The 457,624-nt window shown below is 68.2% G+C and carries 405 protein-coding genes, 9 tRNA genes and 1 other RNA gene (1 of these 415 running past the window's edge); 213 read left to right on the top strand and 202 right to left on the bottom strand.

Annotated elements, in window-relative coordinates; genetic code table 11:
• Positions 1-130: 130 nt before the first annotated feature.
• Genes AB0H76_RS23585 through AB0H76_RS23595 form a run of 3 tightly spaced genes read left to right on the top strand, consistent with a single transcriptional unit; the run spans position 131 to position 3,071 of the window.
• Positions 131-1,468 (top strand): glycogen debranching protein, encoded by a 1,338-nt coding sequence (locus AB0H76_RS23585; RefSeq protein ID WP_357327752.1) that lies wholly within the window; start codon positions 131-133, stop codon positions 1,466-1,468.
• 46 nt (positions 1,469-1,514) lie between these two features.
• A complete protein-coding gene (locus tag AB0H76_RS23590) occupies positions 1,515-2,342 on the top strand; it encodes a G1 family glutamic endopeptidase (protein ID WP_357327755.1) in 828 nt (275 codons plus the stop codon).
• A 24-nt stretch (positions 2,343-2,366) separates the two neighbouring features.
• Complete coding sequence (locus AB0H76_RS23595; protein WP_357327758.1) at positions 2,367-3,071, top strand: glycoside hydrolase family 25 protein; 705 nt, start codon at positions 2,367-2,369, stop codon at positions 3,069-3,071.
• Positions 3,072-3,074: 3 nt separating this feature from the next.
• Here AB0H76_RS23595 and AB0H76_RS23600 read toward each other — a convergent pair whose 3' ends face one another.
• From AB0H76_RS23600 to AB0H76_RS23610, 3 genes are all read right to left on the bottom strand, one after another.
• Positions 3,075-5,126, bottom strand: a complete 2,052-nt coding sequence (locus tag AB0H76_RS23600; RefSeq protein ID WP_357327761.1) for a PhoX family phosphatase — start codon at positions 5,124-5,126, stop codon at positions 3,075-3,077.
• 191 nt (positions 5,127-5,317) lie between these two features.
• Positions 5,318-6,112: a hypothetical protein gene (locus tag AB0H76_RS23605; protein ID WP_357327764.1), complete on the bottom strand. Its 795-nt coding sequence runs from the start codon at positions 6,110-6,112 to the stop codon at positions 5,318-5,320.
• Positions 6,113-6,190: 78 nt separating this feature from the next.
• Positions 6,191-6,718, bottom strand: a complete 528-nt coding sequence (locus AB0H76_RS23610) for a lipoprotein LpqH (RefSeq protein ID WP_357327767.1) — start codon at positions 6,716-6,718, stop codon at positions 6,191-6,193.
• A gap of 150 nt (positions 6,719-6,868) precedes the next feature.
• On the opposite strand from AB0H76_RS23610, the gene AB0H76_RS23615 reads away from it, so the two are divergent.
• From AB0H76_RS23615 to AB0H76_RS23630, 4 genes are read left to right on the top strand one after another with little or no spacing between them, the layout of a single operon-like run.
• Complete coding sequence (locus tag AB0H76_RS23615; RefSeq protein WP_357329842.1) at positions 6,869-8,218, top strand: hypothetical protein; 1,350 nt, start codon at positions 6,869-6,871, stop codon at positions 8,216-8,218.
• Positions 8,218-9,219 (top strand): hypothetical protein, encoded by a 1,002-nt coding sequence (locus tag AB0H76_RS23620; protein WP_357327770.1) that lies wholly within the window; start codon positions 8,218-8,220, stop codon positions 9,217-9,219. The genes AB0H76_RS23615 and AB0H76_RS23620 overlap by 1 nt, the downstream gene beginning before the upstream one ends.
• Positions 9,220-9,262: 43 nt before the next feature.
• Complete coding sequence (locus AB0H76_RS23625; protein ID WP_357327773.1) at positions 9,263-10,966, top strand: tetratricopeptide repeat protein; 1,704 nt, start codon at positions 9,263-9,265, stop codon at positions 10,964-10,966.
• Positions 10,963-12,219, top strand: coding sequence for a CHAT domain-containing protein (locus AB0H76_RS23630; protein WP_357327776.1), 1,257 nt, complete (start codon positions 10,963-10,965; stop codon positions 12,217-12,219). The genes AB0H76_RS23625 and AB0H76_RS23630 overlap by 4 nt, the downstream gene beginning before the upstream one ends.
• Before the next feature lie 11 nt (positions 12,220-12,230).
• On the opposite strand, the gene AB0H76_RS23635 is transcribed toward AB0H76_RS23630, so the two are convergent.
• On the bottom strand, positions 12,231-12,656 hold the full coding sequence (locus AB0H76_RS23635; RefSeq protein ID WP_357327779.1) for a Rid family hydrolase: 426 nt from the start codon (positions 12,654-12,656) through the stop codon (positions 12,231-12,233).
• Between the two features lie 113 nt (positions 12,657-12,769).
• Here AB0H76_RS23635 and AB0H76_RS23640 point away from each other — a divergent pair, with 113 nt between their 5' ends.
• The 3 genes from AB0H76_RS23640 (at position 12,770) to AB0H76_RS23650 (ending at position 14,212) form a co-directional block, all read left to right on the top strand.
• Positions 12,770-13,252, top strand: a complete 483-nt coding sequence (locus tag AB0H76_RS23640; RefSeq protein ID WP_357327782.1) for a MarR family winged helix-turn-helix transcriptional regulator — start codon at positions 12,770-12,772, stop codon at positions 13,250-13,252.
• 133 nt (positions 13,253-13,385) lie between these two features.
• Entirely contained in the window at positions 13,386-13,742 is a 357-nt protein-coding gene (locus tag AB0H76_RS23645) for a nuclear transport factor 2 family protein (protein ID WP_357327785.1), read from the top strand.
• Positions 13,743-13,792: 50 nt separating this feature from the next.
• The gene (locus AB0H76_RS23650) at positions 13,793-14,212 is read left to right on the top strand and encodes a hypothetical protein (RefSeq protein ID WP_357327788.1); all 420 of its coding nucleotides are present in this window, start codon (positions 13,793-13,795) and stop codon (positions 14,210-14,212) included.
• Between the two features lie 68 nt (positions 14,213-14,280).
• Here the strand turns inward: AB0H76_RS23650 and AB0H76_RS23655 are convergent, their stop codons facing one another.
• On the bottom strand, positions 14,281-14,478 hold the full coding sequence (locus AB0H76_RS23655) for a hypothetical protein (protein WP_357327791.1): 198 nt from the start codon (positions 14,476-14,478) through the stop codon (positions 14,281-14,283).
• On the opposite strand from AB0H76_RS23655, the gene AB0H76_RS23660 reads away from it, so the two are divergent.
• Both AB0H76_RS23660 and AB0H76_RS23665 read left to right on the top strand, forming a co-directional pair.
• On the top strand, positions 14,477-15,466 hold the full coding sequence (locus AB0H76_RS23660) for a DUF5919 domain-containing protein (protein WP_357327794.1): 990 nt from the start codon (positions 14,477-14,479) through the stop codon (positions 15,464-15,466). The two genes, AB0H76_RS23655 and AB0H76_RS23660, sit on opposite strands and share 2 nt — an antisense overlap.
• On the top strand, positions 15,463-16,290 hold the full coding sequence (locus tag AB0H76_RS23665) for an inositol monophosphatase family protein (RefSeq protein WP_357327797.1): 828 nt from the start codon (positions 15,463-15,465) through the stop codon (positions 16,288-16,290). Before AB0H76_RS23660 ends, AB0H76_RS23665 begins: the two co-directional genes overlap by 4 nt.
• Positions 16,291-16,294: 4 nt before the next feature.
• Here the strand turns inward: AB0H76_RS23665 and AB0H76_RS23670 are convergent, their stop codons facing one another.
• The 3 genes from AB0H76_RS23670 to AB0H76_RS23680 form a co-directional block, all read right to left on the bottom strand.
• The gene (locus tag AB0H76_RS23670) at positions 16,295-16,594 is read right to left on the bottom strand and encodes a hypothetical protein (protein WP_357329844.1); all 300 of its coding nucleotides are present in this window, start codon (positions 16,592-16,594) and stop codon (positions 16,295-16,297) included.
• A gap of 149 nt (positions 16,595-16,743) precedes the next feature.
• Complete coding sequence (locus AB0H76_RS23675) at positions 16,744-18,537, bottom strand: ABC transporter substrate-binding protein/permease (protein ID WP_357327799.1); 1,794 nt, start codon at positions 18,535-18,537, stop codon at positions 16,744-16,746.
• A 72-nt stretch (positions 18,538-18,609) separates the two neighbouring features.
• A complete protein-coding gene (locus tag AB0H76_RS23680; RefSeq protein ID WP_357327802.1) occupies positions 18,610-19,404 on the bottom strand; it encodes an LLM class F420-dependent oxidoreductase in 795 nt (264 codons plus the stop codon).
• Between the two features lie 101 nt (positions 19,405-19,505).
• On the opposite strand from AB0H76_RS23680, the gene ugpC (AB0H76_RS23685) reads away from it, so the two are divergent.
• On the top strand, positions 19,506-20,582 hold the full coding sequence (ugpC, locus tag AB0H76_RS23685) for a sn-glycerol-3-phosphate ABC transporter ATP-binding protein UgpC (protein ID WP_357327805.1): 1,077 nt from the start codon (positions 19,506-19,508) through the stop codon (positions 20,580-20,582).
• Positions 20,583-20,634: 52 nt separating this feature from the next.
• On the opposite strand, the gene AB0H76_RS23690 is transcribed toward ugpC (AB0H76_RS23685), so the two are convergent.
• The gene (locus AB0H76_RS23690) at positions 20,635-20,910 is read right to left on the bottom strand and encodes a hypothetical protein (RefSeq protein ID WP_357327808.1); all 276 of its coding nucleotides are present in this window, start codon (positions 20,908-20,910) and stop codon (positions 20,635-20,637) included.
• Positions 20,911-21,023: 113 nt separating this feature from the next.
• Positions 21,024-21,527: a helix-turn-helix domain-containing protein gene (locus tag AB0H76_RS23695; protein WP_357329846.1), complete on the bottom strand. Its 504-nt coding sequence runs from the start codon at positions 21,525-21,527 to the stop codon at positions 21,024-21,026.
• Between the two features lie 80 nt (positions 21,528-21,607).
• Here AB0H76_RS23695 and AB0H76_RS23700 point away from each other — a divergent pair, with 80 nt between their 5' ends.
• Together AB0H76_RS23700 and AB0H76_RS23705 are read left to right on the top strand one after the other, a co-directional pair.
• The gene (locus tag AB0H76_RS23700; protein WP_357327811.1) at positions 21,608-22,777 is read left to right on the top strand and encodes an acetyl-CoA C-acyltransferase; all 1,170 of its coding nucleotides are present in this window, start codon (positions 21,608-21,610) and stop codon (positions 22,775-22,777) included.
• 56 nt (positions 22,778-22,833) lie between these two features.
• Positions 22,834-23,802 (top strand): o-succinylbenzoate synthase, encoded by a 969-nt coding sequence (locus tag AB0H76_RS23705; protein WP_357329848.1) that lies wholly within the window; start codon positions 22,834-22,836, stop codon positions 23,800-23,802.
• On the opposite strand, the gene AB0H76_RS23710 is transcribed toward AB0H76_RS23705, so the two are convergent.
• Positions 23,799-24,308 (bottom strand): TIGR04338 family metallohydrolase, encoded by a 510-nt coding sequence (locus tag AB0H76_RS23710; RefSeq protein WP_357327814.1) that lies wholly within the window; start codon positions 24,306-24,308, stop codon positions 23,799-23,801. The genes AB0H76_RS23705 and AB0H76_RS23710 overlap by 4 nt on opposite strands.
• Before the next feature lie 125 nt (positions 24,309-24,433).
• Positions 24,434-25,279 carry a DUF2786 domain-containing protein gene (locus tag AB0H76_RS23715; RefSeq protein ID WP_357327817.1) on the bottom strand — a complete coding sequence of 282 codons (846 nt, stop codon included), beginning with the start codon at positions 25,277-25,279 and terminating at the stop codon, positions 24,434-24,436.
• A gap of 150 nt (positions 25,280-25,429) precedes the next feature.
• On the opposite strand from AB0H76_RS23715, the gene AB0H76_RS23720 reads away from it, so the two are divergent.
• The 6 genes from AB0H76_RS23720 (at position 25,430) to AB0H76_RS23745 (ending at position 32,182) form a co-directional block, all read left to right on the top strand.
• The gene (locus AB0H76_RS23720; RefSeq protein WP_357327820.1) at positions 25,430-26,731 is read left to right on the top strand and encodes an ABC transporter substrate-binding protein; all 1,302 of its coding nucleotides are present in this window, start codon (positions 25,430-25,432) and stop codon (positions 26,729-26,731) included.
• A gap of 99 nt (positions 26,732-26,830) precedes the next feature.
• Entirely contained in the window at positions 26,831-27,748 is a 918-nt protein-coding gene (locus AB0H76_RS23725; RefSeq protein ID WP_357329850.1) for a sugar ABC transporter permease, read from the top strand.
• Positions 27,748-28,623 (top strand): carbohydrate ABC transporter permease, encoded by an 876-nt coding sequence (locus tag AB0H76_RS23730; RefSeq protein ID WP_357327823.1) that lies wholly within the window; start codon positions 27,748-27,750, stop codon positions 28,621-28,623. The genes AB0H76_RS23725 and AB0H76_RS23730 overlap by 1 nt, the downstream gene beginning before the upstream one ends.
• A 124-nt stretch (positions 28,624-28,747) precedes the next feature.
• Positions 28,748-31,021: a transglycosylase domain-containing protein gene (locus tag AB0H76_RS23735; RefSeq protein ID WP_357327826.1), complete on the top strand. Its 2,274-nt coding sequence runs from the start codon at positions 28,748-28,750 to the stop codon at positions 31,019-31,021.
• Between the two features lie 271 nt (positions 31,022-31,292).
• The gene (locus AB0H76_RS23740; protein ID WP_357327829.1) at positions 31,293-31,751 is read left to right on the top strand and encodes an effector binding domain-containing protein; all 459 of its coding nucleotides are present in this window, start codon (positions 31,293-31,295) and stop codon (positions 31,749-31,751) included.
• A 5-nt stretch (positions 31,752-31,756) separates the two neighbouring features.
• Entirely contained in the window at positions 31,757-32,182 is a 426-nt protein-coding gene (locus tag AB0H76_RS23745) for a GyrI-like domain-containing protein (RefSeq protein ID WP_357327832.1), read from the top strand.
• A gap of 64 nt (positions 32,183-32,246) precedes the next feature.
• On the opposite strand, the gene AB0H76_RS23750 is transcribed toward AB0H76_RS23745, so the two are convergent.
• Positions 32,247-33,359, bottom strand: a complete 1,113-nt coding sequence (locus AB0H76_RS23750) for an inositol-3-phosphate synthase (protein ID WP_357327835.1) — start codon at positions 33,357-33,359, stop codon at positions 32,247-32,249.
• Positions 33,352-33,909 (bottom strand): PadR family transcriptional regulator, encoded by a 558-nt coding sequence (locus AB0H76_RS23755; protein ID WP_357327838.1) that lies wholly within the window; start codon positions 33,907-33,909, stop codon positions 33,352-33,354. The genes AB0H76_RS23750 and AB0H76_RS23755 overlap by 8 nt, the downstream gene beginning before the upstream one ends.
• Positions 33,910-34,072: 163 nt before the next feature.
• Between AB0H76_RS23755 and AB0H76_RS23760 the strand changes: the two genes are divergently transcribed.
• The 3 genes from AB0H76_RS23760 to AB0H76_RS23770 all read left to right on the top strand — a co-directional run bounded on the left by AB0H76_RS23760 (position 34,073) and on the right by AB0H76_RS23770 (position 39,255).
• The gene (locus AB0H76_RS23760; RefSeq protein ID WP_357329852.1) at positions 34,073-34,462 is read left to right on the top strand and encodes a DUF5318 family protein; all 390 of its coding nucleotides are present in this window, start codon (positions 34,073-34,075) and stop codon (positions 34,460-34,462) included.
• 770 nt (positions 34,463-35,232) lie between these two features.
• Complete coding sequence (locus AB0H76_RS23765) at positions 35,233-37,419, top strand: transglycosylase domain-containing protein (protein ID WP_357329854.1); 2,187 nt, start codon at positions 35,233-35,235, stop codon at positions 37,417-37,419.
• Positions 37,420-37,548: 129 nt separating this feature from the next.
• On the top strand, positions 37,549-39,255 hold the full coding sequence (locus AB0H76_RS23770) for a glycosyltransferase 87 family protein (RefSeq protein ID WP_357329856.1): 1,707 nt from the start codon (positions 37,549-37,551) through the stop codon (positions 39,253-39,255).
• On the opposite strand, the gene AB0H76_RS23775 is transcribed toward AB0H76_RS23770, so the two are convergent.
• Both AB0H76_RS23775 and AB0H76_RS23780 read right to left on the bottom strand, forming a co-directional pair.
• The gene (locus AB0H76_RS23775) at positions 39,252-40,823 is read right to left on the bottom strand and encodes a TerD family protein (protein WP_357327844.1); all 1,572 of its coding nucleotides are present in this window, start codon (positions 40,821-40,823) and stop codon (positions 39,252-39,254) included. The genes AB0H76_RS23770 and AB0H76_RS23775 overlap by 4 nt on opposite strands.
• A 28-nt stretch (positions 40,824-40,851) precedes the next feature.
• The gene (locus tag AB0H76_RS23780) at positions 40,852-42,117 is read right to left on the bottom strand and encodes a TerD family protein (protein ID WP_357327846.1); all 1,266 of its coding nucleotides are present in this window, start codon (positions 42,115-42,117) and stop codon (positions 40,852-40,854) included.
• 195 nt (positions 42,118-42,312) lie between these two features.
• Here AB0H76_RS23780 and AB0H76_RS23785 point away from each other — a divergent pair, with 195 nt between their 5' ends.
• The 6 genes from AB0H76_RS23785 to AB0H76_RS23810 all read left to right on the top strand — a co-directional run bounded on the left by AB0H76_RS23785 (position 42,313) and on the right by AB0H76_RS23810 (position 47,730).
• Positions 42,313-42,936 carry an AIM24 family protein gene (locus AB0H76_RS23785; RefSeq protein ID WP_357327849.1) on the top strand — a complete coding sequence of 208 codons (624 nt, stop codon included), beginning with the start codon at positions 42,313-42,315 and terminating at the stop codon, positions 42,934-42,936.
• Positions 42,937-42,948: 12 nt separating this feature from the next.
• Entirely contained in the window at positions 42,949-43,650 is a 702-nt protein-coding gene (locus tag AB0H76_RS23790) for an AIM24 family protein (protein ID WP_357327852.1), read from the top strand.
• Positions 43,651-43,653: 3 nt separating this feature from the next.
• On the top strand, positions 43,654-44,415 hold the full coding sequence (locus AB0H76_RS23795) for an AIM24 family protein (RefSeq protein ID WP_357327855.1): 762 nt from the start codon (positions 43,654-43,656) through the stop codon (positions 44,413-44,415).
• Positions 44,416-44,479: 64 nt separating this feature from the next.
• A complete protein-coding gene (locus AB0H76_RS23800) occupies positions 44,480-45,979 on the top strand; it encodes a hypothetical protein (protein ID WP_357327858.1) in 1,500 nt (499 codons plus the stop codon).
• 116 nt (positions 45,980-46,095) lie between these two features.
• Positions 46,096-47,148, top strand: a complete 1,053-nt coding sequence (locus AB0H76_RS23805; protein ID WP_357327861.1) for an alpha/beta hydrolase family protein — start codon at positions 46,096-46,098, stop codon at positions 47,146-47,148.
• Between the two features lie 174 nt (positions 47,149-47,322).
• Positions 47,323-47,730: a hypothetical protein gene (locus tag AB0H76_RS23810; RefSeq protein ID WP_357327863.1), complete on the top strand. Its 408-nt coding sequence runs from the start codon at positions 47,323-47,325 to the stop codon at positions 47,728-47,730.
• A gap of 57 nt (positions 47,731-47,787) precedes the next feature.
• On the opposite strand, the gene AB0H76_RS23815 is transcribed toward AB0H76_RS23810, so the two are convergent.
• The 4 genes from AB0H76_RS23815 to AB0H76_RS23830 form a co-directional block, all read right to left on the bottom strand.
• A complete protein-coding gene (locus tag AB0H76_RS23815; protein ID WP_357327866.1) occupies positions 47,788-48,576 on the bottom strand; it encodes an HAD family hydrolase in 789 nt (262 codons plus the stop codon).
• A gap of 56 nt (positions 48,577-48,632) precedes the next feature.
• Positions 48,633-51,164, bottom strand: coding sequence for a phosphoribosyltransferase (locus AB0H76_RS23820; RefSeq protein WP_357327869.1), 2,532 nt, complete (start codon positions 51,162-51,164; stop codon positions 48,633-48,635).
• Positions 51,161-52,372, bottom strand: a complete 1,212-nt coding sequence (locus AB0H76_RS23825) for an HpcH/HpaI aldolase/citrate lyase family protein (RefSeq protein WP_357327871.1) — start codon at positions 52,370-52,372, stop codon at positions 51,161-51,163. The genes AB0H76_RS23820 and AB0H76_RS23825 overlap by 4 nt, the downstream gene beginning before the upstream one ends.
• Before the next feature lie 61 nt (positions 52,373-52,433).
• Complete coding sequence (locus tag AB0H76_RS23830) at positions 52,434-53,573, bottom strand: hypothetical protein (protein ID WP_357329858.1); 1,140 nt, start codon at positions 53,571-53,573, stop codon at positions 52,434-52,436.
• A 270-nt stretch (positions 53,574-53,843) separates the two neighbouring features.
• Here AB0H76_RS23830 and AB0H76_RS23835 point away from each other — a divergent pair, with 270 nt between their 5' ends.
• Both AB0H76_RS23835 and AB0H76_RS23840 read left to right on the top strand, forming a co-directional pair.
• Entirely contained in the window at positions 53,844-54,419 is a 576-nt protein-coding gene (locus AB0H76_RS23835) for a TerD family protein (protein ID WP_357327874.1), read from the top strand.
• Between the two features lie 107 nt (positions 54,420-54,526).
• On the top strand, positions 54,527-55,648 hold the full coding sequence (locus AB0H76_RS23840) for a DUF475 domain-containing protein (protein WP_357327877.1): 1,122 nt from the start codon (positions 54,527-54,529) through the stop codon (positions 55,646-55,648).
• Between the two features lie 61 nt (positions 55,649-55,709).
• Here AB0H76_RS23840 and AB0H76_RS23845 read toward each other — a convergent pair whose 3' ends face one another.
• A complete protein-coding gene (locus tag AB0H76_RS23845) occupies positions 55,710-56,600 on the bottom strand; it encodes an EamA family transporter (protein ID WP_357327880.1) in 891 nt (296 codons plus the stop codon).
• 84 nt (positions 56,601-56,684) lie between these two features.
• On the opposite strand from AB0H76_RS23845, the gene AB0H76_RS23850 reads away from it, so the two are divergent.
• Positions 56,685-57,221, top strand: coding sequence for an ABATE domain-containing protein (locus AB0H76_RS23850; RefSeq protein WP_357327883.1), 537 nt, complete (start codon positions 56,685-56,687; stop codon positions 57,219-57,221).
• Positions 57,222-57,225: 4 nt separating this feature from the next.
• Here AB0H76_RS23850 and AB0H76_RS23855 read toward each other — a convergent pair whose 3' ends face one another.
• Both AB0H76_RS23855 and AB0H76_RS23860 read right to left on the bottom strand, forming a co-directional pair.
• Positions 57,226-58,188, bottom strand: a complete 963-nt coding sequence (locus AB0H76_RS23855; protein WP_357327886.1) for a DUF389 domain-containing protein — start codon at positions 58,186-58,188, stop codon at positions 57,226-57,228.
• On the bottom strand, positions 58,189-59,463 hold the full coding sequence (locus tag AB0H76_RS23860; protein ID WP_357329860.1) for a hypothetical protein: 1,275 nt from the start codon (positions 59,461-59,463) through the stop codon (positions 58,189-58,191). It abuts the gene before it with no gap.
• Between the two features lie 356 nt (positions 59,464-59,819).
• Between AB0H76_RS23860 and rpsF the strand changes: the two genes are divergently transcribed.
• From rpsF to dnaB, 5 genes are all read left to right on the top strand, one after another.
• Positions 59,820-60,107 carry a 30S ribosomal protein S6 gene (gene rpsF / locus AB0H76_RS23865; RefSeq protein WP_209885541.1) on the top strand — a complete coding sequence of 96 codons (288 nt, stop codon included), beginning with the start codon at positions 59,820-59,822 and terminating at the stop codon, positions 60,105-60,107.
• Between the two features lie 85 nt (positions 60,108-60,192).
• Entirely contained in the window at positions 60,193-60,756 is a 564-nt protein-coding gene (locus tag AB0H76_RS23870; protein WP_357327889.1) for a single-stranded DNA-binding protein, read from the top strand.
• A gap of 48 nt (positions 60,757-60,804) precedes the next feature.
• A complete protein-coding gene (gene rpsR, locus AB0H76_RS23875; protein ID WP_209885537.1) occupies positions 60,805-61,056 on the top strand; it encodes a 30S ribosomal protein S18 in 252 nt (83 codons plus the stop codon).
• A 16-nt stretch (positions 61,057-61,072) separates the two neighbouring features.
• Positions 61,073-61,525, top strand: a complete 453-nt coding sequence (gene rplI / locus AB0H76_RS23880; protein WP_357327892.1) for a 50S ribosomal protein L9 — start codon at positions 61,073-61,075, stop codon at positions 61,523-61,525.
• 621 nt (positions 61,526-62,146) lie between these two features.
• Positions 62,147-64,783, top strand: coding sequence for a replicative DNA helicase (dnaB, locus tag AB0H76_RS23885; RefSeq protein WP_357327895.1), 2,637 nt, complete (start codon positions 62,147-62,149; stop codon positions 64,781-64,783).
• On the opposite strand, the gene AB0H76_RS23890 is transcribed toward dnaB, so the two are convergent.
• On the bottom strand, positions 64,752-65,342 hold the full coding sequence (locus AB0H76_RS23890; protein ID WP_357327898.1) for a dihydrofolate reductase family protein: 591 nt from the start codon (positions 65,340-65,342) through the stop codon (positions 64,752-64,754). The genes dnaB and AB0H76_RS23890 overlap by 32 nt on opposite strands.
• 49 nt (positions 65,343-65,391) lie before the next feature.
• Positions 65,392-66,285 carry an NADP-dependent oxidoreductase gene (locus AB0H76_RS23895; protein ID WP_357327901.1) on the bottom strand — a complete coding sequence of 298 codons (894 nt, stop codon included), beginning with the start codon at positions 66,283-66,285 and terminating at the stop codon, positions 65,392-65,394.
• 70 nt (positions 66,286-66,355) lie between these two features.
• On the opposite strand from AB0H76_RS23895, the gene AB0H76_RS23900 reads away from it, so the two are divergent.
• Complete coding sequence (locus tag AB0H76_RS23900) at positions 66,356-67,066, top strand: TetR family transcriptional regulator (protein ID WP_357327904.1); 711 nt, start codon at positions 66,356-66,358, stop codon at positions 67,064-67,066.
• On the opposite strand, the gene AB0H76_RS23905 is transcribed toward AB0H76_RS23900, so the two are convergent.
• Together AB0H76_RS23905 and AB0H76_RS23910 are read right to left on the bottom strand one after the other, a co-directional pair.
• Positions 66,950-67,312: a darcynin family protein gene (locus AB0H76_RS23905; protein ID WP_357327907.1), complete on the bottom strand. Its 363-nt coding sequence runs from the start codon at positions 67,310-67,312 to the stop codon at positions 66,950-66,952. The two genes, AB0H76_RS23900 and AB0H76_RS23905, sit on opposite strands and share 117 nt — an antisense overlap.
• On the bottom strand, positions 67,312-68,196 hold the full coding sequence (locus AB0H76_RS23910) for an NAD(P)H-binding protein (protein WP_357327910.1): 885 nt from the start codon (positions 68,194-68,196) through the stop codon (positions 67,312-67,314). The genes AB0H76_RS23905 and AB0H76_RS23910 overlap by 1 nt, the downstream gene beginning before the upstream one ends.
• A 105-nt stretch (positions 68,197-68,301) precedes the next feature.
• On the opposite strand from AB0H76_RS23910, the gene AB0H76_RS23915 reads away from it, so the two are divergent.
• The gene (locus AB0H76_RS23915; protein WP_357327913.1) at positions 68,302-69,240 is read left to right on the top strand and encodes a LysR family transcriptional regulator; all 939 of its coding nucleotides are present in this window, start codon (positions 68,302-68,304) and stop codon (positions 69,238-69,240) included.
• A gap of 27 nt (positions 69,241-69,267) precedes the next feature.
• Here the strand turns inward: AB0H76_RS23915 and AB0H76_RS23920 are convergent, their stop codons facing one another.
• Together AB0H76_RS23920 and AB0H76_RS23925 are read right to left on the bottom strand one after the other, a co-directional pair.
• Entirely contained in the window at positions 69,268-70,353 is a 1,086-nt protein-coding gene (locus AB0H76_RS23920) for an alkene reductase (RefSeq protein WP_357327915.1), read from the bottom strand.
• A 31-nt stretch (positions 70,354-70,384) separates the two neighbouring features.
• Entirely contained in the window at positions 70,385-70,780 is a 396-nt protein-coding gene (locus AB0H76_RS23925) for a RidA family protein (RefSeq protein WP_357327918.1), read from the bottom strand.
• A gap of 100 nt (positions 70,781-70,880) precedes the next feature.
• On the opposite strand from AB0H76_RS23925, the gene AB0H76_RS23930 reads away from it, so the two are divergent.
• Complete coding sequence (locus tag AB0H76_RS23930) at positions 70,881-71,288, top strand: MarR family transcriptional regulator (RefSeq protein ID WP_357327920.1); 408 nt, start codon at positions 70,881-70,883, stop codon at positions 71,286-71,288.
• Between the two features lie 116 nt (positions 71,289-71,404).
• Here the strand turns inward: AB0H76_RS23930 and AB0H76_RS23935 are convergent, their stop codons facing one another.
• Positions 71,405-72,472: a serine hydrolase domain-containing protein gene (locus tag AB0H76_RS23935; protein WP_357327922.1), complete on the bottom strand. Its 1,068-nt coding sequence runs from the start codon at positions 72,470-72,472 to the stop codon at positions 71,405-71,407.
• 161 nt (positions 72,473-72,633) lie between these two features.
• Between AB0H76_RS23935 and AB0H76_RS23940 the strand changes: the two genes are divergently transcribed.
• The 5 genes from AB0H76_RS23940 to AB0H76_RS23960 all read left to right on the top strand — a co-directional run bounded on the left by AB0H76_RS23940 (position 72,634) and on the right by AB0H76_RS23960 (position 79,131).
• Entirely contained in the window at positions 72,634-73,824 is a 1,191-nt protein-coding gene (locus AB0H76_RS23940; RefSeq protein ID WP_357327925.1) for an FAD-dependent oxidoreductase, read from the top strand.
• Positions 73,825-73,934: 110 nt separating this feature from the next.
• Positions 73,935-75,650: a cutinase family protein gene (locus AB0H76_RS23945; protein WP_357327927.1), complete on the top strand. Its 1,716-nt coding sequence runs from the start codon at positions 73,935-73,937 to the stop codon at positions 75,648-75,650.
• 136 nt (positions 75,651-75,786) lie between these two features.
• Positions 75,787-76,719, top strand: a complete 933-nt coding sequence (locus tag AB0H76_RS23950) for a DMT family transporter (protein WP_357327930.1) — start codon at positions 75,787-75,789, stop codon at positions 76,717-76,719.
• A gap of 415 nt (positions 76,720-77,134) precedes the next feature.
• Complete coding sequence (locus tag AB0H76_RS23955; protein ID WP_357327933.1) at positions 77,135-78,484, top strand: wax ester/triacylglycerol synthase family O-acyltransferase; 1,350 nt, start codon at positions 77,135-77,137, stop codon at positions 78,482-78,484.
• Between the two features lie 47 nt (positions 78,485-78,531).
• Positions 78,532-79,131, top strand: a complete 600-nt coding sequence (locus tag AB0H76_RS23960) for a GDSL-type esterase/lipase family protein (RefSeq protein ID WP_357327936.1) — start codon at positions 78,532-78,534, stop codon at positions 79,129-79,131.
• A 5-nt stretch (positions 79,132-79,136) separates the two neighbouring features.
• Here AB0H76_RS23960 and AB0H76_RS23965 read toward each other — a convergent pair whose 3' ends face one another.
• Both AB0H76_RS23965 and AB0H76_RS23970 read right to left on the bottom strand, forming a co-directional pair.
• Positions 79,137-80,693, bottom strand: coding sequence for an NAD(P)/FAD-dependent oxidoreductase (locus AB0H76_RS23965; RefSeq protein WP_357327939.1), 1,557 nt, complete (start codon positions 80,691-80,693; stop codon positions 79,137-79,139).
• Positions 80,694-80,749: 56 nt separating this feature from the next.
• Positions 80,750-82,090: an AarF/ABC1/UbiB kinase family protein gene (locus tag AB0H76_RS23970; RefSeq protein ID WP_357327941.1), complete on the bottom strand. Its 1,341-nt coding sequence runs from the start codon at positions 82,088-82,090 to the stop codon at positions 80,750-80,752.
• A gap of 145 nt (positions 82,091-82,235) precedes the next feature.
• Here AB0H76_RS23970 and AB0H76_RS23975 point away from each other — a divergent pair, with 145 nt between their 5' ends.
• Complete coding sequence (locus AB0H76_RS23975; protein WP_357327944.1) at positions 82,236-83,003, top strand: GntR family transcriptional regulator; 768 nt, start codon at positions 82,236-82,238, stop codon at positions 83,001-83,003.
• A gap of 35 nt (positions 83,004-83,038) precedes the next feature.
• On the opposite strand, the gene AB0H76_RS23980 is transcribed toward AB0H76_RS23975, so the two are convergent.
• The gene (locus AB0H76_RS23980) at positions 83,039-84,442 is read right to left on the bottom strand and encodes a threonine/serine exporter family protein (RefSeq protein WP_357327947.1); all 1,404 of its coding nucleotides are present in this window, start codon (positions 84,440-84,442) and stop codon (positions 83,039-83,041) included.
• A gap of 83 nt (positions 84,443-84,525) precedes the next feature.
• Positions 84,526-85,650, bottom strand: coding sequence for a nitronate monooxygenase family protein (locus AB0H76_RS23985; RefSeq protein ID WP_357327950.1), 1,125 nt, complete (start codon positions 85,648-85,650; stop codon positions 84,526-84,528).
• 245 nt (positions 85,651-85,895) lie between these two features.
• On the opposite strand from AB0H76_RS23985, the gene AB0H76_RS23990 reads away from it, so the two are divergent.
• Both AB0H76_RS23990 and AB0H76_RS23995 read left to right on the top strand, forming a co-directional pair.
• Complete coding sequence (locus AB0H76_RS23990; RefSeq protein ID WP_357327953.1) at positions 85,896-86,687, top strand: 2OG-Fe(II) oxygenase; 792 nt, start codon at positions 85,896-85,898, stop codon at positions 86,685-86,687.
• Positions 86,674-87,438 (top strand): SDR family oxidoreductase, encoded by a 765-nt coding sequence (locus AB0H76_RS23995; protein ID WP_357327956.1) that lies wholly within the window; start codon positions 86,674-86,676, stop codon positions 87,436-87,438. The genes AB0H76_RS23990 and AB0H76_RS23995 overlap by 14 nt, the downstream gene beginning before the upstream one ends.
• Positions 87,439-87,445: 7 nt before the next feature.
• On the opposite strand, the gene AB0H76_RS24000 is transcribed toward AB0H76_RS23995, so the two are convergent.
• Complete coding sequence (locus AB0H76_RS24000) at positions 87,446-88,306, bottom strand: SDR family NAD(P)-dependent oxidoreductase (protein WP_357327959.1); 861 nt, start codon at positions 88,304-88,306, stop codon at positions 87,446-87,448.
• 256 nt (positions 88,307-88,562) lie between these two features.
• Here AB0H76_RS24000 and AB0H76_RS24005 point away from each other — a divergent pair, with 256 nt between their 5' ends.
• Positions 88,563-90,938 carry a lysylphosphatidylglycerol synthase transmembrane domain-containing protein gene (locus tag AB0H76_RS24005; RefSeq protein ID WP_357327962.1) on the top strand — a complete coding sequence of 792 codons (2,376 nt, stop codon included), beginning with the start codon at positions 88,563-88,565 and terminating at the stop codon, positions 90,936-90,938.
• A gap of 43 nt (positions 90,939-90,981) precedes the next feature.
• On the top strand, positions 90,982-93,546 hold the full coding sequence (locus tag AB0H76_RS24010; protein WP_357327965.1) for an excinuclease ABC subunit UvrA: 2,565 nt from the start codon (positions 90,982-90,984) through the stop codon (positions 93,544-93,546).
• 27 nt (positions 93,547-93,573) lie between these two features.
• Here the strand turns inward: AB0H76_RS24010 and AB0H76_RS24015 are convergent, their stop codons facing one another.
• Positions 93,574-93,942: a helix-turn-helix domain-containing protein gene (locus AB0H76_RS24015; protein ID WP_357327968.1), complete on the bottom strand. Its 369-nt coding sequence runs from the start codon at positions 93,940-93,942 to the stop codon at positions 93,574-93,576.
• Between the two features lie 412 nt (positions 93,943-94,354).
• On the bottom strand, positions 94,355-95,026 hold the full coding sequence (locus AB0H76_RS24020; protein ID WP_357327971.1) for a methyltransferase domain-containing protein: 672 nt from the start codon (positions 95,024-95,026) through the stop codon (positions 94,355-94,357).
• A gap of 104 nt (positions 95,027-95,130) precedes the next feature.
• Between AB0H76_RS24020 and AB0H76_RS24025 the strand changes: the two genes are divergently transcribed.
• Complete coding sequence (locus tag AB0H76_RS24025) at positions 95,131-95,754, top strand: TetR/AcrR family transcriptional regulator (protein ID WP_357327974.1); 624 nt, start codon at positions 95,131-95,133, stop codon at positions 95,752-95,754.
• On the opposite strand, the gene AB0H76_RS24030 is transcribed toward AB0H76_RS24025, so the two are convergent.
• Positions 95,714-96,319, bottom strand: coding sequence for a cysteine hydrolase (locus AB0H76_RS24030; RefSeq protein WP_357327977.1), 606 nt, complete (start codon positions 96,317-96,319; stop codon positions 95,714-95,716). The genes AB0H76_RS24025 and AB0H76_RS24030 overlap by 41 nt on opposite strands.
• Positions 96,320-96,357: 38 nt before the next feature.
• Positions 96,358-97,929: a fatty-acid--CoA ligase FadD5 gene (gene fadD5 / locus AB0H76_RS24035; protein ID WP_357327979.1), complete on the bottom strand. Its 1,572-nt coding sequence runs from the start codon at positions 97,927-97,929 to the stop codon at positions 96,358-96,360.
• Positions 97,930-98,146: 217 nt separating this feature from the next.
• Between fadD5 and AB0H76_RS24040 the strand changes: the two genes are divergently transcribed.
• The 3 genes from AB0H76_RS24040 (at position 98,147) to AB0H76_RS24050 (ending at position 100,862) form a co-directional block, all read left to right on the top strand.
• On the top strand, positions 98,147-99,118 hold the full coding sequence (locus tag AB0H76_RS24040; protein WP_357327982.1) for a nitronate monooxygenase family protein: 972 nt from the start codon (positions 98,147-98,149) through the stop codon (positions 99,116-99,118).
• 150 nt (positions 99,119-99,268) lie between these two features.
• A complete protein-coding gene (locus tag AB0H76_RS24045; protein WP_357327985.1) occupies positions 99,269-99,703 on the top strand; it encodes a DUF4189 domain-containing protein in 435 nt (144 codons plus the stop codon).
• A 67-nt stretch (positions 99,704-99,770) separates the two neighbouring features.
• Complete coding sequence (locus AB0H76_RS24050) at positions 99,771-100,862, top strand: RNA ligase (ATP) (RefSeq protein WP_357327988.1); 1,092 nt, start codon at positions 99,771-99,773, stop codon at positions 100,860-100,862.
• A gap of 6 nt (positions 100,863-100,868) precedes the next feature.
• Here the strand turns inward: AB0H76_RS24050 and AB0H76_RS24055 are convergent, their stop codons facing one another.
• From AB0H76_RS24055 to AB0H76_RS24075, 5 genes are all read right to left on the bottom strand, one after another.
• Positions 100,869-101,387, bottom strand: a complete 519-nt coding sequence (locus tag AB0H76_RS24055) for a hypothetical protein (RefSeq protein WP_357327991.1) — start codon at positions 101,385-101,387, stop codon at positions 100,869-100,871.
• Positions 101,388-101,485: 98 nt separating this feature from the next.
• Positions 101,486-102,457: an MBL fold metallo-hydrolase gene (locus tag AB0H76_RS24060; RefSeq protein WP_357327994.1), complete on the bottom strand. Its 972-nt coding sequence runs from the start codon at positions 102,455-102,457 to the stop codon at positions 101,486-101,488.
• A 17-nt stretch (positions 102,458-102,474) separates the two neighbouring features.
• Positions 102,475-102,873 carry an RNA-binding S4 domain-containing protein gene (locus AB0H76_RS24065; protein WP_357327997.1) on the bottom strand — a complete coding sequence of 133 codons (399 nt, stop codon included), beginning with the start codon at positions 102,871-102,873 and terminating at the stop codon, positions 102,475-102,477.
• Positions 102,874-102,882: 9 nt separating this feature from the next.
• A complete protein-coding gene (locus AB0H76_RS24070; RefSeq protein ID WP_357327999.1) occupies positions 102,883-103,455 on the bottom strand; it encodes an NlpC/P60 family protein in 573 nt (190 codons plus the stop codon).
• A 354-nt stretch (positions 103,456-103,809) separates the two neighbouring features.
• A complete protein-coding gene (locus tag AB0H76_RS24075) occupies positions 103,810-104,073 on the bottom strand; it encodes a hypothetical protein (RefSeq protein WP_357328002.1) in 264 nt (87 codons plus the stop codon).
• A 112-nt stretch (positions 104,074-104,185) separates the two neighbouring features.
• On the opposite strand from AB0H76_RS24075, the gene AB0H76_RS24080 reads away from it, so the two are divergent.
• The 4 genes from AB0H76_RS24080 (at position 104,186) to AB0H76_RS24095 (ending at position 109,190) form a co-directional block, all read left to right on the top strand.
• Entirely contained in the window at positions 104,186-105,367 is a 1,182-nt protein-coding gene (locus AB0H76_RS24080; RefSeq protein ID WP_357328005.1) for an AAA family ATPase, read from the top strand.
• A gap of 131 nt (positions 105,368-105,498) precedes the next feature.
• Entirely contained in the window at positions 105,499-107,442 is a 1,944-nt protein-coding gene (locus tag AB0H76_RS24085) for an acyl-CoA dehydrogenase family protein (RefSeq protein WP_357328008.1), read from the top strand.
• A 283-nt stretch (positions 107,443-107,725) separates the two neighbouring features.
• On the top strand, positions 107,726-108,712 hold the full coding sequence (locus AB0H76_RS24090; RefSeq protein WP_357328011.1) for an alpha/beta hydrolase: 987 nt from the start codon (positions 107,726-107,728) through the stop codon (positions 108,710-108,712).
• A 190-nt stretch (positions 108,713-108,902) separates the two neighbouring features.
• Positions 108,903-109,190 (top strand): hypothetical protein, encoded by a 288-nt coding sequence (locus AB0H76_RS24095; protein ID WP_357328014.1) that lies wholly within the window; start codon positions 108,903-108,905, stop codon positions 109,188-109,190.
• Positions 109,191-109,238: 48 nt separating this feature from the next.
• On the opposite strand, the gene AB0H76_RS24100 is transcribed toward AB0H76_RS24095, so the two are convergent.
• Entirely contained in the window at positions 109,239-110,405 is a 1,167-nt protein-coding gene (locus AB0H76_RS24100; RefSeq protein WP_357328016.1) for an acetyl-CoA acetyltransferase, read from the bottom strand.
• A 369-nt stretch (positions 110,406-110,774) separates the two neighbouring features.
• On the opposite strand from AB0H76_RS24100, the gene AB0H76_RS24105 reads away from it, so the two are divergent.
• From AB0H76_RS24105 to AB0H76_RS24115, 3 genes are read left to right on the top strand one after another with little or no spacing between them, the layout of a single operon-like run.
• Entirely contained in the window at positions 110,775-111,605 is an 831-nt protein-coding gene (locus AB0H76_RS24105; RefSeq protein ID WP_357328019.1) for a hypothetical protein, read from the top strand.
• A gap of 32 nt (positions 111,606-111,637) precedes the next feature.
• Positions 111,638-113,569 carry a fumarate reductase/succinate dehydrogenase flavoprotein subunit gene (locus AB0H76_RS24110; protein WP_357328022.1) on the top strand — a complete coding sequence of 644 codons (1,932 nt, stop codon included), beginning with the start codon at positions 111,638-111,640 and terminating at the stop codon, positions 113,567-113,569.
• Positions 113,570-113,571: 2 nt separating this feature from the next.
• Positions 113,572-114,318, top strand: coding sequence for a succinate dehydrogenase/fumarate reductase iron-sulfur subunit (locus AB0H76_RS24115; RefSeq protein ID WP_357328025.1), 747 nt, complete (start codon positions 113,572-113,574; stop codon positions 114,316-114,318).
• 49 nt (positions 114,319-114,367) lie between these two features.
• On the opposite strand, the gene AB0H76_RS24120 is transcribed toward AB0H76_RS24115, so the two are convergent.
• The 3 genes from AB0H76_RS24120 to AB0H76_RS24130 all read right to left on the bottom strand — a co-directional run bounded on the left by AB0H76_RS24120 (position 114,368) and on the right by AB0H76_RS24130 (position 115,788).
• Positions 114,368-114,505, bottom strand: a complete 138-nt coding sequence (locus tag AB0H76_RS24120) for a hypothetical protein (RefSeq protein ID WP_357328028.1) — start codon at positions 114,503-114,505, stop codon at positions 114,368-114,370.
• A gap of 132 nt (positions 114,506-114,637) precedes the next feature.
• On the bottom strand, positions 114,638-114,847 hold the full coding sequence (locus AB0H76_RS24125; RefSeq protein WP_357328031.1) for a DUF397 domain-containing protein: 210 nt from the start codon (positions 114,845-114,847) through the stop codon (positions 114,638-114,640).
• Positions 114,844-115,788, bottom strand: a complete 945-nt coding sequence (locus AB0H76_RS24130) for a helix-turn-helix transcriptional regulator (protein ID WP_357328033.1) — start codon at positions 115,786-115,788, stop codon at positions 114,844-114,846. The genes AB0H76_RS24125 and AB0H76_RS24130 overlap by 4 nt, the downstream gene beginning before the upstream one ends.
• A gap of 477 nt (positions 115,789-116,265) precedes the next feature.
• Between AB0H76_RS24130 and AB0H76_RS24135 the strand changes: the two genes are divergently transcribed.
• Positions 116,266-116,472, top strand: a complete 207-nt coding sequence (locus AB0H76_RS24135; protein ID WP_194816555.1) for a hypothetical protein — start codon at positions 116,266-116,268, stop codon at positions 116,470-116,472.
• Positions 116,473-116,628: 156 nt separating this feature from the next.
• On the opposite strand, the gene AB0H76_RS24140 is transcribed toward AB0H76_RS24135, so the two are convergent.
• Together AB0H76_RS24140 and AB0H76_RS24145 are read right to left on the bottom strand one after the other, a co-directional pair.
• Complete coding sequence (locus tag AB0H76_RS24140; protein ID WP_357328036.1) at positions 116,629-117,567, bottom strand: DNA-3-methyladenine glycosylase 2 family protein; 939 nt, start codon at positions 117,565-117,567, stop codon at positions 116,629-116,631.
• 257 nt (positions 117,568-117,824) lie between these two features.
• Positions 117,825-120,605, bottom strand: coding sequence for an FAD-binding and (Fe-S)-binding domain-containing protein (locus AB0H76_RS24145; RefSeq protein WP_357328039.1), 2,781 nt, complete (start codon positions 120,603-120,605; stop codon positions 117,825-117,827).
• Positions 120,606-120,747: 142 nt separating this feature from the next.
• Here AB0H76_RS24145 and AB0H76_RS24150 point away from each other — a divergent pair, with 142 nt between their 5' ends.
• Complete coding sequence (locus AB0H76_RS24150) at positions 120,748-122,628, top strand: ABC transporter ATP-binding protein (protein WP_357328042.1); 1,881 nt, start codon at positions 120,748-120,750, stop codon at positions 122,626-122,628.
• Positions 122,629-122,703: 75 nt separating this feature from the next.
• Here the strand turns inward: AB0H76_RS24150 and AB0H76_RS24155 are convergent, their stop codons facing one another.
• Entirely contained in the window at positions 122,704-123,435 is a 732-nt protein-coding gene (locus AB0H76_RS24155) for a TetR/AcrR family transcriptional regulator (protein ID WP_357328045.1), read from the bottom strand.
• A 126-nt stretch (positions 123,436-123,561) separates the two neighbouring features.
• Between AB0H76_RS24155 and AB0H76_RS24160 the strand changes: the two genes are divergently transcribed.
• On the top strand, positions 123,562-125,079 hold the full coding sequence (locus AB0H76_RS24160) for an MFS transporter (protein WP_357328048.1): 1,518 nt from the start codon (positions 123,562-123,564) through the stop codon (positions 125,077-125,079).
• A gap of 71 nt (positions 125,080-125,150) precedes the next feature.
• Here the strand turns inward: AB0H76_RS24160 and AB0H76_RS24165 are convergent, their stop codons facing one another.
• Entirely contained in the window at positions 125,151-126,146 is a 996-nt protein-coding gene (locus AB0H76_RS24165) for an oxidoreductase (protein ID WP_357328050.1), read from the bottom strand.
• 81 nt (positions 126,147-126,227) lie between these two features.
• On the opposite strand from AB0H76_RS24165, the gene AB0H76_RS24170 reads away from it, so the two are divergent.
• Positions 126,228-126,470, top strand: a complete 243-nt coding sequence (locus AB0H76_RS24170) for a hypothetical protein (RefSeq protein ID WP_357328053.1) — start codon at positions 126,228-126,230, stop codon at positions 126,468-126,470.
• A gap of 3 nt (positions 126,471-126,473) precedes the next feature.
• On the opposite strand, the gene AB0H76_RS24175 is transcribed toward AB0H76_RS24170, so the two are convergent.
• Positions 126,474-127,529: a DNA polymerase IV gene (locus AB0H76_RS24175; RefSeq protein ID WP_357328056.1), complete on the bottom strand. Its 1,056-nt coding sequence runs from the start codon at positions 127,527-127,529 to the stop codon at positions 126,474-126,476.
• Positions 127,530-127,617: 88 nt separating this feature from the next.
• Between AB0H76_RS24175 and AB0H76_RS24180 the strand changes: the two genes are divergently transcribed.
• Entirely contained in the window at positions 127,618-128,178 is a 561-nt protein-coding gene (locus AB0H76_RS24180) for a TetR family transcriptional regulator (RefSeq protein ID WP_357328059.1), read from the top strand.
• A 23-nt stretch (positions 128,179-128,201) separates the two neighbouring features.
• Positions 128,202-128,648, top strand: coding sequence for a PaaI family thioesterase (locus AB0H76_RS24185; RefSeq protein WP_357328062.1), 447 nt, complete (start codon positions 128,202-128,204; stop codon positions 128,646-128,648).
• A 48-nt stretch (positions 128,649-128,696) separates the two neighbouring features.
• On the opposite strand, the gene lon is transcribed toward AB0H76_RS24185, so the two are convergent.
• Complete coding sequence (gene lon / locus AB0H76_RS24190; protein WP_357328065.1) at positions 128,697-131,099, bottom strand: endopeptidase La; 2,403 nt, start codon at positions 131,097-131,099, stop codon at positions 128,697-128,699.
• Between the two features lie 203 nt (positions 131,100-131,302).
• Between lon and AB0H76_RS24195 the strand changes: the two genes are divergently transcribed.
• The 11 genes from AB0H76_RS24195 (at position 131,303) to AB0H76_RS24245 (ending at position 140,914) form a co-directional block, all read left to right on the top strand.
• Complete coding sequence (locus AB0H76_RS24195) at positions 131,303-131,800, top strand: pyridoxamine 5'-phosphate oxidase family protein (protein ID WP_357328067.1); 498 nt, start codon at positions 131,303-131,305, stop codon at positions 131,798-131,800.
• Positions 131,801-131,824: 24 nt separating this feature from the next.
• Positions 131,825-132,232, top strand: coding sequence for a YciI family protein (locus AB0H76_RS24200; RefSeq protein WP_357328070.1), 408 nt, complete (start codon positions 131,825-131,827; stop codon positions 132,230-132,232).
• Positions 132,229-133,374: a DUF6596 domain-containing protein gene (locus AB0H76_RS24205; protein WP_357328073.1), complete on the top strand. Its 1,146-nt coding sequence runs from the start codon at positions 132,229-132,231 to the stop codon at positions 133,372-133,374. The genes AB0H76_RS24200 and AB0H76_RS24205 overlap by 4 nt, the downstream gene beginning before the upstream one ends.
• A 141-nt stretch (positions 133,375-133,515) precedes the next feature.
• Positions 133,516-134,139, top strand: a complete 624-nt coding sequence (locus AB0H76_RS24210) for a hypothetical protein (RefSeq protein WP_357328076.1) — start codon at positions 133,516-133,518, stop codon at positions 134,137-134,139.
• Positions 134,136-135,218, top strand: a complete 1,083-nt coding sequence (locus AB0H76_RS24215; RefSeq protein WP_357328079.1) for a PrsW family intramembrane metalloprotease — start codon at positions 134,136-134,138, stop codon at positions 135,216-135,218. The genes AB0H76_RS24210 and AB0H76_RS24215 overlap by 4 nt, the downstream gene beginning before the upstream one ends.
• Before the next feature lie 33 nt (positions 135,219-135,251).
• A complete protein-coding gene (locus AB0H76_RS24220; protein WP_357328082.1) occupies positions 135,252-136,607 on the top strand; it encodes a hypothetical protein in 1,356 nt (451 codons plus the stop codon).
• A 121-nt stretch (positions 136,608-136,728) separates the two neighbouring features.
• Positions 136,729-137,520, top strand: coding sequence for a TIGR03084 family metal-binding protein (locus tag AB0H76_RS24225; protein ID WP_357328085.1), 792 nt, complete (start codon positions 136,729-136,731; stop codon positions 137,518-137,520).
• Between the two features lie 362 nt (positions 137,521-137,882).
• Positions 137,883-138,554 carry a hypothetical protein gene (locus AB0H76_RS24230; protein ID WP_357328087.1) on the top strand — a complete coding sequence of 224 codons (672 nt, stop codon included), beginning with the start codon at positions 137,883-137,885 and terminating at the stop codon, positions 138,552-138,554.
• On the top strand, positions 138,551-139,759 hold the full coding sequence (gene lhgO, locus AB0H76_RS24235) for an L-2-hydroxyglutarate oxidase (RefSeq protein ID WP_357328090.1): 1,209 nt from the start codon (positions 138,551-138,553) through the stop codon (positions 139,757-139,759). Before AB0H76_RS24230 ends, lhgO begins: the two co-directional genes overlap by 4 nt.
• Before the next feature lie 101 nt (positions 139,760-139,860).
• Positions 139,861-140,331: an SRPBCC family protein gene (locus AB0H76_RS24240; protein ID WP_357328091.1), complete on the top strand. Its 471-nt coding sequence runs from the start codon at positions 139,861-139,863 to the stop codon at positions 140,329-140,331.
• Between the two features lie 10 nt (positions 140,332-140,341).
• On the top strand, positions 140,342-140,914 hold the full coding sequence (locus tag AB0H76_RS24245) for a ribonuclease H (protein ID WP_357328094.1): 573 nt from the start codon (positions 140,342-140,344) through the stop codon (positions 140,912-140,914).
• A gap of 73 nt (positions 140,915-140,987) precedes the next feature.
• Here the strand turns inward: AB0H76_RS24245 and AB0H76_RS24250 are convergent, their stop codons facing one another.
• From AB0H76_RS24250 to AB0H76_RS24290, 9 genes are all read right to left on the bottom strand, one after another.
• Positions 140,988-141,809 carry a hypothetical protein gene (locus AB0H76_RS24250; protein ID WP_357328097.1) on the bottom strand — a complete coding sequence of 274 codons (822 nt, stop codon included), beginning with the start codon at positions 141,807-141,809 and terminating at the stop codon, positions 140,988-140,990.
• 124 nt (positions 141,810-141,933) lie between these two features.
• On the bottom strand, positions 141,934-143,112 hold the full coding sequence (locus tag AB0H76_RS24255) for an MlaD family protein (RefSeq protein ID WP_357328100.1): 1,179 nt from the start codon (positions 143,110-143,112) through the stop codon (positions 141,934-141,936).
• A complete protein-coding gene (locus AB0H76_RS24260) occupies positions 143,109-144,209 on the bottom strand; it encodes an MCE family protein (protein WP_357328102.1) in 1,101 nt (366 codons plus the stop codon). Before AB0H76_RS24260 ends, AB0H76_RS24255 begins: the two co-directional genes overlap by 4 nt.
• Entirely contained in the window at positions 144,206-145,315 is a 1,110-nt protein-coding gene (locus tag AB0H76_RS24265) for an MlaD family protein (protein ID WP_357328104.1), read from the bottom strand. The genes AB0H76_RS24260 and AB0H76_RS24265 overlap by 4 nt, the downstream gene beginning before the upstream one ends.
• Complete coding sequence (locus AB0H76_RS24270; protein ID WP_357328107.1) at positions 145,312-146,307, bottom strand: MCE family protein; 996 nt, start codon at positions 146,305-146,307, stop codon at positions 145,312-145,314. The genes AB0H76_RS24265 and AB0H76_RS24270 overlap by 4 nt, the downstream gene beginning before the upstream one ends.
• Positions 146,307-147,341: an MCE family protein gene (locus tag AB0H76_RS24275; protein ID WP_357328110.1), complete on the bottom strand. Its 1,035-nt coding sequence runs from the start codon at positions 147,339-147,341 to the stop codon at positions 146,307-146,309. Before AB0H76_RS24275 ends, AB0H76_RS24270 begins: the two co-directional genes overlap by 1 nt.
• A 73-nt stretch (positions 147,342-147,414) precedes the next feature.
• Positions 147,415-148,896: an MCE family protein gene (locus AB0H76_RS24280; RefSeq protein ID WP_357328113.1), complete on the bottom strand. Its 1,482-nt coding sequence runs from the start codon at positions 148,894-148,896 to the stop codon at positions 147,415-147,417.
• Between the two features lie 6 nt (positions 148,897-148,902).
• Entirely contained in the window at positions 148,903-149,766 is an 864-nt protein-coding gene (locus AB0H76_RS24285; protein WP_357328116.1) for an ABC transporter permease, read from the bottom strand.
• A 4-nt stretch (positions 149,767-149,770) separates the two neighbouring features.
• On the bottom strand, positions 149,771-150,622 hold the full coding sequence (locus AB0H76_RS24290; RefSeq protein WP_357328119.1) for an ABC transporter permease: 852 nt from the start codon (positions 150,620-150,622) through the stop codon (positions 149,771-149,773).
• 466 nt (positions 150,623-151,088) lie between these two features.
• Between AB0H76_RS24290 and AB0H76_RS24295 the strand changes: the two genes are divergently transcribed.
• Positions 151,089-151,763 carry a S1 family peptidase gene (locus tag AB0H76_RS24295; protein WP_357328122.1) on the top strand — a complete coding sequence of 225 codons (675 nt, stop codon included), beginning with the start codon at positions 151,089-151,091 and terminating at the stop codon, positions 151,761-151,763.
• Between the two features lie 58 nt (positions 151,764-151,821).
• Here AB0H76_RS24295 and AB0H76_RS24300 read toward each other — a convergent pair whose 3' ends face one another.
• Positions 151,822-153,312: an MFS transporter gene (locus AB0H76_RS24300; protein WP_357328125.1), complete on the bottom strand. Its 1,491-nt coding sequence runs from the start codon at positions 153,310-153,312 to the stop codon at positions 151,822-151,824.
• Positions 153,313-153,348: 36 nt separating this feature from the next.
• The gene (locus AB0H76_RS24305) at positions 153,349-153,981 is read right to left on the bottom strand and encodes a hypothetical protein (RefSeq protein WP_357328128.1); all 633 of its coding nucleotides are present in this window, start codon (positions 153,979-153,981) and stop codon (positions 153,349-153,351) included.
• Positions 153,982-154,160: 179 nt separating this feature from the next.
• On the opposite strand from AB0H76_RS24305, the gene AB0H76_RS24310 reads away from it, so the two are divergent.
• The 6 genes from AB0H76_RS24310 (at position 154,161) to ugpC (AB0H76_RS24335) (ending at position 160,317) form a co-directional block, all read left to right on the top strand.
• Positions 154,161-154,667, top strand: a complete 507-nt coding sequence (locus AB0H76_RS24310) for a DUF6764 family protein (RefSeq protein WP_357328130.1) — start codon at positions 154,161-154,163, stop codon at positions 154,665-154,667.
• Between the two features lie 290 nt (positions 154,668-154,957).
• Positions 154,958-155,881 (top strand): L,D-transpeptidase, encoded by a 924-nt coding sequence (locus AB0H76_RS24315; RefSeq protein WP_357328133.1) that lies wholly within the window; start codon positions 154,958-154,960, stop codon positions 155,879-155,881.
• Positions 155,882-156,076: 195 nt separating this feature from the next.
• Positions 156,077-157,006 carry a sugar ABC transporter permease gene (locus tag AB0H76_RS24320; RefSeq protein WP_357328136.1) on the top strand — a complete coding sequence of 310 codons (930 nt, stop codon included), beginning with the start codon at positions 156,077-156,079 and terminating at the stop codon, positions 157,004-157,006.
• A 71-nt stretch (positions 157,007-157,077) separates the two neighbouring features.
• A complete protein-coding gene (locus AB0H76_RS24325) occupies positions 157,078-157,869 on the top strand; it encodes a carbohydrate ABC transporter permease (RefSeq protein ID WP_357329862.1) in 792 nt (263 codons plus the stop codon).
• Between the two features lie 16 nt (positions 157,870-157,885).
• Positions 157,886-159,214: an ABC transporter substrate-binding protein gene (locus tag AB0H76_RS24330; RefSeq protein ID WP_357328139.1), complete on the top strand. Its 1,329-nt coding sequence runs from the start codon at positions 157,886-157,888 to the stop codon at positions 159,212-159,214.
• Positions 159,215-159,237: 23 nt separating this feature from the next.
• Entirely contained in the window at positions 159,238-160,317 is a 1,080-nt protein-coding gene (gene ugpC, locus AB0H76_RS24335) for a sn-glycerol-3-phosphate ABC transporter ATP-binding protein UgpC (RefSeq protein ID WP_357328142.1), read from the top strand.
• Position 160,318: 1 nt separating this feature from the next.
• Here ugpC (AB0H76_RS24335) and AB0H76_RS24340 read toward each other — a convergent pair whose 3' ends face one another.
• The gene (locus AB0H76_RS24340; RefSeq protein WP_357328145.1) at positions 160,319-161,878 is read right to left on the bottom strand and encodes a DUF4185 domain-containing protein; all 1,560 of its coding nucleotides are present in this window, start codon (positions 161,876-161,878) and stop codon (positions 160,319-160,321) included.
• Positions 161,879-162,017: 139 nt separating this feature from the next.
• Between AB0H76_RS24340 and AB0H76_RS24345 the strand changes: the two genes are divergently transcribed.
• Entirely contained in the window at positions 162,018-162,491 is a 474-nt protein-coding gene (locus AB0H76_RS24345) for a hypothetical protein (RefSeq protein ID WP_357328148.1), read from the top strand.
• Here AB0H76_RS24345 and AB0H76_RS24350 read toward each other — a convergent pair.
• Positions 162,461-163,813, bottom strand: a complete 1,353-nt coding sequence (locus AB0H76_RS24350; protein WP_357328150.1) for an MFS transporter — start codon at positions 163,811-163,813, stop codon at positions 162,461-162,463. The genes AB0H76_RS24345 and AB0H76_RS24350 overlap by 31 nt on opposite strands.
• A gap of 38 nt (positions 163,814-163,851) precedes the next feature.
• On the bottom strand, positions 163,852-164,331 hold the full coding sequence (locus AB0H76_RS24355) for an NUDIX domain-containing protein (RefSeq protein ID WP_357328153.1): 480 nt from the start codon (positions 164,329-164,331) through the stop codon (positions 163,852-163,854).
• Positions 164,332-164,544: 213 nt separating this feature from the next.
• Between AB0H76_RS24355 and AB0H76_RS24360 the strand changes: the two genes are divergently transcribed.
• Complete coding sequence (locus AB0H76_RS24360; protein ID WP_357328156.1) at positions 164,545-165,330, top strand: pirin family protein; 786 nt, start codon at positions 164,545-164,547, stop codon at positions 165,328-165,330.
• A gap of 22 nt (positions 165,331-165,352) precedes the next feature.
• Here AB0H76_RS24360 and AB0H76_RS24365 read toward each other — a convergent pair whose 3' ends face one another.
• A complete protein-coding gene (locus AB0H76_RS24365) occupies positions 165,353-165,859 on the bottom strand; it encodes a hypothetical protein (RefSeq protein WP_357328159.1) in 507 nt (168 codons plus the stop codon).
• Between the two features lie 135 nt (positions 165,860-165,994).
• Here AB0H76_RS24365 and AB0H76_RS24370 point away from each other — a divergent pair, with 135 nt between their 5' ends.
• From AB0H76_RS24370 to AB0H76_RS24390, 5 genes are all read left to right on the top strand, one after another.
• A complete protein-coding gene (locus tag AB0H76_RS24370; protein ID WP_357328162.1) occupies positions 165,995-166,846 on the top strand; it encodes a Scr1 family TA system antitoxin-like transcriptional regulator in 852 nt (283 codons plus the stop codon).
• A 9-nt stretch (positions 166,847-166,855) separates the two neighbouring features.
• Positions 166,856-167,233, top strand: coding sequence for a DUF397 domain-containing protein (locus tag AB0H76_RS24375; protein ID WP_357328165.1), 378 nt, complete (start codon positions 166,856-166,858; stop codon positions 167,231-167,233).
• 138 nt (positions 167,234-167,371) lie between these two features.
• Positions 167,372-169,390 carry a M13 family metallopeptidase gene (locus AB0H76_RS24380; protein WP_357328168.1) on the top strand — a complete coding sequence of 673 codons (2,019 nt, stop codon included), beginning with the start codon at positions 167,372-167,374 and terminating at the stop codon, positions 169,388-169,390.
• Between the two features lie 135 nt (positions 169,391-169,525).
• Positions 169,526-173,161, top strand: a complete 3,636-nt coding sequence (locus AB0H76_RS24385) for a hydantoinase B/oxoprolinase family protein (protein WP_357328171.1) — start codon at positions 169,526-169,528, stop codon at positions 173,159-173,161.
• A 153-nt stretch (positions 173,162-173,314) separates the two neighbouring features.
• Positions 173,315-174,130 (top strand): hypothetical protein, encoded by an 816-nt coding sequence (locus AB0H76_RS24390; RefSeq protein ID WP_357328174.1) that lies wholly within the window; start codon positions 173,315-173,317, stop codon positions 174,128-174,130.
• Here AB0H76_RS24390 and AB0H76_RS24395 read toward each other — a convergent pair whose 3' ends face one another.
• Positions 174,131-175,591, bottom strand: coding sequence for a CCA tRNA nucleotidyltransferase (locus tag AB0H76_RS24395; protein ID WP_357328176.1), 1,461 nt, complete (start codon positions 175,589-175,591; stop codon positions 174,131-174,133). It abuts the gene before it with no gap.
• 97 nt (positions 175,592-175,688) lie between these two features.
• On the opposite strand from AB0H76_RS24395, the gene AB0H76_RS24400 reads away from it, so the two are divergent.
• The 8 genes from AB0H76_RS24400 to AB0H76_RS24435 all read left to right on the top strand — a co-directional run bounded on the left by AB0H76_RS24400 (position 175,689) and on the right by AB0H76_RS24435 (position 187,842).
• Positions 175,689-176,228 (top strand): NUDIX hydrolase, encoded by a 540-nt coding sequence (locus AB0H76_RS24400; protein ID WP_357328179.1) that lies wholly within the window; start codon positions 175,689-175,691, stop codon positions 176,226-176,228.
• Positions 176,225-178,765: a DUF6049 family protein gene (locus tag AB0H76_RS24405; RefSeq protein ID WP_357328182.1), complete on the top strand. Its 2,541-nt coding sequence runs from the start codon at positions 176,225-176,227 to the stop codon at positions 178,763-178,765. Before AB0H76_RS24400 ends, AB0H76_RS24405 begins: the two co-directional genes overlap by 4 nt.
• Positions 178,766-179,025: 260 nt before the next feature.
• Positions 179,026-183,111, top strand: coding sequence for a murein biosynthesis integral membrane protein MurJ (locus tag AB0H76_RS24410; RefSeq protein WP_357328185.1), 4,086 nt, complete (start codon positions 179,026-179,028; stop codon positions 183,109-183,111).
• 275 nt (positions 183,112-183,386) lie between these two features.
• Positions 183,387-184,007, top strand: a complete 621-nt coding sequence (gene sigM, locus AB0H76_RS24415) for an RNA polymerase sigma factor SigM (RefSeq protein ID WP_357329864.1) — start codon at positions 183,387-183,389, stop codon at positions 184,005-184,007.
• Between the two features lie 74 nt (positions 184,008-184,081).
• Complete coding sequence (locus AB0H76_RS24420; RefSeq protein ID WP_357328188.1) at positions 184,082-184,888, top strand: hypothetical protein; 807 nt, start codon at positions 184,082-184,084, stop codon at positions 184,886-184,888.
• Between the two features lie 89 nt (positions 184,889-184,977).
• Positions 184,978-185,958 carry a thioredoxin-disulfide reductase gene (gene trxB / locus AB0H76_RS24425; RefSeq protein WP_357328191.1) on the top strand — a complete coding sequence of 327 codons (981 nt, stop codon included), beginning with the start codon at positions 184,978-184,980 and terminating at the stop codon, positions 185,956-185,958.
• Between the two features lie 32 nt (positions 185,959-185,990).
• Complete coding sequence (gene trxA / locus AB0H76_RS24430) at positions 185,991-186,317, top strand: thioredoxin (RefSeq protein WP_357328194.1); 327 nt, start codon at positions 185,991-185,993, stop codon at positions 186,315-186,317.
• A gap of 328 nt (positions 186,318-186,645) precedes the next feature.
• Positions 186,646-187,842 carry an N-acetylmuramoyl-L-alanine amidase gene (locus AB0H76_RS24435; RefSeq protein ID WP_357328197.1) on the top strand — a complete coding sequence of 399 codons (1,197 nt, stop codon included), beginning with the start codon at positions 186,646-186,648 and terminating at the stop codon, positions 187,840-187,842.
• Positions 187,843-187,898: 56 nt separating this feature from the next.
• On the opposite strand, the gene AB0H76_RS24440 is transcribed toward AB0H76_RS24435, so the two are convergent.
• The 9 genes from AB0H76_RS24440 to rpmH all read right to left on the bottom strand — a co-directional run bounded on the left by AB0H76_RS24440 (position 187,899) and on the right by rpmH (position 199,933).
• A complete protein-coding gene (locus AB0H76_RS24440) occupies positions 187,899-188,618 on the bottom strand; it encodes a GNAT family N-acetyltransferase (protein ID WP_357328200.1) in 720 nt (239 codons plus the stop codon).
• A gap of 229 nt (positions 188,619-188,847) precedes the next feature.
• Positions 188,848-189,897 (bottom strand): ParB/RepB/Spo0J family partition protein, encoded by a 1,050-nt coding sequence (locus AB0H76_RS24445; RefSeq protein ID WP_357328203.1) that lies wholly within the window; start codon positions 189,895-189,897, stop codon positions 188,848-188,850.
• 87 nt (positions 189,898-189,984) lie between these two features.
• The gene (locus tag AB0H76_RS24450; RefSeq protein ID WP_357328205.1) at positions 189,985-190,989 is read right to left on the bottom strand and encodes a ParA family protein; all 1,005 of its coding nucleotides are present in this window, start codon (positions 190,987-190,989) and stop codon (positions 189,985-189,987) included.
• Between the two features lie 5,393 nt (positions 190,990-196,382).
• Positions 196,383-197,114 (bottom strand): 16S rRNA (guanine(527)-N(7))-methyltransferase RsmG, encoded by a 732-nt coding sequence (gene rsmG / locus AB0H76_RS24455; protein ID WP_357328208.1) that lies wholly within the window; start codon positions 197,112-197,114, stop codon positions 196,383-196,385.
• 145 nt (positions 197,115-197,259) lie between these two features.
• Positions 197,260-197,766 carry a protein jag gene (locus AB0H76_RS24460; RefSeq protein WP_357329866.1) on the bottom strand — a complete coding sequence of 169 codons (507 nt, stop codon included), beginning with the start codon at positions 197,764-197,766 and terminating at the stop codon, positions 197,260-197,262.
• Positions 197,767-197,905: 139 nt separating this feature from the next.
• Positions 197,906-198,997 carry a membrane protein insertase YidC gene (gene yidC / locus AB0H76_RS24465; protein WP_357328211.1) on the bottom strand — a complete coding sequence of 364 codons (1,092 nt, stop codon included), beginning with the start codon at positions 198,995-198,997 and terminating at the stop codon, positions 197,906-197,908.
• Positions 198,998-199,001: 4 nt separating this feature from the next.
• On the bottom strand, positions 199,002-199,349 hold the full coding sequence (gene yidD / locus AB0H76_RS24470; RefSeq protein WP_357328214.1) for a membrane protein insertion efficiency factor YidD: 348 nt from the start codon (positions 199,347-199,349) through the stop codon (positions 199,002-199,004).
• The gene (gene rnpA, locus AB0H76_RS24475) at positions 199,346-199,768 is read right to left on the bottom strand and encodes a ribonuclease P protein component (protein WP_357328217.1); all 423 of its coding nucleotides are present in this window, start codon (positions 199,766-199,768) and stop codon (positions 199,346-199,348) included. Before rnpA ends, yidD begins: the two co-directional genes overlap by 4 nt.
• Positions 199,769-199,789: 21 nt before the next feature.
• A complete protein-coding gene (gene rpmH, locus AB0H76_RS24480) occupies positions 199,790-199,933 on the bottom strand; it encodes a 50S ribosomal protein L34 (protein ID WP_209885332.1) in 144 nt (47 codons plus the stop codon).
• 651 nt (positions 199,934-200,584) lie between these two features.
• Between rpmH and dnaA the strand changes: the two genes are divergently transcribed.
• The 10 genes from dnaA to AB0H76_RS24530 all read left to right on the top strand — a co-directional run bounded on the left by dnaA (position 200,585) and on the right by AB0H76_RS24530 (position 213,353).
• Positions 200,585-202,573 carry a chromosomal replication initiator protein DnaA gene (gene dnaA, locus AB0H76_RS24485; protein WP_357328219.1) on the top strand — a complete coding sequence of 663 codons (1,989 nt, stop codon included), beginning with the start codon at positions 200,585-200,587 and terminating at the stop codon, positions 202,571-202,573.
• Between the two features lie 893 nt (positions 202,574-203,466).
• Positions 203,467-204,627 carry a DNA polymerase III subunit beta gene (dnaN, locus tag AB0H76_RS24490; protein WP_357328221.1) on the top strand — a complete coding sequence of 387 codons (1,161 nt, stop codon included), beginning with the start codon at positions 203,467-203,469 and terminating at the stop codon, positions 204,625-204,627.
• A gap of 93 nt (positions 204,628-204,720) precedes the next feature.
• Positions 204,721-205,941 (top strand): DNA replication/repair protein RecF, encoded by a 1,221-nt coding sequence (gene recF, locus AB0H76_RS24495; RefSeq protein WP_357328224.1) that lies wholly within the window; start codon positions 204,721-204,723, stop codon positions 205,939-205,941.
• A 341-nt stretch (positions 205,942-206,282) separates the two neighbouring features.
• Positions 206,283-206,855, top strand: coding sequence for a DUF721 family protein (locus tag AB0H76_RS24500; protein WP_357328227.1), 573 nt, complete (start codon positions 206,283-206,285; stop codon positions 206,853-206,855).
• 307 nt (positions 206,856-207,162) lie between these two features.
• Entirely contained in the window at positions 207,163-209,199 is a 2,037-nt protein-coding gene (gene gyrB, locus AB0H76_RS24505; RefSeq protein ID WP_357328230.1) for a DNA topoisomerase (ATP-hydrolyzing) subunit B, read from the top strand.
• Positions 209,200-209,261: 62 nt separating this feature from the next.
• Positions 209,262-211,769: a DNA gyrase subunit A gene (gene gyrA, locus AB0H76_RS24510; RefSeq protein ID WP_357328233.1), complete on the top strand. Its 2,508-nt coding sequence runs from the start codon at positions 209,262-209,264 to the stop codon at positions 211,767-211,769.
• Positions 211,770-211,808: 39 nt separating this feature from the next.
• Positions 211,809-212,768 carry a DUF3566 domain-containing protein gene (locus tag AB0H76_RS24515; RefSeq protein WP_357328236.1) on the top strand — a complete coding sequence of 320 codons (960 nt, stop codon included), beginning with the start codon at positions 211,809-211,811 and terminating at the stop codon, positions 212,766-212,768.
• A 157-nt stretch (positions 212,769-212,925) separates the two neighbouring features.
• Positions 212,926-212,999, top strand: a tRNA-Ile gene (locus AB0H76_RS24520).
• A 90-nt stretch (positions 213,000-213,089) separates the two neighbouring features.
• The gene (locus AB0H76_RS24525) at positions 213,090-213,197 is read left to right on the top strand and encodes a DLW-39 family protein (RefSeq protein ID WP_357328238.1); all 108 of its coding nucleotides are present in this window, start codon (positions 213,090-213,092) and stop codon (positions 213,195-213,197) included.
• 83 nt (positions 213,198-213,280) lie between these two features.
• A tRNA-Ala gene (locus AB0H76_RS24530) sits at positions 213,281-213,353 on the top strand.
• Positions 213,354-213,419: 66 nt separating this feature from the next.
• Here the strand turns inward: AB0H76_RS24530 and AB0H76_RS24535 are convergent.
• From AB0H76_RS24535 to AB0H76_RS24550, 4 genes are all read right to left on the bottom strand, one after another.
• Positions 213,420-213,998: an MmpS family transport accessory protein gene (locus tag AB0H76_RS24535; RefSeq protein ID WP_357328241.1), complete on the bottom strand. Its 579-nt coding sequence runs from the start codon at positions 213,996-213,998 to the stop codon at positions 213,420-213,422.
• 324 nt (positions 213,999-214,322) lie between these two features.
• Positions 214,323-214,784 carry a hemerythrin domain-containing protein gene (locus tag AB0H76_RS24540; RefSeq protein WP_357328244.1) on the bottom strand — a complete coding sequence of 154 codons (462 nt, stop codon included), beginning with the start codon at positions 214,782-214,784 and terminating at the stop codon, positions 214,323-214,325.
• Positions 214,784-215,497, bottom strand: coding sequence for a YoaK family protein (locus AB0H76_RS24545; RefSeq protein WP_357328247.1), 714 nt, complete (start codon positions 215,495-215,497; stop codon positions 214,784-214,786). The genes AB0H76_RS24540 and AB0H76_RS24545 overlap by 1 nt, the downstream gene beginning before the upstream one ends.
• 91 nt (positions 215,498-215,588) lie before the next feature.
• Positions 215,589-216,017: a helix-turn-helix domain-containing protein gene (locus tag AB0H76_RS24550; protein WP_357328249.1), complete on the bottom strand. Its 429-nt coding sequence runs from the start codon at positions 216,015-216,017 to the stop codon at positions 215,589-215,591.
• An 84-nt stretch (positions 216,018-216,101) separates the two neighbouring features.
• On the opposite strand from AB0H76_RS24550, the gene AB0H76_RS24555 reads away from it, so the two are divergent.
• The 4 genes from AB0H76_RS24555 (at position 216,102) to AB0H76_RS24570 (ending at position 220,109) form a co-directional block, all read left to right on the top strand.
• Positions 216,102-216,620, top strand: coding sequence for a pyridoxamine 5'-phosphate oxidase family protein (locus AB0H76_RS24555; protein ID WP_357328252.1), 519 nt, complete (start codon positions 216,102-216,104; stop codon positions 216,618-216,620).
• A complete protein-coding gene (locus AB0H76_RS24560; protein ID WP_357328255.1) occupies positions 216,617-217,537 on the top strand; it encodes an acyl-CoA dehydrogenase family protein in 921 nt (306 codons plus the stop codon). Before AB0H76_RS24555 ends, AB0H76_RS24560 begins: the two co-directional genes overlap by 4 nt.
• A gap of 704 nt (positions 217,538-218,241) precedes the next feature.
• Entirely contained in the window at positions 218,242-219,240 is a 999-nt protein-coding gene (locus AB0H76_RS24565; protein WP_357328258.1) for an ATP-binding cassette domain-containing protein, read from the top strand.
• Positions 219,237-220,109 (top strand): ABC transporter permease, encoded by an 873-nt coding sequence (locus AB0H76_RS24570; RefSeq protein ID WP_357328261.1) that lies wholly within the window; start codon positions 219,237-219,239, stop codon positions 220,107-220,109. Before AB0H76_RS24565 ends, AB0H76_RS24570 begins: the two co-directional genes overlap by 4 nt.
• Positions 220,110-220,172: 63 nt before the next feature.
• On the opposite strand, the gene AB0H76_RS24575 is transcribed toward AB0H76_RS24570, so the two are convergent.
• On the bottom strand, positions 220,173-220,379 hold the full coding sequence (locus tag AB0H76_RS24575) for a hypothetical protein (protein ID WP_357328264.1): 207 nt from the start codon (positions 220,377-220,379) through the stop codon (positions 220,173-220,175).
• 121 nt (positions 220,380-220,500) lie between these two features.
• Between AB0H76_RS24575 and AB0H76_RS24580 the strand changes: the two genes are divergently transcribed.
• Together AB0H76_RS24580 and AB0H76_RS24585 are read left to right on the top strand one after the other, a co-directional pair.
• Entirely contained in the window at positions 220,501-221,034 is a 534-nt protein-coding gene (locus AB0H76_RS24580; RefSeq protein ID WP_357328267.1) for a peptidylprolyl isomerase, read from the top strand.
• A gap of 4 nt (positions 221,035-221,038) precedes the next feature.
• Entirely contained in the window at positions 221,039-221,929 is an 891-nt protein-coding gene (locus AB0H76_RS24585) for a rhomboid family intramembrane serine protease (RefSeq protein WP_357328270.1), read from the top strand.
• A gap of 35 nt (positions 221,930-221,964) precedes the next feature.
• Here the strand turns inward: AB0H76_RS24585 and AB0H76_RS24590 are convergent, their stop codons facing one another.
• Together AB0H76_RS24590 and crgA are read right to left on the bottom strand one after the other, a co-directional pair.
• A complete protein-coding gene (locus tag AB0H76_RS24590) occupies positions 221,965-222,432 on the bottom strand; it encodes a PH domain-containing protein (RefSeq protein WP_357328273.1) in 468 nt (155 codons plus the stop codon).
• Between the two features lie 95 nt (positions 222,433-222,527).
• Positions 222,528-222,791 (bottom strand): cell division protein CrgA, encoded by a 264-nt coding sequence (gene crgA, locus AB0H76_RS24595; RefSeq protein WP_357328276.1) that lies wholly within the window; start codon positions 222,789-222,791, stop codon positions 222,528-222,530.
• 154 nt (positions 222,792-222,945) lie between these two features.
• Between crgA and AB0H76_RS24600 the strand changes: the two genes are divergently transcribed.
• Positions 222,946-223,590, top strand: coding sequence for an aminodeoxychorismate/anthranilate synthase component II (locus AB0H76_RS24600; protein WP_357328279.1), 645 nt, complete (start codon positions 222,946-222,948; stop codon positions 223,588-223,590).
• Positions 223,587-224,702 carry a dihydrofolate reductase family protein gene (locus AB0H76_RS24605; protein WP_357328282.1) on the top strand — a complete coding sequence of 372 codons (1,116 nt, stop codon included), beginning with the start codon at positions 223,587-223,589 and terminating at the stop codon, positions 224,700-224,702. Before AB0H76_RS24600 ends, AB0H76_RS24605 begins: the two co-directional genes overlap by 4 nt.
• A 2-nt stretch (positions 224,703-224,704) precedes the next feature.
• Here AB0H76_RS24605 and AB0H76_RS24610 read toward each other — a convergent pair whose 3' ends face one another.
• The 8 genes from AB0H76_RS24610 to AB0H76_RS24645 form a co-directional block, all read right to left on the bottom strand.
• Positions 224,705-225,127 carry a CBS domain-containing protein gene (locus tag AB0H76_RS24610; protein WP_357328285.1) on the bottom strand — a complete coding sequence of 141 codons (423 nt, stop codon included), beginning with the start codon at positions 225,125-225,127 and terminating at the stop codon, positions 224,705-224,707.
• A gap of 101 nt (positions 225,128-225,228) precedes the next feature.
• On the bottom strand, positions 225,229-227,130 hold the full coding sequence (gene pknB / locus AB0H76_RS24615) for a Stk1 family PASTA domain-containing Ser/Thr kinase (RefSeq protein WP_357328288.1): 1,902 nt from the start codon (positions 227,128-227,130) through the stop codon (positions 225,229-225,231).
• Positions 227,127-228,650 carry a protein kinase gene (locus tag AB0H76_RS24620; RefSeq protein WP_357328290.1) on the bottom strand — a complete coding sequence of 508 codons (1,524 nt, stop codon included), beginning with the start codon at positions 228,648-228,650 and terminating at the stop codon, positions 227,127-227,129. Before AB0H76_RS24620 ends, pknB begins: the two co-directional genes overlap by 4 nt.
• 37 nt (positions 228,651-228,687) lie before the next feature.
• On the bottom strand, positions 228,688-230,172 hold the full coding sequence (locus tag AB0H76_RS24625) for a penicillin-binding protein 2 (RefSeq protein WP_357328293.1): 1,485 nt from the start codon (positions 230,170-230,172) through the stop codon (positions 228,688-228,690).
• On the bottom strand, positions 230,169-231,641 hold the full coding sequence (locus AB0H76_RS24630; RefSeq protein ID WP_357328296.1) for an FtsW/RodA/SpoVE family cell cycle protein: 1,473 nt from the start codon (positions 231,639-231,641) through the stop codon (positions 230,169-230,171). The genes AB0H76_RS24625 and AB0H76_RS24630 overlap by 4 nt, the downstream gene beginning before the upstream one ends.
• Positions 231,641-233,143: a PP2C family serine/threonine-protein phosphatase gene (locus tag AB0H76_RS24635; protein ID WP_357328299.1), complete on the bottom strand. Its 1,503-nt coding sequence runs from the start codon at positions 233,141-233,143 to the stop codon at positions 231,641-231,643. Before AB0H76_RS24635 ends, AB0H76_RS24630 begins: the two co-directional genes overlap by 1 nt.
• Positions 233,140-233,607, bottom strand: a complete 468-nt coding sequence (locus AB0H76_RS24640) for an FHA domain-containing protein (RefSeq protein ID WP_357328302.1) — start codon at positions 233,605-233,607, stop codon at positions 233,140-233,142. Before AB0H76_RS24640 ends, AB0H76_RS24635 begins: the two co-directional genes overlap by 4 nt.
• Before the next feature lie 217 nt (positions 233,608-233,824).
• Positions 233,825-235,237, bottom strand: coding sequence for an FhaA domain-containing protein (locus AB0H76_RS24645; protein WP_357328305.1), 1,413 nt, complete (start codon positions 235,235-235,237; stop codon positions 233,825-233,827).
• Between the two features lie 238 nt (positions 235,238-235,475).
• Between AB0H76_RS24645 and AB0H76_RS24650 the strand changes: the two genes are divergently transcribed.
• Positions 235,476-235,561 (top strand) — tRNA-Leu (locus AB0H76_RS24650).
• Positions 235,562-235,775: 214 nt separating this feature from the next.
• Complete coding sequence (locus tag AB0H76_RS24655) at positions 235,776-236,543, top strand: SDR family NAD(P)-dependent oxidoreductase (RefSeq protein WP_357328307.1); 768 nt, start codon at positions 235,776-235,778, stop codon at positions 236,541-236,543.
• A 1-nt stretch (position 236,544) separates the two neighbouring features.
• On the opposite strand, the gene AB0H76_RS24660 is transcribed toward AB0H76_RS24655, so the two are convergent.
• Complete coding sequence (locus tag AB0H76_RS24660; protein WP_357328310.1) at positions 236,545-237,174, bottom strand: methyltransferase domain-containing protein; 630 nt, start codon at positions 237,172-237,174, stop codon at positions 236,545-236,547.
• A 135-nt stretch (positions 237,175-237,309) separates the two neighbouring features.
• On the opposite strand from AB0H76_RS24660, the gene AB0H76_RS24665 reads away from it, so the two are divergent.
• Positions 237,310-238,719: a hypothetical protein gene (locus AB0H76_RS24665; RefSeq protein ID WP_357328313.1), complete on the top strand. Its 1,410-nt coding sequence runs from the start codon at positions 237,310-237,312 to the stop codon at positions 238,717-238,719.
• Between the two features lie 1,201 nt (positions 238,720-239,920).
• Here AB0H76_RS24665 and AB0H76_RS24670 read toward each other — a convergent pair.
• Positions 239,921-240,928, bottom strand: coding sequence for a stage II sporulation protein M (locus AB0H76_RS24670; RefSeq protein ID WP_357328316.1), 1,008 nt, complete (start codon positions 240,926-240,928; stop codon positions 239,921-239,923).
• Positions 240,929-240,971: 43 nt separating this feature from the next.
• Between AB0H76_RS24670 and AB0H76_RS24675 the strand changes: the two genes are divergently transcribed.
• Complete coding sequence (locus AB0H76_RS24675; RefSeq protein WP_357328319.1) at positions 240,972-241,748, top strand: RDD family protein; 777 nt, start codon at positions 240,972-240,974, stop codon at positions 241,746-241,748.
• Positions 241,749-241,763: 15 nt separating this feature from the next.
• Here the strand turns inward: AB0H76_RS24675 and AB0H76_RS24680 are convergent, their stop codons facing one another.
• The 6 genes from AB0H76_RS24680 to AB0H76_RS24705 form a co-directional block, all read right to left on the bottom strand.
• Positions 241,764-242,594, bottom strand: a complete 831-nt coding sequence (locus tag AB0H76_RS24680; protein ID WP_357328322.1) for a lipase — start codon at positions 242,592-242,594, stop codon at positions 241,764-241,766.
• A 120-nt stretch (positions 242,595-242,714) separates the two neighbouring features.
• On the bottom strand, positions 242,715-244,010 hold the full coding sequence (locus tag AB0H76_RS24685; protein WP_357328325.1) for a DUF58 domain-containing protein: 1,296 nt from the start codon (positions 244,008-244,010) through the stop codon (positions 242,715-242,717).
• A 2-nt stretch (positions 244,011-244,012) separates the two neighbouring features.
• Positions 244,013-244,996 carry a MoxR family ATPase gene (locus tag AB0H76_RS24690; RefSeq protein ID WP_357328328.1) on the bottom strand — a complete coding sequence of 328 codons (984 nt, stop codon included), beginning with the start codon at positions 244,994-244,996 and terminating at the stop codon, positions 244,013-244,015.
• Entirely contained in the window at positions 244,993-246,102 is a 1,110-nt protein-coding gene (locus tag AB0H76_RS24695; RefSeq protein WP_357328331.1) for a DUF4129 domain-containing protein, read from the bottom strand. The genes AB0H76_RS24690 and AB0H76_RS24695 overlap by 4 nt, the downstream gene beginning before the upstream one ends.
• Positions 246,099-246,926 (bottom strand): hypothetical protein, encoded by an 828-nt coding sequence (locus tag AB0H76_RS24700; protein ID WP_357328334.1) that lies wholly within the window; start codon positions 246,924-246,926, stop codon positions 246,099-246,101. The genes AB0H76_RS24695 and AB0H76_RS24700 overlap by 4 nt, the downstream gene beginning before the upstream one ends.
• A gap of 135 nt (positions 246,927-247,061) precedes the next feature.
• Positions 247,062-247,625: a TetR/AcrR family transcriptional regulator gene (locus tag AB0H76_RS24705; protein WP_357328337.1), complete on the bottom strand. Its 564-nt coding sequence runs from the start codon at positions 247,623-247,625 to the stop codon at positions 247,062-247,064.
• A 79-nt stretch (positions 247,626-247,704) separates the two neighbouring features.
• On the opposite strand from AB0H76_RS24705, the gene AB0H76_RS24710 reads away from it, so the two are divergent.
• On the top strand, positions 247,705-249,252 hold the full coding sequence (locus tag AB0H76_RS24710) for an MFS transporter (protein WP_357328340.1): 1,548 nt from the start codon (positions 247,705-247,707) through the stop codon (positions 249,250-249,252).
• Between the two features lie 16 nt (positions 249,253-249,268).
• Here AB0H76_RS24710 and AB0H76_RS24715 read toward each other — a convergent pair whose 3' ends face one another.
• Positions 249,269-250,993: a DUF4407 domain-containing protein gene (locus AB0H76_RS24715; protein WP_357328343.1), complete on the bottom strand. Its 1,725-nt coding sequence runs from the start codon at positions 250,991-250,993 to the stop codon at positions 249,269-249,271.
• An 894-nt stretch (positions 250,994-251,887) separates the two neighbouring features.
• Between AB0H76_RS24715 and gltB the strand changes: the two genes are divergently transcribed.
• The 3 genes from gltB to AB0H76_RS24730 all read left to right on the top strand — a co-directional run bounded on the left by gltB (position 251,888) and on the right by AB0H76_RS24730 (position 259,232).
• Positions 251,888-256,543 carry a glutamate synthase large subunit gene (gene gltB / locus AB0H76_RS24720; RefSeq protein ID WP_357328346.1) on the top strand — a complete coding sequence of 1,552 codons (4,656 nt, stop codon included), beginning with the start codon at positions 251,888-251,890 and terminating at the stop codon, positions 256,541-256,543.
• Complete coding sequence (locus AB0H76_RS24725; protein ID WP_357328349.1) at positions 256,536-258,008, top strand: glutamate synthase subunit beta; 1,473 nt, start codon at positions 256,536-256,538, stop codon at positions 258,006-258,008. The genes gltB and AB0H76_RS24725 overlap by 8 nt, the downstream gene beginning before the upstream one ends.
• Before the next feature lie 324 nt (positions 258,009-258,332).
• Positions 258,333-259,232 (top strand): cutinase family protein, encoded by a 900-nt coding sequence (locus AB0H76_RS24730; protein WP_357328352.1) that lies wholly within the window; start codon positions 258,333-258,335, stop codon positions 259,230-259,232.
• Between the two features lie 61 nt (positions 259,233-259,293).
• Here AB0H76_RS24730 and AB0H76_RS24735 read toward each other — a convergent pair whose 3' ends face one another.
• The 4 genes from AB0H76_RS24735 to lysX all read right to left on the bottom strand — a co-directional run bounded on the left by AB0H76_RS24735 (position 259,294) and on the right by lysX (position 264,172).
• Positions 259,294-259,677, bottom strand: a complete 384-nt coding sequence (locus AB0H76_RS24735) for a hypothetical protein (RefSeq protein WP_357328355.1) — start codon at positions 259,675-259,677, stop codon at positions 259,294-259,296.
• Between the two features lie 118 nt (positions 259,678-259,795).
• Positions 259,796-260,404: a histidine phosphatase family protein gene (locus tag AB0H76_RS24740; RefSeq protein WP_357328358.1), complete on the bottom strand. Its 609-nt coding sequence runs from the start codon at positions 260,402-260,404 to the stop codon at positions 259,796-259,798.
• Positions 260,405-260,488: 84 nt separating this feature from the next.
• Positions 260,489-260,716: a hypothetical protein gene (locus AB0H76_RS24745; RefSeq protein ID WP_357328360.1), complete on the bottom strand. Its 228-nt coding sequence runs from the start codon at positions 260,714-260,716 to the stop codon at positions 260,489-260,491.
• A 135-nt stretch (positions 260,717-260,851) separates the two neighbouring features.
• Positions 260,852-264,172 (bottom strand): bifunctional lysylphosphatidylglycerol synthetase/lysine--tRNA ligase LysX, encoded by a 3,321-nt coding sequence (lysX, locus tag AB0H76_RS24750; RefSeq protein ID WP_357328363.1) that lies wholly within the window; start codon positions 264,170-264,172, stop codon positions 260,852-260,854.
• Between the two features lie 130 nt (positions 264,173-264,302).
• Here lysX and AB0H76_RS24755 point away from each other — a divergent pair, with 130 nt between their 5' ends.
• Positions 264,303-264,521: an RNA-binding S4 domain-containing protein gene (locus AB0H76_RS24755; protein WP_357328365.1), complete on the top strand. Its 219-nt coding sequence runs from the start codon at positions 264,303-264,305 to the stop codon at positions 264,519-264,521.
• Between the two features lies 1 nt (position 264,522).
• Here the strand turns inward: AB0H76_RS24755 and rraA are convergent, their stop codons facing one another.
• The 7 genes from rraA to AB0H76_RS24790 all read right to left on the bottom strand — a co-directional run bounded on the left by rraA (position 264,523) and on the right by AB0H76_RS24790 (position 268,992).
• Positions 264,523-265,008 (bottom strand): ribonuclease E activity regulator RraA, encoded by a 486-nt coding sequence (gene rraA, locus AB0H76_RS24760; protein WP_357328368.1) that lies wholly within the window; start codon positions 265,006-265,008, stop codon positions 264,523-264,525.
• Between the two features lie 118 nt (positions 265,009-265,126).
• Positions 265,127-265,600, bottom strand: coding sequence for an SRPBCC family protein (locus AB0H76_RS24765; protein ID WP_357328371.1), 474 nt, complete (start codon positions 265,598-265,600; stop codon positions 265,127-265,129).
• A gap of 37 nt (positions 265,601-265,637) precedes the next feature.
• Positions 265,638-266,567, bottom strand: coding sequence for a CopD family protein (locus tag AB0H76_RS24770; protein ID WP_357328374.1), 930 nt, complete (start codon positions 266,565-266,567; stop codon positions 265,638-265,640).
• Positions 266,564-267,091, bottom strand: a complete 528-nt coding sequence (locus AB0H76_RS24775; RefSeq protein ID WP_357329868.1) for a copper resistance CopC family protein — start codon at positions 267,089-267,091, stop codon at positions 266,564-266,566. Before AB0H76_RS24775 ends, AB0H76_RS24770 begins: the two co-directional genes overlap by 4 nt.
• Positions 267,092-267,114: 23 nt before the next feature.
• Positions 267,115-267,771 (bottom strand): YcnI family protein, encoded by a 657-nt coding sequence (locus AB0H76_RS24780; protein WP_357328376.1) that lies wholly within the window; start codon positions 267,769-267,771, stop codon positions 267,115-267,117.
• Positions 267,772-267,824: 53 nt separating this feature from the next.
• Positions 267,825-268,340 carry a hypothetical protein gene (locus AB0H76_RS24785; RefSeq protein WP_357328379.1) on the bottom strand — a complete coding sequence of 172 codons (516 nt, stop codon included), beginning with the start codon at positions 268,338-268,340 and terminating at the stop codon, positions 267,825-267,827.
• 31 nt (positions 268,341-268,371) lie between these two features.
• The gene (locus AB0H76_RS24790; protein WP_357328382.1) at positions 268,372-268,992 is read right to left on the bottom strand and encodes a DUF6474 family protein; all 621 of its coding nucleotides are present in this window, start codon (positions 268,990-268,992) and stop codon (positions 268,372-268,374) included.
• A gap of 198 nt (positions 268,993-269,190) precedes the next feature.
• Between AB0H76_RS24790 and AB0H76_RS24795 the strand changes: the two genes are divergently transcribed.
• The 4 genes from AB0H76_RS24795 (at position 269,191) to AB0H76_RS24810 (ending at position 274,691) form a co-directional block, all read left to right on the top strand.
• The gene (locus AB0H76_RS24795; protein WP_357328385.1) at positions 269,191-270,924 is read left to right on the top strand and encodes a TM0106 family RecB-like putative nuclease; all 1,734 of its coding nucleotides are present in this window, start codon (positions 269,191-269,193) and stop codon (positions 270,922-270,924) included.
• A gap of 24 nt (positions 270,925-270,948) precedes the next feature.
• Positions 270,949-272,907: a molecular chaperone HtpG gene (gene htpG, locus AB0H76_RS24800; RefSeq protein WP_357328388.1), complete on the top strand. Its 1,959-nt coding sequence runs from the start codon at positions 270,949-270,951 to the stop codon at positions 272,905-272,907.
• Between the two features lie 224 nt (positions 272,908-273,131).
• The gene (locus tag AB0H76_RS24805) at positions 273,132-273,659 is read left to right on the top strand and encodes a peptidase (RefSeq protein WP_357328391.1); all 528 of its coding nucleotides are present in this window, start codon (positions 273,132-273,134) and stop codon (positions 273,657-273,659) included.
• A gap of 318 nt (positions 273,660-273,977) precedes the next feature.
• Positions 273,978-274,691, top strand: a complete 714-nt coding sequence (locus AB0H76_RS24810; RefSeq protein WP_357328393.1) for a TMEM165/GDT1 family protein — start codon at positions 273,978-273,980, stop codon at positions 274,689-274,691.
• On the opposite strand, the gene AB0H76_RS24815 is transcribed toward AB0H76_RS24810, so the two are convergent.
• Both AB0H76_RS24815 and AB0H76_RS24820 read right to left on the bottom strand, forming a co-directional pair.
• Positions 274,674-275,336: a TetR/AcrR family transcriptional regulator gene (locus AB0H76_RS24815; RefSeq protein WP_357328395.1), complete on the bottom strand. Its 663-nt coding sequence runs from the start codon at positions 275,334-275,336 to the stop codon at positions 274,674-274,676. The two genes, AB0H76_RS24810 and AB0H76_RS24815, sit on opposite strands and share 18 nt — an antisense overlap.
• Before the next feature lie 97 nt (positions 275,337-275,433).
• Positions 275,434-276,324 carry an SDR family NAD(P)-dependent oxidoreductase gene (locus tag AB0H76_RS24820; protein ID WP_357328398.1) on the bottom strand — a complete coding sequence of 297 codons (891 nt, stop codon included), beginning with the start codon at positions 276,322-276,324 and terminating at the stop codon, positions 275,434-275,436.
• 174 nt (positions 276,325-276,498) lie between these two features.
• Between AB0H76_RS24820 and AB0H76_RS24825 the strand changes: the two genes are divergently transcribed.
• Positions 276,499-277,266 (top strand): SDR family NAD(P)-dependent oxidoreductase, encoded by a 768-nt coding sequence (locus tag AB0H76_RS24825; protein WP_357328401.1) that lies wholly within the window; start codon positions 276,499-276,501, stop codon positions 277,264-277,266.
• A 216-nt stretch (positions 277,267-277,482) separates the two neighbouring features.
• Here AB0H76_RS24825 and AB0H76_RS24830 read toward each other — a convergent pair whose 3' ends face one another.
• The 4 genes from AB0H76_RS24830 to AB0H76_RS24845 form a co-directional block, all read right to left on the bottom strand.
• Positions 277,483-278,301: a methyltransferase domain-containing protein gene (locus AB0H76_RS24830; RefSeq protein ID WP_357328404.1), complete on the bottom strand. Its 819-nt coding sequence runs from the start codon at positions 278,299-278,301 to the stop codon at positions 277,483-277,485.
• A gap of 114 nt (positions 278,302-278,415) precedes the next feature.
• Complete coding sequence (locus AB0H76_RS24835) at positions 278,416-279,087, bottom strand: DUF1361 domain-containing protein (protein ID WP_357328407.1); 672 nt, start codon at positions 279,085-279,087, stop codon at positions 278,416-278,418.
• Positions 279,088-279,225: 138 nt separating this feature from the next.
• The gene (locus tag AB0H76_RS24840; protein WP_357328410.1) at positions 279,226-279,849 is read right to left on the bottom strand and encodes a superoxide dismutase; all 624 of its coding nucleotides are present in this window, start codon (positions 279,847-279,849) and stop codon (positions 279,226-279,228) included.
• Positions 279,850-280,087: 238 nt separating this feature from the next.
• A complete protein-coding gene (locus AB0H76_RS24845) occupies positions 280,088-280,699 on the bottom strand; it encodes a hypothetical protein (RefSeq protein ID WP_357328413.1) in 612 nt (203 codons plus the stop codon).
• Between the two features lie 308 nt (positions 280,700-281,007).
• Here AB0H76_RS24845 and AB0H76_RS24850 point away from each other — a divergent pair, with 308 nt between their 5' ends.
• From AB0H76_RS24850 to AB0H76_RS24865, 4 genes are read left to right on the top strand one after another with little or no spacing between them, the layout of a single operon-like run.
• On the top strand, positions 281,008-281,370 hold the full coding sequence (locus tag AB0H76_RS24850; RefSeq protein ID WP_357328415.1) for a rhodanese-like domain-containing protein: 363 nt from the start codon (positions 281,008-281,010) through the stop codon (positions 281,368-281,370).
• Positions 281,371-281,395: 25 nt separating this feature from the next.
• A complete protein-coding gene (locus AB0H76_RS24855; protein WP_357328417.1) occupies positions 281,396-282,385 on the top strand; it encodes a DUF4328 domain-containing protein in 990 nt (329 codons plus the stop codon).
• Positions 282,382-283,158, top strand: a complete 777-nt coding sequence (locus tag AB0H76_RS24860; protein WP_357328420.1) for a glycerophosphodiester phosphodiesterase — start codon at positions 282,382-282,384, stop codon at positions 283,156-283,158. Before AB0H76_RS24855 ends, AB0H76_RS24860 begins: the two co-directional genes overlap by 4 nt.
• A 6-nt stretch (positions 283,159-283,164) precedes the next feature.
• Positions 283,165-284,085, top strand: coding sequence for a DUF5926 family protein (locus tag AB0H76_RS24865; RefSeq protein WP_357328423.1), 921 nt, complete (start codon positions 283,165-283,167; stop codon positions 284,083-284,085).
• A gap of 78 nt (positions 284,086-284,163) precedes the next feature.
• Here the strand turns inward: AB0H76_RS24865 and AB0H76_RS24870 are convergent, their stop codons facing one another.
• The 5 genes from AB0H76_RS24870 to AB0H76_RS24890 all read right to left on the bottom strand — a co-directional run bounded on the left by AB0H76_RS24870 (position 284,164) and on the right by AB0H76_RS24890 (position 288,295).
• Positions 284,164-284,712 carry a ferritin gene (locus AB0H76_RS24870; RefSeq protein WP_357329870.1) on the bottom strand — a complete coding sequence of 183 codons (549 nt, stop codon included), beginning with the start codon at positions 284,710-284,712 and terminating at the stop codon, positions 284,164-284,166.
• An 86-nt stretch (positions 284,713-284,798) separates the two neighbouring features.
• Positions 284,799-285,338 carry a ferritin-like domain-containing protein gene (locus tag AB0H76_RS24875; RefSeq protein ID WP_357328426.1) on the bottom strand — a complete coding sequence of 180 codons (540 nt, stop codon included), beginning with the start codon at positions 285,336-285,338 and terminating at the stop codon, positions 284,799-284,801.
• A 10-nt stretch (positions 285,339-285,348) separates the two neighbouring features.
• Positions 285,349-286,617: an LCP family protein gene (locus AB0H76_RS24880; protein WP_357328429.1), complete on the bottom strand. Its 1,269-nt coding sequence runs from the start codon at positions 286,615-286,617 to the stop codon at positions 285,349-285,351.
• Positions 286,618-286,683: 66 nt separating this feature from the next.
• A complete protein-coding gene (locus AB0H76_RS24885) occupies positions 286,684-287,472 on the bottom strand; it encodes a CPBP family intramembrane glutamic endopeptidase (RefSeq protein ID WP_357328432.1) in 789 nt (262 codons plus the stop codon).
• Between the two features lie 61 nt (positions 287,473-287,533).
• The gene (locus AB0H76_RS24890; protein ID WP_357328435.1) at positions 287,534-288,295 is read right to left on the bottom strand and encodes a DUF2470 domain-containing protein; all 762 of its coding nucleotides are present in this window, start codon (positions 288,293-288,295) and stop codon (positions 287,534-287,536) included.
• A gap of 124 nt (positions 288,296-288,419) precedes the next feature.
• Here AB0H76_RS24890 and AB0H76_RS24895 point away from each other — a divergent pair, with 124 nt between their 5' ends.
• From AB0H76_RS24895 to AB0H76_RS24905, 3 genes are read left to right on the top strand one after another with little or no spacing between them, the layout of a single operon-like run.
• Positions 288,420-288,818: a hypothetical protein gene (locus AB0H76_RS24895; protein WP_357328438.1), complete on the top strand. Its 399-nt coding sequence runs from the start codon at positions 288,420-288,422 to the stop codon at positions 288,816-288,818.
• 47 nt (positions 288,819-288,865) lie between these two features.
• Entirely contained in the window at positions 288,866-289,780 is a 915-nt protein-coding gene (gene pheA / locus AB0H76_RS24900; protein ID WP_357328441.1) for a prephenate dehydratase, read from the top strand.
• Complete coding sequence (locus AB0H76_RS24905; RefSeq protein ID WP_357328444.1) at positions 289,777-290,436, top strand: histidine phosphatase family protein; 660 nt, start codon at positions 289,777-289,779, stop codon at positions 290,434-290,436. The genes pheA and AB0H76_RS24905 overlap by 4 nt, the downstream gene beginning before the upstream one ends.
• 54 nt (positions 290,437-290,490) lie before the next feature.
• Here AB0H76_RS24905 and AB0H76_RS24910 read toward each other — a convergent pair whose 3' ends face one another.
• The 6 genes from AB0H76_RS24910 to AB0H76_RS24935 all read right to left on the bottom strand — a co-directional run bounded on the left by AB0H76_RS24910 (position 290,491) and on the right by AB0H76_RS24935 (position 296,219).
• Positions 290,491-291,318, bottom strand: a complete 828-nt coding sequence (locus AB0H76_RS24910) for an ESX secretion-associated protein EspG (RefSeq protein WP_357328447.1) — start codon at positions 291,316-291,318, stop codon at positions 290,491-290,493.
• Complete coding sequence (locus tag AB0H76_RS24915) at positions 291,315-292,400, bottom strand: PPE domain-containing protein (protein WP_357328450.1); 1,086 nt, start codon at positions 292,398-292,400, stop codon at positions 291,315-291,317. The genes AB0H76_RS24910 and AB0H76_RS24915 overlap by 4 nt, the downstream gene beginning before the upstream one ends.
• Positions 292,401-292,442: 42 nt before the next feature.
• Positions 292,443-292,763 carry a PE family protein gene (locus AB0H76_RS24920; RefSeq protein ID WP_357328452.1) on the bottom strand — a complete coding sequence of 107 codons (321 nt, stop codon included), beginning with the start codon at positions 292,761-292,763 and terminating at the stop codon, positions 292,443-292,445.
• Positions 292,764-292,919: 156 nt separating this feature from the next.
• The gene (locus tag AB0H76_RS24925; protein ID WP_357328455.1) at positions 292,920-293,273 is read right to left on the bottom strand and encodes a metallopeptidase family protein; all 354 of its coding nucleotides are present in this window, start codon (positions 293,271-293,273) and stop codon (positions 292,920-292,922) included.
• An 11-nt stretch (positions 293,274-293,284) separates the two neighbouring features.
• Positions 293,285-294,457 (bottom strand): septum formation family protein, encoded by a 1,173-nt coding sequence (locus AB0H76_RS24930; RefSeq protein ID WP_357328457.1) that lies wholly within the window; start codon positions 294,455-294,457, stop codon positions 293,285-293,287.
• A gap of 58 nt (positions 294,458-294,515) precedes the next feature.
• On the bottom strand, positions 294,516-296,219 hold the full coding sequence (locus AB0H76_RS24935) for an aldehyde dehydrogenase family protein (RefSeq protein ID WP_357329872.1): 1,704 nt from the start codon (positions 296,217-296,219) through the stop codon (positions 294,516-294,518).
• Between the two features lie 92 nt (positions 296,220-296,311).
• Between AB0H76_RS24935 and serS the strand changes: the two genes are divergently transcribed.
• Entirely contained in the window at positions 296,312-297,586 is a 1,275-nt protein-coding gene (gene serS / locus AB0H76_RS24940) for a serine--tRNA ligase (RefSeq protein ID WP_357328460.1), read from the top strand.
• Between the two features lie 75 nt (positions 297,587-297,661).
• Positions 297,662-299,497 carry a bifunctional diguanylate cyclase/phosphodiesterase gene (locus AB0H76_RS24945; protein WP_357328463.1) on the top strand — a complete coding sequence of 612 codons (1,836 nt, stop codon included), beginning with the start codon at positions 297,662-297,664 and terminating at the stop codon, positions 299,495-299,497.
• Between the two features lie 35 nt (positions 299,498-299,532).
• Here AB0H76_RS24945 and AB0H76_RS24950 read toward each other — a convergent pair whose 3' ends face one another.
• Positions 299,533-299,952 (bottom strand): hypothetical protein, encoded by a 420-nt coding sequence (locus AB0H76_RS24950; protein ID WP_357328466.1) that lies wholly within the window; start codon positions 299,950-299,952, stop codon positions 299,533-299,535.
• A gap of 146 nt (positions 299,953-300,098) precedes the next feature.
• Here AB0H76_RS24950 and AB0H76_RS24955 point away from each other — a divergent pair, with 146 nt between their 5' ends.
• The 5 genes from AB0H76_RS24955 to AB0H76_RS24975 all read left to right on the top strand — a co-directional run bounded on the left by AB0H76_RS24955 (position 300,099) and on the right by AB0H76_RS24975 (position 305,345).
• Complete coding sequence (locus AB0H76_RS24955) at positions 300,099-301,418, top strand: MFS transporter (protein WP_357328469.1); 1,320 nt, start codon at positions 300,099-300,101, stop codon at positions 301,416-301,418.
• A gap of 57 nt (positions 301,419-301,475) precedes the next feature.
• Positions 301,476-302,729, top strand: a complete 1,254-nt coding sequence (locus AB0H76_RS24960; protein WP_357328472.1) for an oxygenase MpaB family protein — start codon at positions 301,476-301,478, stop codon at positions 302,727-302,729.
• A gap of 31 nt (positions 302,730-302,760) precedes the next feature.
• Positions 302,761-303,723, top strand: a complete 963-nt coding sequence (locus AB0H76_RS24965; RefSeq protein WP_357328475.1) for a DMT family transporter — start codon at positions 302,761-302,763, stop codon at positions 303,721-303,723.
• A gap of 89 nt (positions 303,724-303,812) precedes the next feature.
• Complete coding sequence (locus tag AB0H76_RS24970) at positions 303,813-304,841, top strand: MauE/DoxX family redox-associated membrane protein (protein ID WP_357328477.1); 1,029 nt, start codon at positions 303,813-303,815, stop codon at positions 304,839-304,841.
• A 150-nt stretch (positions 304,842-304,991) separates the two neighbouring features.
• Positions 304,992-305,345, top strand: a complete 354-nt coding sequence (locus tag AB0H76_RS24975) for a calmodulin (RefSeq protein WP_357328480.1) — start codon at positions 304,992-304,994, stop codon at positions 305,343-305,345.
• Between the two features lie 29 nt (positions 305,346-305,374).
• Here the strand turns inward: AB0H76_RS24975 and AB0H76_RS24980 are convergent, their stop codons facing one another.
• Together AB0H76_RS24980 and AB0H76_RS24985 are read right to left on the bottom strand one after the other, a co-directional pair.
• Complete coding sequence (locus AB0H76_RS24980; RefSeq protein WP_357328483.1) at positions 305,375-306,958, bottom strand: Rieske 2Fe-2S domain-containing protein; 1,584 nt, start codon at positions 306,956-306,958, stop codon at positions 305,375-305,377.
• A gap of 118 nt (positions 306,959-307,076) precedes the next feature.
• Positions 307,077-307,967 (bottom strand): hypothetical protein, encoded by an 891-nt coding sequence (locus AB0H76_RS24985; RefSeq protein WP_357328486.1) that lies wholly within the window; start codon positions 307,965-307,967, stop codon positions 307,077-307,079.
• A gap of 95 nt (positions 307,968-308,062) precedes the next feature.
• Here AB0H76_RS24985 and AB0H76_RS24990 point away from each other — a divergent pair, with 95 nt between their 5' ends.
• Positions 308,063-308,815 (top strand): lysophospholipid acyltransferase family protein, encoded by a 753-nt coding sequence (locus AB0H76_RS24990; protein WP_357328489.1) that lies wholly within the window; start codon positions 308,063-308,065, stop codon positions 308,813-308,815.
• A 10-nt stretch (positions 308,816-308,825) separates the two neighbouring features.
• Here AB0H76_RS24990 and AB0H76_RS24995 read toward each other — a convergent pair whose 3' ends face one another.
• Both AB0H76_RS24995 and AB0H76_RS25000 read right to left on the bottom strand, forming a co-directional pair.
• Positions 308,826-309,248, bottom strand: coding sequence for a PPOX class F420-dependent oxidoreductase (locus AB0H76_RS24995; RefSeq protein ID WP_357328491.1), 423 nt, complete (start codon positions 309,246-309,248; stop codon positions 308,826-308,828).
• A gap of 48 nt (positions 309,249-309,296) precedes the next feature.
• On the bottom strand, positions 309,297-310,139 hold the full coding sequence (locus AB0H76_RS25000) for a helix-turn-helix domain-containing protein (RefSeq protein WP_357328494.1): 843 nt from the start codon (positions 310,137-310,139) through the stop codon (positions 309,297-309,299).
• A gap of 240 nt (positions 310,140-310,379) precedes the next feature.
• Here AB0H76_RS25000 and AB0H76_RS25005 point away from each other — a divergent pair, with 240 nt between their 5' ends.
• The 3 genes from AB0H76_RS25005 (at position 310,380) to AB0H76_RS25015 (ending at position 312,094) form a co-directional block, all read left to right on the top strand.
• Positions 310,380-311,231: an NAD(P)H-binding protein gene (locus tag AB0H76_RS25005; protein ID WP_357328497.1), complete on the top strand. Its 852-nt coding sequence runs from the start codon at positions 310,380-310,382 to the stop codon at positions 311,229-311,231.
• Between the two features lie 54 nt (positions 311,232-311,285).
• Positions 311,286-311,942, top strand: a complete 657-nt coding sequence (locus tag AB0H76_RS25010; protein WP_357328500.1) for an HAD family hydrolase — start codon at positions 311,286-311,288, stop codon at positions 311,940-311,942.
• Positions 311,943-312,022: 80 nt separating this feature from the next.
• Positions 312,023-312,094, top strand: a tRNA-Gly gene (locus tag AB0H76_RS25015).
• A 52-nt stretch (positions 312,095-312,146) separates the two neighbouring features.
• On the opposite strand, the gene AB0H76_RS25020 is transcribed toward AB0H76_RS25015, so the two are convergent.
• The 5 genes from AB0H76_RS25020 to AB0H76_RS25040 all read right to left on the bottom strand — a co-directional run bounded on the left by AB0H76_RS25020 (position 312,147) and on the right by AB0H76_RS25040 (position 317,129).
• The gene (locus AB0H76_RS25020; RefSeq protein ID WP_357328502.1) at positions 312,147-314,384 is read right to left on the bottom strand and encodes a heavy metal translocating P-type ATPase; all 2,238 of its coding nucleotides are present in this window, start codon (positions 314,382-314,384) and stop codon (positions 312,147-312,149) included.
• Between the two features lie 30 nt (positions 314,385-314,414).
• Positions 314,415-315,332, bottom strand: coding sequence for a hypothetical protein (locus AB0H76_RS25025; protein WP_357328505.1), 918 nt, complete (start codon positions 315,330-315,332; stop codon positions 314,415-314,417).
• A 28-nt stretch (positions 315,333-315,360) separates the two neighbouring features.
• Positions 315,361-315,579 carry a heavy metal-associated domain-containing protein gene (locus AB0H76_RS25030; RefSeq protein ID WP_357328507.1) on the bottom strand — a complete coding sequence of 73 codons (219 nt, stop codon included), beginning with the start codon at positions 315,577-315,579 and terminating at the stop codon, positions 315,361-315,363.
• A gap of 144 nt (positions 315,580-315,723) precedes the next feature.
• Entirely contained in the window at positions 315,724-316,389 is a 666-nt protein-coding gene (locus tag AB0H76_RS25035; RefSeq protein WP_357328510.1) for a sterol desaturase family protein, read from the bottom strand.
• A 23-nt stretch (positions 316,390-316,412) separates the two neighbouring features.
• Positions 316,413-317,129: a GntR family transcriptional regulator gene (locus tag AB0H76_RS25040; protein ID WP_357328513.1), complete on the bottom strand. Its 717-nt coding sequence runs from the start codon at positions 317,127-317,129 to the stop codon at positions 316,413-316,415.
• Between the two features lie 114 nt (positions 317,130-317,243).
• Between AB0H76_RS25040 and AB0H76_RS25045 the strand changes: the two genes are divergently transcribed.
• Complete coding sequence (locus AB0H76_RS25045) at positions 317,244-317,678, top strand: NUDIX hydrolase (protein ID WP_357328516.1); 435 nt, start codon at positions 317,244-317,246, stop codon at positions 317,676-317,678.
• Positions 317,679-317,680: 2 nt separating this feature from the next.
• On the opposite strand, the gene AB0H76_RS25050 is transcribed toward AB0H76_RS25045, so the two are convergent.
• The 6 genes from AB0H76_RS25050 to AB0H76_RS25075 form a co-directional block, all read right to left on the bottom strand.
• Positions 317,681-318,346, bottom strand: coding sequence for a hypothetical protein (locus tag AB0H76_RS25050; RefSeq protein ID WP_357329874.1), 666 nt, complete (start codon positions 318,344-318,346; stop codon positions 317,681-317,683).
• Positions 318,347-318,387: 41 nt separating this feature from the next.
• On the bottom strand, positions 318,388-320,064 hold the full coding sequence (locus tag AB0H76_RS25055) for an ABC transporter family substrate-binding protein (protein ID WP_357328518.1): 1,677 nt from the start codon (positions 320,062-320,064) through the stop codon (positions 318,388-318,390).
• Positions 320,061-321,740 (bottom strand): ABC transporter family substrate-binding protein, encoded by a 1,680-nt coding sequence (locus AB0H76_RS25060; RefSeq protein ID WP_357328521.1) that lies wholly within the window; start codon positions 321,738-321,740, stop codon positions 320,061-320,063. The genes AB0H76_RS25055 and AB0H76_RS25060 overlap by 4 nt, the downstream gene beginning before the upstream one ends.
• A gap of 24 nt (positions 321,741-321,764) precedes the next feature.
• Positions 321,765-323,606, bottom strand: coding sequence for an ABC transporter ATP-binding protein (locus AB0H76_RS25065; protein ID WP_357328524.1), 1,842 nt, complete (start codon positions 323,604-323,606; stop codon positions 321,765-321,767).
• Positions 323,603-324,520, bottom strand: a complete 918-nt coding sequence (locus AB0H76_RS25070; protein ID WP_357328527.1) for an ABC transporter permease — start codon at positions 324,518-324,520, stop codon at positions 323,603-323,605. The genes AB0H76_RS25065 and AB0H76_RS25070 overlap by 4 nt, the downstream gene beginning before the upstream one ends.
• A gap of 73 nt (positions 324,521-324,593) precedes the next feature.
• The gene (locus tag AB0H76_RS25075) at positions 324,594-325,571 is read right to left on the bottom strand and encodes an ABC transporter permease (protein WP_357328530.1); all 978 of its coding nucleotides are present in this window, start codon (positions 325,569-325,571) and stop codon (positions 324,594-324,596) included.
• A 153-nt stretch (positions 325,572-325,724) separates the two neighbouring features.
• Between AB0H76_RS25075 and AB0H76_RS25080 the strand changes: the two genes are divergently transcribed.
• Entirely contained in the window at positions 325,725-326,525 is an 801-nt protein-coding gene (locus AB0H76_RS25080) for a hypothetical protein (RefSeq protein WP_357328533.1), read from the top strand.
• A gap of 50 nt (positions 326,526-326,575) precedes the next feature.
• Entirely contained in the window at positions 326,576-327,397 is an 822-nt protein-coding gene (locus tag AB0H76_RS25085) for an HAD family hydrolase (RefSeq protein WP_357329876.1), read from the top strand.
• A gap of 7 nt (positions 327,398-327,404) precedes the next feature.
• Here AB0H76_RS25085 and AB0H76_RS25090 read toward each other — a convergent pair whose 3' ends face one another.
• Entirely contained in the window at positions 327,405-330,059 is a 2,655-nt protein-coding gene (locus tag AB0H76_RS25090) for an N-acetylmuramoyl-L-alanine amidase (RefSeq protein ID WP_357328536.1), read from the bottom strand.
• 198 nt (positions 330,060-330,257) lie between these two features.
• Here AB0H76_RS25090 and AB0H76_RS25095 point away from each other — a divergent pair, with 198 nt between their 5' ends.
• The gene (locus AB0H76_RS25095) at positions 330,258-331,706 is read left to right on the top strand and encodes a SpoIID/LytB domain-containing protein (RefSeq protein ID WP_357328539.1); all 1,449 of its coding nucleotides are present in this window, start codon (positions 330,258-330,260) and stop codon (positions 331,704-331,706) included.
• Positions 331,707-331,718: 12 nt separating this feature from the next.
• Here AB0H76_RS25095 and AB0H76_RS25100 read toward each other — a convergent pair whose 3' ends face one another.
• On the bottom strand, positions 331,719-332,219 hold the full coding sequence (locus AB0H76_RS25100) for a MarR family transcriptional regulator (RefSeq protein WP_357328541.1): 501 nt from the start codon (positions 332,217-332,219) through the stop codon (positions 331,719-331,721).
• A gap of 103 nt (positions 332,220-332,322) precedes the next feature.
• Between AB0H76_RS25100 and AB0H76_RS25105 the strand changes: the two genes are divergently transcribed.
• The 4 genes from AB0H76_RS25105 to AB0H76_RS25120 all read left to right on the top strand — a co-directional run bounded on the left by AB0H76_RS25105 (position 332,323) and on the right by AB0H76_RS25120 (position 335,545).
• A complete protein-coding gene (locus AB0H76_RS25105) occupies positions 332,323-333,249 on the top strand; it encodes an EamA family transporter (RefSeq protein WP_357328544.1) in 927 nt (308 codons plus the stop codon).
• Positions 333,250-333,312: 63 nt separating this feature from the next.
• Positions 333,313-334,086 (top strand): MerR family transcriptional regulator, encoded by a 774-nt coding sequence (locus AB0H76_RS25110; RefSeq protein ID WP_357328547.1) that lies wholly within the window; start codon positions 333,313-333,315, stop codon positions 334,084-334,086.
• 90 nt (positions 334,087-334,176) lie between these two features.
• Positions 334,177-334,716: a hypothetical protein gene (locus AB0H76_RS25115; protein ID WP_357328550.1), complete on the top strand. Its 540-nt coding sequence runs from the start codon at positions 334,177-334,179 to the stop codon at positions 334,714-334,716.
• A gap of 121 nt (positions 334,717-334,837) precedes the next feature.
• Complete coding sequence (locus tag AB0H76_RS25120; protein ID WP_357328553.1) at positions 334,838-335,545, top strand: hypothetical protein; 708 nt, start codon at positions 334,838-334,840, stop codon at positions 335,543-335,545.
• Positions 335,546-335,565: 20 nt separating this feature from the next.
• Here AB0H76_RS25120 and AB0H76_RS25125 read toward each other — a convergent pair whose 3' ends face one another.
• Positions 335,566-336,198, bottom strand: coding sequence for a helix-turn-helix domain-containing protein (locus AB0H76_RS25125; protein ID WP_357328556.1), 633 nt, complete (start codon positions 336,196-336,198; stop codon positions 335,566-335,568).
• Positions 336,199-336,305: 107 nt separating this feature from the next.
• Between AB0H76_RS25125 and AB0H76_RS25130 the strand changes: the two genes are divergently transcribed.
• Positions 336,306-337,028, top strand: a complete 723-nt coding sequence (locus AB0H76_RS25130; protein WP_357328559.1) for an SDR family oxidoreductase — start codon at positions 336,306-336,308, stop codon at positions 337,026-337,028.
• Between the two features lies 1 nt (position 337,029).
• On the opposite strand, the gene AB0H76_RS25135 is transcribed toward AB0H76_RS25130, so the two are convergent.
• Complete coding sequence (locus tag AB0H76_RS25135; protein WP_357328561.1) at positions 337,030-338,244, bottom strand: hypothetical protein; 1,215 nt, start codon at positions 338,242-338,244, stop codon at positions 337,030-337,032.
• Between the two features lie 206 nt (positions 338,245-338,450).
• Between AB0H76_RS25135 and glf the strand changes: the two genes are divergently transcribed.
• From glf to AB0H76_RS25210, 15 genes are all read left to right on the top strand, one after another.
• Positions 338,451-339,665, top strand: a complete 1,215-nt coding sequence (gene glf / locus AB0H76_RS25140) for a UDP-galactopyranose mutase (protein WP_357328564.1) — start codon at positions 338,451-338,453, stop codon at positions 339,663-339,665.
• A complete protein-coding gene (locus tag AB0H76_RS25145; RefSeq protein WP_357328567.1) occupies positions 339,662-341,593 on the top strand; it encodes a glycosyltransferase in 1,932 nt (643 codons plus the stop codon). Before glf ends, AB0H76_RS25145 begins: the two co-directional genes overlap by 4 nt.
• 32 nt (positions 341,594-341,625) lie before the next feature.
• A complete protein-coding gene (locus tag AB0H76_RS25150; RefSeq protein ID WP_357329878.1) occupies positions 341,626-342,201 on the top strand; it encodes a phosphatase PAP2 family protein in 576 nt (191 codons plus the stop codon).
• Between the two features lies 1 nt (position 342,202).
• Positions 342,203-343,135, top strand: a complete 933-nt coding sequence (locus AB0H76_RS25155) for a decaprenyl-phosphate phosphoribosyltransferase (RefSeq protein WP_357328570.1) — start codon at positions 342,203-342,205, stop codon at positions 343,133-343,135.
• Between the two features lie 4 nt (positions 343,136-343,139).
• The gene (gene zomB / locus AB0H76_RS25160) at positions 343,140-345,038 is read left to right on the top strand and encodes a flagellar motor control protein ZomB (protein WP_357329880.1); all 1,899 of its coding nucleotides are present in this window, start codon (positions 343,140-343,142) and stop codon (positions 345,036-345,038) included.
• A 255-nt stretch (positions 345,039-345,293) separates the two neighbouring features.
• Positions 345,294-346,301, top strand: coding sequence for an alpha/beta hydrolase family protein (locus AB0H76_RS25165; RefSeq protein WP_357328574.1), 1,008 nt, complete (start codon positions 345,294-345,296; stop codon positions 346,299-346,301).
• A gap of 229 nt (positions 346,302-346,530) precedes the next feature.
• Complete coding sequence (locus tag AB0H76_RS25170; protein ID WP_357328577.1) at positions 346,531-347,553, top strand: alpha/beta hydrolase family protein; 1,023 nt, start codon at positions 346,531-346,533, stop codon at positions 347,551-347,553.
• Between the two features lie 357 nt (positions 347,554-347,910).
• Positions 347,911-348,945 carry an alpha/beta hydrolase family protein gene (locus AB0H76_RS25175; RefSeq protein WP_357328580.1) on the top strand — a complete coding sequence of 345 codons (1,035 nt, stop codon included), beginning with the start codon at positions 347,911-347,913 and terminating at the stop codon, positions 348,943-348,945.
• Between the two features lie 123 nt (positions 348,946-349,068).
• A complete protein-coding gene (locus tag AB0H76_RS25180; RefSeq protein WP_357328582.1) occupies positions 349,069-351,303 on the top strand; it encodes an alpha/beta hydrolase-fold protein in 2,235 nt (744 codons plus the stop codon).
• A gap of 110 nt (positions 351,304-351,413) precedes the next feature.
• Positions 351,414-351,941 carry a DUF732 domain-containing protein gene (locus AB0H76_RS25185; protein WP_357328585.1) on the top strand — a complete coding sequence of 176 codons (528 nt, stop codon included), beginning with the start codon at positions 351,414-351,416 and terminating at the stop codon, positions 351,939-351,941.
• The gene (locus tag AB0H76_RS25190; RefSeq protein ID WP_357328588.1) at positions 351,938-352,921 is read left to right on the top strand and encodes a cutinase family protein; all 984 of its coding nucleotides are present in this window, start codon (positions 351,938-351,940) and stop codon (positions 352,919-352,921) included. Before AB0H76_RS25185 ends, AB0H76_RS25190 begins: the two co-directional genes overlap by 4 nt.
• Positions 352,922-353,067: 146 nt before the next feature.
• Positions 353,068-354,087 (top strand): LLM class F420-dependent oxidoreductase, encoded by a 1,020-nt coding sequence (locus AB0H76_RS25195; RefSeq protein WP_357328590.1) that lies wholly within the window; start codon positions 353,068-353,070, stop codon positions 354,085-354,087.
• Between the two features lie 194 nt (positions 354,088-354,281).
• Positions 354,282-356,198, top strand: a complete 1,917-nt coding sequence (fadD32, locus tag AB0H76_RS25200) for a long-chain-fatty-acid--AMP ligase FadD32 (RefSeq protein ID WP_357328593.1) — start codon at positions 354,282-354,284, stop codon at positions 356,196-356,198.
• Between the two features lie 228 nt (positions 356,199-356,426).
• Positions 356,427-361,628, top strand: coding sequence for a polyketide synthase Pks13 (gene pks13 / locus AB0H76_RS25205; protein ID WP_357328596.1), 5,202 nt, complete (start codon positions 356,427-356,429; stop codon positions 361,626-361,628).
• Entirely contained in the window at positions 361,625-363,169 is a 1,545-nt protein-coding gene (locus AB0H76_RS25210) for an acyl-CoA carboxylase subunit beta (protein WP_357328599.1), read from the top strand. The genes pks13 and AB0H76_RS25210 overlap by 4 nt, the downstream gene beginning before the upstream one ends.
• Before the next feature lie 67 nt (positions 363,170-363,236).
• On the opposite strand, the gene AB0H76_RS25215 is transcribed toward AB0H76_RS25210, so the two are convergent.
• Positions 363,237-363,734, bottom strand: coding sequence for a peptidylprolyl isomerase (locus tag AB0H76_RS25215; protein ID WP_357328602.1), 498 nt, complete (start codon positions 363,732-363,734; stop codon positions 363,237-363,239).
• A gap of 197 nt (positions 363,735-363,931) precedes the next feature.
• Here AB0H76_RS25215 and AB0H76_RS25220 point away from each other — a divergent pair, with 197 nt between their 5' ends.
• A complete protein-coding gene (locus tag AB0H76_RS25220; RefSeq protein ID WP_357329882.1) occupies positions 363,932-367,201 on the top strand; it encodes an arabinosyltransferase domain-containing protein in 3,270 nt (1,089 codons plus the stop codon).
• A 62-nt stretch (positions 367,202-367,263) separates the two neighbouring features.
• Here AB0H76_RS25220 and AB0H76_RS25225 read toward each other — a convergent pair whose 3' ends face one another.
• The 3 genes from AB0H76_RS25225 to AB0H76_RS25235 all read right to left on the bottom strand — a co-directional run bounded on the left by AB0H76_RS25225 (position 367,264) and on the right by AB0H76_RS25235 (position 373,056).
• The gene (locus AB0H76_RS25225) at positions 367,264-367,425 is read right to left on the bottom strand and encodes a hypothetical protein (RefSeq protein WP_194816755.1); all 162 of its coding nucleotides are present in this window, start codon (positions 367,423-367,425) and stop codon (positions 367,264-367,266) included.
• A gap of 252 nt (positions 367,426-367,677) precedes the next feature.
• On the bottom strand, positions 367,678-371,055 hold the full coding sequence (locus AB0H76_RS25230; protein ID WP_357328605.1) for an arabinosyltransferase domain-containing protein: 3,378 nt from the start codon (positions 371,053-371,055) through the stop codon (positions 367,678-367,680).
• A 51-nt stretch (positions 371,056-371,106) separates the two neighbouring features.
• On the bottom strand, positions 371,107-373,056 hold the full coding sequence (locus AB0H76_RS25235) for a galactan 5-O-arabinofuranosyltransferase (protein ID WP_357329884.1): 1,950 nt from the start codon (positions 373,054-373,056) through the stop codon (positions 371,107-371,109).
• A gap of 236 nt (positions 373,057-373,292) precedes the next feature.
• Here AB0H76_RS25235 and AB0H76_RS25240 point away from each other — a divergent pair, with 236 nt between their 5' ends.
• Both AB0H76_RS25240 and AB0H76_RS25245 read left to right on the top strand, forming a co-directional pair.
• Complete coding sequence (locus tag AB0H76_RS25240) at positions 373,293-373,562, top strand: helix-turn-helix transcriptional regulator (protein WP_357328608.1); 270 nt, start codon at positions 373,293-373,295, stop codon at positions 373,560-373,562.
• Positions 373,559-374,101 carry a hypothetical protein gene (locus AB0H76_RS25245; protein ID WP_357328611.1) on the top strand — a complete coding sequence of 181 codons (543 nt, stop codon included), beginning with the start codon at positions 373,559-373,561 and terminating at the stop codon, positions 374,099-374,101. The genes AB0H76_RS25240 and AB0H76_RS25245 overlap by 4 nt, the downstream gene beginning before the upstream one ends.
• A 61-nt stretch (positions 374,102-374,162) precedes the next feature.
• Here the strand turns inward: AB0H76_RS25245 and AB0H76_RS25250 are convergent, their stop codons facing one another.
• Together AB0H76_RS25250 and AB0H76_RS25255 are read right to left on the bottom strand one after the other, a co-directional pair.
• Positions 374,163-374,942 (bottom strand): decaprenylphospho-beta-D-erythro-pentofuranosid-2-ulose 2-reductase, encoded by a 780-nt coding sequence (locus AB0H76_RS25250; protein WP_357328614.1) that lies wholly within the window; start codon positions 374,940-374,942, stop codon positions 374,163-374,165.
• Positions 374,939-376,417, bottom strand: a complete 1,479-nt coding sequence (locus tag AB0H76_RS25255) for an FAD-binding oxidoreductase (RefSeq protein ID WP_357328617.1) — start codon at positions 376,415-376,417, stop codon at positions 374,939-374,941. Before AB0H76_RS25255 ends, AB0H76_RS25250 begins: the two co-directional genes overlap by 4 nt.
• Positions 376,418-376,619: 202 nt before the next feature.
• Here AB0H76_RS25255 and AB0H76_RS25260 point away from each other — a divergent pair, with 202 nt between their 5' ends.
• A complete protein-coding gene (locus AB0H76_RS25260) occupies positions 376,620-377,075 on the top strand; it encodes a GtrA family protein (RefSeq protein ID WP_357328620.1) in 456 nt (151 codons plus the stop codon).
• On the opposite strand, the gene AB0H76_RS25265 is transcribed toward AB0H76_RS25260, so the two are convergent.
• Positions 377,072-377,704, bottom strand: a complete 633-nt coding sequence (locus tag AB0H76_RS25265; RefSeq protein ID WP_357328623.1) for a pyridoxamine 5'-phosphate oxidase family protein — start codon at positions 377,702-377,704, stop codon at positions 377,072-377,074. The genes AB0H76_RS25260 and AB0H76_RS25265 overlap by 4 nt on opposite strands.
• Positions 377,705-377,910: 206 nt before the next feature.
• Positions 377,911-378,273, bottom strand: a complete 363-nt coding sequence (locus AB0H76_RS25270) for a MerR family transcriptional regulator (protein WP_357328626.1) — start codon at positions 378,271-378,273, stop codon at positions 377,911-377,913.
• A 50-nt stretch (positions 378,274-378,323) separates the two neighbouring features.
• On the opposite strand from AB0H76_RS25270, the gene AB0H76_RS25275 reads away from it, so the two are divergent.
• On the top strand, positions 378,324-378,962 hold the full coding sequence (locus AB0H76_RS25275; protein ID WP_357328629.1) for an NAD(P)H-dependent oxidoreductase: 639 nt from the start codon (positions 378,324-378,326) through the stop codon (positions 378,960-378,962).
• A gap of 3 nt (positions 378,963-378,965) precedes the next feature.
• Here AB0H76_RS25275 and AB0H76_RS25280 read toward each other — a convergent pair whose 3' ends face one another.
• Together AB0H76_RS25280 and AB0H76_RS25285 are read right to left on the bottom strand one after the other, a co-directional pair.
• Complete coding sequence (locus tag AB0H76_RS25280; RefSeq protein WP_357328632.1) at positions 378,966-381,137, bottom strand: molybdopterin oxidoreductase family protein; 2,172 nt, start codon at positions 381,135-381,137, stop codon at positions 378,966-378,968.
• A gap of 153 nt (positions 381,138-381,290) precedes the next feature.
• Positions 381,291-381,794 carry a hypothetical protein gene (locus AB0H76_RS25285; RefSeq protein ID WP_357328635.1) on the bottom strand — a complete coding sequence of 168 codons (504 nt, stop codon included), beginning with the start codon at positions 381,792-381,794 and terminating at the stop codon, positions 381,291-381,293.
• Between the two features lie 185 nt (positions 381,795-381,979).
• On the opposite strand from AB0H76_RS25285, the gene AB0H76_RS25290 reads away from it, so the two are divergent.
• Positions 381,980-382,531, top strand: coding sequence for a DUF4282 domain-containing protein (locus AB0H76_RS25290; protein WP_357328638.1), 552 nt, complete (start codon positions 381,980-381,982; stop codon positions 382,529-382,531).
• Between the two features lie 266 nt (positions 382,532-382,797).
• Positions 382,798-383,643, top strand: a complete 846-nt coding sequence (locus AB0H76_RS25295) for a helix-turn-helix transcriptional regulator (protein ID WP_357328641.1) — start codon at positions 382,798-382,800, stop codon at positions 383,641-383,643.
• Positions 383,644-383,649: 6 nt separating this feature from the next.
• Here the strand turns inward: AB0H76_RS25295 and AB0H76_RS25300 are convergent, their stop codons facing one another.
• Complete coding sequence (locus AB0H76_RS25300) at positions 383,650-384,075, bottom strand: MarR family transcriptional regulator (RefSeq protein WP_357328644.1); 426 nt, start codon at positions 384,073-384,075, stop codon at positions 383,650-383,652.
• Positions 384,076-384,161: 86 nt separating this feature from the next.
• Between AB0H76_RS25300 and AB0H76_RS25305 the strand changes: the two genes are divergently transcribed.
• Entirely contained in the window at positions 384,162-385,640 is a 1,479-nt protein-coding gene (locus tag AB0H76_RS25305) for an MFS transporter (protein ID WP_357328647.1), read from the top strand.
• A 62-nt stretch (positions 385,641-385,702) separates the two neighbouring features.
• On the opposite strand, the gene rfbC is transcribed toward AB0H76_RS25305, so the two are convergent.
• Together rfbC and rfbA are read right to left on the bottom strand one after the other, a co-directional pair.
• Positions 385,703-386,251 (bottom strand): dTDP-4-dehydrorhamnose 3,5-epimerase, encoded by a 549-nt coding sequence (gene rfbC, locus AB0H76_RS25310; protein WP_357329886.1) that lies wholly within the window; start codon positions 386,249-386,251, stop codon positions 385,703-385,705.
• A 2-nt stretch (positions 386,252-386,253) separates the two neighbouring features.
• Entirely contained in the window at positions 386,254-387,183 is a 930-nt protein-coding gene (gene rfbA, locus AB0H76_RS25315) for a glucose-1-phosphate thymidylyltransferase RfbA (RefSeq protein ID WP_357328650.1), read from the bottom strand.
• Positions 387,184-387,447: 264 nt separating this feature from the next.
• On the opposite strand from rfbA, the gene AB0H76_RS25320 reads away from it, so the two are divergent.
• The gene (locus AB0H76_RS25320; protein ID WP_357328653.1) at positions 387,448-388,431 is read left to right on the top strand and encodes an alpha/beta hydrolase; all 984 of its coding nucleotides are present in this window, start codon (positions 387,448-387,450) and stop codon (positions 388,429-388,431) included.
• Between the two features lie 276 nt (positions 388,432-388,707).
• On the opposite strand, the gene AB0H76_RS25325 is transcribed toward AB0H76_RS25320, so the two are convergent.
• Both AB0H76_RS25325 and AB0H76_RS25330 read right to left on the bottom strand, forming a co-directional pair.
• Positions 388,708-389,424, bottom strand: coding sequence for a hypothetical protein (locus AB0H76_RS25325; RefSeq protein ID WP_357328656.1), 717 nt, complete (start codon positions 389,422-389,424; stop codon positions 388,708-388,710).
• 187 nt (positions 389,425-389,611) lie between these two features.
• Complete coding sequence (locus AB0H76_RS25330) at positions 389,612-390,325, bottom strand: hypothetical protein (RefSeq protein ID WP_357328659.1); 714 nt, start codon at positions 390,323-390,325, stop codon at positions 389,612-389,614.
• A 292-nt stretch (positions 390,326-390,617) separates the two neighbouring features.
• Between AB0H76_RS25330 and rfbB the strand changes: the two genes are divergently transcribed.
• Positions 390,618-391,634 carry a dTDP-glucose 4,6-dehydratase gene (gene rfbB / locus AB0H76_RS25335; protein WP_357328662.1) on the top strand — a complete coding sequence of 339 codons (1,017 nt, stop codon included), beginning with the start codon at positions 390,618-390,620 and terminating at the stop codon, positions 391,632-391,634.
• Between the two features lie 6 nt (positions 391,635-391,640).
• Here the strand turns inward: rfbB and AB0H76_RS25340 are convergent, their stop codons facing one another.
• Both AB0H76_RS25340 and AB0H76_RS25345 read right to left on the bottom strand, forming a co-directional pair.
• On the bottom strand, positions 391,641-393,542 hold the full coding sequence (locus tag AB0H76_RS25340; protein ID WP_357328665.1) for a glycosyltransferase: 1,902 nt from the start codon (positions 393,540-393,542) through the stop codon (positions 391,641-391,643).
• Positions 393,543-393,739: 197 nt separating this feature from the next.
• A complete protein-coding gene (locus tag AB0H76_RS25345; protein WP_357328668.1) occupies positions 393,740-394,273 on the bottom strand; it encodes a GtrA family protein in 534 nt (177 codons plus the stop codon).
• A gap of 96 nt (positions 394,274-394,369) precedes the next feature.
• On the opposite strand from AB0H76_RS25345, the gene AB0H76_RS25350 reads away from it, so the two are divergent.
• Positions 394,370-395,338, top strand: a complete 969-nt coding sequence (locus AB0H76_RS25350) for a glycosyltransferase (RefSeq protein WP_357328671.1) — start codon at positions 394,370-394,372, stop codon at positions 395,336-395,338.
• Positions 395,335-396,927: a DUF2142 domain-containing protein gene (locus AB0H76_RS25355; protein ID WP_357328674.1), complete on the top strand. Its 1,593-nt coding sequence runs from the start codon at positions 395,335-395,337 to the stop codon at positions 396,925-396,927. Before AB0H76_RS25350 ends, AB0H76_RS25355 begins: the two co-directional genes overlap by 4 nt.
• Positions 396,928-396,966: 39 nt before the next feature.
• Here AB0H76_RS25355 and AB0H76_RS25360 read toward each other — a convergent pair whose 3' ends face one another.
• The 7 genes from AB0H76_RS25360 to AB0H76_RS25390 form a co-directional block, all read right to left on the bottom strand.
• Positions 396,967-397,815 carry an NAD(P)-dependent oxidoreductase gene (locus tag AB0H76_RS25360; protein WP_357328677.1) on the bottom strand — a complete coding sequence of 283 codons (849 nt, stop codon included), beginning with the start codon at positions 397,813-397,815 and terminating at the stop codon, positions 396,967-396,969.
• 171 nt (positions 397,816-397,986) lie between these two features.
• A complete protein-coding gene (locus AB0H76_RS25365; RefSeq protein WP_357328680.1) occupies positions 397,987-398,574 on the bottom strand; it encodes a hypothetical protein in 588 nt (195 codons plus the stop codon).
• Between the two features lie 211 nt (positions 398,575-398,785).
• Positions 398,786-399,838 carry a ribosome small subunit-dependent GTPase A gene (rsgA, locus tag AB0H76_RS25370; RefSeq protein WP_357328683.1) on the bottom strand — a complete coding sequence of 351 codons (1,053 nt, stop codon included), beginning with the start codon at positions 399,836-399,838 and terminating at the stop codon, positions 398,786-398,788.
• Between the two features lie 190 nt (positions 399,839-400,028).
• Positions 400,029-400,991 (bottom strand): glycosyltransferase family 2 protein, encoded by a 963-nt coding sequence (locus AB0H76_RS25375; protein ID WP_357328686.1) that lies wholly within the window; start codon positions 400,989-400,991, stop codon positions 400,029-400,031.
• Positions 400,988-401,830 (bottom strand): ABC transporter ATP-binding protein, encoded by an 843-nt coding sequence (locus AB0H76_RS25380; protein WP_357328689.1) that lies wholly within the window; start codon positions 401,828-401,830, stop codon positions 400,988-400,990. Before AB0H76_RS25380 ends, AB0H76_RS25375 begins: the two co-directional genes overlap by 4 nt.
• Before the next feature lie 7 nt (positions 401,831-401,837).
• Positions 401,838-402,713, bottom strand: a complete 876-nt coding sequence (locus tag AB0H76_RS25385; protein WP_357329888.1) for an ABC transporter permease — start codon at positions 402,711-402,713, stop codon at positions 401,838-401,840.
• A gap of 136 nt (positions 402,714-402,849) precedes the next feature.
• Positions 402,850-403,443 (bottom strand): bacterial proteasome activator family protein, encoded by a 594-nt coding sequence (locus AB0H76_RS25390; protein ID WP_357328692.1) that lies wholly within the window; start codon positions 403,441-403,443, stop codon positions 402,850-402,852.
• 272 nt (positions 403,444-403,715) lie between these two features.
• Here AB0H76_RS25390 and AB0H76_RS25395 point away from each other — a divergent pair, with 272 nt between their 5' ends.
• Positions 403,716-404,918: a cysteine desulfurase-like protein gene (locus AB0H76_RS25395; protein ID WP_357328695.1), complete on the top strand. Its 1,203-nt coding sequence runs from the start codon at positions 403,716-403,718 to the stop codon at positions 404,916-404,918.
• A gap of 6 nt (positions 404,919-404,924) precedes the next feature.
• Here AB0H76_RS25395 and AB0H76_RS25400 read toward each other — a convergent pair whose 3' ends face one another.
• Positions 404,925-405,926, bottom strand: coding sequence for an NAD(P)H-quinone oxidoreductase (locus AB0H76_RS25400; protein ID WP_357328699.1), 1,002 nt, complete (start codon positions 405,924-405,926; stop codon positions 404,925-404,927).
• A 127-nt stretch (positions 405,927-406,053) separates the two neighbouring features.
• On the opposite strand from AB0H76_RS25400, the gene AB0H76_RS25405 reads away from it, so the two are divergent.
• Both AB0H76_RS25405 and AB0H76_RS25410 read left to right on the top strand, forming a co-directional pair.
• Positions 406,054-407,229 (top strand): lactate 2-monooxygenase, encoded by a 1,176-nt coding sequence (locus AB0H76_RS25405; RefSeq protein ID WP_357328702.1) that lies wholly within the window; start codon positions 406,054-406,056, stop codon positions 407,227-407,229.
• Positions 407,230-407,306: 77 nt separating this feature from the next.
• Positions 407,307-407,391: transfer RNA gene (locus AB0H76_RS25410), tRNA-Ser, on the top strand.
• Between the two features lie 43 nt (positions 407,392-407,434).
• Here AB0H76_RS25410 and AB0H76_RS25415 read toward each other — a convergent pair.
• Positions 407,435-408,556 carry a nitric oxide synthase oxygenase gene (locus tag AB0H76_RS25415; RefSeq protein ID WP_357328704.1) on the bottom strand — a complete coding sequence of 374 codons (1,122 nt, stop codon included), beginning with the start codon at positions 408,554-408,556 and terminating at the stop codon, positions 407,435-407,437.
• 705 nt (positions 408,557-409,261) lie between these two features.
• Here AB0H76_RS25415 and AB0H76_RS25420 point away from each other — a divergent pair.
• A complete protein-coding gene (locus tag AB0H76_RS25420) occupies positions 409,262-410,224 on the top strand; it encodes an alpha/beta hydrolase family protein (RefSeq protein ID WP_357328707.1) in 963 nt (320 codons plus the stop codon).
• Here the strand turns inward: AB0H76_RS25420 and hisC are convergent.
• Positions 410,217-411,296, bottom strand: coding sequence for a histidinol-phosphate transaminase (hisC, locus tag AB0H76_RS25425; RefSeq protein WP_357328710.1), 1,080 nt, complete (start codon positions 411,294-411,296; stop codon positions 410,217-410,219). The two genes, AB0H76_RS25420 and hisC, sit on opposite strands and share 8 nt — an antisense overlap.
• A 155-nt stretch (positions 411,297-411,451) precedes the next feature.
• Here hisC and AB0H76_RS25430 point away from each other — a divergent pair, with 155 nt between their 5' ends.
• The 6 genes from AB0H76_RS25430 to AB0H76_RS25455 all read left to right on the top strand — a co-directional run bounded on the left by AB0H76_RS25430 (position 411,452) and on the right by AB0H76_RS25455 (position 416,441).
• A complete protein-coding gene (locus AB0H76_RS25430; RefSeq protein WP_357328713.1) occupies positions 411,452-412,165 on the top strand; it encodes a dienelactone hydrolase family protein in 714 nt (237 codons plus the stop codon).
• 92 nt (positions 412,166-412,257) lie between these two features.
• Positions 412,258-412,347, top strand: a tRNA-Ser gene (locus tag AB0H76_RS25435).
• A 17-nt stretch (positions 412,348-412,364) separates the two neighbouring features.
• Positions 412,365-412,437, top strand: a tRNA-Arg gene (locus AB0H76_RS25440).
• A gap of 504 nt (positions 412,438-412,941) precedes the next feature.
• Positions 412,942-415,152, top strand: coding sequence for a caspase family protein (locus tag AB0H76_RS25445; RefSeq protein WP_357328716.1), 2,211 nt, complete (start codon positions 412,942-412,944; stop codon positions 415,150-415,152).
• 48 nt (positions 415,153-415,200) lie between these two features.
• The gene (locus AB0H76_RS25450) at positions 415,201-415,680 is read left to right on the top strand and encodes an HIT family protein (protein WP_357328719.1); all 480 of its coding nucleotides are present in this window, start codon (positions 415,201-415,203) and stop codon (positions 415,678-415,680) included.
• Between the two features lie 26 nt (positions 415,681-415,706).
• On the top strand, positions 415,707-416,441 hold the full coding sequence (locus AB0H76_RS25455; RefSeq protein ID WP_357328722.1) for a maleylpyruvate isomerase family mycothiol-dependent enzyme: 735 nt from the start codon (positions 415,707-415,709) through the stop codon (positions 416,439-416,441).
• Positions 416,442-416,444: 3 nt separating this feature from the next.
• On the opposite strand, the gene AB0H76_RS25460 is transcribed toward AB0H76_RS25455, so the two are convergent.
• The 4 genes from AB0H76_RS25460 to dcm all read right to left on the bottom strand — a co-directional run bounded on the left by AB0H76_RS25460 (position 416,445) and on the right by dcm (position 419,380).
• Positions 416,445-416,837, bottom strand: coding sequence for a RidA family protein (locus AB0H76_RS25460; RefSeq protein WP_357328724.1), 393 nt, complete (start codon positions 416,835-416,837; stop codon positions 416,445-416,447).
• Positions 416,834-417,481: a DUF998 domain-containing protein gene (locus AB0H76_RS25465; RefSeq protein WP_357329890.1), complete on the bottom strand. Its 648-nt coding sequence runs from the start codon at positions 417,479-417,481 to the stop codon at positions 416,834-416,836. The genes AB0H76_RS25460 and AB0H76_RS25465 overlap by 4 nt, the downstream gene beginning before the upstream one ends.
• Before the next feature lie 341 nt (positions 417,482-417,822).
• Positions 417,823-418,230, bottom strand: a complete 408-nt coding sequence (locus tag AB0H76_RS25470) for a very short patch repair endonuclease (RefSeq protein WP_357328727.1) — start codon at positions 418,228-418,230, stop codon at positions 417,823-417,825.
• A gap of 25 nt (positions 418,231-418,255) precedes the next feature.
• Positions 418,256-419,380 carry a DNA (cytosine-5-)-methyltransferase gene (gene dcm, locus AB0H76_RS25475; protein WP_357329892.1) on the bottom strand — a complete coding sequence of 375 codons (1,125 nt, stop codon included), beginning with the start codon at positions 419,378-419,380 and terminating at the stop codon, positions 418,256-418,258.
• 274 nt (positions 419,381-419,654) lie between these two features.
• Between dcm and AB0H76_RS25480 the strand changes: the two genes are divergently transcribed.
• Complete coding sequence (locus AB0H76_RS25480) at positions 419,655-420,905, top strand: KasA/KasB family beta-ketoacyl-ACP synthase (protein ID WP_357328730.1); 1,251 nt, start codon at positions 419,655-419,657, stop codon at positions 420,903-420,905.
• 138 nt (positions 420,906-421,043) lie between these two features.
• Positions 421,044-422,963 (top strand): long-chain-fatty-acid--AMP ligase FadD32, encoded by a 1,920-nt coding sequence (gene fadD32 / locus AB0H76_RS25485; protein WP_357329894.1) that lies wholly within the window; start codon positions 421,044-421,046, stop codon positions 422,961-422,963.
• Positions 422,964-423,062: 99 nt separating this feature from the next.
• Here fadD32 (AB0H76_RS25485) and AB0H76_RS25490 read toward each other — a convergent pair.
• The 3 genes from AB0H76_RS25490 to AB0H76_RS25500 form a co-directional block, all read right to left on the bottom strand.
• Positions 423,063-423,153, bottom strand: a tRNA-Ser gene (locus AB0H76_RS25490).
• An 82-nt stretch (positions 423,154-423,235) separates the two neighbouring features.
• A complete protein-coding gene (locus tag AB0H76_RS25495; RefSeq protein ID WP_357329896.1) occupies positions 423,236-423,670 on the bottom strand; it encodes a nucleoside deaminase in 435 nt (144 codons plus the stop codon).
• A 38-nt stretch (positions 423,671-423,708) separates the two neighbouring features.
• Complete coding sequence (locus tag AB0H76_RS25500) at positions 423,709-424,248, bottom strand: tRNA adenosine deaminase-associated protein (RefSeq protein ID WP_357328733.1); 540 nt, start codon at positions 424,246-424,248, stop codon at positions 423,709-423,711.
• A gap of 58 nt (positions 424,249-424,306) precedes the next feature.
• On the opposite strand from AB0H76_RS25500, the gene AB0H76_RS25505 reads away from it, so the two are divergent.
• The gene (locus AB0H76_RS25505) at positions 424,307-425,257 is read left to right on the top strand and encodes a prephenate dehydrogenase (protein ID WP_357328736.1); all 951 of its coding nucleotides are present in this window, start codon (positions 424,307-424,309) and stop codon (positions 425,255-425,257) included.
• Between the two features lie 11 nt (positions 425,258-425,268).
• Here AB0H76_RS25505 and AB0H76_RS25510 read toward each other — a convergent pair whose 3' ends face one another.
• The 3 genes from AB0H76_RS25510 to AB0H76_RS25520 form a co-directional block, all read right to left on the bottom strand.
• A complete protein-coding gene (locus AB0H76_RS25510; RefSeq protein ID WP_357329898.1) occupies positions 425,269-425,817 on the bottom strand; it encodes a putative glycolipid-binding domain-containing protein in 549 nt (182 codons plus the stop codon).
• Positions 425,818-425,999: 182 nt separating this feature from the next.
• Positions 426,000-427,946: an ABC transporter ATP-binding protein gene (locus AB0H76_RS25515; protein WP_357328739.1), complete on the bottom strand. Its 1,947-nt coding sequence runs from the start codon at positions 427,944-427,946 to the stop codon at positions 426,000-426,002.
• A gap of 3 nt (positions 427,947-427,949) precedes the next feature.
• On the bottom strand, positions 427,950-429,758 hold the full coding sequence (locus AB0H76_RS25520; RefSeq protein WP_357328742.1) for an ABC transporter ATP-binding protein: 1,809 nt from the start codon (positions 429,756-429,758) through the stop codon (positions 427,950-427,952).
• Positions 429,759-430,075: 317 nt separating this feature from the next.
• On the opposite strand from AB0H76_RS25520, the gene AB0H76_RS25525 reads away from it, so the two are divergent.
• On the top strand, positions 430,076-430,276 hold the full coding sequence (locus tag AB0H76_RS25525; RefSeq protein ID WP_357328745.1) for a hypothetical protein: 201 nt from the start codon (positions 430,076-430,078) through the stop codon (positions 430,274-430,276).
• Between the two features lie 199 nt (positions 430,277-430,475).
• Positions 430,476-430,652 (top strand): hypothetical protein, encoded by a 177-nt coding sequence (locus tag AB0H76_RS25530; protein ID WP_357328748.1) that lies wholly within the window; start codon positions 430,476-430,478, stop codon positions 430,650-430,652.
• A gap of 60 nt (positions 430,653-430,712) precedes the next feature.
• Here the strand turns inward: AB0H76_RS25530 and AB0H76_RS25535 are convergent, their stop codons facing one another.
• Together AB0H76_RS25535 and AB0H76_RS25540 are read right to left on the bottom strand one after the other, a co-directional pair.
• The gene (locus tag AB0H76_RS25535; RefSeq protein ID WP_357328751.1) at positions 430,713-433,010 is read right to left on the bottom strand and encodes an MMPL family transporter; all 2,298 of its coding nucleotides are present in this window, start codon (positions 433,008-433,010) and stop codon (positions 430,713-430,715) included.
• A 222-nt stretch (positions 433,011-433,232) separates the two neighbouring features.
• Positions 433,233-435,572 carry an MMPL family transporter gene (locus AB0H76_RS25540; protein WP_357328754.1) on the bottom strand — a complete coding sequence of 780 codons (2,340 nt, stop codon included), beginning with the start codon at positions 435,570-435,572 and terminating at the stop codon, positions 433,233-433,235.
• Positions 435,573-435,809: 237 nt separating this feature from the next.
• Here AB0H76_RS25540 and AB0H76_RS25545 point away from each other — a divergent pair, with 237 nt between their 5' ends.
• From AB0H76_RS25545 to tgt, 5 genes are all read left to right on the top strand, one after another.
• The gene (locus tag AB0H76_RS25545; protein WP_357328756.1) at positions 435,810-436,403 is read left to right on the top strand and encodes a TetR/AcrR family transcriptional regulator; all 594 of its coding nucleotides are present in this window, start codon (positions 435,810-435,812) and stop codon (positions 436,401-436,403) included.
• A 51-nt stretch (positions 436,404-436,454) separates the two neighbouring features.
• Positions 436,455-436,976: an Rrf2 family transcriptional regulator gene (locus tag AB0H76_RS25550; protein WP_357328759.1), complete on the top strand. Its 522-nt coding sequence runs from the start codon at positions 436,455-436,457 to the stop codon at positions 436,974-436,976.
• Positions 436,977-437,048: 72 nt separating this feature from the next.
• Positions 437,049-438,782 (top strand): ABC transporter ATP-binding protein, encoded by a 1,734-nt coding sequence (locus tag AB0H76_RS25555; RefSeq protein ID WP_357328762.1) that lies wholly within the window; start codon positions 437,049-437,051, stop codon positions 438,780-438,782.
• Positions 438,779-440,692 (top strand): ABC transporter ATP-binding protein, encoded by a 1,914-nt coding sequence (locus tag AB0H76_RS25560; protein WP_357328765.1) that lies wholly within the window; start codon positions 438,779-438,781, stop codon positions 440,690-440,692. The genes AB0H76_RS25555 and AB0H76_RS25560 overlap by 4 nt, the downstream gene beginning before the upstream one ends.
• Positions 440,693-440,714: 22 nt before the next feature.
• Positions 440,715-441,974 carry a tRNA guanosine(34) transglycosylase Tgt gene (gene tgt / locus AB0H76_RS25565; protein ID WP_357328767.1) on the top strand — a complete coding sequence of 420 codons (1,260 nt, stop codon included), beginning with the start codon at positions 440,715-440,717 and terminating at the stop codon, positions 441,972-441,974.
• Here the strand turns inward: tgt and AB0H76_RS25570 are convergent.
• Entirely contained in the window at positions 441,958-442,257 is a 300-nt protein-coding gene (locus tag AB0H76_RS25570) for a chorismate mutase (protein ID WP_357328770.1), read from the bottom strand. The two genes, tgt and AB0H76_RS25570, sit on opposite strands and share 17 nt — an antisense overlap.
• Positions 442,258-442,317: 60 nt before the next feature.
• Positions 442,318-443,091, bottom strand: a complete 774-nt coding sequence (locus tag AB0H76_RS25575; protein ID WP_357328773.1) for a queuosine precursor transporter — start codon at positions 443,089-443,091, stop codon at positions 442,318-442,320.
• A gap of 37 nt (positions 443,092-443,128) precedes the next feature.
• On the opposite strand from AB0H76_RS25575, the gene AB0H76_RS25580 reads away from it, so the two are divergent.
• A complete protein-coding gene (locus AB0H76_RS25580; RefSeq protein ID WP_357328776.1) occupies positions 443,129-443,650 on the top strand; it encodes a DUF4190 domain-containing protein in 522 nt (173 codons plus the stop codon).
• A 3-nt stretch (positions 443,651-443,653) separates the two neighbouring features.
• On the opposite strand, the gene AB0H76_RS25585 is transcribed toward AB0H76_RS25580, so the two are convergent.
• From AB0H76_RS25585 to AB0H76_RS25595, 3 genes are read right to left on the bottom strand one after another with little or no spacing between them, the layout of a single operon-like run.
• Positions 443,654-444,415, bottom strand: coding sequence for an RDD family protein (locus AB0H76_RS25585; RefSeq protein ID WP_357328778.1), 762 nt, complete (start codon positions 444,413-444,415; stop codon positions 443,654-443,656).
• 53 nt (positions 444,416-444,468) lie between these two features.
• On the bottom strand, positions 444,469-445,416 hold the full coding sequence (gluQRS, locus tag AB0H76_RS25590) for a tRNA glutamyl-Q(34) synthetase GluQRS (protein ID WP_357328781.1): 948 nt from the start codon (positions 445,414-445,416) through the stop codon (positions 444,469-444,471).
• Positions 445,413-445,961, bottom strand: coding sequence for a DUF309 domain-containing protein (locus AB0H76_RS25595; RefSeq protein ID WP_357328784.1), 549 nt, complete (start codon positions 445,959-445,961; stop codon positions 445,413-445,415). The genes gluQRS and AB0H76_RS25595 overlap by 4 nt, the downstream gene beginning before the upstream one ends.
• Positions 445,962-446,382: 421 nt before the next feature.
• Here AB0H76_RS25595 and AB0H76_RS25600 point away from each other — a divergent pair, with 421 nt between their 5' ends.
• Positions 446,383-446,592: a DUF397 domain-containing protein gene (locus AB0H76_RS25600; RefSeq protein ID WP_357328787.1), complete on the top strand. Its 210-nt coding sequence runs from the start codon at positions 446,383-446,385 to the stop codon at positions 446,590-446,592.
• A gap of 88 nt (positions 446,593-446,680) precedes the next feature.
• Here AB0H76_RS25600 and AB0H76_RS25605 read toward each other — a convergent pair whose 3' ends face one another.
• Positions 446,681-448,330: a cytochrome bc complex cytochrome b subunit gene (locus tag AB0H76_RS25605; protein WP_357328790.1), complete on the bottom strand. Its 1,650-nt coding sequence runs from the start codon at positions 448,328-448,330 to the stop codon at positions 446,681-446,683.
• 153 nt (positions 448,331-448,483) lie between these two features.
• Between AB0H76_RS25605 and AB0H76_RS25610 the strand changes: the two genes are divergently transcribed.
• On the top strand, positions 448,484-449,851 hold the full coding sequence (locus AB0H76_RS25610; RefSeq protein ID WP_357328793.1) for a wax ester/triacylglycerol synthase domain-containing protein: 1,368 nt from the start codon (positions 448,484-448,486) through the stop codon (positions 449,849-449,851).
• 70 nt (positions 449,852-449,921) lie between these two features.
• Here AB0H76_RS25610 and AB0H76_RS25615 read toward each other — a convergent pair whose 3' ends face one another.
• The 3 genes from AB0H76_RS25615 to AB0H76_RS25625 all read right to left on the bottom strand — a co-directional run bounded on the left by AB0H76_RS25615 (position 449,922) and on the right by AB0H76_RS25625 (position 452,971).
• A complete protein-coding gene (locus AB0H76_RS25615; RefSeq protein WP_357328796.1) occupies positions 449,922-451,196 on the bottom strand; it encodes an ROK family protein in 1,275 nt (424 codons plus the stop codon).
• Positions 451,197-451,582: 386 nt separating this feature from the next.
• A complete protein-coding gene (locus AB0H76_RS25620) occupies positions 451,583-452,299 on the bottom strand; it encodes a hypothetical protein (protein WP_357328799.1) in 717 nt (238 codons plus the stop codon).
• A gap of 90 nt (positions 452,300-452,389) precedes the next feature.
• Entirely contained in the window at positions 452,390-452,971 is a 582-nt protein-coding gene (locus tag AB0H76_RS25625) for an HhH-GPD-type base excision DNA repair protein (RefSeq protein WP_357328802.1), read from the bottom strand.
• Positions 452,972-453,083: 112 nt separating this feature from the next.
• Between AB0H76_RS25625 and AB0H76_RS25630 the strand changes: the two genes are divergently transcribed.
• Positions 453,084-453,926 carry a methyltransferase domain-containing protein gene (locus AB0H76_RS25630; RefSeq protein WP_357328805.1) on the top strand — a complete coding sequence of 281 codons (843 nt, stop codon included), beginning with the start codon at positions 453,084-453,086 and terminating at the stop codon, positions 453,924-453,926.
• Between the two features lie 43 nt (positions 453,927-453,969).
• Here the strand turns inward: AB0H76_RS25630 and AB0H76_RS25635 are convergent, their stop codons facing one another.
• Positions 453,970-455,259: an aminotransferase class I/II-fold pyridoxal phosphate-dependent enzyme gene (locus tag AB0H76_RS25635; protein ID WP_357328808.1), complete on the bottom strand. Its 1,290-nt coding sequence runs from the start codon at positions 455,257-455,259 to the stop codon at positions 453,970-453,972.
• A gap of 172 nt (positions 455,260-455,431) precedes the next feature.
• Positions 455,432-455,526, bottom strand: an RNA gene (gene ffs / locus AB0H76_RS25640) — signal recognition particle sRNA small type.
• A gap of 119 nt (positions 455,527-455,645) precedes the next feature.
• On the opposite strand from ffs, the gene AB0H76_RS25645 reads away from it, so the two are divergent.
• Positions 455,646-456,605: a hypothetical protein gene (locus AB0H76_RS25645; protein ID WP_357328811.1), complete on the top strand. Its 960-nt coding sequence runs from the start codon at positions 455,646-455,648 to the stop codon at positions 456,603-456,605.
• A gap of 55 nt (positions 456,606-456,660) precedes the next feature.
• Positions 456,661-456,749, top strand: a tRNA-Ser gene (locus AB0H76_RS25650).
• Positions 456,750-456,795: 46 nt separating this feature from the next.
• Here AB0H76_RS25650 and AB0H76_RS25655 read toward each other — a convergent pair.
• A protein-coding gene (locus tag AB0H76_RS25655; protein WP_357328814.1) for a DUF2207 domain-containing protein crosses the window boundary here: on the bottom strand, positions 456,796-457,624 show its 3' portion. The gene runs 782 nt beyond the window's last position; only the last 829 of its 1,611 coding nucleotides appear in the window; its start codon lies beyond the right edge, outside the window; the stop codon is at positions 456,796-456,798.

Here is a 457,624-nt window from a genome sequence, read left to right on the forward strand (position 1 = left end):
TAACCCGTAGCGCCGGGGGCCGGGCCGCCGATGCACGCATGTGAGATCTGCCGCACACTTGCCGACCGGCCGGGGGTCCCAGTTCGCCTCCGGCCGGGCATACCTGCGCGTCGCACCGCAGAATAGGGGGATGGCGCACCCGGGATTCACCCCCACTCAGCTCGCGGCTCGCGCCGCCTATCTGCTGCGGGGCAACGATCTGGGCACCATGACCAGTGCCGCGCCCCGCCTGTACCCGCACATGTGGAGTTGGGACGCCGCGTTCGTCGCGGTCGGTCTCGCACCGCTGAGCGTGGAACGCGCGGTTGTCGAGCTGGACACCCTGCTCTCGGCGCAGTGGAAGAACGGGATGATCCCGCACATCGTCTTCGCCAACGGCGTCGACGGCTACTTCCCCGGCCCGGCCCGCTGGGAATGCCGCAAGCTGGCCGCGAACGCGCCCGACGGCCCCGACACCTCGGGCATCACCCAGCCGCCGGTGCACGCCATCGCGGTGCAGCGCATCCTGGATCATTCGCGGCGGCACGGCCGCAGCACCCGCGCGGTGGCCGAGGAGTTCTTGAACCGGCGCTGGCCGGATCTGGTGCGCTGGCACCGCTGGCTGGCGCACGCCCGGGATCCGAAGGAGAGCGGCCGGATCACCCTGTACCACGGCTGGGAATCGGGCATGGACAACTCGCCGCGCTGGGACCGCGCCTACGAGAACGTGATTCCCGGCGTGCTGCCGCCCTATCAGCGCGCCGACACCGCGATCGTCTCCGACCCCACCCAGCGCCCGAGCGATCGCGAATACGACCGCTACCTGTGGCTGGTCGAGCAGATGCGGCGGTCGGGCTACGACGATTACCAGCTCGCCTCGACCATGAGTTTCGCTGTGGAGGACGTGTTCGTCACCGCGATCTTCGCGCTGGCGTGTGAGGTGCTGGCCAATATCGGCGAGGAGTACAAGCAGCCCAACGCCGACGTGCGCGAGCTGCACACCTGGGCCGCGCGGTTCCGCAAGGGCGTCGTCGAGACCGCCGACGCCCGGTCCGGCGCCGCCCACGATTACGATCTGCGCCTGCGCCGCCCGATCACCACCGAGACGCTCGCGGTGTTCGCGCCGCTGATCTCCGGTGGCCTGCCGCGCGATACCGAACGCGCCCTGCTGCGCCTGTTCGAGGGGCCGAGCTACTGCGGCCACCCGGATCTGCGCTACGCGCTGCCGCCCTCGACCTCGCCGGTGTCGAAGGACTTCCGCTCGCGCGAATACTGGCGCGGCCCGGTCTGGCCGGTGATGAGCTGGCTGTTCTCCTGGGTGTTCGCCCGCCGCGGCTGGGCCGAGCGCTCGTTCATGCTGCGCGCCGAAGGCCTGCGCCAGGCCAGCGACGGCACCTTCGCCGAGTACTACGAGCCGTTCACCGGGGAGCCGCTGGGCAGCATGCAGCAGTCCTGGACCGCGGCCTCGGTGCTGGACTGGCTGGGGTAACGCGCGCGTCCCCGGCGACCGGACATTTCGGTCATACACTGCCGCTATGGACAAGCGGCCGAGACGTCTCATCCTGACCGTGCCCCTGGCGGCGGTCCTCGGTGCCGGGCTGCTGCAGATCCCGTCCGCGACGGCGAAACCCCAGGCCGCCGAGGTCTACAGCGGCTACTCGGTCACCGCGCCGGTGCAGTCCGTCTCGGCCCGCTGGACCCAGCCGACCATCTCCTGCAACGCTTTCGCCGGCCTCACCGGCGGCCTGGAGAACATCATCGGCACCGGCTCCTCGTTGATCAAGACGCCCGGCATGCTGGCCAATCCGCTGGGCCTGGTGGTCACCCAGTTCGTGCCGCACATGAGCTACTGGGTCGGGCTGGTCGGCGGCGACGGCCACGACATGACGCTGATCCAGACCGGCACCTCCACCGTGTGCGCGCTGGGCGCGGTCGAGTACGGCGCCTTCTTCGAGGCGCCCTCGCTGCGTGATCAGAAAGCGCCGGAGGCCTGGACCGAGCCGGCGGTGGCGCCGGGCGATGTCATGCGGGCCACGGTGACCTGGGACGGCGCCGACACCTATCGCCTGGTCCTGGCGAACACCACCGCCGACTGGACCAAGGAGCAGAGCCTGCGGCTGCCCGGCATCGCCCCGAAACTCGCGCTCGCCGTCGGCGAGACCATCCCCTGCAACGCACCGGATTTCACCCCGGTCGAATTCACCGAGGTCACCGCCGACGGAAAACCGTTCGGCGACTACGAGGTGCGCACCTGGAGCGTGCATCCCTGCGGCGCGATCGCTCCCGGCCCGTTGCGGGGCGATTCCTTCACGATCACCCAGCCCGCGGGTGTGGTGAGCGACACCCGGACGCGGGACAATTAGAGCATTTCGCTATCGTCGGCTGTCATGGATACCAGGCGCTCCAGCTGGATGGCAGTCTCGATCGTGACCGCGGGCATCCTCACCGCACCGCAGGCGGCGGCCGCACCCGAGGGCCCCGACGTTTCGTCCTGGCAGCATCCGGACAAGATGCTGATCGACTGGTTCGCCGTACGCCACGCGGGCTACGAATTCGCGATGGTCAAGGCGACCGAGGGCCTGAACTACGTGAATCCGCACTTCGTCAGCGACAGCCTGATCATGCGGGCGGCCGGCGTCGCCCGCGGCACCTACCACTACGCGCACCCCGAGTTGCCGCCGGAAGCGCAGGCCGCGCTGTACGCGACCGCGGTCCTCGGCCAGAACGGCGCACTGGACCTGCCGCCGGTGCTCGACCTCGAGACCACCGGCGGCCTGCCCCCCGCCGCGCTGATCGACTGGACCCAGCGCTACTTGACCACGGTGCAGTCGCTGACCGGGCGGATGCCGATCGTCTACACCTATCCGAACTTCTGGAAGACGGCCATGGCGAACACCGATCAGTTCACCCGGTATCCGCTGTGGATCGCCGACTACCGCGGCAACCCCGAACCCGAGGTGCCCGGCGGGTGGCCTACCTGGACCTTCTGGCAGACCACCGACAGCGGCACCATCCCGGGCATCCCGGCCCGGGTCGACCTCAACGTCTACAGCGGCGCCCAGGGCGATTTCGCCCGCTTCGCCAATATGTAGCCGCTAGACGCCGATGCGGGCGCCGCCCTTCTTCCACACCGCGACCACCGACGGCCGCGGCTGGGCGGTGCCGCCGTCGGGCCAGTGCGACAGCGGGTTGTCCGGGGTGGCGTCGTCGGCCTCGCCCGGATGCTGCACGCACACCATGACGCGCTGCTCGGTGACGATCGGGCCGCAGGTCTCGCCGCCGCGCGGCACCGTCAGGAACTGTTTGGTCTCACCGCGATTCGGGCCGTCGAGGATCACCGAGAACAGGCCGTCGTTGGACTTGAGGGCGTTGCCGTCGGTGGAGATCCACAGGTTGCCGTACGGGTCGAAGGCCAGGTTGTCCGGGCAGGAGATCGGGCTGACCTTGGTCTTGTCGAAACCGGCGTAGTAGGTGTCGGCGGCGGCCGGGTCACCGCAGACCAGCAGCAGCGACCAGGTGAACTCGGTCCCGGTGTGCTTGTCGTCGATCTCGAGGATCTGGCCGTTCTTGTTCAGCTTGCGCGGATTCGCCTCGTCCACACCGGCTTTGCCCTCGGCGCCGCGGTTGTCGTTGTTGGTCAGCGCGACGTAGACCTTGCCGGTGTAGGGGTTGGCCTCGAAGTCCTCGGGGCGGTCCATCTTGGTGGCGCCGACCTTGTCCGCGGCCAGCCGGGTGAACACCGCGACCTCGGCCGCCGACATGCCCTCGACCAGCGACTTGCCCTTGCCGTCCGCGGTGGACTCCAGCAGCGGAATCCAGGTGCCCTTGCCGGTGAAGCCCTGCGCCGAGGGGACCGCCCCGGTGCCGTCGACCTTGTCGGCGTGATCGCCGCTCAGCTTCGCGACGTAGAGCGTGCCCTCGGTCAGGATCTTCATGTTCTCGCGGCGGGCCGACGCGCTGGTGCCGGACTGGATCTTGCGCTTGGAGATGAACTTGTACATGTAGTCGAACTTCTCGTCGTCGCCGGTGTAGGAGACGACGTCACCGCCGGGGGTGACGTAGATGGTCGCGCCCTCGTGCTTGAGGCGGCCCAGCGCGGAGTGCTTGACCGGCACCGAGTTCGGGTCCCACGGGTCCACCTCGATCACGTATCCGAAGCGGTTCGCCTCGAACGGCTCCTTCTCCAGGTCGAAGCGCTTGTCGGCGGTCTCCCAGCCGTTGGCGGTCTTGCCCGCGGCGAAGCCGTAGCGCTTGGTCCGGGTGTTGCCGATCTTGTCGCCGTTGGCGAAGTAGCCGTTGAAGTTCTCTTCGCCGGAAAGAATGGTGCCCCAAGGTGTTACGCCGCCCGCGCAGTTGGCGAAGGTGCCCAGGATCTTGGTGCCGGTGGGATCGGCGGAGGTGGTGACGAAGGCGCTGCCCGCGGCCGGGCCGGTCAGCGTGAACTCGGTGGTCGCGGTGATGCGGCGGTTGTACTTGCCGAACACCGGGGTCAGCTTGCCGGAGCCGGAATCGCCCTTGACCTCGACGACCGACAGGCCGTGCGCCGCCAGCGTGATGGCGATCTGCTCGGGGGTCGGGGCGTCCTTGTTGTAGCCGCGGAACATGTGCGGCCCGGTGGTGTACTCGTGGTTGACCACCAGCAGATAGGAATTGGCCTGGCCCTCGATCGGCAGCAGGGCGGCGAAGTCGTTGTTGTAGCCGAACTGCTTGGCCTGCGCCGCGGCGGTCTGCTTGTCGAAGTCGAACGCGGGCGCGTCGGCGAAGATCGGGTCGCCCCAGCGGATTACGACGCCCTGCTCGTAGCCCTCGGGGATGACGACCGCGTCTTCCTTGTTCGGGGCGACGGCGGTGTAGGCGGTGCCGGTGCCGGGTGTGCCCGCGGCCTTGGCCACCGGGGTGGGCGCGTCGGTCGGCGCGTCGTCGCTACAGGCCACCAGGGCGCTGCCCGCGCCGACCGCGAGGACGGCGGCCGCGCCGCCCTTGATCAGGCCACGCCGGTTCAGGCCGGCGACGATGTCGCCGAAGTACGCGCCGCCGGAGGTATTGGGCGGCTCGTGGAAGCAGGCATTGCCGCACTTGTATTCACAGGTCACGGCGGCGCGCGCGGACTGGCCGTCGTGCTTGACGAAAAGGGCGAGCGGTTTCACGGGTTACTCCTGAACTCGGGCTGTCGGGCGGACGGTAAACCGCGGAAACCAGCCCCGGGAAACGAGAAGGTGAACGCGCGACCAATTAGGTAACCCTCAGTTTGCTGTCAGCAAACGACGAATCCCGGCGCACACCAGTCGCACTGGCGAACACCGGGATTATGGGACTTCGGAGCGGTTTTCGTGGCGGTTCACGCGTTGACCGGCAGTGACAGCACCACCTCCCGCTCGTCGCCGGGCAGGTAGTGCACCTGCACGATCCGGCCGACCTGCACATTGCCGACCATGGCGGGCGGCAGGAACTTCTCCGTGTGGGTAGCGAAGGCGCTGCCGTCGGGGCGGGTGACGACCAGTCCGAGGTCGATGCGGGAGTGCCCGTCGCGGATCTCGCCCGGTACCGACAGCGACTGCACCACCGCCTGGGCCCGCACGCCGCGCGCCGCGATGTCCAGCTTCGCCGGCGTGGTGAAGCCCTTGCGGATCATCGACTGGTTCATGGCGCGCTGCGCCTCGGCGGCGTTGCCGGACATGTCGACCTCGACCTTGTCGGTGCGCTCGGGCAGGTACCGCACCGGCAGCACCACACCCGGGCGCAGCAGGGCGAGTTCGGTCAGCGGCACCACCATGCGGGCGGTCGAGTGGAACACCTTGCCGTCCGCGCCCTCCACGCTGAAGTCGATCCGGACCTGCGGCTGGTCGTTGAGGGTGACACCGGTGTGGTGGAACGACTTGACGGTGCCGATGCCCATCAGGCCGCCCCGGAACTCGGAGCTGTTGTTGCCGGTCAGGGCCTGCAGGATGCCTTCGCCGGTGAAGGCGAACACGATCGGGACGATGGTCAGGGCGATGATCGGCAAGGCCATCTGCGGGCCGATCCAGGGCATGGCGAACGGGTCGGAGGTATCGGCGGTCAGGCCGTGGAAGAGATAGAAGCCGATGGCGAAGAGGCCGAAGACGAGGGCCGCGGTGCGGGCGGTAGTACGCATGGTGTGCTCCTGGCGGGCAGTGCCCCGCGCTCCCACAGGCGGTGCGGGAGCGCGGGATTCGGTGGGTGGTGGGGTGGTTCAGGCGCCGACGATGGTCGTGCAGGCGAAGGTGATGTCGAACTTCGCGGCCGGCGCTCCGGCCATCGGGTTGGTCATGTCCGGGGTGCCGACGCCCTCGCCGGTGACCTTGTAGGTGTTGCCGTCCTTGACGAGCTTGGCCGAGCCGCCGACCTGGCCGTTGCCGTAGCCGACCGCGTAGGGCAGGCCGTTGGCGCCGCCCTTGCTGCCCGCGATGCCGACCGCCTGCACGGTGTCGCCGCTGATGGTGGCGCTGACGGTGAGCTGGCCGTGCGCGGCGTTGTTGTTGTCGGTCAGCGCGAGGGCCAGGATGCCGCCCTGCTTGGCGCAGGTGGTGTCGAAGGCGGCGGTCAGCGCCTTGCCGTCGACGGTGGCGGCGGACTTGCCGGCCGGGGCCTGGGCCGCGGAGGTGGCGGGCTTGTCGGCCGGGGTGGGGTTGCTGCTCTTGGCGTCGTCGCCACAGGCGGTCAGGCCGAGGGCGAGGGCGGAGGTGGCGGCGAGGACGGCGGCGGTGGTCTTGATGTTCATGATGTCTTCCTTTGTCTTTCGTGTGGTCCGGCCCTTGTCGGTGCCGTTGAGAAAAATGTAGAAACGATCCGCGGCCTACCGATCCCAGGTTTGCCCAGACCGAATTCCCGAAAAGTCCGTTAACCTGGTCGAATGCGACGACCGCGCGCCATGGTGCTGGACGAGGTGTGGCGTGAGCTCGACGAGGTCGAAGCGCTCAGCGGGCCACAGGGTGGCCCTTTGCGGCGCACCGTGAAGCTGCTGCTGGACCCGCTGGTGATCCGCCCGGTGCAGTACCCGAGCTGCGCGGGCCCGCTGGTAACCGCCGACGGCGCAACGCTGCTCGCGGCCCGGGTGCACGCCAGCGCGGATGTGCTGCGGGCGACGGCGGCCTGGTTCACGGTGCTCAAGCAGGTGCGCCGGACGCTGCGGATCACCGAGGGGCATCCCCAAGATCTGTATTTCCAGCGGTGTTTCGAGCTCGCGACCACCTCGGGGCTGCCGAATCCGCTGCGGGACCGCGCCATCGCCGAGGCCGCCCTGCGCGAGATCCACGAATTCACGGCCGGGCGGACGACCCAGGCCTTGAAAGCGCACCTGGGTGATGCCGGGCGGGCGGCCGATCTCGCTCAGCTCGTCGAGGTCGCGTGGCGGCGCCGGCCCTCCAGTGCCGCGCCCGCCGTGGACCATTCGCGCTCCCTCGACGCGCTGCTCGAGGAAGCCGCCGGCGCCCGGGTCGGCTCGGGTCAGGGCAAGGGGCAGTACCTGTTCGACAGCTTGATCGCCGCGCACGCGGGCGCGCACTCGGGAATCACCCTGTGGCACCGGGAGACTCGCGCGCAGCGCTTCGGTCTCACCACGCACGCGCTGCCGCAGGCACCCGGCATCGGTTCCTCGGCGTCGACCTCCGGGCTCGGCCTGCCGTTGGACCGCACCCTCTACGAGCGGGTCTTCACCGTGTTGCAGGCCTCCACCGAGCGCGCCGAACTTCCCGAGATCCCCGAACTGGTGACCTCCGAGGTCGCGCGCAGCTGCGCGCCGTGGGCGCTGCTCGACGAATCGCTGCGGGTCACGGCCGCGGCCGGCGCCACGCTCGCCCAGGGTTTCGCGCCGATCAACACCCCGGCCGGGTCCCGGCTGCGCCGGCTTGGCACCGATCCCGAGACGGCGGAATCGACGCCGCTGCGGTTGATCAACGGGCGCTGGCGGCGCGAAGCCTATGTGCTGCAAGCCCGTCGGCTCGCCGTCGATCCCGCCGCCGAGGTGCCCTCGGCGAATCCGCTGGCCGCGATAGCCGCCGAATTGCGCACGCCCTGGCAGCCGTATCTGCGCCGGCTCTGGGTGCGGTTGCACGGGCGCGACGTGCGCGAGTTCCCGGTGTTCGATCCGGATGAGCTGTGGGATCTGCTCGACGGGGTGGCGCGCTCGGTGATGCTGGACCATCGGGCCCGGGTGAAGAAGGTGCTGAGCGCCGGTTCCTTTGCCGCCGAGCTCGATTCGCTGGAATCGAGGGTGAGCTGATGACCGAGGTCACGCTGTTCCGGAGCGAGGATGTGCTGAGTATCGCGCCGCCGGGAGCGCCCACCGTGCTCGACGACGCGCCGGACAACGACGTGATGGTGCTCGAGGTGTCCGGCGGATACCTGAGCTGGAGTGTGCTGTCCGGGCAGGCCATTCCGGCCGCGGTCATCGACGATCCGGACGCCGCCCAGGAGTGGCTCTGGGCGATCTACGGCGAGCCCGTCGCCTTGGCGGCGGCCGAGTACACCGGCGGCCGGCCCACCCTGCCCGCGCGCCCCGAGCTGCCGCGGCTGATCGCGCACGCCTGGCGGCTCGGTTACGCGCACTGGGCGGCGCGCTGGTGGCCCGCGTCGACACTCGACGGGATCGCGGCGCTGGATGCCGCGGGGCTGGCCGCGGAGATCGCCGAGTACACCGAGCAGTGCGAGATGCTCGTCGACGGCGCCGACTCGGACACGCCCTTCGAAGCGCCGGTGAAAGCCGCTGTCCGCCAATCCGATTACGCACTCGCCGCGGGCGGCGGCAACCGCGGCAACGTCCTGACCCTGGACCGGGGCGTCGGCGGCTGGGACTGGCGCGGGTGCCCGCCCGGCTTGCTCGACGCCTCCGAGCAGGCGGTGACCTGGGAGCTCGCCCGCGACTCCGGGCTCACCATCGCCCGGGTCAGCGTGCTCGCCGCGCCGGGTCTCACCGGCCCGATCCCGCCGCACCTGCGGCCGCGGGCGCGGATCGCCGAAGCGGCGGAGATCGAACTCGAGCTCGCCGGGGACACCTGGGTCGGGCAGACCCCCGTCGCCGGGGAGGATGCCGTGACGGTGGAGGTCTACGTTCCGGCCATCGGCCTGCCCGACTTCGAAGGCCGGGGCGGGACCGAAACCCGCAGGCGGATACGCGAATTCGCGACGGCTCGGTTGCGGCGGGCGGCGGGGCCGGTCACCGACGCCTTCGACGCACCCTTGCGGGCCGAAATCGACGCGGCGGCCGGGGATTCGGACTTCTGATGCGCGGCGCCACCGACCCGACCGACGAGTTACCGGAGTTGTGATGGATCAGGAAACCCCGCCGGACGACGGGCGGGCAGTGCTGCTCGCCGGCGCCGAGGCCTATCAGCGCGGCGACGTCGCCGGCGCCCTGCGCATCTTCTCCGAGGCGGCGGCGAGCAGCACCGGGGGACTGCGGGTCAGCGCGCTGATCAATGCCGCGAGCATGGCCGACGAACTCGGCGACCACGCCACCGCGCTCACCTGGTACCGCGAGGCGCTGACCGAGATCCCGGCCGACGCCGTCGAAAAGCGTTGCAGCGCACTGGTGAACTACTCACAGGCCTTGCAGCACCTCGGCGAGCTGGATGCGGCGCAGGCCGCCCTGGAGGAAGCCCGCGCCTTGCTCGCCGACAGCGGCGAGGAACTCGGCATGCTGCGCGTCGCCTGCCTGCTGTCACTGGGCGCGGTCGCCTTCCACCGCGGCCAATGGACCCGCACCATCGAGATCGCCACCGAATCCCTGGACACCGCCGTACGTTTCGCGCCACAGCTGGCGGGTCACCCGCTGATGAACCTGGCGGGCGCCTACTTCGAGAGCGGCCGGCACGACCTGGCGCTCGACTTCGCGCAGCAGGCACTGGCGGCCTTCGAGGCGGCGGGCGATGTCAACGCCGTCGCCGAAACCCGGCAGAACCTCGCCACCATGCACATCCGCCGGAACCGGCACGACGAGGCCGAACCGCTGCTGCGCGCCAGCCAGGACTACTTCGAGCAGGCGGGGCTGGGACATCGCGCCGGGATCGGCCTGAAAACCCTCGGCTTCCTCGCCGAAGGACGCGACGACCTGACCCAGGCGGCCGAGCTCTACACCCGGGCCTACACCTACTTCCGCGATTCCGGCGCGGTGCTGGACGCCGCCGACGTCCAGGTTCGCTTGGCCACCGTCGCCTACGCGGGCGGCCAGGTCGACGAAGGCGAAACTCTGCTCGCCGCGGCCTACACCGCCTACGCCGATCGCGGCCTCGGATTGCACTGCGCCCAAATCGATTTCTGGCATGCCCTGCTGCTGGAATCGGTCCTCGATCACGTCACCGACCCCAGCCCCGTCGTCGCGGCCGCCACCGACCTCGCCCTCACCTCCGCCCTCGCCATCGACGCCGTCCGCCACACCTTCCCCAACGGCAGCCAGCGCCACCAATGGACCACCCAAATCGCCGACCCCGCCATGCGCCTCGCCTTCCGCTTCGCCTACCTCAGCGCCGACGCCCAACTTCTGTTCGACCTCATCGAAACCCAATGCGCAGGCGCCACTCTCCAACCCGCCGCTACCGAACCTCCTGGCACCAAACAGTTCCCGATCGAAATGCTCGACCCGCCACAAGCCCCGCCCGCTACCGATCCGGACTCCCCCGGCACGCTGCTGGCCGGCACGCAGGCGGCGACCGCCACGGTGGAATCCGTCCACACCCGCGAGCGGGAACTACAGCCTCGAGACGCGCAGCCGCACCTCCGGGACACGCAGGTCGCCACGAGCCCCACGGTCCAGGCAGGCCCCCTGCCATCGGATGCGCCGAGCCCCCCGCCGGCCACGCTGCGCTTGGCAGCCGCCCTGGCCGATGTCGCTGCTGGTGCGGGCCTCCCGGTCGCGCTTCCGCCCCGCCTGATCGTGGAGCCCGATGGGCACATCGCGCTCGCGACCTACATCGCGGCGGCGGAGCAACGCTACGGACGACCGGTCCGCGACCAGCGGGAGGTGACCGCATGACGCGCACGACGGAGCAGCCGATCGTGCTGGTGCGGATGGCCGACGCGGGTGATCTGTACATGTCGTGGCGCTGGGTCGGAGAGGTCGCGCCGGGTGGGGTGAGCATGCTGCCCGGGGACGCGATCGATGCGGCGGTGGCGCAGCTGGCGGCGGCGTTGCCGGTGCCGGGTGCCTCCGATGGCCTCGAACAGGCGCTGACCAGTGCTGCGTTCGCGAAACCGGATTCGGAATACCTGCTGGCGCGGGACCTTTCGCGAGCGCTACTGCCCTCCGGCTTGGCCGAGCAACTGGCGCACCTGCATGCACAGGGGATCCGTCCCCTGATCCGATTGCAACCGTCGCCACGAGTCGCTCAGGTTCCGTGGGAGATTCTTGCCCCAGCCCCCGAACTGCGGCTACTCGACCTCGCGGATATCGCACTGCTGGCACCCGCCGGCATCCTGGCGGGACGGGTCGCGCGCAACTGGGCCGACCAGCGGCACCTCCCGGTGATCGGGATCCTCGATCCACGGATTCCGGGCTTCCGGGCCGACTCCGCGCTCGGGTCGGTCCTCGGCCGCATGGACGCGCCGTCGACACTGACCGAGCGAATCACCGAGTACCTCGCACAGCAGCGGTTTGCGCCCGAGATCGACAACGCCTTCGACGCGTTCCGCCGCACCGACCTGGATCGCGACTGGCTCAGCACCGCACTGCGCAAGGGCGCGAGCCGACTGCTCTACGTCGGCCACGTGACCGCGGCGGTCCCGGAATCCGGCCAGAGCGAGAACGCCGAACTCCACCTCACCTGCGGCGCCGAGACCACCGGTTTCGCACCCGCCACCCGCACCCATCGCCCGCTGTCCGCCAAGGACTTCCTGCTGGGCACCCACACTCTCGAATCCGAACCCGTTGCGGGAAACGAACTCTGGCCGATCCCGAGCCGGGTCGCCCTGATCGCCTGCGAAAGCGGCGGCGACCTGCGCTTCACCGAAGCGCTCGGCCTGACCGCCGCCATGCTCGCCGGCGGCGCGGAACTCGTCACCGCCACCCGCTGGCCTCTACCGACCGATCTCGCCTTCCAGCGTTTCGCGGGCACCAGCGCGCGCCCACTACTGGACACCATCTGCGCCGTGGACGAGGCACACGATTCCGCGGAACCCGTTGCCACTCTCGTCGATTGGCAACGCGATCGCCTGCATTCCTGGCGCACCGACGGTGGCATCGAACACTCCCCGATCCTCTGGAGCGCTCTCGCCACCATCAGCACCTAATACCCGCCGGCTCAGCTCCCGGAGCCGACGATGGCGGTAACCCGGATCTCCACGCGCATGGCGGCGAGCCCGAGCACCGTGACGCCGGTCTCGGTCCAGATCGGCGCCCGGCCGCCCAGTCGACGGCGGAACTGCTCGGCCATGACCGAGTTGTGGTCGTCGCCGATGGCGTCGTCCCCCGGTGCGACCTTGTGATACGAGTTGACGTGGATGACGTCCTTCCAGGTCGCTCCCACCGTGGCGAGCGTGCGCTCCACATTGTCGAAGGCCCGAATGATCTCCTCCTCCAACGAGTCCGGGATGACCAGATCGTCATCGACCCCGCCCTGGCCGGAGGTCTCGACCCGGTCCCCGACACGAACGGCCCCGCTGTAGCCGTAGGCCTCGTGCAGCTTCTCCCCGAAGCCCGGAGTGACGCCGAAGCTGATGGTGCTCATGATGTTCCCTCTTCCTGTCTTCGACTGCATGACTTCATACGTGAACTCATGGCGTCCAGCATTTATTTCAAGCGTAAAGTGATCGCAGACTTCACAGGAGGGTGGAAAGGTCCATGAGCAGCGCGGATGAGCACAACGATGAACTGCGATGGCTCAATGAGCAGGAGAAGGCGGCTTGGACCGGCCTGATCTCCCTCGTTCTGCTGCTACCCGCCAAGCTGGAATCACCACTGCGGCAGGAACACGGTCTCACCCTGTTCGAGTACCTCGTGCTCAGCCATCTCTCCGAGGCCCCCGAGCGCACCTTGCGCATGGGCGAGCTCGCCTTCCTCGCGAGCGGATCGCAGTCCCGGCTGTCCAACGTTGTCAAACGCTGTGAACAGCGCGGCTGGGTCGTGCGGGCGCCCGACCCGGCCGACGGCCGCTACACCCTCGCCGAACTCACCGATACCGGCTTCGACCTCGTGCACGCGGCCGCGCCCACCCACCTGCGCGCTGTGCGCGGCCTCGTCCTCGATTCCCTCGACACGACCGATCAGAAGGCCCTCGCCCGCATCGCGCACAAGCTCCGCATCGTCCCGGACGACCTCGGCTGACAGCCCTACCTAAGTACCTACGTCGAAAAGTACTTATAGGCGACTGATTCGGCGACCCCTCCCTGCGCCATAACGTAGTTCTCGTCAGCAAGACAGACCGAGAAATACCAGCTCAAAGCCTTGGAGGAAGATCATGAACGAGCTCGTCGCGCAGTACCTGGAAGCCTGGAACACCACCGACGCCGAGGCCCGCAAGGCCGCTGTCGCCCGGGTCTTCACCACGGACGCGACCTACGTCGATCCGATGGTCGACGTCGCCGGCCACGCCGGCCTGGAGGCGGTCATCGCCGGGGTGCAGGCGCAGTTCCCCGGCTGGACCTTCCGCCTCGGCGGCCCGGTCGACGCCCACCACGATCAGGTCCGCTTCACCTGGGATCTGGGCCCGGCCGACGGCCCGGCCGTGGTGATCGGCTTCGACGTCGCCGTCGTCACCGACGGCAAGATCGCCCAGGTCTTCGGCTTCCTGGACAAGGTCCCCGCCGCCGCCTGACCCAGGCGAATCACCTTCCCCCCATTGATTTTACGAGAAAGAGCCCCGCCATGAGCACCACCGCCCCCACCATGATGTCCGACCTGATGGCCCCCGGCCCGAAACTGCTGCGCCTGTCCCTGCGCGCCGACGCCCTGATCACCGGCGTGAACGGCCTTGCCTACCTGGCCCTTTCGGGCCCGCTGGAATCCCTGCTCGGCCTGGACCGCGAGCTCGGCATCCCGATCGGCATCTTCCTCACCCTCTACGGCATCGCCGTCGCCGTCATCGGCGCCCCCGCCGACCCCAGCACCGCCGCCGCCCGGGCCGCGGTCCTCGTCAACGCCGCCTGGGTCGTGCTGAGCCTCGCCGCCCTGGTCACCGGCACCCTGGACCTGAACCTCGCCGGTTCCATCTGGGCGGTAATGCAAGCGGGCACGGTCGGCGCCTTCGCCGCCCTCCAGTACCTGGGAATCCGCAAAGCCTCCTGACCCCAACGATTCTCGCGCCCGACGCGGCACCGCCCAGGTGCCGCGTCAAGCGCGTTTCCGCGCCCTCGTCAGAACCCGAACTTCGGCCGCTCGGCCGGGCGCAGGCGGCCCTCCCGCACGAGCACCGTCTTGGCGTACAGCTTGACCGGGCAGGCGGTGATCGGGCAGTCGATATGGGTTCGCATGATCGCGCCCGCGGCTTCGGCGTCGAGACCTTCCGGCGGAACGCTGTGGTCCGACAGCGGGAGACCGTGTTCGGGAAACATGTGCGGAACCTCCGATACGCGGATAGTCCTCGGATTCTGCGCCGGGCACCGGTCCGATCGCGTCGCCGCTGATGGCTCATATCGCGCAATTCGTATCTTCCGTGTCTATTCCTCGAGCTACTCTCGCGACACCAGTCGATGGGAGCCGGCGATGGGGACTGTTCTCAAAGCGCTACTGCAGCAACGACATCTGCAGACCGTTTCGTCGTTCAATCGGCACTACGATCAGCTGGCCCGAAAGATCGAACCGGAGCTGGTGGGCGCCGGTCCGAAAAAGGCGCAGTTCTATCGATGGTTGTCCGGTGACATGACCGGGCTGCCCTATCCCCATCACTGCCGGATTCTGCGGGCCATGTTTCCGGACTGGTCGGTCAGTGATCTTTTTCGCGAATACGTGGAAACGGAATTCGCCGCGACTTCCGCCGGTACCGACCGGCAGTCCAGAACGGCCGACGTCGAGGCGATCTTTCCCACCCGCACGGATTTCGTGCAGTCGATGCCGCCGAATCAGTTCCTCCGGGCCACCCGGCACATCGACGCGATGGGGTTGTCGCTGAACCTGCTGTGCCAGCAGGTACACGACTCGACCATCCTCGGGCTGGTCGAATCCGGAACCGCCATCCGCTGCCTCTTCCTCAATCCACACGGCGTCCATGTGCGCAGTCGCGAGGTGGAGGAAGGACACGAGACGGGAATCCTGTCCAGCCTGACCGAGCTGAATATTCGTTCGCTGCAACGCATTCGCCGCCGAGCGACGCCGGACGCGGCCGGCCGCATCGAGCTGCGAACCTACGATCAACCGGTGCGCTTCAATATCACCATCGTCGATGCGGAGATGTGCATCGTGCAGCCCTATCTGCCGAACTGCCGGGGCGTGGAATCTCCGACCTTCGTTTGCCGGAAATCATTGGGGCCCGGCTTGTTCGACAGCTTCGCCGGGGTATTCGCCGCCATGTGGGGCCAGGCCGATCCGGTGGACGCGCAGTGACCGACGAACTACTAGCCATCGCGCGCGCGGCGGTCGCGGAGGGCGCGAAGATGCTCGGCACCGCCGAGCGCGGAACGGTACGCGCCAAAGGAGATCGGGATTTCGTCACCGACCTGGATCATCGGATTCAGGACGCGTTACGGGAGCGACTCGCGATCTGCACCCCCGGTTTCGGCTTCATCGGTGAGGAATCGGCCCCGGCGGACGCCGATCTCGACGCGGAGTACGCGTGGGCACTGGACCCGATCGACGGCACCTCCAACTTCATCCACGGCCTGCCACTATGCGCGGTATCGCTGGCCCTGGTGCACCGCGGGCAGCCGCTGATCGGCGTGATCGAAGCGCCCTTTCTGAACCTGGCGTACTACGGAGCCGCCGACCGCGGCGCCTACGTCAACGATCGTCCGATCGGGGTGAGCGCTACTCGCACACTCGACAGCGCCATCGTCTCCCTCGGCGACTACGCGGTCGGGCCCGACGCGCGAACGAAGAACGAACGCCGCCTGGCGGTCACCGCCGCACTCGCGGACACCGTCGAACGGGTCCGGATGTTCGGCTCCGCGGCCCTGGATCTGGTCTGGGTGGCCGAAGGGCGCACCGACGCCTGCGTGATCCTGTCCAATCAGCCCTGGGATACCGCGGCCGGAGTCCTCATCGCTCGCGAAAGCGGCGCGCTGATCAGTGATTCCACCGGCGCACCGCACAGTTTCGACTCGGCGGACACGATCGCCGCTACCCCCGCGATCGCCGCGCGGTTACAAGCCCTGCTGTTACCCGGCGCCCGCGGTTCTGGTCGTGACCCACGACCAGAACCGACCGGGTGAGGACTCAGTGGTCGTCGTAGTGATCCCCGTGGACGGCGTGGCGGTGGCCGTCGTGCAGGTAGTCGACGTGATCGCCGTGCTGGACCGAGTCGTGGCCGCAGTCGGGGCCGTGGATGTGGTCGTGGTTGTCGCAGGGCTGGTGGCCGCCGGGCTCGCACTCGTCATAGTGGCCGTCGTGGGCGCGGTGCAGGTGGCCGTCGTGGGCGTAGTCGGTGTGGTCGCCGTGCGGGACGGCGGTGTGGCCGCAGTCGGGGCCGTGGGCATGGTCGTGCGCGGTGTGCTCGAGGTGTGCGGTGGTCATCAGAATCTCCCTCTTCTCGCTGAGTGAATCGGTGTGTTCTGCTACCGCCGACACATTAGTGAGTGCGCATCAATGCACGTTGCTCAGGATGTGCTAACCAATCGCGATCAGGACCGCCGATAGGCGTTGCCTTTTCGGGTGTTTCGCCCGTTTCAGCGCCCCTCGGTGACGGTGGCGGTCTCCAGGGAATCGAGGGGGCGACCGACCTTGGGGCGCGCCTGGCGCATCCGGCGGTCGAAGTAGTTGACCAGGTGGGTCAGCGGGATCGTCAACAGCAGATAGACCAGGCCGGCGGCCACCAGCGGGGAGAGATTTCCGGTCTGCGCGTTGAGATCCCGGCCCACGGCGAACAGTTCGCGCTGGGTGGCGAGCAGGCCGAGGAAGTAGATCAGCGAGGAGTCCTTGATCAGCGCGATGAATTGGTTCATCAACGCGGGCAGCACCTTGCGCACACCCTGCGGAATGACGATCAGCCGCATTGCCTGCCGGTAGCTGAGCCCTACCGCCGCGGCGGCTTCCCGCTGTCCGACATCCACCGATTGGATACCCGAGCGGAAGATCTCGCCGATGTAGGCCGAGGCGAGCAGGGCCAGCGCGAGCGCACCGAGCCAGTACGGGTTGTTGCCGGTGAGATTGCGGGAGACCGGCCCCAGGCCGAGCCCGATCAGCAGGATGATGACCACGGCGGGCAACCCGCGGAACACGTCGGTATAGATCCGGGCGGGCCAGCGCAGCCAGCGGGTGCGGGAGATGCCCGCCACCGCGAGCAGCATGCCGAGGATGGTGCCCAGCACTCCCGAAACCACGGCCAGGATAATGGTATTCGGCAGACCGGTCTTGATCAGATCGGGAAAAGCCTTGCGGTACAACGACCAGTCGAAGAAGGTCTCGCGCAGCTGCTGCAGCGTCGACTTCGGCGCGACCTGCTCGGCCGGCTTGTCCCCGGCGTGCTCGGCGGCGACGGCCGCGAAGTCCGGCACCTGCGGCGCGGGCGCCGCCTTGGAGCCCGGCTTCCAGCCGGGCGGGAACTGGCGCGGCACCCAATCGGTGTACAGCTTGGCGTAGGTGCCGTCCGCGATCACCGCGTCCAGCCCGCTGTTGAGCGCGTCGATCAACGGCTGATTGCTCTTACCGACCGCCCACGCGGCGAAATTGTCCAGGCTGTAGGCGTTTTGGACGACCGAGGTGCCGTCACCCGGCTTGATCGCGCCATCGGCCTGCGCGGACGGCGCCACCCAGGCGTCCACCTGGCCGGACTTCAGATTCGCGTAGGCGGTGTTGTAGTCGGGGAACTTCACCGGGTCCAGACGCAGCGTGTTGACCACGTAGTCGTCCTGCACGGTGCCCTGCACGACGGCGATCCGCTTGCCCGCGTTCAGGTCCGCGAACGTGTCGATACCGCTGCCGTCGCGGACGACCAGCGCGAAGTAGCCGAAGTCGTAGCCGTTGGTGAACCCGACCAGCTCGCGCCGCGCCGCGGTGGTGGTGATGTTCGAGGAGCCGACGTCGAAGCGCTTACCCGCCACCTGCGCCAGCAGCCCGGCGAACTCGGTGCCCGAGAACTCCACGCGCAGGCCAATTTTCGCCGCGACGGCTTCCAGCAGCAGGTTATCGAACCCGGTGAACTGCCCCTCGGAGTTGACGCAGATGCTGGGCGGCGCGTCCGAGAGGGTGCCGACGCTCAGCACGCCGGGGGTGATCAGCCCCAGCTTGCCGGCATCGATCGAGTCCACCGGCCGGGTCGATTCGGTCGTGTACCGGTCCGGTCCGGCGGCCTCGGAGGAGGCCAGGTTCTGTGGCGCCGCCGAGGCGGCGTCCAGCCCCGGCGGGGCACACAGGTCCCGGGTGGAGTCGCTGCCGGACGCACACCCCGTCGCCACGACACCGACAGCGAGCAACATCACGGCGATCAACGCACGGAACCGCACGACACGCAGGCTGGCCATGACCGACAACCTTATCGGTGCGATCCGCGAATACCCGGTTATCCGAGTGAGGGTTGCGCCACCCGGCTCGGGTCAGGCCAGGCCGCCGACCGATTCCGGATTGACCTCGTCGCGCCAGCGCACGGCCTGCTCGACGTCGGACAGGTCGTAATCGGGCCCGTTCACCGCCACGGTGAACAGCGAGACCCCGGCGGCGCGCAAACCGGGCGCGTCGGCCACGCCCTGCCACTGCACGGAGCGTTCGATCTCGGCCTGCTCCCGCCCGACGACACCGCAGTGCTCGGCCAGGATGGTGTTCTTGCGGGCCAGCACCTCCACGTCGGCGAAGCTGTGCCAGATATCGGCGTACTCGGCGACCAGGCGCAGCGTCTTCTTCTCGCCGCCGCCACCGATGAGGATCGGGATGTCCCGGACCGGGGCCGGATTCAGCTGCTTCAGCCGGGCATCGATCCGCGCCATCGATTCCTTCAGCAGCGCCAAACGACTTCCGGCGGTGCCGAACTCGTAGCCGTACTGCTGATAGTCCTTCTCGAACCAGCCCGCGCCGATGCCGAGGATCAACCGGCCGTCACTGAGGTGATCGACCGTGCGCGCCATATCGGCCAGCAGATCCGGATTGCGGTAGCCGCCGCCGGAGACCAGCGCGCCGATCTCCACCCGCTCGGTCTGCTCGGCCCAGGCGCCCAGCATCGTCCAGCACTCGAAGTGCGCGCCGTCCGGATCACCGGACAGCGGATAGAAGTGGTCCCAGTTGAAGACGATGTCGACGCCCAGATCCTCCGCGCGCAGCACCGCGTCGCGGATCAGGCCGTACTTGGGGGAATGCTGCGGTTGCAGCTGGACTCCGATACGCACCGGCTTGCTCATGCTGAAGAGGCTACCGATCTCGCGGACACCTTGTAGAGTCCAGCCAACCCTGTACTCGGATCGTCCGGCACGTTCCTGCCGGTGAATGGGATGGATTTGGCATGGCTACAGTGACCTTCGACAGTGCGACCCGGCTCTACCCGGGCTCGACCAAACCGGCCGTCGACCAGTTGAACCTGGAGATCGCCGACGGCGAATTCCTGGTCCTGGTCGGACCCTCCGGTTGCGGCAAATCCACCTCGCTGCGCATGCTGGCCGGCCTGGAGGAAGTCAACGGCGGGCGCATCCTGATCGGCGACAACGACGTCACGCACGCCGAGCCCAAGGAACGCGATATCGCGATGGTGTTCCAGAACTACGCGCTCTACCCGCACATGTCGGTGGCGGAGAACATGGGCTTCGCGCTCAAGCTCGCCAAGGTCGCCAAGGCGGAGAAGGATCGCCGGGTGCTCGAGGCCGCGAAGCTGCTGGACCTGGAGCCCTACCTGGATCGCAAGCCCAAGGCCCTCTCCGGCGGCCAGCGCCAGCGCGTGGCGATGGGCCGGGCGATCGTGCGCTCCCCGCAGGTCTTCCTGATGGACGAGCCGCTGTCCAACCTGGACGCGAAGCTGCGCGTGCAGACCCGCACCCAGATCGCGCAGTTGCAGCGCCGCCTCGGCACCACCACCGTCTACGTCACCCACGACCAGGTCGAGGCCATGACCATGGGCGACCGCGTCGCCGTGCTCAAGGACGGCCTGCTGCAGCAGTGCGCGACCCCGCGCGACCTGTACCGCGACCCGGCCAACGCCTTCGTCGCCGGCTTCATGGGCTCGCCGGCCATGAACATGTTCACGCTGCCGGTGCAGAACGGCACGATCGCGCTGGGCGGGCACGCGCTCCCGGTGCCGCGCTCGGTGGTCGACGCGGCCGAGGGTTCGGTGATCGTCGGCATCCGCCCCGAGCACCTGGAGATCGGCGGCGGCCTGGACAAGGGCATCGAGATGGAGGTGGACGTGGTCGAGGAGCTCGGCTCCGACGCCTACATCTACGGCCGCACGCTCGACGACAGCGCGGGCGAAACGATTGTGGCGCGGGCGGATTGGCGTAACCCGCCGGCCAAGGGCACCCGCCTGAAGCTGGCCACCACGGCCGATCACACCTACTTCTTCGCCAACGACGGCCGCCGCCTGAACTGAGCAGTCCCCGAACTCGAGCCGTTCCGCCTGGCGCGGAACGGCTTGTTCGCGTTCACACCGCGATGAACATCGAGATCGAGGCCAGCACCAGCAGAACCGAGGCGCCCGCCCAGACCAGGCTGGAGCCGCCGCGCTCGCGAGCGCGCCGGCCCACGAACCGGGGCACGCCCAGGATCAATCCCATGACGACCCAGCAGACCGCCAGCGCGGCAAGCACTTCGGTGACCGCGACGCCACCCTGGAAAAAGGTGACGACCAGCGCGAAGGTGGCGTAGAGCACGGCGGCGCCGCCGAGGATCGCCGCGACCGTGAAGAGCAGTTTGCTCACGCTCGCGTCCCATGTTTTCGGCTGTCGCACTTCCTGATACCGGTAGGGCATGCCCCCCATCATGGCAATGCGCTACCGATCCCGGCACGGGGAAATTACTCAGGTGCGCAAGCTCACGTGCGCGTGGCCACCCAGTCCCGGTTGACGCGCACGCCCAATTCCTCCAGCGCGATCTCCTTGCCTGCGGCGCTGCGGATCTCGACGCGCACCGGAGTGCCGGTGCCGGCCTCGACCAATTGCAGGGGCGCCGGGCCCGGTTGCAGATAGTCATCGCCCCACTGCATCAGTGCCAGCACGGCGGGCAGCAGGCCGCGGCCCATCTCGGTGAGCACGTACTCGTGCCGGGTGCGCTTGCCTTCCTCCTGGTAGGGGCGCTTCTCCAGGAGGCCCGCGGCGGTGAGTTTGCGCAGTTGCGCGGCGGCCGCCGCGTCGGTGACGCCGATGCGGGCGGCGAAGCCGTCGAAGCGGCGGGTGCCGTAGTAGGCCTCGCGCAGGATCAGGACCGCCGAGCGGGTGCCGACGATGTCGAGCGCTTTGGCGATCGAGCATTCGCTGGGCTGCCACGAGCTCAGATCTGCCAAGGGTCCTTCCATTACCGCTGCCATGACGTACATCATAGCCACGCTGACTTGTGCCGACTATTGCCAGGGGTAATCTGGCTATTGGAAGATAGAGTCAGCTTCGGAAGGACAGGGCCATGAGAGACGCGGTGATCGTCGAGGCGGTACGCACTCCGATCGGCAAGGGCAAGCCGAACGGCGCGCTGCACGACGTGCACGCGGTCGACCTGCTCGCGCACAGCCTGCGCGCGGTGGTGGACCGCAGCGGTATCGATCCCGCGCTGATCGACGACGTGATCGGCGGCATCGTCACCCAGGTCGGGGAGCAGGGCTCGAACATGGCCCGGCGCGCGGCGCTGGCGGCGGGCTACCCCGAATCCGTGCCCGCCACCACGGTGGACCGGCAGTGCGGCAGCAGCCAGCAGGCCATCCACTTCGCCGCCCAGGGCGTCATCTCCGGAGCCTACGACATCGCGGTCGCCGCGGGCGTGGAGTCGATGGGCCGAATCCCGATGGGCGCCAACATGGTCGGCTTCGGCGACCCGTCCGGCGTCGGCTTCACCGAGCGCTATCCGGAAGGCCTGGTGTCCCAGGGCATCAGCGCCGAACTGATCGCCGCGCGCTGGGGCCTGACCCGGTCCCAGCTGGACGAATTCGCCCTCGGCAGCCACGAAAAGGCCGCGCTGGCAACGAAGAACGGTTCATTCACGGCCCAGCTGGCGCCGTTGAACGGCCTGGAGACCGACGAGGGCATCCGCGTCGGCAGCACCCTGGAAACCCTGGGCAAGCTGCGCCCCGCCTACTACGACGAGGCCATGGCCGCCCGCTTCCCGGAGATCGGCTGGCAGATCACCGCCGCGTCGGCCAGCCAGGTCAGCGACGGCAGCGCCGCGGTCCTGATCATGACCAGCGAACGCGCCCGCGAACTGGGCCTGACGCCGCTGGCCCGGGTGCACAGCTTCGCCGTCGCCGGCGACGACCCGCTGCTCATGCTCACCGCCGTCATCCCGGCCACCCAGAAGGTGCTGCACCGTGCGGGCCTGCGACTCTCCGATATCGACCTGGTCGAGATCAACGAGGCCTTCTCCCCTGTCGTTCTGTCCTGGGCGAAGGACACCGGAGCCGACCTGTCCCGGGTGAACGTCAACGGCGGCGCCATCGCCCTGGGCCACCCGCTCGGCGCCTCCGGCGCCCGCCTGGCCACCACCCTGGTGCACGCCATGCGGGAACGCGGCGCCCGCTACGGCCTGCAAACCATGTGTGAGGCCGGCGGCCTGGCCAACGCCACCATCTACGAACGGCTCTGAGCGCCGCGCCGGTACCCGACCCGTCGGGTACCGGCGACAGTCGTAGGGTGGCGAACGTGACTGCCGAGGCCGAACCCGTGGTGTACGCGATTCCGATGCGGACCCGCTTCCGCGGGATCACCGTGCGGGAAGGGATGTTGATTCCCGGGCCGCTCGGCTGGGGCGAGTTCTGCCCGTTTCCCGAGTACGACGATCGAGAGGCGGCCGGGTGGCTGGCGACGGCGGTCGAGCAGAGCACGGTGGGGTGGCCGGAGCCGGTGCGGGATCGGATACCGATCAATTGCACTGTGCCCGCGGTGGATCCGGAGCGAGCGCATCGGATCGTCGCGGAGTCCGGGTGCCGCACCGCGAAGGTGAAAGTCGCCGATCATCCGGATTCGCTGGGCGAGGATCTCGCTCGGGTCGAGGCGGTGCGGGACGCGCTCGGGAGCGCGGGCGCGATCCGGGTGGACGCCAACGCGGTCTGGGATGTCGATACCGCGATCGCGAACATCGTCGAGATCGATCGGGCCGCAGGCGGTTTGGAGTACGTCGAACAGCCCTGCCGCACCATCGAGGAACTGGCGGCGGTGCGCCGCAAGGTGAACGTGCGGATCGCCGCGGACGAATCCATTCGCCGCGCCGAAGATCCGCTGCGGGTCGCGGTGGCGGGCGCCGCCGACATCGCGGTCCTCAAATGCACGCCGCTGGGCGGTGTGCGCCGCGCGCTGCGAGTGGCCGAGGCGGCGGGGCTGCCCTGCGTGGTGTCCTCCGCGCTGGAAACCAGCGTGGGTCTCGCGGCCCAGCTGGCCCTGGCCGGCGCGCTCCCCGAACTCGATTTCGCCTGCGGCCTGGGCACGACCGCCCTCTTCGAAGGCGACGTCGTCACCGATTCACTGCGTCCGGTCGACGGCTACCTCACCGTCCCCCGCACGCCACCGGTCCCCGACCCGGATCTGCTGCTGCGCTACCGGCACCCCGATCCGGAACGAACCACCTGGTGGCACCACCGTTTCCAGCGGGTCCAGCAGCTACTGAACGCCTAGTTGAAGCGGACGCCACAGTTCAGCAGGGTGGCACGCAGCAGCAGCGCCGCCTCCGGCCCGATGATCCCGTCGACCAATTCCAGGTAGCAGGAACAGAATTCGGGCCCGTGCGGGGCGATGTCGCGACTCGGCCCGAGGTGGTGGGCGATTTCGTGCAGCACCACCAGTTCCCGGAGAGCCCACGCGGTCCCGCCGGTGTGCAGAGGCACCGCCAGGACCGCGTCGGCCGCCTCGTAGTGGGCAGCGGTCGCTCCGGCACGCGACCGGACCCGCACCGGGATCGAGGCCCTATCCCATTGCGCCCGAACCCAATTGAGCGCGAGCACCTTGTCAGCATAGGCCTGTACCGAGGTCACCGAAGCGAAACGGCGCTCGATCGGCAGGGTGATCTGTGACCCGTACAAATCGACGGTGCGGCTGCCGAACCGATCGGCCCGATCGAAGACTCCGCGCACCAGCTGTTCGGCGTCGTAGACCTTGGCCCGCTGGCTGTCACGCACGCTCATCGCACCGAATCCCGCCCTCCACCCGGCCGCGGCAGCACTGCCCGGACACCGACCGGTCCGTCAATTGTCCACAACCCGGCCCGTTTTCGCGCGGTGGGAAATCCATACACAATCATCCACAGGACTCATCCCGGATCGCGCCGCGTCAACTGCCCACGGGCCGCGCCCAACTCGGGCGAGGTACCCAGCCGGGCCGCCTTGCCCGCACGGTCGCCGGCACGCCGGGCCGCGGCGGAATGCCCGGCCGAGGCCTGCGGGCCGCGCCAGGTGCCGCGCGCCTCGGACGTCTGCCGATAGAAGTCGACGAGCTCGATTTCCTTGTCGCGCAGGGCCAGCGCGGTACCGGAGGCCGATTCCGACGGCGCCACCGCCTCGGTCTCGACCTCCTGCTTCACCGCCGCCAGCCGCTTGCCGACCCGGGCCGCGAACGCCATCTGAAAGTTCAGCCGCGCCGTCACCGGCGCGACCGGCGCTTGCACGCGCCGCTGCACCGTTCGCCCCCAACGTTTTTCGGCCACCACCTTCTCTACGGTCGCGGTTTTGTACGCGCCCGACTTGATGTAGTGATCCGAAGCCCGCACCATCTGGATCAGCAGACTTGTATAGAGCGCTTCACAGGTATCGATATCGGAGTCGAAGCCGTAGGCGTAGACCTGTGTCGACGTACGGGCAACATCGCAGCGCACGTCATTGGCGTGCGCGATCGCGACGAACAGCTGCACATAGGTGCGCAGCCCCTTCTTCCCCGCCTCGCCGATCGGAATCGCGCGCTGCACCGGGGTCGGCCTGCGCTCGCGCCCGTGCACATGAGCCCGGGCCACCGCCAGGTCGATGGCGGAGCGGGTCGCCAGCCGCTGGGCCGCGGCCAGGAAGGCCTCGGCCTCGTGCTCGTTGTCGGTGGACTCGGCCTGCCGCAGCAATCCCCCGATGCGGGTCAGCATCCGGTCGGGAACTCCATTCGGCACAGTCATCGCCCGCCATCGTAAAAGAGGCCCGCGCCACGCGATCCGGTGCGTACGAAAGCGGCACAATCGGGACGGCCTCCGCGCACACCATGTATCTTGCCTTGTGCAAGCGGCAGTCTGTGCCGCCGCTCACGATCTGAACCTGGAGTGAACGCGATGGCTATAAAGAAGGTGTCGGCCCTACGTTCGTCGCTCGTGCCGCGGGCCGCCCTGGCGGCCACCGCGTGTGCGCTGCTGGCCGCGACGTTCACCAGCGGCTGTTCCAGTGACAGCGGCACCAACCCGACCGGGCAGAACCTGACCGGCCGCGGCCCCATCACCTACGTCGAGGGCAAGGACACCACCGACACCGGTGTGGTCAAGCAGCTCATCGAGCGCTGGAACGCCGCGCACCCCGCCGAGCAGGTGACGTTCAAGGAGCAGTCCAACGACGCCTCGCAGCAGTACGACGACCTGGTCGAGCACATGCGCTCCAAGTCGGCCGACTACGACGTGGTCGCCCTGGACGTGCCGTGGACCGCGGAGTTCGCCGCGAAGGGCTACCTGCAGCCGCTGAAGGACACCTTCACCATCGACACCTCGACGCTGCTGTCGCCGCCGGTGGCCAGCGCGACCTACAACAACACGCTCTACGCGGCGCCGCGAAACACCAACGGCGGCCTGCTGTTCTACCGCACCGACCTGGTCCCGACCCCGCCGAAGACCTGGACCGAGCTGCTCAGCCAGTGCCCGGTCGCCAAGGCGCAGAACATCGGCTGCTACGCCGGTCAGTTCGCGACCTACGAGGGCCTGACCGTGAACACCTCCGAGGTGATCAACGGCTTCGGCGGCACCTTCGTCGGCCCCGACGGCAAGACCCCCACGGTGAACAGCCCGCAGGCCCGCAAGGGTCTGACCACGCTGGTGGACGCCTACAAGAACGGTGACATCCCCAAGGAAGCCATCACCTTCAAGGAGCCCGAGTCGGCCAACGCCTTCCAGTCCGGCAAGCTGATGTTCCTGCGCGGCTGGCCGTCCACCTTCGGCGATCTGGGCTCGGAGGGCTCCGCGGTGAAGGACAAGTTCGCCGTCGCGCCGCTGCCCGGTGAGAACGGCGTCGGCGCCTCCACCCTCGGCGGCTACAACGCCGCGATCAGCGCGTTCTCCAAGAACAAGGCCACCTCGGTGGACTTCCTGCGCTACCTGATCAGCGAAGAGGCCCAGCAGTTGGTGGCGGCGAGCTCGCTGCCCTCGGTGCGCGCCTCGATGTACGACGACCCGGCCCTGATCGCGAAGATGCCGTACCTGCCCGCCCTCAAGGACTCGATCGCCAGCGCGGTGCCGCGCCCGGTCACCCCGTTCTACCCGGCGGTCTCCAAGGCCATCCAGGACAACGCCGCCGCCGCGCTGCGCGGCGAGAAGTCCGTGGACGACGCGATTGTCGGAATGCAGAAGGGCATCGAGTCGGCAGGCTCGTAGTAGACCCGACCCAACCGTAGGAGAGAGATAACGGTGTCGGATCCTTCTGGAACGGCTACATCCAAACGCTTCAACTTCCGCGACAGCGGTAAGCCGTGGCTGTTCGTCGCGCCGGTGCTCCTCGCACTGGCGGTGGTCATCGGATATCCGGTGTTCCGCGCGATCTACATGTCGTTCCAGAAGGACGCGGGTCTGGACCCGGCGACCGGCATGTTCGTCGAGGGCGGCAATGCCGGGTTCGCCAACTACACGCACTGGCTGCTGCAGCAGTGCACGCTGCCCACCGGGGACACGGTGGCCTGCCCGACGGGCAACCTCGGGTCGCAGTTCTGGCTGGCCATCGGCGTCACCCTGTTCTTCACCGTCGTCACCGTCGCGCTGGAGGCCACCATCGGCCTCGGCATGGCGATGATCATGGGCAAGAGCTTCGCCGGCCGGGCGCTGCTGCGCGCGGCGGTGCTGATCCCCTGGGCCATCCCGACCGCGGTCACCGCGCGGCTGTGGGAGTACATGTTCCAGTACGACGGCGTGGTGAACCGGGTGTTCGGCACGAACATCCTGTGGACCACCGATCCGTGGTTCTCGCGGTTCGCGGTGATCGCGGCCGACGTGTGGAAGACGACGCCGTTCATGGCGTTGCTGCTGCTGGCCGGTCTGCAGGTGATCCCCGGTGATGTGTACGAGGCCGCGAAGGTCGACGGCGCGGCGGCCTGGCAGCGGTTCACCCAGATCACGCTGCCGCTGCTCAAGCCCGCGCTGCTGGTGGCGGTGCTGTTCCGCACCATGGACGCGCTGCGCATGTTCGACCTGCCCGCGATCATGACCCAGGGCAACCCGAGCACCCGGACCGCCTCGATCCTGGTGGTCGACCAGTTCCGGCAGGGTCCCAACAGCGCCGCGGCGCTGTCCACCCTCACCTTCCTGCTCATCTTCGCGATCGCGTTCCTGCTCGTGAAGGTGCTGGGCGCCAATGCCGTTCGCACTCAGGAAGCCCAGCGAGAAGGGGCGGTGCGCTGATGGCGGTCGCGACGAAAACCCCGGCCGTGCAATCGGTGCCGTGGACCAAGCGGCTCACCTCGGTGCGGCTGTACCTGGGCGTGCTGATCATTCTGGTGTGGGGCCTCGGCCCGTTCTACTGGATGGCGGTCACCGCGTTCCGCGATCCGGACTACACCTTCGAGAACACGCCGTGGCCGACCCATCTGACGATGGAGAACTTCCGCAACGCCTTCGACACCAGCCGCGGCAACGACTTCGGCAAGGCGCTGATCAACAGCCTGATCATCGGCACGGTCACCACCGTGCTCGCGCTGGTCATCGGCATCTTCGCCGCCTACGCGCTGGCCCGGCTGACCTTCCGCGGCAAGTACCTGGTGTCCGGGCTGATCCTGTCGGCCTCGATGTTCCCGGTGGTCGTGCTGGTGACCCCGCTGTTCCAGCTGTTCACCAATATCGGCTGGATCGGCGAATACCAGGCGATGATCATCCCGAACATCTCCTTCGTGCTGCCGATGACGGTGTACATCCTGGCCTCGTTCTTCACCGAACTGCCCTGGGAGCTCGAGGAGGCCGCGCGCATCGACGGCGCCAGCAAGATGCAGGCCTTCCGCCTCGTCATGCTGCCGCTGGCGGCGCCCGCGGTGTTCACCACCGCGATCCTGGCGTTCATCGCCGCGGTCAACGAGTATCTGCTGGCGCGCCTGCTCTCCAGCGGCACCACCGAGCCGGTCACGGTCGCGATCGCGCGGTTCTCCGGCAACAACCCGCTGGTTCCGCCGTACGCGGCGATCATGGCCGCGGGCACCATCGTCACCATTCCGCTGGTGATCATGGTGCTGATCTTCCAGCGTCGCATCATCTCCGGCCTGACCGCGGGCGGCGTGAAGAGTTAGGGCCCTCGTGTCGGGGTGCGATAGCATCCCGGCACATCCCGGGCGCGATAGTCTCGAAGCGTCAGGTGTGCTTTACCGATGGCTGTTTCGGCACAGGTGAGTTCGACCGACGCTCCGGGAGGAGATGATCGTGCGTTCGGTTTTCGGCAAGCGAAGAGGGCAGAAGAAAGCGCCGCCGTCGTCCTATGCCTCACTCGCCGGCTGGGATGAGCCGACGCTGCCGGCCACGCCGGCGGTGCAGCCCACGCGCCCGCCCCGGCCCAGGCCCCGCCCGGCCGCTCGCGAACGCCCCGCCCCGAATCCCGATCGGCCCCGGCGCAGTCGCGCCGAACGTGCCCGCAGACTCGTGCTCGCGCTGTTCATCCTCTTCGTCGGCGTGCCCGCCCTGCTCTCGGGTCTGGCCTACTGGGGCGCCGAGATCCCCGATCCGGCCGCCGTGCAGACCAATCAGATCGCCACCATCCTGGCCGCCGACAGCACCACCGTCATCTCCAAAGTGGTTCCGCCGGACGGCAACCGGACCCCGGTCCCGCTCTCCGAGGTACCCCAGCACGTGCGCGACGCCGTGCTCGCGGCCGAGGACCGCACCTTCTACACCAACGCCGGCTACTCCACCTCCGGCTTCCTGCGCGCCAGCCGCGACAACCTGCTCGGCCGGGAGAACGCCGGCGGCGGTTCCACCATCACCCAGCAGTACGTGAAGAACGCCTTCCTCGGTTCCGAACGCACCGTGAGCCGCAAGATGCGCGAGCTGATCATCGCCGCGAAGATGTCGCGGCAGTGGAGCAAGGACGACATCCTCTCCGCCTACCTCAACACCGTCTACTACGGCCGTGGCGCCTACGGCATCGCCGCCGCGTCCCGCGCCTACTTCGGCAAGGATCCGATACACCTCTCGCGCGCCGAGGGCGCGGTGCTGGCCGCGGTGCTGCGCACCCCCTCGCTGCTGGATCCGGAAACCCATCTGCCGGACCTGAAAGCGCGCTGGCAGTACGTGCTCGACGGCATGGTCGAGATGGGCGTGCTGGCGCCCGGCGATCACGGCGTCACCCGCTTCCCCGACATCCTCCCGATCACCGAGATGCCGCTGGCGAACGAGGCCCGCGGCCCGGAGGGCCTGATCCGCACCCAGGTGCTGCGCGAGCTGCGCGCCTCGGGCATCAGCGAAAGCGATCTGAACACCGGCGCCCTGCAGATCACCACCACCATCGACGCGCGGGCACAGCAGGCCGCGCTGGGCGCGATCACCGATCGGCTCGGCCCGCAGCCGCCCGAGCTGCGCGGCGCGGTGGTGTCGATCGATCCGCGCTCGGGCGCGGTGCGCGCCTACTACGGCGGCACCGACGGCATCGGCTACGACTTCGCCCAGGCGCCGCTGCAAACCGGTTCGGCGTTCAAGGTTTTCGCGGCGATCGCCGCCCAGCAGCAGAGCATTCCGCTGCACCGGGTGATGGACAGCTCCCCGGTGACCGACCGCGGCACCAAGATCAGCAATGTGGACGGCGAGAGCTGCGGCAAGTGCAGCATCGCCGAGGCGCTCAAGCGCTCGCTGAACACCACCTTCTACCGGCTGACCATGACCATGTTCAACGGCCCCGGCGCGATCGCCGACGCCGCGCATCAGGCCGGCATTCCGGAAGAGATCCCCGGCGTCGCGGGCAAGACGCTCACCGAGGACGGCGGCCGCCCGCTCAACGGCATCGTGCTGGGCCAGTACCTGGTCCGGCCGATCGACATGGCCTCGGCCTACGCCACCATCGCCAATTCCGGTGTCTACCACCAGCCGTACTTCGTGCAGCGCGTGGTGACCGGCGACGGCCGCGTGCTGCTCGACCGCGGCGCGCCCGAAACCCGGGTCGGACAGCAACTCCCGGACGGCGAGCAGCGCATCCCGCGCCACATCGCCGAGAACACCGTCGCGGCCATGGCGCCCATCGCGGCCTACTCCAACGGCCACGCCCTGGCCGAGGGCCGCCCGACCGGCGCCAAGACCGGCACCACCCAGCTCGGCGAGAGCGATTGGAACAAGGACGCGTGGATGATCGGCTTCACGCCCTCGCTGTCCACCGCGGTCTGGGTCGGCAGCGAGCAGTCCCAGCCGATCCGCACCGCGCGCGGCGCCGACATCTACGGCTCGGGCCTGCCGGCCGATATCTGGAAGCAGGTGATGGACGGCACACTGTCGGGCACACCGGTGGAACCGCTGCCGGAACCGGCCGCTCCGGCCGCCAGTCAGGGCCTGATTCCGGGTACTCCGTCCGGGGGTCCTTACGACATTCTCAACCCGCAGAACCAGGCCCCGCAGCCGGAGCGGGAGCCGGCGATCGTCTTCCCGCCCGGCCCCGGCCCGGGCGAGGTGGAGATTTTCCCCGGTTTCAGCTTCCCGGTGCCCAGGTGACAGCCGTTTCACAGCCAGTCTTGTCGATCTTGTGACCTACCACGCCCCACAGGAACACATGACGTGGCAGCATCGTTTGCCAGAGTGAGAGCGAAGCCTGGGTGAAAACTGCGAATCCGGATCCGGGTCGGCACTGACGCCGAGGCGAGGATGCGGAAGGATAGCGCTCGAGCGACGAACAGCGGCGCGAACGACGAGCCAGGAAGGCCCGGGAGCACGAGGCTCCCGGAGCGCCGCCAAGCGAAACAGACTAGACATAGGGGCAACGCCGGTGGATTTCAATGTCGTTGACCGTCCCGAGACGCTGGTGGCGGGCACTGTACTGCGCAGCCCGGCGCTCGCGGTCGAAGGGCCGCGCCGCGTCAAGGTGGAAGAAGCGTGGAAACGCACCATGACGCGCGAACTGCCCGGCCCACCGACGACCGCGTACGTCGACCACGCGCCGGAGATCAACTCGTATCTGACCCATATCGTCGGCTACCGCTGCAAGAGTCTGGACGATCTGCAGGCCGGCGACGTGCTCGCCCGGGTGCCGGCGGGCCGGTTCGCCCGGTTCACCGCCAGCGGCGACAACCTCGGCGACACCATAGTCAGCATCTGGCGGGCGGTGTGGGACGCCGAGGCGGCAGGCAAGTTCGTGCGCTCCTACACCGGAGACTTGGAGCACTATCCGGATTCGCGCACGGCCGAGGTGTTCGTGGCGCTGGCGGACGACCAGGGCGAGGGGTAAGAACTGTGGACTTCGAGATTGTCACCTTGGGCGAGAGCATGGTCGCGGGCCTGACCATCCCGTTGACCGGCCGCGAGGTGACCGCACGCGATCTGGACCTGGTGAACTTCACCTGGGACCGCTACCTGGCCCGGGAGAAGACGGTGCCGCGCGTGGCGGCCTACATCGGCCAGAACGATCACGCCGTCGCCGTGCTCGGCTACGAGGTCGGCGGCCTGGGCGACGTGGACGAGGGCGACGTGCTGACCCGCATCCCCACCGGCCGCTACGCGAAATTCGTTGTCTCCGACAAGCCTTACGACCTGCTGCGCACCGCGTGGGCGCAGGTCGCCAAAGCCGAAGCGGCAGGCAAGATCACGCGCTCGCACCGGGCCGAGGTGGAGCGCTACACCGGCCCGACCTCGGTCGAGGTCTACGTCTCCCTGGACTGAACCCGACCAGAACGAAACCGGCCGAAGGCATTTCGCCTCCGGCCGGTTCTGCTTGTGCGAGGTATTACTCGGCGTCGATGATGAACGCCTCGAGCTGTGCGCGCGCGACATCGTCGGCGAGCTGCTTGGGCGGGGACTTCATCAGGTAGGCCGAGGCCGGGATGACCGGTCCGCCGATGCCGCGGTCCTTGGCGATCTTCGCGGCGCGCACGGCGTCGATGATGATGCCGGCCGAGTTCGGCGAATCCCACACCTCGAGCTTGTACTCCAGGTTCAGCGGCACGTCACCGAAGGCACGGCCCTCGAGGCGCACGTAGGCCCACTTGCGGTCGTCGAGCCACTCGACGTAGTCCGACGGGCCGATGTGCACGTTGCGGTCGTGCACCTTGCCGGCCAGCGGGCCTTCCAGGTTGGAGGTGACGGCCTGGGTCTTGGAGACCTTCTTGGACTCCAGGCGCTCGCGCTCGAGCATGTTCTTGAAGTCCATGTTGCCGCCGACATTGAGCTGGTAGGTGCGGTCCAGCACGACGCCGCGATCCTCGAACAGCTTGGCCATCACGCGGTGCGTGATGGTGGCGCCGACCTGCGACTTGATGTCGTCACCGACGATCGGCACGCCGGCGTCGACGAACTTCTGCGCCCAGACCGGATCCGAGGCGATGAAGACCGGCAGCGCGTTGACGAAGGCGACGCCCGCGTCCAGGGCGCACTGCGCGTAGAACTTGTCGGCCTGCTCCGAGCCCACCGGCAGGTAGGAGACGAGCACGTCGACCTGGGCGTCCTTGAGCACCTGGACGACGTCGACCGGCTCGGCCTCGGACAGCTCGATGGTCTCGGCGTAGTACTTGCCGATGCCGTCCAGCGTCGGACCACGCTGCACGGTCAGGCCCGACGGCGGCACGTCGGCGATCTTGATGGTGTTGTTCTCGCTGGCGAAGATCGCGTCGGCCAGGTCGAAGCCGACCTTCTTGGCGTCCACGTCGAACGCGGCGACGAACTTCACGTCGCGCACGTGGTACTTGCCGAACTTGACGTGCATCAGACCCGGAACGGTCGTGTTCTCGTCCGCGTCCTTGTAGTGCTGCACGCCCTGGACCAGGGAGGAGGCGCAGTTGCCGACGCCAACGATGGCCACGCGTACTTCCGTGGCGCTACCAGCCTTTGTGGTTTCAGTCATGGCCGATGTTTCCCTCTTTCTTTGGTGCCGCGTTCGTCGATTGCTCCGCCGCAATCAACTCGTTGAGCCAGCGCACTTCACGCTCGCTTGATTCCAGACCGAGCTGGTGGAGCTGGCGGGTGTAGCGATCCAGCGACCCACTGGCCTTCTTGATCGCCTCCCGCAAACTCTCCCGGCGTTCCTCGACCTGCCTGCGCCTGCCCTCGAGGATGCGCATCCGCGCCTCGGCGGGCGTGCGGTTGAAGAAGGCGAGGTGCACGCCGAAACCGTCATCGGTGTAGTTCTGCGGGCCGGTGTCGGCGAGCAGTTCGGTGAACCGTTCCCGCCCGTGCGGTGTCAGTTGATAGACCCGTCGCGCCCGGCGCATGGTGACGCCCGCGACGTTCTCCTCGTCGATCAATCCGTCGGCCTGCATGCGCCGCAGCGTCGGATAGAGCGACCCATAGGAGAAGGCCCGAAACGGCCCGAGCAGACCCGTGAGCCGCTTGCGCAACTCGTAGCCGTGCATGGGCGCTTCGAGGAGCAGCCCGAGAATTGCCAGCTCGAGCATCGGGCTTCACCCCCTGACGTGTGTACAGACCTAACCGGCAGATGCGATTGCCAACTATATCGCGCCGATATAGTTGAGCGCACGTCGAGGGTACGTCCCACTCTGGCCAGGGCAGCACTCGGTCATCACCAGTACTCTGGGGTCCGTGCTTATTCAGCGGCAGGTGGTCGACTACGCGCTCCGGCGCCGGTCACTGCTGGCCGACGTGTACGCGGGGCGGGTCGGTGTCGCCGAGGTATGTGATGCAAATCCCTACCTCCTGCGTGCGGCCAAATTCCACGGCCGGGGGAGCGAGGTTACGTGTCCCATCTGCCGGAAAGAGCAGCTGACACTCGTATCCTGGGTCTACGGCGACGAGCTCGGGCCGGCAGCCGGGTCCGCTCGTACCCCCGAGGAGCTGGCGCGTCTCGCCGAGACGCGTGCGGAATTCTCGGTTCATGTCGTCGAGGTATGCCGGACCTGCAGCTGGAATCATCTGGTGCAGTCCTATGTGCTCGGCACGGCGCCCGCTCCGACCAGGCGCCGCGCGAACCGGCGTACTGCCGCCGAATGAACTAACCGAAAGCGGGCGTCGGCAACGCCGACTGCCACACCTACAGGCCCCGCATATGCCCGATACGAGTTATGGAGATCTTGTCAGTGAATTCGCCTTACGAGACTTCCCCCTACGGCGATGATCCGCACGGCGGGCGTCCACCGCGCGGTTCGCACCCGGGTCCGAACTCGCCGGAGCGTCGCCAGCCGCCGCCCCCGCCCGGTTTCCGTCCGCTGCCCCCGCCGGGCGCACGGCAGCCGCAGGGTCCCCAGGGTGGTGGCCCCCGCGGGCCACAGCCGCCGCGGCAGGGTCCGCCGCCGCAGGGTCGTCCGCCGCAAGGCCGGCCGCCCCAGGGCCGTCCGCCGCAGGGCGCGCCCAATCCGCAGGCCACGCAGAAGATTCAGCAGCCGGGTCGTCCCGGCTCGCTCAGTGAGGCTGTGGCCGAGCGCAATCGGCGTCCCGAGGCCGGTGGCCGCGCGGCCGCCGGTTCCCGTCCGGTGACCGCCCCGCGTCCCGCCACCGAGCGTCCGGGCGCGGATCGTCCCGGCGCCGACCGCCCGGGCGCCGAACGTCCCGGCCGCGGTGACCGTCCCGGCGCCGAGCGCACCGGCCGCAATGCCCGCCCGAACGGCCCGACCTCCGGCGAACGCCGGGTGACCGCGGGCGGTCCGCCGGGCGGTCCCCCGCCGCGCCGTGGTGGCCGCGGCGGTGACGGCGGCGGTGAGGGCCCCGGCAAGCGTCGTCCCGCGCAGGGCAAGCGGTTCCCCTGGAAGATCGTGCGCCGCAGCATGTATGTGCTGCTGGCGCTGGCCATCGTGGTGCCGAGCACCGCGTTCCTGATCGCCTACTCCGCGGTGTCGGTGCCCAAGCCCGGCGACCTGAAGAACAACCAGGTCGCCTACATCTACGGCAACGACGGCGAGACCGTGCTCAGCAAGGTGGTGCCGCCGGAGGGCAACCGCACCGACGTCACCATCGACCAGATCCCGCCGCACGTGCGCAACGCGGTGATCGCGGCCGAGGACCGGGATTTCTACACCAACCCCGGCTTCTCCATCTCCGGCTTCGCGCGCGCCGCCCGTGACAACCTCATGGGCAAGGAAAGCGCGGGCGGCGGCTCGACCATCACCCAGCAGTACGTGAAGAACGCCATGGTCGGCGACGAACGCTCCTACACCCGTAAGCTGCGCGAACTCGTCATCTCGGCGAAGATGGCGCGGCAGTGGAGCAAGGACGAGATCCTCACCGCCTACCTGAACACCATCTACTTCGGTCGCGGCGCCTATGGCATCGACGCGGCGGCCAAGGCCTACTTCGGCAAGCCGGTGCAGGAACTCAGCGTCGCCGAGGGCGCGGTGCTGGCCGCCACCATTCAGCTGCCGTCCGCGCTGGATCCGGAGAAGAACCCGGAGGGCGCCAAGACGCGCTGGGGCTACGTGCTCAACGGCATGGTCGACTCGGGCAATCTGAAGAGCACCGACCGCCAGGGCCTGGAGTACCCGGCCGTGGTGCCGCTGGCCACCGTCCGGGACAAGTCCCAGGATTCCGGCCCCGAGGGCCTGGTGAAGACCCAGGTGCTCAAGGAGCTCGGCGCCGCGGGCATCAGCGAGCAGCAGCTCAACACCATGGGCCTGAAGGTCACCACCACGATCGACCCGAAGATGCAGCAGGCCGCCGTGGACGCCGCCATCAAGAAGATGGAGGGCGAGCCGGAACAGCTTCGGACCGCCGTGGTTTCGATCGATCCGCGCACCGGTGCGGTGAAGGCCTATTACGGCGGTAACGACGGCCAGGGCTACGACTACGCCAACGCCCCGCTGCAGACCGGCTCCTCGTTCAAGTCGGTCGGCCTGGCCGCGAATCTGGAGCAGGGCATCCCGCTGTCGCAGCTGTACGACAGCGCACCGCTGACCGTGAACGGCATCAAGATCACGAACGTGGAAGGCGAGGGGTGCGGCAACTGCACCATCGCCGAGGCGCTCAAGCGCTCGCTGAACACCAGCTTCTACCGGATGCAGCTGGACATGGGCAACGGTCCGCAGAAGATCGCGGACATGGGCCACAAGCTCGGCATCCCGGAAACCCTGCCCGGCGTGGGCGAGACGCTGTCCGAGCCCAACGGCGCCGGCCCCAACAACGGCATCGTGCTCGGCCAGTACCAGGCGCGTCCGCTGGACATGGCCTCGGTGTACGCGACCTTGGCGGCCTCGGGCATGTACCACGCACCGCACTTCGTCACCAAGGTCGTCACGGCCGACGGTGAGGTCCTGCTCGACCGCGGTGAGGTTCCCGGCGAGCAGCGCGTGTCGGCGGCGGTGGCGGACAACGTCACCGCGGCGATGAAGCCGATCGCCGCCTGGTCGCGCAACCACAACCTGGCCAACGGCCGGGAGTCCGCGTCCAAGACCGGTACCGCCCAGCTCGGCGACACCGGCGAGAACAAGGACACCTGGATGGTGGGCTACACCCCGTCGCTGTCCACCGCGGTGTGGGTCGGTTCCGTGGACAACAGCAAACTGCGTAACTACCAGGGCGGCATGATCTACGGCTCCGGTCTCCCGTCCGATATCTGGAAAGCCACGATGGACGGTTCGCTCTCGGGCACCACCAACGAGAGCTTCCCGAAGCCGGCCGCGATCAAGGGCCAGGCCGGTGTCCCGGAGTGGTCGGCGGCCTACACCGCGCCGTCCACCACCCAGCAGCAGTTCGTGCCGCCGGTGGTGGTGCCGACCCAGATCCAGATCCCGGGTCTGCCCTTCACCATCCCGGGTCTTGGCGTGCAGGAGCAGCCGCAACAGCAGCAGCAACAGCAGCAGCCGGAAACGCAGACGCCGCAGACCTCGGAGGCGGGCCCGCTGCCCGGGCAGCCGATCGCACCGAGCGACGGCGCTCAGCCGAGCACGACGAACTCCAACCGCCCCAACAACAGTGGGAACGGTAACGGCAATACCCAGCCGACCACGCGAAACAGGTAGGCGGGCCGAGGTCTTCGGCGGGTGTCCGCTGATACGCCTGTAACCTCGGGTGCCGTGGATCAGCAACTGGCGGATGGGCGGACGAACGGGAGTGTGCCGCCCTCCAGTGGGGGGCAGGAGCTCGGCCCGGTGGGCGGCAACGGCACGGGGTACGTCTGGGCGGGCCCGCCCGCGCCGGATCCCCGCTCGGCCGACGAACGAGATCGTCCCAGCCGCAACGATTCGCTGGCCGCGCAGCTGTCCACCGTGGTGGGCGGCCCGGTCGGCGATCACGCCCTGATCGGACGCTCCCGGTTCTGGACGCCGCTGCGCGTGCTGTTCCTGTTGACCGTGCTCTTCCTGGCACTCGGCTGGGGTACCAAGGCGGCCTGCATCCAGCAGGTCGACTCGCCCGACGGGCGTCCGATGCTGGACTGGAACAACGGCCGGCAGTACACCGCGATGTGCTACTCCGACACCGTGCCGCTCTACGGCGCCGAACGGCTGGACGAGGGCGCGTTCCCCTACAAGAAGTGGTGGACCGAGGAGACGCCCGACGGCGGCGTCGAGACCCGGTACATGGAGTACCCGGTGCTGTCGGGGCTGTACCAGTACCTGGGGATGCAGCTCGCCAAGTCCTGGGACGCCTCGCCGCTGCCCGGCGCGCTGCAGGTGGTCATCTACTTCAACGTGATCGCGCTCGGGCTGGCGCTGGCCTGGCTGGTGACGGTGTGGGCCTCGGCGTCACTGGCGGGCCGGCGGGTCTGGGATGTCGCGCTGATCGCCTGCTCCCCCTTGGTGATCGTGCACGCGTTCACCAATTTCGACGCGCTCGCCACGGCTTTCGCGGCGACCGGCCTGCTGGCCTGGGCCCGGCGCCGTCCGCTGCTCGCGGGGGTGCTGCTCGGATTGGGCGGTGCGGCCAAGCTGTATCCGCTATTGCTGCTCGGCCCGATCGTGGTGCTGTGCCTGCGCGTGGATCCGCTGCGCCGGGTGCCCAGCGCGCGGCTCGGCCTGCGCCTGCGCGATATCGACAGCGGCGCGGCGGCCCTGACCTGGATCCGGGAAACGCCCGCGCGCATCCAGCTGCTGAGCCAGCGCCCGCTCGGCGCGGCCGGTGTGGCGGTGGGCGCGGCCATGGGCACCTGGGTGCTGGTCAATCTGCCGATCGCTCTGCTGTTCCGGGACGGCTGGCGAGAGTTCTTCCGCCTCAACACCACCCGGCACGCCGACCCGGACTCGATCTACAACGTGATCACCTCGTTCACCGGCTGGAGCGGATTCGACGGGCAACTGGCCCACGGCCAGGCGCCGACCGTGCTGAACACGGTATCGCTGCTGCTGTTCCTGGTGGCCTGCCTGCTCATCGCCTACCTCGCGCTGACCGCGCCCAAGCGGCCCCGGCTGGCCCAGCTGTGCTTCCTGGTGGTCGCGGCGTTCCTGCTGACCAACAAGGTGTGGAGCCCGCAGTACTCGCTGTGGCTGGTGCCGCTGGCGGTGCTGGCGCTGCCGCATCGGCGCATCCTGCTGGCGTGGATGACGATCGACGCCCTGGTCTGGGTGCCGCGCATGTTCTACTACCTCGGCCTGGACCGTAAGGGCCTGCCGGAGGAGTGGTTCACCGGCACCGTGCTGCTGCGCGATCTGGCCGTGGTCGGGTTGTGCGCGCTGATCGTCTGGCAGATCTACCGGCCCGAGGCCGATCTGGTGCGCCGCGATTTCGTGGACGACCCGGTGGGCGGCGTCGTCGACCGGGCGCCGGACCCGCTGCTGCCGTGGCTGCCGGAGTGGTTGCGCCCCTGGGATTCCGTGCGCGTGCACCATCCGGCGCGGCCGAAGGAGCCGGCCGGCCGCTAGTCGACGCGCAGCAGCCGGGCCTGCCGGTGCGGGTCGGGTGGGAGCAGATCCAGTTCCAGGTGCCAGGCGCTGCCGGTCCACGGATCGAACATCGGGGTGTCGGTGATGGTCGGCAGGTGCCGGCTGGCCTGGGACAGGACGGCGATCGTCTCGTCCTCGGAGTCGGACTCGTCGGTGCCGACGATCATGATGGACAACCCGATCAGATCCCCGCGCAGCATCAGGGCGCCGATGCGCTGGGCGTCCACCGGCTGGTAACCGTGCGGGAAGTCCGCGGCCAGCAGCACCCGGTGTTCGGTCGGGGGCGTGAAATTGTCGCTGCCGTACGCCATTTCGGCGAGTTCGGCCTGATCGGCGAGTGCCTTGATGCGGGCCGAGATCTCGCTGTGGTCGGTGACCACGGGGCCGTTCAGCAGCGGGAGCAGCGGGGCGACCAGGCCGGTGAACGCGCCGGACAGGTCGATCACGTCCAACCGGGTGCGCCGGGTGGGGTCGGCGGCGCGTAAGCGCGCCAGCAGCGCGCCGACCACGGGGACGACGGCCGCGGAGTACTCGGTGTCGATCCACAGCGGGCGGGTCAGCGGCACCGGCACGCAGTACGGAATACGCAGTGGCCCACGCTCGTCCGCGTACAGCTCGCCGAGGCGGATGCCGTCGGCCTTGGCGGCCGGGCGATCCCAGGCGGCCGACTCCCAAGAGGCCAGCGCGGGCGGCAGCTGGTCGTCGGCGGCGGCGAGTTCCCCGATCAGGTGTTCGCTGTCGCGGCGGTGGTTCGCCTCCGCGACGACGATCAGGTCGTCGTGGCGCTGCTGGGCCGCCTCCCGGGCGGCCGCGCCGGCGGGGCTGTTGCGGGCGGCCGGATCGGAGACGGCCGCGGACAGCTCCTCGTCCAGGCGATTGTCGGCGTAGTCGCGCGCGGCGATCAGCGCGGCGGCCGAGCGCGCGGCATCCTCGAAGATCATCCACAGGCGTTCCACCCCGTGCGACATCTCCAGCGGCGCCCCCGCGGCCGGGCGCGGGCCGGTGATCGCGCCCTCGTCGTCATGGTGCGGGGTGGCGGCCTGCGCGGACTGCACGTGCGCGTCGGGGCCGGGGTGATCCACCTCGACGCCGTGCGCGGTGAGCAGCACCGCCAGCCCGCCCGCGTACCCCTGGCCGACCGCGCGCACCTTCCACGCCTCGCCGCGGCGATACACCTCCAGGCAGATCAGCGCGGTCTCCCCCGCCAGCGGGGTGATCGCGAACTCCGCGGCCGCCGTGCCGGACTCCGACAGCGTCACCGTCACCGGGCCCAGGCCGCCGAGCGGCGCCGGATCGGCGCTGACCACCAGCAGCACCGCCTTGGCCTCGGCCCGCACCTGTGCCAGCGTGACCGTCACCTCGTCGCCCGCCAGCGCGACCCCGGGGGCTTCGGTCTGGTTGTAGAAGACGAAGTCGCCGGTGTCGAACACCCGCAGGTTGTCCGCCACCACGAGCGCGGAAACATCCAGTGCCGCCGAGGCTTTGGCACTGAACCTGATGACATCCGCGGTCAGCGGGATGTTCTGACCGGCCTTGAGCTGAATCACGTGGTCTGCCCTGCTGTGTCGTGCCGCGCTAGTTCGCCGACAGGAACCGGCCGAGCTGCGGAATCGCCTCGCCCGGATGCTTGGCCTGGAAGCCCTCGCCGAGCGCCTGCAACTTCCAATCGCCGCCGACCCGGTACACCTTGGCCATCGCCATGCCGGTGAACGCCATGCCGCCCGCCAGGGTGTAGCGCGCCAGTTCGGCGTTGTTGGTGCCGTCGATGAGGCGGCAGAACGCGTTCTGCACCTGCTCGAAGGTGTGACCCTTGTAGGAGGTCACGACGAACACCAGGGTGGTGACGTGCGCGGGAATGCGGGTGAGGTCGACCAGGATGACCTCGTCGTCGCCCTCGCCCTGACCGGTGAGGTTGTCGCCCTGGTGGCGGACCGAGCCGTCCTTGGACGAAAGCTGGCCGTAGTAGGCGTAATCGGCGGGGTTGGCGTCGGCGAACATGATCACCGAGGCGTCCAGGTCGATGTCGACGGTGCGGTTGCCGAACATGCCGCGGGTCTGCACCGGATCCCAACCCAGGCCCATCTTCACGAAGGTCAGCGCCGCGCCGCCCTCCTTGCGCAGCGTGACCCGCTGGCCCTTGACCAGGCTGACCGAGCGATCCTTGCTCAGGCTGACCTCGCCGGTGGGCTGCGGCGGCGCGGCCTGCTGCTGCGGCGGCGGGTACCCCGACCCGGGCGGCGGCGCGCTCTGCCCCTGCTGCGGCGGGTACGTCGGCTGCTGCGGCGGGCTGACCGGCGGCGGAGGCGGCGGCGGGCTGGCCTGTGCGGCGGCCGGGGCGTCCTCGACGGTCACGCCGTGATCGGTGACCAGCGCCGCGAAACCCCCCGCGTAGCCCTGACCGACCGCGCGCACCTTCCAGGAACCCTGGCGGCGGTACAGCTCCAGCGCGATCACGATCGACTCGCTCTGCAACCCGGTGATCTCGTACTCGAACAACCGATTGCCCGCGGAATCCGACACGATCGCCGTCGGCGGCGCGAACCGGCCGAAATTGCTGGACGTGTCGTCCAGGGTGATCACCGCGCGGATCTGATCGATCTCCGGCGGCACCGAATTCAGCGACACCGCAAGCGAAGCGGGCTGACCGCCGGGCGCGGGCTGCAGGTTCACCCCGGGCCCGCTGGGCTGATTGAAGAATACGAAGTCCGCGTCCGTACGGACCTTGCCGCGCTCGGTGACCAGCAGCGCGGACAGGTCCGCGGGCGCCGGGAGCTGGACGGAAATCACCACGTCGTTGGTGGCCAGGGGACCGTTCTGGCCCTTGGCGAGTGTTGCGGACAAGGTAGACCCTTCGCTTGTCGGTGCATTCGATAGTCACTCTACGAGAAACGTGGTGGTCCTCGCCGGAGCTAGCGCGTTAACAGCGCGGGAGTAGATAGACGATCTTCGTCCGTGGCCGTTAGGGTGACGGCCGAAGCAGTTGGAATGTGGCGATCGGCTCATGTTCCCGGACCGAGACAGCAGGCAACTCCCCCCATGGCGCAACTGTTAGAACAATCGAAAAAGGTTATCGAGGCCCAACTCAACGGCACCAGTCTTCGCGCGATCTCCGGCTCGATGATCGCCTATGAGGGCAACGTGCAGTTCAAATCCGCCGGGTTCGGCGGCGGCGACGGCGTGCTCGCCGGCATGAAGCGCCGCGCCACCGGCGAGAAGCTGTCGCTGATGGAATGCCAGGGGCACGGGCGCGTCTTCTTCGCGGTCAACGGCCAGGACGTCACCGTGGTCGATCTCAACAACGAGACATTGCAGGTGGAGTCGCAGCAGCTGCTGGCCTTCGCCGGGAATCTGCGCACCGATGTGCGGTTCGCCGGGGTGAGCGGTGCGTCGAGCGGGCAGGGCCTGTTCACCACCACCGTCTCCGGGCAGGGCCAGGTCGCGCTGCTGTCGGCGGGTGGTCCGCTGATCCATCTCGAGGTGTCCCCGCAGTATCCGCTGATCGTGGACCCGGACGCGTTCGTCGCGGCGCGGGGCAACGTGCAGTCCTCGTTCATCACCGATATGTCGTGGCGCACCGTCGTCGGTCAGGACGCTGGCGAGGCGTTCCAGATCCGCTGGGACGGCCAGGGCGTGGTTTTGATCCAGCCGGCGGAACGGTAAAGGGACGCAACGATGTTCGAGAAAGTCAACGGCAAGGTCGTCAAGGTCAACGTCGGCATGGCGGGCGGCGTGGTCGCCCGCAACGGCGCGATGCTGTTCTACACCGGCGATGTCTCCTTCGCGCCGCACCAGATTCCGGGCGCCGGGCCGGGCGGCGGCGGTGGCGGCATGATGCGCATGGCCGGGCGGATGATGGCCGGTGAGCACGAGCGCACCATGCTCGCGCAGGGCAACGGCGAGGTGCACTACGGGTTCGCCGGGCTGGAGGTGCACGTGGTGCAGCTGCAGCAGGGCGCGATGCTGCGGGTCGAGGCCTCGCGCCTGCTGGCCAATACCGCGGCGCTGCAGAGTTCGGTTGTCTCGGTGATGAGTTCGGGTGGCGGGGGCGGTGGTGGCGGCGGCCTGATGGGCGCGCTGCGCGGCGCCGCGACCGGCGCGCTGACCGGGCAGGGCATGTTCACCACCCAGCTGGCCGGCCAGGGCGCGGCGGTCCTGCTCGCGCACGGCGGTTTCCTGGAACTGCAAGTGGGCGGGCCGAATCCGGTCGTGGTCGACCCGCAGGCGTTCATCGCCGCCTACGGCAATGTGCAGACCGAGTTGAAGTCGGCGGCGAGCTGGCGCGACGCGGTCGGCCGCGGCGCCGGTGAAGCGATGCAATTGCATTGTGTCGGACAAGGTGTCGTGTACGTGCAGGCCTCCGAAGAGAAGTTGTAGACCATGGCGCAAATCTTCAATCCCATGAATCTCGGTGAGAGCGACAACATCCCGGGAAACGACTACGCCTACTGCATCGACCTGAACAAGCCGTGGTTCACGCGCAAGGGCGCGATGATCGCCTACTACGGGCAGATCCAGTTCCAGATGCTCACCCACGGCCTGCAGGGCGGGCTGATGCACATGGTGTCGCAGCAGTTCTCGGCGCCGCTGTTCACCGGCGACTACGTGGTCGCCGAGGGGCACGGGAAGCTGATCATCGGTGACCGCGGCTACAACATCAATTCCTATGACCTCGAGGACGGCAACCTCACCGTCCGGGCCGCCAATCTGCTGGCCTTCGAGCCGGGGCTGTCGCTGAACCAGTCCATCGTGCCGGGCTTTCTGACCCTGATCGGCACCGGGAAGTTCCTCGCCTCCTCCAACGGTCCGGTGATGTTCGCCGAACCGCCGCTGCGGGTCGACCCGGAATCGCTGGTGGGCTGGGCGGATTGCCCGTCCCCGAGTCACCATTACGACCAGCGCTGGATCACCAGCTTCCTGGCGGCGGGTGCGGCCCGGATGGGCGCGACCTCCGGCGAGGAGCGCCAGTTCGATTTCACCGGCGCCGGCACCGTGCTGATCCAATCCAGCGAGAAGGTGCTGAACGACGCGATGCTCGTGCGCACCATCGAGGGCCAGTTGCAGAGCGGCATCGGCCCCAGCGGGTTGCAGCGCTTGCAGGCGACGATCATGCAGCAGCTGCAGGGGCAGCAGCAGTACTAACCAGCGGGTCTCAGTTTCCGAGACTTTTGGTCAACTGCCCATGTCGGCTGTTAGCGTGTGGCCTGTGTCACGCAAGATCATTCTGCGCCGGGCGGCGGCCGTCGCCGCCGCCCTCGCCGCCTGCGCCCTTGTTCCGGCGAGCGCGGGCGCGGGACCGATCCCCTCGGCGCCGCCGCTGGACACCCCGGAGTTCGTCGGGTCCGCTGCCCAGGCCGCTCCGGTCACCGGCATTCCGGCGCTCCCGCAGCACCCGTTCCTGGCCCTGAACGGCAACTCCGGGCTGCACAACGACGGCTGGATGAGCGACACCTACACCCGCTCCGGGCCACTCGGCGTCGGGACCCGGGTGAACTCGCTGTTCCTGGCCGGCGAATGCGGATCGGTCGCCTTCGACCGCGCCGGGCGCATCATCGCCACCTGCATCGGCGCCCAGCCCGGGCTCTATCTGATCGACCCGCAGTCCTTGCACGTGCTGGGCAAGTACCCGCTGCCCGGCCGCAATCCCGCCGACGCGCTGAAGCCGGGCTTCTTCACCAACTTCGGCGGCGGCGCCTACTTCTACGTCGACAACCAGGACCGCGCCGTGGTCGGCACGGCGAACGGCCACGTGCTCGTCCTCGCCGAGAACCCCGCCGCCAACGGTTTCACCCTGGTGCGCGACTACGACCTGTCCACCGTGCTGCGTCCCGGCGAGACCCTGAACTCCGCGCTGCCCGATGCCAACGGCCTGCTCTGGTTCGTCGCCAAGGCCAACGGCGTCGTCGGCACGCTGGATCTGGAAAGCGGTGCGACGCAGGTGATCCGGCTCGGCAACGGCGCCGTGGGCCAGATCCAGAACTCGTTCGCGGTCGGCGCCGCCGGTGAGGTCTACATCGCCACCAACCGGGAGCTGCTGCGTTTCGACGCGGGCCCCGGCAAGACCCCGGCGATCACCTGGCGGGTCACCTACGCCAACAGCGGCCAGCACAAATCCGGCCAGGTCGACGACGGCACCGGCACCACCCCCACCGTGCTGCCCGGCGGCTACGTCGCCATCACCGACAACTCCGATCCGATGCACGTCGTCGTCTACCGCACCGCGGCCACGACGGCCGAGCGCGAGGTCTGCCGGGTGCCGGTCTTCACCGAAGGCGCGAGCAGCACCGAGAATTCGCTGATCGGCGCGGGCCGCTCGCTGATCGTGGAGAACAACTACGGCTACACCGGCCCCGATGCCACCATGCTCGGGCAGACCACCACGCCCGGTTTCGCCCGCGTCGATCTCGACGACGACGGCAACGGCTGTCATCTGGTGTGGACCAACAGCACCGAGGCCGCACCGAGCGTGGTCCCGAAGCTGTCGCTGGCCAACGGGCTGATCTACACCTACACCAAGGGCACCGACGCCACCGATCCCTGGTACTGGACCACCCTGGACTTCGAGACCGGCGAACTGGTCTGGAAGCGCCTGTCCGGCAGCGGCGTCGGCTTCAACAACAATTACGCGGGCATCGCGCTCGGCCCCGACGGCACGGCCTACCTGGGCACGCTCGGCGGTCTGGTGTCGCTGCGCGACGGTCGCTGAGCCGCCGCTGCCCCGAATTCCGGTGGGTGGGATCCATGGGTTACGGGGCTAAGGTGAGAGCGATCTGATCATCGGACCAGAGTTCTATCGGCAGTACAGAGAATTGAGGGGCGTGGATGTCGCACCACCGGGGTAAGCGAATTGCGCTGGCGGCGCTACTGGGCGCGGTCGCGCTCGGGGTAGGCGTGGCGCCGGCGACGGCGGAACCCGTGCTCACCAATCCCGGCGTGATCAAGCCGGCGATCAAGTCGGCCAACGGCTCCTATGTCGACAAGATCGCCACCAAGGACGAGCGCAATGTGCGCATGCAGATCTGGTCGTCGGCGATGAACAAGAACATCTCGGTGGACGTGCTGCGCCCCGCCGACACCTCGGTGCCGCGCCCGACGCTGTACCTGTTCAACGGCGCCGGCGGCGGCATGGACGACGCCTCCTGGAAGCGCAACACCGACGCGCTGGAGTTCCTGGGCACCAAGAACATCAACGTGGTGCAGGTCGTCGGCGGCGCGTGGAGTTTCTACACCGACTGGATCGCGGCCGACCCGGTGCTCGGGGTGAACAAGTGGCAGACCTTCGTCACCGAGGAGATGCCCGCGCTGGTCGACGCCGCGCTCGGCGCCAACGGCGTGAACGCCGTCGCCGCGCTGTCGATGACCGGCACCTCGGTGCTGAACTTCGCGATCCAGAAGCCGGGCCTGTTCCGCAGCGTCGCCACCTACAGCGGTATCGCGCAGGTCAGCGATCCGATCGGCCAGCAGATGGTGAAGCTGACCGTGGAGACCTGGGGCGGCGGCGACACCAAGAACATGTGGGGCGAGTCGAACAACCCGCTGTGGGCCGCGAACGATCCGATGGTGAACGCCGAAAAGCTGCGCGGCACACACCTTTTCTTCTCCACCGGCAACGGCATTCCGGGTGAGTACGACCAGCCCGGCGGCAAGTTCCGGATGGAGCCCGCCGAGGAGACCCCGAAAACCGTCGCACTGGGCGGGATCATCGAGGCCGGCGTGAACTGGTCCAACCAGAACATGAACAATCGGCTGAACCAGCTCGGTATCCCCGCGACGTTCGTCTACCGCGACAGCGGCACGCACTCCTGGGGCTACTGGCAGGACGATCTGAAGTCGTCCTGGCCCACCCTGGAAAAGGGCCTGTTCAGCACCCCGTAGTCCGTTCCCCGAGTCGAGCCCCTGGCCGGCAGCCGCGCGCTGCCGACCAGGGGCTCGATCTTTTTACCCAGCTGTCGGCAGACGAAACATGGCTATTACCAACACTTTTCAGTGCAGACAAGCTCGTCGGATCGTCCTATGATCGCAAACGAAGGGGGACCTCGGAAAGGAACTATGCGTACCTTCAAAATAGTCACCGGAACCACTGTTCTCGCCGCCGCGATGGTCACCATGCTGGCCGGCACCGCCTCGGCCGCGAAGACCGCCGACGCGGTCGGCGGTAAGGACGACATCACCGTCTCGATCAACAACACCGACGACAAGTGCTGGTCGGGAACCGTGCTGCTGGACGAGGGGCTGCAGCAGGTCATCCTGACGCCGGACAAGCCCTCGGCCGTGCTGGCGGACATCAAGGCCGGCGCCCACCAGGTGCGGATTCACCTCTACGTCGGCGAAGGCGAGAGCTGCACCGTCAACAACCCGCCCGTCGAACTGCTGAACAAGCAGGTTCAGGTCGGCGCCGCCGGCAACCCGCTGCAGGACCTGATCGAGTCCGGCAGTGCGGCCCTCGGCCAGAAGTAGTAGTCGCGGCTTCCGTCGTCCCGGTGAATCTGTCGGGCCCGGGACGGCGGGCCGGGCTCAGTCCTCGTGTGCCGGGGACGCCCGGAGCAGCCAGTCGATGATCTCCTCGCCCGCCATGATCCCGGAGGCCTGGGTGATGGTGAGGTTGGGACTGGTCCAGTTCAGCTGCTCCAGTTCGCCGTGCCGCGGCCGGATGGCCGAGTCGGCGGCGCGCAGCATCTCGGCATCCAGCGCCCCGTCGCCGGCGGCCAAAGTCCTGGCGCCCGTGACGAGTTCGCCCGATTCGGTGAGCCGGCGGCGCACCTCGGCCACCGCGATGCTCTTACACACCGCCAGCGGCATGGTGTAGATCTTGCGTCCCTGCTGCGAGGCCGACCAGCCGCGAGTCCGGCACCAGGCATCCCACTCGGCGAGGAAACCGTCGGGCACCGCCTTGGGTTTGACCACCAGATAGGCGAACAGGTGATCCGCGATCCGGAACTTGGTGACCCAGGAATCGTCGATGCGGGAACGCAATTCGGCGCTCACCTCCGACAGCGTCGCACCGCCCGCGCGCACCTTGGCGTCGAGGTCGATACGCCAGCTCATATCCGGCACGCCGTCGACGAGGATATTGCCGCCGTTGCTGGTGATGGCGTACCGCCAAGGCGCGCCCGGCAATTGGATGCGATTGAACTGCTTGATGGTCCGCGTGGTGGTCGGCACCACCGCCGCGGGTTCGGTGAGCGTCTGCATCCGCAGCGCGGCGGCCGTGGTCATGAACGACAGCGGCGCGCCCTCGAGGTGTTCCACGCACACGGTCGGCACCTCGTCGCCACCGCTCATGGCATTGCGAGAGTAGATCATCGTGCGGTCCAGGTCGGTAGCGACCAGGGTCTGTCTTCGGGGTCTGCCGAATAGCATTACTTGCGCACTTCCTTGATCAATCCCATGCACGAATAGGCCAGGTCGGGAACGACTTCCACCGGTACGCCGCGAGCCGCGGCCAGCAGGCGCAGATGCGCGTGCTCGGGTGCGTCGGCCGCGCGCACCAGCACCCGCCAGGGCACCCGCCGCAACAGCACCCGGGTCGTCTCGCCGACGCCGGGCTTCACGAAATTCACACTGGCGATGCCGTATTCGGCCCGCACCTTCTCCACCGAGGCCCAGCCCGACCAGGTCGGTGTGCGATCACCGGCCCGGACCGCGGCCAGCGACTCCGCCACCCGGGCACCGACGGCGGCGAAGGCCGCGCCGACGGTGTCGAGCAACCGGCCGGACACGTCCTCGCCCGCCAGTTCGCGGTAGAACTTGGCGCCGTGGAAATCACCGGGCCCGATCAGGGTGTCGTTCAGCACGGTGCGCGAAATCAGTCCGGACACCGTCGAATTCAGGCAGGCCGAGGCGATCAGGAAGTCGTCGCGGGTGCCGTAGGTGCGCACGCAGTGGCCCGGATCGGCGAGCACGGCCAGTTCGCCGTTGAAGCGCGCGCCGCCGGCGGCGTGATAGGCCGCCAGCGCGTCGTTCAGCTCGTGGGTGATCGCGCCCTTGCCGGTCCAGCCGTCGACGAACACGATCGAGGCCGGATCGTGGTGCCGGGCCAGATAGTCCAGCGCCACCGCGTCGATGCCGCGATCCCGCACGATCGACACCGCGTAGTGCGGCACATCCAGGCTCGGCAGGCCCGGGCCGCGCCCGGACTTCAGCCAGCGCTTCATCAGGATGCCGATCGGCGTGCCCGCCCGTGCCAGCGAGACCAGCACGATGTCCTCGCCGCGCTCGGCGACGACGAGTTCGGTGACCGTGGCGACGGCGAGCGCGAGCCGTTCGGCGCTCTCCGCGAGCACCGTGTCGAACAGTTCGCGATAGGCGGCGTCAGGCTGGAATTCGATCGGCAGCGACTCCGCGTAATGCGCGTCACCGGCCTGGATGCGCTGCTCGCGGTCCGCGACGTCGGCTTCCAGGTCGACCTCGGACAGGTCTTTGAGCAGCCACGACACGTCGTCGGCCGAGTAGGACCCGAACTCCGGACCGTGCAGCGGCGGCGGCAGCGTTCCGGCGGCCGTGACCGCGCCTTCCGGCGACCCGGACCGGGGCGTCCGTGTTCGCTCGGCACGCAACTCGCGAGGGTCTGCGGCGGGCAGGACAGCAACGACAACGTCGGCCCCGGACGCGGTGAGAACGTCGATCACTCCCCCGTCCGCCCCGAGTTCGGCCGTGTCGGCGGGCTGGTCGACCACCAGGACCAGCACCGCGTCGGCGCTCACCGATTCCGCGCCCGACCATCCGGTCAGCGCCTGGAGTTCGGTGTCGAATTCCTCGCTCCACCGCGCGTTGTACAGGTAGCGCGCTGCTTCGGCATCGGGTTCCGGTGCGGTGAAACGGAATCCGCAGCGCAGTGGGTAACCGGGCTCGTCGAGCACGTAGGCGGGCGAGCGAGTGGTGGTCTGGAAGCGGGTCGGCACACCGGATTCGGCCAGCGCCGAGGCCAGTCGCAACGGCAGATACATCAGTTCTTCGTGCCCGAGCACGATCGCGGGACGGCCGGGCGCCACCGCGTCCAACTGCGCACGTAGCGCCGCGGTGGCCGCATCGATCGCCGCATCGAACGCGGCGGCGTCGGAATGCAGAATGCCGTGTCGCCCGCCTTCGGGAACCGCTCTCGGCCAGGGCAATTCGAGTCTGGTCGCGGTCCCCCGCTGCGCGGCAACGGGATTCAGCTCAGGTTCGGGCAGTGCGGTCACGGCGGCGATCAGGCCCTCGGGCAGCATGGTCCGGCCCGCGGCCAGGCAGACGGTGTCGATCCGGGCGCCGAGCTCGGCCGCGGCCTTCTCGAATGCCGTGCAGTCGGCCTCGGTACGCATGTCCACCAGCGAGGCCAGCACATAGTGCGCCCGCGGCGCGAACGCGTGCAGCGCTCGCAGCGCATCGATAGCCGTTGCGCCGGTGGAGATCTCATCGTCCACCAGCACCAGCGGCAGGTCGTTGAGGAAAACCTCGGCGGGCATCGGTTGCAGCAGGTGCGAGGTGGCGTGTGAGTGGCCCTCCTCGAAACCGGTCAGCGTCTCGGCCTCGGCTACCTCGCGCCGGGTCGAGTGCAGGTAGCAGCCGGCGCCCAGGCGCGCGGCCACGATATGCCCGAGCCCGGTCGCGGTCTCGGCGAAACCGAGCACCACCACGTCCTGCTCCCCCACCGCGGCCCGGACCAGGTCACCCAGGCGGTCACCGGCATCGAGCACGACGCGCGGATCGGTCGGCAGATGCTTACCGAGCACGGTCGACACCAGCAGGTGCGCCCGCTTCGGGTTGCGCCGCAAGCCGGGCTTGATCAGCTCCGCGATCGACAACTCGGCGGTGTGGGCCCGCACATGGTGCAGTTCGATCCCGAGTTCCCTTGTCGCCCAAGGAATGTCTGTGCGAGTCGGCAGCACATCTCCGGCGAAGTCGCTGGTCATACCTTCACCAACGCCGTGAGCAGATCCACGAACGACACTCCCTTGTTGGCCACTCCGAACACCCGGGCGCGCAGCAGCGTCTGCCGGGCCCAACTGCGATGCGGGCGCATCTCGTTCATCTTGTTGCGGTACTCCGAGGCCGCGACCCCGCCGACCTCGACCTGCAGGATGTCGAGTGCGTCGGAGTACTCCTCGTGCGTCACCACCGACAGCGCGTGCACCGCCGCGACGTGCGAGGGATGGATGACGGTCTTGCCCTGGATCCCATTGGCCCGATCCAGCGTGATCTCGCGCAGCAGGCCGTCGAGATCCCGGCTGACCAGGTACTGCCGGAACGGCACCGCGTCGGACTCCTCGAACGGCGCGGTGCGCAGCAGCGGCCGGAACATGCGCTCGTGGTCGGCGAAGTACTCCCACACCGGACCGGTGATGACGAAGCCGGTGCCGTCGGCGCGGCCCAGGTAGTTCACGATGTCGGCGATCACGTCGGCGACCACGCGCACGTCGTAGATGGTGAGGTCACGGTCGCGGCGGATGCCGAAGGTCGAGCACATGTCGGTGGCCCCGACCCGCACCGCCAGCACCCGCTCCCGGTGCTCGGCCAGCAGCGCCGCGATCTCGGTCAGCTCCTGATCCCGAGTCTGCCTGTGCACCAAGGCTTTCGACTCCAGCACCGGCATCCCGTAGACCGGGCGGTGCAACCGCTCGGCGGCCTCCTCCAGCGCGTCGAGATATTTCGCGCCGGTCGAACTGTCGAACTTGGGGAAGACGAACCCGGTCAGTACCGCGGCGCCCGCTCCCAGCTGATCGACGAGCTCGTTGACGGTGTCGGGGTCGCGCACCCGCACGAACACCAGCGGATTCGGCTCCAGGCTCTCGGCCAGCAGGTCCAAGGCCGCGACGGCCTGGCGCTTGGCCAGTTCCACCTCGTGGTCGGCGACCGCGTCCTCCAGATCGATCACCATCGAGCAGACGCCGCGCGCGGCCCGCTTCCGAATGGTCTCGGCCAGATCCGCGCGGGTCGCGGGCGCGTAAAGTGTTGCCCCCAAAGCGATTGCGAGTAATTCACGTTCTGTACTGCCCCCGAACGGTTCCGGCGGCCGATGGAAAAGATGTCGGACATCCGGTCCGTGCAACTGCCGAAAGTGGCGCAGCGGCAAACGCTTCCGCAGGGATACTTCCTGCTGGACGGCGATGCCCGACGTCATCGGTGGCCCATCCCCAACTTCAATTCTCTGACCCTTTCGAGCGCCCCCGCCAGCGTTCTCGCTAGCGGCGTGGTCCTGCTTGTTTTCTCATTCGATCCACTACCCCGGCTATGAATTCCGAAACGGCATCGAGTTCCGTCACGTAGGCCCAGTAGTCGGGGTGCCGTCCCGACAGTGTTTCGGTTATTCGGTCGATCCGATCCACCTGTGCGTCGAGCACAGATCCCCATTCGACGACGAGCTCGCGATCGACCGCGAGCATTTGCGCGTCCCGCAGCCGGAAGCGTACGGCCTTGGCCTTGTCTTGCGGATCCGCGCGAACCTCGCGCAGCAGGGCGAGGCGTTTCGTGACCGCGTCGACTCGGCGTTCGGCTTCGGCGAGATTCCCCCGCGCGGTAGAGGTCAGTTCAAGGGCTAACTCCGGGTTGTTCTCGGTCATTGCCGCCCGGGCCCGTTCCAGGGCGACGGCGGCAGCGTCCGTATCTCGCTGGCTCTCGCGCCCATTGTTCGCTAGATCCGCCGAACTTGCAGCATTGAACTCACGCAGCAGGGCCGAGTAGGCCGGCGCCAGCCGCTCGGCGCGGTTGCGGACCGCCGACAACCTGGTATTCACCGAGGTGACAGCGGTGCGCGCGGCACCGGACCGAGATGGGGCCTGCGCCAAGGCATCTGCCAATTCGGCGGTAACTGCCTCCAGCCGGTTGGCGGCATCGCGCACTTTCGAGGCCGCGCCGCGCCCGGCGCCGCCGCTGCCCAGCTCCGCCGCCTCCAATGTGATGAGAGCCTCATCGACGGCGGCCGCGCGGGCCCGCACCGAGGGATAGCCGGCGAACTCGCTGTCCGCCGCCGCGCCGCGCACCTGGGCGGCGGTCTGCTTGACCTGCTGGGCCAGCTGCGGCACCGCCCCCAGCACGGTGCGGGCACGCTCGAGTTGCTCCTGCTGCCCGCGATAGAACTCGTCCACGCCGCGGGCGGCGTCGATCAACTGCCTGGTCACCGTGTCGGCCCGGGCCTGGCCCTGCGGGAAGGGCGTCTTGTCCCGCTCGGCGGTGTCGAGTTCCTCGGTCAGGCTCAGATAGGCGCCGGCGGCCTCGTAGCACCGCGCGCGCACCGGCTCCCACAGCGCGCCCTGCCCGCGCTCCGGGAACACTTGCTCGGCGGCGTGCACCGCCGCCTCGGCCGCGCTCTGACGCCGGTCCATATCGAGGAACGCCTCCGTCAGACGCGCCCGGGCGGTTTCTATCCATTCGTTGGGATCCGATGACTGGAACCAACCACGCCTACGGCCTGCCACGCCCCGATCGTATGCGGTGTACAGCAACACCCGCCCGAAGCCGGACGGAGATCGCCTAGTGGGCGACCGTTACCCCAGTTCCTACGCAAGTTCCAGGAAACCTACTACTGTCGTTGGCGTACCCGGCTATTCGGACATGCTGGGACCACTAGACGGACTATTGAAAGGGATTCCCGCATGGGTGTCAGTTTGTCCAAGGGCGGAAATGTCTCGCTGAGCAAGGCTGCGCCTGGCCTCACCAAGGTGGCCGTCGGCCTCGGATGGGATGTTCGGTCCACCACGGGCACCGACTTCGACCTGGATGCCAGCGCCATCGCGACCGGCGCGGACAAGAAGGTCCTCTCGGATCAGCACTTCGTGTTCTTCAACAATCTGAAGTCGCCGGAAGGCGCCATCGAGCACGCGGGTGACAACAAGACCGGCGAAGGTGAGGGCGACGACGAGGTCATCAACGTCGACCTGGGCGGTACCCCGCCGACCATCGAGTCGATCTTCTTCCCCGTCTCGATCTACGACGCCGAGACCCGCCAGCAGTCCTTCGGCCAGGTCCGCAATGCCTACATCCGCGTCGTGAACCGCGACAACGGTGAAGAGCTCGCGCGCTACGACCTCTCCGAGGACGCCTCCACCGAGACCGCCATGGTCTTCGGCGAGCTGTACCGTAACGGCGCCGAGTGGAAGTTCCGTGCGATCGGTCAGGGCTACGCCGCCGGCCTGGCCGGTATCGCCCGCGACTACGGCGTCAACGTCTAAAGACGCCGCGAACGAAGAGGGGGCTCGCCGCCGAGCCCCCTTCTCGTGTGCCCGCTCACGGTCAGTGGACGGCTATTCTCATCAGACATAACACGAAAGGTCCCCCAGTGGTCCTGCGCATATACGGACTCTCCATCGCCGTCACGGTGGTATCGCTGATCGTGGCCTTCCTCTACGGCGGCCCCGAGGCGCTCATTCTCTGCGCCATTCTCGGCGTCCTCGAAGTGTCGTTGTCCTTCGACAACGCGGTCATCAACGCCACCATCCTCGAGCGGATGAGCGAGTTCTGGCAGAAGATCTTCCTCACCATCGGCGTGATCATCGCCGTGTTCGGTATGCGGCTGGTCTTCCCGCTGGCGATCGTCTGGGTCACCGCTGGGCTCGATCCCAAGCGCGCCCTCGACCTCGCGCTGAATCCGCCCGCGGACGACGCACTCACCTTCCCCGACGGCAGCCCCAGCTACGAAAAGCTGCTCACCGACGCGCATCCGACGATTGCCGCGTTCGGCGGCATGTTCCTGTTCATGCTGTTCCTGAACTTCATCTTCTCCGAGCGGGAGATCACCTGGCTGACCTGGCTGGAGAAGCCGCTGGCCAAGGTCGGCAAGCTGGACATGCTCTCGGTCGTCGTGGCCGGCATCACGCTGATCCTGACCGCCGAGTTCCTCACCTCCGACGCGGATCGCTCCACCGTCCTGCTGGCGGGCCTGCTCGGCATGGTCATCTACATCGCGGTCGACGGCCTCGGTTCGTTGTTCCACACCGACGCTCTCGTCGAGGAGCACGAGCACGGTGGGCCCTCCACCCTGGTCAAGGCCACCGGTAAGGCCGCGTTCTTCCTGTTCCTCTACCTGGAAGTGCTCGACGCCTCGTTCTCCTTCGACGGTGTCATCGGCGCCTTCGCCATCACCTCGGACCCGATCATCATCGCGCTGGGCCTGGGCCTGATCGGCGCCATGTTCGTGCGTTCCATCACGGTCTACCTGGTGCGCAAGGGCACGCTGGGCGAGTACGTCTTCCTGGAGCACGGCGCGCACTGGGCCATCGGCGCCCTCGCGATCATCCTGTTCATCTCGATCAAGGTGCACGTGCCCGAGCTCGTCACCGGCTTCGTCGGTATCGCGCTGATCGGCGCGGCGTTCATCTCCAGCATCATTCGCAACAAGCGCAATGGCGGGGACGACACTCCCGAGGTCGAGTTGGAGAAGTCGGCCACCCCGGTCTCCTGATCCCCGGCTCGTCCGGACCACTGCGAGAGCGGCCCCTCCCTCCGGAGGGGCCGCTTTTCGTTCAGCGGGCCGGCACCGGCCGCGGTCGCGCCGTCCGCGCTGCCGACCGCCCGGAGGCCAGCACCAGTCCGAGCAGGCCCACCCCGAGACCCGCGATCGTCAAGGGCCGTAGCGGCTGATCGATCAGCAGCCAGGCCAGCAGCGCGGTGACCGCGGGCGTCGCGAAGAACAGGCGGCCGACCCGGGTCGCGTCCCAGCGCCGCAGCATCGCGTTCAGCAGCAGGAACGCACCCATCGAGTTCACCAGCACGATCCAGGTCAGCGCGGCGGCGAAGTGCGGCACATCCCAGATCTGCCACTGCCCGGTCGTGACGGCCAGCACAACCGCGATCGGTGCGCTGGCCGCGGCGTGCACGGCCGTGGACGCCCGCGAATCGACCTGCGGTGCATATCGTTTCTGATAGACCGTGCCGATGCTGAGGCCCAGCAGGCCGATCAGGCACAGCACCAGCCCGGTCGCCGAGAAGGCCGATTGATCGGCCACGGCCAGGGCGACACCCACGCCGCCGATGCCGAATCCGGCCCACTGGCGCGCGGTCACCGTCTCACCGAGGAATCCCGCGAACAGCGCGATCACCACCGGATTCAGGCCCTGGATCAGGGCGATGATCGCGCCCGAGACATGGTGGCTCATCGCCGTGTAGAACGCGCCGAACTGGACGATCTGCATGAGCAGGCCCGCGATCACCACGTGCCGCAGCGTGTTTCCGCGCGGCCACCGTGCACCCACCGCGTAGGCGTACAGCAGCAACAGCGTGCCGCCGATCACATAGCGGCCGACCAGCACCATCATCGGCGGCGCGGCGCCGACCCCGATGATGCCCGCGATGAAGGCACTACTCCACATCAGCACGAACAGCGGCTGCATGGCAGTGGTGAAGTGCGCCTTCATGTTTGCCTCCTAAATAACCGCCTCAGGTGGTTATTACGCTGCCAGCCGAATAACTAACCTGTCAAGCTGGTTACTATGGGCGGCATGTTCACCTTCGTGAGCGGGAATCTCGCGCTGGACTTCGCGGGCACGGTCAAGCACCGATCCACGGCGTTCCTCGATGCCCTCGCCACCCCCGCCGATCTCGCCGAATGGCTGGTCGTCGCCGGCGTCCTCGACGCGGCCACCTGTGCGTCGACCGACCTGGAACGGGCGCTGCTGCTACGCGAAGCGATCTACCGCTCGGGCGCGGCCGCCGCACACGACACGCTGCCCGCGGCCGCTGATCGGCGGCTCCTCAACGACTGCGCGCGCGGTGAATTGCCCAGCGTGGCACTGCGCTCCGACGACACCGTGGCCCGCACCGGCACACCCGCCGCCGGGCTGGCCGCGATCGCGCGCGCCGCCGTCGAACTGTTCGGCGGCCCCGAGCGGCCGCGCGTCCGGCAGTGCGAACGGCCGCCGTGCACCCGGCTCTACGTCGACCTCTCGCGCGGCGGCACCCGGCGCTGGTGCGATATGACCCAGTGCGGCAATCGCGCCAAGAGCGCGGCCTTCCGCGCCAAGCACGGCGCGAATTAGCGCCTCAGAGCATGCGATACGGGCGATGCAGCGCCTTGGCCCGGCGAATCGACATCCGGCTCCAGACCGCCTGCTGAAAGGCCAGGGTCGCCCAGCCCGCCACCGCCATGCCGACGAGATTCACCACCAGCTGCAACATCGAGCCCCAGATCGCCTCGCCCACACCGAAAACCGCGCCCAGCGCGATATTTCCGGCGGCGGGCAAAGTGGTCACCGAGATGAAGACACCGGTCAGGCCACCCGCTTTCGACGAGGTCAGCGCCAGCACACCGGCCATGGCCGCGACCACCGCGACGATGAACGACCATTTGTCCGGGGTGTAGATGAAACCCGTGCCCGGCCGGGGCCCGATCACGTCCTCGATGGTGATCCAGCCCAGCCCGCGCCCCAGTAGCGCGAGCACGAAGGTGACGACGATCGCGACCCCGAAGCCGATCAGCAAGGTCCGTACCGCCAGCCCGAGCAGCACGAAACGCCTGCGCACCAGCGCGACTCCGAGCGCGGCGATGGCGCCGAACTCCGGACCGAGCACCATCGCGCCGATCATCAGGATCTGCGAATCCTGAATGATGGCGATCGAGGCGATCACCGTCGCCAGCGTCATGAAACTCAGATAGGTCCAGTTCAGCTCGGTTTCCTCATACGAGCGCTGGGTGACATCCGCCCACACGACCGCGTCGGCGCTGCTGCCCGGCGTGCGCACCTCGGCGTCGAAACCACTGCGAGACAACCAGGTCCGCACGTCGTCGACCTCGATCGTGCCGTCCCGGTGCACGCCCAGATCGCGCAGCCGGCTGATCACATCGTTGGCGGCCTCGCGCGCGACATCGGCCAGAATCAGATCACCGGGCGGCTTTATCGAGGCGCCCCGCAGCACCGACAAGCCGGTCACAGCGTCGTCGGCTTCGAAAACCTCGATCACGGCGTCGGTCATCGCGGCAGGCGCGTTGACCCGGATGTGCAGCATTCACACAGTGTGCCGTGCGCGCACCCCCGGCATCGGCTGGACGGCGGGGACCAGCGCGCCGCGCATTCCGGATCGCAGGAACAGGAAGAACAAGATGCACAGCAGAATCGCGCGCCCCCACACCCCGAACTGCACCACGCTCTCCGACAACTCCACCCAGCGGTTCGTCACGATCGCATGGAAGTAGCGGAACACCCCGATGCCGATGGCGGCGTCGGCCAGCAGGTAGGCGCCGACCACCGGCCAGGGCACCTCGAGCAGCACCAGGAACGGGATCAGCCACAGCGTGTACTGCGGCGAATGGACCTTGTGCAGCACCATGAATCCGCACAGCATCGCGCCGCTGACCCCGATCCACGGGTAGACACCGGTCTCGGCGTAGCGCTTCCAGCCCAGCCACAGCGCCAGCGCGAACGCCGCGAGCATCAGCACCGGCGAAGCGAAGGTCACCAGCTGCTGGAACGAGTGCTCGCCGCCGGAGTTCCAGCCGAACAATGGCCGCAGACCCCAGTACCACACGGAATTGGTGGTGATGTCCGCCGTGCGCATCTGCTGGAAGGTGATCGACGCGCGCCAGCCCTCGTAGCCGAGTATCGCGAACGGAGCATTCACCGCCAGCACCGTGGCGAGCGCCGCGCCGCCGGTGAGCAACGCGCCCCGCACGTCCAGGCCCTTGCCTTTGCGCTCGCTGGTCAGCACGAAAGCCAGTAGGGGCAGCACGAAAAGGCCCGGATACAACTTCAGGCAGAAGCCCAGGCCGAGCAGAATCGCGGCCAGCACACCCCGGGTGCGCACCGAATACCTGGTCAGGCTCATCACATACGCCGCGGCGACCGCCGTGCACACCACCGGAAGTTCCCAGTTGTGAAAGGCGTAGAGCACCAGCGGCGGCCCCGCGGCCCAGAGCAGGGCGGCACGACCGGCGAGCAGGGCGAGCAGCACCGCCGTCAGCAAGGCGAAAGGGGCGAGCAGCCAGGCCGAATGCCGGAGGAAATCGGCGTCGTTGTGCGCACCGGCCCCGCCCAGCCAGATCAGCACCCCGCTCAGTACCGGATATTCGACCGCGCCACCGGTCAGCTCACCGGCGCTGGTGATGCCGCCGTGGATATAGGGGAAAACGTGCTGATCGATTTCGCGGCCGAGCCAGAGGAATTGGATGTCGGAATAGCAGACGTCGGAATCCTTGCGGACGTCGAAGGCCACGCTGCGACCGTCGCTGTCGAACTCCCCGCCGGCGCAGCGGGCCTTGTTCGCGTAGGCCAGCGCCAGGGTCATCGCACAGAGCAGGAATACCACGGTGACCAGGGCAAATCGGCGCGATGGGCGGTGGAACCGGCGGGCCGTCGCGGCCCGCAGCCTGTTGTCCGTATCACTCGCCGGGGCCGGGTCGGAACCGTGCGCCGGGGCGGACCACGAGGGCTCGCGGTCCGAAACCAGGTCGCTCACAGCCGGTCCGGTCGACATGCGCACCACCCTAGGTGGACCAGGGCGCGCGCGCTGCTCCCAGCGGCCCACTAGATCGATTTCAGTGTTGACCTGGGCCTCATGTAGCCTTGTCGGGTTGCTGACGCAACGACCCTCCTGCCACGGAACGTCCGTGGCCGAACTAGTCCACAGGAGGTGATTGGTCCGTGCGTCATTACGAAGTGATGGTTATCCTCGACCCGAGCCTGGACGAGCGCACTGTTAGTCCGACACTGGACAACATGCTCAACGTCGTCAAGACCGAAGGCGGCAAGGTCGACAAGGTCGACATCTGGGGCCGTCGCCGGCTCGCCTACGAGATCTCGAAGCAGGCCGAGGGCATCTACGCGGTTGTCGATCTGACCGCTACCCCCGCCACGGTGAGCGAGCTCGACCGCCAGCTGGGTCTGAACGAGTCGGTGCTGCGCACCAAGGTTCTGCGCCACGGCAAGTGACCCCCTCGATTGCGTCGGTGCCTATGCCTAGGCTCTAGCGCAAAGCGAGTGCAAGGCGGACTGCACACCGAGCAGGAGGAACCACATGGCAGGCGACACGGTCATCACCGTCATCGGAAACTTGACGGCCGACCCCGAGCTTCGATTCACGCCCGCGGGGGCGGCGGTGGCCAATTTCACCGTCGCGTCGACACCCCGTGTGTTCGACCGTAATTCGAATGAGTGGAAAGACGGCGAAGCCCTTTTCCTGCGCTGCAACATCTGGCGCGAAGCTGCGGAAAATGTCGCCGAATCGCTGACCCGAGGCGCTCGCGTAATCGTGAGCGGACGACTGAAGCAGCGCTCCTACGAAACCCGCGAGGGTGAGAAGCGCACGGTCGTCGAACTCGAGGTCGACGAGGTCGGTCCCTCGCTGCGTTACGCCACCGCGAAGGTCAACAAGGCCAATCGCGGCGGTGGCGGCGGCGGTGGATTCGGCGGCGGCGGTGGCGGCGGGAACAACAACTTCGCCGCATCCTCTTCCTCCGGTTCCGGTTCCGGTGGTGGTGGCGGTCGTTCCGGCGGCGCCGAGGACGACCCCTGGGGCAGTGCGCCCGCGGCCGGCTCCTTCGGGGGCGGCGGTCGCGTAGATGACGAACCGCCGTTCTAAGAACGGCAAGCGAGGGCTTCAGAGCCCGATAACCAACGGAGTAAAACCATGCCTAAAGCGCCCGCGCGCGAAAAGGTGCTGAAGAAGAAGGCTTGCACTTTCTGCAAGGAAGCCAAGTCCGGCACCGTCAAGATCGACTACAAGGACACCACGCTGCTGCGTAAGTACGTCAGTGATCGCGGCAAGATCCGCGCTCGCCGGGTCACCGGCAACTGCGTGCAGCACCAGCGCGATGTCGCCGTTGCCGTCAAGAACAGCCGTGAGGTGGCCCTGCTGCCTTACGTCTCCACGGCTCGCTGAGAAAGGAAGCATCGCAATGAAGCTCATTCTTACTGCCGATGTGGACAACCTCGGTGCGCCCGGTGACACGGTCGAGGTCAAGGACGGCTACGGCCGTAACTTCCTGCTGCCCCGCGGCCTGGCCATCGTGGCCAGCCGTGGCGCCGAGAAGCAGGTTGCCGGCATTCGCCGGGCCCAGGACGCCCGCAAGGTGCGCGACCTGGATCACGCCAACGAGCTGAAGCAGGCCATCGAGGGCCTGGATTCGGTCTCGCTGGGTGTGAAGACCGCCGGCACCGGCAAGCTCTTCGGTTCGGTGACCCAGGCGGATGTCGCCGCGGCCATCAAGACCGCGGGCGGCCCCGTTGTCGACAAGCGCAGCATCGAGCTGCCGAAGTCGCACATCAAGTCCGTTGGCAAGCACGGCGTCGTGGTGCACCTGCACCCCGATGTGGTTGCCAAGTTCGACCTGCAGGTCGCGGCCAACTGAGTTCACTCGAAGACACCCTCGCGTCCGCGCGAGGGTGTCTTCGGCTGCGCGGCCGAACGCATCGATTGCCATGCGTTTGCCATTCTTTCAGCGCCGGGCGCGGGTACACCCCTGGCGAATTTCGGCACCGGCACCGACCTCCGGTTATTCGGCCTGTGGATTACTAGAAAACCGACCGATCGCAATGTGAGGCCGGGCTGCCCGCTCCACATCCGCCGTTAACCCAACACGCCCGGTTGTTCATCTGGAACGACACGCCGTTGCTGTGTTAATCCACATGCCGATAGGTCGGGAAAACGATTGCTATCTGCGCATACTTCCGGCGTGACCTGGGTTTTCCCCAAGTAGTCCACAGCGGCTGCACACCGCTGGGTGAACACTCCCCAAGTTATCCACAGTTGTGTACACAGGACGGTTTGGCGACCCGCCGTGCGGTCGCCTAGGTTCATCGCAGCAGCCGGTACGAAGATCGGGTTCGGCAGCGTCGCAACGGTTTGCTGGCGCCCTGCCCGAAAGCCCCTGGTGGCGTGGGTCGCTCGGCGAACGTGTCGGTACCCGGGAGTAGAACAACTAGTCGATAGTGTGATCCCGGTCGAGGGGACGAGAGGACGGTCGAGTCTGGTGGCAGTCGTCGATGACCGCGGGCACACCTCGGAATTCCCGCCCGAACCCCCCGGCGAGGATTTCGGTCGCCAGCCCCCGCACGACATGGCGGCCGAGCAGTCGGTGCTCGGCGGCATGCTGCTGTCCAAGGACGCCATCGCCGATGTCATCGAGGTGCTGCGCCCCGGAGATTTCTACCGCCCCGCCCACCAGGCCGTCTACGACACCATCCTGGATCTCTACGGCCGTGGCGAACCCGCCGACCCGGTCACCGTCGCCGCCGGCCTCGATCGCCGCGGCGAGCTCAAGCGCATCGGCGGCCCCCCGTACCTGGTCACCCTGACCCAGACCGTCCCCACCGCCGCCAACGCCGGCTTCTACGCCGAAATCGTTTCCGAGAAGGCGATTCTGCGCCGCCTGGTCGAGGCCGGCACCCGCATCGTGCAATTCGGTTACGCCGGCGCCGACGGTCAAGATGTCGCCGAGGTCGTCGACCGCGCCCAGGCCGAAATCTACGAGGTCACCGAGCGCCGCACCACCGAAGACTTCATGCCCCTGGAAGAACTCCTCCAGCCCACCATGGACGAGATCGACTCCATCGCCTCCCGCGGCGGCATCTCCCTCGGCGTCCCCACCGGCTTCTCCGAACTCGACGAACTCACCAACGGCCTGCACCCCGGCCAGATGATCATCGTCGCGGCCCGTCCCGGTGTCGGTAAGGCGCTGGCCCTCGATACCCCGTTGCCGACGCCCACCGGCTGGACCACCATGGGCCAGGTCCGGGTCGGCGACGAACTCCTCGACGCCGACGGCCGCCCCACTCGCGTCGTCGCCGCCACCGAGGTCATGACCGACCGTCCTTGCTACGAGGTCGAATTCTCCGACGGCACAGTGCTCGTCGCCGATGAGCAGCACCAGTGGCTGACCGAGACCCGGAGTTCGCGCCGCTCGGCCCAGCAGGCCGCGAGCGGATACAACCGCTACCGCAACCAGCGCGCGTTCGCGGAGGTTCGTACCACCGGGGAAATCGCGCGGACGGTCCGGTGCGATACCGCTGATCGCAGGTTGAACCACTCGGTCACCAATACCAAGCCGCTGCAGTTGCCTGCCCGTACGTTCCTGGTTCCCCCGTACACCCTGGGCGCCTGGCTCGGCGACGGCACCTCGGCCGCCGCGCAGATCACCTCTGCCGATCCAGAGATCATCGCTTGCATCGAAGCGGAGGGAATCGTCGCGGTTCCCTCGCAATCCGCGGCGCTGCGCTACCACTTGCGATTGCCCGCCGACGAGCCCGTCGAAGCGCGTGCCTGCGTCGTGTGCGGCACGGAATTCGTCCCGTTCACCAGCGAGGTTCGTACCTGCGGCCGATCGTGCGGCGGAAAGGTGCGCTTTCTTTCAGCGCCGGTCCCCGCCCCGACTTGCCCGGCCTGTGGTCAACCATCCATCGGGCTGCGGCTGTGCCAGTCATGCCGCAGCAGCGTCGGAAGCGTGCAAGCCCGGCTCCGGACTATCGGAGTCTTGGGCAACAAGCACATTCCCACCGAGTATTTGCGTTCGTCGGAACCGCAACGCCGTGCGCTACTCGCAGGTCTGCTCGACACCGACGGCACAGTGACACACGGCGGGTCGGTTCAGTTCGCGGTGACCGACAAGCGTCTCTTCGATGACGTCTGCGAATTGATCGTCGGTCTCGGCTACCGCTGTGGCGTTTCGACCAAACGCGTTCGTGGTCGCACCGAGAACTCCTCGACCGCCTTCACCGTCACCTTCGCGACGGACGATGAAGTGTTCGGCCTGTACCGAAAGGCCCTGCTGCACAAAGAACGCCGGGCCAGCAAGAACACGGCCCGCTCCGGCTCCCGCTACATCGTCGATGTTCGCAAGATCGACAGCGTGCCTGTTCGATGCGTCGAGGTCGACAACGACGCACACCTCTACCTGGCCGGCCGCTCGATGGTGCCCACCCACAACTCGACCCTGGGAATGGATTTCATGCGCAGTTGCTCCATCAAGCATGGCCTGGCCAGCGTTATTTTCTCGTTGGAGATGAGCCGTACGGAAATCGTCATGCGTCTGCTGTCCGCCGAGGCGAAGATCAAGCTCGGGGATATGCGGTCGGGTCGGATGAGTGATGACGACTGGACGAAATTGGCGCGGCGGATGAGTGAGATCAGTGAGGCGCCGCTGTTCGTGGACGATTCACCGAACCTCACGATGATGGAGATCCGGGCGAAGGCGCGGCGGTTGAAGCAGCGCCATGATCTGAAACTCGTTGTGGTCGACTACCTCCAGCTGATGTCCTCCGGCAAGAAGGTCGAATCGCGGCAGCAGGAAGTCTCGGAATTCTCGCGGCACCTGAAACTGCTGGCCAAGGAGCTCGAAGTTCCGGTGATCGCGATCTCGCAGCTGAACCGTGGTCCGGAACAGCGAACCGACAAGCGGCCCATGGTCTCCGACCTTCGTGAGTCCGGCTCGCTCGAGCAGGACGCCGACATGGTCATCCTGCTGCACCGCCCCGACGCCATCGAACGCGACGACCCCCGCGGCGGCGAGGCCGACCTGATCGTCGGCAAGCACCGTAACGGCCCCACCGCCACCATCACCGTCGCCCACCAGCTGCACCTCAGCCGCTTCGTGGATATGGCTCGCGGCTGATCGTCTCGTACCTGGTCAGGATCACGCCGGTGGCGAACGTCCGCGTCTCCACCAGGTTCAGGTGCACCCAGCTGTCCAGCGTGGTGAAGAACGGCGTGCCGCCGCCCACGAGGACCGGATAGGTGACGATCACGTACTCGTCGATCAGCCCGGCCCGCATCGCCGCCGCGGCGAGCGTCGCGCCGCCGATGCTCATCGGGCCGCCGTCCTCGGCCTTGAGCCGGGTGATCTCGGCGACCGCGTCGCCGGTGCACAGGCGGGTGTTCCAGTCGACCTTGTCGATCGTCGAGGAGAACACCACTTTCGGTGTGTCCCGCCAGTTCTGGGCGAACGCGATCTCCGCCGGGGTGGCGGTGGGCAACTGGTCGCCGGTCGGCCAGTGCGAGCTCATCGCCTCCCAGAGCTTGCGGCCGTACAGCGACAGGCTGATCGCCCGCTCCCGATCCAGCCACCACTGGAACAGCTCGTCGCCCGCCGACCCGCCCCAGCCGATGTCGTCGCCGGCGGCGGCGATGTAGCCGTCCAGGCTCAGGTTCATGCCGTAGCTCAGTTTCCGCATGGTGCCAGCCTTCCGTGACTCGGCTGCCGGTGTACAGACCCTTCACTCCTCAGATGAGGATGACCCGTCGTCCTCGCGTGTGACCAGCTCGGCTGTCGATGTGCGCCGCGGCGGCTTCGGCGAGCGAGTACGTCTTCTCGACCGGGATGTGCAGCTTCCCGCGCGAGATCAGATCGGCCGCCGTGGCGAGGGCTTCGGGCACGCTTCCGGCCACGCCGGAGAATCGGACGCCGAACTCCGGCGCACCGAGATCGGCGATGGAGACCACCTGCCGCGGATCGCCGGTCAGCTCGACCAACTCGCGGATCACACCCGAGCCGGCCAGATCGAGGGCCGCGTCGACCCGGCCGAGCTGCCGGACGCGCTCGACCCAGCCGTCGCCGTACGTCGTGGCGGTGGCCCCCAGGCTGCGCAGATACTCCTGGTTCGCGGCCCCACCCGTGCCGATCACCGCGATGCCCCGGTCGCGAGCGATCTGCAGCACCGCTGAGCCGACGCCCCCGGACGCACCGCTGACCAGCAGCGTCTGCCCGGGCTGTACCCCGACCTCGCCGATGACGCGCAGCGCGGTCTCCACCACCGAGGGGTAACCCGCCGCTTCTTCGAAGGTCAGCCCCTCGGGCATCCGGGCCCAGGCCGACAGGACGGCGAACTCGGCGTACGTGCTCGAGCCCTCGCCGAACACCCGGTCGCCGACCTCGATCCCGGCCACGTTCGCACCGACCTCGTCGACCACCCCGGCGGCGTCCAGCCCGACGCCGGAGGGCAACTCGATCGGATGCGCCCCCAAAATCTGGCCCTCCCGAACCCGCCAGTCGACGGGGTTGACGCCCGCCGCGCGCACAGCGATGCGCACCTGGCCGGGGCCTGCGTGCGGTTCCGCGGCGTCTACGAGTTCCAGTACCTCCGGGCCGCCGAACTCGGCGAAGCTCACTCTCTTCATGCCGACGACCGTAGCACTAACAGTTAGTGTTTTAGAATAGACCTATATTTGCACCTGTTAGCATCAAGGAATGACCGTGCCGCTCGGGCGTCGGGAGCGCAAGAAAGCCGCGACCCGCCAGAAGATCGCCGACACCGCCCTGCGGCTTTTTCTGGAACGCGGGTACGACGCGGTGGGCATTCGCGACGTGGCCGCCGCGGCCGACGTGGCCGTCACGACGCTCTTCTCCCACTTCGCCGCCAAAGAGGCCCTGGTATTCGAGCGGGACGCGGAGTTCGAGCACCGCCTCGCCCACGCGGTCAGCGGCCGGGCGCCGCACGAGCCACTCATTTCCGCACTGCGCCGCGAAATCCACGCCATGGTGCGGCATTGCGCGTCGGCGGACGCCGCCCCGCTCTGGCGCATGATCGACGAATCACCTGCCCTGCGGCAGTACGAGGAGTCGATGCGGCTGCGTCACGCACAGTCGCTGGCCACGGCCATCGCCGCCGATCTCGGTCGCGCACAGCCCACAACGGCGTGCCGGACGATCGCGAGATTCGTGGTGGACGCCCATTCGCTGGCCCGCACGGCCGCCCATCCGGAAACCGCGGTGGACGAGATCTTCCGGATGATCGAGGCGGCCTGGGCGGTCGCGCATGCGGAACTGATCGCGGCGGCCGGTTCAGGTGGCGATGGTGGCCAAGGGTTCGAGGCCGTAGGTGCGGGCGTAGCCGTTCTCGGTGCCGACGAGCAGGTCGATGATCTCGAAGTAGCGGTCCCAGAACGGGGTTTCGCGTAAGGCGTCGATGAGGAGCTGGTAGGCGCGGTGGTTGTCGGCTTCCCAGACCCAGACGTCGGTGACGCGGGCGGAGTAGAACTCGGTGTCGTAGAAGCGGGATCGGACGCCGGTGGTTTTGGCTTCGATGGCGGGCAGCACCTGGGTGGTGAAGGCGTCCACGCGTTCCTGGACCGTCAGTGCGAGCCATTCGGGCGTGGTCTTGACGAGGATGAACGCGGTGACCGGCGGTTCGGCCGGGGTAGCCATCAGGGTGTCCCCGAGACGGCGGGGGCGAGGGTCTGGGCACACCACTGCTCGAAGCTGGTGGGGGACGCGGTGTCCGGGGTACGGGTGACACCGGCGTCGAGGCCGTGGTCCTTGGCCCGCTTCATATCGACGACACCCTGGGCGAACTCCTTGTCGAGGCCGTAACCGAGGAGGGCGGTGTGCAATTCGTCGAAGGACTGGTGTGCGTAGCGGACGGGGCGGCCGAGTTGCTCGGTCATGATGCGCGCCAGGTCGTTCGGCGACAGATCTCGCGGGCCGAGGACGGGAACCTCGCCGACGCCGGTCCACGAGCGGTCCAGCAGCAGGCCGGCGGCGACGGCCGCGATGTCGGCGACCGCGACGAGGGGAGCTTTGCGATCGGCGGCAACGACATCGGTGAAGACGCCCCTGTCGCGGATCGAGTCGGCTTCCTCCAGCAGGTTCTCGAAGAACGACGGGTTGGCCAGGGCCCGGTAGGCGACGCCGGAGCCGGCGAGCAGGTCGTCCATCGCGAGGGACGCGGTGACCAGGCCGGCCTCGCCGGCGACCGGGGTGCCGCGGCCGAGCGCGGAGACGCCGACGACATGGCCGACACCGTGGGTGGCGAGCGCCCGAACGGCGGGGCGGGTGAAGCCGCTCCAGCCGTCGTGCGGAGAGCGGGCAGAGTTCGGGGGGACGAGCCAGAAGACGGCGTCCGCGCCGTCGAAGGCGCGGTCGAGGACCGCGGCGTCACCGTGCGAACCGGTGATCACCTCGACCTGCCCGCGCACCGTCTCGGGGAGTCGCGCGGGATCGCGCACGATCACCCGCAATTCTTCGGACCCCAGCAGCCGGGCGAGCAGCGGACGGCCGATGTTCCCGGTCGGAGCGGTAATGACGATCATGGAAACCTCGCAGTTCGTGGTGGATCGGACACCACTCATCCTGCGGAGCGCCCAGTATTGCCACAATGGGAACTTCGGCACGGAATTATTGACTGAAATGGAATGATGCTGGTGAACAGCCCGGATCCGGTTATCGACGCTAATCTGGCGCTCGCGTTGCATGCCTTGCTGGCCGAGCACAGCGTGACGCGCGCCGCCGCGCGCCTGCACACCTCACCTGCGGCGATGAGCCGCACCCTGGCCCGCCTGCGCCGCATCCTGCAAGATCCGCTGCTGGTCCGGGCCGGTCAGGCTATGGTTCCCACCCCGCGCGCCGAGGCCCTGCGCGAGGAGGCCGCCGCGGTGGTGCGCAGTCTCGGCGCGCTGCTCAGTCCGGGTGCGGGCGTCGACCCTGCCGACCTGACCAGCACGTTCACCCTGCAGGCCGCCGACCTGGTCGGCGCGGCACTGGCGCCTCGGCTGCTGGACCTGGCCCGGCGGGAGGCGCCCGGTGTCTCGTTCCGGGTGCTGGCCGAAGAGCTGGAGGCCGGATCCGCGCTCCGCGACGGCCGGATCGATCTGGAGATCGGAGCCATCGACCACGTCGATCCCGAGACCCAGGTCGAAGAACTGGTGACCCTGCGCTTGGTGGCGGCCGTCCGGCCCGGCCACCACCTCACCGAGGCACCCTTGACCCCAGCGCTTTTGGCTGCCGCCCAGCATGTCGCGGTCAGCCGCCGGGGCCGGTTCACCGGTCCGCTCGATACGGCGTTGGCGGAGCAGAACTTACGACGGCGGGTCAGCGTCGTGCTGCCCAGCCACCTGGCCGCGATGACCCTGGCCGCCCGCAGCGACATCGTCTGCCTGGTCCCGGCCGCGCTGCCGGGGACCGGCCCGTCCCCGCTCACCGACGACGCGAGCGCCCTCGGGCTGCACCTCCTCGACATGCCCCTGGCCCTGCCGCCGCTGACCATCGGCATGGCCTGGCACCCCAGGCACACCGCCGACGGGGCCCACCATTGGCTCCGCGGCGCGGTCCGCCGGGCGCTGCGCACGTCGTCCTGACGCCCTGTCCGCCAACCTCTTCCGGCGCTACGACGCGCCCTGGAGCGCGGGATAGTCGCTGTAGCCTTCGGCGCCGCCGCCGTAGACCAGTTCGCGGGCGTACTCGCTGATCGGAGCGCCGGTGGCGAACCGGGCGGGCAGGTCGGGGTTGGCGATGAAGTGCCGTCCGAAGGAGAAGACGTCGGCGAGTCCGCTGTCGAGCGCTCTTTCGCCCGCGGCCTGCGAGTTGGGTACCGCGCCGTTGTAGTTCGCGATGAGGGTGCTCGACCAGCGCGGGCGCAGGTCGGCCAGGGCGGGGTAGGTACCGCGCTCGATCACGTGGAGGTAGGCGAGGCCGAGCGGGTCGACGGCGTCCAGCAGCGCCCGGTAGGTGCCTTGCGGATCCTGTTCGGCGATCTCGTTTTCCGGGTTCCCCGGTGAGACGCGCAGCCCGACCCGTTCGGCGCCCACCGCGGCCGCGACGGCGGTCGCGATGTCGACGGCCAGGCGCAGCCGGTTGCCGCGCGAGCCACCGTAGCGATCGGTGCGCAGGTTGGTGTTCTCCGCCAGGAACTGCTGGATCAGATAGCCGTTCGCGCCGTGGATCTCGACGCCGTCGAACCCGGCCGCGATGGCGTTGCGGGCCTCGGTGGCGAAATCCTCGACCGTGGCGTCGGTTTCGGCGGTGGTCATCGCACGGGGCGTGACGTGGTCGACCATCCCCTGGTCGGTGAAGATCCGCGAGCCGGCGATCCGGACCGCCGAGGGCGCCAGCGGGGTCGCGCCGCCCGGCAGGATCAGCGGGTGGGTCATCCGGCCGACGTGCCACAGCTGGGCGAAGATGCGCCCGCCCGCCGCGTGTACCGCGTCGGTCACCGTGCGCCAGCCCGCGATCTGCGCGGCGTCGACGAGGCCGGGAATGCCGGGGCCGCCCTTGCCGAGGATGTTCGTGTAGATGCCCTCGGTGACGATCAGGCCCGCGCCGGCGCGCTGGGCGTAGTAGTCCGCGGTGCGGGGATTCGGGACGCCGGTGGCGTCGTCCGCGCGACCCCGGGTCATCGGCGCCATCGCGATGCGGTTGGGCAGGTCGAGGGCACCGTGCCGGTAGGGACGCAGTAACGAGCTGTCGGACAAGGGATTTCCTTTCAACGGCGGAACGCGGGACTCAGCGGGCTAGGGCGGTGACTTCGACTTCGATCTGCCAGTCGGACTGGGCGAGCCCGGCCACCTGGAGCAGGGTGTCGGCCGGGTAGGGCCGGCTGAGGAATTCCGCGCGCAACTGCTTGATCTTGTCCAGGTTGGCGGCCATGTCGGTGACGAAGATGCCGACCTTGACGACATCGCTCAGGTCGGCGCCGGCCTCGGCCAGCACCCGCTGCAGGTTGGCGAAGGCCTGGCGCCCCTGCGTGAGGAAGTCGTCGGAGACGGTGCGCCCCCGCTCGTCGATGCCGGCCTGCCCGGAGACGAACAGCAGGCCGTTGGCCTTGATCGCCTGGGAGATGTTGTACGGCTCATACCAATCGGGCGTGGTCGCGATCTGCTCGATGCGCTGCGTGGTCATGACCGATCCTTCCGTAATGCATGTACATGCATTTAATGTATGTGCATGCATATGTTGGCACTGCATATACTCTGATGTCAATACCCGAGAGGCGATGAGCATGGACGCGACGACGTGGGACCAGATGGTGACCCTGCACGGCATGGTGACCCACCGGCTGGCCAAGGAGATGCAGCGGCGCCACCACATCGGCCTCTCGGAATTCCAGGCACTGTGCCGCCTCGCCCGCGCCGACGACGGCGAACTGCGCATGCAGGAGCTCGCCGAGCTCATCGGCCTGAACCAGAGCTCGGTCAGCCGCCTGGTCGCCCGCCTGGAATCCGCCGGCCTCACCCGCCGCGACCTGTGCCCCAAAGACCGCCGCGGCGTCTACACCGTGATCACCGACGAGGGCCGGGCCCTGCACCGCAAGGCCGAACCGACCTACCAGGAAGCCCTCACCCAGGCCATGGACGAGGCGTCCGTCGACACCAGGGTGAGCGAACTGGCCGCCAAACTCCGCGCCTGACCGGAACTCCGGCTCGGGCAGAGGCTGGGGCGGTGCGGGATCGGCGCAGGTGTCGAGGACCCACGTGCGGGGGACCGCACGTGAAAAGGGCCGCGCTCAGCGCGGCCCCTTTTCTCTTACTTTCCGAACACCTCGTTCACCAGCCGCTGCGTCGCCGCCTGAAACACCGCTGAGAGCGACAGGTCGGCATCGTCGATGTAGTTCAGCGCCGCGGTCATGGTCTTGGCGCCGTCGACGGTGCTGTACATCAGTGCGCCGTGGCCGCCGTGGCCCCCGTTGTGCGTGATGACGGTGGTGCCGTCGACATCTTGGACGAAGACGCCGAGTCCGTAACCGACCTTGGTTTCCGGGGTGAGCATCTCGGTCAGCTGCGCGGGCGGCAGCAGCTTGCCGGTCAGCAGACCGGAGATGAAGGTCTGCAGGTCGCGGGTGGTCGAGATCATGTCGCCGCCGCCGGAGATCCAGGACGGATTCTGCACGGTGACATCGACGATCCGCTCCGCACCCGCCTCCTCGTAGCGGTAGTAGGCGTGGGCGTGCGGGGCTGGGATGTCGGTCGAGGTGTCCGGCACCACGGTGCCCGACAGTCCGAGCGGGCCCAGAATCAGGCGCTGCATCTCCGTGGCCAGCGAAGCGCTGCTGACTTTTTCGACCACCAGCCGCGCCAGCACGTAGTTGGTGTTGGCGTAGCTCCAGTCGGTGCCCGGCTCGAAACGGGCGGGCTTGGCCAGCGCGAATCGCACCAGTTCCTCGGGCCGGTAGGTCTTGAACCGGCCCTCCACCCACTCCTGGCCCTGCCACGGGATGCCGGGCGCGGTCGTCCCGTCCTCGTAGTACTCGCCGGTGAAATTGAAGACCCCGCTGGTGTGCTGCAGCAGCATGCGCACCGTGATCCGCTCGTCCAGCTCGAATTCCGGCAGATATTCCAGGACCGGAGTGTCGAGCCCGATCTTGCCCTCGCCGACCAGTGCCAGCACCACCGTCGCGATGAAGGTCTTGGTGTTGCTGCCGATGCGGACGTGGCCGTCGACCGGCGGCGCGGCGCTCGCGCCCAGCTCGGCGACACCGGCGCTGCCGGTCCATTCGCCGTGCTCGTCGCGCACCCGCAGCGCCAGTCCGGTGAATCCGGTGTCGACAATCTCGTCGATGGTCTGCTGCAGCTGGTTGGTATCGGTGCTGGTCATGATGGTCGCTCCTTCGAATCCGTTCGGCTCTTCCGGGCCGCTGGAAACGACTGTTCACCCTGACCCCGGGTCAACCTCAACAGTGAACTGGGTCACACATAGTCACAACTTCCGGGCACCTGGTGTCTTCACGGTCGAACGCCCCGAGCAGAGGAGACATCATGAGCAACAACACCGAGGTGATCGTGATCGGCGGCGGGTACGCCGGGGTCATGGCGGCCAACCGGCTGACCCAGCGCGCGGACGTATCGGTGACGCTGATCAATCCGCGGGCGAGCTTCGTCGAGCGAATCCGGTTGCACCAGTTGGCCGTTGGATCAGACGACGCGGTCGTCGCCTTCGCCGACGTGCTGGCCGAACGGGTCCGGCTGGTGGTCGACACCGTCACCGGCATCGATGCGGCGGCCCGCAACCTCACCCTGGCCACCGGCGCCACCCTGGGCTACGACTACCTCATCTACGCGGTGGGCAGCGGCAGCGCCGACCCGCAGGTGCCCGGCGCGGCCGAATTCGCCTACCCACTGGCCGATTTCGAGGAGGCGCGGCGGCTGCGGCCGGCCCTCGACGCCGTGCCCGCCACCGGCGTGGTGACGGTGGTCGGATCCGGCGCGACCGGCCTCGAGACCGCCACCGAGCTGGCCGAGCAGGGCCGCAGCGTGACTCTGGTGTGCGGCGCGATCCTGGCGCCGTCGCTGCACCCGCGCGGCCGGCGCTCGGTCGCTAAGCGCCTCGCCGCGCTCGGCGTGACGGTCCTCGCGGGCGGCGGCGCGAAAGTGACCACGGTGACCCGCGATTCCGTGCACCTGGCCGACGGCCGGATTTTGCCGAGCGCGCTGACCATCTGGACCGTCGGCTTCGGCGTGCCGGATCTGGCGCTGCGCAGCGGCCTGCGCACCGACGCGCTGGGCCGGCTGCGCACCGACGAGACGCTGACCAGCGTGGACGATCCGCGCATTCTCGCGGCCGGCGATTCGGCCGCGCCCTCGGAGCTGCCGTTCCGGATGAGCTGCCAGTCCGCCACCCGGATCGGCGCGCACGCCGCCGATACCGTGCTGCACCGGATCGCCGGCGAACCCGCCGTCGATATCAACCTGGGGTTCTTCGGCCAGTGCATCAGCCTGGGGCGCGAGCGCGGCATCTTCCAGTTCGCCGCCCGCGACGACACCCCGGTGCGCTGGTACCTCGGCGGCGGCCTGGGCGCGAAGGTGAAGGAATTGGTCTGCCGGGCCACGATCAAGCACCTGGCGGCGGAGGCGGCCACGCCCGGCGCGCTGACCTGGGTCAAGGACGACAAGCGCGCGGCGCTGCTGCGCCCGAACGAGACCGCCGAAGCGCGACTGAGCAGGGCGTAGCACACAACCCGTAACACTCGCGAGTCCTGGGACGACAGGTTCGGTGACAAGGGCCCGTCGGGGGGCCTGTCCATTTCCGCTTGTCGGTACTTGAAATTGGGGATCAGGACATGGCTTTTCGCGAGTTCTTAGCACGCCACCGGATCGGTGTCGGCGTCGCCGCACCGGCGGTGCTGGGTCTGTCGGCGGTCGTCGCCGCGTCCTTCGCACTGACATCGCAGCCGGAAACCCGGGATACCCGGCTGACCAGCTCGGTTACCGAGTGCCACGACATGGTGACCATCTCGGTCGCCGGTCGTAACGACACTCCGAATCCGGAGACCACCGCGATGCTGCTGGACGCCAACGGAAATCCGTTGCCCGCCGCGCTGTCGGGGGACCATCGCAGCGAGTGGGTGGACCCGGTGGTCAACGCGCCCGCCGACGACGTGGATCCCGGCTCCTACCGCGCGGTGTATGTCGCCTACCCGGCGAACATGTCCAGCTACGAGGACTCGGTGAATGCCGGCGTAGCAAACACCAAGCAAGTCATGCGGGAGATCGCACAGGCGTGCCCGGACACCCGGTTCTCGATCGTCGGCTACTCCGAGGGCGCCGATGTGGTGCGCCGGGTCGCGATGGAGGTCGGTAACCAGGAGGCCGACAAGGAGGGCAAGTACGGGATCGTGAACCCGGACGACGTCGTCGGCGTGGTCATCCTGGCCGACCCGGGCCGCTCGGCCGGCGACGGCACCTTCATCGGCGCCAAGGATCCGAACAACCCCGACAACTTCGATCAGCAGTACGGCGGCAAGCCGATCTCGGGTCAGGGCGCGATGGCCGGCACCGGCGGCGGATTCGGCAAATTGAACGGCAAGGTCGCTTCGTTCTGCGCCGAGGGCGATCTGACTTGCGCGGCGCCGCAGAATATTTCGCTGCTGCAACTGGCGGTGAACGTGGGTCGCCAGATCAATGTCGACAACCTGGAGCGCGAGGGTCTCACCCCCGCGACCGGCCAGAATGTCGCCGAGGTGCTCGGCCGGATCGCCATGACGGCCTTCGCGGATATCGCGGCGCAGCCGAACTGGATGGCCAGTGACGAAACGTTCCTGACGGTGCTGCTGCGGGTTTCGGATCCGGCGTACAAGCCGGGGCAGAACACCCCCAAAACGCCGGTGAAGCAGGACATCTCGACCGATGAGATCTCCCCGCTGGCCTACCTGCCGCAGAAGGTGCTCAACGAGATCATCGGGCTGATCGTGACCAACCAGAACACCATCCCCGTCGTCATGAGCGACCCGTACCAGCTCACGCTGGGCCCGAACCACACCGGTCACCACTTCGACTACTGGAAGAACGCCGACGCGGAGAACGGCAAGCCGCTGACCTCCGCCGAATACGCGGCCGCGTGGCTGACGCACCTGGCCAAGCAGGCGCAGGCCGGTACCCCGGTGGACAAGACGGCCACACCGAAGTCCGAGGACGTCCAGGCCATGTACAAGGTGGTGGACGAGTCGAAGGCGCCGAAGACCAGCACGGCGACGGCGACCTCGACCAGCAAGCCGACGACCACGACGTCGACGACGACGAGCACCACGACCACCAAGTCCGGTGCGGCCGTAGCGTCCACGAGCCCCGCGCCGACCACCACGTCGTCCGGGTCCTCGACCACCGCGCCGAGCACGACCACGTCGGCGCCGGCCCCGACGACCACCGCCGAGTCCAAGCCGACGACGACCGTCGCGCCCACCACGGTGGCGCCGACCACCACGGTCGCCCCCACCACGGTCGCACCCACTACGACGACCACGGAGACGGCGGCGCCGACCACCACCGAGTCCAAGTAGCACCCGCACCAACGAAGGACCGGCCGGATACCCTTCCGGCCGGTCCTTTTTCGGGCCGATGACCGTGGAATTCATGGGTGTCGGATGATCGGATCATTGGTTACGCTCCGTGGACATCACAGAGCGGAGAAAGCCGATGACCAGGCGTGGCTGGGTGTTGTTTCTCGCGATGGGCGTCATCTGGGGCGTGCCGTACGCGATGATCCGGATCGCGGTCGAGGATTTCGATCCGTTCGTGGTGGCGTTCGGTCGCACGGTGCTCGGCGGGTTGATCCTGCTGCCGATCGCGCTCTACATGAAGGTGCTCACGCCGGTGCTGCGGCGCTGGAAACCGTTGCTGGCCTACACCCTGGTGGAGATCACCGGGCCGTGGTTCCTGATCGGGTACGCGGAAACCACCCTGAACAGCTCCACGGTCGGGCTGCTGATCGCGGCGACGCCGTTGATCGCCGTGGTGATGGTGCTCGTGATGGGCAACGAAAGCTTCGACGGGCGACGGATGCTCGGCCTGATCGTCGGATTCGGCGGCGTGGCCGCGCTGGTCGGCCTGGATGTCGATCTGTCGAATCCGGCGGCCATCGGCGCGATCGCGCTGACCACCATCGGTTACGCGCTCGGGCCGATCATCATCGCCCGCTCCCTGACCGACCTGCCGCCGATGGGCGTGGTCACCGCGTCGCTGCTGCTGGCCGCGATCATCTACGCGCCGATCGCGGTGCTGCGCCGGCCCGAGCACTACCCCGCCGACGCCACCTGGTCGGTGGCCGGTCTCGCGGTGCTCTGCACGGCGCTGGCATTCCTGGTGTTCTTCGCGCTGATCAGCGAGGTCGGCCCGGCGCGCGCCACGGTCATCACCTACATCAATCCGGCCGTCGCCATCCTGCTCGGCGTGACCGCCCTGAACGAACCGCTGACCGCGGGCATGGCGATCGGCTTCCCGCTGGTCATCCTCGGGTCGATCCTCGGTACCGCGCGCGCCCGCGGCGCCGCGCCGAAGGACGCGCCTCCGGTGCTCCCGGCCGCCGATGTACCGGTCACCCCCGCCGCCTTCGACGGCGAGTGCCGGTGAGCCACGTCACTCGGGTTTCCGGGGTGTTGTCCGAGTCTCATCGGGTACTCCCTATCGAAGGGCGCACCTTGTAAGCCGTCCCGGCGGCGAACGGTTCTGATGTGGTGGAACCGTTCGGCCACAAGGTGTTTCGCGCGTATCGCCGGTCTCCGCGGCGGCTTTGCCGAGCTGTTGCGAGCGGCCGGTTTCGAGGTGATCGCGCGGCTGGTCCGGGTACCCCGCAGCGGCGAACGGTTCGAGCACAAGATCGTGTTGTGCTGGAAGCCACCGTAATTCGTCGTACAGGAGGCCTACCGGCCGGGTAACTTTGGACTATCGCGCGACGCCGTGCACCATCCGGGCCGCGCGGGCCCGTCCGACAACGTGGTCGATCCCATTACGAGACTTCACCACTGTCGTCAGGGGGCGACCCGCCATGGAGTTACTTTCACCGATCGATGCCATCTTCCTGCTCGCTGAATCGCGGGAACATCCGATGCACGTAGGCGGACTACAGCTGTTCGAGGCGCCCGAGGACGCCGGACCCGACTTCGCCCGCGCCACCTACGAAAAGGTGATGGCGGACAAAACGATCAGCGACACGTTCCGGAAACGCCCGGCCACCTGGCTGGGCGCACCGCAACTCGGCTGGTCCGAGGACCCCGACGTCGAACTCGACTATCACGTGCGCCGTTCGGCGCTGCCCAGCCCCGGCGGCTTCGAGCAACTGCTCGATCTGGCCTCCCGGCTGCACGGCCAGTTGCTCGACCGGCATCGCCCGCTCTGGGAGGTGCGCATGGTGGAAGGACTCGCCGACGGCCGCTTCGCGCTCTACACGAAGATGCATCACGCCCTGATCGACGGCGTGGCCGCGCAGCGGTTGATGCAGCGCACGCTCACCAGCGATCCGGCCGACCGCGAGGTCCGGGTGCCGTGGAACCTGCCGCGCCGGCACCGCGAGCCGCAGCCCGAGAGTTCGATGCTCGGCGGCGCGGCCCGAAATCTGTTGTCGGCCGGTGCTTTCGGGCCCAAGCTGGCACGCGCCGCGCGCTCGGCGCTGCTGGAGCAGCAGCTGACCCTGCCGTTCGAGGCGCCGCGCACCATGCTCAACGTGCCGATCGGCGGCGCCCGCACCGTCGCGGTGCGGTCCTGGCCGCTGGAGCGGATCAAGCAGGTCAAGAAGGCCACCGGCAAGACCATCAACGATGTCGTGCTGGCCATGTCCGCCGGTGCGCTGCGCGGCTACCTGGCCGAACGCGACGCGCTACCGGACAAGTCCCTGATCGCGATGGTGCCGATGAACCTGCGCGGCGAGGACGACACCGAAACCAGCGGCAACAAGGTCTGCGCGGCGCTGTGCAATCTCGGCACCGATGTCATCGATCCGCTGGCCCGACTAGCGGTGATCAGCGAATCGATGCACGACGCCAAGAAGGTGTACAAGGAGCTCTCCAGCACCCAGGCGATGGCGCTGTCCGCGCTGACGCTCAGCCCGATCGCGATGACGTTGCTGCCGGCCCTGGTGCAGCGGGCCGCGCCGCCGTTCAACATCGTCATCTCCAACGTGCCCGGCGCCCGGGAACCGATGTACTTCAACGGCGCCCGGCTCGACGCCAGCTACCCGATGTCGATTCCGCTGGACGGCCAGGCCATGAACATCACCCTGACCACCACCGCGGAGAACCTGGACTTCGGGCTGGTCGGCTGCCGGCGCAGCGTGCCGGACATGCACCGGATCCTGGATCACCTGGAGAACTCGCTGGCCGAGCTGGAGGACGCGATCTAACCCGAAATCGGCTGGCCGTCCGGCCCGTCGGCTGCGACGATAGCCCGGTGAATGCTGATGTCCGAGTGTGCTTTGTCGGGGATTCGTTCGTGGCGGGCGTCGGCGATCCGCTGCTGCTGGGCTGGGCCGGCCGGCTCGGGCAGCGCGCGATCGCCGACGGCGTCGGGCTCACCGCCTACAACCTCGGTGTGCGCCGGCAGACCTCGGCGGATGTGCTGAACCGCTTCGTGTCCGAGTGCGAGCAGCGACTGCTCGCCGGGACCGACGCCCGGGTGGTGCTGTCGTTCGGAGTGAACGACGCCACGCACGAGAACGGGCAGCCGCGGGTGGACCCGGAGGGGTCGGCCACCAACCTGACGAAGCTGCTCGGCGCGGCCGCCGAACGCGGGTGGCCGGTGTTGCTGGTCGGGCCGTGCCCGGTCGACGACCCGGAGCACAATGCGCGAACCGCCGAGCTCGACGAGCGTTTCGCGGCGATCGGCGCGGCGGCGGACGTGCCCTATGTCCGAGTGCACGAGGCGCTGCTGGCCAGCGCGCTGTGGATGCGCGAGGTGCGCGCCGGTGACGGCGCGCACCCGGGCGCCGCGGGCTACGACGTGCTGGCCGAGCTCGTCCTGCCGCACTGGCGGGAGTGGTTGTCGCGCTGAGCCGTTCAGGCGCGCTGGGGCGCGGCGACGGTGGCCGGGCGCTCGGTGAAGGAGTAGTGGCTGAACGGGAAGTGCTTGTTGCCCCACCACATCTCGAGGTGCGTGCTCGGCCGGATCGGAGCCGGATCGCCCTGGTAGTTCACGTAATAGGTGTTGGAATCCGCGCACGCCTCCGACAGCCACATCGTCTGCGCGCCACGCTCGCGGCACTTGCGGAAGTAGGCGTCGTGCGGTTCCTGTTTGATCTCCACCGCGGTGGCCCCGCGCCGGAACGCCTCCTTGATCGCCCGCGCCGCGTGCCGGCTGGTGCATTCGATCATCGCCAGATAGGAGCCGGCCGCGAACCCGTACGGGCCGGTGATCAGGAACATGTTCGGGAACTTCGGCACGCTCACGCCCTGATAGGCCTGGTAGCGGTTGCGGTCCCAGAATTCGCCCAGTTCCAGGCCGTCCCGCCCGACCAGCGGATAGGGCGGGGTGTAGCCCTTCTCCATGACCCGGAAGCCGGTGGCGCAGATCAGCACGTCGACCGGGTGCACGGCGCCGCCGGCGGTCACCACGCCGGACGCGGTGATCTGCTCGATCGGTTCGGTCACCAGCTCGACATGGTCCTCGGTGAACGTGCGCAGGTAGCGGTTGGACACCGAGGGCCGCTTGCATCCGGGCGCGTACTCCGGCGTCAATCGTGCTGCGAGGTCGGCGTCTCCAGCCAGCTGTGCCTTGTACATCAGGCCGCCACCGCGCTGTGCCAGTTGCACCACACCGGGGATGTAGCTGTGGAACACACCGACCCCGGAGATCCCGAAGTCGATGCCGAGGGTCACCGCGGCCCGGATCGCCCGGCGCAGCGGACCCACGTTCACCAGGATGTCCTTGGCCAGCGACGGAATCGGGAAGTCCGGTTTCGGCGCCACCCAGATCGGGCGGCGCTGGAACACCGTCAACCGGGACGCGATATCGGCCATTTCCGGAATCAGTTGCAGCGCGGTGGCTCCGGTACCGATCACCGCGATCCGCTTACCGGTGTAGTCGTAGTCGTGGTCCCACTTCGCGGTGTGCACCACCTTGCCCGCGAACTGGTCGATGCCCTCGATCTCGGGGAGCCTGGGCACCTCGAGGCCGCCGACCGCGCCGACCACGAACCGCGCGGTGACCTCCTCCCCCGTGGCGGTGCGCCCGCGCCACAGGTGCTGCCATTCGTCCCAGACTCCGCTGACGACCTGGGTATTCAACCGGATGCGGGAGCGCAGACCGTAGGCGTCGACCACCTGATCGGCATAGGCCTTGACCTCCGCGCCGGGCGCGAACATCCGCGACCACCGCTTCGGCGGCTCGTAGGAGAAGCTGTAGTAGACCGACGGAATGTCCACGGCCACACCGGGATAGGTGTTGGCGTGCCAGGTGCCGCCGATATCGCTGTTCTTGTCGACGATCAGGAAGTTGTGGATGCCGGCCCGGCGCAGCTCCACCCCCATGCCGATGCCCCCGAAACCGGCCCCGATCACCACCACGTCGTACTCGGGCCGTTCGGCCGATGCCGGGCGCCGCGGTGCTGTCGACATGGTTACCTCCGCTGGTAGTCCCCCTCGACGGTAACACTGTCTGGGACAGAAGGGAACTAGCCGATCCGCCGTATCGACGGCTCGATCGCCTCCTCCAGCATCGGCAGCCAGCGCACGATCTCGTCCCGATAGGGGCCCTCGGTCTCCAATTGCGACAGCGTCCCGATCAGGGTCAGCGCCGAGCGGGCGAACGGCGTGAAATAGGCGGGCATCGTCAATTGCCGGGTGACGTTGGACAATTCGAGTTTCGTGGTCCGCAGCACCTGGCGGCGCAGCCACGGCGTGGTCAGTCGATAGCGCGATCGGCGAAATGGTTCGCTGGCCGCCGAGACGGTTTTGAACAATGCGTCGATATCGAAAACCCGGCTCGATTCCACGAATCCGTGCCGGCGCGCGGCCACCTCCAGATCGCGCGGGCCGCCCTGGAAAACAGCGGTGCAGTAATCCAGCGCGAGTTCGTCGAATCCCGCGGGCGGCCACGGGCAGCAGGCCCCGAAATCGACGATGCCGAGGCGGCCGTCCGGCAGCACCCGGAAATTACCCGGATGCGGGTCGGCGTAGAGCAACCCGTTCCGGGTCCATCCCGACAGCACGAAACGCAGCATCAGCATGCCCAGCCGATCGCGTTCGTCCTGACTGCCGGTCGCCAGGATCCGGGTCAGCGGGGTGCCCTCCAGCCATTCGGTGATCAACACGTCGTCGTGCTGCGCCACCACATTCGGTACGTGAAAGTCCGGGTCGCCGGCGTAGGCGCGGGCGAACGCGCGCTGGTGCGCGGCCTCGGCGGCGTAGTCGAGCTCGGCTCGCACGCCGTCGCAGATCGCCTCGGTGACACCCTTCACGTCGGCGCCGGGCAGAAACACCGTGGCCAGCACGGAAATACGGCGCAACTGCACCAGATCGCCCTCGATCGCGGCCCGCGCGCCCGGGTACATGATCTTCACCGCGACCCGGCGGCCGTCGTGCCAGACCGCCCGGTGCACCTGCCCGATGGACGCGGCGGCGGCCCGGCGATCGTCGAATTCCCGAAAATGCCTGCGCCAGTCGGCGCCCAGGCTCTCGGCCATCGCCGCGTGCACCGTCGCCGGCAACATGGCCGGTGCCGAATCCTGCAGCTGACTCAGCGCGGCGGTATAGGGCTCGGCCACCTCGCGCGGCAGGGCCAGACCATAGATGGCCAGCAGCTGCCCCAGCTTGGCCGCGCACCCGCGCAGTTCGCCCAATACCTCGAAGATGTGCTGGGCCGTGCGCAATTGGATATCGCGGTTGATCTCCTCCGACGAGCGGCCGAGTACGCGCTTACCGACACCGGCGGCCTGCCGCCCCGCGTACGCCACCGGCAGCGCCGCGAGTTTGGCATTACGCACCGAACTGCGCACCGGCGGTTTCCCAGTCATGAATCACCTCACACTCTGCGCTGACCAGTGTTACCGCAGGTGCGGTGGGACACAAGAGGGCCTAGACTGTCTGGGACGTAATCGACACGGTATGTCGCCCCGGCGTGCACTCGGCCGGGAACCAGGAATTTGAGAGGTGGCATCGATGGGATCCCAAACGGTAGTCGCCGACGTTGCCGACGAATTGGCGCGCCGGGTTGCCGCAGGGGAATATCAGCCAGGGGATTTGATGCCCTCGGTGCGCCAGGTCGCCGAGGAATTCCAAATGAACCGTGCGACCGCGCAGCTGACCCTCGGGCGGCTGGAGTCCTACGGTTTCGTCGAAGCGCGCCGGGGCAAGGGGTTCACCATTCGAGACGTCCGGGAGGCGGGCGGCATCGATGTGTACCGGCATCTGTTTCGTTTTTCCAGTCCCGAGGTCGCGATCGAGATGTTCCGCGACATCGTGGAGGTCGAACGCGGCATTGTGATGGAGGCGCTGCTCGCCTACACCGGAAGCGCGCAGGAAATCGACCCGGTGGAATTGAAATCCGCCGTCGACGAGATGGAAGCGCTGGCGCGCCAGGAGGTTCCGGATTTCCACCGGATCCTCGATATCGAACTCACCCTGGTGCGCGGTCTACTCACCAGCATCGGGTCGAGCATGCAGCGCGCGATCCTGAATTCCATCGGCACCATGGTGCTCGAGGTGCCCGAGGCGATCGACGCCTACTTCGCCGGCGCCGCCGACCTGCACGTCCTGGTCTGGCGCGCGCTGATCGCGGTGTGGGAGTCCGGTTCCGGCCCCTCGACAGCACAACTCGCGCTGTTCGAGGACCTGTTCGGGATGTACCACGAAAAGGTGACCGCGCGCTTCGTCGAGCTCGTCGGCGTGGTCGAGGAAGCAGCGGAGGCACACGCGGCCACCGCGTGAGTCGCCGCGAAACACGCTGAGCGTCTCAGACGTTCCTAGGGCAGGTCGGCCTCGAGGCGGTCTTCCGGCTTGCGGCGGTCGGCGGGCAGGATCGTTTCGAGGATCGTGCTGATGCGCGGGCGCTGGTCGCCGACCAGGCCGGAGCCGACCATCACGCCGAGGGCGATGGACAGGACGGTCAGCAGGGCCGAGGCGATGACGCGCAGGCCGCCGGGGTCGGCGTGGCCGATCAGGTCCGAGACGCCGGTGAGGCCGATGCCGCCGGGGACCAGCATCCAGAAGGCGGGCAGGAACGCGACCTGGGACGGCGGGGCGTGTTTGCGGTGCTGGATGAAGTAGGCGGCGGGGACCGCCATCAGGCCGCCGAGGAACGCGCCGAACAGCTGGCCCGAGAAGTGCAGGCCCACAAGCTGGGCCGCATAGGTCAGATAGAGGACGACCAGCAGCCAGCCCAGTGAGTTCGGTGGCGCGCTGGCTCGCCAGGAGTGCCCGATGCCGATCAGCAGAACACCCACAAACGGTGCCCACCAGCCGAGTTGGTCGAGCCCGCTGGCCTCGGGAACCGGGCGCGGGCCGAGCACCTCCAGGCCGATGAGCAGGCCGAACGCCAACAGGAACAGCACATTCACGCCGTAGATCAGCCGGCTGGCCCCGGCCACCATGGACCCGGTGGCCAATTCGATGGTGCCGTTGGTGAGCATCGCGCCGGGCAGCAGGGTCGCGATCGCCGGGATCAGCAGCTGACTGGGATGCCCACCGGAGAGCTGGGCGGGAAACTTGAAGGCCACGAACGAAACCAGCGCCGCCGCGGCCACCGGCAAGGCCAGCGAGAGCAGCGGAATCCGGTTCGCGAGCCAGGTCAGCAGGCCGACCAGCGCCCCGAGGACGCAGCAGCCGATCAGCGCGCGCCCGGACGGATTGAGCATCAGCCCCAGCCCGACCGTGAGCACGACCTGCCCGAGCAGCGTCACCAGCACCGGGTTGCGCGGCTCGGAAGCCATGATCCGCCGCAACAATTCGGTTACCTCGGTGGGCGGCGGCAGTTCCTGCTTCAGCCGGTCCAGCAGCCGGTACAGCCGGGCGATCTGATCCAGGCGCAGGGTGCCGACCGAGGCGCTCATGATGTCGACGGCGGAGCCGTGCGCATCTTGGATCCGCACGAAAACACCGGTGGGCAGGACGAAGAAGTGCACGCCTTCGGCACCGTATCGATGCGCGAGCTGATCCAGGATGTCCTGGACTCGATTGGTGGTCTCACCAGCACCGATCAGCGCGACACCCAGCCGGCGCAGCAGATCGAGCAGGTCCGCGGGCACCGGCGGTTCCTCGAGCGCCGGCCGCAGCGGCGCCCGCTGCGGCTCGGGCCAGCGCCGCAGCATGTAGCCGGCGAACTGACGGAAACGCGCGTCGGCCCAGGAGCCCACCCGTCGGGAGTCCACGCTGTCCGTTCACCTCCGCCGCTGCCGAATCCAGCTAGCTTATGGCAACCTCGGGCGTCGGACTCCCAACCGGGACCGTGCGCTTACAGCGCGTCGTTGAGCTTGTTCAGACGCTCGCAGGCGTCGACGTACTCCTGGATCAGGCGCGCGACCACATCGGCGGACCGCTCGACCTTGTTCATCATGCCCACGATCTGGCCGACCGGATTGAAGTTCACGTCCTTGGCCTGCTCGGGGTAGCGGTGACCGCGCTTGACGCCGTCGATGGCGACCATCATCTGCAGCGGCATCGGCAGCGGCTTCGGGTTCTCCGGCTGCTCCCAGGCTTCGGTCCAGTCGTTCTTGAGCATGCGGGCCGGCTTGCCGGTCCAGGCGCGGGAACGGACGGTGTCGCTGCTGGAGGCGTCCAGGTAGCTCTGCATCTGAGCGGGCGGGATATTGGCCTCTTCGACGGTGAGCCAGATCGAGCCGGTCCACGCGCCGGCCGCGCCCATCGCCATCGCGGCCGCGACCTGGCGGCCGTTGCCGATACCGCCCGCGGCCAGCAGCGGGAGATCACCGATCGCGTCGATCACCTGCGGCCACAGCACCATCGAGGAGACCTCGCCGCAGTGCCCGCCACCCTCGGTGCCCTGGCAGACCACGAAGTCCAGCCCGGCCGCCTTGTGCGCGAGCGCGTGCTTGACCGAACCGCACAGCGCGCCGATCAGGCGGCCGGAGTCCTGGATCTGCTTGATCACGTCGTCGGGCGGGGTGCCGAGCGCGTTGGCGACCAGCTTGGCCTTGGGATGGTTGAGGATGACCTCGATCTGCGGCGCCACGGTGGTCGCGGTCCAGCCGAGCAGCTGGTTGACCTGCTCCTCGGCCGGCAGGTGCGGCACGCCGTGCTCGTTGAGCAGCTGCTCGGCGAAATCCCGGTGGCCCTGCGGAACCATCTCGGCCAGCTTGGCTTCCAGCTCGTCGGGGCTCAGGCCCTCGACGCCCTTGCCCTCGTATTTGGACGGGATGACCAGGTCGACGCCGTAGACTCCGGTGACGTGCTCGTCCAGCCAGGCCAGCTCCACCTCGAGCTGTTCGGCGGTGAAACCGACCGCGCCGAGGACGCCGATGCCACCGGCGTTGCTGACCGCGGCGGCTACGTCGCGGCAGTGGGTGAAGGCGAAGATGGGGAACTCGATCCCCAGCCGGTCGCAGATTTCGGTACGCATGGCGTGCTGGTCTCCCTAAGCCTGGAACAGGTTGCAGTTTTGCTGGCGCCAAGCCGGTTCGAAACTGCCGCGTACCGCGAGTATCGCCATGGCGCGGCAGCGACAGCCTCGACTGGCGGTTGCACCATAATTTGACAGTAACACGTTCTAGTTTTGTCGGTACAGCCTCAATTTCTCCTTAACCGGGCCGCCGAATCCGGCACGGACCCAATAGGATCGCGGTGTTCGTTCGCGAGGGAGTGGTCTTGACAGGGGTATTGGAAAGTCCGGCGCCCGCACTACCCGGGTGGTTCGCAGAGCTGTTCGCCCATCGCCGCTGGGTGCGCCGGGCACTGCCGTTTCCGCACGTGTATGTCCGGGACGTGTTCGCCGAGGGGTTCTACCGGCGGCTGGCCGAGGAGTACGAACGCATTCGCCGCGACCGGGTCGACGAGTTCTTCGCGGTGAGCGAGCGCTACAGCGCCGATCAGATCTCGCTGCCGGACCTGCAGGACGGCCCGCTCGCCCTGTTCAGCAGCCGGGAATGGCACGACCTGATCACCGGGGTGATGGGCGTGCAGACCACCGGCGATGTCGAAGGCGCGGTGCACCACCATCCGCCGGGCAGCCCGACGGGTTGGGCGCACTGCGACCTCGCCCCGGCCTGGTTCCCCGGAGACCCGCCCGGTCCGGACGAGATCCGACTACCGAGCCCGACGGTGAATATTCACAACGGGACCCGCGAGCCCGATGTCACGGCCCGCGAGACGGTCCGCGCGATCGCGATCATGTACTACCTCGGCAACGCGGAGTGGAGCCCCGGCGACGGTGGCGAGACCGCGCTGTTCGCGCACCTGAACGGCCAGGACGCCCCGCCACCCGATCTGCTGGTCCCGCCGCTGAACAACTCGATGGTCATGTTCGAGTGCACGCCGCGGACCTGGCACACCTTCGCGGGCAACAACGTCGCCGACCGCAACTGCGTGGTGATGTGGCTGCATCGTCCGAAATCCGATGTGGTCCAGCGATGGGGAGAGCACAACATTGTCCAGTGGTGAACGCCGGGTCTGCCTGCTCACCGGCGCGGGCGGTCTGCTCGGTGACGCGTTCTGCCGCCGGCTCTACGGCGCCTACGACATCGTCGCCGTGCACCGCGATCGCGTGCCGTCGGTGCCGTCGCAGCACGAATGGTTCGTCGACCCGTTCGCGCCGGAAGCCGCCGTGCCGGAGAACGATTCGCGGGTCTACCTGATCAAGGCCGACCTGGACCAGCCGGGCGAGCCGGAGCGGGTCGTCGACCTGGCACTGGCCAAGTTCGGCCGGGTCGACCTGCTGGTCAACAACGCGGTGTACGTCAGGCACCACCACAACGGCCTGTTCGACGGCGACGCCGCCCTGGACGACTTCGCGCCCACGTTCCTGATGAACGTGTCGGTGCCCCTGCGCCTGTCGGTGCGGTTGGCGCAGCGCAGCTGGCTGCACACCGGTTCCGAGAACCGGGCCCGCAACCGCAACATCGTCAATGTCTCCAGCATCGCCGGGACCAACGTGTACCCCGGCGGGCAGGCGCTCTACGGCGCGTCCAAGGCGGCGCTGGACCACCTGACCCGGCACATCGCCGCCGAGTTCGCCGAATTCGGGGTGCGCGCCAATTCCATTGCGCCCAATGCCTTTCCGGGCATCGTGCCGACCGATCGGGTGTTGCGGACGATCGTCGAGCTGGATCGCGGCGACGCGAACGGCGAGGTCGTCCTGCTGGACTACGAGACCGAGGACGAGCCGGCGGACAGGGATCCCCTGCCCGCCTGACCGGGCGTCAGCTCTTGTAGGCCACGCCGGTCACCCGCTCGGACAGCTCCCAGAGCTGCGCGGCGAACACCGGATCGACCGCCTGCTTGACGCTCGGCGGTTCCTCCTCGAAGCGGTGGAAGTACTTGCCGTTGATCGCCGCGGCGTCCGGCGTGCCCGCCAGGTGCACCAGCGGCTCGGCGCCCTTCTCGGGCCGGATGAAGAACGGGCGCGACAGCGGGGACCGGATGAGGGCCCCGACGCCGAACGGGATGTTGTCGTACACGTTGGTGGCGACGGCGCCCGGATGGAACGCGGCGGCGACCAGGCCGGTGCTCGCGGTGCGCCGAGCCAGCTCCCGGGTGAACACGATATTGGCCAGCTTGGAGCCGGCGTAGGAACCGAGCATGGAGAACGACCCGGTCGGGGCGTTCACGGTGTCCAGGTCCAGCTTCGCGGTCCGGTAGGTCACGCTCGAGGTGTTGATCACCCGCGGCCGCGGCGCCTGCTGCAGGCGTTCCAGCAGCAGCGCGGTCAGCAGGAAGCCGCCGAGGTGGTTGACCTGGAAGGTGCGTTCGTTGCCGTCCTCGGTGACGGCGCGTTCGGCCCAGGACCCGCCCGCGTTGTTGACAAGCACATCGATCTGGGGAAAACGGCCCAGCAGCTGATCGGCCAGCTTGCGCACGTCGTCGAGGCGGGCGAAGTCCGCGAGGAAGTGCGCGGCGCCGATCTGCTCGGCGACCCGCGCGGTCCGCTCCGGATTGCGCCCGACGACCGCGACCGTCGCGCCGCGCTCGGCCAGCCGGGCCGCGCCGACCGCGCCGATACCGCTGCTGGCGCCGGTGACGACCACGGTCCGGCCTTGTAAGTCCTTGTCCTGCACTGTCATAACTTCCTCCCTGAATTGCCCACCCTCCCTGATCGTCGGTGTATCGGAAGAGTTCTTCAAGGGCGCATACCCGCGGTAACGTCGATGATGTCTCCCGGGCGCGGACCGGCAGTGGCGGTTCTGGCAGGCTGATCACGCGCGGATAGTCGGCGTGTTGCCGCCGAACGTCCCGGCGGGCTGCTGCATACTCCACACGGGGTGGCCCGCCACTCAGCGCAGGATGCAGCTCCCACCGAGCCGAAAGTGCCGATACGACATGCGAGTCGACGGGCGGGACATCCCGGTCACGGGCAGCCTGCTGCAGCCGCTGATCCGCCGCACCACCGACATTGTTCGCGTCGTGCTGGCCGCGTCCTGGCTGGCCATCATCATCGCCGCCTCGGTCATCACCCGCCCGGAATGGCTGGCGCTGGAGAGTTCGGTCTCCGATATCGTCGGCTTCCTGACTCCGGATCAGTCCAACCTGGTCTATCTCGTCTACGGCGTGCTCATCCTGATCCTGCCGTTCGCGATCCTGGTGGAGCTGATCATCGACAGACAGTGGAAGCTGCTGGCCGGCTACGCGGCCGCGGCGCTCCTGGCGGGACTGCTGCTCTCGATCACCGGCACCGGGCTGTCCGCGCCGCAGTGGCATCTGCAGGTCCCCGATCGGCTGGACACCTTCCTGTCCCAATTCCTCGACGACCCGCGCTGGATCGCCATGCTCGCCGCGGTCCTCACGGTCTCCAGCCCCTGGCTGCCGCGCAAGCCGCGGCGCTGGTGGTGGTTCCTGCTGCTGCTGTTCGCACCGATCCACCTGGTGGTCTCGACCGTCGTGCCGGCCCGGGCCATGCTCGGCCTGTCGGTCGGCTGGCTGGTCGGCGCGGTCATCGTGTGGCTGGTCGGCACGCCGGCGCTGGAGGTGCCGCTCGACACCACTGTCCGGCTGCTGGCCAAGCGCGGGTACACCGTCACCGGTTTCCGGGTGGTGCGCCCGGCCGGCCCCGGCCCGCTGGTGCTGGCCGCCTCGACCGATGACGACATCGGCGATCTGAACGTCGAGCTCTACGGCAAGGATCAGCGCAGCCACGGCGCGCTGCGCATGCTGTTCCGCTGGCTGACCTTCCGCCGCGGCGAGACCGCCGCCCTGCACGGATCGCTGCATCGCGCGGTCGAGCATCGCGCGCTGATGACAATCGCCGTCGGCGAGGTCGGCCTGGCCGCGCAGGAGGCGGTCGCGGTCGCGGCCCTCGATCGCGGCTGGATGCTCTACACCCACACCATCCCGCGCGGTAGACCGGTGAGCGAGGTGTCGGCCGAGGACCTGCCGAGTGTGTGGAGATCGCTGTCCGATCTACACAGCGGCCAGGTCGCACACGGCGACCTACGGCCCGAGCAGGTTCGGCTCGGCGACGACGGCGTCACCCGCTTCACCGGGTTCGGCAATGCCGAGTTCGGGGCGTCCGAGGTACAGCAGAAGGCCGATATCGCCCAGCTGCTGGTGCTCACCTCCGCCATCTTCGGCAAGGAAACCGCTGTCCGCGCGGCCATCGACGCGCTCGGCGAGGAGCCGGTCCTGACCGCCTCGCCGCGACTCACCAAGTCCGCCATGCCCTCCGGAGTGCGTAAATCCGTGCCGGAGTGGAAATCGGTGCTCGCCGGGACCCGGGACGAGGTCCGCAAGCAGACCGGCAAGGACAAGATCGAATCCGATCAGATCACCCGGTTCTCCCGCAAACAGATCATTCAGCTGGCGCTGCTGATCGGCCTGGTCTACGTCGCGTATCCATTCATCAGCCAGGTGCCCACCTTCTTCACCCAGCTCAAGACGGCGAACTGGTGGTGGGCACTGGCCGGCCTCGGCGTCTCGCTGCTGACCTACGTCGGTGCGGCGGCCGCGCTCTGGGCCTGCGCCTCGGGGCTGGCCTCGTTCCCGAATCTGCTGATCATGCAGATCGCCAACACCTTCGCCGCCACCACCACGCCCGCCCGCGTCGGCGGTCTCGCGCTGAGCGTGCGGTTCCTGCAGAAGAGCGGCCTGGGCGCGGTGCGGGCCACCGCGGCGGTCGCCTTGCAACAGGCGGTGCAGATCATCACCCACCTGTCGCTGCTGCTGTTGTTCAGCGTGGTGGCGGGCACCTCGGCGAACCTCTCGCACTTCGTACCCGACGCCACCGTGCTGTATCTGGCCGCCGGTGTCGGCGTCGGCGTCATCGGCACCTTCATGTTCGTGCCGAAACTGCGGCACTGGCTGAACAATTCGGTGCGCCCGCAGCTGCAGGAGGTGCTCGGCGAACTGGGTGACCTGGCCCGGGATCCGAAGCGCTTCGCCATCATCGTGCTCGGCTCGGCCGCCATCACCCTGGGCATGGCCGGCGCCCTGTGGGCCAGCGTCCAGGCCTTCGGCGGCGGCGCCAACTTCGTCACCGTCACCATCGTCACCATGATCGGCGGCACCCTGGCCTCCGCCGCGCCCACCCCCGGCGGCGTCGGCGCCGTCGAAGCCGCCCTCATCGGCGGCCTCGCCGCCTTCGGTCTCCCCCCGACCATCGCCGTCCCCGGCGTGCTGCTCTACCGCGTGCTCACCTGCTGGCTGCCGGTGTTCTGCGGATGGCCCACCCTGCGCTGGATGACCGCGCGCAACCTGATCTAGCCGGGTTCGACTCTCGTCCGACAACTCCCCCGAAGGAGCGCAGATGAGCAACGCACCGGAACCGCCGCTCTCGATCGAGGTGCACGGGGCGAAGGTGCACAACCTCGCGGACATCGACGTGAGCGTCCCGCTGCGCACCCTGGTCGCGGTGGCCGGTGTGTCGGGCTCGGGGAAGTCCTCGCTGGCGATGGGTGTGCTGTACGCGGAGGGTTCGCGCCGCTATATCGAGGCCCTGTCGACCTACACCCGGCGGCGGATGTCGCAGGCGCCGCGCGCGGCGGTCGACAGCGTCGAGCATGTGCCGGCGGCGCTGGCGCTGCGGCAGCGGCCCGGAGTGCCCGGGGTGCGCAGCACCTTCGGCACCGCCACCGAGTTGCTCAACTATCTGCGACTGCTGTTCTCCCGACTGGGCGCGCACCGCTGCCCCAACGGGCACTATCACGAGCCCACCATCGAAGTGGCCCAGGGCCTTTCGCTGACCTGCCCGGTCTGCGGCGTCGTTTTCGATCCGCCGGGCGCGGAATCGCTGGCGTTCAACTCCGACGGCGCCTGCCCGCGCTGCACCGGCACCGGGGTGGTCAACGAGATCGACGAGGCGGCGCTGATTCCGGATCCCACGCGCACGATCGCCGACGGCGCGGTCGCGCCCTGGTCGATGTTCGGGTTGACGCTGATGCCCCAGATCGTGGCCGAGTTCGGGGTGCGCACCGACGTTCCCTACAAGAAGCTGACCGCCAAGGAACGCCGCACGGTGCTGCACGGCCCGGCCGAAAAACGGCACATCGCCGTCGCTTCCAAGAACGGCAAAGTGTTCGAGATGAACTTCACCTACCGCAACGCGCGCAGCGCGGTGGAGGAAGCCGTGCGCAAGGCCACCGACGAGCGCGGGCTGAGCCGGGTGAACAAGTTCATCAGCCGCCAGGTGTGCCCGGACTGCCACGGCACGCGCCTGAGCGAAGCGGCCCGCGCGCCGCTGGTGGACGGGATCGACCTGGCCCAGGCCACCGCGAAGACCCTGGACGACCTGGTCGCCTGGGTACCGACCCTGGAGCCGCAACTGCCGCCCGAGATGGCGCAGCTGGCACGCAACATCGTCGACAAGCTGCTCGAAACCGCCCGCCGGCTACTGGAACTGGGCCTGGGCTACCTCGGCCTGGATCGGGCCGGCGCGACGCTGTCGACCGGTGAACGCCAGCGCGTCCAGCTCGCCCGCGCGGTACGCAACCAGACCACCGGCGTGCTCTACGTTCTCGACGAACCCTCGATCGGCCTGCATCCCGCCAATGTCGACGGCCTGCTCGGCGTCATGCGAGACCTGCTGCGGGACGGCAACTCCGTCGTGTTCGTCGACCACGACGTCCAGTTGCTGCGCGAGGCGGATTGGCTGATCGAGATGGGGCCGGGCTCCGGGACCGAAGGCGGACGCGTGCTCGCCGTGGGCGATCCGGCCGCGCTCGGGGCGAATCCGGAATCCCTGCTGGGCGGGTTCCTCACCGGGCGCGAATCCGTCGTCGTGCGCACCCGTGCCACCGCGGGGCAGATGTTCGACCACGGCCGAATCCACCTGTCCACCAAGCCTGTCCACACCGTGCACGCGCTGGAACTCGATATCCCGCAGGGTCGGGTGACCGCTGTCACCGGCGTCTCCGGGTCGGGCAAGACCACCGCGATCCTGGAGAGCCTCGTGCCCGCCCTCGTCGCGAATGCCGCCGGAACGGCGCTACCCGGTCACGTCGTGCGGGTCGAAGCACCGGCCATCACCCGGGTCGAAATGGTCGACGCCACCCCCATCGGGATCAACGTCCGCTCCACCGTCGCGACCTACAGCGGTGTCCTCGACGACCTCCGCCGCGCCTATGCCGCCACACCCGCCGCCGAGCAGCGCGGGCTCACCGCCGCCGACTTCTCCTACAACACCGGCTCGCTGCGCTGCCCCCGCTGCGAAGGCACCGGCCAGATCTCCCTCGACGTCCAATTCCTGCCCGACATCGACATCGACTGCCCGGAATGCGACGGCACCCGCTACTCCCCCGCGGCCGGCGAAATCCGCCGCCCCACCGCCGAAGACGCGGGCATCTCGCTGCCCGACCTGCTGGCCTGCACCGTCGCCCAGGCCATCGACCACACCACCGACATCCGCCGCGTGCAGACCCGGCTGCACGCCCTCCGCGATCTCGGCCTGGGCTACCTCACCCTGCGCGAGTCCACCCCCGCCCTGTCCGGCGGCGAGGCCCAGCGCCTCAAACTCGCCACCGAACTCGGCCGCAACCAGACCGACACCCTGTTCGTCCTGGACGAACCCAGCGTCGGCCTGCACCCCCTCGACATTCGCACGCTGCTCACCGTCATCGAACGCCTGAAAGAACACGGCGCCACCGTGATCGTCATCGAGCACGACCTCGACATGATCGCCAACGCCGACTACCTCATCGATATGGGCCCGGGCGGCGGCACCGCGGGTGGACGCGTCGTCGCCACCGGCACCCCCGACCAGGTCGCCCACGATCCGAACAGCAGCACCGGGCGCTATCTCACCGCGCACCTGAATTCGAACGCGCGAACCGCCGCGACCACCCGATCGATCTCGGCTTCGGACAGTTCGGGGTAGATCGGCAGGCAGACATGCGCGCGAGCGTCAGCTCCCCGGTGGGCTTCCGGCCTGATGCCGGTCGAGGGCGTGCTGGAGGTTGGCGTTGATGCGCTGGGCTTCGGTGAGCTGGTCTTCCAGGATCACGATGCGGCAGGCCGATTCGAGGGAGCTACCGGCGTCTACGAGCTCGCGTACGCGGCCGGCGATACGCAGCTGGTAGCGGGAGTAGCGGCGGTGCCCGCCGGCGGATCGTTGCGGAATCAACAGTTCGGCGGCGTCCAGGCCGCGCAGGAACGCCTGGGTGACGCCGAGGATTTCCGCGGCTCGGCCCATGCTGTAGGCGGGATAGGTGTCGTCGTCGAGTTTGTCCTCGGCGCTGGCGGCGCCGGTTGGATCGGTATTCGGTTGCTGCACAGCGCCTCTCGGATTCAACGCCAGCAGGCCCCGGCGCGAGTGCGCCGGGGCCTGGGTTCTAGGAAGGGGACATTGCTCTCAATGTTTCTTACCGGCCACATGGGCCGGGGTACTACACCGCACCCGACTCTTCCCGGGACGGGGAACTGATAGACCACTCAGTGAGCACCACCTCCTGGATCGACCGGCCATATCACGTACTTCTCTTCTTGCTTCTTCGCTCGCTGCGACGGGCCGGCCGACTGCACCGGATTCTCTTCTCCGCCGGAGGAACGGTGGAACGGTGGAACCTCTTGTTCCAGGCAGTTCACCTGCCCAGCCTCTGGATCTTCGCTTCGAACGAAATCGACTGTATACCGACCTCCGGAGAATGTCTACACCCGACACTGGAGATTTCTTCTACTCACGACGCCTAAGGCTTGACCGCGAGCAAGGCGCCGGTGATCGGCCGGACCGCGGTGAACTGGATGTCGCGGAAACCGATTCGGTGCAGCAGGTCTTCGTAGCGGCGGATATCGATCGCGGCGAGGGGGTCGCCGGTCGCGGCATGGTCGTGGGTTCTGCGGCCGGCCGAACGGCTCATCGCGCGGATCAGGGTGGGCAGGACGCGGCCGTGGGGGTGGGTGTCGGCAAGCAGGAGGCGACCACCGGGGCGCAGGACCCGGAACATGTGGGCGAGTGCGGCGGGCCGCTGGGACTCGGGGATGTGGTGCATGACGAAGGTGCAGGTGAGCAGGTCGGCGCTGGCGTCGGGCAGCGGAAGGGCCTGTGCCGGAGCGTGTTCGAAGGCGCAGTTGGCGTGCCGCGAGTGTGCACTCGCGTAGCGGAGCATCTCCGGCGACGGATCCACACCGATCACCGATCCGCCGGGACCGGTGCGCTCGGCCAGGTGGCGCACCAGATCACCCGGCCCGCAGCCGATGTCGACCGCGCGGTCGCCGGGCTGAATACCGCTCAGGGCCACGAGTTTCCGGTTCAGGGCGGTGCCGCGGCCGAGCATGAAGGCCGAGCGGAAGATCAGATAGCGTCGGGGGTTGGTGAGGAGGATGCCGATCTCGTCGGTGTGCCTGGCGGTTTCGCTCATGCATCGATCTTCGGCGGCGCCGACGGCGGCTACCAGGAACAATGCGGTGCGAACCGTCCGTTTCCGGACACCTTGCCGGGTATTGTCCGGAAACGGGAGACCAGATGAACGAGAGCGCGGATCGGCGCGTCCGCCGGACCAGGCAGCTGCTGCACCGGGCGCTGATCGAGCTGATGCTCGAACGCGGTTATGACCGGATCACGGTGCGCGACATCCTCGAACGCGCCGATGTCGGGCGGTCGACGTTCTACGCGCACTTCCGCGACAAGGACGATCTGCTCGTGGTGAGCAGTACCGAATTCCTGCGCTCGGCGCTGCGGGCCGCGGAACGCAGTGCACCGCATGCCGATTGGGCGCCGCCGGATTCCGATCCGCTCGCTCCGATGTACACGATCTTCTGGCTGACCGCCGAATACTCCGACGTGTACCGGGCCTGGCTGGGCCGCAAGAGCAGCGGTGAACTGTTGCGGGCCTATCAGGCCGTGCTGGCCGAGATCCTGACCGAGCGATTGTCCGATCGGCTGGACCTGGACCCGGCCGAGCTGAGCGCCACGGTGACGTTCCTGTCCTGGGGCGCGGTCGGCCTGCTCGGCGCGATCGCACAGGACGATCCACCGACACCGCCCCGCGAGGCCTACCGGCGCCTGGACCGGCTGGCCGGCCCGGGCCTGCGCGCGCGGACCGAATTCACCGGCGGCGCAACAGCTCCAGCGCCACCGTCGAGGTGATGCCGCCCGCCGTGACCAGCTCCAGGTTCGCCAGCGACGCGGCGTGCGCCTCGGAGTTGGCGGCGGTGACGCAGTCGGTCACGACGTGCACGGTGAAACCTAGATCGGTTCCGTGCCGGGCCGTCTGCTCAACGGTGAGATTGGTGGCGACCCCGGTCAGGAACAGGGTGTCGACCTCGTGGTCGTGCAGCCACTCGACGACCTTGCTGCCGGCCAGACCGGACAACTTCTGATTGTCGAAGGCCACGGTGTAGCGGCCCGCCATCTCCGGAATGGTCTGCGCCCCGGCTGATCCCGGCCGGAAGTCGGTCTGCCCGGCCGCGACCGAGCGCATGAATCCGGTGTTGCGGACCAGGTCACCCTCGCCGATCGGCACAGTGAATCGGGTGAACACCACCGGTACCCCGGCATCGAGTGCACCGTGATGGAAGCCGACGGCCCGCCGCACCACGCCGCTGCGCGCGACGGGAGCCGCCAGCATCGGCCCGAAGAACCCTTCGGGCCGAATCACATTCACCTGCCAGTGCAACCCGAGCACGGCGGCCCGGATGCGGGGAGTAGCCATGGGCCGATCATGCGGCATCGGCACCGCCCGCGCACGATTCAGGACGAATAATCCTTGCGCAGCTGTACTTTGACCACTTTTCCGCTGGCGTTGCGGGGCAGCTCGGCCAGCACGACCAGATCTTTCGGGTGCTTGTAGCGGGCCAGGTTCTCGTTGAGGAACGGCTCCAGTTCCGCGATTGTCAGCTCCGCGTCCGGGTCGGCGAGCGCGACCACCGCGACCGGCACCTCGCCCCACTTCTCGTGCGCCCGCCCGATGACCGCGGCCTCGCGGATCTTCGGGTGCGCGAACAGCACGTTCTCCACCTCGGCGCAGTAGATGTTCTCGCCGCCGGAGATGATCATGTCCTTCTTGCGGTCCACGACGTAGACGAAACCGTCGGCGTCCTGGCGCACCAGGTCACCGGAGTGGAACCAGCCGCCGGCGAAGGCCTCCGCGGTGGCCTCCGGCTTGTTCCAGTAGCCCTGCATGAGAGTCGGCCCGCGGTAGACGATTTCGCCGATCTCGCCGGGGGCGACATCGTTCATCTCGTCGTCGACGACGCGGGTCTGGATGGTCGGGATGGGCTTGCCGACCGAGCCGAGCTTGGTGATCGCGTCCGCGCCCGCCAGCACGCAGGTGATGGGCGACATCTCGGTCTGCCCGAACACCGCGACGTTCTGCGCGTCCGGGAAGCAGTCGGCCATGGCCCGCAGCACGGTGTCCGAGGCGGGGGCCGCGCCCCAGCTCAGCATTTTCAGCGCCAGCTTGCGCTGCTTGACGGTCGGTTCGTCGCAGATCAGCTGCCACTGCGCGGGCACGCAGAACGCGGTGGTGGCGCCCTCGCGTTCGACCGCGTCCAGGTACTCGGTCGCGTCGAAGGCGCCGAGCGGATGCAGCACGGTCTTGCCGCCGAGCAGGAAATACGGTGCGAGACTGCCCAATCCGGCGATGTGGAACAGCGGCGAGGTGCAGAAGCCGACCGAATCGGGGGTGATGTCCATGGCCCGGATACAGGTCAGCGCCTGCGCGTTCATGTTCGCGTGCGAGAGCACCGCGCCCTTCGGACTGCCGGTGGTGCCCGAGGTGTACATGATCAGGCTGGGGGTGTCCTCCGGGATGTCGAGCGGCGTGTGCGGCTCGCCGTCCTCGGCCAGCAGCGCGTCGAAACCCAGGACGCCGTCACCGGATTCGCCGTTGATGACGACACAGGTCGCCAGCGCGGGCGCCTGTGCGCGGACCGCGACGGCCAGCGGTTGCAGCACCGAGTCGGTGACGATGGCCTTCGCGCCGCTGTCGCCGACGATGTAGGCGACCTCGGGCGGGGTGAGCCGGAAGTTCACCGGCACCGCGATCGCGCCGAGCGCGTTGATGCCGAACACGGCCTCCAGATACTCGGGGTAGTTCAGCGCGAGCAACAGCACCCGGTCGCCGAAGCCGACGCCGCGGCGGGCCAGCGCGTCGGCGAACTTCTCGGACCGCGTGTGCAGCTGGGCCCAGGTGGTGTCCTGGCCACGGAACCGCAGCGCGACCGCGTCGGGGCGCATCAGCGCGTGGGTCGCGAGCTGGTTGTTCCAGTGGCTGCGCCGCGAACGAATCGGCTCGTCGAGCGCTTGGGCACCGTTGGTCATGAGTTGAGCTCCTCGCCGGCGGCCCACACCGTCGGGGCCGACTGAGACGAGAATAACAACTAACTTAATCGAGCGGCAAGAGCGAATTGATGTGCCGTAATCCGACGTAATTGCCAGTTTTGTTGCGAACGGCCGCTCACTTACTTCTTGTCTATGGGTCGACTACCGTGTCACCATCTAGGCGAACGGCGATCAGCGACATATAGGAGAGAGCGCGATGCTGCGTACCAGGTTCACCGAGACCTTCGGGGTGGAACACCCGATCGTGCAGGGCGGCATGATGTGGGTCGGCCGCGCCGAACTCGTCGCCGCCGTCGCCAACGCGGGCGGCCTCGGCTTCATCACCGCCCTCACCCAGCCCACCCCCGAGGACCTGCGCAACGAGATCGCGCGCACCCGGGAACTCACCGACAAGCCGTTCGGCGTGAACGTCACCATCCTGCCGTCGATCAACCCGCCGCCGTACGCCGAATACGTGCAGGCCATCATCGACAGCGGCATCAAGATCGTGGAGACCGCGGGCAGCAACCCCGAGCCGTTCCTGCCCTATTACCGCGAGGCCGGCATCAAGGTGCTGCACAAGTGCACCAGCGTCCGGCATGCGCTCAAGGCGCAGAAGATCGGCGTCGACGGTGTCAGCATCGACGGCTTCGAATGCGCCGGCCACCCCGGCGAGGACGACATCCCCGGCCTCATCCTGATCCCGGCCGCGGCCCGCGCCCTGGACATCCCGATGGTCGCCTCCGGCGGCATCGCCGACGCCCGCGGCCTGGTCGCCGCGCTCGCCCTCGGCGCCGACGGCGTCAACATGGGCACCCGCTTCCTGTGCACCCAGGAGTCCTCGATCGACCAGAAGGTCAAGGAACAGATCGTCGCCAACAGCGAGCTCGACACCCAGCTCATCTTCCGCACGCTGCGCAATACCGCCCGCGTCGCGGACAACGAGATCAGCCGCAAGGTCGTCGAAATCGAGAAGGCCGGCGGCACGTTCGACGATGTCCGCGAGCTCGTCTCCGGCGCGCGCGGTCGCCGGGTCTTCGAGGACGGCGACCTGAACGCGGGCATCTGGTCGGCGGGCCTGGCGCAGGGCTTGATCCACGACATTCCGACCTGCGCGGAGCTGATCGAGCGCATGGTCACCGAGGCCGAGGAGCTGATCAAGGCGCGCCTGGCCGACCTCGTCACCTAGCCGACTGCGAACCGGGTCTTTCAGAGCGAAGCTGCCAGAGCGACCCGACCAGGTATTACATACCGAATAGTATGTCCGATTTTGGACATTTCTGAGAATTCGGTAAGGATCGTGCCGGGTCGGGTTTTCTTCAGCACTGGGAGTAATCGAATGTCACTGTCGCGCAGGGCCGTTCTCGGCATGGTCATGGCGGCCACCGCCGCGTTCGTCACGGCCGGGGCGGGTGCGGCGCAGGCCGAACCCGGGCCGGATGGTAGCTACTACGGCTCGGTCGCGGTCAATTACGACACGGGCGAGGTCCAGCTTTCCGTGAACTACCCGGACTGGGCGGCCTCCGACGCCGCCGCGAGCGAAATCTGCGGCCAGTCCGACTGTGAGGTCGTCGCGCGTTTCCGCGATGGATGTGCCGCGCTCGCGCAAACCGATGACAACTGGGAAATCGGCTACGGCCCGCGCAAGCTCATCGCGGAGCAGGATGCGATTCGCAAGCTCGGACCGCTCTCGCCGCCGTTCCCGAATCTCGGTAGCGCGGCGCCCAAGCGGACCGGCATCGTCGTCTCGGGCTGCGCCGGCGTCCCCGACTGATCGAAAACGCTTGGACCGAGGCGGTGACGGACTCGTAGGCTGGCGCAATCTGCTGGAGGGGATGCCCATGTCTACGTTGTCCGTCACCGTCGAAAAGCTCGTCGTACACCCACATCCCAACGCGGACCGGCTGGAGCTGGCCCAGGTCGGGCTGTTCCGCGCCGTGGTTGCGAAGGGGCAGTTCGCGACCGGTGATTACGCGCTCTACATCCCGGAGCAGGCCGTGCTGCCGGAGGCGCTGATCGCCGAGATCGGCCTGACCGGGAAACTGGCCGGGTCGCAACGCAATCGAGTGAAGACCGTGCGGCTGCGCGGTGAGGTGTCGCAGGGCATCGTCTGCCGCCCAGCGGCTTTGGCCGAGACCGACCTGGTGCGAGCCGAGGCCGAGCGCACGGATTTCGGCGAACAGCTCGGGATCGTCAAGTGGGCGCCGCCGATTCCGGTGGCCATGTCCGGGCAGGTCGAGCCGGCGCCGGATCTGATCCGGTGGATCGATGTGGAGAACATCAAGCGCTATCCGGAGATCTTCGAAGCCGGGGAGCCGGTGGTCGCCACCGAGAAGATCCACGGCACCGCCTGCCTGCTGACCTACCTCCGCGAGGGCGACCGAGTCCTGGTGTCCTCCAAAGGTGTCGGCGGGCAGTCGCTCGCGCTGACCGCCGACGAGGGCAACCTGTACTGGCGCGCCGTGCACCGGCACGGCCTGGCCGAGGCGGCGCGCAAGCTCAGTGCCGCACTGGATCTCGCACGGGTGGCTTTCTTCGGCGAGGTGTACGGCCGCGGCGTGCAGGACCTGCACTACGGCGCCGCGGCCGCCCAGGACGAGACCCTGGGCTATGCCCTGTTCGACGTCGTGATCGATCCGGCCCCGGATCCGGTGCGCTGGCTCAGCACGGCCGAAATCGATTCCATCCTGGGCGATCTCGGCATCGAGGTGCCGCGCGTCCCGGTGCTGTACGCGGGCCCCTACGATGCCGGGCTGCTGCTCGATCTCGCCGAGGGCCGCGAGACCGTCACCGGCACCGCGGCCAACATCCGCGAGGGCCTGGTGGTGCGGCCCGCCGTGGAGCGCTACGCACCGGTGCTGGCCGGGCGGGCCATCGGCAAGATCGTGTCCAACGCCTACCTGCTCCGCGACGGCGGCACCGAATACGAGTGAGCCGGGTCAGTGGGCGCGCGCCCACTGCTCCGGGTCGGGGCTGCCGGCTTCGGTCCAGCGCCGATGCTCGGTGGCCGCGACCTCGTAGGCGGCCTCGAAAATGGCGCCGGTGCGCCGGGTCAGCGCTTCGCCGAGGAAGGCGCCCGGATCGATCCAGACCGGCAGCGGCGGCACCTCCACCACGGGGTGGGCCATCGCGCCGGGCGCCGCGATCGGCGTCGCGTACACCCAGGTGCCGTCCAGGCTGGTCGCGAAGATGTGGCCGATGGCGCGGGCGAACCGCTCGAACAGCGCGTACTGCGCCGCGGTCGGCGCCAGGCCGCCGGTCGGAAAGTGGCGCAGCAGCGCCTGTTCCAGCAGCGGCAGCCGGTCCGCGCCCCAGGGTCGCGGGCCGAGTTCCGCCTCGTCGCGCAACCGGTCCAGGTCCTCGTCCATCGCGGCGAGCCAGGCGGTGAACTCCGGATCACGCTGCCGCAGCGCATGCTGACGCAGCTCTTGCGGGCTGTACGCGACGAACTCTCCCAAGACCGGCTCCTTCGGCGAGTGGCTGTCGGCACCGATTCTTCCCCCGGCCCCGGCCGGAACCCGGCAAGCACGGTCAGCGGCTGTGTCGCGCCCCGCCGCTAGTTCCGGGCCGCGCGGGCGGTGACCGCGTCCAGGTCGTGGCCGGCGATGACCTCGATGCCCGCTGGGAGGGCGTGCAGCCGGTGGATGGTGGCGAACGCGGCGTCCCGGTCGTTGTCGAAGAGCAGGCCCGGCATCGGGGCCTTCTCCCGGATCAGATCGATCTGCAATCTGCTCCAGACCGAGTCGCCGGCCAGCAGCACGCGGGTGCCGTCGTCGACGGCGAGCAGCACGCCGATGCTGCCCGGCGTGTGGCCGGCCAGGTCGACCAGCAGCACCGATCCGTCGCCGAACAGGTCCTTGCTGCGCGGGAAGGTGAGCACCGGCGGGCCGTCCAGATCGAACAGCTCGAAGGTGCGCTCACGCAGCGGACCGCGGGCCACCCCGATCGGCGCGTGCGGCCCCGACAGCGCCCAATCATGTTCGGCCGCAGGCAGTCTGATCGGGACGGTAACCGGCAGTTCGAGCAAGCCGGAGATGTGATCCCAGTGCAGATGCGTCGGAATCACGAAATCGATGTCGGCGCCGTCGACATCGCGGGCGGCGAGCGCGTCGGCCAGGCCGAGCACCGGCTTGTCCGGGGACACCAGGAACGGAATCGGGAACGGCAGCTCCGGAATCACCCGGTCGTGCACGCCCGAGCACAGCGCCGGGTCGACCAGGAACCGCGCCTTCGGATGTTCGATCAGGAACGCGGCCATCGTCAGGGGCAGTTCGCGCAGGCTCCGAACGCCCTCGGCGACAATCGTTTTCGGCACCTTCATGGATGCCTGCGCGAGCACGGTCAGCTTGACGGCGTTGCTCGCGGGCGGCGGATCGGCCGACGTCAGGCCCGCCAGCAGCGCCTGGTCGGCGCGCCGCGGTCTCAGCAGCCGGGCGGGGGTCGCCGCGACCGCGCTACAGCAGCGGAGCACGGTGGACAGCGTCGGCGTCCGCTCGTCGTGCGAAGTGGAACCGTTGGTATCGGACACCCTGCAACGGTAGGTGATCAGAGTTGTTCGGCGCGACCGAGGAGACGATCGGTTTCGCGCCGCTCCCGTTTGGTCGGGCGGCCCGAGCCGCGGTCGCGCACCGGCAGGGTGGCGAGCAGTTCCTTGGGCGGCGGTGGCGGGCTGCGGTCGATCAGGCACTGCGCGGCGATCGGGGCGCCGACGCGCTTGGTGACGATCCGCTCCACGACCACGATGCGCTCGAGACCGGCGCCCCGGATGCGAATCTCATCGCCGGGCTTGATGGCCTGTGCGGGCTTCGCGGTGGCTCCGTTGACGCGAACATGCCCGCCGCGGCACGCCTCCGCGGCGGCCGAGCGGGTCTTGAAAAGACGCACCGCCCAGGTCCACGCGTCGACGCGGGCCTGGGCGGGAGCAATCCGTTCGGTGGGGGGCACCCCTACAAATTAAACGACGCGGCGCGCCGTGACGACCTGGTCGGGCTTCAGCTGGGTGTAGGAGACCGGCGTGCCGGACTGGACGGCGTTGAGCAGCTTGCCGTCGCCGGCGTAGATGCCGACGTGGCCGCCGCCGTTGGTGATGACGATGTCACCGGGCTCGAGGTTCTGGAAGGCCACCGGAGCGCCGACATGGGACTGCTCGAAGCTGGTGCGGGGCAGTTCGATTCCGGCCTGCTTGTAGGCCCACTGGACCAGACCCGAGCAGTCGAAGTTGTAGGGGCCCGAGGCACCCCAGGAGTAGGCGGCGCCGACCTTGGTGCGAGCGGCGTCGAGCGCCTTCTCAGCGGGGGTCGGAGCGGCTTCGAAGAAGCCGAGGCCTGTGTTCGGCGCGGGCAGCGTGCCGATGGAGGCCTGCGGAACCGAGGAGAGCGCCTGACCCAGCTGCTTGCCGAGATCCTGGGCCTGCCCCTCGAACTCTTGCGGCACGGGGACATCGAAGTCGCCGATACCTGGGACGTTGATCGTCGCGGCCTGTGCCTGAATGGCAGGCATCGCGCCGGTCGTTGCGATTGCGCCCATGACGATGGCGCCCTTTACGGAATTCGGAACCCGAGATTCCCGCTGCAAGCTGTGTCTACCCACCGAGCTGAGTCTCCGTTTCATACTCCACCATCAACCGGGGGCTGCCAGGCCCCGACGACCGATCGATGGTGACTTCGTGGCGCCGCTTCTCTTACGAAACGACAGACTCCACTAAGTCACGAGAAGATTACGGTGCGGACGAGATGTTGTCCAGCGCACAGCGCCGCATGTTCTTGTGCGGCAGCAAAACCCCAGGATGGGACGCCTGCGCGCTAAACATCAGGGGGATTACAACTCGATATCGCGGCCCGCGCGCCGGCGTTACCGGACGGGCGCGCAACAGGTTCGAAATCAGTACCGGGAATCGCGCTCGGCGAGCGCCCGTTCGAGCTCGGCGATCCGCCGGCGCGCGTCGGCCAGACCGACCTCGAGCTTGCCCAGCGCCATCACCAGCGGCCCGACCGCTAGATCCGCGACGAGCTGCGGATCGTCGTAGCCCTGCTCGATCGCGACCAGGATGTTCGATCGGATCAGCTCCGCCTGCGTCGCCTCGGCGGGCACCTGCCAGGACTCGACGACCTCGGCGGTGGAATGGGCAGCGGTTTCCTCGGACACCGCCCTCAGCGTAAAGAGTTCTGGGCTGATGGCAAGGACAAAATTGTCGCGTCTAGGAGTGTTCCTAGATTGCCCCAGAAATAACGGACCACAGGCGCTACGGTGTCAGGGTATGGACCCCGTGCGGAATCCGTATGCCCCCGGCGCCGGCCAGCGCCCGCCCGAACTAGCCGGGCGCGACAAGCAACTCACCGCCTTCGACATCGTGCTGGAGCGCATCGCGCGCGGCCGCCCGGAACGCAGCGTCATGCTCACCGGCTTGCGGGGCGTCGGAAAAACGGTGCTGCTCAACCAACTTCGCTCGGCGGCAGTCAGCCGGAACTGGGGTACCGGCAAGATCGAGGCGCGCCCGGATCAGGAACTGCGCCGCCCGCTGTCCTCCGCGCTGCACATGGCCACCCGCGCGGTCGCGATGGCGCACCGCAATCCCGAGCGCGTGGACGACTTCCTCGGCATCCTCAAGGCTTTCGCGCTGCGCTCCACCGCCGACAAGGGCATGCGCGAGCGCTGGCAGCCCGGCATCGACGTGCCCGCGATCTCCGGCCGCGCCGACTCCGGCGATATCGAGATCGATCTGGTGGAGCTGCTCAAGGAGGCGGCCGCGCTGGCCGGCGATATCGGCGTCGGCATCGCGATCTTCATCGACGAGATGCAGGATCTGAATCCCGCCGACGTCTCCGCGATCTGCGGCGCCTGCCACGAATTGAGCCAGGACGCCGCGCCGTTGATCGTGGTCGGCGCGGGGCTGCCGCATCTGCCCGCGGTGCTCTCGGCCTCCAAGAGCTACTCCGAGCGCCTGTTCAGTTATCACCGGATCGACCGGCTGGACCGGGAATCCGCGGATCAGGCGTTGATCGCGCCCGCGGGCCGCGAGGACGTGAAGTTCACCGACGAGGCCCTGGACGCGCTGTACCAGCGGGCCGACGGCTATCCGTACTTCGTGCAGGCCTACGGCAAGGCGGCCTGGGACCAGGCTCCCGAGAGCCCGATCACCGCCGAGGACGTGGCGGTGGCCGCGCCGACCGCGGAAGAGGAACTGGCCGTTGGTTTCTTCGGCTCGCGCTACGAGCGCGCGACGCCGGCCGAGCGCGAGTACATGCGCGCGATGGCCGATCTGTCCGGCGACGACGGCCCGGTGGCGACCGCGGCGGTGGCCCAGGAGCTGGGCCGGCGACCCGCCTCGCTGTCCCCCGCCCGGGACGGCCTGATCAAGAAGGGCCTGATCTATTCGGCCGAGCGCGGCACCATCGGATTCACCGTGCCGCACTTCGGGCGCTATCTGCGGAGCGTGTGATAACCACGTATTCGCCTGTCTAACAAGATCATTAGAGATCGTTAGAAATCTCGGGCAAACGCCTACCGGCGGGTAACCATTGTTCCTACACTCGGATGTGACGCTGATCACCTCCGAAGGAGGACATCATCATGGCGACCACCGCCAAAGTCGATGCCACCGAAGAACAGGCTCGCGCGCTCGTCGAGGAATCCCGTGAAACCGACTGGGCCAAACCATCGTTCGCGAAGGAGATGTTCCTCGGGCGCTTCCGGCTCGATCTCATCCATCCCTACCCCCGGCCCGACGCCGAGGACACCGCTCGCACCGAGGCCTACCTGGCCCGGCTGCGCCCGTTCTGCGAAAGCATCGACGGCGCCGCGATCGAGGCCTCGGCGCGGATCCCCGACGAGGTGGTCAAAGGCCTGGCCGAACTCGGCTGCTTCGGCCTGAAGATCCCGGAATCCTATGGCGGGCAAGGGCTTTCCCAGTACGGCTACAACCGGGCGCTGATGCTGGTCGGGTCCGCGCACGCCAGCCTGGGCGTGCTGCTCTCGGCGCACCAGTCGATCGGCGTGCCCGAACCGCTCAAGCTGGCCGGCACCCCGGAGCAGAAGGCCGAGTTCCTGCCGCGCTGCGCCGCCGGCGCGATCAGCGCCTTCCTGCTCACCGAACCCGATGTCGGCTCCGACCCGGCCCGCATGGCCAGCACCGCCACGCCGACCGAGGACGGCGAGGCCTATGAGCTCAACGGCGTGAAGCTGTGGACCACCAACGGCGTCGTCGCGGAACTGCTCGTGGTGATGGCGCGCATACCCAAGCGCGAGGGCAGCCGCGGCGGCATCTCCGCGTTCGTGGTGGAGGCCGACTCCCCCGGCATCACCGTGGAGCGCCGCAACGCGTTCATGGGGCTGCGCGGCATCGAGAACGGCGTCACCCGGATGCACAACGTCCGGGTGCCCAAGGCCAATCTGATCGGCCGCGAGGGTGACGGCCTGAAGATCGCGCTCACCACCCTCAACGCCGGCCGCCTGGCGATCCCCGCGCTGTGCACGGCCTCGGCGAAGTGGTCGCTGAAGATCGCGCGCGAATGGAGCGGCACCCGCGTGCAGTGGGGCCGTCCGGTCGGCGAGCACGCCGCGGTGAGCGAGAAGATCTCCTTCATCGCCGCCACGACCTACGCACTCGAAGCGGCACTGGATCTTTCGGCCACCATGTGCGACGAGGCCCGCAACGACATCCGCATCGAGGCGGCGCTGGCCAAACTCTGGGCCAGCGAAATGAGCTGTGCCATCGCCGATGAGCTGGTCCAGATCCGCGGCGGCCGCGGCTACGAGACGGCCGCCTCGCTGGCCGCGCGCGGCGAACGTGCCGTCGCCGCCGAGCAATTGGTGCGCGACCTGCGGATCAATCGCATCTTCGAGGGCTCCAGCGAGATCATGCGGCTGCTCATCGCCCGGGAGATGGCCGACGCGCACATGTCCGCCGCGGGCGCGCTGGTGGACCGCAATGCCGAGTTCAAGGACAAGGCGAAAGCCGCGGTGGGCGCCACCGGTTTCTATGCCAAGTGGTTCCCGCAGCTCGCCGTCGGCACCGGAACGGTACCGGCCACCTACAACGAATTCGGCGCGCTGGCAAAGCATCTGCGCTTCATCGAACGCAACTCGCGCAAGCAGGCGCGTTCGCTGATGTACGCCATGGGCCGCTGGCAGGCGGGCCTGGAGTACCGGCAGAACTTCCTGGGCCGGATCGTCGACATCGGTGCCGAACTGTTCGCCATGTCGGCCGCGGTGGTGCGGGCGCACGCGCTACGCGACGCGCCCGAGGGTGCGGCCGCCGCCGAACTCGCCGAGGCCTTCTGCCAGCAGTCCCGGGTACGGGTCCGCAAGCTGTTCGGCGCGCTCTGGGACAACACCGACGACGAGGACCGGGCCGTCACCCGGGGCGTGCTCGACGGCCGCTACACCTGGCTGGAGGGCGGGGTCTTCGATCCGAGCGAGGGCACGGGGCCGTGGATCGCGGAGTGGCAGGTCGGGGCCTCGACCGAGCCCAATCTGCTCAATCCGTTCCTGCCCTCGACGCGGACGACGACTTGAACAGGTGAATATTTGGCAGTATTCGATATTCACTAGATAACAGAAGATTCTCGATACAAGGCCCCGCGCCACCCGGCCGGGGCCTTTGTCGTGTCGATAGCAGAATCTAAATCTCTCTAGGGAATCTGCGAGATCACCTGATAGGCGCATGTTTCCGATGTCGATCTACCGCGTCAGTTGCACAACGCGTACATAACGGCAGGTATGGATGGCTAACGACCTGGCTATGTATATCGACAACCGGGCAAAAGCTCCACTGGGTCGACGCGCCACAGGAGACATCATGTCCACCCCCATCGCCCGGGTGGCCGCCGATTACGTCGGCCCCCAACTCTCCGAGAAATACTGCACGGTCGCGGCCGACGACGGCGTGCCGATCGCGGTCCGCACCTTCGGCGGCGAATCCGCGCCGCTGACCGTGGTTTTCGTGCACGGGCACTGCCTGCGCACCGACTCCTGGTCCTTCCTGCGCGATCAACTGCTGAGCCGGTGGAACGCCGATACCCGGATGGTCTTCTACGACCACCGCGGCCACGGCGAATCCGGGGTGGCCCATCCCTCGACCTACACCATCGATCAGCTCGGCCGGGACCTCGACGCCGTGCTGCGTGCGGTCGCACCGACCGGCCCGGTCGTCCTGGTGGGGCACTCGATGGGCGCGATGGTGTGCCTCGCCTATGCCCGCCTGTTTCCCGAGGCGATCGGCACCCGCGTGGTCGGCGTCGGCTTGATCGCCGGCGCCGCCAACGGCATCACCGAGGTGGGCCTTGGCCGCTTCCTGCACCGCTACGCGGTCAACTCGCTGCAGACCGCCGTGGTCCGCGCGCCCCGGGTGATGCAGGCCTCCAAGCGGTTCTCCCGGCGAATCTTCGAGCCGATCGTCCGGGAGGCGCAGTTCGGCACGAAGAAGGTGAATCCGCGGATGATCGCGGTCGCCACCGCGATGCTCAACGACACGCCGCTGCTGACCATGTCCAGCTTCCTGGGTTCGCTGATCGCCTTCGACGAGACCGCCTCGCTGCACCACCTCGGGTCCATCCCGGCGCTGGTGCTGGCCGGTTCGGCCGACATCGTGGTCCCGTTCGTGCACTCGGTGGTGCTGGCCTCCCAGCTCAGCGGCTCGGAGCTGGTGCGGGTCGAGGGCGCCGGGCACAGCGTCATCCTGGAGCGCGCCGAAGAGGTGGCGTTGCAGATCGTCGCGCTGGTCAACCGGGTCTGCGCCACGCTCACCGAGCACGGGCCGGATCCGGAGTTCGCGGCCGCCAGCTGAGCCTTGGCAGAAGCTACGGCTATCTCACAACGAACGCGGGCAACACTCGGGCAATCCACCAGACTTCGCGATCCGACGAGCCAGATCGGGAAACGTCACGTACTGTGTTGTAGATCACGATGTGTGGTGGGTCACAGGGCTGATCAGCCCATCGCGATCAACGACCTGCCAGCGAACACAGGAGGAAACGATGACACGCAGCGAAATCGCGGATCTCCGCTATGCGGTAGTCCAGCTCCGGCAATCGATCAGCGCACTGCGCTCGCACTACGGCGATGCCAATACCGTGCGGCGGCTGGAGAACGATCTCGAACGCCTCGTCATCGACGCCGAGGACTTCGAGCAGGCCCCGCCGCCGGAGGTCAGCCGCCGCCCGCAGCAAACCATCTACGTCCCGGACAGCAAGTCCGACGAGGCGGCGTGGATGGGGGCACAGGACGAAGGGCTGGGTTTCCACTCGCGTCCGCGCACCAAGTAAGCGCTTCGCCACCGTCCCGGCCGTACGCACGGCCGGGACGTTCGCGTGTCAGGCCCGATGCCGCCCGAAGCGCGTGGGCCGGGCCCCGTGGAACCGCGCACCCCGCGGTGTCTCGACCACCGGGGGCGTGCGGGCGGATTCGAAGAGCGCGGCGATCCCGTGGTCCGGCCCGAGGCCGATGACCTCGAGCGCGTAGCGCCCGTCGCCGCGGGCCAATTCGTGCAGCATCGTCGTCATGATGCGCAGCCCGGTCGCACCGACCGGGTGACCGAGCGCGAGCGCGGAACCGTTGACGTTGAGCCGGGTTCGCGGATCGAGCTCCCATTCCCGGGCCAGCGCGAGCACTTCCACCGCGAAACCCTCGTTGATCTCGACCAGGTCCATGTCGTCGAGCGTCAGCCCGGTGCGGCCCAGCAGCTTGGCGACCGCGGGCGCCGCGCCGAGAGTCGCGGTCCTGGTATCGGTTCCGGCCGCGGCCCAGCCCGTCAGGAAGGCGATCGGGCGCAGCCCCAGGTCCTCGAGCCGGTCCTCGGCCACCACCAGGCAACCGGCGGCGCCGTGCCGGTGTGAACTCATATTGGCCACGGTCACGACGCCGTCGGGCAGCATCGGTTCGAGCATGCCGAGGGTCTGCGCCGAGATCTCCTCGATCACCCCCTCGTCGCGCAGGATCCGGTGCGCGGCGGAGTCGGTGAGCATGTGATCGAGGCGCCCGCCGGGACCGGCCGCGCGCCCCGCCGAAACCATCTCGTTCGCGAAGATGCCCTGCCGCCAGGCTCGGGCCGCCTTGCGGTGGCTGGCCACCGTGAACTCATCCGCTTCGAATCGGCCGATGCCGTAGTAGTGGGCCAGGGCCTCGGCGTTGGCCAGCGCCTTGCGGTCCGGGCCGACCGGGCGGGACGCGGATTCCACGCCACCGGCCACCACCACGTCCGCGGCGCCGGTCTGCACCATCATCGCCGCGGTGATCAGCGCCTGCAGCCCGCTCCCGCAGCGGCGGTCGGTGACGAAGCCCGGCAGGGCGAGCCCGGCCAGCGCGGTCCCGTCGACCCCGGCCAGCGCGACGTCCTCGATACACCCGCGGTCGATACCGGACCGTTCGACGACGTGATCCAGGACCGCCGTGGCCAGACCGGCCGGCGACAACCCGAACAGTGCGCCCCGGTCGACCCCGCTCGGGGTGCGAACCGGCGACACAATCGCGGCTCTTCTCATCGTGGTTACCTCCCGGACCGCCACTCGCCCGTCGTGCGTGACCTATCGACGCACGTCAAGGTTCGATCCTGCGGTCAGCAGAACACGACTGTGTTGCCACCGTGTGAAATTAAAATCCGTACGGTTTCATTTCCGTACCACTTGGACACCCTATCGGTCGAATCCCATTGCGTTCGAACAGAGTTCGAAAACCGCCCGATTGCCGGGTTTGTCATACCTTCCCAAGATCAGTTGTGGCACAGATCATATGGGTCGGCTTTACCGGGACCGGGCTCGAGCGATAGCTGACGTGTCGTATGGTGCTCACCATCACATTCGATCGCGGAGGTATCGAATGACCCGCAGAGCAGATCAGCGAGGCATCAAGCTGTGAGTGCCGCACCGACATCCACTCCCGACACGGGCACCGGCGTCTTCAGCAGGACCCGGGCCCGGATCACCGAGCGCACGCTGCGCACCGACAGGTGGTGGGTCCCACCACTGCTCACGGTGCTGGGGTTGAGCGCGTTCATCATCTACGCGACGGTGCGCGCCTATGCGCGCACGGCCTACTGGGTGGCGGACTATCACTATCTGACGCCGTTCTACTCACCGTGCGTGAGCACCGACTGCGTCGAGGGCGCGCGGCACTTCGGCGCCTGGTTCGGGCACATCCCCGCGATCCTGCCGCTGGGCTTCCTGGTGCTGCCGTTCCTGCTCGGCTTCCGGCTGACCTGCTACTACTACCGCAAGGCCTACTACCGCGCGGTGTGGTTCTCCCCGCCGGCCTGCGCGGTGGCCGAGCCGCACGCCAAGTACACCGGCGAGACCCGGCTGCCCCTGATCATCCAGAACGTGCACCGCTACTTCTTCTATGTGGCGCTGCTGGTTTCGCTGATCAACACCTACGACGCGATCACCGCGTTCCACGGCAAGGGCGGCGGCTTCGGCTTCGGCCTCGGCAATATCGTGCTGCTGGGCAACGTGATCCTGCTGTGGGCCTACACCTTGTCCTGCCACTCCTGCCGGCACATCGCGGGCGGACGGCTCAAGCACTTCTCCGCCCACCCGGTGCGCTACTGGCTCTGGACCCAGATATCCAAGCTGAACACCCGGCACATGCAGCTGGCCTGGGTCACCCTGTTCACCCTGGTGCTCACCGATTTCTACGTCATGTTGGTGGCCAGCGGCACCATCTCCGACCTGCGGTTCATCAACTGAATCTCGCCTAGACCCCAGGAGTATTCGCACCCATGCCAGAACTCGAGCGGCACAAGTACGACGTCGTCGTGATCGGTGCCGGCGGCGCCGGACTGCGCGCGGTGATCGAAGCCAGGGAACACGGCCACTCCGTCGCGGTGGTGTGCAAGTCGTTGTTCGGCAAGGCGCACACCGTGATGGCCGAGGGCGGCTGCGCGGCCTCGATGGGCAATGCCAACGAGAAGGACAACTGGCAGACCCATTTCAAAGACACCATGCGCGGTGGCAAGTTCCTCAACAACTGGCGCATGGCCGAACTGCACGCGCAGGAGGCGCCGGACCGGGTCTGGGAGCTGGAAACCTATGGCGCGCTGTTCGATCGGACCAAGGACGGCCGGATCAGCCAGCGCAACTTCGGCGGCCACACCTACCCGCGGCTGGCACACGTCGGCGACCGCACCGGCCTCGAGATCATCCGCACCATGCAGCAGAAGATCGTCGCGCTGCAGCAGGAGGACTTCGCCGCGACCGGCGACTACGAGGCGCGGATCAAGGTCTTCTCCGAGCTCACCATCACCGAGCTGCTCAAGGACGGCGACAAGATCGCCGGCGCGTTCGGCTACTGGCGCGAATCCGGTCGCTTCGTCCTCTTCGAAACGCCCGCGGTGGTTTTGGCCACCGGCGGCATCGGCAAGTCCTACAAGACCACCTCGAACTCCTGGGAGTACACCGGCGACGGGCACGCGCTCGCGCTGCGCGCCGGGGCGACGCTGATCAACATGGAGTTCCTGCAGTTCCACCCGACCGGCATGGTCTGGCCGCCCAGTGTGAAGGGCATCCTGGTCACCGAGGGCGTGCGCGGCGACGGCGGGGTACTGAAGAACTCCGAGGGCAAGCGGTTCATGTTCGACTACATTCCGCCGGTCTTCAAGGGGCAGTACGCCGAGACCGAGGAAGAAGCCGATCAGTGGCTCAAGGACAACGATTCCGCGCGCCGCACCCCGGATCTGCTCCCCCGCGACGAAGTGGCGCGAGCCATCAACTCCGAGGTGAAGGCGGGTCGCGGCACCAAGAACGGGGGCGTCTTCCTCGATATCGCCTCGCGCCTGCCCGCCGAGGAGATCCGCCGGCGCCTGCCGTCCATGCACCACCAGTTCAAAGAGCTTGCGGACGTGGATATTACGAAGGAGCCGATGGAGGTCGGGCCGACCTGTCACTACGTGATGGGCGGCATCGAGGTGGATCCGGATACCGGAGCCGCCACGGTCCCCGGGCTTTTCGCGGCCGGTGAGTGCTCCGGCGGCATGCACGGCTCGAACCGGCTCGGCGGCAACTCGCTGTCGGATCTGCTCGTCTTCGGCAGACGCGCCGGGCTCGGCGCCGCGAACTATGTCGAACAGCTGGCCGCGCGCCCCACGGTGACCGACGCGGATCTCGCGGCGGCGGCCGAAGGCGCTGTGGCGCCGTTCAATCCGCCGGAGGAAGGCACCGGCGAGAACCCCTACACCCTGCACACCGACCTGCAGCAGGCGATGAACGACCTGGTCGGCATCATCCGCAAGGAACACGAACTGCAGCAGGCCATCGATCGGCTCGCCGCCCTGCGGGAGCGGTTCGACAACATGACCGTCGAGGGCCATCGGCAGTTCAACCCCGGCTGGCACCTCGCCCTCGATCTGCGCAACATGCTGCTGGTCAGCGAATGTGTCGCGCAGGCCGCGCTGTTGCGCACCGAGAGCCGCGGCGGGCACACCCGCGACGACTTCCCCTCGATGGATCCGGCGTGGCGCAACAAGCTGCTGATCTGCTCGATCAACCCGGACGACGCCGACGCCCCGGTACCCGAGGTCCGGGTCACCCCGGCCGACCAGGTGCCGATGCGCACCGACCTGCTCGAGCTGTTCGAAGTGAACGAGCTCGAGAAGTATTACCGCCCGGACGAACTCCCGGGCCAGCCGGCTACTGCCACGGAAGGTGAGGCCTAGCCATGGGATACGACGCCAAGTTCCGCGTCTGGCGCGGCGACGATACCGGCGGCGCGCTGGAGGACTTCACGGTCGAGGTGAACGAGGGCGAGGTGGTGCTCGACATCATCCACCGCCTGCAGGCCACCCAGGCGCCGGATCTCGCGGTCCGCTGGAATTGCAAAGCGGGCAAGTGCGGTTCGTGCTCGGCGGAGGTGAACGGCAAGCCGCGACTGCTGTGCATGACGCGCATGTCCACCTTCGGCGCGGACGAATTGATCACCGTGACGCCGATGCGCTCCTTCCCCGTGATCCGCGATCTGGTCACCGATGTGTCGTTCAACTACACGAAGGCAAGGGAGATACCGTCTTTCACGCCGCCCGCCGATCTGAAGCCCGGTGACTACCGGATGCAGCAGGTGGATGTGGAGCGCTCGCAGGAGTTCCGCAAGTGCATCGAATGCTTCCTGTGCCAGAACACCTGTCACGTGGTGCGTGATCACGAGGAGAACAAGGAATCTTTCTCCGGTCCCCGATTCCTCATGCGGATCGCGGAACTGGAAATGCATCCGCTGGATGTGGCCGACCGCCGGGACATGGCGCAGGAGGAGCACGGGCTCGGCCTGTGCAATATCACCAAGTGCTGCACCGAGGTCTGCCCGGAACATATCAAGATCACCGACAACGCGTTGATCCCGATGAAGGAGCGCGTAGCGGATCAGAAATACGATCCGCTGGTCTGGCTGGGCAACAAGCTTTTCCGGCGCTGACGCCGCGAACCGGCCGGGTGCCGCACCCGGCCGGTTCAGCGCACCCTATTTACAAAGTCGCGATGACACCGAGGGCGACGACCCACACCAGCACGCCGACGAACAATGCCGACAGCAGTGAGCCCGACAGGATGTACACGCCGATCGCGGAGACGCCGAATAGCAGCGCTACGATCAGCCATTCCACCCAATCGCCCGGTCGCAATTTCCGATACCGAGGATGGGTATTCTTCAACCCACGGTCCACAATATTTGGCTACCCCGCTGTTAGACGAGGTAAACAATCCGGTGATAGAGCCCGGCGCGTTCCGTGATCAGATCACTGCGGGCGATCGAACTCGCCGTCCTGCACGCCCGCGGTGAATGCCGTCCATTCCGACGGCGTGAATACCAGAACCCCGCCGGCGGGGTCATTTCCGTTGCGCAGCGCCACGTATCCCTCGGCCAGCAGCGCGACCTCCACGCCGGTGCCCCCCGGCCCGCTGGTCGCACGCCAGGTGGCCGCCGACAGATCCACGTTCCCCTTCATGCCACGAACTCCTTCGCTACCTGCCGCAGCAGGTTTCGGCTCGGTTGCACGTCCAGCGACGCGCGCTGCAGCCCCTCGTGGGCCCGCAGGTACCGCTCGACATCGCCCGGGCGTTCCAGATACAGATCGCCGGTGAAACCCTCGACGTAGACCACCGGCGGTTCCACCGGGTGGCCCTTGCTGTCGGTTCCGAACTGCAGCACGGTGAACGGCCCGGTCGCGTCACCGAGCGGTATTCCCGCCGCGAAGGGCAGAATACGCAGCACCACATTCGGTTTGGTACTCATATCGGCCAGGTGCCGCAACTGCGCCGCCATCACTTTCACGTCACCGACCACCCGGTGCAGCACCGATTCGTGCAGCACCACGTCGACCCCGGCGGGCGCGGTCTTGCGGGAGGTCAACGCCTGGCGCTGCTGGCGCAGCTGGACCCGGCGCTCGAGTTCCTCCTCGGAGGCCTCCGGATAGCCGAGCCGGTTCAGCGCCCGCGCGTAGTCGGCCGTCTGCAATTGCCCGAGCACCAGTTCGGAGCGGTAGGAGGTGAGCCGGTGCGCCGAGGCCTCCAAACCCACGTAGACATCGAAGTTCTCGGGGATCAGATCACCGTAGGCATGCCACCAGCTCTTCACCGCCGCCTGCTGGGCCAGGCCCTTGAGCGCCTCGGCCAGGTCGTCGGGGATGCCGTAGATGCGGCACAGCTCCTGGATGTCGATCGTCCGGATCCGGTCGGCCTGCCCCTTCTCCATGCGCTGCAATGTGCTTGCGCCCCACTCCATCAGCCGCGAGGCCTCCGCGATCGTCAAGCCCGCTTGCGTACGCCAGTCCCGCAGGTATCTACCGAGCTGGCGGCGCGGAAGCGTCGAGGACCCGCCCTCACCGGCCGCGCCGGAACGCTCGGGTTCACTCTCGGTCGCCGAAACTCTTGCCATACTCGCAGACACGGCACGCTCCGTTCAGTGCTCAGGCTCGCCGCCGCGTCTTACCAGGTCCGGCGCTCGGCGCGGACCCGGTACTTCGCCTGGGCAATAGGCTCTTTGGGGGCAACAGCACTTCCATCCAATATGGAGAATCTTCCTCCCCTCGGTGGACTTCGTGCTGGGAATTCGCGCGAAATCTTCCGGCATCCGGCAAGTCCGTTGCTCGGCAGCGCATCCGATGGTGTGCTGAGAGTGTGCCCGGAGCCTTCCAGGCCCGGCCCCCTCCCCGCTGTGAAAGCTCCGGGCACATCACAGGAATCGCACGCAGGAACGAGGAGTCATGGCCGAAGATGAGCGACGCACGGACCGGTCCCGCACCGAGCGCTGGATGGTTCCCCCGCACCGTGTGCGTCGGCCGATCGGACCGGTTGCGGAGGCGGCAGTACCGGTAACTGGCGGAGTGCCAGGCCTTGACTCCCGGGAAAGGATGGAGGTCGCGCCATGCAATTGACCAACCTGAACATGCACGTCGCCGCGCTGCTCGCCTGCGGGACCGATCCGGGCCCGATGACCACCGAACAGGCGCACGCGGCAATGCAATTGCACCTCGATTGCACCGTGGACCGCTGCCGGGTGCGCCGCCGGGCGCGCGCGACACTGGTCGAGGCGGGCAAGTGCGTATTGGACGAGCGGGCGCTGCGTACCTGAGCAGTCCCGCCGAGGAGGCGCGCGGCCGCGACTGCAGGGAAGGCCGCGGCAGCGCGTCTCGTCACCCCGGCGTGCTTCGGGCCGGGACCCGGTGCATCGAATGAGAGGCCCGCTCGCGGGTTCGGTGCCCGGTTCCCGCCCCGAGGTCCGCGGGGCTCAGTGCCAGGTGTGATCGGTGAGCGGGGTGCGCGGCCCGAACTTGGGTTTGTGCGCGAAACCGCCGATCTCCAGTAGGCGTACCGCCCGATACCGATGCGGCCGAAGGGGATCCAGATACTCGACCATCTCGTCGTCGTCGATCGGGCGGCCCAGCAACGTCCAGCCCACGATGGCGGCCAGATGGAAGTCGCCGACCGAGAGGGCATCCGCGTCGCCGAACGCGCGCTGGCCGATCTCCGCGGCGGTCCAGACGCCGATGCCCGGAATCGTGCACAGCAACCGGGCGGCCTCGGCGGGATCCTGCGCGGCCGTGCGCTCCAGCGCCTCGGCCACGCGGGCGGCCCGGACGATGGTCTGCGCGCGCTGCGGGCCGACGTTGGCGCGGTGGTAGGTCCAGGAGGGGATGCGACGCCAGGTGTCGGCGTCCGGCGGTACCAGCAGACCGGCGGGGGCCGGGCCCGGCGCCGGCGTACCGAAGGCACGGACCAGGCTGCGCCAGGACGCTCGCGCCGATTTGGTGTGCACCTTCTGCTCGAGCACGGCGGGGACCAGCGCCTCGAAGACCAGGCCCGTGCGCAGCATGCGCAGGCCGGGACAGCGGCGGTGCGCTTCGGCGAGCTTGGGATGGTCGGGCGTGAAGCCGGAGACGTCCTCGTCCAGGCACAGCAGGTGCTCGAGGCGCTCCAGGAACTCGGCCGCGCCGGGGCCCCAGGCCTGGGCCCGCACCGCGCACGGCCCGGATTGGGCGAGACGGTAGGTCACCGGGCCGGACGGCAGGCGCGAGGCATGCCAGTGCGTGCCGTCGGCCGCGGTCGTGTGGCAAGGATCACCGAGGCCGCGGCCCAGCGGGGCAATGGTGTGGGCGAGATCGACCGGGCGGTCCGAGGTCACCGTCCGGACCAGGCCGGATTCGGCAACCGCCGCCTGCGCACGCACCGCCCCATTCTGCCCGGCGCGGCCCGCGGCCGGCGCGCCGGGTTAACGAGTGAATTCCCGGCGGCGATAACGATCTTGATTCGCGCAGCAGTTACTCGTCGCCCTCGGAGGAATTCGGATGATCACCACTCTGCTCAATGCCCTGCTCGATTTCTGGGGCGCCATCTCGCCCGGCAGTTCCGGATATTCGATTCCGCCGGGCAGCCTGCCGTTCGGCAGCTGACGGATCGCTGAGCTCGCCGCGCGGGGTGGCGAGCTCAGCTTTCCGAGAGGAATCGGGCCAGATGTACGCCGCGGCGCCCCGCCAGCTGTTCGGCTTGCGTACGGCAGGAGAAACCGTCCGCCAGAAATGTGGCGTCCGCGTTGTCCCGGAGCCCCGGTAGCAATGCGTTCGCGGCGACCTGCGCCGACACTTCGTAATGGCCCTGCTGCATTCCGAAATTCCCCGCCAGACCGCAGCATCCGGCGAGTTCGCGCACCCGCACGCCGGTATCGGTCAGAATCTGCCGGTCCGCGGCGAAACCCAGCACGGCATGCTGATGGCAGTGCGGCTGCACCACCACCTCGCCCGTGCGCCGCGGCGGCTGCCAGTCCGGGTGCGCCGTAAGGAATTCCGCCAGCGTGCGTACCGCGCTCGCGGTGCGCGCCGCCCGTGGATCGTCGGCCAGCAACTCCGGCAGGTCGGCGCGCAAGACGGCGGTGCACGAGGGCTCCAGGCCCACCACCACGCCTCCGCCGCGCACGTGCTCATCGAGTTCGTCCAGCGTTGCCCGCAGGCGTTTGCGAGCGCCATCCAGCTGTCCGGTAGTTATCCACGTCAGTCCACAGCACAACCGGCGGTGCGGGATTCGGACGCGATAGCCGAGCGCATCGATCAACTCGATTGCCGCGAGCGCGGTTTCGGGGTCGAAGGCGTCGGTGAAGGTATCGATCCACAGCAGGACCTCGGGTCGCTCCGGCGAGGTCGAGTTCGGTACCGGGCGGTCGCGGAGTCGACGATGGACGCTGCGGTCGGCGAGGCGGGGGATCTCGCGGCGGGGATCGATTCCGGCGGCGCGCAAGCCGAGTCGCCGCAGCCATGCGACCTCGGAGAGCGCGTTGACCATGCGGGGCACGCGGGTCGCGACGGTGAGCCAGCGCGGGAGCCAGCCCAGCGTGTAGTGGTCGATCGGGCGCGGGCGGCGGCGGTAGCGGCGGTGCAGGGCCTCGGATTTGTAGGTGGCCAGGTCGACCCCCGCCGGGCAATCGGAGCGACAGGCCTTACAGGACAGGCAGAGGTCGAGGGATTCCGCGACGGCCGGGGAGTTCCAGGGCAGGGTGCCCCGGACGACCTCCTGGAGCACGCGGGCCCGGCCACGGGTGCTGTCCTTCTCATCGGCGGTCGCCAGGTAGGACGGGCACATGAAACCGCCGGAAGCGGAATTGTCGGCGCGGCATTTTCCGACGCCGACACACCGGTGCACGGCGGTGGCCAGGTCGCCGTCGTCGTGCGGGAAGGCGAAACCGTTGGCACTGAGCACTATTGGTAGATCCGCCACCCGCAGATCGGTGTCGATCGGGTGGGGATCGACCAGCACGCCCGGGTTCAGGACGTGCTGCGGATCGAATAGGGCTTTGTAACCGGCGAATACCTCGAGTACCTCGCGGGAGTACATGAGCCGCAACAGCTCCGAGCGGGCGCGGCCGTCGCCGTGTTCGCCGGACAGGGAGCCGCCGTAGCGGACCACCAGCTCCGCGGCGTCGAACAGGAAGGCGCGGAAGCGTTGCGGCGCATCGGCGATGGGGAGATCCAGGCGGACGTGGATGCAGCCGTCACCGATGTGGCCGTAGAGCAGACCGTCGACGCCGTGAGCCGCGGTCAGATCGGCGAAGTCGCGCAGATAGGCGCCGAGATGTTCGGGCGGGACGGCGGCGTCCTCCCAGCCGGGCCAGGCCGGTCGGCCGTCGGGCGTGCGGCCGGCCAGACCCGCGCCGTCCGCGCGGATGCGCCACAGTGCCGCCGCCTCAGCGGGTTCGGCGACGATGCGGGAGTCGAGAGCGCCGGCGGATTTACACAGCCGGGCGGCGACCGCGTAGGCCTCCTGCGCGGTGCCGCCCGCGGTCTCCACGAACAGCCAGCCGCCGCCGCGCGGGAGTTCCGGCACGGTGCCGCGGTGCGCGCGCACGATGTCGACCAGGCGGGCATCGATGCCCTCGACTGCAATCGGATGGCAGGCCATGACGGCGGCGACATCGTCCGCGGCGGCGGCCATGTCGGCGTAGCCGAGCACCGTCAAGAGGGTGGCACCGGGTAGCGGCACCAGGTCGACGGTGGCGTCGAGGAGTAGTCCGCAGGTGCCCTCGGTGCCGACGAAAGCCTTGGCGATCGACGAACCGCGTTCCGGCAGTAGATGTTCCAGGCCGTAGCCGGAAGCCTGACGGTCGAAGCGGCCGAGGTCGGTGCGCAGCACGGCGAGATTCGCCCGCGTGAACTCCGGCAGGCCCGGTAGCACCGACAGCTCGCTGCCCAGGGTCCGTTCGGCCCCGGTGCCGTCGAGTATGCGCAGCCGCCGGGTGTTGTCCGAGGTGCGGCCCCAGGCCACCGCGTGCGGTCCGCAGGCGTTGTTGCCGATCATTCCGCCGAGCGTGCACCGGTTCTGGGTCGACGGGTCCGGGCCGAACCGCAGACCGTGCTCGCCGGCCGCGCGCTGCAATCGCGAGAGCACCACACCGGGCTGCACCCGTGCCGATCGGCGTTCCGGATCCAGTTCCAGTACCTGGTTCATATGGCGGCTGAAGTCGAGCACGATCCCGTCCCCGATCGCGTTGCCCGCCACCGAGGTCCCGGCGCCGCGCGCCGTCACCGCGAGCCCGTTCGTCCGGGCGAATTCCAGGATGCCCGCGACATCGTCGTCGACCCGCGGGAATGCCACCGCCGCGGGCAGCACCCGATAGTTGGAAGCATCGGAGGAGTACTCCGCGCGCCGCCGCGCCGACACGTCGACCGCGCAGCCGACCCGCCCCCGCAACGCCTCGACGACCCGCTCCAGCTCGCTCACTCCGTCAGCCTATGCCCGTCCCCGCACCCCGAACCTGGGCAACACCGGCCGCCCCGGGAATGGGTTTGCTCTGAACCTTTGTTGAGGTTCTAGTGTCAGAGGCACCGGCTTGAATGGGCGGGGAGCGAGAGGGAGTACGAGCGTGAGTATCGAATCCGTGGCTTACAGCCAGATGTATCGGCGGATGAACGCGCCGGATGAGCAGCGGCCGTTCAGTCTCGCCACGGCGAAGCGGATCGTGCGGTTCGCCGAGCCGCATCGGCGGCGGATCGCGGTGTTCCTCGTGTTCAGCGTGGTGTCGGCGCTGCTGGCGGTGGCTACCCCGGTGCTGGCCGGGCGGGTCGTGAACAACATCGTCAGCGGGTCGGCGCCACGGGTGGTGGTCGTGCTCGCGCTGGTGATCGCCGGGCTCGCCGTGCTCGACGCCGCCCTCGGGGTGGTCATCCGGTGGCTGTCCTCGCGGATCGGCGAGGGGCTGATCCTGGATCTGCGCCGGTCCGTCTTCGACCACGTGCAGAAGATGCCGATCGCGTTCTTCACCCGCACCCGCACCGGCGCCCTGGTCAGCCGCCTGAACAACGATGTGATCGGCGCCCAGCGGGCCTTCAGCGACACGCTGTCCGGCGTGGTCGCCAACTTGGTGACGCTCGCCCTGACCCTCGGCGTGATGGTCACCATCTCCTGGCAGATCACCCTGCTCGCCCTGGTGCTGCTCCCGGTCTTCGTCATCCCGGCCCGGCGCATGGGCAACCGGCTGGCCGATCTGCAGCGCGAGGCCGCCAAGCTCAACGCCGCGATGAGCACCCAGATGACCGAGCGGTTCTCCGCGCCCGGCGCCACCCTGGTGAAACTGTTCGGCCGCCCGGAGCAGGAGTCCGGCGAGTTCGCGCTGCGCGCCCGCCGGGTCCGCGATATCGGGGTGCGCACCGCGATGTTGCAGACGGTCTTCGTCACCTCGCTCACCCTGGTGTCGGCGCTCGCGCTGGCCCTGGTCTACGGGCTCGGCGGCTGGTATGCGCTGCGCGGACAGCTCGATGCCGGTGCGGTCGTGGCTCTTTCGCTGCTGCTGACCAGGCTCTACACCCCGCTGACCGCGCTGGCCAGCGCCCGCATGGAGATCATGTCCGCGCTGGTGAGCTTCGAGCGCGTCTTCGAAGTGCTCGACCTGAAGCCGCTGATCGAGGACAAGCCGACCGCCGTCGCCGTGCCCGACGGCCCCGTCACGGTGGAGCTGGACAACGTCACCTTCGGCTACCCGTCCGCCGACAAGGTCTCGCTGGCCTCCCTGGAGGAGGTGGCGACACTGGACACCCGCGGCGGCATGGACGTGCTGCACGAGGTGTCGCTGCGCGCCGAACCGGGTCAGCTGGTCGCCCTGGTCGGTTCCTCGGGTGCGGGTAAATCCACCATCGCCCAGCTGGTTTCGCGGCTGTACGACGTCGACAGCGGCGCGGTGCGCTTGAACGGCGCCGATGTCCGCGATCTCAGCGCCACGTCGTTGCGCGACACCGTCGGCCTGGTCACCCAGGACGGTCACCTCTTCCACGATTCGATTCGCTCGAATCTCCTGCTGGCCCGCCCGGAAGCCACCGAGGCGGAGCTGTGGGACGCCCTGGAGCGGGCCCGCCTGCGCGATCTGATCGCCTCGCTCCCCGACGGCCTGGAAACCGTGGTCGGCGAACGCGGCTACCGGCTCTCCGGCGGCGAACGCCAGCGCCTGACCATCGCCCGCCTGCTGCTCAAGCAGCCGCGCCTGGTCATCCTGGACGAGGCCACCGCCTCGCTGGACTCCACCTCCGAAGCCGCTGTCCAGGAAGCGCTTACCGAAGCGCTGCACGGCCGCACCGCCCTGGTGATCGCGCACCGCCTGTCCACCATCCGCGCCGCCGACCTCATCGTGGTGCTGGAGGACGGCCGCATCGTCGAACGCGGCACGCACACCCAGTTGCTCGCCGCCGAGGGCCGCTACGCCGAGCTGTACCGCACCCAATTCGCCGACGACCCGGTCGAAGTCGCGGCCTGACAACACGAAGCGGCCCCACATCTGCTCTCGCAGGTGTGGGGCCGCTTCGTCGAAGGCGTTGCGGGCGTGCGGGGGTCAGGCTCGGCGGCGAGGGTCCAAGCCGTCGAGGATGCGGTCCAGCCCGTAGGCGAACTTGCGGGCGCGGGTTTCGGCGGGGTCGCCGGTCCAGTCCTCGGCGGCGAAGTCGGCGGTGAGGCGGGGGAAGTCGGCCGCGGCCTGCTCGACGGCGGGGCGCAGGGCGGCGATCATCTCGGCTTCGGTTTGCCCGGCGCGGGCCAGGGTGGTGAGCCAGGCCGCCTCGCTCGCGCTGCCGCCGGCGACGTAGGCGCTCAGGGCGCTGAGGGCGTCGCCGACCTCGTCGGGCGCGAAGCCGCCGGCCTGGAACAGGGCGATCATCCGGTCGGTCATGCGGGAGACGTTGGGGCCGAGGTGTGAGAGGCCGACCTGACTCAGGGTGACCGCCATCCAGGGGTGGCGCAGGATCATGGCGCGCATGTTGCCCGCGAATTGCGCTGTGGCGGTCCGCCATTCGGCGGGCTCGGTGATGGCGGGGACGGCGATCTCGCCGTAGACCTCGTCCACCACCAGCTCGATGAGTTCGTCGCGATTGGCGACGTGGCGGTAGAGCGAGGTGGCGCCGGCGTTGAGCCGGGCGCCGAGCTGGCGCATGGTCAGGGCCTCCATGCCCTCCGCGTCCAAGAGCGCGACGGCCTCGGCGACGATGTGCTCGCGGGTGAGGGCAGGTTGATCCCGGCCCTTGCGCGGGCGCGTCCATACCGATCCGACCTGCGATTTCTCGCTTGGCATGCGGATCTCCTTTCGTTGCCGCCAGCCTAGCGCACAATGTTCGCACTTGCGAACGCGTTGAAATCGTGCGTACAGTGTTCGCATTACGCAAACGGCGTACGCAGCACAGCGAGAGAAGAGTTCCCGATGGACGCGATCGACACCCGCAACCCGAAGCGCTGGTGGATCCTGGTGGTGCTGTGCCTGAGCACCCTGGTCCTGGTCATCGACAATTTCGTGCTGGCGGTGGCGGTGCCCGCGCTGGCCGCCGACCTGGGCGCCGGCGCACAGGACATCCAGTGGATCCTGGATTCCTACATCCTGGTGTTCGCGGGCCTGCTGCTCACCGCGGGCGGCCTGGCCGACCGGTTCGGCCGGCGGCGGGTGATGATCATCGGCCTGGCCCTGTTCGGGCTGGCCTCGCTCGGCGCGACGCTGGCAAGCAGCCCACTCGAGATGATCGTGGCCCGCTCGGTGATGGGTATCGGCGGCGCGCTGGTGCTGCCGAGCACGCTGTCCATCCTGATCACCGTGTTCGACGACGCGGAGCGGCGCAAGGCGATGAGCGCGTGGAGCGCGGCGTCGGTGCTCGGCCTGGTCGGCGGGCCGGTGCTGGGCGGCGTGCTGATCGCGCACTTCTGGTGGGGCGCGGCGTTTCTGATCAATATCCCGGTGGCGATCGTGGCCATCATCGCGGCGCTGGTGCTGATGCCGGAGTCCAAAGGCCCGCAGGCCAAGCCCGATATCCCCGGCGCCCTGCTGTCCATGGTCGGCATGACCGCGCTGGTCTGGACCATCATCGAATTCCCCAAGGGCGGCTTCGATCACGCCGGCACCGTGCTCACCCTCGCCATCGCCGTGGTCGGCCTGGTCTCGTTCGTGGCCTGGGAGCGGCGCGTCGCCGAGCCGATGGTGCCGCTGAACCTGTTCCGGGACCGCGACTTCGCCGGCGGCAGCCTCTCGCTCACCCTGGTGCAGGTCGCCAACGGCGGCATCCTGCTGGTGCTCACCCAGTACCTGCAGTTCGTGCTCGGCTACTCGCCCACCGCGGCCGGCCTGGCCCTGATCCCGATGCTGCTCGCCTCCATCGTGTGCAACGGCCTGGGCGCCGCGCTGAGTGCCAAAACCGGTAACCGCGCCCTCGCCGTCACCGGCATGCTGATCACCACGGCCGGTCTGGGCCTGCTGTCCACCTTGCAGGCCGACAGCGGCTTCGGCCCGGTCGCCATCGCCCTGATCGTGCTCGGCGCCGGTGCGGGCCTGGCCCAGCCCGCCGCCATCGCCGCCCTGATGGGCGCGGTTCCGGCGGAGCAGGCCGGTGCGGGTTCCGCGCTGAACGACACCATCCAGCAGGCGGGCGCCGCCCTGGGCATCGCGATCCTCGGCTCGGTGCTGTCCAGCGGCTTCACCGCCGCCATGCCGGACGACGCACCCGCGGCCGCGCGGTATTCCATCGGCGACGCGCTCACGGTGGCCGCCGCCACCGGCGACTCGGCGCTGATCGACACCGCCAGAGCGGCTTTCGCGAGCGCGATGTCGGGCAGCTTCCTCGCGGGCGGGGCCGGCGTCCTGGCCGCCGCGGTCCTGGCATTCTTCGTGATGCGCGAACACCGGCCCGCGCCTGCCGCGGTCGAGCGGGCCGACGACCTGGCACTGGCCAGGTAAGGCGGCCTGACAGCACGAGCCCGGCCGATCGGAATTCGATCGGCCGGGCTCGAAAGACGTGCGGGGACGGCTCAGAAAGCGCCCGCGACCTCCAGAACCGTACGGCCGGAATGAGATCCGGACTGAATGCCGCGCAGCACCTCGGCCACCTCGGTGACCGGGGCGACATGTTCGATTGCCGACAGGTGGCGGGGCTTGAACTCCTTGCCGAGCCGGGCCCACAGATCGCGGCGCTGGTCGATCGGGAAGTTCACCGAGTCGATGCCGAAGAGCGCCACCCCGCGCAGGATGAACGGCAGGACCGTCGTGGGCAGTTCGGCGCCGCCGGTAAGACCGCTGACCGCCACGGTGCCGCCGTAGGAGATCGAACTCAGCACGTAGGCCAGCGATTTGCCGCCGACGCTGTCGACCGCGGCCGACCAGCGGGACTTGCCCAGCGGGCGCGGTTTCGCGTCCGGATCCTCGGGCAGCCGGCCGATCACCTCGGCGGCGCCGAGTTCGGACAGCAGCTCGCCCGCGCCGGTCTTGCCGGTGGAGGCGACCACCTCGAAGCCGAGGCCCGCCAGAATATCGACGGCGACACTGCCGACGCCGCCCGTCGCGCCGGTGACCAGCACCGCGCCGTCGGAGGGGGTGAGCCCGCGGTTCAGCAGCTCCTGCACGCTCATGGCGGCGGTGAATCCGGCGGTGCCGAGCGCCGCGGCCTCGCGCGGGGTCAGCCCGTCCAGCTTCACCACCCACTCGGCCGGAACGCGGGCGTACTCCGCGAAACCGCCGTTGCGCGCGACGCCGATCTCGTACCCGTGTGCCACCACCAGATCGCCCGGGGCGAAATGGTCGTCCTCGGAGCTCACCACCTCGCCGGCCAGGTCGATGCCCGGCACGATCGGGTAGTCGCGGACGACGCCGCCGCCCTCGGTGATCGCCAGCCCGTCCTTGAAGTTGGCACTCGAGTAGTGCACCTTGATCGTCACGGTGCCCGGCCCGAGGAACTCCTCGCCGACCTTCTCGCGCCGTACCTCGATGCCGTCGTCCGATCGGTGTGCCACCATCGCCCAGAACTCCATGGCCCCGAGCATACGAGGGCCACCGGTGCCGTGGTGGTTGCACCGGTGGAGAAGACGCCGCGGGAAACCTAGTGTGGTCCCATGACGCACCAAGATCCCGCGGACCCCGTTTCCGCCGCGGAAATCGAAATGCGTTGGGTGGACGCGTGGAATCAGCTTTCCGACATCGGTGCGGGCACCTGCCTACTACCCGACGGTTCCTGGGTCGATGTCGAGCTCGCCGAGGGCTTCCTGCAGGACAGCGCGTATGCCGGGTGGCGGCTGGCCGTCACCGAGGCGGATTTCGCCGGCCGGCCGGTCGCGGTCGTACACCGCTGGCGATGACCACTATTCGGGGAGCAGTTCGAGCCGGACGCCGAGCAGGCGAACCGGACGCGTGAGCTCGAAACGGTCCAGGATCCGGACGGCCGTGTCCACGATGACGGCGACGTCGCCGGTCGGCTCGGGCAGCTTCGTCTGCTTGCTGCGCGTGTAGAAAGTGTTGCTGCGCACCGTGACCGCGACCCGGAACGGCACCCGGCCCGCGGCGGCCATCTCCTCGGCGACCTCGGTGGCCAGCCGCGCCACCTGGGCTTCGATCTCGGCGCGCTCGGTCAGGTCGTGCGGGAAGGTCTCGGATTTGCTGCGGCCCACGGGAACTCGCGGCTCGGTGGCGACATCGGTGTCACCCTTGCCCTTGCCGAGCACCCAGAGGTAAGGCCCGGTGTTCGGGCCGAACTCGGCGGCCAGGCGGTGCCGGTCGGCGGCCATCAGATCGCCGACCGTCTCGATACCCAGCTCGGACATGCGGGCCGCGATCCGCTTTCCGACACCCCACAGCGCCGAGGTGGGCCGATGCGCCATCACCTCGGACCAGTTCGCGGCGGTGAGCCGGAACATGCCGGTGCCGTCCGCCGGGGCGTCGGATTTGCTCACCGCCTTGGCGAATCCGGTCGCCAGTTTGGCGGTGAGTTTGTTGTCGCCGATACCGATGGCACAGGTGAGCTCCAATTCGGCGATGGCGGCACGGATCTCGGCGGCCAGCGCCTCGGGATCGTCGGTGTCGGTGGCGAGGAACGCCTCGTCCCAGCCCCACACCTCGACCCGGCCGGGGAAACCGCGCAGCACCGACATGACCTCTTCGGAGGCTTCCTCGTAGGTGGCCATATCGAGCGGCAGGAAGACGCCCTCGGGGCATTTGCGCTGGGCCGAGCGCAGGGCCATGCCCGCGTGCACCCCGAATGCCCGGGCCGGATAGGAAGCGCAGGTCACCACCTTGCGGGGCTCGCTCGGATCGCCGTTTCCGCCCACGATGACCGGCTGACCGCGCAGCTCCGGGTGGCGGCGGAACTCCACCGCCGCCTGGAACTGGTCGAGATCGACATGGAGCAGCCACCGGGCCATAGGTCCTTCCTACTCCATGACACCGACAGCCGGGAGCGACCGCCCGTGGGGGTTGCGCCCGACCGCAAAACAGAACTAAATTCTGTATATGAAGATTCGAGATCGGTTGCTGCTGGCGGCCGAGCGGCAGTTCGCCGAGCGCGGAGCGCTGGAGGCGACGCTGACGCAGATCCGCGATGCCGCGGGGGCCAGCGTGGGGGCGCTCTATCACCACTTCCCCGACAAGGCCGAGCTGTACCGCCAGGTGTGGGTACACGCGCTGACCGACTATCAGGAGCACTTCTGGGTGGCGGTCGGGCAGAGCACCGACGCGCAGGAGGGCGTCACCGCGGGCGTGCGTGAGCATCTGCGGTGGGTCACCGAAAACCAATACCGGGCAAAGGTTCTCACCTCCGCCCGGCCCCCGGGTGTGCGCGACAGCGACAGCAACCGGGAATTCTTCACCAACGTGTACCGCTGGTGGCGGACCCATGCCCGCTACGGCGCGGTGCGCGACCTGGACTTCGATCTCGTCTACGCGCTGTGGCTCGGCCCGGCGCAGGAGTACGCCCGGCAGTGGCTCGGCGGCGATATGCGCACCGCGCCCAAGGATGTCGGCAAGGAACTGGCCGACGCCGCCTGGATCGCGCTGCGCGCCGACGACCGCTGACCTCGACGCACAAGGAAGCCTTGATGACTCACTCGATCGCCTTGAATCACGAACTCGCCGAACAGGTCTTGGCGGCGCAGCCCTTCGCCCAGCTGGTCGGCGGCGAACTCACCGCCTTCGGCGACGGCGCGGCCACGCTGACCATCCCCATCCGTCCCCAGCTCGGCCAGCAGTTCGGTTTCGTGCACGGTGGCGTGCTGGCCTACGCCGCCGACAACGCGCTGACCTTCGCCGCGGGCACCGTGCTCGGCGCGAACGTGCTCACCGGCGGCTTCAGCATCACCTATCTGCGGCCGGCCGCCGGTATCCGCTTGCGCGCCGAGGCGAAGGTCACCGGCGCTACCCGGCGGCAGGCCGTGGTCAGCTGCGAGATCTACGCCGAGACAGCCGATTCCGAGCCGGTGCTGTGCGCGGTCGCACAGGGCACCACGCGCGCGGTGGAGCGCAAGCTCGACACGAACGGGACATAGCGAACGGGCCGGGCACGGTGGATTCCGTGCCCGGCCCGTTACACCGGCTCAGGCGGTCGCCGCGAACTTCGGGGCGGTCAGCGACGCTTCCCGCACCGGCTCGATGGCGTAGTTCAGGATCTCGGCCACGTCGGCGACGGGGCGGACATCCAGGGCGGCAAGGACTTCGGCGGGCACGTCATCCAGGTCCGGCTCGTTGCGGGCCGGGATGAAGACCGTCTTCAATCCGTTGCGCTGCGCGGCCATCAACTTCTGCTTGACGCCGCCGATCGGCAGCACCCGGCCGTTGAGGGTGACCTCGCCCGTCATACCGACATCCGCGCGGACCTGACGATCCAGCGCCAGCGACACCAGGGCGGTGACCATGGTGACACCCGCCGACGGACCGTCCTTCGGAACCGCGCCCGCCGGGAAGTGGATGTGGATGTTGCGGTCCAGGACCTTGGGCTCGATGCCGATCTCCTCCAGGTGCGAGCGCACGTAGGTGAGGGCGATCTGCGCCGACTCCTTCATGACGTCGCCGAGCTGACCGGTGAGGGTGAGGGCGCGCTCGCCCTCGGCGGCGTTGGCCTCGATGTAGAGGACATCACCACCCATGCCGGTGACCGCCAGACCGGTCGCGACACCGGGAACCGCGGTGCGCTCCACCCCGTCGGGGGTGAACCGCGGGCGGCCCAGGTAATCCTTCAGGTCGTCCAGGCCGATGGTCAGAGCCGTACTGTCCGAGCCGGTTTCGATGAGGTCGTAACCCAGCTCGGTGTCGTAACCCAGCCGGTCCGGCTGCGCCTGCGCCAGGCGGGTCGCCGCCTTGCGCAATGCCTTGGCGACCAGCCGCTCCATCTGCCGCACACCGGCTTCCCGGGTGTAGTTGGCCGCGATCTCGCGCAGCGCCGCCTCGGTGATCGAGACCTCCTCGGCGGTGAGCGCGTTACGCTCCAGCTGACGCGGCACCAGGAAGTCCCGCGCGATGGCGACCTTGTCCTCCTCGGTGTACCCGTCGACGGTGATCAGCTCCATCCGGTCCAGCAGCGGGCCGGGGATGGACTCCACCACGTTCGCGGTGGCGATGAACAGCACGTCGGACAGGTCCAGATCGAGATCCAGGTAGTGATCGCGGAAGGTGTGGTTCTGCGCGGGGTCCAGGACCTCGAGCAGCGCCGCCGCCGGATCACCGCGGTAGTCGGCGCCGACCTTGTCGATCTCGTCCAGCAGGACAACGGGATTCATCGAGCCCGCCTCCTTGATCGCGCGCACGACCCGGCCGGGCAGCGCGCCGACGTAGGTGCGCCGGTGGCCGCGGATCTCGGCCTCGTCCCGCACGCCGCCCAGGGCGACGCGCACGAACTTGCGGCCCAGCGCCCGCGCGACGGACTCACCGAGCGAGGTCTTGCCGACACCGGGCGGACCGGCGAGGACCAGCACCGCGCCGGAGCCACGCCCGCCGACCACGTCGAGTCCGCGCTGCGCGCGCCGGGCACGCACGGCCAGGTACTCGACCATGCGGTCCTTGACCTCGTCCAGCCCGTGGTGATCGGCGTCGAGCACCGCGCGGGCCGCCGAGATATCGGTGCTGTCTTCGGTTTTCACGGTCCAGGGCAGTTCCAGGACGGTATCCAGCCAGGTCCGGATCCAGCCGGATTCCGGGCTCTGATCGCTGGCCCGCTCCAAGCGGCCCACCTCGCGCAGCGCTTCCTCCCGCACGTTCGCGGGCAGGTCGGCCTGCTCGATCCGGGTCCGGTAGTCGTCGGCGCCGTCGGGCTCGTCCTCGCCGAGTTCCTTGCGAATCGCGTTGAGCTGCTGGCGCAGCAGGAATTCGCGCTGGGTCTTCTCGACGTTCTCGCGGACCTCGTCGCTGATCTTCTCGGTCACCTCGGCCTCGGCGATATGCGCCTTGGTCCAGTCGATCAGCGTGGTCAGACGCGCTGCGACATCGGGGGTTTCGAGCAGTTCGCGCTTCTGCTCGGCGGTCAGGTAGGAGGCGTAGCCGGCGGTGTCGGCGATGGCGGAGGGATCGTCGAGCTGGTTGACGGCGTCGATGATCTGCCAGGCCTCGCGGCGCTGCAGCACCGAGACGACCAGCTTCTTGTACTCGGCCGCGAGCTCGCGGGTGCGGCCGTCGGCGGCGCCGGGTTCGACCGGTTCGGCCTCGACCCACAGCGCGGCGCCCGGCCCGGTGACCCCGTGCCCGATCTTCGCGCGCCGTTCGGCCTTCAGGACCGCGGCGGGCGCGCCGCCGCGCATCCGGCCGACCTGTTCGATGGTGGCGACCACGCCGTAGGAGGCGTAGCCGTTGTCCAGCCGCGGTGCGACGAGGACCTGATCGGTCTTCGCGGCCCGGGCGGCGTCGATGGCGGCCTGCGCCGATTCGTCGAGTTCGATGGGCACGACCATGCCCGGCAGCACGACCGGATCGGTGAGGAACAGCACCGGCAGGTTCTGAGGTGTAGTCACGTCTTCGACCCTTCTGAAAGTTGAGCGATGCCCAGTCAACCTCCCTCGGTTCCGGTTTGTTCCTATCCTGGTCACGCGTTCGCTGACAGCGAATTCGCGACCTGATCAAAAATTATCGAAATTTGTGGTCGTGGGATGTCGAGAACAGGTCAGCGGCTCCGTCCCAGGGTTGAGAGCAACCGGAACCGACCGAGGAGTGACCCATGCATGAGACCGAGATCACCGAAATCCTGAACCGCCCGCTCAGCCAGGAGCTGCTGCACCGGGACCTGCTGCGGATGGCCTACGTCGCCAAGGACGGAACGCCGCGCAACATCCCGGTCGGCTTCGCCTGGAACGGCTCGGCGATCGTGGTCTGCACCGCCAAGAACGCCCCGAAGCTGCCCGGCCTGCGGCACAATCCCCAGGTGGCGCTCACCATCGACACCGAGGTGCATCCCCCGAAGATCCTGCTCATCCGCGGCCGCGCGGAGCTGGACGTGGTGGACGGCATCCCGGAGGAGTACCTGCAGATGAACGGCAGCTACCAGATGACCGCCGAGCAGCGCGTCGAATGGGAGGCCGAGGTGCACGCGCTCTACGACGGCATGGTCCGGATCGTGATCACCCCTACCTGGGTCAAGCTGATCGACTTCGACACCACCCTGCCCAGCGCGGTCGAAGAGCTGATCCAGCAGCGCGCCGCACGCCAGAGCGCCTGACCCGACCACACCGAGGAGACCATCATGACCAAATACCTGCTGCTCAAGCACTACCGCGGCGCGCCCGCCTCGGTCAACGACGTGCCGATGGACCAGTGGACGCAGGAAGAGGTGCTGGCGCACGTGCAGTACATGGCGGATTTCGGCGCACGCCTCGAGGCGTCCGGTGAGTTCGTCGAGCATCGAGCGCTGGCCCAGCAGGGCACCTTCGTCCGCTCCGACGGCGAGGGCCGCCCGCCGGTCACCGACGGCCCGTTCGCCGAGACCAAGGACCTGATCGCCGGGTGGACGATCATCGACGTCGAGAGCTACGAGCGGGCGCTCGAGCTGGCCGCCGAACTGTCCGCGGCGCCCGGCGCGGGCGGGCGGCCGGTCCAGGAGTGGCTCGAGATCCGGCCGTTCTTCGAGGCGCTGCCCACGGTGACCGAATGAACGAAGCGCTGCTGCGCGAACTCGTCCCGGCCGTGCTCGGCATCCTCGTCCGGCGTGGCGCGGACTTCGCCGCGGCCGAGGACGCGGTGCAGGAGGCGCTGATCCGGGCCCTGGAAACCTGGCCGGACGATCCGCCCCGCGATGCCAAGGGCTGGCTCGTCGCGGTGGCGTGGCGCAAGTTCCTCGACGCCACCCGTGCCGAAACCTCCAGGCGGGGACGAGAACTCGTGGTGGAGGTGGAACCGGCGGCGGGCCCGGTGCCCGGCACCGACGATTCACTGTGGCTGTATTTCCTGTGCGCGCACCCCAGCCTGTCCCCCGGGTCGGCCGTCGCGTTGACGCTGCGCGCCGCCGGCGGCCTGACGACCCGGCAGATCGCCGCGGCCTATCTCGTCCCCGAAGCGACTATGGCGCAACGGATCAGCCGCGCCAAACGGCGCATCGCCGGACTGCCGCTCGATCAGCCCGGCGATGTCACGACGGTGCTGCGCGTGCTCTACCTCGTCTTCAACGAGGGGTACAGCGGGGAGATCGATCTCGCGGCCGAGGCGATCCGGCTCACCCGCCAGCTCGCCGCCGCTACCGACGAGCCCGAGGTGGCGGGACTGCTCGCGCTGATGCTGTTGCACCACGCGCGCCGAGCGTCCCGCCGTGGCCCGGGCGGACGCCTGGTACCGCTGGCGGAGCAGGATCGAACCCGCTGGGACACAGCACTTATCGCCGAGGGCGTAGTGATCCTGCAAGCGGCGCTGGCCCGCGATCGGCTGGGCGAATACCAGGCCCAGGCCGCGATCGCCGCCCTGCACGCCGATGCCCCGAGCACCGGCGAGACGGACTGGGTGCAGATCGTGGAGTGGTACGACGAACTGCTGGCCTGCACCGACAGCCCGGTGGTGCGCCTGAACCGCGCGGTGGCGGTCGGCGAGGCCGACGGGCCGCAGGCCGGACTGGCCGCGCTGGCCGGACTGGACCCAGAGTTGCCGCGCCACACCGCTGTTCGCGCCTACCTGCTCGAACGCGCCGGCCGGCCCGAACAGGCCGCCGACCTGTACGCCGCGGCCGCCCGCGTGGCCACCACCGAGCCCGAACGCGACCACCTCACCCGGGAAGCGGCCCGGGTACGGGAGTCGCTGCGGTCCTGAGCCGAACGAATACGCCCGGGGCCTGCCGCGTCGCTCACCGGAACCGGGGACCGGCTGCCTTAGGGTTGTGCGACTGCGCCGCAGGTTATGGCCAGTTTCTCGGGTTACCCCCACGCGATCGAAGCCGAGCGGAGCGTCAACATGAACAGTGGCGTGCCACACGAGGATTGGGACCCGGAGCCCGCCTGGCGGGATCCCGCATTGCGGATGACGGATGTCTTACAGAGCCCGCCGCCGCAGCGCCGGGACTGGAGAGTGGCCGGCGTCGTGCTCGTGGTGCTGGCCGCGTTGATCAGTGTTCCCGCGGTCCTGGCCTGGGTCACCCCGGAACGGGAGACCCCGATGACGGCCGACTCGGTCGTCGAACTGACCGGGGCGGGCAGCACACCCGACACCATCACCTTCACCGGCGTCGACGGCTGGAACCGGCGCCCCACCGGCGACGCCTCCTCGGCGCTGCTGACCAAGGACGGCGCGGTGCTGGCCGTGAACGTGGTCAACGGCGTGACCGACTTCCAGGCCGCGGCGGCCTGGCGACTGAAGGTGCTCGGCGCCGAGGGCTTTCCGGCCGAATGGGATCGTGGCTGGGAGATCTGGAACGACCACGGCTTCGCCGGACCGGTCTGCCGCGGCACCGAGGCCGCGGGCCACTGCGTCGTCCTCGGTAACAAGAACCTGGCGGTGACGGTCATCCTGCGCGGCGACGACGTGACGCTGGCGCAGCTGGACCAGATCGCCGAAACATTGCGGGTCGAGCTGCCGTGAGCAGATCCCCGGTGTTCTGGGTGTACTGCCTGGCACTACTAGCCGGCGGGCTCGGACTGCTCTTCCAGCTGTACCCGGTGCTGCTGCTGACCTGGCGCGACAGCCTGGTCGGGGCGCCGTTCGTGCTGGCGACCGGCTTGGTGTTCGGCGCCCTGATCCTGTACCTGGATCGCCTGCGCGCCCACCGCTGGATAGTCCGAGCCCTGGTCATGGGCTTTCTCTGGGGTGCGCTGGCCGGGCCGGGCATCGCCATGTGGGCCAACGACCACAACCTCGCGGTCATCCGGAACCTGGGCGGTGACGCCTTCGCCATCAACTGGCAGGCCGCGATCTCCGCCCCGATCGTCGAAGAGTCGATCAAGGGCCTCGGCGTCTTCACCGTCGCCTGGCTGTGGCGGTCACTGCTGTGGCGGCCGATCCACGGGCTGTTGCTCGGCGGTTGCACCGGATTGGGTTTCCAAGTCGTGGAGAACGCCACCTACGAGGCCAACGCCGGGCTGTCCGCGGCGCAGCCCGAGGCGGCCGACGCGATCCTGGTGGGCCTGCTGCGATTGTTCACCGGGCTCACCTCGCACTGGATGCTCACCGCGTTGGCCGGTATCGGCATCGTGCAGGCCGTGGCGCGCGCCGACTGGCCGATGGCCCGGCGGGTCCGGGTCTTCGTGACGTTCTATCTGCTCGGCGTCGGCTTCCACTTCCTCTGGGACTCCCCGCAACCCCAGGACGATTTCCCGCTCGGCATCACGCTGCTGCGGATGGTCGCGGCGCTGCTGATCTTCGGGGTGATCTACACCGGGATCGTGCGCGGCGAGCGGCGCTGGTTCCGCTCCACCATTTCCACCGCCGTGCGCAAGGGCATCGCACCGGCCGAGGAGCCGGCCATGTTGATCACCCGGCACACCCGCCGGATCGCGCGCAAGGCGACTCGCGAGCGCTTCGGCCCGGCCGGTCCTACCCGACTCGACCTGCGGCGGCGGCAGCGCCGGCTGATCGACTGGGTCCAGGGTTACGGGACCTATCTGCACGTGAGCGCTCGCGTTGACACCCCTGCGAAGGCAATGAGACTGTTGGGAACTTAATTGCTCGAGGTCAGGTTCTAGGGGGATCCCACGATGGCAACACTCGCCTCGGGCGTGTTCATCGACTGGGAGCAGCTGACCGGGCAGTCCAAGTTCGTCGTCGAGTTGATCACCTTCCCGATCTTCAGCGCGCTGGCCGGCTGGCTCACCAACTGGACCGGCGTGCTGATGCTGTTCTGGCCGCTGCAGTTCCGCGGTTTCCGGATTCCGGGCCTGCACCTGCTCTACCCGTATTTCCCGCGCCGGGTACAGGTGCTGCCCACCTTCTCGGGGGACGGGCGGCGGCTCGGGTTCCAGGGCTTCATTCCGGCGCGCGCGGAGAAGATGGCCAGCATCTGCGTCGACAAGGCGCTGATGCGGATCGGCAGCCCCCGCGATTTCGTCCACGAACTCGACCTCGACGGCATCGCCGACTACATCGCCGAACTCGCGCGCGGCCAGGTGAAGCCGATCGTCGACGAGATCATGTACCGGGAGAACCCGGACCTGTGGCGCACCGTGCCGCGCCAGGTCAAGCAGGTGGTCTACCAGCGAGTCGACAAGGAGCTGCCGCGGCTGTGCGCGCGCGCCTTCGAGACGCTCGGCGACAACATCGACCAGCTCATCGACATCAAGAGCTTCGTCATCCGGTACCTGCAGGACAACCCGTACATCCTCAAGGATCTCACCACCACGATCGCCGCCCCGGAGCTGAAGTTCATGGTTCGGATCGGCCTGCTCGGCGCGCCGTTCGGCTTGCTGCTGGCGCTGTATCTGCATGTGCACGCCACGATCCCGGTGCTCGGCTGGCTGCCCGCGTGGGCGATCGTGCTGGCCAGCTCCGCCGCGATCGGCGTGACCGTCAACGTCATCGCGGTCAAGATGGTGTTCGAGCCGGGCGACCCGCAGCCACGCTACAAATACCTGTGGCGGCAGGCGCTGCTGGCCAAGCGGCAGCCCCAGGCCGCGACGGATCTGGCGCACATCCTGGCCTATCAGGTGCTGACGCTGCCGAACCTGGCCGGCGAACTGCTGGACGGGCCGAACGGCGACAAGACCCGGCAGCTGATCGAGCGCCTGGTCTCCGACGAGATCTACCGGCAGCTGGGCCCGACCACCTCGATGGTGCGGGCCGCGTTCGGCAAGCGGCAGTTCGACAACTTGAAGGTCGGTGCGGCCGGCGCCGCGGTCGGCCTGGCGCCGAGCATGATCGCCGACGAGGAGTTCGCGCGCGAACAGGCGCACAAGATCGACGAGTTCGCCGCGCGGAAGCTGCAGGAGTTGAGCCCGGGCGAGTTCATGGAGATGTTCTACGCCTCGGTCGAGCAGGACGCGTGGCTGCTGTACCTGCACGGCGCGCTGCTCGGGCTGGTCGTGGGTGCGACCCACCTGGTCCTTTTCGGCTGGTGAGCGGGCGATCGCCGTAAATCCGCAATAACAAGCACGCGTGCTTGCATTTTTTCTGGCGCGCTGCGATGCTGAGCGGCATCGGTGCACGCCGCGGTGCGCCCCGCACACCCGCGAGGAAAAGATGGCTGACCTAGAGGCGCTGCTCGCCGATTTCACCGGCGAATGCGCGGACCTGGAGACCCTGGTCGCCCCGCTGTCCCCGGCCGACTGGGCGCTGCCGACCCCGGCCGCGGGCTGGACCATCGCCCACCAGATCGGCCATCTGGCCTGGACCGACGAGGTGGCCACGCTCGCCGCCACCGACGCCGAGCGGTTCACCATCCTGGTCACCGAGGCCGCGCCGAAGGTGCTCACCTTCGTCGACGAGGCCGCGGCGGAAGCGGCCACCGCGGCGCCCGCAGATCTGCTGAACCGGTGGCAACGTGGTCGTTCCACGCTGGTCGACGCGTTGCGCGCGGTCCCCGTCGGCACCAAACTGCCCTGGTTCGGTCCGCCGATGAGCGCGGCCTCGATGATCTCGGCACGCATCATGGAGACCTGGGCACACGGTCAGGACGTCGCCGACGCGCTCGGCGCCACCCGCGTGCCCACCGCACGACTGCGCAATATCGCCCACATCGGCGTCCGGACCCGGAACTTCGCCTACCAGGTGCGCGGCGAGACCCCGCCCGCCACGGAATTCCGGGTGGAACTGGACGCGCCCGACGGCACGGTGTGGACCTGGGGGCCGGAAACGGCCGAGCAGCGGATCACCGGGGCGGCCGCGGACTTCTGCCTGCTCGTGACCCAGCGCCGGCACCGCGACGATCTGGCCTTGACCACCGAGGGCGCGGATGCCGCACATTGGCTGACCATCGCGCAGGCGTTCGCGGGACCCACGGGGGAAGGACGCAAAGCGGGGCAATTCGGCTGAACCGGCTGGACCTGAGCCCAGCCGGACCATCCGGCCCCGATCCGAATGTTTCGGAGCCGGCGAGCATCACACTTGGGTGCGCCGTTCGTGTCGGCCGGACGCCGTTGGCCGGGTGTCTCGATGTGGCAGTCGAGGATGACGCTCGCCGACTACCCCTCTATTTACCCGCTGGATGCCCGCAGGAAACATGACACCTTCACTTACCCGGTTTGCTGGGGTTCACACCCGGGCCGATCGGGTTGTGATCCTGCTCGCACGGGCGGGCAGGCCGCGCGCCCCGAGACGTAACCTGGACGGACGTACGGCTTTCAACGATGCGGGCCGTCGTCAGGGGAGATAGCGCCCAGGGAAGGGGAAGCATCGTGCACGCACACAATCCTGCCCAGGTCATCCGGCATACCGCCATCGTGCTCGCCGGTGTTGCGAGTATCGGGCTCACCGGCGCGGCCGGCGCCTACATCATGGGTCAGATGAGCGACCTCCAGCGCGCCGAGTCGGCGGCGCCGCCCGCGCTCATCGACCGGCACGACTCCGGCACGGACGAACCCGGCCTCGCTCCGCACCCCACGACGACCGCCGCCGTGCTACTCACCAGCGAACACCACCGCCTGCCCGGCGCCGACATCGCGCCGCCGCAGCCGGTGCTGGAACCGGCTGTCCCACAGGTTTTCTCGACGACACCGCCGCCCAGCACCGGCCTCACCGGCACGCTGCGCCTCGGCGAAACCACCTACGTCGGCGCACAGGTCGCGCCGGTACGCAGCAACACCTTCGCGATCACCTTGGACACCAACGTGTTCTCGACGTTGTCGAATTTTCTACTGTCCGAGCCGATTCGCGAAGGGCTGGGCACCCAGCCGGAGCAGGCCGGTGTCACCAGCCTGCGCACCGAATTCGACAGCAGCGCGGGTGTGACCCTCGTGTTCTCCGACCCGGCGCTGGGCGAGCACGCGATCCAGTTGAACCGGAATCCGGCGGACGAAGCGCCATCGCAGCCCACATCGCCGTCTGCGCCTGGCACCATTACGGTGTGACGGCGGCCGGTACCTCCCCCACCTACGACTACTGCGTCCTCGGCGGCGGCATCGTCGGTGTCGCCACCGCGTACGAGATCCTGCGCCGCGAGCCCGGCTCGACGCTGGTCCTGCTGGAGAAATCCGGCGCCCTGGCCACCCATCAGACCGGCCACAACAGCGGTGTCATCCACTCCGGCATCTACTACGAGCCGGGCAGCCTGAAGGCCGAGCTGTGCCGTCGCGGCGCGCAGTGGACCAAGGATTTCGCCGCCGCCCAGGGCATTCCGTACGAGGTCTGCGGAAAGCTGCTGGTAGCCACCGATTCCGCGGAGTATCGGCGACTGCTCGCACTGCATGAACGCTCGGTCAGCAACGCCGTGGAGGTGGAACTGCTCGATGCCGCCGAACTGCGCCGCCGTGAGCCCCGGGTAACCGGTGTCGGCGCCCTGTTCGTCCCCGGCACCGGCATCATCGACTTCACGAAAGTCGTCGTGGCGCTGGCGGATTCGGCCCGGCAGGCGGGCGCGGAGGTCGTGCTCGACGCGGAGATCACCGCACTCACCGAAACCACCGGCACGGTTACGGCGGCCGGGCCGGCCGGTTCCTGGACCGCCCGCAAGCTGGTCGTGTGCGCGGGCCTGCAGGCCGATCGCATGGCGCGACTCGCGGGCCTGCCCACCGATTTCCGCATCGTGCCCTTCCGCGGTGAGTACTACCAGCTGCCGCCGGAGCGAAAAGACCTGGTGCGCACCCTGATCTACCCGGTGCCCGATCCGAGCCTGCCGTTCCTCGGCGTGCACCTGAGCCCGACCATCGACGGCACCCTCACCGTCGGCCCGAACGCCGTCCTCGGGCTGGCGCGCGAGGGGTACCGCAAAGGCAGCGTGAATCTGCGTGACGCCCGCGAGGTCCTCGGATACCGCGGCCTGCACCGGGTGGCGCGCAACCACGTCCGGACCGGCGCGCGCGAGCTGCGCAACTCGCTGTTCAAACGCGGCTACCTCGCCGAATGCCGCCGCTACTGCCCGGAATTGACCCTCGCGGACCTGCGGCCCCGGGAGGCGGGCATTCGCGCGCAGGCGGTGCTGCGCGACGGCACCCTGGTGCACGACTTCATGATCGAACGCACGGCCCGCATGGTGCACGTCCTCAACGCGCCCTCCCCCGCCGCGACCTCGGCGATGCCGATCGCCGCCCACATCGTCGATCTCCTGCACACCTGAGCCCGGGGGCGGGATTCGCGATATCTCCTAATAAAGAGGAGAGCTGTAGTACTTTTATCGCAGCCGTGGATCGCCGCCGAAAATCGGGCAGGGAGGGCCTCATGGGCCACATCAAGTACGCGAGTGACGTCGGCGCACCGGTCGAGGCGGCGTTCAGCTACACCGACAACCACGTCTTCGTCCCCGACTGGATGTTCGCCGTCAGCGCGTTCGAACCGGTCGGCGAGCTCGATCAAGGCCTCGGCGCCCACTACGCCGCGACCGCCCGGATGGCGATCTGGCGGCCCGTCCTGGACTGCGAGATCACCGAGTACCGCCGCAATGTGGTGATCGGCTACACCCTGCGCGGCGCTCTTCCCGGCACGCTCACCCTGCGCTTCGATCCGCTCGGCTACGGGCGTTCGGTGCTGACCTCGGAGGCGGAGTACGCTGCTCCGCGAGGATTCCCCGGCCGCATCTGCGCTCGCCTGGTGGATTCCGCGGTGCGCTCGGCGCTTCGCCGCACCGAGTCGCAATTGCGAAGGGAGATAGAGGAATTCCACGGTACCGATCTTGTCGGCCGGATTGCGTAGGGTGCCAGCCATGATCATCGTGAGCACCGACGGATCCTGCCTCCGCAACCCCGGCGGCGCCATCGGCTGGGCCTGGGTCAATCACGAGGGCGGCGCCGACAGCGGCGGCGGCGCGTCCGGCACCAACCAGATCGCCGAGCTGCTCGCGGTATCCGAGGCGATCACCGCCCACCCCGGCGCCGAACCGCTGCTGATCGAGAGCGATTCGCTCTACGCCATCAAGTGCTCCTCGGAGTGGATCAACGGCTGGCGGCTCAACGGCTGGCGCACCGCCAGCGGTGGCGCGGTGAAGAACGTCGAGATCATCAAGCAGATCGATCGGGCCATCGCCACCCGCCCGGGGCCGGTGCGGTTCCGCTGGGTGCGCGGGCACGTGGGGAACTACTTCAATGAAAAGGCCGACGTGCTGGCTGGGGAAGCGGCACGGAAGGCGGCAGCGGCAGGGCCAGGCACCGAGACGGCGCTGCCGATAGAGAAGCCGGTCGCCGAACAGGCACCGGCGGCGCCCGTGCGGCCGGCTCCGGCACCGACCCCGGAACCGGCCCCCGCGCCACCGGCTGCTCAGACCTTGACCCTGTTCTGAGCGGCGAAAAGAGCCCCGGCTCGGTGGTACTGGGACCCACCGAGCCGGGGCTCTTCGCTTTGCCTGATGTTCGCTAGTTGCCCGGGGCCGGCGCCGGAGCCGGCGTGTTCGCCTGCGGCGCCGGGTTGGTCGTGCCCGGCAGGCCGGAGCCCGCGCCCTTGAGCATCGGCGAATCCAGCTTGCTCACCTTCCACTTGCCGTCGGTGTGCTGCAGATCCGCGACGATCGCGACGTACTGGCGATCGGGGTTCGGCTGGGTGAAGTTGGTCCGGTAGTTGACCATCGTCACCAGGACCTTGGCCTGCTCGGTGTCACCGGACTGGAAGCCGCACTCGACATTGTCGGTCCAGGACTTGACCTGCGCCTGCACCATGGCGTCGCTGAGCGCCTTGGAGGCGTCGTCGAATTCCTTGAGGAAATCGCCGGTGGCGCCGTCCTTGACCTTGCTGAAGTAGGCCGGCAGGTCCTTGGAGAAGTCGTAGGTGGAGACATCGCTGCCGAAGGTGCAGGCCGCCTTGGTGGCGGCGTCTACGGCGGCTAGTTCGTCGCTCTTCTTGTTCGCCTGCAGGTAGAACACGACCACCGCGGTGACCGCGGCGACGAGCAGGATGCCCGCGGCGAAGGCGGCGATGATCGGCAGGCTGCTCGACGAGCGCCCCCCGCCGGCGGGCGTGCTGGTGAAGTCCGAGGCATTCGGAACCGCGGCCGCGCTCGCCTTGGCGGGCTTCTTGGCCAGATCCGGCTGCGCCGTCACCGCGGCGGTCTCGGCCTTGACCGTCTGCTCGGCCGCTGCCTTGTCCGTGACCTCGGTCTTCTCGGTAGCCGCCGCGTCGGTAGCAGCGACCTCCTCGGTGACCTCGGCGTCTTTATTGGTGTCGGCGTCGTCCTTGGACATCGATACAACCTGCACTTTCCCGGCGCCCGGGGGCGCCGATCGGCTAGCGGCTCACCTGGGCGAACCGTACGCGTTGCTGCGAGTATGCCCGGTCCGGTGGTAGCACCCTCGGACGGGGTGTGACTCACCGCACCGGCGGAAGGGTCCGTTCGTTCGGATCCGCGTTCGGCGGCATCTGTGCGCCGTTGTTCGGCACGTCCGGACGCGGTGCGTTGGCCGCGCCTCGGATCTGCTGACCCGGGGGCGGGTTCGCGCAGTAGTTCCACTTGGGCATGGTGTTGTCGGAGACGACCTCATTGCGGACCGGCGGTGTGTCGTAGTAGCAGGTCGGACGGGGCCAGACATCCAGGATGGTGTGGAATTCACCGTCGTGGGCGGGCACACCGAGTGCGTCCAAACCCAGTGCCAGCGACGGGAACAGCGCCCGCAGCGCCGGCGTGCGCAACTGCGCGGCCTTGGTGATGGCGACGAAGTTGGCGGCCAGGCTGGTGATCGGATCGGCGGTGCGATCCAGTACCGCGCCCAGGCTGGTGAACTGACCCGGCGCCTGATCGAGGATCGCCTGCAGTTCCGCGTTCGCGTTGTTGAACTGGTCGAACAGCACCCCCGAATTCGAGGTGAGGGTCGCCAGATCGGGCTGCGCGTGCGAGGTGGTCTCGGTGATGACGCGCAGGTTCGAGATCAGGTTGGTGGTCTGCGGCAGCAGGTTGTCCAGGCCGTAGGAGGCCAGGCTGACGCCGTTGATCAGGCCGCGCAACTGATCCGGTCCGCCGCTGAGCGCGATGTCGAGCTGGGACAGGATGACCGCGAACTTGTCGGGATCGACCTGCGAGATCAGGGCGGTGGTGTTGTCGAGCACCGACCAGATCGGCGTCGGGGTCTTGATCTTCTCGGGATCGAAGCCGATCACCTGGCCGTCGCGCAGGTACGGGCCCTGCTCGCCGGCCGGCCGGAAGTCGATGTACTGCTCGCCGACACCCGAGAGCGCCTGCACCGAGATCAGCGTGTCCTGCGGGATCCGGTAGTCGGCGTCGATCTCGGCGGTCGCGGCGATGGCCTGCCCGCGGTCGGTCAGCTCGATGGAATCGACCTTGCCGATGCGGTAACCGCGCAGCGTGACATCGTTGCCGGGCTGCAGACCGCCGGAGCGGTCCAGCTGAACGGTCACCGTGTAGGTGTCCTGCAGCGGATTGATCCGCATGATGCTGATCATCAGGTAGGTGGCGCCGATGACCAGCACCAGGATCAAGCCCGCGTTCGAGAGGAACAGCTTGCTCCGCAAGAAACTTCCGACGCGGCTCATCGTTGACCCCCCTGCACCCGACTCTGAATCACCTGCAGGACTTGCAGGAAGCTGCCGGTGAAGTCCGACAGATCGTTCAGGTCGAACAGCTTGCTGTTCGGCGGGTCGGTCAGCAGGCCGACGTCGAGCTGGGTCAGCGTGACGTAGGTGGCCAGCGACTTGCCCTTGAAGCTGGCGTCGGCCTTGGGCCGGATCTCGTGCAGCTGGTCGAGCGCGTAACCGAACTTGTCGCCGGTGGCGCCCAGCGCGTCCATCAGGCTGCGCAGGTTGACGAGCAGATCGCCCAGCTGGTCACCGGTGGTGTTGGAGAAATCGCCGAGCGCGGCGCTGGTGGTCGCCACCTTGGTGAGCAGATCACCGAGCGCCCGGTTGTTCTCCGCGACCGCGCCGATCATCTGCGGCAGGGTGTCGGCGACCTGACCGAGTTCGTTGTGCCGGGACTCGATGGTGGTGGCCAGCGTGCCGAAATTGGCCAGCACATTGTCGATGTGCTGGGTGTTGGCGTTGAGACTGCCGACCACGCCGGTCATTTCCTTGATCAGGTGCCCGACCTGGTCGCCGCGGCCACCGACGATGGAGTCCAGCTCCGAGGTCAACCGGCTCAGGCTGGCGATGCCGCCGCCGTTGAACAGCATGGAGACCGAGATCAGCAGCTCTTCGACGGTGGCGCCGGCCGAGGTGACGTCCAGCGGCAGCGTGTCGCCGTCGCGCAGCGTCTGCGCGCCGGGTTCGGTCTTCGGCTTGGAGACCGCGACGAACACGTCGCCGAGCGGTGTCGCCTGCCGCAGTTCGGCCGTGGTGCCCTTGGGCAGTTCGATATCGCTGCGGATGGTCAGGTCGACGACGGCCTGGAAATTCTTGGTCTTGATATTGGTGACCACGCCGACGTCGGAGCCGCCGATCTTCACCTTCGCCTGGTCGGGCAGATTCAGCGCGTTCTCGAACACCGCGTGCACGGTGTAGGTGTCGTCGCCGGGGCCCGGTTTCGGCAGCGGCAACTTCTCCACCGTGAACCCGCAACCGGAGCTCACCCCGACCGCGGCCACACCCGCGAGCGCGACAATGGCTTTACGAGCCTTGATCATTCGGTTCGTCATTTCGTCAGTCCGAGCAGCGCCGCGGTCAGACCGTAGTCCGGCCCGAAGTCCTGCATATTGCCGGTGCGGCAGCCGTCGGCCCGCATCTGGATCCGCTCACAGAACAGGCTGACGATCTCGCCGCTGAGCGCGGTGCCGATGACGCCGTGCAGCCGGATGAACCCCTTCTCGCGGTTCACCACGCGGTCCATGTTCTGCAGCAGCAGCGGCGCGGTGTCGACGATCTCGGTGAGTCCGTAGGCGTTGGCGCGCAGCTGGTTGGTCACCGTGGTCAAACCGGTGAGCGTGCCCGACAGCTTGTCCTCGTACTGCACGAAGACCGAGCTGGTGTTGGCCAGGAAGTCGTTGATCTGGCGCAGGGTCGCTTCCAGGCCGGGTGCCTGCTCGGCGAGCAGGCCGGTCATCTGGGTCATCCGGTTGCTGAAATCGCGCACCGACTGGTCGTTCTCGGCGAGCATCGTGGTCAGCTCGTTGAGCTTGATGATGATGTTGGAGACGGCGTCCTTGTTGTCGACGCCGACCTTCAAGGCGCCGGACAGCGCGTTGAGGGTGTCGCGCATCTTCTCGCCGTTGCCGTTGGCCAGCGGGTACAGCACCCGGCCGGAGAGCGCGCCGACGCCCTCCTGGCCTTCCTGCGGCTTGAGCGCCGCCGCGAACTGATCGATGGTCTTGATCATCGTGTCCAGCTCGACCGGTGTCCGGGTGCGCTGCAGCGGCAGGTGCTCGCCGTCGCGCAGCGCGTCGCCGCCGGTGTAGACCGGGGTCAGCTCGATGTGCCGGTCGGTGACGATGGACGGCGAGATGATCGCGGCGATCGCCTCTTTGGGGATCTTGGTGTCGTTGTCGATGGACATGTGCACCTCGACGAAGGTGCCCTTGGGCACGATCTTGTCGACCTTGCCCACCTGCAGTCCGAGCACCGTGATCGGGTTGCCCTCGTACATGCCGGCGATGTTCTCGAAATCGGCGGTGATGCGCGTGGTGGTGCCGAGCGCGTCGTTCACCGAACTCGGTATCACCGAGCAGCTGCCGATCGCGAGCGCGGTCGCGCCCAGCATGACAGCGCGCCGGAGCTTCTGATTCCTCAACCGGGTCCTCACGTTCATCCCTGGCACCCCTCGATGACTTGAGCACGGCACAACCAGTTGTCGGGGAACAGCCACGGCAGGCCGACCTCGGCGTAGTTGCCGTTGCTGCCCCAGGCGTTGCCCAGGTACCGCACCGAGGTGGGCGCGATGGACAGCAGGCGATCCAGGTTGTCCTTGTTCTTCTGCAGGCCCTCGGCCACGGTGTTGAGCTGGTCCAGCGTCGGGCCGAGCTGGCCGTCGTTCTCGGCGCCGAGCTCCTGCAGCTGACGGGTCAGCGTCGCGACGTTGTCGAGCAGCTGGCGCAGCAGGCCCTGGCGTTCCATCACCCGATTGGCGATCGCCTCGCCCTGGGTGATGATCAGCAGCACGCTGTTGCGGTTGTCGGCCAGCAACTGGGTGACCTTGTTCAGATCCTTGAGCAGGCTGTCCACCTCGTTGCGGCGGGCATCCATCACCTTGGCGACCGCGCCGACCGAGTCGAGCGCCTGCGCCATCAGTTCCGGATTGCTCAGTTCCTGGTTGATCACGTTCAGCGACTCGTTGAGCTTCTTGGTGTCGAGCTGCTCGAACTTCGGCGTGCCGATCTGCACGACGTCGGCCAGGTTATAAGGAACGTCGGTGTTGGACTTCGGGATCCGCTTGCCGGGCAGCCCGGAGCCGTCGCCCGGTTCCAGGTCGACATAGCGGGCGCCGAGCAGCGTGGCCATCTTGATCGACGCGCGTGCGTCCGGGCCCAGCTTCAGGTCGTTGTTGACGTTGAGCTCCAGCAGGACGTGATCGCCCTCGATCTTGGCCCCGGCCACCGTGCCGACCGGCACGCCGGCCACGTCGACCTTGTCGCCGACCCGGATCCCGGCGGCCTGGGCGAATTCGGCCTTGACCGTTTGATCGCCGACCCCGAGCAACCGGAACGCGCTGGAAACCACCAGCAGCACCACGATCACCAGGGCCCCGAGAATGCCGAGCCAGAAGTAGCGGTTGTTGTCGAACCTACGCTTGAGAGAAGTCATCATGGCCTGCACACCGCCGATTGAGATTTGCCAGCCAGCCCGGTCGAATCCAGGAACCCGCGGGGGAAGAGCACCCCGTACAGCGAGATATCCAGGTGGCAGATATAGGCATTGGCGAAGGTGCCTTCGGAGGTGAAGACACCCGCGTTCGCGAGAATGGCGGGCAGATCGATCGCCGCCTGATCCAGCTGCGCACCCGTGTTGATCAACAGGGCCAGGGTCGCGTGCGTGGAGTTCTGCGCCGCTTGGATCTTCGGTTGGACCTTGCCGATCATGTCGACCAGCGAGCCGGTCGCGTCCGCGATCGCCACGGTCGAGGTCTGCAGCGACTGGCCCTGTTCGTACAACCCGCCGATCAGCGATCGGGTCTGGGTCACCAGGGTCTCCAATTCATCACCTCGCTTGGCCAGTCCCTGCATCACGCCGGACAGGTTCACGATCACGTCGGTCAGGATGACGTCGCGCCGCTGGAAATCCGTGGCCAGGGCCGCGGCCTGGGTGACGAACGCGCTCAGCGAGACGCCGTCGCCCTGCAGGGCCTGGATGAAGGTTTCCGACAGGCGGTTCACCTGGTCGGGCTGCAGCACCTGGAACAGCGGCTGGAAACCGTTGAGCAGCGCCGAGACGTCGAAGGACGGCTCGGTGCGCTCCAGCGGAATGGTCGACTTGTTCTTCAGCGGCTGCGGCGAGGAGGCCTTGCCCGGAGCTAGCGCGACATAGCGCTGGCCGATCAGGTTCTGGTACCGGACCAGCGCTTTGGTGTCGTCGTAGAGCGTCTGATCGGACTGGACGATGAAGGTCACCTTGGCGTTGTTCTTGGCGTCCAGCTCGATCGTCTCGATCTTGCCGACGCGCACGCCCGCCATCCGGACGTCGTCGCCCTCGCGCAGACCCAGCACGTCGGTGAAGACCGCCGAGTAGGTCCGGGTGTCGCCGGGCACGATGCGCGCCAGGGTATTCCAGACGACCACGGTCACCAGGACCGAGACGATCGCGAACAGCGAAAAGCCGATAAGGGGTTTCTTGATACTCATGCCTCCGCCTCGCTGACGCTCGGCTGCGGCATGCGCATCGCACGCTGGCACATTGTTCGCTCGCTTCGCTCGTTCACCGGCTACCACCAGCAGGAGTCACTTGCAGCGTCCCGTTCTTCATGATCGTGCTGAGCAACAGCAGTTCCGAGGCCGTCGGCTTGCGGCCGAGCAGCTGCTGGATCGCGTCCTCACCCTGGTAGGAGATCGGGGCTGCGGCCGGCTTGACCTCCGGCTGGGCCGGAGCGGCCGGGGCCGCGGGCGCCTGCTGCCCGCCGCCGAGCAGACCCGGCAGCCACGGGAACAGTCCCTCGAGCGGGGTGCCCGAGAACGGCTTGGTCGGATCCGGCACCGCGACCGGCGCCGGCATGCCCTCGGTGGTCAGGCCGGGGATCATCGGCAGGCCGGGCACCGGGAGCAGGGCCGGCAGGCCGATGGAGGAATCCAGCCGGCGCGGCTTCAGGCTCTCCGGCAGCGGCGGCAGTTCGTTCACCGCGGGCGCGGTGGCACAGCTCGGTCCGGCCAGCTCGTCGTAGCGCGGGCAGTCGGCGACGGTCCACGGCTTGTACGGGGTGAGCGTGAGTCCGAGGTTCCACACCATCTGCTGCTGCGGGCCCCAGGTGAAGACCGACTGCAGCTTGTTCGTCGAGGTGCCCAGGTTCAGGATCGCCTGGGTGACCGCCTGCGGATCCGCGGCCAGGGCGCCGAACATGTCGCTGGTGCCGACCGTGAGTTCCTTGCCGACATCGGGATTGCGGGCGAACAGGTCGTTCACCTTGTCCACGGTGGAGCTGGTGCCGGTGAGCAGCGCGACCAGCTGGGCGCGGCGATCGGCGATGGTGCGCGCGGTCTGCACCGAGCTGTTCACCACGTCGAGCAACTCCGGCGCGGACTGGTTCAGCGCGCGGAACGACTCGGAGAAGTCGCCCAGCATCACACCGAGATCCGGGATGGACTCGTCTACCGACAGCAGCCAGCGATCCAGCCGCTCCACGGTCGAGCCGGGCATCCGGCCGCTGCCGTCCAAGGCTTGGGACAGCGTGCCGAGCACACGGCCGAACTGCACCGGGTCGATCTTGTCCAGCACGCGCTGCACCGAGGTCAGGGTGTCCTGCAGCGCGATGGTGCCCTCGCTGCGGTCCTCCTCGATCACGGCGCCCTCGGCCAGGAACTGATCGGCCGGGCCGTTGAAGACCAGTTCGACCGAGGTGACGGCGAACAGGTTGGAGGGCACGACACGCGCGGTGACGTTGGCCGGAACGCCCTTGGCCAGATCGGGCTTCAGCTCGATCCGCACCTCCTGCAGTTCGCCCTTGGCCGCGACGTCGACGCCCTTGACCGCACCGACCAGCACGCCGCGGAACTTCACGTCGGCTTTCTCGGGCAGGCCGTCACCGGTGGTGGTCAGCTGTGCGACCACGTTCACCTTCGGCACGAAATAGCCGCGGTACCTTGCCATCAGGAAGCCCATGATCAGCGCGAAGACGATGAGTCCCGCCACGCCGGCCAGCAGCAACTGCCGCATCGTGGGCCCACGCCCACTCGGATCAATGATCATCTCGCCCTACCCCGATATCCGGATTCCGGCGTCGACGCCCCAGATCGCCAACGTCATGAACAGGTCCGCGAAGACGACCAGGATGATGCACATCTTGATCGCCCGACCGGCCGCGACACCCACACCCTCCGGGCCACCCGAGGCGAAGAAGCCGTAGTAGCACTGGATGAACGTGGTGATCGCGACGAACAGAATCGCTTTCAGCAGCGAGTAGATCACGTCGGTGGGTATCAGGAACTGATAGAAGTAGTGCGCGTATGTCCCGGCCGCGGTGCCGCCGATCAGCTGCACGGTCACCGAGCAGGAGATGTAGGCGACGGCCAGGCCCAGGCAGTACAGCGGGACGATGGCCACGATCGCGGCGAAGATCCGGGTGCTGACCAGGTACGGGAGCGGCCGGATCGCAATGGATTCCAGCGCGTCGATCTCCTCGGAGATGCGCATCGCGCCCAGCTGCGCGGTGAAGCGGCAGCCGGCCTGTGCGGCGAAGGCCAGCGAGGCGAGCAGCGGCCCGAGTTCGCGCGTGGTGGCGAAGGCGGAGATGGCGCCGGTGATCGGGCTCAGCCCGAGCAGGTTCAGCGAGGTGTGGCCCTGGATGGCCACGGTCATACCGCCGAACGCGCTCAGGATGACGACGACGCCGATGGTGCCACCGCCGACCACCAGGTTGCCGTTGCCCCAGGTGACGTCGGAGAGCAGACGCCAGACTTCCTTGGGGTAGTGCTTGAGCGCCAGCGGGATCGAGCCCAGCGACCGCAGGAAGAAGAAAACCTGGTGGCCGAGGCGGGCGAGCAGATCGACCGGGGCGCGCCCGGCACGCTTGAATTGCTGAAGAGGCCGCAGCAGCGGCGGCACATAAGTTGAGGACACCGGCTCAGACCACCTGTGGGGGGAAGAGAACGCTGTAGATCTGGGTAATGATGAGGTTCACCCCGAACAACATGATGGCGGACGAAACCACCGCCGAGTTCACCGAATTGGCGACACCACCGGGGCCGCCACGCGTATTGAGCCCGGTATCGCAGGCGATGATCGCTGCGAGCAGGCCGAAGATCAAGGACTTCAGCAGTGCGACGAACAGGTCGAAGGTCACCGCGAACGACGAGAAGGTGCCGATGTAGGAACCGGGGGTTCCGGCCTGGGCGAAGATATTGAAGATGTAGCCGGTGAGGAAGCCGACGAAAACCACGAAGCCGCAGAGCAGGACGCTGACCAGCATGGCGGCGCCGAGCCGGGGGGCGACCAGGCGGCGCATCGGGTCCACGCCCATGACCTTCATGGCGTCGATCTCCTCGCGGATGGTGCGCGAGCCGAGGTCGGCGCAGATGGCCGAGCCGACCGCGCCGGAGATCATGATCGAGGTGACCAGTGGGGCACCCTGCTGAATGATGCCCAGGCCGTTGGCCGCGCCGATGAACGAGGTGGCGCCGACCTGGCCGGCGACCGCGCCGACCTGGATCGAGACGATGACGCCGATCGGGATGGCCACCAACAGGGTTGGCGCCGCGGCCACGTTCGCCATGAAGGCGCACTGCCGGACGAATTCGTTGAAGGGGAAACGACCGCGGAAGATCGCGACGAAAAGCTCTGCGACTGCGGAGATTCCCATGGTGATCTGGCGGCCGAAGGTCTCCAGCGACTTCTTCGGGTGGTCTTCCCAGTAACCCCTCGTCCAATCGACCGCATCACTGATCCGTGACCTCGGTGGGCTCTTGGTCGACTGCACTCGCTATCCCCTCTCGACGCCAGGTTGGACAACCCCGACGACAGTTTGCTTGACGCACCTTACTACGGAGTAGTGCAGAACACACCATGGTCATGTGATTGCAGTCATAGATTGATGTCACTTCATGGGAAAAGGCCTGGAGTACCGGTCCATCATTTGGGACACGCCCCAAAAAGCCCGCTCAAGTTCTGGAACGCGTTACAGTTCACCTGCGACGTTACCGGCTGGTGAGGGGTATCTACGCCTTATTGCAAGGAAAACTTTCATCTAAAAAACCCTTGTTTTCGAATGACAATTGGACATTCGGATGTCGTCCTCGAAATACAAAACTCGGCGTCACCGGAACGGATTCAATAGGGATTCGCTATGAGCGACACCCACCCCTACCTGACGCGCCCGAGACCGATTACTGACACGATGGGTGCGACAGATTGATATCGTGCGGGCTTCCGACGTCTGGAGGGACATGTTCAGCAAACTCGCCAAGGTGGCACACGCCGCCTTCGCCGTAGCCCTGGGTGCGGCGCTGCTCGGGACGGGCGCTGGAGTCGCGCAAGCCGCGCCCGCCCCACCGGTTCTGGGTGGTGGCTCCGGGATCATCATCGACAACCAATTCGAATGCACGGTCACCACAGTGGGTTACGACGGCGCGGGCCGGCTCGTCGGACTGACGGCCGGGCACTGCGGCGACGCGGGTGCGCAGGTGTACGCCGAGTCCGATCGGGACGCCGGCGTCATCGGCAGATTCGTCTACTCCAACCACGACCTCGACTACGCGGTCATCCAGTTCGAGCCGGGCCGCATCGTGCCGGTGAACCGGGTCGGCGGCGTCACCATCACCAACATCGGTGCGCCGGCGCAGTTCCCGCAGATCGTCTGCAAGGAGGGCCGGACCACCGGCAACACCTGCGGCCTGGTCTGGGGCGACGTGTTCGACAGCAAGATCGAGACCTGGACCCAGATGTGCGTCGTGGAAGGCGATTCCGGCGCGCCGGTGGTCGTCGGCTCGACCCTCGTCGGCATGGTGAACGCCTACCTGGCGCTGGCCTGCTTCGGTCCCGAGGTCGGCACCAACATGACCACGATCATGGACGACATCAACGCCCGCGGCGGCGTCGGAGCCGGCTTCCGCCCGGTCTAGCGGTAACGGCAACAGCGAGGGCGGGCGCGCGAGCGCCCGCCCTTCGCCGTTTCCGGGGTCACTGCTCCCGGGTGCCGGACAGCGAGGGCCGCGGCGCGACCGCCGGGCCGGAGATCGCGCACTGCGGAACGCAATCGATGCGGGTCGGCTCGGGGCCCTTGCGCAGCGGGTCGGGCTGTTCGGGCTCCGGGCGGACCAGCACCGCGGCCAGCAGCGCCCCGGCCACCAGCAGCCCCACACAGATCCACATCGCGGTGCCGAAGCCGCTGTCGAAGGCGGCCGCGTCGGTGAGCGAACCGGAGATGCCCGCCAGGCCGGGCAGCGCCGCCACCGCCAGCAGCTGCGCCGTGCGGGCCACCGCGTTGTTGACGCCGGAGGCGACACCGGCCTCGCTCGCCGGAACCGCGCCGAGCACGGCGCCGGTCAGCGGGGCGACCAGCACCGCGAGACCGAGCCCGAAGACCAGTACGCCGGGCAGCACGTCGAGCAGGTAGCCGGCGTCGGGGCCGATGCGCAGCAACAGGATCAGGCCCGCGGCGGCCAGCAGCGGGCCGAGCGTCATCGGGATGCGGGCGCCGTGCGTCTGCGCCCACCGGCCGGCCGGCGCGGACAGCACCAGCATGAGCACCGTGATCGGGACCGTCGCGACACCCGACATCAGCGGTGAATAGCCCGCCACCAGCTGCAATTCCAGGACCAGCAGGAAGAACACGCCGCCGAGCGCGGCGTAGACCGCCAGCGTCACCAGGTTGGCGGCGGTGAACACCCGGGAGCGGAACAGCACCGGCGGCACCAGCGGATGATCGCTGCGCCGCTCGATCACCACGAACGCGGCGAGCAGCAGCAGACCGCCGGCGATGAGCAGCGCGTCGACCTCGATCAGCCCGAAGGTCAGCGCGCCGAGCCCGAGCGCGACCACCACCGCCCCGGGAACGTCCAAGCGGGCGATGGCATTCGGATCCCGGCTCTCGGGCACGTGGCGCAGCGTCACCAGCACGACCACCAGCACCAGCGGCACGTTGAGATAGAAGATGGAGCGCCAGCCCACCGAGTCGATCAGCCAGCCGCCCAGGAACGGGCCGAGCGCGCCCGCGACGCCGCCGAACCCGGACCACAGGCCGATCGCGGCGCCCTGGTCCTGCCGATGGATCGAGGAGGAGATCAGCGCCAGGCTGCCCGGGGTGAGCAGGGCGCCGGCGATGCCCTGCAGCACCCGGGCCCCGACCAGCATCTCGATGTTCACCGCGGCGCCGCAGAGCACCGAGGCGACGGCGAAACCGGCCGCGCCCCAGAGGAAGACCTTGCGCCGCCCCAGCCGGTCCCCCAGCGAGCCGCCGAGCAGGATGAACGCCGCCAGCGTCAGGGTGTATCCGTTCAGGGTCCACTGCAGGCCGGCGACGTCGGTGTCGAGGTCCTCGCCGATGCGCGGCAGGGCGATGTTCACCACGGTGGCGTCGAGCGAGGCCACCGAGGAACCGAGGATGGTGGCCAGCAGGATCCAGCGACCGGTCGCCGACTGCAACCGAGGTAGCTCCGAGGGGGTAGGCACCGCTACAACGTAGCCACCCGAACGGGCTGTACGCGGCTACAAGTCCGATACGCAGACCACGAATTTACGTTCCTTGTAGGTGAAGCCGGAACCGGTGCCGCAGGCCGACACCTCGGTGGTGTTCTGCTTGATACTGACCACCTTCACGCCCTCGACCGCGGACTCGGTGCACGCGATCCGCTTGGGGTCGTCGCCGCCGACATCCATGCAGTCCCCGACCACCCAGTCGATGTCCAGGCACAGCGCACCGGTCTGCACGCCGTTGCGTTTCTCCGCGTAGTAACTGTCGCGGTCGCTGACGCACTGTGCCGTGTTGGGCACCTTGCCGATGATCTTGTAGTTCGAGGTCTTGCTGCCGCAGGCGACCTTCTCGATCTTCGGGTCGTTGCTGGCGCCGCCCAGGCTCACACAGTCGCCGACGGCCGCGTCGAAATCGATGTCGCCGCCCTGGTCCGCGGAGGTGGGCGCGGCGGAACGACTGGTGCTCGACCGGGAACTCGAACTCGGTTTGGCGGTGGTCGTTCTGGTGGTGCTGGTCTCCACCGCGTCGACCGTGCCGTCCCCGATCGGACGGGCCTGACCCGATATCGTTTCACCACACGCGACGAGCGCCAGGACGGCGACCGACGCGCCGATACCCAGCACGACACGCTCAAGTAGACGAGACACGTACAGTCCTCCCGAGCTGCCCGCAGAAATAACACGCCATGCTTACATAATCGCGGCCTGGGCGTCGACTCGTTTCAGACCGATGGCCGCCGTTCCCGCCGTGCCGGGGGAACAGCAGAAACACGATTCTTTCACCTTTGCCCGTTAGGGTTGAGGCCACCGGTGGAAAGGGGTTGTCCGTGAAGCTGTTCAGCGCGCTCGGAGTGGCGTCGGCCGCGGCCGGAGCCTCGTTCCTGCTGCCCGGACCGGCCGCGGCCAGCGGCGTGCAGTGCACCTCCGACAGCGGCGTGGACGTCACCCTGGTCGAAGGCCGCACCGGCTGCCGGGCCGTCACCGACACGCTCGGGCAGGCCCGGGCCGCCGGCATCGACGGCGTCGGCTACGCCAACGCCACCCTCGGCGGCGTCGCCCTCGGCATCGGCGCGGCCGGTGGCGTCGGCGCGAGCGAGGGCGCGGGCGGCATGCCGATCGCCATCGGGCTCGGCCCGGACGCGGTCGCGCTCACTTCCCTGTCCGGCAGCGGCCGGCCCGGCGAGACGCTCGGCGTCAGCATCGCTATGAACGGATCCCGCGCTCAGGTCAGCACCGCCGAGGACACCGTGGTGTGCCTCGGGGCGGGCGCGTTCGCCTGGAACTCGGCCACCGGCAAGAGCTGCTGGGCGACGCCGTTCGGGATGCGCGTGTAGCTCGGCGCGCCCGGCCCGGGGATATCGGGCCGCCCTGGGACGTGATCTTCGTCACGAACTTGTTTGTCCACCGGCAAAACCGTACGGACGGACGCGATTCGTTCTGCCCGGTGACTCGCCGGGGTGACCGGCCGCTTTCCTGAATGTCGGTGCATCCCAACAACTTCTGTGTCGTAGGACACACCGGCCGGTCGGACCGTATCAATCCTGAATGATGCTGGATTCCAGTCGCTTCCGGACGGTAGGAAGGACAGACGGGGTCGGGTCAGTTATGCCTAATTTTTCTTGGAATGGATGAGGTACCTATGCATGCCGCTTCGCACAACAGGTCGTCGCCGAGATCGCAGTCCCGGCTCTCCCGTCGGCTCCGGCAGGGCGTCCTATTGTCAGCGGCCATCGCGGCGGCCGGTGCCCTGATCGTCGCGCCCGCCCAGGCCGATCCGCTGCTCCCCGGCCTCCCCGACTTCCCCGGGCTGGGTTCCTCGGCCACCGATCCGGCGCCCAAGGTCACCTTCGCGCCGCCGCGCATCAACATCGCCGACGGCGAGACGGTGGGCGTCGCGCAGCCGATCATCATCACCTTCAAGGACCCGATCGCCGACGGCGACCGCGCGGCCGTGGAGAAGGCCATCAAGGTGACCTCGGCCAAGCCCGCGCCCGGCCACTTCACCTGGTGGAGCGACAAGCAGGTCCGTTTCCGCCCGAACGATTTCTGGCCGGACAACACCGACGTGACGGTCGAGGCCGGCGAGACCCGCAGCTCGTTCCGGATCGGTGACGCGCTCGTCGCCACCGCGGACGACAGCACCCACACCATGACCATCACCCGCAACGGCGAGGTCGTGCAGACCATGCCGATCTCGATGGGCAAGACCAAGCACGAAACCCCCAACGGCATCTACATCGTCGGCGAGCAGCTGCGCAAGATGACGATGGATTCCTCCACCTACGGCGTGCCGGTCACCGACCCGGAGGGCTACAAGGTCGAGGTCGAGTACGCCACCCGCATCTCCAACAGCGGCATCTTCGTGCACGCCGCCCCGTGGTCGGTTGCGCAGCAGGGTGTTTCGAACGCCAGCCACGGCTGCCTGAACGTCAGCACCGCCAACGGGCGCTGGTTCTTCGAGAACGCGAAGAAGGGCGACCCGGTGATCGTGCAGAACACCAGCGGCGGAACCCTGAACGCGCGGGACGGTCTGGGCGACTGGAACTGATGTTCCCCTGACTCACGAAGGGCCACCGGAGTTCCGGTGGCCCTTCGTTGTTCTGGCGAACTAAACGATCAAAATATGCGAATCCGCTGACCGGTTTGTCTGGTACTTGGTTCACTTGCGGCCATGCGCGGAGTGTTCAGCTCGACGCCCAGCGGCGTTAACTCTTTATTTGCTGTGCGCCGCAAAGCTTCCGCGGTGCGATCCAGACCCGAGCGAGTACTCCCCCAACCCCGAGGTAAGGGGTTGCGCGGGCGGCCGTGGCAGGACTACGCCCTGTTCCTGGTCCTGGTAGCCCCCAATCTGGCGCTGCTCACGCTGTTCGTCTATCGCCCACTGGCCGACAACATCCGGCTCTCGTTCACCGATTTCAATATTTCCGACCAGTTCGTCAACTACATCGGCTTCGAGAACTACGTCGAGTGGTTCGGCCGCGACGACTCCTGGCAGATCGTCTCGAACACGGTCATCTTCACCGTCGCCGCCGTGGCCGGTTCCATGGTGCTGGGCCTGGCGCTGGCCCTGCTGCTGGATCGGAAGCTGTTCGGCCGCAATATGGTCCGCTCGGCCATCTTCGCGCCGTTCGTGATCTCCGGCGCCGCCATCGGCGTGGCCTTCCAGTTCATCTTCGATCCCAGCTTCGGCCTCGTCCAGGACGTGCTGCACCGGGTCGGCGTGGAAAAGGTGCCCGACTTCTATCAGGATCCGGACTGGGCGCTGTTCATGGTGACGGTCACCTACATCTGGAAGAACCTGGGCTACAGCTTCGTCATCTATCTGGCCGCGCTGCAAGGGGTCCGGGCCGAGCTGATGGAGGCCGCCGAGATCGACGGCGCCGGCCGGTGGACCACCTTCACCAAGGTGCTGCTGCCACAACTGCGCCCGACCACGTTCTTCCTGTCCATCACCGTGCTGCTGAACTCGCTGCAGGTCTTCGACATCATCAACGTGATGACGCGCGGCGGGCCGCTCGGCACCGGCACCTCCACCATGGTCTACCAGGTGTATCAGGAGTCGTTCGTGAATTTCCGGGCCGGGTACGGCGCCACCGTCGCCACCATCATGTTCCTGGTGCTGCTGGTGATCACCCTGCTCCAGGTGCGCGTCATGGATCGGAGCGAGCGGTGAAAACCACTGCCGTCGAGACGGTTTCCTACCGGCGCCGCCAGCGTGCGGTAACCCTGCTCGGCTACGCCGCCATGGTGTGCGTGCTGATCATCGTCGGGGTGCCGCTGTTCTGGATCTTCATCACCTCGTTCAAGGGGCGACCGGACATCTACACCCAGCCGGCCGTGTACTGGCCCGGCAGCTGGCATCCGGAGAACTACAGCGAGGCCACCACCACGCTTCCCTACTGGACGTTCCTGAAGAATTCGATGCTCATCACCGGCATCATCGCGGCGGTGAAGTTCGTGCTCGGCGTCTTCAGCGCCTACGGGCTGGTGTTCCTGCGCTTTCCGGGCAAGACCGTCGTCTTCCTGGTGATCATCGCCGCGCTCATGGTGCCCAACCAGATCACGGTGATCTCCAACTACGCGCTGATCGCACAGCTGGGCTGGCGCAACACCTTCCAGGGCATCATCGTGCCGCTGTGCGGCGTCGCCTTCGGCACCTTCCTCATGCGCAACCACTTCCTGTCGCTGCCCACCGAGGTGATCGAGGCGGCGCGCATGGACGGCGCGGGCTGGTGGCGGCTGCTGACCCGGGTGGTGCTGCCCATGTCCGGGCCGACCATGGTGGCGTTCGCGGTGGTCACGCTGGTCAACGAGTGGAACGAATACCTCTGGCCGTTCTTGATGACCGACAACACCGACGTCGCCACCCTGCCGGTCGGCCTCACGCTGCTTCAGAACACCGAGAATCCCAGCGTCACCAATTGGGGCCCGGTGATGTCCGGGACGCTGCTCACCATGCTGCCGATTCTCATCGTGTTCCTGCTGCTGCAACGCCACATGATCAAGGGCCTCACCTCCGGTGCGGTCAAGGGCTGAGAATCAGGAGAAAGCTGTGTCCCAATCCCCATTTCCGAATCTGTCCAGACGCGGATTCATCGGCTTGGCCGGCGCGGTCGCCGCGGGCGCGGCGCTGACCGCGTGCGCGGGCGGTGGTGGCGGCAGCAAGCAGGACGGCGACGGCAAGACCATCACCTGGTGGTCGAATCACCCCGGCACCTCCAAGGATTACGAGCTGGAGCTGATCAACCGGTTCCAGGCCAAGTTCCCCGATCTGAAGGTGAACCTGGTCGACGCGGGCAAGAACTACGAGGAGGTGTCGCAGAAGTTCAACGCGGCGCTCTCCGGCGGTGATCTGCCCGATGTCGTTGTGCTCTCCGATGTCTGGTGGTTCAACTACGCGCTCAACGGCACCATCGAGCCGCTGGACGGGCACTTCGGCGACGCCGGCGTGCGGCTGGACGACTACGTCGACGCCCTCGCCTCGGACTACCTGTTCAACGGCAAGCACTTCGCGCTCCCCTACGCCCGCTCGACTCCCCTGTTCTATTACAACAAGGACGTGTGGGCGAAAGCCGGGCTGCCGGACCGCGGCCCGGAGAGCTGGCCGGAATTCGACGACTGGGGCCCCAAGATCCAGTCCGTGGTCGGCGACGGCAAGCTGGCGCACGGCTGGGGCGATGCGAAGAACTACCTCGCCTGGACCTTCCAGGGCCCGAATTGGACCTTCGGCGGCGCCTACTCCGACAAGTGGACGCTGAAGTTCAACGACGCCAACACGATCAAGGCCGGGCAGTTCCTGCGCGACATGATCCACACCAAGAAGTACGCGGGCGTGAAGCCGCAGATCGCGGTGGACTTCGGCACCGGCGTCATCGCCTCGACCATCGCCTCCACCGGCGACCTGCGCGGCATCCAGAAGAACTCCGAGGGCAAGCTGGAGTTCGGTACCGCCGTGCTGCCGCACCCCAGCGGCCCCGGCGTCACCACCGGCGGTGCGGGCCTGGCGATTCCGTCGCGGATCTCCGATGAGCGCAAGGTGAACGCGCTCAAGTTCATCGAGTTCATCACCAATGCCGCGAACACCGCGTACTTCTCGCAGAACACCGGGTACATGCCGGTGCGCAAGTCGGCGGTCAACGATCCCAGCGAGCAGGAATTCCTGGCGAAGAACCCGAAGTCCAAGGTCGCCATCGATCAGCTGGCCCTGACCAAATCCCAGGACTACGCACGGGTGTTCGTCCCCGGCGGCGACCAGATCATCGGCACCGGCCTGGAGCAGATCGGCCTGCAGAACGCCGACCCGGCCGCCGCGTTCGCCGCGGTCAGCAGCCAGCTGCAGGCCATCATCGACCGGCAGATCACCCCGAAACTGCCCAAGTAACACACGGTTAGGAGAACGACAGCATGGCGACAGTGCACTTCGACGGGGTGACGCACCAGTATCCCGGTGCGCCGAGCCCTGCTGTCGACAACCTCGAACTCGACATCGCCGACGGGGAATTCATCGTCCTCGTCGGCCCGTCGGGCTGCGGCAAGTCCACCAGCCTGCGGATGCTCGCGGGGCTGGAATCGGTGGAGCAGGGCCGCATCCTGATCGACGGCAAGGACGTCACCGGACTGCCGCCGCGGGCCCGCGACGTCGCCATGGTGTTCCAGTCCTACGCGCTCTACCCGAACATGACGGTCGCGGAGAACATGGGCTTCGCGCTGCGCAACATGGGAATGAACAAGGCCGACACCGGGGTTCGGGTCCTGGAGGCCGCGAAGATGCTGGAGCTCGAGCCCCTGCTGGACCGCAAGCCCGCGAAACTCTCCGGCGGCCAGCGCCAGCGCGTGGCGATGGGCCGCGCCATCGTGCGCCGGCCCCGGGTCTTCTGCATGGACGAGCCGCTGTCCAACCTGGACGCCAAACTCCGGGTCAGCACCCGTTCGCAGATCGCGGCCCTGCAGAAGCGCCTGGGCACCACCACCGTCTACGTCACCCACGATCAGGTCGAGGCGATGACGATGGGTCATCGCGTCGCGGTGATGCTCGACGGCAAACTCCAGCAGATCGCCGCGCCGCGCGAGCTCTACGACAACCCGGTGAACACCTTCGTCGCCGGATTCATCGGGTCGCCGGGCATGAACCTGCTCGAGGCACCCGTCGAGGACGGCCACGCCGTCCTGGCGGACCTGCGTGTCCCGGTGCCCAACAACAGCTCCCGGGCGCGCGTGGTGATCGGCATCCGGCCCGAGTCCTGGGAGGTCACCACCGACCCCGACAACAGTCTGGCGGTCGACGCCGAGCTGCTCGAGGAGCTCGGCGCCGAATCCTTCGTCTACAGCCATCCGATCACCGCGGCCTGGTCCAGCCGCTCCGGCAAGGTGGTGGCCCGCGTCGACCGGCACTTCCAGATCGCCCTCGGCGACCGGCTGCGCCTGCGCCCGAAGCAGGAGGAGATCTTCTTCTTCGACGCCGAGACCGAGCAGCGGCTGCGCTGACCTACTCGGGCGCGGTCAGGTCCGCGCGCATCAGATAGACGTTGTAGCTGTCCCAGGCCGAGATGGTGAAGTAGAGCTCCTTGCTGGTCGACCAGGGGTGGATGAAGCCGCCGTAGGACTTCGGATAGTCGGTGGTGGAGACCAGCGGCACCGCCTCGGTCCAAATGCCCTGCGGCGTAGCCGAATGCCGGACCACGACGGTGCCCGCGCCCGGATCCAGGTAGACCATCTGCCACTGCTTCGCCGCCGCGTCGTAGCGCACCGAGATCTCGCTGGCCAGGCCGAGCACCAGTGGGGTGGCGTCGTTTTCGGCCGCCGGGGCCCAGTCACCCTCGACCCAGTACTGGTAGGCCGACTTGTTGAGCACCTCGGCCTTGGGCACGCGGGCCAGGGCGATCATCCCGACCCGGCCGTTGGGCGTGCCGAACATGTAGACGTAGTCGCCCTGCGGCACCATCGCCGCGACCTGGAAGCGGCCGCGACCGAAGACGTTGTCCCACTTCGCGTGCTGGTCCTTGACCCAGGTGTGGCCGCCGTCGTCGGAGTAGGCGATGCCGCCGTAGTTGGTGGTCCACAGGCCGGGGACGCGGCTCCAGCGGTTCACCGACATGTAGCTCAGGTACTGGCGCTTGCCGAGGGCGAAGCCGGAGGTCGGAATGACCGTGGTCTCCCAGTTCTTGACCTTGCGGCTGGCCAGGAACTCCGCGGCGTGGCAGCGGCTGTCCTGCACGAAGGTGTCGATGGTCAGGCCGTCGGCGAGATTCCGGTCGGTGCTGAAGCCCAGCACGTTGCTGCGCCAGTCCGGGCCGCCCGCGCCGCCGGTGACCCAGCCCTCGCCGAAGGTGTCGCCGAAGACCACCGCGACCTCGCCGGGCTTGGTCTCCCACATCAGGCCCAGGTCGGTGCCATCGACCTGCCAGCGCATGTCGGTGCGGTTGTTCGAGCCGCGACCGGTGACCTGGCCGACCAGCTCCACCCGCTCGACCTTCGGCGTGGCGACGGGCTCGGTGACCGGCCCGGGCTCGACCGGGTGTACGACATGCGGCGGCGCCGGCTGCGGTGCTTCGCTCGCGCCGCCGGGAATCGGGATCGGGATCGGCTCGATCTCCGGTTTGATCTCGAGGCGCGGCAGTTCGAACTTGCCCGATCCGGAGCTCGATCCCGATCCCGACCCGGTGTCCGGGCTCTCGGGCTCGGTCGATTCCACCGGTTCGGGGGTATCCCGGACGTCCGGGCACGGGTTGTGGCACGGATCGGCGGGCAGCGCGGCCGGCTTGATCCGGGTGTTGTCCTGCGGCGGGTCGGGCACCGGCACCGGGGTGAGCTCGGGCCACGGCACCGGGATCTCGATCCGCGGCGGAATCTGCACCGGGGGCGGTGGCGGCAGGTTCGGATCCGGCTGACGCAGCAGCGGATCGAAGCCGGCCTCACCGCACACGTTCACCGGCGGGGGCGCCCACGGCGGCGGCGCGGCCTGGGCGGGCGCGGGCACGCAGAGTAGTCCGGTGAGTACCGCTCCGAAGACGACTGGAGCATCCAGTTTCTCCGGCAGCAAACCCATATCTGTTGACTCCCTGTCGATTCGGACGTTACCGCGGGAAGATCAACTTACCGGAGCTCGGGCGCGGACCCGGGGACGCCGGGCGGTCGCGACGCATTCGATATGGAACCGAATTCCGCGGTGCCGCGTCCAAGTGAATATGAGCGATATCGAATACGCCTTCGGGGCGGGCGACGGCGAGGTCCATGTCTGGTCCTCACCGGCCGATCTGGATTTGGCGCGCACCGGCACGGTCGATGCGGTGCAGTTGGATTTCGACGGCGACGGGCTCTACGACGACGCGCTCTGGGACACCCACGGCACCGGCGTCGCCGACGTGGCCGCCCTCGACCTGAACGACGACGGCGTGCTCGATCACTTCTACACCGATCCCACCGACCAGGGCACCTGGAATCACCTGGTCACCGGCTTCGACTCGGAGAACGAGCCGCTGGAGTGGACCATCCGGGCCGAGCCGGAAGCCGAGCCCGGGCCCGCGGCGGAGAACATCGTCACCGCCGATCTCGGCGCGGTGCTCGCCGAATACCCACCGCTACCGCATGATTCACCGCGCCCACCGATGCGCGGTTTCGACGTTCCGGATCAGCCCGAAAGTGACTGGCGCGTCGAATAACGCGCGCGCCGCGCATTCCAGAGGATCGCCACGATTCCCGCGCAATACACCGCCGCACCCGCGAGGACCACCGGCAGCGAACGGCCGTCGGCCGGAATCATCAGTGCCGCAACGGCGATCGCCAGCACGAATGCGATATTGAAAACGGTGTCCTGGAGCGCGAAAACCTGGCCGCGCCGGGCGTCGTCGATATCGATCTGCATGGTCGCGTCACCGGTCAGCTTGATCGTCTGCCCCGCCAATCCGAACAGGAACGCGCCGACCAGCAGCAGATGATGCGCGTACTGGTACGCGGGCCCGTCCTGCGCCACCGCGATCGGGGTCACCAGGGTCAACTGCACCAGCGTCGCGACCAGCAATCCGGCCACCACCGTGCGCGGCCGGCCGAGCCGCGGAATCACCAGCGGCGCGACCACCGCCGCCAGCAGCATGCCGCCCGCGGCCGCCGCGATCGCGACACCGAATCCGAGCAGCCCGCTGTCCAATCCGGAATCGCCGTCCGGCACCACCCGCAGCACCAGCACCATGATCAAGGTGTTGGTGCCGAACACGATTCGATGCACGCCGATGCCGATCATCGCGGTCGTCACCTGCGCCGACTGCCAGACCGCCGCGGCGCCGGTGCGCAAGCCGGTCGCGATCGCGTGCACGGTGCTCTCCTGCCCGGCGGTGCCGTCCTCGGGGCCCAGCACCCGGGCCCGGAAGCCGATCGCCAGCAGCGCGCTGAGCACCGAACCGACCGCGCTCACCCCGACCGCGATCGCCGAGGCGAAATCACCCGCGCCGAAGCCGCCGATGATCGCGACCGAGATGGCCGCGCCGAGCCCGGCACAGCCCGAGGCCACCGTGGCCAGCACCGAGTTCATCGGCACCAGCCACTGCTGGGCCAGCACCCGCGGCAGCGCCGCCGACACCCCGGCCAACACGAAACGGCTGATGCCCACCACCGCCAGCGCGCCGAGCAGCAGCGGGGTCTCCCCCAGGCCCGCGAGCAGGCCGAGCGCGACCGCGCCGATCAGCACCGCCCGGAAGATATTGGCCACCAGCAGCACCGCGCGCCGGTCCCAGCGGTCCAGCAGCGCGCCCGCGTACGGTCCGATCAGCGAATACGGCAGCAACAGCACCGCGAAACCGGCGGCGATGGCGAGCGGATCGGTCTGGCGCTCCGGGTTGAACAGGATCGCGCCCGACAGCGCCGCCTGGAACATTCCGTCGCCGAACTGTCCGGCGAAACGCACGACCGCCAGGCGCAGCACGCCCGGGCTGTCCCGCAGGGCGGTACGCAACGGCACCGACTCGGGTGGAGCGGAGGCTGTCGACATCATGCCGATTGTGCCGTGCGGCCTTCTGGCCCAGCCGTTCAGGCCGGATGCGGCTGATCCAGGGAGTTCACCAGGGCGTGCACCGTCGAGCGGGTATCGGGTGCGAAATCCAGCACCGCCAGGGCATCCGCGTCGATCCAGGCGTAGGCGTCGTGCTCGCCGGGGGCCAGCGCTACCGCGCCCGGCTCGGCTTCGACGATGAAGGAGAATTTGCGCACCTTGGCCTTGGTGCGAGTGGCGTAATCGACGCCGCCGAGGAACTCCACGATGCCGCGCACCCGCAGCTCGGTCTCCTCCAGCAATTCCCGTGCCACACATTCGGCGAACGTCTCTCCGGGCTCGACGCCGCCGCCGGGTAGCTCCCACAGCCCGCCGAACTGCGCGTGCGGCACCCGGCGCACCACCAGCAGCTTGCGGTCCCGGAAGACCGCCACCCCGACCACGAAATCGGTGATGCCCGCGGACCGCGCGAGCGCGCGCAGTTCCCGCTCGATGCGCTCGAGCGCCTCTGGACGCATCCTGGATCACCTCCGGTTCCGGTGTCGCGCAGATATTTTGCGTACCCTACTGGCCTGACGGCCCCGTTCCCCAGCACGGTTGGTACTCCTCACCTGGCGTTCACCCGAAAGTCGCTGGGTAAAATGCCGAGTGCAGGACAATTTACTCGGAATCCGGGGTACCCCGTCGGAGGTGCTCCCACCCTGAAACCCAGGTCGGAGAAGGAGGGACCGATGTCCACGCTTACGACTCCCCATATCGACGTGCACCGCGGCGGCGACCGCATGAAGACCCGCATCTCGTGGCTGGACTCGAAGCACTCCTTCTCCTTCGGCGAGCACTACGACCCCGAGAACACCCACCACGGTCTGCTGCTGGTCAACAACGACGACATCGTGCTGCCCGGTCAGGGCTTCGACACCCATCCGCACCGCGACATGGAGATAGTCACCTGGGTGCTCGGCGGCAGCCTGGTGCACCAGGATTCCCTCGGCCACAACGGCGTCATCTATCCCGGGCTGGCCCAGCGGATGAGCGCCGGCGCGGGCATCCTGCACTCGGAGAAGAACGACTCCTGGCGGCTGTCGGACGCCGCGGGCGAGCACACCGAGCCGGTGCGTTTCGTGCAGATGTGGGTGGTGCCCGACGAGCCCGGCCTGACCCCGGGCTACCAGCAGCTCGAGATCGACGACGAACTAGCCGGCGGCGGACTGGTGACGGTGGCCTCGGGCCTGCCGCGCTACCGCGAACGCACCGCCATCGCCATCAACAGCAGTCACTCGGCCTTCCATGTCGCCCGGATGCCGGGCGCCGAAGGCACCCCCGCCGTCATCGATCTGCCCGACGCGCCGTACCTGCACGTGTTCGTGGCGCAGGGCGAGGTGGAGATGGAAGGCGTCGGCCCGCTCTACGAGGGCGATGCCGTGCGGCTGGCCAGATCCGGCGGTCAGCGCATCACCGCGCACGGGCCCGCCGAGGTGCTCATCTGGGAGATGCACGCGCGGCTCGGCGGTCAGTAGTCAGCGGCTCGGCGGGCAGTAGTCATTCGACCGCGGGGGCTTTGATCCGGGCCGAACAGGCCTGGGTCGCGGCGACCACGTCGCCGAACAGGGGGCGGAAGTCACGGTGCGGCGGGTGGATCCAGCGCCGGTAGCCGCCCAGCTCGTCCGAGGGCGAGGGCAGCACCAGCGTGCTGCCGGGCAACGCGACCGAGGCGCAGACCCGGAACAGATCCGAGAACAGCGTGGTGTCGGTGTACGAGTTGTCGGTGGGACCGGTCAGGAATGTCCAGCGCCCTGAACGCGGATGTTCGATCACCGGCCCGCTGTGCTCCTGCGCCCGCGCCAGCAGGTCGCGCACCCGCGCGCCCAGGGCGGCCGGCATCACGACCGCGCCGACCGACCCCACTTCCAGCATGATTCGGCCCAGCGCGGCATCGACCACCCCGTATAGGCCGTGGTCTTTGCGGTAACTGCGGCACCGTGCGATGGCGTCCTGTTTCACCGTGAACATTTCAGGACTGCCGGAATCTCTGCGGGACGTACTCATGACGAACCTCGCCTCGACGCATCGGATGGATCGATCGACGGGTGAACGGCAAACTGTGATGCGACAGTAGCTCTGCCTAACGAGGATGACAATAGTCACACGCAGGCGAATACGACGGGCGTAGCATCGCAAGTCATGGCACCCGTCTCGCCGACCGTCGCGCGTTGGGAATTGGTCCTGCGCCTGCGGGAACTGCGCGAACTACGTGGCTTCGACTCCTCGACCTTCGCCAAGCGGGTCGGCTTCACCGCCGCCAACTGGAGTCACGTCGAGAAGGGCCGCCGCGTCCTCACCGCCAACACCATCGGCCCGGTCCTCGAACTGCTCGAGGTCGACGCCGAGGAACGCGCGGAATTACTGGCCCTGCTCGAGGCCAGCAAGCAGCGCGGCTGGTGGACCAAATCCTCGGCGCTGCTCGGCCCGGAACTACAGCGCCTCTACGGCATGGAATTCGGCGCGCACAGCATCCGCAGCTACGACAGCCTGATCGTGCCCGGTCTGCTGCAGACCGAGGACTACGCCCGCGCGCTCATCAGCGCCGACGTGATGATCCGGCCGGTGCAGGTCGAGCAGCTGGTCGGGATCCGGATGCATCGCCAGGAGCGACTACTCGGGCCGGAGCCGGTGGAGCTGACGGCGGTGATCGGGGAAGCGGCGCTGCGGCAGCAGACCGGCGGGCCGCAGGTGCTGCGCGGCCAGCTGAGCCACCTGTCCGATCTGCTGGAGAAGTACGACAACGTCGATATCCGGGTCATCCCGTTCACCGCCACCGCCGGCGCGATCCTCGGCGGCGCGAGTTTCCATCTGATCGACTTCAGCGGCGAGCAGCTGCCGACCTTCGGCTGGGCCGAGAGCGCGGTCTACGGCGGCGCGGTCGAAGACGCGGAGCAAGTTCGCGATCTCGGGTTCGCCTATGTCCGCGCGCTGGACCAATCGCTTTCCCGTGCCGAATCATTGGCCCTGATCAGGACGTATGCCCGCGTGTAAAATCCTGCCATGGCAACCACCGCTAGCCAGAGGCCGGCTCACACCGGCTGGTTCACATCGTCTCGATCCAACAATGGCAACCAATGCGTCGAGGTCCGATTCGATGGTGACGCGGTGCTCATCCGGGACAGCAAATACCGCCGCAACCCGGCCGACCGTCGTGTCGAAGAGCCCATCATCACCGTCACCGCCAGCGTCTGGAACTCCTTCCTGACGCTGCTCAACAGTGGGCGAGCACACCCTCAGCTGCTCGTGCACAACTCCGAAGACGGCGGCGCGACGCTGCGTCACCGTGACATCGCCCTCACCTACACCCCGCCCGAATGGGCCGCCTTCCTCGCGGGCGCCCGCGACGGCGAATTCGATCGCGTGCTCCTGTCCCGCTGACCTCCGTGCCCCGGCCGCGCCAGCGGCCGGGCCGACCTCGCCCGCAGCACTGGTCGCGGGCAGTTGTTGTCTGGTCGCTTGCTGCCCGGACACTTCCAGCCCCACCGAGCACTCCGGCGCGACGGCATACTGGAGACCGTGACTTCCGAACTGACGAGCCCTTCCGGTATCGATCTGTCCCACCTGAATGACGCCGTGCGGGTGCAGGACGACCTGTTCGCGCATGTCAACGGCAAATGGCTGGACACCTACGAGATTCCCGCGGATCGCTCGGTCGACGGTGCCTTCCGCGCGCTCTACGACCAGGCCGAGCTGGACGTGCAGGCAATCATTCAGAACGCCGCCGCCGAACAGGCCGCGCCGGGTACCGACGCCCGCAAGATCGGCGATCTGTTCTCCAGCTTCATGGACACCGACGCGGTGGCCGCGGCCGGGCTCGCCCCGATCGCCGACGAGCTCGCCGCCGTGCGGGAGGTGAGCGACCGCACCGGTTTCGCGGCCCTGCTCGGCCGCCTGCAGCGCACCGGTGTCGGCGGCGCGGTGGCGTTCTACGTCAACACCGACGACAAGAACTCCTCCCGCTACGTGACCTACACCAGTCAGTCCGGCCTCGGCCTGCCCGACGAGTCCTATTACCGCCAGGACGAATTCGCCGAGATCCGCGCCAAGTACATCGCGCACGTCGGGCGGATGTTCGCGCTCGCGGCCGCCGATTCCCGGGTCGCCGCGCTGTTGCCGGACGCGCTGGACACGGTGGGGGAGCGGGTCTTCGAGCTGGAGAAGAAGCTGGCCGCCGGGCACTGGGACGTGGTGCGCCGGCGCGATGCCGAGCTGAGCTACAACCTGACCACCTTCGCCGAGCTCACCGCGACCAACCCGGAGTTCGACTGGGCCGCGTGGACTTCCGCGCTGCGCGAAGGCGTCGACAAGTCCGGGCCGGAGATGTTCGCCGAGGTCGTGGTGAGCCAGCCGGAGTACCTGCGCACCTTCTCCGAGACCTGGGCCGCGGAATCGCTGGACGACTGGAAGGCCTGGGCCGCTTGGCGGATCATCCGCTCGCGCGCCGCCTACCTCACCGACGAACTGGTCGAGGAGAGCTTCGACTTCAACGGGCGCACCCTGAGCGGCCAGCCGGAGAACCGGGAGCGCTGGAAGCGCGGCGTGTCCCTGGTGGAGGCGCTGCTCGGCGAGGCCGTCGGCAAACTGTATGTGGCCCAGCATTTCCCGCCCGAGGCCAAGGCCCGGATGGTGGACCTGGTGGCCAACCTCCAGGCGGCCTACCGCCGCAACATCTCCCAGCTGGAGTGGATGAGCCCGGAAACCCGCACGGCCGCGCTGACCAAGCTGGAGAAGTTCACCCCCAAGATCGGCTACCCGGACCAGTGGCGGGATTACGCCGCGGTCGAGATCGATCCGGCCGACCTGGTCGGCAACTACCGCCGCGGCTACGCCGCCGACCACGACCGCGACCTGAACAAGCTCGGCGGTCCGGTGGACCGCGGCGAATGGTTCATGACCCCGCAGACGGTGAACGCCTACTACAACCCGGGCATGAACGAGATCGTCTTCCCCGCCGCCATTCTCCAGCCGCCGTTCTTCGACATGAACGCCGACGACGCCGCGAACTACGGCGGCATCGGCGCGGTCATCGGCCACGAGATCGGCCACGGCTTCGACGATCAGGGCGCCAAGTACGACGGTGACGGCAACATGGTCGACTGGTGGACCGACGCGGACCGGGCCGAGTTCGGCAAGCGCACCAAGGCGCTGATCGACCAGTACGACGCCCTGTCCCCGCAGGAACTCTCCGACGACCACACGGTCAACGGCGCGTTCACCGTCGGTGAGAACATCGGCGACCTCGGTGGCCTGTCCATCGCCCTGGAGGCCTACCGGATCTCCCTCGACGGCGCCGAGCCCCCCGTCCTCGACGGCCTCACCGGCCTGCAGCGCGTCTTCTACGGCTGGGCCCAGGTCTGGCGCACCAAGGCCCGCGGCGAGGAAGCCATCCGCCGCCTGTCCATCGACCCGCACTCCCCGCCCGAATTCCGCTGCAACGCCGTCGTTCGCAACGTCGACAGCTTCTACGAGGCCTTCGACGTCAAGGCGGGCGACGCCCTCTACATGGAACCGGCCGAGCGCGTGAAGATCTGGTAGCCGGCCCACCCGGCCGGGGCCTTCGCGCCCGAACGCTGTCGCAGATCCGATCCGGATGTGCGGCAGCGTTCTGCGTCTCCGGGTTTCGGTATCGTGCGCTGGTAGCGGTAAATGGGCGAGGAGCAGGAGTTTTCGGTGACCGAGGCGGGTACGGCGGCATCCCATCCGGCACGGGAACGGGGGTGGCAGTTCTGGATCGATCGGGGTGGCACGTTCACCGATGTGGTGGCCCGGCGGCCCGACGGCGGGCTGGTAACGCATAAATTGCTGTCCGAGAATCCGGGGCGGTACGCGGATTCGGCGGTGGCGGGGATTCGGGCGATTCTGGCGGCCGAGACGGGGAGTCCGGAGCCGGCCGACGGGGTGGTCGACGCGGTGCGAATGGGGACCACCGTGGCGACGAACGCGCTGCTCGAACGGAAGGGGGAGCGGACGGTTCTGGTGATCACGCGGGGGTTCCGGGACGCGCTGCGGATCGCCTATCAGAATCGGCCCGAGATCTTCGCGCGGGAGATCGTGCTGCCGGAGTTGTTGCACGAGCGGGTGATCGAGGTGGACGAGCGGGTGGCCGCGGACGGGACCGTGCTGCGGGAACCGAACCTCGACGCGCTCGCGTCCGCGCTGGGCCAGGCGTATGCCGCCGGGATTCGCGCGGTCGCCGTGGTGTGCATGCACAGCCACCTCTATCCCGAGCACGAACAGCGGATCGGTCGCGTCGCCGAAGCCGCCGGGTTCCCGCAGATTTCGCTGTCCAGTGAGGTCAGCCCGCTGATGAAGCTGGTGCCGCGCGGCGACACCACGGTGGTCGACGCCTACCTGTCGCCGGTGCTGCGCCGGTATGTGGAGCAGGTGGCGGGGCAGCTGGCCGGGGTGCGGTTGATGTTCATGCAGTCCAACGGCGGGCTCACCGAGGCGGGGCAGTTCCGGGGGAAGGACGCGATCCTGTCCGGCCCGGCCGGCGGCATCGTCGGCATGGTGCGGATGTCGGAGCTGGCCGGATTCGATCGGGTGATCGGCTTCGACATGGGCGGAACCTCCACCGACGTCTCGCATTACGCGGGGGAGTACGAGCGGGTGTTCACCACCCAGATCGCGGGCGTGCGGCTGCGGGCGCCGATGCTCGACATCCACACGGTCGCGGCGGGCGGCGGATCGATCCTGCATTTCGACGGCAGCCGGTATCGGGTCGGCCCGGATTCGGCGGGCGCCCTGCCCGGGCCCGCGTGCTACCGCGGCGGCGGTCCGCTGACCGTCACCGACGCCAATGTCATGCTCGGCCGGATCCAGTCCGCCTATTTCCCCAGCGTTTTCGGGCCGGCGGGGGACCAGCCCCTGGATACCGAGCTGGTCCGCACCCGTTTCGCCGAGCTGGCCGCGGCGATCGGCGAGCGCACCGGCGACGACCGCAGCCCGGAGCAGGTCGCCGAGGGCTACCTGCGGATCGCGGTCGCCAACATCGCGGCGGCGGTCAAACGGATCTCGGTGCAGAAGGGCCACGACGTCACCCGGTACGCCCTGACCACCTTCGGCGGCGCGGGCGGCCAACTCGCCTGTGCCGTAGCCGATTCCCTCGGTATCCGGACGGTGCTGATACCGCCGCTGGCCGGCGTGTTGTCCGCGCTCGGAATCGGCTTGGCCGACACCACCGCGATGCGCGAGCAGTCCGTGGAACTGCCCCTGGACCCGGCGTCGATGCCGCGCGTCACCGAGATCGCCGACGCGCTGGCCGAAGCCGCGCGCACCGAACTGCTGGACGAAGGTGTGCCCGCGCAACGGATTCGGGTGACCCGGCGGGCGCAGCTGCGCTACGACGGCACCGACACCGCCATTTCGGTGCCGTTCAGCGAACCCGCCACCATGACCGGCGACTTCGAGACCCGCCATCGCGGCACCTATTCGTTCACGCTGGATCGCCCGATCGTCGTCGAGGCGCTGTCCATCGAGGCGACCGGGCTGACCGAGCCGCCCGAACTGTCCGGCCTGGTGCCGCGGGCGGCCACGGCGAGCGCGCCGCGGACCGTTCGATTGCACACCGGCGGCGCCTGGCAGGACGTATCCCGGTATCGCCGTGCGGATCTGACGCCCGGCACGGCGGTCGCGGGACCCGCCGTCATCACCGAGGCCAATTCCACCACCGTGATCGACGAGGGCTGGCAGGCCGCGGTGAACGACATCGGGCACCTGGTGCTGGAACGGGTCACCGCGAGCACGGACCCGGACGCGGGCACGGCGGCCGACCCGGTGCTGCTGGAAGTCTTCAACAACCTGTTCATGTCGATCGCCGAGCAGATGGGCGCCCGGCTGGAGTCCACCTCGCAGTCGGTCAACATCAAAGAGCGCCTCGACTTCTCCTGCGCCCTGTTCGATCCCGACGGCAACCTGGTCGCCAACGCACCGCACATCCCGGTGCATCTGGGGTCGATGGGCACCAGCGTCAAAGAGGTGATCGAGCGGCGCACCGGCGCGCACGCCATGCGCCCGGGGGACACCTACGCCGTCAACGATCCGTATCACGGCGGCACGCACCTGCCCGATGTCACGGTGATCACGCCGGTCTTCGACGACGGCGGCGAGCAGATCCTGTTCTACGTCGCCTCGCGTGGTCATCACGCCGAAATCGGCGGCATCGCACCGGGTTCCATGCCGGCCGGCAGCCGCCGGATCGAGGAGGAGGGCGTCGTCTTCGACAACTGGCTGCTCGTCGAGAACGGCCGGTTCCGGGAAGCCGAGACGCATCGGCTGCTGACCGAGGCGCGGTACCCGTCCCGCAATCCGGCCACCAACCTCGCCGATCTGCGCGCGCAGATCGCCGCCAACGCCAAGGGCGTGGCGGAGGTCGGCACGATGATCGAGCACTTCGGGCTCGACGTGGTGCAGGCCTACATGCGGCACGTGCAGGACAACGCCGAGGAGGCGGTGCGCCGGGTCATCGACACGCTCGACGACGGCGCGTACAGCTACCGGACCGATCTCGGCGCCACGATCCGCGTGCGGGTCACCGTGGATCGCGAGAACCGGTCGGCCACCATCGATTTCACCGGCACCTCACCCCAGCTGGAGCGGAACTTCAACGCACCGTACGCGGTGGTGAACGCGGCGGTGCTCTACGTCTTCCGCACGCTGGTCGCCGACGACATCCCGCTCAACGACGGCTGCCTGCGGCCGCTGCGCATCGTCGTGCCGTCCGGTTCCATGCTCGCCCCCGAGCCGCCGGCGGCGGTGGTCGCGGGCAATGTCGAGACCTCCCAGGCGATTACGGGCGCGCTGTACGCGGCGCTCGGCGTGCAGGCCGAGGGCGCGGGCACGATGAACAACGTCACCTTCGGCAACGACCGGCACCAGTACTACGAGACCATCGGGTCCGGGTCGGGCGCGGGCGACGGGTTCGACGGCGCGTCGGTCGTGCAGACCCACATGACCAATTCGCGGCTGACCGACCCCGAGGTGTTCGAGTGGCGGCTGCCGGTCCTGCTCGAGGAGTTCGCGGTGCGACCGGACAGCGGGGGCACGGGACGCTGGCGCGGGGGTGACGGCGGGATCCGCCGGATCCGGTTCACCGAGGCGGTCACGGTCTCGACCCTGTCCAGTCATCGGCGGGTGCCGCCATACGGGATGGCGGGCGGCGAGCCCGGCGCGCTGGGCGTGAACCGGGTGGAGCGGGCGGACGGCTCCGTCCTACATCTCGACGGTGCGGACTCGGCGGAGCTGGAGCCCGGCGATGTTCTGGTGATCGAGACCCCCGGCGGCGGCGGATACGGCGTCCGGCCCTGAAAGAATCAGCGCGCCAATCGGTTTCACGTGGAACGTGACGGCGTACCGCTACCCATCCGCTATTCGGGAAAAGGCACTTCACCTGCGGAAACGCGACTGATGTCCGATGGGTATGGGCGGTCCGCGAGCCCCGCCGGTACCCTCGGAGCAATCATGGCCACGTATTTCGATCCGAAGTCATGGTCACCGCTACGGGCCGTCGAAGCCGGAAAACGCCTGTTCGACCAGTCGTGGATAGACCAGTGGGTATCGGTGACCACCTCCTGGGTCGACCCCGTAGCCGACCTGGGCGCGGGCACCGTCACCGCGCTGCTCCCGGACGTGCTGATGACCATGCTCAGCGAGGGCATCCTGAGCCGTTTCGGCGGCCAGGAGATCAGCGCCACCGTGCTCGGCCACGAACTGGACGCCACCCTGCAGGTGCTCAAGGTCCGCCGCCGCGGGGCGAATTTCCAGACCAAGACCGTGCTGTCCAGGGTGCTCTGGGACAAGCATCCGGTCGAATCGGTCACCCTGATCGCGCACGGCGTGCGGCTGATCCCCGGCGTGCCGACCCGGGTCCGGGCCCAGCACTTCGACCTGGACGGCACCGTCACCACCGCCGCGCTGATCGGCTGGCTCAACGAACGCGAATTCGACTGGGCCCTGAGCCTGCACGAGAGCGGCCTGATCCAAGCCACCCATCGCCACCGCAAACTGACCGCGCTGGTCGACGCCACCATCGAGAACAACCTGCTCACCGTGCGGATCGAGAAGGCCGCCTGGTGGGGGCTGCGACTACCGCGCAACCTGATCACCGCGCCCGCGGTGCTGATGGACGGCCTGCCGAATCACGCCCGCATCGTCGAGGCCACCCGCGAGGGCGACCTGGTCCGGTTCCGCGTCGAGCTGCCCGAGATCACCGGCTCCTTCGACCTCGCGCAGATCCGCTCCGCCATCGTCACCGGCACCACCCTGATCGTCTTCTGATCAGTTCTGCGTCTTCCACCACTCCAGCAGTGCCGACTCGGCCTCGTCCCGGGTCATCGGCCCACGATCCAGGCGCAGCTCCTTCAGAAAGGACCACGCCTTGCCGACCTGCGGACCCGGCCGCAAGCCGAGCAGTTCCATGATCGCGTTGCCGTCCAGATCCGGCCGGACCCGGGCCAGATCCTCCTCCTGCTGGATCCGCTCGATCCGCGTCTCCAGATCGTCGTAGGTGGCGCGCAGGGCGGCCGCACGGCGCTTGTTCCGCGTGGTGCAGTCCGCCCGGACCAGTTTGTGCAGCCGGGGGAGCAGGTCGTCGGCATCGGTGACGTAGCGGCGCACCGCCGAATCCGTCCACTGGCCCTTGCCGTACCCGTGGAAGCGCAGGTGCAGGAACACCAGCCGCGCGACCTCCTCGGTGAACTGCTTCGGATACTTCAGCGCCCGCATGCGCTTGCGCACCATCTTCGCGCCGACCACCTCGTGGTGGTGGAAGCTGACGCCGCCGCCGGGCTCGTTGCGCTTGGTGTCGGGCTTGCCGATGTCGTGCAGCAGCGCCGCCCAGCGCAGCACCAGGTCCGGATCGCCGTCCTCCAGGTCGATCGCCTGCTGAAGCACCGTCAGCGAGTGCTGGTAGACGTCCTTGTGCTGGTGGTGCTCGTCGATCTCCAGCTTCATCGCCGGCACCTCGGGCAGCACGCGCTGCGCCAGGCCGGTCTCGCACATGATGTCGATGCCGTCGAGCGGATGGGCGCTGCCGATCAGCTTGTCCAGCTCCGCGCGCACCCGTTCCGCGGTGATCCGGTCGATCTGCTCGGCCATCTCGGTGATCGCCGCGCGCACGCGCGGATGCAGCTCGAAACCGAGCTGGGCCACGAAACGCGCCGCGCGCAGCATCCGCAGCGGATCGTCGTTGAACGAATCCTGCGGTGCGGCCGGGGTATCCAGCAGGCCCTCGAGCAGCGCGGACATGCCGTCGAGCGGATCGACGAACTCCAGCGTGCCGTCCGCCAGGATCTTGACCGCCATGGCGTTCACGGTGAAATCACGTCGCACCAGGTCGGCCTCGAGCGTGTCGCCGTAGGTCACCTCGGGATTGCGCGAGACCCGGTCGTAGTTGTCGCTGCGGAAGGTGGTGATCTCCAACTGCTGCCCGTCCTTGGCCGCGCTGACCGTGCCGAACGCCAGACCGCCGGTATCCCACAGGTGATCGGCCCACCCGCGCATCAGCTCCTGGACCACCTCGGGCCGGGCGTCGGTGGTGAAATCCAGATCGGTGCCCAGGCGGCCGAGCACCGCGTCGCGCACACTCCCGCCGACCAGGTAGAGGTCGTGACCGCGGGCCGCGAAGAGCGCGCCGAGCGGCGTCAGCACCTCCGACAATCCCCCGAGCGTGACCGCGGCCGCGGCCAGCAATCGGGTACGTCGATCCAGCGCTGCATCCTCGGACTTGGGCGAAACCACGAAACGGCAGCTTACCGACCCGCCCCACCAGGACCTAAGCGCGCGGACTGTCGCCGCCGACTCAGGCACCCCCGGCCCTACCGTCTAAGCTTGCTTGGTGTCTTCGGCCGATCGTGCGAACAGTCGACGCCGCCAGCCTCGGCGCCGCGGTTCGGCCCCCAATGCCACCCCGAAACCGCGCATGCGCACGGTGCGGGAAACCTCGGCCGGCGGCCTGGTCGTCGACGGCCTGGACGGACCCGGCGAAAAGCGCTGTGCCGCACTGATCGGCCGCACCGATCGCCGCGGCCGCCTGCTCTGGTCGCTACCCAAAGGCCATATCGAAGAGGGCGAAACGCCCGAGCAGACCGCGATCCGCGAGGTAGCCGAGGAGACCGGAATCAATGGCATCGTCGTTGCCGAACTCGGCAGTATTGATTACTGGTTCGTGACCGAGGGCCGCCGGGTACACAAGACCGTGCATCATTATCTCCTGCGCTCGGTCGGCGGTGAGCTGTCCGACGCCGATGTGGAAGTCACCCAGGTCGACTGGGTTCCGTTGAGCGAACTGGGTTCCCGGCTCGCCTACGCGGACGAACGGCGCCTGGCCGAAGTGGCGAACAAGCTGATCGACCGGATGGAGACCGGCAAGCGATGACTCGAGGACTGGTACGGATCTTCGTGGCGGTCCTGACCCTGATCGGTTCGGTGCTCGCGATTCCGGTGCTCGCCGGTGCGCAGCCCACGGGGTCGAACAACGCCTCTGCCCCCAAATTCCTGAAGCTGTCGCTGGATTCGGTGTCGCCGACGACGGTGACCACCTCCAGCGACGGCCGGCTGACCGTGTCGGGCACCGTCACCAACATCGGTGACCGGGTGGTCGAGGACATCAGCGTCCGGATCCAGCGGGCCGCCGCGGTGACCACCCCGAGTGATCTGCGCTACGCGTTGCGCCTGGACCAGATCAACTACGAGGTGACCGGCCCGTTCGAGGATGTGGCCGAGCGGCTCAGCCCGGGCCAGCGCAAGCAGTTCACGTTGAGCATCGCGCTGCGCGGCAACGACCCGGCCTCGCTCGGCTTGACGCAGGCCGGCGTCTATCCGCTGCTGATGAACGTCAACGGGGAACCGGCCTACGGCAGCCAGGCGCGCCTGGACGACGCCCGCTTCCTGCTGCCGGTGCTCGGCCTGCCCGCCGCCGCCGGTGAACCCGCCACCCCGGCGCCGGCCGACGTACCGGTGGCCACGACCCTGATCTGGCCGCTGGCCGACCGCCCGCGCCTGGTCGCGGGCATTCCCGGCACCGTCAACCGCAAGGCCGAACTGACCGACGACGACCTGGCCGCCTCGCTCGGCCGGGGCGGGCGGCTGGAACAGCTGCTGGCCGCGCTGGAGACCGCGATCGGCAACAGCGGCCGCAACAATCCGGCCGCCGCGATCTGCGTCGCGATCGACCCCGACCTGCTGCTCACCGCGCAGGCCATGACCAAGGGCTACCGGGTGCTGGCCAGCCCGTCGGATCCGGACGGCCCGACCCGCGCGGGTTCCGGTGCCGAGGCGGCCCAGGCCTGGCTGGACCGCCTGCGCACGGTCGCGGCCTCGGTGTGCACGGTGGCACTGCCGTTCGGGCAGGTCGACGTGTCCGCGCTGGCCGCGGTCAACGACCCCGAGCTGTCCACCCGCGCCCTGCACGCGCCCGCCGAGATCGTCGACTCGCTGCTGACCACCCGGTCGGTGCGCGGGGTGAGCCTGCCCGATTCCGGCAGCATCGACACCGGCGCCGGAATGCTGTTGCGCAGCCACGGTTTCGAGACCGCGGTGCTCGCCGATACCGCCGCGGTGCCGGTCGGCACCGCCGGTGGCGGCGAGGAACCGGCCACCGCGCGCAGCGCGCAGGCCCTGCCGGAGCCCGCCGCGCCGGACATCGTCCGGGTGCCCGGGATCAGCCCCGAGCCGACGGCGACCGAATCCACTACGCCGGCAACGCCCGCCGGCACCCCGACCGCCACCACCTCCGCCGCACCCAGCGGCACCTCCGCCGCACCCACCCCGTCCACACCGGCGGCGCCCGCCGACCCCGCGCTGCACGTCGCGACCTTCGACATCTGGTCGGCGACGGCCCTGGCCGCCGTCGGCTCCAACCCGCCGACCCCGTCCTACACCCCGAGCCGGGTCCGCTACGACGTCACCAACGACTCCCGCGTCGCCCGGTTACAGGACGCGATCGGCGCCATCTCCTGGACCGCGCTGAATCCGCTGGCCGGGCGCCCGCGTTCGCAGCTGCTCATGCCTCCACAGCAGTGGGGCGCCAACAAGGACGAGGCCTCGGCCCTGCTGCGGCAGCTCGACCTGCTGATGCGCAGCAACCTCGCGGCGCCGCGCCCGTTCACCGAACTGCTTGCCGATCAGCCCGATCCGCAGCCCTACGAGCTGGACTATCTCGGCCAGGCCGCCCGCGACGCGGTGCCGAGCCGCTTCGTGCTCCCGGCCCGCGAGCAGTCCGCCCGGATCACCGACCTGCAGGCCGCACTGGTCGAGGTGCCCGAAATCGAGCCCACGCCACTCGGATTCGTCACCCCGCTGCGCGACGACCTGATCCGGATGCTCAGCCTCTCGGATCGGCGCACCGGAAACGCCGCGCAGCCCGACACTTTCGCGCAGCGCCGGCTCGACCAGACCACCCGGGAACTGGACCGGCTCTACAACTCGGTGACGGTGCTGCCGCCCGGCGGCGTCTACACCCTTGCCTCCGAACAGAGTCCGCTGCTGCTGGTGGCCCGCAACGATCTGCCCGTCTCGATCCGCATCCGGTTCCGGATCGAGGCGCCCGCCGAGACGAAGATCACCGACATCGGCGAACAGCAGTTACCGCCCAACGGAACCCGCTCGTTCCAGATCCCGACCGAGATCGACGACAGCCGTAACCTGGTCATTCCCATCTCCATTACCACAGCCGACGGCATGCCCCTGGGTCATCCGACCTCGGTCTCGGTGCGCTCGAACGCCTACGGTCAAACGTTGGCGATAATTACCGGATGCGCTGGATTGCTGTTGTTCCTGTTGGCCGGGCGCCGGTTGTGGCACCGGTTCCGGGGCCAGCCCGATCCGGCCGACGAAGGATTCGATCCGGGGACCCGGCGCCGGGTCAACCGTTACCTGCGGGCACGGAAACGAGTACTGCGTGAAGAGAGTTGAGCGATCCCTGCTGAGCGGTGTGCACAATAGGGGAGAGCTCGACGGTGCCGGTGTTTCGGTGAGCAGTGGCGAAACGCCGGAGTTGGAGCAAGCCGGGTGCAGAGGTCCGGCGCGGTACAGGAGGCATGATGAGCGACGATGATTTGTTCGCTCATCCCCCTCGATCCGAGGAAAGACCTGACGGGACACCCGCCCGCCGGGCTCCTGCCGCACCCTGGGAGCGGCGACTACAGCCACCCGAGCCGCGAGAAGAGCCGGGCATGACTCCTCGCGATCCGTACGGCGCGCGTCCGCCGCAGGTCAACCGGCCCGGCGGTCCGCCGCCGCAGCAGCCGGGCAGACCGGTGCCGCCACCACCCCATCGGCCCGGACCGGATCCGCGTCAGCAGGCGCCCCGGCCGCATCCCGGTCAGCAGTCCTACCCGCCACCGCCGCCACGTGATCGGCAGCAGCCGCCACCCGGGCGACCCCGGCCTCCGATGCCCCCGGGTCAGCCGGTGCGCCCGCAGCCCGGTCAGCCACACCCTGAGCGCGGGCCGGCCAAACGGGTCGCCGCACCGCCCAATTACCCGCCACCCCAGCCGAACCCGGTGCCCGCGCATCCGGCCCCGCAGCAGCAGCGCCGACCCGCGCGCCCCGGGCCGGAGCGGCGTCCCCGGACGCAGGAGTGGCCGGTCGCCACCAAGGAACCGGAAAAGCCGGAGTCGAAAGAGAGCGCCGGCAGCCGACTGCTGCGCAGCTCCGGCTCGATGGCGATCGCGACACTGGTCAGCCGCATCACCGGCTTCGGCAAGGTGCTCATGCTGGCGGCCGTGCTCGGCCCGGAGATCGCCTCCGCATTCACCTCGGCGAGCCTGATCCCGAACATGATCGCCGAGCTGGTGCTGGGCGCCGTGCTCGGCGCGATCGTGGTGCCGACGCTGGTGCGCGCCGAACAGGAGGACCCGGACCGGGGCGCCGCCTTCACCCGGCGACTGCTCACGGCGGCGTTCGCGGTCCTGCTGACCGCCACGGTGCTGACCACCGCGCTGGCCCCGATCCTGGCCACCCACGTCTTCGTCGCCTCCGACGGCAAGGTCAACACCGCGCTCACCACGGCACTGACCTTCCTGCTGCTGCCCGCGATCCTGTTCTACGGCATGTCCGCGCTGCTCACCGCGATCCTCAACACCCGGGAAAACTTCAAACCCGGTGCCTGGGCACCGGTGCTGAACAACGTGGTCGTGCTCGTGGTGCTCGGGATCTACGCGCTGACCCCCGGCGAGATCACCCTTAACCCGGTGCACATGAGCGACCCGAAGCTGCTGGTCCTGGGCATCGGCGTCACGCTCGGCGTGATCGTGCAGGCGATGAGCCTGCTGCCCGCGATCCGGCGCGAGGGCATCGACCTGCGCCCGCTGTGGGGCCTGGACGACCGGCTGCGGCAGTTCGGCACCATGGGCGCGGCGATCATCCTGTACGTGGCGATCAGCCAGGTCGGCATGATCTTCGCCAACCACGTCTCCTCGGGCGCGGACGCGGCCGGTCCGGCGATCTACTCCTACACCTGGCTGCTGTTGCAGCTGCCGTACGGCGTCCTGGTCGTCACGCTGCTGACCGCGATCATGCCGCGGCTGAGCCGCAACGCCGCCGCCGACGACACTCCCGCGGTGGTCGACGACCTGTCGGTCGCCACTCGCCTGAGCATGATCGCGCTGCTCCCGGTGGTCACTTTCTTCACCCTGGCGGGCCCGCAGATCGGCGAGGCGCTGTTCGGGTACGCGCGCTTCTCCGGCGACGCCCATCGGCTCGGTATGGCCCTGGCCTGGTCCGCGTTCACGCTGATCCCGTACTCGCTGGTGCTGATCCACCTGCGCGTGTTCTACGCCCGGCAGCAGGCCTGGACCCCGACCTGGATCATCCTCGGCATCACCGGCGTGAAGATCGTGCTCTCGCTGCTGGCCCCGGTGATCGCGCAGTCCCCGGATCAGGTCGTGATCGTGCTCGGCGCGGTCAACGGCGTCAGCTTCGCCGTGGGCGCGGGCATCGGCGGTTACCTGCTGCACCGCAGTCTCGGCGACCTGCGCATGGCCAATGTCGGCCGCACCATCACCCGCGTGGCGCTGGCCTCGATCGCGGGCGGCGCGGTGATGCTCATCGTCGATACCGTGCTCGGGCTGGACCGGCTCTCGAACTCGCTCGGCGGACCCGGCTCGATGATCCGGGTGGCGCTGGACGCGGTCGTCCTGTTCGCCGTGGCGTTCGGCCTGATGCGACTCGCCGGTGTTCCTGAAATTGTTGCAATTACCGTCGCGGTGTCCCGACGGCTCGGAATCACGCCGCCCGCGCCGGATCTGGATCTCGAGGCGCCGGTCGAGGACGAATACGCCACGCAGGTGTTCCGCAGGCCGGATCCGTACGGTTACTCCGGGTTCGACCCGTACATGGACGCGCAAACCATGGTGCTGCCCGTCATTCGCGACGCGGCCGTTGACCGCACCAGTAAGGGTGAGTTCCCGTACCCTGTTCGGCAGAGAAGCACAAGTGGCGAATTCGCCGGCACCTCGATAAATCAGGGCGAAGGAGGACCGAGGGTGAGCGACGACGCGGCGGTGGGCGGCGTCCCGTCCGCCGATCCATCTGCGACCACAGCCGGCGGTTTGGAGACCGACATCGAACACCCCACTCCGGATCCCGCGCCCGGGCGGCGCGACAACGACGGCCCAGCGCCTCGTGATCCGATGTATGACACCGGGATGATCCCGATCCCGCCGTTGCAGGCGCCGCCTCCGGGCGTCGACCCGGGCGCGCGCCGGGGCCAGCGCGGCCCCAAGCTGCTGGCGGGCGCCTCCGTGGCCGGCGGCCGCTACCGGCTGCTGGCACCGCACGGCGGTGCCCGCGGCCTGCGGTTCTGGCAGGCCCTGGACATCAAGCTCGACCGCGAGGTCGCGCTGACCTTCGTCGACGCCGATCAGAAGTCCGGCGAGAACTCCGGTCACGACGGGCCGCAGGCGATTCTGTCGCGCACGCTGCGCCTGGGCCGGATCAACTCGCCCGGCCTGGCCCGCGTGCTCGACGTGGTGCGCGGCAGCTCCGGCGGCATCGTCGTCGCCGAGTGGACGCCGGGTCGTTCGCTGCGGGAGATGGCCGAAACCGTGCCGTCGCCGATCGGCGCGGCCCGGGCCATCCGCGCGCTGGCCTCGGCCGCCGAGCTGGCACACCGCGGCGGCGGTTCGCTGTCCATCGACCATCCGGATCGGGTGCGCATCAGCGCCTCCGGTGACGCCGTCCTGGCGTTCCCGGGCACGCTGTCCGATTCCGACGCCCAGTCCGACGTCCGTGGTCTCGGCGCCATGCTCTATGCCCTGATCACCGCGCGCTGGCCGATCCGTACCGGCGGCATGAGCGGTGCCGCCGCCACGGTCGGCGGGCTGCGCCTGGCCGATTCCGGCCCGGACGGCACCCCGATCGAACCGCGCCAGATCCGGCCCGAGGTGCCCTTCGAGATCTCCGCGGTCGCCGTGCGCTCGCTGGAATCGAACAAGGGCGTGCGTACCGCCGCGACCGTCCAGCATGTGCTGGAGCAGGCGTCGGTCGTGGACCAGAAGACCGATTTCATCCCGGTCCTGAGATTGGGCCAGCGCCAGAACGCCGCGGCCGCGGCCGTCGTCGACGAATCCCTGGCCGACCCGGAACTGCTCGCGCAGGAACGGGAACGCTCGCAGCGGATGATGTGGATCATGGTCGGCCTGGGCATCCTGGCCGCGCTGGTGGTCGGCATCGTCATCTGGTGGATGGTCAGCCTGTTCGCCCCGACGGCGTCCGAACAGCCGCTCAACGAGCAGCGCAATATCGGCCTGACCACCGAGGCGACGGCGTCGCCCACCGCCACCGATCCGGCCGCCCCGAGCGCGGCCGCGCCGGCCGGTGTGCCGGTCCCGGTGGCCAAGGTGGAGGTGTTCTCCCCGGAGGGCACCCCCGACAACGCGGGCACGGTGAACGCGGTGCTGGACCACAATCCCGGCACCGTCTGGAAGACGGATCAGTACTTCCAGCAGTTCCCCGCGCTGAAGAAGGGCATCGGGCTGCTAGCCACGCTCCCGAGCCCGGCGAAATTGACCAATGTGTCGATCAATTCGCCGAGCCCGGGCACGTCGGTGGAGATCAGAACCTCGCCCACCGACGCACCGACGCTGGATCAGACCCAACTGATCGGCTCGGCGCGACTAGGGGAGGGCGTCACCGAGATCCCGGTGCGCGCCGATCAGCCCGCCCGCTATGTGCTCGTCTGGATCACCGGACTCGGCAACTCCGGTGGTCAGTTCCAAACCGCCATCGCCGACCTGCGCTTCGACGCCGCTCGGTAAATCTCCCAGCCCCCGCACGTGCCCGATCCGTGCCATCGCGCGCGCGTGTCCATCCCGCGCCGCCGCTAAGGGTATGCCAATCCTGTAGTGCACCAACCCCTCCCGGCTACTCCCGGCGGCTGTTCCGCCGGTTATGATCTCTACGCGCTCTCTGGTGGGAGCTTTTCCCGGGATCCGGCGTCTCGATCCTGGATGCCGCGGGAAATAGATGGCGATAGCCGGCCCGGTTGTCGCTCTGTGAGCGCGACGTCGGAGGGGTTTGGCTGTTGTCCGAAATGAGCGGGGGCTCCCATGCGGGTCCTTCCGGTCCGGTCGCGTTCCGCGCCCGGACATTCGCACCGGACGAACACTCCGACATCGAACTGCTGCGAGCCCATGCGGGCGGCCAGCGCCACGCCTTCAACGAGCTGGTGCGCCGCCACCACGACCATCTCTGGCAGACCGCCGTGCGCACCTCCTACACCCGCGAGGACGCCGCCGATTCCCTGCAGGACGCCTTGCTGGCCGCGCATCGCACCGCCGCCTCGTTCCGCGGCGAGTCCGAGGTCCGCAGCTGGCTGCATCGCATCGTGGTGAACGCCTGCCTGGACCGGATCCGGCGCAACAAGGCCCGCCGGGCGCTCTCGCTCAGCCCGGAGAACGTGCCCGAGCCCCTCGACGACCGCGACGCCTACGCCGAGATGGAGATCTCGATGGTGGTCGAGCGCGCGCTGTTCGCACTGTCGCCCGACCAGCGCACCGCACTGGTCGCGGTGGAGATGGAGGGGTATAGCGTGTCCGACGCGGCGGCCCTGCTCGGCGTGCCGGAAGGCACCATCAAGAGCCGCTGCGCCCGTGGTCGGCAACGTTTGCAAGAACGCCTGGAATTTCTGCGAGATCCACGGAACCGGAAGTAGCCGAGATGCGTCATTAATAGTGACGAGCAACCAGACGATGTAACTCACGGCAGCACGAGACCACTGGAGGTGCGATGGCGACACGGTCCGATCCGCAGCCTCCGTTCTCGCCGGAGCTGCTCGCCGACCTGCACGCGGATAATCTCGCGCCCGAGGTCAGCGCGGAACTGTGGCCGGTCGTCCGCAAGGATCCGGAAGCACGCAGCTATCTGAACTCCCTGGACGAGGTGAATGCCGCACTGCAGGCGCTCGCCTCCGCCGATCGCGCGCCCGAGCCCATGCCCGCCGAGGTGGCCGCCCGTTTGGAGTCCTTCCTCGACGGCCTCGAGATCGCCGAATCGCCCGAGGCCACCGTGCACCGCCCGGCGTTCGGCGCCACCCGCCCCGAATCCGGCTCCGCCGCTGCCCATTCCGCCACCGAGCGCCCCGATGCGCCGATCTCGCTGGCCGAGCGCCGCGGCAAACGGTTGCGCTGGCTCGCCGCCGCGGCTGCCGCCGTCGTGCTGCTCACCGGCGCCGGGGTCGTCGTCCAGCTCGTCCGCACCGCCGATACCCCGGGCATTCCGACCGCCCTGCCGCCCACTCCGAGCCCGAACGCCACCGGTGACGGGACCTTCCCCGCCGGCGTCGCCTTGGCCGCGCTGGGCCGCTTCGACGTGACGGGGGCACTGGCCGGCCGGGACACCCTCACCGCCTGCGTCGGCGCCGCGGGCCTGGGGGAGCGCAAGATCCTCGGCTCCACCGACATGAGGTACCGCGACGCCGACGCCGTGCTGATCCTGCTGAGCGGCCCGGACGGCGTGAAGATCACCGCGCTGGTGGTCGGGCCCGGCTGCACGCCGGACGATCCGCAGGTGAAGAACATCACCGACATCGGCTGAGCCGCGCGAACAGGTAGATTCCCCGGGGAACAACGGACATTAGGCTGTTGTTGACTGAACAGTCCCACGTTTTCTCTCGGAAGGGTCCCATGACTACGCCAGTTCGCGACCTGATCATCGTCGGCTCCGGACCGGCCGGTTACACGGCCGCCGTGTACGCGGCCCGGGCCGAACTGCAGCCGCTGTTGTTCGAAGGCACCCAATTCGGTGGCGCGTTGATGACCACCACCGAGGTGGAGAACTTCCCGGGGTTCCGCGAGGGCATCATGGGCCCGGACCTGATGGACGAAATGCGGGAGCAGGCAAAGCGTTTCGGCGCCGATGTGCGCACCGAGGATGTCGACGCGATCGACCTGTCCGGCCCGATCAAGACGGTCACCGTGGGCAACGAGACCTACTCCGCCTACGCGATCATCCTGGCCATGGGTTCGGCCGCGCGCTACCTCGGCATCCCCGGCGAGCAGGCGCTGCTCGGCAAGGGCGTCAGCGCCTGTGCCACCTGCGACGGCTTCTTCTTCCGCGGTCAGGAGATCGTGGTGGTCGGCGGCGGCGACTCGGCGATGGAGGAAGCGACCTTCCTCACCAAGTTCGCCAGCAAGGTCACCATCGTGCACCGCCGCGAGGAGTTCCGCGCCTCGCGCATCATGCTGGAGCGGGCCAAGGCCAACGAGAAGATCGAGTTCCGGCTCAACGCCGAGGTGCTCGAGGTGCACGGCACCGACAAGGTGGCCGCCCTCACCCTGCGCGACACCAAGACCGGCGAGACCTCCGAACTGCCGGCCACCGGCCTGTTCGTGGCGATCGGCCACGATCCGCGCAGCGAGCTGGTCAAGGGCCAGGTCGAGCTGGACGGCGAGGGCTACGTCCAGGTGCTGCATCCCAGCACCGCGACCGCCGTGTCCGGCGTCTTCGCCGCAGGCGATCTCGTCGATCACACCTACCGGCAGGCGATCACCGCCGCGGGCACCGGCTGCCGCGCCGCGATCGACGCCGAGCGCTGGCTGGCCGAGCAGGGCGACATCACCTCCAACACGCTGGACCACGCGGGCACCCCCGTCGCGGCGAACTGACACCCTCATTCCCCATCACAGAGGAGATATCCATGTCCGCAAATACGGTGACTGTCACCGACAAGGACTTCGCCGACGCCGTGCTGCTCAGTGAGAAGCCCGTCCTGGTCGACTTCTGGGCCACCTGGTGCGGCCCCTGCAAGATGGTCGCCCCCGTCCTGGAGGAGATCGCGGGCGCGCACGGCGACAAGCTGACCATCGCCAAGCTGGACGTGGACGCGAACCCGGAAACCGCCAAGGAGTACAAGATCCTGTCGATTCCGACCATGGTGCTGTTCGAGAAGGGCAAGCCGGTCAAGCAGATCGTCGGCGCCAAGGGCAAGGCCGCGCTGCTGCGCGAACTCGACGGCATCATCTGACGCCGCTCACCCCCTAACGAACCCCGCAGTGAGACTGCGGGGTTCGATCGGGTAATCTCCCCGTTTAATCCCCCAGGGCCCGGTGCGGTAATTAGCGGTGTCATTAGGACATCGCGGCCCCACGACGCGCCGTAGGATGCCCTGGACCCCGCGAATTGCCGAATTCCGGGTCAGGTCTGAGACAATCGACCACGCGCTTCAAAGCGACGGGCTTGCCCAGCCGGTAGCCTGCGTGGCGGTGCGAACGAGCACAGCTCCGGTCGTGCGAAGGTGATTAACCCTCGCATGAGTGGGTACCCGGGTTGACGGAAGGAAAGGGCTCTCACGCATGCACCGACTTCGTCACGGCGATACCGGTCCAGCCGTCGCAGAGATTCGGAGCACCCTGGCAAGTCTCGGATTCCTACACGCGCATACCGCAGGCACCGATCCCGCTGACGCGCGCGAGTACTGGAAAGACACCGAGGCCTCCTTCGATCATCAGCTCGACTCCGCGACCCGCGCGTTCCAGCAGCATCGCGGCTTGCTCGTCGACGGCGTAGTGGGTCCCGCGACCTACCGCGCGCTCAAGGAAGCCTCGTACCGCCTGGGTGCCCGCACTCTGATCTATCAGCTGTCCGCACCGCTGTACGGCGACGATGTCGCCACCCTGCAGCGTCGCCTGCAGGACCTCGGCTTCTACGTGCACCGGGTCGACGGCTACTTCGGCAAGGAGACGCACGAGGGCCTCACCGCCTTCCAGCGCGAGATCGGGCTGTCCGCCGACGGCATCTGCGGCCCGGAGACCTTGCGTTCGCTGGAACTGCTGGGTGCCCGTGTCACCGGCGGCAATCCGCACCGGATCGCCGAGGAAGAGGTCGTGCACCGGGCCGGCCCGCAGCTCACCGGTAAGCGGATCGTCATCGATCCCGGCCTGGGCGGCCCCGACAAGGGCCACCCCGTGCCCACCGAATACGGCGACGTCTACGAGTCGGAGATTCTCTGGGATCTGGCCAGCCGCCTGGAGGGCCGGATGGCCGCCACCGGCATGGAGACCTTCCTGTCCCGGCCGTGGGGCGCCAACCCCTCCGACTCCGAACGCGCGGATACCTCCAACGCCTTCGACGCCGATCTGATGATCTCGCTGCGCTGCGCGACCAATCCGAGCGAATCCGCCAACGGTGTGGCCGGCTTCCACTTCGGCAACTCGCACGGCTCGGTCTCGATGATCGGCCAGGTGCTCGCCGGCTTCATCCAGCGTGAGGTGGTGGCCCGAACCTCGTTGCAGGACTGCCGGACCCACGCCCGCACCTGGGATCTGCTGCGGCTCACCAAGATGCCGACGGTGCAGATCGATATCGGTTACCTCACCAACGGTTACGACGCGTCGGTGCTCACCAACCCGCGGATGCGCGACGTCATCGCCGAGGCCATCCTGATCTCGGTGAAGCGGCTGTATCTGCTCGGCCAGGACGATCAGCCCACCGGCACATACACCTTCGCCGAGCTGCTCGCCGAGGAACTGGCGGCGGCCGACCGGGCCTGAACCTACGAAGAGAGCCCCTGCCGATCGATATCGGCAGGGGCTCTTCGCTGTGCGGACTAGGCGACGCCGATCCGGAACGGCACGGTCAACTCGGCGGCGGCCAGCAACTGATCCAGCGCGCGCTCCACGTCTTCCTTCCAGCCGTGGTCGGAATTCAACTCCAGGCGCAGCCGCGGGAACTTGTGATGCGCCGCGACCACCTCGAAGCCGGCGTCCTCCAGGAAATCGGCGTCGATCATGCAGGTCTCCGGCGAGCAGTCACTGGACGGGTTCTCCCGCACCGGCGCGCCGATCCGTTCCATCAGCATCATCGAGCCGACCGAACGATCGGACATCGCCTGGGCCGGGGGACCGTTGCGGATACCGAATACCTCCAGCGCACGCACGCCACGGCGCACCAGATCGGCCACCACCGCTTGGAGCAGCCGGTGGGGTACATCGGTGTCGGAATAGCGGAATTCGGTGCGCAGCGTGGTCAACAGGACCGCGTCCGGGCTCACGGGGGAGGTGGGGAACAGCGCGGCGCGCGGCACATCGCTCGGCGGCGAGTACAGCGCGCACCCCGCGACCTTGCCGTCCACCGCGGCGACCTGCCCGCACGAACCCCACTCCAGCAGGACCGTGGACAGCCAAGCTTCCTTTTCGAAGACCGGGTCGCTGAAGGCCCGGGAGTCCGCGGCGACCGCGGGATCGATCTCCCAGAAAACACAGCGCCGGGCATGCGCCGGGAGCTTGTCGAGTTCTCCGAGGGAAAGTGCTGTGACGCTGGTCGACACTGCTCTGCTCAGCCTCCAGCTGTCCGATTCATCCATGCGTTCGCGCACGCCACTTGGTTCCTGTTGCTCGCCAGCAAGAATAAGCGATCAAAGGGATCACGCCTCACTCCACTCACTGTGCTGTTGTCAGAGGGCCCGTTCGACCGGTAGCGGGGTGCGCTGAAACACGCCGTCACAGTGACGTTTCGGCGCCAGACACGGGTCTACCGGAATTTCGGGGCGATATTCGTCACTGATCGAGCTGTTGCTGCTGCATCATCCCGACGATCCGCTCCAGGTCCTCCACGGACCCGAACTCGACGACGATCTTGCCCTTGCGCTTACCTAGGCTCACCGTGACCCGGGTGTCGAACGACTCCGACAACCGCTCGGCCACGTCCTGTAATCCGGGCATGTGGATCGGCTTGCGCCGCGGCGCCACCGGGGGAGCGGCATTGTCCGGATCGCGATTGGCCAAAGTCACGGCTTCTTCGGTGGCGCGCACCGATAGGCCCTCGGCGACGATGCGCGCCGCCAGCACTTCCTGCGCGTCCGCGCCGGCCTCGAGGCCGAGCAGCGCACGCGCGTGCCCGGCCGACAGCACGCCGGCCGCGACCCGGCGCTGCACCGGGATCGGCAGCTTCAGCAACCGGATCATGTTCGTGACGACCGGGCGGGACCGGCCGATGCGCGACGCCAACTCCTCATGGGTGACGTCGAATTCCTCCAGCAGCTGCTGGTAAGCCGCCGCCTCTTCCAACGGATTCAGCTGCACCCGGTGGATGTTCTCCAGCAGGGCGTCGCGCAGCATCGCGTCGTCGGCGGTCTCCCGGACGATCGCCGGAATGGTCTCCAGCCCGGCCTCCTGGCAGGCCCGCCAGCGCCGCTCGCCCATGACCAGCTGATAGCGATCCGCGCCCGCTTCGACGCGGCGCACCACGATCGGCTGCATGAGGCCGAACTCACGGATGGAGTGCACCAGCTCCGCGAGCGCTTCGTCCTCGAAGACGAGGCGTGGCTGCTTCGGGTTCGGCTCGATCTGTGATGGCGGGATCTCGCGGTAGCTCGCGCCCGACAGGTTCACCCCGAGGTCGTCCTCGGACGGATCAGGAACCCGGTGCAGGTAGGCCGAGGCCGGCTGCGGACCGATGGGATCGACACCGATTACCACGTTGGCCGCGGCGCTGCCCATGCCCGGCGCGAGGCCGTGCGTGGCTCCCATACCCGGAGTCGCCACCGGGCCCGTCGGGATCAATGCGGCCAGACCACGTCCCAGTCCGCCTTTTTTCGCCTGAGTCATCGGCTTACCGATCCCTTTCTTGTCCGCCACCACAGTGCACACCCACTCCGCCGGCTCCGCCGACTGCCGTCCCTCAGTGGGGGACTACTACGCCGCGCCGCCGGTGGCGGCCTTCGTCATCGCCCGCTGCGCCATCTCCCGGCCCGCATCGAGGTAGCTCATCGCACCCCGGGAGCCTGGATCATAATCGAGCACTGTCATGCCGTATCCCGGTGCCTCCGACACCTTTACGCTGCGGGGGATGACCGAGCGCAGGACCGCGTCACCGAAGTGACCGCGCACCTCGTCGGCGACCTGGTCCGCGAGCTTGGTACGGCCGTCGTACATCGTGAGGATCACGGTCGACACATGGAGATCGGGATTCAGGTGCGCCTGCACCAGGCCGATATTGCGGAGCAACTGACCGACGCCCTCCAGCGCGTAGTACTCGCACTGGATCGGAATCAGCACCTCTTTCGCCGCGACCATCGCGTTGACGGTGAGCAGGCCGAGCGAGGGCGGGCAGTCGATCATCACGTAATCGATGTCGTAACCGGCGAGGTTCGCCTGATCGATCGCCGACTTGAGGCGACCCTCGCGGGCGACCATGGAGACCAATTCGATCTCGGCGCCGGCCAGGTCGATGGTGGCGGGGATGCAGAACAGGCGCTCGTTGTGCGGGCTCTGTTTGATCGCCTCCTGCGCGGTGACCTCACCGATGAGCAGTTCGTAACTGGAGGGCACGCCCGAGTGATGCTCGATGCCGAGCGCGGTACTGGCGTTGCCCTGGGGGTCGAGGTCGATCACCAGAACTGTCATCCCCTGATGCGCCAGGGCCGCCGCAAGATTCACCGTGGTGGTCGTCTTGCCCACGCCGCCCTTTTGATTGGCGATGGTGATGATCCGTTGCTCGTGCGGTTTCTGCACAGTCACCTTTCCTGGATGCAGTATCTGGCTGGCGCGCTGCGCTTCGGCCGCAATCGGAGTCTCGCTCGCGGAGATGTGCCCGAACGGCGTGCTTCCGAAGGCTTCCTGGTCGAGGTTGCTGGAGTCCAGCATCCCCGGCACGCGTGACGTCGTTTCCCGTGAAACATTCGCCGGACCGCTCGACATAACAGCTCCTAACCGAGAACTTCAGATCACGCACCATCGGCCAACGCCGACGCCTGTGACTTCAAAAACAGTTGAGTCGGATCGAACATCTCGAGCGGAGTCATCCCGCATACCAACATTCCTCCGTGGCAACAACGCTCACGCCCAACGCCACATAGCTTGCCAGCACCGAGCAGGATTAGAAAGCTGAATCGCGGTGCGGCGCACAGGACAAGCCAATTGCCCGCCACCGCCGGTGGGCGCAGTGAGGGGAATCGCAGTGGGCGGGGGAGTGGGGCGGGTCAGAACGGCGCCGAGATGCGGGTTTTCACCCGAAATGGACTCCATCACCGCGGGCTTGGACTCGATGTTTCACATGAAACCGTTCAGCCGGCTCCGGCGTCCGTGAGTCTGTCCCTCGCGCCGGGTAGTGCCTCCAGTCCGATGTTTCACATGAAACAACGCTCGAAGGTACGGAGCCCTGAGGCTTTCGGATCTTCCTTCGACGAACGTCGCCGCGCCTCCCGGCTTTCGCGCGAAGAGGGCCCTAAGGTCCGACGCCCCGTAAACCGCCCTCCGGCCCACTCGAAGCCGGGGTTCCTCGATGTTTCACATGAAACGACGATTGCAGCGACCTCATGCCACCCTTCGGAGCGCAACGACATCGCTCCCCGGCAAGCAAGGTCCACCGGCAGTCGGATCATCTGCCATCGCTCCGAATGGGCCGTCGAACGATTCCTCGTCCCAGCGAACTTCGGAGATTCTGTTCACGCCGATGCATTGAACCGCCCGGGGGGAGGAGAGAAGCGGCAGGCGTGACGCGAAGCCACCGCGAGGACATCCGCGAGGACATCGATGTCACAGTGACGCAAGCCGGACTGACCTGGGATACCCGCGTCAGGGAGAACCAAGCGCGGGGAACCAGACATCCCGACGCTGGAGACAACCAAGCGTCCAGGCGTACGGCGACCAGACAAGCAGGCGCCCAGGCATTGAGCGCCGGAACGAACGAGCGTCCAATCATCCGGTGTCAAAGCGAAAGCGAGTGCCCAGACGTTTTGTACGAGGGGGATGAGCTGCCCCACCGTGAATTGCCGACGGCCGACTGCCGGACACCGCAAGCCCTGATCGTCGCCAACCAACTCTCAGCCGCCATGACCCGCCAATGTTGCGCGACTAGGCCGCCCGTCGACCAACCTGCCATCAAGTCGGGGCGTCCGAGCTGAACCCTTAACGCGTCGCGTAGTCGAGCAGCTGCATCAGCCGCACGACGGCTCAGAGCGACGGCACCACCCGATGCAATCAGATGATGGGTCGATCAACGCGGCCCAGCACGATCCATCGGAACGGTGGCCCCGAGGCCTCCCGCCATTAGCCACAGCGCTCGCAGCTCGGACGCTCGGACGCTCGGACGCACGGACGCACGGACGCACGGACGCACGGACGCACGGACAGCCTCCCCTGGCAATACCTGCTGCGATGTGGCATCACCATGCAATCCGGTCATTTGCCTACTGCCACCGACGTGACCGGGCACCGGAACGCGCACGGCAGGTGTTCACCAATAGTCATGCGGACGCTCCGCTCCCGGGCAAGTAGCGACACCGCGAGGCAGCACTCGCCACCCGATCCAGTACTGGTCCATCGCCCAACCACGTGATCGGATAACGGCATCCGCAGGACCCGATCCTGATGATCGAGCCGGTGCAGCGCAGCCTGGCGAAGCGATCTATCAACGGAGTTCGATAGCCCCATCCTCAGTGGCGTGACTAGTCCATTCGCGCGACCGCGAAGGCACGGCGTTCATTAACCGATATCAACCAACGTCGCACCACATCGACATGCCCAACGCCGAACCACACCAGTTGAAACGACGAAGCCTCAGGCTCGAGCGCAGCCACTGTGAACGCGAGGCGGCGCAACGGATATCGAAATGAGCCGTGAGACATCCGCCGCAGGGCGGTGCTGCCGCCCCATCAAGCCCGGATCCTGCGCACCAGTCCGGCCGACGGAGCGCAGTAGGCGGAATGCGCTGCATGATGCAGACACTGATCCATCCCAGCGATGCGCCCCCGGAACCTGGCGGGGAGCGGTCGGACCGTCACGTTCCAGGGCGCCTCGGAGCCGCCATCTAATGCGTCGTTTCATGTGAAACATCGGAGGAGCTACTGAGGCTGTTGATCCGGACGGCTGAATCGGATAGTCGGATCGGTGCAACTCGACCTGGCGATGGGATCAAACTGCGCGAGTCCGTGGACAACTCTCAACCGTGTGCCTGCCCTGCCCATACGTAGACCGTCCGCTTTCGCGGCGACGCGGAAGCCCAGCGTTCTGAGCCCCGGGCGCAATTCGAAAGATCCAGCCGGGGAGCTCAATGGGCACCGGCGGTTCCTTCAAGCCGACCATCGCCCGGTCCGACGTTCTCAGCAGGGGCGGCCGTGCCGTCGCCGCGTCGTGCCAGTTCGAGCCCACCCAGGACTGAGGTCAGGTGGCAGACCGCCCGGATGAGCGTGGGACGCGATCCGCAGACATCATCAATCGACTCGAGTCATGGAAACCGTCAATCCGTCCGGACTCCGCCGCCGGGTGAAGAACAAGTCGCACCGCGCTCGCACCGCGCCCGCAATGGGCGGAAGGGGAGCACCACGCGATCAGTCGGGTGGCAGCAGCGACATTTCAAACATGCTGCTGCTACTCGCCCCACCGACCATCGACACGGTCCGATGCCGGAACCCTCACCGCGCGACGGCCACCGACCCGGTGACCGGCTCGGGGGATCGGGTCGGGACACAGATCCCGACGTCATGACCCTCCGCTCCGAACGCTGAGTACGCATCATTCCGGATCCGCAGGTTCTGCCGCCGTATCCGGTGACCAGACAACACCTCCGAATCCGCCGAAGCCGCGCGTCTGGCATCGGCGACGCGCAATCCGGCATCGCGATCTCCCACCAAGAACCGCAGACCTACGTCAGCCCCAGTCCTGCCATGAGTCACCGCCGCCTAGGCGAAGTCCGGCGACCGACTAGGGGAGCGGGCTGCGGCTGAATGCTGGTGTTGGTTCACGTGAAACATTGAGTCGGCCGACAGAACCATCGGACGCAACACGAAACCCGACCGATCAGTCTGCAGCGCAACCGGTAACCGCGGATCATCAGTACGGAATCGCAGCGGGACGAGCGTTCCAATGTCGAACGGTCCCCGGGCCGCAGTGGAATTCAAGCCCACCTCGACCAGGCGGACGGGCCCGCGCCATGGATCCGAAAACCAATCACGGCCGGGCAGACACGCACACGGTGGAATCCACGCCCACCCTGACCGGAGGCACTCGCCGCCGATTGCTCCGTGTATCGACGGAATCGTGCGACTGGGTCGTTGGGCAGCGAGGGAACGGGCGGCAGCCTGAACGATCAAATCAGCCGCAGGCTTACGACCGTGCGACTCGTCCGCCCACCAGCCGATCACGTGCGGATCGCCACGTCCACGGCGACGGGCTGGGGACCGGAGTGACGTCATTGCGTGGGGCGAAACGCTGTCGGCATCACGCGACTCAGCCTCACTGCCCCACCCGGGCCACCTGGCCGCCGGCCTGTAGCTTGTTTCCGGTCTCCGGTCTCCGGTCTCCGGTCTCCGGTCTCCGGTCTCCGGTCGCCGATCGCCGGGTCTGTCGCCAGTCTCCAAGTCTCCGGCCTGTCGCCAGTCGCCAGTCGCCAGTCGCCGGTCGCCAGTCGCCGATCGCCCAGTCGCCGATCGCCCAGTCGCCGATCGCCCTGTCGCCCTGTCGCCCTGTCGCCCTGTCGCCAGTCTCCGGTCTCCGGTCGTCAGGTGCCGATCGCCCCGTCGCCGATCGCCGCATCGCCCTGTCGCCGGTTGCCGGGTCGCCAGTCGACCTTGCCGGGTCGCCGATCGCCGATCGCCGGACGCCGCCAGCGCCTGTCGCCTGTCGCCCGCCAGCCTGTCGCCCGCCAGCCCGCCAGCCCGCCAGCCCGCCAGCCCGTCGCCCGCCAGCCCGTCGCCCGCCAGCCCGTCGCCCGCCAGCCCGTCGCCCGCCAGCCCGTCGCCTGCGGGCCTGTCGCCGATCGCCCTGTCGCCGGACGCCAGTCACCCTGTCGCCGGACGCCAGTCACCCTGTCGCCGGACGCCGATCGCCCCGTCGCCGGACGCCGATCGCCCCGTCGCCGGTTGCCTGTCGCCTGTCAGCGTGTCGACTGTGGGCCTGTCACCTGTCGCGACGCTACCGATCTGACGGCCGATGTCGAGGACTGGTTCGCCTATCACTTGGGGTGAAGCGTGGCGGGACCTCAAAGGGGTACCTGGTTTCCACTGACGGATCCGGCGGTCGCAATGGCGGAACGCGGGCTGCGCTATGTGCCAGCCGACGCGACCTACCGCATGAGGCAGTCGGAATTACACCTTCGGCGCAATCTGCAGCGGGCGAGCGGCAGGCGCCCCAGGGGGTAGGAGCGCGCAGCCGAACGCACCTCACCCAGTGCGAGCGACGTTTGGAACCGATCGCGGAAACATGCGGCATGACCGAAGGACGCGACGGAGGAAGCTACTACGTCGGCGGGACCGCGCACGCGGCCAATCAGGTCCGGCCATTCAGACAGGAATGCCATATCCCGCACCAACCAATCGATCGGCACGGCCGAACGGGCGATCGGATCGGAGAACGGGACTGTCGAGGCGATCGATCGGCAGGCGGGAGGGGCCGGACTGACGAATCGGCAACGAAGTCCACGCCCACGACCGGGTCGACGGACCTGGGACGGAATCCGGGGGGCGCCCCCAACGGACCAACAGACACGAAGCGGATTAGGAGGGGGGCTCCCAAGTAGACCAACAGACACGTAGCGGGTTACGACGGACGCCCCTAACAAGACCAACAGACACGAAGCGGGTTACGACGGACGCCCCTAACTAGACCAACGGACTCGCGGCGGATACGACGGTCGCCCCAACTAGGCCAACGGACTCGCGGCGGATACGACGGTTGCCCCCAACTAGAACAACCGACTCGCGGCGGATACGTCGGTCGACCCGCACCGGACCGTCGACATGAAATGGAGTCCGACAGTCCACTCTCAACCAGAGCAACGGACATGAAGTGGAATGCGACGACCCACTCTCACCAAACCAACGGACTCGGGGCGATGCGGCAACCGATCTAGTGGATCGACGGGTCGCAGTGGAATTCGAGCCGACCTCGACCAGGCGGACAGGCCCGCCCCGTGGACCAATCACGGCCGGGGAGACGCGCACGGTGGAATCCACGCCCACCCTGACCGGAGGCACTGTCCATGGAATCCGGAAATCCTGGCCGGGCAGCAGCGTGGTTTGTGCTCATCCTTGCGAGGCGGACGAGCACGCATCGCGGATCCAAAGACCCACCCAGATCAACGAAAGAAGGGGTCTTCAGTGGCGGGACTTGTTGGCGCGAACCGCCCGCCGCCGCGGCGCCCGTTCACTGCGGGGGAGGAGCTCGGCGCTGATCACGACGGTCGGCGTGGAGACGAGACCGACTCCGCATTCGAGGACCTGGAAATTGCTGGCGCCCGCGCGGGTCAGCGCCTCGGTGTCACGCTGCAGTTCTTCGACTGCGCTGACGCCTTTGAGGGCGAGCATGCGGCCGTGGTCGCGGAGGAGGGGGAGGGACCACTGGGCGAGCTTCGCGAGGGGGGCGACGGCGCGGGAGGTGACGACGTCGGCGCCGCCCGCTTCCTTCATCACGCCGGACTGCTCGGCCCGCCCGCGGACGACGGTGATCTCGAGTCCGGCGTCCTCGATGAATTCGCTCAGGAAGATGGTGCGGCGCAGGAGCGGTTCGACGAGGGTGATGCGGAGGTCGGGGCGGGCGATGCCGAGGGGGATGCCGGGCAGGCCGGCGCCGCTGCCGATGTCGACCACGGTGGCGCCTTCGGGGATCAGCTCACCGAGGACGGCGCAGTTGAGGATGTGCCGATCCCAGAGGCGCGGCACCTCACGCGGTCCGATCAGCCCGCGCTCGACGCCGGCGCTGGCGAGCGCCGTGTAGTACTTCCGCGCGATATCCAACCGGTCGCCGAAAACCGTGGCGGCTTCGGCGGGCGGTTCCGACTCGGTTGGCAGGGGAGTGCTTTCACCGAGATCCCGTTCCACGTGAAACATCCTTCCGCTTCGATAGGTCAACAGTATTGAACCGGCTATCGGCTACTGCACCCGGGACATGGAGAAGGCCCCCGGTCCGAAAACCAGAGGCCCTGTCCAAAACGTCAGGGTGACGAAACAAGCCGTCCCCCAGCCCCGCCGGAAATCAGGTGGGCACGACCACCACGTGGCGGTTCGGCTCGACGCCTTCGCTCTCGCTCTCGACGCCTTCGACGGCGGCAACCGCATCGTGCACGATCTTCCGCTCGAACGGGGTCATCGCCGACAGTGCCTCGGGGGCACCGGACTCCAGTACCCGCTGCGCCGCGGCGGCGCCGAGCGCGCTCAGCTCCTCCCGGCGCCCAGCCCGCCAGCCCGCCACGTCCAGCATCAGCCGGCTGCGCACACCGGTGGCCTGCTGCACCGCGAGGCGGGTCAGCTCCTGCAGCGCGTCGAGCACCTCACCGTTGCGGCCGACCAGCTTCGACAGATCCCGGCCACCGTCGATGCTCACGACCGCGCGATCACCCTCGACGTCCAGATCGATATCGCCGTCGAAATCCAGCACATCGAGCAACTGCTCGAGGTAATCGCCGGCGATCTCGCCCTCTTCGATCAGGGCTTCCTCGGAGTCGGTAGCGACATCGGCTGGTTCCGTTTCTGCGCTCACCATCGTCGTCGCCACTGTGGCGTCCCCTCCGTCGGTCTCAACAGTCATTTGGTTTTCCTTCATCTGCTCGCCGCGACCGCCTGGCCATCGCCGCCGGGTGGTACGCGATCAAGGGGTTGCTGCTGCGTGCCAGAGGGCGCGATCAACGCCGCCGCTTCTGGTTGGCTCGGCCGCGGTTCGGGCGCTTCTGGCCACCACCCGAGCGACGCTGGGCCGCGCTCTTGGGCTTGGCGGTGCCGTTGGTCGCCACCCGGTCGACGGTGTCCACCGCGTCCTCGACCGCGTCCACCGGCTCCGCATCGACCACCGGCTTCTTCTTGGTGTTCACCGGCTTCGCGCCCGGCTTCGGCGCGTTCTGCGCGCGCAACTCGAGCTTCTGCTGCTTCTTCTCTTCTTCTTCCTTGGCCATCCGGCCGAAGACGAGGTGCTGCTGCCCGTAGGTCCAGATGTTGTTGGCGACCCAGTAGAGCAGGATGGCAATCGGCAGGAACGGGCCACCGACGAGCACGCCGAGCGGGAAGACCCACAGCGCGAGCTTGTTCATCAGTGCGGCCTGCGGGTTGGCCGCGGCCTCCGCGCTCTGGCGGGCGACCGAGGCGCGCGCGTTGAAGTGGGTGGCGAGGCCGGCGATGACCATGAGGGGGATCGCGACGGCGGCGATGGCGACCCGCGAGGGCAGCACGCCGTCGAGGGCGAACGCCTGCAGCTCACTGACGGGAGTGGTGATGAACGCCGAGATGGGCGCACCGAAGAGGCGGGCGCTCAGGAAGGACTGCACATCGGCGGCGTTGAAGACGTAGTTCGGGGTGTTCGCGTTGTCCTGGATGCTCATGCCGAGCTGGCCGAAGCCGTGGCCGGTCCGGTTGAACGACCGCAGCACATGGAACAGACCGAGGAAGACCGGCACCTGCGCGAGGATGGGCAGGCAGCCCATCAGCGGGTTGAAGCCGTGGTCCTTCTGGAGCTTCTGCATCTCGACCGCCATCTTCTGACGGTCGTTCTTGTACTTCTTCTGCAGCTCCTTGATCTGGGGCTGCAATTCCTGCATCTGCTTGGTGGTGCGGACCTGCTTCACGAACGGCTTGTAGAGCACGACGCGAAGCGTGAAGACCAGGAACACCACGGCAAGGGCCCAGGCGATACCGCTGTCCTTGCCCAGGCCGGGGATGGCCGCGAAGACTCGATGCCAGAACCAGAGGATCCAGGACACCGGGTAATAAATGAAGTCGAGCACGGCTCTATGCACTCCCGTCGTTCGGTTCGCCGATCACCGCGGACGGTGATCCTTTACAAGCGTGTGGCGCCGCCGCATCGAGGCAGTCGCTAGCGGTCGCGTCCCGCGCGCGCGTGCGGCGCTCCGGAACGGGGTCCCACCCACCAGGGTGCCAGGGCGCGCACTTGAGCAAGCGCACGACCGCCAGTCCGAGTCCGACGAACAGACCTCGGGTGCGCAACGCGGTGACGGCGTACTCGCTACAGGTCGGTGTGAAGCGGCACACCGGCATGCGGGTGGGGGAGACGTAGGTCCGGTACAGCTCGATCAAGAAGATCAGCAGGCGAGCCGGCAGCCGCACGAGGCTTCTCACGACGACCGGGCCCCATCGAGTTTGCGCAGCGCGCCCCGGAGCTGGCGGAGGAGCTCCTCCGAGCTGGCATCGGCCGCTCCGGGCAGTGCACGAATCACGATATCGGCCTCGGCGGGTAGATCGTGGATCACCTTGCCGCACATATGACGCAGGCGGCGGGCTACCCGGTGTCGAATCACCGCGGAGCCCACCGCCTTGCTGACAATCAATCCGAATCGCGGACCGCCCACGCGGACCAGCGCATCCGCCGGAGCCTTCAGCTCTGGGGATGCGCCGTCAGGTGCAGTCGTGCCCACGACTCCGTCATACCCGCGCGCGAGCACGTGTACGACCAGATCTCGCCTCCCGATTCGCTGGCCGCGGCGCACCGTCCGGGAGAAGTCGGCACGATGATGCAACCGATACGGCTCAGGCAACACCCGAGCGTCCGAATGCGAGGATCAGGCAGTCAGGGTCTTGCGGCCCTTGCCGCGACGCGCGGAAACGATGGCGCGGCCCGCACGGGTCCGCATCCGGAGACGGAAGCCGTGGACGCGAGCCCGACGACGGTTGTTCGGCTGGAACGTCCGCTTGCCCTTGGCCACGGTCAACACTCCTCGAGTTGGGGGCGCTTTCGGCGCCCGATAGCTGGTCGGTAAAACGTTGTTGCGCGATGCTGAGTCACGCAAAAGCTTGCGGTCGTCAATCGATGCGCGTCGGTCCTGGCGCACAGGGTCGGTAACGACCTCAACGCGGTCAGCACAGGACCGCCACCGCACCAAGGGGTGACTGTACGAGGGTACTGATCTGCCAGATGCGGGTCAAACTCGGCCCCCAGCAAGCCGGTCATCGGACCAGCTCGAGCCATGAACAGGGGCTGTGGACTTCGCGGGCGTTTATCAACACCCCTGATCACCGGCGTGTGCACAGCGACCGCAGATAGCTGATCGATAGCTGAAGATCCGCAGGTGAGAGCGACACACCGGCGGAGCTGAAGCGAATTTCACATGTCCCCAGGGTTTTCCACATCTGTGGATAATTGTGTGGAAACACCCCTCCGGTGGCATATTCGTAGGCCGACGGCTGCCGCACGTAGCGACTGCACGCAGGTCGCTCGAAGGATCAGCCGCTACCTGGAACCGGAGGATCCTAACAGCGCTCAGGCTCGCGGGAACACCGTTACGACATCCACGGTAGATGCCCGCTTGCCCCGGTCGTCTGCGCTCCAATCGACAAACTGCTGGGGAGGACACTGCATGGACGACGAGCAGAACGTGTTGGCCACTGTGTGGCCCGAGGTGATCGCCGAGCTCACCACCGGTTCGCCCGACGGCGCCATTCCCCCGGTCACCAGAGCACAGCAGGCCTGGTTGAAGCTGGTCAAGCCGATCACCGTGGCGCAGGGTTTCGCCTTGCTCTCGGTGCCGTCGTCGCTGGCGCAGGAGGCGATCGAACGCGATCTGCGCGAACCGATCCTGCGTTCCCTCGGCCGCCGCCTCGGCCCCCAGGTCGAGGGGCTCGGCGTGCGTATCGCCGCGCCGCCGCAGTCGATCAGCGATCGGTCCGCGGCGAACCCGCGGCATGCGCGCATGACCAGCCGTCCGGAACGCCGCGACCCGCGCCGCCCCCCGGCGCCGGACTACTCGGCGCGCGGGGACTACGGCCAGCCGCAGCGCTACGGCGCGCCCACCGACTACGAACCGGCGCCCGATTACCAACAGGGCGGCGGCGAATACGCGCCGGCCGTCGAGTATCAGCCGCCGCCGGGTTATGAGCCCGATTACCAGACGCCGCCGGAGTACGAGCCCGTGCCGGAATACCCGGCCGACGACTACTACGCGGGTCAGGACTATCAGAGCCCGGTCGCCCCGCCCACCCCGCCGGCGCCCGAACCGCCGTCCCGGCCGAACGGGCAGTCCACCCGCCGGGAATCCCGTCCGCCGGGGCAGGAGTCGCTGTTCACGCCCGAGCCCGTGCCGATGCGCGGTCCCGGCCGGGATCAGGGCGGGCGGCCGCCGCTGCACGAGGAACCCGAGCCCGCGATCGCGGCCGCGCATCAGCCGGTCCGCGAGCAGCAGGCCCGGGAACAACAACCGGTCCGCGACAGCAGGCCGGCGCACGCCGACCACGAGGACGACGACGAGCCCGTCGTCAGCGCCCGCAACTCCTGGCCGACCTACTTCACCAAGACCCAGGAGACGCCGGCGCCGAGTTCTTCGGCGAGCTTGAACGCGAAGTACACCTTCGAGACGTTCGTCATCGGCGCGTCGAACCGGTTCGCCCATGCCGCCGCGGTCGCCATCGCGGAGGCGCCCGCACGGGCCTACAATCCGCTGTTCGTCTGGGGCGCCTCGGGTTTGGGCAAGACGCACCTGCTGCACGCGGCCGGCCACTACGCCCAGCGGCTGTTCCCCGGTATGCGGGTGAAGTACGTCTCGACCGAGGAATTCACCAACGACTTCATCAACTCGCTGCGCGACGACCGCAAGGTGGCGTTCAAGCGCCGCTACCGCGAGACCGACATCCTGCTGGTCGACGACATCCAGTTCATCGAGGGCAAGGAAGGTATCCAGGAGGAGTTCTTCCACACCTTCAACACCCTGCACAACGCGAACAAGCAGATCGTGGTGTCCTCGGATCGTCCGCCCAAACAGCTTGCGACGCTGGAGGAGCGGCTGCGGACCCGGTTCGAGTGGGGCCTGATCACCGATGTGCAGCCGCCGGAGCTGGAGACCCGGATCGCGATCCTGCGCAAGAAGGCGCGCATGGATCGGCTCGACGTGCCGCACGACGTGATGGAACTGATCGCCAGCCGGGTGGAGCGCAATATCCGGGAGCTGGAGGGCGCGCTGATCCGCGTCACCGCGTTCGCCTCGCTGAACGGCCAGCCGCTGGATCTGCCGCTGGCCGAGGTGGTGCTGCGCGATCTGATGCCGGAGACGGCGGCCCTGGAGATCAACGCGGCCACGATCATGGCGGTGACCGCGGAGTACTTCAACACCACGCTGGAGGAGCTGACCGGTCCCGGTAAGGCCCGGCCGCTGGCGCAGGCCCGGCAGATCGCGATGTACCTATGCCGCGAGCTCACCGACCTGTCGCTGCCGAAGATCGGCCAGGCTTTCGGCCGGGACCACACCACGGTCATGTACGCGGAGAAGAAGGTGCGCAAGGAGATGACCGAGCGCCGCCGGGTCTATGACCAGGTACAAGAACTCACAGCCCGCATCAAACAACGCAGCCGTTAGCGTTATCCACACCTGTGCACCGCCCCTGACCAGGGGCGGTGCTTTTTTTGGGTTGGGGATTCCTCGAGGAATTCCTGTGGACTCCTCGAGGAATCCACTGGTTTGTCCACCGGTTCGCACACACCCTGTGGAGGCGGCCTGGGAGCCGCCACTCACAGGCAGTTGTCCCCATCGCTAACAGCCGCAGCTACCCACAGGCACTGACCAGGCAGACTGCCGGTTAACGCTTGTGGATTCCTCGAGGAGTCCCTGTGGAGTCCTCGAGGAATCCTCGAGTTGTGCACCTGTTCCTGCACACGTGTGCACAACCGGGTGAATACGGTGGAACAACTCGAGGAGCACTCGAGGATGAATCGGGGACAACTTTGCGGCGTCCACAGACACCCTCGGTTCATCCTCGAGTCATCCGCTGGTCATCCCCACGGCATCAGGTACCGCCACCTGCGAAAACGGCCGCAGTCCACAGATTCCACAGTGCCTACTACTACTTCAGTTCTCCTTCTAGAAGAACTCTCTTGAAAATAGGCTGTGTGGAAAGTCGATCGAGGAGGGTCACGCGCCGAGCCACTCGCCGAAAGACGCATCGAGGGCAGGAGCCGGGACCGATCGAGATCCGGCGGAACCGCTGCCCGTCTCCGAAGATCGCTCGGGCGCACTGTGGAGTTACCTCGACGCGATACCCCCACTCCCTGGACTCACACACCGGCGTTTGTCACCAGTCGGTGTAAACACCGGAGGGTCGGGCTAGGTCTGCGCGCCCGAGCCGAGTACGGTTTGTTGTCGGCCGCCTATGCCAGAATTTCGAGGGGTGGTCGATCCAGTACCCTCTTACGACGTTCGGCCCCGCACTCGGATCACGGAATTGGGAGAGGACAGATCGGGCGATGGAAAGCATGAAGTTTCGGGTCGCCCGTGAGGATTTCGCGGAATCCGTTGCCTGGGTCGCACGCAGCCTCCCCTCCCGGCCTCCGGTGCCCGTTCTCGGCGGTGTGCTGCTGGTAGCCAACGAGGACGGCCTCACGGTCTCCGGTTTCGACTACGAGGTGTCCGCGCAGATGCGCGTCGCCGCCGAGGTCGCCGGTCCCGGTGAGGTTCTCGTCTCCGGCCGCCTGCTGGCCGACATCACCAAGGCGCTGCCCAACAAGCCGGTCGACGTCTCCGTCGACGGCACCCGCGTTCTGATCAGCTGCGGCAGCGCGAAGTTCTCCCTGCCCACCATGCCGGTCGAGGATTATCCCCAGCTTCCCGAAGTTCCCCAGCAGACCGGCGAACTCGGTGTGGATGTCTTCGCCGAGGCCGTCAGCCAGGTCGCCGTCGCCGCCGGCCGCGACGACACGCTGCCCATGCTCACCGGCATCCGCGTCGAGATCGACGGCGCCAACGTGGTGCTCGCCGCGACCGACCGGTTCCGCCTGGCGGTGCGCCACATCGAGTGGAAGCCCGAGCAGTCCGATATCGAGACGGCGGTGCTGATTCCGGCCAAGACGCTGTCCGAGGCCGCCAAGACCCTCGGCGCCTCCGATGCGCCCGTGCAGCTGTCCCTGGGCACCGGAGCGGGCTCGGATGGCCTGCTGGGCATCGTGAACGCGGGCCGCCGCACCACCACGCGCCTGCTCGACGCCGAATTCCCCAAGTTCCGCCAGTTGCTCCCCAAGGAGCACACCTCCATTGCCACACTGTCGGTTTCGGCGCTGGCCGAAGCCATCAAGCGCGTCGCCCTGGTGGCCGAGCGCGGCGCGCAGGTGCGCCTGGAGTTCTCCACAGAGGGCCTGCTGCTGTCCGCGGGCGGTGACGACGCCGGTCGCGCCGAGGAATGGCTGGAAGCCGATTTTCGTGGCGAACCGCTGACCATCGCGTTCAATCCCGGCTATCTCATCGACGGCTTGGCGGCGCTGCACTCGGATCGGGTCACCTTCGGGTTCACCACGCCGAGCCGCCCCGCGGTGCTGCTGCCGGTCAGCCCGGAGGATCCCGAGGTGCTCGAATCGGGTTCGTTCGCCGCGCTCGACAGCCCCTACACCTACCTGTTGATGCCGGTCCGGCTGCCGGGCTGATCCCCAGGGGTGCAAACGTCTGTGCATAACCGGGCCGAGCCCGGTCCATTCGAGGTGGGTCGAGCACTTCCGCAGGTCAGGGTGGGGTAGCAGATGTTTATCCGGGCACTGTCACTGCGTGATTTCCGGTCCTGGGAGCATGCGGAGCTGGAATTATCCCCAGGCCGCACGGTCTTCTTGGGATCGAATGGCAACGGCAAGACCAACCTGATCGAGGCGGCCGGCTACCTGGCCACGCTCGCCTCGCACCGGGTCGCGGCCGACGCTCCGATGATCCGGATGGGCGCTACCAAGGCGCGCGTCGGCGCGACGGTGGTCAACACCGGTCGGGAACTGCGCATCGATATCGAGCTGAACGCCGGCGCCGCCAATCGCGCGCAGATCAACCGCTCGCCGGTGCGCCGGCCGCGTGAGATCCTCGGCATTCTGCAGACGGTCCTGTTCGCACCGGAGGACTTGTCGCTGGTCCGCGGCGACCCGGGGGAGCGGCGGCGCTTCCTCGACGAGTTGTGCACAGCCCGGCTCCCCCGGCTCGCGGCCGTGCGCGCCGACTACGACCGGGTGCTGCGGCAGCGCTCGGCGCTGTTGAAAACCGCTGGCAGACAGGTGCGTTCGAAGTCCGATCTGAGCACCCTCGACGTGTGGGACGGCCATCTGGCGACGCATGCCGCGGTGCTGCTCGCGCAGCGGCTGCGGCTGGTACACGATCTTTATCCCCATCTTGCACAGGCCTATTCGTCGATCGCTCCCGAATCCCGGCCCGCCACAATCGGTTACCGCAGCGGCTATCTGCCGCCGGAACTGCTCGATCCGGCTCGCGAACCGCAGCCCGGCGACGAGGCGGAGCTGGAAGCGATCGTGTTGCGCGAGTTGGGGATCGCCCGGACCAAGGAGCTGGAGCGCGGGGTCTGCCTGGTCGGTCCGCACCGGGACGACCTGGATCTGCTGCTCGGTAGCGCACCGGCGAAAGGCTTTGCCAGTCACGGGGAATCGTGGTCGTTCGCACTGGCGTTGCGGCTCGGCGCGTTCGAGCTGCTGCGTGCCGGGGGCACCGAACCGGTCCTGCTCCTCGACGATGTCTTCGCCGAACTGGACCGTCGCCGGCGCACCGCGCTGGCGGCCGTCGCCGCGGGCGCCGAACAGGTCCTCATCACCGCGGCGGTCGCCGAGGATGTCCCGGCCGAACTCGAGGCGACGCCGCTGCGGGTGGAGACCACCGGCGAGGCCGACCGCCGGGCATCCCGGATCGCCCTCGAGCAGGCGCCACCCGAACTCGATCCGGTCCTGGAGGCATCGCCGTCCGTGGAGTTGTGAGCCGCGGCGCCGGGTCGAATTCGAGGCAGCGCGGAGTCGGTGATCTCCCGTAGAGTTCCCAGCGCCGAGTCACCGGATCGGCGGCGTTACCAGCGCGAAGGAGTTATCCACAGCTTCTGTGGACAACTTGGCCCGACTCGCCGCCGCCCCGGTCCGCCGACTTGGTGGCTCGAACCACGCGGGTTGTGCAGAACACCCACCTGACCGGGGCGAACAGACGTTCGATCTTGGGTGCTCGAGCCGCTGACCATGGGATTTCCGTCCCCCGGAGGCCGGCCCGGCGCCTGGGGACAACTCGACAAAACTGGGGACAAACCCGGACTGGGCGAACGGAGCAGGTGATGACCGAGCAGTCGGAACAGCACGGCGCCGAGGCACAACCACCCGGCGATGCACCGGAGTTGCGCGGCGTAGATCTGGCCCGCCGGGCCTTGGAAGAGGCCAGGGCGGCGGCGCGGGCCAGTGGTAAATCGGTCGGTCAGGGCCGGGCCTCGCCGAAGCGCAGTCTGCGTACGGGCGCGCGCCGGCGTTCGGGGTGGTCCGGTCCCGGCCCGGACGCGCGTGATCCACAGCCCCTGTTCAAACTCGCGGGCGCGCTGGCGAAGAACCGCGGCTGGTCGACGAAGGTGGCCGAGGGCATGGTCTTCGGTCAGTGGCCGATGGTCGTGGGGGAGGACATCGCCGCGCACGCGAACCCGGTCTCGCTCACCGACGGCGTGCTCTCCATCGCGGCCGAGTCCACCGCCTGGGCCACCCAGTTGCGCATGCTGCAGAGCCAGATTCTGGCGAAAATCGCGACGGCGGTCGGAAATGGCGTGGTCACGAAGCTGAAGATCACCGGTCCGGCCGCGCCGAGCTGGCGCAAGGGCGAGCGGCACGTCCGCGGTCGCGGCCCGCGCGACACCTATGGATAGACGGCGCTACTTCTGGGCAAGTAACTAGTGCGCCCTAGGTGCTCGGAGAGACGGGTCAAACCGCCGGATGGCCGACGGGACGCGTGTGGAGTCGATTTCTTTGAGCCACGGAGCCGTGAGGGGTGTGTTAGGTGCACTGTGGCTTGGGTCTACCAGTAGGATGGTGACGTAACTAGCGGCGAACCTTCGGCGCGTACGGATCGGCACGCTCGCGGACCCTGATTTCGACCAGTCCAGACTACGGGGTTTCACGGGTACGCACCGGCCGCTGTCCAGAGGATCAGCAAGTAAGGAGAGCTACCGACCAGTGGCTGCCAACGAATCGGGCTCGACCAAAGCAACATCCGGTGATTACGACGCTTCCTCCATTACGGTCCTCGAAGGACTCGAGGCGGTTCGCAAGCGGCCGGGCATGTACATCGGCTCCACGGGTGAGCGCGGTCTGCACCATCTGATCTGGGAAGTCGTCGACAACTCCGTGGACGAGGCGATGGCTGGGCACGCCTCGCGCGTCGATGTGAAGATCCTCGCCGACGGCGGCGTCGAAGTGATCGACGACGGCCGCGGTATCCCCACCGGCATGCACGCGCAGGGCATCCCCACCATCGAGGTGGTCATGACCCAGCTGCACGCCGGCGGCAAGTTCGACTCCGACTCCTACGCCGTCTCCGGCGGTCTGCACGGCGTCGGTATCTCCGTGGTCAACGCCCTGTCGAGCCGCCTCGAGGCCGAGATCGACAATGCCGGCTACCACTGGAGCCAGACCTACAAGGACGCCAAGCCGGGCCAGCTGATCAAGGGCGAGCCGACCAAGCGCACCGGTACCACCATCCGCTTCTGGGCGGACTCGGAGATCTTCGAGACCACCACCTACAACTTCGAGACGGTCGCACGCCGGCTGCAGGAGATGGCGTTCCTGAACAAGGGACTCACCATCACCCTGACCGACGAGCGGGTCTCCGACAGCGATGTCACCGACGAGGTGGTCAGCGAGACCGCCGAGGCGCCCAAGCACGCCGATGAGGTGGCCGAGGCTGCCGCCGCGCCGAAGGTGAAGACTCGCACCTATCACTACCCGGGCGGGCTCGAGGATTACGTCAAGCACATCAACCGGACCAAGCAGCCGATCCACAACTCGATCGTGTCGTTCACCGGCAAGGGCACCGGCCACGAGCTCGAGGTCGCGATGCAGTGGAACTCCGGTTATTCGGAATCTGTGCACACCTTCGCCAACACCATCAATACCCATGAGGGCGGCACGCACGAGGAGGGCTTCCGTGCGGCGCTGACCACGGTGGTCAACAAGTACGCCAAGGACAAGAAGCTCATCAAGGAAAAGGACGGCAACCTCACCGGTGACGACATCCGTGAGGGCCTGGCCGCCATCCTGAGCGTCAAGGTCGGTGAGCCGCAGTTCGAGGGCCAGACCAAGACCAAACTCGGCAATACCGAGGTCAAGTCGTTTGTGCAGAAGGCGTGCAACGAGCATATCCAGCACTGGTTCGAGGCCAACCCAGCCGACGCGAAGACCATTGTGAACAAGGCGGTTTCGTCCGCTCAGGCCCGGGTTGCCGCACGTAAGGCGCGGGAGTTGGTGCGCCGCAAGTCCGCCACCGATCTGGGTGGCCTGCCGGGCAAGCTGGCAGACTGCCGCTCCAAGGATCCGGTCAAATCCGAGATCTACATCGTGGAGGGCGACTCCGCCGGCGGCTCGGCCAAGTCCGGCCGAGACTCGATGTACCAGGCCATCCTCCCGCTGCGCGGCAAGATCATCAATGTCGAGAAGGCGCGCATCGACCGGGTCCTCAAGAACAACGAGGTCCAGTCGATCATCACCGCGTTCGGCACCGGTATCCACGACGAGTTCGATATCGCCAAGCTGCGGTACCACAAGATCGTGCTGATGGCCGACGCCGACATCGACGGCCAGCACATCTCGACGCTGCTGCTCACGCTGCTGTTCCGTTTCATGCGCCCGCTGGTCGAGCAGGGTCACGTCTACCTCGCGCAGCCGCCGCTGTACAAGCTCAAGTGGCAGCGCAGCGAGCCCGAGTTCGCCTACACCGACCGGGAGCGCGACGGGCTGATGGAGGCCGGCCTCTCGTCCGGCAAGAAGATCAACAAGGACGACGGTGTGCAGCGCTACAAGGGTCTGGGCGAGATGAACGCCAAGGAACTGTGGGAGACCACGATGGACCCGTCGGTGCGAGTGCTGCGCCAGATCACGCTCGACGACGCCGCGGCGGCCGATGAACTGTTCTCCATTCTGATGGGTGAGGACGTCGAGGCGCGCCGCAGCTTCATCACCCGCAATGCCAAGGATGTTCGCTTCCTCGACGTCTAGCCCGACCTGAAACCAGCAGCTTCCCAGCGCTTTCAGGCCTGGCCATCTAAGGAGACCACCGCATGACTGAGACCACTCTGCCGCCCAACGGCGGGGCCGGTGACCGGATCGAACCGGTCGACATCCAGAACGAAATGCAGAACAGCTACATCGACTACGCGATGAGCGTGATCGTCGGCCGCGCGCTGCCCGACGTGCGCGACGGCCTCAAGCCGGTGCACCGGCGCGTGCTCTACGCGATGTACGACACCGGCAACCGCCCGGACCGCGGCTATATGAAGTCCGCTCGTCCGGTCGCCGAGACCATGGGTAACTATCACCCACACGGCGACACGTCGATTTACGACACCCTGGTCCGCATGGCCCAGCCGTGGTCGCTGCGTTACCCGCTGGTCGACGGCCAGGGCAACTTCGGTTCCCGCGGCAACGACGGTGCGGCGGCCATGCGTTACACCGAGTGCCGCCTGACGCCGCTCGCCATGGAGATGTTGCGCGAAATCGACCACGAGACGGTCGATTTCACACCGAACTACGACGGTCGCTCGCAGGAACCGACGGTGCTGCCCGCCCGGGTGCCGGCCCTGCTGATGAACGGCTCCAACGGCATCGCGGTCGGCATGGCGACCAATATCCCGCCGCACAACCTCAACGAGCTCGCCGAGGCCGTCTACTGGGCGCTGGAGAACTACGAGGCCGACGAGGAAACCACCCTCGACGCGTGCATCGAGCGGGTCAAGGGCCCGGACTTCCCGACCTACGGCCTGATCGTCGGCGGCCAGGGCATCAACGACGCCTACCGCACCGGTCGCGGTTCCATCCGCATGCGCGGTGTGGTCGAGATCGAAGAGGACAGCCGCGGCCGCACCACCATCGTCATCACCGAGCTGCCGTTCCAGGTCAACACCGACAACTTCATCAACTCGATCGCCGAGCAGGTGAAAGACGGCAAGATCGCGGGCATTTCGGATATCCACGACGAGTCCTCCGACCGCGTCGGCATGCGCATCGTGGTGACGGTCAAGCGTGACGCCGTCGCCAAGGTGGTGCTGAACAACCTCTACAAGCACACCCAGCTGCAGACCAGCTTCGGCGCCAACATGCTGTCCATCGTCGATGGTGTGCCGCGCACGCTGCGCCTGGATCAGATGATTCGGCTCTACGTCAATCATCAGTTGGAAGTCATCGTCCGACGCACCCGGTACCTGCTGCGCAAGGCCGAGGAGCGGGCCCACATCCTGCGCGGCCTGGTCAGGGCGCTGGACGCGCTCGACGATGTGATCGCGCTGATCCGGCGCTCGGCCAACACCGACACCGCGCGCACCGGCCTGATGCAGCTGCTCGAGATCGACGAGATCCAGGCCACGGCCATCCTCGACATGCAGCTGCGGCGTCTGTCCGCCCTGGAGCGGCAGAAGATCGTCGACGAGTTGGACAAGATCGAAGCCGAGATCGCGGACCTGAAGGACATTCTCGCCAAGCCGGAACGCCAGCGCACAATCGTGCGGGACGAACTGCGCGAGATCGTCGAGAAGTTCGGCGACGAGCGCCGCACCCGGATCGTCGCCGCCGACGGCGACGTCGCCGACGAGGATCTGATCGCCCGCGAGGACGTGGTCGTCACCGTCACCGAGACCGGTTACGCCAAGCGCACCAAGACCGACCTCTACCGTTCGCAGAAGCGCGGCGGCAAGGGCGTGCAGGGCGCGGGTCTCAAGCAGGACGACATCGTCAAGCACTTCTTCATCACGAGCACGCACGACTGGCTGCTGTTCTTCACCAACAAGGGCCGGGTGTACCGGGCCAAGGCCTACGAGCTGCCCGAGGCCAGCCGGACCGCGCGCGGCCAGCACGTGGCGAATCTGCTTGCCTTCCAGCCGGATGAGAAGATCGCCCAGATCATTCGCATCCAGTCCTACGAGGATTCCCCTTACCTGGTGCTGGCCACCCGGAACGGCCTGGTGAAGAAGTCCAAGCTGACCGACTTCGACTCCAACCGCACCGGCGGCATCGTCGCGGTGAACCTGCGTGACGATGACGAGCTGGTCGGCGCCGCGCTGTGCTCCAACGAGGACGACCTGCTGCTGGTCTCGGCGCACGGTCAGTCGATCCGCTTCTCCGCCACCGACGAGGCGCTGCGGCCGATGGGCCGCGCCACCTCCGGCGTGCAGGGCATGCGGTTCAATACCTCCGACGAATTGTTGTCGCTCAACGTGGTTCGCCCCGACACCTATCTGCTGGTGGCGACCTCCGGGGGCTACTCCAAGCGCACCGCGATCGAGGAGTACACCGCACAGGGTCGCGGCGGTAAAGGCGTATTGACTATCCAGTTCGACGCCAAGCGTGGCACTCTGGTCGGTGCGCTCATCGTCGACGACGAGGATGAGTTGTACGCGATCACGTCCGGCGGCGGCGTAATCCGGACGGCGGCCAAGCAGGTTCGTAAGGCTGGACGACAGACCAAGGGCGTGCGATTGATGAACCTCGCGGATGGGGATACGTTGCTTGCTATCGCGCGCAACGCCGACGAGCCCGATCAGATCGCCGGCGATGACAGCACCGGTTCCGAGTAATCCACCAGCGGCGGCAACGAACGGATCTAAGGATTCCCATTGACCACTCCGAATCAGCCGAATGACGAGCGGCAGCACACGAACGGTGTGACCGAACGGATCTCACCGTCCCCGATTCCGCCGCGGCCGATTTCCCGGCCGGTCACCTCGGGCGAAGGTGGGCAGTCGAACGAAAATCCGGATCAGCACAGCGAATTCGCGTCCAAGGCGCCGGAGCAGAACTCCGGCGCCGAGGGGAAGGGTGAGCCGGCCGAGCAGTCCGGCGGCGGGCAATCGCCGTATCAGGACGGCTGGTCCCAACTGCCGCAGCGCGAACCGCAGTCCAATCTGTATCGGCCGGGCCAGGCGCCCGTCACCGGGCGGCCCGCGGGCGGCCTGAACGGCGGCGTCACCAACGCTCGCACCACCGCCGACCTCGCCGCCAAAGCCGCGCGCAAGGAAGCGGCGATGGTGAAATCCGTTGGTATCGACGGGCCTACCCGCAGCATCGCGCGGCCGGAACTGATCAAGGACATGCCCGACCTGTCCGACATCCGGCATCCGCTGCCGCCGCAGGAATCCGCTGCGGCCTCCTCGCTGCCGCAGTATCACCCGGTCTCGCCCGCGGCGCCGGTCGCGGTCGCGGCGGCCGCCGCCGGTGAGCCGCTGCGCGCCACCGTGCAGATCCGCCGCATCGACCCGTGGTCGACGCTGAAGATCTCGCTGGTGATCAGCGTGGCGCTGTTCTTCGTGTGGATGCTGGCCGTCGGCCTGCTCTACATCGTGCTCGAGGGCATGGGCGTCTGGGAGCGGTTGAACAACACCTTCACCGACATGGTGTCCCAGGACAGCGGGTCGGCGGGTCTGATCGACGCGGGCACGGTCTTCGGCTACGCCGGCGTCGTCGGGCTGATCAACGTGGTGCTGTTCACCGCGCTGGGCACGGTGGGCACGTTCATCTACAACCAGTGCTGCGACCTCGTCGGCGGTATCCAGGTCACCCTGGCCGACCCCGACTAGAAAACCCGGTTCCAGGACGGCCGGTGCGGATTCGCACCGGCCGTTCGCCGTTTCCGAAACGCCGAAGAATATGCTTCTGACCAGCCGTTTTGGTTGTACCCGGTGGTGTCGGGTAATCTTTGTCCTCGGCTCGGGTACTACACCACAGGGTCGATACGGGCCTATAGCTCAGGCGGTTAGAGCGCTTCGCTGATAACGAAGAGGTCGGAGGTTCAAGTCCTCCTAGGCCCACCCTCATCTCCAAGATTTACGGCTCATGCGCAACGCATGGGCCGTTTCTCGTTACCGGGGCCCGCGCGCGGTGTGAAGTACGCTGGGGTCATGAAACTTCTTCTCACAGTTGGAATTGCGGTCGCCGTTCTCATCGGAATCAGCAAGCTGCGCAAGCGCGACGACGCCGATCTGTGGCACGAGGTCACCAACCGCTGACTTCCGCCACCCACCTGGCAGTTCGCCCGGCACGGGCTTGTTTGACGCGGCAAACGCTCGGCAGGTACCGTTTCGGGCGTCGAGGGGCCTTAGCTCAATTGGCAGAGCACTGCCTTTGCAAGGCAGGGGTTAGGGGTTCGATTCCCCTAGGCTCCACAGCGATCGGGGCGGGTCAGAGAGTGTTATCACTTTCTGACCCGCCCCTTTGCATGAACAGGGCCGTCAGAACGCGGGGGCGGTGCAGTTCACCACGGCGTACTTGCCGGTTGCGGTCTGCTCGTCAGCGACCTTGCCGTCGACGGTGATCCGGCACGTCACCGATGACCCGTTCGTCTGCGCGCCCAGACTGATGAGCGCGACGGTCGAGGAGTTTGTGAATGACTTCGACCACGGCGCGGTCGCGCTGGTTTCCTGTTTCAGTTCAGAATTGCCGTCGAAGTAGGTCACTGAGTTGAGTTCGCCGGCATCCGACACGATCTCGTAAGTGATGCTCTTGCCCTTGGCGCTCGAGGTACCCGGCGTCAGTGGCGGGATCGATGCGCCGGGCGAGGCCGGCACATCGGGTGCGGTCGGCGCAGCCGAGATCGAGCTGACCGCGGCGTCGATGGATTTGCTTACTTCTTCACCCGCCTTGCCGAGGATGGCAACGCATCCGCCGAATCCGCAGAGCAGGACGACGGCGACGACGCCGAGCACGATCCATTTCGTGTTCGACTTTTTCGGCGGCTGCGGCGGGTATCCCGGCTGTTGACCGTAGGGCTGTTGACCGTAGGGCTGCTGCGGGTACTGCGGACCGGTCAAAGTGTTCCCCCATGCTCTCGAGGTTGGATGTCGCGATGTGATCGCGGTCTCGGTTTCGAGTGTTACGAGGCATCGCGCCTGATCCCGAGCGCGGGACACGCCGGGTGGATAGGGCGGCTGGCGTCCGCGCTCGGATTGACTTCGGTGATGGAGAGTCGGAAGCGGACGGTGCTCTACGGTGCTTTGCTCATGCTGGGGGCGCTGGTGGGCGGGCTTTGGGTTCACGATTTGCCGACGCAGCCGTTGCGGGTGATCGGGTACGTCGTGGTTATTGGGGTTGCCGGGGTGGGGTTTGTGATGACCCTGCGGGACGACTCGTAGGGGTCAGCGGGGGACGCGGCGGTGGTGGACGCGTTCCCAGGCGTCGATGGCGGCGTCCCATTGGTCGCCGGACAGGGTGGTCAGGGACATCGGGAAGAGGCCGTCTTCTTCCTTTTCGATGTGCGGCCAGAGGGTGGCGAGTGAGGCGAGGATCTGGTCGCGGCCCGCGGGGGTGGTGATGTCGGCGGTGAGGGCGACGGTCATTTCGCGGTGCTCGGATTCCAGCGCTTCGATGTAGTCGGCGCAGTCGGGGTCGTCGCGCATCACCGCGAACAGGCCTTGTTCCTCGCCGGCCCAGTGTTCGCGCAGCTTTCGTTCGATCTCGGCCAGCTGCTGTCGCGCGGCGGCGATATCGCCGCGTTCCAGGGCGCGCTCGATCTCGCCCGAAAGGTTGTACACCGCCTCGTGTTCGGCGATGAACTCCTTGATCAGCGGGATGTCGCGGCAACCGCAGTACTGGCACATCAGGCGTCCTCGAGCGGGCCGTGCCGGTCCAGGTGCAGGTAGGTGTAGCCGGTGGTGAGCAGGCAGACCAGGAACGCGGCGATGAGCATGGCCCAGCCGGGGACGGCCAGGCTGAGCAGCCCGCCGATGAGGGCGCCGAGGGCGAAGGCGGTGTAGAGCAGGAAGTAGTTGAGCCAGTCGGCGTAGTCGCCGCCGCTGAGGTGGCGTTCGATGCCCTGGCCCATTTTCACGACCGTGCCGGTGACGTAGCTGAGTGGGATCGACACCTCACCGTCCTTGACGAAGGAGGTGTTCAGCGCGCCGACGCCGAAGGCCACGAACAGGATGGGGACGAAGGCGATCGTGGTTCCGTCGTCGTCGTGGCTGACCAGGTACAGGTCGGTGAGCGCGGCCACGGCGAGGCTGACGGTGGTGAGCAGGGTGGGGCCGTGCGGGTGCCCCTCCCAGAAGTGCCGCCGGCACCAGGACGCGACGACGACACCGGAGAGGAAGGCGGCCAGCAGCGCGGCCGCGGCGGCGGCCATATCGCTCTCCTCATGGAAATAGCCGAGGACGGCACGTTCGGTATTGCCGGTCATGAACGTGACGAAGTAGCCGGCGGTGTGCATGAACGCGGCGGCGCCGATCAGCCCGGCCAGTCCGGCCAGCACCCAGGAGATGCGGGCTTCGGCGTCGAACAGGGCCTGTTTGCGCGCCGGATCCGGCTGCTTCACAGGTCAGGCTCCTCCCGGGGCGGTGGACAATGCCCCAGTTTCACCCATGGGAGGCGCGGATTCCCGGAGGTCTCCGGCGATTTGCGGTGGCTTACACCAGAGCCGCCGCCTCGGCGCGGTCGTAGGCGTCGCGGGCGGAGGCGATCTCGCGCTGATGCGATTCGGTCCAGCTCACCAGGGCTTGAATGGTGTGGTGCAGGCCGGCACCGAGCGGGGTGAGTTCGTAGTCGACCCGCGGCGGCACCACCGGATACACCGTGCGCCGGACCAGGCCGTCGCGTTCGAGGTGCCGCAGGGTGCGGGTGAGCATGCGCTGGCTGATGCCGTCGATCTCGCGGCGCAGTTCGGTGAAGCGCATGGTGCGGCCGGCGAGCAGCGCGATGGCGAGCAGGGACCACTTGTCGGCGATACGGTCCAGGATCTGGCGGACCTCGCAGTCTTCGCGGGTGTCCCACTGCCGGGCGGTGTAATCGCCGGTATCCCCGCAGTAACCGAGGGACTCGTAAGTGCCTTCTTCCATGGTTACTAATAGTGACGCATGATGGGCTCAGTTACAAGAAGTAACCGACACGCTAGAGAAGAACCTTCATGGAAGGGCACGGCCATGAGCAGGAAAGTGACGGAGTTCGCGGAGCTGGAGTCGGAGTTCGACGCCTACGTCGGCCGGATCGTCTACGCCACGATGGTGACGGTGGACAGCAAGGACCGGCCGCGGACCCGGGTGCTGATCCCGATCTGGGAGAACGTCGACGGGCGTCCGGTCGGCTGGCTGGCCACCTACAAGACACCGGTGAAGGCGGCGCATATCGCGCGCAACCCGCATGTGAGCTTCTCCTACTGGGATCGGCGCAACGACTCGGTGGCGATCGACGCGACCGCCGCCTGGGACGACGAGATGACTGTCCGGCAACGGGTCTGGGACCTGTACTCCCGGACCAGCCCGCCGGGCGCGGGCTACCCGCTCGGTCAGTTCTGGAGTTCACCCGCCGATCCGAAGCTGCACATCATGCGCCTGGAGCCGTTCCGGATCCAGGTGATTCGCGGCCGGGATCTGCGCAGCCGCATCTGGACACCGGCGCAGCGGCCGGTCCCGGCCGGAACGCGGGTTACCGTGCAGGAGTGAACGATGTGCTCGAGTACCTGCTGACCGCACCGATCGCCGAGGCCGCGCCGGCCGATCTGGACCAGGCGTGGGCTCGGCACGCGGCGCTCACCGAGCCGTTCCGGTCGCCGGTGGACCGCGCGATCGCGGGCGGATTCGCGGCCGATCGGCTGGGTTTCGCGTTCCTGTCCGGGTATCAGGAGGCGCTGCGGCAGCTGTTGCCCGAGGTGGCCGGCGCGGAGTTGATCGCGGTGTCGGCGACCGAGGAGGGCGGGGCGCATCCCGCGGCGATCCGGACCGTGCTGGAGCCGGCCGGCGACGGCTGGATCGTGCGCGGTACCAAGACCTTCACGACGATCGGGGAGTACGCGCGCTGGTTGGTGGTGGTGGCCGCGACGGGTGCGGTCGTCGACGGCCGGCATCAGCTGCGCGCGGTCCTGGTCGAGGCCGGGCAACCGGGGGTGACGGTGACGAACCGGCCGCCGCTGCCGATGGCGCCGGAGATCCCGCACGCCACAGTGCTTTTCGAGGACGCGGTGGCGCGGCCGCTGCCGGGGGACGGCTACGCGGACTTCCTGAAACCGTTCCGGACCGTCGAGGACGTGCACGTGCTCGCCGCGACGCTGGGGTGGCTGGTGCGGGTGGGACGGACGGCCGGTTGGCCGCAGCCGGAATTACAGCGCTTGCTGGCGGCGGTGGCGATGGTGCGGGGCCTGGATCTGGACCGGCCCGATTCGCCCGGCGTGCACATCGCGCTGGGCGGGATCTTCGCGGAATTCGCGCGGCTGCTGGAGCAGTCGGAACCGCTGTGGCAGCAGACCGACGCGGTGACCCGGGACCGGTGGGAGCGGGATCGCGCGCTGCTGGCGACCGCGGGGCGGGTGCGGGCGAAACGGCTGGAAACGGCTTGGCGCCGGGTCGCCGCAGCGGCGGAATGAGGCGGGAAAACCTGCCCTGAAAATGGGGAGCGGGCCTCGGCGAAGGGGGGGAGTTAGCCGAGGCCCGCGTAGGGTCGGCCCGGGGGGGAGGGGCCGACGAGAATGATCCTACGCGATGATTTCGGTTTGTGTGTGCGTGGGGATCGCCACTTTCGTAGTTTTTCAGGGGTCGACATACCTAGGTCGGCGCGGCCGGGTTTCCCCCACCGTGGCCGGGTTCTCCGGCGCCGGTAGAGCATCGGCTGATTGTTAGCCAAAACCGTTGTCTCCCAGGAAATTTCCGCGCCATAATCCCCGTTCAGCTGGAACTCTGCCGGTTCTCGGCAAACATGCAGACCGGTCGCTGCCTGTCCCGCAGCGGGATTGGGTGTGGCGCGTTGGTCCGGATTCTGTCGTATTTGTCGCGTGTCATCCGGGGCTCGGGCATGTCGGGGGAGCGAACCTGTCGGACCCTGATGCGAGCATGACCACATGATTCGGGTAGCCGGCTACGCACGACCCGCGGGGGTGGTGTGCGCGAGGATCGGATCGGTCGCATCCCGTTCCGGTACCCCCGAGCACCGCCTGGACCGGGATGCGGCCTTCGACGTCTCCGACGCGACCGGCGCACCCGATTCAAGGGGTGAAATTGTCGGTACCCAGGGCAATACTTGCACGGGTATTGATCAGCCCATTTCGCGAGTTTCACGAACCTCAGGAGAGTCATGCCCGACGCAATAGTCGCCGAGGGTCTGGTCAAGCGTTACGGCCAGTTGATCGCCCTCGACGGACTCGATCTCTCGGTGCCCGAGGGCACCGTCACCGCCCTGCTCGGCCCGAACGGCGCCGGCAAGACGACCACCGTCCGCGTGTTCACCACCTTGCTCATTCCGGACGAGGGCCGCGCCACGGTCGCCGGCATCGACGTGCTGCGCAATCCCCAGGCGCTGCGCTCGCGGATCGGGGCGTCGGGTCAGTACGCCGCGGTCGACGAGTACCTCACCGGTTTCGAGAACCTCGAAATGGTGGGCCGGCTGTATCACATGGGCGTGCAGCGCAGTAAGGAGCGCGCCCGTGAGCTGCTGGAACGTTTCCGGCTCAGCGATGCGGCCGACCGCCCGGTCAAGGGTTACTCCGGCGGTATGCGCCGCCGGCTCGACCTGGCGGGCGCGCTCGTCGCCAATCCGCCGGTGCTGTTTCTGGACGAGCCGACCACCGGCCTGGATCCGCGGGCCCGGCTCGACCTCTGGGATGTCATCGAGGAGCTGGTCGCCGGTGGCACCACGCTGCTGCTCACCACCCAGTACATGGAGGAGGCCGATCGCCTGGCCGATTCCATCGCGGTGATCGACCACGGCAAGGTGATCGCGCGCGGCACCGCCGACGAGCTCAAGACACTGGTCGGTGGCGACCGCATCGAACTCACCGTCGGTGATCCCGCGAAGCTGGGCATCGCCGAGCAGGTGCTGAAAGGCCTGGCGGACGGCGAGATCCACATCGAACCGGGCTTGCGCCGGATCATCGTCCCGGTCAGCAACGGGTCGCAGGCGCTGGTCGACGCGATCGGGCTGCTCGGGTCCAACGATGTCCACATCAACGATGTCGGCTTGCGCCGGCCCTCGCTCGACGATGTCTTCCTGACCCTCACCGGGCACGAGGCCGAGGATTACGTCAACGGCAACGGTGCGGCCGCCCAGCTCGAGCCGGAAGGAACGGTCCGATGACCGATTTGCAGAAGGATGCCGCTCCCGCGTTCGCCGTACCGGAGCAGCCCGGCCTGGGCCAGCGCCTGTCCTATCTGGTCAACGACAGCCTGACCATCGCGAAGCGCAATGTCATCAAGATCAAGCGCGTGCCCGACGTGCTGATCTTCTCGACCATGTCGCCGATCATGTTCGTGCTGCTGTTCGCCTATGTCTTCGGCAACGCGATCGCGGTGCCGGGGATGGAGGGCGGCTACCGGGAATTCCTGATCGCGGGCATCTTCGCCCAGACCGTGGTCTTCGGCGCCTCCTTCACCGGCGCGGGCCTGGCCGAGGATATGCAGAAGGGCATCATCGACCGCTTCCGGTCCCTGCCGATGGCGCCGTCCGCGGTGCTGTTCGGGCGCACGATCAGCGACGTCGTCATCAACGTGGTGAGCCTGACGGTGATGTCGCTGACGGGCTACCTGGTCGGCTGGCGGATCCGCGGTTCCATCCTGGACGCGGTCCTGGCCTACGTGCTGTTGCTGCTGTTCGCCTACGCGATCTCCTGGATCATGGCCGTGGTCGGCCTGCTGGTCCGCGCGCCGGAGGTGTTCAACAACGCCAGCTTCATGGTGATGTTCCCGCTCACCTTCCTGGCCAACACCTTTGTGCCGCTGGAGAACCTGCCGCAGGTGCTGCGGGTCTTCGCCGAGTGGAACCCGGTGTCGGCGCTGACCCAGGCCACTCGCAACCTGTTCGGCAACACCGATCCGATGATGCCGCCGGAGTCGCAGGCCTGGTCCATCCAGCACCCGGTGGCTACCTCGCTGATCTGGGTGGTGGTCATCTTGGTGATCTTCGTGCCGCTGGCGATGCGGCAGTACAAGAGCGCCGTAAGCCGCTGAGCTCGAACGTTTCCGCCGCGCCGGCTCCCAGGGGCCGGCGCGGTGTCGTTTCCGGGGTCGGGGCTACGCCCCGCCGCTGCCGTCGACGCTGACCGGCTGCGGCGAGCCGTTGCGCGAATAACCGATCCGCGGCGGCTCCGGGGCCACCGCGGGCGGCTGCGGCCGCCGGCTGCGCAGCAACCAGGCAACGGCTCCGGCCAGCGCGACGACGACCGCGGCAACGAGCCGGTTACGAGAACGTGCGGATACAAGCTGGCGCCCCAAGGTCATTCGACCACTCTGGCACAACCAGCGAAATACCGCAGTAACGGCAGGTGACCGGGGCGGATCGGGCGACGCGTCGAGAACCCGGTTCGGCGGCGCATGCTCCGCCCGCGACTAACATGGCGGCGTGACCTCACCGATTCAGACTGCGAGCGCGACGCTGCATACCAACCACGGCGATATCAAGATCGCGCTATTCGGCAACCACGCGCCGAAGACAGTGCGGAACTTCCTCGGCCTCGCGGATGGTTCGGCGCAGTACACCACGCAGAACGCGAGCGGCGGCAGCACCGGCCCGTTCTACGACGGCGCGGTCTTCCACCGGGTGATGGACGGATTCATGATCCAGGGCGGCGACCCGACCGGTACCGGTCGCGGCGGCCCCGGCTTCGAGTTCGGCGACGAATTCCACCCGGAACTGCGCTTCGACCGCGGCTACCTGCTGGCGATGGCGAACGCGGGGCCGGGCACCAACGGGTCGCAGTTCTTCATCACGCTCACCCCGCAGCCGCATCTGAATCGCAAGCACACCATCTACGGTGAGGTCATCGATCCGGATTCGCGCAAGGTGGTCGACGCCATCGCGACCACACCCACGGATCGCAACGACCGCCCCAAGGAGCCGGTCGTCATCTCCAAGATCACCCTCGATACCGAGTGAAGCTATGAACCCGCAGCCGCCCGCACCGATGTGCGTCCGCCATCCCGATCGCCCCACCGGACTGGCGTGTACGCGCTGCGGGCAGCCCGCCTGCCCCGAGTGTCTGCAGCCCGCCGCGGTCGGGCAGCACTGCGTCGACTGTGTGCGCGAGGGGCAGAGTCAGACCCGGCAGGTCCGCACCGTCGCGGGCGCCGTGGCCGGCAAGGCCGCGGTCCCGTACGTCACCTATGCGCTGATCGCGGTGAACGTGGCCGTGTACGCGATCACCGCGTGGCAGTCCAAGAATCTGGTGGACAACGCCCAGGGCGGCACGAACTTCTTCACCTCGCGCCTGTTCTACGACTGGGTGCTGGTGCCGGCAATGGTGTCGCACGGCGAGTGGATCCGGGTGCTCGGCTCGGGGTTCCTGCACTACGGCCCGATCCATCTGGCGCTGAACATGTTCGCGCTCTGGATCATCGGCCGCAGTCTGGAGCCGCCGCTGGGCCGGCTGCGTTTCTTCGCGATCTACCTGGTCTCGCTGCTCGCGGGGTCCGCCGCGTGCATGGTTTTCCAGGGGTCGCTGGAGGCGACCGCCGGTGCCTCCGGCGCGGTGTACGGGCTGTTCGGCGCGATCACGGTGCTGCTGCTGCGCCTGCGGCAGAACGCCAATCAGATGTTCATCCTGATCGGCATCAACCTGTTCATCAGCTTCTCCATCCCGCACCTGTCGATCGCCGGTCACCTCGGCGGGCTGGTCGCGGGCACGCTGGCGGCGCTCGGTGTGCTGTTCCTGCCGGAACGGCTGGGCGCCAAGACACAGGAGGCGGCACGCAGTATCGGCTGGGCGAGCATCGCCGCGATCGGGCTGATCGCGCTGGCGATCATCGCGGCGCGGGCGATCGCGCTCGGCTGACTCAGCGGTTTTGCTTCACGTGAAACGTTGGTAATTCAGGCCAGGCTGGCGAGGCCGTGTTCGACCAGGGCGTCGAACACGTCTTCCGGGCCGGCGCCGAGATCCCAGCGTCCGAAGATGAGCAGGCGCTCGGTGCCCGCGTCGTCGACATCGATCTCCAGCATCGGCATCTTGCGGCCGAGCCGGCGATAGCTCACGATGCGGGCGCGCTGGATCTGGTCGCGGCCGTACTCCGCGGCGCCGAACATCGACCGCACCAGCAGGCGCGGTTCCGGGCCGGGCCGGATGGCCAGGCGCGGTCGTTGCCGGAAACCGAGCAGGGCCAGGCCCAGCAGCCCGGTGGCGGCGAGGCCGATCAGCAGGCGGCTGGCGCCGTCGCGGCTCAGTACGGCGGCACCCGCGAGCAGCACGCCGCCCACGGTGACCGCGATCAGCATCGGCTTAGGAGTAGCCCAGGTCAGAGTGGATTCCGTCGGCTGCGGAATCGAAGATTCCGGTTCCATGCGGCCGGTTCCCTCTCGAGTTGTCCCCACCTTTATCCACAGGTGGGGATGAATGACATGTCTGTTATCCGGTTAAATCCGGCAGCTCGAGGGGCTCAGCGCCAGCGCATGGTCATGATCAGGCCGACCACCATGAGGCCGAAACCGATCAGGAAGTTCCAGGCGTTGAGATCGTTCATCCAGGTGATCTTCTCGGCCGCCAGGTAGTAGACCAGCAACCAGACCAGCCCGGCCACCATGAAGCCCAGCATGATCGCCACGTACCAGACCGGCGATGGACCACCCTTGATCTTGACCGGGGTCCGGCTGGCGGGGTTGATCGTGTAGTCGGTCTTCTTACGGACCTTCGACTTCGGCATGACGTCCTCGTGTTCGGCGTGCAGGTCGGTACCGGTACCGGGCCCAGCCAGGACCGATCCGGGCGCGGCTCGGACGCCCTCCGGTGTGTGTCCAGGCTATCTCACCTGGTAATAGAAATAGGCACCGTGCCACGTAACCAGTAACCTCGACCTCATGCGCGTTCTCGTCGTCGACAACTACGACAGCTTCGTCTTCAACCTGGTGCAGTACCTCGGCCAGCTCGGAGCCGAGGCCGTGGTCTGGCGCAACGACGATCCGCAGCTCGCCGATGTCGACGCCGTAGCCGCCGCGTACGACGGCATTCTGATCAGCCCCGGCCCCGGCTCGCCGGACCGCGCGGGCGCCAGCATCCCGCTCGTACACGCCTGCGCCCGGTCCGCGACCCCGCTGCTCGGCGTGTGCCTGGGCCACCAGGCGATCGGCGAGGCGTTCGGCGCCACCGTCACCCGGGCGCCGGAGCTGCTGCACGGCAAGACCTCGCTGGTGTTCCACAGCGGCAAGGGCGTGCTGGGCGGGCTGCCCGACCCCTTCACCGCCACCCGCTACCACTCGCTCACGGTGCCCGAGGAGACGCTGCCCGCCGAGCTCGAGGTCACCGGCCGCACCGAATCCGGCATCGTGATGGCCGTGCGCCACCGCGACCTGCCCATCCACGGCGTGCAGTTCCACCCGGAATCGGTGCTCACCCAGGGCGGGCACCGCATGCTCGCGAACTGGCTCGAGGTGTGCGGCGAGCGCCCCGCCGAGGGCCTGGTCGAGATGCTCGAATCGGAGGTCGCCGCGTTGGTGACGCAGTGAGCCTGCGCCCCCATGTGGTGCTCTCGGTCGCGGTCAGCATCGACGGCTACATCGACGACGCGAGTCCCGATCGCCTGACGCTTTCCGATGCCGCGGACTTCGATCGCGTCGACGCGGTCCGCGCCGAATCCGACGCCATCCTGGTCGGCGCGGAAACCCTGCGCCGCGACAATCCGCGCCTGCTGGTGAACAGTCCGGAACGCCGCGCCGCCCGGGTCGCCGCCGGCCGGCCGGAGTATCCGCTGAAGGTGACCGTCACGGCCGGTGGCGAATTGGACCCGGCCTGGCGATTCTGGCACCACGGCGGCGCCAAGCTCGTCTACACCACCGATGCCGGTGCGGCCCGGCTCGGCGACCGGCTGTCCGGGCTGGCGGAGGTCGTGAGTCTCGGCGGCACGGTCGATTTCGCGGCTCTGCTCGATGATCTCGGCCGGCGCGGAACAACCCGGCTGATGGTCGAGGGCGGCACCGGCATGCACACCGAGTTCCTCGCCGCCGACTTGGCCGACGAACTGCACTTGGCCGTCGCACCCCTGCTCGTCGGCGATCCGGCCGCCCCTCGCTTCCTCGGGCCCGCCGCGTATCCCGATGCGCCGCACCGCCGTTTGCGCCTGGCCGGAGTCACGCAGGTCGGCGACATGGCCGTGCTGCGCTACCTGCGCCCGGACGACGATTACCGATTCATGCGCCGGGCCATCGAACTCGCGCGCGAGTGCCCGCCGAGCCCGACCGCGTTCTCGGTCGGTGCCGTGATCGTGGCGGACGGCGCGGAGATCGCGACGGGTTTTTCCCGGGAGACCGACGCGAAGGTGCATGCCGAGGAGTCGGCGCTGGACAAACTGGGCGACGCGGATCCGCGGCTGGCCCGCGCGACCATCTACAGCACGCTCGAACCGTGTTCGCAGCGCGCCAGCGCCGGCCGGGCGCCGTGCACGGAACGGATTCTGCGCGCGGGGATTCCACGGGTGGTCATCGCGTGGCGCGAGCCGACGACGTTCGTGACCAACTGCGTGGGCGTGGAGCGGTTACGGCAGGCGGGGGTCGAGGTGGTGGAACTGGCCGATCTCGCGGAGGCGGCCATGGCGATGAACCGGCACCTCGACCTGACCTAGCGCTACGGGCGGCCGTAGATGGAGTTCACCCACTCGCCGAGCTGATTGTCGTCGAGGTGCTTGGCCAGGTCGGCCTCGCTGATCATGCCGACGAGTTTCTTCTCGTCGTCGATGACGGGGACCCGCTTGATGCGGTGCCCTTCCATCTCGTCGAGCACCTCTTCGACGTCGGCGTCGGCCGGGACCCAGCGCGGGGTGGCCTCGCAGAGGTCGCCGGCCAGGGTGGCACCGGGCGACTTGCCCTGGGCGACGCACTTCACGACGATGTCGCGATCGGTGATGATGCCGCGCATGCGCTTGTTGTCGTCGGAGACGATCAGGCATCCGACGCCGAGCTCGGCCATCAGCCGGGCGGCTTTGCCGAGAGTGTCCTCGGTGGATATCCAGTGCGCTCCGGGGCGCATGATGTCGCGGGCAGTGGTCATGGGGCTACCTCCTGTTGCGTGGACGCATTCGGATGAGCAGCCCCATTCTCCCGTCGATCACTGAGCGAAGACTGAGTTTTCCAGAAAGTAGCTGTTGACGGTCACGGCGGGCCGAGAACGCCGACCGAAATGGTGATTGTCGCGGTCTTGGCCAGCGGAGAACCGGTTGCCGGAGATTGGCCGAGGATCCGCCCGACACTGCCCGTGTCGAAGGTGCCCTGCGGCTGCTGGACGATCTGGCTGGTGCTGCCGGTCCAGCCCTTGGAGCGCAGCACCTCCACGGCCTGCGACGGGGTCATGCCGGTCACGCTGGGCATGGTGATCTCGCCGCTGGAGATCTGCACGGTCACCGTGGAGCCCTTGTCGGCCTGGGTGCCGCCGGACGGGGTGGTGCCGATGACCTCACCCTTGGGCTTCGAGGACGCCACCTCCTCGATGTTGACCTTGAAACCGGCGCTGCCCTCCAGGTTCGGCTGGGCCACGCTGATGTCCTGGCCGACCACCGAGGGCACCCGGACCTTCTCCGGGCCGTCGCCGAGGGTGACGATGATGGCCTGGTCGAGATCGACCTTCAACCCCGCGGACGGTTCGGTCCCGATGACCTTGTCCTTCTCCTGCTGGCTGGACGGCTTGCGCAGCACGTTCGGATCTATGCGCAGGCCTTGGGAATTGAGCACCTGCTCGGCCTGCTCCTGGGTCATCCCGTCCAGCCGCGGCACCTGTACCTGTTGCGGTCCGGTGGACACCACCAGGGTGACGGTGCTGCCCTCGTCGATGCGGGAACCACCCAGCGGCTGAGTGGCGATCACATTGCCCTGGGCGATCTTGCTGTCCGGCTTCTGCTCCACCGCGACGGTGAAGCCGAGCTTCTGCAGCGAATCCTTGGCCTGCGGCTGGGTTTTGTTCGAAAGGTCCGGCACGGCAACCTGATCCGGCTGGCTTCCGGGACCGATCAGCACCCAGAACAGCGCGAACGCCACCGCGACCGCGGCCGCGGCGCCGACGGCGATCCAGGTGCGCCGCGAAGCGCCGGGATCGGTCGCCTCCTGCTCGGCCGTGTCGTCGGTGCGCTCGACGGTGCGGTAGGCGCGCGGTGCGGGTTCGTCGTTGCCGAAGACGGTGGTGCGGTCCTCATCGGTCATCACCATCGGCGCGCTCGGGCGCTGCCCGCCCAGGACGCGGATCAGATCGGCGCGCATCTCGGCCGCGGTCTGATACCGGTTGGCCGGGTTCTTGCTCATCGCCTTGAGAATCACCGAGTCGAGCTCGCGCGGCACTCCGGAGTGCACGTGCGAGGGCAACCGCGGATCCTCGCGGACATGCTGATAGGCCACCGCGACCGGCGAGTCGCCGGTGAAAGGCGGTTCGCCGGTGAGGATCTCGAACAGCACGCAGCCGACCGAGTACACGTCCGAGCGGGCGTCGACGGTCTCACCGCGCGCCTGCTCGGGCGAAAGATATTGCGCGGTACCGATTACGGCCGCGGTCTGAGTCATCGGGTTGGAGCTGTCGGCGAGCGCGCGCGCGATGCCGAAGTCCATCACCTTCACCGCGCCCGCACGGTTGATCATGATGTTGGCGGGCTTCATATCGCGGTGCACGATGCCGGCCTTGTGGCTGAAATCCAGTGCGGCGCAGACGTCGGCGACGACCTCCATGGCGCGGCGCGGAGCCATCGGGCCGTCGCCGCGCACCAGATCGCGCAGCGTGTCGCCGTCGACGTACTCCATCACGATGTAGGGCAGCGGGCCGCCGTCCACCTCGGCCTCGCCGGTGTCGTACACCGCGACGATGGCCGGATGATTCAGGGCGGCCGCGTTCTGCGCCTCGCGCTTGAAGCGCAGGTAGAACGTGGGGTCGCGCGCGAGGTCCGCACGCAAGACCTTGATCGCGACATCGCGGCTCAGCCGCAGGTCACGGGCCTTGTGCACCTCGGACATACCGCCGAATCCGATGATCTCGCCGAGTTCGTAGCGAGAACCGAGATTCTTCGGGGTCGTCATGGTTGTCCTTGCGAAGGAGTAGGCGCGCTACGAGTGGACGAGGGACCGCGAGCACCGGGACTATCCGGAAATGGTAAGTCGAGCGTGGGGAAGTACGGGGGCCGGGTGGTCGTGGTCGTCTTGCCGGTCTTGGTGGTGCTCGGAACCGGTGTCGTCGTCGGAGGTTTGGTCGTCGTCGGCGGTTCCGTGGTGGTCGTCGGCGGCTCGGTCGTCGTGGTCGGCGGCACCGTGGTGGTCGTCGGCGGGACCGTGGTCGTGGTGGTGACCGGCGGCGGTGGCGGCGCCGGCGCCTGCGTCGTGGTGACCGGCTGCTTCGTCGTGGTCGGCGGCAGCTGGGTGGTGGTGACGGCGGGACGGTCCGGGGACGGATTGGTGTCGCCGCCGAAAGCCAGCCAGGTCGCGGCGCCGCCGAGCAGCACCGCGCCGATACCTAGGCCGATCAGCCATTTCTGGGTGTTGTTGAGCCCGTCGGGCTTCGGCGACGGTGGCGGCGTCGAGCCGGGGTTCATCGCGGTGGCGGGCGCACCGTAGGTGCCCGCGGCGCCGCCGTTGTTGTAGGGGACGGTCGGGCCGTCCTGCTGCGGCGCGGGCAGGATGACCGTCGGGCCGGGCGGCAGCACCCGGGTGGCGCCCTCGGTGAACGGACCGGTGCCGGGAGACGCGGTGGCGCCCTTCGGTTCCGGCGGACGATGACCCGCGCGCACGGCGGCCACCGCGTCGGCGAACTCGCCGCCGCTGGCGTAGCGCTGGTTCGGGTCCTTGCGCATGGTGATCTCGATGAGCTGATGCACGTTGGCCGGCAGATCGTCGGGCATCGGCGGCGGCGTCTCGCGCACGTGCTTCATCGCGACGGTGATGGCGCCGTCGCCGCTGAACGGGCGCTGGCCCGCCAGCGCCTCGTAGCCGACGATACCGAGGGAGTACACGTCGCTGGCGGAGGTCGCGTCCTCTCCGACGGCCTGCTCCGGCGCGATGTACTGGGCGGTGCCCATCACCATGCCGGTCTTGGTGACCGGGGACGCGTCCACGGCCTTGGCGATGCCGAAGTCGGTGATCTTGATCTGACCGGTCGGCGTCACCAGGATGTTGCCCGGCTTCACGTCACGGTGCACGACGCCCGCGGCGTGCGCCACCTCGAGCGCGCGCCCGGTCTGCTCCAGCATGTCCAGGCCCTGCACCACCGAGAGCCGGCCGAGCCGGTTCAGCACCGTGTTCAGCGGCTCGCCCTGGACCAATTCCATGACCAGGTAGGCGGTTTCACCCGCGGACGGGTCGTAGGTCTCGCCGTAGTCGTAGATCCCGGCGATGCCGGGATGATTCAGCTGGGCGGTGGTCCTGGCCTCGGTGCGGAACCGTTGCCGGAAAGTGGGATCGGCCGAGAACTCGGCTTTGAGCACCTTCACCGCGACCCGGCGGTCCAGCCGGGTGTCCAGAGCCTCCCAGACCTGACCCATTCCGCCCGTGGCGATGAGCCGTTGCAGGCGGTAGCGGTCGGCGATCAACGCGCCGTTGTTCAGCATCGGGGACTCCGTACATTCACTCGCACAGTCATATCGTTCAGCCCCCTCGCAGACCGGCGTCCAGGACCGCCCGCGCGACCGGCGCGGCCACGGAACCGCCGGTCGCGGCCAGCGCCCGATCGCCGCCGTTCTCGACGATCACCGCGATGGCGATGGTCGGATTCTGGGCCGGGGCAAAGGCGATATACCAGGCGTGGGGCGGCGTATTGCGCGGATTGTCGCCGTGTTCGGCGGTTCCGGTCTTGGACGCGATGGTGTAGCCACGGTTCTGCTGACCGCCCGCGGTGTTCTGCTCCGAGGCGATCATCATGCTGGTCAGCTGGGAGGCGACCGGGGCGCTGACGGCCTGGCCGACCGAGACCGGCTTGGTCTTGGACAACTCGCTCAGGTCCGGCGCCTGCAGCGAATCCACCAGGTAGGGCTCCATCCGCACGCCGCCGTTGGCGACGGTCGCCGCGATCACCGCGTTCTCCAGCGGGGTCAGCGCGACGTCGCGCTGGCCGATGCTGCTCTGCGCGAGCGCGGCGTTGTCCGGGATCGAGCCGACGGTGGACTCGGCGACCGGGATCGGGATCCCGCGGCTCGGGCCGACGCCGAACGCGGCGGCCGCGTCCTTGAGGTTGGACGCGCCGATCTTCTGGCTGAGTTCGGCGAAGGCGGTGTTGCAGGACAACCGGAACGCGTCGTAGAGCGAGGCGGTGTTGCCGCCGCCGCAGTGCGAGCCGTTGTAGTTCTCCAGCGTGGTCTTGGTGCCGGGCAGTTCGATCTGGCTCGCGGCGGTGAACTGGTCCTCCGGTGTCGCGACGCCGTCCGAGAGGGCCGCGGCGGTGGTCACCACCTTGAAGGTGGACCCGGGCGGGTAGGTCTGGGAGACAGCGCGATTGAGCATCGGCTTGGACTTGTCCCCGCTCAGTTCCTCCCAGGCCTGGGTGCCCTTGGCCCCGTCGTGCCCGGACAGCAGGTTCGGGTCGTAGCTGGGGGTGGAGACCATGGTCAGGATCTTGCCGGTGCTCGGCTCGATGGCGACCACCGAACCGGTGTAGCCCTTGGCGGTCAGCTGGTCGTAGGCGACCTGCTGCATCGCCGGGTTCAGCGTGGTCAGCACGTTCGCGCCGCGCGGATCCCGGCCGGAGATCATGTCGATCAGCCGGCGGCCGAACAGCTGGCTGTCCGAGCCGTTGAGCACCGAATCCTCGGCCTTCTCCAGGCCGTTGCTGCCGTACTGCATCGAGTAGAAACCGGTGATCGGGGCGTAGGCGTCCGGATCGGTCGGGTAGGTGCGCAGGTACTTGTAGCGGTCGTCGGTGGCGACCGAGCTGGCCAGCACGGTGCCGCTGGCCGAGATCTGGCCGCGCTGGCGCGAGTACTCGTCGAGCAGCACCCGGGAGTTGCGCGGATCGTGGCGCAGGCTGTCGGCCTTGCCGAAGGGACCGATGGACACCTGCACGTAGGTGGCGTTGATCAGCAGCGCGACGATCATCAGCATCACCGCGACCGCGACCCGCCGTAGGGGAGTGTTCATTCCTGCGGCCTCGCATCCTTACGGATCATCTCGGTCGGCGCCTCGGCCAGGGGAGCCGCGGGTTCTTTCTTGCGGCCCGGCGCCGGCGCGCGAGCCGCGTCGGAGATCTTGATCAGCAGTGCCAGCAGCAGGTAGTTGGCCAGCAGCGAGGAACCGCCGTAGGACATGAAGGGCGTGGTGAGACCGGTGAGCGGAATCAGCTTGGTGACACCGCCGACAACCACGAACAGCTGGATCGCCATGGTGAACGCCAGGCCGGCCGCGAGCAGCTTGCCGAAGCTGTCGCGCACGGCCAGCGCGGTGCGCAGGCCGCGCACCACGAACATCAGGAACAGCATCAGCACCGCGGTCAGGCCGATCAGGCCGAGTTCCTCACCGATGGTGGTGACGATGAAGTCGGTCTTGGCGAACGGGACCTGGTTGGGCCGTCCGTTGCCCAGGCCGGTGCCCGCCAGACCGCCGGTGGCCAGGCCGAACATCGACTGCGAGATCTGGTAGCCGGTGTTGTTGTAGTCCGAGAACGGATCCAGCCAGGTGTGCACGCGCACCTGGACGTGGCCGAAGGCGTTGTAGGCGAAGACGAATCCGATCGCGAGCAGCCCGCCGCCGATGATCAGCCAGCCGACCCGCTCGGTGGCGATGTAGAGCATCACCAGCACGGTGGAGAAGATCAGCAGCGAGGTGCCGAGATCCTTTTCCAGCACCAGCACGCCGATGCAGACGATCCACACCGCCAGGATCGGCCCGAGGTCGCGGGCGCGCGGGAACTCCATGCCCAGCATGTGCCGACCGGCGGTGGTGAACAGATCACGCTTGGCGACCAGCACCGAGGCGAAGAAGATGATCAGCAGGATCTTGGAGAACTCGCCGGGCTGCACGCTGAAACCGGGCAGCCGGATCCAGATCTTGGCGCCGTTGGTCTCGGAGTACGCGCTGGGCAGCAGCGCCGGAATCATCAGGGCGACAAGGCCGATCAGGCCCAGGGTGTAGCTGTAGCGGGCCAGCGTGCGGTAGTCGCGCAGGATGGCGAGCACCGCGATGAAGCCGATCGTGCCGAGCGCGGTCCACATGATCTGCGGGCTGGCGTCGGGGGAGGGGATGGTCCACGAGTTGTAGCGGGCGTTCTGCGCTGCCCCGAGATCCAGGCGATGGATCAGCACCAGCCCGATGCCGTTGAGCACCGCGACAATCGGGAGCAGCAGCGGGTCGGCGAAGGGGGCGAAGCGGCGCACCGCGAGGTGGGCAACGCCGAACAGGGCCAGGTAGGCCGCGCCGTACTTGGCGATGTCCCAGGTGACGGACTGCTCCTGGCTCGCTTCCACCAGGAACAGCGACACCGTCGTCAGCACGGCCGCGAAACCCAGCAGCATCAGTTCGACGTTGCGCCGGGTAGACGGCGGCGGCGCGGGCGCGAAGCCGCCGGGCGGACTGGGGTAGGCCCCAGCGGACGGCGGTGCCGGTGCGGACATCAGTCCGTCACCCGGCAGTTCTCCCCCGGCGTCTGGGGGGTCGCCGACGTGGACGTCGGCGCGGTGGGCTCCACCTTCGTCGGTGTCTTGAGGTCGGTACCCCGGGTGTCTCCAGGAGTCGGCTCGCCCGGCGGCGGCACCGGAACCGGGCCGGTGGTGGGCGCCGGGTTCGGCGTGGGTGTCGCGCTGGGATCGCCCGACGGGACGACGCCGGGCTGCGGCACCGATTCCTTGGGCGTGCACACCGGCAGCAGCTGCTGGGAGGCCAGGCGCCGCATCTGGCTCTCGGCCTCGTTCAGCGAACCGGGCGGCAGACCCTGGTTGACCTGGTTGCGCCCGGTCTGGGTGAGATCCTCGACCTCGAGGGCCCGGCAGCCGGCGGGCAGGGTGGTGCCCGTCTTCAGCACGGTGAGCTCACCGTTCTTGGTCACGCAGCCGATGGTGTCGACCTCGTGGATCGAATAGCCGAGCACCGAACCCGGAAGTCCGCGCATGATCACCACTTTGCCACCGTCGGCGGCGACGTAGTAGTTGTTGCGCACCATCTTGTAGCCGACCAGCAGGCCGACGCCGACCGCGAGCACCAGGCCCAGCGACAGCAGGATCCAGCGCAGCTTGTGCGATTTGGCCGGCGGCTCCGGTTCCGGAGCGGCACTGGCCCGGCGCGGCGGCGCGGCGCGCGGGGGGCGCATCGCGGCGGCCCGCCCGGCGGCGGTGTTCGGGGGCGGGGTGTCCTCGTCCTGACCGGAGGCGGCGCCCGCCACGATCGGATGACTCTGCCCGTAATCGAGATCGATGACGTCGGCGACGACTACCGTGACGTTGTCCGGGCCGCCGCTGCGCAGCGCCAATTCGATGAGCCGGTCGGCGCATTCGTCGGTGCTGCCCTCGCGCAGGGTGTTCGCGATGGTCTCGTCGCTCACCACATCGGACAGACCGTCCGAGCAGAGCAGATAGCGGTCGCCCGCGCGGGCCTCCCGCATGATCAGCGTCGGCTCGATCTCGTTGCCGGTGAGCGCGCGCATGATCAGTGAGCGCTGCGGATGGGTGTGCGCCTGCTCGGGGGTAATCCGGCCCTCGTCCACCAGGGACTGCACGAAGGTGTCGTCGCGGGTGATCTGGGCCAGCTCGCCGCCGCGCAGCAGATAGGCGCGGGAGTCGCCGATGTGGGCGAGGCCGAGTTTGTTGCCGGCGAACAGGATCGCGGTGAGCGTGGTGCCCATGCCGTCGAGCTCGGGCTCTTCCTCGACCTGGTCGGCGATCGCGCCGTTGCCCTCGTGGATCGCGTGGTCGAGCTTGCCGAGGAGATCGGTGCCCGGCTCGTCGTCGTCGAGATGGGCCAGGGCGGCGATCATCAATTGGGAGGCGACTTCACCGGCGGCGTGGCCGCCCATGCCGTCGGCCAGTGCGAGCAGTCTGGCGCCCGCGTAGACGGAATCTTCGTTGTTGCCTCGCACGAGGCCGCGGTCGCTACGCGCTGCGTAGCGGAGAACAAGTGTCACGATCGGAGCTCGATCACTGTCTTGCCGACACGAACCGGAGTGCCGAGCGGAACACGGACGGCGGTGGTGACTTTCGCGCGGTCGAGATAGGTGCCATTGGTCGAGCCGAGGTCTTCGACGTACCAGTCGTCACCACGCGGGGAAAGTCGCGCATGCCGGGTGGAGGCGTAATCATCGGTGAGTACCAGCGTGGAATCATCCGCGCGCCCGAGCAGCACCGGTTGGGTGCCGAGCGTGATGCGCGTGCCGGCGAGTGAACCTTGAGTCACCACAAGATATTTGGCGCCCTTCTGGCCGCGGCTGAAGGACGGCAGCACCGCGGAACCGCGTGCGGCCCTGGGCTGGATCCGAATGCCGGAGGCCGCGTAGATGTCGCTGCGCAAGGTTCGCAGAACCGCCCACACGAACAGCCACAACAGCAAGAGGAACCCCGCTCGGGTCAACTGCAGGATCAATCCCTGCACGGCGTTCCACCTCCTGTTCGACCGTGATGTCTGTCGGTGCCGGGGAGGTGCAGGTTCGCCCCCACCCGGCTGCTGGTCTTGCCCGGCCCCATGACGGTGCCGCGCGTTGGCAGCATCATAGGGCCGTCAGTCGATTTCGATCACGATACGACCGCAGAACCGCTGTTCGCCATGTTCAGCACACGTCATGTCATGACCTGGACGCGAGCTTACGGGATCAGACGATTCGGATCAGGATCTCGGAGTGCCCGGCGCGGATGACATCGCCGTCGGCGAGCTGCCAGTCCTGTACCGGGGAGCCGTTGACCAGGGTGCCGTTGGTGGACCCGAGATCGGACAGCATCGCGGTCTGACCGTCCCAGCGCACCTCGATGTGGCGGCGCGAAACACCGGTGTCGGGGAGGCGGAAATGCGCGTCCTGGCCCCGGCCGATGATGTTGCTGCCCTCTCGTAGCTGGTAGGTGCGGCCGCTGCCGTCATCCAGCTGCAGGGTGGCCGAATAGCCCGAACCCGCCGGTGCCGCACCGGAATACGGCGCGGGCTGGGCGTACCCGGCCTGTGCGCCGTAGCCGCCCGGTTGCGAGTAGGCCTGGCCGTAGCCGCCCTGCTCCTCGGCGTAACCCTGTTCGCCGTAGCCGGGTTCGGCATATCCCTGCTGGCCATAGCCCTGCTGCTGGCCGTAGCCGGGCTGGCCGTAAGCCGGCTCCTGGTAGCCCGGTTCGCCGTAGCCGGGCGCCTGCCCGTAGCCCGGCTGCCCGTAGCCCGGCTGCTGCTGGCCGTAACCCGGCTGGCCGTAGGCCGGCTCCTGGTAACCGGCAGGGGCCTGCCCGTAACCCTGTTCGCCATAACCTTGCTGGCCGTACCCGGGGGCCGCGCCCTGGCCGTAGCCGGGCTCCTCGTAACCGCCCGGGGCCTGGTACCCACCCGGCGCCTGGTAACCGGCCGCGGCCTGGCCGCCCTGCTGGTAGTCGTAGCCGTTCTGGTATTCGCCGTAACCCTGCTGACCACCCTCGGGCGCGCGGTAGCCCTCGGCGCCCTCGTAGGGCGCGCGGTACTCGTCGCGGTAGGCGCCGTTGGGCGGGTTGGGCCGCCCCGCCGGCGGCGGTGCGTACCCGCGATTGCGTGGATCGGACTCCGCGGGCTCACGGCTCGGGTCGTAGCCAGAGTTCTGCGTCATGGGGCCAGCTCCTGGTTGCGGGTTTGCAGGTCGTTGTGGCGAGGGTTCCGGGCGGTGAGCCGGTGTAGCTCCGCTGCCGGCGTCGGGATCGACCCGGCCGCGTGCCCTGAACTGTCCGGTGTGCAGCGTAGGTGATGCCTCGAACGCTACGTGTACTTCGCCGTAGGTCTGCCACCCCTGATCGCGGATGTAGTCCTGGAGATGTTTGGCGAACGCACGGGTGGTGAGGGTGTGATCGGCGTCGAGTTTGCCGTGATCGGAGGAGTTGATGGTGATCACATAATTGTTCGGCGCCAGCAGATGTCCGCCGCCCACGTCCTCGATGTGCTCGGAAGCTTCGCGCTGCAGCGCCGCCTCCACCTCCTTGGGTACGACATTGCCGCCGAAGGCACGAGCGAACGCGTCGTCGACGGTGCCTCGCAAGCGAGCTTCGAATCGCGAAACGATGCCCATCCCCGGCCTCCCTTCGTCGAACGTCTTCCCCGAGTCATAGCCCATTTCATAACAACGACACGCGCGTATGGCGTGTCGTGTGTCGACCACGTTCATTGCATGATATCCACGATCGTCCACACCTGTAACTCCTGAGAACCGCGGTGGGTTCCCACTGTCACCAGGAGTCATCAACGGTATCGCTGACCAGGTGATTTCGTTTCCGAGACACACCCGTGATAAGTTCTTCCAGTCGCTCGGGCGAGTGGCGGAATGGCAGACGCGCTGGCTTCAGGTGCCAGTGTCCTTCGGGACGTGGGGGTTCAAGTCCCCCTTCGCCCACCAGATGAGAGGCCCACACTCGATGAGTGTGGGCCTCTTCTCTTTTCGGCATCAGTTCTTCGTCATTTTGGGTGTCGAACGTGCCGCCGGGCGTGGCGCGCCCGTCCCCGCCGGATCCGTGATAGTGATTTCCGTCTCGATGAGTCCGCGCCGGCCCGATCCGGCCGCTTCCGCGCAAACCGTTGCCCCGACATGAGAACCTGTTCTAGTTTGGGGCATGCGTAGATATGAAGGCCGTCGTGTAGTGGTGACCGGAGCCGGTTCGGGGATCGGGCAGGGCATCGCCCTGCGGCTGCTCGACGAGGGGGCGCAGCTGATCGCCGCCGACATCGACGAGGCCGGCCTGCAGACCACCGCCGAGAAAGCGGGCGACGCGGCCGAGCGGCTGCGGACCGTCCGGGTGAACATCGCCGATCCCGAGTCGGCCGCCGCGGGTATCGCCGAAGCGCTCGAATTCCTCGGTGGGCTCGATGTGCTGGTGAACGCGGCCGGCATCCTCAAGCCCGCGCGCACGCACGAGATGCCGCTGGACGCCTGGAACCAGGTCATCACCGTCAACCTGACCGGCACCTTCCTGATGACGCAGGCCGCGCTGCCCGCGCTGCTGGACTCCGGGCACGGCGTCGTGGTGAACCTGTCCTCGACCGCGGCCACCAACGCCGCGCCCTATCTCGCGGCCTACGCGGCCTCCAAGGGCGGGGTCAACGCGTTCACCCACGCCATCGCGCTGGAATACGCCAAGCAGGGGCTGCGCGCGGTCAACATCCTGCCCGCCGGCATCACCAGCGGGATCACCACCAAGTCCATCCTGGATCAGCCCGACGGCGCGGACTGGAAACTGTTCACCCGCCTGACCGGCTGGCTCAACGAGGGCGCGCTCGGCAACCCGGACGACATCGCGGGTGTGGTCGCCATGGTCGCCTCCGACGACGGCCGCTATATGACCGGCTGCGAGATCCGGGTCGACGGCGGCGCGGCCATGTAGCTCACCGCGGCGTGGCCACCAGCAGATGCGCGGGGATCGGCCGGCCCGGGAGCTGCTGGTGTGTCACGGTGCAGCCCGCGCGTTCCAGCGCGGCGCTCACCTCGGCGACCGGACGGAGCGTGAAACCGTAGGCGGTGAACGGCATCTTGGTCATCGCGTCCGGATCGCCGATGCCGATCACCAGCTTGCCGCCGGGGCGCACGACGCGCGCCAGCTCGGCGCAGGCGGCATCCAGATCGGGCAGGAAGTAGATGGTGTTGACCGTGATCGCGGCGTCCAGGCTGTCGTCGGTGAACGGCAGGGCGGTCAGCGATCCCGCGTCGAGGCGCAGGCGTCCGGCTTCGATCGCGCGGGCGAAGCGCGCGCGGGCCCGGGCCAGCATGTCCGGCGAGATCTCCACGCCGTGCACGACGCCGTCCGCCGCGGGCCGGGCGAGCAGCAGCTCCAGCCCGACGCCGCCGCCGAACCCGATGTCGGCGACGGTCGCGCCGGTTGCCGCGCCGGCGGCGGCTTCGATCAGACCCCGGTTGCCGCGATTGAGCACCAGGGCGACGCCCTTGCCGAGTACACCGTGCGGATTGCCGAGCTGGCCGGCGAGGGTGGACAGGACTTTGGCGCGCATTCCGGGCATGGGTTCATCGTAGGGAGAGCGCCGTGGTCCGGCTTGGACGAATTGAACCGCTGATGGTTCAAATACTGTTGCCGACGGCGCCGGTCGGGTTGGATCGGCACCGACGCCTCGCACCCGAACTCGAAAGCTGACCGTATGCGCACCCCGTTTGTCCTGCTCGCCGCCTGTGCGCTGGCGCTCGCGCCGTCCGGCGCGGCCCAGGCCGCCGACTGGGGGCCGCTGGCGCCGCCGAACCCGCATCTGGGCCCGGTGGGCACCTCGACCATGCACGGCGACGCGGGTTCCTCGGACGCGACGCCGCTCGCCGGGCCGGGCGCGGGATCGATCTCGGTGGCGGCCTACCCGCTGGCTTCGGCCTGCCCGACCATCTTGCAGGGTGCGGACGGGCTGGCGGTGGCGCTGTGCACCGCGATCCTCGGGCAGAAGCCGACGGTGCATCTGCTCGATCCGGCGAGCGACGGCCCGATCGGTACCTCGCTGGCTTCCTTGGAATTGGCGAAAGGCAGTCTGCTCGGCGGGGTTTACGCGTACCTGGACAACGCCGATCGGCTGGTGGCCGTGGACGGCGACCGAAAACTGGTGCGAATAGGGCATAGCCGCGAATCCGGGCGCTGGCGCTTGTCGGTCGACTCCACCGTAGATCTGTCCGGCGTAATTCCGGTGGGCGACAACGTGACCGGGCTGGTGCCCGATTGGTCGGGCAATGTCTGGTTCGCCACCGGCAAGGGCGTGGTCGGGCTGGTGCCGCCGTCCGGTGCGCCGGCAACCCTCGGGCTGCCCGCGGGCGAGCAAGTGGCAAACAGCATTTCGGCGGCGCCGAACGGGGCGGTCGCGGTCGCGACGACGCACGCGCTCTACGAGTTGCGCGCCGGCGCGAACGGCGGGCCCGAAATCCGCTGGCGCGCGGACTATGCGCGAGGCTCGGCGCGCAAGCCCGGGCAGCTCAGCTGGGGGACCGGTTCGACGCCTACATATTTCGGCCCGACCAACGGCGCCGATTATCTGACCATCGTCGACAACGCCGACGATCAGGTGCGGCTGCTGGTGTTCCGTTCCGGCAGCGGTGAACTGGTGTGCTCGCGCCCGGTCCTCACCAAGGGCGGTGCGGGCAGCGAGAATTCGCCGATCGGGGTCGGGCGCTCGGTGTTCGTGGCGAGCACCTATGGCTATCCCTATCCCGCCGTGCCGGAGGGCGCGGGACCGGCGGTGCCCGCGACCGCGCCGTTCACCGGCGGGATGACGCGGGTGGACGTGGACGAAAACGGTTGCCACACGGTGTGGGAGAACACGGTGCGCAGCGCGGCGGTGCCGCATCTGTCCACCGCCGACGGCAATCTCTACACCGTCAGCCGGGTGGGCCCGGATACCACTACGCCGCTGGATGGTTACGCCTTCACCGTGCTGGATCCCGAGACGGGCGCGGTGCTTTCGGATCGGCCGCTGCCCGGCACCATCGTCGACGATCCGCTGCAGACCTCGGCATTGCTCGCGACGGGTGGGCGGGTGCTGCAGGGCACGATCACCGGAATCCTGCGTATCAGCTGAACTTTCGCGCCCAGGCTGTGGATATCTGGGGATGACCTGTGGAATTCGGCTGTGCCACACCGAAAGCGCTGGTAGCGCGCGCTGCCGGGGACAGGCGCGCCGACGGCCGGTGAAACGCTGAATTTCCGGCCCGCCCGCAGCGTCGGCGTAGTCGTGTTTGCGCCGTTCGCCCGATGTACGCGAGCCTGTGGATATCTGGGGTCGAATTGTGGATAACACTTGTGTGCGAACGGTGTTTGCGCAGGCTGTGGCGGCGTGGTTCGGGGTGGGGAGTGAAAGCCGCTGTGCTGCACAGGGTGTGCACATCCGAGTGGCGCAACTGTGCCGCGTAGCGGCTCCCGCGCTGATGGGACCCGGTTTCGGCAGTCGAGGGGAAGATCGGCGCAACTGTGCACAGTTGAACGTTGAACTGTGGATCGAGCGCCGTGCGGTGCGCGAGATGCGGGGCTCGCCGGGTTGTCCACAAGGAAGGTGGCTCGGTGCTGGCCGTGCTGGTCACGGCGGCGGTTCCCGGGCCGAAATCGGGGTCCGTCCGAACTCGGAGATATGTCCGTGCGCCGGTTCCGGAAACTCGGCTGAGGCGAAGATCACACCGGTGTGCGGGGTTGCGGTTGTGCTGCTGTTCGGGCCGGATGGCGCAGGCGGGGCCGCAGTCTTTCTGTAACTGGTTATCGTCGGGTAGTAGCTGTCCGGAGTATGCCTAGGGGCGAAACTCTAGGCGGACATACTGCGAATAGCCCAATAAACAAACCTGGAGTTGCTTTCTTTGGTTCGGTGCACTGGTTATCGGCCGGGCAACCCTGAAGTTGCAGGTGGAGAGCCTCAGGGTGAGTTCGCGGCGCGCCGGGATGCCTCCGGGCAAATGGATCTGGCAACGATTGTTGCGTTTGGTTCCGCTCCGCGCAATCGATTTTCGTATCCAGTAAAGCGCTCTATACAGAGCCCGCCGCGGCGTCTCCGGTGCGGAGCCATGGATTAGCTGGGGGTATGAAAAACCGTGCGGTCACTAGGGTTTGCTGGAGAGCTGCTAAATACGCTTGACACCCGTGCAGGGGGTTGCGTAGGGGTAACGATTGTGTAGAGTTAATGCCAACGCTGGCCGCAGCTGAGCTGGACTCGCTGCGGCCAGCGGAACTCAAATGGGGGGTTCCGAAACCACGCTGGATCAGGCGTTGCTACCGCGTTTGCGGACCCGTTCCACTCATCGTGTGCTCGGCGTTGTCTGCCACGGATTTTCGAGACTGTGCACAGTCCGATCGCCGGTTGCTCCGAGTGCTGCCCGGCGGCCGAGGACGAAGACATACAGCAGGAACAGCACCTCCGCGAGCAAGCCGATGCCGATCCGCATCGGGGCGGGCAGCGTGCTCGGCGTCACGAAACCCTCCAGCAGGCCGGACACGAACAGCACCGCCACCAGACCGAGCGCGATCGTCGCGGTGGCCCGGCCCTGCCTGGCCACCGCCTCCAACCGGCTCAGCCGGCCCGGATCGATCAGCGTCCAGCCCAGCTTCAGGCCCGCGCCGCCGGCCACGAAAATCGCGGTCAACTCCAGCATTCCGTGCGGCAGGATGTAGCCGAAGAACGCGTCCAGCCGCCCCGCCTCGGCCATCAGCCCGCCGGTGATGCCGATATTCACCGCGTTCATCACCAGCATGTAGAGCACCGGCAGGATCAGCACGCCGGTGAACAGGCAGATCGCCGTCACCCACGCGTTGTTCGTCCAGACCTGCGCGGCGAACGCGTCGTTCGGATGCTCGGTGTAATAGGTCTCGAACGCGCCACCGGGCGCGGTGATCTCGGAATTATCCGGCGGAATGCCGAACAGCTCTCGGGCCGCGCCGGACCCGCGCACCCACTCCGCCAGGCCCGCCGACAGCAGCACGAACAGCGCGCCCACGGTCGCCCACCACACCCAGGTCCGGTACACCGCCGCCGGGAAGACCTGCGTCCAGAACCGGCCGAATTCCCCCCACGCGCCGGACCTGGTGCCGAGCACCTTGCCGCGGGCCCGCGTGAGCACCGCGCTGAGCCCGGCGATGAGTTCGGGCTCCGGACTGTGCGACTGCAATCGGGCCAGCTGCTGGGAGGTGCGCCGATACAGCGCTACCAGCTCCTCCGCCTCCGCGCCGGTGAGTTTGCCCCGCCGGGACAGAAAATCGAGGCGGTCCCACGACCGTCGATGCATGACGCTGTAGGCGTCCACGTCCATTTCGGTTGCCTCCCATACCGCCGATGGGAAGAATGCTAGTCACATGGCTGAATTCACTACCGGCGAAGCAGTCTCGCTAGAGCTGCCGATCGCCCGGATCCCCACCAGGGCCACCGCGTTCCTCATCGACGTGCTGGTCCAGTTCATGCTTGCCACCATCGCCTTGATCGCGGTCGGCATCACCCTCACCGAGCTCGACGCCGACGACGCCTGGGCTGCCGCCCTGATCCTGCTGACCGTCGTCGGTGTCCTGGTCGGCTACCCGGTCGCCTGCGAAACCCTGACCCGGGGCCGCACGCTCGGCAAGCTCACCGTCGGCCTGCGGGTGGTGCGCACCGACGGCGGCCCCATCGACTTCCGGCACGCCCTCACTCGCGGCCTGACCGGCGTCATCGTCGACTTCTGGATCCTGGGCGGTTTCGGCGTGATCGCCGTCGTCTCCTCGATCTGCTCCCCGAACGCGCGCCGGGTCGGCGACGTGCTCGCGGGCACGGTCGTCGTGCACGCCCAGCAGCCGATGCCCCGCCCCGCCCTGGCCGTGCCGCCGGTCTGGCTGGCCGGCTGGGTCACCCAGCTCGACCTCACCGGTATCCCGGAGGACCTGGCCCTCGCGGTGCGTCAATACCTGACCCGCCTCAAAACCCTCACCCCCGCCGCGCAATCCGCCCTGGGCTACCACCTGGTCGACGCCGTCTGCACCCGCCTGCGCGTGCCACCCCCACCGGATTACCCGCCGGTCCAAATCCTCGGCGCGATCATCGCCGAACGCCAGCGTCGCGCCCTCACCCCCAAGGGCCCCAGCCTGGTCCGCACGGGCTAGACCGCGCCGACGGCGCTAGCCGGTGAAGGGTGGGATCAGTTCGCAGGGGACCGGTCGGGGGTTGGCCGGGTCGAGGGCGTTGAGGGCGAAGGCGGCGGCCCGGGGGCTGCCGGCGATGCCGAGATGTTCGGAGAGGTCGGATTCGCAGCCGTCCTGGACGACGATGGTGGTGGCGTTGGGTCCGGGGGCCTGGCCGACGGTGTACGGCACGATGATCTCGTCGTAGCGGGTGAGGATGTTGGTGTAGGTGACTGTCGGGTTGTAGCCGCCGCCGGATTCGGGGAGCCATTCGGTGCCGCGCAGCCAGCGGGGCGCGAGGGCGACGAAGGTGTCGACCTTGCCGGCGCCGCCGAGATTGTTGATGTAGTAATTGCCGACGGCGTTGCCGCGGGAGTGGCCGACGATGTCGACGCGGTCGGCGCCGGTCGCGGCGCGGACGCGATCGATGAAAGCGCCGACCTGGGCCGCGCTTTCGGGGATCGGGCGCTGGGCGCCGATCGAGTCGAGCGGCCACGGGGCGGGGAGCGCGCCGTAGGTGAGGCTGTAGACGCAGTAGCCCTCGTTGGCGAGCAGTGGCGCGTAGACGCCCCAGTTGGTTTGGCCGCCGCCGCCCGAGCCGTGCAGCAGGACAACGGGATCCGGGTGGACCGCGGTGGGGCGGCAGGACCAGTCGTTCGCGCCGGGCAGCGAGCCGCCGGGGTTGGTCAATTCAGCGGGGATGCCGGAGAAGAAGTTGTAGTCCACGGGGTAGTCGGCCTGGGCGGGTGCGCTCGCGGTGGTCCACACGGCCGCGAGGGCGGCGGCGAACAGCACTGATTTCGGTGAGCGCCGGAGCAATCCACGCATTGTCGGTCCCCTCGGGGTCGATCCACCGCAGTGCTACCCGAACCGGGTCCGCGCCCCCGCGGCTGAAGTCCTGCCCGCGAATCTAACTGGAATCAGTTCCCCGTGTGCGGGAAGCGGTCGCTACATCGTGCCGGACTGCTTGAGTTCCAGGTACTCGTCCGCGAGCGCTCCGGGCAGCCGGTCCGGCGGCGCGGAGACGACCGCGATGCCCATGCGGCGCAGCGACTCCTGCACCAAGGCCCGTTCGGCGAGCACCGATTCGGCGGCGGCCGCGGTATAGAGATCGGCCAGGTGGTCGCGGCGGGTGGCGGCCGCGGCGATGTCGGGGTCGGTGACCGAGACGATCAGGACGCGGTGCCGTACGGCGAGGACCGGCAGCACCGGCAGCAGGTTTTCCTCGACGGCCGCGCCGTCCAGGGTGGTGAACCAGACGACCAGGCTGCGGCGACGGGCGCGTTGGATGACGGCGCGGACCAGGCCGGGGGCGTCGGTGTCCAGCAGGGCCGGGGTCACCCCGGCCAGCGCGTGCATCAGTTTGAGTTGCAGTCGGCTGCCGCCGATTCCGCGCACTTCGGCGCGCACCCGGCGGTCGTAGGCGAGGAGATCGACGGTGTCGCCCGCGGCCCCGGCGAGGCCGCCGAGCAGTAGTGCCGCCTCGATGCTCGCGTCCAGGCGGGTGCCCGCGCCGACCCGGCCGGCGCTGATGCGGCCGGTGTCGAGCAGCATCATCACGTGCCGGTTGCGTTCGGGCCGCCAGGTGCGCACCAGCACGTCGGTGGCGCGGGCGGTAGCGCGCCAATCGATGGAGCGCACGTCGTCGCCGGCGACATACTCACGGAACGAATCGAATTCGGTGCCCTGGCCGCGGGTGTTCGCGACGTTGCGGCCTTCCAGATGCTGTAGCCGCTTCACCTTCGAACGCATCAGTCGTTCACTGCGGAACGGCGGCAGGGCGCGCACCCGCGCGGGCACGACGTGGCGAGTCTGACGGCCCGCCAACCCGAGTGGGCCGAGCAGCCGCAGCGTCACCGGACCCGCGACGCGGTCGCCGCGGTAGGTGGGCGTGAGCGTGGTGCGCAGGCGAACCAGTGTGTTCGGCGCCAAATGGATGCGGTGGCGGCGGTTTCGGGTGCGCGCGCTGTCGGGCCAGTCGTCCCACAGGTAGCCGCGCACGGTGCGGTTACCGGTGTTGGTCACGACCAGTTCCACCTCGGTGCTGCGATCGAGCCGGACCACGGTCAGCGGGTCCCGGGTCAGGGTCAGATCGCGCGCCCGCGCCACCCAGCCCAGGTCGATCAGCAGCAGCCAGCCCAGGATCGAGGTGACGAAGATGATGCCGCCCCAGCCGTGCAGGAACGCGGCGACCAGCACTGCGCCCAGCGCCGCGACGGCGGCCAGCCGCCCGGTGACGACCACGACTACACCGGGACCGGGACCGACAGCAGCAGCGACGAGAGCACGCCCTCGGTCGTCACGCCGTCCAGCTCGGCTTCCGGCTTCAGCTGCAACCGGTGCCGCAGTACGGCGGTGGCAACGTATTTCACGTCGTCGGGGGTGGTGAACGTGCGCCCGTTCAACCAGGCGAAGGCGCGGGCGGCCGCCATCAGGGCGGTGGCGCCGCGGGTCGAGGCGCCGTGCTGCACGGCGGGGGAGTTGCGGGTGGCCCGGCACAGGTCGACCGTGTAGGCCAGCACCTCGGGGCTGATCGTCACCTGGGCGATCGCGGCCCGGCCGGCCGTGATGTGCGCGGGCCCGGCGACCGGACGCAGCCCGGCGGCGGTCAGATCGCGGGGGTCGAAGCCGGCGGCGTGCCGCTGCAGGATGCGGAATTCGTCGTCGCGACCGGGCAACTGGATGTCGACCTTGAACAGGAACCGGTCCAGCTGCGCCTCCGGCAGCGGGTAGGTGCCCTCCTGCTCGATCGGGTTCTGGGTGGCGATGACCACGAACGGGTCCGGCAGCAGCTGCGGCTTGCCGTCTACCGAAACCTGGCGCTCCTCCATCGATTCCAGCAGCGAGGACTGGGTCTTCGGGGGCGTGCGGTTGATCTCGTCGGCGAGCAGCAGATTGGTGAACACCGGGCCGTGCCGGAAGGTGAACTCCGCCGAGTGCGGGTCGTAGATCTGCGAACCGGTGACATCGCCCGGCATCAGGTCGGGGGTGAACTGCACCCGCGAGTGCTCCAGATCCAGCGCGGTCGCGAGCGCCCGCACCAGCAGGGTCTTCGCGACACCGGGCACACCCTCGAGCAGCACGTGCCCGCGGCACAGCAGCGCGAGCACCAGATACATGACGGCCTGATCGTTGCCGACCACCGCCTTGCCGATCTCGGTGCGCAACGCGGCGAAGGCCTGGGCGGCCTCCGCGGCGGTGGGGGTGTGGGTGGCGTCGGTCTGGGTCATCGGTCCCCTCCTCTGGGTCCGGCGGCGAGGCCGGCTGGTGTGCCGCGTGGTTCGTCGGCCTCGATCAGATCGAGCACGGCGGCGACGATACGCAGGGTGTCGGTGTCGGGCACGGGCCCGTAGAGCGCGGTGCCGGCCACCTGCTGGTCGAGTCCGGACCGCGCGCAGACGGCGGCGATGATCTGATCCGGCCGGGCGTCGGCGGGCACGCCCAGCGTCGGGCGGATCCGGCGCAGGGTGGCGGCCCGCAGTTTGGCGGCGACGTACTCGTGGTCGCCGGAACGGCGATAGAGCGCGGCCTGTCCGGCCTGCAGCTCGTTGGCCGCGACCTCGACCGGGCGCGGCTCCCGGACCAGCGCGCCCCGGCGGCGGCCGCGCCACCAGGCCAGCGCGGCGCCGGCGATCAGGAATTGCAATCCGCCGAACGCCAGCCACGGCGGCAGCCGGGTGAAGATCGAATCCTCGCCCTCGGCACCGCAGAAGAACCAGCAGGTGTCCTCGTCGGGCTGGTCGGGCGGGGGCGGGACGTCCGGTGCGGTGGGCGGTTTCGGCGCGGGCGGTGTGCCCAGCGCGTTGAGCGCGCCCCACAGGATCAGCCCCAGCGCGAGCGTGGCGAGCACGATCGCCCAGAATTTCGGGTTCCGGAGCAGTTTCGGCACCGCGGGTAGCTCGCGGCGTTTGCGCGCGTTCACCTCCACCGGCGCGGCTTCGGCGGGCCCCGGCTTGGGTGCGGGCGCGGCCTCGGAGTAGCGGTCGGCCTGCGCCAGGCGGCGGTATTCGTCCTCGGTGGCGCGGCGGCCGCCGTAGACGACCTCGTCGAAACTGCGTGCCGTCGGCTCGATCTCGGTGCTCACCTCGGGCGGTAGCGCACCCGAGGTGTCCTGGGCCGTCTCGTCGGCGGTGCGCGAGCGCCGGACCTCGAGCACGCCGTTCTGTTCCAGCCCGCGCACCATGGCCCGGAAACGTTCGCGCAGCGCCCGGTCGTAGTCGAGGTCGGCGGCGGCGGCGTCGGCCGCGCCCCGGTGCTGGGCGGCGGGGCCGAGCGGCGGGATATCCGGCGCGGGCGCTTCGGGTGTGACCCGCCAGAACTCGAGTTCGTCGCTCATCGCACCTCGGGGATTCGGATGTCGAGACCCTCACGGCGGCAGCGCAGATCGAGATAGCAGACCACCCGGGTCGCCGCCTCCACGATCTCGCCGACCGCGAGGAACAGCAGCAGCATCGTGGTGGTCAGCGCGACCACGGTCCACATGCGGGTGCCGGAGAAATCGGAGAGGAACAGCCACAGGCCGAACAGGGGCAGCATCATCAGCAACAGCAGGCCGCGATGGGCCAGCCACAGACCGGCCAGCGCCCAGGTCTTCCCGGAGACCAGCAGTTTCGTGCGGGCTTCGGCGACGGCGCGGCCGGCCTGCTCGGCGAAGATCACCGGCACGGCGACATAGTGCCTGGCCCGCAGCCACCCGACGAGCGGAAGCACCAGCAGGCCGAGCATCGACAGCAGGGTCAGCCCGAGCAAAGGTGCGGCCGTGACCAGCAGAGCCAGCAGGCCGAACACTACCGTCCAGATCAGGGTGTAGGGCAGTTCGAACAGCAGTAGCGGAACCACCACGGCGCGTAGCCGTTCCAGTGCGGCGCGCCGGCCGAGCCGGTGGCCGGCGACGTCGGCCAGCCCGAGCGCGACGGTCGTGCCCCGCAGCAGAAAGCGCAGCGCCCAGACGGCGATCAGCATGGCCAGGATCGCGCCCCACCGGATTCCGGCGTCGGAATCGCCGGTCAGCCGCGCGATGACGAGGGTGAACCCGAGCACGAACAGCTCCGCCAGCACCAGCCCCACGGCCGCGAGCCCGGCCAGCACCGCGATATTGGCCTGGACCAGTGCGAACGGTACGTCTAGTAGTTCACGGAAGGTCAACGGGCGCACGGGCACCGTCGGTCCTACTGACCCTGGTGCCGGATCGTCTTCCGCCCCGACGGCACCGGCCGGGTCGGCTGGTAACACGCGGCCCACTCTAGAGCGTCCGCGCCGCTCCCGTCACCTCGGTAAACGGCGCGACCCGCCGGGTCAGCGACCGGCCGCCGGCCCGAGCAGGCGGGCGACGATGTCGCGATACAGCGCGGGCTCGACGGGTGGCAGGCCGAGCAGGGCACGCAGGTAGACGCCGTCGCCGACCAGGCCGACGATCTGGGCCTGGACCGGGTCGGCGATCTCGCTGTCCAGTCCGGCTTGCCATTTCGCCATCACCTGGTCCAGCGCGTGGTCGACCTCGTCCGCGTCCGGCGCGCCGTCCAGGGTGCGCATGGCGGCGAGCATGGAGCGCTGCACGGCGATCTCGAGGGCGTCGTCCGCGTCGTCCGGGTGCGGGGCTTGCAGATACCACTCGGCCACCGATTTGCCCTCGGCGACGGCGTTTTCCAACTGCTGGTCGGCGCGCTCACCGAGGCGGCGGACCAACCCGGCGAGCAGGGCGTCCTTGGATTTGAAGTGGTAGAGCAGGCCGCCCTTGGAGACGCCGGCCGCGGCGGCGACGCTCTCCAGAGTCACCTGGGACATGCCCTTGTCCAAGAGCAGCGTTTCCAGCGCGTCCAGGATGCGGTCGCGGGTGCCGTTGGGGTCGCGAGGTGTCACGCCCACCGACTGTACCGTCTGGACGGTAAATCTGTTACTGTACCGGCTGGACGGTTCACCCCTCGAGAGCAGAAGGATCATGACCACCAAACCCACCGCCGTACCCGGTCCGGGCGCACCCGCGCCGGCCCGGGCCACCGCCCGCACCTGGGCCGGTCTCGGCGTCCTCGCACTCGCGCTGCTGCTGATCGCGGTGGACGCGACGGTGCTCGATCTCGCCGTTCCCGCCATCAGCGCCGACCTGGCCCCGACCACGCCGCAGCTGCTGTGGATCATCGACGTCTACTCGTTCGTGCTGGCCGGCCTGCTGATCACCATGGGCACCCTCGGCGACCGCATCGGCCGCCGCCGGCTGCTGCTGGTCGGCGCCGCCGGCTTCGGCCTGGCCTCCGCGCTGGCGGCCTGGGCGGTCAGCCCGGAAATGCTCATCGCCGCCCGGGTGCTGCAGGGCGTCGCCGGCGCGACGCTGATGCCCGCCACCCTCGGCCTGATCCGCGGCATGTTCGCCGACCCGCGCCAGCGCACCATCGCCATCTCGGTGTGGGGCGCGATGGCGGGCTCCGGCTCCGCGCTCGGCCCGCTGCTCGGCGGCTGGCTGCTCGAGCACTTCTGGTGGGGCTCGGTCTTCCTGGTGAACCTGCCGGTGATGGCGCTGCTCATCGTGCTCGCACCGCTGCTGGTGCCGGAGTCGCGCGATCCGAACCCGGGCCGCTTCGATCTGTTCAGCGCGGGGTTGTCCATGCTGGCGCTGATCCCGATCGTGTACGCGGTCAAGGAAACGGCGGCGCACGGCTTCGAGTGGGGCGCGGTCGTCGCGGCCGCCGTCGGCGTGCTGTCCGGCGCGCTGTTCCTGCGCAGGCAGCGCCGCCTGGCCGACCCGCTGCTCGATTTGGCGCTGTTCCGCCGCCCGCCCTTCCGGGCGGCCGTGCTGACCAACCTGCTGTCGGTCTTCGCGCTGGCCGGTGTCCTGTTCTTCGGCTCGCAGTATTTGCAGCTGGTCCTGAACCGCTCGCCGTTGGAGGCGGGTCTGCTGCTGGTCCCGGGCACGGTGGGCAGCATCGCCGGTTCGCTGGGCGCGGCCTGGCTGGTGCGCTACTGGCGGCCGGTGCACGTGCTGTGCGGTGCGCTGCTGGTGGCCGCCGCGGGCGGGATGCTGTTCTGGTCACTGCGCGCCGATCCGTCGGCGGGCGTGCTGCCGTTCGTCCTCGGCTTCACCCTGATCGGCGTCGGAGCCGGTGTGGCGCTCACGGTGTCGGCCGACCTGATCATCAGCTCGGCGCCCGCCGAGCGGGCCGGAAACGCCGCCGCCATCTCGGAGACGGCGCTGGAAGCCGGTGTCGCCCTGGGTGTCGCGGTACTCGGCAGCGTCGTCATGGGTGTGTTCCGGAACGGCTTGGACGCGTCCGCGGTCCCGGCCGCGCACTCGGGCGCGGCTCGCGAGTCCCTGGGTGGCGCGGTCGAAACCGCCCGTCTGCTACCGGAATCCGCGGCCGCCGAGCTGCTGGAATCGGCCCGCTCGGCCTTCGTGTCCGGCGTGCACTGGGCGGCGACCGGCACCACGGTGATCCTGCTCCTGACCGCGGTGATGGTGTGGCGGTCGGCGCGCACGAAGCGCTCGGCAGACTAGAAACCCGCGCTCGGAATCAGTTGGCGGGCGGGAGTTCGCGGGGGCCGCGCCGGCCCAGCAGTGAGCGCGACTTGCGGGGCGGAATCTTGTCGTACCGCTCCGAATCGAGACTCGGGCGCTGCGGGGGCTCGGGCTGGGGGAGCGCCGAATACTGCGGCGCCTGGGAGTAATCCGCGTCGACGACCGTCGCCGCGATGTGCTGGGCCTGCGGTGCGCCGGGCGCGAGCTGGTACCCGGTGTGCGCGGCGCTCATGGCCGGAGCGTGCGAATCCTGGCTGTCCACCGTGACTTTGCGGGTGCGGCGCAGGGTGAAGGTGATCTCCTCGACCTCTTCGAACGCCTGGCGGGCGGTGCGCAGCGGGTGCGTGGCGGTGTCGAACGCGTTCGCGACGAAGGCGGGCACCAGCGGGCGGATGAAGCGGGCCGCGGTGTCGGAGAACGGAACCTGGCCGATGATCGGCAGTTCCAGTCCGCCCCTGGATTCCGCCCGGGCCTGGTGCGGCACGAGTTCGGTGGCGCGCACGGCGGGCGGGTGCGAGACGGTGGCGGGTAGGTGGGAAGACACGGAGCTGTCCTTTCCGGCCGGAAGTTCGGCGGGTCGCGGTGCTGGGCCGAGGGGTTCGTTGACGCCGATCTCGAGCCCGCCGATGGCGGCGACGATGCGGGTGCGCTGGCGCTCCCGGTCGATGGCGGTGTCGGCCTCGGCGGCCAGCCGGGCGGCGGTGAGTTGCTGTTCGGCGCGCAGGTTTTCGGCCGCGGCGCGCACCTCGGCCTGCTTCACCGCGATCGCGGTGTCGGCGGCGCGCTCGGCCTCGTCCTGCACGGTGTGGAAGGAGTTGCGTCGTTCGAAGGAAGTGCTGCCGCGCCACCAGCGCAGCAGCAGCGGCAGCAGGGCCAGCAGGACGAAGGCCACCAGCGTGAGCAGCCACAGCAGCAGCGCGCCGGCACTGCCGAAGGCGTGGTCGTGCACGGCGAGCCAGCGCGCGCCGAGGCCGCGGTCGGCGTCGGCGAAGGCGGTGGAGCGCGCCGTGGCGGCGGTCTTCGCGGTGTCGGCGACGCGCTGGTCGGCCGTGTCCACCCGGGCCTGGGCCGCGGCCAATTGCGCGCGCGCGTCGTCGAGCATGGCGTTGGCGGTGCGTGTCTCGGGTCCGTTGCCGGGCACGCCGGTGATCACGGTCGGCGGGCACTGCGGCGATGGATTGAACTCGCACCGCGCGATCACGAGCGCGCGGTCGATCTCGGCCTGCGCTTTGACGATCGCCTGGTCCAGTGCGGAGCGGTCGGCCCGGGCCCGATCGAACTCGCCGGCCGTGGCCAGCACGGCGGGCGCGGTCGCGACGCCGCGCTGGGCCTTCTCGTCCACCAGCCGGTCGACGGTGCCGCCGAACAGGACGGTGGCGGCCAGCTCGGCGAGCAGCACGCCGGCCAGGACGGTGACGCCGATCGCGGCGAGCTGCCGACCCTGATCGGGCGCGGCGCCGGGGCGGGCGGTGGCCAGCGTCCGGCCGAGCGCGCCGGCCAGCAGCGTGACCACCAGGGCGACGGAGCCCAGCGCGACGAGCGAGAAGCCCGCGGCGCCCAGCGCCAGCGCGGTAACCGTGCCCGCGACCACGGCGAACAGCGCGACCACCGCGCCGGTGACGGCGTAGGAAGAGCGTTCGTGCCGCTGGATGTCCGCTCGATCCGGGGCGCCCCACCGCAGACCCCCGCCGAGCCAGGTGAACAAGCCGGTGACGGTCATGGGATCTCACATCCTCTTATGGCGTCAGGCGAAACTGTCACAGATTCGTTGTCACAGCGTGACAGCCCGTCCGGCGACACACCGAGCGCGTGGCCGGGGTTGTGGGCAGCCTCACAATCGGGCGGGGAGCCGCCGCTCGGGTCCCGGATTCGGCCGCGAGCGGGGTGTGCCGGAGGTGCTCTGCGAGGTTGCGCGCGGTCGCCGGCGAGCTGTGGCGAATCCCACCAAATTCGGTAGCTGGAAATGTGCTGTCAGCCACAAAATGAGAAAGAGTCCGGACGGTCGGATTCGCCTCCGCTGCTCGTCACACCTTCTGTCGGAAATGTCTCACGCGCCGCCGCAGCGAGGTAGCCGCCACTGCTTGGTTTGTCGATCGAGAGCGCGGGGAAATCCACTGCGATGCAGGTCGGAAGCTGGATCGACGAGGATCCGGCGGGCGGCGACCGGCAGGTTCGCGCAGGTTGACACCCCGAGCCCGGGAATCGATCCCGCGGCACCCGCTGCTTTACACTGGACAACGCGCACGAGTTGGAGGACCGAATGAAGAAGCCCAGCTAGACCTGGTTATTAGTCAAACCTAAGTTGGTTGGGCCCCGGACCTGACTTATCGTTTGCTCTTACGCCGAACACAAACTGGTCGGCACTATCGCCCGCACGGTTCACCCAGCCGGTGCCCCAGCGTAGCGGGCGACACCCGCAAGGAAGTTAGGAACTAGTAAGAGTTCCGTTACTTCCGAGCACCCCAACACCAATGCGGGTGGACAACTGGAGACGTGACTGCACACCGGACCATCAGCGCGGCTGGATCCGGAACGGCGGGCGCAGTCTTGACGTAGGCGTTCGACGGAAAGGCCATTTTCTCTTCGAAGGCCGACTTTTCTTGAAGGCAGAGGCATGACGCAACTTCCTGGCCACAGGTCCCCCGGACCCATCGGGCTTTATGACCCGGCGAACGAGCACGACGCCTGCGGTGTCGCGTTCGTCGTCGACATGCACGGCCGCCGCAGCCGCGACATCGTCGATAAGGCTATTACGGCTCTGTTGAACCTGGAGCACCGTGGTGCGGCCGGCGCCGAACCGAACTCCGGTGACGGTGCGGGCATCCTGCTGCAGGTCCCGGACCGATTCTTCCGCGCCATCGTGGACTTCGAGCTGCCGGCGGAGGGCTCCTACGCCACCGGTATCGCCTTCCTGCCCCAGGCCCGCCGCGAGGCCGCGCGCGCCGCCTACGGCGTGGAGAAGATCGTCAAGGAAGAGGGCCTCGAGGTCCTCGGCTGGCGTGAGGTCCCGATCGACGAGACGTCGCTGGGCGCGCTGGCCCGCGACGCCATGCCGACCTTCCGTCAGATCTTCGTCGCCTCGCCCAAGGACAGCGCCGAGCAGCTCGCCGGCGCCGACCTGGAACGCCGCGCCTACGTCATCCGCAAGCGGGTCGAGCACGAGCTCGGCCGCGCGGGCGCGGGCGAGGGCTCCACCGGCAAGGAATCGGTGTACTTCCCGAGCCTGTCCGGCGAGACCTTCGTCTACAAGGGCATGTTCACCACGCCCCAGCTGCGCGCCTTCTACCTGGACCTGCAGGACGACCGCGTCGAGTCGGCGCTGGGCATCGTGCACTCCCGCTTCTCCACCAACACCTTCCCGTCCTGGCCGCTGGCGCACCCGTTCCGCCGCGTCGCGCACAACGGTGAGATCAACACCGTCACCGGTAACGAGAACTGGATGCGCGCCCGCGAGGCGCTGCTGAACTCCGATGTCTTCGGCACCGATTCGGCCGGCAAGAACCGCCTGGAGAAGATCTTCCCGGTCTGCACCCCCGGCGCCTCGGACACCGCGCGTTTCGACGAGGTGCTCGAACTGCTGCACCTGGGCGGGCGCAGCCTGCCGCACGCCGTGCTGATGATGATCCCCGAAGCGTGGGAACGCAGCGAGAACATGGATCCGCAGCGGCGCGCGTTCTACGAGTACCACTCCTACCTGATGGAGCCGTGGGACGGCCCGGCCTCGGTCTGCTTCTCCGACGGCACCGTCGTCGGCGCGGTGCTGGACCGCAACGGCCTGCGCCCCGGCCGCATCTGGGTGACCGAGGACGGCCTGGTCGTGCTCGCCTCCGAGGTCGGCGTGCTCGATATCGAGCCGTCCAAGGTGGTGCAGAAGTTCCGCCTGCAGCCCGGCAAGATGTTCCTGGTCGACACCGCCCAGGGCCGCATCATCAGCGATGACGAGTTCAAGACGCAGCTGGCGAGCGAGCACCCCTACGAGGAGTGGCTGGCCGAGGGCGTCACCAAGCTCGGCGATCTGCCGGACCGCCCGCACGTGCACATGTCGCACGACCGCGTGCTGATCCGCCAGCAGATCTTCGGATACACCACCGAGGAGCTGAACCTGCTGATCTCGCCGATGGCGAAGAACGGCATGGAAGCGCTCGGCTCGATGGGCACCGATACCCCGATCGCGGTGCTGTCCTCGCGGCCGCGGCTGCTGTTCGACTACTTCTCGCAGTTGTTCGCGCAGGTCACCAACCCGCCGCTGGACGCCATCCGCGAAGAGGTCGTCACCAGCCTGAAGCGGGCCATCGGCCCCGAGGCCGACCTGCTGCACCCGGGCCCGGAGTCCTGTAAGCAGATCTCGCTCGAAGGCCCGATTCTCGACAACGACGAGCTGGCCAAGCTCGTGCACATCAACGACGACGGCTCGCACCCCGAGCTGCGCTCGGTCGTGGTGCGCGGCCTGTACCCGGTGAAAAAGGGTGGCAAGGGCCTGCGCAAGGCGCTCGAGGCCATCAACACCCAGGTGTCGGCGGCCATCGACGGCGGCGCGGCGATCATCGTGCTGTCCGATCGCGAGTCCAACGAGAAGCTGGCGCCGATTCCGTCGCTGCTGCTCACCGCCTCGGTGCACCATCACCTGGTGCGCGAGCGCACCCGCACCAAGGTCGGTCTGGTCGTGGAGGCCGGTGACGCCCGCGAGGTGCACCACATGGCCATGCTGGTCGGCTTCGGCGCGGCCGCGATCAACCCGTACATGGCCTTCGAGACCATCGAGGACCTGCTCGAGCGCGGCGCGCTGGAGATGCCGGGCAGCACCGGCGATCACGGCGCCGACTTCCGCAAGGCGGTCGCGAACTACAACAAGGCCGCCGGCAAGGGTGTGCTGAAGGTGATGTCCAAGATGGGCATCTCCACCGTGGCCTCCTACAACGGCGCCAAGCTGTTCCAGGTCATCGGTCTGTCGCAGGAGCTCGTCGACGAGTACTTCACCGGTCTGAACTCGCCGCTGAGCGGCATCGGCCTGGACGAGATCGCCGACGACGTGGCGGCCCGGCACCGGGTGGCCTACCTGGAGAACCGCAACGAGCGCGCGCACCGCGAGCTCGAGGTCGGCGGCGAATACCAGTGGCGGCGCGAGGGTGAGTACCACCTGTTCAACCCGGACACCGTGTTCAAGCTGCAGCACGCGACCCGCACCGGCCAGTACAAGGTCTTCAAGGAGTACACCAAGCTGGTCGACGACCAGTCCGAGCGCTTGGCCTCGCTGCGCGGTCTGTTCAAGTTCAAGACCAAGGAGCGCGCGCCGATCTCGATCGACGAGGTCGAGCCCGCCTCGGAGATCGTGAAGCGGTTCTCCACCGGCGCGATGAGCTACGGCTCCATCTCCTCGGAGGCGCACGAGACCCTCGCGATCGCGATGAACCGGCTCGGCGGCCGCTCGAACTCCGGTGAGGGCGGCGAGCATCCGGCGCGCTTCGAGGTCGAGGAGAACGGCGATTGGCGCCGCTCCGCGATCAAGCAGGTGGCCTCGGGCCGCTTCGGCGTGACCTCGCACTACCTGTCGAACTGTACGGACATCCAGATCAAAATGGCCCAGGGCGCGAAGCCGGGCGAGGGCGGCCAGCTGCCCGCGCACAAGGTGTACCCGTGGGTCGCCGAGGTCCGGCACTCGACGCCGGGCGTCGGCCTGATCTCGCCGCCGCCGCACCACGACATCTACTCGATCGAGGATCTGGCCCAGCTGATCCACGACCTGAAGAACGCGAACCCGCAGGCTCGGATTCACGTGAAACTTGTCGCGGAGCCGGGTGTCGGCACCGTCGCCGCGGGCGTCTCCAAGGCGCACGCCGACGTGGTGCTGATCTCGGGCCACGACGGCGGCACCGGCGCCTCGCCGCTGACCTCGCTCAAGCACGCGGGCGGTCCCTGGGAGCTCGGTCTGGCCGAGACCCAGCAGACGCTGCTGCTCAACGGTCTGCGCGACCGCATCGTAGTGCAGGTCGACGGTCAGATGAAGACCGGCCGCGACGTCATGATCGCCGCGCTGCTCGGTGCGGAGGAGTACGGCTTCGCGACCGCGCCGCTGGTGGTCTCCGGCTGCATCATGATGCGGGTCTGCCACCTCGACACCTGCCCCGTTGGCGTCGCGACGCAGAATCCGCTGCTGCGCGAACGCTTCACCGGCAAGCCGGAATTCGTCGAGAACTTCTTCATGTACATCGCCGAAGAGGTCCGGGAACTGCTGGCGTCGCTGGGCTTCCGCACGCTGGACGAGGCCGTCGGCCGGGTCGACATGCTGGACACCGCCAAGGCCAAGCAGCATCACTGGAAGGCCAGCAAGCTGGACCTGTCGCCGATCCTCGACGATGTCGAGACGGCGTTCATGTACCAGGATCGCCGCTGCACCAAGACCCAGGACCACGGCCTGGACAAGGCGCTGGATCAGCAGCTGATCACCCAGGCCCGCGAGGCCCTGGAGCGCGGTACCCGGGTCAAGTTCGAAACCAAGATCACGAACGTGAACCGCACCGTCGGCACCATGCTCGGCCACGAGGTGACGAAGAACTTCGGTGGCGTCGGCCTGCCCGACGACACCATCGACATCACCTTCACCGGCTCCGCGGGCAACAGCTTCGGCGCCTTCGTGCCGGCCGGCATCACGCTGCGCGTGCAGGGTGACGCGAACGACTATGTGGGCAAGGGCCTTTCCGGCGGCCACCTGGTCGTGCGCCCGTCGCTCAACGCCCCGGCCAACTTCAAGGCGGAGCAGAACATCATCGCGGGCAACGTGATCCTGTTCGGCGCCACCAGCGGCAAGGCGTTCCTCTCGGGTGTGGTCGGCGAGCGCTTCGCGGTCCGCAACTCCGGCGCCACCACGGTCGTCGAGGGTGTGGGCGACCACGCGCTCGAGTACATGACCGGTGGCAAGGTGGTCATCCTCGGTGAGACCGGCCGTAACTTCGGCGCCGGTATGTCCGGCGGTGTCGCCTACGTCTACAGCCCCAACGGCACCTTCCCGGACCGGGTCAACCCGGAACAGGCCGCTGCCCTGGAGGTGCTCGACGACGAGGACCGCACCTGGCTGCACGACATCATCGCCGAGCATCGGGCCCAGACCGATTCGGCTGTGGCCGAGCGGATTCTGAACGACTGGTCGCAGCAGGCGGCCAACTTCGTGAAGGTCATGCCGCGCGAATACAAGAAGGTTCTGCTCGCGATCTCCGAGGCCGAAAAGAATGGCGCGGACGTGAACGAGGCGATCATGGAGGCGGCTCGTGGCTGACCCACAGGGATTTTTGAAGCACACCAAGCGGGAACTGCCGACGCGTCGACCCGTGCCGCTGCGCCTCATGGACTGGAAAGAGGTCTATGAGGAGGCGGGGTTCGAGAAGGACACCCTCAAGCGGCAGGCCAGCCGCTGCATGGACTGCGGTATCCCGTTCTGCCACAACGGTTGTCCGCTGGGGAATCTGATCCCCGAGTGGAACGACCTGGTCTACAAGGGCCAGTGGCGTGAGGGCATCGACCGGCTGCACGCGACCAACAACTTCCCGGAGTTCACCGGGCGGCTGTGCCCCGCGCCGTGTGAGGCGTCCTGCGTCCTGGGCATCAACCAGGATCCGGTGACGATCAAGCAGGTCGAGGTCGAGCTGATCGAGAACGCCTTCGACGAGGGCTGGGTGACCCCGGTCTACCCGACCCGCCTGACCGGCAAGAAGATCGCCGTCGTCGGCTCCGGCCCGGCCGGTATGGCCGCCGCGCAGCAGCTGACCCGGGCCGGCCACACCGTGACCGTGTTCGAGCGCGCCGACCGCATCGGCGGCCTGCTGCGCTACGGCATCCCGGAATTCAAGATGGAGAAGCGTTTCATCGATCGCCGGATGGCGCAGATGGAGGCCGAGGGCACCATCTTCAAGACCGGCGTGAACGTGGGCGTCGACATCACCGCCGAGCAGCTGCGCGAGCAGTTCGACTCGGTCGTGCTGGCCGGCGGCGCCACCCTGGCCCGCGACCTGCCGATCCCGGGTCGCGAGCTGGACGGCATCCACCAGGCGATGGAGTTCCTGCCGTGGGCCAATCGCGTGCAGCACGGCGACGCGGTCACCGACGAGCAGGGCCTGCCGCCGATTCACGCGCGCGGCAAGAAGGTCGTCATCATCGGCGGCGGCGACACCGGCGCGGACTGCCTGGGCACCTCGCACCGCCAGGGTGCGGAGAGCATCCACCAGTTCGAGATCATGCCGCGTCCGCCGGAGGAGCGTGCCGGTTCCACCCCGTGGCCGACCTACCCGCTGATGTACCGGGTGTCCTCGGCGCACGAGGAGGGCGGCGAGCGCGTGTTCTCCGTCAACACCGAGCGTTTCGTCGGTGCGGACGGCAAGGTCACCGGGCTGCAGGCGCACGAGGTGCAGATGTCCAACGGCCGCTTCGAGAAGGTCGAGGGCACCGACTTCACCCTCGAGGCCGACCTGGTGCTGCTCGCCATGGGCTTCACCGGCCCCGAGAAGCCGGGCCTGCTCGAAGATCTCGGCGTCGGCTACGACCAGCGCGGCAACGTGCAGCGCGACAAGGGCTGGTCCACCAATATCCCCGGCGTCTTCGTGGCCGGCGATATGGGCCGCGGCCAGTCGCTCATCGTGTGGGCCATCGCCGAGGGCCGCGCCGCGGCCGCCGCGGTGGACAACTACCTGGAGGGTGAGACCGCGCTGCCGTCGCCGATCACCCCCACGATGGTCGCCCAGCGCTGACCCGAATCGAATAGCCAAGAGCGCCTGCGGACTCCGAGTCCGCGGGCGCTTTTGCATTTCCGGCGCGGCTCTGCTGAAGTGATCTTCGTCGGAAATCGGACATGGTGGTCCGGTTTGCGTGGCGCATGGCGTCTTTGGGCCTTATTGTGATCAGCGGCGTGCTGCGGATCTCCTCGGGATGTGAGATTTCACAGCGCAGCGCCACCGGGTTAACCACTGAGTTACTCGGCGTGCACTAGTGAGTCATCCGCCGAGTTCAATATGGTTAGCGGCTACTTGTCGGGGTGTGCCCTTCACGAGAGGGCGAGTGTGAACTGGAGCAGTATGCGGTTGAAGAAGGTTGTCGCGGCCCTCGGCGCGTCCGCGGCACTCGCGTCCGGCTTTGTCCTCGGCAGCGGTGCCGCTGCGGCGGCCCCCGGATGCCCGAGTCTCTATGTCGTCGCGATCCCCGGCACGTGGGAGACCGGCCATGACAAGGAGCCGGGTCCCGGCATGCTGTCCGGCGTCACCCGCGGCCTACCGCGCAACACCGAGGTCGACTACGTCACCTACGCGGCGACCGCCTTCCCTTGGGAGGGCGAGGTTTACGGCAACTCCAAGAAGGAGGCCGTCGGCAACGCGCGCGGGTTGATCGGTGCGATGGCGGCCCGCTGCGGCGCGACCAAGATCGCGCTCGTCGGCTACAGCCAGGGCGCGGACGCCGCCGGTGATCTCGCGGCCGAGATCGGCACCGGGCTCGGTGTCGTGCTGCCCGATCGCATCGCCGGTGTCGGCCTGATCTCCGATCCGCGGCGCTCGCCCACCGACATTCAGGTCGGCCCGTTCGCGGACGGCGGCGGCGCGGGCGGCCCCCGGGTCGGCGGCTTCGGCTTCCTGTCCGACCGCACCCGCACCATCTGCGCGGTGGACGACCTGTACTGCGCGACCGCGAGCGACGACTTCGTCACCCGCTTCGCGGGTTTCCTGGCCCAGAGCTCGGAGGCCAACCCGGCCAACATCTGGCGCTACCAACTCGAAGCGGGCGCGATCGTCAGCGATCTGATGGCGAACGGCGGTGTCTCGGTCCTGCAGTCGCAGCTGACCGAGTCCGCGAACCAGGAGCGGGCCAAGAACCTCGAGGAGTTCTACCGGTCGCAGTCGCACACGCTGTACGGCAGCTACCGCGTCGACGGCGGGCAGACCGCGATCTCCTGGATGCACAACTGGATCGCGGGCATGGCTTAATCACCACGAACAATGACGAAGGCCCACCTCGTTTTCGAGGTGGGCCTTCGTCATTGTGTTGTTAGCTGCTGCCGGCGGAGCCGGTGGCGGGGCGGTGCTGGAGGTGGAAGGTCGGGCCCTGCTCGGGGTGGTCGCCGCGGGGGTGGTGCGGGCGGGCGGGGACCGAGTCGGGGCCGGGGCCGGGGCCGCCGGGGTTGATGACGATGGTCTGGCTGGGGTCGCCGGGGGTGGGGAGGGCCGGGATGGCGGGGCGCCAGCGGTTGTCGTTGATCTCGGTGCCCTCGGGCGCCTCGGTGGTCACCGTGTTCGCGAAGTCCACCGGGTCGTCGGTGGGGGCCTGCGCGTTGGCGGTGACGGCGAGGGCGCCGAGCGGAACGGTGACCAGGGCACCCGCGATGATCACTCGGGCGGCGCGGCGACGGAAGGTCTTCTTGTCGGTAGGCACGTGGTTCCTTTCTCTGGGACGGTGACCGCCTCGCGGCGGCGCACTGCACCCATCAAAGGGCCGATCACTGGGACGCCGGTGCGACGAAGCTGGCAATCGGCTGGGAGTGGCTACACCGCTATTTCAGATTTCGCGGCAGCAGATCCCAGACGTGGCCGTTCTCGTTCACGGTGGCCGCGGTGCGGCGACCGGTGCGGGAGAACAGGACCCGGGTGATCGAGCAGTAGTCGATCGGGAAGGTCAGCGGGCGGGCCAGGCCGAGCACCTCTTGCAGCAGCACGTTGATCACACCACCGTGCGCGAACGCGACCACGGTGTCGGCCGGATCGGTGCTCGCGGCGATCTCGGTGACGGCGTCGCGGACCCGCTGGACGAAGGCCGCGCCGTCGATCTGCTCGGGCAGGTGACCGGCCTTGATCCGCTCGTAGGTGGCCTGGAATTCGGTCTTCGCGTCCTCGATCGGGATGTAGGCCGGCAGGTCGCGGTCGTATTCGGCGAGGTCGTCGACGATCTCGACGGCCAGGCCGAGTTTGCCGGCCAGCGGGTCGGCGGTGGCGCGGGCCCGGCGCTGCGGGCTGCTCAGGATCCGGCTGATCCGGTGCTGGCTCAGTGCGGCGGGCACTCGTTCGGCCTGCTCCTGCCCGATGGGCGACAGCTCCGGATCGGCCGGGCCGGTCGCGTTGACGACGCGGAGCGGTTGGGCATGGCGGACGAGAATCAACTGCACACCCCCACTCTGCCGCAAGGGGACGAAGCGGACCGGCCCGGGTCGCGTTGCGCGATCCGGGCCGGTGAGCGGGGCGGGATTGGGCTAGTTCCGCTTGCTGCGCTTGTAGAGCAGGTAGCCGCCGACGGCCAGCGCGATGACGAGCACGATGCAGATGAGGCCGAAGATCAGGCCGCCACCCTTGCTCTTCTTCTTTTTCTTGGCCGCGTACTCGATCGCCTGGGTGTAGGTGTCCGACGCCAGGTAGGTGTCCGGGTTGGCCCACACCGAGTGGTCGATCAACGTCACGTTGTGCAGCAGGTCGAGGTACATATGGCTCCCCAAAGTCGATGGCGGTGTCGGCCTCCTCCCGGGGCCGAGTTTCCAACATAGCCCGTGCTTTCGCCCGATGTGCGTAGTTCTCGAATGCGAAATCTCACGCCGAAAATTGCGCGCGATCGTTAACGATCAACGTGGTTTCACCAATGGGAAGGGCAGAGTTTCGCGAATACTGCGGCCGGTGATCAACATGACGATTCGATCCACACCCATCCCCAGCCCGCCGGTCGGCGGCATCGCGTGCTCGAGGGCCTGCAGGAAATCCTCGTCCAATTCCATGGCCTCGGGATCGCCGTTGGCCGCGAGCATCGACTGCTCGGTGAGCCGGCGGCGCTGCTCGACCGGGTCGGTGAGTTCGCTGTAGGCCGTGCCCAATTCGACGCCCCAGGCCACCAGGTCCCAGCGTTCGGCGACGCCGGGAATGCTGCGGTGCGCGCGGGTCAGCGGTGACACCGAGGTGGGGAAGTCGAGGTAGAAGGTGGGTTCCTCGGTCTGCGATTCCACCAGGTGCTCATACATTTCCAGCACCACCTGGCCGGCGTCCCAGCCGTGCTGATAGGGCACCTCGGCCTTGTCGCACAGCTCGCGCAGCTCGGCCAGCGTTGTCTGCGGGGTGATTTCGGCGCCGACGGCCTCCGACACCGCGCCGTGCACGGTCTTGACTGTCCACTGCCCGGAGATGTCGATTTCGGTGAGCGCGCCGTCCGGGCCGGGCCGCAGCGCGACCATTTTCCCGTTGGCCGCCAGCGCCGCCTGCTGAATGAGCTGGCGGCAAGTGTCCATCATTCGCTGGTAATCACTGTGCGCCTCATAGGCTTCCAAGATCGTGAATTCCGGGTTGTGGCTGAAATCCACGCCCTCGTTGCGGAAAGTCCGGCCCAGTTCGAACACCTTCTCCATGCCGCCCACGCACAACCGTTTCAAATACAGTTCGGGCGCGATCCGCAGGTAGAGGTCCAGGTCGTAGGCGTTGATGTGGGTGAGGAACGGTGTCGCGTTGGCGCCGCCGTGCACCTGCTGCAGGATCGGGGTCTCCACCTCGAGGTAGCCCAGGCCGTTGAGCGAGTCCCGCAGCGAGCGCACCACCGCGCTGCGCTTGGCCAGGATCTCGCGGGTCTCCGGGTTGATCGCCATGTCGACGTAGCGCTGGCGCACCCGGGCCTCCGGGTCGGCCAGGCCTTTCCACTTGTCCGGCAGCGGATGCAGGCATTTGCCGTTCATCCGCCAGTCCGCGGCAAGCAGCGATAGCTCACCGCGCCGGCTGGTGCCGATCTGGCCGCTGACCTCGATCAGGTCACCGAGGTCGAAGAATTCGGTGAACTCGGCGCTGCGTTCGACCCCGACCCGGTCCCGGTCGATGACCAGCTGGATATCGTCGGACCAGTCCCGCACCACCGCGAAGATGACGCCGCCGTAGTCCCGAATCCGCAGCAGCCGCCCGCAGATTCGCACCGTGGTGCCGCGCGGTGAGCGCCGCGCGGCGGCGACGGTGTGGGTCGGGGGATAGGCGGTCGGGTAGGCCTCGATGCCCGCGGCGGTGAGCCGGTCGAGCTTGTCCATGCGCACCCGCACCTGCTCCGGGCGGCGCGGGAACTGTTCCTCCACTTCGAGTTCGGGCGGTTCCGGCGGGCTGCCGTCGGCGTGCAGGCCGGTGCAGGCCGCGGGGACCGCGCTGCGCAAACCGGTGTGCGCCGAGGTCTCCGGGTCGCGGCCCAGGCGCGGCAGGAAGCCCTCGGCCAGCGCACTGGCCATCGCGGCGCGCGGCAGATGCCGGCGCTCCTCGAACAGGAAGAACCGCGGCACCCAGTGCGGCTGATACTTCACATTGGAGCGGTACAGCGCCTCCAGCTGCCACCAGCGCGAAAAGAACAGCAGCACACTGCGCCACATCCGCAGCACCGGTCCGGCGCCGATCCGCGCGCCCTCCTCGAACACCGAGCGGAAGACGGCGAAGTTCAGCGAGACCTTGGTGATGCCGTGCTGCTCGGAGGTCAGCGCCAGCTGCGAGATCATCAGCTCCATCACGCCGTTGGGCCCGTTCGGATCCCGGCGCATGAGCTCGAGCGAGGCGCCGGTGCGCCCCCACGGCACCAGCGACAGCATGCCGAGCACGTCCTCGCGGCTGTTGACCGCCTCGACCAGCAGGCAGTCACCGTCGAGCGGATCGCCCAGGCGGCCCAGCGCCATCGAGAAGCCGCGCTCGGTCTCGGTGTCGCGCCAAGCGTCGGCGCGGGCGATCACCTGCGCGAACTCCTCGGCCGGGACATCGCGGTGCCGCCGGATCCGCACGGTCACATCGTGTTTGCGCAACCGGTTCGCGGCCTGGCGGACCTGTTTGAGCTCCGGACCGGCCAGCGAGAAACTGCGGGTGTCGAGGATGGCCTCGTCGCCCAGGCGCAGAGCCGAGAGCCCGGCCCGGCGATAGGCGGTCGCGCCCACCTCGCTCGCGCCCATGACCGCGGGCGCCCAGCCGAATTGGTCGGCCTGGCGCAGCCAGGCGTCGATCGCCTGCGGCCAGGCCTCCCGGATGCCGATCGGGTCGCCGCTGGCCAGGCAGACGCCCAGCTCCACGCGATAGGTGATGGCCGCCTTGCCGCTGGGCGCGAACACCACCGCCTTGTCCCGGCGGGTGGCGAAGTAGCCGAGCGAGTCCTCGACGTCGGCGCGCTCCAGCAGCCCGCGGATCGCGGACTCGTCGGTGCCCGTCATCGCGTTGTCCGCGCGCTGCGAGCGCAGCAGCACGATCACCGCGGCCAGCAGCGCGGCGGCGCCGAACAGGCCGAGCAGGAAGTTGACGAATTGGTGTGGGCGGCCGTCGAAGTGCTCGTTGTCCACCAGCACCGCGGCGGTCACCCGGTAGACCGCCCAGCCCGGCCGCTGCCAGCCCTGCGGCAGCGTGCCGGGGAACAGCTCGACCAGGCCCCAGCCGAGCAGGCAGCCCGCGGCCAGGCCGCCGGCCAGCACGCCAAGCGCTTTCCAGCCGGCGCCGCTGCGCACCCGGGTGTAGAACTCGCGCCAGGCCGCCAGCAGCAGCCCCAGCACGACGACGTGCACGACCAGCGCGACCAGCGCGTGCATGCTGCCGCTCGCGGCGAAGTCCAGGGCGTTGGCGCCCGACCACAGCAGCGAATACCCGATCAGCAGCCACCAGGCGATGCGCTTGCGGCTGGCCACCGCGCCGGCCAGCAGGCCGACGATCAGCGCCCACATCAGGTTGGTCTCGGGCGCATCGATGTAGTAGTCGTCGATGTAGTGCCGCGGGACGTGGGTCAGGAAACGGAACGCGGGGGACAGACTCCACAGAAAACAGGTGACCGCGAAGACGCCCAAGATCGTGGCCGCGACATGCGGGACGTCGCTGAGGCGTCCGTGGCCGCGGTGCGGAACAGGTGGATTCGATCTCTCCGGCGGACGTTCGGTGGTGCGGTGCTCGGCTTGCGTGGAAGTCACCGGACCAGTGTGTACGGTCCGGCCGCTTCGGGCCGCCATCACCGCCCGGGATGTCGGCTCTCGGCGCGTCGTTTACGGCGGCAGGGGGGTGGCGTACGCCGCTGTTCGCCCGCAAGGTAAGCATGTAGACATGTCAGATCCAGTCGAGATTCCGATCGATGACGAAGTCATTCGGCTCGGCCAGTTTCTGAAGCTGGCCAACCTGATCGATTCCGGATCCGAGGCCAAGACCGTGATCGCCAACGGGCTGGTCCGGGTGAACGACGAGGTGGAACTACGCCGCGGACGGCAGTTGCAGGTCGGCGACGTCGTCGCCCTCGCCGGTCACAAGGCCAAAGTCGGCGGCTGACTCAGTCTTCGGCGCGCACCACGACACCGTCGTGGTCGCTGTAGAGCACCTCGCCCGGGGTGAAGGTGATGCCACCGAACTCGACCGGCACGTCCTTTTCGCCGCTGCCGGTCTGGGTGCTCTTGCGCGGGTTGGTGCCCAGCGCCTTGACGCCGATATCGAGGGTGCGCAGGATCGCCGAATCGCGCACGGCGCCGTTGACGATGACACCGGCCCAGCCGTTGTCCACGCCGCGGCCCGCGATGATGTCGCCGACGAGCGCGGTGTGCACGCTGGCGCCGCCGTCGACCACCAGCACGCCGCCGTTGCCCGGCTCACCGAGCGTCTGCTTCACCAGCAGGTTGTCCTGGAAGCAGCGGATGGTGGTGATCCGGCCGGAAAACGCGGCGCGCCCGCCGAACTGAATGAACTGGGTATCGCAGCTGCGAATCTCGGGGCCGATCTCGTCGGCTAGGTCCGCGGTGGCAACAACATTCGATTCGGTCATGGGGCCAGCTTAGGGGTGGGCCGGACGGTTTTCCGGTCGGCCCGCACCCCGTGTGACCTGCGTCGCAGGGCTGTCCGCCGGGCCGGCGCTCGTAGTCGAGGCGGCCGGGGTACCGGCGTCAGTGCGAGTCGGACTGCTGGGCGCGCGCAATGTGGAACGCGGCGATCTGCTTGATCAGATTGTCGGTGGTGTGCTTGACCGCGACCTTGACGAACGGCTCGATCGTGCGGCCCAGCGCCTTACCGGCGAGACCGCCCGGCACCCGGTAGTCGACGAGGGCGTCGACGGTGCAGGCGTCGGCGCCCTTCGGCTGGAACCGGAAGGTGGCGTGGATCTCGAAGCCCTTGATCGTGGTGATCCCGATGGCGGCGTTCTCTTCCCACTTGTTCACCTCGACGCGTGACTTCAGCGAGGCCGGGCCGAGTTTCACATGCGCGTCGAAGGCCGCGCCAACGCCTTCCACCTGCGTACCGACCGGCGTGAAGGACTGGATGCCGTAGAGGAACTCGGTCAGATTGCGGTAGTCGTTCATGTAGCTGAACGCGGATTCGGCCGATGCCGCACAGGTCTCGTTGATCTTGACTTCGGTCATGCGGGCAACTGTAACGGGTTCTATAGCAGGTCGCTTTTCAGGCGGTGACGGCCAAAGTCGCCGCCAAACCGAAGACGAACGCCAGCACCACGACCTCGAACACGGCCCGGCGCAGCGAGGATTCCGCGGTCATCCGATGGTCGGCGGCACGGCGCACCCAGGTGCGCCGCCACCACCAGCCCAGCGCCAGCAACCCGAGCAGCAGCACGGCTTTCGCGAGCAGAATGCGCCCGTAACCGGTGCTCACCAGCGCGCCCAGGCCGTCGATCCGGACCAGCCCGTTGACCACGCCGGTGACCGCGACCGCACCGGCCAGCGGCAGCGCCACCGCCGAATAGCGGGGCAGCACCACCGCCCACTCGCCCCGGGTGCGCACCACCAGCGCCAGCGCCACGAGCAGGCCGAACCAGGTCGCCGCCGCGAGCGCGTGCACCGCGGCCAGCACCGAACCGAACGGCTGCTGCGACATGTGACCGGTGATCGGCCGCAGCGCCAGCGCCACCGCGGCGAACACCAGCACCAGATCGGTCGAGGCGGTCTCCGGTCGCCGATAGGCCAGCGCCGCGTAACCCGCGACCACCGCGGTGCCGACCAGCACCGCGATCCCGATCTGCCCGCCGCTGATATCGGTGAGGAAGGTGCCGAACTGGCCCGCGCTCAAACGCCGCACCGGCACGCCGACGACCTCGGCCGCGTCGAAGACGAGCACCGCGGCCTCGGTGGCACACCAGATCCCGGCCAGCGCGCTCAGCGCCCGCCACGGCGGATCCAGTCGCTCGTGCAGCCGCGGCAGCGCGGCCAGGCCGAGCACGGTGGCGCCGAGACAGTCGGCCAGCGTCCGCGCCGCCGCCTCCGCGCTCGCCGCGCCCTGGGCGGTCAGCGCCCAGGCCAGGACGACGCCGAGCAGCCCGGCCGGGACCAGCAACAGCACCGTCCCCGCGTCCCGGCCGCCACCGCGTCTACTCACTTCGCGGCTTTCCCCTTGCCGCCGAACAGCGCGAAGGCCAGGCCGCCGCCGAACAGCACGACCGCACCGGCGATGAAGACCCACAGCGGAATTCCGCCGGACTCGTCCGCGCCGTCCGCGTTCGCCTTGGCATCGGCGCGCGGACCGGGGGTGCCCGTGCCCGCCTTGGTCAGCGTGAAGGTCCGGGTACCGCTGACCGGATGGCCGTCGGCCGAGGTGACCCGGAAGGCGATGGTGTACTCGCCGGCCGGGCCGAGGTCACCGACCTCCATGCTGATCGTGCTGCCCTCGACCACCGGCTTGCCCTGGGACCACAGGTTGCGATCCGGCGGGCCGACCACGGTCAGCGACGGGAAGCTGGGCTGCAACTCCTCGTTGAAGGTGATGGAGACCTTGCCGGGGCTGACTTCGATGCTGGCGCCGTCTGCGGGGACGCTGGCGATCGGCGCGGAGTGCGCCGCCGCCGGGCCCGCGCCGGCCACGCCGAAGCCGAGCAGCAGCAGGCCCGCGGCCACCGCGCTCAGCAGCCGGGTCGCCTTGGCGGCGTTCACGACTTGCGTCCACGCAGGACGTTGCCGATGCCGAGCGCCACCGCGAAGATGCCGAGCGCGAGTCCGGCGCCGCCGAGCCAGCGGGCGGTGTCGTCGGTCGACTTCGGCGCGCTCGCGGCGCTGTCGTCGACCTTGTGGCCGGTCTCCTCGCCGTCCTTGCTCGCCGTCAGGGTCAGCGTGGGGGCCGGATGTTCCGGCTCGGTGCCGTCGGCCTTGGCGGGCTGATCCCAGGCCACGACCTTGCCGTCGCTGTAGGTCTGGGTGGTCGGGAAGGTGACCGTTTCCTGCTTGGGCAGCGGGCCGACCGAGAGCACGAAGCGCTGGAACTGGCCCGGCGCGACGCCCGGGTTACCGGGGTCCGCGGTCCAGGTGACCGACACGGCTTCCTTCTGGCCGTTCTTCTCCACCTTGGAGGTCCAGCCCGGAATCGGCTCGGTGCGAGCGCTTTTCAGATTCGGCAGGGTGACCGTGAGCGCCGTGGTCGAGGCGGTGTCCGACTCGGTCGGGACCCGGAAGGTGGCGACCGAGTACTTCCCCTGTTGCGCGCCGGGCGCATCCACGGTGACGTGCGCGGCGGCGGTGCCGCCGGCGAGCAGGACGAGGCCGACGGCGGGGACGATCGCGCCGCAGGCACGCAGAACAGAACTACGCATGATGAAAGACTTTCTCTCCGAATGGAATATCCCAGACCACGACCCGGAACGGGTCAGGCGGCGGCGGGCGGTGCGCGCGGCCCGCGCGCGCCGTTCGGATGAAATCGATAGGGCGCCAGGCCCGGAGCGGCCCAGCCGGTGGCCGCGGCCGGCGGATACCACCGGGGCGGGCGCGCGAGCACGGACCGGATGGCGCCCGAGACAACGAGATAGAGCCGCTGCGCCAACAGGATGACCGCGCCGCCCAGCAGCGTGGCCACCCCATGGGCGAGCAGCATCCACCCCGCGGGCAGCTGTGCCCGCTGGGCATGGTCGTGCCCGTCGAGCACGGAAAGCGCCGCGTGGCCGGCGAATTGGCCGCCGGCCAGCATGAGGAGCACCCCGAGCCGGCTGCGGGCCGCGGGGAGCGTGGCCGCCAGGCAGGCGGCCGGTGCGGCGACCAGCAGCACCAGCGCGGCCTCGGCCGAGCCAGGGAACCCGCCACCCGCCGCCCCGTGCGCGGCGACGGCCAGCGCGGCGATCATCGCGCCGACGACACCGCCGACCAGCACCTGGCGTGGGCTGGTCATGCCGGTGCCGTCGCTCTGGGCATGGCCGGGGTCAGCTGACGCCGAGGCGGGCGAGCACGTCGGTCTCGATGGTGGTGAGCTCGTGCGCGATCGAGGTGTGCACCGCGCGGCGGCGGGCCGCGGGCATCTGCTCGGCGGTGCGCACGGCGGCGCTGAGGCTGTCGAGCCGATCGCGGGTGGCCAGGGAGAACTCGGCCTGATCGGTGATCTTGGCAAGAGCCGCTTCGGTATTGGCGATCCGCGCGTGCAATTTGGCGCCGTGGCCGCTGAAATCGCCGAGCTGATCGATGCCGACGCCGAGCTGCTGGGCTTTGCGCGCGTCGAGCTGGGCGCGGACCATGGTGGCGGCGCGGTAGGCCAGCGGCGCGAGCACCGGTACCAGGATCCGGGCCACGCCAAGGTATTTGCGGACCTGAGCGGCACTGAACGGGTCGCGCTCGGCCTTGGCGGCCAGCTTCACGGCCGCCTTCTCCTCGGCCTGGAACGCGGCGATCTGCGCCTTGGCGACCTGGCGCTGGGTGCGCCCCTCCGCACGCTTGGCCTTGCGGGTGATCTTCGCCCCGTACTTGGCCTCCAACGCGGCCTTGTGCTTGAGGGCTTTCGCCTCGGCCCGGCGGCTCGGCCGCCGCTTGCGCTTCGTGAACAACCCCATCGAAGGCCCTCCGTCATGCTGGTTCGCCACGGCGGAACGACGTGCACAAACGCCCGTCCGCCCATGTCACACGGTTTGGAAGTACCCTATCGGTTCCCGTGCCCCGGCTGCCATCGGGTGAACCGCGCATGTCGAACGCGACACCGCCACCGGGTGCAGCTGCAGGACATGTCGGGGGTAGGGACCATACTTGCCTACGTGTACTCGGGCATCGATGACCGCGACGGTCGCAACAACGACGCTTCGGCCGAGGATCGGCCGGCCGGTGTCGATGCGTCCGCCCATGGTGCCCCGGCCGCCTTCATCGACGCGCGAGCGCTGATCGGCTGCCGGCATCGGCTGCATCTGGATGCCAATTTTCCGCGGCACCTGTCCGGGGTGGTGGAGGACGCGGGCGTGCGCCAGCGCCGCGAAGCGGCCGCCGCGCACCGCAATCGGGTCCGTGACGCCCTGATCGCCGCCGACCCGGACAACTGGGTGGTGATCGATCCGGCGCAGCCGGCCCGGGCCCGCGCCGCGGCCACCATGGCCGCGTGTGAGGCTGCGGCCCAGCATATTTGGGGTGCTCTGCTACCGCAGGAGCCCGACACCGGCAGACGCGGCGGTTCGGAGATCCTGCTGCGCGATCTGGATCGCGGCGGCTATATCCCGGTCATCGTGGTCAACCACAAGGTCACCGATCCGCGCCGCCCCGAGCCCGCCGATTTCCACCCCACCACCTCCGACCCCTACGCGTGGAATCCGAAACCGGATCCCACCCGCAAGCTGCGCCAGCAGCCGCGCGATCAGCAGCGCCTGGCCCATCTCTACCGGATGCTGCAGCGCCACGGCCTGGCCAGCCCGGCCTTGGTCGGCGGCGTCATCGGCTACCACCTGGACCGGATCCTGGTGCACGATCTCGGCCCGCTGCTCGACGATTACGACCGGCGCTACGCCGATCGCATCGCGGTGGTGCGCGGCGAGCTGCCCACCATCCCGTCCAAGGTGCCCGAGTGCCGGCAGTGCCCGTGGTGGAATCGCGCCGCGCCGAGTGCGGCCGCCGGCGAGCTCAGCTGTGCCGATTGGCTGGCCGAGCATCGCGATGTCAGCCTGGTCGCGCCGGGTTCGCGCGCCGAGGTGCTGCGCGGGCACGGCGTGCAGACCATCGACGATCTGGCCGGCTGGACCGGCGAGGATCCCGACGATTGGCAGCACGGCCCGTTCGACGAGGCCGTGGTCACCGCGCGCGCCTGGCTGGCCAACGCGCCGCTGGTGCGCCGGGTGGACCGGGTCTGGGTCAAGCGCGCCGACGTCGAGGTCGATGTCGATCTGGAGAGCTACCAGGAGTACGGCGCCTACCTGTGGGGCACGCTGCTGGACGGGGTGTACCGCCCGTTCGTCACCTGGGATCCGCTGCCCACCGAGGACGAGGGCCGCTCCTTCGCCGAGTTCTGGACCTGGCTCATGCAGGTCCGCGCCGAGGCCGCGATGGCCGGGAAAACCTTTGCCGCCTACTGCTATTCGCGTACCGCCGAGGACAAGTGGCTCTACGAGTCGGCGCGCCGGTTCGCGGGGCAGCCCGGCGTGCCCACGGTCGATCAGATCCGCGCGTTCGTCGACGGGCCGGAGTGGGTGGACATGTTCCAGGCCGTCTCCGATCAGTTCATCTGCCCGAGCGGCAAGGGCCTGAAGAAGATCGCGCCGGTCGCCGGCTTCTCCTGGCGTGATCCGGAGGCCGGCGGCGAAGCCTCGATGAGCTGGTATCGCCTGGCCGTCGGCTACGACGACGAGCCGGATATGTCCCAGCGCACCCGATTGTTCGAATACAACGAGGACGATGTGCGCGCCACCATGGTGCTGCGCGAGTGGATGTGCCCGAAGCAACCCTCGGCGCACAGCGCGGATGTGGAAGTGCCCGGCCTCGAGGATTTCACCGCCCGAGTCGGCCAGTGAGGCACGCGGGCTAATATTCCGGGCGTGACAGAGCACGTCGAACAACTCGAGTTCCAGGCCGAGGCTCATCAGCTCCTGGAGCTGATGATCCACTCGATCTACTCCAACAAAGACTCGTTCCTGCGGGAGCTGATCTCGAACGCTTCCGACGCCCTGGACAAGCTGCGGCTGGAGTCCTACAAGGACAAGGATCTGCAGGTCGACACCTCCGACCTGCACATCGAGCTGGAGGTCGGCACCGACCCCAGGATCCTGACGGTCCGGGACAACGGCATCGGCATGTCCCGCGCCGAGGTAGTCGACCTGATCGGCACCCTGGCCAAGTCCGGCACCGCGGAACTGCGCAGGCAACTGAACGAAGCCAAGTCCGAGGCGGCCGCCGAGGAACTGATCGGCCAGTTCGGTATCGGCTTCTACTCGACCTTCATGGTCGCCGACAAGGTCGTCCTGACCACCCGCAAGGCGGGCGAAACCGAGGGCACCCGCTGGGAATCGGCCGCGGGCAGCTCCACCTACACCATCGAGACCGTCGAAGACGCTCCGCAGGGCACCGCGGTCACCCTGCACCTGAAGCCGGCCGACGAGGACGATCACCTCTTCGACTACACGCTGGAGTGGAAGCTCCGCGAGATCGTCAAGAAGTACTCCGACTTCATCGCCTGGCCCATCCGGATGACGGTGGAACGCACCGTCACCGAGGGTGAAGGCGAGGAGAAGACCGAGAAGACGGTCGCCGAGGAGCAGACCCTCAACTCCATGAAGGCGCTGTGGACCCGCCCCAAGAGCGAGGTCAGCGACGAGGAGTACAAGGAGTTCTACCACCACGTCAGCCACAGCTGGGACGATCCGCTCGAGATCATCCCGCTCAAGGCCGAGGGCACCTTCGAATACCAGGCGCTGCTGTTCATTCCGTCGCACGCGCCGTTCGACCTGTTCACCCGCGAGCACAAGCGCGGCGTGCAGCTCTACGTCAAGCGGGTGTTCATCATGGACAACTGCGAAGAGCTGATGCCGGAGTACCTGCGCTTCGTCAAGGGCGTGGTGGACGCGCAGGATCTCTCGCTCAACGTCTCCCGCGAGATCCTGCAGCAGGACCGGCAGATCCAGATGATCCGCAAGCGCCTGGTCAAGAAGGTGCTGTCCACGGTCAAGGATTTGCAGGGCGCCGAGGACCAGGAGAAGTACCAGACCTTCTGGAAGGAATTCGGCCGCGTCCTCAAGGAGGGCCTGCTCGCGGACTTCGACAACCGCGACACCCTGCTGGGCGTCAGCTCGTTCGCCTCGACCGCGTCCGATACCGAGCTGACCACGCTGCGGCAGTACCTGGAGCGGATGCCCGAGGGCCAGGAGCAGATCTACTACATGACCGGCGAGAGCCGGCAGCAGATCGAATCCTCGCCGCACATCGAGGCGTTCAAGGCCAAGGGCCGCGAGGTGCTGATCCTGACCGATCCGGTCGACGAGATGTGGGTCGGCTCGGTGACCGAGTTCGAGGGCAAGCCGTTCCAGTCCATCGCCAAGGGCGAGGTGGATCTGGAGACCGAGGACGAGAAGAAGGCCTCCGAGGCGCTGCGCGAACAGCAGGACAAGGACTACGCCGACGTGCTGACCTGGCTCGGCAAGACCTTGGACGAGAGCGTGAAGGAGGTGCGCCTGACCAACCGGCTCACCACCTCGCCTGCCTGCCTGGTCGGTGACACCTTCGACTTCACGCCGATGCTGGAGCGGATGTACCGCGCTTCCGGCCAAGCGGTGCCGGAGTCCAAGCGGATCCTCGAGCTGAACCCGACGCATCCACTGGTCAACGGGCTCAAGGAGGCGTACTTCGCACGCAAGGAAGACGCCGACGAGCAGAAGGTGCCGGAGCTGACCGAGACCGCGGAGCTGCTCTACGGCACCGCGGTGCTGGCCGAGGGCGGCGAGCTGAAGGATCCGGCGCGGTTCGCCCACATCCTGACCGATCGGCTCACCCGGACGCTGTAGTCGTTTCCGGCGAGAAGTTCCTGTTACGAATGGCCACCCCCGCCGGGGGTGGCCATTCGTCGTAGCGGGGGTTTCGGGCGGGGTATTCCCTGGTACAGGAGTTGGCCGAGTGCACGGGAAATCACACGGCTGGCACTCAGTGGTACTTGTGTGCCAGGTGATGTCTAGTTCATTCTCTGACTCCATCAGTTTGGTGGAGCCGGTGCCGGCGGAATGGAGGCATCATGCGGACCAGTGGACCGATCGGCATCACGCCGTTTCAAGCGAGTGGATTGCTTCGCGGCTTCGTCATCAGCGGGCGCTGGCCCGATACCACCAAGGAATGGGCCCAGGTGCTGGTGCTCGCGGTGCGGGTAGCGACATTACCCGGGCTGCTGCATACCTCGACGGTCTTCGGGGTCCGTGAGGAGCTGCCCGACGATCCCGCGCCGGACATGGTCGGCCTGGTGCTGGCCGAGGGGCCGGTGCTGGGTGAGCGGGCGGTGGCACCCGGAAGGTTTGCCGAGCATGTGCCACCGGCGCTGTTGATGCTGCATCCGCCCTCGGAGACCCGGCCGTCCCTGCCGGAGTGCGCGGGCGCGGCTTCGGGCTGTGTGCTGCTGCCGGGTGTGCCGCATCTGGGTCTGGAGCATCGGGCCGCGTGGGTCGAGGCGGAGTCGGACGGCACGATAACCTCGCTGGTCAGCCGGGTCGGACTGGATCCGATCAGCGATCCCGATACCGCGGTTCTGGCCATGCTGCTGGCCGCGTGAGCGTGCCCGCGCCAGCGGGTAAGGGTACCCGAATCTTTTCGCGTCGGAGCCCAAACTTATTGTGCGCATTGCGATTTCGGTAACGTCAGCTTGGCAATCGGTGGGCATCCGGGTAAAGTCGGTGGCAGCGAAGGGGAGTAGCCCCCAATCATGCAGTCGACATACTGATCCACCGCTCAGCGTGAGCCCGGGTCCGGTTGCATGAACCGGTAGCGAACCGGTGGGCGAGACCTTCGGCCTGAACAACCATTCGTTGTCGGCCGGAGGCGTACCCGTCTCCAGGCCGGCAGGCCGGAGACCTGGGAGCACACCACCGACATGATCGCCACGATATTGCTGAGTATCGGCATCGTCTTCCTGGCCGAGCTAGGCGACAAATCACAGCTCATGGCCCTGACTTTCGCCCTGCGCTACCGCTGGTGGGTAGTGCTCGGCGGCATCGCCACCGCGACCGCCCTGGTCCACATCATCTCGGTCGCCGTCGGCCACTTCCTCGGCGCGGCCCTGCCCACCACCGCCATCGCGCTGGTCGCGGCGCTGATGTTCCTCGGCGTCGGCCTCTGGACGCTGCGCGAGAACCTCGCCGTCCCCGATCCCGAGGACGAACCGAAGCCGCCGCGCTCCGGCAAGGCGCCGTACTTCGTCGTCCTGTCGGCCTTCCTGCTGGCCGAACTGGGTGACCGCACCATGTTCGCCACCGCGGCGCTGGCCACCGACAACAACTGGTTCGGCGTCTGGCTCGGGTCCACCATCGGCATGGTCGCCGCCGACGCCCTGGCCATCGCGCTGGGCATCGTGATCGGCAAGCACCTGCCGGAGCGCACCATCGGCCTGGCCGCGGGCCTGCTGTTCCTCTACTTCGGTGCGGCCACCCTGCTCGCCACCGTCCTGCCCGGCCTCGGCCTGCTGGCGGGCGCGCTGCTGGCCATCCTCGTCCCCGCTGCCGCGGGCGCCGTGCTGCTGGCCCGCCGGGCCCGCCGCCGCACCGCGCCCGCGCCGGTCAAGACGGTCGAGTCACCGCGCGTCCCGTAGGGCGTGGGCGGTCCCGTAGAGATCGCCGCTGCGCTGGACCAGGTCCAGCAGCGGTGCGCGCAGGGCACGCAGGCCGTCCAGGTCGTCGACGGCGATGCGCGCGGTGACCATGGCGCTGACGCCCGCCGCCAGGGTCTGGCAGGCGAAACGCTGTGCCTCGGTCTCGGCGCCCAGCACCTCGGCCATCAGCGCGACGAAGGATTCCTGCATCTGGGCGCGGCGGGCCACGGCCTTGCTGCCCGCGGCGTACACCTCGACCAGGAAGAGCCGGGCGTAGGCGGGTTCGGCGGCCAGACCGTCCAGGTAGGCGCCGAGGATGCGGCCCATGCGATCGGGATCGACGGGAGCCCCCGGATCCGATTCGGGGGTGGCGGAGGCGTTCGCGATATGGGTGAGCAGGCCGCCGACGGCCCGCTCGTAGGCTGCCTCGAAACAGTCCTCCTTGGAGCGGAACTGCTCGTAGAAGGTCTCCCGGGAGACGCCCGCGCGTTTCAGGACCACCGCGACCGAAGTCCCGACGTACCCGTTCTCCGCCATGGCCTCGGCCATGGCCTGCAGGATGCGCTCGCGCTGGGACGCGATCACCTGCTCCCGCGGCAGGCCGTGGCGGCCGCGGGGGAGTTGGCGGGCGGCAGGTTGGGTCATACGGTGGCTCCGGGTTCGGGGTAGGGCAGGCTGCGGCTCCATTCTGCTGGGTGGGAACCGCTGCCCGCGGTGGGGTGCGCCGGAATGTCGGGCCGGATTACGCGGCGCCGCCGGTTTCGGATTGCACGCTGCGCGCCCGGCGCGGCTGATCGGTGGTGAACGGCGCGTCCTCGGTGCGGGCGATCTCGAGCGCCGCCTCGACGCCGCCGCGCAGCGTGATATCGATGAGCCGCTGGGCGACCGCGCGCATCGGCAGTGCCACCGCCACCCACCACGGCGAGACGATCTGGCGCTTGCGCCGGGCGATGGCCCGCTCGATGCCGTCGATCGCGGGACCCAGCGGCGCGGTGCCGGACACCGTGGACCGGCCGAGGATCGCGCGGGCGGCCGCGGTACCGAAACCGCGGGTGGTCATGTCGGTGTCGAGCTCGGCGAAATAGGCGATGCCGACCTTGGCCCCGGTGTGCCGGATCTCGTTGCGCAGGGTGTTGCCGAGTGCTTCCACGCCGGCCTTGGACGCGCTGTAGGCGCCGGCCAGCGGCAGGTTCACCGACGCCGCGAGCGAGGACACGATCAGTACGTACCCGCTCGCGTGCAGCACGTAGGGGCCCGCGGCGCGCAGCGTGTAGTAGACGCCGAGGGTGTTCACGGCGAGGGTCTCCTCCATCACGCGCGGATCACCCCCGAGCAGCGGAAGTTGTTTGGCCACACCGGCGTTGGCGATCACCACGTCGAGCCCGCCGAGTTCGGCGACCAGCGTGGCCACCACCCGCTCCACCTGTGCGGGATCGCCGATATCGCAGTACCGCCACGGCGCGTCACCGCAATCGCCGGCCACCTCCGCCAGCAGATCCGGCTCGATCCCGAGCAGCGCCACCGCCGCGCCGCGGGCGTGCAGCTGCCGTGCGAGCGCCGCACCGATGCCGCGGGCCGCGCCGGTGATCAAGACCTTCCGACCGCGAACCCCCGGGCCGGTGAACAGCTTCATGCGGGCGACGATACCACCGATGAACACACTTGTTCGTAAATAATTTCGCGGCATCGAGCGGACAATCGGCTGTCCCACCGGGGTGAGAAGGAGGGGTGCTAGGTCTCTCAAAGGGCAGACGCTAGGGTGCAATTGACGAAAGGCCAACTGGCTGTCACGAACGAGAGGACCATCGTGGAGATTTCGGGTTCCGCCGCCATTGTCACCGGAGGCGCATCCGGCCTCGGCGCCGCCACCGCCAAGCGTTTCGCCGACCTCGGCGCGACCGTTTTCGGCCTTGACGTGCCGCAGTCCATCGAACGCGCCGGGGACAACGTGCCCGCGGGCGTCACCCTCATCCCGGCCGATGTGACCAGCCACGACGAGGTTTCCGCGGCCGTCGCGAAGGTCGTCGAATCCGGCATCCCGCTGCGCGTGGTGGTCAACTGCGCCGGTGTCGGCTGGGCCGGGCGCATCCTGTCCAAGAACGGCCCGCACGACCTCGAGCTGTTCCGCACGGTCATCACCGTGAACCTGCTCGGCACCTTCAACGTCATGCGCCTGGCCGCCGACGCCATCGCCAAGACCGACACGGTCGACGAATACGGCTCGCGCGGCGTCATCATCAACACCGCCTCCGTGGCGGCGTTCGAGGGGCAGATCGGCCAGATCGCGTACTCCGCGTCCAAGGGCGGCGTGCACGGCATGACCGTTCCGGCCGCGCGCGACCTGGCGCAGTTCGGTATCCGGGTGAACACCATCGCCCCCGGCATCATCGACACCCCGATGCTGGCCGGCGTCACCGAGGAGTACCGCAAGGGCCTCGAGGCCGGTGTGCCGTTCCCGTCGCGCCTGGGCCGTCCGGATGAGTACGCGCAGCTCGCGCAGTACATCACCGAGCACGACTACCTGAACGGCGAAACCTTCCGCATGGACGGCGCGCTTCGCATGGCGCCTCGCTGATCGGGTCGAAGCCCTCGCTTCGCTCGGTTTCGACCCGATCAGCTTCGATCCATGGAGTACTGGTCCCGGCTTGCCTCGCTTCGCTCGGCGGTTCGCCCAGCGATCGGTTAGGGCTACGCCTCGCTTCGCATTGGCGGGGTGGGGCGGGTGGCTGGGAGGGTTGAGGTGGTGGTGGACTGCGCGTGATCCTTTAGGGGGTTGCGCGCGGTTTGCGTTTCAAGGGGTTGGTTTGTGGCCGATGCCTAGGAAGGCTGTGGTGGCCAAGGGGGTTCGGGGGCGGTAGTTGGTGGCGAGGTAGTCGCGCATGACGGGGGCGCGTTCGGACCAGAGGGGTTCGCCGAGGCGGCGGCGGAGCAGGGCCAAGGGGGCGCTGGAGCGGGCCATGCTGTCCCACATCTGGGTGCCGTCGGGGTAGGAGACCTCGGTGGTGTGGCGCTGGATGGTGACGCCGGCGAAGCCGGCGGCGCGCATTTCGGTGGCGAAGACCTCCGGGTTTTCCAGGCTGAGGTAGTTCGGCTGAGGTTCCTGGATGGTGGGGTCGGCCGCGGTCATGGCGCCGAACATCATGCGCATCAGGGGGGATTCGATGACGGGGGCCCAGCTCGAGACCACTGCGACGCCGCCGGGGCGCAGGACGCGCCGGAGTTCGCTGAAGCCTCGGGTGCGGTCGGGGAAGAACATCAGGCCGAACATGGAGAAGGCGGCGTCGAACTCGTTGTCCGCGAAGGGCAGGGCCTGGCCGTCGCCGACCCGGGTTTCGATGGTGCTGTGCCCGGCGGCTTTCGCGGCCCGGTCCAGCACTTCGAGCATGTGCGCGGCGAAATCGAGGGCGACGACGCGGGCGGACTGGGGCGCCGCGAGCAGGCTCAGGGTGCCCGGCCCGGCGGCCACGTCGAGGACCTGCGAATCCTGGGACAGGCCCGCCAATTCCAGGGCGCGCGCGGAGAACGGCTCCATGATCGCCAGCGCCTCTTCGGCGTAACCATCGGCGACGAGGTCCCACGGCTCGGCGGCGGCCAGGGGGTTTCCGGACATCTGTTCCTCCACGATCTACCCAACCGCCCCAGGTTACGCGGCTACCCCCGGGGCCAACTACCACCTCGGGCGAATATTGCTGGGCCCTAACGTGTCTGAAGTCACCCCCCGGAACTACGTGGAGGGCGCGACGGCGCTCCGCAACCAGCGCGCACCGCGACCGGTGCTGACCACCGCGGCCTCGGCCACGGCCTTGCTCACGAAATGCCCGGCCGCCGTGGCCACGAAGACCGCCGCGATCAGGATCGGCGCCCATGACCAGGTCAGCGCCAGCAGCACCCGTTCGAAGGTATCGGCGGGCTGCACCATCGGCTCCCAGCTGTTGAGCCGGGTCCAGCGTCCGAGGAAAACGCCTACCGCGCACAGGAAGTGCAGCGTCACGGTGACCGGCACCCGCCAGGTCCCCAGACCGTTCCGGTCGAGGTAGCGCCCCAGTTGATCCAGCGCCAGGTAGTAGGCCAGGAATCCGGATCCGATGAATGCCGCGTACACCGGCAGCACCGTGGTGACCACCGGTCCCTCGCCGACGAACTCGATGTCGTAGCGCAGGTGTACCAGATCGGTCACCACGTAGGGCGCGTTCGGCAGGAACAGCACGAACAGCACGAGCCCCGCCCACCACAGCGGCGACCGCGGAAACCGCCTGTCAGCAGCGGGTCTCATCCGAAAGATCAGCAGTGCGAGGCCGACCGGGATCCAGGCCAGAACCGTGTTCCAGGCCATCCACCAGAAATCCCGCCGAACCACATCGAGCAGATTCGGCCCCACCCGTTCGAGCACGTCCATGCCCCCAGCTTGGCCGACGGAACTCGGCCCGGGCCAGGCCATCGGCGGACGCCCACGACATCTTCACGACATCTCCACAGCAACGCAGCGAGCCCGCGAACCTCGAGGGTTCGCGGGCTCGAAAAGCGTGGGTCAGCCTCAGCCGAAGATGAGGCCCTTGCCCTGCGCGACGGCGCGGGTGTAGCGATCCTGCACCTCGGCCCAGTTGACGACGTTCCAGAACGCCTTCACGTAGTCGGCCTTGACGTTCTTGTACTGCAGGTAGAAGGCGTGCTCCCACATGTCCAGGCCGAGCAGCGGGATGATGCCCAGCGGCACGTTGCCCTGCTGATCGGTCAGCTGGAAGGTGAGCAGCTTGCCCGAGAGCGTGTCCAGACCCAGCCAGGCCCAGCCCGAGCCCTGCAGGCCGTTGGCGGCCGCGGAGAACTGATCGCGGAACTTGTCGAACGAACCGAACTGGTCGACGAGGGCGGCTTCCAGGTCACCGACCGGCTTGTCGCCGCCGTCCTTGGACAGGCTCTTCCACCAGATGGTGTGGTTCACGTGGCCACCGAGGTGGAAGGCCAGGTTCTTCTCCAGCAGGAAGATGGAGCCGTGATCGCCCGACTCACGGGCGGCTTCCAGCTTCTCCAGCGCGGTGTTCGCGCCCGCGACGTAGGCGGCGTGGTGCTTGGAGTGGTGGAGCTCGTTGATCTCGCCGGAGATGAAAGGCTCCAGGGCGCTGTAGTCGTAATCGAGTTCTGGCAGCGTGTAAACAGCCACGATGTCCCTTCCTTATGTCGGGCCGTGTGTGCCCGTTGTCGAGCAACACCCAACCACCATTCGTACACCCGCTAGGTAGCAACCTGGCTCGGTCCCCCCTCATTCCCCCAGCGAAACTACCGAACGGCTCGGGGTGCCGGGTACCCGCTGCGCGCCAGAAAACGCCTCTTTTTCTGGGCAACGAAGCGGCCGCGCACCCTGAGGAGTGCGCGGCCGTGAAGGTGGATGCCCGGTCGGGTTACAGCTGCGGGACGATCCCGGGACGGATGGTCCGTGGATCGCCCGCGTCGTGGGCCTTCCACCAGTTCTTACCGCCCGCGATGAACTCCTCCAGGGGAATCTGTCTCCCGGCGGCATCGTGGATGGTCATGTTGTCGAACCACACGCGGATGTCGAGCTCCCGTGGGTCGATGCCCTCTTCCTGGGAGAACTCCAGAACGTGCGCGGAGACGTGATCATCGAACTTGGTGTCGAAGCTGAGCAGCTCCCGCCAGAGCGCCCATCCGCTGTCGTCGAGATCGATGAACTCCCAGCCGTGCAGCCGGCCACCGCCGAAGCTGTGGATGGCCTCGTCGAGCCCGTCGAGTTCCAGCGGTAGCACCTGTGGTTCCACGTCGTCCCAGCGCTGCATGCGCAAGGAGGACGCGACCCGGCTGACCCCGGTGAAGGTCAGCTGGACGGGAAAATCATCGCTGGCCTGCCCTTCGGCAGGAAGGGTCAACACACCCAGTTGCAAGCGCAGCTCACGCGCCTTGGTGTCGACCTCCAGGCCGAGGCATGTCGCCTCGGACAGAGCGGTGTTGAGTCCGGTGGTGTCCAATCCGTCGAGTAGCCCCCTGCTCACGTTCATGCATCAAGGCTACCGATACGACCTTGTGGAACCTGGTATTTCACTTTTTCGTCACTGTTTGCCGCTTTCGACGGAACCGAATGGCCGGTTGTTCCGTCCAAATAGGTGCCGGGTCCCGCTAGGGGTTCCTCGCGGCAGCGGCGGATGACCGCTCCGGGATTTCAGGAGGGGAGTCTCGGATCGGTCGTTCGCGCCGGCCGTGCGGGGCGAAGTCTGAACCTGTGGATGAGGTTGTGGATTATGTGGATAACTCTCGCCCCGCGCCTTCCCCGGGGCGACAGCTTGCCCGACATGGCAGGATCGGAAACGTGACAAGCCCCGAAGTCCCGTCGGTGCCGGTGCAGGACCTGCCCGCGGCGTTCGACAGCCCTGCGCGCGACGCGGCGGGGCCCATCCTGCTCGACGTGCGCGAGGACGACGAATGGGAACTCGGGCACGCGCCGGGCGCGATCCACATCCCGATGGTCGACCTGCCGGCCCGCCTCGACGAGCTGGAGTTCGACGTCGACCTCTACGTCGTCTGCCGCCAGGGCGGGCGCTCCATCGAGGTGGCCAAATATCTCGCGCATGTCGGGTTCGACGCCATCCAGGTGAACGGTGGCATGGTGGCCTGGCAGCAACAGGGTCGTCCGCTCGTGGGCGAGGGCGATCACCCCGCCAAGATCTACTGACCGAAATGCCGCAGAGGAGTAAGCCATGAGCGTGGTGCAACCATGTGCGCGCTGCGGCGCGCGCTGGGCCGTGCAGACGACCCCGATGCACTGGTGCCCACGCTGCCGGGGCGTGCTCCTCTCGCCCGCGCCCATCGACGCGCCCGCCGAGCGGCGGAACTACCGCTGGATCGCGCGCCGTCCGGACCAGCGCGCCCGGCGCAACGGCAGCCGGCCCGGAACCCACCCGGGCACACCGAAGTACACCCAGATGCCGCGCTGGGGCCTGATCGACCCGGTGCCGGAGCGCGCCGTCGCGGCGCCGTCGCGGTGGCAGCGCTGGACCCAGCGGGTGGAACCCCTGCTCATCGTCACCGCCGGGCTGTTCGCGCTGGCCGCGGCCGCCGAGCTCGGGCGCTACGGCGTGCTGCTGCGCAACCGCACCCGGCTGATCGAGCCGCTGCTGCTGCGCGCTTCCGACGCGCTGGTCATCGGGTCCGCCGTGCTCGGCCTGGTTTTCGCGCTGCTCGCCGCGGTGGCGCTGGTCGGCTGGCTGATCGAGACCCGCGCCGCCGCCTTCGCGCGGGTCGGCCGCCGCGATCCGCGCTCGGTGCGCACGCTCACGCTGGGCTGTGTGATTCCCGGCGTCAACCTGCTCTGGCCCGGTGTCTTCCTGACCGAACTGGCCGCACAGCGCGAGGATCCCCGCGCCCTGCGGGCGGTCCGGTTCTGGTGGTGTGCTTGGGTTCTCGGCGGCGCCATGGCGGTCGGCGCGCTGCTCTGGCGCACCGCGGATTCGTTGCAGGCCCAGGCCGACGGCGTGCTGTTCATGGTCTGGACCGATGTGGTGGCCGCGGGCGTCGCGGTGCTCACGCTGTGGGTGGTGCGCCTGTTCGCGGGCCGGGATCTGCTGGGCCGCACCACACTGGCCCGGCGCTGGGTGGTCGCCACCGAGGCGGCCGTGCCGGTCATCGAGCCGGTGCAGCCGGGCGCCGGCAAGGCGAAGAAAGAGGACCAGGAGGTTATGGCCAAGTGACCCAGGGCAATCGCGCACCGTTCGTCGTGGCGCATCGGGGTGCGTCGGCGGCGCGACCCGAGCACACGCTCGCCGCATACGAACTCGCGCTGCAGGAGGGCGCCGACGGGGTGGAATGCGATGTCCGGCTCACCCGCGACGGTCAGCTGGTCTGCGTGCACGACCGCACCGTGGACCGGACCTCCGACGGCACCGGGCTGGTCAGCGAGATGACCCTGGACGAACTGAAGGAACTCGACTTCGGTGCCGAGGGCGCACCGGCCGAGGTACTCACCCTGGCCGAGCTGATCGAGCTCGTGCTGGACTGGCGCAGCCGCCCCACCAAGCTGTTCATCGAGACCAAGCACCCGGTCCGCTACGGCGCCCTGGTGGAGAACAAGCTGCTCGCCGAACTGCAGCGATTCGGCATCGCCGCCCCGGCCTCGGCCGACCATTCCCGCGCTGTCGTCATGTCTTTCGCGGCCACCGCGGTCTGGCGGATCCGCCGCGCCGCGCCGCTGCTGCCGACCGTGCTGCTGGGTGAGTCCTCGCGCTATCTCGGCGGCGGTGCGGCCACCACGGTCGGCGCCACCGCGGTCGGCCCGTCGGTGAAGACCCTGCGCGAACATCCCGAGCTGGTCGACAAGGCCGCCGCCGCCGGTCGCGCCACCTATTGCTGGACCGTCGACGATCCCGCCGACGTGCAACTGTGCGCCGACCTCGGCGTCAGCTGGGTCGCCACCAACCATCCGGGCCGCACGAAAACTCTGCTCGGGGCCGACCCTGTAGTTTGACCCTCCGTGGGTAAAAGCAAGCGCAATAGTCCTAAGCCCGGAGGGAACCGGGCCCAGCGTCTCGCCGAGCGGAAGGCGGCGCTGGAGCAGGCCGCGCAGGCCGTGACGCGCCCGTTCGCGGGGCTGGCCGCCGAATGTGATCTGGTGGCGCTGCGGGAGTTCGTGCCGTCGGCGACCGCGACGTTGAAGCTGGCGCCGGGCGTGGCCGCCGAACGCCCGGTCGTGCTGGCCACGGTGCTGCCGGGCGCGGTGGCCGCACTGGTGCGCGCCGGTGACCAGGAGACCGGTTTCGTCGGCACCCAGGTGCAGTTCCAGGCCGCCGATCCGGGCGCGGATATCGCCGCCGCCATCCTGTGGACCCAGTCCGCCGAGGGCGGTGAATCGCTGACCGCGGCCGAATCCATCGAGGGCGGACCGAGTCTGGCCGATGTCATCGATGCCGGCGCCGATCTGGAACTGACGGTGCACCAGGACTTCGACTGGTGGGTCCCCGAGGGTGTCACGCCCGACGCGCAGGTCGCCGCGACGATCGAGCAGGCCAAGCAGGCGATCATGCCGTCGGCGCGGCTGAATCTGGGCCCCGACTCCATCGGCGCGGCCTGGTGGGTCGACGCGGGCGAGAAGGCGCACATCCGCTGGGTGCGCCCGGAGGACGAGGACGACCTGATGCTGGCGCTGGCCCGCCTGCACGCCAAGGGCGAACTGCACCTGGGCGAGGGGTCGCGCTTCGCGGGTTCGTTCCGCACGCACGGTGTGCTGGTGCCGGTGTTCGATCTGGATCCGGAGCTTCATCCGACCGAATGGGAAGCACCGGCCAAGGAATTCGGTGTGCGGCTGGCCGCGGCGCTGGCCGACGACGCGCCGATGACCGCGGACGAGCGGCGGTCCCGCGACGGACTGCGGTCGCGTCAGGTCACGCTGCGCTGAAACAAGTTTCGTGAAGTAAAAGAATTCGGGCCCAGCTCTGCACGAAGAGCTGGGCCCGAGTCCGTATTGCGCGCTGTATTACAGCGAACCGCCGGCCGCGGACGGGGCGCCCGACGCATCGGAAGCGCCACCCATTTCGCGAGCCATGAAATTCTCCAGGTCGAACAGATTGGCGCCGGCCCGCTCGGCGACATTGAGCAGGGTGTGCATCGCGGCGACTTCCTCGACCTGCTCCTTGAGGAACCACTGCATGAACTGCTCGCCCAGGTAATCGCCCTCTTCGCGAGCGGTGCTGGCGAGCTGGATGATCTGGTCGGTGACCGTCTTCTCCTGCTTGAGCGCGAGCTGGATCGGATCGATCGCGCTCTTGAACGAGGACTTGGCGGCATCGACGCCGGTCAGCTCGACGCTGAGGTCGCGATCCAGGAAGTACTGGGCGATCATCATGGCGTGGTTGCGCTCTTCCACCGCCTGGGCGTAGAAGCGCTTCGCCAGCTGCGGCAGGTCCGCGTTATCGAACCACACCGCGATGGCAATGTACTGATGCTCGGCATTGAATTCATGCCGGATCTGGTCGTGAAGCAGTTTGTGGAATTTGCTGCGCGGGGTCTCTGGGTGGCTGGACATGTGTGACACATTAACGCTGGTCAGAGCGCGTGTCATCCAAGTGCAGCCTTATTGAGCACAGCCTTATTGAGGTCAGCCATTCCTAATTAAAGGCGTGCGGTACCCGCTATTTTCGGGGCGGTGCGATCGGGATGCGCCGGGGTGTGCACCTCGCGTGCGATGAACTCCTCCACGTCGAAAAGATCATCGGAACCGCGCTCCAGCACGGTCAGCAGCGTGTTCATCCGGGCGACGTTGTCGACCTGCTCCTTGAGGAACCACTGGATGAAGCGCTCGCCGAGATAGTCGTTCGCTCCGCGCGCCGCCTCGGCCAGTTCGGTGACCTTGGCGGTGTAGGTGTTCTCGACGTCCTGCAACAGCAGCAGCGCCGCCCGCGGGGACGCGAAATCGGGCTGCACCGCGCCGAGATCGCCGACGCGCACCTCGAGCTCGCGGTCCAGCAGGTACTGGATCATCCGCAGCGCGTGCGCGCGGAACAGCTCGCAGCGGTGATAGCAGTGGGCGGCCAGCCGGGGCAGGCGGTTCGCGTCGAAATAGACCGCGATGGCCAGGCACTGCTGGGCAGCGGTGAAACCGTGCCGGATCTGGTCACGAAGCAGGACGGGGAAGGACTCGGTACCGGCCATGCTTCCGACGTTACCGCGTGAGCAGTGCCTCCGGCACCTGTTGATCCGAAGCCAGCGCATCGAAGAACTCGCCGGCCTTGGCCTTGTCCCACAGCAGCACGTTGCCGCTGTCGGTGTCGTCGAAGCCGCCGATCGGCACCGTGGTGGCCACCGTGTCGGCCCGCAGCGCCCAGCCCAGGCGGGCCAGATGCCACAGGTGATCGCCCTCGTCGACCTTCAGCGATTTCGCGGTGTCACTGGCCAGTGGCCACAGCTTGAACGGGTTCACCAGGGTGGACCAGCTGGTCGCCTTCTTCAGCAACGCGGCCATGAACAGGCGCTGGTTGTTCATCCGGTCGATGTCGGCGAGCGCGGTCGCGCGGGAGCGCACGAAGCCCAGCGCCTCGGGGCCGCTGAGTTCCTGGCAGCCCGCCTCCAGGTTGATGCCGGCCAGCGGGTCGTCCAGCGGGGTCGGCACACAGACGTCGATGCCGCCGAGCGCGTCGACGATGCCCGCGAACCCGGCGAAGCCGATCTGGGCGTAGTGGTCGATGTGCAGGCCGGTCGCGATCTCCACCGTCTGCACCAGTAGTTGCGAGCCGCCGAAGGTGAAGGCGGAGTTGAGTTTGTCGCGGCCGTGGCCCGGGATGGAGACGTAGGAGTCGCGCGGCAGGCTGACCATGGTGGTGCTGCCGGATTTCGGCACGTGGATCAGCATGATCGTGTCGGTGCGTTCGCCGCCGACCTCGCCGCCGGTCGCGAGTTCGCTCTCCTGGTCCGTGCTCAGGCCGGTGCGGGAATCGGAGCCGACGAGCAGCCAGTTGGTGCCCGGCGTATCGCCCACGCGGTCTTCGTAGTTCGCCAGCGCGTCGATGCGCTGGAGTTTGCCGTCCAGATGGATGACACCCGCGACCGAGCCGACGATCAGCACCAGCAGGAAGATCAGGAACCACCGGAACGGATGCCGCTTACGGCGGGCGCGCGGGGGACGCGGGTCGCCACCGCGGCGTGTCGGCGGACCGGCCGGAGGTGCTGGCGGCGGCTGGCGGCGGCGCCGCGCGGCGTCCTCGCGGTACGGCTGCGGTTGCTGGGTGGGTGCGTGAGTCCGCCGCGGCGGGGGCGGGGGCGGCTGTTGCTGCCGCCGCGCCTGGGAATAGGCCTGCGGTGGTTCATAGGCCCGGCCGTCGCGGCGCAGCACCTCGGTCGGCTTCAGATGCTGCGAACCGGCCGAGCCGGGAACGTAATTGGGCGGCGGCATCCGGCGGGGGCGGGCGTTGCGCTGGTTTTCGTCGCCGTTCATCACTCTGACTTTACTGTTCGGGGGTCGCGCGCTGTCCTCTATCGATCCCGCAGGGGGCGGAATCCGTTACGGCAACCAGGTCACATGTCCGTGCAGGAAGGTGTACCCGATATAAGCCACCGTATCGATGGTGGCGTGCGCGAGTATCAGAGGCCACAACCTGTCGGTGCGCTGCCAGAATCGGCCGAAGATCACACCCATCACCAGATTGCCGACTCCGCCACCGAGGCCCTGATACAGGTGATAGCTGCCGCGTAGCAGGGCGGCGGCGAACAGGGACCGGTTCGCGGTCCAGCCGAGTTGCCGCAACCGGGTCAGCAGGTAGCCGACCACCAGGATCTCCTCGGCCACCGCGTTCGCACAGGCCGCCAGCACGAGCACCGGCAACCGCCACCAGTGATCCCCGAGCGACGCCGGCACGATCGTCACGCTCATCCCGAGCGCGTGCGCGGTCAAATACAGTCCGAGCCCGGGTATTCCGATCAGCGCCGCCAGCCCCAGCCCGGGCAGCACGTCCTGGCGCCACCGGATCCGCCGGGCCAGGCCGATCGCCTTCGGCCCGATCCCGCTGCGCCACAGCAGATACAGGCCCAGCGCCGCCCACGCCAGCAGGCGCAGCACCCCGAGCAACTGGAACAGCAGGTCCAGCACCGACTGCGCCGAGCGCGACGGGTTCAGCTTCATCGTCTGCCCGCCCACCCCGCCGGGCGAGAGCGCGCTCTCCACCAGCGACAGCGCCGCGCTCATCCCGCTCAGCCCGAAGGTGACCAGGAGCACCACCACGATCTCGATCCGGATCCCGCGGCGCTCGTGTTCGGTCAATTCGGTCCCGCCCGGCCCGGGCTCTGCTCCCATGGGTCCGAATCTATTGCCTCGGCCGCAGTGTGGGGCGCACGGCGGCGGCGCCCGGGTGAAATCAGATGCGGCGGATGCCGTTCAGGAAGGGGCAGCCCGCGAGGGTGCGCACGGCCCGGCTGAGCGATTCGACATCGTCGGCGGGTGCGTTGAACGGGAGGCGGAAGTCGTGGTCGCCGTCGTGGCCCTCGATGCGCAGGGTCAGGCCGTAGCGGTCGATGGCCAGCGGGTGCACGGCGCCGGTGCGCAGGCGCGGCGGCAGGTGCCGGGACAGCTGGGCGATGATGTCGGCGTGGTCCTCGTCCAGGTGCTGTAGCCACGCGGATTCCATGCCGCAGAACGGATCCGGCTGGGCCAGCCGCAACTGCTCGACGCAGACCGACTCGGCGCCGGTGGCGTCGGCCATCACCGCAGACTCCAGCACCAGGCGCAGCAGCGTCGCGCTGTGCCCGACGTCCAGCAGTTCCGGATGCGGGTGATCCTTGGCGACCTCGGTCGCCAGCGCGCGCTGGGCCTGCACCGGAACCGAGCGCACCGACCCGCGCAGCCACACCAGCGAGCGCACCGGCTCCCGCAGCGGCAGCGGGGCGTGATCGGTCAACTCCAGGACCGCCGCCGACGCACCGGCGCGGGCATTGCCGACCAGCACCGCGGCCACCGACGCCGAGGGCACCGCGATCACGACGTCACCGCATTCGCGCAGGTAGTGCACGGAGGTCGGCGTCGGATCGACGCCGGGGAGGGCGAGCACCGCCTGCTCGGCATGAGCACACGCGCTCCGCACCCGCTCAGCGGTCGTCGGCGCGATGGTCGAAGTCGGCATGCAAACCTCCGAGGGAGACGGCGGTGGAATTAGGTAAACCTAAGCTAAGTCACAGAGGTCACTTCCGCAACCTCTCGGTCCGACTTCTTTCGCCGTGCGTGGCGGCCGAAGTTACGGTGTACGGGTGGCGGATGGTGCGAACGAACCGGTCCTGGTGGCGCTGACGGTGCCGGCCCGGCGCAGTCTGGTCGAGGGCTTGGTGCGCGCGCCGGGAAGCGCGGCGGTAGTCGACGCCGACGTACCCGACGCGGACCTCGCGGCCTTTCTGGCCGGAGCGGCCCATACCGACGGCGGCTTCGTCGCGCGCACCGGCAGCGGCGAGCGGGCGGTGGCGGTGGTCGCGGCGACGGTGGCCGCGCTGTGCGGCTTCGACATCCGGGCCGCGCTCGCGCGGCCGGATATCGCGTTCCTGACCGGGTTGAAGCCACCCGCCGTGGAGGCCGCGCGCAGTGTGTTGCTGGCCATCGAAACCGACGCGGTGACCGAGGTGACCCGGGCGCTCGGCATTCTTGCCCCGAATTAGCCCACGATCCCGGAGCCGTACTTCCGGACGCAAGTAACCTCGTAGGCGTGCCGCGTATCGCGTACTTCGGTCCCTCCGGGACATTCACCGAGATGGCTCTGGCCAAGCTCGAATCCGCCGCCGCTTTCGACGGGCCCGTGGAGCGCGTTGCCGCGCCCAGCCAAGGGGCCGCGCTGGAATTGATCCGGGCCGGGCAGGTCGAGGGCGCCGTGGTGCCCATCGAGAGCTCGGTGGAGGGGTCGATCTCGGCGACGCTGGATTCGCTGGCGATCGGCCCGCGGTTGCAGATCATCGCCGAGACGGAGCTGGAGGTCACCTTCACGATCCTGGGGCGGCCGGGAACAGCGCTGGCCGACGTGCGCACCCTGGCCGCGTACCCGGTGGCCGCGGCGCAGGTCCGGGAATGGGTCGCGCGCGAAATGCCCGCGGCACAGCTCTATACCTCCGCCTCCAATGCCGCCGCCGCCGAAGACGTGGCGGCCGGCCATGCCGAGGCGGCGGTGTCCACCGCGCTGGCCGGCGAGCGGCTCGGGCTGGCCGCGCTCGCCAGTGGCGTCGCCGACCACGATCAGGCGATCACCCGCTTCGTGCTGGTCACCCCGCCGCGCGTCGCGCCCGCCGCGACCGGCGCCGACCGCACCTCGATCGTGCTGGAACTGGCCAACGAGCCGGGCGCGCTGATGCGCGCGTTCGCCGAGTTCGCGACCCGCGGCATCGACCTGACCCGCATCGAATCCCGGCCCACCCGAACCAGTTTCGGCACCTATCGGTTCTACCTGGACTGTATCGGGCACATCGACGACACCGCGGTGGCGGAGGCGCTCAAGGCGCTGCATCGCACCGCGCGGATCCGCTTCCTCGGATCCTGGCCGGCGACCGCGGTCACCGGCACCCCGCCCCCGTCGGACGAGACGGCGGCGGAATGGCTCACGCAGTTGCGAAAGGGGGTGGCCGACCTATGAGCAAGCTCGTGTTGGTCCGGCACGGCGAGACAGAGGGCAATGTCGCGAAGATCCTCGATACCCGGGTCCCGGGCCTACCGCTGACCGAACGCGGTGCGGCACAGGCGAAGACGTTCGGCGCGAACCTGCCGGCGCCGCCGCAGGCGCTGTTCTGCTCGGCCGCGCTGCGGGCGCGCCAGACCGCGGGTTACATCGAGGCGGCCACCGGTGTGCCGGTGCAGTTGCTCGAAGGCGTGCACGAGGTGCAGGTCGGTGATCTGGAGGGCCGCAACGACACCGCGGCGCACGACACCTTCCTCGACGTCTACCACGCCTGGCACGAGGGCGATCTGTCCCGGCGCGTCCCGGGCGGCGAATCCGGCCACGAGGTGCTGGCGCGCTTCCTACCGGTGCTGGAGGACCTGCGCGCGAACTATCTGACCGATGCCGACGCCGGCGATATCCTGCTCGTAATCCACGGCGCCGCAATGCGTTTGATCGGCCGCACGCTGGCCGGCGTGGCGCCGCCGTTCTCCACCAACAACCACCTGGACAACACCGAGACCATCGAGCTGGTCCCGCGCGCCGACGGCGGCTGGGATTGCGCGCGCTGGGGCCGCTTCACCCCGCCGTTCAGCTACCAGGCCGCGCCGACCCAGGACGACCCGATGGGTTAGAAACAGCTCACCCCGCCGCAGGAGCCTGCGACGGGGTGAAAGTCTGCGCTGCTACTAACGTTTCGCGTTGGGCGGGAATTCTTCCCGCTCCGGCAGCGAGTTCATCAGTTCGAGCAGGGCCTGGCGCAGCCGGGACGTGGAGCCGCCGCTGATCGAGGACCACTTGGTGCCGTCCTCGGCGATACTCGCGGTGACCACGATCCGCCCGCCCCGGGTGTTGAAGAGGGCGATGTGATTATCGGAGATGTCGCGGGTGCCGTCGCCGTACACCACCGCCGAAATCTGGGCGTGCGAATGGATTTCGACCAGCGCCGAGGCGAGCAGCTGTGCGTCCCGGTTCGGGTTGCAGACCCGCGCGAGCCGGGTGGCGGTGGCGGCCGCGTCCCCGGTGTCACCGAAAATCGGTGCGAGCAGTTCGGTCTGGGCGTTCATGGCCGACAGCTCGAGCGGTTCGGCGGCGCCGATCGCCGCGATGATCGGGCCCGGCAGATCGTCGTCGACCGTGCTGATCACGTAGGACTCCGGCCCGCGCAGGGCGAGGACCGCGATGTCGTCACCCTTCGCGAGGCACAGCCGGCTGACCTCACCGTCCACGACCAGGCGCAGCGCGAGCACCCAGTGTGGCCGGTAGAGGGTGCGCAGCCGGTCTTCGAGTTCCGGTTGCACCACCCGGTCGACCACGAGATCGCGGTCGGCCAGGGACTGGGCGGCCACGTCCATCGCCGCGTCGTGGGCGAGTTGGTCGTCGTAGCGCCCGATGGCTTGCAGCACCACGGGCATCTCGTCGAGCTCCAGTTTCTCCAGGAGAAACTGCATCTCGTCGAGCGACAACACGACGCTCCCGAGCATCGACGGACCGCGGCCCGCACCCAGAATTGTCACTTATTCTGCCCGGTATTCGCGCCGATCACACCGTCGGCGATGAAGCGACCGTCGGTGAACTGGTCATCCTGCAGGTCGACGGCGGACTTGCGCTCGTGCTCTTCTTCCTCGTCCTGCGCGGAGCGGGCGGGGGTGAGCGGGCTGTTCAGCGTGGATGCCGGACGGGTGGTGGCCGTTTCCATCCGCATGCCGCTGCTCGAGGGCATCGAGCCGAAGCCGCCACCGACCGTGGCCGGGGTGCCCCAGCCCGCGGGCAGCTGCACCGTGGTGGCGCCGACCGTGGACGGAACGGTGACCGCGGCGGCGGGCACGGACACCGCGGCGGCGGCGACCGGTGCCATCGCGGCGGCACCGACGCCGGCGCCGGCCGGGGCGGTGACCGCGGAGACGGCCGCACCGGCGAGGTTGGCGCCGGTGCCGACCACGCTGCTGGCCGCGGAGCCCGCGACATTGGCGATCTGGGTGGCCGCGCCGCCCGCGTTCTGCACCGCGGCGGAGACGGCGCTCATCGCCATGCTGATCGGATCGGCCGCGCCCGCGCCCTCGGCGATGTGCGGCGGGTCGGAGAACTCGCCGGGCGTCGACACCTGCGCGGTGGTCGCCGCCTCGTAGGTCTCCATGGTCAGCGCGGCCCGCAGGTCCATCGCGGCCTTGGCGGCCTCGAGCGCCTCGGCGTCGCCGCGCAGCGCACCACCGGTGCCGTGCGAGGCGGCGCGCGCGGTGTTGAGCGCGACGATCTCGGGCAGGCTCGGCATTGCGAGCGAGGCCACCGTGTAGGCGGCCGCGTTGGCGGCGGTCTTGGCGCTCAGGGCCGCGGACAGCACGCCCTGCTGCTCGGCCCAGCCGGTGAACCCGGCGAGCTTGCCGATGGCGGACATGCCGTTGACGCCCTGCATGCCGACGCCGAGTTCGGCGACGACGCGGGACACGGTCGCGGTGGCGTCCACCCAGACGGCGGTGAGGGCGCCCCACGCGCTGGAGGCGGCCGAGATCGGAACGGCATGGGTGCCGGCGTTCAGCGCGATGGAATTGGCTTCGGCCATGCGGGGCAGCCAGAACACCCCGGTGATTCCTGCGGTCATGCTTGTTTCTCCCCTGTAATCAGTTTTAGGTGTTTCCGTGGCCTAGACGATGGTGTTCATGACGGCGCTCATGACGCCCGCCTTGGCCGAGTCTTCGGAGATATGGGCGGCGAGCTGGGCACGCAGCACGTTGGCGGCGTGGTGCAGCTCGAGCACGCCCTGCGCGACCACACGGTCGTGGCTGCTGGCTGCCTTGTTGAAGTGGTTCGCGGCGAGCAAGGAAACTTCCTCGGCGCCGGAGGGCAGGACATGTGTGGCGGGAGCGGTGATCGCGCCGGCGGCGGCCAGCCGATCGGCGAGCAGATCCAGCTCCGCGGCAGCGAGGAGGACAGCTTCGGGTGTGATGTTTACCAGGCCAACCATGACTCGACTCCTTCTAGTGGCGGCAAATGGGCGGAACCACGAGAATTCCCCCTTCGAGTGATAGGACGCGATAGCGCTGCGATCGGTTCCATCGAATCCCCTACTTCTTTCAGCGATCTTGCCCAGCTCTTAATGAACCCGCAAGCTCGGACAAGATTATCCCCATCCCAGCTCATGCAACCGGTCTTCGTCAATGCCGAAATAGTGTGCTATTTCATGGATCACGGTGATCACGACCTCGTCGACGACCTGCGCGTCATCGGCGCAGATGTCGAGAATCGCCGCCCGGTAGATGGTGATCGTGTCGGGCAGCATCCCGCCGTACTGACTGTCCACCCGATCGGTGAGTGCGATCCCCTGATAGAGACCCAGCAGATGCGGATCTTCCGGATTGCGAGCCTCGATCAGCACGACCACGTTATCGATGGCCCGGGCCAGTTCCGGCGGGATCTGATCGAGCGCGTCGCCGACCAATTCCTCGAAGCGGTCCGCGGACATGGAAACGGCCATGGGGCGCTGTCCTATCGGGGCTGCGGCTGCGCGGGCAGCGGCGCGGCGCCGGGCAGCGGCGCCGGGGTCGAGCGGCCCGAATTCGGCGGCGGCACCGGGGCCTGGCCGTTGATCAGGATCTCGCCCTTGGCCGAACCCTGGATCGGCGCGAAGCCCTCCCGGTCGGTGCCCTTGCCGATCATGCAGTCCAGTTTGCGGCTGCCGGCCAGCCAGCTGCGCGCGTCGATGTAGTCGAAGAACAGCGTCAGGGTCTTGTTGCGGATGGCGTCGGGCGCGCCGAGGTAGTCGGTGGAGGTGCGCGAGCACTCCTCCTCGACGTATTTGTCCTGCTCTTCCTTGGCGGGCGGGCGGCCCTGGAAGCGGGCGCCGAGGTCGACGGTGGACACGATCTCCACCGCGTGCGACTGGGCGCAATCCACCGGATCGGTCGGCAGGTTCTGGTTGATCCCCAGGCAGGTGCCCGGTTCGAAGACCTTGGACTGGTCGTGCTCGATCGCGCTGCCGGTCGCGGCCAGCGGGGTGCCGGTGCTGCCGGAGAACTGCAGGCCGCAGCGCAGCGTGCGGTCGCCGTTCTTCCAGCCGTCGGGGCTCGGGTACATCAGGCCGACGACGTAGCGGCCACGCGGATCGAACTTCCCCTGCATGTACTGCTGCACGGCGGGCACGCAGTGTTCTTCTTTGAGCTCGGTCAGCCGCAGCGAATCCGGGAAGCGGGAGCCGGAACCGAATTCGACGCCCGGGTACTTGCTCATGTCGATATCGGAGGCGACCTCGAACAGGTGCTTGCCGGTGCAGGAGACCTTCAGCAGGTCGGAACGGTCGGCCTTGGTCCAGCTCAGGCAATCGCCGGCGGACGCGGTGCCGAATTCCTTGTCCAGGACGGTCTCCGCGGGCGCGGCCGGATTGTGCGCCTCCAGGCCGTTCTTGTTGTCGTAGCCGGTGATGAACAAGCCCACCAGGGACGCGACCACGGCCCCGGCCGCGACGGCGAGCAGCACCCAGCGCAGCGTCGGCGCGGGCAATTGGACCTTGCCGTCGGACACGACGCTGCGATCGATGATCAGCTGATCCCGCAATGCCTCGGCCTGCCCACCGCGGCGCGCGCGCCGGCCGGTGTGGGCACGGTCGTGCGCCCCGTCGGGGTAATCGTCGGGGTAATCGGCGTGCGCATCGTCTTCGGACATCGCGGTCCATCATGGCAGTGTCGAAGCGGCTGTGCCACGACCCGGTGTGCGCGCCCGCTCAGCCGCGTAGCGCGGACAGGAACAGGCCGGGCAGCCGCGCGGGGTTGGCGCCGGCGTAGAACTCGGTGAGTTTGCGCCCGGTCGCCGCGCCGGTGTTGTTGTTCACGAACCACGGCGGTTTGGGTGACAGCGCGAGCTCACCGTGCAGCAGCGTGCGCGGTGCGGGGCGGAACGGCCCGTGCACCACGGTGCGTTCCACGTCGTCGAGCAGGAAAGCGTTGTGCACCACCCCGATTCCGCTCTGCACGTCCTCGACGGTGTGGCCCGGGAAGGCGCCCCAGGAGGCGCGCGGGGTGAGGAACGCGAGGCCGGTCCAGGCGTTGACGGCGATGGCGCCGTAGCGCAGTCGTTCGACGGCGCGGTCGAAGGCGGTGCCGAGGCGGCGGATGGTGGTGGGGTGCGCCAGCACGTTGGCGCCGAGCGTGCCGGCGAGCTCCTCGTTCGCGAAATCGACGGCGCGGGCCAGGAATTCGCCGCCGGTGTAGGGCAGCTCGACCACGCCGAGGACGGGCGCGAAGTATTCGGTGCGCAGCAGCGGCGTGTCGGTGGGCGGCAGCTTGTCGACGAGAACCCGGCCCTGGCCGAGCCGTTCGGCGTCGGGATAGGAGGCCAGCGCGTCGGCGACGCGGCGGTCGCTGCCGGGGTAGTAGGGCGGGCGCTGCGGCGCGAGTTCGAGGGCGGCCCGCAGTTCGTTCAGGAACTTGTGCTTGAGCGGCCAGTCGGCGGCGAGCACGACGGTCTGCGCGGCGACGCAGTTGTAGCCGCCGTTGTGCAGCCGCTGGGTCGCCAGGTGCTCGGCCTGGAACACCAGGTCGGCGTCGGACCAGTCGCCGGGCACCACGATGGTGGGGGAGACGCCGCCGAGCTCGCTGGTGATCGGCTTGTCCAGCTGCTTGTGCTCGCGCTTGCCGGTGCCCCAGACGATGGCGTCGTGGGTCTGGGTGCTGCCGGTCATGTGCACGTGGGCGACGTCGGCGTGCCGCACCAGGTAGCTGCCGGCCTCGGTGCCGCCGAGCAGGATGCGCAGCACGCCGAGCTCGAGCAGCGGCGCGAAGATCATCTCGAACACCGTGTACAGCGGATCGGTGAGCGGGTTCAGCTTCAGCGCGACCACCCGGTTGTGCGCGTACAGCTCGTACAGCGCGTCCAGCACCGGGATCGAGGTGATGTTGCCCGCGCCGAGCACCGCGCCGATGCCGTGCGTGGTGGTCGGGTCCAGCTGGGCCAGGCCCGCGCGCCGCCGCGCGGTGTCCGCGTCCACACCGGGCCGCAGCCAGACTTCGCCGCGAAAACCGCTGAGCAGCAGGCGATCGTAGCGATCGTGCGGCAGGATCGGCACCGCCACCCGGCCACCCGGCGCGGTGCCCAGGCGCACCCCGTCCAGCGGGCTGCGCCCGGCCGCCAGCTTGTCCAGGGTCGCCGCGAGCGCGGCGGTGGCCTGCAACAGGGTCAGCGGCCCGGACATCCACTCCTCGCCGGCCAGCGGTGAGCTCGCGTCCAGGCCCTTGATCTCGCCGGCCGCGCGCACCCAGTCCTCGGCGAAGCGGCCGGTGCGCTGGTGCAGCTCGTCGAGCAGTTCCCGGCGCCGGTGCAGCGAGGTCTGCGCCCAGACCTTCTCCCCGGCGGCCAGGTCGGCGAGTGCGTTGTCGATGGCTGATTCGTCGAAAGTCGTACCCACAGGCCAACTATGCGCGCGGCGCATGATCAACTGGCCGGAACCGGGCAGATCGGTGCAAACCGGGCACGGCATATCCAGGTGAAATCGTCATATCCCGCCGACTAGGCTGGCTGTCCATGATCGACCTCCGACTCCTGCGGGAAGACCCCGAAGCGGTCCGCGCCTCCCAGCGCGCCCGTGGTGAAGACCCGGCCCTCGTCGACGCTCTGCTGGAAGCCGACGTGGCCCGCCGTTCCGCCATCGCCACCGCCGACAATCTGCGCGCCGAGCACAAGTCGATGGGCAAGGTGATCGGTAAGGCGTCCAAGGAGGAGCGGCCGGCGCTGCTCGCGCAGGCGACGGAGATGTCGGTCAAGGTCAAGGAGGCCGAAGCCGCGCAGACGGCCGCGGAGGCGGAACTCGAGGCCGCGCACCGCGCCATCTCCAACGTGGTGCAGCAGGGCGCGCCCGCCGGCGGCGAGGACGACTACATCGTGCTCGAAACCGTCGGCACGCCCACCGCCTTCGACTTCGAGCCGAAGGACCACCTCGAACTCGGTGAGTCGCTGGGCCTGATCGACATGGAACGCGGCGCCAAGGTGTCGGGTTCGCGCTTCTACTTCCTCACCGGCTACGGCGCGCTGCTGCAACTGGGCATGCTGCAACTGGCCGCGCAGAAGGCGGTGGCCAACGGCTTCACCATGATGATTCCGCCGGTGCTGGTGCGCCCGGAGATCATGGCGGGCACCGGTTTCCTCGGCCAGCACGCCGACGAGGTCTACCACCTGCCGGATCAGGATCTCTACCTGGTCGGCACCTCGGAGGTGCCGCTGGCCGGCTACCACTCGGGCGAGATCCTCGATCTCGGCGACGGCGCGAAGCGCTACGCGGGCTGGTCGTCGTGTTTCCGCAGCGAGGCGGGCAGCTACGGCAAGGACACCCGCGGCATCATCCGCGTGCACCAGTTCGACAAGGTGGAGATGTTCGTCTACACCAAGCCCGAGGAAGCCGACGCCGAGCATCAGCGGCTGCTGGCCTGGGAGCGGGAGATGCTCGCGGCCGTCGAGGTGCCTTATCGCATCATCGACACCGCGGCGGGCGATCTGGGCAGCTCGGCGGCGCGCAAGTTCGACTGTGAGGCCTGGGTGCCGACCCAGCAGACCTACCGCGAGCTGTCCTCCACCTCGAACTGCACCACTTTCCAGGCTCGTCGGCTGGCCGTTCGCTATCGCGACGAGAACGGAAAACCGCAGATCGCGGCCACTTTGAACGGCACCCTGGCGACCACCCGGTGGATCGTGGCGATCCTGGAGAACCACCAGCGGGCCGACGGTTCGGTGCGGGTGCCCGCGGCCCTGGTGCCCTTCGTCGGGACCGAGGTGCTGACACCGCCGAAAGTTGCCGGCAGGTAAATAGCCAACGGTTCGCGGGGGTTGATTCCCTAGTTGTGGCAACCGCCGAGAATCATTGCCTCTACGCTATTCCCCGTGCGAGGAATCGGGGCGCGCGGCGATACCCGAACCCGGGTGCGGGCGGCATCGGCGCTGGCGACAGCAATGGTCATGGCTCGGACCACCGGGGCGTTCTACGTCATGGGTGGTGTGCTGGGCCTGGTGATCACTGCCATCGCCCCGGGTTCGGAAGGTAATCGACCGCTGGTTGGCACGGCGGCAGCGATCGCGCTGCTGCTGGGCCTGACGTTGCTGGCGTGGGGTCCGCGATTACCCCACGGAATCCACCATGCCTATGTCGCGATAGCGACGGTGCTGGTCACGGTCGCGGTGCATTCGTTCCCGAATACCGTCGGCGCGATCAGCCTGGCGGCGTTCTATGTGTTCGTCGCCTGTGACGCGGCGCTGTTCTTCCGGTGGAGCCAGGCCGCCGCGCACATCGCGTTCGCGGTGCTGCTGTGCCTGTGGGTGCTGCCGACGCGGGATCTGCCGTGGTGGTCGGGGCTGATCCCGGCGGGCGTCACCTTCGGTGTCGGCGTGGTCGTCGGCATCCTGACCCGGATGGCCTCCGAGGCCGATATAGATGTGCTGACCGGGTTGCACAACCGGCGCGGTTTCGACCGGGCGCTCAACGGCGCGATCGAGCTGGCCACCCGGACCGGACAGGGACTTTCGCTGGTGCTGGTCGATCTCGACCGCTTCCAGAAGATCAACGATCATCTCGGCCATCGTGCCGGTGACGCCGTCTTGCAGCGGGTCGCCGACACCTGGTCCGCGCTGCTGCAACCCGGGCAGGTGCTCGCGCGCTACGGCGGCGACGCGTTCGCGCTGTTGTTGCCCAACACCACCGAACAGGCCGCGATCCTGCTCACCGAGCAGTTGCGGGCCGCGGTCACCACCGGCTGCTCCGCGGGCGTGACCTCCTGGCAGCCCGGCGAATCCGGCTCGCTGCTGGTCTCCCGCGCCGATGTCGGGCTCTACCGGGCCAAGCAGGCCGGGCGTAACCGCACCGTGCTGGAATCCTCGCGGCAGCTGCCGCTGGCGGTCGAACTGCGCGAGGCCATCGACCGCGGCGCGCTGGACGTGCACTACCAGCCGATCGTCAGCCTCAGCGAAGGCGGCGGCAAGGCGGTCGGCGTGGAGGCGCTGCTGCGCTGGTCCTCCAACGCGCAGCCCGACGTCACGACCGAGGGCCTGATCCGCGTGGCCGAGGAGTACGACCTCATCGCCGACCTGGACGAGCTGGTGCTGCGCCGCGCCTGCGCCGACGCGGCCCGCCTCCAGGACACCTTCGCCCAGCTGGATCTGACCTTGAACGTCAACGTGAGCGGGCTGGAACTGGCCGAAACCGGCTACGCCGACCGGGTTTCCGGCATCCTGGCCAGCACCGGCTGGCCCGCCGACCAGCTGGTGCTCGAGGTCACCGAAAGCGAACTGGCCGCGGAATCCCAGACGGCCATCGCGAACCTGCACACCCTCCGGGATCGCGGTGTGCGCATCGCCATCGACGATTTCGGTACCGGTTACTCGTCGCTGAGCCGGCTGGCCACGCTGCCCAGCGACATCATCAAGGTCGACCAGTCCTTCGTCGCCGCGATCCGTTCCGATTCACCCGCGCCGCCGCTGCTCGGCGTGATCGCGGCCCTGAGTTCGGCGCTGGATCTGCAGGTCATCGCGGAGGGCGTCGAAACCGAGTACCAGGCCGCGGTGCTCACCGAGCTCGGCTTCGCACTGGCCCAGGGTTACCACTACAGCGACTCGCATCCGGTCGCGGACCTGATCAGCGATCTGAACGAGGGGCAGGGCCGGGTCGGGCCCATGACAGACGGCGACCCCATGTCCGCCACGAACGGCTGGTTGCCGCTCGGGTGAGCACGGGGTCGCGTCGAAAAGCTGTGCGGCGCCGCTCAGTACTGGCTCGACATGCCGGCGTAGCTCGCCAGCAGTTCTTCGCTCTCGCGCGAGAACTTCCAGGTGCCGCCGACGTCCTTCCAGGTGACCGGGATCGGGTAGCTCTGGCCGGCGAAGCGGCTGTTCAGCGTCGCGTTCAGGGTGTCGCCGTCGACGGTGACCGGGCCCGAGACATCCCAGCTGTAGCCGGGCAGCTTGCTGATGACATCGCGGACACCCGCGAGGTTGCCGGGGTTGCCCGATTCCAGCTCGGCGGCCGAGCCGTTGAGCGCGGCCTGCAGCTTGCCCTGCAGCTGGGCCGGCGAGGGGGCGGCGGGCGCGGCGACGGCGACCGGCGCCGTGACGACGACGGCGGCGCTGACCGGAAGAATGAGGGCGGCGGCCGCCAGCGAGGCTGCGGCGAACGAGCGGATCATGGGTACATCTCCTTGTGCTAGGTAAGCCTAAGCTTAAGAGGCACCCTAACACTCGGCGCACCGCAAACGGGTTGACGAGGTGGACGGGGTGCGGTGAAGTGGATGACATGCGCATGCTCATCTATGGCTGTTGATCTTCCAGCCCCATGGCGTACGGGGTTCGTGGGCTGACCCTGCGTGCGGTGCTGTTCAAAGGCTCCCGCGATCTCATTCCGCTGTACGCCCTGTACGCGTTGCTGTTCGCCGAGCACGGGCTCGGTACCGCGCAGATTTCCTCGTTGCTGGCGATCTGGTCGCTGACGGCGTTCGTGCTCGAGGTGCCCTCGGGCGCCTGGGCCGACACCGTCTCCCGCCGTGGGTTGCTGATTCTCAGTGCCGTGCTGATGGCCGCGGGCTTCGCGGTCTGGACCGTCGCGCCGTCCTATCCCGGGTTCGCGATCGGCTTCGTCCTGTGGGGTGCCGCAGGCGCTTTGGAGTCCGGCACCTTCGAGGCCCTGGTCTATGACGATCTGGTCGCCCGCGGTGCCCGTGCGGCCTATCCCCGCATCATGGGTTACACCCGGGCGGCCGAGGAAACCAGTGTCGTGGTTGCCATCCTGGCGGCCGCCCCGCTCTACGCCTGGGGCGGATATGCCCTGGTGGGCTGGGCCAGTGTGGGTGTCGCGGTGTCGCACACGGTGATCGCGCTGTCGCTGCCGCGCGCACCGATGGCGGTGTCGGCAGTCGCGGTCGACGAGTTGGATGAGCAAGGAGCGGAGCCTCTTGTGCTCCCGGCCGACGCGCCGTGCGAGGAGATGCGCGGAACGGTTTCGCGGTATCTACTGATGCTGCGCACCGGAATCGGGGAGGCGGTCCGGGTGCGGCGGGTGCGCTACGGCGTCCTGCTCGGGTCGCTGCTGTACGGAATCACCGCCTTCGACGAGTATTTCGGGCTGCTGGCCCAGTCGGCGGGCGCGCCTACCGCGGTGGTGGCGATCCTGGTCGGCGTCACGGTGCTGGGGTCGATGGCGGGCGCGCTGCTCGCGGGGCGCACCGAGGGCATGTCGGCGCGTGCCATGGCGATCGCGCTGGTGCTCGCGGCGGCGCTGTTCATCCTGGGTTCGATGGTGACCGGGCTGGCGGTGGACCACCCGAACGCCGTCTACCTGCTGACCGGTTTCGGCTTCACCGCGATCGGCGCGGCCTACGGCGTCGTCTACAACAGCAGTGTGATCGCCGAGGCACGCCTGCAGGACTCCATCGAGGGCCCGGCCCGCGCCACCGTCACCTCGGTGTCCGGGCTGCTGGCCGAGTTGGTCGCGCTGGCCATTTTCGGGTTCGTCGCGCTGGTCACGCTCTGGCTGTCGATGGCCGCCACGGTGGCCCTGCTGGGTGTGCTCATCCTGGCGATCGCGCTGGTCACCCCGGCTTGGCTACCGCGCAGGGCCGAGGTCGCCGAAATCTGGCAGGAGGCGTTGCCAGATTGATGATTGTGTGAGACCGTCGGTATCAGACGCGACGTTCCGATCGATGGGTGCAATGCAATGGCGCATGACAACCAGGCCTTCCTGCCGACCCCGCAGTTGTTCACCGAGTTCCCGTACAAGTACGCGGTGCCGGTGTACGCGCCGGGGGATCTGCGCTGCACCGCGGCGCAGCGGGATTCGTTCCGCAAGTTCGCCCAGGTGGGTGATCCGCTCGCGGATGACGTGGTGGCCATGTTCAAGCAGCTGCCGGTCGGCGAGGGCCGGCGGATGTTCGAGATCGCCGTCGAGCGCGGTATCGACGCGGTGCCGGACCCGCCCGCGCAGTTGCGCGCCTTCTTCGCGCAGGTCGAGGCCGATCCGTACTGGCTGGATCGCGCCAAGATCGATCGCGGCGCCCGGGTGGTGGGCCGCACCAGCGTGTGGGGCGGCATCGCGATGGGCATGTTCGCGCTGATGGGCGGCTATCTCGCGTCCCGCGCCGACAAGACCCTGGTCGGCACCGGCGATCTGGATTCGATGGCGCCGCGCCGCCTCGCCGAGACCACCCAGTGGTGGCTCGATGTCACCACGCCCGGTGCGCTGCGGCGCAATTCGGTCGGCTACCAGAGTGTGCTGCGGGTGCGCCTGATGCACGCGCTGGTCCGCGCGGGCATGAACCGGCGGCCCGACTGGGATTACGAAGCCTGGGATCACCCGGTGAACCAGGTGCTCACCGTCGGCACCCTCGGCCTGTTCTCGATGGCGAATCTCGTTGGCGCGCAAGCTCTAGGCCTGCGGTTCTCCGGCGCGGAGAAGGATTCGGTCTTCCATCTGTGGCGCTATGTGGGCTTCCTGCTCGGCATCGACCAGGAAATTCTGCCCACCTGTGAAACCGACACCTGGCGGGCGTTCTGGATCCTCGCCGACACCGAGTTCATCCCCGACGCGGACTCCCAGCGCCTGGCTCAAGCCCTGATCCCCGCTGCCGGCGGCCTGTTCATCGGCAACGACACCGCGCCGCAGCGCGCCGTCCGCCGCGTGCTCACCGAATACATGGTCGCCTACAGCCGGATCGTGCTGGGCCCCACCAACTCCGACTTCCTCGGCCTGCCCGACCGCCGGCTCTTCAAATCCGCCGTCCTGGCGACCGCCGCGCTCAACACCATCCTGGAAACCCCGCGCCAGCTCATCCCCGGCGCCACCCGCCTGCACGAAAAACTCGGCGCCCGCCTGCGCACCAGCCTGGTCCGCGGTTCCATCGCCCGCAACGGCGGCGACCGCACCTACGCCCGCCACGACACCTACGCCCGTCCCGCCCTGCGCGCCGGATAGGTCGCCCACTCCCTGGCGGTACCGTGCGGGAGTGGATGGGCGGATGCGGCTGGGGGTGGTTTTCGGGTTTTGCATCGGGGCGGGTGTGGCGGTGCAGAGCCGGATCAATGGGGCGCTCGGGGAGCGGCTGCATGATGGGATCGCCGCTGCCGTCGTCAGTTTCGGGACCGGGTTGCTGGTGCTGGGCGTCGGGTTCCTGGTCAGTGGGCTATTGCGGAGTGGTGTCCGGCGCGTGCGGCAGGGGCTCCGGGTAGGGGAGTTGCGTGGGTGGCAGCTCCTCGGGGGGCTGTGCGGGGCGCTGTTCGTCGCATGTCAGGGGCTGACTGTCGGGGCGATCGGGGTTACCGCGTTCACGGTGGCGGCGGTCGCGGGACAGTTGATCAGCAGTTTGGTGGTAGACCGGCTCGGGCTGGCGCCGAGTGGGCGGACACCGGTGACAGTGCTGCGGATCGGTGGGGCGGTGCTGGCGGTGGGGGCGGTGTTGCTTGCCGGGTTGAACAGAGCCGGGGGCTCGGCGGGGACGCTGGCGCTGCCGGATTCGGTGCGGAACGTGCCGTCGGTGTTGCTGATCGTGCTGCCGGCGTTGGCGGGGGTCGGGTTGGCGTGGCAGCAGGCGGTGAACGGGCGGGTGGGCGCGGCCGGTGGGCCGTTTTCGGCCGCGCTGGTCAACTTCGCGGTAGGGCTGGCCGCTTTGCTCGTTATCGAGGCCGTGGTGTTGGTCGCCGTCGGCGGGCCGCACGAATTCCCTACCGAGCCATGGCTGTACCTCGGTGGACTGATCGGCGTCGCCTTCATCGCACTGGCCGCGGTGACGGTGCGCTGGATCAGCGTGCTGCTGCTCGGGCTCACCTCCGTGGCCGGGCAACTCACCACCGCGCTGGTGCTGGATCTCGTGCTGCCGACCGGTACCGGGCTGTCGCCGCTGTCGGTGCTCGGCTGCTCACTCACGCTCGTGGCGGTCGTCATCGCCGCCCGGCGCGGCGATCGAGCCTAGGCAAACCGTACGGTCAGGGCCGTATCTGATCGAAATCTGTTCTGGGCATTCATATTTCACCACAGGCTCACCTGTGGGATGGTGCGAATATGGCCGAGTACGGGGTGTGGGTCGTGCGGTTGGGGCTGGCTGCGGTGTTCGGGCTGGCGGCGTGGGGGAAGGTGACCGATCCGGTCGGGGCGCGGCAGGCGGTGGTCGATTTCGGGGTGCCGGTGCGCTGGGGTCCGGCGGTCGCGTGGGGGTTGCCGGTGCTGGAAGCCGGGCTGGCACTGGGACTTCTGATCGCCTGGTCGGCGGTGGGCGCGGCGGTGCTCGCGGTGCTGCTGCTGACGGTGTTCACCGTGGCGGTGAGCAGGCTGCTGGCGCAGGGCAAGCGTCCCGCTTGCTCGTGCTTCGGTACGGCGAGCACCGTGCCGATCGGCCGGCGAACGCTGGTGCGCAACGGAGTACTGATCCTGCTGACGGTCCTCGCCGCGGCGGGTTCGGCCGTGTACCAGCAGGTTCCGAACGAGCTGCCGACGGACCACGTCGTGGGGACGGCCGCGCTGGCGGCGCTCGCCGCGGTGCTGGCCTGGGTGCTCGGTCAGGTGCGGGCGTTGCGGCGGACCCTGGATGAGCAGGCCCGATCGACGCTCGGCGCGGAGGGCTTGCCGGTGGGGGCGGTCGCGCCGGAGGTCGAATTGCTGCGGACGGCCGGGGAGCGCGTCAGCCTGACCGACTTGCTGGGTACGGGACGGCAGGTCTTGCTGGTATTCACCCACCCCGGTTGCGAGATGTGCGCCGCCCTGGCCCGGGAGTTGCCGCGCTGGCAGGCCCGGTCCGAGCGGGAACTGCGCATCGTCGTGCTGGGCAATGGGGAAGCGGAGGTGCACGCACGGTGGGCCGAGGAGCAGGGGCTCGGTGACATTCCGATGCTGGTTCAGCAGGGCAACGAGGCGGCGCTGCGCTACCGGGTGCGGGGAACGCCGTCGGGCGTGCTGATCGGGGCGGACGGCCGGATCGCCGCGCCGGTCGCCCGGGGCGCGATGGCGGTCCGCGAGCTGATCATGCAGGCGAAAAATACGGGCCGGCAATCAATTCCGGGACGAAACGGGCATCGAGTACCGGATCGCCGATAGCCGATCTTGCCACCGCCGTTTCGCCGCGATAAACGGGCCGGTATCTTAAATCTATTGTCACGCAATCGATTTCGCGCAAATCGACCGTTTCGGAGACTTATCATCGAAAGGCAGGTTCTTCATCCGATCGCCCGGCCGAGAGGAAATGTCATGGCCTACTTCGCGTTTACCGACTACTCCGGTAAAGAATTCGTCTTCAAGCTGACCAATGAACAGCGCATCCAGGAGGCGCGCCGCATTCTCTCCGGCGAGGAGACGATGTCGACGCACGTGATGGGCAAGATCCGGAAACGGCCGGAGCCCTACAACCCGGGCTGGTCCTTCGCCTTCGACCCCGACACCATCACGTTCTTCACGATGGCGATCGAGGTCTGCGATTCCAGCATCCAGTACACCGAGGACTACCTCGACGAGGCCTGCGGCGCATTCCTACCCGGCTGCTTCTGGTGTCCGTGGTCGTCGCGGCTCACCCGGGAACTCCAGCCCTCGGAGGTGCAGGGCTGAGGCTGCGCGGTGCCTGCCGGATCGGCGGGTCAGCCGTTCGCGGCGGGCTCGTCGATCCGGCGTGAACGCAGCTCGTGCCCCTTGGACGTCTTGCAGCGCCCGGTTTCCAGATCCCACTGCCACCCGTGCAGGTTGCAGGTGAGGTTATTGCCCTCCACCACGCCGAACTTCGAGAGATCCGCTTTCAGGTGCGGGCAGCGGCGCTGAATTTCCCAGCCCGCGAGTTCGGTGGTCGCGGTATCGTCGTGCGCTTCGGAGAACCAGCCGTCGGCATAGGCGATGCGTTCATCGGTGAGACATTTGAAGAACGTGTAGAGGAATTCGTTGTAACCGCCGATGCGCCACGCCTGGAAACGGGTGGACAGGAAAATGGTGTTCACCCAGTCGGGTTCGTTGTCGCGCAGCACGGTGCGCACCAATTCCGGCGCGATGCGGAAACCGTAGCGGTATTTGCCTTCACCCTCGATGGGCGCCCGGACGACGCGCTTCGGGAAGTCCAGCACCACCGTCTCGTCGCCGAGCACCAAGCCGACCGGATAGCCGATGCCGTCGCAGATCAGATCCGACTGCGCCATGATCGGCTCGAACAGCGCCTGCAGCGGCTCCAGGAACGGCTCCGAACCGGTTGCCCAGGAGGCCTTCTCGGCGGCCAGCACCGGCGCGAGCCGCTGTGCCATGTCCGCGATGTAGCCGGCCTTGTCGTCGTAGACCGTCCCCGGATCGACCGGATGCTTCAGCTCCGCCAGGTCTTTGCCGTGCACCTCGGCCACCGAACCTGGGATCATCAGGATCCCGCCGGGGTTGCCGTGGATCTTCATCTGCTCCAGGAACACCATCTGGTCCGGGAAGATATTGCCCTCGTCGCCGCGGTCGTCGTTGAGGTAGCGCAGTTCGTCGTCGAGGAAGACCGGCGGGCCGGCCGAGGGCACCACCCAGGTCGCGCCGACCTGCTCGATGTAGCTGCGCGCCCGGTCCATGCCGCGCTGGCGCTTCTGCTTGCCGAAGTTCGACTTGGTGCGGGCCGGGATGTCGTACACCATCGGATACCAGATCGCGCCCGAGTACTGCAGCAGGTGGATGTCGATGTGGCCGAACGCGTCGTGCACCACGTCCATGTCGACGGGGCGGGCGTCGTTCATGTTGAAGCAGGTGGTCTCGCCGTCGGAGACGATCAGGCCGGAGTCGCCGATCGGGCCGTCGGCGGGCGCGCGCAACGCCACGATCATGATGTCGAGCGTCGCGTCCGCGGGGACACCCGCGCGCCACGGCAGGCCGATCAGCGAGTGCTTGACCGAATCATTGGTCTCGAAGAACCGGTGGAAGCCGAGCTCCACCAGTTCCCGGCGCAGATCCGGCACCGGATAGTCCGGCAGCAGCACGGTCGCGTCCTTGTTGACGTGCGCGGCCAGCAGTTTCGCGTCGAAATGGTCGCGGTGCAGGTGCGAGACGTAGAGGAAGTCGCAATTGCCCAGATCGTCCCAGTCCAGCTGGGTGTTGTCGGGGAACGGGAACCACGAACCGAAATACGCGGGATTGACCCAGGGGTCGCAAAGGATCGTCCCCGCCGCGGTGCGGATGTGGAATCCGGCGTGTCCGACGCTGGTGATCTGCACGAGCTGCTCCTCCTACCGTTACCAGCCATCCAGGGTACGGCTGTGTGGAATCGGCGGCGTTCGCGGTGCCCTCCATGGTTACGCTGCGCTACCGCTTCCGGGCCCTGAGCTCACGCCGCTAGGGCGAAACATCCCCGATGCAGTACCCCTCCGGCTGTTCGACCAGGGTGAATGTGCGCGTCTGGGTGACGCTCGAGGAATTGGTGACCGGCACCGTCACGGCGATGTAGTCGCCGCGCAGGCGCTCGGAGCTGATCTGCTGATCGGCGAACTTCGTGGTGCCGGTGAGGCGCCCGGGGTTGTTGAACAGGGGCGCGGGCACGGGCTTGCCGGTGCCGGTCGGATCCCAGGCGGCCGGACTGGCCGAGCAGACCAGCGGGTAGTCGCCCTCGGTGTCGGCGGGATCGAGCGGCGTGCCGACGAACCGCGAGAGGTAGCGGCGGACGGTGTGCCGGGCGTCGGCGTCGTCGTAGCCGGGCTCGGTCCCCGCCGCGAACACCCGCGGGCAGGCGTAACCAGAGGCGACCGCGTCCCGCTCGACGGTGACGGTGGTCTCGGAATCTTTCCAGGTCAGGGTGTTCTTGGCCGCGGTGCCCGGCTTCGCGAGCGCGGCCAGGACGGCGGCCTCGTCGGCGTACATGTCCTGCGCGCTCTTCGGCGGGATGCTCCAGCACCGGTCCTGGAGTTCGGCAACGGTTTTCGAGCGCAGGTCGGCGGCCCAGCGCTGTAGCGCGGGCGCGGCCTCGGGCACACCGGCGACGGCGCCGACCGGCGGAGCGTCCGCGGGCGGCGGAGCCAGGGTGGCGGTGGCGGGAGCCGGGATCGCCGCCGGGGGCGTGGTGCGCACCGGCGCGGCGACCGACCTCGGTTCGTCACCGGGGATGCCGGACACCGAATCACAACCGGCCAGCAGGAACACCGCGGCCACCGCCAGGCAGATCGGCAACGCTCGCCGGTCGCGCTGTGTTTTCCGTTCGCCGACACGCGATTTCGGCCGAGCCCGTTCCACTTCGTCGATCCTCTTCCCTGATTCGGAATTGCGGTGCTCACTCTGCCGTACCGGGTGGCGCCGCGCCACCGCGGGGCGACTACGCTAGGGGACTTGTGGAACCCGTCTATCGCACGATCATCGGGCTCGCCCGAACCGTCTTCTTCGTCGAAGGCCTGAAGTTCACCGTCAAGGGTGCGGAGAACATCCCCGCCTCGGGTGGTGCCGTGCTCGCGGTCAACCACACCGGCTACATGGACTTCACCTATGCCGGCCTGCCGGTGCGCACCCCCAAGCGCTACATCCGGTTCATGGCCAAGAAGGAAGTCTTCGACAACGCCGTCTCCGGCCCGATCATGCGGGTGCTCAAGCACATTCCGGTGGATCGTGCTGCGGGCGCCGACTCCTATCTGGCCGCCGTCGACTATCTGAAGCGCGGTGAACTGGTCGGGGTCTATCCCGAGGCGACGATCAGCCGCAGCTTCGAGATCAAGGAATTCAAGTCCGGCGCGGCCCGCATGGCCATCGAGGCCGGCGTGCCGGTGGTGCCGATCGTCATCTGGGGCGCGCAGCGGGTGTGGACCAAGGGCTTCCCGAAGCGCCTGGGCCGCACCAACACTCCGATCTCCATCGCCGTCGGCAAGCCGATCGAGCCCTACGAGCCCGCCGCCGACCTCACCGCCGAACTGCGCACCACCATGCAGGGCCTGCTGCTCGACCTGCAAGCGGACTACGTCCACGAGCCCGGCGCCTACTGGGTGCCGGCCCGTCTCGGCGGCAGCGCACCCACCCTCGAGGAGGCCGACGCGCTCGACGCCGCCGAGGCCGCCGAACGCGTCGCCCGCAAGAAGCCGGACAGCGAAGGCTGAACGGACCTTCTCAGGAGGCCCAGGGGCCGATACCGCCGACCTTGTCGATGCGGATGCGGGTCAGCAGACCCGGCGGGGCATCAGCCGGTGGGAAGTCGGTGCCTGGGCCGGCGAGGGTTTTGGCCAGCTCGGTCAGGAGTTCGGGGGCGCCGCCCTCGACGACCCGGGCCGTGCCCTTGATCGCCAGGTAGGGGCGCATCAGCTCGCCGGGCTCCTTGGCGAGGATCGTCACCGAGACGCGGCCGTCGCGGCGGACGTTGCGCACCTTCAGGTACTCGCCGAGGTGCGCGGTCACCAGTTCGTCGCCGTCGGGGGTTTCCTGCAACGCCATCCACACCACCGACACCTGCGGACTGCCGTCGGCGTTGATCGTCACCAGGGTCGCATCGGCGCCCGCGCCGATCAGTTCACGTGCGGAGTCATGAAGTCGCATGCGTAGTACCAACAGTGTTGCGGCGGATTCATTCCGCGGCGGATCCCCTCAGTCGGGTGCACTGCAAGCGGTCGGCGCGGGCAGGTCGCCCCGGATGAACTTCGCCGGCGGTACGCCCATGAGGGTGCGGAAATCCGCGGTCATGTGGGATTGGTCGTAGTAACCGGTCGCCGTCGCCAGTTGCGCCCAGGGCGTGTTGCCCGCCTGGGCCAGGACGGTGCGGACCCGACCGATCCGCGCGAAGTGTTTCGGGGAAACACCGACGCCCGCGGTGAACAGGTTGCGCAGCTGCCGCTCACTGACGGCGAGATCGTTCGCCAGCGTGTGGACGGGAGTCGTCGCGGTCGCGAGCGATTCGATCGCGGAACGGAGCAAGCGCCGGTGCGCGCGCCGCGCCGGATCATCGGAGAGTCGCTGCGGCAGCACACGTTCCAGATAGGGCAGCACCTCGGCCGGATCGAGTTCGGCGAGCTCGGGCACCAGGTCGGCCGCGACGCCCGGCAGATCCGCCAGGCGAAATACCCGATCGGCCAGGTCGATTGCCGGAACTCCGAGCAACTCCTGCGTCGCACCCGGCGCCAGCCGCAGCCGCAGGCACCCCGCCGGCTTCTCGGCCACCGAATAGGTGGCCCGCGTCTGCGGCCCGAGCACCAGCGCGTTGCGCCGCCCGGACGTTTCGGTCCGCAGCACAATGGTGGTCGCGGTATGCGGGACGTGTGTGAACGGCGCGGACACATCGGCCACCGTGGGGATATGCCCGAGCTCGGTGATCCACGGCCGCAGCGATTCCGGCGCCTGCACCGTCGATTCGACGAGATCCTCGGTCGGCACCGGCCGGCGCACCACATCCACTCGGCCGGTCTCCGGTGTCAGTAGTTGCAGCGCGCTCACCAGGCCAACTGTAGAGGTGTTCCACCCCGCCGAGTGTGCCGAAATTTCCTATCCGCGGGATGCGGCGGTCGACCCGCGCGGCGCAGCTCACCGGCAGAGTCGGTGTGCGGTCGTTGCCCGCTTCGGCTGTGGATGAGTGTGCACAAGTTGGACGACCCCTAGCCGGGGGCCGATTCACCGGTGGACGACCGTGCCGAATTCTCCTATAGACCTCCGGCTCTGGGCGGCAGGCTCGGATTCATGATTCTGGTTACCGGTGCTACGGGCACCATCGGCAGTGAGATCGTTCGGCAGCTGGCGCAGCGGGAAGTGAAAGTGCGGGCGGTGACGCGGGATCCGGGTCGGGCACGGGTACCGGCGGGGGTCGAGGTAGTGCGGGGGGATTATCGCGATGCGGCATCGATGTCGGCGGCTATGGCCGGGGTGGAGGCGGTGTTCCTGGTGAGCGTGCTCGGGCCGGACGACGCGGACACCGATCGGGCGCTGGTGGCCGCCGCGCGGGCGGCGGGGGTGCGCCGGGTGGTGAAGTTGTCCGCGATCGGGACGGGGGAGCCGGGGCTGGGGGATTTCAGCACCTGGCATCTGCCGGGGGAGAACGCGGTCCGTGACAGCGGGCTGGAGTGGACGATCCTGCGGCCCAGTTCTTTTGCCTCCAACACGCTGAGCTGGGCCGATGCCCTCCGGGCCGGGCAGCCCGTGCCCAATCTCACCGGCACCGGAACGCAGGGTGTCATCGATCCGCGTGACGTCGCCGCCGTGGCGGTGGCCGCGCTCGTCTCCTCGGAGCATGCGGGTCGCCTGTACACCTTGACCGGGCCCGAGTTGCTCAGCGGTCCGGACCAGGCCGCGATCCTGGCCGAGGTCCTGGGCCGCCCGGTCGACAGCACCGATATCCCGCATGCCCTTGCCGCCGACCACATGCGAGCCGCCGGCCTGTCCCCGCAATTCGTCGAGGGCGCGCTCGCGGGCCAGGCCTACGTCCGCGACGGCGGCAACGCGGTACTCACCGACGACGTCGCGACCGCGCTCGCCCGACCACCCCGCTCCTACGCCGACTGGGTCGCGGCGAACGCCGCCGCCTTCATCGCCTGACCCGGTGCCCGGGTTTCCGCCGGACCGCCGGGCCCACACCGATACCCTGGGCTGATGATCAAGGTGGTGGTGTTCGACGTCGGCGAGACACTCATCGACGAGACCCGAATCTGGGGCCGGTGGGCGGATCGGCTCAGCGTGCCCCGGTTCGCGTTGCTCGGGGTGATCGGCGGGATGGCGGCGACCGGGCGGCCGCTCACCGACGCGTTCGAACTGGTGGCGCCGGGAATCGATGTGGAGGCCGAGCAGATCGCCTGGGCCGCGGCTGATCCCGAGGGGCTGCGGGTCAACTTCGACGCCGACGATCTCTATCCCGATGTGCGCGGTGCGCTGACCGAGCTGCGCAACCGCGAACTGCGGGTGCTCATCGCGGGAAACCAGCCGCCGCAGGCGAAGTCGGCGCTGGAGCGGATGCAGCTCCCGGTCGACGGCATCTACACCTCCGACGAATGGGATCTGCACAAGCCGGACCCGAAGTTCTTCCTGAAGGTCGCCGAGGTGGCGGGCGTGCGTCCGGCCCAGATCTGCTACGTCGGCGACCGCATCGACAACGACGTGCTGCCGGCGCACGCGGCGGGCATGAAACCGGTCCTGATCCGGCGCGGCCCCTGGGGTTACCTGCACGCCGAGCTGCCCCAGGCCGCCCGCTACGGCACGGTCGTCGACACCTTGGACGCCCTGCCCGATCTGCTCGCGCCCCAGGTCGTGTGACCAGGGGATTTCTATATTCGACCGCGACCGGCTAGAGTTCTTGTTCGCACGAGGTGCCGGTTTCCGGCGCTGAAATGCGTGCGGATGTGGCGCAGTGGTAGCGCATCACCTTGCCAAGGTGAGGGTCGCGAGTTCGAATCTCGTCATCCGCTCAGCAACGAAGGCCCCTACTCGATCGAGCAGGGGCCTTCGTCGTGTCCGGGGTCAGCGGAAGCCGCGCAGCCGCAGGCTGTTGGTGACCACGAAGACCGAACTGAAGGCCATCGCGGCACCGGCGAGCATCGGGTTCAGCAGCCCCGCCATCGCCAGCGGGATCATGGCGATGTTGTAGGCGAAGGCCCAGAACAGGTTGCCCTTGATGGTGCCGAGGGTTTTGCGGGACAGCCGGATCGCGTCCCCCGCCGCCCGCAGGTCGCCACGGACCAGGGTGAGATCGCTGGCTTCGATGGCGACATCGGTGCCGGTGCCCATCGCCAGGCCGAGATCGGCCTGGGCCAGCGCGGCCGCGTCGTTGACGCCGTCGCCCACCATGGCCACGATCTTGCCCTCGGCTTGCAGCCGCTTGACGGTGTCGACCTTGTCCTGCGGCATGACCTCCGCGATCACCTCGTCGATGCCGACCTCGTCCGCGATGGCGCGGGCGGCGGCGGTGTTGTCGCCGGTCAGCATGATCGGGGTGAGGCCGAGCGCCTTCAGCTGCGAGATCGCTTCGGCGGAGGTGGGTTTCACCGCGTCGGCGACGACCAGGACGCCGCGGGCCTTGCCGTCCCAGCCGACCGCGACGGCGGTCTTGCCCTCGGCTTCGGCGGTGCGCACGGCCTGTTCCAGATCGGCGTCCAAGGGCTGGGACCAGTCGGCCAGCAGCCGGACCCGGCCGACGAGCACCGCGTGCCCGTCCACCATGCCCTGCACCCCGAGGCCTTCGATATTGGTGAAGTCCTGCACCGCTTTCCGGGTGCCGACCCGGTCCCGGGCGCCCTTGGCGATGGCCTGGGCGATCGGGTGCTCCGAGGAATCCTCCAGCGCCCCGGCCAGTTCCAGCACCTCGGTGGCGTCCTCGCCGGCGGCGGTGACGACGTCGAGCAGGGTCATCTTGCCGGTGGTGACGGTGCCGGTCTTGTCCAGCACGATGGTGTCCACGCGCCGGGTGGATTCCAGCACCTCGGGACCCTTGATCAGGATGCCGAGCTGGGCGCCGCGGCCGGTGCCGACCATCAGCGCGGTCGGCGTGGCCAGGCCGAGGGCGCAGGGGCAGGCGATGATGAGGACCGCGACCGCGGCGGTGAAGGCCGCGGCGACGGAACCGCCGGTGCCGAGCCAGAATCCGAGCGTGGCCACCGCGAGGGCGATCACGATGGGGACGAAGATCCCCGAGATCCGGTCGGCCAGCCGCTGGGCCTGCGCCTTGCCGTTCTGCGCGTCCTCCACCAGCCGGGCCATCTGGGCCAGCTGGGTGTCGGAGCCGATCCGGGTGGCGCGCACCACGATCCGGCCGCCGACGTTGCCGGTCGCGCCGACCACGGTGTCGCCGGGTGCGACCTCGACCGGCACCGATTCGCCGGTCAGCATGGACGCGTCGACCGCCGAGGAACCCTCGGTCACCACGCCGTCGGTGGCGATCTTCTCCCCGGGCCGCACCACGAACTGGTCGCCGACGGCCAACTGCTCCACCGGGATTCGCGTCTCGGCGCCGTCGCGCAGCACCGAGACATCCTTGGCGCCCAGCTCCAGCAGCGCCCGCAGGGCGGCGCCGGCGCGGCGCTTGGATCGGGCCTCGAAATAGCGCCCGGCCAGGATGAACGTGGTGACGCCCGCGGCGGCCTCGAGATAGATGCTGCCGGTGCCGTCCATCCGGGAGATGGTGAACTCGAACGGGTGCTTCATGCCGGAGATGCCGGCGGTGCCCCAGAACAGCGCGTACAGCGACCACGCGAACGCGGCGATGGTGCCCATCGACACCAGGGTGTCCATGGTGGCGGCGCCGTGCCGCAGATTGGTCCAGGCGGCGCGGTGGAACGGCAGCGCGCCCCACACCACCACCGGCGCGGCCAATGTCAGCGAGAGCCACTGCCAGTTGGTGAACTGCAGCGCGGGGATCATCGCCATCGCGATCACCGGCACGGTGAGCACCAGCGATACCAGCAGCCGGGTGCGCAGCGCGGCGGCCGGATCCGGCTCGGCGGGGCCGGGCTCCGCCGCCGCGGCGGGCGGCGCGGGCAGGCTCGCGGTGTAGCCGGTCTGTTCGACCGTGGCGATCAGCTCTTCGGGCGTGACGGCGCCGGTGAAATCGACGCGGGCCTTCTCGGTCGCGTAGTTCACGGTCGCGGTGACGCCGTCGAGTTTGTTGAGCTTCTTCTCGATGCGGTTGGCGCACGAAGCGCAGGTCATCCCGCCGATCACCAATTCGACCTGTCCGGCGGACTGTTCAGTCACGGTGGTCATCGTAGGTTCCTTTCTGTGCGCTGCGCGGGGTCAGTGCCCGTGACCGGGCTCTGGTGCGGGGGCCGGCGCGGACGGCGGGTTCGCACCGCCGGCGCTGAGGGTGAACTCCGCCGTGCGGACGACGCCCTCGTGCTGGAAGTCGAGGAACAACCGGTAGTCGCCGGTGCTGGGCGCGGTGACGAAGAAGGTGATGCCGGGCCCCGGCGGGGTGACACCGTCTCCGGGCGCACCCTCCGGGTGCACGTGCAGGTAGGCCAGGTCGGCGCCGCGCAGGGCGACCAGGTGACCATAGGCCCCCAGGTAGGGCTGCAGGTCGGTGACCGGTACGCCGCCGCGTTGCACCGCGAGCGTGACCTTCGAGGACGTGCCCGGGGTGATGGCGCCGTTCAGCGTGACGGTGTAGTCGCCGACCGTCGCGGTAGACGACGGCGCCGGTAGCGGCCGGGGGTCGTAGCCGCCCGCGACTCGCAGGTCGGCGCCGAGGGTCAGGTTTTCGCCGCCCTCGGGCGTGAAGTCGGCGAAGACGCGGTAGTCACCCGCGCGGGTGAGGTCGAGCGGGACGCTCCAGGTTCCGGTGCTGTCGAGCACCGGGTGTACGTGCTGGAAGGCCGCCATGTCGCGGCGGACCACGATCAGGTGCAGATCCTTGTCGTGCGCGCGGGTGTACCGGGTGACCGGCCGCCCGGCGTCGTCGAGAATCTGGAAGCGGATGGGCGTGGCGGCCGCGGCGGGGGCCTGCGGGCTGTCCAGCCGCAGGGTGTAGCCGGATTCGGTGACCATCAGCCCGCCGGGCAGGTGATCGGCGGCGGGGGCGGGCGCGTCGTGTGCCGCCTCGTGGGCGGGCGGTGCGGTGGGTTCCGGGCCGAGCAGGGCGCCGGCGCCGAGCGCGATCCCGAAGACCGCGGCCAGGCCGGCGGTGAAGCCGGCGAATTTGGTGGTGGTGTTCATCGGAGTGGCTCCGTAGGGGTCGGGGCGATCATTCGGCGAGCCGGTAACCGGCCTTGGTGACGGCCGCGGCGAGCGTGTCGTGGGTGACCGGTGCCGCGCTGCCGACGGTGACCTGCCCGCTGGCCAGGTCGATGTCCACGGAGGTGACGCCGTCGATGCGGCCGACCTCGGTGCGCACGGAGTTGGCGCAGCCGCCGCAGGTCATGCCGGTGACGGTGACAGTGGCGGTGCTGGCTGCGGTGCTCATGGTGTTCTCCTCCGGTCTGTCGACGATCCTCGCCGTCGCTCTGAGAGTTACCATACCCCCCTAGGGTATTTTGTCAACGGTCGATATCCGGGCACGAAAAAGGCACCCCCGACCTGCGGGGGTGCCTTGGAGGGCGAGCGCGTACTAGCTCGGCTGTGCGTGCAGATTGCGCGCGGTGGGCGAGGCCGGCGTCTCCGCCGGATCCGGATAGGTGCCGAAGAGCCGATCGGCGGTGCCGGAGCTGGTGACCGTGAACCAATAGTGCTCGTTCTTGTAGTGATGGTGCCGGTGGTTCTTCCACACCGCGCGATACAGCGCCGTCTTCGGCTTGTAGTCGGTGTGGATGAGGTAGTGCGTCCACTCGTAGACCAGGCCGACCACCGTGATGGTGAGCAGGAAGGTCAGGCCGAGACCGGCGCGCGGGAAGGCGAAGGCCGTCAGCGCCAGCAGCACCACGATCACCACCACCAGCGAGCGGGTGGGGATGAAGATCAGCGGGATGTTGCGCGGATCCACATGGTGCTCACGGTGTTTGCGCGCCAGCTCGCTGTCCAGCTGGAACCGCCCGAGGCGCTTGGGCCGCCAATGCAGCACCAGCACGTGGATCACCCATTCGAAAGCCGGAAAGGCGGCCAGCATCAGCACGGGCAGCACCGCGTCGGTGAGCTGCCAGTCGCCGACCAGGACGCGCAGCGTCAGCGCGACGACCAGGGCCGTGCCGATCAGCCACGGCGAAGGGTGCCGGGTGAACTCGCGGAACGCGGCGCCAAGGCCGAGCCCGCGGCGGAGGGCGGGAACGGATTTACTCATGAGACTTCCTCGATGACACGTGATCAGGCCCCTCGTAGGGCGCCGATCAGGGCTTTGGTCGCCGGCTCGAGCAGCGCCCGAGCCTGTTTGGCGGCCGACTTCGGCCGGCCCGCCACGATGGCGGCGGCCAGATCGCGGTAGCCCGCGGTGTTGTCCACCTCGGCGGACATGATCGGGGCCAGCGCCGCGAGCGCGGGTTCATAGGCGGCGCGCAGCATGTTGAACATCAGGCCGAACACGATCGAATCGGCCACGTCGACCACCTGATCCCAGAACTCCAGGGCGTGGCGCTGCTTGCCGATCGGATCCGATTCGGCGGCAAGGGCATCGATGATGCGATCGAATTCCGCCCGCACCCGCTCGGGATCGGTGCGGCGCTCGGCGGCCAGCTCGGCGATCTTGGGACCGTTGTGCAGCCGGGCCTCCAGGATGCTGCGCGCCACCGCCGGCTCGAGCACGCCGGACTGCACCAGCAGCCGCGGCAGCACCTCCAGCCCGGCGCCGCGCCGATAGTCCAGCACCGTGGTGGTATCGCCCTGCCGCACCGCGACCAGGCCGGCCGCGGCCAGCCGCTGCAACGCCTCGCGCACCGCCGGCCGCGAGACCCCGAGTGCCTCCGCCAGCTGCCGTTCACTCGGCAGCGCGGCCCCCGGCGCGAGTTCGCCGCTGAGCACCTCCGCTGCGATCTGCTCGAAAACATCCGCCGACACCGACCGCTTGACCACAGGTTGCAACGCCATGTCCCCACTGTGCGCCCTGATGGTCAGTTGGTCAAGTGGTCATACCAATTTTTATCGACAAGTCATCGCGCCGCCGAGCGTGGCAGACTCGACACCGGGAGGAGGGAGTGGGACATGACAGAACGCAACGGCGAGCAGCGGTGGACGGCGCACGCGCTGCCCATCCGCACCGGCAAAGTGCTACTGCTGCACCGCAATCCAGCCCGGCCGCTGGGCGGCCTCTGGGACATTCCGGGCGGCTGCGTAGCGCCCGGTGAGAACCCGGCCGACGCCGCCCGCCGCGAGGTCGCCGAGGAAACCGGCCTCGACGTGCTGGTCACCGACGAGCTGACACATTTCGTCAACCCCGACACCGAGGGTCGCGAGATCGATTTCCACACGATCACCTTCGGCTGCTTCGAGAACGAACTCGGGCGCACCGTGCACCTGCCCGACGACGAACACGACGAATTCGAATGGATGACCTACGAGGAAGCCACCCACGTGCCGCTCGTCTGGCACGTGCGCAAAACACTCGACCACGCCGACGCTCTCGGCCTGCTCAGCTGAGCTCAGCTCGGGTCGGAGCCGCGGATAGCGGCCAGCCAAACGGCGGCGGCGAACGCTACACAGAACGCCCCGGCGAACGCGGGCAGGCCGCCGCCATCGATGTACACCCAGAGCAGCGCGGCGAACGGGGCGGCGACAGCCGATTGCGCGTCGAGCAGCAGACGGCGGGTCACGCGCGTGGAAGTGACCGCGAGGGTAGCGGATTCGGGATCCGGCCGCGACGGGTTGTCGATCAGCCGGCCCGGCGGCTCCGTCGTACGCGCCCGGCCCGAAGGATAGAGGCGGACCTCGCCGAGCTGGATCGCACGACCCGCCAGCGTGACGCCCGACTCGGTGAGACTCAACAGCGCCGGATCGAAATGCACTGGAAGCCAGTAGGTTCTCGGCGCATCGGCAGCTGACGGGGCTGGGGATGATTGTGGATGATTCGGCGTTGCCGCCGAAATGGTGAATTCCAGCCAGGAGCGGCTGAGGAGGCGGTGCTCCTGGCGGATGCGCTTGACGTCGGCGGTGGGGGCGTTCGGAAGTCCGGTCGGCAATGCGCCGTGGGCGATCGCGAGTTGAAATGCGGTGTAGCCGAAGACGACCAGGCCGAGTGCGGCAAGTGCCGCCAACTGGTTCACAGTGGCGAACGGCGCCCACGCGGCACAGACCGCGAGGGCGCCGATCGTCACGCCGACCGGATAGGTCAGCGGGTTGGTATCCATGGTTACTTCAGGAACCCGATATCGGTGTAGTTGGGCGACGCCAGCCCGAATGCGCCGTAGTTGGCCAGGTTGTTCCGGACCGCCGTATTTCCGGGGGACTGTGCGACCGGGAGCGAGTGGCCCATCTCGAAGATCATTTTGTCGGCCTGGTTCGCCAACTCGATCGCCTTTTCCGGATCGAGTTCGGAGATCACCTGATCGATCAGCGCGTTGAGTTCCGGCGAGCCGATGCGGCCTTTGTTGCTGAGCCGATTCGCGGGATCGTAGGCGTAGATCTGCGGCAGCGCACCCAGCGGGAAAATGCTACGCGACCAGCTGAATTGCGCGATCTCGAAGTTGCCGGGATCGATCACGTCGGTGAACAGGCCACTGCCCGGGTAGGTCTGGATCTCCAGCTTCACGCCGACCTGCTTCAGGTTCTGCTGAGCGACCTGCGCCAGTTGCACCCAGGTGTCCTGCTGGTACATCACATCGCGCAGGACCAACTGACGCCCGTCCTTTTCGCGATACTCGCCGTTGAGCTTCCAGCCGAGTTCGTCCAGCATCTGAGCTGCTGCCGCAGGGTCGTAGGCAACAGCCTGGGAATTGTCCTGGTAGCCCTTCTGGCCTTGGAGATAGACGTGGTTGTTCATCGGCTTGGGATCCTCGACGATCCCGTTCTGCAGCGCGGTCACCATGCTCTGCCGATCGAACGCCTTCGAAATCGCGAGGCGCAAGCGCGGATCCTCGAGGATCGACCCCGGTGCGCCGTTGAAAGTGAAATGTGAATTGTAGGGGCGAGAGGCCCGGCGGACGATGATCCCAGGCGCGTTCTTGGCCGTCTTGACCTCTTCGATCCCGCTCAGATCGACCGTGTCCAGCTCGTCGTTGAGCAGCGCGTTGAGCATTGCGGAGTGATCCAGCACGCTGTAGGTGACAGTTTCGAGCTTCGGCGTCGCACCCCACCATTTCGGGTTGCGGCTCAGTACGATTCGCTTCGCACCGCGGTCGATCGAGGTGACGATGAACGGTCCCGCCGACTTGGCCGGTTCGTTTCGAGCCAGATCACTGAAGGCCTGCGGGGTAGCCGTCACTTCCTTGGGCAGCAGCGGGTTGAACAGTCCGCGCCATTCCGCGTAATGCTGAGCGAAAGTGACGATCGCCTGCCGGTCGTCGGCGCCGCGCTCGACCGTGGCAAGCCTGCTGTAGCCCTGGGTCGCGGACACCAGGAATTCGGGATTGCGCCCACTGAGCGCCTCGGCCTGCGAGCGCAGATCTTCCCAGGTGATCGGCGATCCGTCGGACCAGACCGCCTTGGGATTGATCGTATAGACGATCCGCTGCGGATCGGTCCCGGTGAGCTCGATATCGGTGTAGTAGTCGTTATCGTTGGTCAACTCGCCGGCCGCGTCGGAGTCGAGCGTGCTCGGCAGGGTCCAGGCCTGCAGATCGCCGGCCTCGCCGTCGGAATCCACATGCAGCGGGTTGAAGGTCGACGGGAACGCCGTCATCGACAGCCGGAAATTTCCGCCGTCCCGCACCTCGTCCCGGCTCTTGGGATTGATGTCGTTGACCGAGCCGATAGCATTCGAACTCGCCTCGACCCCGCCGTTGTCCGCACTGCAGCCCGCCAGAATCAACGAAACCACGGCCACCGGCGCGGCGACCGCCCGCAACCGCCGCGAATACTTAGTGCTCACTTCACAAATCCGATCTTCGAGTAGTCGTACGATGCCAGCCCGTGCGATCCCATGTTCGCCACTTCGGCGCGCACGCCGAAGGTGCCGGGGTCCTGGGTCAGCGGCAGCGAGAATCCTTCTTCGAATACCTTGCGGTCGATCTCGTTCGCCAGGTCGATCGCCTTCTTCGGGTCCAGCTCCGCGATGGCGCGATCGATGAGCGCGTTCAATTCCGGCGAGCCGATGCGCCCGTAATTGCCTTGCAGATCATTGGGGTCGTAGTAGTAGATCTGGCGGACTCCGCTCATCGGGAACGCGTCGCCCTGCCAGATGAACTGCGCGGCATCGAAATCGCCCTTCTGGATGACATCCGGGAAGAAGCCGACGGCGGGCTTGGTGTCGATGGTCAGCTTCACGCCGACCGCGGCCAGGTTCTGCTGGATGACCTGGGCGAGTTGCACCCACAGCGGGGCGTTGTACATGACATCGCGGATGACGAGTTGCTTGCCGTCCTTCTCCCGGAATTCGCCGTTGAGTTTCCAGCCGAGTGCGTCCAGCTCCTTGGCGGCGGCCGCGGGGTCGAAGCCGAAGCTGTTGTCCTTGTAGCCTTCCTGGCCCTCCAGGAAGATGTGATTGTTCAATGGCTTCGGGTTTTCGACCAGCCCCATTTGGGTGGCCGTGGCGATGGACTGCCGATCGATCGCCTTGGAGATCGCGACGCGTACCGCCGGATCGGCCAGAATGGATCCGGGAGCGCCGTTGAAAGTCAGATGCCGCCAGCGATTTCCAGGTGCGCGCCGGACCGCCAGGCCGCCCGTATTGGTGACTCGCTTCACCTCGTCGATCGAAGACAGCCGAGTCAGATCGATCTCGTTGTTCAGCAGCGCGTCCATCCACGCGTTCTGATCGAGGATGCTGAAGGTGATGGTGTCGAGTTTGGCGGGTTCACCCCACCATTTCGGGTCGCGTTCCAGCACGATCCGCGACTGTCCGCGATCGATGTTCTGCACCTTGAACGGCCCGGCGGTCGGGCCCATAGTGTTGGCCAGGCTGTGGTTGAACGAGTCCGGGTCCGCCGTCACCGATTTCGGGAACAGCGACGCGTTGCCGGCGAACTGCCCGCGCCATTCGCCGTAGGGCTGGGAGAAGGTCAGGACGGCCTGCCGGTCGTCGGCCCCGCGTTCCACCTTGGCCACGAATTCGAACCCGTTGGTGATGGCGATGAGGAAGCGCTTGTCCCGGCCGCTGAGCGCGTTCGCCTGGGACTGGATGTCCTCCCAGGTAATCGGTTTGCCGTCGGACCAGAACGCTTTCGGGTTGATGGTGTAGGTGACCTGCTGCGGATTGGTGCCGGTCAGCGCGATATCGGTGAAATAGTCCCGGTTGATGGAGAGGTTGCCGGCCGCGTCGACCTGGAACGATCGCGGCATCATCGGGCGCTCGATGTCGGCGACCTCGCCGTTGTTGCCGTCGTTGGACAGTGTGTTCCAGTTATCCGGCATCGAGGTGGTCGCCAGCCGCAGATTTCCGCCCTCGCGCACTTCCTCACGTGGCTTCGGATTGATGTCGCTGCTGGAGCCGACAGCGTCGGACAGGCCCTCGGTCGAGGGATCGTTACCCGAACCGCACCCGGCCGCGGCGAGCGCGACCGCGACCACCGCGGCGGCACAACGCATTCGGTTCCTTCGGATCCGCATGGTGCACTCCTGCCTTTCGTTCGACTATCGGCCGGCGACCGGTACGGGCACCGCATCGATGAGTTTGCGCGTGTACTCGTGCGCGGGAGCGGCGAAGATCTGTTCGGCGGGGCCGGATTCGACGATCTTGCCGCGGTACATGACGGCGATGTCGTGGGCGAGGTTGCGGACTACCGAAAGGTCGTGCGAGACGAACAGATACGACAGGCCGTGTTCGGTCTGCAGGTTGCGCAGCAGGTTCAGGACTCCGGCCTGGATGGAGACGTCGAGCGAGGACACCGGCTCGTCGAGCACGAGCATCGAGGGCTCCAAGGCCAGGGCGCGCGCGATGCTGACCCGCTGTTTCTGCCCGCCGGAGAAGTCGGCGGGGTAGCGGTCGGCGTGTTCGGGTCGCAGGCCGACCTGTTCGAGCAGTTCCGGTACGCGGGTAGCGATTTCGCTGCGTGAGCGCCCGTCGATCCGCAGGGGTTCGGCGACGACGTCGAAGATGGGCAGGCGGGGGTCCAGGGAGGCTGTCGGGTCCTGGAAGACGATCTGCATCTGGCGGCGGATCGCGCGCTTCTCGGTTTTGGACATGACGCTGATGTCGCGGCCGAGGATTTCGATGGTGCCGCCCTCGGGGCGGACCAGATCGAGGATCTGGGTGAGGGTGGTGGATTTGCCGGAGCCGGATTCACCGACCAGGGCCAGGGTGCGACCGGCGTGTACTTCGAAGCTGATGCCGTCGACCGCGCGGACCTCGCCGGTGCGGCGCCGGAACACTACCCCCGAGGTGAGGGTGAAGGTCTTGACCAGGTCGGTCACCCGCAGCACCACCTGCGGGTCCGGCGTCGCCTCGGCGGCGGGTTCGGTGATCTCGCGGCGGTAGGCGCTGAACAGATCGTCGGTGCCGACCTCGCCGGTGCGCAGGCAAGCGGCCACATGTCCGGGTTCGGTCGCGGTCAGCGGGGGCTCGGTGTGACGGCATTCGTCGAGGACGACCGGGCAGCGGGGTGCGAACGAGCAGCCCGCGGGCAGGGCGTGCATGGCGGGCGGCGCGCCGACGATCGGGATCAGCGGGGTGCGGGCCGGGCCGTCGATGCGGGGGATGGAACCGAGCAGACCGACGGTGTAGGGCATGCGCGGTGCGGTGAAAAGCGCGTCGGCGGCGGCGGTTTCGACGATCTTGCCCGCGTACATGACCGCGACCCGATCGGCGATGGTAGCCGCGATCCCCATGTCGTGGGTGATCATGATGACCCCGGCGCCGGTGATATCGCGCGCTTTGCGCAGCAGATTCAGGATCTGGGCCTGCACTGTGACGTCGAGGGCGGTGGTCGGTTCGTCGCAGATGATCAGTTCGGGATCGTTGGCGATGGCCATGGCGATCACGACGCGCTGGCGCATACCGCCGGAGAACTCGTGCGGGAAAGCCTTGGCCCGCACCGCCGCATCGTCGATACCGACGAGCTCGAGCAGTTCGACGGCCTTGGCCGCGGCTTCCTTCTTGCCCATGGCGCCGTGTGCGAGCAGGGCTTCGGCGATCTGCTCGCCGACGCGATAGACCGGGGTCAGTGCCGAGAGCGGATCCTGGAACACCATGCTGATCGAACTGCCGCGCAACCGCGAGAGCTGCCGGTCGCCCAGGCCGAGCAGTTCGCGCCCGCGCAACCTGATGGAACCCCGCACCCGCGCCTGCTCGGGCAGCAGCCCGATCACCGCCAGCGAGGACACCGATTTCCCGGAGCCGGATTCGCCGACGATCGCCAGCACTTCCCCGTCGGAGACGGTGTAGTCGACCCCGCGCACCGCATTGATGCGGCCCTCCTCGCTGGGGAACGAGACGCGCAGATCGGTGACTTCCAGCAGGGGCGCGGTCGAGTTCATGCCTTCTCCTGCTTACGGGCACGCGCACGCTTGGCGCTCGGGTCGAAGGCGTCGCGCAACCCGTCACCGACGAGGTTCGCGCACAACACCGTCGTCACCAGGAACCCGCCCGCGAACATGAACAGCCACGGATAGGTCAGCGCCGACTTGGTTCCGGCCGCGATCAGCGAGCCCAGCGAGACATCCGGGGGCTGCACGCCGAAACCCAGGAAGCTCAAACCGGTTTCGGCCATGATCGCCGCACCGACGGTCAGGGTGGTGTCGATGATCAGGATCGAGGCGATGTTGGGCACGATGTGGGAGATGATCACCGACCGCGTCGGCGCACCCATATACCGTGCGGCCTTGACGAATTCGCGTTCGCGCAGGCTCAGCGTCAGCCCCCGCACGATGCGGGCGCTGATCATCCAGCCGAACGCGGCCAGCAGCACGATCAGCAGCAGAATCGAGCCGCTGCCCTTGGTGCGCGGGGCGAAGATGGCGATGATGATGAAGCTCGGAACCACCAGCAGCAGATCGACCAGCCACATGATCGCGCGGTCGGTCCAGCCGCCGAGCAGCCCGGCCACCGCGCCGGCGGTCGCGGCGATGGTGGTGGAGATCAGGGCTACGCACACCCCGATGGTCAGCGACTTCTGCAGGCCCCGAAGGGTTTGGGCGAGCACGTCCTGCCCGATCAGGGTGGTGCCGAAGGGATGCTTGCCGCTCGGCGGTTTCAGATAGGCCGTGGGGTCCATCTGCTGGTAGTCGTAGGCCAGGAACGGCGGCAGCGCGTAGCTCAGGACGAACAGCAGGATCAGGATCACCGCGCCCACCACCGCGGCCTTGTTGCGTAGGAACCGGCGCAGCACCAGTTTGCGGCGACCCGCGGCCGCGGGCGGCGCACCTTGAACAATCAGCTCCGTCTCGGTCACTGCTCCACCTTGCTGGCGCTCGGTTCCGCCGCGACCGACGGTGCTGTGTTGTTGGTTCCCTCGCTGCGCTCGTTCACGAGACACGCACCCGCGGATCCAGAATCGCGTACACCACATCCGAGAGCAGCCCGGAAATCAGCACCACCAGCCCGGCGAACGCGGTGATCGTGACCACCACGTAGATGTCCTGGGCGTTGATCGAATCGAGCAGCCACTCACCCATGCCGTGCCAGCCGAAGATCTTCTCGGTGAAGGTCGCACCGGTGATCAACCCGCCGATGCTGTAGGCGAACAGCGTGGCCATCGGTATCAGCGCGGTCCGTAAACCGTGTTTGTACAAGGCTTTTCCACGGGTGAGTCCTTTCGCCCGCGCGGTGCGGATGAAATCGCTGCCCAGCACGTCCAGCATCGCGTTGCGCTGATACCGGCTGTATCCGGCCATCGCGCCCATCGCCAGTGCCAGCGTCGGCAGCACCAGATGCTGGGCCCGGTCCAGCAGCTGCGGGCCGAAGCCGACGATGCGATTGGCCGAGGTTTCCCCGGTGTACAGGAAGATCTGCTCCCCGGTCAGCGAGTTCACCTCCAGCGCACCGTATTTCAGCAGGGTGGCGAGCAGGAAGATCGGTGTGCTCAATAAGAGCAGCGAGAACACGGTCGTGAAATAGTCGCTGAACTTGTACTGGCGGATCGCGCCCGCGGCGCCGATCAGCACGCCCAGCACCGTGCCCACGATCGACCCGATCAGCAACAGCCGCAAACTCACCCCGATCCGGCGGCCCAGTTCCTGGCTGACCGGCTGCCCGGCCAGGGTCTTACCGAAATCGCCCTCCGGGATCCCCTTGACCCAGTCGAAGTAGCGCTGCGGGATCGGGTCGTTGAGATGCAACTCTTCGGCTTTGGCATCGATCACCGACTGCGGCGGCCGCGGACTGCGCTGCTCCAAACTATCCAGCGGCCGAAACGTCAACGAGGTCAACGCGAAGGTCAGGAACGACGCCAGCAGCAACAGCACGACGTAATTGAGAGCGCGTCGCAGCAGGAAGCCGGTCATCAGTCCTCACGGTCTTTCACCTCGGGGGCAATAGGCACTGATCATAAGGAGCGGAGGTGGTTCGCGCAGGCGAGCGTGGCTCAGGCATGTCGCGACGGGTGTCGTGGCTGGGGTTTACCCTTGGGCGTTCAGTGTGTTCGAGATGGGGGAGTCATGGTTTATCCGCAGCAATATCCGGGGCAGTACGACCCGTACGCGGGTGGGGGATACGCGCCCGGGCCGGCGGCGCCGAGTGGTGGCACCGCGATCACCGCGGGGGTGCTGGCCGCGCTCGGCGCGGTATCGCAGCTCGCCGGCGCCGCGATCTCGCTCACCACTTCGACCGTCTTCACCGATTCCGGTCTCTCCGACAGCGATCTGACTTCCCAGCTGCGGACGTTGATGACGGTCACCTCGGTGGTGAGTTTCCTGGTGGCGGCCCTGCTGGGTGGCGGCGCGGTGCTGCTGTTCCTGCGCAAGGCGGCGGGCCGGATTCTGGTCGCCGCGGGCTGCGGTCTGGTGATCGTGGCGCAGCTCGCGAACACCGTCCTGATGGCGACGTTGTTCGCCGACCTCGATGACGACGGTTCGGTCCTGGCGGTCGCCGGTCTCTCGGCGGTGTTCAGCCTGATCTTCCCGATTGTCACCCTGGTGCTGGCCCTGCTGCCCGCGACCGCGCGCTGGCTGGCGCACCGCCCGGCCGAGGCCGGGTACCCATATGGCCAGCCGCCGATGGGATACCAGCAGCCGAATCCGTACGGCTACAACCCTTCCGGTGGTTACGGCCAGCCGCCCGGCTATCCGCCGGTGGATCCGTTCGGACAGGGACCGACGCAGATGCTGCCCGGGGCCGCGCCGACTCAGCGGGTCGACGGCTTCGGCGACGCCGCGACACAGGTGGTCGGGCCCGGCGGCGCGCCGCCGAACCCCTTCGAAAAGCCGGCGGAGGATCAGTGGCAACGCCCGAACTCCTGACCGCGACCGCGCCGAGACGGTTTTCCGGCAGGATGGAATAGGTGACCCGCCTGCACCTGCCCAAGCCCAAGATGGTGGCCTCCGATGTGGACGGCACGCTCATCGATCACGACGAGCGTGTGACGGCACGCACCAAGGCCGCCGTCGACGCCCTGATCGCCGACGGCGTGCCCTTCGTGCTCGCCACCGGCAGGCCGCCACGCTGGATCGATCCGGTGGTCGATGGGCTGGGCTACGCCCCGCTCTGCGTCTGCGGCAACGGCGCGGTGATCTACGACAGCGCCAACGACAGCGTGCTCGCCAGCCGCACCCTGGACGTGGAGACGCTGTCCTGGATCGCCGACCTCGCCGAATCCGCGCTACCGGGCTGCGGCCTGGCGGCCGAGCGGGTCGGCGCCAGCGCGCACGACGCGGTCACCCCGCAGTTCGTGAGCTCGCCGCAGTACGAGCACGCCTGGCTGAACCCGGACGACACCATGGTCGCCCGGCACGAGGTGATCGACTCGCCCGCCATCAAGATGCTGATTCGCCTGCGCGACATGCGCAGCGGCGACATGCGCACCAAGCTCGCCCCGCTGATCGGCGACCGCGCCGACATCACCTATTCGACCGATCACGGCCTGATCGAACTGTCCGCCCCGGGCGTCACCAAGGCCTCCGGCCTGGCCATCGTCGCGCAGCGCCTGGGCGTCGAGCACTCGGCCATCATCGCCTTCGGCGACATGCCCAACGATGTGCCGATGCTCACCATGGCGGGCCACGGTGTCGCGATGGCCAACGCGCACCCCGAGGCCATCGCCGCCGCGAACGAGGTCACCGGCACCAACGTCAACGACGGCGTCGCGCAGGTGCTGGAACGCTGGTGGTCCTGAGCGCCGGTCAGCCGGCGTCGGCGTAGTAGTCCGGCGCCGCCGGATATTCCGGCTCGACCCACTCCTCGGGCGCCGCGCTCGCGGCGGGCGCCGGCTCGTCGGCAGGTGCGGGTTCCTCGGTGAACGCCGACTCCTCGATAGGTGCCGGCTCCTGGGCGGGCGCGGGTTCCGCTGCGGGCGTGCCGATTTCGGCGGGTGTCTGTCCCGGCGCGGACACCTCGACCGGTGCCCCGTTCGGGTCGGTGTTGATTTCCTTCCACGCCGTGCGGACGATGCCGGTGACCTCGTCGACGATCAGCGAGCCGTGCTGGAAATCCGACCGCAATCCGTGCAGCACCGGGTAGACATTGCTCACGGGCAGTCCGAGCAGACCCGAGTCGCCGCCGAGCTCGAGGAAGCGGTCGAGAATGCTGCCCGCCACCTCGAAGACCTGCCCGTTGCGCGGGTTGTAGACGTAGCCGTTGACGAATTGCGCGTACTGGCCACCGCTCGCGGCGGCCATCGGCTCGGAGCGCGGCGCGCCGAGCGGCCCGTTCGCGCCGCCCTTGGCCGCCCAGTGCTTGGCGATGGCGTTGTTGTCGAGCATGTCGAGCAGGCGGTCGGTCAGCGCCGCCAGTTTCCCGGCGTCCTCCTCGACGGCCGGGGCCGGCGGCTTGGGCGCACTGCCCAGGGGAGTCGGCGCGGTGCTCGCCTTGCGCTGTTGCTGTGCGGAAGCGCGCGGCGCCGGGCCGGGTGCGTCGGCCGCGATCGCGCGGATGCGGTCCATCAGGTCGTAGGCCGCGTCACCCGGGCAGGTGGTGTTGCCGACATCGCGATGCGCGAAAACGATAGGGAGATCTATGGTTTCGCCCTGCGGGATCGGCGTGAACTCGGTGCCTTCGGATTCCATGACGGTGGAGCCCTCCGGGTCCAGGCCCGCGAGCTTGGCCCGCCAGCCGATGAACCGGCCGATCGCGTCGAGCGCCACCTCCGAGGGCGGCTCGGACACGTGGTTACCCATCAGTGCCACGCCCGCGGTGTTCTCGTTGAACCCGCCCGCGTGCGCGCCCTGCACCGGCTTGTCCAGGCCGCCGGCCCGGCCCTCGAAGATCTGGCCGTACTTGTCGACCAGGGCGTTGTAGCCGATGTCGCACCAGCCCAGCGTCTTCGCGTGATAGGCGTAGATGGCGCGCACGATGCCCGCGGACTCGGATTTGTCGTAGTCGTTGCGGCCCGCGGTGTGGTGCACCGCGACCCCGCCGAGGAAGTCGTCGTAGGTGGGGTCTTCACAGCGGATCGACTCGTCGGCGCCCCAACCGGCCCGCGTGATGACGCTCGGCCCGCCGCCGGGCAGCCCTGCGGCGACCTGGGTGAGCGCGCCGTCACCGGCGCCGTGGCCCGGATCGATGAGCACCGCGGTCAGCTGGGACAGCACGTCTCGGCCGAAAACCTCTTCATCACTGGGGAATTGGAGACCGCCGGCGGAATCCGGGAGCGGTTCCGCGGCCGGCGCCGCGACATGGGGTGACGCCGTGTCCTTGCGGGTGACCAGGATCTGCACGGCGTTGGTGGTGCCGACATAGATCGGCTCGGTGCCCCGGGTCCGGCTCGCGCCGCCGCGGTCGTTGCGGTGCGTGTCGACGGGTTCGGTTTCGTACCAGGGTCCCCAGCTGCCGTCGGGCTGCTTGGCACGGATCATCGCCTTGGTGCCGGCGAGGTCCTTGGCGGTCAGGGCGACCACGCTGAACGGGGTCTCCCGGGACAGCTCCTTGACCTGGGCGCCGACCTGCTGAAGCAGGTCGGCGGGGACGGCTCCGGGCGTGAGAGCCGGTGTGTCCGCGCTGGTTTCGGCTCCGAAGACCGGACCGTTCGGCCGGACCGGAGCACCGGCGAGATCCTTTGCGGCCGGACCTGTTCCGGGAATCGGCTGTGCGGTGACCGGAGCCGGATCGGCGACGTCACGCGGTGTGTCGCTGAAATCGCTGGTGCCGGGCGTTGATTCGATGTCCTGCGGATCCGCCACCAAGCGGATGTCGCCGGCGGCGGACGTCCCCTCGAGCGGCCGCGCCGTGCCTGCGGGCCGCGCGGTACCGGCTGGGGTAGGCGGCTGGTTCGACACGCCCGGCGTGGAATTCTGGCCCGGGGTGGGCTGCGGTGTGGCGGCGGTGCCAGGATTCTGGCCGCTCGCGGGTGGCGTCTGACCGGGAGCCACGGCCGTCTGGCCCGGCGTCTGACCGGTGGAGTTCTGAGCTGGGGCCGCTTGGCCGGTGGTGGCGGGCGCCACGGGTGTCGTGCTGGGGGCCGTCGAGTACTGGCCGGGATCGTTCTGTCCGGAACCCAATCTGGGGAGCGGGATCTCTCTGGGTAACTCGATCCCGGGCGGTAGCGGCAGGCCCTCGGGGACCTGGATGGACGCCGGGAGCGGGAGTCTGCGCAGGTCGGACAGGTGCAAGTCGGGTAGCTCGAGGCCGGTGAGCTCGCGCAGCGGCAGGGTGATGTCGGGTACCGAACTGAGCACGACCTCGGCCAGTTGCGTGGGCACGGCAGCGAATTCGCTGTCGTTCGCGGTGCGGTAGTCGGTGGAATCGGCCAGCGCCAGGGTCAGGAGCGGGGCCGCGACCGCGAGCGTGGTGACAACCGGGAGCAGGTAGGAGCGTTTCGGTCTGCGGTACGGCACGAGCATCTCCATTCAGGTTGGAACCAGCAATCACATGTGCTTGCTTCTTGATGCCTCACGGACCACACTAAGCAACAAATGTCACAAGCCTAAATGTCTAGTTGAGGATTGCTCGAATGTAGCTTCCTTGATCTGCACGGATGCAGCGACATGCCGACGGCTATCGAACCGATGCGTCGGCGGAAACCGGTGGGAGTGAACGCTATGCGACACCGTCAAAGCCCTGTTCTTCCCCGAATCCACTACGCCCGCGGCCGCTGGGCACTCCGGCGCCGACGCCGGATCCAGCCGTCCGCGCTGACCGGGATCTGGCGCCCACTACTGGTCACCGGATGTGCGGCCGCCCTGGTCGGCACCCTGTTGACCAGTGTCGACTGGTCTGCAGGCTATCGGCAGCTGGCCGGGCCGGGGCACGGCCGCGGCATGAGCCAGCACGGCGCGTTCGACAACGCGGTGCAGGGCTGGGCCGCCGAGCGCATCCTCGAGCACTACTACCCGGGCGCGGCGCTGGGCGGCATCGGTCCGACCACCCTCGCGGTGCGGCTGATGGCGCAGGACGATTCGACGCTGGACACCTACGCCGCCGCCGGAGCTCGTGTTGCCGGTCGTGTGCTGGAGCCCGGTGAGGTCGCCCATCTGACCGCACTGCCGGACGGGGGCGCGAACGTCGTCGTCACCGCCGGATGCGACGGTGACGTGCGCTGGCAGACCGACACCCAGGACCCGTGGGTCTACCCGCTCGACCCGAATCCGGGCCGCCCGGGCGAGGAACATCTGATGCTGTGCAACGGCACCGGATACCGCGGCTCGCTCGGACTGGCGACCGAGGACGGCGTGGCGCGCACGGTCAACCGGCTCGATGTGGAGGACTACCTGCTCGGCGTCGTTCCCGCCGAGATGCAGGCGAACTGGGCCGACAAGGGCGCGAGCGAGGCGCTGCGCGCCCAGGCCATCGCCGCCCGCTCCTACGCGCTGGCCGAGACCCGCTATCCCTACGCCCAGACCTGCGACACCACCGACTGCCAGGCCTATGCCGGCACCGTCATCGAGGATCCGCGGGCCGCCGAAGCCGTCGCCGCCACCGCGGGCACCGTGCTGCTGCGCGACGGGCGGATCCTGCGCTCGGAATACTCCTCGGCCCCCGACGGCGGCGGACCGGCCGACATCTACACCTTCGAAGTGGGGCCGACGCCGGCCGAACTCGGCATCGGGCACATCCCGGAGGCGATGGCGCCGGCCGCGGCCGACCTGTCGGTCATCGATCACGAATATCAGCGGCTCGGCGGCGTTTCCGGCACGCTCGGCGTGCCGCTCGGGCCGGAACTGCGGTTGCCGCGCGGCGCGGGCGACTACCGGATGTTCAGCAACGGCGTCATCGTCGCGACACCGGCGCTGGGCGCGCGCGTCATCGACTTCGCCGCGCTGCTGGAGCTGGCACCGGAGGCGATCGCCGACCGCCCCGCCGACTGGACCGCGCCGCCGCGCACCGCGTCCACCCCGACACCGCGGCCGACCGCGAATGTCCCTATCCCGTATGGGACTTCGCCGCAGCGGCCCGAAGCCGCCGAGCCGTCGGTGCCGGAATCGGAAGTACCGCAAGAGGTTTCCGTGGAGTCGGCCGAGGCCGAGCCGGAGTCGAGCTTGCCGGAGTAGGGAACTCGGCACCTAGTTCAGGCTGGTGTCACCCATGGACTCGGCCAGTGCGCGCAGCAGATCGGCCAGCTGCGCCTGATCCCCGGCGCCGAGGCCGGCCAGCAGGCGCTGCTCGTTGGCCATGTGGACGGGCAGCAGCTCGTCGACGAGCGCGCGGCCCTCGGGCGTGAGCTGTACGCGGATGGCCCGGCGGTCGTTGGGGTCGGCGGCGCGCGTGACCAGGCCGCGCGCGCTGAGCCGGTCGACGCGGTTGGTGATGGCGCCGGAGGTGCGCATGGCCGCGCTGTTCAACGCGCCCGCGGTGAGACCGTTCTCGCCGCCGGAGCGGCGCAGCGTGGCCAGCACGTCGAACTCCCAGAACTCCAGCCCCTGTGCGTTGAAGAACTTCTTGAGTTCGTTGTCCAGCATTTGCGCCAGCCGGGTGATCCGGCCGATCACCGCCATGGGCGTGACGTCCACGTCGGGGCGCTCGCGGTTCCAGTGCGCGGCGATGAGGTCGATCGCGTCGCTCATGTGTGCTTCCTCTGTAAATATCTCAATGTTCATCTACTTGACGATGAGACACCTGGGCGGGTAAATATTTCAACGTTGAGATTATCAATGAGGAGCGAACGACATGAACAGCACCGCAGTGCGCACCGGCTCACCGGCCGGCACCCTCGCGCTCACCGCTCTGGCCCCCATCGTCTGGGGCTCCACCTACTTCGTCACCACCGAATTCCTGCCGCCGGACCGGCCGCTGTTCACCGCCCTGCTGCGCGCGCTGCCCGCCGGGCTGATCCTGATCGCCCTCAGCCGCTCCCTCCCGCGCGGCGCCTGGATCGGCCGGGCGGCCGTGCTCGGCCTGCTCAATATCGGCGCCTTCTTCCCGCTGCTCTTCCTGGCCGCCTACCGGCTGCCCGGCGGTGTGGCCGGCGTCCTCGGGGCGGTGGCGCCGATGTTCGCGCTCGGCTTCGCCGCGCTGGTGCTCAGCGAGAAGCTCACCGGCCGCAAGCTGCTCGCCGCGCTGATCGGCGTCGCCGGTGTCGCGCTGGTGGTCTTGCAGGGCACCGCGCAACTGGACACCGTCGGGGTGATCGCCGGACTCGCGGGCGCCGCCTCCATGGCGCTCGGCACCATTCTCACCAAGCGCTGGGGCCGCCCCGACGGCGTCGGCCCGCTCGCCATGACCGGCTGGCAGCTCACCGCTGGCGGCCTGATCATCGCCCCGTTCGCCCTGCTCATCGAGGGTGCGCCGCCCGCGCTGGACGGTCGCGCCGTCGGCGGCTACCTCTACCTCGGCATCATCGGCACCGCCGTCGCCTACTGGTTCTGGGTGCGCGGGATCTCCAAGGTGCCCGCCACCTCGGTCGCGTTCCTCGGCCTGCTGTCGCCGGTGTCGGCGGCGGTGATCGGATGGGTCGCGCTCGGCCAGGCGCTCACCCCGCTGCAGGTGCTCGGCATGGCCATCGCGCTCGCCGGGACCCTGCTCGGCCAGCTCGCCGCCCGGGCCCCGCGCCCGGTCCCGGTGCCGCCGATGGCGGGCATACTGGTCAAGGCTTGACCTTGACGTTACGTCAACTTGCAGACTGGTCTCACCGACGAGAAACGGGAAGGAGAACTGGAGATGAGTACGGCGACCCACACCGGTGAATGGTCCATCCAGGATCTGGCCAAGGCGGCCGGTACCACCAGCCGCACGCTGCGCCACTACGGGCAGCTCGGGCTGTTGCCGCCCAGCCGGATCGGGACCAACGGGTACCGCTACTACGACCAGGACTCCCTCGTGCGGTTGCAACGCATCCTGCTGCTGCGAGAACTCGGCCTCGGCCTGCCGGCCATCGCCGAAGTCTTCGCCGGAGAGCAGGATACGACCACCGCACTGCGCACGCACCTGGATTTGCTACGGCAGGAACAGGACCGGATCCGGCGCCAGATCGACTCGGTACTGACCACGCTGCACAAGACGGAAAGAGGTGAGAAGCTCGTGGCCGCAGAGGTTTTCGACGGGTTCGATCACACCCAGTACAAGGACGAAGTAGAACAGCGGTGGGGCAAGCAGGCCTACGCCGACAGCGACAAGTGGTGGCGTTCGCTGGACGACAACGGCAAGCGGGCCTTCCAGCAGGAGGCGGCGGACATCTCCACCGCCTTCGGCAACGCGCGCACCGCCGGTCTGGCCCCGGACAGCACCGAGGTGCTGGCCATCGCCGCCCGCCACCGCGCCTGGATGGGCAACGGCTGGGGCGGCAAGCAGGTCCCGCTGGAGACCTTCGCCTGCATCGGCGAAATGTATGTCTCCGACGAGCGTTTCCGCGCCAACTACGACATCCACGGGGATGGCACCGCGGAGTTCGTCCGCGACGCCATGAAGGCCTACGCGGACCGGAACCAGGACTGATCCGAAGCGACCGAGGCGCCCGCACAGCCAGTGCGGGCGCCTCGTTTGCCGGTAAGGTTCCGGGAGAAGGCAAGTGGGGGGAGTTTTGTGATGTCGTTTCAACAGCCGTACCCGGCGCCGCCGGGGTTCGCGCCGCACGCCTACGGGCCGCCGCCCGCGAGCGGGGCGACCGGCATCATCGCCACGCTGCTGGCTTTGGCCGGCGGCCTGATGAACGGCGGCCTCGCGATCGCCGGCGTCGTCTCGATAACCCAAACCTGGCAGGGTCCGCTGACAATGCAGCCGGACGGGAACTTTCAGACCGAGCCGTCCATCGCGCACATCGATGGTGTCGAAGCCGCCTGGTGCGCGGGCACGGGGATCACCGCGCTGCTGCTCCTGCTCGGCGGGATCCTGCTCCTACTGCGCTCCCCGGTGGGCCGCGTGCTGGTAGCGAGCGGTTCGGTACTGGCCCTGCTACTCGCGGTGCTGCCCTTCCTCTTCAGCGCGATGTTGCTCGACAGCGCGATGCTCGCCGATTCCTCGATCTTGCTGCTCCTCGGAATCGGCGGATTCTTCCCGTTCCTGACGTTGGTTCTCGCGTGCATTCCGCCCACGGGGCGCTGGATCGCGACCCGCCCACGCCGGTAGGGTGCGCTGGGAACAACGCAACGCCGGGGGAGGGCTTGATGAGTTATCCATATGGGCAGCAAGGGGTTCCGCCGAATCCGTACGGTCGGCCGGGTGGGTCCGGCAGGGCGGTTATCCGCCGATGCCGGGCCGGATGCGGGGCCCGGCCACGGGCGGTACCGCCCGGACGGCGGCGGGACTCGGGCTGATGGTCGCTGTGCTGCACGCGATTTCCGGCGCCCGGCTGCTGTCGGCGATCGACAAGATGAAGGACGCGCGCAAGGCGCTCGGGTCGCTCAGCGGCAGCGGTATCTCGGTCCCCGAGATCGACACCGGCCGTTGGGAATTCCTCGCGGTCGTGAACTTCGGCTTGATGATCGCCTGGGCGATCGGCGCCCTGCTGCTGTTCAGCCGTAAGTCGGCGGGCCGCGGCCTGGTTCTCGGACTCTCGGTGATCGCCGGCGGATTCAGCGTCTACGGCCTGGCCCAGGCCGCCGAGATCTCCAGCAAGTACAAGGGCGCCGACGTCGGCGACCTCATCGCCCTCAACGGCATCTCGCTGCTCATCGCCGCGGTGATCGCCCTCCTCTGCGCGCTCAAATCCACCGGCGACTGGCTGGCCACCGCCCCGAACTTCCGCCGCCCCGCCTTCGGAGTTCCGGCCAATCCCTACGGTCGGCCCGCTCCGTACGGTCGGCCTGCCGCGCCATATGGCCCGCCCGCCGCGCCATATGGCCCGCCCGCGGTGCCGTACGGCCAAGCTCCGTACGGTCCGGCGCCCTATGGTCGACCCGCGGGACCGCCGCCTGCGAATCCCTATGGGCAGCAGCCGTATCCGCCGCGCCACTGAGCGGAGTCAGCGGCACCGTCCTACTTCTGCTGGCGCAGGGCGCTCATCAGCTGATCCTCGGTGATCGGGGGTTCCGGCAGGGGGTGGGCGGCGGTAGCGCGGAGTCCGTCGAGGACGAGCGCCAGGTGCCGGCGCCAGGCGTTGGGGGCCAACTGAGCGGTGGCTTCGACGATCCGGGTGTGCGACCAGGTGATGAAGGCGATGTCCTCGAGCACCCAGTCGGCGCGCAGATGCCCGGAAGTCTGCGCGCGGGTGATGATTTCGCGCATCAGGCGATGGCCGTGTTCCTGGGCGCGGGCGACGGCGGGGCTGGGGGCGGCGCGCAGGGCGAGATCGCCGAGCAGACGGTCACCGGCCTGGAGTTCGCAGATCTTCTCGATGAGGTAGACGAAGGATTCCCACGGGTCGGTGATCGCGAGTGCTTTCTCGGCGACCCGCCCGCCCGCCTCGATCCGGTCCTCGACGGCGGCGGCGATGAGGTCGTCGCGGGTGGGGAAGCGGTTGTAGAGGGTGCCGATGGCGACGCCCGCGCGCGCGGCGACCTCCTTGAGCGGCGCGTCCAGCCCGCGTTCCAGGAAGACCGACCGAGCCGCGGCCACCAGCGCGTCGCGATTGCGTCGGGCGTCGCTGCGTAGCGGCTTGTCGTCGGGCATTCGCCGATCCTACAAATTCGTCCGCGGAAATATCTTGAGCATAGCCTCAACTTAAGCTAGCTTCGAGAGCGAACTTGAACTACTGCTCAACTTAGCGGGAGATGTGAATGTCCAAGACACTGGCCATTTTTGGGTACGGTCCCGGCCTGGGCGTGGGTACCGCCAAGCGCTTCGGGCGGGAGGGCTACCGGGTCGCTGTAATCGGCCGCAGTCCGGACAAGGCCCGAGGCCACGTCGCGGATCTGGCGGCGGAGGGGATCGAGGCCGCGGCGTTCCCGGCCGATCTGACCGTCGAGACGGAGGTCGAGCGGGTAGTCCGCGAGGTCATCGCCGAATTCGGGCAGATCGATGTCGCGATGCACGGCGCCGCGGGCAACATGGCCGATCGCGCGCCCAGCACGCTGACCCTGGAGGTGGGCGCGCTGCGGATCCCGTTGGCGCTCAAGCTCTATTCGCCGATCTGGATGACCCGGGCCCTCGCGCCCGCGATGATCGAGCGCGGCGACGGCGCCCTGCTGTTCTCCTCGGGATCCTCGCCGCACTACCCGCTGCCGTACCTGGCCAACTTCGGTGTGGCCCTGGCCGCGCAGCGCGGCTACGTGCAGCAGCTGGCGGCGGAACTGGAAGGCACCGGCGTCTACGCCGGGGTCCTCAATATCGGCGTGCTGATCGGCGACAGCGAGGCCGAACGGATCATCGACGCGCACCCCGAGCTGGTGCCGCCGGGTGTGGAGATCGCCCGCATGAGCAATGACGCGCTGGGCGAACACTATTGGCAGCTGTTCACCAAGCGCGACACCGTCGAACTCGATATCGGTTTCGACGCCTGACCTACGCGCCGCACATGGATTGCAGCACGCCGCGCACGATCGGCGCGCCGTAGGTGGTGGGTGCGAAGGCCAGCGTCTGGACGATGGACAGCGGCGTCGTGACAGTCGACGCGACGCCGCTGAAGCCCAGTGCCGTGTTGCCGAGGGTCAGCAGCAGACTGGTCACATCCAGGGACAGGATCGCCAGGTCGAAGGCGTTCTCGACCTGGATCTCCGACAGCGGCACGGTATTGAGCGCCTTGCCCTCGTAGACGCTGAAGCCGAGGTTGGCCAGGAGCGTGAGCGGCCCGTAGTCCGCGGCGTTCACCAGCGGGCCGAGTTCCTCGGTGCGGCGCAGCAGGAGCAGTTCGGTCACGCGGTTCCCGGCCAGGAAAGCTTGCAGGCTGTCCGCGCCGGCGTTCAGGGCGACACGGTCCAGCGCCAGGTCGGTGCTGTTCAGATAGTCGCGCGTGCGTTCGATGAGGTCGCGGGTGGTGAGTTCGGCCAGCGGCGTGCAGGATTCGTTCGCGTTGACCAGCGAGTTGGCCAGATCCACCAGGGGCGCGGGCAGATCGACCCGCTCGATCCGGGATTCGCCCAGGTCGAGCGGGGCGTAGGCGGTGGGCGCGGCGCACTGGGCGGCGAGGTGGTCCTGCACCTTCCGGGTCAGCGACTTCACGCCGTTGAAGACCGCGCCGACGATCGGTTTGAGCAGAATGCCCACCGAGGGCACCAGACTGGCGGCCAGCTGGGCCGGGATCTTCACGATGCGGGTGGCCAGGACGAAGACCTCGATGGCGTCGTTCACCGTCAGCTCCGACACCGACAGGGTGGTGTGGATGCGGCCGGTGCGGACGGCGTCCAGGCCGTTGACCAGGTAGGTGACGATCGGATCGTCGAGGAAATCGGGCCGGGAGCCGACCAGCGCCGGGTCGACGGGCAGCCCGTCGCGGTGCACCCGAATCGTGGCGAGACTGTGCCGGAAATCGTTGACCTGCTGGTCGAAGCCGCTCAGTTGTGCGGCGGGGACCTGGCCGCGCAGTGCGGTGGCGGCGGCGGTGACGATGTCGTCGAAGGTGGGCGCACCGGCGGCGCACCCGTCGCTGATCGGGGTCGCGGCCAGGGTGCCGGTGGTTTCGGCGCGGGCGGGCGCGGCGGGCATGATCACCGCGACGCCTAGGACGCTGGTGAGGGCGAGGGCCCCGAGCAGCGGGGTGAGGAGGCGGGTGATCCGCATGTGACGAGCTCCGGGTGTCTTACTGCACAAGAACTGGACGGTCGTTCAGTTCGATGCCTATGTAATAACCGTTCCGTTTCACCATGTCTGCGTTTCGGCGAACACTGATTGAAATTCCGATTGCCACACCACGAAATCCGCCGTAGAACAGCGCACCCCAACACTGCACCCGGACGGCTTGCGCTTGTCCGATACTCTGGGCTCCCGTGACCGTCGCATCGTCCCCCGGTACCTCAAACTCCGCATTCGACCTCATCGTCGTCGGTTCGGGCTTTTTCGGCCTGACCATCGCCGAACGCGCAGCCACACAGCTCGGCAAACGCGTACTGGTCCTCGACCGCCGTCACCATCTGGGTGGCAACGCCTATTCGGAGCCGGAACCGGAAACCGGAATCGAGGTGCATGTCTACGGTGCGCATCTGTTCCACACCTCGAACAAGCGGGTCTGGGATTACGTCACCCAGTTCACCGAGTTCACCAACTACAACCACCGCGTCTTCGCGATGCACAAGGGGCAGGCCTACCAGTTCCCGATGGGCCTGGGCCTGATCTCCCAGTTCTTCGGCCGCTACTTCACTCCCGAGGAGGCCCGCAAGCTCATCGCCGAGCAGGCCGCCGAGGTCGAGACCAAGGACGCGCAGAACCTCGAGGAAAAGGCCATCTCGCTGATCGGCCGCCCGCTCTACGAGGCGTTCGTGCGCGACTACACCGCCAAGCAGTGGCAGACCGACCCGAAGGAACTGCCCGCCGGCAACATCACCCGCCTGCCGGTGCGCTACACCTTCGACAACCGCTACTTCAACGACAGCTACGAGGGCCTGCCCAAGCACGGCTACACCAAGTGGCTGGAGAACATGGCCGCCTCCGACCTCATCGAGGTGCGGGTCGACACCGACTGGTTCGACGTGCGTGACGAACTGCGCGCCCAGAACCCGGACGCCCCGGTCGTCTACACCGGCCCGCTGGACCGCTACTTCGACTTCGCCGAGGGCGAACTGGGCTGGCGCACCATCGATTTCGAGACCGAAGTGCTGGAAACCGGTGACTACCAGGGCACCTCGGTGATGAACTACAACGACGCGGACGTGCCGTACACCCGCATCATCGAGCCGCGGCACTTCCATCCGGAACGCGACTACCCGCAGGACAAAACGGTGATCATGCGCGAGTACTCGCGCTTCGCCCAGACCGGCGACGAGCCGTACTACCCGATCAACACCCCCGAGGACCGGGCCAAGCTGCTCGCCTACCGCGAGCGCGCCAAGGCCGAAACCGCCTCGCAGAAGGTGCTTTTCGGCGGCCGCCTGGGCACCTACCAGTACCTGGACATGCACATGGCGATCGGTAGCGCGCTCAACATGTTCGACAACGTGCTGCGTCCGCATTTGGAATCCGGTGCGACGCTCGAGGACAACGCATGAGTTCCCCGGCGATGGTGGATGAAGTGACCGAGACCCGCGCTATTTCGCTGCTGCAGCGGATAATTCTGCCGCGCCCGGGCGAACCGCTCGACGTGCGCACCCTCTACCTGGAGGAATCGACCACCAACGCGCGCCGCGCGCACGCCTCCACCCGCACCGAGCTCTCCATCGGCGCGGAATCGGAAGTCTCGTTCTGCACCTACTTCAACGCACTGCCCGCCAGCTACTGGCGGCGCTGGAGCATCCTGAAGTCCGTGGTGCTGCGGCTGGAGCTGGCCGGGCACGGGCGCGTCGATCTATACCGCTCCAAGGCGGACGGCTCGCGAATCCACGTGCAGGGCAACGAGTTCGCGGTCGCGCCCGGCACCGACTCCACCACCGTGGAGTTCGAGGCCGACCTCGGCCCGTTCGAGGACGGCGGCTGGCTCTGGTTCGACATCACCACCGACACGGCGGTCACGCTGCTGTCGGCCGGCTGGTACGCCCCGGTCGAGGCGCCCGGCGCGGGCACCATCGCCTGCGGCATGCCGACCTTCAACCGGCCCACCGATCTGGTGAAAACCCTTGCCGCGCTGGGCTCGGACCCGCTGGTGCTGGAGCACGTCAGCGCTGTGATCGTGGCCGACCAGGGCAACCGCAAGGTGGTCGACGAGCCCGGCTTCACCGAAGCCGCCGCGGCCCTGGGTGACCGGCTGGTCATCCGAGATCAGCCCAACCTCGGCGGTTCCGGCGGCTACAGCCGGGTGATGTACGAGGCGCTGAAGCACTCCGACGCCGAATTCATCGTCTACATGGACGACGACATCGAGATCGAACCCGATTCGATCCTGCGCGCGCTGGCCTTCTCCCGCTTCGCCAAGTCCCCGCTGCTGGTCGGCGGCCAGATGCTGAACCTGCAGGAGCGTTCGCACCTGCACTCCATGGGCGAGGTCGTGGACCGCGGCGTCTTCATGTGGTCCTCGGCGCCGAATGTCGAGTACGACCACGACTTCTCGAAGTACCCGCTCAAGGATCGCGACAACTCCAAGCTGCTGCACCGGCGCATCGACGTCGACTTCAACGGCTGGTGGACCTGTGTCATCCCGCGCAAGGTGGCCGAGGAGATCGGTCAGCCGCTGCCGCTGTTCCTGAAGTGGGACGACGTCGAATACGGCTTGCGCGCGCGCGATCACGGCTACCCGACCGTCACCCTGCCCGGCGCGGCGGTGTGGCACATGGCCTGGAGCGACAAGGACGACGCGATCGACTGGCAGGCCTACTTCCACCTGCGCAACCGCCTGGTGGTGGCCTCGCTGCAATTGCCGGGCAACGGCCGCGGCATGGTCGTGAACACCGTCAAGGCGACGCTCAAGCACCTGCTGTGCCTGGAGTATTCGACGGTCGCGATCCAGAACCTGGCGATCAAGGACTTCCTGGCGGGCCCGGAGCGGCTGTTCCAGCTGCTGCCGAGCGCGCTGGGCGCGGTGCACGAACTGCGTAGGCAGTACCCGGACGCGGTGATCCTGCCGTCCTCCACCGAGCTGCCGCTGGCCAGCCATCTCGGCGTCGGCGCGGTCGGCGAGCCGGCCAACCCGATCGCCAAGGTGGTCCGGCTGGCCAAGGGCGTGCTGCACAGCGTCAAGCCCGCGCACACCGAGCATCACCAGACCCCGCAGCTGAACGTCCCGACGCTGGACGCGCGCTGGTACCTGCTCTCGCAGGTCGACGGCGTCACCGTGACGACGGCCGACGGCCGCGGCGTGGTCTACCGCAAGCGCGATCCGCGCCAGGCGCGCGGCCTGTTCAAGGAGGCCGTGCGGCTGCGCAAGGAACTGGCCGCCCGGTTCCCGGAAATGCAGGAGCGCTATCGTGCCGCGCATCCGGAACTGACCAGCACCGCCGCCTGGGAAAAGGCATTCGGCATCGAGAAGGGGAGCGATCAGCAGTGAACGCGGTGAGCCAGGGCTTCTCGGAGCAGGCACTGCCCGAGGAATTCCGGGTCCAGGACTCGGCGACGGGAGCCAAGCGTCCCCCCGAGGTCGCGATTCTGAACGCGGTGCAGGGCACCATCGGCGCCAACCCGGCCGTGGTGTCCGCCGCCCGCGGCATGTCGCACTTCGGTGAGCACGCGCTCGGCTGGATCGGCATCGCGGCCGCGGGCTGGCTGGTCGACAAGCCGCGCCGGCGGCAGTGGGCCGGGGTCGCGGTCGGCGCGGTCGGCGCGCACGCCGCGTCCATCGTGATCAAGCGGGTGGTCCGCCGTCCCCGCCCGAACGACCCGTCGGTGCAGGTCAATGTGGGAACGCCGAGCAAGTTGAGCTTCCCGTCCTCGCACGCCACCTCCACGACCGCGGCTGCGGTGTTGCTCGGCAGACTGACCGGGCTACCCTTGCCAGCGGTGATCGTTCCGCCGATGTTGCTCTCCCGAGTGGTGCTCGGAGTGCACTATCCCTCCGACGTGCTCGCCGGATCCGCGCTCGGCGCAGCGTCCGCCGCCGTAGTGCTCGCCGCCGAAAAGAGACTCGATAGTCGTGACCAGCGCACAGGGAAAGACTGAGATGAGTGAAGAGCCGACCAGCACGGATCTAGCCGAAGCGGTCGTCAAGGGTCCTCCGAAGACCTTGGCGGGCGGCCTCGTCAAGGCGGTGCGCCCGCGTCAGTGGGTGAAGAACGTCCTGGTGCTGGCCGCACCGCTGGCCGCGGGCCCCGATGTGGTCGGCAACGCCAGCGTGCTCGGGAACGTCGCGATCGCGTTCGTGGTGTTCTGCATGGCGGCCTCGGGCATCTATCTGGTCAACGACTCGATGGATGTGGAAGCCGACCGCGCGCACCCGACCAAGCGCTACCGCCCGATCGCCGCCGGCATCGTGCCGGTGAACCTGGCCTACGCGCTGGCGCTGGTGCTGCTGATCGGCTCGATCCTGCTGTCCTTCTTGGCGTCCTGGCATCTGGCCATCGTGATGTCGGTGTACATCGGCATCCAGCTGGCCTACTGCTTCGGCCTCAAGCACCAGGCGGTGCTCGACATCTGCATCGTGTCCTCGGGCTTCCTGCTGCGCGCGGTGGCCGGCGGCGCGGCGGCGGGCATCGATCTGTCGCAGTGGTTCCTGCTGGTCATGGCGTTCGGTTCGCTGTTCATGGCGGCGGGCAAGCGCTACGCCGAATTGCAGATCGCGCTGAGCACCGGCGCCAAGATCCGCAAGTCGCTGGAGTACTACACCCCCACATATCTGCGCTTCGTCTGGACCCTGTCGGCGACCGCCCTGGTGATCTTCTATGGTCTGTGGGCATTCCAACAGGGCGAGAAGAACGACACCATCTGGTACGCGATCTCGATGGTGCCGTTCACTGTCGCAGTCCTGCGTTACGCGGTCGACGTCGATGGCGGCGAGGCCGGTGAACCCGAAGAAATCGCACTAGGGGACCGCGTATTGCAGGTCCTCGCAATCGCTTTGATCGGAGCGGTAGGTGTCGCTGTCTATCTCACCTGACGAGATGCTGGTCGCGGAAGTGGATCGGATCGAAGACGAGGCGGAGCGTGAAGAGCGCTCCGCCTCGCGGTTCGCTGTGCTATCCCGCACCACCTTCGTCGGTGGGATCGCGCTCACCGCCGTGCTTTTCGCGGCCGGCGGCTGGAATCGGCGCTGGATCGCCGACGACGGCCTGATCGTGCTGCGCACCGTCCGGAACCTGATCGCGGGCAACGGGCCGGTGTTCAACGCGGGCGAACGCGTCGAAGCCAACACCAGTACGGCCTGGACCTACCTGGTCTGGTTCTTCAGCTGGCTGACCCAGGCGCGCCTGGAATACGTGGTGCTCGGCATCGCGCTGACCATGTCGGTGCTCGCGGTGGTCTTCGCGATGCTCGGCTCGGCCCGGCTCTGGGGCGGCACCACCTCGGCGCTGCTGCTGCCGGCCGGTGTCCTGGTCTATGTCGCGCTGCCGCCGGCCCGCGACTACGCCACCTCCGGCCTGGAGAGCGGTCTGGTGATCTGCTGGATCGGCCTGCTCTGGTGGCTGATGATGCGCTGGGCGCAGGCCGCGCGGGTGCGCCTGCCCGCGCTGTTCGGCCTGGTGTTCCTGGCCGGGCTGGCGCCGCTGATCCGCCCGGAGATGACGCTGGTCGGCGCGCTGGCACTGCTGATGATCTTCCTGGCGCCGATGCCGGAGTCCCGGGTGCGGCCGTTCCTGGTGCGCGGCTTCATCATCGCCGTCGCCGGGCTGGTGCCGCTGGGCTACCAGATCTGGCGCATGGGCTACTACGGCCTGCCCTACCCGAACACCGCGGTCGCCAAGGACGCGGGCGGCGCCAAGTGGAGCCAGGGCTTCACCTACCTCTGGGATTTCGCCGGCCCGTACTACCTCTACATCCCGCTGCTGGTGCTGCTGGTCGTCGGCGTGCTCGCCGGCCTCGCGCGGCGCGAGCCGGGCGAACGGCAGCGCTGGACCGTGCGGCGGGTGCGCGAGTGGCTGCGCTCGCCGGGCGCGGTGGTCGCCATGGTGCTGTTCGCCGGACTGCTGCTCACCGTCTACGCACTGCGCGTCGGCGGCGACTTCATGCACGGGCGCATGCTGCTGCCGCAGCTGTTCCTGCTGCTGCTCCCGGTCGCGGTCATCCCGGTCACGCTGCCCGAGCGGGGCCGCCCGATCACCTGGGCGCTGGCCGGCATCGTGCTCGCGTGGGTCGTCACGATGGGCTGGGCGCTGTTCGCCGCCGGCACCACCGCGATCAAGTCCGGCACCACGATCCGGTCCTCCGGCATCGTCGACGAGCGCATCTACTACGTGCTCAACACCGGCCACGATCACCCGATCCGGGCCGAGGACTACCTCGACTACCCGCGCATCCGGGCCATGGTCGACGACATCGCCGCCAGCCCCAACGGCGGCGTGCTGCTGAACTCGCCGTCGTTCACCTTCTGGTACGTCGCGCCGCCGCCGCTGCCCATCCCCGAGGGCGGCTACGAGCACTCGGTGTTCTTCCTGAACCTGGGCATGACGAGCATGAACGTCCCGCTGGACGTGCGCGTCATCGACCAGATGGGCCTGGCCTATCCGCTGGCCGCGCACACCGATCGTCTCGTGGACGGCCGGATCGGGCACGACAAGAGCCTGTACCCGGACTGGGTCATCGTCGAGGCCGGCATGGTCGACGTGAAGCCGTGGATGCCGTGGTACCTGGACGAGAAGTGGGTCGCGCAGGCGCGCACCGCGCTGTCCTGCCCGGCCACCGAGGCGCTGCTGATCTCCTACCGGGATCCGTTCACCTTCGAGCGGTTCAAGCACAACGTGCTGCATTCGCTGACCTTCGCCAAGTACCGGATCGATCGGGTGCCGAAGTACGAGATCGAGCGTTGCGGGCTGGTCAATCCATATCCGGATCCGCCGCGATAAGCCGACGGGGGCGCATGTCACAGCGTTTTGTAAACGTGGCGTGCGCCTCAGTCATATCGGTTTGATAACGCGAGGGCATCGATGGAGCGATAGGCTCGATGAAAGTGCGCCCGTCGGGGGCGTCCACTCTGCGTGGGCAGGATCCGACGGGGCTGATCGTCGAAGGCGGCCGGTCCGGTCGCGATGAGGGAAAGGCCCCGAATAGATATGCGACCTCTCAGAGTCCGGAGAGCTGGTTCTTGGCTGAAAAAGTCGATGCTGGTGTCTCTGGCCGTGGTCCTGCCACTAGGGGCGTCCGTCGCCGGCGGGGTCGCCCCCGCGCAGGCCGCGTTCAACCCCACCGGGTTCGACTTCTGGGTCGACTCCAGCATGGGCCCGATCAAGTCCCGCGTGTTCCGCGCGGCCGACGGCAACACCAACCGCGTGGTCTACGCGCTCGACGGTATGCGCGCCCGCGGTGACCTCAGCGGCTGGGAAATCGAGACCAACGTCGCCGCCACGCTGACCAACGCGAACATCAACGTGGTCATGCCGATCGGCGGCCCGTCCAGCTTCTACGCCGACTGGAACGGCCCGAGCACCTTCCTGGGCATCGCCACCGGCTCCGGCCCGTCCGGCTCCTCCTCGGGTTCGTCGATGACCGGCTCCTCGGGCTGGCAGGAGACGCTGGGCAAGGCGAACACCTACAAGTGGGAAACCTTCCTCACCGACAACCTGAAGAACGCGCTGCGCGACCGCCTCGGCTTCAGCCCGGTCAACAACGGCGTGTTCGGCCTGTCCATGGGCGGCTCCGCGGCGCTGACCCTGTCGGCCTACCACCCGGAGCAGTTCAACTACGCCGGTTCGTTCTCCGGCTACCTGAACATCTCGGCGCCGGGCATGCGCGAGGCGCTGCGCGTCGCGATGATCAGCGCCGGCGGCTACAACATCGACGCGATGGCGCCGCCGTGGGGCCCCGCGTGGCTGCGGATGGACCCGTTCGTGTTCGCGCCGCGTCTGAAGGCCCAGAACACCCGCCTGTGGGTGGCCGCCGGTAGCGCGCTGCCGCAGGCCGGCGACATCAACAACCCGATGGACGTCATCCAGGGCATGCCGCTGGAAGCCTTGGCGCTGGTCAACACTCGCGCCTTCCAGGTGCGCATGGCGACGCTGGGCTACCAGAACGTGGTCTACAGCTTCCCGTCCGCCGGTATCCACAACTGGGCGAACTGGGAGGCCGAGGCCAACCGCATGATCCCGGACATGTCGGCGCATATCGGCTGAGCCGGCCAGAGTTCCGAAACCGCCCGGTGCGTTCGCGCACCGGGCGGTTTCGGCGTTTCAGGCACCTCCGCGACACCGTCGGCAACGAATCGCAAGGGCTGTTTACGCACGGTGCTTGTAGCGCGGGTCAACTTCCAGCAACATGTAGTCATTCAAGGGTTGTGCACCTCAGATTTGCTGGCTGATCGTCTGAAATGAGAGGTCGAGTCGAATGCGAATTGCCCGCTGGATGAGAAAACCCAGCTCTTCAGCAATCTGGAGTAGACGGCTCGAACTCGGGACGCTGGCAGCCGTTGCCGCGCTGCTGTTCCCGCTGGGCGCCGCTATGACGATCGACGCGCCGACTGCCAGAGCCGGGTTCGATCCGGCGGCATTCGACTTCTGGGTGGATTCACCCGTGATGGGCCCGATCAAAACCCGTGTGCTGCGCGCTCGTGACGGCAATACCCAGCGTGTCGTCTATGCCCTCGACGGAATGCGCGCCCCGGAAACTCTGAGCGGCTGGGAAATCGAAACCGGTGTTCCCGCGCTGCTCGCCGATTGGAATATCAACGTGGTCATGCCGGTCGGCGGCATGTCCAGCTTCTATGCCGACTGGAACGCGCCGAGTTCGTTCAGCGATGTCGGCTCGAGTTCTGGCTCCGGCGGCCCGACTGGGCCCGGTAAGAGCTATCGGTACGACTGGGAAACGTTCCTGACCAGGGATCTGCGGAATGCCCTGAACGAGCGTCTCGGATTCAACTCTTATCGCAATGGCGTCTTCGGTCTGTCCATGGGCGGCAGTGCCGCGCTGACCCTGGCCGCTTATCACCCCGATCAATTCAGCTTCGCCGGTTCGATGTCGGGCTTCCTGAACATCTCCGCTCCCGGTATGCGCGAGGCGCTGCGGATCGGCATGATCGACGCGGGCGGCTACAACGTGGATTCCATGGCCCCGCCCTGGGGGCCCAGCTGGCTGCGGATGGACCCGTTCGTGTTCGCGCCCAACCTGGTTGCCAACGGGACCCGGCTCTGGATCGCCTCGGGCAGCGGGCTGCCGATGGACGGCGATATCCACTCCGCGCTCGACGTCATCCAGGGTATGCCGCTCGAGGGCCTGGCCCTGGCCAATACCAGGGCGTTCCAGGTGCGTATGGATACCCTCGGCGGCGGCAACGCCTTCTATTCGTACCCCGCGGGTATCCATAACTGGCACAACTGGATCGACGAGGCGGCGCGGATGGCGCCGGATCTCTCGGCGAATATCGGCTGATCGACCCGGTTATAGCAAGATCGGATAGCACCGCCCGGCACACTGTGCCGGGCGGTGCGCTTTCTTTGTGAAATACGCCTCGGCATAACAAAATCCGGCCCAGGGGACGACATCACGCGGCCGACGCGGTACTGTCACCGCACGATCACAGTTTGTGCTCCAGTGGATTTCGTCACCAGATCATCCGGCAGCAGCCTTGCGCTCTTGCTAAGGATTCCGGGGTCGAATATCCTCCTGCGAGCGCAAGTGTGTGACCAGATCGTTGTAGCGCCGCCGTAGGGCCGGAAGGTCGGGATCCGGTTCGAATGTGGCGTGCGTCTCGTGTGATGCCACAACAGCAGAAAGAGAGCAGAATTCATGCGTTTCGGCAGGGCCGCCGCGCCGAAGAGTACTCAGCCGGGCCGGCGAAGCGAACCTCGCGGTTGGCGTAATCGAATTCTGGCCGTCGGTGCCGCCACCTTGGCGCTGCCGATCGCCGCTGGTGTGGCCGCTCCGACCGCTGTTGCCGCGCCCATCACCGCTCCGGTGCTGCGGGCTCCGGCCGGCGGTTACGAGGAGCTGATGGTCCCCTCGGCCATGGGCCCGATCAAGGTGCAGGTCCAGTGGGCCTCGCGTGGCGGTAGCGCCGCGCTGTACCTGCTCGACGGCCTCCGGGCCCGGGATGATCGCAACGCCTGGTCTTTCGAGACCAACGCGATCGAGCAGTTCAAGAACGACAACATCACCCTGGTGATGCCGGTCGGTGGTCAGTCCAGCTTCTACACCGACTGGGTCTCCCCGAGTAACACCAACGGCCAGAAGACCACCTACAAGTGGGAGACGTTCCTATCCAAGGAACTGCCGAACTTCCTGGCCAACTACGGTGTTTCCAAGACCAACAACGCGATCGCCGGTCTGTCCATGGGTGGTTCCGCCGCCCTGGCCATGGCGGCTTACCACCGCGATCAGTTCAAGTACGCCGCTTCCTACTCGGGCTACCTGAACATCTCGGCGCCGGGCATGCGTGAGGCGATTCGCGTCGCGATGCTCGATGCCGGCCGCTACAACGTCGACTCGATGGCTGCCCCGTGGAGCCCGGCGTGGCTGCGCATGGATCCGTTCGTGTTCGCGCCGCAGCTCAAGGGTCTGCCGATGTACATCTCGGCGGCCAGCGGCCTGCCGGGCCAGTTCGATCGCCCGGCTTCGCCGGTCGGTGTCTTCAACACCGGCACCGCGATGGGCCTGGAAGCGCTGTCGCTGGTGAACACCCGCGCGTTCCAGGCTCGCCTGAAGACGCTGAGCATTCCGGCGTTCTTCGACTTCCCGGCCAGTGGCACCCACTCCTGGAAGTACTGGGAAGGCCAGCTCTTCAACTCCCGCAAGGGAATCCTGGACGCCACCGGCGCCTGGTGAGCTGATCACAACGTAAAAAGCCGACGCCGCCGCTTCCTTCCGGAAGCGGCGGCGTCGCTTTATGTCCCCTCGCTATCAGCGCGTCGCCCGGGTTCTCGGCCTGCGGCGATGTACAAAACACCTATGACAGGGGCTGAGAGCGGCGGTAGATGGCGGCGAAACGGTCGGCGTGACGGAGCGAGACGCGTTGGTCTGGCCCTGATCGCGACGGCGCTGGTGCTGCCGCTGGCCACCGGCCTCGCGCCGGCCGCCCTGGCCGATCCCGTGGTCTTCGAGCCCGCGCCCAGACCGGCGCCGGCGATCTCCCCGAATCCAGAACCGGCGCCGCCGAATCCGGAACCGGCTCCCGCGCCCGCCGCGGCGCCCACGCCGGAACCCGCGCCGGAACCCGCGCCCCCTTCGGTTCCCCCGCCGTCCGAGCCCACCGCTCCGGCCCCGGAACTCGCACCGACTCCCGCGCACGCGCCGATCTACGGCCCGCCCGTGCCCTCGGCCCCGGCGGCGCCCGGACCGGCCGCCGAAGCCGCGCCGACCACCACCGCACCGGCGGAACCCGCGCCGACGGCGGAACCCGCACCGGCCGTGGAAGCCGTGCCCGCGGTGGTCGCCCCCACCGTGGAACCGGCTCCGGCCGCCGCGCACTCGGGTGGTCCCCGGGTGCAGAAGGCGATCTGGCTCAACGACCGCCGCGTCGCCCTGTGGGTGGAGTCCGCGGCCATGGCCACCCCGATCCAGGTGCAGCTGCTGCTGCCCCGGGACTGGAACACCCGCAAGGACGCCAAGTTCCCGACCCTGTTCCTGCTCGACGGACTGCGTGCCACCGACGACGAGAGCGGCTGGACCAAGGACGCGGGCGCCGCGGAGTTCTTCGCGGACAAGAACGTCACCGTGGTGCTGCCGGTCGGCGGCCAGTCCAGCTTCTACTCCGACTGGGTGGCGCCCAACAACGGCAAGAACTACAAGTGGGAGACCTTCCTGACCAAGGAGTTGCCGCCGCTGCTGGAGCAGGAGTGGCGCGCGACGGACGTGCGCGGTCTGGCCGGTCTGTCCATGGGCGGCACCGCCGCCATGTTCCTGGCCGGTCGCAATCCGGGCTTCGCGAAGTACGCGGCTTCCTACTCCGGATTCCTGACCACCACGACACTCGGTATGCCGCAGGCGATCATGTACGCGCTGCGCGACGCGGGCGGTTTCGACGCCAACGCGATGTGGGGACCGCCCACCAGCGACGAATGGGACAACCACGATCCGTACACGCTGGCGGACAAATTGAAGGGCACCAGCCTCTACATCTCCAGCGGCTCCGGCAGCACCGGCCCGTTCGATCAGGCCGGTGGCATCCCGGGGGTGAGCACCAATTACGCGGGCATGGGCCTGGAGATCCTGTCCCGGCTCACCTCGCAGAACTTCGTCACCAAGCTGGGCAAGCTGCAGATCCCGGCGCAGGTGAATTACCGCCCCTCGGGCACACATTCGTGGCCGTACTGGGATTTCGAGCTGCGCCAGTCCTGGCCGCAGGCCGCCGCCGCGCTCGGCGTCGACACCGGCGCGATCGAGTGCAGCCCGGCCGGCGCGATGGCCGCGCTGGTGCAGCACGCACCCTGGCTCGGTAATTGCAGCACCGCCGAATACCAGGTGCCCGGCGGCACCGCGCAGGATTTCCTGGGCGGGCGGGCCTACAACTCCGCGGCCGGCGGCACGCACGCCGTGGGCGGCATGATCGGCGGTGGCTACCAGGCGGCGAACGGTCCGTCCGGCCCGCTCGGCCTGCCCATCAGCGGTGAGCGCGGGCTGCCCGACGGCCGCGGCCGGATGCAGGATTTCGAGCGCGGCTCGATCTACTGGACCCCGCAGACCGGCGCGCAGATGGTGCGCGGCGCGATCTTGCAGAAGTGGGCCGAGCAGGGCTACGAACGCGGCCCGTCCGGCTATCCGCTGGCGCCGGAGGAGAAGACGCCCAGTCGCGACGGCGCGGTGCAGGCCTTCGAGGGCGGCCCGATCTACTACAGCGCGAAGACCGGCGTGTTCCGGGTGCAGGGCCAGGTGCTCGACAAGTACAAGCAGATGGGTTACGAGAACGGCTGGCTCGGTTTCCCGGCGAGCGAGGAGCAGCCGCTGAAAGACTTCGGCCGCTACAGCCGGTTCGAGGGCGGCGCCATCTACTGGAGTCCGCTCTCGGGTGCGTGGGCAGTGCGGACCGGCCCGATCTTCGAGGCTTGGCGCTCGGCCGGCTTCGAGAACGGCCGGCTCGGCTTCCCGACCGGGGACGAGATCGAGATTCCCGGCGGCGTGCAGCAGAACTTCCAGCTCGGGCGGATTGTGGTGAAGAACGGGAAGGTCGAGATTCAAGGTCTGTGAGCCGGGGTAAAACATCGAAGGGCCGCCGCACGTCTCGGGCGGCCCTTAGGATCGCCCGCTAGCCTGGTTGGCGACCCGCCCCCCAGCGAACAGATCGAGGATACGAATTCATGCATCGGACCCGTGGAAAGGTTCTCGGCGTTGCCGTGGCCATCGCTGCCTCCGGCCTGCTCGCCGCGTGCGGCGGCAACGACTCGACCGCGTCGAGCACGCCGACGCTGACCCACACCACGACATCCGCCGCCGCCGCGCCGTCCTCGGCCGCGCCCGCGGAGTCACCGTCCAGCACGGAGACCACCAGTTCGGCCCCGGCCGCCCCGAGCTCCGAGCTGGAGCGCCCGCAGCCGGTGCCCACCGAGTCGGCCGCACCCGCCGACACCTCGAAGCTGACCGACAAGGACAAGAAGTTCCTGGACGCGCTCAAGGCCGAGGGCATCGCGCCGTCCAGCCCGGATATCGCGCTGAGCATCGGCACCTATGTCTGCCAGGGCGTCACCGCGGGCGCCAGCGAAGCCGACCTGACCACGTTCGTGAACGCGATGGCCGGCTCGGATCCGACCTTCGACTCCAGCAAGATGTCGGTCGAGGACGCGGGCAAGAAGTACATCAGCACGGCTAAGTCGTCGTACTGCCAGTGAACGCGCGCCGAGGTTCCAGTCCCCGCCGGTCTCGACGACCGGCGGGGTGCCTGATATTCCTCGTCGCCATCGCCGTGCTGGTGGCGATCGCCCTGCTGATCTGGTCGATCGCCGCGGGCTGGTGGAAGCCGCCGGGGCCGACCAAGCCGCCGGAGGAAACCCCGAAATCGCAACCGGAGAGCTGCCCCGACGTGCAGTTCATCTCGATTCCGGGCACCTGGGAATCCAACAGCAACGATGACCCGTACAACCCGTCGGCGAATCCGGTCTCGTTGATGCTCAACATCTCCCAGCCGATGCAGCAGCAGTTCCCGAACAGCCGGCTCGACGTCTACACCGTTCCCTACGTCGCGCAGTTCTCCAATCCGGTGGCGTTCCCGCCGGACGGGCAGACCTCCTACAACCTCAGCCGCGCCGAGGGGGAGCAGCGCACGCTCGACTTCATGGTGCAGCGCCAGAAGGAATGCCCGCTGACCAATTACGTGATCGCGGGGTTCTCGCAGGGCGCGGTGATCGCGGGTGATGTCGCGGCCCGGATCGGCGAGGGCAAGGGCCCGGTCGCGGCCGAGCGTGTGCTCGGCGTGACGCTGATCGCCGACGGCCGCCGCGAGCCCGGTGCGGGTCAAGCGACCTTGATCGGCACCGATCCGCCCGGCGTCGGCGCCGAGGTCGCGCTGCGCGGCCTGAAGGTCCCCGGCATCACCATGACCGGCGCGCGCCCAGGTTTCGGCACGATCGCCGACCGCACCTTCACCATCTGCGCGCCCGGCGACATGATCTGCGATTCCCCCAAGCAGGCCTTGAACCCGGCCAACTTCATCTCCAGCGCGATGACGCTGGTGCGGGCCGCGGGTAATCCGGTGCACAGTCTGTACAACGGTTACGTCGTCGATCCGGCCACCGGGGCGACCGCGACCCAGTGGACCGTGAACTGGGCCACCGGCCTGGTGAACCAGGCTCCGCACCCGCCGCATTCGTGAGGCAATCGTGAATAAGCACAGTCCAGAGCGGTGGGGCGTGGTGTCCCACTCTGTGCCGCTGTGACATTCGCAATGCGATCGGTCGGCACGTTGTAAAGTGCGCTGAAGTTCGTAGACGCCGTCTAACTGCCAGGAGCAATGAGTTCATGACACAAGCCGCCGCACCGGCCGGTGAGCTGACCGCGCTGGGCACACCACTGCGTCCCTTCCGCTTCGCAGCCGCAGGTGAGGGGAACAAGCAAGAGGGCGGGGCCCGTAAGTTCATCCAGACGGCGCAACAGGCCGAGGAGTACGGGTTCGACACCTTCGTCGTCCCGGATCACCTGGGTGATCAGATCGGCCCGATCGCCGCGCTGGGCGCGCTGAGCCAGGCCACCGAGCGGATTCGTCTCGGAACTTCGGTGCTGGCCAACGGTTTCCGTCATCCGGTGGTGCTGGCCAAGGAGCTGGCGACCATCGACGTGCTGTCCAAGGGCCGCCTCGAGGTGGGCCTGGGCGCGGGCTGGAAGCAGGACGAGTTCCTCGCCGCCGGCCTGGCCTACGACAGCCCCGGCGTCCGCCTGGCCAAACTCGATGAGGCGCTGACCATCCTGGACGTGCTGCTGCGCGGCCAGGAGTGCACCTTCGACGGCAAGTACTACCAGGTCGAGGGCATCAAGGGCACGCCGCGACCGCGGCAGGGCCCGCGCCCGCCGATCTGCACCGGCGGCGGCGGGCCGAAGATGCTGCGCCTGGCGGCCAAGCACGCCGATATCGTCTCGATCGTGCCGGTCACCACCAAGCAGGGCAAAGGCTTGCTCTCGGGCATCACGCTGGAGAAGACCCTGGAGAAGGTCGAGCTGATCAAGGAGGCCGCCGGAGATCGGTTCAACGAGATCGAATTGAACTGGGCGATCACCGCCATCGTCATTACCGACGACCGGGAGAAGACCGCGGAGATGGCTCTGACGGCCATCGGCCGGGGCCTGCACCCGGACCTGGAGGTGGACGTCGAACTGACGGTCGAGGAGATCCTGAACTCGCCCTATGTGGCGATCGGGACGTTCGAGGAAATCGCGGAGCAGATCAAACGTGTGCGACAACTCACGTCGATGTCGTACGTCGGGGTGTTCCCCACCCAGATGGACGCGTTCGCTCCGGTTATCCCCCTGCTGAGGGACGAGTGAACGCCTCTCCTCTGTAACATAACAGCGGTTTGGGTACATCTAGCCGATATGCGGTCACCGCGCAGACCGCACAAGAATCGCAGGCTGGCTCATGCACATGGAGCGACCCGCGGGGCGATAGCGAGTCGGGGCCTCACAGGTGAACAGCGGCAAAGCTGCCGTATTGCTGCGTGTGCCTCGGAGGAGAAGAAGGAATGGAAGAGACTTTCGACGACTACCTGGACGAAGTCGGGAACATCATTATTCCCGAGGGTCGGACCCTGGTCGATCACGTCGAGAAGCACACCCGCAATGACGCGAACACGCTCGCGTACCGCTACATCGATTATTCGCGGGAACGCGACGGTGAGGTACACGAGCTGACGTGGCAGGAGTTCGGTGTTCGGCTGCGCGCGGTGGCCGCCCGTCTGCAGCAGGTCACCAAGCCCGGTGACCGGGTCGCCATTCTGGCGCCGCAGGGCTTGGACTACGTGATCTCCTTCTTCGCCGCGATCTATGCGGGCTGCATCTCGGTGCCGCTGTTCGACCCGGACGAGCCGGGTCACACCGACCGCCTGCACGCCGTGCTCGGCGACTGCACGCCGTCGGCCATCCTGACCGCCAGCTCGTCGGCGGCCGGCGTGCGCCAGTTCTTCCGCGCGCTGCCCGCGGCACAGCGTCCGCGCATCATCGCGGTGGACGCCATCCCGGACAGCGTCGGCGAGAGCTGGGTCTACCCGGATATCAAGGTCGACGACATCGCCTACCTGCAGTACACCTCGGGTTCCACCCGGGTTCCGGCCGGTGTGGAGATCACGCACACCGCCGTCGGCACCAACCTGCTGCAGATGGTCAAGGCGCTGAACCTGGACTGGAGCTCGCGCGGCGTCACCTGGCTGCCGCTGTTCCACGACATGGGCCTGCTGACGGTGATCCTGCCCGCCGTGGGCGGCAAGTACATCACCATCATGTCGCCGAGCGCGTTCGTGCGGCGGCCCTACCGCTGGATCAAGGAACTGGCCGCGGTCTCCGACGGCGCCGGAACCTTCGCGGCCGCACCCAATTTCGCGTTCGAGCACGCCGCCGCGCGCGGCCTGCCCAAGCCCGGTGAGTCGCTGGACCTGTCCAACGTGCTCGGCCTGATCAACGGTTCGGAGCCGGTGACGGTCTCCTCGATGAAGAAGTTCAACGAGGCGTTCGCCCCCTACGGCCTACCCAAGACCGCCATCAAGCCCTGCTACGGCATGGCCGAGGCCACGCTGTTCGTCTCGGCCACCAAGGCCGAGGACGAGGCCAAGGTCGTCTACGTCGATCGCAACGAGCTCAACGCCGGCCGCATGGTCAAGGTCGAGCAGGGCACCGAGAACTCGATCGCCCAGGTCAGTTGCGGCTATGTGGCGCTATCCCAGTGGGCCGCGATCGTCGATCCGGCCACGGTGGACGGCGACGGCGGCCACGAGCAGCCCGACGGCCAGGTCGGCGAGATCTGGTTGCACGGCAAGAACATGGGCATCGGTTACTGGGCGCGCCCGGACGAGACCGCCGCCACCTTCCAGAACAGAATCAGCAAGCGGATCCCCGAGGACAGCCACGCCGAGGGCGCCGCGGACGACGCGGACTGGATGCGCACCGGCGATTACGGCGTCTACTTCGAAGGCGAGCTCTACATCACCGGCCGGGTCAAGGACCTGGTCATCGTCGACGGCCGCAATCACTACCCGCAGGATCTCGAGTTCTCGGCGCAGGAGGCCTCGACCGCCTTGCGCCCGGGCTTCGTGGCGGCGTTCTCGGTGCCGGCCAATCAGCTGCCGTCCGAGGTCTTCGAGCAGGGCAGCCATTCCGGCCTGAAGTTCGACGCCGACGACGCCTCCGAGCAGCTGGTGATCGTGGCCGAGCGCGGCCCCGGCGCCGGCAAGGCCGATCCGCTGCCGATCGCCGACGCGGTCCGCGCCGCGGTCTCGCATCGGCACGGCGTCACCGTGCGTGACGTGCTGCTGGTGCCGGCCGGATCCATCCCGCGCACCTCCAGCGGCAAGATCGCCCGGCGGGCGTGCAAGGCGGAATATGTGGGCGGCACGCTGCGCGGCGGTTACACGCAGCAGGCTTTCCCCGATGCACCGGATGCCGAGTAGTTCAGCGGACTGAGCGCCCGACGTGGAGGAGCCCGGCTGCCGAGCCCACCCACTGGCGACCTGCGAGTGGTCGCTAGCGGGTGATGCTCGGCACCGGCTGCACCCGCGGGCGCTAATCTGCTTGCACGTCGCTCGTAATCACGCCCGGGCGACTACGCGCGGGGTACCGAACCACCGGGCGTCAATTCGCGGCGCGCCCGGTACGCAGACAGGTAGCTTGAGGAATTGATGGCTGACAACGAGGGCACACCCACCCAGACGACCGACGCCGCCGACATCGAGGCGGTTCCCGCTCCTGCCAAGGATGCGACCAACCCGGACATCTCGGTGGCGGAACTGCGAGAGTGGTTGCGGCGCTGGGTTTCCGACGCGAACGGTCAACCGCTGGAGAGCATCGCGGTGGACCGGCCGATGGAGGAATTCGGGCTGGCCTCACGCGATCTGCTCGCGCTCGGTGGCGACATCGAGGACCTGACCGGTGTGGTGCTCAACGCGACCGTCGTCTACCAGCATCCGACCATCGGCTCGCTGGCCGAGGTGATCGTCAACGGTGTGCCGGAGTTGCCCGAGGAGTCGACCGACGACGCGTTCTATGCCGGGTACACCCCGGGCGCGGCGCACGACATCGCCATCGTCGGCCTGTCCACCCGGCTGCCCGGCGCCGGCGATACGCCGGAGTCGAGCTGGGACTTCCTCATCAACCGCGGCGACGCCATCCGGGAACTGCCCGAGGGCCGCTGGGAAGAGTTCACCGCGGACCCGGCGGTCAAGCAGATCGTCGAGGAATCCAACACGCTCGGCGGCTATCTCGACCAGGACGTGGTCAAGGGCTTCGACGCCGAGTTCTTCGCCATGTCGCCGATCGAGGTGGAGCGCGTCGACCCGCAGCAGCGCCTGATGATGGAGCTGACCTGGGAAGCGCTCGAGCACGCCCGGATTCCGGCCAGTGACCTCAAGGGTGAGCCGGTCGGCGTGTTCGTCGGCTCCTCCACTCAGGATTTCCAGCTGATCGCCGCGCTCGGGCTCGGCGACATCGACCCGAACGTGCCGATCTCGGCGGAGGCGTACGCGCTGCTCGGCGCGTCCACCGGCATCATCGCCAATCGCACCTCCTACTTCTTCGACTTCCGCGGCCCCTCGGTCACCGTCGACACCGCGTGCTCGTCCACGCTGGTCGCGGTGCACCAGGCGGTGCGCGCGCTGCGCGACGGCGACGCCGATCTGGCGCTGGCCGGCGGCGTCAACATGATCCTGGCGCCGGCGGCGTCGCTCGGTTTCGAGAAGAACGGCGCCTTCGCCAAGAACGGCCGGATCAAGGCGTTCTCCTCCGATGCAGACGGCATGATCCGCTCCGAGGGCGCGGGCCTGGTAGTGCTCAAGCGCCTGGCCGACGCCGAACGCGACGGCGACAACATCCTGGCCGTCATCAAGGGCTCGGCGGTGAACAGCGACGGCCGCTCCAACGGCCTGTTCGCGCCGAACGCCGACGCGCAGGCCGAGGTGCTGCGCCGCGCGTACCGCGACGCGGGCATCAAGCCCTCCACCGTCGACTACATCGAGGCGCACGGCACCGGAACCCTGATCGGCGACCCGATCGAGGCCGAGGCACTCGGTCGCGTGATCGGCCGGGGCCGCGAGGCCGACAAGCCGGCGCTGCTCGGTTCGGCCAAGACCAACTTCGGCCACCTGGAGTCGGGCGCGGGCATCCCCAGCCTGGTCAAGGTCGTAATGGGCCTGCAGCACAACGTGATCGCGCCGAACCTGAACTACGCGGGCCCGAACCCCTACATCCCGTTCGAGCAGGCGCACCTGAAGGTGGTCGACCAGCCGACCGAGTTCCCGCGCTACAGCGGCACCGCGACCGTGGGCATCTCCGGGTTCGGTTTCGGCGGCACCAACGCCCACCTCGTGCTGCAGGAGTACGTGCCGACACCGGTCGCACCTGCCGCACCCGCGCTCGACGAGGCCGTCGACACCGACGTCACCAGCACCGATGTGGTGGCCGAGGCCACCGCGATCGCCGCCGAGGCGGTCCCGGAGCCGGAGTGGTCCGATCGCGAAGAGCCGCTGCCGGTCATCCTGGCGGTCTCGGGTTACCTGCCCTCGCGCCGCCGCCGCGCCGCCCAGGAACTGGCCGACTGGCTGGAGTCCGACGGCAAGGACGTGCCGCTGGCGGACGTGGCCCGGTCGCTGGCCAAGCGCAGCCACTGGCGTTCGCGCGGTGTGGTGATCGCCAAGGATCACGAGGAAGCCGTCGCCGGTCTGCGCGCCATCGCCGCGGGCAAGCCGGGCACCGGCGTCTTCACCGTCGACGCGCCCGCCGCCAAGGGCCCGCTCTGGGTGATGGCCGGTTTCGGTGCGCAGCACCGCAAGATGGGCAAGCAGCTCTACACCGAGAACCGCGTCTTCCGCGAGACCGTCGACAAGATCGACGCCCTCGTCGTCGACGAGGCCGGCTACTCGGTGCGCGAGATGATGCTCGACGATGCCCAGGATTGGGACATCGGCACCGGTCAGGTCGGCACCTTCACCATCCAGGCGGGCCTGGCCGCGATCCTGCGCGCGCACGGCGCGGAGCCGGACGGTGTGGTCGGCCATTCCCAGGGTGAGGTCGCGGGCGCCTACATCTCCGGCGGTCTGCCGCTGGAAGACGCTGTGCGCGTCATCGTTTCGCGCGGCCGCCTGATGGCCGAGGGCGAGCAGATGATCACCGACGACCAGGTGCGCAACATGGCCCTGGTCGAGCTGAGCGCCGAGGACGTCGAGGCGATGCTGCCGGACTTCCCCGACATCGAGCTCGCGGTGTTCGCCGCGCCGACCAACACGGTGATCGGCGGTCCGCCGGATCAGGTGCACGCGATCGTCGCCAAGGTCGAGGAGCAGGGCAAGTTCGCCCGCGTGCTGCAGACCCGCGGCGCGGGTCACACCTCCCAGATGGACGTGCTGCTCGGTGAATTGGCCGCGGAGCTGGCCGGCATCGAGCCCACCGCACTGAAGGTCGATCTGTACTCGACCGCGCACAAGAGCGCCGTCTACAAGGCGGGCCACCCGCCGGTGCACAACGAGGAGTACTGGGTCACCAATATGCGTGGCTCGGTGTACTTCACCAACGCCGTGCGCGCGGCGGTGGACAGCGGTATCACCACCTTCCTCGAGCTGGCCCCGAATTCCGTTGCGCTCATGCAGGTCATGGGCACCACGTTCGCGGCGGGCCTGCCCAACGCGGCGCTGATCCCCACCCTCAAGCGCAAGGAAGACGAGTCGGCGGCCGTGATCGCGGCGCTGGCCCAGCTCTACGTCAACGGGCACCGCGTGGACCTGTCCTCGCTGCTGCCCGCCGGTCCGTACGCCGATATTCCGCGAACCACGTTCGTGCGCAAGGAATTCTGGCTCAAGGGCAAGGCGCTCAGCACCGGCGGCGGCAACGCCAAGGTGCCCGGCGCGCACGTGTCGCTGCCGGACGGCCGCCACGTGTGGGAGGTGCAGGCCGGTTCCGTCACCGACCTCGGCGCGCTGGTGACAGCCGCTGCGGCGCAGGTGCTTTCGGAAGTCCAGGCGGGTGCGTCCTACGCCTACGCCGCCGTTCCGGCGACCGGCACGCTCACCACGACGCTCACCCCCTACCCGGGTGGCGCGGCGGCGCAGGTGCACGCCAAGGACGGCAAGTCCTTCACGCTGCTCTTCGACGGTGTGGTCACCTCGGGCGCGGCGCTGCCGGAACCCGTCGCGGTGCCGGCGGTCGCGCAGGCCCCGGCGGCCGGCGCGGAGGTCGCGGCGGTCGAAACCTTCGGTGACCGCTGGGATCCGAACGGCAACCAGCAGCTCGAAGACCGGCTCGCGCTGATCGTCGCCGAGTCCATGGGTTACGCGGTCGAGGACCTCCCGATGGAGATCCCGCTGATGGAGCTCGGCCTCGACTCGCTGATGGCGATGCGCATCAAGAACCGCGTCGAATACGAATTCGACATCCCGCAGCTGCAGATCCAGGCCGTGCGCGACGCCAACCTGACCGAGGTCGGCAAGGTGCTGCGCTACGCCATCGACCACCGCGACGAGGTCGCCGCGATCGCCGAGCGGCAGGCCGCCGGCGAAGAGGTGAGCATCGACGCCGACTTCGTGAACCAGGCGCGCGCCGCGATGGAGGCGGGCGAGGACCCGGCCGCCATCGCGAAAGCCGCCGCGGCGGAAGCGGAGCCGGTCGAGGCGAAGAAGGAAGCGATCGAAACCGCGGCGGGTGCGCTGGTCGCCGACGCCGTGGTCGCGACCGAGCCGGCCAAGGTCGCCGCGCCGGCGGCGGAGGAGCCGGTCTTCGGTGGCGGGGTCGCCTATGACGATGTCAGCGAGGACGATGTTCCGCCGCGTGACGCGGCCGAGCGGTTGGTCTACGCGACGTGGGCGGTAATCACCGGCAAGTCCGCGGGCGGAATTTTCAATACCCTGCCGATTCTCGATGAGGAGCGCGCCGAGAAGATGGCCGCCCGCCTCACCGAACGCGTGGGCGCTGAGATCACCGTCGATGATGTGCTCGACTCCGAGACGATCGAGGCGCTCGCCGAGATCGTGCGCAACCTGCAGGACAGCGGCGCCGACGTGGACGGGTTCATTCGTCCGCTGCGCGCCCGCGCCGAGGGCTCGAACGCGGTGCCGGTCTTCGTGTTCCATCCGGCGGGTGGCAACACGCTGGTCTACGAACCGCTGCTGAAGCGCATCCCGGCCGACACTCCGATGTACGGCTTCGAGCGCGTCGAGGGCTCCATCGAGGAGCGGGCGCGCCAGTACCTGCCGGAACTGCGCAAGATCCAGGGCGAGGGCCCGTACGTGCTGTACGGCTGGTCACTGGGCGCGGTGCTCGCGCTGCAGGTCGGGCAGCTGCTCCGGGAAGAAGGCGCCGACGTTCGCGCAATCGGCCTGATCGACCTGGCCCGCACGGTGCTGCCCGAGGACAACAGTCCGGAGGAGCGGGTGCGCCGCATCGAGCGCTACCAGGCCTTCGCCAAGAAGACCTACAACGTGCCGCACGAACTGGATCGCGAGCAGCTCGAAGAACTGGCCGCGGCCAGCGACGAGGACCAGTTCAAGATGATCGGCGACCTGGTCAAGCTCAGCGGTGCCAAGATCCCCGGCGGCGTGCTGGAACACCAGCGCACCTCGTGGCTGGAAAACCGTGAGCTGCAGAAGGTTCAGCCGCGTCGCTACGACGGCGACGTGGTCCTCTACCTGGCTGATCGCTATCACGACGGCGCCATCGAGCTGGAGCCCCGCTTCGCCGATCGGCTCCCGGACGGCGGCTGGGACGAATTCATCCCGAACCTCGAAGTCGTGCACATCCCCGGCGACCACCTGCAAATCGTCGACGAGCCCCGTATTGGCAAGATCGGTGCCGACCTCTCCGCGAAACTCGCTGAGATCGAGGCGAAGGGAGCGCAGTGAGCACTACTGCCGAAAAGCTCGCGGATCTGCGCAAGCGTTTAGAGCTTGCGCAGGAGCCGACGGGCGAGGCGGGGGTGGCCAAGCGGGCGAAGAAGGGAATTCCCAGCGCCCGCGATCGGATCGGCATGCTGCTGGATCCGGGCTCCTTCGTGGAAATCGGTGCGCTCGTGCGCAATCCGAACGACAAGAACGCCCTCTACAGCGATGGCGTCGTCACCGGTCACGGCCTGGTGGAGGGTCGCCCGGTCGCGGTCTTCTCCCATGATCAGACCGTCTACGGCGGGTCGGTCGGCGAGATGTTCGGCCGCAAGATCGTGGCCACCATGGAGTTCGCGGCCAAGATCGGCTGCCCGCTGGTCGGTATCAACGATTCCGGCGGCGCCCGCGTGCAGGAGGCCGTGACCTCGCTGCACTGGTACGGCCAGCTGGCCACCGCGATGGAGCCGCTGTCGGGCTATGTGCCGATGGTCTCGCTGATCCTGGGCAACTGCGCCGGCGGCGCGGTGTACCAGCCGATCTGCACCGACGTGGTGGTCGCCACCGAGGAAGCCCACATGTTCGTCACCGGCCCGAAGGTGATCCGCGAGGTCACCGGCGAGGACGTGAGCATCGAGGAGCTCGGCGGCGCGCGCAGCCAGGCCGGGTACGGCAACATCCATCATGTGGCCAAGGACGAGCAGGCCGCGTTCGCGTGGGTGCGGGATTACCTGGGCTTCCTGCCGTCGAGCTGTGTGGAGCTGCCGCCGGTGGTGAATCCCGGTCTGGAGCCGGAACGTACGGCCTCGGATCGCGAGCTGGACACCCTCGTCCCGGATTCCGACAACGCCGGGTACGACATGCACGAGGTGCTGCTGCGGATCTTCGACGACGGCGGTTTCCACGAAATCGGCGGCCAGGTCGCGCAGAACGTCATCACCGGCTTCGCCCGGGTGGACGGCCGTCCGGTCGGCGTGGTCGCGAATCAGCCCATGCACTACGCGGGCGCGCTGGACGCGGCCGCCTCGGACAAGGCCGCGCATTTCATCCGGGTGTGCGACGCGTTCGAGATTCCGCTGGTGCTCGTGGTCGATACGCCGGGCTTCATGCCGGGTGTCGAGCAGGAGAAGATCGGCGTCATCAAGCGCGGCGGCCGGTTCCTGTTCGCCTATACGGCGGCCTCGGTGCCGAAGCTCACCGTGGTGGTGCGCAAGGCCTACGGCGGCGGCTGGGCGGTCATGGGTTCCAAGGCGCTCGGCTCGGACGTGTACCTGGCCTGGCCGACCGCGCGCATCGCGGTGATGGGCGCGGAGAGCGCGGTCAGCCTGATGGGCGGGCGGCAGATCGAGGCCCTGCCCGAGGAGCAGCGCGAGGGCATGCGCAAGCAGATGATCGACTTCTACAACGCCACGGTGGCCACGCCCTGGCTGGCGGCCGAGCGCGGTTATCTCGACGCGGTGATCGAGCCCTCGGCCACCCGGCTGGAGTTGCGCCGGGCGCTGAAGATGTTGCAGGACAAGAAGATGGTGCGCTACCCGCGCAAGCACCACCTGATCCCGCTGTAAAGACCCGGTACGTAATCGGGCCGTACTCCCTTGGGAGACGGCCCGATTCGTGTTTGCCTACCGGGACTCAGGCGATGCTCGCCGATTCGATGACGACGTCGTCGCTCGGCACGTCCTGGTGCCCGCCCGCGGAGCCGGTGGACACGGCGCTGATCTTGTCGACCACCTCGGTGCCCTCGGTGACCTTGCCGAAAACGGTGTAGCCCCAACCGGAAGGCGTGGGTGCCGAGTGGTTGAGGAACTCGTTGTCGGCGGTGTTGATGAAGAACTGCGCGGTGGCCGAGTGCGGGTCGTTGGTGCGGGCCATCGCGACGGTGTACTTGGCGTTCTTCAGGCCGTTGGTGGCCTCGTTCTGGATGGGCGCCTGGGTGCCCTTCTGGCGCATACCCGGTTCGAAGCCGCCGCCCTGAACCATGAAGTTCGGGATGACGCGGTGGAAGATGGTGTTGTTGTAGTGGCCGGAGTTCACGTAGCTCACGAAGTTCTGCACCGTGTTCGGCGCCTGGGCATCGTCCAGTTCCAGGACGATGGGGCCGTAATTCGTCACGAGATTCACCTTGGTCATACCCCCACCCTGCCAAATACCCCGGGCCCGGTCAGCCACTCGGGTCCTTTTTCGGGGATCCAGCTATCGGTCGAGGGGGCTTTCGAGCACCACTCCAGCTAGCATTGCCAACCGTGTCAGACGCCGCCACAGCTGTACTCGAACGCCCGGCCCCCGCTCCGTCCGTCGCCCCCGGCGACTTCCGGACCGCGCGCACGATCGCACTGATCACGGGCTTGATAGGGGCGTTGCTGGCGCTGGCCACACCGTTTCTCCCGGTCACCCAGACCACCGCGACGCTGAGCTGGCCGCAGAGCGGCACGCTGGGCAACGTCACGGCGCCGCTGATGTCGCAGGTGCCGATGGACCTGAAGGCCTCGATTCCGTGTTCGGCGGTGGAGTCGCTGCCCGAGCAGGGCGGCATGCTGCTGGCGACCGCGCCGCCGCAGGGCGATCGCGCGGCGCTGGAAGCCATGTTCGTGCGGGTCTCCGCCGACACCGTCGACGTGGTCGATCGCAACGCGGTGGTGGCGTCCGCCCCGCGGTCGGACATGGGGCAGTGCTCCTCGATCCTGATCACCTCCGACAGCGACAAGACCCGGGCCGAGTTCGTCGGGCTGACCCGCACGGTGGAGAAGCCGGTGGCGGGCGCGGCGCCTGTCACGGTGACGGAACCGCTCGCCGGTGTGCTGGAGGGCGATCTGCGCCCGCAGGTGGTCGGTGTGTTCTCGGATCTGCGAGGTGCGGCGCCCGCGGGCCTGTCCTTCGAATCGACCATCGACACCCGCTTCACCACCAGCCCGACCGTGATCAAGATGGTCGCGATGATCGCGGCGGCGCTGCTGACGCTGATCGCGCTGGGCGCGCTGGCCAAGCTGGACACCACCGACGGCCGCGGGCACCGGCGTTTCCTGCCGGCGCACTGGCTCAAGCCGACCTGGGCCGACGGCGCGGTCGTCGGCACGCTGCTGGTGTGGCACTTCATCGGCGCCAACACCTCCGACGACGGCTACATCCTGAGCATGGTGCGGGTCGCGCCGCACGCCGGCTACATGGCCAACTACTTCCGCTGGTACGGCGTCCCCGAGGCGCCGTTCGGCTGGTACTACAACGTGATTCAGGTTTTCGCGGAGATCTCCACCGCGAGCGCGTGGGTCCGGCTGCCCGCGCTGGCCTGCGCCATCCTGTGCTGGATGGTGATCAGCCGCGAGGTCGTGCCGCGCCTGGGCCGCGGCGTGCGCAACAGCAAGGTCGCGCTGTGGACCGGCGGCCTGGTGTTCCTGGCCTTCTGGCTGCCCTACGACAACGGCCTGCGCTCGGAGCCGATCGTCGCGCTGGGCGCGCTGCTCACCTGGGTCTCGATCGAGCGTGCCATCGCCACCGGGCGACTGCTGCCCGCCGCGGCCGCGGTGCTGATCGCCGCGTTCACGCTCGCGGCCGCGCCGACCGGCCTGATGTGTGTGGCGGCGTTGCTCGCCGGTATCCGCCCGCTGATCCGGATCGTGGTGCGCCGGCGGCGCGACTTCATCAAACTCGGGGTCTCGCCCTGGTGGGGGTCGACGCTGCCACTGCTCGCGCCGATCGCGGCGGCGGGTGTGCTGGTGCTGACCGTGGTCTACAGCGACCAGACCTTCTCGGCGATCCAGGAAGCCAACCGCGTGCGGCAGGCGACCGGCCCGAACCTGGCCTGGTACGAGGACTACCTGCGCTACTACTACCTGTTCGTGGAGACGGTGGACGGCTCGCTGCCGCGCCGGTTCGCGTTCCTGACCATGCTGCTGTGCCTGTTCACCACGATGCTGGTGCTGCTGCGCCGGCGGCAGGTGGCCGGCATCGCCAGCGGCCCGACGTGGCGGCTGATGGGCATCGTCTTCGGCACCATCTTCTTCATGATGTTCAACCCGACGAAGTGGACGCACCACTTCGGCGCGTACGCGGGCATCGCCGGTTCGCTGGCCGCGGTCACCGCGGTCGCGGTGTCGGCCACGGCGCTGCGGCATCGTAAGAACCGGGCCATCTTCCTGGCCGGGCTGCTGTTCGTGCTGGCGGTGTCGTTCTCCGGCATCAACGGCTACTGGTACGTCTCCAGCTTCGGGGTGCCGTGGTTCGACAAGCGGATCTCGTTGTCGGGCTACCAGTCCAACACCCTGATGCTGGTGCTGTTCGGCGTGGCGCTGGCGCTGGTCGCCTGGCATGCGCTGCGGGAGGGCTACGCCAAGCCGGAGAGCTCGCCGAAATCCGAGCGCGGGCGGCGGATCCGGAAGTTCGCCGCGATTCCGCTGACCATCGTCGCCGCCCTCATGGTCTTGCTGGAGGTGCTCTCGCTGGTCAAGGGCGCTTACTCGCAGTACCCGGGATATTCGCTGGCACGTTCGAATATCGACTCGCTCGCCGGCAACTCCTGCGGCCTGGCCAACGACGTACTGGTGGAGGCGGATCCGAACGCGGGCCGGCTGCAACCGATCGTCGACCCGGCCAATCCGCCGCAGGACGGTGACCCGCTGGCGGGCGCCGCACCGGTCGGCTTCGCGCCCAGCGGCGTGCCCGACGACCTGTCCGCCGACAGCGTCGAGGTGAAGCCGGGCACCGGCAACACCTCCACCCAGTCGGTCGGCGCCGCGTTCGCCGAGGGCGAGAGCGCGGGCACCGGCGGCGGCAAGGGCGCGGTCGGCGTGAACGGCTCGAATGTCGCGCTGCCGTTCGGCCTGAACCCGGCCACCACCCCGATCATGGGCAGCTACCAGCCCGGCGTGCAGCAGCCCGCGCACCTGATCTCGAGCTGGTACGAGCTCGGCGCGCGGTCGGCGGACAAGCCGCTGGTGGTGATCTCCGCCGCGGGCCGCATCCTGTCCTTCGACGACACCGGCGATCTGAACTACGGCCAGTCGCTCACCGTCGATTACGGCCGGCGCCTGCCCGACGGCACCGTCGAGAAGCTCGGCACCTACCTGCCGCGCGACATCGGCCCGTTCCCGTCCTGGCGCAACCTGCGGGTGCCGCTGGACGAGATCGCGCCGGAGGCCGACACCGTGCGCATCGTGGCCAACGACCCGATCCTGATCGGCGACCAGTGGCTGGCGTTCACCCCGCCGCGGATGCCGAAGCTGGAGTCGCTCAACGACATGCTTGGCTCCGAGCAGCCGATCCTGGAGGACTGGGCCGTCGGCTTGCAGTTCCCGTGCCAGCAGCCGTTCCTGCATCGCAACGGTGTGGCCGAGGTGCCCAAGTTCCGCATCCTGCCGGACCGGCCGCTGGCCATCAGCTCCACCAACACCTGGCAGGCCCAGGAGTTCGGCGGACCGCTCGGGTTCAGCCAGATGCTGGCCAAGTCGACCACGCTGCCGACCTACCTGAAGGACGACTGGGCCCGGGACTGGGGTTCGCTGGAGCGTTACGACCAGTACCTGCCCGCGACCGCGGCACAGTTGAAGACCGGCAGCGAGAACCGCTGGGGCTTCTGGTCGCCCGGGCTGATGCGGGTCTTCTAGCCGAGCACGAGAAGTAGGCCCGCCGAGCATCGCTCGGCGGGCCTACTGCTGTTAGTAGTGACCTATACCTTCAACATGCGCCGGCCGAGCTCCCGGCGCAGCACCTCTTGCGAGGGCAACCGCCCGAGAACCCGCAGTACTTCCGGACGCAATTCCGATTGCTCCTCGTCGGTGAGCAGATCGACGAGATCGCGCAGACCCATGTCATCGAACGCCGCTGTCATACCGCAGATATTACGTCCCGGACGCGCCTTCGTCTCTCTTTCGACACATCGGTTACGAAGGTGTCATCGCTGTGAAACGGGTAGTGCCCCAAGCGGTTTCATGATCTTGGAGAGTTCGCCCGAGCGTTACCCGGCCGGAATCTCTACAAAATGTGAACGGCGGTGGCCCCAGGACTACCGGCAGCTGTCGTCATTGCCCAGAAAGTGATAGCACGGGCGATAGCGTGCCGGTAGCCCTTTCGGCCGACGCGGTCAGGGAATCCGGATCGGGGCATCCTTGGACACGCCCCAGCGCGTGACCGTCTCGCCGCCGATCCGGGCCGGCGCGGCCGCCGGATCGTAGGGCGCGAACCGCTCCAGCGAGCCCCAGTCCCGGCCCCAATCGTGCTGGAGGTAGCTGGGAATGGAGTCGGCCTCCAGCAGCAGCGAGGTCCAGCCGAGCGGGCCGCCGCCGATGTCGTCCTGCCAGGCGTTGGAGGCGTCCGAGCCGACCCGGTCGGGCAGGATGCGCCACCTGGGCACCTCGGCCACGCCGTCGTGGTGGTCGAACGGGCGCTGGCACGGGAAGGCCAGGCCGACGTGCCAGTCCAGCAGCACCGGATCGGTGTCGCCGACAACCGAATTCAGGGTCGCCAGGCGGGGGAGCCGGGGCGGGGTGACGGCCAGCCACTGCTTGGGCGTGATGTCGTTGTCGACGGCGACCAGGCGCACCGCGTTCACGCCCGCGGGCAGGCGATCCAGCGGGACGCGCAGATTACGCCAGGACGGAGCCGGGCCGACATCGATCGGATCGATGGACCCCTGCGTGCTGAACTGGCCGTCGGCCCCGCGGGTTCCGTACTCCAGGTGCAGTTCCTGGCCGTAGGTGAGCACGCCATCCGGGTCCACCGAGCGAATGCGGCCCGCCGCGGTGATGGTGAGCACCTGATAGGCGGGATCGTCGCGCATGGCCTCGGTCAGGTCCAGGCGGTACCACTGCGAGGTCAGCTGGGCCTGTTCCTGCGCGCCGTCGCTGTAGCTGCCGAGCACGGGGGTGCGGGCCGGGTCCAGGCCGAACGGCAGCGCGACTGTGCTGCCGTTGATTCCGGTCTGCTCGGTACTGCCGCCGCCGGTCCCCGCGCCGGTGGTGTTGGTGGTCTTGTTCTCGTCGGTGCCGATGGAGTTGGCGCCGCCGGAGACTGTCTCCTCCTGGTCGGCGGTCAGGTCGGCGGCGACGCCGTTGGGCGTGAATCCCTTGGTTTCGGCGGACAATCCGTCGGCGGGCGCGCCGTCATAGGGTTGCAGCAGCGAATCCGCCGTATTGGTCTCCACCAGGACGGCATTGGCCATGGCGCACGAATCGCCGCCCATCGTCTCGATATTCGACTTGCCGATGGAGTACGCGGGATACTGGGTGACCGCGGCCTTGGCCAGCGACGCGACCTCGAACAGCACCAGCAGCGCGGCCGCGATGGTCAGCGGCGCGGACGCGAAACGATCGAAGCGCTTGGCCGAACCGGCCTGCTGGTAGGGCGCACGGTAGTGCTCCCAGATCGCCCACAGCAGCGCCAGCACCGCCAGGCCCAGGAACACGGTGGACAGGCCCTTGCCCGCCACCAGCGGGGCCTTGTCCCAGAACGGCACACCGTAACTGGACACGTACCACCAGCCGTTGGAGCCGGTGAAGGTGATCGCCAGCACGAACAGCACCGCGGCCGCGAACAGCGCGCGGTTGCGCCGGAACCGGATGCCCTCGCTGCCCACCGCGACCGCCGCCAGCGCGGCCAGCGAACCGGCCAGCCCCGCGTACACGCCGAAGTGGTGCGTCCACTTGGTCGGGGTGAACATCATCAGCAGCAGCGAGGCGAACACGATGCCGAGGATGCGCACCGACGGTCCGCGGGACGTGCCGGGAATCCGGCCCTTCCGCAGCACCTGCAGCACGCAGACGAGCAGCGCCAGCAGCATCATCAGCACGCCGAACCGGCGGGCCAGCGAGCCGTCGGGGGACAGCATCAGCAGCGAATCCCAGCGGGTGCGCTCGTCGAACCAGGCGACGTTCGGGCCGATGATGGTGCGGACCCGGGTCGCCTCCATCACGGTGGCCAGGGTCTGGTCGGCGAAAACCACGGCCAGGACCAGGCTTCCGGCCGCCAGGCCCGGCGCGATCAGGGCGGCGAAGCGGAAGAAGGTGGTGCGCTTGGAACTGCTGACCGGATCGGCCGAATCGGCGGCGTACACCATCGGCGTGTCGGAAACCGCTGTCTCGGACTCGGTTCGGGCCGGTGCGCTCGCGTAGACATCGGCGTCGAGCTGCCGGGGCCGACTGCCCTTGGCGCGCTTGATGATGATCTCCAGCACCGGCCGCGAGCCCGCGATCAGCGCGGCCACACAGATGAGACCGGTGGGACCGGCCGCCAGCGAGAACGCCGCGATCAGCACGCCGATCGCGGCGGGCAGCAGGCGTCCGGTGGCGATGGCGCGCTCGATCGAGCACCAGGTGAGCAGCGCGCCGGCCGCGATCAGCGGTTCCGGGCGCAGGCCGTTGTCGTAGGGCAGCCAGAAGGCCAGGAACACCAGACCGGCGGTCCACAGGGCGATCCGGTGCCGGCGCACCCGCGCGCCGAGGCGGGGCAGCACCTCACGCGAGATCACCATCCAGCACACCAGCCCGGCGAGCAGCGTGGGCAGGCGCACCCACGGGCTGGCGTCGGAGACCTTCGTCATCCAGGCCAGCACCTCGTAGGACCAGCCGAACGGCGCTTCGGGGACGCCGAGCCAGCGGTAGTAGTTGGCCATGTAGCCCGAATGCTCCGAGGCGCGGGCCATGTTCAGGATGTAGCCGTCGTCGGAGGTGTTGGCGCCGATGAAATGCCACACCAGCAGCGTGCCGACCACCACGCCGTCGGCGGGGGTGACCCGCCACCAGTGCGCGGGCAGGAAACGGCGGGCCCGGCGGCCGTCGGAGTCGTCGAGCAGATGCAGAGCGACCAGCGCGATCAGGGTGCACAGGGCGGCCGCGATCATCGCGATCAGCTTCAGCGCGCTCGGGGTGGAGGTGAAGCGCGAGTCGATGTCGGCGTGCAAGCGCGCGCCGGTCAGCTCGGCCTGGTCGAGCTCGGTGAAGACGCCCACCACCTGCGGGCGGATGTCGCGGGTGACGGTGTTCTGGAACGCCGTCCCGTCCTGACGCTTCGCACCGGCGAATTCGACGGTGGTGGCGGTATCGGTCGCGTCGATCCGCACCGCGCCGCAGCCCGCGATCTCGGCGACCGGCGCCGACAGCAGCGGAACGTCGCGTTGCAGTACCGACAGCGTCCCGTCGGTGATCGACACGACGAGCCCCTTGGACGTCGCCTGGCCGGAGCCGACCGGAATCGTCGACAGCAGCGTCCGCGTCGCACCGGCCGCCGGCGTGGGCCTGTCCAGCACCGAGCACGGCAGCTCGGCCTGCAACCGCAGCGGCACATACGACACCAGCGGCGCTGCCACGCTGGTGCTGTTGCCCGCCTGCGGCCAATCCAGGGTCGCCCGATCCTGCTCGACCGGTAGCACCGGCGTCAGCAGCGCCAGCACGAATCCGAGTAACCCGGAGACGAGGGCGATCAGGCGGAAACGGTTGAACGCTGAAGTCGATCGGTCCGCTCGCACGATCGTTCATGCTAGCTACCGCTGTTCGGTAACCCGCGTCACCGGCCGATGTCAGCGCTCGACGGTGATCAGGGTGAAGGGGCCGATGTCGGTGGTGGTGAAGGCCGGATCGCTGAACAGGGACTTCGGGAAGGCGACCGAATAGCGTTCCACGTTCGGGTCGTTCGGGTAGACGTCGCGGGCCAGGCGCAGCGTGTAGTTGTCGCCGGAGCGGCGCAGCAGGAAGGCGTCCGGGGCGCGCCACGGGCCGGCGGCCAGGGCGGCGCGCAGCTCGGCCGAGGTCTTCAGCTTGCTCCAGCTCTCGATCAGGGCGGCGCGGCCGGGGAAGTCGGCGAGCGGGTTCGAGTAGTGCGAGGTGAGCGCCTGGAAGCCGAAGTACGGGTAGAAGGCGAGGAAGCTGGTGTCGGCGGTGAGCACGACCGACTGGTCCCGGGGACGCCCGGTCCGGGCCAGCAGCGCCTCGTCCACCGCGCGGTAGTGCGCCACCGCCGAGGCCGGGCGCTGGTCGGCGCGGACGCCGTCGCCGTCGGTATCGGTGTAGGCGGTGGTGATCTCCGGGGCCAGCACGTGCGGAATGTCCTGGGCGAACGCCAGCGCGCCGAGCACGGCCAGCGTCGCCGCGACCGGCTTCGCGGCGGGTGGTTCGTTCAACGCCTGATACACCGCCCGCGCGCCCTCGACGAAGCCGAACGCGCCGGCCGCGGCGAGCAGCACCTTCAGCGGCGCGTCCAAGCGGAACGACAGCAGCGTGGTGCCCGCCACCGTCGCCAGCATCGACAGCAGTGTCCACAGGTAGATGGCGACCACGCCGATGCCGATAGCCTGGGCCCGGCGCGAGGACGCGGCGCGCAGCACCAGCCAGATCGCGCCGATCAGGCACAGGCCGCCCTGCAGCGTGAATTCGGTCATCGGCAGCGGCAGTTCGCTACCGCCCTCCGGCAGATAGTGCAGCGCCGTGCCGGAACTCGGGACCGTGGTGGTCAGCAGTCGCAACAGATACGGCAGCCACACGATCGCCGCGATCAATCCGGCCAGCACCGCGATCGCCAGCAGCCGCAGCAGCGGCGGCACGGCGGCCCGCCAGGGCGCCGAATGTCCCTTGCGCGCACTGATGTTCACGCCGCGCGGGTCGTGCTCGGCGCGCTGGGCGCGCACCGCCAGCCCGGCGGCGAGCAGGCCCATCAGCGCCACCGCGAACGCCGCCACCAGGAAATACAGCGTGTAGAAGGTCGCCGCCACACCGAGGAACAGTCCGGCGCCGAGCACCGCGCCCCAGCCGCCGGCCGTCGGGCCCGGATCGGCGGGCCGGTGCAGTGCGCCCCAGACCAGCACCAGCGCGGGCGCCAGCAGCATCACGATCACCGCGCTGTAGGCCTCCGGCGCCGCCCAGGTCACCGCGACCGCCGTCGTCGCCGCCGTCACCGCGACCGCCCAATCGGCGCGAATCAGCTTGGACCACAGCACGAGTGACAGCACCGCCGCCACCGCGAGCGACCCGATCGCGTACGGCTTGAACGCCTCCCAGCCGTCCAGCCCGAGCACGTCGGCGAACCGGCCGCCGAACCAGAACCATCCGGCCGGATAGAACGGCGGCAGGTCGATGTAGGTCATATCCCGCAGTGCCGCACTGTCGGTCAGCCGCGTCAGATACTCGGTCCGGAACTCCTGATCGACCGAGACGCCGAACAGGTACAGCTTGGTCGCCGCCAGCGGCATCCCCAGTGTCACCGTGACGAACGCCGAAATACCCACCCAGGACAGTGCTTTCGCGAGCAACGGCCACTTCCGCGCCCGCAGCAGCCAGATCGCCGCGATCAGCAGGACCGCCGCCCCGACCTGTCCGACGGTGGTCAACGCGCGAGTCACATGGGAGGAGTTGAACGCGGGCCACTGCACCAGCGAGAACGCGACCAGCCCCACCCCGGCCACCACGGCCGCGACGATCGCCGCCAGCACCGCTTCCCCCAGCCCCGCCCCGACCTGCCGCGCCGCCGAGCGCATCCGCCCGGGTGTCGTCGCGCTGCCGGTCTCGGTAACGGTGCTGCTCATAGCCCCTCCGGTTTCCCTGTGTCGCCCAATTGCCCGAAAAGCCGTCGTCAGCCTAGTGCCCCATGATCACGACCCCTCCTGCTGCTGGTGGACGTGGCCCTGGTGCGGGCCACCGAGGAGTGGCGCCGGCGTCTCGCTGCTCGCAGTAATACTTGACAGAATGTTGTGTTTTTACAACACTATGTTGGGTGAGCCCAGTCAGAAGGGGAGAAACCCTCCCGATCTATAACCGGATCGCGGTACTGCGGGCCGAACACCGGATGAGCCGCGCGGCCCTGGCCGACGCGGTGAACGTCAACGTGCAGACCATCGGCGCGCTGGAGCGGGGCGATCACTACCCGAGTCTCGATCTCGCCCTGCGGATCTGCGATGTCTTCGGCCTGCCCGTCGAAGCGGTCTTCGCCCGGGCGGAGTTCACGCCGCTGTCGGCCGAGATATACCCGAAAGGACGGCCATGACCACCACGACCAACAACCTGCTCGACCGCTACCAGGATTACCGGCTGCGCCGCTGGCTGGTCCAGGAGGAGCGGCTGTCCGGCATGCTCCCCGGCTGGCGCACCCGCGGCCGTAGGCGCGCCCTGGTGGTCACGGTGACGGCCGCCATCGCCGTGATGTTCGTCGCCGGTCTGCTGTGCGCCTTCGACCTGCGCTGGGCGGCCCTGGCCATGCTGCCCGCCACGGTGCTCTTCATTCCGGCCTGGGGCATGCTGCGGATCGTCTCGCAGGTGCAGGACACCGCCCCCGCGGCGACGCTCGACGAACTCGAGATCGCGCAGCGCAACACCGCGCGCTCCATCGGCCTGACGGTCACCCAGTTCCTGGCGCTGCCGCCGGTGTTCTACCTGATCTTCGTGTCGTCACTGTTCCCGCACGTCAGCACCTTTCAGACCGCCTACGCGGGTGGCGTCATGGTGCTGGCCACGCTGCTCGCCGGCGGCTGCACGCCGGGGCTGATCCTGGCCTGGAACCGCGTCGATCCCGAACCCGAAGCCTGAGCGCCGGAAACGAAACGGCCCGCACACCATTCGGTGTGCGGGCCGTTCGGCGTTCGAACCGTCAGAGCGGCAGCTTGCGGAAGATCGGGCGCGGGATGTGCCGCATGACCGACATCAGGTAGCGCACCGGGCCGGGCGCCCAGATGAGCTCCTTGCCCTTCTGGGAAGCCGAAACCGCCAGCGCGGCAACCTCTTCCTTGTCCACGGTGAACGGGGCCTCCTTGGCGCCGGTCGCCTTCCAGTGCTCCAGCGTGGTGGTGGTGCGCACCTGGCCGGGCCGGATGACCAGCACGCGCGGGCCGTGCGGCCGCAGCGCCTCGCCCAGGCCCAGGTAGAACCCGTCCAGGCCGGCCTTGGTGGAGCCGTAGACGAAGTTGGAGCGGCGCACCCGCTCGCCTGCCACCGAGGACATGGCGATGATGCGGCCGAAGCCCTGCGCCTTCATCTTCTCGCCGAGCAGCACGCCGACCGAAACCGCGGCGGTGTAGTTGATCCCGACGGTCAGCACGGCCTTGCGCTGGTCCTGCCACAGCTCCTCGGCATCGCCGAGCACGCCGAAGGCCACGATCGCCACGTCGACGTCACCGCTGTCCCAGGCCGCGTCGATGACCTTGGGATGGCTGTCGGTGTCGAGCGCGTCGAAGTCGATGATGCCGACCTTGTCCGCGCCGGCGGCGTAGAGCTGCGCCGAAGCCTGTTCGCGCAGTGGATCGTTGGGCAGCATGGCCAGGATGACGTGGGCGGGACCCTTTTTCAGGTATTCCGCGCAGATCGCCAGGCCGATCTCGGAGGACCCGCCGAGCAGCAGAATCGTCTGCGGGTTACCAACGGCATTGATCACTGCAGCTCCAGCCTTCTCGCCATATCGGACATGAAAACGCCTGTGGGATCGACGGTCCGGCGGATCTTGATCCACTCGTCGATCCGCGGGTACATCTTGTGGAAGGTCTCGGCGGTGGTGCGCGAGTCCTTCGCGGTGTAGAGGCGCCCGCCGAATTCGGTGACGCGCCGGTCCAATTCGGAGACCAGCTCGTTGAGGCCGGGCCGGATCGGGAAGTCGCAGCAGATGTTCCAGCCGGGCATCGGGAAGCTCAGCGGGGCCGGGTTGCTCGGGCCGAACAGCTTGAACACGTTGAGCGCCGAGATGTGTCCCGAGGCCTGGATGTCGATGATGATCTTCTTGAACTCGTCGACGGCCTCGGTCGGCACCACGAACTGGTACTGCAGGAATCCGGCCGGGCCGTAGGCCCGATTCCACTCCGCGACCATGTCGAGCGGGTGGTAGAACTGCGTCAGATTCTGCACCTTGCCGGTGTAGGTACCGCCCATGGCGTAGTAGGCCTCGCCGACCGCGCCCAGGGTCAGCTTGTTCGCCGTCCAGCTCGGGAAGATGTTCGGCACCGTCAGCAGCTGCGGCGCGTCGAACTTCAGCGGCTTCTTCTGCAGTTTCTTCGGAAGCTCGTCCACCTTCGCCAGGCGGCCGCGGGTGATGCAGGCCCGGCCCAGCTTCGGGAGCGGGTTCATCACGTCGAACCACGCGCTCGAATAGGTGTAGTCGGCTTCGCTGCCGTCGCTGTGCGCCGCGATGGTCTCGTCGAGGGTGCTGGTCTTCAACCCGTCGTTGAGGAAGTACGCGGTCTCCGTCGGCGCCATCTCGATGGTGGCGCGCAGGATGATGCCGGTAAGCCCGTTGCCGCCCACCGTCGCCCAGAACAACTTGGTGTTGCGCTTGGGCGTGAGGTGCTGCACCGCACCGTCCGCGGTGAGCAGATCGATGGAGCGCACGTGGTTGCCGAAGCTGCCCTCGCTGTGGTGGTTCTTGCCGTGGATGTCGGAGGCGATGGCGCCGCCGATCGTCACCTGGCGCGTGCCCGGCAGCACCGGGACCCACAGTCCGAACGGCAGGGCCGCCTTCATCAACTGATCCAGGCTGACGCCACCGTCCACATCGACGATGCGGGTATCGCGGTCGATGCGGTGGATGTTGTTCAGCGCGGTCATGTCGACGACGAGGCCACCCGCGTTCTGGGCGTGGTCACCGTAGGAGCGGCCGAGGCCGCGTGCGATGACGCCGCGGCGCAGATGCGCGGGCTTGCTGTCGTTGTCCTCGGCCACCATGGCAACAGCCTTGGCGATCACTTCCGGATCGCTGGTGGTGAGCACTTCGGACGAGGTCGGTGCGGTGCGACCCCAGCCGGTCAGCGATCGGGTACGCGTCGGCAGTGTGAAGGACGCGGCAGCGGGGACGCTGGCGTTCACACTGTCGGCGGTCCCGCTGGCGGTGGCCGGTGCGGAGGTCGGAGCTTTCGTGGACATCGGCATAGAGGCTACAGGTAGGACCGGACATAGTGACGGCGAGCGTGGACCGGGGCCGACTGGTCCGGCCCCGGCGCACACTCCCCATCCGCCCTGGTTAGCGCGCCATAAAGAACCCGAGCGGTCGCTTGGGGGAGCGGCCGGGATGCGCGGGCTGTGACGCTCCCCTCGGACCCGGGCGCCCGGCCGTTAGGCTCGTCGCGTGCACGCCGAACCCCACCTCCCGCTGCCTGCCGAACTGCCGCTGGTAGACGAGCCGGGCGGGACCGATGTCGACCTGAAGACCCAGATCGTTCGTTTCACCCTCACGGGCGGACTGTCGGCGATCGTGGACTTCGGGCTCTATCTGTTCCTGTTGCAGGTGGTCGGCCTGCCGGTCAGCGTGGCCAAGGCGATCAGCTTCGTCGCGGGTACGACAACGGCGTATCTGATCAATCGCCGCTGGACCTTCAAGGCCGAGCCGAGCCGCGCGCGCTTCCTCGCGGTGATCGCGCTCTACGCGTGCACCTTCGGCATCCAGGTCGGCATCAATCAGGTGATGTACTCCACCATCGCCGAGCACTGGTGGCGCGTCCCGCTGGCCTTCCTGATCGCGCAGGGCACGGCAACGGTGCTCAATTTCGTGGTGCAGCGCGTGGTGATCTTCAAGATCCACTAGCTGCTGGGCACGGCCGCGAGGTCGCGATCCGCGGATTCCGCCTTGGCCCCGAAGTAGTCGCCGCCCTTGGCGCGCACGTTGTCGGTGCCCCAGTCGCGCTGTTCGCGCGGCGCGGGGATCAGGTGCGGGATGTGCTTGCGGCAGTGGATGTAGGCCTCTTCGACATCCACCACGACCCAGCGTTCGGCGTTGCGGCCCTTGAGGTTCGGCGGGAGGTCCGCGACGCAGCGGCGCAGCGCGTCATCGTCGACGATGCGGGCCGCACCGTTGATGTGCAATCCGATCAGGTCGCGCACGAAATCGACGAGCAGGATGCCGACGTGCGGATTCTCCAAGATGTTGCCGAGGCTGGCCATCACCCCGTTGCCACGATATTCCGGATAGGCAAGTGTGCGTTCGTCGATGACGTGCAGGAATCCCGGCGGACCGGCCCGGAAGGTGGTGTCGCATTCACCGTGTTTGTCGGCGGTGGCGAGGAAAGCCATATCCATCCGGGCGATGAACTCGATCATAACCGGGTTCAGGCGGTCGAGAACCTGGTCGGCGTAGAAACGGACCGCCCTGTCCTGAGTACCGTATCTGTCCTGCAGTTCGTGCTCGCCGTCACTGCCGCAACGTGTTTCGGGCATGGGTGCCCCCTAGGGTTGCTGGAATCCGCGTGCGCCGCAGCTCCCCGATGAGCGCGGGGGCACACCAAATCTTTTCTATTCTAAGGGAAACCGTACGGACTAATACCCGAAATCAATGTTGCGAAAGCGCTTAATACTTAGTTGGCACAAGCGTTTCCGGGTGTTAGCTACATTCCGACCGGACGTTTTGTATGGCGTTGCTGGAATCAGCGCCCGGCCGCGACGTCGGCGCGGAGTTTCGCCAGGCCCGCCTTCTCGGTCAGCAGCCGGGCGATCCCGGCCTCCACCTGGCGGGTGCGCTCGTCGAGCTGGGCCAGTACCTCGGCGCGGTCGGTGTCGGTGGCGCTCTGCGGCGCGGTGCAGGAGATGTGGATCAGCGCGGCCGCCTCGCCGAGGGTCAGGCCGGAACTGAGCAGGCAGCGGATGTCGTGCACGGTCTTGACGTCCTCGGGGCTGTACTCGCGGTAGCCGTTGGGATGACGCCGCGGCGTCAGCACGCCCGCGTTCTCGTAGTGCCGCAGCATCCGCGGGGTCGCGCCGGTGGCCTTGCTGAGGTCGCTGATCCGCATCCGACTTGCTCCTTGACATTGACGTTAATGTCATACTTTACCGTGGTCGTATGACGAACGAACAGCACCGGCCGCACGTCCTGCTCGTGGTCTCCCACCCCGACCACGACTCCGCCTCCTGGGCCCTGACCCGGGCCGTCGAACAGGGTATCCGCTCCGAGGGCGGCACCGAGGTCACCGTGCACGACCTGACCGCGACGGGCTTCGACCCGGTCTTCACCGCCGCCGACCTCGCCGTGCACCGGCTGCGCGGCGACGTGCCCGCCGACGTCGCCCGCGAACAGCGGCTGGTCGAGTCGGCCGAGGTACTGGCCGTGCTGTTCCCGGTCTACTGGTGGTCCATGCCCGCGCTGGCCAAGGGCTGGATCGATCGCGTGCTCAGTCGCGGCTGGGCCTACGAGAACAGCGCCACCGCCACCGGCAGCGCGATCGAGGAGCTGCACTTCCTCGGCCTGGCGGGCGTGGGCGAGGGGTCCTACACCCGGCGCGGCTACAAGGACGCGATCACGCTGCAACTCCAGCACGGGATCGCCGGATACTCCTCGATCCCGCACTCCTCGGTGGAGCTGCTCTACGGCACCGAGACCAGCGACCCCGCGGCCCACGAGGAACTGGCGGCCCAGGCCTACAAACTCGGCGTCGACCTGGCCCAGCGCGCGCAAGCGGCCTTCGACCGCAAGGCCGAGTAGGCGCTAGGGGGCGATCAGGGTCACGGGAACGCCGTTGAACACGGCGTTCCCGGACGGCACGTCCACGATCGAATCATCGGTCAGCACATTAGCGTTCACGCCGGCGTGCGCCCGCGCGACCGTCTGCGTGCTGGCCTCGTGCCCCCAGCCGTGCGGCAGGCTCACCACGCCCGGCATGATCGCCTCGGTCGGCTCCAGGGGCACCGTCAAAGTGCCCGCGGCCGACTTCACCACCGCCTGATCGCCCAGTCCGAGCCGGGCCACATCATCGGGATGAATGTGCAGGGTGCACCGATTGGATCCGCTGACCAGCGGCGCCACATTGTGCATCCAGCTGTTGTTGGACCGCAGCTGCCGTCGTCCGATCAGCACGAAATCCGGTGCCGCGTCACCGATCCGGGCCCGCATCCGCTCGGCGTCGGCGAGCAGCGCCGGCGGCGCGAGCTGCACCCGCTTGGTCGCGGTGATCAGCACGCCGGGCAGCCGCGGGCGCAGCGGGCCGAGATCGATGCCGTGCGGGTTGTCCAGCAGCGCTTGCAGATTCAGCGTTCCGCCGTTCCACTCACCGTAGGGGCCGACCCGCAGCATGAGATCGAGCCGCTGCTCGGTGCTGGTGGCGCCGCGCAACTCCGGTCGCCGCTCCTGCAGGCCGGCCTTCTGCAGGGTGCCGCCGATGATCAGCTCGTCCACCGCGGCGAGCAGGTCGCCGGTGTGCGGCTGCCCGGTCAGCGCCGCACCCAGCCGGGCCAGCACCGCGGCCTCGGAGGGCCGGTCGTCCAGCGGCACCAGCGGCGGGGAGTACCGGGCGTAGTTGCGCACCGCGAATTGCAGCAGCGCGAAATCGTAGTGCGGCGACTGCACCGGGCGCGGCGGCGGCAGGATCACATCCGCGTGCCGGGTGGTCTCGTTGACATAGCGGTCCACGCTGATCATGAAGTCCAGCTGCGCGAAGGCCGCGTCCAGCCGGGCGCCGCTCGGCGCGGACAGCACCGGGTTACCCGCCACGGTGAGCAGCGCGCGCACCTGACCGGTTCCGGGCGTGAGGATTTCGTCCGCCAGCGTGGCCACGGGCAACTCGCCCATCGCCTCCGGCAGCCCGCGCACCCGGCTGGCCCAGCGCCCGATCCGGAACGGCTTGGTGCGGGGGATACCGCCCGCCGCGGCCTCCGGGAACATCGCGCCGCCGGGCGCGTCGAGATTGCCGGTGAGCACGTTGATCGCGTCCACGAGCCACTGTGTGACAGTGCCGAATTCGGCGGTGCAGGTGCCGATGCGCGCGTAGACGGCGGCGGTCGGGGCGCCCGCGAGTTCGCGGGCCAGCCGCACGATGGTCGCCGCGGGGACGCCGGTGCGCGTCGCGACCGCCTCGGGCGTGAATTTCAACGCCGCCGTGCGCAATTCGTCCAGGCCGTCGACCTCGACGGCGACCGCGGTGAGCTGCTCGGCGAACAGCGTGTGCACGATCCCGAAGAGCAGGTAGGCATCGCTGCCCGGCCGGACGAACAGATGCTCGTCGGCCAGCTTCGCGGTCCGGGTGGCGCGCGGGTCCACCACCACGAACTTCCCGCCGCGCCGCCGCAGTGCCTTGAGGCGCCCGGGGAAGTCCGGCGCCGTGCACAGCGAGCCGTTCGACTCGAGCGGATTCGCCCCTAACATCAGCAGATAATCGGTGCGGTCCAGATCCGGCACCGCGATCCGCAGCGGGTCACCGAACATCAGCCCGCTGGCCACCTGCTTGGGCATCTGATCCGCGGTGCTCGCGGAGAACAGGTTCTTGGTGCCGAGCGCCCGGATCAGCACCGGGACGTACAGCGCGCCCGCCACCGTGTGCGCGTTCGGATTGCCCAGATATAGAGCCGCGGCCTGCCGGCCGTGCTCGGCGACGATCGGCGCGAAGCGCTCGGCGATGTAGTCGAAGGCCTCGTCCCAGCCGGCCGTGCGCCAGGCGCCGGTGGCGCGGTCCCGGATCAGCGGTTCGGTGACCCGGTCCGGGTCCTCGTCCAACTGCCCGAAACTGGCGCCCTTCGGGCACAGGAAGCCCTTGCTGAACGGATCCAGCTTGTCCCCGCGCACCGAGGTCACGTGGTCGTCGGCGTCGAGCTGGACTTCCAGGCCGCACACCGCCTCACAGAGCGGGCAGGTGCGCAGCAGGTTCCGGGACGTGATCTGGCTCATACGTCCATCTTGGCCCGCGCGGCCCGCCGACAACACCCCGGAAACCACAACGACCGGTATCCGCGCGAGGCGGTTACCGGTCGTTCCGCGGCCGTCCTAGGACCGGCCGCCCCTGCAGGGGGGAATCGTGGGGGAACGCAGATGTTCGGTGGTTCAGCAGGCGACGCTGGTGAGCCCGGCCTGGCCGGACTTGGCGGCCACGCCGGAGCGGGCCAGCACCGAGCGCACAGCCGCGCCGATCGCGACGACCGGCGGCAGCCAGCGGGCCTCGTGCGGGGCGACGCCCCAGCAGGCCGAGCCGGCGGAGAGCTGAGTGGGCGGCAGCGGGATGCCCGCGCCGTCGGTGTAGATAACCGCGCCGGCCTCGCGCAGCGCCTCCAGGGCGGCGGTGGCCTTGCGGACACCGGTGACCAGGTGGATTTCGCGGCGTTCGGCGCCGGGGATCTCGATGACCGGGCCGGACAGGTTGTTCGATCGAAGGAATCGGCGAACCTCACCCGCGAGCTCGCCGGTTACCTCGATGCCGGAAACGTCGGCATCGGTGATCAGGCAGATCCCGTTGGCCGTTTCGGCGACCGTCCACCCGCGCTGGCTGTAGTCCTGCGCTGCGGCGGTCATCTGCGCCGCCGAGACGGAAGTCGGAAACGTGGTGCGCACTGTCTTTCTCCATTCCCCGATAGATCTGGGTCTTGCTGCGTTCATGGGTCGTATCGACACCAGGTAGCTCCAGCGTTACGGATTGATCGGAAACTTCTTTTCGACTGTCGGATTCATCTCACCGGCACGGCTTCGCTATCAATGTCCGGTTGGCCGGTTTCGGCGTTTACGTGCAGGATCACGCCATGACGGATGACACCACGGGGATCCCACTCGACCCCGAGGAGTATGAGACCGAATCTCGTTGGATCACTTGGAAAGACCGCTTCGCCAAGCCGCGGCCGGTCGCGGAGGAGCCACCCGCCGAACCGTTCCAGAGCCCCCGGGCCTTCCGGGAGTGGGCGGTGGAGGCGGCCCGGGGCCTGCTCGATGTCCAGTTCCACCGCCCCGCCACCCGTACCCTGCTGCCGCTGGCCTACATGCTCGGCCTGGCCGGCGCGGTGGCCGTCCCGGTCGCGCTGGTCGTGCTGATGTGGCAGATCTCCGCGGTACTGGGGGTGCTGACGCTGCTGATCGGCATTCCACTGGGACTCACTATTGCGGCGGTCGTCCGGCTGCTGCTCGAATTCCTGGTGAACGCGTCCCGGCTGGCGACCCGCGTGGAGCACATCAGCGAACTGGCCGATGACCTGTTCCAAGCGCTCTCCGATGTGGCCGAACCGGTGAACCAGCTGTCCGAGGATGTCCGGGCGGTGCAGTTCTGGCGGTTCCGTAAAAGGGGTCCCAAAAGTAGCTAACCTGCCTATATTCCCCAAAATGCCAGCCACCTAACTGCTTTGACGCGAATGTGACAGTGGCGTATCTGAGTTGTACGTCGTACGCTATGTCAGATTTGCTGTGAAACAATGCTGTTCGGGTGTCCGGGTCACGACGACGGACGCCGGTAGGGAAGCGTCGTACCGGTGGCAGTGGAGGTGCCGCCGGGTAGTCGGCGCACGGCCGCGTGCCGTATCAGTACGAGGGGGAAAGCATGGCTTTACCGCACGGAACCACTGGATCAACCATGCCGCGACGGCAGCTCGGGCGGCAGTTGCGGGAATTGCGCACCCGGGCCCGGATGACCACCCGGACCGCCGCTCAGCAGCTGGAGTGGTCCGAAGCCAAGATCTGGCGCATCGAAACCGGTCAGACCTCGCTGCGCAGTCTCGACGTCGAAGCCATGTGCAAGATCTACGGCGCACCCGAGGAACTCGTCGCGCCGCTGGCCGCGCTGGCCAAGGAGACCAAATCCCGAGGCTGGTGGGCCAGCTACGGCGATGTCATCCCCGAGGGCTTCGAGGTCTACATCGGCCTGGAAGAAGCGGCGCGTGTGCTCGCCTCCTATGAGAACGAGCTGGTCCCGGGCCTGTTGCAGACCGAGGACTACGCGCGCGCGCTGATCGTGGCCGCGCGCCCCGGCATGTCGGCGCTCGAGGTGGACCGGCGGGTGCAGCTGCGCCTGGCCCGGCAGCAGCTGATCCTGCGCAGCGAATCGCCGGTGCAGATGGACGTCGTCATCACCGAGGCCGTGCTGTGGCGCCGCATCGGCGGTTCGGACGTGACGGCGGCCCAGCTCGAGCATTTGCGGCGGGTCTGCGATCTGCCGAACGTCCGGGTGCAGGTGGTGCAGTCGGAGTCGGAGTACCACGACGGCATGGAGGCCGGCCGCTTCGTCATGCTGGAGTTCCCCGAGAGCGCGTCGGGGGAGCGCGCGGAGCCGCCGGTGGTCTACATCGAGGCCTTCACGGGCCCGGTCTATCTGGACAAGGCGCCCGAGATCGACCGCTACCGTTCGGCTTTCGCGAGTATCAAGGCCGCCTCGGTGGACGCGCGCTCGATCATCGAGGACGCGCGCGCCAGCCTGGTGTAACCCGGCTCAGCGCTCGCAGCGGGCGCTGTTCTCCCAGGTGCTCGCGAGGACTTCGCGGTGCGTGGGCAGCGCCCGCTCGTAGGTTTCGCGGCCCTTCTCGGTGAGGCAGACGAAGATCGCGCGCCGGTCGTCGGCGCACATGCGCCGCGACACCAGGCCGTCGCGTTCCAGGCGGGCCACCGTGCGGGACAGGGCGCTCTGGCTCAGGTAGATGTCCTCGGCCAGATCGCTCATCCGGTAATCGCCGCAGTTCGCCTCGATCAGCCGGTCCAGCGTCTCGAACTCGCTGAGCCCGATCTCGTGCTGGTGCTGGAGTGCCTTCTCCAGCGCACAACTGACCGCCGCGTGACGATCGAGCAGCTCGCGCCACTCGCCGACCAGCCCGGAGGCGGCGCTGCCCCGGACTGTCTCGATAAGAGACGGCTTCGACATGACCACATCTTAGTGAGCGCGGCCGGTATATGCAACCGCATTAGATGTGTTGACAATAAATGCGCGTGCATGCAATTCTTTCGCTCATGACTTCACCGGCAACGCTTTCGGCCGCCGCACAGGCGACGGACCCGACCAAGTGGACCGCGCGGCTCTGGGGCATGTTGATCACCCTCTGCATCGTGCTTTTCCTCGACGGCCTCGATGTCTCGATGATCGGAGTCGCGCTCCCCTCGATCGGCGCCGAGCTCGATCTGTCCACCTCGACCCTGCAGTGGCTGGTCTCCGGCTACGTCCTCGGCTACGGCGGCCTGCTGCTGCTCGGCGGGCGCACCGCCGACCTGCTCGGCCGGCGCAAGGTCTTCCTGATCGCCCTGGCCGTCTTCGCGATCGCCTCGCTGGCCGGCGCCTTCGTCAGCTCCGGCCCGCTGCTGATCATCACCCGCTTCATCAAGGGCCTGGCCGCCGCGTTCACCGCGCCGACCGGTCTGTCGATCATCACCACCAACTTCGCCGAGGGCCCTGCCCGGAACAAGGCGCTGTCCATCTACACCGTCTTCGGTGCGGGCGGCTACTCCATGGGCCTGCTGTTCGGCGGCCTGATGACCGGTCTCGGCTGGCGCTGGACCTTCCTGCTCCCGGTCCCGGTCGCCGTCGCGGCCCTGGTCGCCGCCTGGTACCTGGTGCCCAAGGACAAGGCCGCCGAGGAAGGCGGGCACGACATCCTGGGCGCGGTGCTGTCCACCGGCGCCATGCTGCTGCTGGTCTACACCGTGGTCACCGCCCCCGAGGTGGGCTGGACCTCGGCGCGCACCCTGGGCTCGTTCCTGCTCACCCTCGCGCTGTTCGCCGGCTTCGTGGCGGTGGAGAAGCGAGTGAAGTACCCGCTGATCCGCCTGGGCATCCTGCGCAAGGCCAGCCTGGTCCGGGCCAGCCTCGCCATCATCGCGGTGGCCGGCTCCTACTTCAGCTGGCAGTTCATCACCACGCTGTACCTGCAGGAGTCCCTGGGCTGGTCGCCGCTGAAGCTGTCGCTCGCGCTGCTTCCGGTGGGTCTGCTCGTGGTGGCCTCGGCGTTCGTCTCCGACAAGCTGGTCGACCGCTTCGGCACCGGCCCGATCATCGCGGTCACCCTGGTGACCATGGCCGTGGGCTACCTGGCCTGGCTGCGCCTGGACATCGCGCCGAGCTACCTGACGGTGCTGCTGCCCGCGCTGCTGCTGATCGGCATCGGCTGGGTCGGGTTCCCGGCCATCAACATCCAGGCCACCAGCGGTATCGACGATGACGAGCAGGGCCTGGCGGCCGGCGTGCTGCAAACCGCGATGCAGGTCGGCGCGGCCATCATCCTGGCCGTGACCACCGCGATCATCACCAGCGGCGCGCACACCGACACCAGCCCCGCCGCGGTGCTGGACAACTACCGGCCCGGCCTGCAGTTCGCGGCCGGCGTGGCGATCGTCGGCGCCCTGGTCGCGCTCACGGTCTTCCTGCCCAAGCGCCGCAAGGCGGTGGCGGAGCCGGAATCGGGCGAGCTGAAGCCCGCCCTGGAACCCGTCGGCTGACCCCTCACCAGCCGATAGAAAAGCCGAACCCCACACGATCCGTGTGGGGTTCGGCTTTTCGGTCAGGAAAACGACGGGGCGGCAGTGTCTTTGGCGGAGCGGATATAGGTGAGCGGCTGCCCGTCGCGGCCCAGGCCCGGCCAGTCGATCGCCAGCCGGGAATCGAAAGCGTCCAGGTCCCGGTCGAATTCGGGGGTGTACTCGAGCGAGCACAGGTAGGTGACGGTGGATTGGTCCTCGAGCGACAGGATCGCGTGCCCGAGGCCCTCGGAGAGGAACACCGAGCGGCGGTGCACGTCGTCGAGCAGGACGCTGTCCCACCGGCCATAGGTGGGGGAGCCGGGGCGCAGGTCGACGACCACGTCGAAGAAGGCGCCGCGCACGCACGTCACGTACTTGGCCTGGCCCGGCGGATCCTCGGTGTAGTGGATGCCGCGCAGCACACCGGCCGCCGACACCGAGGTGTTCACCTGGCACAGGTCGAAGGTGCGCCCGGTCGCCTTCTCGAAGTCCGAGGCCTTGAAGGTCTCGGCGAAGGCGCCGCGCTCGTCGCCGAGCAGGCGCGGGGTCACCACCCACGCGCCGGGCACCGCGAGTTCCCGGAACTCCATCTTCACCAATCCCACCTGGGCCCACGCCCGTCCGCCGGGACCGGATTGTGCGTCATTCCGCCCTGGTCCGGCCCCTGCGCAAGCAGGTCCAGCAGGTAGCTGCCGTATCCCGAGCGCACCAGCGGCTCGGCCTGCTTGCACAGCTGCTCGTCGTCGATATACCCCATTCGCCAGGCCACCTCCTCGGGCACGCCGATTTTCAGGCCCTGGCGTTCCTCGATGGTGCGCACGTAGTTGGCGGCGTCGAGCAGCGAGTCGAAGGTGCCGGTGTCCAGCCAGGCGGTGCCGCGGGCCAGCACGTCCACCCGCAGGCGCTGCTGCTCCAGGTAGGCGCGGTTGATATCGGTGATCTCGTATTCGCCGCGCGCGGAGGGCCGCAGCGTCTTGGCGATCTCCACGACATCGTTGTCATAGAAGTACAGCCCCGGGATCGCGTAGTTGGAGCGCGGTTTCTTCGGCTTCTCCTCGATCGACACCGCGCGCCCCGCCTCGAACTCGATGACGCCGTAGGCCGTGGGGTCCGAGACCCAGTAGGCGAAGACCGCGCCGCCGTCCAGGCCGGTGAAGCGGTTCAGGCTGGTGCCGAGCCCCGGCCCGTGGAAGATGTTGTCGCCCAGCACGAGTGCGGCGCTCTCGCCGCCGATGTGGTCGGCGCCGAGGACGAACGCGCGCGCCAGCCCGTCCGGTTCGGGTTGCACCACGTAATCCAGGGCGATGCCGAACTGGGAGCCGTCGCCGAGCAGGCGGCGGAAGGCGTCCGCCTCCTCCGGGGTGGTGATCACCAGCACGTCCCGGATGCCCGCGAGCATCAGCGTGGACAGCGGGTAATAGATCATGGGCTTGTCGTAGACCGGGACCAGCTGCTTGCTCACCCCGCGCGTGATCGGGTGCAGCCGTGATCCGGTGCCGCCCGCCAAGATGATTCCGCGCATGCCCAGGAGTCTGCCAGTTTCGCTACTGGTCGTCGCACTCGACGTCGGACAGGTTCCGACACGCCCACGAAACAGTCACGGAGGTTTAGCTTCTCGGCGATTCGGGCGAATCTTGTCGCATAGGTCACATTCACGTGGTCTCCTGAGTTCGAGCGTTGTGAAACAACGCCGTGTGAGATGTCAGCGCCGATGTCTCGCCTGGTCCCGGTGGGTGATCCCCGCCGATCGGTCGGGCACGGCGCGCCAGTGGGAAGCAGGTGCGCTATGACCGTGATCGGTGTCGGCGAAGTAATGAATCCGGATGGACCCAGCCCGGCGGCCCGCCTGCTCCTGGCGACCTGCACCTCGGTCGTGCGCCCCGCGCTGCGGGTCGCCCCGATCACCCGGGCGACCATCCCGCTCGGCGCGTTCGCCATCGACAATCTGGCCCGGCTGCGGCCCGGCCCGCGCGGCGTCGACCGCGAACAGGTGACGCTGCGCGGTTTCCGGATGGAGATCCTGCGCCCGGCCGGCGGATCCAAGTCGCTGCGGCACGGCGCGATGCTCTATATGCACGGCGGCGGCTTCGCGGTCTGCGGGCTCACCACGCATCGGCCCGTGGCGGCCAGCCTGGCCCGGCGCACCGGCTTACCCGTGGTCAACGTGGAGTACCGCCAATTACCCGGCCGCAGCATTACCCAGTCGGTGGCGGACTGTCTCACCGCCTACCGCTGGCTGCTGCGCAAGGGCGCCGACCCGTCGCGCATCACCTTCGCCGGTGACTCCGCGGGCGGGTATCTCACCTTCGCCACCGCCCTGGCGGCCATCGAGACCGGCCTGCCCGCCCCCGCCGGTCTGATCGGCCTCAGCCCGCTGCTGGACCTGGACTACGCGGCCAAGCGCGAATATATGAATGTCGCCAAGGATCCGTATATCCCGCTCTCCGCGCTGGCGGCGGTGGTGCGGATCGGGGCCGAGATCGACGGCCGGCTCGATCCGATGCTGTCCCCGGTGAACGGCGCGCTCGCCAGCCTGCCGCCGGTGCTGCTGATCGCCGCCGAGGACGAAGTCCTGCGCTACGACTGCGAACTCATGGCGCAGCGCCTCACCGCCGCCGGCGTGCCGAACACGGTGGAACTGTGGCGCGGCCAGGTGCACGCGTTCATGAGCATCGCACCGGGGCTACCCGAGGGGCGCAAGGCGCTCGGGCGGGTGGCGCGCTTCGTGCGCGCCTGTACCGAGCAGAACGAGGCGGCTCGCACGGCCTGATTGGGCTCGGACGGTCTTGACTCCGGTCGGCCGGACGAGCATGAACCCCCGCTCCCCCCAGGGGCGGGGGTTCATTTGTGTGCGGCCGCTATGAATTGACACGTCTTTTCGTATCAGCGGTTGGTCAAGAATTTGTCGGTCATGTTGCGTAAAACAAACATCCACCGAATAGGCGGCGTGAGTTAATCTCCCGTTCACTGAACTCGGCTGGCCCAGACAATAGAAAACCCCGCCCGGGAGGAAAATTCCGGGCGGGGCTCCTGGTATTCGGTGCGACTACTTCGCGGGGGCCGGGGCCGGGGCCGGGGCGTTGATGGTGGCGAAGTACTGGATCGCCGCGCCGATCGCGACCGGGGCGGTGATGAAGATCTGACCCAGCACGGTGCCGACCGCGCCGACGAGCGCGATGCCGCCGATGCAGCCGGCGATGGCGGCCGGGACGAACGGGCCGAACAGGCCGACGATGGTGCCCAGCGCGACGGTGGTGCCGAGGATGCCGCCCAGGACGCAGCCGATGGCCGCGCCGCCGAGGCCGCCGACCAGGGTGCCGACGGTGGCGCCCATGGAGATGGTCGAGGTCAGACGCGACCAGGCGGCCTGCTCACGGTCGTATTCGTTCTTCCACGGCGCCTTGTCCTCGAAGGGCAGCGCGACCGGCTTGTAGACCGCCTTGCTGACATCGAGCTGCGGGGTCAGGGTCGCGGTGCGATCGGAGATGTCCGCGACGATCGGGAGCTCGAAGTCGTCGAGGCGGAACTTCAGCGGGGTGCCCGCGACGGTGGTGCCGTCGGCGGCCTTGATCTTGAGCGCGTCATCCTCGACGACCAGCGCACCGGCGTCGATGGAGATGATGGACTGGGTCTCGGTCGCCCGCGCCGAGAAGTTGATGGCCTCGGCCTCGGGAGTGGCAGGAGCGGCGTTGACGGTGCCGGCGGTGACGCCCATCGCGGCGATCAGCATCGCGGAGGTAGCGGCAAATTTCTTGAAACGCATGGTTTTCGGGTCCTCATCAGTTGCATTGGGCTGTTTACTGCGACCGATACCTTGGTCCGCAAACTTTCAGTAACTCGGTCGGGCCGAGGTGACCCCACCCGGGCTCACGCCGGGTGGGGTTCCTGGCTCGATGTTCAGTTGTGCCGATTCAGTTGTGCGGATTCAGTTGTAGGACTGGGGGTTCGGATTACTTCGCCGGCGCGGGGGCCGGGGCGTTGATGGTGGCGAAGTACTGGATCGCCGCGCCGATCGCGACCGGGCCGGTGATGAAGATCTGACCCAGGACCGTGCCGACCGCGCCGACGAGCGCGATGCCGCCGATGCAACCGGCCAGGGCGGCCGGAACGAACGGGCCGAACAGGCCGACGATGGTGCCCAGGGCAACCGTGGTGCCGAGGATGCCGCCCAGGACACAGCCGATGGCCGCGCCGCCGAGGCCGCCGACCAGGGTGCCGACAGTGGCGCCCATGGAGATGGTCGAGGTCAGACGCGACCAGGCGGCCTGCTCACGGTCGTACTCGTTCTTCCACGGCGCCTTGTCCTCGAAGGGCAGCGCGACCGGCTTGTAGACCGCCTTGCTGACATCGAGCTGCGGGGTCAGGGTCGCCGTGCGATCGGAGATGTCCGCGACGATCGGCAGTTCGAAGTCGTCGAGCTGGAACTTCAGTGGCGTACCGGCGACGGTGGTGCCGTCGGCGGCCTTGATCTTGAGCGCGTCATCCTCGACGACCAGCGCACCGGCGTCGATCGTGATGATGGACTGGGTCTCGGTGGCTTTGGCGGAGAAGTTGATGGCTTCGGCGGAGGACTGATCGGCCGGGGCCGCGTTCACGGTGCCTGCGGTGACGCCCATGGCGGCGATCAGCAGCGCCGACGTAGCGGCGAATTTCCTCATCAGCATTTGGTATTGAACCTTTGCGCAGCGTTCTAGGGGGACAAGCTGATCGAAATGTAGACCAGCTAACGGGCGGTGAATGAGTTGTGACCTTTAATTCAAATTTTGTTCACCATCCGGACTTGGAGCACGGTGCGGTCCCGGAAATATGTACGCCCAGCACGCATTTCATATTGCCGCGGAGTTTCGATCCGGCATTAACCGGCCCCTGATGTGACGAACGCCACTCAGGTTGCTCTCAGGTGGGGATCCGTGCCTCCGGGAACCCGCGCGCGGCCGCCGACGTAAGGTTCATGGCGTGCGACTGCTCGTAACCGGCGGAGCCGGATTCATCGGTGCGAATTTCGTGCACCAGACCGTGGCCCAACGCCCGGACACCACGGTGACGGTGCTCGACGCGCTCACCTACGCGGGGAACAAGGCCTCGCTGGACTCGGTCGCGGACCGTATCGACTTCGTGCACGGCGACATCGCCGACCTCGACCTGGTCGACGAGCTGGTCAGCGGCGTCGACGCGGTGGTGCACTTCGCGGCCGAATCACACAACGACAACTCGCTGACCGAGCCGTGGCCGTTCATCCAGACCAACATCGTCGGCACCTACTCGCTGCTGCAGGCGGTGCGCCGGTATGACGTGCGCTACCACCATGTCTCCACCGACGAGGTCTACGGCGATCTCACCCCGGACGAGCCGCGCTTCACCGAGCAGACCCCCTACAACCCGTCCAGCCCGTACTCCGCCTCCAAGGCCTCGAGCGATCTGCTGGTGCGCGCCTGGGCCAGGTCTTTCGGCGTGCGCGCCACCCTGTCCAACTGCTCCAACAACTACGGGCCGTACCAGCACGTGGAGAAGTTCATCCCGCGCCAGATCACCAACCTGATCGACGGCGTCCGGCCCCGGCTCTACGGCGCGGGGCATCAGATCCGCGACTGGATCCACGTCGAGGACCACAACCGCGCGGTCTGGGACGTCCTGGACCGCGGCAGCCTCGGCCGCACCTACCTGATCGGCGCCGACGGCGAACTCGACAACAAATCCGTCGTGCGGCTGATCCTCGAGGAATTCGGCCGCGCCCCGGACGATTTCGACCACGTCACCGACCGCCCGGGCCACGACCAGCGCTACGCCATCGACGCCTCCGCGCTGCGCGCCGAACTCGGCTGGTCCCCGCGCTACGCCGACTTCCGCGCCGGCCTGAAGGCGACCGTGCGGTGGTACCGCGACAACGAGGACTGGTGGCGGCCCGAGAAGGCCGCCACCGAACGTGCCTACGTCGCGGCGGGCGAGCGCAATCTGGACGCCACCGCCGAATAGAAGTGGTCAGTCCGCGTCGATCCCGTACAGCCGGGCCCAGTTCTCCCGGCTGGTGAGTTCCGGCACGGCGGCGCGGTATTCGGCCGTCAGGCGGGGCAGGTCCTTGCGCAGGCGGCGCAGCACCCGGATGGTGCGCTTGAGCAGTTGCCGCGCCCGCTCCTTGTCCCGCACCCGCACCCGCACGCCGGACTGGGAGGCGTCGGTGACGACCACATGGTCGAACAGCGAGACATGCCACCAGTGCGCGTCCTCGCGGGTCACGCCGACCACGCCGCGCTGGGTGCGTCCGGTCCACTGGTTGATCGCGCGCTTGACCAGCACCAGCAGGTCCCGGCTCGGCTGGCCGCCGGCCCGGCGCAGCTGGATGTCGGCGGTGCGCACCGGCGGGGTCGCGGCGGCGTGCTTGGCCGTCTCCGGGTAGTCGCCGCGGCTGGTGCGGGCCCGGGCGAGCGCGTCGATGCCGCCGTCGCGCAACACCTTCGGGCCTTCCAGGAAGTCCTCGATGCCCTGCAGCGTGGTGTGCGCCAGGCCGTACTGCATCGCCACCAGGTACTCGGCGATATTGCGGAACAGCTGGCGGGTGATCTTCTTGCCGTCCAGCTGGGCGTGCATGGCGCCGACGATCAGCGAGTTGCGCGTGCTGAAGTAGCGCGCCCAGTCGTCGAAGTCCTTCCAGTAGAAGTCGGCGTGCCACACGGCGGCGTTGGGCAGGGTGACGGTGACGAAGCCGTTCTCCCGCGCGCGCACGCCGTATTCCACGTCGTCCCACTGGAAGAAGATCGGCACCGGCAGCCCGATCTTCTTCACCACCTCGGCCGGGATCAGGCAGGTCCACCAGGCGTTGTAGCCGGCGTCGACGCGGCGTTCCTGGTTCTTCTTCAGCATGGAGGTGTTGCGCAGCGCCTTGGCCACCTTCTGCCCGTGCTTGAGCTCGTGCAGGTGCACCTCTTCGGCGCCGACGTTGAGGAAGTCGGGGTTGAGCAGGAACAGCATCTGCGCGCCGACCAGCGTCGGCTCCACGGTCAGGTTGGCGAAGGCGTTGAGCCGCAGCACCGTTTCGGGTTCGCACAGGATGTCGTCGTCCATCAGGATGACGTCGGCGTGCTCGTTGACCGCGGACACCTCGTAGAGGCCGCGGGTGAAGCCGCCCGCGCCACCGAGATTCGGCTGCTGGATGTAGCGCAGCTTGTCGCCCAGGATGGGCAGCGTCTCCTGGAAGCGCGGCCGGTCCTGCACCTGGTCGGTGCCCTGGTCGACCACGTACACGGCGTCGATCGCCGCCAGCACTGTCGGATCGGAGGCCAGCGCGGCAACGGTTTCCGCGCAGTCGGCCGCGCGGTTGAAGGTGCAGATGGCGATGGCGACCGGACGCATCCGGTCCGGCGCCTTCGCGGTCCAGGTGAGTTCGCTGATGCCGAGCGGCCCGCCGACGGCGTCGAATTCCAGCCAGAGCGCGCCACCGTCGACGAACTGATCCACCGGGGCGGTCAGCGTGAGCGCGCCGCTCGCGGTGACGTCGGCGGAGCCGATGATGCGGCGGTGCCCGGCGATGTCGGAGGCGACGATGCGGACCAGCGCCTTACCGGTCACCTCGAGCACCATGGTGGCCCGCACCTCGGTGACCACGGTCCAGCGCTGCCAGTAGGCGGCGGCGAACCGGCCGAAGTAGGTGTTGGTGTGCGCGGTCGCGCCCTTTTCCAGGCTCAGTTCCAGCCGGCTCCGGTGCGCCCGGCCCTTGACCACGGCGTAGAGCTCGTCGCTGATCTTCGCCGACGGCCCGGTGAAGATGCCGCGTTGCAGCACGAGGCGATCCGGCGCCCGATGATCGACACGTAAAGCCGCGGGTGCCGCCTCTGCCGAATCGTGGTCGTTCGTCTCGGTCACGGCCTCGGTAGCCGACTGCTCCATGAAGTCCTCGAAATCTTGATTGTGCCGACGGGATGCCGTTCGCGGCGGGGGTGAGGATATCAATCCGCACCCTCGATCGCCCGTCCAGCAGGCGGATCCCCGGTCGCATCGGCCGCGCGGCCCTTGGGGATGGTACGCGGCGAAGCCGACGGGGTGGGTGAATACAGCGTGGTGACGACCCAGGGTAGGACGAATCGTCAGGATTGCTGCTTCGAACCGGTGAAGACGAACTTGTTATAAGCCCAATAGCGGAAGCCCACGGCCACGGCCTGGCCGATGAAGGTGCCGGAGATGTTGTCCGACAGCGGGGTCGACAGGTCCAGCACATACCGGGAGAAGCCCAGGCAGCCGAGCTGCAACGCGATGGCGATCACGTTGAACACCGCGTACAGCAGATATTCGCGTCCCGGGTTGTCGGTCTGCTGGTCGGCGAAGGTCCACCACTTGTTGCCGAAATAGGTGACCACGGTGGCCACCAGGATCGCGATGATCTTCGCGGCCAGCGGCTGCTGGTACAGCGGCCCCTCGCCGCCCCAGAACACCAGCAGGTTGTAGGTGCCCGCGTCGACCAGGAATCCGATGCCGCCCACGATCAGGAAGGCGCTGCCCTTGCGCAGCGCGGAAATCAGCTTGGCGGCCAGGTTCGGGCCGGGTTCGGCAGCGGCCACGGCTTCGACGGCAGACACCGGCGGCGGATCCGGGAGTGACACGGGCTGCTCGGGGTAAGACACCGAGTGACGGTACCTGAATGCGGATGCGCACCAGACCGAACGGCCCTGTACCCTCCCGGTGTTCCCTTTCACCGCCGACATCGAGGATTTACCCGGGTGGATTCCACCGAGCTTCGAATCGCCGCAGTTGTCCCCTGCCACAACGAAGAGGCGTCGGTCGCCAAGGTCGTCGCCGATCTACAGGCCGCCGTGCCGGGTGTCGTCGTCTACGTCTACGACAACCTCAGCACCGACAAGACGGCCGAGCGGGCGCGCGAAGCCGGTGCGATCGTGCGGTACGAAAACACCAAGGGCAAAGGCAATGTGGTGCGCCGCGCCTTCGCCGACATCGACGCCGACGTCTATCTGATGATCGACGGTGACGACACCTACGAGGCGTCGGCCGCACCGCTGATGATCAAGACGCTGCTCGACGGCCCTTACGATCACGTGCTCGGCGTACGCCGGGAGGACGCGGGGGCCACCGCCTACCGCGCGGGCCACGAGACCGGTAACAAGGTGCTCAACGGCGTGGTCGGAAAGGTGTTCGGCGAGAACGTCGAAGACATGCTCAGCGGCTTCCGGGTGTTCTCCCGCCGGTTCGTGAAGAGCTTCCCCGCCGTCTCGCGCGAATTCGAGATCGAGACCGAGCTGACGGTGCATTCGCTGCACCTGCGCGTCCCGCAGACCGCGGTGCCGGTCGGGTTCCGCGATCGGCCGGCCGGCAGCGAGTCGAAACTGCGCACGTATCACGACGGTTTCAAGATCCTGAACCTGATCATCGGGCTGGCCCGGCACGAACGCCCGGTCGCGTTCTACGGGCTGTTCGGCACGCTGAGCTGGCTGATCTCCATCGCCCTCGCCATCCCGATCGTCGTCGAGTTCTACGACACCCACGAGGTGCCGCGATTCCCGACGCTGTTCCTCGCGTTCACGCTGCTGCTGCTCGGCAGCCTGGCCTGGACCGCGGGCCTGGTGCTCGACGGTATCCGCCGCTCCCGGCACGAGGCCTCGCGCCTGATCTACCTGCTGCACTCCGCACCGGGTGTGCACGACCGCGGCGGTGACGCGGAGCCTCGGCGGTGACCACCTCCGCCGATCGCACCGAGCCGGATACGGCCGGTGCCGCGGCCGCGACGAACGGGGCCGCGGCCGAGCCGAAGTCGACTCCCGCCGCTGAACAGGTACGCGCCGAGCAGGTGCACCCGGTGCGCCGGGTGGCCAGCTCGGTCGGGCATCGCTTCGGCGCCGCGGCGGTCGCGTTCGCGGTGCTCGTGACCATTTTCGGCGCGGCCTTCGCGGTGAGCACGCCGCCGTTCTGGGGGCACGACGAGATCACCCAGTTCGGGCGCGCCTATCAGGTGGCGCACGGCGGTTTCCTGCCGGAGCGGATCGAGGACACCCGCGGCATCTCCTACGGCGGCGAGGTGCCCACCAGCATCACCGAGCTGATGGGCTTCGCGCTGACCGACTACACCACCAATCCGCAGGAACCGGATCCGATGGTGGCCGACCCGGCCGACTACGACCGGCTCAAGTCGGCCGAGATCTCCGCGGCCGAGAAGCCGGTGTGGTTCACCAACACCGCCGCCTACTCGCCGGTGCCGTATATCCCGGCCGCCCTGGGCATTCGCGTCGCCGAGGCGCTCGGCCTCGAGGTCGGCGGCATGATCCTGGCGACCCGGCTGGCCGGGCTTGCCGTGTATCTCGCGCTGGTCGGTTTCGCGCTGTGGGCGCTGCGCCGGCACCGGGTGCAGTGGCTGGTGTTCGCGGTGGCGCTGCTGCCGATCGCGGTGTTCCAGGCGGGCACCGTCACCGCCGACACGATGACCAACGCGCTGGCCATCATGGTCTCCGCGCTGCTGGTGAAGGCGCTGTTCCGCGGTGATCGGCTGGGCCGCACCGAGACCGCCGCGCTGCTGGCCGCGACCGTCCTGCTGCCGCTGAGCAAGCCGACCTATGTGCTGCTGGCCATGCTGGTGGTGCTGGTGCCGGCCGAGCGGTTCGCGTTCGGCTCGGCCGAGCCCAAGCGCTGGCAACGGCTGGTGCCCTGGGTCTTCGCGGGCGTGGGCGCGGTGTGCTTCGCGCTCTGGACCAAGATCGCCGGACCGACCACCGAGGGCATGGGCCTGATGCGGCCCGAGCACCAGTGGAAGTCGGTGCGCCCCGGCGACCAGCTGTCCGGAATCCTGGGCGATCCGCTCGCTTTCGTGGACGTCTTCGGCGACAGTATCGTCTACCGCGACCAGCGCTGGTTCATCCAGTTCTTCGGTGAACTCGGCTTCGCCTACATCGACGTGCCCGCCCTGTCGATCGTGGCCTGCCTGCTCGCGTTCGCGGTGGCGCTGGGCATCTCCGACCGGATGACCGCCTCGACCCGCTGGCGCACTTGGGTGGCCGCGCTGACCGTGGCGGCCAGCGTCGCGATGATCTACGTGACGCTGTACATGTCGTTCACCCCGGTCGGCTACTACATCGTCGACGGCGTGCAGGGCCGCTACTTCGTGCCGCTGGCGATCGTCGCCTTCGCGGTGCTGCTGCGGTGGATGCCGTTGCGGCTCACCGATACCGAGGGCAAGACCCCGACCTTCGGCCCGGCGCTCACCATCATCGCCGCGAGCACGGTCGGCCTGATCGCCGCGTTCGCCAAGTACCACGCCATCGTCTGGGGCTAGTCCGTCGTCCCGGCCGCGGGCCGGGACGACGGCGCCGCGTCAGAGGAACAGGTCGGTGGTCAGTTCGCCGTCGCCCGGGGTGACCCGGTACTTCTCCAGGTCCGTGATGCCGTGTGCGGCAAGCACTTCGTCGTCGAGGAAGAAGTTGCCGGTGGTCTTCTCCGCGGGCGAGGTGAGCACCAGGTAGGCCGAGTCGGCGTAGATCGCGGGGGTGCGCGAGGTGGAGATCATCTCGTCACCGCCGAGCAGGTTGCGCACGGCGGCGGTGGCGATGGTGGTGCGCGGCCACAGCGAGTTCACGCCGATCCCGTCGCCCTTCAGCTCCTCCGCCAAACCCAGTGTGGTCAGCGACATTCCGTACTTGGCGATGGTGTAGCCCAGCGCCATACCGGCCCACTTCGGGTCCAGGTTCAGCGGCGGGGACAGCGTCAGGATGTGCGGGTTGCGCCCGGCCTGCGCGGACGCCCGCAGATGCGGGATCGACAGCTTGGACAGCAGGAAGCTGCCCCGGCAGTTGATGTCCTGCATCAGGTCGTACTTCTTCATCGACAGCGCCTCGGTGGGGGAGAGGTCGATCGCCGAGGCGTTGTTGACCACCAGATCGATCCCGCCGAACCGCTCGACGGTCTGCCGCACCGCCTCGGCCACCGATTCCTCGAGCCGCACATCGCCGACGAAGGGCAGCACCTGGCCGCCGGCCGCCTCGATCTCCGCGGCCGCGGTATGGATGGTGCCCGGCAGCTTCGGATGCGGCTGGTCGGTCTTGGCGATCAGCGTGACATTCGCCCCGTCCGCCGCCGCCAGCTTGGCGATCTCCAGCCCGATGCCCCGGCTCCCGCCCGACATGATCAACGTCTTGCCCGCCAACGGCTTACCCGAATCCGCCATGACCTGCTCCTGTCTGTATGCCGCAGGAATTACCGGCGCCCGCGGCCTCCGCACTTTCGCACCCTAAGCGTAAACCCGGCCGCTATGCAACCAGTTGCATATGCGGCGCGGGTAACAAAAACGGGGCATCGGACCGAATCGGTCCGATGCCCCGGGTGCGTAGGTGCCAGGTCAGGCCGCGGCGAGCCCGACGATGAACAGCAGCAGGCCCAGCACGCAGGGCAGCGCGATCAGGCCGTACATGATGTAGATGAAGATCAGGCCCGGGGTCTTCTGCGGGAATTCGCCGATGGCGCCGGGCAGCCAGAACATGGCGGGTGGCTTGTAGTAGTACCGAACCCCCTGGCCCTCGCTGAGCGCCACCTGCTGGTCCCCGGGGCCCATGTCGATCAGCCACGGCGTCGTGACCCGCAGGTGGTACTGGCCCGGCGCGACCGGAATGTGGTTCTCACCCCACTGGGTGTTGGGCACCTGCTGGCCGTTGATCAGGATCTTCGGCTTGGTGAGCAGGCCGAGCATGAAGGCGAACCACTCGTAGTCGGCCTGCACGGTGATTCCCGGCGGGGCCGGAGCGGCGTGCGGCTGTGGTTGGCCGTACTGCTGTGGCGCGCCCTGGCCGTATTGCGGTTGCCCGTAGGGCTGTTGGCCGTACTGCGGCTGCGGCTGACCGTACGGTTGTGCGCCGTAAGGCTGTGCGCCATAGGGCTGTCCGGCCGGAGGCTGTCCATACGGCTGCGGAGCGCCGTACGGCTGCCCCACGGGTTGCTGACCATACGCAGGCTGTCCGGGGTACTGCCCACCTTGCGCTTGGCCCTGAGGCGGGTATCCGCCGGGGTAACTCATCCAAACCCTCCCGAAAGCACGATCAATTCGCGCCGAACCCTACCGTGTGTCCGCGAGGGTGGCCGCACTGCCGACCGGCCGTCCGCACACCACGGGAATTCGGGTGTGCGGACGGTCTTTTCGGCACTCAGCGCCGGGAACCGCGCTCCCGGTACATGCGCCGCTGCTGCTTGCTGATCGACTTCCATTCGCGGGCACGTTCGGCCTGCACGCGCTTGTCGGTGCGGGACTCCATCCAGGCGTTCTCGCGGACCAGCTTGCGGTAGCTGTCGAACCGGCGCTGGGTCAGCGCGCCGGAGTCGAGGGCTGCCGCGATCGCGCAGCCGGGTTCGCCGCCGTGCGAGCAGTCCAGGAAGCGGCACTCGGCGGCCAGCGCCTCGATGTCGCTGAAGGTCTTCTCGATACCTTCGGCGGCGTCGTAGAGGCCGATACCGCGCAGCCCCGGGGTGTCGATCAGGGTGCCGCCGCCCGGCAGCGGCCGCAGCTCGCGGTGCACGGTGGTGTGCCTGCCCTTCTTGTCCACGGCGCGCACGTCGTTGGTGGCGAACACGTCCTGGCCGAGCAGTGCGTTGGCCAGGGTGGACTTCCCGGCCCCCGAGGGGCCGATCAGGGCGACGGTGCCGTCGAGCAGGGCGGTGAGCACGTCCAGGTCGGCCCCGGTGGCCGCGGAGACCGTCAGCACAGTCGCCCCGGGCGCCGCGGCCTGCACCTCCTCGATCGGAATATCCTCTGCCGCATCGGCTTTGGTGAGCACCACGATCGGCTGGGCAGCGCTCTCCCAGGTCAGGGCGAGCATGCGTTCGATCCGATTCAGGTCGACATCGCCGTCGGCCGCCGTGCAGATGAGCACGGTGTCGACATTGGCGGCCAGCACCTGGCCCTCGGAGCGGCCGGACACCGAGGAGCGCATGATCGCCGTGCGCCGCGGCAGCAGCTGCCGCACGGTCAGATCGGCGTCCACGGTGACCCAGTCACCGGTGCACAGGCCGCTGACCTCGGAATCCGAGCGCGGGCAGCGGGCCCGGGCCAAGCCGGTGGGTGTCGCCACATCGCATTCGCTGCGGTCCATCCGGATGACGCGGGCCGGTACCCGGCCGTCGGTGAGGAACGGGGCGTAAGTCGAGGCCAGGGCATCGGTCCAGCCGAAAGGAACGTGAAAGTTAGGGTCGTTCTCGACCATGATGGAGGGAATCCTTCGTCGGGTGCCGAACCCGAGCCGGGTTCAGCGAGGTGAGGTGGAGGGGGAGACGGGCGACGCGGGCACAGCCACCGCGGGCACGACAATCCGCACTGATGTAGTCACGCTCTCCACCTCCTCGACTCTCTCGACGTTCCAACCACCTTGGCACAGCCCGCGCGGGGCTCGCAACCTATTTTTCCGGCTTCCCGAACTGCTCGTGCCGTCCGAGGCTGCGTAGGTGGAACCATTCCTTCAGCCCGGCCGGGTCGCGGCGGGTGACCAGGAAGAACCAGGAGAACCGCACCCACTCCTGGGGCAGCAGCTTGCGCATGCCGGGCTGGGCCATCAGGTAGCCGCGGTTGCGATAGGTGAAGTACCGCTTCACCGGATCGTCCGGGTACTGGGTGTGCATCCGGCCGCCGAGAATCGGCTTGAACTCGGCCGCGCCGTTGGGGTGCAGGTAGGCGGTCTGCAAACAGGTGCCGAACGGCAGCCCCGACCGCACCAGCCGGCGATGCACCTCCACCTCGTCGCCGCGCACGAACAGCCGCAGGTCCGGCACGCCGATCTGATCGACCGCCTTCGCCGCGATCAGCGCGCCGTTGAACAGCGAGGCGATGCCGGGTAGGAAATCCTCGTCACCGAGCTCGGAGCGCAGCCGCCGCCACACCACGCCGCGGCGCAGCGGGAAGGCCAGCCGATCCGGTTCGTCGATATCGCAGACCACCGGCGAGACCTCGGCCAGCCCGTGCCGGCGGGCGCAATCCAGCAGCACCGCAAGCACTTCCGCGCCCTCGGGGCGCCCGTCGTCATCGGCCAGCCAGACCCAGTCCGCGCCGAGCGTCAGCGCGTGCAGCATGCCGAGCGCGAAACCGCCGGCCCCGCCCAGGTTGTGCGCCGAGCCCAGGTAGGTGGCCTCGATCGGCTGCTCGGCCACCAGTTCGGCGACCTCGGGCTCGTTCGCGTTGTCCACCACGATCAGGTGATCCACCGGCCGCGACTGGGAGGTCAGCACCTTCAGCGATTCGGTGAGCAGCTCACGGCGCTTGTGCGTGACCACCACCGCGACGATCCGGGCGTCGGCGCCGGTCGAGGGCTGCTCGAACGGCGCGTCCGGCCTGGTCGGGTCGCTCGGCCCGGTCGGGGAACTCATGCCTGATTACGCTCCAGTTCTCGATCACCTTGCGGGCCCGGCGTGCGTTCGGCCGCCAATTCCCGTAGCACCGTCGCCACGTGATTTCCCGCCTCGGGCCCCTCGTACGCGCGCACCACGTCTTCGATTCCGCCGCGTTCGCGGATCTGCCCGTGATCGATCCACAGCGCGGAATCGCAGAGCTGGGCGAGAAATTCGTTGGAATGGCTGGCGAACACCAGGATGCCAGACCGGGCCACGAGTTTCTGCAAGCGCAGCCGCGCCTTCTTCATGAATTCGGCGTCGACCGCGCCGATGCCCTCGTCCAGCAACAGGATTTCGGGATCGATCGAGGTCACCACGCCCATCGCCAGACGCACCCGCATGCCGGTGGAATAGGTGCGCAGCGGCATCGAGAGATATTCGCCGAGTTCGGTGAAATCGGCGATCTCATCGATCTTCGCCAGCATCTGCTTGCGGGTCTGCCCGAGGAAGAGACCGCGGATGATGATGTTCTCGTAGCCGGAGATCTCCGGGTCCATGCCGACGCCGAGGTCGAACACCGGCGCCACCCGCCCGCGAATCCGGGCGCTGCCCCGCGAGGGTTCGTAGATGCCCGAAAGCAGCCGCAGCAGCGTCGATTTGCCGGCGCCGTTGTGCCCGACCAATCCGACCTTGTCGCCCTCTTTCAGCGACAGGTTGATATCGCGAAGTGCTTCCACGACCACCACGTCGGACTGGTTGCGCCCGATGGAGCCGCCGGCCTTGCCGAGGAACGCCTTCTTCAGTGACCGCGACTTGGCGTCGAAGATCGGGAATTCCACCCAGGCGCCCTGGGTTTCGATGCTTACGTCGGACATATCGCCTTCACACCCAGTAGGGGACGCGGGACCGGTACTTCTTCATTGCCAAGACTGCCACCAGCCAGCCGACCACGGTGAAACTGATGACGACTATCCAGCTGCGCCAGTGGATCGGATCGCCGAGCAGGGGAGCGCGCACGATCTCCAAGTAGTGATAGGTCGGTACCAGTTCGACCAGTCGCGCGCGGTCGCTGACCGAACCACCCTGTTCGTGCAACACTTTCGCAGACCACATGACCGGTGTCAGCACGAACAGCATGCGGGTGAGGCTGCCCAGGATCGGTGCGATATCGCGGTAGCGGGTGCTGAAAATGCCGAACACGATGGTGACCCAGGCGGCGTTGAGGAAGAGCAGCACGATCGCCGGAATGGCGAGCAACACCGACCATCCGAGATCACGCCACACGCTGAAGGCCACCAGCAGCACCAGATAGATCGCCGCGTTGTGCGCGAAGAACAGGAACTGCCGCCACACCAGCCGGTAGACGTGCACACTCAACGCCGACGGAAGCTGTTTGATCAGGCCCTCGTTGGCGATGAACACATCGGAACCCTCGAGGATGCTGGCCTCGATCACGTTCCACACGATGATGCCGACGGTGACGTAGGGCAGATACTCCCGCAGCGGCTGGGCGAACAGCGTCGCGTACAGCAGACCGATGGCGGCCGCCTGCACGGCGGTGGAGATCGTGATCCAGAACGGCCCGAGCACCGAACGCCGGTAGCGCTGCTTGATGTCCTGCCAGCCCAGCGAAAGCCACAGCTCCCGTTGGGAGAACCCGTGGCGGAAGTCCTTGAACGCCCGCTGGAAGGTCTGCGAATCCGAGACGATCGGCTCCGCCGGAACGGCTTCCGCGGCCAATGGCTCGTCGGCAGTCACATGCACTGTGCTTTCTTCGGGACGCACCGTACTCACGTCGGAGTCGGGGCGAGCGGCAGCGGCGGACACGGTGCTCGACACTACCCTTGCGGCGTTCTGCGAGAACGGCCGGAACCAGGGTCGCGGGGGCGGGCGCTCAGAGGTACTGCCCGGACCCGCCGGTGACGTGGTTCGGGGTGCCGGTCCGGGCGTCACCGGCGTGGATGCCGGGCGGCAGCGCACCCTGGCGCATCTGCTCCAACTGCGCGCGGGCGGCCATCTGCTGGGCGAACAGCGCGGTCTGGATGCCGTGGAACAGGCCCTCCAGCCAGCCGACCAGCTGCGCCTGCGCGATGCGGAGTTCGGCGTCGGTGGGTACCGCGTCATCGGTGAACGGCAGGGTCAGGCGTTCCAGTTCCTCGCGCAGTTCCGGCGCCAGGCCCTGCTCGAGCTCGCGCACCGAGGACCGGTGGATCTCGCGCAGCCGGGTGCGGCTGGCGTCGTCCAGCGGTGCGGCGCGTACCTCCTCGAGCAGCTGTTTGATCATGGTGCCGATGCGCATCACCTTCGCGGGCTGCTCCACCATGTCGGCCAGCGATTCGCCGGCCTCGGCGTCCGCGGCCGCGGCGGCCTCGTCGTCGGAGACGACCTGAGCGTTCAGCGGCGTGCCCGCGTCGGCCGGGATCACCAGGTGCCGGCCGTCGGGTCCGACCACGACAATGGAATCGGGTGCGTCATCCGAATGCGTCATGACCCCCATCATGTCACCCGTTCCCGGGGTGCGCCCGTGCGCTCGGCGCCGGGGCCGGGGCGGCCGTGGCGGGCGTTGCGCCGGGTGCGAATCCGGCATCGCCGGTCGGTGTCTACGGGACGGCGCTGCGTCCTAAACTGGTCGGGTCGTCGTGTGGTTCGGATTTGCTGAAAGTCGGTTGCCATGCATTCACCCCGGTCGCTGCGGTGCCTTCCACCGGTCAGGCGGAACACGGTTACGCAGCCTCGGCCGCTGCCCTTAGAGTGGCCAGCATGACTTACGACGTCGCGAGGGTTCGGGGCCTGATACCGTCCCTGGGCGACGGCTGGATCCACTTCGACCCGCAGGCGGGCATGCTGGTCCCGGATGCGGTATCGCGTGCCGTCTCAACGGGTTTCCGCACGTCAGCGTTCTCGCACATCGGTCGTAACGGTGCCGCGGTGCGCAGCGCCGGCATTCTGGACGCGGCGCGCGAGGCGGTCGCGGATCTCGTCGGCGGCGACCCGGCGGGTGTGGTGCTCGGCCCCGATCGCGCGGTCCTGCTGGCCTGGCTGGCGGAGTCGCTGAGCTCGCGGCTCGGGCTCGGCACCGGCATCGTGCTGTCCCGCCTGGACGACGAGGCGAATGTCGCGCCCTGGCTGCGCATCGCGAACCGCTATGGCGCGCATGTGCGCTGGGCCGAGGTCGAGATCGAGACCTGTGAGATGCCGTCCTGGCAGTTCGAGGAATTGATCGGCCCGACCGCGCGGCTGGTGGCGCTGACGGCGGCCTCCCCGATCGTCGGGTCCGCGCCCGCGGTGCGGGTGGCGGCGGATCGGGTGCACGAGGTCGGTGGCCTGCTGGTTGCCGACGCGGTCGGCGCGGCGCCCTACGCGCTCATCGACATCGACGAACTCAACGCCGACGTGATCGCGCTCAGCGCGCCCGCGTGGGGTGGTCCGCAGATCGGCGCGCTGGTCTTCCGCGATCCCGCGTTCCTGGACCGGATCCCGTCGATGTCGTTGAATCCCTACGCCAAAGGCGCCGAGCGCCTCGAGGTCGGCGGCCATCAGTACGCGTTGCTGGCCGGGCTCACCACCTCCATCGATTTCCTGGCCGGCCTGGACGAGCGCGCCGCCGGCACGCGCCGCCAGCGGCTGGAGATCTCGATCACCTCGCTGCAGGACTACCACGATCAGCTGTTCGAGCACCTGATGGACGTGCTCGACAAGGTCCCCAATCTGACCGTCATCGGCCGGGCCTCCACCCGCATCCCGACGGTCAGCTTCACCCTGGCGGGCATGCAGGCGGAGAAGGTCGCGGCCAAGCTGGCCGACGCCCGGATCGGCACGCTGTCCGGTGTGCACGGCGGCAGCCGGCTGCTGGACGCGCTGGGCGTGAACGACGAGGGCGGCGCCGTCACCATCGGTTTGGCGCCGTACACAACGAAGTTCGAGATCGATCAGTTGGGCCGGGCGCTCACCGCGCTGGATTGATCCGCGTCAGTCCGCGACGCGCAGGACGACCTTGCCGAAAGTGCCGGAGTCGTCGAGCATTCGGTGTGCTCGCGCGGCGTCGGCGATCGGTACTTCCGCGTGGATGACCGGGGCGATGTCTTCGGCGGCGAGCAGCGGCCAGAGCCGGCGGCGCACCTCGGCGATCACCTCGGCTTTGCTGTTGGCACCCACGGCGGGGCGTTTGCGCAGGTTGTTCGCGTGGATGGTGCCCCATTTACCCAGCAGCGCGGCCAGATTCAGCTCGCCGGTGACGCCGCCCTGCATGCCGATGACCACCAGGCGGCCGTGATCGGCCAGCGCCTCCACATTGCGTGCCAGATAGGCCGCACCCATGTTGTCGAGGATGATGTCGGCGCCGGGACCGCCCGCGCCGGATTCCTGCGCCCGGACGATCTCGACGAAATCCTGCTCGCGATAGTTGATCAGCACACTGGCGCCGAGTTCCGCGCAGCGCTTCAGCTTCGCGTCCGATCCGGCCGTCACCGCGACCCGCGCCCCGCGCTGCACCGCGACCTGGATGGCGTGCGTGCCGATTCCGCTGCCGCCGCCGTGGATCAGCACCAGCTGCCCGGCGTCCAGCCCGGCCGTCATGACCAGGTTCGACCAAACCGTGGCGGCGACCTCGGGCAATCCGGCCGCGGCGGTGAGCTCCACGTTCCCGGGCACCGGCAGCACCTGCCCGGCGGGCGCCACCACCCGCTCGGCGTACCCGCCGCCGGACAACAGCGCGCACACCCGATCGCCGGCCCGCCAATCCTCGACGCCCGCACCGACTTCGGCGATCACCCCGGACACCTCCAGCCCCGGCAGCTCGCTGGCCCCGGGCGGCGGCGGGTAGAAGCCTTGCCGCTGCATCAGGTCCGCCCGGTTGACCCCGGCGGCCGCGACATCGATCAGCACCTCACCCGCACCCGGGCTCGGCTCGGGCACCTCGGTCCACTCCATGACCTCCGGCCCACCGAACCCGTTCAGCCTGATTCCGCGCATCCACCCATCCTGCCTCAGCGGCCTCCGCCGCCGCCCGCTCGCCGGACGCGTCGGCGAGTGCCGCCGGGTTGCGGAAATATGGGTGAGCGGCGCGCGCCGGGCGGCCGGAAAGACTAGCGTTCGGGCCGTGAGCAGCTTTATCGACTTCCAGAACGAGATCTACCTGGCGGGACTGGGTGGCGCGGTACCCGAGTTGCCGATGACGGCAGCCGGATTGGAACAGCGGGCGCGCGAGGTGCTCGGCGCCGCCGAGTTCGCGTACGTCGCGGGTAGCGCCTCCGCGGAGCGAACGGCCGCGGCCAATCGGGCCGCGTTCGATCGGCACCGGATCGTGCCGCGGATGCTGCGCGGCACCACCGGTCCCGGCGCGCGGGATCTGTCGGTGGAAGTGCTCGGCACCCGCCTTGCCGCGCCGGTGCTGACCGCTCCCGTGGGCGTGCTGGAGTTGATGCACGACAAGGGCGAGGTGGTCGTCGCCGATGTCACCAAGGAACTCGGGATCGGCTCGGTGCTGTCCACCGCGTCGTCCTCCACCATCGAGGAGGTCGGCGCCGCCGCGGGCGAGTGGTGGTATCAGCTGTACTGGCCGAACGACGACGATCTGGCCCGCTCCTTCGTCGAGCGCGCCGACCGCGCGGGCGCGAAGGCCATCGTGGTCACCGTCGACACCCCGAGCCTGGGCTGGCGGCCGCGCGATCTCGAACTGGCGCATCTGCCGTTCCTGCACGGCAAGGGCATCGCCAATTACCTGTCCGACCCGGTCTTCCGGGCGAAGCTGGCGGCCCCGCCGGAGCAGAGCCCGGAGGCGATGCAGATCGCGATCCTCACCTGGGTCGGCCTGTTCGGCAACCACACCCTGCGCCCGGCCGATCTGGCGCACCTGCGCGAATGGACCGATCTGCCGATCGCGGTGAAGGGCATTCAGCATCCCGACGACGCCCGCCAGGTCGTGGACGCGGGCGCCGACGCGGTGATCGTCAGCAACCACGGCGGCCGTCAGGTGGACGGCGCCATCGCATCCCTGGACGCGCTGCCCGCGGTGGTCGCCTCCGTCGGCGATCGCGCGGACGTGCTGTTCGACTCCGGCGTGCGCACCGGCTCCGACATGCTCGTCGCGCTGGCGCTGGGCGCGAAGGCCGTACTGTACGGCCGCCCGTGGGCCTACGGCCTCGGCATCGCCGGCCGCGCGGGCGCCCGGCACGCGCTGCGGCTGCTGCTCGCCGACTTCGATTCCGCACTGGGCCTTGCCGGTTGCGCGGCGCCCGCGGCGCTGGATCGCGCCCTGATCGCGACCACCCGCTGAAAGTCGTGCTCCCGGCCCGCGTCGGCCCGGTAATCGGAAAGCGTGCCGACTGCGCGGTGCGATAGCATCAGGGCCCTGGAGACGTGGCAGAGCGGCCGAATGCACTCGCCTTGAAAGCGAGCATGGGTAACACCATCGGGGGTTCAAATCCCTCCGTCTCCGCTGCGGCCTCTGGCCTGGGTAACCAGGTCAGAGGCCTTTTTGCTCACCCCCGGCGGACGAAGTTCGGGCGGATCAGATCGTCCGGCGGGTCGAAGTAGCGCTGGAAGGTGGGGGTCAGGCCCGAGGAGATGGGCGGGTTGATCCAGGACCAGTCGGTGGGGCAGGTGCGGCCGGCCGATTGCTCGCGAGCGACGTGGTCGCAGAACTGCTTGGCGACGGTGTGATGGTCGACGACGTAGACGCCCGCCTTGCGATAGCTGTGCAGTACCGCGCGGTTGAGTTCGATCAAAGCCTGGTCGCGCCACAGGGTGCGGGCACTCGAGGTGTCCAGGTTCATCATGTCGGCGATCAGCGGGAGCATGTTGTAGCGGTTGGTGTCGGACAGGTTGCGGGCGCCGATCTCGGTGCCGACGTACCAGCCGTTGAACGGCGCGCACGGATAGGTGACGCCGCCGATCTCCAGGTCCATGTTCGAAACCACCGGTACCGCATGCCATTTCAGGCCGAGCCCGGCGAACCAGTCGAAGTCCGGGTGCTCGAGCGCCACCTCGCGGGCCAGCTCGGGTGGCACGTCGAACCAGCGGATCGGCTCGTCGGGGGTGCTGATCAGCACCGGCAGGATGTCGAACGGCGTGCGCGCCCCGCGCCAGCCGAGCTTCTGCGCGAACTCGGTGATCGCGATGTGGGCGGCATCGCCGGTGACGGTGCCGTCACCGTTGCTGTATCCGGCGTAGCGGATGAGTTGTGGTGAGACGATGCGGAATTCGCGGCCACCGGGCCGGCGCGGCGGGCCGACGGTGATCATGGATTGGACCGCGCCGCCGTTGGTGGCCAGGCGCAGATGCTCCCAGCAGGCCTCGGCCAGCTCCCGGGCCGAGGACACCTGCCGCGCGTCGATCAATTTCAGTGCGCGCCAATGCTTCCGGCCGACGCAGCGGGCGTGGTTGCGCCAGGCGAGCCGGGCGCCGATCAGGATTTCCTCGGCGGTGTGCTCGTAGGTGGACTCGTGTTCGAGTTCGCGCAGGGCGACCCGGCGGCGATGACTCGGCAGGTGCGCCAGTTCCGGTTGTCGGAAGAACTCGTCGCACTCGCGCAGCCGGCGCGCCTGCTCCGGGCCGAACGCCCCTGCGTCGGTTAGTTTTTCGAACTGTCGAACAGGCAACATGTGGTTCACGATTTCTCCGGTCGGGCATCAGGTACTGCGAGCAGACAAGACAGCGAACGTGGAGCTGGGATCGATCACCGGCGTAGGCCGGCCGGGGGAGCGGCGCGCCCCCGCAAAAGTTCGCGCGGGGTATGCGCGGCAGCCGCCGGGCGGCAACGGGGGAGCGCGGTACGGCCGACCGCCACCGATGCCGTGAAGTAGCCCGCACTCGAGATCGAGTACTGGGCACGGGGTGTTACCGAGGCGGGCACCACCTCGGCGTCCTTCGCGCACATCCGCGCACGCAACACCGTGATCAGGGTGTGGGGCAGAGCTGCGCGCGGTCATACGATTTCCGATCGACGCCTGACGAAGGCCCGAAGAAAGCGTACGACCAGTGTGCTGACTGTGTGCCCGAATTCGGCGTATTTGCCGATGGATTGGTATCAGCTATCAATCAAGCGACCGAATCGGAGTTAGCTAGGCGCCTTCGTCCCGGTCGGCTGGCGCTTTCGTCCCGGATCGAACACCCGTGCCAGGCCCGGCCGACGCGCCCGCAGGACTCGCCGCGAGAATCGCTGGCGCGGGGGTCGAACCGTACATTTCTGGCAGTATGGCGGTATGCGGTCTCGGCGCAGAACCCTCTCCGAGCACATCAGACGCCGACTATCCGGCGTCCTCGTCGCTGCGGCCCTACTAGCGGGTACGGCGGCCGGGACACCTCTTGTGCTCGCAGACCCTCCGGACAGACCCAACAGCGGCTCCTCGGACAAGCCCGACCCGGCCGAGCCCACCACCACGCCGCCGAGCACGCCGTTCATCGAGCGTGTCATCCAGATCGGCCCGCGCAGGCTCAGCGTGCTCGTCTCCTCGCCCGCCATGCGCCGCACCGTCGAAGTGCAGGTTCTGCTGCCGCGCAATACCTCCCAGCCCCGCCCCGTCGTCTACATGCTCGACGGCCGCAGCGCGAAATCCGAGAGCAACAACTGGACCGTGCTCGGCGGGGCCGCCGAATTCTTCGAGGACAAGGACGTCACGGTGGTACTCACCGTGGGCGGTCCGGCCAGCTACTACACCGACTGGCAGCGTCCCGACCCGGTCCTGGGCCTGAACAAGTGGGAGACCTTTCTGACCGCGGAACTGCCGCCGCTGATCGACGCGCGGTTCGACGGCAACGGCCGCAACGCGGTGATGGGCGTCTCGATGGGCGCCGAGGCCGCCCTGATGCTGGCGGTCCGGCAGCCGGAGCTGTATTCCGCGGTGGCCGGGCACAGCGGCTGCTACGAAATGGGCAGCGACACCGGGCAAGCCCAGACCCGCGCCGTGATCGCCACCTATAACGGCAAGGCGGACAACATGTTCGGCACCGAGGACGATCCGCAGTGGCAGGCCCACGATGTGCTCTCGCAGGCGGAGGCGCTGCGGGGCATGGCGATCTATCTGTCCGCGGGCAGCGGCATCCCCGGCAAGTACGACGTGCCCGGCAACCCCGAGGTGGTCAGCGCCATCGGATTCGGCGGCCCGCTGGAGGCCGCCACCTTCACCTGCACCCGTACCCTGGCCGATCGCCTTGCCGCCCTGCGGATTCCGGCCGCGGTCAGCCTGCGCCCGACCGGAACCCACTCCTGGCCGTACTGGGTCGACGAACTGTCGGACTCCTGGCCGGCGGTCTCGGCGGGCCTCAGCTGAAGCGCGCCGCCACCGCGGGGTCGGTGGCGAAACGCAAGAACTGGTCGTTCTCGTGCGGATCGCCGGTGGTGACCCGCACGCCGTCGGTGCCGTAGGGCCGCACCAGCACGCCCGCTTCCGCGCTGGCCTCCGCGAACGCGCCGCTGCGCTCGCCCAGCGGCAGCCAGACGAAGTTGGTCTCGCTCGGCGGCACCGCGTAGCCGGCGGTGCGCAGCGCGTCCCGGACGCGCTCGCGCTCGACGATCAGCGCGTGCGTCCGATCGAGCAGCTCACCGCGCGCCTCCAGGGACGCGATCGCCGCCGCCTGCGCCACCCGGTTCACGCTGAACGGGATGTGCACCTTCATCAGCGCGGTGATCACCTCCGGATCGCCGACCGCGTAACCCACGCGCAGGCCCGCCAGCCCGTAGGCCTTCGAGAAGGTACGCAGCACAATGACATTGGGGCGGCCGCGGCCCAGCTCCACGCCGTCCGGGCACTGGCCGGTGCCGGCCAGCCGCAGGTATTCGAAGTACGCCTCGTCGAGCACGACGAGCACGTTCGTTGGCACCGCGTCGAGGAACCGCTCCAGCTCGTCGCGGCCCACCGCGGTGCCGGTCGGGTTGTTCGGATTGCAGACGAAGACCAGCTTGGTCCGGGGCGTCACCGCCGCCGCCAGCGCCGTCAGATCGTGCACGTGGTCCGCGGTCAGCGGAACCTGCACGGCCGTCGCGTGTCCCACCTGGGTGACGATCGGGTAGGCCTCGAACGAGCGCCACGCGTACAGCACCTCGTCCGCCGGGCCGGCGCAGGTGATCTGCACCAGCTCCTGCAGCAGCGCGACACTGCCGCAGCCGACGGCCACCTGCTCGACGGTCACGCCGAGGAAGTTCGCGAGCGCCGCGCGCAGTTCGGTGGCCTGGTTGTCCGGGTAGCGGTGCGCCAGCTCGGCGGCCGCGCCGATCGCCTTGGCCGCGGCGGGTAGCGGCGGCAACGTGGTCTCGTTGCTGGCGAGTTTCACCGCGCCGGGGTAACTGCGGCCTGGGGTGTAAGCCGGTATGGAGGAAAGGTCCGGCCGGATCTGCGCGCTCACCCTCTCACCCTAAACGGCGGCGATCGTATCGCGGAGGTCTCATTCGGGCTTCCGGGCGTGATCAAGCAGGTAATGCGTACCGGAAAAATTGCGGTTAGAACGCGCTCACGTGCAATTTCTCGCCAAGATCAGCCCCTCGCCCTACTCTGGATTCCATGTCGGGCACCTACGACGATATTGCCCCCCTACGCCGAGCCACCGCTCCGGCGCAGGCACCGGATGCCGACCGGCAAGTGCCGATCATGGTGATCGAGCCGGACGGGAACGCGCGTGGCGCGATCGTCGTCCTGCACGAGTCGCGAGAGTTCACCGCACCGTTGCTGGAGCTCATGCAGGCGCTCTCGCTCGACGGCTGGACGGTTGTGGCGCCCAACCTCTTTCACCGGGCCAATGGTGATGTTTCTCACGAAGTGTTCGGCGACGAGCTGTTCGACGACTTCGACGCCTGCCACGACTGGCTCACCGCGCACGGCGTCTTCCCCGACTGCATCGGGGTCCTCGGCTTCGATCACGCGGGCACCGCCGCGTTCCTGGTCGCCACCAATCGGCCGGTCGGCGCCGCGGTCAGCGTCGCCGCCCCCGGCATCATCGAGCCGCTCACCGCGGAGTGTGATGCCCTGGTCCAGGCCGCCCCCGGCCTGCAAGCCCCCTGGCTCGGGCTCTACGGCGCCGACGATCCACACATCCCGGCGGCCCATATCGATCAGCTCCGCGACGCCGCCGCGCTCGCCGCCGTCGCCTCCCTCGTCGTCAGTTACCCGGGTCTGCACCACCGCGCCGACCACGCCGCGCCCGAGGCCGAGGAAGACTTCGATCTCATCGCCTCCCAAACCCGCATCTTCGACTGGTTCGACAGCAACTTACGGTAGTTGACCAGGCGTTTTGTACTCTGAGCGATGCCTCCTGTAATCTTCATGCTCGGCGGTTCGAAAGGACCGGTGCCCTCGAAGAGAAGGCTCCAGGAGGCGTGCCAGAGCGGCCGAATGGGACTCACTGCTAATGAGTTGTCCCTTCACGGGGACCGGAGGTTCAAATCCTCTCGCCTCCGCCACACAACTGAATACCCATGCGCCCGTAGCTCAACGGATAGAGCACTTGACTACGGATCAAGAGGTTAGGGGTTCGAATCCCTTCGGGCGCACACACAACCAGCGAAAACGTTGGAAGCGCAAACCGCGAACAGAGCACGTGTTCGCGGTTTGTTTGCGTTGCAGAGCTTCTTGCACCTCGTTGGACATGGTCGACGTTGCATCACACTGAACTGTGGGCACCGCCGGCTCCAGTACGGCTTCGCGCTGGGAGCTGCCGGGCGCGGTCGCACGGCGGTGGTGGTGGTTGCCGCGTGGATGGCATGTGTAGTGAATCATGGACTCTCGGTGGCTACGTGTCGGCGCCCGAGCCCTGATCGATCCCCCTCGCGCAGCCTACGGAGCCGGGGATGGCGACGCTGCTAGCAAGGGCCCCTGGCGCCCCGCGCAGTCGAGCGCGAGTTGCAAGGTTAAGCGCCTCGCTGACACCCACTGACCACACGGTGCAGCGCAGCCACCGGCGACGTCAGGACCGAATGTAGTTGCGCGGATCGCTCCCGCCTCGCATCTTGGAAGCGTAACCTGATCCTCAGTTCAGAGGTTCGGAGGTGGTTCTGATGAACCGAGCAGTTGTCGTCGGAATCGACCGCTATGGTGGGGCACCACTGCATGGATGCGTGAATGACGCGAATGACGTTGCCGATTGCCTTTCGGACAAGGGCTACGACTTCGACTGCGTTACGCTTCTCGATGGTCAAGCAACTCGTTCCGGTATTCTCCAAACAGTTTCTGCCATAGCTTACGGGGAGAGCGGGCATACGCTGGTATTTTATTTTGCGGGCCATGGACATGTGATTGGCAATGCGGGGCATCTGGTCACCTGCGATGCGCAGCCATACGACCCCGGAGTATCTTTGAGTCATCTGGCGCAGATCATGGAGTCGGCGAGCTCAAATTTCGATCATGTGATTTCGATACTTGATTGCTGCCACTCGGGTTCCGCATTCAGCTGGACAGACAGTAGACCGCTGCGATCTGCTGACATCGAGCGTGAAATACCGTCCGTAAACGAGAGTAGATGCATCCTTGCCGCATGCCGCCCCGAACAGAGCGCTGTAGAGCAGGATGGCCACGGTATCTTCACGGATGCGCTGACTAGCGCACTGCTCGGTGGGGCGGTCGACTGGGAAGGGCAAGTAACGCTGCACAGCGTGTACGACTATGTTTCAAAAGCAATTCCGGTCGATACGCAAACCCCGGTGTTCAAAGGCGATATCGCCGGTACGGTAATCCTGGGCAGAGGTTTTCCACCCCGAGAGGGAAAGCCTATCGAAAGCAGCAAACTTGGCGAGACTCTGGCCAAGGCCCATAACCTAATCGATAAGTATCACTACCATCAACTGTCTGAACTGTCCGAACGTGGAGTTCGACTACAGCGGGGGGCCAAAAGCTGCGCGGAGACGCTCGAACCGATAGTGAAGTGGTTTGAGGACACTGAGCATGCCCTCCCGGATTTGCGGCGGGAACCGGACTGGAAGAGTCTGATCGTCAGACTCAGGGAGTTTCGAAAGAATCTGGCGGACATTACGATCGGAGAACAGACGCGATTCGGTCGGGTCGTTCGGCATCTCGGCCATGGAGGCTATGGCCATGTTTGGGAAGTCGAGGGGCCAGGCGGGATTAACCGCGCAATGAAGGTGTTTCATGGCAACGAACTAGATGACGAAGTTAAGGTCAGTCGTTTCCGGCATGGATACGAAAATATGCGCACTCTAAGCCACCCGCGAATTGTCCAAGTGTACGATATCGTCAAAGCGCCATACGGTTTCATCATGGATGCAATAGCCGGTGAGAATCTTCGTCGTGCGTATATTGACCGCGAAGATCCGGAAATAGTTCTTCGTTTACTGCTCGATATCTGCCAGACTGTTCAGTATGCTCACGCTAAATCGGTGAAGCATCGAGATATAAAGCCGGAAAACATAATCGCAGAGCGCGGTGATAATGGAGAACTGATTCCTTATCTAACGGACTTTGACCTTGCCTATCATGAGACAAATAGAACAGTCACGACCAATATCGGTGTCGGCGGAGTGATAAATTATGCTGCGCCGGAGCAACTCTTTGAGCCGAATACAAAGACTGCGCGCTCGGAGACTGTCGATATCTACAGTCTCGCGCAGCTGATGTTCTTTGTAATCACGGGCAGGGATCCCAGCGGAGAAAAACTCATGAAGAATGTAGAGGTTCTCACAAAAACGCTTGGAAACTGGGTTGACGACAGGGCTGCAACCCTCTTGATAGCTCTATATAAAAAGGCCACTTCTAAGCCTTCGGAGCGCCCGCAAACTGTGCTGGAATTTATGAAGGAAGTTAACAGAGCGGAAGCCATAATTTCGCTTGCGAGCGGAACGGATTATGTTTCTGAGGAAGATTTCTGTCGCCGGGTGGGCTTCCTCTATCGCGGTATCGGGGGATATACGGATTCCGATCGTGCATGCCGTATGAACAGCCTCTCTGGTCAAGTTGAGGTAGTGGCACGCTTGGTTGATGCCGATGGCGCACAACATGCAAATTTAGAGATTGAGTGCTCGGTCACCGGGTCGTTGACCATTCCAGCCCTGAAGTCGAGCAAAACCGGCAGGGAATCCATCAACGTCAGACTGGATAAATCTCTCAAGCGATTTCCTAACGCCACTCGGCATCCTGGAAACAAGGGAACTTTCCAAACATATGTGTACGTCAGGGATGTTTCCCTGGACGTAGCCGGCGTCAGTTCTGTCGTGGAGATCGTCTCCACAACTGTCGCGAGCATTGAGCAATGGTAGTAAACCGGCAACCAGCGCTGGCGCTGCCGGTTCTGCCATCCTGAGACGATGAGTATCGAGTGGCCCGCCGATTGGGCGAATCTGACGCGCGGTATCGGTTGTGTGATGTGCGATTCGAGGCGGGCCGACGCCGATGACTACGGGGTGCGGATCTTCAGCTCCGAGAACATCGATGCCGCGTTGCAGCGGGCCGACATTCAGCGGGGCTACACGGTGGTGCTCTGGCGCGGGCGGCACATCACCGAGCCGTTCGAGCTGACCGCCGCGGAGTCGGCGGAGTACTGGGGTGCGGTGATGCGGGTGGCCGAGGCTTTGATGGAGTACTACCGGCCGCTCAAGATGAACTACGAGACGCTCGGGAACTCGGTGCCGCACCTGCATACTCATCTGCTGCCGCGCTACGTCGTGGATCCGGCGCCCGGGCGGCCGTTTCCGTTGCTGCCGCAGAACGGGTCCGAGCCCAAGATTCCCGACGCCGACCTGCACGAGCAAGCCGAGGCACTGCGGCGGGCATTGGGTGGCCGGTAGGGGCCGGGCGGGATTATGGTCGGGAGGTGACCAGCGCTGATTCCGCCGCTCCCGTCGAGGTGATCGAGCAAGTGGCCGAGGGGACCACCCGGCTGCTCGCGACCATCGAGGGGATGAGCGAGAAGGACATCGAGCAACCCTCGGCGCTGCCGGGCTGGACGCAGGGGCACCTGCTGGCCCATATCGCGCGCAACGCCGACAGCCTGGTGAACTTGCTGACCTGGGCGCGCACCGGGGTCGAAACCCCGCAGTACGCAAGCCCTTCGGTGCGGGACCGGGAAATCGAGGAGGGCGCGCCGCGTCCGCTCGCGCAGCAGGCCGCCGATGTGCGGGACACGGCGGCGCACTGGCTCGAGCTGGCGTGCACCGCTCCCGAGTCGGCGTGGACCGCGACCGTGCGCAATCGACAGGGCGGCGAGCTGCCGGGGTCCTTCATTCCGTGGATGCGGTTGCGGGAGGTGGAGATTCACCACGTGGATCTCGGCCTGGGCTACCGCCCGGTGGACTGGCCGGCGCCGTTCGTGGCCCGCCTGCTGCCCGAGGCGGCCGCCGATCTCACCCGGGCCGCCGCCAAAAGCGATACGCCCGCACCGGCTTTCGCGATCGAGGCGGCCGATCTCGGCTTCCGCTCTACCATCGGCGTCGGCGCACCCCAGCACGCCGTCACGGGCCCGTCGCACGCGCTGCTCGCCTGGCTGCTCGGGCGCTCGGCCGGCGCCGGCCTGACCGGCGAACTGCCCGCGCTGCCCGCCTGGAAGTAGGCGCTAGCCGCCGAGGACGGCGTCGGCTTCGATCTCCACCAGCAGCGCCGGGGTGATGAAGGCCCGCACCTCGTACATCGAGGCCGCCGGTTTGATCTCGCCGAAGAACTCGCGGTGTGCCGCGGCCACCTCCGGCCAGCGCGCGATATCGGTGACGAAGATCCGGGTGCGGATGACATCGGACAGGCTCGCACCGGCCTCGCCGAGGGCGGTAGCGATGCGCCGCAAGGCTTCTCGGGCCTGCTCGCCGATATCGTCACCGCCGATCGCGGTGCCGCCGGGCGCGGCCGCGGTGCTGCCGCTGACCGCGATGACGTTCCCGATCCGCACCGCGCGCGAATAGCCGACGACGTCTTCGAAATCCGACTCCGAGGAGATGTTCACACGATCACTCACGGTGTCAGCATGTCATCCCGGGCCTCGCGCAACACGGCGATGCCGAGCGCGGCCAGCCACAGTGACATCGCCCCGACCTGGATGCGCTGGGCGATGCCGAGGGCGTAGTCGCCGGAGAGGTTGTCGGCCACCAGCATCCAGACGGTCGCCAGCGCGCCGAGGATCAGGAAGACCAGCCCGAGTTCGCGCAGGATCCGCCAGTGCGGCCGGTAACGGAAGGCGGCGAGACTGAACGCGAAGACCGCGACCGCGATCGAGGTGACGGCCAGCGTGCTGGACAGCGCATGCGGCTGGTGCAGCTGCGGGAACAGCGCCTTCTCCGCGCACGCGGGCGCGCCCGGGGTGCCGCAGTCGTGCAGCGGCAGCAGGACGTCGGCGATGGTCGACGCGCTGAAGCAGAGCAGCGCGACCCAGCCGACGGTGGTGAGCGCGCGTCTGGGGAACAACCAGAGCCCGGCCAGCGCGGTGGGGATCAGCAGGGTCGCGGTGATCTTGTCACCGGTGGAGAACACCCAGCGGTAGGGCTTGCCCTCGGCGTCGAGTTCGCTCAGGAAGCTGTTGACCGGGTCGGCGTGCACGGGCAGGACGAACTCCAGCAGCCAGGACGAATAGCAGAGGCCGGCCAGCACGAGCGCCACGGCCATGGCCAACGGGACGACCCTCCGCCGTAGGTGAGCTATCTCTCGGCTATCGGTCACGGGGTCCATTCTCGGGCACTCGGCCGGTGACAGCCCAGAAACAGACCGCACGTTTCGGTATCAATGGCGTATTCGCACCTCTCTGCCATGCCCGCCTCAGAGTTCTGCCAGGTTCAGGGCGGATTCTGGACTGGATCACAGGGGTAAGCAGAAGAGGAGTGTTCCAACAATGAACGGTCTGATTTCCGCCTTCGCCGGGCTCACGGTCATGGCGGCCATGGTGGTTTCCGGTTATCTGGCGACCCACGCACCCACCAACCTGGTCCAGCAGCGCCGCCGCCGGTAGTTCATCGCCCGATCGCGGCCTGGACCCGATCGGCCGCCGTGGCCGGGTCCTCGTGCTCCCAGATCCGGACCACCTGCCAGCCCGCGGCGATCAGCGCCGCGTCGGTGGCCCGGTCGCGCGTCACATTGCCGGCCAGTTTGGCCGCCCACCATTCGGCATTGTTCTTCGGATCCGTCGCGTGCCGCGGACAGCGGTGCCAGAAACATCCGTCGACATAGACCGCGACGCGTAACCGCGGGAACACCACGTCGGCCCGTCGCCGCTGGCCCCGCAGGGGCGCGCGATCGACGAAATAGCGCAGCCCGCGCCGGTGCAGCTCTTTGCGCAGTGCCAGTTCGGGTTTGGTATCGCTGCGGCGCTGGCGCGCCATGCGCGCACTGGTCGCCGCGTCGGTCGGGGGCCTGGTCATCGCCTACCAAGTTACGCAGCGCCGCTCAGGGCTGCATGCGCTCGAGGTGGCTGTGCACGTCATCGAGGAAACCGGGCGGGAAACGCAGGTTGCCCATGGTGGTGCGGCGCAGGAAGCCGGCCGTGGCCCGGGCCGAGAGCAGCTTGGAATCGGCGAGATAGTTCTTCAGGTCCTCATAGGGCTGGTGCACCGGCCAGGTGGACACTGGCATACGTTGAGCAACCCCTGCTCGACCCCATGCCGCCGTCGGCCACGCCGTGCTCTCCGACAGCGGCAAGCCTCTGGGAAAATCACCCTCGGGCGCCGCCAGTCGCGAGCCGATCCACTCGGCCATTCGCACGCTCACCGCGTTGCCGACCAGCTTCCACCGATGCCCGGGCCGCACGCCCGGCACCTCGGTCGAGGGCGCGGTCCAGCCGGCGGCGAATCCCTGCAACCGTTCCCCGTCGATCAGGCCGGGCGTCACCAGCTCGCCGGACGGCAGCCGGACCGCCGGCGGACTCGCGATCCCCAGCGCCGAACCGCCCTTCAGCGTGGGCACCGCGTTGACCGCCCAGCCCAGCCCGCGCACCCCCTCGGTCCAATAGAAACCGCACGGATCCCGGTGCGGATCACCGACTTCCCGCGGCCCGGCATCGGCGCCGAACAGCACCGGGCGCGGGTCCTCGGTGCGCGAGGCCAGCATCAGCACGCGCTGGCGCCGCTGCGGCAACCCGAACGCGCGCCCGTCCACCACCCGGTAAGCCCAGGTGTAGCCGAGCTCCTCCAGCACGCCGGTGATGTGCCGCATCGCCGCCCCGCGGCCCAGCTGCAGCATGAACGGCACGTTTTCGATGAGCAGCCAGCGCGGGCCGCGTTTGCGGCGCACCAGCCGGAAGACCTCGTCGACGAGCCCGGAACGCGACCCGGTGATGCCCGCGGTGCGCCCGGCTTGCGACAGGTCCTGGCACGGGAAGCCGGCCGCCACCAAATCGGTTCCCGCCGGGAGCGCGCGCAGCCGGGTGACGTCGGAATGCAGCTCGACCTCGGGAAAATGCGCGGCGAGCACGCCCTGCGCGCCCCGGTCGATTTCGCAGAGCAGCTCGGTCTGCCAGCCGTGCCTGCCGAGGCCGAGTTCCAGCCCGCCGATCCCGGCGAACAGCCCGACCATCCGCCCGCCCGTCACTGTCCACCTTTCAGCCGCCGCGATCCACCACCGCCGTGCGCGGTGTGCACGTTACTCGAGCCGTCGCGGCACTGCGCGACAGTGTGCGCCGAGCACGGCCCGGCCGGTACGCCCGTACCAGGTTGCGTGTCTTGCTGCGGATTAGCTCACCCTCCCCGATAATTCGATTCGGCCCCAGCCGTTCTAGGCTTGCGGCGCTTTGCCGATCTTCCCGCGCAGTTCCACCGGTCCCACCCGTGATGCCAGGAGAGCGAGCCTCATGCAGATTCCGTCCACCAAGTTCGGCAACTTTCCCGATGTCGTCGTGACCAGCCTCGCCGCGACCACCTCGATCGCCGGCGACGTCGATTCGACCTGGAAGGGCCTGCTCAGCGGCGAGAGCGGGATCGACGTGCTGGAAGACTCGTTCATCGAGCAGTTCGGGCTGCCGGTCCGGATCGGCGGGCACCTCAAGGTCTCGCCGGCCGCCGACCTCGCGCCGGGTGAGGCGCGCAGACTGGCCTACGTCGAGCAGATGGCGACGGTGCTGGGCCGGGAGGTCTGGCGCAACGCGGGCAGTCCCGAGGTGGACAAGACCCGCCTCGGCGTCTCCATCGGCACCGGACTCGGCGGGGCCGAGGCGATCATCGACCAGCGCGACAAGATGCAGAACGGCGGCTATCGCCGGGTCAATCCGCTTGCGGTGCAGTGGATCATGCCCAACGGCGCGGCATCCTGCGTCAGCCTGGAACTCGGCGCCGGCGCCGGCGCGTGCACGCCGGTCTCGGCCTGCTCGTCGGGGTCGGAGGCGATCGCCAACGCCTGGAAGATGATCGTGATGGGCGACGCCGACATGGTGGTCACCGGCGGCGTGGAGGGCTCCATCCAGGCGGTGCCGATCGCGGCGTTCACCATGATGCGCGCCATGAGCACCCGCAACCACGACCCGAAGGCCGCCTCGCGCCCCTTCGACATGGACCGCGACGGCTTCGTCTTCGGTGAAGCCGGCGCCATGATGGTGATCGAGACCGAGGCGCACGCCAAAGCGCGCGGCGCCACGATCCACGCGCGGCTGCTCGGCGCGGGCGTCACCAGCGACGGATTCCACTTGGTCGCACCGGATCCCGAGGGTTCCGGCGCGGCCCGCGCGATCACCCGCGCGCTGCAGACCGCCGGCATCACCAAGCACGACGTTCAGCACATCAACGCGCACGCCACCGCCACCCCGATCGGCGACACCGCCGAGGCGAACGCGATCAGCAAGGCGATCGGCAACCACGCCTCGGTCTACGCGCCCAAGTCGGCGCTGGGCCACTCGATCGGCGCGGTCGGCGCCCTGGAGTCGGTGCTCACCGTGCTCAGCGTGCGCGACAGCATCGTCCCGCCGACGCTGAATCTGGAGAACCAGGATCCGAACGTCGATCTCGACATCGTCAAGGGTCAGGCCCGGCCGGGTCGTATCGACTACGCGGTGAACAACTCGTTCGGTTTCGGTGGCCACAACGTCGCCCTCACCTTCGGGCGGTACTAGACGGGAGACGCTGAGTTATGTCCAGGCGGAATGACTATCGGGGCGTAACCTGCTAACCTTCCCGGCGCTCCATGGTCGATCTGTGTTCGGTGTCACGGCACTCCCGGTGCGTGCGTTGGATGAAGGAAAAAAGCGATGATCGGCGAGACCTTTGACGACTATCTGGACGAACAGGGCAATATCAAAATCCTCGGGGACAAAACCCTGATCGACTTCGTCGACAAGCACAGCGCGGAGAACGGCGACGCCCTCGCCTACCGCTACATCGACTACTCACGTGAGCGCGACGGCGAGTACCAGGACCTCACCTGGCGTGAGTTCGGTGTCCGGCTGCGCGCGGTAGCCGCACGGCTGCAACAGGTTTCGCAGCCGGGCGACCGGGTCGCGGTGCTCGCGCCGCAGGGCCTGGACTATGTGGTGTCGATTTTCGCCGCCGTCTACGCGGGCAATATCGCGGTGCCGCTGTTCGATCCGGAGGAGCAGGGGCACACCGACCGGCTGCACGCCGTGCTCGGCGACTGCACGCCGGCGGCGATCCTGACGGTGTCCACCTCGGCGGCGGGCGTGCGGAACTTCTTCCGGCACTTACCCGCTCCGCAGCGCCCGCGCATCATCGCCGTCGACGCCATCCCGGCCGGCGTCGGTGAGAGCTGGGTCCGCCCGGACATCAACATCGACAACGTCGCCTATCTGCAGTACACCTCCGGGTCCACCCGGACGCCGGCCGGCGTGGAGATCACCCACCGCGCCGTCGGCACCAACCTGCTGCAGATGATCGATGCCATTGGCGTGAAGGAGAATTCGCGCGGCGTCACCTGGCTGCCGCTGTTCCACGACATGGGCCTGCTGTGCGTCATCCTGCCGACCATCGGCGGCGGGTTCATCACCATCATGTCGCCGAGCGCGTTCGTGCGGCGGCCCTACCGCTGGATCAAGGAACTGGCCGCGGTCTCCGACGGCGCCGGAACCTTCGCGGCCGCGCCCAATTTCGCGTTCGAGCATGCCGCCGCGCGCGGCCTGCCCAAGGCCGGCGAGGAACTCGACCTGTCCAACGTCATCGGGCTGATCAACGGCAGCGAGCCGGTCTCGATGTCCTCGATGAAGAAGTTCAACGAGGCCTTCATGCCCTACGGCCTGCCCGCGACCGCGATCAAGCCCTGCTACGGCATGGCCGAGGCCACGCTGTTCGTCTCGGCCACCAAGGCCGAGGACGAGGCCAAGGTCGTCTATGTCGACCGCAACGAGCTCAACGCGGGCCGGATGACCGAGACCGATCCCACTGCCGACAACGCGATCGCGCAGGTCTCCTGCGGCTATGTCGCGCTGTCGCAGTGGGCCGTCATCGTGGATCCCGAGACCGGCGCCGAACGCGCCGACGGCGAGGTCGGCGAGATCTGGCTGCACGGCGAGAACATGGGCATCGGCTACTGGGGCCGGCCAGAGGAGAGCGAAGAGACCTTCCGCAACAAGCTCGAGGTCCGGCAGCCGGAAAGTCACGCCAAAGGCACCGCGCCCGAGGCTGATTGGATGCGCACCGGCGATTTCGGCGCCTACGTCGACGGCGAGCTCTACATCACCGGCCGGGTCAAGGATCTGGTCATCGTCGACGGCCGCAATCACTACCCGCAGGATCTCGAATACTCCGCGCAGGAGGCGAGTACGGCGCTGCGGCCGGGTTTCATCGCCGCCTTCTCCGTGCCCGCCAACCAGTTGCCCGCGCTGGTCTTCGACCAGGGCAGCCACTCCGGCCTGAAGTTCGACGCCGACGACACCTCCGAGCAACTCGTCGTCGTCGCCGAACGCGGTACGGGCGCAGCCAAACTCGACCCGGCGCCGGTCGCCGACACCGTGCGCGCCGCGATCTCGCAGCGGCACGGCGTCACCGTCCGCGACGTGCTGCTGGTCCCGGCCGGTTCGATTCCCCGCACCTCCAGCGGCAAGATCGCCCGCCGCGCCTGCCGCACCGCCTACCTGGAAGGCACCCTGCGCGGCGGCTACCAGCAGCAGGCGTTCCCGGACGCGGTCGAGCGCGAGCCGGAACGCGCCGGCGCCCGCTGACCCGCACCACCCCGAAGCCCCGGCGTCCGCGCCGGGGCTTCGCTAGTTGTGGGAGCACACGTGAAAAAGCCCCGCACCTGCGAACAGGGCGGGGCTTTTTGGCGGTGGCGGAGGGATTTGAACCCTCGGAGGGGGGTTACCCCTCACACGCTTTCGAGGCGTGCTCCTTAGGCCGCTCGGACACGCCACCGCCGACAACCATACCGGAGAGCGGGCGGATCGCTAAATCGCCTGGAAAACGGTGGGGAGCTGGCGAAATGCGGTGAGGTCGGTCACCGCTGGCGAGTGAAGAAGGTTGCGAGGACGGCGGCGCACTCGGCCTCCAGGATGCCGCCGCGGACCTGCGGGCGGTGGTTGAGGCGACGGTCGCGGACCACGTCCCAGAGCGAGCCGACGGCGCCGGTCTTGGGTTCCCAGGCGCCGAACAGGACCCGGTCGACGCGGGCCAGGACGAGCGCGCCCGCGCACATCGTGCAGGGCTCGAGGGTGACGGCCAGGGTGGCGCCTTCGAGCCGCCAGCCGTCCCCGTGCACCCGGGCGGCCGCGCGCAGCGCCAGCACCTCGGCGTGCGCGGTGGGGTCGCCGAGCGCCTCGCGCGCGTTGGCCGCCCGCGCGAGCTCCCGGCCGGACGCGTCGAAGACGACCGCGCCGACCGGAACATCCCGGGGATCGGCGGCCGCGGCCGCGTCGAGCGCGGCGCGCACCATCTCGGCGTCGGAGGGAACCGCGCCGGGAATGCGTTCGGTCAACGCGGCAATTTGTCCAGGACCGCCGAGAGTTCGGCGTCGAAACCGAGGCGCTGCGCGATCATCGACAGCTGCTCGTCCGGGTAGAGATCGGTGTCGGCGAGGATGACGCTCAGCACCGGCTCCGGCAGACCCAGATCGGCCAGCACGCCGAGATCGCCCTCCTCCCAGGGGTCGACGTCGTCGAGCTCGTCCGGGTCGATATCGGGGATCTCGACGTTCAGGGCCTCGAGCACGTCCGCGGCGATGTCGTAGTCGATCGCGGCGGTCGCGTCCGAGACCAGCAGCCGGGTGCCGCTCGGCGCGGGCCGCAGCACGATGAAGAATTCGTCGTCCACGTCGAGCAGCCCGAAGACCGCGCCCGAGCTGCGCAAAGCCTTCAACTCGGTCTCCGCGGTGGACAAGCTGCCCAGTGCCGCCTCGCTCAGCGGGCTACACCGCCACTTGCCTTCTTCCCGGACCACCGCCACGGCGAACCCTTCCACGGCGTCATAATCTTCCGACGCCGCACTGTTCGTGCCCGAGCGCTGTGCTGCCATGGTCGCAACGGTAGTCGGCCTAGGCCGAAATGTTGAAGTCGTATGCCAATCTGTTCCGATGACCCCTGACCCGAAGCTTCCCGTTTGCGTGCTCGGGACCGGCTTGATCGGTGGATCCCTGGTGCGCGCCGCCACTGCCGCGGGCTACCGGGTCTGGGCCTACAACCGCTCCGAGGACGGCGCCGCGGCTGCCCGGGCCGACGGTTTCGAGGTGACTTCCGACCTGGTGGGCACACTGCACCGGGCTGCCGAGGCCGGCGCGCTGATCGTGATCGCGGTGCCGATGCCCGCCGTCGGCGCCATGCTGAGCGCGATCGCCAGCTACGCGCCGAAGTGCCCGCTCACCGATGTGGTCAGCGTGAAGGGGCCGGTGCTGGCGGCGGTGCGCGAGCACGGGCTGGCGGCGCACTACGTGGGCGGGCATCCGATGGCCGGTACCTCCGAATCCGGTTGGGCGGCAACATTTCCCGAGCTGTTCCAGGGCGCGGTCTGGGCGGTCGGCGTGGACGAGGGCACACACGCGCAGCCGTGGCGCCGGGTGGCCGGGCTGGCGCTGGACTGCGGCTCGGTGGTCGTGCCCGTCGTCGCCGCGGACCACGATCGCGCGGTCGCGCGCATCTCGCACCTGCCGCACGTGCTGGCCGAGGCGCTGGCCGTCAGCGGCGCGGCCGGCGGGCCGCTGGCGCTCGGCCTGGCGGCGGGCTCCTTCCGGGACGGGACGCGCGTCGCGGGCACCGCGCCCGACCTGGTCCGGGCCATCTGTGAACCGAACGCCACGGCGCTGCTCGAAGTGCTCGACGACACCCTGGCCGTGCTGACCGCCGCCCGCGACGGCCTGCGCGCGGACGGTTCGCTCGCCGACCTCGTCGAAGCCGGGCACGACGGGCGTCAGGATTACGAGACCGCGCAGCGCTGGGAAATCACCGGTGTGACTCCGGGCGACCACGGTTGGCTCGAGGCCCTGCGTGACGCCGGACAGCGCGGGGGAGCGCTGACCGAGCTGCCCTGACCGGCGCGGGGTCAGATGCGCTCGGCGAGACCCGGGTAGTCCAGGACGAAGCCGTCGGCATCGACGGTGACGGTCGCGCTGGAAACCGGTGACAGCACGTTGATGCCGTTCGGCCCGCTGCTGTAGGTGAGGCTGGCTTCCTGCACCAGCAGATCCGGCAGCCGCACGTAGACGACCGGGACCTGCACATCCTGCACCGCGTTCTGCAACCCGAAGCGGCGGATGGGCAGGGTGTTGAAGAACGGGCTCAGCACCACGTCGACATCCAGCGCCCCGGCGAAGGTGGAGCGCACATGGCTGCCGCCGGCGTCGACCAGCCAGTAGTTCTCCTCGTCGCGGGCGAGCGAGGCATGCCGCTCACCGGCCGGGGTGGTGGTGCGCAGCGACAACCGCTTGGTGACGCCGTTCTCGTCGGTGACCAGGTCGTAGGAGGCGCTGAAGGCGGGATGTTCGTCGCAGCCGCCGCCGATCATGCGGCCGGCGGCGCGGATGCGGTTGCCGTTGAGCGTCACGCGCACCGACTCCATCCGCGTCGCGTTGTGCGCGCGCCACGTGAGCATCGCCGGCCAGCGGGAGGCGTTGCCGGAGCCAGGGGCTGGGTTGGTCACCTACCTACCGTAAGCGACGAGCGACGAGGAGCAGAGCTGGACCGCATCACACCGGCCCGCACCGAGCCGGGCGGACCAGCCGTGCCGCGCCCGGCCAACCCCGGGGCCGGGCGCGGCACACCTGGCGCTTTCCCTCACACGAGCGACTCGCGCCAGGCCGCGTGCAGGCCGGCGAACCGGCCGTTGCCGCCGATCAACTCGGCGGGCGCGCCGTCCTCGACGATCCGGCCGTGTTCGAGCACCAGCACCCGGTCGGCGATCGCCACGGTGGACAGCCGGTGCGCGATGATCACCGCGGTCCGGCCGTGCAGCACCGTCTCCAGCGCCCGCTGGACCAGCCGCTCGCTGGGGATGTCCAGGCTGGAGGTGGCCTCGTCCAGCACGATCACCGCCGGATCGGCCAGGAACACCCGCGCGAACGCGACCAGCTGCCGCTGGCCCGCCGACAACCGCCCGCCGCGCTTCTTCACATCGGTGCCGAAGCCCTGGGGGAGCGCCGCGACGAAGTCGTACAGCCCGACCGCCCGGGCCGCCGCGTACACCTCGGCGTCGGTGGCGCCGGGGCGGCCGAGCCGGATGTTGTCGGCCACGGACCCGGAGAACAGGTACGCCTCCTGCGTCACCATGACGACGTTGCGGCGCAGATCGGTGTCCGCGATGTCGCGCAGGTCCACACCGTCGAGGGTGACGGTCCCGCCGGACGGGTCGTAGAACCGGGTCAGCAGCTTGGCCAGCGTCGACTTTCCGGCACCGGTCGCGCCGACCAGGGCCACGACCTGGCCCGCGGGCAGCTCCAGGTCGAACTCCGGCAGTACCGCGGTGGCCGCCCGCTCGGATCCGCCGGACTTCGCCGGCCGCACGCCGGTCGCCGCCGGCTCGTCGGGCAGCTCGACCGGCTTCGACCCGGCCGCGTAGCCGAACCACACCTTGTCCATCCGGACCGCGCCGGCCGCTTTGTCCAGCGGCACCGGCGTTTTCGGCTCCGGCACGGACGGCTCCTCCTCCAGCACGCCGGAGATCTTCTCCAGCGCCGCCGCGGCCGACTGATAGGAGTTGAAGACCTGGGCGAGTTCGTCGAGCGGACCGTAGAACTCGGTGAGGTACAGCAGGTAGGCCGCGAGCACGCCGACCGCGAGATTGCCCTCGATCACCTGCCAGGCGCCGACCACGATCACCACGACCGTGGTCAGATTGCCCAGCAGCCGGGTGAGCCCGGCGTAATCGCCCATGCCGCGCATGGCCGAGATGGTCGCCTGCCGGTAGGTCGCGTCCTCCACGGCCAGCACCGATTCGTTGCGCTGCTCGCGCCGGAACGCCTGGACCGCGCGCATGCCGCCCATCGATTCCACGAACTGCACCACGACTTTCGCGATGGCGCCGCGGGTCTTGCGGTAGCCGGCCCGCTGGCGCCGCTGGGCCCAGCGGGTGACCAGCAGCAGCGGCACGAAGCCGACCAGCACGATGGTGGCGAGCGTGCGATCCAGGTAGATCAGGATCGCCGCGATGGTCACCACGGACAGGATCGCGCTCAGCGCCTGGTTCAGCGCGCTCTCCAGCAGCTCCTGCAGGGTTTCGATGTCACCGGTGAGCCGGGCCACCACCTTGCCGGAGGTGTACTTCTCGTGGAAGGCCACGCTGAGCCGCTGCACGTGCGTGAACGAGCGCACCCGCAGGTCGAAAAGCACGTTCTGACTGAGCCTTCCGGACACCCGCAGGAAGACGAAGGTGGTGCCCATGCTGAGCGCGACCGTGCCGAGATATCCGGCCACGGTCCAGATCAGCGGCGCCCAGTTGCCCTTGCCGCCCTGCGTGATCGCGGTGTCCAGGCCGTAGGCGATGAACAGCGGGCCCGCGACCTTGGCGGCGTTGTCCACCACGATCAGGACCAGGGCCAGGATCGCCTGCCCGCGGTAGGGCCGGACCAGCTCGAGCAGCAGCCGCCGGGAACGTTCGGCCAGCACCAGGTTGCCGGTCGCGGTGACCTCTTTGTCCTCACTGGCGATACCGCGCCAGTCCGCGACCTCGTCGCGCCGTGACGACTCCGCCGCGGTGTCTTTCGTGTCGATCGTTTCCGTGCTCATGGCCTATTCACCTCCCATCAATTCGCGATACAGCGCACTGGTGCGCAGCAACTGGTCGTGCGTGCCCTCGGCGGCGATCCGCCCGTCGGCGAGCACCGCGACCCGGTCGGCCAGGGCCGCCGTCGAAGGCCGGTGTGCGACAAGCAGTGTGGTGGCGCCGGCCAGCACCGTGCGCAGCCGCTCCTGCACCCGCTCCTCGGTCTCCACATCGAGCGCCGAGAGCGGATCATCGAGCACCATGACCCGGCCGTTCTTGCCGTTCAGCACCGCCCGGGCCAGGGCAAGGCGCTGGCGCTGGCCGCCGGACAGGCTCATGCCCTGCTCGCCGATCCGGGTGTCCAGGCCCCAGGGCAGGTTGTCCACGAACTCGGTGGCCTGCGCGACGTCGAGGGCGCGCCGCACGTCCGCGTCGGTGGCATCCGGGTCGCCCAGGGCCACGTTCTCGCGCACGCTCGCGGAGAACAGCACCGGCTCCTCGAAGGCCACCGACACCAGCGAGCGCAGGTCGGCCACCCGCAGCGCGGCGATATCGATGCCGTCGATGCTGATCACGCCGCCGGTCACGTCGTAGAGCCGCGGAATCAGGTTGAGCAGCGCGGTCTTTCCGCTGCCGGTCGCGCCGACCAGCGCGACCGTCTCCCCGGGGCGCACGGTGAGCGAGATGTCTTCCAGCACCGGATCGGCGTCGCCGGTGAAGCCGAACCGCACACCGGCCAACCGCAATTCGCCCTGGACCCGCTCGGGCAGCGGCACCGGATCCGGCGGATCGGTGATGTCGATCGGCGTATCGATGATCTCCCAGTAGCGATCCGCCGCGGTGCGGGCGTCGTTCCACTCGGCGAGCAGGAACCCGGTCCAGATGATCGGCCACTGCAGGAAGTTGGCCAGCGTGATGCAGGCGACCAGCGTGCCGAGCGTCATCCAGCCGTGCGCCACCGCGAAGGCGCCGTAACCCAGCGCGAACGCGATCACCAGCTGCGGCACCGCCACCATGGCCGACCACAGGTTCGCGTCCAGGCGCACCTTCAGCAGCTCGGTCTGCTGCAGTTCACGCGACTGCGCGGTGAAGCGGCCGCCGAAGAACGCGCCGCGGCCGAAGGCCTTGAGCACCCGCACGCCCTGCGCCGATTCCTCGGCGGTGGTGGCCAGGTCACCGGATTGGTCCTGGGAGCGGCGCGAGGCCACCGCGTACTTGCGCTCGAAGCGCATGCAGAACCAGGTCAGCGGGATGGCGATGAGCACGAACAGCAGCCCGATCTGCCAGTTGAGCACGACCAGCACCACCATGCCGACCGGAATGAGCACCATGTGGATCAGCAGGAACGGCCCGACGAAGGCGATGAACTTGCGCATCGTGGCCATATCGTCGACCGCGCGCGAGAGCAGCTGCCCGGACTCCCAGGCGTCGTGCCGGCCGATCGCCAGCGCCTGCAACTTACGGAAGATCTTGGCGCGCATGGTGATCTCGACCTGGGTGGCCGGCTTGGAGACCAGCCAGCGCCGCCCCCAGACGCCGAGCGCCTCCAGCAGCCCGAGCACCAGCACCAGGCCCACCGGTGCGAGCACACCGGCGAAATCGCGCCGGGCCAGGGGCCCGTCGATGATCCGGGCGATCACCACCGGGATGACGATCGCGGTGAGGGCGCTCAGCAGCGCCAAACCGGTAGCCGCGAGCAGCGCCGATCGGTGCGGCCGCACGTACGGCCCGAACCGGCGCAAGGAGTAGAGGCGGCCATGTGGCTTGGTGGTGCCCGGCCGCGGGAGTCTGTCGCCTTCCGATTCGGCGGCAGGTATCTCCAGTGCGAGTGACAAAGCTCCCCCTCGGGTTGGTGGTTTGCGGTGTCAAGAACGCGACGCCCGTGATGTTCCCACTGGGGTCCGACATCTCAGGGTGTCAAAGCGGCGGGCTGTGGGCCACTGATTTTCCGGGTGACCGAGCCGCGCGACGTCCATGGGAGCCAGTCAACAACCTGAAGTAATGTCGAGGTCAAGGAGCTCGATCATTTTCGGTACGAAGTTTCGGATAAATCGCGTTCCGGTGGGTATATCGCCCACCGGATGGAAGCGGGAAGGAGCGTCGCGCAGAAGCGTCGCTCGGCGGTCCGCTCTAGAAGAAGCGCGAGAGTTACATGAGAATCGGAAGCATCATCGTTCTGATCTGGCTGCTGATCGGCGTGGTCGCCGCGGCTCAGCGAGACTACTTCGACAGCGGGCCGGTCAACTGCGCCGGATTCGGCACGATCGTGGTGACCGTGGTCGCGGGGCCGCTCAACTACCTGGGCGTGAACCCCAAGGTCGACGATTGCAACGTGCCCCAACCCAGCCCGTAGACCATCTCTACGGGATGACGCCCGGCTACCGACTTCGGTAGCCGGGCGTTTGCTATTTGCCGATAAACACCTGCTGGTCACGGCCGCCCGGGTAGGCTCGAGACAAGCAAGGGAGGCGATAGCCATGCGAGATCGTGCTGCCTATGGGCGACCGGAGCGTGAGCGCGGTCTACCCGCTCGAATAGTGAGTGTCCTGCTCATGGCCTGGCTGGTTATCGGTCTCTTCGCCGCTGGTCAGCGTGGTTATTTCACGAACGGCCCGATCACCTGCTCCGGATTCGGCACCATCGCTCTGACTGCCGTCACCGGACCGCTGAACTACCTGGGCATGAAGCCGACGGTCGGCCAGTGCCACCTGCCACAACCGAGCCAGTAACCCGGGGATAGCACCGAGCCCCGCATGCCGATGGCATGCGGGGCTCGGTGTTTGCCCGGGTCAGGGTATCGGCTGGCCCGGCGCCGCCTGCCGCGCCGAATGATCCTGCAACTCACGCAGTTTCGTGCCCTCGATATCGATGTTCAGCACGATCTTGTCCAGCCACTTCGGCATCCACCAGGCCCACTTGCCCAGCAGCACCAGCAGCGACGGAATCAGCACCATGCGAACCAGGAACGCGTCCAGCAGCACGCCGATCGCCAGCGCGAAGCCCATCGACTTGGCCGTGGCGTCGGTCTCCAGCAGGAACGAACCGAACACCGAGATCATGATGATCGCGGCCGCGGTGACCACGCGGGCGCCGTGGTGGTAGCCGTTGATCACGGCCTGGGTCGGTGACTTGCCGTGCACGAATTCCTCGCGCATGCGGGTCATCAGGAACACCTGGTAATCCATGGCCAGGCCGAAGACCAGGCCGATCAGCATGATCGGCAGGAAGCTGACGATCGCGTGCGGATCCTTGATCAGACCGAACTTGCCGTCCTGGAAGATCAGCACGGTCGCGCCGAAGGTCGCCGCCATCGAGAGCAGGAAGCCCAGCGCCGCGGTCAACGGCACCAGGACCGAACGGAACACCGCGATCAGCAGCAGGAACGCCGCACCGGCCACGATCGCCAGGTAGGGCACGATCTTGCTGAGCAGCACGTGGTCGATATCGGCGTAGATCGCCGTGGTGCCGGTGATGCCGTATTCCATCCCGTACTCGGATTTCAGCTGCGCCTCGGCATCGCGCGCCTCCGACACCAGATCCTTGGTGCCCTTGGCATTCGGGCCGTCCTTCGGCACGCCCTCGATCAGCGCGCCGCTGCCGTCCTGGCTCATCGTCGGCTCGGTCACGTAGTCCATGTCCGAGTAGGACGCGAGCTTGTCGTGCAGCGCGGTCAGCGCCGGCACGCGGCGATCCTCGGGCACATTGCTCAGGTCGACGGCCACCTGCAGGACGCCGTTGCTGCCCGGGCCGAAGCCCTCGGTGCGCAGGTCGTAGGCCTTACGGACGGTGGAGGTCTTGGGCATGCTGTCCTCGCCGGGCAGGCCCAGGTTCAGGCCGGCGGCGGGCGCGGCCAGCAGGCCCAGGATCACGATGCTGAGCACGAGCGTCACCCAGGGCGCCTTGGCGATCACGCGGGCGACGCGGGTGCCGACGCTGACGACGTTGTCGTCCTCGGGATCGTCCTTGGCGATGAACGGCAGCTTCGGCTTGAACAGGAAGCGCCCGAGCGCGCCGAGCAGCGCGGGCATCAGCGTGATGGCGGTGAGCACCGCGAACGCCGCCGCGACCGCGCCGCCCAGGCCCATGAAGGTCAGGAACCGGACCCCGACGATGCTCAGGCCGACCAGGGCGATGATCACGGTCAGACCGGCGAACACCACCGCGGAGCCGGCCGTGCCGAGCGCGACGCCGGCCGCCTCCTCCGGCGAATTCTGTACCGCCAGTTCGTGTTTGTAGCGCGAGACGATGAACAGCGCGTAATCGATGGAGAGCGCGATGCCGATCATCGTGGCCAGGAAGGTGGTGAAGCTGGGCACCGACAGCACCGAGGTGCCGAGGAAGATCAGCGAGGTGGCCGCGCCGAGCCCGACGATCGCGGTGACGATCGGGACGAAGGCCGCCACGATCGCGCCGAAGGTGATCATCATGACGATGAACGCCACACCCATGCCGATCATCTCGGATTTGCCGCTCGGCATCTCCTGCTCCATCGCGATGGAGCCGCTCATCTCGACCGTCAGCCCGGCCGCGCGAGCCGAGTCGGCCGCGTCGTAGGCCGCCTTGCGATCGTCCGCGGTGACCTTGGTGAAGTCGGTGATGGTGAACGGCACGCTGAAGAAGGCGACCGTGTCGGGCGCGGTCTTGTTCAGCACGTTGAGCGGGGCGCCGCTGCACTTGCTCGGATCGGCGTCCGGGACCAGGCAGCCCAGCTTCTCGGTCGCCGCGATCGGGTCGACGATGGGCTTGCTGTGGTCGACGATCCCGAGCTGCCCGACCTTGCCGATCAAATCCGCGATCGCGGCCTGGTTGGCCGGGTCGGTGAGCTTCTGCCCGGCGGGCGCGCCGATCACATAGGTGCCGGTGACGGCGTCGAACTTGAACCCTTCCGACATCCCGGGGAAGTGCTTGTCGAGGATGTCCGTCGCCCGCTCCGAGGGCAGGTTCGGCATGCTGAAGTCGTTGCTCATCGGCTCCTTGAGCCCGTTGCCGAGCACGCCGAGGATCAGGAAGAGCAGAAGCCAGACGGGCAGCACCACCCATTTACGGCGGAAAGCGAACTTTCCCCACCGATACAGCCATACGGACACGGATTCTCCTCGCGGTGATCGGATCGAGCCGGGACACGCCACACCGGTTCGAGAGCACCGGTGAAAAACCGAGCTGAAGAACAGAACTTTGCTGCTGAGTCTGCTGCGGACGGCGCTCAAGATCAAGAACTGAGGACACCTGTAGAGCACCTGTTATGAAGGGGAAACGCACTCGGCCCCGCCCCTGAAGCAGGTGCGGGGCCGAGCGCTGTCAGGCCGGGATCAGCTTACGCCGACCGGCTCCTTCGTCAGTTCCACCGACTTCTGCTGCAGGCCTTGCAGCTTGGTGCCCTCGACGTCGATGTCCGGCAGGATCCGGTCCAGCCACTTCGGGATCCACCAGGACCACTTGCCCATCAGCACCAGCAGCGACGGGATCAGCACCATGCGGACGATGAACGCGTCGAACAGCACGCCCGCGGCCAGCGCGAAGCCCATCGACTTCGCCGTCGCGTCGGGCATCAGCATGAAGCCGCCGAACACCGAGACCATGATGACCGCGGCGGCGGTGACCACGCGGGCACCGTGGTGGTAGCCGCTGATCATGGCTTCCTTGGCCGACTTGCCGTGCACGAATTCCTCGCGCATACGGGTCACCAGGAACACCTGGTAATCCATGGCCAAGCCGAAGACCAGGCCGATCAGCATGATCGGCAGGAAGCTGATGATCGGCTGCGGATCCTTGATCAGCCCGAACGCGCCCTCCTGGAAGATGAGCACGGTCGCGCCGAAGGTCGCCGCCATCGACAGCAGGAAGCCGAGCGCCGCCGTCAGCGGCACCAGGATCGAGCGGAACACCAGGATCAGCAGCAGGAACGCGGCGCCGGCCACGATGGCCAGGTACGGCACGATCTTGCCGAGCAGCACGTTGTCGACATCGGCGAAGATCGCCGTCGCGCCGGTGACGCCGTATTCCATGCCGTACTCGGACTTGAAGTCGCCCTCGGCGTCTCGTGCGTGCTTGACCAGGTCCTTGGTGACCTGCTCGTTCGGGCCCGACTTGGGCACGCCGTTGAACATCGCACCCGCGCCGTCCGGACTCGGCATGGTCGCGGTCAGGTAATCCATGTCCGGGTAGGACGCGATCTTCTGGCGCAGCGCGGTCAGCGCGGCGTCCCGCTTGTCCTCGGGCACCTCGGTCAGGTCGACCGCGATGTTCAGCACGCCGTTGCTGCCCTCACCGAAGCCCTCGGTGCGGATGTCGTAGGCCTTGCGGACGGTCGTTTCCTTGGACATGCTGCCCTCGCCGGGCAGGCCGAGGTTCATCCCGGCCGCGGGTGCGGCCAGCGCGCCGAGCACCAGGATGCTCAGGATGAAGGTCAGCAGGGGCATCTTGCCGATGAAGCGGGCGAAGCGGGTGCCGTTGGTGACCGAGCTGTCGTCCTCGGGGTCGTGCTTGGCGACGAAGGGCACCTTCGGCTTGAACAGGAACCGGCCGAACGCACCCATCAGGGCGGGCAGGAAGGTGATCGCGGTGAGCACCGCGAAGGTCGCGGCGATCGCGCCGCCCAGACCCATGAAGGTCAGGAACTGCACGCCGACGATGCTCAGCCCGGTCAGCGCGATGATGACGGTCAGGCCGGCGAATACGACGGCCGAACCCGCGGTGCCCAGGGCGATGCCCGCGGCTTCCTCGGGCGAATCCTGTACGACCAGTTCGTGTTTGTAGCGCGAGACGATGAACAGCGCGTAGTCGATGGACAGCGCGATGCCGATCATGGTCGCCAGGATCGGCGTGAAGGTCGGGATCGTCAGGAACGAGGTGCCGAGCAGGATGGTCGAGGTCGCCAGGCCCAGGCCGATGATCGCGGTGATCAGCGGCACGAACGCGGCGATCAGCGCACCGAAGGCGATGATCATGACGATGAAGGCGACGGCGAAGCCGATCGCCTCCGAGGAACCGCTGGGCTGTTCCTGCTCCAGCGGCAGCGAGCCGCTCATCTCCACGGTGAGACCGGCGTTGCGCGCGGCGTCGGCCACGTTGTAGGCCAGCTTGCGATCCTCCGGGGTGACATCGGAGATGTTCGCGATCTTGAACGGGACATCGAGCGTCGCGACGGTGGCGGGCTGATCGCCCAGCACGTTCAACGGCGCACCGGCGCAATAGGACTTGGCGTCGGCGCTGGTGCGATCGACGGTCACGCAGTCGATCGACTTCTCCGCGTCGATCGGCATCTTCTCGGCCACGGTGACCGGGTTGACCAGCGACTTCTCCGCCTTCGCGGTATCGACGATCGGCAGCTCACGCAGCTTGCCGATCAGGTCGTCGATGGCGGTCTTGTTGGCCGGATCGGTGAGCTTCTGGCCCTCCGGCGCCTTGATCACGTAGGTGCCGAGCACGGCGTCCATGCTGAACTGCGCCGACATACCGGGGAAGTGCTTGTCCAGGATGTCGGAGGCCCGCTCGGAGGGCAGGTTCGGCATCGAGAAGTCGTCGTTCATCGGCTTGCTGATCGCGCCTGCCACGCCACCCACGACGATGAGCAGGACCAACCAGACCGGAAGTACGATCCACTTGCGGCGGAAAGCGAACTTTCCCCATCTGTACAGAAATACGGACACGAGAGGGTACTCCTAGCGATAACTGGGTTGGCCGGGTCGTGCCGGTCAGACAGTTGCGTTCGCGCGGGTGTCCAGCTGCGTCGTGGATGCGAATCCAGACCGGGGACTGCCCGCCTCCAATTGACGTTTTTTGCCTACCGTGCGGTAGGTAGACTCTAACTTGCGCCTAAGCGGAGGTTCAACCTCAATTTATCTGGGCACAGTTGGCACGGCTTAGTAAGTAGGACAGGACATCCGATGAATTCGACAGCGAGGTCAGAATCCGTTTCCGCTGGTAGCGGGACAAAAACGGCGATTCGGGACGCTGCGGTGAAGCTGTTCGACGCCAAAGGATTCGAGCAAACGAGCCTGCGCGAGGTCGCCGATGCGGTAGGAATCACAAAGGCTTCGCTCTACTATCACTACCCCTCCAAGCTGGATCTGCTTGTCGCGATCATCAATCCGATCATCGAGCACATGCGCGCGGTGACCGAGGACATCAAGACCGTGCCCTTCGGGCCGGAGGGCGTGCGCACCATCCTGCAGCGCTACATCCGCGGCATGCTGCGCAACCGCGACGCCGGCGCGCTGTGCGTGCGCGACACCGTCGCCATCCTGAACGCGATGGCCGACCGCTACCCGGATCTGTTCGAATTCGGCCGCCAGCTGGGGGATTGGCTGGCCGGCCCGGATCCGAGCCCGGAGCAGAAACTGCGGGCCAGCGCCGCGCTGCACGTGCTCGAGGTGGCGTTGCTCTCCAGCGAGGTCGCCCCCGAGGCGAACGAGGCGCTGATCGAAACCACCCTGCTCGACGCCGCCACCTGTGTACTGACCGCCTGCGGCACCCGGTAGCCCAGTAGATTTCCTAGCGGAGTCACCGCCGAATCGTTCAGGGAGCAGTCAGTGCACATCACCGCGAAGGTCGACTACGCGGTGCGAACCCTGCTCGAAATCGCCCGCGCCCCCCAGCCCACGGCGCTGTATCCACCCACCCCGCCGACTTCGTCGTCTGCCGTCCCCTTGAAGGCCGACGCCATCGCGAACGCACAGGCGATACCGCCCAAGGTGCTCGAGACCGTGCTCGGCGAATTGCGCCGGGCCGAGCTGGTGATCAGCCGGCGCGGCCCCGACGGCGGCTACTGGCTCGCGCGGCCCGCCGCCGCGATCACCGTCGCCGACGTGATCCGCGCCGTCGAGGGCCCGCTGGCCTCGGTGCGCGGCGAACGGCCCGAGGACGTGCGGTACGAGGGCGTGGCCGAGCCGCTGCAGCAGGTGTGGATCGCGGTCCGGGTGAACCTGCGCGCGGTCCTGGAGAACGTCTCGATCGAAGACATCGCCGACGACCGGCTGCCGGGCTTCCTGACCGAGCTGGTCGCCGATCCGGGTGCGTGGGCTCGGCGGGAACCGCATACCCAACCCAGCTGACCACAGCGGATTTATGCCGGTAGGTAAACCTCGCGACGGGCGTCACCACCAGCCGGTAGCCTGCCTAACATCATGTTGATCCGTCTGCTCCGCACCTATCTCGCGCCGTACCGAGCCCAGCTGGCCGGGGTTGTCGTGCTTCAGCTGATCTCGGTCATCGCGATGCTGTATTTGCCCAGCTTGAACGCCGATCTGATCGACCACGGCGTCACCAAGGGCGATATCGGATATATCTGGAGCACCGGCCTGTGGATGCTCGCGGTGACCGGCGTGCAGATCGTCGCGTCGGCCTGCTCGGTGTATCTGGGCGCGCAGGCCGCGATGGCGGCGGGCCGCGATATGCGTGGCGCGCTGCTGCACCGGGTCGGCACCTTCTCCGCGCGCGAGGTCGGCGTGTTCGGCGCGCCGTCGCTGATCACCCGCAATACCAACGACATCCAGCAGGTGCAGCTGCTGATCGTGATGTCGGCGACCATCCTGGTGATGGCGCCGATCATGTGCTTCGGCGGCATCTTCATGGCGCTGCGCGAAGATCTCGGGCTGTCCTGGCTGCTGCTGATCGCGGTGCCCCTGCTCGGCCTGTCGATGGGGCTCATCGTGGCCCGCATGGTGCCCGGCTTCCGGCAGATGCAGTTCCGGATCGACGAGGTCAACCGGGTGCTGCGCGAGCAGATCACCGGTATCCGGGTGGTCCGGGCGTTCGTCCGGGAGCGGCAGGAGACCTGGCGGTTCGGGCTCGCCAACTCCGAGCTCACCGAGACCTCGCTGCGCGTCGGGCGGTTGATGGCGCTGATGTTCCCGCTGGTCATGCTGATCTCCAACCTGACCGCGGTCGCGGTGATCTGGTTCGGCGGGCACCTGATCAACGACGGAACGCTGCAGATCGGCTCGCTCACCGCGCTGCTGTCCTACATCATGCAGATCCTGATGGCCGTGATGATGGCCTCGTTCCTGGCGATGATGGCGCCGCGCGCCGCGGTCTCGGCCGATCGGATCTCCGCCGTGCTGGAGACCGAGACCTCGGTGGTGCCGCCGAAGTTCCCGCAGCCCTTCGCCGCCGATCCCGCCCAGATCGATGTGGCCTACGCCGAATTCGCCTATCCCGGCGCCGAGAAGCCGGTGCTGAAGGCGATCAAGTTCGAGGTGAAACCGGGCACCACCACCGCGATCGTCGGGTCGACCGGCGCGGGCAAGACCACGCTGCTCAATCTGATCCCGCGGCTCATCGACGTCACCGACGGCGCGGTCTACCTCGGCGGCACCGATGTCCGGAACCTCGATCTCGAGGTGCTGCGCGAGCAGATCGGCCTGGTCCCGCAGAAGGCGTACCTGTTCTCCGGCACGGTCGCGAGCAATCTGCGCTACGGCAAACCCGACGCCACCGACGAAGAGCTCTGGCGCGCACTGGAAATCGCGCAGGCCGACGATTTCGTCCGGGAGATGCCGCAGGGCCTGGAATCGCCGGTCGCGCAGGGCGGCACCACCGTCTCCGGTGGGCAGCGCCAGCGCCTGGCGATCGCGCGGGCGCTGGTCCGGCAGCCGCGCGTCTATCTCTTCGACGACTCGTTCTCGGCGCTGGACGTCGCCACCGACGCGCGACTTCGAGCCGCGTTGCAGCCGGTGACCAGGCAATCCTCGGTAATCATTGTGGCGCAGCGGATCTCCACCATCCGCGACGCCGACCAGATCGTAGTGCTGGAGGACGGGGCGATGGCCGGCATCGGCACGCACGAGCAGTTGCTGCGCGACTGTCCGGAGTACCAGGAGATCGTCGAATCCCAGCTGTCGGCGGAGGAAGTGCGATGAGACCCGGCGTCAATCCCGGTGCGCCGGACGCGAAGCCGAAGTCCTTCGGCCCCTCGCTGAAACGACTGCTGCGCCGGCTCACGCCGGAGCGGTTCTACGTCGGGCTGATCATCGGGCTCGTCGTCGTCTCGGTGGTGCTCAACACCCTGGGCCCGTACCTGCTCGGCAAGGCGACGAACCTGGTGTTCGACGGCGCGGTCGGCAAGCAGCTGCCTGCCGGCGCCAGCAAAGAGCAAGTGATCGACCAGCTCCGGGCCAACGGCGACAACACCTTCGCCGACATGCTCGGCGCCATGGACGTGACGCCGGGCGTCGGCGTCGACTTCGGCGCGGTCGGCCGGGTGCTGATGGTGGTACTGGCGCTCTACATCGGCGCCTCGGTCTTCGGCTGGTTGCAGGCCTTCCTGCTCAATATCGTCATCAACCGCACGGTCAAGCGGCTGCGCAGCGATATCGAGGACAAGATCCACCGGCTGCCGCTGCGCTACTTCGACACCTCGCCGCGCGGTGACCTGCTCAGCCGCGTCACCAACGACGTCGACAATGTCTCGACCAGCCTGCAGCAGACCATGAGCCAGCTGCTCACCTCGCTGTTCACCGTGATCGGCATCCTGGTCATGATGTTCTGGATCTCGCCGCTGCTGGCGGTGATCGCGCTGCTCACCGTGCCCGCCGCGATCGTCATCACGGCGCAGATCGCGAAACGGTCCAAGCCGCACTTCGTGAACCAGTGGAAGTACACCGGCATGGTGAACGCCCAGGTCGAAGAGGCCTACACCGGCCACGAGGTGGTCACCGCGTTCGGCCGCAGCCGCGAGGTGGGCCGGGAGTTCGACAAGCGCAACCAGGAGCTCTACGAGTCGAGCTTCAAGGCGCAGTTCATCTCCGGCCTGATCATGCCGTCCATCATGTTCCTCGGCAACGTGAACTTCGTGCTGGTCGCCCTGGTCGGCGGCCTGCGGGTGGCCACCGGCAACCTCTCGCTCGGCGAGGTGCAAGCGTTCATCCAGTACTCCCGGCAGTTCAGCCAGCCACTCACCCAGATCGGCGCGATGGCCAACCTGTTGCAGTCCGGGGTGGCCTCGGCGGAGCGGATCTTCGAGATCCTCGACGCCGAGGAGCAGTCCGCGGATCCGGTCATGGAGAGCACCCGCCCGCTGGATCGGGGCCGCGTCGAATTCGAGGGCATCTCCTTCCGCTACGACCCGGAAAAGCCGGTGATCGAACGGCTTTCGCTGGTCGCGGAGCCGGGGCATGTGGTCGCCATCGTCGGCCCGACCGGCGCGGGCAAGACCACGCTGGTGAATCTGCTGATGCGGTTCTACGAACTCGACGCGGGCACCATCACCATCGACAACGTCGACATCACCGAGATGACCCGCGACAACCTGCGCTCGCGCATCGGCATGGTGCTGCAGGACACCTGGCTGTTCAAGGGCACCATCCGGGAGAACATCGCCTACGGCAACCCGAACGCGACCGAATCGGAAATCCTGGACGCGGCCCGCGCGGCCTACGTCGACCGGTTCGTGCACGCGCTGCCCGACGGCTACGACACCGTCATCGACGAGGAGGGCTCGGGGGTCAGCGCGGGGGAGAAGCAGCTGATCACCATCGCCCGCGCGTTCCTGGCCAAGCCGTCCATCCTGATCCTGGACGAGGCGACCAGCTCGGTCGACACCCGCACCGAACTGCTGGTGCAGCACGCGACCGCGGCGCTGCGCCGCGACCGCACCAGCTTCGTCATCGCGCACCGCTTGTCCACCATCCGCGACGCCGACCTGATCGTCGTCATGGAGGCGGGCCGCATCGTCGAGCACGGCAACCACGAACGCCTGCTCCAGGAGCGCGGCGCGTACTACCGCCTCTACAACGCCCAGTTCGCGGCGGCGGCCTCCGCCGACGTCTAGGCGACTCCCGGGACCTGGGAGGATGGACGCCGTGTCTGCACCCGAACAGTTCTCCTTCCGCATCGATGCCCGGCTCGACGGCGGGCGGCACGGCCGGGCGGGGGTGATCAGCACCCCGCACGGCGAGGTGGCGACGCCGGCGTTCATTCCGGTGGGCACCAAGGCGTCGGTCAAGGCGGTGCTGCCCGAGACCATGAAGGAGCTCGGGTCCCAGGCCCTGCTGGCCAACGCCTATCACCTGTACCTGCAGCCCGGCCCGGACATCGTGGACGAGGCCGGCGGGCTGGCGAAGTTCATGAACTGGCCCGGCCCGACCTTCACCGACAGCGGCGGCTTCCAGGTGATGTCGCTGGGCGTCGGCTTCAAGAAGGTGCTGGCCATGGAGGCCGTCGGCGTGCAGAACGACGACGTGATCGCCAAGGGCAAGGAGCGCCTGGCCACCGTCGACGACGACGGCGTCACCTTCCGCTCGCACCTGGACGGTTCCAAGCATCGCTTCACGCCCGAGGTGTCGATGGGTATCCAGCATCAGCTGGGCGCGGACGTCATGTTCGCCTTCGATGAGCTCACCACGCTGCTCAATACCCGTGGCTACCAGGAGAAGTCGCTGGAGCGCACGCGGCTGTGGGCCAAGCGCTGCCTGGACGAGCACGAGAAGCTGACCGCCGAGCGGACGCACCGGCCGTACCAGGCGCTGTTCGGCGTGATCCAGGGCGCGCAGTACGAGGACCTGCGCCGTTCGGCCTGCCGCGGGCTCGAGGAACTGCGCGGCACCGGCGGCACCGAGTTCGACGGGTACGGCATCGGCGGCGCGCTGGAGAAGCACAATCTCGGCACCATCGTCGGCTGGTGCTGCGACGAGCTGCCCGAGCACAAGCCGCGCCACATGCTCGGCATCAGCGAGCCGGAGGACATCTTCACCGCGGTGGAGCACGGCGCGGACACCTTCGACTGCGTGAATCCCTCCCGGGTCGCGCGCAATGCCGCGATCTACGTGGCCGAGGGCCGGTTCAATATCAACACCGCCCGGTTCCGCCGCGATTTCACCCCGATCGACGACACCTGCGACTGCTACACCTGCGCCAACTACACCCGCGCCTATATCCATCACCTGTTCAAGGCGAAGGAGATGCTGGCGGCGACGCTGTGCACGATCCACAACGAGCGCTACACGGTGCGCCTGGTGGACCGGATCCGGGAATCGATCCTGGGCGGCTACTTCGACGAGTACAAGGCCGAGACCCTGGGCATCTGGAAGGGCCGGATCAAAGTTCCGTCGTAGTCAGCGCGGCGTGCTCGGCCAGTTCGAGGTCGATGAACGCCCCGATCATGGCCCGCCACACGGCTTCGGCGACCTCGGGCGCGAGCCCGGCTCCGGTCGCGCGCTCGCGGGCCAGCGCCACCACGCGCTCGACCCGATCCGGCGCGCGCACCGCCTGCTGATCGGTCTTGAAGGCGGCGGCCGCCCGGACCAGCGCCTGCCGTTCGGCGAGCGTTTCGATCAGCGCGCCGTCGAGGGCATCGATGCGGGCACGGACTTCGGCGAGCGATTGCGGAGCGGACACAGCCGCAGACTGTAACCCACGGCGGCGCGCCCCCGCCGACTCGGCGGGGGCGCGGCTGCCTCAGGTGTGCAGGGGGTCGGAATCCTTTGGCGCGTAGGTGGGTTCGCGCTTCTTCAAGGTCTTGATGACGCGGTAGGTGACCGGCATGATCACGATCTCGATCAGGGTCTTCCACAGGAACCCGACGATCAGGTAGTTCAGGAACTGCTGCCAGGTGTCGATGCCGATGACCCCGGCCGCGATCGAGCAGAAGATCAGGGTGTCGGCGAACTCGCCGACCACCGTGGAGCCGATCAGCCGGGCCCACAGGTGTTTCTCCTTGGTCCGCTCCTTGATCAGCACCAGCGTCGCGGAATTCAGCAGCTGGCCGACGAAGTACCCGGCCAATCCGGCCAGCACCAAGCGCCAGGTGGGTCCGATGATGGCCTCGAGCGCCTGCTGATTCTCGTAGAAGCCCGCAGCGGGCAGGCGCACGGCGATGGCGAAGCACACCACCGTCAGCAGCAGGGCGCCGAAACCGTAGTAGATGGCGCGCCGGGTGGCCTTGAACCCGTACACCTCGCTCAGCACATCGCCGAGCACGTAGGCCAGGGGGAAGAGGAAGAAGGCGCCGTCGGTGACGATGGGCAGGATCTGGATCGGCCCCAGCGACAGCGAACTGCCGCTGAAGAACTCGACGCCCTTGCCGGCGCAGACATTGGAGATGATCAGCGTGGCCGCGAACAGCGCCACTATGGGTGTGTAGTACCCCCGCGCAACCTGGGCGAACGCCGCGTGGTCCGGCGCGGGGTGTCCAGACCCGTCGCGGGTTTGGTTTGTCTGTAAGTCACTCACAAGGTTTATCCAACCAGGTCTCACATACGCTGTATCCATGACGAAGCCAGGCGATTCCGACGAATGGTGGAAGCAGTACGGCGGTGAAGGCGTGTCCCCTGATGCGGGGGCACAGCAGCCTTCGGCTCCGCAGTACCCGACTTCCGAACCGTCCGGGTATCCCTCGGCGCCGCAGTACCCAGTGCAGCCGCCGTCCTACCCGCCGCATCAGCAAGCCCCCGCCCAGCCGTATCAGTCCGGGCCGCAACAGGTTCCGCAGGGCAGCGGTCCGGCGTATCCCTCCCCGCCGGGGTATCAGCCCTACGGGTACGCCCAGCAGCAGCCCAGCCAGACCAACGGCCTGGCCATCGGCGCGCTGGTGGCCTCGATCATCGGGTTCTGCAGCTGCGGTATCGGCTCGCTGGTCGGCATCGTGCTGGGCGTGCTCGCGCTGAATCAGCTCAAGGAGAACCCGTACCAGGAGGGCCGGGGCATGGCCCAGGCCGGCATCTGGATCGGCGTCGGCGGCATCGTGCTCACCATCCTGTACTGGACGCTGAGCATCGCCACCAATCTCTGACCGTCAGCCCTTGACGACCTGGGTGCCGCCGGCGAACTTGTCGTGCCAGCCCTGCTTGTTCGGGTCCTGCGACGTCGTGATCATCATGTAGATGACCAGGCCGATCGCGGCGATCTGGCCGATGCAGGGCACCACGTAGAGGATGGCGTACAGGTTGCGCTTGAGCGACTGCTCGGCCGTGACCTTGGGCGCACCGCCGGGTCCGAGCACCCGCAGCCCGAGCAGCTTCTTGCCCAGGGTGGTGCCCTGCTGGGTCTCCATCAGCACGAAGTACAGGGTCAGCGCGATGGAACCGAGCACGCTCACGCCGACGAAGAAGCCGCTGCCGGAGCCGTAGATCACCGACATGATGATGTTCACCGGGATCAGCACGATCAGGGTGTCGATCACCCGGGCGCCGATCCGGACGCCGAGGTCGGCGGGGGTGCCGGTGCCGGCGTAGGTATAGCCCTGGCCGTAGGGCTGACCGTATTGCGGCGGCTGCTGCGCGTAGGGATCCTGGCCGTAGGGCTGCTGCGCGTATTGCTGCTGCTGCCCGTAGGGATCCTGGTTGTACTGCGGCTGCGCGTACGGATCCTGCGCGTAGGGGTCCTGACCGTACTGGGGCTGCTGATACTGCTGCTGCCCGTACTGCGGCGGCGCGTCCTGCGGCTGCTGACCGTAGGGATCGCCCTGCGGGTACTGCTGCCCGCCACGTGGATCGGGCTGCCCGTACGGCTGATCGCCCTGCGGATTCTGGTTGGGGTCGTACCCACCGCTAGTCATAGGTTGTCCTCGTCGTGATCGGTCGATCAGCCAACTTCGGTCGCCTGCGTACGTTACGGACCTGCGTCGGGTTGCAACAACCCGTTCTCGTTCACGATCCACGGCTCGCGCGGCAGCCGCGCGGGGTCGAACCCGTCCAGGAGCTGGGCCGGTGAACCCGCAATATATCCGAGCGAACCGGTCAGTACGTTTAGTACTTCCTCGGGCGTGTCACCCAACGCGACACGGTCGGCCAGGGTGACGGCGCCGTCGCGCTTGGCCAGGCGCTGCCCGGCGGTGTTCAGGGCGAGCGGGACGTGCGCGTAGTGCGGGACCGGCAGGCCGAGCAGGGTGGCGAGGTAGGCCTGGCGCGGACTGGAGGACAGCAGGTCGTCGCCGCGCACCACCTGATCGACGCCCTGGGCGGCGTCGTCGACCACCACCGCCAGGTTGTAGGCGGGCAGGCCGTCACCGCGGCGCAGCACCAGATCGTCGACCGCGCCGCGGTAGGCGCCGTGCAACTCGTCGACGATCTCGAACTCGGCGACCTCGGCGCGCAGCCGCAGCGCGGCGGGCCTGCCCTCGGCCAGGTGCCGGGCGCGGGCCGCGGCACCGAGGTTTCGGCAGGTGCCGGGGTAGGCGCCCATCGGCCCGTGCGGCGCGGTCGCGGCCTGCTGGATTTCCCTTCGGGTGCAGAAGCATTCGTAGGTGCGCCCGGCGGCGGTGAGCTGGTCCAAGGCGGCGGTGTAGCGCGGCAGGCGCTCGGATTGCCGGACCACCGGGCCGTCCCAGTCCAGGCCCAGCGCGGCGAGGTCGGCGAGCTGACGTTCGGCGGCGCCGGGGCGGACCCGGTCCAGGTCTTCGATGCGCATCAGGAACCGGCGCCCGGTGCTGCGGGCGAACAGCCAGGCCAGCAGCGCGGTGCGCAGATTGCCCAGGTGCAGATCGCCGGAGGGGCTGGGCGCGTACCGCCCGGCGCCCGGGTGGGGCTCGAGGTCGGAGTCGGCGGGCACGAAGATCATTTTGCCAGGCGCGGCCGCAACTCCTCCGGGCCGATCGGCGTCCCCGCGTCGAGTGCGGCGAGCAGGGCATGGGCGTGCGCGATCAGCCCTTCCCGATCGATTCCATACGGAACTTTCGCATTTTGGTAGTCGCCAGGATTGTCTTCGCAATTGTCACTATTCGTGCTGGTGTCCGTTTCTCCGCTATCTACTGGCGCGTAGCGGCGCAGTCGCATCGCGGCCCGATCGAGTAGGGTGCGCGCACCCTTGGGATTTCCCCGCTGGATGTGCGTGATTCCGACTGCGTATTGCGCCAGACCCTGCCATAGCATCTTCTCGGCTAACGGTCCGTTCTTCCATGCGGCCTCTAATACCTCGTGCGCGTTGAATGCCAAGCCTTCATCCAGCAGTTGCTGCGCCAGGATTAGAGTTTGCTGGGGCGGCAGATCTAGATCATCCGGAATTCGCGGGACGCCCTCGCTGCCGAGCGGTAGGGGGCGACCGAAACGGTCACGGGGACGGGGGTTACGGGCGCGACCTGCCTCGTCGCGGGGGCGTTCGACCATGAATCCATCATCCACGATGCATCGGCCGCACGGTACCCGGGGTGATCTAGAAACGCTATAAATGACGAATCACGAAGTAATCACACGGACCAAAAGTTTGCGGGAGAAGGCCCTGTGGAAAAAATGTGGAGAACTGGCAACGGTATGGCTACATTCGGACTTCGCAACGTTGGCAGAAATCGTGATTACCCGAGCAAGAGATCGGCAAATATGTGGGATTCCTGCTAGTGTTTACCGCGCGGGGACAGCCCCGGGGGTGTAAAACACCTCGAAGTACAGTGCGAAAACGACGCACCGCGAAGGTTGCGCGCTGCTAACGGGGCGCGCACGGGGATTCGGCGGTCTCGCCGGGTGCCGGTGCTAGTTAGTGGGAAACGTCCAGAGGAATCCCTCGTTTTGACATAGCAAAGGAGCTAGTGCCGTGAAGCTCGATTTGACGGGTGCCGTCTGGCACAAGAGTACATACAGTGGTCCCGACGGGAACTGCGTCGAAGTTGCGATCGTGGGTGGCGGCAACGTCGCAGTTCGGGACACCAAAGACAACGAATGTGGCCCGGTGTTGGCGTTCACCCCGGGCGAATGGGATGCGTTCCTCAGCGGCGTATCCGCTGGGGAATTCGGACAGGCCTGAAACCCAGGCAGCGCTCCGAAGAGTCAGCACGGGGCCCCGGGTCGGCACAGACTCGGGGCCTTGGTGTGCGGTTTTCGTAAGGCGTGAATCAGCTGTGCTCCGGTTCGCCGGCGTGGTGCCCGTTGTCTGCCGTCTGGTCCTGGACCCGGCGAAGCACCGCGAGCTGCTTGCGTTCTTCTTCATGGTCGAACGCCAGGTTGCGTTCGGACTCTTGCCAGGGGTCCGGCCTGAAGAAGCCGCCGGTACCCGGCTTGCCCGCCGCGCCCAGCTGATTCATCTTCTTCGGTACCGGCGCGCCCTGGTATTCCAGCGCGAGCGGGTGGCCGTGCTCGTCGACCGGGCCCAGTGGTTGATGGAGTTCGATGTACTCGCCGTGCGGCAGCCGCCGGACCACGCCGGTCTCGATACCGTGCTCGAGTACCGCCCGGTCACTGCGTTGCAGGCCGAGGCAGATCCGGTAGGCGAGGAAGTAGGCCAGCGGCGGCAGCAGCAGCACGCCGATGCGCCCGGCCCAGGTGGTCGCGTTCAGTGAGATGTCGAACTTGTAGGCGATGATGTCGTTCACGCAGGTCAGCGTCAGGACGATGTAGAAGGTGATGACCATGGCGCCGATCGCGGTGCGTACCGGTACATCGCGCGGGCGCTGCACCAGATTGTGGGTCGCCAGGTCCTTGGTGAGGCGTTTCTCGATCCAGGGATAGGCGATCAGCAGCGTGAAGACCAGGCCCATGATCATCGCGCCCCAGAACGGCCCGGGCACGGTGTGCCCGAAGATGTAGAGCTCCCACGGCGGGATGAGCCGCATCATGCCGTCGGTCCACATCATGTAGAAGTCCGGCTGGGTGCCCGCCGAGATCTGAGACGGGTTGTAGGGCCCCATGTTCCAGACCGGATTGATCTGCAGCAGCCCGCCCATGATCGCCACGGTGCCCAGCGTGAAGGCGAAGAACGCGCCCTGGTCCAGCGAGAACACCGGCACGATGCGGGCGCCGATGACGTTCTTCTCGCTGCGGCCCGGCCCCGGATACTGGGTGTGCTTCTGGTACCAGACCAGGGCGACGTGGGCCGCGATCAGCGCCAGCATGATGCCCGGGAAGAGCAGCACGTGCGCGATGAACAAGCGCGGAATGATGATGGTGCCCGGATAGTCGCCGCCGAACATCAGCCAGTGCAGCCAGGTGCCGATCACCGGCATGCCCAGCGTGATCGAGGAGAACGCGGCACGCAGGCCGGTGCCGGAGAGCAGATCGTCGGGCAGCGAGTAGCCGAAGTAGCCCTCGAACATCGCCAGGATCAGCAGCAGCGAGCCGATCACCCAGTTCGCCTCGCGCGGCTTGCGGAACGCGCCGGTGAAGAAGACGCGGAACAGGTGCACGATGATGGACGCCGCGAACAGCAGCGCCGACCAGTGATGGACCTGCCGGACGAACAGCCCGCCGCGCACCTCGAAGGACAGGTTCAGCGAGGTCTCGTAGGCGCGTGACATGGTGACGCCGCGTAGCGGCTGGTAGGCGCCGTCGTAGACGACCTCGGTCATCGAGGGGTCGAAGAACAGGGACAGGTAGATGCCCGAGATCAGCAGGATGATGAAGGTATAGAGCGCGATCTCGCCGAGCAGGAACGACCAGTGCGTCGGAAACACCTTGTTGATCGACCGTTTCAGGAACGCGGCCGCCTGGTATCGCTGATCCGCCTCGTCGGCTTGCGCACTCGCTTTGCGTGCTACCGGAATGGTCATGGCCTGCACCCCGCCCCTGGGTGTGTGGAATGGGTCTACTACAGACGGTAGCAGCGGCCGTGCCCGGAATCGATGGATTTGCGAAATCCGCTGTTCTTCAAGATCGTTCACGGTTTCCGGGCGGCCGGGTGAGCTGGGTGAACAGGTGCCGATATGGTCGATCGGGTGAAGCACCGGCGGCGCATGGCCGCGCAGGACGCCACCATGTACTGGCTGTCCGAGCGCACCCGCAACGATCTCTTTCTGCTGTACGGCTTCACCGATACCGGCGTGCCGGCGGCCGACCTGCGCGCGCACGTCGAACGGCGCAGCGCGGCGATTCCGGATCTGCGGGTCCGGCTCCGGACGGTACCGCGCGACCTGGACTACCCGTCCTGGGAACCGTGCGGATTCTCCGCCGGGCAGATCATCGAACACGAACTGCCGCAGGCGGATTGGGCTCATCTGCAAGCGGCGCTGGGGGAGTTGCTCGGCACCGGCGTCGACGCCACGCACCGGCCGTGGCGGCTGCATGTCTTCCGCGGTGTCGCGGCCGTGCCCGGTGGTGCCGAGCCTGCCACCGTGGTGGTGCTACAGCTCTCGCATGCGCTGGCGGACGGTAAACGCGCCACGGCCATCGCGCGCTCGCTGTTCGGTCCGGAGGAACCCGCGGGGCCGGTGCGTCACGCTGCGCCGGAATTGCCGGACGCGCTCCGGATCATGATGGGGGCGTTGCGAATTCCGGTCCAGATCGCGGCGACGATGGCGCGTGGCTATCAAGCTTTTCGCGCACAGCGGGCCTTGGCCGAGCTCACCGATTCCGGCCGACTACCGGCACCCGGGCCGAGCTATGCGCCGAGCCTGGTGAATCGGCAAGACGGGGCGGCGGATCCGACGCATCAGGCCCGAATGCTGGTGCGGAACAGCGGCGAACTGAGCATTCCGGGACGAACCGTCACCGTGGTAGTACTGACCGCCGTATCGGTCGCGCTTCCCGACTATCTGAAATCCCTGGGGATGCCTGTGGAGCAATCGGGCGCCCAGGTGCCGATGGCGCTGCCGGGAAAAACACTGTCGCACAACAACTACCGGAGCCTCGGCGTGGATCTGCACCTCGACGAACCCGACCTGCGCCGCCGCGCGGAAAAGATCGGCGCGGCGCTGGCCGATCGCCGAATCCGGGGTGCGCATCCGCTGTTGTCGGTCCAGGATCGGGTCACCGCCGTCACACCCGCGATCTTCCTGCGCCGCGATATCGACCGCTTCCAGCTCGACACCGTCCCCGACGCCATCGCCGGTCACACCGTCGTCTCCAGCGTGCACCGCGGCCCCGCCGACCTGTTCTTCGGCGGTCCGGTCCGATTCACCGGCGGGTTTCCGGCCATCGGCTCGGTCATGCATCTCACGCACGGCGTGCACGGCCTCGGCGGCACCGTCACGATCTCGGTGCACGCCGATCCGGCGGCGGTGCCGGATATCGAGGTCTACCTGGAGTTTCTCGACACGGCACTGCGTGAGGTCCGGGCCGCCCACGACGCCTGAGTGCCGACCGGCAGGCGGACGGCCGGGAGCGGATGCTCCACAGCGCGATCCGCCGCCGGGCGCGAACCGCTCAGTCGGTGAGACCGATGCGCCGGGCGGCGGCGATCGGGTCGGCGTAGATGGCGCTCAACGAGGTGGCGACCGCGGCGAATTCCTGCACCTTGCCACCGAACCCGCTGATCCGGATGTCGGTGGGCGGCAGGCTGCTGCTCTGCCGGAAGGCACTCGCCACATGGGTGACGCCGGGACGGTAGCCGGTGAAGGCCTGGCCGCCCAGGATGACGCGATCCGGGTTGAACATGTCGCGAACCAGGGCGACGGTGTCGCCGAGGATCGTGGCGCGTTCCCGCAGCAGCTCCTGCGCCGGGGCGGACCCGGCCTCGGCGGTGCGGTACAGGTCGGCGATCGTGGTGCCCGCGGTGCCGTTGTGCGCCGGGATGATGCCGAGCCCGACCGCCCGCGCGTGCAGCGAGCGGTCACCCACGGTGACCTCCAAGCAACCGCGCCGGCCGCAGGTGCACTGCACCTGGGAGCCGGTCGGCAAGTGCGCGATCGAGCCCGGCCCGCTGCTGGGGGTGTGCACGCGACCGTCCAGAGTCACGGCGATACCGGCCATTTCGCGGACGTAGAAGTAGAGGCTGCTGCCGCGTTCCTGACCGGTGCGCGGCTCCGGGGTGGGGAGCAGCAGTTCCGCGGCGGCCATCGCCTCCACGTGCGGCGCCACCGACACGGGCAGCTCCAGCACGTCACCGAGGATGGCGCCGAGCGCGGCGCCCTGCCAGCCGAGTTTCGGGTGGTCGACCAGGCCGGTGGCCGGATCGACGCGGCCACCGATGGCGGCGCCGGCCCAGAGTGGTTTTCGCCGGTGCCACCGCTGCAGGAAGGCCTTCGCGCTGCGCGCCACGGTGGTGGTGGCGAAGTCCTGGCCGGTCTGCGGCGTCGCGATGGCCAGGCCGCCGAGAATACGGCCGCGCAGGTCGGCGACCACGATCTTGGTCGCGGCGGCGCCGATGTGGATGCCGAGGGTCAGGTAGGAGTCGTTGTCGATCTCGAACGGCACCCGGGGCCGGCCCACCGCACCCGAGGTGGCCAGGTCGGGGCGCTCGCGCAGCAGGCCGGCGGCCAGCAGCGAGGAGACCTGGCGGTTCACCGTCGCGATGCTGGAACCCGTTGAGCGGGCGGCGTTGTCACGCGAGACGGGGCCGCTGGTGGCGGCGCGCAGCACGGCCGCGGCCGGGTTGTCGGCAATCCGGAACTCCGGGGCGACGACGGGACGCTGAACGCGAGTACGAGCGGTGGTGGCAACCCGGGCGGAACCGGGGCGCTCGAGGGTGGTGAGAGCCATGAGATGAATCCAAGCTTCGAGTCCCGGCCGAGGGCGGGGACATGTCTACGGGGTCGGCGACGGGCGGCCGGTTCGGAAAGAACTCAGCCGCGACAGCGGGAACAACACAGTTCCCGCGTCAAAGGCAGCCGCAACCCCAGCGCGGCAGTCACATAGGTGACCCGCAACGCGGTGGAGGGACTGGTAGACACCTAACGAAGTTAACATCGAACCGGACCTCCGACCAAGCCCCGTTCTTCGGAGGTGCCATACGCCACAGTTATCAACGCAGGTCAACGCTCCGGAATTCGTGAAGTCCAGCGATTCCGGAGCGGCGTCGGCCGTCCGCGCGCAGACAAAAGCCCCGCCCAGCGAAAGCTGCTGGGCGGGGCTGTAGGTCGTGCGAGTTACTTGGCCGGCGCCGGAGCGTTGAACGGCTGGTTGATGGTGGTGAAGTACTGGATCGCCGCGCCGATCGCGAAGGGCGCGGTGATGAAGATCTGACCCAGGACCGTGCCGACCGCGCCCACGAGCGCGATGCCGCCGATGCAACCGGCGATGGCCGCCGGAACGAAGGGACCGAACAGGCCGACGATGGTGCCCAGCGCGACGGTGGTGCCCAGGATGCCGCCCAGGACGCAGCCGATGGCCGCGCCGCCGAGGCCGCCGACCAGGGTGCCGACCGCGGCACCCAGCGAGATGGTCGAGGTCAGACGCGACCAGGCGGCCTGCTCACGCTCGTACTCGTTCTTCCAGGGGGCCTTGTCCTCGTAGGGCAGCGCGACCGGCTTGTAGACGGCCTTGCTGACATCGAGCTGCGGGGTCAGGGTCGCCGTGCGGCCGTTGATGTCCGCGGCGATGGGCAGTTCGAAGTCGTCGAGCTGGAACTTCAGGGGGGTACCGGCGACGGTGGTGCCGTCGGCGGCCTTGATCTTCAGCGCCTCGTCCTCGACCACGATCGAGCCCGCGTCGATGTTGATGATGGACTGGGTTTCGGTGGCTTGCGCCGAGAAGTTGATCGCCTCGGCTTCGGGGGCGGCGGGCGCGGCGCCGGAAGTGCCGGCGGCAATTCCGGTCGCAACCGTCACCAATGCGGCCACGACGGCCAGCTTCCTGATCCTCATGTACAGCTATCCCTCATCTAAGTGGTACTTGTCGAGGGTCAGCTTCAACGAGCAAACTACTGGTGACCAGGGAAAAACGCAGGACGATTCTTACTTACCGGCGGCTTTGGCGGCGGCTTTCGCCTCCTTCTTGAAGGCCCGCACCTCGAGCAGCGACTCCTGATCGACGATGTCGGCGGCCGAGCGCCGCGAGTTCGTTTCCGAGTACGCGCCGGCCGCCTTCTCCCAGCCCGCGGGCCGCACACCGAGCTGTTTGCCCAGCAGCGCCAAGAAGATTCGGGCCTTCTGATCCCCGTAGCCGGGCAGCTCCTTGAGCCGGCGCAGCACCTCTTTGCCGTCGGGATCGCCCGCGGTCCAGATCGCGGCGGTGTCGCCGTCGTAGTGCTCGAGGACGTAGCGGGCCAGTTCCAGGGTGCGGCGGGCCATCGAGCGGCCGTAGCGATGAATGGCCGGCGGCGTCGAGCAGAGCTCCTCGAAGGCGGCCTGATCCGCGGCGGCGATCTTGTGGATGTCGAAGCCGTCCATCCGGTCGGCGATCTTCTTCGGCCCGCGGAAGGCGTGCTCGAGCGGGTACTGCTGATCCAGCAGCATGCCGGTGAGCAGCGCGAAAGGGTCCGCGGAGAGCAGTCGATCCGCCTCCGGTTCCTGAGCGAGACACAACGAGACGGTCACCGTCATTCCTTTCCTGCGGGCAGATTGGTCAACTCTCGGCATCGATCATCCCACTCTCGCCCGTGCGATCATCCGAGTGCGCTACGTCACAGCTGGGCGTATGCTCCCGGCCATGCCTCAGACGACGGCCTCATCCTCGGACCGGCTCAGCGATACCTACGCGCCGCGTCCGGATCGTTTCGACCGCGCCGGCCAGGACCAACTGGTCGACGTGCGTGACCTGCAAGCGGCGCTGCCCGGCATCCACCGGCTGCGCGACTGGGCGCACGACGCCCTGGCCCTGCACCCCGGCGAGCGCGCGGTGGACATCGGCTCCGGCACCGGATCCGAAGTGCTGGCCTTCGCCGACGCGGTCGGGCCGACCGGCACCGCGGTCGGGGTCGAACCCGACCCGCACCTGCTCGCTTCCGCCGAACGCCGCGCCAAGGACACCGGTTCGCACGCCAAGTTCCACTCCGGCGACGCCTACGGCCTGCCGTTCGGCGCGGACAGCTTCGACGCCGCCCTGTGCGAGCGGGTGTTCCAGCATCTGACCGCGCCCGCCCGCGCCGCCGCCGAGCTGGCCCGGGTGCTGCGGCCCGGCGGCCGCGCCGTGGTGGTCGACGTCGACTGGGGCACCGCGATCGTGCACCCGGGCGACCGGTCGGTGGTGCGCGAGGTCGTCGACACGCTGATCTCGGCGACCACCAACCCGTTCTCCGGGCGCCGCCTGCCCGGCCTGCTCACCAGCGCGGGGCTGGTCATCGACGAGATCGGTTCGCACGCCCTGATTCAGGACCGCACCCTCGGCGCCGGCTCGCTGGTGCACCGGATCTCGGCGATGGCGGTGGCGCGCGGCTCGATCAGCGAGGCGCAGCGCGACGAGCTGCTCGCCGAACTGGAGCGCGGGGCCGCCAACGGCGACATCCACCTGTCGGTCACCATGTTCGCGGTACAGGCGCACAAGCCGGAATAGCCGAAAACGGCGGGCGCCCAAGGGCACCCGCCGTTTCCCGGTCTTACTGGACCAGCAGTTTCTCGGTCGCGGCCAGCAGTACGCAGGTCGCCAGCCCGTCCATCGCCTGCTCCAGCGCCGGCGCCTTCGGGAAGCTTGGCGCGATGCGAATGTTCTTGTCCTCCGGGTCATTCCGGTAGGGGAAGGCCGAGCCCGCGGCGGTCAGCGCGATACCCGCGTCCTTGGCCAGCGAGATCACCCGGGACGCGGTGCCCTCGAGCACGTCCAGGCTGATGAAGTAGCCGCCCTTCGGCTCGGTCCAGGACGCCACCTTCGACGCGCCCAGCCGGTCCTCGAGGATCTTCAGCACCAGGGCGAACTTCGGCTCCAGGATCTCCCGGTGCTTCTGCATGTGGGCGCGCACGCCCGCGGCATCGCTGAAGAAGCGCAGGTGGCGCAGCTGGTTGAGCTTGTCCGGGCCGATGGTCTTCTTCCCGGCGTGCGACAGGTACCACTCCAGGTTCGGCGTCGAGGCGCCGAGGAAGCTGACACCCGCGCCCGCGAAGGTGATCTTCGAGGTGGAGGCGAACACGATCGGCCGGTTCGGGTTGCCGACCGAGGCGGCCAGGCCGAGCACGTCGATCACCGGTTCCGCGGTGTCGGTGAGCGGGTGCACCGCGTAGGCGTTGTCCCAGAGCATCCGGAAGTCCGGCGCCGCCGTCGGCATCGAAACCAGTTCCCGCACAATATCTTCGGAGTGCGTGTGGCCGGTCGGGTTGGAGTAGTTCGGTACCGCCCACAGGCCCTTGATCTGCGGGTCGTGCGCCACGAGTTCGGCGATGGCGCGCGTGTCGGGGCCGTCGGGGCTCATCGGGATCGGGATCATCTCGAAGCCGAGAGCCTCGGTGATGGCGAAATGCCGGTCGTAACCCGGGGTCGGACAGAGCCACTTGATGGTCTCCTCCGCGGCCCAGCGGCGTTCGGAATCGTTGGTGCCGTACAGCATCGCGAACGCGAGGGTGTCGTGCATGAGCTCGAGGCTGGCGTTGTTGCCGGCCAGCAGGTTCTCGACCGGGATGCCGAGCAGTTCGCCGAAGATGGCGCGCAGCTCCGGCAGCCCGTGCAGGCCGCCGTAGTTACGGCAGTCGGTGCCGCTGCCGTCCCGGTAGTCGCCCGAGCCGGGCAGCGAGAGCAGGCCTTCGGAGAGGTCGAGTTGTTCCGGCGACGGTTTTCCGCGGGTCAGGTCCAGCGTGAGCTTCTCGGTCTTGAGCTTCGCGTAGTTCGCGGTCTGGGTCTCGTGTTCGGACACGAGCTCCTCGTGGCTCATCAAACCGATCTGCGTTTGCCGGGGCATCCTGTGCAGCCTTTCGAAGCAGCGGGGGTGTGGTTGGCGATCCTGGCCGTCAGGCGGACCGCGGTTCACCGTACCCGGGTGTTGCTCCGAAGTGGAGGGGATTGTTCAGGGCCGGAATGGGATCCGCCCGGACGTTTCACGGGGGAGATTGGCACGGCCGAGCGCTCAACATTTAAGGGGACCCCGCGCACCCGGCAGAGCCCGTTGACCCTTGCTGCCTTCCGGCCCTGGGGGAGTTCACAGGATGCGCGCCGCGCGGGATCCGTTGACGAGTGTAGCCGATGATCGCCGGGCTTTAACCGCTGCCCTGAATTCGGACATAGTGGCTACGATCGGTGCGCAACATCGGAGGGGCTTTCCCGAAGAAACACGAGGGGATCGGTCGCGTGACTGAGAAGAATCCACCCAACGGCGATTCGGCACCGGAGGGTGCGAGCCAGGCCGACCCGACCGCGCACTGGTGGGAACAGCCGACAGCGGCCGCGCAGGCACCCGATCCGGCGCGCTCGGAGCCGACCATGATCGGCGGCCCCACAACGCCTTTCGCGGGTTACGACCAGTACACGCCGCCCCCGCAGCAGCAGCAGTACGCCCCGCCGCCGCAGCAGCAGCCCTACGTGCCGCAGCCGCCGCCGTACGTGCCGCAGCAGAACTTCGCCCCGCGGCCGCCGTATCAGCGGCCCAAGTCCAGCAAGGCGCCGTGGTTCATCGCCGGCGGTATCGCGCTCGTGCTGGTGCTCGGCCTGTTCGCGGGCTGCGTCGCGCTGATCAACTCCGCCTCGGACAGCCTGGACAGCGGCGGCGGCAACGCCGAGGGCAAGTACGCGATGGACAAGATCACCAATGCCTGCAGCCTGATCGACACCACGTCGGTGACCAAGTGGGCCAAGACGCCCTCGGGTGACCCGGAGCACACCGAGACCCAGCCCAAGAGCTACACCGGCGGCGAGCTGAAATGCCGGGCGCGCTACAAGGAATCGAGCCCGAGCAGCAAGTACCACACCAACACCGCCGACATCGCCCTCGAGGTCTCCTTCCTCGGCGACAGCTCCTTCGCCAAGCACGACTACGACAACTGGAAGGACTACGACACCGGCACCACCGGCACCGGCCGCTCCTCCGGTGACGTGACCGGCATCGGCGAGAAGGGCTACTGGCATTCCGAGGTCCGCGACTACTCCAGCTCGGCGGTGACCGAGTACACGGTCGCGGTGCAGGACAGCAATATCTCGATCAAGGTCGAGATCTCCATCGACCGCGCCGACGGCGACTCCTTCAACAAGGAGGAGGTCGCCCAGGTGGCCAAGGATCAGGTCCGCAAAGCCCTCGCCGGGCTCAAGAAGTAGGCCCCTGACAGGGGCATTTGGTACTGACCCGTGTCCACCCGGTATGCTGCTCCACGGAGGATTCGCCTAGTGGCCTATGGCGCTCGCCTGGAACGCGGGTTGGGTTAACAGCCCTCAGGGGTTCAAATCCCCTATCCTCCGCCACGAAAGGGCCCCGATCAGCTGATCGGGGCCCTTTCCGCGTCTTCGGTCAGTGGCTGCCTTGCTTGCCGAACAGGCTCTCCATGGCGGTGATGAAGTAGGGGAAGTGGCCCGCGAAGCGGAGCAGGTCCCGGTCGTTGTCGAAGCCGCCGAACCAGTAGATGCCGGGCTGGGAGTCGGCGGCCGGGTTGAGGTCGCGGAAGGTGCGCACCCAGTTGTCCGCGCGCCCGGACACGACGGCGAAGGGCAGCGCCCGGGAGAAGACGGTCTCCTGATCGGCGGGCGGAATCTGTTCCGGGCGAACGGTATCCAGCCCGCGCTGCAGCGCCCGCACCTGCCCGGCCAGCTCCCGGCCCAGCGCGGTGCGCGCGGGCAGGTACTTGGGCAGCAGCACGGTGGCCACGCCCGCGAGCAGGATCGCCACGCCGACCAGCGCGTGCCCGGCGGTGAACGCGAGCGCCAGCGTGGTGACGACGCCCGCCGCGATCAGGGCGCCGCCGAGCCAAGTGGCCAGTCCGGGGCGGGAGCGGTCGACCAGGGCGTCGCGGGCGACGGCGTCGGCGATGATGGCCTTGCCGATCGCCGCGGCCGGGATCCGGCCCGGCGCCCGCAGCTCGCTCACCCGCACCGATTCCGTGCCCGTCGGCAAAAGTGCGGTGTAGACGGCCTTTTCGTAGTCGCGCAGCTGATCGTCGGGGGTGTTCACCGGGGTGATCTGCCAGTCCTCGGCGCCGACCGGGGCGATCCAGAGGTAGCGGCGCACCGCGAGATCGACCACGGTGGCGGCGATGTCGATCGGGTCGGCGTACTCGTCGACCACCAGGCCCGCCTCGCCGGGCAGCAGACCGCCGGGGGAGACGAACTGCACCAGCCCGTCC

This window comes from Nocardia sp. NPDC050712 (assembly GCF_040654295.1).
In the GTDB taxonomy this organism is placed as follows: domain Bacteria; phylum Actinomycetota; class Actinomycetes; order Mycobacteriales; family Mycobacteriaceae; genus Nocardia.

What these genes read in the sequence shown, in the direction of transcription:
- AB0H76_RS25025 (WP_357328505.1), bottom strand. Translation starts at nt 315,332, where the DNA reads ATGAACACCACCACCAAATTCGCCGGCTTCACCGCCGGCCTGGCCGCG.
- AB0H76_RS24180 (WP_357328059.1), top strand. Translation starts at nt 127,618, where the DNA reads ATGAAGATTCGAGATCGGTTGCTGCTGGCGGCCGAGCGGCAGTTCGCC.
- AB0H76_RS25300 (WP_357328644.1), bottom strand. Translation starts at nt 384,075, where the DNA reads ATGTCGAAGCCGTCTCTTATCGAGACAGTCCGGGGCAGCGCCGCCTCC.
- AB0H76_RS25165 (WP_357328574.1), top strand. Translation starts at nt 345,294, where the DNA reads ATGCTGGTGTCTCTGGCCGTGGTCCTGCCACTAGGGGCGTCCGTCGCC.
- AB0H76_RS24435 (WP_357328197.1), top strand. Translation starts at nt 186,646, where the DNA reads ATGCACCGACTTCGTCACGGCGATACCGGTCCAGCCGTCGCAGAGATT.
- crgA (WP_357328276.1), bottom strand. Translation starts at nt 222,791, where the DNA reads ATGCCGAAGTCGAAGGTCCGTAAGAAGACCGACTACACGATCAACCCC.
- AB0H76_RS23700 (WP_357327811.1), top strand. Translation starts at nt 21,608, where the DNA reads ATGAGAGACGCGGTGATCGTCGAGGCGGTACGCACTCCGATCGGCAAG.
- AB0H76_RS25255 (WP_357328617.1), bottom strand. Translation starts at nt 376,417, where the DNA reads ATGTCCACGAAAGCTCCGACCTCCGCACCGGCCACCGCCAGCGGGACC.
- AB0H76_RS25610 (WP_357328793.1), top strand. Translation starts at nt 448,484, where the DNA reads ATGGTCGATCGGGTGAAGCACCGGCGGCGCATGGCCGCGCAGGACGCC.
- AB0H76_RS23870 (WP_357327889.1), top strand. Translation starts at nt 60,193, where the DNA reads ATGGCAGGCGACACGGTCATCACCGTCATCGGAAACTTGACGGCCGAC.
- AB0H76_RS23950 (WP_357327930.1), top strand. Translation starts at nt 75,787, where the DNA reads ATGACCAGGCGTGGCTGGGTGTTGTTTCTCGCGATGGGCGTCATCTGG.
- AB0H76_RS24315 (WP_357328133.1), top strand. Translation starts at nt 154,958, where the DNA reads ATGGATGAGGTACCTATGCATGCCGCTTCGCACAACAGGTCGTCGCCG.
- AB0H76_RS25495 (WP_357329896.1), bottom strand. Translation starts at nt 423,670, where the DNA reads ATGGTGCGCGCCGCGCTCGACGCGGCCGCGGCCGCCGATCCCCGGGAT.
- AB0H76_RS25225 (WP_194816755.1), bottom strand. Translation starts at nt 367,425, where the DNA reads ATGACAGCGGCGTTCGATGACATGGGTCTGCGCGATCTCGTCGATCTG.
- AB0H76_RS25170 (WP_357328577.1), top strand. Translation starts at nt 346,531, where the DNA reads ATGAGAAAACCCAGCTCTTCAGCAATCTGGAGTAGACGGCTCGAACTC.
- AB0H76_RS23815 (WP_357327866.1), bottom strand. Translation starts at nt 48,576, where the DNA reads ATGATCTACTCTCGCAATGCCATGAGCGGTGGCGACGAGGTGCCGACC.
- AB0H76_RS25035 (WP_357328510.1), bottom strand. Translation starts at nt 316,389, where the DNA reads ATGAGTAAATCCGTTCCCGCCCTCCGCCGCGGGCTCGGCCTTGGCGCC.
- AB0H76_RS25115 (WP_357328550.1), top strand. Translation starts at nt 334,177, where the DNA reads ATGTCGTTTCAACAGCCGTACCCGGCGCCGCCGGGGTTCGCGCCGCAC.
- AB0H76_RS25090 (WP_357328536.1), bottom strand. Translation starts at nt 330,059, where the DNA reads ATGCTCGTGCCGTACCGCAGACCGAAACGCTCCTACCTGCTCCCGGTT.
- AB0H76_RS25620 (WP_357328799.1), bottom strand. Translation starts at nt 452,299, where the DNA reads ATGAGGATCAGGAAGCTGGCCGTCGTGGCCGCATTGGTGACGGTTGCG.
- AB0H76_RS24205 (WP_357328073.1), top strand. Translation starts at nt 132,229, where the DNA reads ATGAACGAAGCGCTGCTGCGCGAACTCGTCCCGGCCGTGCTCGGCATC.
- AB0H76_RS24020 (WP_357327971.1), bottom strand. Translation starts at nt 95,026, where the DNA reads ATGAGCGAAACCGCCAGGCACACCGACGAGATCGGCATCCTCCTCACC.
- AB0H76_RS23910 (WP_357327910.1), bottom strand. Translation starts at nt 68,196, where the DNA reads ATGATCGTCATTACCGCTCCGACCGGGAACATCGGCCGTCCGCTGCTC.
- AB0H76_RS24540 (WP_357328244.1), bottom strand. Translation starts at nt 214,784, where the DNA reads ATGTGCCAGTACTGCGGTTGCCGCGACATCCCGCTGATCAAGGAGTTC.
- AB0H76_RS24855 (WP_357328417.1), top strand. Translation starts at nt 281,396, where the DNA reads ATGAGCGTGGTGCAACCATGTGCGCGCTGCGGCGCGCGCTGGGCCGTG.
- AB0H76_RS25145 (WP_357328567.1), top strand. Translation starts at nt 339,662, where the DNA reads ATGAGTTCCCCGGCGATGGTGGATGAAGTGACCGAGACCCGCGCTATT.
- AB0H76_RS24050 (WP_357327988.1), top strand. Translation starts at nt 99,771, where the DNA reads ATGTCTACGTTGTCCGTCACCGTCGAAAAGCTCGTCGTACACCCACAT.
- AB0H76_RS25265 (WP_357328623.1), bottom strand. Translation starts at nt 377,704, where the DNA reads ATGCCCGAAACACGTTGCGGCAGTGACGGCGAGCACGAACTGCAGGAC.
- dnaN (WP_357328221.1), top strand. Translation starts at nt 203,467, where the DNA reads ATGAAGTTTCGGGTCGCCCGTGAGGATTTCGCGGAATCCGTTGCCTGG.
- AB0H76_RS25545 (WP_357328756.1), top strand. Translation starts at nt 435,810, where the DNA reads ATGAATTCGACAGCGAGGTCAGAATCCGTTTCCGCTGGTAGCGGGACA.
- AB0H76_RS24010 (WP_357327965.1), top strand. Translation starts at nt 90,982, where the DNA reads ATGAGCAACGCACCGGAACCGCCGCTCTCGATCGAGGTGCACGGGGCG.
- AB0H76_RS24930 (WP_357328457.1), bottom strand. Translation starts at nt 294,457, where the DNA reads ATGTCCGAAGACGATGCGCACGCCGATTACCCCGACGATTACCCCGAC.
- AB0H76_RS24450 (WP_357328205.1), bottom strand. Translation starts at nt 190,989, where the DNA reads ATGTCGAGCGGTCCGGCGAATGTTTCACGGGAAACGACGTCACGCGTG.
- AB0H76_RS24870 (WP_357329870.1), bottom strand. Translation starts at nt 284,712, where the DNA reads ATGTCCAGCCACCCAGAGACCCCGCGCAGCAAATTCCACAAACTGCTT.
- AB0H76_RS24715 (WP_357328343.1), bottom strand. Translation starts at nt 250,993, where the DNA reads ATGACCGTCACCGGCTTGTTCACCTGGCTCGGCGGGGGTCTGCGGTGG.
- AB0H76_RS23925 (WP_357327918.1), bottom strand. Translation starts at nt 70,780, where the DNA reads ATGACCACGCAGCGCATCGAGCAGATCGCGACCACGCCCGATTGGTAT.
- AB0H76_RS25430 (WP_357328713.1), top strand. Translation starts at nt 411,452, where the DNA reads ATGTCGGGCACCTACGACGATATTGCCCCCCTACGCCGAGCCACCGCT.
- AB0H76_RS24260 (WP_357328102.1), bottom strand. Translation starts at nt 144,209, where the DNA reads ATGACGAACCGAATGATCAAGGCTCGTAAAGCCATTGTCGCGCTCGCG.
- AB0H76_RS25105 (WP_357328544.1), top strand. Translation starts at nt 332,323, where the DNA reads ATGAACAGCACCGCAGTGCGCACCGGCTCACCGGCCGGCACCCTCGCG.
- AB0H76_RS23935 (WP_357327922.1), bottom strand. Translation starts at nt 72,472, where the DNA reads ATGACCAGCACCGATACCAACCAGCTGCAGCAGACCATCGACGAGATT.
- AB0H76_RS25180 (WP_357328582.1), top strand. Translation starts at nt 349,069, where the DNA reads ATGACAGGGGCTGAGAGCGGCGGTAGATGGCGGCGAAACGGTCGGCGT.
- AB0H76_RS25270 (WP_357328626.1), bottom strand. Translation starts at nt 378,273, where the DNA reads ATGCGGATCAGCGACCTCAGCAAGGCCACCGGCGCGACCCCGCGGATG.
- AB0H76_RS24695 (WP_357328331.1), bottom strand. Translation starts at nt 246,102, where the DNA reads ATGAGCGACGAACTCGAGTTCTGGCGGGTCACACCCGAAGCGCCCGCG.
- AB0H76_RS25155 (WP_357328570.1), top strand. Translation starts at nt 342,203, where the DNA reads ATGAGTGAAGAGCCGACCAGCACGGATCTAGCCGAAGCGGTCGTCAAG.
- AB0H76_RS23930 (WP_357327920.1), top strand. Translation starts at nt 70,881, where the DNA reads ATGGACGCGACGACGTGGGACCAGATGGTGACCCTGCACGGCATGGTG.
- AB0H76_RS23645 (WP_357327785.1), top strand. Translation starts at nt 13,386, where the DNA reads ATGAACGAGCTCGTCGCGCAGTACCTGGAAGCCTGGAACACCACCGAC.
- AB0H76_RS25045 (WP_357328516.1), top strand. Translation starts at nt 317,244, where the DNA reads ATGACAGAACGCAACGGCGAGCAGCGGTGGACGGCGCACGCGCTGCCC.
- AB0H76_RS23605 (WP_357327764.1), bottom strand. Translation starts at nt 6,112, where the DNA reads ATGCGTACTACCGCCCGCACCGCGGCCCTCGTCTTCGGCCTCTTCGCC.
- AB0H76_RS23635 (WP_357327779.1), bottom strand. Translation starts at nt 12,656, where the DNA reads ATGAGCACCATCAGCTTCGGCGTCACTCCGGGCTTCGGGGAGAAGCTG.
- AB0H76_RS25480 (WP_357328730.1), top strand. Translation starts at nt 419,655, where the DNA reads ATGCAGATTCCGTCCACCAAGTTCGGCAACTTTCCCGATGTCGTCGTG.
- AB0H76_RS24810 (WP_357328393.1), top strand. Translation starts at nt 273,978, where the DNA reads ATGATCGCCACGATATTGCTGAGTATCGGCATCGTCTTCCTGGCCGAG.
- AB0H76_RS23945 (WP_357327927.1), top strand. Translation starts at nt 73,935, where the DNA reads ATGGCTTTTCGCGAGTTCTTAGCACGCCACCGGATCGGTGTCGGCGTC.
- AB0H76_RS24365 (WP_357328159.1), bottom strand. Translation starts at nt 165,859, where the DNA reads ATGAGTACGTCCCGCAGAGATTCCGGCAGTCCTGAAATGTTCACGGTG.
- AB0H76_RS24100 (WP_357328016.1), bottom strand. Translation starts at nt 110,405, where the DNA reads ATGAGAAGAGCCGCGATTGTGTCGCCGGTTCGCACCCCGAGCGGGGTC.
- AB0H76_RS24115 (WP_357328025.1), top strand. Translation starts at nt 113,572, where the DNA reads ATGGGATACGACGCCAAGTTCCGCGTCTGGCGCGGCGACGATACCGGC.
- AB0H76_RS24220 (WP_357328082.1), top strand. Translation starts at nt 135,252, where the DNA reads ATGGCAACACTCGCCTCGGGCGTGTTCATCGACTGGGAGCAGCTGACC.
- AB0H76_RS24975 (WP_357328480.1), top strand. Translation starts at nt 304,992, where the DNA reads ATGGCCTACTTCGCGTTTACCGACTACTCCGGTAAAGAATTCGTCTTC.
- AB0H76_RS25030 (WP_357328507.1), bottom strand. Translation starts at nt 315,579, where the DNA reads ATGAGCACCGCAGCCAGCACCGCCACTGTCACCGTCACCGGCATGACC.
- AB0H76_RS24905 (WP_357328444.1), top strand. Translation starts at nt 289,777, where the DNA reads ATGAGCAAGCTCGTGTTGGTCCGGCACGGCGAGACAGAGGGCAATGTC.
- AB0H76_RS25530 (WP_357328748.1), top strand. Translation starts at nt 430,476, where the DNA reads ATGGCCTGGCTGGTTATCGGTCTCTTCGCCGCTGGTCAGCGTGGTTAT.
- AB0H76_RS24805 (WP_357328391.1), top strand. Translation starts at nt 273,132, where the DNA reads ATGCGGACCAGTGGACCGATCGGCATCACGCCGTTTCAAGCGAGTGGA.
- AB0H76_RS25470 (WP_357328727.1), bottom strand. Translation starts at nt 418,230, where the DNA reads ATGACCAGGCCCCCGACCGACGCGGCGACCAGTGCGCGCATGGCGCGC.
- AB0H76_RS24620 (WP_357328290.1), bottom strand. Translation starts at nt 228,650, where the DNA reads ATGCTGAACAACGGCGCGTTGATCGCCGACCGCTACCGCCTGCAACGG.
- AB0H76_RS25120 (WP_357328553.1), top strand. Translation starts at nt 334,838, where the DNA reads ATGCCGGGCCGGATGCGGGGCCCGGCCACGGGCGGTACCGCCCGGACG.
- AB0H76_RS24000 (WP_357327959.1), bottom strand. Translation starts at nt 88,306, where the DNA reads ATGACAGTGCAGGACAAGGACTTACAAGGCCGGACCGTGGTCGTCACC.
- AB0H76_RS24080 (WP_357328005.1), top strand. Translation starts at nt 104,186, where the DNA reads ATGGACCCCGTGCGGAATCCGTATGCCCCCGGCGCCGGCCAGCGCCCG.
- tgt (WP_357328767.1), top strand. Translation starts at nt 440,715, where the DNA reads ATGGACGCCGTGTCTGCACCCGAACAGTTCTCCTTCCGCATCGATGCC.
- fadD5 (WP_357327979.1), bottom strand. Translation starts at nt 97,929, where the DNA reads ATGACCAACGGTGCCCAAGCGCTCGACGAGCCGATTCGTTCGCGGCGC.
- AB0H76_RS24030 (WP_357327977.1), bottom strand. Translation starts at nt 96,319, where the DNA reads ATGGCTACTCCCCGCATCCGGGCCGCCGTGCTCGGGTTGCACTGGCAG.
- AB0H76_RS23955 (WP_357327933.1), top strand. Translation starts at nt 77,135, where the DNA reads ATGGAGTTACTTTCACCGATCGATGCCATCTTCCTGCTCGCTGAATCG.
- AB0H76_RS23825 (WP_357327871.1), bottom strand. Translation starts at nt 52,372, where the DNA reads ATGACGTCGGGCATCGCCGTCCAGCAGGAAGTATCCCTGCGGAAGCGT.
- AB0H76_RS24110 (WP_357328022.1), top strand. Translation starts at nt 111,638, where the DNA reads ATGCCAGAACTCGAGCGGCACAAGTACGACGTCGTCGTGATCGGTGCC.
- AB0H76_RS25020 (WP_357328502.1), bottom strand. Translation starts at nt 314,384, where the DNA reads ATGACCACCGTGACTGAACAGTCCGCCGGACAGGTCGAATTGGTGATC.
- AB0H76_RS24585 (WP_357328270.1), top strand. Translation starts at nt 221,039, where the DNA reads ATGAACCCGCAGCCGCCCGCACCGATGTGCGTCCGCCATCCCGATCGC.
- AB0H76_RS24370 (WP_357328162.1), top strand. Translation starts at nt 165,995, where the DNA reads ATGGCACCCGTCTCGCCGACCGTCGCGCGTTGGGAATTGGTCCTGCGC.
- AB0H76_RS24570 (WP_357328261.1), top strand. Translation starts at nt 219,237, where the DNA reads ATGACCGATTTGCAGAAGGATGCCGCTCCCGCGTTCGCCGTACCGGAG.
- AB0H76_RS24500 (WP_357328227.1), top strand. Translation starts at nt 206,283, where the DNA reads ATGACCGAGCAGTCGGAACAGCACGGCGCCGAGGCACAACCACCCGGC.
- AB0H76_RS24170 (WP_357328053.1), top strand. Translation starts at nt 126,228, where the DNA reads ATGACGCACCAAGATCCCGCGGACCCCGTTTCCGCCGCGGAAATCGAA.
- AB0H76_RS25615 (WP_357328796.1), bottom strand. Translation starts at nt 451,196, where the DNA reads ATGGCTCTCACCACCCTCGAGCGCCCCGGTTCCGCCCGGGTTGCCACC.
- pknB (WP_357328288.1), bottom strand. Translation starts at nt 227,130, where the DNA reads ATGACGACCCCGAAGAATCTCGGTTCTCGCTACGAACTCGGCGAGATC.
- AB0H76_RS24155 (WP_357328045.1), bottom strand. Translation starts at nt 123,435, where the DNA reads ATGCCAAGCGAGAAATCGCAGGTCGGATCGGTATGGACGCGCCCGCGC.
- AB0H76_RS23845 (WP_357327880.1), bottom strand. Translation starts at nt 56,600, where the DNA reads ATGAAGGCGCACTTCACCACTGCCATGCAGCCGCTGTTCGTGCTGATG.
- AB0H76_RS25450 (WP_357328719.1), top strand. Translation starts at nt 415,201, where the DNA reads ATGAGTATCGAGTGGCCCGCCGATTGGGCGAATCTGACGCGCGGTATC.
- AB0H76_RS23895 (WP_357327901.1), bottom strand. Translation starts at nt 66,285, where the DNA reads ATGAAGAGAGTGAGCTTCGCCGAGTTCGGCGGCCCGGAGGTACTGGAA.
- AB0H76_RS25325 (WP_357328656.1), bottom strand. Translation starts at nt 389,424, where the DNA reads ATGCGTTTCAAGAAATTTGCCGCTACCTCCGCGATGCTGATCGCCGCG.
- AB0H76_RS24920 (WP_357328452.1), bottom strand. Translation starts at nt 292,763, where the DNA reads ATGGTTGGCCTGGTAAACATCACACCCGAAGCTGTCCTCCTCGCTGCC.
- AB0H76_RS23720 (WP_357327820.1), top strand. Translation starts at nt 25,430, where the DNA reads ATGGCTATAAAGAAGGTGTCGGCCCTACGTTCGTCGCTCGTGCCGCGG.
- AB0H76_RS23660 (WP_357327794.1), top strand. Translation starts at nt 14,477, where the DNA reads ATGTGCGGAACCTCCGATACGCGGATAGTCCTCGGATTCTGCGCCGGG.
- AB0H76_RS23810 (WP_357327863.1), top strand. Translation starts at nt 47,323, where the DNA reads ATGCGTACCTTCAAAATAGTCACCGGAACCACTGTTCTCGCCGCCGCG.
- AB0H76_RS25215 (WP_357328602.1), bottom strand. Translation starts at nt 363,734, where the DNA reads ATGACCAAGGTGAATCTCGTGACGAATTACGGCCCCATCGTCCTGGAA.
- AB0H76_RS24295 (WP_357328122.1), top strand. Translation starts at nt 151,089, where the DNA reads ATGTTCAGCAAACTCGCCAAGGTGGCACACGCCGCCTTCGCCGTAGCC.
- AB0H76_RS24355 (WP_357328153.1), bottom strand. Translation starts at nt 164,331, where the DNA reads ATGCGTCCAGAGGCGCTCGAGCGCATCGAGCGGGAACTGCGCGCGCTC.
- AB0H76_RS25400 (WP_357328699.1), bottom strand. Translation starts at nt 405,926, where the DNA reads ATGCGCGGAATCAGGCTGAACGGGTTCGGTGGGCCGGAGGTCATGGAG.
- AB0H76_RS24405 (WP_357328182.1), top strand. Translation starts at nt 176,225, where the DNA reads ATGACTCGAGGACTGGTACGGATCTTCGTGGCGGTCCTGACCCTGATC.
- AB0H76_RS24005 (WP_357327962.1), top strand. Translation starts at nt 88,563, where the DNA reads ATGCGAGTCGACGGGCGGGACATCCCGGTCACGGGCAGCCTGCTGCAG.
- rraA (WP_357328368.1), bottom strand. Translation starts at nt 265,008, where the DNA reads ATGACCGAATCGAATGTTGTTGCCACCGCGGACCTAGCCGACGAGATC.
- AB0H76_RS24550 (WP_357328249.1), bottom strand. Translation starts at nt 216,017, where the DNA reads ATGGAAGAAGGCACTTACGAGTCCCTCGGTTACTGCGGGGATACCGGC.
- AB0H76_RS24890 (WP_357328435.1), bottom strand. Translation starts at nt 288,295, where the DNA reads ATGCCGACTTCGACCATCGCGCCGACGACCGCTGAGCGGGTGCGGAGC.
- rfbC (WP_357329886.1), bottom strand. Translation starts at nt 386,251, where the DNA reads ATGGAGTTCCGGGAACTCGCGGTGCCCGGCGCGTGGGTGGTGACCCCG.
- rsmG (WP_357328208.1), bottom strand. Translation starts at nt 197,114, where the DNA reads ATGTTTCACGTGGAACGGGATCTCGGTGAAAGCACTCCCCTGCCAACC.
- AB0H76_RS23765 (WP_357329854.1), top strand. Translation starts at nt 35,233, where the DNA reads ATGTATGTGCTGCTGGCGCTGGCCATCGTGGTGCCGAGCACCGCGTTC.
- sigM (WP_357329864.1), top strand. Translation starts at nt 183,387, where the DNA reads ATGAGCGGGGGCTCCCATGCGGGTCCTTCCGGTCCGGTCGCGTTCCGC.
- trxB (WP_357328191.1), top strand. Translation starts at nt 184,978, where the DNA reads ATGACTACGCCAGTTCGCGACCTGATCATCGTCGGCTCCGGACCGGCC.
- AB0H76_RS24045 (WP_357327985.1), top strand. Translation starts at nt 99,269, where the DNA reads ATGTCACTGTCGCGCAGGGCCGTTCTCGGCATGGTCATGGCGGCCACC.
- AB0H76_RS25095 (WP_357328539.1), top strand. Translation starts at nt 330,258, where the DNA reads ATGCGACACCGTCAAAGCCCTGTTCTTCCCCGAATCCACTACGCCCGC.
- AB0H76_RS23620 (WP_357327770.1), top strand. Translation starts at nt 8,218, where the DNA reads ATGACCGAGGTCACGCTGTTCCGGAGCGAGGATGTGCTGAGTATCGCG.
- AB0H76_RS23585 (WP_357327752.1), top strand. Translation starts at nt 131, where the DNA reads ATGGCGCACCCGGGATTCACCCCCACTCAGCTCGCGGCTCGCGCCGCC.
- AB0H76_RS25075 (WP_357328530.1), bottom strand. Translation starts at nt 325,571, where the DNA reads ATGACCGGCTTCCTGCTGCGACGCGCTCTCAATTACGTCGTGCTGTTG.
- AB0H76_RS23675 (WP_357327799.1), bottom strand. Translation starts at nt 18,537, where the DNA reads ATGGCCAGCCTGCGTGTCGTGCGGTTCCGTGCGTTGATCGCCGTGATG.
- AB0H76_RS25060 (WP_357328521.1), bottom strand. Translation starts at nt 321,740, where the DNA reads ATGCGGATCCGAAGGAACCGAATGCGTTGTGCCGCCGCGGTGGTCGCG.
- AB0H76_RS25585 (WP_357328778.1), bottom strand. Translation starts at nt 444,415, where the DNA reads ATGACTAGCGGTGGGTACGACCCCAACCAGAATCCGCAGGGCGATCAG.
- AB0H76_RS24680 (WP_357328322.1), bottom strand. Translation starts at nt 242,594, where the DNA reads ATGCGTGGATTGCTCCGGCGCTCACCGAAATCAGTGCTGTTCGCCGCC.
- AB0H76_RS23785 (WP_357327849.1), top strand. Translation starts at nt 42,313, where the DNA reads ATGGCGCAACTGTTAGAACAATCGAAAAAGGTTATCGAGGCCCAACTC.
- AB0H76_RS24690 (WP_357328328.1), bottom strand. Translation starts at nt 244,996, where the DNA reads ATGACCCAGACCGACGCCACCCACACCCCCACCGCCGCGGAGGCCGCC.
- AB0H76_RS25040 (WP_357328513.1), bottom strand. Translation starts at nt 317,129, where the DNA reads ATGGCGTTGCAACCTGTGGTCAAGCGGTCGGTGTCGGCGGATGTTTTC.
- rfbA (WP_357328650.1), bottom strand. Translation starts at nt 387,183, where the DNA reads ATGCGCGGAATCATCTTGGCGGGCGGCACCGGATCACGGCTGCACCCG.
- AB0H76_RS24340 (WP_357328145.1), bottom strand. Translation starts at nt 161,878, where the DNA reads ATGGGTTTGCTGCCGGAGAAACTGGATGCTCCAGTCGTCTTCGGAGCG.
- AB0H76_RS23625 (WP_357327773.1), top strand. Translation starts at nt 9,263, where the DNA reads ATGGATCAGGAAACCCCGCCGGACGACGGGCGGGCAGTGCTGCTCGCC.
- AB0H76_RS24820 (WP_357328398.1), bottom strand. Translation starts at nt 276,324, where the DNA reads ATGAAGCTGTTCACCGGCCCGGGGGTTCGCGGTCGGAAGGTCTTGATC.
- AB0H76_RS25175 (WP_357328580.1), top strand. Translation starts at nt 347,911, where the DNA reads ATGCGTTTCGGCAGGGCCGCCGCGCCGAAGAGTACTCAGCCGGGCCGG.
- AB0H76_RS24845 (WP_357328413.1), bottom strand. Translation starts at nt 280,699, where the DNA reads ATGAACGTGAGCAGGGGGCTACTCGACGGATTGGACACCACCGGACTC.
- AB0H76_RS24270 (WP_357328107.1), bottom strand. Translation starts at nt 146,307, where the DNA reads ATGACTTCTCTCAAGCGTAGGTTCGACAACAACCGCTACTTCTGGCTC.
- AB0H76_RS25605 (WP_357328790.1), bottom strand. Translation starts at nt 448,330, where the DNA reads ATGACCATTCCGGTAGCACGCAAAGCGAGTGCGCAAGCCGACGAGGCG.
- AB0H76_RS24195 (WP_357328067.1), top strand. Translation starts at nt 131,303, where the DNA reads ATGCATGAGACCGAGATCACCGAAATCCTGAACCGCCCGCTCAGCCAG.
- rpsR (WP_209885537.1), top strand. Translation starts at nt 60,805, where the DNA reads ATGCCTAAAGCGCCCGCGCGCGAAAAGGTGCTGAAGAAGAAGGCTTGC.
- gluQRS (WP_357328781.1), bottom strand. Translation starts at nt 445,416, where the DNA reads ATGATCTTCGTGCCCGCCGACTCCGACCTCGAGCCCCACCCGGGCGCC.
- AB0H76_RS23915 (WP_357327913.1), top strand. Translation starts at nt 68,302, where the DNA reads ATGCTGGTGAACAGCCCGGATCCGGTTATCGACGCTAATCTGGCGCTC.
- AB0H76_RS25125 (WP_357328556.1), bottom strand. Translation starts at nt 336,198, where the DNA reads ATGCCCGACGACAAGCCGCTACGCAGCGACGCCCGACGCAATCGCGAC.
- AB0H76_RS24665 (WP_357328313.1), top strand. Translation starts at nt 237,310, where the DNA reads ATGCGCACCCCGTTTGTCCTGCTCGCCGCCTGTGCGCTGGCGCTCGCG.
- AB0H76_RS24165 (WP_357328050.1), bottom strand. Translation starts at nt 126,146, where the DNA reads ATGGAGTTCTGGGCGATGGTGGCACACCGATCGGACGACGGCATCGAG.
- AB0H76_RS25445 (WP_357328716.1), top strand. Translation starts at nt 412,942, where the DNA reads ATGAACCGAGCAGTTGTCGTCGGAATCGACCGCTATGGTGGGGCACCA.
- trxA (WP_357328194.1), top strand. Translation starts at nt 185,991, where the DNA reads ATGTCCGCAAATACGGTGACTGTCACCGACAAGGACTTCGCCGACGCC.
- AB0H76_RS25235 (WP_357329884.1), bottom strand. Translation starts at nt 373,056, where the DNA reads ATGCGCTCGGCGGCGCGGCAGGTCGGGGCGGGGCTGGGGGAAGCGGTG.
- AB0H76_RS24210 (WP_357328076.1), top strand. Translation starts at nt 133,516, where the DNA reads ATGAACAGTGGCGTGCCACACGAGGATTGGGACCCGGAGCCCGCCTGG.
- AB0H76_RS24710 (WP_357328340.1), top strand. Translation starts at nt 247,705, where the DNA reads ATGACCACCAAACCCACCGCCGTACCCGGTCCGGGCGCACCCGCGCCG.
- AB0H76_RS24565 (WP_357328258.1), top strand. Translation starts at nt 218,242, where the DNA reads ATGCCCGACGCAATAGTCGCCGAGGGTCTGGTCAAGCGTTACGGCCAG.
- AB0H76_RS24755 (WP_357328365.1), top strand. Translation starts at nt 264,303, where the DNA reads ATGTCAGATCCAGTCGAGATTCCGATCGATGACGAAGTCATTCGGCTC.
- AB0H76_RS24070 (WP_357327999.1), bottom strand. Translation starts at nt 103,455, where the DNA reads ATGGGCGCAATCGCAACGACCGGCGCGATGCCTGCCATTCAGGCACAG.
- AB0H76_RS23735 (WP_357327826.1), top strand. Translation starts at nt 28,748, where the DNA reads ATGATCGTGCGTTCGGTTTTCGGCAAGCGAAGAGGGCAGAAGAAAGCG.
- AB0H76_RS23755 (WP_357327838.1), bottom strand. Translation starts at nt 33,909, where the DNA reads ATGCTCGAGCTGGCAATTCTCGGGCTGCTCCTCGAAGCGCCCATGCAC.
- AB0H76_RS23610 (WP_357327767.1), bottom strand. Translation starts at nt 6,718, where the DNA reads ATGAACATCAAGACCACCGCCGCCGTCCTCGCCGCCACCTCCGCCCTC.
- AB0H76_RS25290 (WP_357328638.1), top strand. Translation starts at nt 381,980, where the DNA reads ATGACGGATGACACCACGGGGATCCCACTCGACCCCGAGGAGTATGAG.
- AB0H76_RS23595 (WP_357327758.1), top strand. Translation starts at nt 2,367, where the DNA reads ATGGATACCAGGCGCTCCAGCTGGATGGCAGTCTCGATCGTGACCGCG.
- dnaA (WP_357328219.1), top strand. Translation starts at nt 200,585, where the DNA reads ATGGACGACGAGCAGAACGTGTTGGCCACTGTGTGGCCCGAGGTGATC.
- AB0H76_RS25305 (WP_357328647.1), top strand. Translation starts at nt 384,162, where the DNA reads ATGACTTCACCGGCAACGCTTTCGGCCGCCGCACAGGCGACGGACCCG.
- AB0H76_RS25135 (WP_357328561.1), bottom strand. Translation starts at nt 338,244, where the DNA reads ATGCGGATCACCCGCCTCCTCACCCCGCTGCTCGGGGCCCTCGCCCTC.
- AB0H76_RS24670 (WP_357328316.1), bottom strand. Translation starts at nt 240,928, where the DNA reads ATGGACGTGGACGCCTACAGCGTCATGCATCGACGGTCGTGGGACCGC.
- AB0H76_RS25005 (WP_357328497.1), top strand. Translation starts at nt 310,380, where the DNA reads ATGATTCTGGTTACCGGTGCTACGGGCACCATCGGCAGTGAGATCGTT.
- AB0H76_RS23905 (WP_357327907.1), bottom strand. Translation starts at nt 67,312, where the DNA reads ATGGCTACCCCGGCCGAACCGCCGGTCACCGCGTTCATCCTCGTCAAG.
- AB0H76_RS23710 (WP_357327814.1), bottom strand. Translation starts at nt 24,308, where the DNA reads ATGAGCGTGCGTGACAGCCAGCGGGCCAAGGTCTACGACGCCGAACAG.
- AB0H76_RS24590 (WP_357328273.1), bottom strand. Translation starts at nt 222,432, where the DNA reads ATGGAACCGGAATCTTCGATTCCGCAGCCGACGGAATCCACTCTGACC.
- ugpC (WP_357327805.1), top strand. Translation starts at nt 19,506, where the DNA reads ATGGCTACAGTGACCTTCGACAGTGCGACCCGGCTCTACCCGGGCTCG.
- AB0H76_RS25295 (WP_357328641.1), top strand. Translation starts at nt 382,798, where the DNA reads ATGCCGCGACGGCAGCTCGGGCGGCAGTTGCGGGAATTGCGCACCCGG.
- AB0H76_RS24125 (WP_357328031.1), bottom strand. Translation starts at nt 114,847, where the DNA reads ATGAAGGGGAACGTGGATCTGTCGGCGGCCACCTGGCGTGCGACCAGC.
- AB0H76_RS24040 (WP_357327982.1), top strand. Translation starts at nt 98,147, where the DNA reads ATGCTGCGTACCAGGTTCACCGAGACCTTCGGGGTGGAACACCCGATC.
- AB0H76_RS25340 (WP_357328665.1), bottom strand. Translation starts at nt 393,542, where the DNA reads ATGGAGCAGTCGGCTACCGAGGCCGTGACCGAGACGAACGACCACGAT.
- AB0H76_RS24815 (WP_357328395.1), bottom strand. Translation starts at nt 275,336, where the DNA reads ATGACCCAACCTGCCGCCCGCCAACTCCCCCGCGGCCGCCACGGCCTG.
- AB0H76_RS25515 (WP_357328739.1), bottom strand. Translation starts at nt 427,946, where the DNA reads ATGAGCACGGAAACGATCGACACGAAAGACACCGCGGCGGAGTCGTCA.
- AB0H76_RS24915 (WP_357328450.1), bottom strand. Translation starts at nt 292,400, where the DNA reads ATGACCGCAGGAATCACCGGGGTGTTCTGGCTGCCCCGCATGGCCGAA.
- AB0H76_RS24875 (WP_357328426.1), bottom strand. Translation starts at nt 285,338, where the DNA reads ATGGCCGGTACCGAGTCCTTCCCCGTCCTGCTTCGTGACCAGATCCGG.
- rsgA (WP_357328683.1), bottom strand. Translation starts at nt 399,838, where the DNA reads ATGGTCGAGAACGACCCTAACTTTCACGTTCCTTTCGGCTGGACCGAT.
- AB0H76_RS24645 (WP_357328305.1), bottom strand. Translation starts at nt 235,237, where the DNA reads ATGGGCATCGTTTCGCGATTCGAAGCTCGCTTGCGAGGCACCGTCGAC.
- AB0H76_RS25505 (WP_357328736.1), top strand. Translation starts at nt 424,307, where the DNA reads ATGACCCCTGACCCGAAGCTTCCCGTTTGCGTGCTCGGGACCGGCTTG.
- AB0H76_RS24390 (WP_357328174.1), top strand. Translation starts at nt 173,315, where the DNA reads ATGGCCACGTATTTCGATCCGAAGTCATGGTCACCGCTACGGGCCGTC.
- AB0H76_RS25465 (WP_357329890.1), bottom strand. Translation starts at nt 417,481, where the DNA reads ATGGCCGTGGCGCTCGTGCTGGCCGGCCTCTGCTATTCGTCCTGGCTG.
- AB0H76_RS23805 (WP_357327861.1), top strand. Translation starts at nt 46,096, where the DNA reads ATGTCGCACCACCGGGGTAAGCGAATTGCGCTGGCGGCGCTACTGGGC.
- AB0H76_RS25280 (WP_357328632.1), bottom strand. Translation starts at nt 381,137, where the DNA reads ATGAGCCAGATCACGTCCCGGAACCTGCTGCGCACCTGCCCGCTCTGT.
- AB0H76_RS25330 (WP_357328659.1), bottom strand. Translation starts at nt 390,325, where the DNA reads ATGCTGATGAGGAAATTCGCCGCTACGTCGGCGCTGCTGATCGCCGCC.
- AB0H76_RS24950 (WP_357328466.1), bottom strand. Translation starts at nt 299,952, where the DNA reads ATGATCCGCTCGTTCGCCGCAGCCTCGCTGGCGGCCGCCGCCCTCATT.
- AB0H76_RS25375 (WP_357328686.1), bottom strand. Translation starts at nt 400,991, where the DNA reads ATGAGTTCCCCGACCGGGCCGAGCGACCCGACCAGGCCGGACGCGCCG.
- AB0H76_RS24245 (WP_357328094.1), top strand. Translation starts at nt 140,342, where the DNA reads ATGATCATCGTGAGCACCGACGGATCCTGCCTCCGCAACCCCGGCGGC.
- AB0H76_RS24375 (WP_357328165.1), top strand. Translation starts at nt 166,856, where the DNA reads ATGGCAACCACCGCTAGCCAGAGGCCGGCTCACACCGGCTGGTTCACA.
- ugpC (WP_357328142.1), top strand. Translation starts at nt 159,238, where the DNA reads ATGGCGACAGTGCACTTCGACGGGGTGACGCACCAGTATCCCGGTGCG.
- AB0H76_RS23835 (WP_357327874.1), top strand. Translation starts at nt 53,844, where the DNA reads ATGGGTGTCAGTTTGTCCAAGGGCGGAAATGTCTCGCTGAGCAAGGCT.
- AB0H76_RS24600 (WP_357328279.1), top strand. Translation starts at nt 222,946, where the DNA reads ATGCGCGTTCTCGTCGTCGACAACTACGACAGCTTCGTCTTCAACCTG.
- AB0H76_RS24745 (WP_357328360.1), bottom strand. Translation starts at nt 260,716, where the DNA reads ATGTACCTCGACCTGCTGCACAACGTGACGTTGATCGACCACTCGGTG.
- AB0H76_RS24880 (WP_357328429.1), bottom strand. Translation starts at nt 286,617, where the DNA reads ATGAACGGCGACGAAAACCAGCGCAACGCCCGCCCCCGCCGGATGCCG.
- AB0H76_RS23985 (WP_357327950.1), bottom strand. Translation starts at nt 85,650, where the DNA reads ATGCGTACCGAAATCTGCGACCGGCTGGGGATCGAGTTCCCCATCTTC.
- AB0H76_RS24660 (WP_357328310.1), bottom strand. Translation starts at nt 237,174, where the DNA reads ATGCCCGGAATGCGCGCCAAAGTCCTGTCCACCCTCGCCGGCCAGCTC.
- AB0H76_RS25185 (WP_357328585.1), top strand. Translation starts at nt 351,414, where the DNA reads ATGCATCGGACCCGTGGAAAGGTTCTCGGCGTTGCCGTGGCCATCGCT.
- AB0H76_RS23975 (WP_357327944.1), top strand. Translation starts at nt 82,236, where the DNA reads ATGGGATCCCAAACGGTAGTCGCCGACGTTGCCGACGAATTGGCGCGC.
- AB0H76_RS25360 (WP_357328677.1), bottom strand. Translation starts at nt 397,815, where the DNA reads ATGGCGGATTCGGGTAAGCCGTTGGCGGGCAAGACGTTGATCATGTCG.
- AB0H76_RS24025 (WP_357327974.1), top strand. Translation starts at nt 95,131, where the DNA reads ATGAACGAGAGCGCGGATCGGCGCGTCCGCCGGACCAGGCAGCTGCTG.
- AB0H76_RS24350 (WP_357328150.1), bottom strand. Translation starts at nt 163,813, where the DNA reads ATGTCGACAGCCTCCGCTCCACCCGAGTCGGTGCCGTTGCGTACCGCC.
- AB0H76_RS23970 (WP_357327941.1), bottom strand. Translation starts at nt 82,090, where the DNA reads ATGACTGGGAAACCGCCGGTGCGCAGTTCGGTGCGTAATGCCAAACTC.
- AB0H76_RS25380 (WP_357328689.1), bottom strand. Translation starts at nt 401,830, where the DNA reads ATGTCCGACGTAAGCATCGAAACCCAGGGCGCCTGGGTGGAATTCCCG.
- AB0H76_RS23750 (WP_357327835.1), bottom strand. Translation starts at nt 33,359, where the DNA reads ATGACTGAAACCACAAAGGCTGGTAGCGCCACGGAAGTACGCGTGGCC.
- AB0H76_RS24885 (WP_357328432.1), bottom strand. Translation starts at nt 287,472, where the DNA reads ATGGGAGCAGAGCCCGGGCCGGGCGGGACCGAATTGACCGAACACGAG.
- gyrA (WP_357328233.1), top strand. Translation starts at nt 209,262, where the DNA reads ATGACTGAGACCACTCTGCCGCCCAACGGCGGGGCCGGTGACCGGATC.
- AB0H76_RS24780 (WP_357328376.1), bottom strand. Translation starts at nt 267,771, where the DNA reads ATGCGTAGTTCTGTTCTGCGTGCCTGCGGCGCGATCGTCCCCGCCGTC.
- AB0H76_RS25395 (WP_357328695.1), top strand. Translation starts at nt 403,716, where the DNA reads ATGACTTACGACGTCGCGAGGGTTCGGGGCCTGATACCGTCCCTGGGC.
- AB0H76_RS25560 (WP_357328765.1), top strand. Translation starts at nt 438,779, where the DNA reads ATGAGACCCGGCGTCAATCCCGGTGCGCCGGACGCGAAGCCGAAGTCC.
- AB0H76_RS25510 (WP_357329898.1), bottom strand. Translation starts at nt 425,817, where the DNA reads ATGCTCACGTGGCGCGCGCACAACGCGACGCGGATGGAGTCGGTGCGC.
- AB0H76_RS24575 (WP_357328264.1), bottom strand. Translation starts at nt 220,379, where the DNA reads ATGACCTTGGGGCGCCAGCTTGTATCCGCACGTTCTCGTAACCGGCTC.
- AB0H76_RS24785 (WP_357328379.1), bottom strand. Translation starts at nt 268,340, where the DNA reads ATGACCAGCCCACGCCAGGTGCTGGTCGGCGGTGTCGTCGGCGCGATG.
- AB0H76_RS24255 (WP_357328100.1), bottom strand. Translation starts at nt 143,112, where the DNA reads ATGAGCCGCGTCGGAAGTTTCTTGCGGAGCAAGCTGTTCCTCTCGAAC.
- rplI (WP_357327892.1), top strand. Translation starts at nt 61,073, where the DNA reads ATGAAGCTCATTCTTACTGCCGATGTGGACAACCTCGGTGCGCCCGGT.
- AB0H76_RS23855 (WP_357327886.1), bottom strand. Translation starts at nt 58,188, where the DNA reads ATGCTGCACATCCGGGTCAACGCGCCTGCCGCGATGACCGACGCCGTG.
- AB0H76_RS25010 (WP_357328500.1), top strand. Translation starts at nt 311,286, where the DNA reads ATGATCAAGGTGGTGGTGTTCGACGTCGGCGAGACACTCATCGACGAG.
- AB0H76_RS24525 (WP_357328238.1), top strand. Translation starts at nt 213,090, where the DNA reads ATGAAACTTCTTCTCACAGTTGGAATTGCGGTCGCCGTTCTCATCGGA.
- AB0H76_RS23640 (WP_357327782.1), top strand. Translation starts at nt 12,770, where the DNA reads ATGAGCAGCGCGGATGAGCACAACGATGAACTGCGATGGCTCAATGAG.
- AB0H76_RS23850 (WP_357327883.1), top strand. Translation starts at nt 56,685, where the DNA reads ATGTTCACCTTCGTGAGCGGGAATCTCGCGCTGGACTTCGCGGGCACG.
- AB0H76_RS23790 (WP_357327852.1), top strand. Translation starts at nt 42,949, where the DNA reads ATGTTCGAGAAAGTCAACGGCAAGGTCGTCAAGGTCAACGTCGGCATG.
- pks13 (WP_357328596.1), top strand. Translation starts at nt 356,427, where the DNA reads ATGGCTGACAACGAGGGCACACCCACCCAGACGACCGACGCCGCCGAC.
- AB0H76_RS25555 (WP_357328762.1), top strand. Translation starts at nt 437,049, where the DNA reads ATGTTGATCCGTCTGCTCCGCACCTATCTCGCGCCGTACCGAGCCCAG.
- AB0H76_RS24135 (WP_194816555.1), top strand. Translation starts at nt 116,266, where the DNA reads ATGCAATTGACCAACCTGAACATGCACGTCGCCGCGCTGCTCGCCTGC.
- AB0H76_RS24090 (WP_357328011.1), top strand. Translation starts at nt 107,726, where the DNA reads ATGTCCACCCCCATCGCCCGGGTGGCCGCCGATTACGTCGGCCCCCAA.
- AB0H76_RS24925 (WP_357328455.1), bottom strand. Translation starts at nt 293,273, where the DNA reads ATGGCCGTTTCCATGTCCGCGGACCGCTTCGAGGAATTGGTCGGCGAC.
- AB0H76_RS25245 (WP_357328611.1), top strand. Translation starts at nt 373,559, where the DNA reads ATGACCACCACGACCAACAACCTGCTCGACCGCTACCAGGATTACCGG.
- AB0H76_RS24240 (WP_357328091.1), top strand. Translation starts at nt 139,861, where the DNA reads ATGGGCCACATCAAGTACGCGAGTGACGTCGGCGCACCGGTCGAGGCG.
- AB0H76_RS23820 (WP_357327869.1), bottom strand. Translation starts at nt 51,164, where the DNA reads ATGACCAGCGACTTCGCCGGAGATGTGCTGCCGACTCGCACAGACATT.
- AB0H76_RS24935 (WP_357329872.1), bottom strand. Translation starts at nt 296,219, where the DNA reads ATGCGCCGCGCGCATAGTTGGCCTGTGGGTACGACTTTCGACGAATCA.
- AB0H76_RS25595 (WP_357328784.1), bottom strand. Translation starts at nt 445,961, where the DNA reads ATGGTCGAACGCCCCCGCGACGAGGCAGGTCGCGCCCGTAACCCCCGT.
- AB0H76_RS25130 (WP_357328559.1), top strand. Translation starts at nt 336,306, where the DNA reads ATGTCCAAGACACTGGCCATTTTTGGGTACGGTCCCGGCCTGGGCGTG.
- fadD32 (WP_357328593.1), top strand. Translation starts at nt 354,282, where the DNA reads ATGGAAGAGACTTTCGACGACTACCTGGACGAAGTCGGGAACATCATT.
- AB0H76_RS24160 (WP_357328048.1), top strand. Translation starts at nt 123,562, where the DNA reads ATGGACGCGATCGACACCCGCAACCCGAAGCGCTGGTGGATCCTGGTG.
- AB0H76_RS25635 (WP_357328808.1), bottom strand. Translation starts at nt 455,259, where the DNA reads ATGCCCCGGCAAACGCAGATCGGTTTGATGAGCCACGAGGAGCTCGTG.
- AB0H76_RS23615 (WP_357329842.1), top strand. Translation starts at nt 6,869, where the DNA reads ATGGTGCTGGACGAGGTGTGGCGTGAGCTCGACGAGGTCGAAGCGCTC.
- AB0H76_RS24830 (WP_357328404.1), bottom strand. Translation starts at nt 278,301, where the DNA reads ATGTCCGGAAACCCCCTGGCCGCCGCCGAGCCGTGGGACCTCGTCGCC.
- gltB (WP_357328346.1), top strand. Translation starts at nt 251,888, where the DNA reads ATGACGCAACTTCCTGGCCACAGGTCCCCCGGACCCATCGGGCTTTAT.
- AB0H76_RS25525 (WP_357328745.1), top strand. Translation starts at nt 430,076, where the DNA reads ATGAGAATCGGAAGCATCATCGTTCTGATCTGGCTGCTGATCGGCGTG.
- dcm (WP_357329892.1), bottom strand. Translation starts at nt 419,380, where the DNA reads ATGGTCGGGCTGTTCGCCGGGATCGGCGGGCTGGAACTCGGCCTCGGC.
- AB0H76_RS24765 (WP_357328371.1), bottom strand. Translation starts at nt 265,600, where the DNA reads ATGACCGAAGTCAAGATCAACGAGACCTGTGCGGCATCGGCCGAATCC.
- AB0H76_RS23795 (WP_357327855.1), top strand. Translation starts at nt 43,654, where the DNA reads ATGGCGCAAATCTTCAATCCCATGAATCTCGGTGAGAGCGACAACATC.
- AB0H76_RS23965 (WP_357327939.1), bottom strand. Translation starts at nt 80,693, where the DNA reads ATGTCGACAGCACCGCGGCGCCCGGCATCGGCCGAACGGCCCGAGTAC.
- AB0H76_RS25195 (WP_357328590.1), top strand. Translation starts at nt 353,068, where the DNA reads ATGACACAAGCCGCCGCACCGGCCGGTGAGCTGACCGCGCTGGGCACA.
- AB0H76_RS24175 (WP_357328056.1), bottom strand. Translation starts at nt 127,529, where the DNA reads ATGGCCCGGTGGCTGCTCCATGTCGATCTCGACCAGTTCCAGGCGGCG.
- AB0H76_RS24675 (WP_357328319.1), top strand. Translation starts at nt 240,972, where the DNA reads ATGGCTGAATTCACTACCGGCGAAGCAGTCTCGCTAGAGCTGCCGATC.
- AB0H76_RS24730 (WP_357328352.1), top strand. Translation starts at nt 258,333, where the DNA reads ATGCGGTTGAAGAAGGTTGTCGCGGCCCTCGGCGCGTCCGCGGCACTC.
- AB0H76_RS23940 (WP_357327925.1), top strand. Translation starts at nt 72,634, where the DNA reads ATGAGCAACAACACCGAGGTGATCGTGATCGGCGGCGGGTACGCCGGG.
- AB0H76_RS25390 (WP_357328692.1), bottom strand. Translation starts at nt 403,443, where the DNA reads ATGACGCATTCGGATGACGCACCCGATTCCATTGTCGTGGTCGGACCC.
- AB0H76_RS23590 (WP_357327755.1), top strand. Translation starts at nt 1,515, where the DNA reads ATGGACAAGCGGCCGAGACGTCTCATCCTGACCGTGCCCCTGGCGGCG.
- AB0H76_RS23630 (WP_357327776.1), top strand. Translation starts at nt 10,963, where the DNA reads ATGACGCGCACGACGGAGCAGCCGATCGTGCTGGTGCGGATGGCCGAC.
- AB0H76_RS24790 (WP_357328382.1), bottom strand. Translation starts at nt 268,992, where the DNA reads ATGGGGTTGTTCACGAAGCGCAAGCGGCGGCCGAGCCGCCGGGCCGAG.
- AB0H76_RS24610 (WP_357328285.1), bottom strand. Translation starts at nt 225,127, where the DNA reads ATGACCACTGCCCGCGACATCATGCGCCCCGGAGCGCACTGGATATCC.
- AB0H76_RS23715 (WP_357327817.1), bottom strand. Translation starts at nt 25,279, where the DNA reads ATGACTGTGCCGAATGGAGTTCCCGACCGGATGCTGACCCGCATCGGG.
- AB0H76_RS23695 (WP_357329846.1), bottom strand. Translation starts at nt 21,527, where the DNA reads ATGATGTACGTCATGGCAGCGGTAATGGAAGGACCCTTGGCAGATCTG.
- AB0H76_RS25080 (WP_357328533.1), top strand. Translation starts at nt 325,725, where the DNA reads ATGGTTTATCCGCAGCAATATCCGGGGCAGTACGACCCGTACGCGGGT.
- AB0H76_RS24265 (WP_357328104.1), bottom strand. Translation starts at nt 145,315, where the DNA reads ATGAACGTGAGGACCCGGTTGAGGAATCAGAAGCTCCGGCGCGCTGTC.
- AB0H76_RS24360 (WP_357328156.1), top strand. Translation starts at nt 164,545, where the DNA reads ATGTCCACGCTTACGACTCCCCATATCGACGTGCACCGCGGCGGCGAC.
- AB0H76_RS24625 (WP_357328293.1), bottom strand. Translation starts at nt 230,172, where the DNA reads ATGAACACTCCCCTACGGCGGGTCGCGGTCGCGGTGATGCTGATGATC.
- AB0H76_RS24835 (WP_357328407.1), bottom strand. Translation starts at nt 279,087, where the DNA reads ATGGACGTGCTCGAACGGGTGGGGCCGAATCTGCTCGATGTGGTTCGG.
- zomB (WP_357329880.1), top strand. Translation starts at nt 343,140, where the DNA reads ATGCTGGTCGCGGAAGTGGATCGGATCGAAGACGAGGCGGAGCGTGAA.
- AB0H76_RS24185 (WP_357328062.1), top strand. Translation starts at nt 128,202, where the DNA reads ATGACTCACTCGATCGCCTTGAATCACGAACTCGCCGAACAGGTCTTG.
- AB0H76_RS25100 (WP_357328541.1), bottom strand. Translation starts at nt 332,219, where the DNA reads ATGAGCGACGCGATCGACCTCATCGCCGCGCACTGGAACCGCGAGCGC.
- AB0H76_RS23900 (WP_357327904.1), top strand. Translation starts at nt 66,356, where the DNA reads ATGACCGTGCCGCTCGGGCGTCGGGAGCGCAAGAAAGCCGCGACCCGC.
- AB0H76_RS24345 (WP_357328148.1), top strand. Translation starts at nt 162,018, where the DNA reads ATGAGCGATATCGAATACGCCTTCGGGGCGGGCGACGGCGAGGTCCAT.
- AB0H76_RS25415 (WP_357328704.1), bottom strand. Translation starts at nt 408,556, where the DNA reads ATGTTGCCTGTTCGACAGTTCGAAAAACTAACCGACGCAGGGGCGTTC.
- AB0H76_RS25500 (WP_357328733.1), bottom strand. Translation starts at nt 424,248, where the DNA reads ATGGCAGCACAGCGCTCGGGCACGAACAGTGCGGCGTCGGAAGATTAT.
- AB0H76_RS23890 (WP_357327898.1), bottom strand. Translation starts at nt 65,342, where the DNA reads ATGCGGAAACTGAGCTACGGCATGAACCTGAGCCTGGACGGCTACATC.
- AB0H76_RS24095 (WP_357328014.1), top strand. Translation starts at nt 108,903, where the DNA reads ATGACACGCAGCGAAATCGCGGATCTCCGCTATGCGGTAGTCCAGCTC.
- AB0H76_RS24085 (WP_357328008.1), top strand. Translation starts at nt 105,499, where the DNA reads ATGGCGACCACCGCCAAAGTCGATGCCACCGAAGAACAGGCTCGCGCG.
- recF (WP_357328224.1), top strand. Translation starts at nt 204,721, where the DNA reads ATGTTTATCCGGGCACTGTCACTGCGTGATTTCCGGTCCTGGGAGCAT.
- AB0H76_RS24200 (WP_357328070.1), top strand. Translation starts at nt 131,825, where the DNA reads ATGACCAAATACCTGCTGCTCAAGCACTACCGCGGCGCGCCCGCCTCG.
- AB0H76_RS24960 (WP_357328472.1), top strand. Translation starts at nt 301,476, where the DNA reads ATGGCGCATGACAACCAGGCCTTCCTGCCGACCCCGCAGTTGTTCACC.
- AB0H76_RS24420 (WP_357328188.1), top strand. Translation starts at nt 184,082, where the DNA reads ATGGCGACACGGTCCGATCCGCAGCCTCCGTTCTCGCCGGAGCTGCTC.
- AB0H76_RS24460 (WP_357329866.1), bottom strand. Translation starts at nt 197,766, where the DNA reads ATGGTGAGCGCAGAAACGGAACCAGCCGATGTCGCTACCGACTCCGAG.
- AB0H76_RS24250 (WP_357328097.1), bottom strand. Translation starts at nt 141,809, where the DNA reads ATGTCCAAGGACGACGCCGACACCAATAAAGACGCCGAGGTCACCGAG.
- AB0H76_RS24275 (WP_357328110.1), bottom strand. Translation starts at nt 147,341, where the DNA reads ATGAGTATCAAGAAACCCCTTATCGGCTTTTCGCTGTTCGCGATCGTC.
- AB0H76_RS25275 (WP_357328629.1), top strand. Translation starts at nt 378,324, where the DNA reads ATGACGAACGAACAGCACCGGCCGCACGTCCTGCTCGTGGTCTCCCAC.
- AB0H76_RS24655 (WP_357328307.1), top strand. Translation starts at nt 235,776, where the DNA reads ATGCGTAGATATGAAGGCCGTCGTGTAGTGGTGACCGGAGCCGGTTCG.
- AB0H76_RS24445 (WP_357328203.1), bottom strand. Translation starts at nt 189,897, where the DNA reads ATGACTCAGGCGAAAAAAGGCGGACTGGGACGTGGTCTGGCCGCATTG.
- AB0H76_RS23655 (WP_357327791.1), bottom strand. Translation starts at nt 14,478, where the DNA reads ATGTTTCCCGAACACGGTCTCCCGCTGTCGGACCACAGCGTTCCGCCG.
- serS (WP_357328460.1), top strand. Translation starts at nt 296,312, where the DNA reads ATGATCGACCTCCGACTCCTGCGGGAAGACCCCGAAGCGGTCCGCGCC.
- AB0H76_RS24630 (WP_357328296.1), bottom strand. Translation starts at nt 231,641, where the DNA reads ATGTCCGCACCGGCACCGCCGTCCGCTGGGGCCTACCCCAGTCCGCCC.
- AB0H76_RS24970 (WP_357328477.1), top strand. Translation starts at nt 303,813, where the DNA reads ATGGCCGAGTACGGGGTGTGGGTCGTGCGGTTGGGGCTGGCTGCGGTG.
- AB0H76_RS24995 (WP_357328491.1), bottom strand. Translation starts at nt 309,248, where the DNA reads ATGCGACTTCATGACTCCGCACGTGAACTGATCGGCGCGGGCGCCGAT.
- AB0H76_RS25320 (WP_357328653.1), top strand. Translation starts at nt 387,448, where the DNA reads ATGACCGTGATCGGTGTCGGCGAAGTAATGAATCCGGATGGACCCAGC.
- AB0H76_RS24955 (WP_357328469.1), top strand. Translation starts at nt 300,099, where the DNA reads ATGGCGTACGGGGTTCGTGGGCTGACCCTGCGTGCGGTGCTGTTCAAA.
- AB0H76_RS23830 (WP_357329858.1), bottom strand. Translation starts at nt 53,573, where the DNA reads ATGGACCGGCGTCAGAGCGCGGCCGAGGCGGCGGTGCACGCCGCCGAG.
- AB0H76_RS24555 (WP_357328252.1), top strand. Translation starts at nt 216,102, where the DNA reads ATGAGCAGGAAAGTGACGGAGTTCGCGGAGCTGGAGTCGGAGTTCGAC.
- AB0H76_RS25065 (WP_357328524.1), bottom strand. Translation starts at nt 323,606, where the DNA reads ATGAACTCGACCGCGCCCCTGCTGGAAGTCACCGATCTGCGCGTCTCG.
- AB0H76_RS23680 (WP_357327802.1), bottom strand. Translation starts at nt 19,404, where the DNA reads ATGAGCAAGCCGGTGCGTATCGGAGTCCAGCTGCAACCGCAGCATTCC.
- AB0H76_RS24280 (WP_357328113.1), bottom strand. Translation starts at nt 148,896, where the DNA reads ATGATCATTGATCCGAGTGGGCGTGGGCCCACGATGCGGCAGTTGCTG.
- AB0H76_RS23650 (WP_357327788.1), top strand. Translation starts at nt 13,793, where the DNA reads ATGAGCACCACCGCCCCCACCATGATGTCCGACCTGATGGCCCCCGGC.
- AB0H76_RS23730 (WP_357327823.1), top strand. Translation starts at nt 27,748, where the DNA reads ATGGCGGTCGCGACGAAAACCCCGGCCGTGCAATCGGTGCCGTGGACC.
- AB0H76_RS25630 (WP_357328805.1), top strand. Translation starts at nt 453,084, where the DNA reads ATGCCTCAGACGACGGCCTCATCCTCGGACCGGCTCAGCGATACCTAC.
- AB0H76_RS23860 (WP_357329860.1), bottom strand. Translation starts at nt 59,463, where the DNA reads ATGACCCTGGCGCTGGCCTACGCGAACAAGGCCCGCTGCGCCGGCGGG.
- AB0H76_RS24325 (WP_357329862.1), top strand. Translation starts at nt 157,078, where the DNA reads ATGGTGTGCGTGCTGATCATCGTCGGGGTGCCGCTGTTCTGGATCTTC.
- AB0H76_RS25110 (WP_357328547.1), top strand. Translation starts at nt 333,313, where the DNA reads ATGAGTACGGCGACCCACACCGGTGAATGGTCCATCCAGGATCTGGCC.
- AB0H76_RS25580 (WP_357328776.1), top strand. Translation starts at nt 443,129, where the DNA reads ATGACGAAGCCAGGCGATTCCGACGAATGGTGGAAGCAGTACGGCGGT.
- AB0H76_RS24410 (WP_357328185.1), top strand. Translation starts at nt 179,026, where the DNA reads ATGACTCCTCGCGATCCGTACGGCGCGCGTCCGCCGCAGGTCAACCGG.
- AB0H76_RS24225 (WP_357328085.1), top strand. Translation starts at nt 136,729, where the DNA reads ATGGCTGACCTAGAGGCGCTGCTCGCCGATTTCACCGGCGAATGCGCG.